The 448591-nt window shown below is 71.7% G+C and carries 412 protein-coding genes, 7 tRNA genes, 3 rRNA genes, 2 pseudogenes and 2 riboswitches (2 of these 426 only partly in view); of the genes and pseudogenes, 166 read left to right on the forward strand and 258 right to left on the reverse strand.

The annotated features are described in order from the left end of the window. Positions 1-1022, forward strand: the 3' portion of a protein-coding gene (locus ACVHNB_RS25340; protein WP_456225980.1) for an NAD(P)-binding domain-containing protein. The gene continues 91 nt to the left of window position 1, outside the view; the window shows 1022 of its 1113 coding nt (coding positions 92-1113); its start codon lies beyond the left edge, outside the window; the stop codon is at positions 1020-1022. Positions 1023-1073: 51 nt separating this feature from the next. Here ACVHNB_RS25340 and mltG (ACVHNB_RS25345) read toward each other — a convergent pair whose 3' ends face one another. Together mltG (ACVHNB_RS25345) and ACVHNB_RS25350 are read right to left on the reverse strand one after the other, a co-directional pair. Further along, positions 1074-1910, reverse strand: a complete 837-nt coding sequence (gene mltG / locus ACVHNB_RS25345) for an endolytic transglycosylase MltG (protein ID WP_456225981.1) — start codon at positions 1908-1910, stop codon at positions 1074-1076. A gap of 167 nt (positions 1911-2077) precedes the next feature. Beyond that, a complete protein-coding gene (locus tag ACVHNB_RS25350) occupies positions 2078-3889 on the reverse strand; it encodes an ABC transporter ATP-binding protein (protein ID WP_456225982.1) in 1812 nt (603 codons plus the stop codon). A 114-nt stretch (positions 3890-4003) separates the two neighbouring features. Between ACVHNB_RS25350 and ACVHNB_RS25355 the strand changes: the two genes are divergently transcribed. The 4 genes from ACVHNB_RS25355 (at position 4004) to ACVHNB_RS25370 (ending at position 11041) form a co-directional block, all read left to right on the forward strand. Further along, entirely contained in the window at positions 4004-4471 is a 468-nt protein-coding gene (locus ACVHNB_RS25355; protein WP_456225983.1) for a MarR family winged helix-turn-helix transcriptional regulator, read from the forward strand. 83 nt (positions 4472-4554) lie between these two features. Further along, on the forward strand, positions 4555-7497 hold the full coding sequence (locus ACVHNB_RS25360) for an FAD-binding and (Fe-S)-binding domain-containing protein (RefSeq protein WP_456225984.1): 2943 nt from the start codon (positions 4555-4557) through the stop codon (positions 7495-7497). 517 nt (positions 7498-8014) lie between these two features. Then, complete coding sequence (locus tag ACVHNB_RS25365) at positions 8015-9454, forward strand: Gfo/Idh/MocA family protein (protein WP_456225985.1); 1440 nt, start codon at positions 8015-8017, stop codon at positions 9452-9454. A gap of 75 nt (positions 9455-9529) precedes the next feature. Beyond that, positions 9530-11041: an ArnT family glycosyltransferase gene (locus ACVHNB_RS25370; RefSeq protein ID WP_456225986.1), complete on the forward strand. Its 1512-nt coding sequence runs from the start codon at positions 9530-9532 to the stop codon at positions 11039-11041. 38 nt (positions 11042-11079) lie between these two features. On the opposite strand, the gene ACVHNB_RS25375 is transcribed toward ACVHNB_RS25370, so the two are convergent. Next, a complete protein-coding gene (locus tag ACVHNB_RS25375; protein ID WP_456225987.1) occupies positions 11080-11817 on the reverse strand; it encodes a hypothetical protein in 738 nt (245 codons plus the stop codon). Between the two features lie 408 nt (positions 11818-12225). On the opposite strand from ACVHNB_RS25375, the gene ACVHNB_RS25380 reads away from it, so the two are divergent. Both ACVHNB_RS25380 and ACVHNB_RS25385 read left to right on the forward strand, forming a co-directional pair. Further along, entirely contained in the window at positions 12226-14103 is a 1878-nt protein-coding gene (locus ACVHNB_RS25380; protein ID WP_456228946.1) for an ABC transporter transmembrane domain-containing protein, read from the forward strand. Next, positions 14100-15890 carry an ABC transporter ATP-binding protein gene (locus tag ACVHNB_RS25385; RefSeq protein ID WP_456225988.1) on the forward strand — a complete coding sequence of 597 codons (1791 nt, stop codon included), beginning with the start codon at positions 14100-14102 and terminating at the stop codon, positions 15888-15890. Before ACVHNB_RS25380 ends, ACVHNB_RS25385 begins: the two co-directional genes overlap by 4 nt. A 29-nt stretch (positions 15891-15919) precedes the next feature. Here the strand turns inward: ACVHNB_RS25385 and ACVHNB_RS25390 are convergent, their stop codons facing one another. Then, the gene (locus tag ACVHNB_RS25390) at positions 15920-16714 is read right to left on the reverse strand and encodes a metal-dependent hydrolase (RefSeq protein WP_428956385.1); all 795 of its coding nucleotides are present in this window, start codon (positions 16712-16714) and stop codon (positions 15920-15922) included. Between the two features lie 97 nt (positions 16715-16811). Here ACVHNB_RS25390 and ACVHNB_RS25395 point away from each other — a divergent pair, with 97 nt between their 5' ends. From ACVHNB_RS25395 to ACVHNB_RS25405, 3 genes are all read left to right on the forward strand, one after another. Then, positions 16812-19385, forward strand: coding sequence for a DEAD/DEAH box helicase (locus tag ACVHNB_RS25395; protein ID WP_428956384.1), 2574 nt, complete (start codon positions 16812-16814; stop codon positions 19383-19385). Positions 19386-19467: 82 nt separating this feature from the next. Next, positions 19468-20340 carry an acyl-CoA thioesterase gene (locus tag ACVHNB_RS25400; protein ID WP_456225989.1) on the forward strand — a complete coding sequence of 291 codons (873 nt, stop codon included), beginning with the start codon at positions 19468-19470 and terminating at the stop codon, positions 20338-20340. Beyond that, positions 20337-20852, forward strand: coding sequence for a tetratricopeptide repeat protein (locus ACVHNB_RS25405; protein ID WP_456225990.1), 516 nt, complete (start codon positions 20337-20339; stop codon positions 20850-20852). Before ACVHNB_RS25400 ends, ACVHNB_RS25405 begins: the two co-directional genes overlap by 4 nt. An 18-nt stretch (positions 20853-20870) precedes the next feature. Here the strand turns inward: ACVHNB_RS25405 and ACVHNB_RS25410 are convergent, their stop codons facing one another. Beyond that, complete coding sequence (locus ACVHNB_RS25410; RefSeq protein ID WP_456225991.1) at positions 20871-21749, reverse strand: DUF6397 family protein; 879 nt, start codon at positions 21747-21749, stop codon at positions 20871-20873. A 154-nt stretch (positions 21750-21903) separates the two neighbouring features. Further along, entirely contained in the window at positions 21904-22317 is a 414-nt protein-coding gene (locus ACVHNB_RS25415; RefSeq protein WP_428956380.1) for a roadblock/LC7 domain-containing protein, read from the reverse strand. A 119-nt stretch (positions 22318-22436) separates the two neighbouring features. Between ACVHNB_RS25415 and ACVHNB_RS25420 the strand changes: the two genes are divergently transcribed. Continuing rightward, positions 22437-22865: a PPOX class F420-dependent oxidoreductase gene (locus ACVHNB_RS25420; RefSeq protein WP_428956379.1), complete on the forward strand. Its 429-nt coding sequence runs from the start codon at positions 22437-22439 to the stop codon at positions 22863-22865. Positions 22866-22877: 12 nt separating this feature from the next. On the opposite strand, the gene ACVHNB_RS25425 is transcribed toward ACVHNB_RS25420, so the two are convergent. From ACVHNB_RS25425 to ACVHNB_RS25445, 5 genes are all read right to left on the reverse strand, one after another. Beyond that, positions 22878-23486: a GTP-binding protein gene (locus ACVHNB_RS25425; protein ID WP_456225992.1), complete on the reverse strand. Its 609-nt coding sequence runs from the start codon at positions 23484-23486 to the stop codon at positions 22878-22880. After that, entirely contained in the window at positions 23467-23808 is a 342-nt protein-coding gene (locus ACVHNB_RS25430; RefSeq protein WP_456228947.1) for a DUF742 domain-containing protein, read from the reverse strand. The genes ACVHNB_RS25425 and ACVHNB_RS25430 overlap by 20 nt, the downstream gene beginning before the upstream one ends. 148 nt (positions 23809-23956) lie before the next feature. After that, on the reverse strand, positions 23957-24394 hold the full coding sequence (locus tag ACVHNB_RS25435) for a roadblock/LC7 domain-containing protein (protein ID WP_428956376.1): 438 nt from the start codon (positions 24392-24394) through the stop codon (positions 23957-23959). Next, positions 24391-26889, reverse strand: a complete 2499-nt coding sequence (locus ACVHNB_RS25440; RefSeq protein ID WP_456225993.1) for a nitrate- and nitrite sensing domain-containing protein — start codon at positions 26887-26889, stop codon at positions 24391-24393. Before ACVHNB_RS25440 ends, ACVHNB_RS25435 begins: the two co-directional genes overlap by 4 nt. A 43-nt stretch (positions 26890-26932) precedes the next feature. Beyond that, positions 26933-27706 carry an MHYT domain-containing protein gene (locus tag ACVHNB_RS25445; RefSeq protein ID WP_428956374.1) on the reverse strand — a complete coding sequence of 258 codons (774 nt, stop codon included), beginning with the start codon at positions 27704-27706 and terminating at the stop codon, positions 26933-26935. Between the two features lie 216 nt (positions 27707-27922). On the opposite strand from ACVHNB_RS25445, the gene ACVHNB_RS25450 reads away from it, so the two are divergent. Then, positions 27923-28522 (forward strand): class I SAM-dependent methyltransferase, encoded by a 600-nt coding sequence (locus tag ACVHNB_RS25450; RefSeq protein WP_456225994.1) that lies wholly within the window; start codon positions 27923-27925, stop codon positions 28520-28522. Positions 28523-28531: 9 nt separating this feature from the next. Here the strand turns inward: ACVHNB_RS25450 and ACVHNB_RS25455 are convergent, their stop codons facing one another. Continuing rightward, the gene (locus ACVHNB_RS25455) at positions 28532-29284 is read right to left on the reverse strand and encodes an alpha/beta fold hydrolase (RefSeq protein WP_456225995.1); all 753 of its coding nucleotides are present in this window, start codon (positions 29282-29284) and stop codon (positions 28532-28534) included. A 113-nt stretch (positions 29285-29397) separates the two neighbouring features. On the opposite strand from ACVHNB_RS25455, the gene ACVHNB_RS25460 reads away from it, so the two are divergent. From ACVHNB_RS25460 to ACVHNB_RS25475, 4 genes are all read left to right on the forward strand, one after another. Next, entirely contained in the window at positions 29398-29931 is a 534-nt protein-coding gene (locus ACVHNB_RS25460) for a PadR family transcriptional regulator (protein ID WP_428956371.1), read from the forward strand. 123 nt (positions 29932-30054) lie between these two features. Next, complete coding sequence (locus tag ACVHNB_RS25465) at positions 30055-30396, forward strand: hypothetical protein (RefSeq protein WP_456225996.1); 342 nt, start codon at positions 30055-30057, stop codon at positions 30394-30396. A 467-nt stretch (positions 30397-30863) separates the two neighbouring features. Beyond that, a complete protein-coding gene (locus tag ACVHNB_RS25470; protein ID WP_428956369.1) occupies positions 30864-31712 on the forward strand; it encodes a hypothetical protein in 849 nt (282 codons plus the stop codon). Positions 31713-31824: 112 nt separating this feature from the next. Further along, positions 31825-33201 (forward strand): tannase/feruloyl esterase family alpha/beta hydrolase, encoded by a 1377-nt coding sequence (locus ACVHNB_RS25475; protein ID WP_456225997.1) that lies wholly within the window; start codon positions 31825-31827, stop codon positions 33199-33201. On the opposite strand, the gene ACVHNB_RS25480 is transcribed toward ACVHNB_RS25475, so the two are convergent. Together ACVHNB_RS25480 and ACVHNB_RS25485 are read right to left on the reverse strand one after the other, a co-directional pair. Then, positions 33198-33380, reverse strand: coding sequence for a hypothetical protein (locus tag ACVHNB_RS25480; protein WP_428956367.1), 183 nt, complete (start codon positions 33378-33380; stop codon positions 33198-33200). The genes ACVHNB_RS25475 and ACVHNB_RS25480 overlap by 4 nt on opposite strands. Before the next feature lie 170 nt (positions 33381-33550). Beyond that, positions 33551-34618: a fatty acid desaturase family protein gene (locus ACVHNB_RS25485; protein ID WP_428956366.1), complete on the reverse strand. Its 1068-nt coding sequence runs from the start codon at positions 34616-34618 to the stop codon at positions 33551-33553. A 340-nt stretch (positions 34619-34958) separates the two neighbouring features. Here ACVHNB_RS25485 and ACVHNB_RS25490 point away from each other — a divergent pair, with 340 nt between their 5' ends. From ACVHNB_RS25490 to ACVHNB_RS25515, 6 genes are all read left to right on the forward strand, one after another. Continuing rightward, positions 34959-37769 carry a DEAD/DEAH box helicase gene (locus ACVHNB_RS25490; RefSeq protein ID WP_456225998.1) on the forward strand — a complete coding sequence of 937 codons (2811 nt, stop codon included), beginning with the start codon at positions 34959-34961 and terminating at the stop codon, positions 37767-37769. Then, complete coding sequence (locus tag ACVHNB_RS25495) at positions 37766-39067, forward strand: SWIM zinc finger family protein (RefSeq protein WP_456225999.1); 1302 nt, start codon at positions 37766-37768, stop codon at positions 39065-39067. The genes ACVHNB_RS25490 and ACVHNB_RS25495 overlap by 4 nt, the downstream gene beginning before the upstream one ends. Positions 39068-39203: 136 nt before the next feature. Then, a complete protein-coding gene (locus ACVHNB_RS25500; protein ID WP_428956363.1) occupies positions 39204-40286 on the forward strand; it encodes a type III polyketide synthase in 1083 nt (360 codons plus the stop codon). Beyond that, positions 40283-41503, forward strand: coding sequence for a cytochrome P450 (locus ACVHNB_RS25505; protein ID WP_456226000.1), 1221 nt, complete (start codon positions 40283-40285; stop codon positions 41501-41503). The genes ACVHNB_RS25500 and ACVHNB_RS25505 overlap by 4 nt, the downstream gene beginning before the upstream one ends. Then, positions 41500-42033, forward strand: a complete 534-nt coding sequence (locus ACVHNB_RS25510; RefSeq protein ID WP_428956361.1) for a cupin domain-containing protein — start codon at positions 41500-41502, stop codon at positions 42031-42033. The genes ACVHNB_RS25505 and ACVHNB_RS25510 overlap by 4 nt, the downstream gene beginning before the upstream one ends. 92 nt (positions 42034-42125) lie before the next feature. Beyond that, entirely contained in the window at positions 42126-42878 is a 753-nt protein-coding gene (locus ACVHNB_RS25515) for an SDR family NAD(P)-dependent oxidoreductase (protein ID WP_428956360.1), read from the forward strand. A 16-nt stretch (positions 42879-42894) separates the two neighbouring features. Here ACVHNB_RS25515 and ACVHNB_RS25520 read toward each other — a convergent pair whose 3' ends face one another. Beyond that, complete coding sequence (locus ACVHNB_RS25520) at positions 42895-44121, reverse strand: acyl-CoA dehydrogenase family protein (protein WP_428956359.1); 1227 nt, start codon at positions 44119-44121, stop codon at positions 42895-42897. 163 nt (positions 44122-44284) lie between these two features. On the opposite strand from ACVHNB_RS25520, the gene ACVHNB_RS25525 reads away from it, so the two are divergent. Further along, complete coding sequence (locus ACVHNB_RS25525; RefSeq protein WP_428956358.1) at positions 44285-44938, forward strand: TetR family transcriptional regulator; 654 nt, start codon at positions 44285-44287, stop codon at positions 44936-44938. A gap of 39 nt (positions 44939-44977) precedes the next feature. On the opposite strand, the gene def is transcribed toward ACVHNB_RS25525, so the two are convergent. Then, positions 44978-45529 (reverse strand): peptide deformylase, encoded by a 552-nt coding sequence (gene def, locus ACVHNB_RS25530; protein ID WP_428956357.1) that lies wholly within the window; start codon positions 45527-45529, stop codon positions 44978-44980. 140 nt (positions 45530-45669) lie between these two features. Between def and ACVHNB_RS25535 the strand changes: the two genes are divergently transcribed. The 7 genes from ACVHNB_RS25535 (at position 45670) to ACVHNB_RS25565 (ending at position 52228) form a co-directional block, all read left to right on the forward strand. Beyond that, the gene (locus tag ACVHNB_RS25535; protein ID WP_428956356.1) at positions 45670-46908 is read left to right on the forward strand and encodes a Mur ligase family protein; all 1239 of its coding nucleotides are present in this window, start codon (positions 45670-45672) and stop codon (positions 46906-46908) included. Positions 46909-46944: 36 nt separating this feature from the next. Next, positions 46945-47676: a type 1 glutamine amidotransferase gene (locus ACVHNB_RS25540; RefSeq protein WP_428956355.1), complete on the forward strand. Its 732-nt coding sequence runs from the start codon at positions 46945-46947 to the stop codon at positions 47674-47676. A 221-nt stretch (positions 47677-47897) separates the two neighbouring features. Beyond that, a complete protein-coding gene (locus ACVHNB_RS25545) occupies positions 47898-48923 on the forward strand; it encodes a 6-phosphofructokinase (protein WP_428956354.1) in 1026 nt (341 codons plus the stop codon). 139 nt (positions 48924-49062) lie between these two features. After that, complete coding sequence (locus ACVHNB_RS25550) at positions 49063-50016, forward strand: cytochrome c oxidase assembly protein (protein ID WP_428956353.1); 954 nt, start codon at positions 49063-49065, stop codon at positions 50014-50016. A 101-nt stretch (positions 50017-50117) separates the two neighbouring features. Next, positions 50118-50276, forward strand: a complete 159-nt coding sequence (locus tag ACVHNB_RS25555; RefSeq protein WP_324768595.1) for a hypothetical protein — start codon at positions 50118-50120, stop codon at positions 50274-50276. 140 nt (positions 50277-50416) lie between these two features. Continuing rightward, positions 50417-51133 (forward strand): lysophospholipid acyltransferase family protein, encoded by a 717-nt coding sequence (locus ACVHNB_RS25560; protein WP_428956352.1) that lies wholly within the window; start codon positions 50417-50419, stop codon positions 51131-51133. Between the two features lie 60 nt (positions 51134-51193). After that, positions 51194-52228, forward strand: a complete 1035-nt coding sequence (locus ACVHNB_RS25565) for an NAD-dependent epimerase/dehydratase family protein (RefSeq protein WP_456226001.1) — start codon at positions 51194-51196, stop codon at positions 52226-52228. Between the two features lie 77 nt (positions 52229-52305). Here the strand turns inward: ACVHNB_RS25565 and ACVHNB_RS25570 are convergent, their stop codons facing one another. The 8 genes from ACVHNB_RS25570 to ACVHNB_RS25605 all read right to left on the reverse strand — a co-directional run bounded on the left by ACVHNB_RS25570 (position 52306) and on the right by ACVHNB_RS25605 (position 59423). Beyond that, complete coding sequence (locus tag ACVHNB_RS25570; protein WP_456226002.1) at positions 52306-53922, reverse strand: alpha/beta hydrolase; 1617 nt, start codon at positions 53920-53922, stop codon at positions 52306-52308. A gap of 149 nt (positions 53923-54071) precedes the next feature. Further along, positions 54072-54860, reverse strand: coding sequence for an urease accessory protein UreD (locus ACVHNB_RS25575; RefSeq protein WP_428956349.1), 789 nt, complete (start codon positions 54858-54860; stop codon positions 54072-54074). After that, positions 54848-55525: an urease accessory protein UreG gene (ureG, locus tag ACVHNB_RS25580; RefSeq protein ID WP_456226003.1), complete on the reverse strand. Its 678-nt coding sequence runs from the start codon at positions 55523-55525 to the stop codon at positions 54848-54850. Before ureG ends, ACVHNB_RS25575 begins: the two co-directional genes overlap by 13 nt. 43 nt (positions 55526-55568) lie before the next feature. Further along, positions 55569-56243 carry an urease accessory protein UreF gene (locus ACVHNB_RS25585; RefSeq protein WP_428956347.1) on the reverse strand — a complete coding sequence of 225 codons (675 nt, stop codon included), beginning with the start codon at positions 56241-56243 and terminating at the stop codon, positions 55569-55571. Between the two features lie 19 nt (positions 56244-56262). Then, the gene (locus ACVHNB_RS25590) at positions 56263-57984 is read right to left on the reverse strand and encodes an urease subunit alpha (RefSeq protein WP_428956346.1); all 1722 of its coding nucleotides are present in this window, start codon (positions 57982-57984) and stop codon (positions 56263-56265) included. After that, positions 57977-58288 (reverse strand): urease subunit beta, encoded by a 312-nt coding sequence (locus ACVHNB_RS25595; protein WP_428956345.1) that lies wholly within the window; start codon positions 58286-58288, stop codon positions 57977-57979. Before ACVHNB_RS25595 ends, ACVHNB_RS25590 begins: the two co-directional genes overlap by 8 nt. 12 nt (positions 58289-58300) lie before the next feature. Continuing rightward, positions 58301-58603, reverse strand: a complete 303-nt coding sequence (locus ACVHNB_RS25600) for an urease subunit gamma (RefSeq protein WP_428957735.1) — start codon at positions 58601-58603, stop codon at positions 58301-58303. A 199-nt stretch (positions 58604-58802) separates the two neighbouring features. Continuing rightward, positions 58803-59423, reverse strand: coding sequence for a TetR/AcrR family transcriptional regulator (locus ACVHNB_RS25605; protein WP_428956344.1), 621 nt, complete (start codon positions 59421-59423; stop codon positions 58803-58805). A gap of 124 nt (positions 59424-59547) precedes the next feature. Between ACVHNB_RS25605 and ACVHNB_RS25610 the strand changes: the two genes are divergently transcribed. Next, positions 59548-60582, forward strand: coding sequence for an ABC transporter permease (locus ACVHNB_RS25610; RefSeq protein WP_456226004.1), 1035 nt, complete (start codon positions 59548-59550; stop codon positions 60580-60582). An 86-nt stretch (positions 60583-60668) separates the two neighbouring features. Here ACVHNB_RS25610 and ACVHNB_RS25615 read toward each other — a convergent pair whose 3' ends face one another. Next, positions 60669-60959 carry a type II toxin-antitoxin system Phd/YefM family antitoxin gene (locus ACVHNB_RS25615; RefSeq protein WP_428956342.1) on the reverse strand — a complete coding sequence of 97 codons (291 nt, stop codon included), beginning with the start codon at positions 60957-60959 and terminating at the stop codon, positions 60669-60671. Positions 60960-61057: 98 nt separating this feature from the next. Here ACVHNB_RS25615 and ACVHNB_RS25620 point away from each other — a divergent pair, with 98 nt between their 5' ends. The 3 genes from ACVHNB_RS25620 to ACVHNB_RS25630 all read left to right on the forward strand — a co-directional run bounded on the left by ACVHNB_RS25620 (position 61058) and on the right by ACVHNB_RS25630 (position 63014). After that, positions 61058-61693 (forward strand): ATP-dependent Clp protease proteolytic subunit, encoded by a 636-nt coding sequence (locus tag ACVHNB_RS25620; protein WP_428956341.1) that lies wholly within the window; start codon positions 61058-61060, stop codon positions 61691-61693. Between the two features lie 7 nt (positions 61694-61700). Beyond that, complete coding sequence (locus tag ACVHNB_RS25625; RefSeq protein WP_428956340.1) at positions 61701-62009, forward strand: hypothetical protein; 309 nt, start codon at positions 61701-61703, stop codon at positions 62007-62009. A 531-nt stretch (positions 62010-62540) separates the two neighbouring features. Next, positions 62541-63014, forward strand: a complete 474-nt coding sequence (locus tag ACVHNB_RS25630) for a C40 family peptidase (RefSeq protein WP_428956339.1) — start codon at positions 62541-62543, stop codon at positions 63012-63014. Positions 63015-63076: 62 nt separating this feature from the next. Here the strand turns inward: ACVHNB_RS25630 and ACVHNB_RS25635 are convergent, their stop codons facing one another. Continuing rightward, on the reverse strand, positions 63077-63709 hold the full coding sequence (locus tag ACVHNB_RS25635) for a LysE family translocator (protein ID WP_456226005.1): 633 nt from the start codon (positions 63707-63709) through the stop codon (positions 63077-63079). A 112-nt stretch (positions 63710-63821) separates the two neighbouring features. Between ACVHNB_RS25635 and ACVHNB_RS25640 the strand changes: the two genes are divergently transcribed. Further along, a complete protein-coding gene (locus ACVHNB_RS25640) occupies positions 63822-64742 on the forward strand; it encodes a LysR family transcriptional regulator (protein WP_428956337.1) in 921 nt (306 codons plus the stop codon). A gap of 7 nt (positions 64743-64749) precedes the next feature. Here ACVHNB_RS25640 and ACVHNB_RS25645 read toward each other — a convergent pair whose 3' ends face one another. Beyond that, on the reverse strand, positions 64750-65208 hold the full coding sequence (locus ACVHNB_RS25645) for an ATP-binding protein (protein ID WP_428956336.1): 459 nt from the start codon (positions 65206-65208) through the stop codon (positions 64750-64752). Positions 65209-65492: 284 nt separating this feature from the next. On the opposite strand from ACVHNB_RS25645, the gene ACVHNB_RS25650 reads away from it, so the two are divergent. After that, the gene (locus tag ACVHNB_RS25650) at positions 65493-66344 is read left to right on the forward strand and encodes a helix-turn-helix domain-containing protein (protein WP_428956335.1); all 852 of its coding nucleotides are present in this window, start codon (positions 65493-65495) and stop codon (positions 66342-66344) included. Positions 66345-66403: 59 nt separating this feature from the next. Continuing rightward, the gene (locus ACVHNB_RS25655) at positions 66404-66637 is read left to right on the forward strand and encodes a DUF397 domain-containing protein (protein WP_428956334.1); all 234 of its coding nucleotides are present in this window, start codon (positions 66404-66406) and stop codon (positions 66635-66637) included. Here ACVHNB_RS25655 and ACVHNB_RS25660 read toward each other — a convergent pair. Continuing rightward, the gene (locus ACVHNB_RS25660) at positions 66621-67790 is read right to left on the reverse strand and encodes an 8-amino-7-oxononanoate synthase (protein WP_428956333.1); all 1170 of its coding nucleotides are present in this window, start codon (positions 67788-67790) and stop codon (positions 66621-66623) included. The two genes, ACVHNB_RS25655 and ACVHNB_RS25660, sit on opposite strands and share 17 nt — an antisense overlap. 143 nt (positions 67791-67933) lie before the next feature. Between ACVHNB_RS25660 and bioB the strand changes: the two genes are divergently transcribed. The 4 genes from bioB to ACVHNB_RS25680 all read left to right on the forward strand — a co-directional run bounded on the left by bioB (position 67934) and on the right by ACVHNB_RS25680 (position 71934). Then, positions 67934-69067 (forward strand): biotin synthase BioB, encoded by a 1134-nt coding sequence (gene bioB, locus ACVHNB_RS25665; protein WP_428956332.1) that lies wholly within the window; start codon positions 67934-67936, stop codon positions 69065-69067. Beyond that, entirely contained in the window at positions 69060-70337 is a 1278-nt protein-coding gene (locus tag ACVHNB_RS25670) for an adenosylmethionine--8-amino-7-oxononanoate transaminase (RefSeq protein ID WP_456226006.1), read from the forward strand. The genes bioB and ACVHNB_RS25670 overlap by 8 nt, the downstream gene beginning before the upstream one ends. 5 nt (positions 70338-70342) lie before the next feature. Then, positions 70343-71104, forward strand: a complete 762-nt coding sequence (gene bioD, locus ACVHNB_RS25675; RefSeq protein ID WP_456226007.1) for a dethiobiotin synthase — start codon at positions 70343-70345, stop codon at positions 71102-71104. A 131-nt stretch (positions 71105-71235) separates the two neighbouring features. Then, positions 71236-71934 carry a class I SAM-dependent methyltransferase gene (locus ACVHNB_RS25680; RefSeq protein WP_428956329.1) on the forward strand — a complete coding sequence of 233 codons (699 nt, stop codon included), beginning with the start codon at positions 71236-71238 and terminating at the stop codon, positions 71932-71934. Between the two features lie 3 nt (positions 71935-71937). Here the strand turns inward: ACVHNB_RS25680 and ACVHNB_RS25685 are convergent, their stop codons facing one another. Next, positions 71938-72276 (reverse strand): fic family toxin-antitoxin system, toxin component, encoded by a 339-nt coding sequence (locus ACVHNB_RS25685; RefSeq protein WP_428957734.1) that lies wholly within the window; start codon positions 72274-72276, stop codon positions 71938-71940. Positions 72277-72322: 46 nt separating this feature from the next. Then, positions 72323-72562, reverse strand: a complete 240-nt coding sequence (locus tag ACVHNB_RS25690; protein WP_456226008.1) for a toxin-antitoxin system HicB family antitoxin — start codon at positions 72560-72562, stop codon at positions 72323-72325. A 104-nt stretch (positions 72563-72666) separates the two neighbouring features. Here ACVHNB_RS25690 and ACVHNB_RS25695 point away from each other — a divergent pair, with 104 nt between their 5' ends. From ACVHNB_RS25695 to abc-f, 7 genes are all read left to right on the forward strand, one after another. Continuing rightward, on the forward strand, positions 72667-73455 hold the full coding sequence (locus ACVHNB_RS25695; protein WP_428956327.1) for an ABC transporter ATP-binding protein: 789 nt from the start codon (positions 72667-72669) through the stop codon (positions 73453-73455). Between the two features lie 2 nt (positions 73456-73457). Then, a complete protein-coding gene (locus tag ACVHNB_RS25700; protein ID WP_456226009.1) occupies positions 73458-76022 on the forward strand; it encodes an ABC transporter permease in 2565 nt (854 codons plus the stop codon). 111 nt (positions 76023-76133) lie between these two features. Beyond that, a complete protein-coding gene (locus ACVHNB_RS25705; RefSeq protein WP_456226010.1) occupies positions 76134-77003 on the forward strand; it encodes a TIGR03621 family F420-dependent LLM class oxidoreductase in 870 nt (289 codons plus the stop codon). A gap of 58 nt (positions 77004-77061) precedes the next feature. Then, a complete protein-coding gene (locus tag ACVHNB_RS25710; RefSeq protein ID WP_428956324.1) occupies positions 77062-77490 on the forward strand; it encodes a GNAT family N-acetyltransferase in 429 nt (142 codons plus the stop codon). A gap of 185 nt (positions 77491-77675) precedes the next feature. Next, positions 77676-79010: a hemolysin family protein gene (locus ACVHNB_RS25715; RefSeq protein WP_456226011.1), complete on the forward strand. Its 1335-nt coding sequence runs from the start codon at positions 77676-77678 to the stop codon at positions 79008-79010. Further along, a complete protein-coding gene (locus ACVHNB_RS25720; RefSeq protein ID WP_428956322.1) occupies positions 79007-80020 on the forward strand; it encodes a hemolysin family protein in 1014 nt (337 codons plus the stop codon). Before ACVHNB_RS25715 ends, ACVHNB_RS25720 begins: the two co-directional genes overlap by 4 nt. A 16-nt stretch (positions 80021-80036) precedes the next feature. Then, entirely contained in the window at positions 80037-81659 is a 1623-nt protein-coding gene (abc-f, locus tag ACVHNB_RS25725) for a ribosomal protection-like ABC-F family protein (RefSeq protein ID WP_456226012.1), read from the forward strand. 129 nt (positions 81660-81788) lie between these two features. Here the strand turns inward: abc-f and ACVHNB_RS25730 are convergent, their stop codons facing one another. Beyond that, positions 81789-82073, reverse strand: coding sequence for a holin (locus ACVHNB_RS25730; protein WP_428956320.1), 285 nt, complete (start codon positions 82071-82073; stop codon positions 81789-81791). Positions 82074-82194: 121 nt separating this feature from the next. Between ACVHNB_RS25730 and ACVHNB_RS25735 the strand changes: the two genes are divergently transcribed. Genes ACVHNB_RS25735 through mug form a run of 3 tightly spaced genes read left to right on the forward strand, consistent with a single transcriptional unit; the run spans position 82195 to position 85048 of the window. After that, a complete protein-coding gene (locus ACVHNB_RS25735) occupies positions 82195-82989 on the forward strand; it encodes an SGNH/GDSL hydrolase family protein (protein WP_456226013.1) in 795 nt (264 codons plus the stop codon). 59 nt (positions 82990-83048) lie between these two features. Then, positions 83049-84488 carry an adenylosuccinate lyase gene (gene purB / locus ACVHNB_RS25740; RefSeq protein WP_456226014.1) on the forward strand — a complete coding sequence of 480 codons (1440 nt, stop codon included), beginning with the start codon at positions 83049-83051 and terminating at the stop codon, positions 84486-84488. Further along, positions 84485-85048 (forward strand): G/U mismatch-specific DNA glycosylase, encoded by a 564-nt coding sequence (gene mug / locus ACVHNB_RS25745; RefSeq protein WP_456228948.1) that lies wholly within the window; start codon positions 84485-84487, stop codon positions 85046-85048. The genes purB and mug overlap by 4 nt, the downstream gene beginning before the upstream one ends. Here the strand turns inward: mug and ACVHNB_RS25750 are convergent, their stop codons facing one another. The 4 genes from ACVHNB_RS25750 to ACVHNB_RS25765 all read right to left on the reverse strand — a co-directional run bounded on the left by ACVHNB_RS25750 (position 85049) and on the right by ACVHNB_RS25765 (position 88077). Then, a complete protein-coding gene (locus ACVHNB_RS25750) occupies positions 85049-85855 on the reverse strand; it encodes an SAM-dependent methyltransferase (protein WP_428956317.1) in 807 nt (268 codons plus the stop codon). Positions 85856-85952: 97 nt separating this feature from the next. Further along, positions 85953-86372 (reverse strand): hypothetical protein, encoded by a 420-nt coding sequence (locus ACVHNB_RS25755; protein ID WP_428956316.1) that lies wholly within the window; start codon positions 86370-86372, stop codon positions 85953-85955. A 44-nt stretch (positions 86373-86416) separates the two neighbouring features. Further along, positions 86417-87157, reverse strand: a complete 741-nt coding sequence (locus ACVHNB_RS25760) for an ABC transporter permease (protein WP_456228949.1) — start codon at positions 87155-87157, stop codon at positions 86417-86419. Further along, a complete protein-coding gene (locus tag ACVHNB_RS25765; RefSeq protein WP_456226015.1) occupies positions 87154-88077 on the reverse strand; it encodes an ABC transporter ATP-binding protein in 924 nt (307 codons plus the stop codon). The genes ACVHNB_RS25760 and ACVHNB_RS25765 overlap by 4 nt, the downstream gene beginning before the upstream one ends. Positions 88078-88185: 108 nt before the next feature. Here ACVHNB_RS25765 and ACVHNB_RS25770 point away from each other — a divergent pair, with 108 nt between their 5' ends. The 3 genes from ACVHNB_RS25770 to ACVHNB_RS25780 all read left to right on the forward strand — a co-directional run bounded on the left by ACVHNB_RS25770 (position 88186) and on the right by ACVHNB_RS25780 (position 91357). Beyond that, positions 88186-89403: a sensor histidine kinase gene (locus tag ACVHNB_RS25770; RefSeq protein WP_456226016.1), complete on the forward strand. Its 1218-nt coding sequence runs from the start codon at positions 88186-88188 to the stop codon at positions 89401-89403. 14 nt (positions 89404-89417) lie between these two features. Continuing rightward, positions 89418-90068, forward strand: a complete 651-nt coding sequence (locus tag ACVHNB_RS25775) for a response regulator transcription factor (protein ID WP_428956313.1) — start codon at positions 89418-89420, stop codon at positions 90066-90068. Between the two features lie 131 nt (positions 90069-90199). Further along, positions 90200-91357 (forward strand): ROK family transcriptional regulator, encoded by a 1158-nt coding sequence (locus ACVHNB_RS25780; protein ID WP_428956312.1) that lies wholly within the window; start codon positions 90200-90202, stop codon positions 91355-91357. A gap of 66 nt (positions 91358-91423) precedes the next feature. On the opposite strand, the gene ACVHNB_RS25785 is transcribed toward ACVHNB_RS25780, so the two are convergent. Both ACVHNB_RS25785 and sigJ read right to left on the reverse strand, forming a co-directional pair. Beyond that, positions 91424-92185 carry a GntR family transcriptional regulator gene (locus tag ACVHNB_RS25785; protein ID WP_428956311.1) on the reverse strand — a complete coding sequence of 254 codons (762 nt, stop codon included), beginning with the start codon at positions 92183-92185 and terminating at the stop codon, positions 91424-91426. Positions 92186-92463: 278 nt separating this feature from the next. Further along, the gene (gene sigJ, locus ACVHNB_RS25790; RefSeq protein ID WP_428956310.1) at positions 92464-93345 is read right to left on the reverse strand and encodes an RNA polymerase sigma factor SigJ; all 882 of its coding nucleotides are present in this window, start codon (positions 93343-93345) and stop codon (positions 92464-92466) included. Positions 93346-93564: 219 nt separating this feature from the next. Between sigJ and ACVHNB_RS25795 the strand changes: the two genes are divergently transcribed. Then, complete coding sequence (locus ACVHNB_RS25795) at positions 93565-94395, forward strand: alpha/beta fold hydrolase (protein WP_456226017.1); 831 nt, start codon at positions 93565-93567, stop codon at positions 94393-94395. 84 nt (positions 94396-94479) lie between these two features. Here ACVHNB_RS25795 and ACVHNB_RS25800 read toward each other — a convergent pair. Beyond that, positions 94480-95325: pseudogene (locus ACVHNB_RS25800) on the reverse strand (DMT family transporter); the annotation flags it as partial. A gap of 39 nt (positions 95326-95364) precedes the next feature. Here ACVHNB_RS25800 and pdxR point away from each other — a divergent pair. Beyond that, positions 95365-96813: a MocR-like pyridoxine biosynthesis transcription factor PdxR gene (gene pdxR / locus ACVHNB_RS25805; protein ID WP_428956308.1), complete on the forward strand. Its 1449-nt coding sequence runs from the start codon at positions 95365-95367 to the stop codon at positions 96811-96813. Here pdxR and ACVHNB_RS25810 read toward each other — a convergent pair. After that, a complete protein-coding gene (locus tag ACVHNB_RS25810) occupies positions 96771-97187 on the reverse strand; it encodes a VOC family protein (protein WP_428956307.1) in 417 nt (138 codons plus the stop codon). The genes pdxR and ACVHNB_RS25810 overlap by 43 nt on opposite strands. Positions 97188-97459: 272 nt before the next feature. On the opposite strand from ACVHNB_RS25810, the gene ACVHNB_RS25815 reads away from it, so the two are divergent. Together ACVHNB_RS25815 and ACVHNB_RS25820 are read left to right on the forward strand one after the other, a co-directional pair. After that, a complete protein-coding gene (locus ACVHNB_RS25815) occupies positions 97460-99043 on the forward strand; it encodes an alkaline phosphatase D family protein (RefSeq protein ID WP_456226018.1) in 1584 nt (527 codons plus the stop codon). Positions 99044-99163: 120 nt separating this feature from the next. After that, positions 99164-100552 (forward strand): GNAT family N-acetyltransferase, encoded by a 1389-nt coding sequence (locus ACVHNB_RS25820; RefSeq protein WP_456226019.1) that lies wholly within the window; start codon positions 99164-99166, stop codon positions 100550-100552. Here ACVHNB_RS25820 and ACVHNB_RS25825 read toward each other — a convergent pair. Then, a complete protein-coding gene (locus ACVHNB_RS25825; protein ID WP_428956304.1) occupies positions 100485-101735 on the reverse strand; it encodes a trans-sulfuration enzyme family protein in 1251 nt (416 codons plus the stop codon). The two genes, ACVHNB_RS25820 and ACVHNB_RS25825, sit on opposite strands and share 68 nt — an antisense overlap. A 60-nt stretch (positions 101736-101795) precedes the next feature. On the opposite strand from ACVHNB_RS25825, the gene ACVHNB_RS25830 reads away from it, so the two are divergent. The 3 genes from ACVHNB_RS25830 to ACVHNB_RS25840 all read left to right on the forward strand — a co-directional run bounded on the left by ACVHNB_RS25830 (position 101796) and on the right by ACVHNB_RS25840 (position 104865). After that, the gene (locus tag ACVHNB_RS25830) at positions 101796-102284 is read left to right on the forward strand and encodes an Lrp/AsnC family transcriptional regulator (RefSeq protein WP_428956303.1); all 489 of its coding nucleotides are present in this window, start codon (positions 101796-101798) and stop codon (positions 102282-102284) included. Positions 102285-102303: 19 nt separating this feature from the next. Further along, positions 102304-103995: a DUF885 domain-containing protein gene (locus ACVHNB_RS25835; RefSeq protein ID WP_428956302.1), complete on the forward strand. Its 1692-nt coding sequence runs from the start codon at positions 102304-102306 to the stop codon at positions 103993-103995. Positions 103996-104070: 75 nt separating this feature from the next. After that, positions 104071-104865, forward strand: coding sequence for an ATP-grasp domain-containing protein (locus ACVHNB_RS25840; protein WP_456226020.1), 795 nt, complete (start codon positions 104071-104073; stop codon positions 104863-104865). Between the two features lie 17 nt (positions 104866-104882). On the opposite strand, the gene ACVHNB_RS25845 is transcribed toward ACVHNB_RS25840, so the two are convergent. Further along, positions 104883-105377 carry a rhodanese-like domain-containing protein gene (locus tag ACVHNB_RS25845; protein WP_428956299.1) on the reverse strand — a complete coding sequence of 165 codons (495 nt, stop codon included), beginning with the start codon at positions 105375-105377 and terminating at the stop codon, positions 104883-104885. Between the two features lie 151 nt (positions 105378-105528). Between ACVHNB_RS25845 and ACVHNB_RS25850 the strand changes: the two genes are divergently transcribed. Beyond that, the gene (locus ACVHNB_RS25850) at positions 105529-105996 is read left to right on the forward strand and encodes an Lrp/AsnC family transcriptional regulator (RefSeq protein WP_428956298.1); all 468 of its coding nucleotides are present in this window, start codon (positions 105529-105531) and stop codon (positions 105994-105996) included. Positions 105997-106088: 92 nt separating this feature from the next. Here ACVHNB_RS25850 and ACVHNB_RS25855 read toward each other — a convergent pair whose 3' ends face one another. The 4 genes from ACVHNB_RS25855 to ACVHNB_RS25870 form a co-directional block, all read right to left on the reverse strand. Beyond that, positions 106089-109202 (reverse strand): AAA family ATPase, encoded by a 3114-nt coding sequence (locus ACVHNB_RS25855; protein ID WP_456226021.1) that lies wholly within the window; start codon positions 109200-109202, stop codon positions 106089-106091. Further along, positions 109199-110362, reverse strand: a complete 1164-nt coding sequence (locus ACVHNB_RS25860) for an exonuclease SbcCD subunit D (protein ID WP_428956296.1) — start codon at positions 110360-110362, stop codon at positions 109199-109201. Before ACVHNB_RS25860 ends, ACVHNB_RS25855 begins: the two co-directional genes overlap by 4 nt. 367 nt (positions 110363-110729) lie before the next feature. Next, on the reverse strand, positions 110730-111260 hold the full coding sequence (locus tag ACVHNB_RS25865) for an IS5 family transposase (RefSeq protein ID WP_456226022.1): 531 nt from the start codon (positions 111258-111260) through the stop codon (positions 110730-110732). A gap of 201 nt (positions 111261-111461) precedes the next feature. Beyond that, the gene (locus tag ACVHNB_RS25870; RefSeq protein ID WP_428956294.1) at positions 111462-112082 is read right to left on the reverse strand and encodes a YigZ family protein; all 621 of its coding nucleotides are present in this window, start codon (positions 112080-112082) and stop codon (positions 111462-111464) included. A 115-nt stretch (positions 112083-112197) separates the two neighbouring features. On the opposite strand from ACVHNB_RS25870, the gene ACVHNB_RS25875 reads away from it, so the two are divergent. Beyond that, a complete protein-coding gene (locus ACVHNB_RS25875) occupies positions 112198-114168 on the forward strand; it encodes an APC family permease (protein ID WP_428956293.1) in 1971 nt (656 codons plus the stop codon). A 3-nt stretch (positions 114169-114171) separates the two neighbouring features. Here ACVHNB_RS25875 and ACVHNB_RS25880 read toward each other — a convergent pair whose 3' ends face one another. After that, positions 114172-115170 (reverse strand): arabinan endo-1,5-alpha-L-arabinosidase, encoded by a 999-nt coding sequence (locus ACVHNB_RS25880; protein ID WP_456226023.1) that lies wholly within the window; start codon positions 115168-115170, stop codon positions 114172-114174. Positions 115171-115374: 204 nt separating this feature from the next. Here ACVHNB_RS25880 and ACVHNB_RS25885 point away from each other — a divergent pair, with 204 nt between their 5' ends. Next, positions 115375-115782, forward strand: coding sequence for a CoA-binding protein (locus ACVHNB_RS25885; protein WP_456226024.1), 408 nt, complete (start codon positions 115375-115377; stop codon positions 115780-115782). Positions 115783-115792: 10 nt separating this feature from the next. Here ACVHNB_RS25885 and ACVHNB_RS25890 read toward each other — a convergent pair whose 3' ends face one another. From ACVHNB_RS25890 to fes, 10 genes are all read right to left on the reverse strand, one after another. After that, on the reverse strand, positions 115793-116683 hold the full coding sequence (locus ACVHNB_RS25890; protein ID WP_428956290.1) for an NAD(P)-dependent oxidoreductase: 891 nt from the start codon (positions 116681-116683) through the stop codon (positions 115793-115795). A gap of 68 nt (positions 116684-116751) precedes the next feature. Further along, positions 116752-117555, reverse strand: coding sequence for a class I SAM-dependent methyltransferase (locus ACVHNB_RS25895; protein WP_456226025.1), 804 nt, complete (start codon positions 117553-117555; stop codon positions 116752-116754). 202 nt (positions 117556-117757) lie between these two features. Further along, complete coding sequence (locus tag ACVHNB_RS25900; protein WP_456226026.1) at positions 117758-121642, reverse strand: amino acid adenylation domain-containing protein; 3885 nt, start codon at positions 121640-121642, stop codon at positions 117758-117760. Beyond that, positions 121639-121872 carry a phosphopantetheine-binding protein gene (locus ACVHNB_RS25905; RefSeq protein ID WP_428956287.1) on the reverse strand — a complete coding sequence of 78 codons (234 nt, stop codon included), beginning with the start codon at positions 121870-121872 and terminating at the stop codon, positions 121639-121641. Before ACVHNB_RS25905 ends, ACVHNB_RS25900 begins: the two co-directional genes overlap by 4 nt. Continuing rightward, positions 121869-122510, reverse strand: a complete 642-nt coding sequence (locus tag ACVHNB_RS25910) for an isochorismatase family protein (RefSeq protein ID WP_456226027.1) — start codon at positions 122508-122510, stop codon at positions 121869-121871. Before ACVHNB_RS25910 ends, ACVHNB_RS25905 begins: the two co-directional genes overlap by 4 nt. Positions 122511-122522: 12 nt before the next feature. Next, the gene (locus ACVHNB_RS25915) at positions 122523-124157 is read right to left on the reverse strand and encodes a (2,3-dihydroxybenzoyl)adenylate synthase (RefSeq protein ID WP_456226028.1); all 1635 of its coding nucleotides are present in this window, start codon (positions 124155-124157) and stop codon (positions 122523-122525) included. Continuing rightward, complete coding sequence (locus tag ACVHNB_RS25920; protein ID WP_456226029.1) at positions 124154-125350, reverse strand: isochorismate synthase; 1197 nt, start codon at positions 125348-125350, stop codon at positions 124154-124156. Before ACVHNB_RS25920 ends, ACVHNB_RS25915 begins: the two co-directional genes overlap by 4 nt. 308 nt (positions 125351-125658) lie before the next feature. Then, entirely contained in the window at positions 125659-126477 is an 819-nt protein-coding gene (locus ACVHNB_RS25925; RefSeq protein ID WP_428957730.1) for a 2,3-dihydro-2,3-dihydroxybenzoate dehydrogenase, read from the reverse strand. Further along, positions 126477-127466, reverse strand: coding sequence for an ABC transporter substrate-binding protein (locus ACVHNB_RS25930; RefSeq protein ID WP_428956283.1), 990 nt, complete (start codon positions 127464-127466; stop codon positions 126477-126479). The genes ACVHNB_RS25925 and ACVHNB_RS25930 overlap by 1 nt, the downstream gene beginning before the upstream one ends. 50 nt (positions 127467-127516) lie before the next feature. Then, complete coding sequence (fes, locus tag ACVHNB_RS25935; RefSeq protein WP_456226030.1) at positions 127517-128839, reverse strand: enterochelin esterase; 1323 nt, start codon at positions 128837-128839, stop codon at positions 127517-127519. A gap of 89 nt (positions 128840-128928) precedes the next feature. Between fes and ACVHNB_RS25940 the strand changes: the two genes are divergently transcribed. Both ACVHNB_RS25940 and ACVHNB_RS25945 read left to right on the forward strand, forming a co-directional pair. Continuing rightward, positions 128929-129978, forward strand: a complete 1050-nt coding sequence (locus ACVHNB_RS25940; RefSeq protein ID WP_428956281.1) for a FecCD family ABC transporter permease — start codon at positions 128929-128931, stop codon at positions 129976-129978. Continuing rightward, on the forward strand, positions 129975-131051 hold the full coding sequence (locus tag ACVHNB_RS25945) for a FecCD family ABC transporter permease (RefSeq protein ID WP_456226031.1): 1077 nt from the start codon (positions 129975-129977) through the stop codon (positions 131049-131051). Before ACVHNB_RS25940 ends, ACVHNB_RS25945 begins: the two co-directional genes overlap by 4 nt. Positions 131052-131260: 209 nt before the next feature. On the opposite strand, the gene ACVHNB_RS25950 is transcribed toward ACVHNB_RS25945, so the two are convergent. The 5 genes from ACVHNB_RS25950 to ACVHNB_RS25970 form a co-directional block, all read right to left on the reverse strand. After that, positions 131261-133291 (reverse strand): RICIN domain-containing protein, encoded by a 2031-nt coding sequence (locus ACVHNB_RS25950; protein ID WP_456226032.1) that lies wholly within the window; start codon positions 133289-133291, stop codon positions 131261-131263. A 58-nt stretch (positions 133292-133349) separates the two neighbouring features. Next, a complete protein-coding gene (locus tag ACVHNB_RS25955) occupies positions 133350-135395 on the reverse strand; it encodes a beta-galactosidase (RefSeq protein ID WP_456226033.1) in 2046 nt (681 codons plus the stop codon). Between the two features lie 35 nt (positions 135396-135430). Then, positions 135431-136768, reverse strand: a complete 1338-nt coding sequence (locus ACVHNB_RS25960; protein ID WP_456226034.1) for an ABC transporter substrate-binding protein — start codon at positions 136766-136768, stop codon at positions 135431-135433. 77 nt (positions 136769-136845) lie between these two features. Further along, positions 136846-137775, reverse strand: coding sequence for a carbohydrate ABC transporter permease (locus ACVHNB_RS25965; protein WP_456226035.1), 930 nt, complete (start codon positions 137773-137775; stop codon positions 136846-136848). Between the two features lie 5 nt (positions 137776-137780). Then, entirely contained in the window at positions 137781-138707 is a 927-nt protein-coding gene (locus ACVHNB_RS25970) for a carbohydrate ABC transporter permease (protein WP_428956275.1), read from the reverse strand. A gap of 255 nt (positions 138708-138962) precedes the next feature. Between ACVHNB_RS25970 and ACVHNB_RS25975 the strand changes: the two genes are divergently transcribed. Further along, a complete protein-coding gene (locus tag ACVHNB_RS25975; protein WP_456226036.1) occupies positions 138963-139952 on the forward strand; it encodes a LacI family DNA-binding transcriptional regulator in 990 nt (329 codons plus the stop codon). A 30-nt stretch (positions 139953-139982) separates the two neighbouring features. On the opposite strand, the gene ACVHNB_RS25980 is transcribed toward ACVHNB_RS25975, so the two are convergent. The 3 genes from ACVHNB_RS25980 to ACVHNB_RS25990 are packed head-to-tail and all read right to left on the reverse strand — an operon-like array spanning position 139983 to position 142074. Further along, positions 139983-140846: a hypothetical protein gene (locus tag ACVHNB_RS25980; RefSeq protein ID WP_456226037.1), complete on the reverse strand. Its 864-nt coding sequence runs from the start codon at positions 140844-140846 to the stop codon at positions 139983-139985. A 45-nt stretch (positions 140847-140891) separates the two neighbouring features. Beyond that, complete coding sequence (locus ACVHNB_RS25985) at positions 140892-141458, reverse strand: YbaK/EbsC family protein (protein WP_456226038.1); 567 nt, start codon at positions 141456-141458, stop codon at positions 140892-140894. A gap of 43 nt (positions 141459-141501) precedes the next feature. Further along, entirely contained in the window at positions 141502-142074 is a 573-nt protein-coding gene (locus ACVHNB_RS25990; RefSeq protein WP_428956271.1) for a helix-turn-helix domain-containing protein, read from the reverse strand. 93 nt (positions 142075-142167) lie between these two features. Here ACVHNB_RS25990 and ACVHNB_RS25995 point away from each other — a divergent pair, with 93 nt between their 5' ends. After that, positions 142168-143034 (forward strand): EamA family transporter, encoded by an 867-nt coding sequence (locus tag ACVHNB_RS25995; RefSeq protein ID WP_428956270.1) that lies wholly within the window; start codon positions 142168-142170, stop codon positions 143032-143034. Positions 143035-143048: 14 nt separating this feature from the next. Here ACVHNB_RS25995 and ACVHNB_RS26000 read toward each other — a convergent pair whose 3' ends face one another. Together ACVHNB_RS26000 and ACVHNB_RS26005 are read right to left on the reverse strand one after the other, a co-directional pair. Next, a complete protein-coding gene (locus tag ACVHNB_RS26000; RefSeq protein WP_456226039.1) occupies positions 143049-144356 on the reverse strand; it encodes an MFS transporter in 1308 nt (435 codons plus the stop codon). A gap of 82 nt (positions 144357-144438) precedes the next feature. Beyond that, complete coding sequence (locus ACVHNB_RS26005) at positions 144439-145053, reverse strand: LysE/ArgO family amino acid transporter (RefSeq protein ID WP_428956268.1); 615 nt, start codon at positions 145051-145053, stop codon at positions 144439-144441. Positions 145054-145122: 69 nt separating this feature from the next. Here ACVHNB_RS26005 and ACVHNB_RS26010 point away from each other — a divergent pair, with 69 nt between their 5' ends. Continuing rightward, the gene (locus ACVHNB_RS26010; RefSeq protein ID WP_456228950.1) at positions 145123-146022 is read left to right on the forward strand and encodes a LysR family transcriptional regulator ArgP; all 900 of its coding nucleotides are present in this window, start codon (positions 145123-145125) and stop codon (positions 146020-146022) included. Here the strand turns inward: ACVHNB_RS26010 and ACVHNB_RS26015 are convergent. Continuing rightward, positions 146019-146756: an acyltransferase gene (locus tag ACVHNB_RS26015; protein ID WP_456228951.1), complete on the reverse strand. Its 738-nt coding sequence runs from the start codon at positions 146754-146756 to the stop codon at positions 146019-146021. The genes ACVHNB_RS26010 and ACVHNB_RS26015 overlap by 4 nt on opposite strands. A gap of 123 nt (positions 146757-146879) precedes the next feature. On the opposite strand from ACVHNB_RS26015, the gene ACVHNB_RS26020 reads away from it, so the two are divergent. Continuing rightward, a complete protein-coding gene (locus ACVHNB_RS26020) occupies positions 146880-147416 on the forward strand; it encodes a gamma carbonic anhydrase family protein (protein WP_428956267.1) in 537 nt (178 codons plus the stop codon). A gap of 29 nt (positions 147417-147445) precedes the next feature. Here the strand turns inward: ACVHNB_RS26020 and ACVHNB_RS26025 are convergent, their stop codons facing one another. The 3 genes from ACVHNB_RS26025 to ACVHNB_RS26035 form a co-directional block, all read right to left on the reverse strand. Then, positions 147446-148093 (reverse strand): DedA family protein, encoded by a 648-nt coding sequence (locus ACVHNB_RS26025; RefSeq protein WP_456226040.1) that lies wholly within the window; start codon positions 148091-148093, stop codon positions 147446-147448. A 208-nt stretch (positions 148094-148301) separates the two neighbouring features. Next, positions 148302-148499, reverse strand: a complete 198-nt coding sequence (locus ACVHNB_RS26030) for an antitoxin (protein WP_428956265.1) — start codon at positions 148497-148499, stop codon at positions 148302-148304. A 118-nt stretch (positions 148500-148617) separates the two neighbouring features. Then, positions 148618-149070 carry a DUF4442 domain-containing protein gene (locus ACVHNB_RS26035; RefSeq protein WP_428956131.1) on the reverse strand — a complete coding sequence of 151 codons (453 nt, stop codon included), beginning with the start codon at positions 149068-149070 and terminating at the stop codon, positions 148618-148620. Positions 149071-149190: 120 nt separating this feature from the next. Between ACVHNB_RS26035 and ACVHNB_RS26040 the strand changes: the two genes are divergently transcribed. The 3 genes from ACVHNB_RS26040 (at position 149191) to ACVHNB_RS26050 (ending at position 152399) form a co-directional block, all read left to right on the forward strand. Continuing rightward, complete coding sequence (locus tag ACVHNB_RS26040; RefSeq protein WP_428956130.1) at positions 149191-150252, forward strand: hypothetical protein; 1062 nt, start codon at positions 149191-149193, stop codon at positions 150250-150252. A 93-nt stretch (positions 150253-150345) separates the two neighbouring features. Next, complete coding sequence (locus ACVHNB_RS26045; protein WP_456226041.1) at positions 150346-151674, forward strand: MFS transporter; 1329 nt, start codon at positions 150346-150348, stop codon at positions 151672-151674. Positions 151675-151739: 65 nt separating this feature from the next. After that, positions 151740-152399 (forward strand): DUF2238 domain-containing protein, encoded by a 660-nt coding sequence (locus ACVHNB_RS26050; protein ID WP_428956128.1) that lies wholly within the window; start codon positions 151740-151742, stop codon positions 152397-152399. Here the strand turns inward: ACVHNB_RS26050 and ACVHNB_RS26055 are convergent. From ACVHNB_RS26055 to ACVHNB_RS26070, 4 genes are all read right to left on the reverse strand, one after another. Continuing rightward, positions 152386-153252 (reverse strand): spermidine synthase, encoded by an 867-nt coding sequence (locus tag ACVHNB_RS26055; RefSeq protein ID WP_428956127.1) that lies wholly within the window; start codon positions 153250-153252, stop codon positions 152386-152388. The genes ACVHNB_RS26050 and ACVHNB_RS26055 overlap by 14 nt on opposite strands. Before the next feature lie 31 nt (positions 153253-153283). Then, entirely contained in the window at positions 153284-154144 is an 861-nt protein-coding gene (locus tag ACVHNB_RS26060; RefSeq protein ID WP_456226042.1) for a patatin-like phospholipase family protein, read from the reverse strand. Between the two features lie 96 nt (positions 154145-154240). Continuing rightward, the gene (gene tuf / locus ACVHNB_RS26065) at positions 154241-155422 is read right to left on the reverse strand and encodes an elongation factor Tu (protein ID WP_428956125.1); all 1182 of its coding nucleotides are present in this window, start codon (positions 155420-155422) and stop codon (positions 154241-154243) included. Between the two features lie 311 nt (positions 155423-155733). Further along, positions 155734-156441, reverse strand: coding sequence for a DNA alkylation repair protein (locus tag ACVHNB_RS26070; RefSeq protein WP_428956124.1), 708 nt, complete (start codon positions 156439-156441; stop codon positions 155734-155736). A gap of 108 nt (positions 156442-156549) precedes the next feature. Here ACVHNB_RS26070 and ACVHNB_RS26075 point away from each other — a divergent pair, with 108 nt between their 5' ends. Beyond that, complete coding sequence (locus ACVHNB_RS26075; RefSeq protein ID WP_428956123.1) at positions 156550-157257, forward strand: TVP38/TMEM64 family protein; 708 nt, start codon at positions 156550-156552, stop codon at positions 157255-157257. A 43-nt stretch (positions 157258-157300) separates the two neighbouring features. On the opposite strand, the gene ACVHNB_RS26080 is transcribed toward ACVHNB_RS26075, so the two are convergent. The 4 genes from ACVHNB_RS26080 to ACVHNB_RS26095 all read right to left on the reverse strand — a co-directional run bounded on the left by ACVHNB_RS26080 (position 157301) and on the right by ACVHNB_RS26095 (position 161438). Then, positions 157301-158011 (reverse strand): cupin domain-containing protein, encoded by a 711-nt coding sequence (locus tag ACVHNB_RS26080; RefSeq protein ID WP_456226043.1) that lies wholly within the window; start codon positions 158009-158011, stop codon positions 157301-157303. After that, complete coding sequence (locus ACVHNB_RS26085) at positions 158005-158946, reverse strand: DUF6807 domain-containing protein (protein ID WP_456226044.1); 942 nt, start codon at positions 158944-158946, stop codon at positions 158005-158007. Before ACVHNB_RS26085 ends, ACVHNB_RS26080 begins: the two co-directional genes overlap by 7 nt. Continuing rightward, on the reverse strand, positions 158943-160097 hold the full coding sequence (locus tag ACVHNB_RS26090; protein WP_456226045.1) for a Gfo/Idh/MocA family protein: 1155 nt from the start codon (positions 160095-160097) through the stop codon (positions 158943-158945). The genes ACVHNB_RS26085 and ACVHNB_RS26090 overlap by 4 nt, the downstream gene beginning before the upstream one ends. Before the next feature lie 153 nt (positions 160098-160250). Then, on the reverse strand, positions 160251-161438 hold the full coding sequence (locus tag ACVHNB_RS26095; RefSeq protein ID WP_428956119.1) for an MFS transporter: 1188 nt from the start codon (positions 161436-161438) through the stop codon (positions 160251-160253). Positions 161439-161508: 70 nt separating this feature from the next. On the opposite strand from ACVHNB_RS26095, the gene ACVHNB_RS26100 reads away from it, so the two are divergent. Together ACVHNB_RS26100 and ACVHNB_RS26105 are read left to right on the forward strand one after the other, a co-directional pair. Further along, positions 161509-162492, forward strand: coding sequence for a transcriptional regulator (locus ACVHNB_RS26100; protein ID WP_456226046.1), 984 nt, complete (start codon positions 161509-161511; stop codon positions 162490-162492). A gap of 246 nt (positions 162493-162738) precedes the next feature. Then, positions 162739-163614 carry an undecaprenyl-diphosphate phosphatase gene (locus ACVHNB_RS26105; protein ID WP_428956117.1) on the forward strand — a complete coding sequence of 292 codons (876 nt, stop codon included), beginning with the start codon at positions 162739-162741 and terminating at the stop codon, positions 163612-163614. A 76-nt stretch (positions 163615-163690) separates the two neighbouring features. Here the strand turns inward: ACVHNB_RS26105 and ACVHNB_RS26110 are convergent, their stop codons facing one another. Further along, positions 163691-164389, reverse strand: coding sequence for a vWA domain-containing protein (locus tag ACVHNB_RS26110; protein ID WP_428956116.1), 699 nt, complete (start codon positions 164387-164389; stop codon positions 163691-163693). A 122-nt stretch (positions 164390-164511) separates the two neighbouring features. After that, positions 164512-165219: an SDR family NAD(P)-dependent oxidoreductase gene (locus ACVHNB_RS26115; RefSeq protein ID WP_428956115.1), complete on the reverse strand. Its 708-nt coding sequence runs from the start codon at positions 165217-165219 to the stop codon at positions 164512-164514. 102 nt (positions 165220-165321) lie between these two features. Here ACVHNB_RS26115 and ACVHNB_RS26120 point away from each other — a divergent pair, with 102 nt between their 5' ends. Both ACVHNB_RS26120 and ACVHNB_RS26125 read left to right on the forward strand, forming a co-directional pair. Further along, on the forward strand, positions 165322-166209 hold the full coding sequence (locus ACVHNB_RS26120) for a helix-turn-helix transcriptional regulator (protein ID WP_456226047.1): 888 nt from the start codon (positions 165322-165324) through the stop codon (positions 166207-166209). A gap of 58 nt (positions 166210-166267) precedes the next feature. Beyond that, entirely contained in the window at positions 166268-166432 is a 165-nt protein-coding gene (locus ACVHNB_RS26125; protein WP_428956113.1) for a hypothetical protein, read from the forward strand. A gap of 35 nt (positions 166433-166467) precedes the next feature. Here ACVHNB_RS26125 and ACVHNB_RS26130 read toward each other — a convergent pair whose 3' ends face one another. Both ACVHNB_RS26130 and ACVHNB_RS26135 read right to left on the reverse strand, forming a co-directional pair. Beyond that, complete coding sequence (locus ACVHNB_RS26130; RefSeq protein WP_456226048.1) at positions 166468-167208, reverse strand: glucose 1-dehydrogenase; 741 nt, start codon at positions 167206-167208, stop codon at positions 166468-166470. Positions 167209-167228: 20 nt separating this feature from the next. After that, positions 167229-167897 (reverse strand): hypothetical protein, encoded by a 669-nt coding sequence (locus ACVHNB_RS26135; RefSeq protein ID WP_456226049.1) that lies wholly within the window; start codon positions 167895-167897, stop codon positions 167229-167231. 281 nt (positions 167898-168178) lie between these two features. On the opposite strand from ACVHNB_RS26135, the gene ACVHNB_RS26140 reads away from it, so the two are divergent. Beyond that, entirely contained in the window at positions 168179-168649 is a 471-nt protein-coding gene (locus ACVHNB_RS26140; protein ID WP_428956110.1) for a nuclear transport factor 2 family protein, read from the forward strand. A gap of 139 nt (positions 168650-168788) precedes the next feature. Next, on the forward strand, positions 168789-170363 hold the full coding sequence (gene lnt, locus ACVHNB_RS26145; RefSeq protein WP_456226050.1) for an apolipoprotein N-acyltransferase: 1575 nt from the start codon (positions 168789-168791) through the stop codon (positions 170361-170363). Positions 170364-170372: 9 nt separating this feature from the next. On the opposite strand, the gene ACVHNB_RS26150 is transcribed toward lnt, so the two are convergent. Continuing rightward, a complete protein-coding gene (locus ACVHNB_RS26150) occupies positions 170373-171278 on the reverse strand; it encodes a Gfo/Idh/MocA family protein (protein WP_456226051.1) in 906 nt (301 codons plus the stop codon). A 78-nt stretch (positions 171279-171356) separates the two neighbouring features. After that, on the reverse strand, positions 171357-172598 hold the full coding sequence (locus ACVHNB_RS26155) for an FAD-dependent monooxygenase (protein WP_456226052.1): 1242 nt from the start codon (positions 172596-172598) through the stop codon (positions 171357-171359). Between the two features lie 155 nt (positions 172599-172753). Between ACVHNB_RS26155 and ACVHNB_RS26160 the strand changes: the two genes are divergently transcribed. Further along, complete coding sequence (locus tag ACVHNB_RS26160; protein WP_428956106.1) at positions 172754-173371, forward strand: TetR/AcrR family transcriptional regulator; 618 nt, start codon at positions 172754-172756, stop codon at positions 173369-173371. An 80-nt stretch (positions 173372-173451) separates the two neighbouring features. Then, entirely contained in the window at positions 173452-173919 is a 468-nt protein-coding gene (locus ACVHNB_RS26165; RefSeq protein ID WP_428956104.1) for a hypothetical protein, read from the forward strand. 17 nt (positions 173920-173936) lie between these two features. Here the strand turns inward: ACVHNB_RS26165 and ACVHNB_RS26170 are convergent, their stop codons facing one another. The 7 genes from ACVHNB_RS26170 to ACVHNB_RS26200 form a co-directional block, all read right to left on the reverse strand. Then, complete coding sequence (locus ACVHNB_RS26170; protein ID WP_428956103.1) at positions 173937-174488, reverse strand: hypothetical protein; 552 nt, start codon at positions 174486-174488, stop codon at positions 173937-173939. An 88-nt stretch (positions 174489-174576) separates the two neighbouring features. Beyond that, positions 174577-175260 carry a uracil-DNA glycosylase gene (gene ung / locus ACVHNB_RS26175; RefSeq protein ID WP_428956102.1) on the reverse strand — a complete coding sequence of 228 codons (684 nt, stop codon included), beginning with the start codon at positions 175258-175260 and terminating at the stop codon, positions 174577-174579. Positions 175261-175389: 129 nt separating this feature from the next. Then, positions 175390-176892, reverse strand: coding sequence for an ABC transporter substrate-binding protein (locus ACVHNB_RS26180; protein WP_428957726.1), 1503 nt, complete (start codon positions 176890-176892; stop codon positions 175390-175392). A gap of 228 nt (positions 176893-177120) precedes the next feature. Continuing rightward, complete coding sequence (locus ACVHNB_RS26185; protein ID WP_428956101.1) at positions 177121-177888, reverse strand: SDR family oxidoreductase; 768 nt, start codon at positions 177886-177888, stop codon at positions 177121-177123. A 17-nt stretch (positions 177889-177905) separates the two neighbouring features. Next, positions 177906-178667, reverse strand: coding sequence for a 3-oxoacyl-ACP reductase FabG (gene fabG / locus ACVHNB_RS26190; RefSeq protein WP_428956100.1), 762 nt, complete (start codon positions 178665-178667; stop codon positions 177906-177908). 157 nt (positions 178668-178824) lie between these two features. Further along, positions 178825-179208: a DUF3037 domain-containing protein gene (locus ACVHNB_RS26195; RefSeq protein WP_456226053.1), complete on the reverse strand. Its 384-nt coding sequence runs from the start codon at positions 179206-179208 to the stop codon at positions 178825-178827. Beyond that, positions 179205-180017 carry a HipA family kinase gene (locus tag ACVHNB_RS26200; protein ID WP_456226054.1) on the reverse strand — a complete coding sequence of 271 codons (813 nt, stop codon included), beginning with the start codon at positions 180015-180017 and terminating at the stop codon, positions 179205-179207. Before ACVHNB_RS26200 ends, ACVHNB_RS26195 begins: the two co-directional genes overlap by 4 nt. A 108-nt stretch (positions 180018-180125) precedes the next feature. On the opposite strand from ACVHNB_RS26200, the gene ACVHNB_RS26205 reads away from it, so the two are divergent. Next, entirely contained in the window at positions 180126-180578 is a 453-nt protein-coding gene (locus ACVHNB_RS26205; RefSeq protein WP_428956097.1) for a Rieske (2Fe-2S) protein, read from the forward strand. Here the strand turns inward: ACVHNB_RS26205 and ACVHNB_RS26210 are convergent. After that, positions 180565-181206: a cysteine hydrolase gene (locus ACVHNB_RS26210; RefSeq protein WP_428956096.1), complete on the reverse strand. Its 642-nt coding sequence runs from the start codon at positions 181204-181206 to the stop codon at positions 180565-180567. The genes ACVHNB_RS26205 and ACVHNB_RS26210 overlap by 14 nt on opposite strands. Before the next feature lie 121 nt (positions 181207-181327). Between ACVHNB_RS26210 and ACVHNB_RS26215 the strand changes: the two genes are divergently transcribed. Continuing rightward, on the forward strand, positions 181328-181795 hold the full coding sequence (locus ACVHNB_RS26215) for a pyridoxamine 5'-phosphate oxidase family protein (RefSeq protein ID WP_428956095.1): 468 nt from the start codon (positions 181328-181330) through the stop codon (positions 181793-181795). 55 nt (positions 181796-181850) lie between these two features. Here the strand turns inward: ACVHNB_RS26215 and ACVHNB_RS26220 are convergent, their stop codons facing one another. Next, entirely contained in the window at positions 181851-182768 is a 918-nt protein-coding gene (locus ACVHNB_RS26220; protein WP_428956094.1) for a LysR family transcriptional regulator, read from the reverse strand. A gap of 75 nt (positions 182769-182843) precedes the next feature. Here ACVHNB_RS26220 and ACVHNB_RS26225 point away from each other — a divergent pair, with 75 nt between their 5' ends. Then, a complete protein-coding gene (locus ACVHNB_RS26225) occupies positions 182844-183797 on the forward strand; it encodes a DMT family transporter (protein ID WP_456226055.1) in 954 nt (317 codons plus the stop codon). A gap of 19 nt (positions 183798-183816) precedes the next feature. Here ACVHNB_RS26225 and ACVHNB_RS26230 read toward each other — a convergent pair whose 3' ends face one another. Then, on the reverse strand, positions 183817-185148 hold the full coding sequence (locus ACVHNB_RS26230; protein ID WP_456226056.1) for an aminotransferase class I/II-fold pyridoxal phosphate-dependent enzyme: 1332 nt from the start codon (positions 185146-185148) through the stop codon (positions 183817-183819). Between the two features lie 37 nt (positions 185149-185185). Here ACVHNB_RS26230 and ACVHNB_RS26235 point away from each other — a divergent pair, with 37 nt between their 5' ends. Together ACVHNB_RS26235 and ACVHNB_RS26240 are read left to right on the forward strand one after the other, a co-directional pair. Further along, complete coding sequence (locus ACVHNB_RS26235; RefSeq protein ID WP_428956091.1) at positions 185186-185869, forward strand: pyridoxamine 5'-phosphate oxidase family protein; 684 nt, start codon at positions 185186-185188, stop codon at positions 185867-185869. Then, on the forward strand, positions 185869-186513 hold the full coding sequence (locus ACVHNB_RS26240) for an FMN-binding negative transcriptional regulator (protein ID WP_428956090.1): 645 nt from the start codon (positions 185869-185871) through the stop codon (positions 186511-186513). The genes ACVHNB_RS26235 and ACVHNB_RS26240 overlap by 1 nt, the downstream gene beginning before the upstream one ends. 9 nt (positions 186514-186522) lie before the next feature. Here the strand turns inward: ACVHNB_RS26240 and ACVHNB_RS26245 are convergent, their stop codons facing one another. The 3 genes from ACVHNB_RS26245 to ACVHNB_RS26255 all read right to left on the reverse strand — a co-directional run bounded on the left by ACVHNB_RS26245 (position 186523) and on the right by ACVHNB_RS26255 (position 189431). After that, positions 186523-187461 carry a DMT family transporter gene (locus ACVHNB_RS26245; RefSeq protein WP_456228952.1) on the reverse strand — a complete coding sequence of 313 codons (939 nt, stop codon included), beginning with the start codon at positions 187459-187461 and terminating at the stop codon, positions 186523-186525. A 363-nt stretch (positions 187462-187824) separates the two neighbouring features. Next, on the reverse strand, positions 187825-188841 hold the full coding sequence (locus ACVHNB_RS26250) for an EamA family transporter (protein ID WP_456226057.1): 1017 nt from the start codon (positions 188839-188841) through the stop codon (positions 187825-187827). An 80-nt stretch (positions 188842-188921) separates the two neighbouring features. Further along, complete coding sequence (locus tag ACVHNB_RS26255; RefSeq protein WP_428956088.1) at positions 188922-189431, reverse strand: Clp protease N-terminal domain-containing protein; 510 nt, start codon at positions 189429-189431, stop codon at positions 188922-188924. A gap of 199 nt (positions 189432-189630) precedes the next feature. On the opposite strand from ACVHNB_RS26255, the gene ACVHNB_RS26260 reads away from it, so the two are divergent. Both ACVHNB_RS26260 and ACVHNB_RS26265 read left to right on the forward strand, forming a co-directional pair. Then, a complete protein-coding gene (locus ACVHNB_RS26260) occupies positions 189631-189819 on the forward strand; it encodes a hypothetical protein (protein ID WP_428956087.1) in 189 nt (62 codons plus the stop codon). Positions 189820-189941: 122 nt separating this feature from the next. Continuing rightward, positions 189942-190370, forward strand: coding sequence for a type II toxin-antitoxin system Rv0910 family toxin (locus tag ACVHNB_RS26265; protein WP_428956086.1), 429 nt, complete (start codon positions 189942-189944; stop codon positions 190368-190370). A gap of 116 nt (positions 190371-190486) precedes the next feature. Here the strand turns inward: ACVHNB_RS26265 and ACVHNB_RS26270 are convergent, their stop codons facing one another. Continuing rightward, complete coding sequence (locus tag ACVHNB_RS26270; protein WP_456226058.1) at positions 190487-191104, reverse strand: PadR family transcriptional regulator; 618 nt, start codon at positions 191102-191104, stop codon at positions 190487-190489. A 638-nt stretch (positions 191105-191742) separates the two neighbouring features. Here ACVHNB_RS26270 and ACVHNB_RS26275 point away from each other — a divergent pair. Further along, positions 191743-192552, forward strand: coding sequence for a PhzF family phenazine biosynthesis protein (locus ACVHNB_RS26275; protein ID WP_456228953.1), 810 nt, complete (start codon positions 191743-191745; stop codon positions 192550-192552). A 3-nt stretch (positions 192553-192555) separates the two neighbouring features. Here ACVHNB_RS26275 and ACVHNB_RS26280 read toward each other — a convergent pair whose 3' ends face one another. Then, positions 192556-193356, reverse strand: coding sequence for a CPBP family intramembrane glutamic endopeptidase (locus tag ACVHNB_RS26280; RefSeq protein WP_428957724.1), 801 nt, complete (start codon positions 193354-193356; stop codon positions 192556-192558). 190 nt (positions 193357-193546) lie between these two features. On the opposite strand from ACVHNB_RS26280, the gene ACVHNB_RS26285 reads away from it, so the two are divergent. Then, positions 193547-195316 (forward strand): substrate-binding and VWA domain-containing protein, encoded by a 1770-nt coding sequence (locus ACVHNB_RS26285; protein WP_456226059.1) that lies wholly within the window; start codon positions 193547-193549, stop codon positions 195314-195316. Positions 195317-195322: 6 nt separating this feature from the next. On the opposite strand, the gene ACVHNB_RS26290 is transcribed toward ACVHNB_RS26285, so the two are convergent. Beyond that, positions 195323-196843, reverse strand: a complete 1521-nt coding sequence (locus ACVHNB_RS26290) for a glutamate-cysteine ligase family protein (protein ID WP_428956081.1) — start codon at positions 196841-196843, stop codon at positions 195323-195325. A 526-nt stretch (positions 196844-197369) separates the two neighbouring features. Between ACVHNB_RS26290 and ACVHNB_RS26295 the strand changes: the two genes are divergently transcribed. Beyond that, positions 197370-197954: a hypothetical protein gene (locus ACVHNB_RS26295; RefSeq protein WP_428956080.1), complete on the forward strand. Its 585-nt coding sequence runs from the start codon at positions 197370-197372 to the stop codon at positions 197952-197954. A 332-nt stretch (positions 197955-198286) separates the two neighbouring features. After that, the gene (locus ACVHNB_RS26300) at positions 198287-198487 is read left to right on the forward strand and encodes a DUF5999 family protein (protein WP_324767166.1); all 201 of its coding nucleotides are present in this window, start codon (positions 198287-198289) and stop codon (positions 198485-198487) included. Between the two features lie 70 nt (positions 198488-198557). Here the strand turns inward: ACVHNB_RS26300 and gcvP are convergent, their stop codons facing one another. Continuing rightward, a complete protein-coding gene (gene gcvP / locus ACVHNB_RS26305; protein ID WP_428956079.1) occupies positions 198558-201443 on the reverse strand; it encodes an aminomethyl-transferring glycine dehydrogenase in 2886 nt (961 codons plus the stop codon). A gap of 185 nt (positions 201444-201628) precedes the next feature. Next, a riboswitch (glycine riboswitch) is annotated at positions 201629-201724 on the reverse strand. Positions 201725-201838: 114 nt separating this feature from the next. Here gcvP and ACVHNB_RS26310 point away from each other — a divergent pair. Beyond that, the gene (locus ACVHNB_RS26310; RefSeq protein ID WP_428956078.1) at positions 201839-202213 is read left to right on the forward strand and encodes a PRC-barrel domain-containing protein; all 375 of its coding nucleotides are present in this window, start codon (positions 201839-201841) and stop codon (positions 202211-202213) included. 18 nt (positions 202214-202231) lie between these two features. On the opposite strand, the gene ACVHNB_RS26315 is transcribed toward ACVHNB_RS26310, so the two are convergent. The 13 genes from ACVHNB_RS26315 to ACVHNB_RS26375 form a co-directional block, all read right to left on the reverse strand. Further along, positions 202232-203644 carry a DNA polymerase IV gene (locus tag ACVHNB_RS26315; protein ID WP_428956077.1) on the reverse strand — a complete coding sequence of 471 codons (1413 nt, stop codon included), beginning with the start codon at positions 203642-203644 and terminating at the stop codon, positions 202232-202234. 46 nt (positions 203645-203690) lie between these two features. Next, the gene (locus ACVHNB_RS26320; RefSeq protein WP_428956076.1) at positions 203691-204311 is read right to left on the reverse strand and encodes a MerR family transcriptional regulator; all 621 of its coding nucleotides are present in this window, start codon (positions 204309-204311) and stop codon (positions 203691-203693) included. Positions 204312-204504: 193 nt separating this feature from the next. Then, entirely contained in the window at positions 204505-204978 is a 474-nt protein-coding gene (locus ACVHNB_RS26325) for a bifunctional nuclease family protein (protein ID WP_005475662.1), read from the reverse strand. Positions 204979-205064: 86 nt separating this feature from the next. Further along, positions 205065-205796, reverse strand: coding sequence for a transcriptional regulator FtsR (ftsR, locus tag ACVHNB_RS26330; RefSeq protein ID WP_428956075.1), 732 nt, complete (start codon positions 205794-205796; stop codon positions 205065-205067). Between the two features lie 27 nt (positions 205797-205823). After that, positions 205824-206765, reverse strand: coding sequence for an FHA domain-containing protein (locus ACVHNB_RS26335; RefSeq protein WP_456228954.1), 942 nt, complete (start codon positions 206763-206765; stop codon positions 205824-205826). An 82-nt stretch (positions 206766-206847) separates the two neighbouring features. Next, complete coding sequence (locus ACVHNB_RS26340; protein WP_456226060.1) at positions 206848-207714, reverse strand: DUF881 domain-containing protein; 867 nt, start codon at positions 207712-207714, stop codon at positions 206848-206850. Positions 207715-207719: 5 nt separating this feature from the next. Continuing rightward, the gene (locus tag ACVHNB_RS26345; RefSeq protein ID WP_031069011.1) at positions 207720-208052 is read right to left on the reverse strand and encodes a small basic family protein; all 333 of its coding nucleotides are present in this window, start codon (positions 208050-208052) and stop codon (positions 207720-207722) included. Further along, positions 208049-208954, reverse strand: coding sequence for a DUF881 domain-containing protein (locus tag ACVHNB_RS26350; protein ID WP_428956073.1), 906 nt, complete (start codon positions 208952-208954; stop codon positions 208049-208051). Before ACVHNB_RS26350 ends, ACVHNB_RS26345 begins: the two co-directional genes overlap by 4 nt. Before the next feature lie 89 nt (positions 208955-209043). Continuing rightward, positions 209044-211539 carry a sugar phosphate nucleotidyltransferase gene (locus tag ACVHNB_RS26355; protein WP_428956072.1) on the reverse strand — a complete coding sequence of 832 codons (2496 nt, stop codon included), beginning with the start codon at positions 211537-211539 and terminating at the stop codon, positions 209044-209046. Positions 211540-211653: 114 nt separating this feature from the next. Further along, positions 211654-212262 (reverse strand): CDP-alcohol phosphatidyltransferase family protein, encoded by a 609-nt coding sequence (locus ACVHNB_RS26360; protein WP_428956071.1) that lies wholly within the window; start codon positions 212260-212262, stop codon positions 211654-211656. A 139-nt stretch (positions 212263-212401) separates the two neighbouring features. Continuing rightward, positions 212402-212518: ribosomal RNA gene (rrf, locus tag ACVHNB_RS26365) — 5S ribosomal RNA — on the reverse strand. A gap of 89 nt (positions 212519-212607) precedes the next feature. Further along, a 23S ribosomal RNA gene (locus ACVHNB_RS26370) occupies positions 212608-215728 on the reverse strand. Between the two features lie 309 nt (positions 215729-216037). After that, positions 216038-217563: ribosomal RNA gene (locus tag ACVHNB_RS26375) — 16S ribosomal RNA — on the reverse strand. The 16S, 23S and 5S rRNA genes sit together here, the layout of an rRNA operon. 677 nt (positions 217564-218240) lie before the next feature. Between ACVHNB_RS26375 and ACVHNB_RS26380 the strand changes: the two genes are divergently transcribed. Continuing rightward, positions 218241-218690, forward strand: coding sequence for a PTS sugar transporter subunit IIA (locus tag ACVHNB_RS26380; protein WP_428956070.1), 450 nt, complete (start codon positions 218241-218243; stop codon positions 218688-218690). A gap of 76 nt (positions 218691-218766) precedes the next feature. Beyond that, positions 218767-220437, forward strand: coding sequence for a phosphoenolpyruvate--protein phosphotransferase (ptsP, locus tag ACVHNB_RS26385; protein ID WP_428956069.1), 1671 nt, complete (start codon positions 218767-218769; stop codon positions 220435-220437). 70 nt (positions 220438-220507) lie between these two features. Here the strand turns inward: ptsP and ACVHNB_RS26390 are convergent, their stop codons facing one another. Both ACVHNB_RS26390 and ACVHNB_RS26395 read right to left on the reverse strand, forming a co-directional pair. Continuing rightward, entirely contained in the window at positions 220508-221407 is a 900-nt protein-coding gene (locus tag ACVHNB_RS26390) for a hypothetical protein (protein WP_456226061.1), read from the reverse strand. Positions 221408-221510: 103 nt separating this feature from the next. Further along, complete coding sequence (locus ACVHNB_RS26395) at positions 221511-223484, reverse strand: acetoacetate--CoA ligase (RefSeq protein WP_456226062.1); 1974 nt, start codon at positions 223482-223484, stop codon at positions 221511-221513. A gap of 215 nt (positions 223485-223699) precedes the next feature. Between ACVHNB_RS26395 and ACVHNB_RS26400 the strand changes: the two genes are divergently transcribed. Continuing rightward, positions 223700-226057, forward strand: coding sequence for a glycoside hydrolase family 31 protein (locus ACVHNB_RS26400; RefSeq protein ID WP_456226063.1), 2358 nt, complete (start codon positions 223700-223702; stop codon positions 226055-226057). A gap of 36 nt (positions 226058-226093) precedes the next feature. On the opposite strand, the gene ACVHNB_RS26405 is transcribed toward ACVHNB_RS26400, so the two are convergent. Continuing rightward, positions 226094-226627: an NUDIX domain-containing protein gene (locus ACVHNB_RS26405; RefSeq protein ID WP_428956065.1), complete on the reverse strand. Its 534-nt coding sequence runs from the start codon at positions 226625-226627 to the stop codon at positions 226094-226096. Between the two features lie 72 nt (positions 226628-226699). Between ACVHNB_RS26405 and ACVHNB_RS26410 the strand changes: the two genes are divergently transcribed. The 6 genes from ACVHNB_RS26410 (at position 226700) to glpK (ending at position 233806) form a co-directional block, all read left to right on the forward strand. After that, positions 226700-227509: a M15 family metallopeptidase gene (locus ACVHNB_RS26410; RefSeq protein ID WP_456226064.1), complete on the forward strand. Its 810-nt coding sequence runs from the start codon at positions 226700-226702 to the stop codon at positions 227507-227509. A 163-nt stretch (positions 227510-227672) separates the two neighbouring features. Next, complete coding sequence (locus ACVHNB_RS26415) at positions 227673-228131, forward strand: Zn-ribbon domain-containing OB-fold protein (RefSeq protein WP_456226065.1); 459 nt, start codon at positions 227673-227675, stop codon at positions 228129-228131. Then, complete coding sequence (locus tag ACVHNB_RS26420; protein ID WP_428956062.1) at positions 228128-229318, forward strand: lipid-transfer protein; 1191 nt, start codon at positions 228128-228130, stop codon at positions 229316-229318. The genes ACVHNB_RS26415 and ACVHNB_RS26420 overlap by 4 nt, the downstream gene beginning before the upstream one ends. Before the next feature lie 97 nt (positions 229319-229415). Further along, the gene (locus ACVHNB_RS26425; protein WP_456226066.1) at positions 229416-231065 is read left to right on the forward strand and encodes an EAL domain-containing protein; all 1650 of its coding nucleotides are present in this window, start codon (positions 229416-229418) and stop codon (positions 231063-231065) included. A 372-nt stretch (positions 231066-231437) separates the two neighbouring features. Continuing rightward, a complete protein-coding gene (locus tag ACVHNB_RS26430; protein ID WP_428956060.1) occupies positions 231438-232205 on the forward strand; it encodes an MIP/aquaporin family protein in 768 nt (255 codons plus the stop codon). Positions 232206-232288: 83 nt separating this feature from the next. After that, entirely contained in the window at positions 232289-233806 is a 1518-nt protein-coding gene (gene glpK, locus ACVHNB_RS26435; RefSeq protein WP_428956059.1) for a glycerol kinase GlpK, read from the forward strand. Between the two features lie 79 nt (positions 233807-233885). Here glpK and ACVHNB_RS26440 read toward each other — a convergent pair whose 3' ends face one another. The 4 genes from ACVHNB_RS26440 to ACVHNB_RS26455 are packed head-to-tail and all read right to left on the reverse strand — an operon-like array spanning position 233886 to position 238111. Further along, positions 233886-234494, reverse strand: coding sequence for a GTP-binding protein (locus ACVHNB_RS26440; protein ID WP_428956058.1), 609 nt, complete (start codon positions 234492-234494; stop codon positions 233886-233888). Between the two features lie 51 nt (positions 234495-234545). Then, positions 234546-234959, reverse strand: coding sequence for a DUF742 domain-containing protein (locus ACVHNB_RS26445; protein ID WP_428956057.1), 414 nt, complete (start codon positions 234957-234959; stop codon positions 234546-234548). 9 nt (positions 234960-234968) lie between these two features. Continuing rightward, entirely contained in the window at positions 234969-235406 is a 438-nt protein-coding gene (locus tag ACVHNB_RS26450; RefSeq protein WP_428956056.1) for a roadblock/LC7 domain-containing protein, read from the reverse strand. After that, on the reverse strand, positions 235403-238111 hold the full coding sequence (locus ACVHNB_RS26455) for a nitrate- and nitrite sensing domain-containing protein (protein WP_456226067.1): 2709 nt from the start codon (positions 238109-238111) through the stop codon (positions 235403-235405). Before ACVHNB_RS26455 ends, ACVHNB_RS26450 begins: the two co-directional genes overlap by 4 nt. Before the next feature lie 417 nt (positions 238112-238528). On the opposite strand from ACVHNB_RS26455, the gene ACVHNB_RS26460 reads away from it, so the two are divergent. Then, complete coding sequence (locus ACVHNB_RS26460; RefSeq protein WP_428956054.1) at positions 238529-238945, forward strand: hypothetical protein; 417 nt, start codon at positions 238529-238531, stop codon at positions 238943-238945. A 119-nt stretch (positions 238946-239064) separates the two neighbouring features. Here the strand turns inward: ACVHNB_RS26460 and ACVHNB_RS26465 are convergent, their stop codons facing one another. Together ACVHNB_RS26465 and ACVHNB_RS26470 are read right to left on the reverse strand one after the other, a co-directional pair. Beyond that, entirely contained in the window at positions 239065-240330 is a 1266-nt protein-coding gene (locus tag ACVHNB_RS26465) for an NAD(P)/FAD-dependent oxidoreductase (protein WP_428956052.1), read from the reverse strand. 30 nt (positions 240331-240360) lie between these two features. After that, positions 240361-240681: a bifunctional 3-phenylpropionate/cinnamic acid dioxygenase ferredoxin subunit gene (locus ACVHNB_RS26470; protein ID WP_428956051.1), complete on the reverse strand. Its 321-nt coding sequence runs from the start codon at positions 240679-240681 to the stop codon at positions 240361-240363. Between the two features lie 160 nt (positions 240682-240841). Here ACVHNB_RS26470 and ACVHNB_RS26475 point away from each other — a divergent pair, with 160 nt between their 5' ends. After that, entirely contained in the window at positions 240842-241678 is an 837-nt protein-coding gene (locus ACVHNB_RS26475) for an IclR family transcriptional regulator (protein ID WP_428956050.1), read from the forward strand. Positions 241679-241947: 269 nt separating this feature from the next. Next, positions 241948-243033: an S-(hydroxymethyl)mycothiol dehydrogenase gene (locus ACVHNB_RS26480; protein ID WP_428956049.1), complete on the forward strand. Its 1086-nt coding sequence runs from the start codon at positions 241948-241950 to the stop codon at positions 243031-243033. Positions 243034-243121: 88 nt separating this feature from the next. On the opposite strand, the pseudogene ACVHNB_RS26485 reads toward ACVHNB_RS26480, so the two are convergent. Then, positions 243122-243954, reverse strand: a pseudogene (locus ACVHNB_RS26485) (IS5 family transposase). Positions 243955-244002: 48 nt separating this feature from the next. Here ACVHNB_RS26485 and ACVHNB_RS26490 point away from each other — a divergent pair. The 3 genes from ACVHNB_RS26490 to ACVHNB_RS26500 are packed head-to-tail and all read left to right on the forward strand — an operon-like array spanning position 244003 to position 248793. After that, positions 244003-246465 carry a GcvT family protein gene (locus ACVHNB_RS26490; protein WP_456226068.1) on the forward strand — a complete coding sequence of 821 codons (2463 nt, stop codon included), beginning with the start codon at positions 244003-244005 and terminating at the stop codon, positions 246463-246465. A gap of 35 nt (positions 246466-246500) precedes the next feature. Next, positions 246501-247658, forward strand: coding sequence for an N-methyl-L-tryptophan oxidase (gene solA / locus ACVHNB_RS26495; RefSeq protein WP_428956047.1), 1158 nt, complete (start codon positions 246501-246503; stop codon positions 247656-247658). Between the two features lie 10 nt (positions 247659-247668). Next, complete coding sequence (locus ACVHNB_RS26500; protein WP_456226069.1) at positions 247669-248793, forward strand: aromatic ring-hydroxylating oxygenase subunit alpha; 1125 nt, start codon at positions 247669-247671, stop codon at positions 248791-248793. 9 nt (positions 248794-248802) lie between these two features. Here the strand turns inward: ACVHNB_RS26500 and ACVHNB_RS26505 are convergent, their stop codons facing one another. The 4 genes from ACVHNB_RS26505 to ACVHNB_RS26520 all read right to left on the reverse strand — a co-directional run bounded on the left by ACVHNB_RS26505 (position 248803) and on the right by ACVHNB_RS26520 (position 256748). Next, a complete protein-coding gene (locus ACVHNB_RS26505; protein ID WP_456226070.1) occupies positions 248803-253482 on the reverse strand; it encodes a hypothetical protein in 4680 nt (1559 codons plus the stop codon). Positions 253483-253522: 40 nt separating this feature from the next. Next, positions 253523-254422, reverse strand: a complete 900-nt coding sequence (locus ACVHNB_RS26510; RefSeq protein WP_428956044.1) for a hypothetical protein — start codon at positions 254420-254422, stop codon at positions 253523-253525. Positions 254423-254453: 31 nt separating this feature from the next. After that, positions 254454-255980 (reverse strand): hypothetical protein, encoded by a 1527-nt coding sequence (locus ACVHNB_RS26515; RefSeq protein ID WP_428956043.1) that lies wholly within the window; start codon positions 255978-255980, stop codon positions 254454-254456. A 69-nt stretch (positions 255981-256049) separates the two neighbouring features. Further along, positions 256050-256748 (reverse strand): GntR family transcriptional regulator, encoded by a 699-nt coding sequence (locus tag ACVHNB_RS26520; RefSeq protein WP_456226071.1) that lies wholly within the window; start codon positions 256746-256748, stop codon positions 256050-256052. Between the two features lie 167 nt (positions 256749-256915). Between ACVHNB_RS26520 and ACVHNB_RS26525 the strand changes: the two genes are divergently transcribed. After that, entirely contained in the window at positions 256916-258229 is a 1314-nt protein-coding gene (locus ACVHNB_RS26525; RefSeq protein ID WP_456226072.1) for an MFS transporter, read from the forward strand. Continuing rightward, positions 258226-259023: a putative hydro-lyase gene (locus tag ACVHNB_RS26530; RefSeq protein ID WP_456226073.1), complete on the forward strand. Its 798-nt coding sequence runs from the start codon at positions 258226-258228 to the stop codon at positions 259021-259023. The genes ACVHNB_RS26525 and ACVHNB_RS26530 overlap by 4 nt, the downstream gene beginning before the upstream one ends. Positions 259024-259026: 3 nt before the next feature. On the opposite strand, the gene ACVHNB_RS26535 is transcribed toward ACVHNB_RS26530, so the two are convergent. The 5 genes from ACVHNB_RS26535 to ACVHNB_RS26555 all read right to left on the reverse strand — a co-directional run bounded on the left by ACVHNB_RS26535 (position 259027) and on the right by ACVHNB_RS26555 (position 264423). Beyond that, entirely contained in the window at positions 259027-259896 is an 870-nt protein-coding gene (locus tag ACVHNB_RS26535) for an SGNH/GDSL hydrolase family protein (RefSeq protein ID WP_456226074.1), read from the reverse strand. Then, positions 259893-261056, reverse strand: coding sequence for a glycosyltransferase (locus ACVHNB_RS26540; protein ID WP_456226075.1), 1164 nt, complete (start codon positions 261054-261056; stop codon positions 259893-259895). The genes ACVHNB_RS26535 and ACVHNB_RS26540 overlap by 4 nt, the downstream gene beginning before the upstream one ends. Further along, on the reverse strand, positions 261053-262177 hold the full coding sequence (locus tag ACVHNB_RS26545) for a glycosyltransferase family 4 protein (protein ID WP_428956037.1): 1125 nt from the start codon (positions 262175-262177) through the stop codon (positions 261053-261055). Before ACVHNB_RS26545 ends, ACVHNB_RS26540 begins: the two co-directional genes overlap by 4 nt. 161 nt (positions 262178-262338) lie before the next feature. Then, complete coding sequence (locus ACVHNB_RS26550) at positions 262339-263751, reverse strand: HEAT repeat domain-containing protein (RefSeq protein ID WP_456226076.1); 1413 nt, start codon at positions 263749-263751, stop codon at positions 262339-262341. A 279-nt stretch (positions 263752-264030) separates the two neighbouring features. Next, positions 264031-264423 carry an ankyrin repeat domain-containing protein gene (locus ACVHNB_RS26555; protein ID WP_428956035.1) on the reverse strand — a complete coding sequence of 131 codons (393 nt, stop codon included), beginning with the start codon at positions 264421-264423 and terminating at the stop codon, positions 264031-264033. Positions 264424-264704: 281 nt separating this feature from the next. Here ACVHNB_RS26555 and ACVHNB_RS26560 point away from each other — a divergent pair, with 281 nt between their 5' ends. Both ACVHNB_RS26560 and ACVHNB_RS26565 read left to right on the forward strand, forming a co-directional pair. Beyond that, positions 264705-264899, forward strand: a complete 195-nt coding sequence (locus tag ACVHNB_RS26560) for a hypothetical protein (RefSeq protein ID WP_018534760.1) — start codon at positions 264705-264707, stop codon at positions 264897-264899. A gap of 37 nt (positions 264900-264936) precedes the next feature. Next, positions 264937-266520, forward strand: coding sequence for a hypothetical protein (locus tag ACVHNB_RS26565; RefSeq protein ID WP_428956034.1), 1584 nt, complete (start codon positions 264937-264939; stop codon positions 266518-266520). A gap of 6 nt (positions 266521-266526) precedes the next feature. Here ACVHNB_RS26565 and ACVHNB_RS26570 read toward each other — a convergent pair whose 3' ends face one another. Beyond that, on the reverse strand, positions 266527-268026 hold the full coding sequence (locus ACVHNB_RS26570; RefSeq protein WP_456226077.1) for an SCO1417 family PLP biosynthesis transcription factor: 1500 nt from the start codon (positions 268024-268026) through the stop codon (positions 266527-266529). 30 nt (positions 268027-268056) lie between these two features. Here ACVHNB_RS26570 and yczE (ACVHNB_RS26575) point away from each other — a divergent pair, with 30 nt between their 5' ends. The 4 genes from yczE (ACVHNB_RS26575) to ACVHNB_RS26590 all read left to right on the forward strand — a co-directional run bounded on the left by yczE (ACVHNB_RS26575) (position 268057) and on the right by ACVHNB_RS26590 (position 271590). After that, on the forward strand, positions 268057-268797 hold the full coding sequence (yczE, locus tag ACVHNB_RS26575; protein ID WP_456226078.1) for a membrane protein YczE: 741 nt from the start codon (positions 268057-268059) through the stop codon (positions 268795-268797). Then, a complete protein-coding gene (locus tag ACVHNB_RS26580; RefSeq protein ID WP_456226079.1) occupies positions 268794-269561 on the forward strand; it encodes a glycerophosphodiester phosphodiesterase in 768 nt (255 codons plus the stop codon). The genes yczE (ACVHNB_RS26575) and ACVHNB_RS26580 overlap by 4 nt, the downstream gene beginning before the upstream one ends. Positions 269562-269605: 44 nt before the next feature. After that, a complete protein-coding gene (locus ACVHNB_RS26585; RefSeq protein WP_456226080.1) occupies positions 269606-270961 on the forward strand; it encodes an MFS transporter in 1356 nt (451 codons plus the stop codon). Positions 270962-271215: 254 nt separating this feature from the next. After that, on the forward strand, positions 271216-271590 hold the full coding sequence (locus ACVHNB_RS26590) for an RNA polymerase-binding protein RbpA (RefSeq protein WP_003977404.1): 375 nt from the start codon (positions 271216-271218) through the stop codon (positions 271588-271590). A 96-nt stretch (positions 271591-271686) separates the two neighbouring features. Here ACVHNB_RS26590 and fxsA read toward each other — a convergent pair whose 3' ends face one another. From fxsA to ACVHNB_RS26610, 4 genes are all read right to left on the reverse strand, one after another. Further along, on the reverse strand, positions 271687-272274 hold the full coding sequence (gene fxsA, locus ACVHNB_RS26595; RefSeq protein WP_456226081.1) for an FxsA family membrane protein: 588 nt from the start codon (positions 272272-272274) through the stop codon (positions 271687-271689). 164 nt (positions 272275-272438) lie between these two features. Beyond that, positions 272439-273212, reverse strand: a complete 774-nt coding sequence (locus ACVHNB_RS26600) for a polyprenol monophosphomannose synthase (RefSeq protein WP_456226082.1) — start codon at positions 273210-273212, stop codon at positions 272439-272441. Positions 273213-273630: 418 nt separating this feature from the next. Continuing rightward, on the reverse strand, positions 273631-275244 hold the full coding sequence (locus ACVHNB_RS26605) for an amidohydrolase (RefSeq protein WP_456226083.1): 1614 nt from the start codon (positions 275242-275244) through the stop codon (positions 273631-273633). A 64-nt stretch (positions 275245-275308) separates the two neighbouring features. Then, positions 275309-275749: an Lrp/AsnC family transcriptional regulator gene (locus tag ACVHNB_RS26610; RefSeq protein WP_018534770.1), complete on the reverse strand. Its 441-nt coding sequence runs from the start codon at positions 275747-275749 to the stop codon at positions 275309-275311. A gap of 256 nt (positions 275750-276005) precedes the next feature. Between ACVHNB_RS26610 and ACVHNB_RS26615 the strand changes: the two genes are divergently transcribed. Next, on the forward strand, positions 276006-276449 hold the full coding sequence (locus ACVHNB_RS26615) for a hypothetical protein (RefSeq protein WP_428956026.1): 444 nt from the start codon (positions 276006-276008) through the stop codon (positions 276447-276449). Between the two features lies 1 nt (position 276450). On the opposite strand, the gene ACVHNB_RS26620 is transcribed toward ACVHNB_RS26615, so the two are convergent. The 3 genes from ACVHNB_RS26620 to ACVHNB_RS26630 form a co-directional block, all read right to left on the reverse strand. Then, complete coding sequence (locus ACVHNB_RS26620) at positions 276451-277551, reverse strand: phosphotransferase family protein (RefSeq protein WP_456226084.1); 1101 nt, start codon at positions 277549-277551, stop codon at positions 276451-276453. Positions 277552-277579: 28 nt separating this feature from the next. Continuing rightward, a complete protein-coding gene (locus ACVHNB_RS26625) occupies positions 277580-278716 on the reverse strand; it encodes a hypothetical protein (RefSeq protein ID WP_456226085.1) in 1137 nt (378 codons plus the stop codon). A 466-nt stretch (positions 278717-279182) separates the two neighbouring features. Next, the gene (locus tag ACVHNB_RS26630) at positions 279183-280346 is read right to left on the reverse strand and encodes an acyl-CoA dehydrogenase family protein (protein ID WP_456226086.1); all 1164 of its coding nucleotides are present in this window, start codon (positions 280344-280346) and stop codon (positions 279183-279185) included. Positions 280347-280721: 375 nt separating this feature from the next. Here ACVHNB_RS26630 and ACVHNB_RS26635 point away from each other — a divergent pair, with 375 nt between their 5' ends. Further along, positions 280722-281963 carry a glycoside hydrolase family 18 protein gene (locus ACVHNB_RS26635; RefSeq protein WP_428956023.1) on the forward strand — a complete coding sequence of 414 codons (1242 nt, stop codon included), beginning with the start codon at positions 280722-280724 and terminating at the stop codon, positions 281961-281963. Positions 281964-282023: 60 nt separating this feature from the next. On the opposite strand, the gene ACVHNB_RS26640 is transcribed toward ACVHNB_RS26635, so the two are convergent. Further along, complete coding sequence (locus ACVHNB_RS26640; protein WP_428956022.1) at positions 282024-282653, reverse strand: TetR/AcrR family transcriptional regulator; 630 nt, start codon at positions 282651-282653, stop codon at positions 282024-282026. A 134-nt stretch (positions 282654-282787) separates the two neighbouring features. Further along, positions 282788-282943, reverse strand: coding sequence for an SCO1431 family membrane protein (locus tag ACVHNB_RS26645; protein ID WP_456226087.1), 156 nt, complete (start codon positions 282941-282943; stop codon positions 282788-282790). Positions 282944-283129: 186 nt separating this feature from the next. Here ACVHNB_RS26645 and ACVHNB_RS26650 point away from each other — a divergent pair, with 186 nt between their 5' ends. Further along, entirely contained in the window at positions 283130-284611 is a 1482-nt protein-coding gene (locus tag ACVHNB_RS26650) for a M1 family metallopeptidase (RefSeq protein ID WP_456226088.1), read from the forward strand. 71 nt (positions 284612-284682) lie between these two features. On the opposite strand, the gene ACVHNB_RS26655 is transcribed toward ACVHNB_RS26650, so the two are convergent. Then, complete coding sequence (locus tag ACVHNB_RS26655; protein ID WP_428956018.1) at positions 284683-286077, reverse strand: peptidase C39 family protein; 1395 nt, start codon at positions 286075-286077, stop codon at positions 284683-284685. A 222-nt stretch (positions 286078-286299) separates the two neighbouring features. Between ACVHNB_RS26655 and ACVHNB_RS26660 the strand changes: the two genes are divergently transcribed. Continuing rightward, complete coding sequence (locus ACVHNB_RS26660) at positions 286300-286941, forward strand: uridine kinase family protein (protein WP_456226089.1); 642 nt, start codon at positions 286300-286302, stop codon at positions 286939-286941. A 406-nt stretch (positions 286942-287347) separates the two neighbouring features. Continuing rightward, positions 287348-289219 (forward strand): AAA family ATPase, encoded by a 1872-nt coding sequence (locus ACVHNB_RS26665; protein WP_428956016.1) that lies wholly within the window; start codon positions 287348-287350, stop codon positions 289217-289219. Positions 289220-289304: 85 nt separating this feature from the next. Here the strand turns inward: ACVHNB_RS26665 and ACVHNB_RS26670 are convergent, their stop codons facing one another. The 10 genes from ACVHNB_RS26670 to ACVHNB_RS26715 all read right to left on the reverse strand — a co-directional run bounded on the left by ACVHNB_RS26670 (position 289305) and on the right by ACVHNB_RS26715 (position 298350). Continuing rightward, the gene (locus ACVHNB_RS26670) at positions 289305-290381 is read right to left on the reverse strand and encodes a hemolysin family protein (RefSeq protein ID WP_428956015.1); all 1077 of its coding nucleotides are present in this window, start codon (positions 290379-290381) and stop codon (positions 289305-289307) included. Further along, positions 290378-291715, reverse strand: a complete 1338-nt coding sequence (locus ACVHNB_RS26675) for a hemolysin family protein (RefSeq protein ID WP_428956014.1) — start codon at positions 291713-291715, stop codon at positions 290378-290380. Before ACVHNB_RS26675 ends, ACVHNB_RS26670 begins: the two co-directional genes overlap by 4 nt. A 225-nt stretch (positions 291716-291940) precedes the next feature. Then, complete coding sequence (locus ACVHNB_RS26680) at positions 291941-292399, reverse strand: PH domain-containing protein (RefSeq protein ID WP_428956013.1); 459 nt, start codon at positions 292397-292399, stop codon at positions 291941-291943. Positions 292400-292431: 32 nt separating this feature from the next. Continuing rightward, positions 292432-293289 carry an ATP phosphoribosyltransferase gene (gene hisG, locus ACVHNB_RS26685; RefSeq protein WP_428956012.1) on the reverse strand — a complete coding sequence of 286 codons (858 nt, stop codon included), beginning with the start codon at positions 293287-293289 and terminating at the stop codon, positions 292432-292434. Between the two features lie 53 nt (positions 293290-293342). Beyond that, complete coding sequence (locus ACVHNB_RS26690; RefSeq protein WP_018534786.1) at positions 293343-293615, reverse strand: phosphoribosyl-ATP diphosphatase; 273 nt, start codon at positions 293613-293615, stop codon at positions 293343-293345. A 34-nt stretch (positions 293616-293649) separates the two neighbouring features. Continuing rightward, positions 293650-294135, reverse strand: a complete 486-nt coding sequence (gene ribH / locus ACVHNB_RS26695) for a 6,7-dimethyl-8-ribityllumazine synthase (protein WP_428956011.1) — start codon at positions 294133-294135, stop codon at positions 293650-293652. A 52-nt stretch (positions 294136-294187) separates the two neighbouring features. After that, a complete protein-coding gene (locus ACVHNB_RS26700) occupies positions 294188-295474 on the reverse strand; it encodes a bifunctional 3,4-dihydroxy-2-butanone-4-phosphate synthase/GTP cyclohydrolase II (RefSeq protein ID WP_456226090.1) in 1287 nt (428 codons plus the stop codon). Further along, positions 295471-296121, reverse strand: coding sequence for a nicotinamide mononucleotide transporter family protein (locus tag ACVHNB_RS26705; protein ID WP_428956009.1), 651 nt, complete (start codon positions 296119-296121; stop codon positions 295471-295473). The genes ACVHNB_RS26700 and ACVHNB_RS26705 overlap by 4 nt, the downstream gene beginning before the upstream one ends. Then, positions 296118-296732 (reverse strand): riboflavin synthase, encoded by a 615-nt coding sequence (locus tag ACVHNB_RS26710; protein WP_428956008.1) that lies wholly within the window; start codon positions 296730-296732, stop codon positions 296118-296120. Before ACVHNB_RS26710 ends, ACVHNB_RS26705 begins: the two co-directional genes overlap by 4 nt. 165 nt (positions 296733-296897) lie before the next feature. Continuing rightward, positions 296898-297028: riboswitch (FMN riboswitch) on the reverse strand. A gap of 122 nt (positions 297029-297150) precedes the next feature. Then, positions 297151-298350, reverse strand: a complete 1200-nt coding sequence (locus ACVHNB_RS26715; RefSeq protein ID WP_428956007.1) for an ROK family transcriptional regulator — start codon at positions 298348-298350, stop codon at positions 297151-297153. Positions 298351-298453: 103 nt separating this feature from the next. Between ACVHNB_RS26715 and ACVHNB_RS26720 the strand changes: the two genes are divergently transcribed. Further along, positions 298454-299656: an MFS transporter gene (locus ACVHNB_RS26720; protein ID WP_428956006.1), complete on the forward strand. Its 1203-nt coding sequence runs from the start codon at positions 298454-298456 to the stop codon at positions 299654-299656. A gap of 24 nt (positions 299657-299680) precedes the next feature. Here the strand turns inward: ACVHNB_RS26720 and ACVHNB_RS26725 are convergent, their stop codons facing one another. Beyond that, positions 299681-300952 carry an alginate lyase family protein gene (locus tag ACVHNB_RS26725; protein WP_428956005.1) on the reverse strand — a complete coding sequence of 424 codons (1272 nt, stop codon included), beginning with the start codon at positions 300950-300952 and terminating at the stop codon, positions 299681-299683. A gap of 193 nt (positions 300953-301145) precedes the next feature. On the opposite strand from ACVHNB_RS26725, the gene ACVHNB_RS26730 reads away from it, so the two are divergent. Then, entirely contained in the window at positions 301146-302567 is a 1422-nt protein-coding gene (locus tag ACVHNB_RS26730) for a uracil-xanthine permease family protein (protein WP_428956004.1), read from the forward strand. On the opposite strand, the gene ACVHNB_RS26735 is transcribed toward ACVHNB_RS26730, so the two are convergent. Next, entirely contained in the window at positions 302549-303754 is a 1206-nt protein-coding gene (locus tag ACVHNB_RS26735; protein ID WP_456226091.1) for a glycoside hydrolase family 6 protein, read from the reverse strand. The genes ACVHNB_RS26730 and ACVHNB_RS26735 overlap by 19 nt on opposite strands. 117 nt (positions 303755-303871) lie before the next feature. Here ACVHNB_RS26735 and ACVHNB_RS26740 point away from each other — a divergent pair, with 117 nt between their 5' ends. Together ACVHNB_RS26740 and ACVHNB_RS26745 are read left to right on the forward strand one after the other, a co-directional pair. Further along, positions 303872-304585, forward strand: a complete 714-nt coding sequence (locus ACVHNB_RS26740) for a DUF5995 family protein (protein ID WP_428956002.1) — start codon at positions 303872-303874, stop codon at positions 304583-304585. 89 nt (positions 304586-304674) lie between these two features. After that, positions 304675-305604: an LLM class F420-dependent oxidoreductase gene (locus ACVHNB_RS26745; RefSeq protein ID WP_456226092.1), complete on the forward strand. Its 930-nt coding sequence runs from the start codon at positions 304675-304677 to the stop codon at positions 305602-305604. Between the two features lie 49 nt (positions 305605-305653). Here the strand turns inward: ACVHNB_RS26745 and ACVHNB_RS26750 are convergent, their stop codons facing one another. The 3 genes from ACVHNB_RS26750 to ACVHNB_RS26760 all read right to left on the reverse strand — a co-directional run bounded on the left by ACVHNB_RS26750 (position 305654) and on the right by ACVHNB_RS26760 (position 309561). Beyond that, the gene (locus ACVHNB_RS26750; RefSeq protein ID WP_456226093.1) at positions 305654-307357 is read right to left on the reverse strand and encodes a flavin monoamine oxidase family protein; all 1704 of its coding nucleotides are present in this window, start codon (positions 307355-307357) and stop codon (positions 305654-305656) included. Between the two features lie 259 nt (positions 307358-307616). Continuing rightward, complete coding sequence (locus tag ACVHNB_RS26755) at positions 307617-308069, reverse strand: Lrp/AsnC family transcriptional regulator (protein ID WP_428955999.1); 453 nt, start codon at positions 308067-308069, stop codon at positions 307617-307619. Between the two features lie 10 nt (positions 308070-308079). Then, positions 308080-309561 (reverse strand): amino acid permease, encoded by a 1482-nt coding sequence (locus ACVHNB_RS26760; protein ID WP_428955998.1) that lies wholly within the window; start codon positions 309559-309561, stop codon positions 308080-308082. Positions 309562-310007: 446 nt separating this feature from the next. Here ACVHNB_RS26760 and ACVHNB_RS26765 point away from each other — a divergent pair, with 446 nt between their 5' ends. From ACVHNB_RS26765 to ACVHNB_RS26795, 7 genes are read left to right on the forward strand one after another with little or no spacing between them, the layout of a single operon-like run. Beyond that, on the forward strand, positions 310008-310892 hold the full coding sequence (locus ACVHNB_RS26765; RefSeq protein ID WP_428955997.1) for an STAS domain-containing protein: 885 nt from the start codon (positions 310008-310010) through the stop codon (positions 310890-310892). Next, complete coding sequence (locus ACVHNB_RS26770; protein WP_428955996.1) at positions 310889-311290, forward strand: STAS domain-containing protein; 402 nt, start codon at positions 310889-310891, stop codon at positions 311288-311290. The genes ACVHNB_RS26765 and ACVHNB_RS26770 overlap by 4 nt, the downstream gene beginning before the upstream one ends. A 16-nt stretch (positions 311291-311306) precedes the next feature. Continuing rightward, entirely contained in the window at positions 311307-311732 is a 426-nt protein-coding gene (locus ACVHNB_RS26775) for an ATP-binding protein (RefSeq protein WP_428957721.1), read from the forward strand. After that, positions 311729-312742 carry an ATP-binding protein gene (locus ACVHNB_RS26780; RefSeq protein ID WP_456226094.1) on the forward strand — a complete coding sequence of 338 codons (1014 nt, stop codon included), beginning with the start codon at positions 311729-311731 and terminating at the stop codon, positions 312740-312742. The genes ACVHNB_RS26775 and ACVHNB_RS26780 overlap by 4 nt, the downstream gene beginning before the upstream one ends. Then, complete coding sequence (locus ACVHNB_RS26785; protein WP_456226095.1) at positions 312739-313977, forward strand: PP2C family protein-serine/threonine phosphatase; 1239 nt, start codon at positions 312739-312741, stop codon at positions 313975-313977. The genes ACVHNB_RS26780 and ACVHNB_RS26785 overlap by 4 nt, the downstream gene beginning before the upstream one ends. After that, positions 313974-314366, forward strand: a complete 393-nt coding sequence (locus ACVHNB_RS26790; protein ID WP_428955993.1) for an STAS domain-containing protein — start codon at positions 313974-313976, stop codon at positions 314364-314366. The genes ACVHNB_RS26785 and ACVHNB_RS26790 overlap by 4 nt, the downstream gene beginning before the upstream one ends. Positions 314367-314375: 9 nt before the next feature. After that, positions 314376-314741, forward strand: coding sequence for an ATP-binding protein (locus ACVHNB_RS26795; RefSeq protein ID WP_456226096.1), 366 nt, complete (start codon positions 314376-314378; stop codon positions 314739-314741). A 33-nt stretch (positions 314742-314774) separates the two neighbouring features. Here the strand turns inward: ACVHNB_RS26795 and ACVHNB_RS26800 are convergent, their stop codons facing one another. The 7 genes from ACVHNB_RS26800 to fmt form a co-directional block, all read right to left on the reverse strand. Beyond that, positions 314775-316217, reverse strand: a complete 1443-nt coding sequence (locus ACVHNB_RS26800) for a GuaB1 family IMP dehydrogenase-related protein (protein WP_428955991.1) — start codon at positions 316215-316217, stop codon at positions 314775-314777. A gap of 138 nt (positions 316218-316355) precedes the next feature. Continuing rightward, the gene (locus ACVHNB_RS26805) at positions 316356-316676 is read right to left on the reverse strand and encodes a barstar family protein (protein WP_428955990.1); all 321 of its coding nucleotides are present in this window, start codon (positions 316674-316676) and stop codon (positions 316356-316358) included. Continuing rightward, positions 316673-317062 (reverse strand): ribonuclease domain-containing protein, encoded by a 390-nt coding sequence (locus ACVHNB_RS26810; protein WP_456226097.1) that lies wholly within the window; start codon positions 317060-317062, stop codon positions 316673-316675. The genes ACVHNB_RS26805 and ACVHNB_RS26810 overlap by 4 nt, the downstream gene beginning before the upstream one ends. Positions 317063-317150: 88 nt before the next feature. Beyond that, positions 317151-318134: a sugar-binding transcriptional regulator gene (locus ACVHNB_RS26815; RefSeq protein ID WP_428957720.1), complete on the reverse strand. Its 984-nt coding sequence runs from the start codon at positions 318132-318134 to the stop codon at positions 317151-317153. A gap of 157 nt (positions 318135-318291) precedes the next feature. Continuing rightward, entirely contained in the window at positions 318292-318975 is a 684-nt protein-coding gene (gene rpe / locus ACVHNB_RS26820) for a ribulose-phosphate 3-epimerase (protein WP_428955988.1), read from the reverse strand. 108 nt (positions 318976-319083) lie between these two features. After that, positions 319084-320529, reverse strand: a complete 1446-nt coding sequence (locus ACVHNB_RS26825; RefSeq protein WP_456226098.1) for an RsmB/NOP family class I SAM-dependent RNA methyltransferase — start codon at positions 320527-320529, stop codon at positions 319084-319086. Between the two features lie 103 nt (positions 320530-320632). Further along, positions 320633-321562 carry a methionyl-tRNA formyltransferase gene (fmt, locus tag ACVHNB_RS26830; protein WP_456226099.1) on the reverse strand — a complete coding sequence of 310 codons (930 nt, stop codon included), beginning with the start codon at positions 321560-321562 and terminating at the stop codon, positions 320633-320635. A 268-nt stretch (positions 321563-321830) separates the two neighbouring features. Here fmt and ACVHNB_RS26835 point away from each other — a divergent pair, with 268 nt between their 5' ends. Beyond that, positions 321831-322373 carry a hypothetical protein gene (locus tag ACVHNB_RS26835; protein WP_428955985.1) on the forward strand — a complete coding sequence of 181 codons (543 nt, stop codon included), beginning with the start codon at positions 321831-321833 and terminating at the stop codon, positions 322371-322373. Positions 322374-322436: 63 nt separating this feature from the next. Here ACVHNB_RS26835 and ACVHNB_RS26840 read toward each other — a convergent pair whose 3' ends face one another. The 14 genes from ACVHNB_RS26840 to pyrR form a co-directional block, all read right to left on the reverse strand. Then, complete coding sequence (locus ACVHNB_RS26840; RefSeq protein ID WP_456226100.1) at positions 322437-324584, reverse strand: primosomal protein N'; 2148 nt, start codon at positions 324582-324584, stop codon at positions 322437-322439. A 106-nt stretch (positions 324585-324690) separates the two neighbouring features. Next, positions 324691-325899, reverse strand: coding sequence for a methionine adenosyltransferase (metK, locus tag ACVHNB_RS26845; RefSeq protein ID WP_428955983.1), 1209 nt, complete (start codon positions 325897-325899; stop codon positions 324691-324693). A gap of 288 nt (positions 325900-326187) precedes the next feature. Beyond that, positions 326188-327453, reverse strand: a complete 1266-nt coding sequence (gene coaBC / locus ACVHNB_RS26850) for a bifunctional phosphopantothenoylcysteine decarboxylase/phosphopantothenate--cysteine ligase CoaBC (protein ID WP_456226101.1) — start codon at positions 327451-327453, stop codon at positions 326188-326190. Between the two features lie 57 nt (positions 327454-327510). Next, positions 327511-327783 (reverse strand): DNA-directed RNA polymerase subunit omega, encoded by a 273-nt coding sequence (gene rpoZ, locus ACVHNB_RS26855; protein ID WP_005319902.1) that lies wholly within the window; start codon positions 327781-327783, stop codon positions 327511-327513. Positions 327784-327831: 48 nt separating this feature from the next. Next, entirely contained in the window at positions 327832-328389 is a 558-nt protein-coding gene (gene gmk, locus ACVHNB_RS26860) for a guanylate kinase (RefSeq protein WP_428955981.1), read from the reverse strand. Positions 328390-328450: 61 nt separating this feature from the next. After that, the gene (locus ACVHNB_RS26865) at positions 328451-328774 is read right to left on the reverse strand and encodes an integration host factor (protein WP_026246651.1); all 324 of its coding nucleotides are present in this window, start codon (positions 328772-328774) and stop codon (positions 328451-328453) included. A 270-nt stretch (positions 328775-329044) separates the two neighbouring features. Beyond that, a complete protein-coding gene (pyrF, locus tag ACVHNB_RS26870) occupies positions 329045-329890 on the reverse strand; it encodes an orotidine-5'-phosphate decarboxylase (RefSeq protein ID WP_428955980.1) in 846 nt (281 codons plus the stop codon). Further along, positions 329887-330993 (reverse strand): quinone-dependent dihydroorotate dehydrogenase, encoded by a 1107-nt coding sequence (locus tag ACVHNB_RS26875; RefSeq protein ID WP_428955979.1) that lies wholly within the window; start codon positions 330991-330993, stop codon positions 329887-329889. The genes pyrF and ACVHNB_RS26875 overlap by 4 nt, the downstream gene beginning before the upstream one ends. 55 nt (positions 330994-331048) lie before the next feature. Then, positions 331049-334357, reverse strand: coding sequence for a carbamoyl-phosphate synthase large subunit (gene carB, locus ACVHNB_RS26880; protein WP_428955978.1), 3309 nt, complete (start codon positions 334355-334357; stop codon positions 331049-331051). Continuing rightward, on the reverse strand, positions 334350-335492 hold the full coding sequence (gene carA / locus ACVHNB_RS26885; RefSeq protein ID WP_456226102.1) for a glutamine-hydrolyzing carbamoyl-phosphate synthase small subunit: 1143 nt from the start codon (positions 335490-335492) through the stop codon (positions 334350-334352). The genes carB and carA overlap by 8 nt, the downstream gene beginning before the upstream one ends. Next, positions 335489-336061, reverse strand: a complete 573-nt coding sequence (locus ACVHNB_RS26890; protein WP_456226103.1) for a PH-like domain-containing protein — start codon at positions 336059-336061, stop codon at positions 335489-335491. Before ACVHNB_RS26890 ends, carA begins: the two co-directional genes overlap by 4 nt. Next, entirely contained in the window at positions 336058-337344 is a 1287-nt protein-coding gene (locus ACVHNB_RS26895) for a dihydroorotase (RefSeq protein ID WP_428955975.1), read from the reverse strand. Before ACVHNB_RS26895 ends, ACVHNB_RS26890 begins: the two co-directional genes overlap by 4 nt. A 4-nt stretch (positions 337345-337348) precedes the next feature. Further along, positions 337349-338326 carry an aspartate carbamoyltransferase catalytic subunit gene (locus tag ACVHNB_RS26900; protein WP_456226104.1) on the reverse strand — a complete coding sequence of 326 codons (978 nt, stop codon included), beginning with the start codon at positions 338324-338326 and terminating at the stop codon, positions 337349-337351. A 97-nt stretch (positions 338327-338423) separates the two neighbouring features. Continuing rightward, positions 338424-338996, reverse strand: a complete 573-nt coding sequence (gene pyrR / locus ACVHNB_RS26905) for a bifunctional pyr operon transcriptional regulator/uracil phosphoribosyltransferase PyrR (RefSeq protein ID WP_428957719.1) — start codon at positions 338994-338996, stop codon at positions 338424-338426. 257 nt (positions 338997-339253) lie between these two features. Between pyrR and bldD the strand changes: the two genes are divergently transcribed. Further along, positions 339254-339754 (forward strand): transcriptional regulator BldD, encoded by a 501-nt coding sequence (gene bldD, locus ACVHNB_RS26910; protein ID WP_093894511.1) that lies wholly within the window; start codon positions 339254-339256, stop codon positions 339752-339754. A gap of 70 nt (positions 339755-339824) precedes the next feature. Here the strand turns inward: bldD and ACVHNB_RS26915 are convergent, their stop codons facing one another. The 15 genes from ACVHNB_RS26915 to ACVHNB_RS26985 all read right to left on the reverse strand — a co-directional run bounded on the left by ACVHNB_RS26915 (position 339825) and on the right by ACVHNB_RS26985 (position 355509). After that, positions 339825-341273, reverse strand: coding sequence for a pyridoxal phosphate-dependent decarboxylase family protein (locus ACVHNB_RS26915; protein ID WP_456226105.1), 1449 nt, complete (start codon positions 341271-341273; stop codon positions 339825-339827). Positions 341274-341289: 16 nt separating this feature from the next. After that, positions 341290-342693 carry an MFS transporter gene (locus tag ACVHNB_RS26920; RefSeq protein ID WP_428955972.1) on the reverse strand — a complete coding sequence of 468 codons (1404 nt, stop codon included), beginning with the start codon at positions 342691-342693 and terminating at the stop codon, positions 341290-341292. A gap of 101 nt (positions 342694-342794) precedes the next feature. Next, positions 342795-343229: a transcription antitermination factor NusB gene (nusB, locus tag ACVHNB_RS26925; protein WP_456226106.1), complete on the reverse strand. Its 435-nt coding sequence runs from the start codon at positions 343227-343229 to the stop codon at positions 342795-342797. 2 nt (positions 343230-343231) lie between these two features. After that, a complete protein-coding gene (gene efp / locus ACVHNB_RS26930) occupies positions 343232-343798 on the reverse strand; it encodes an elongation factor P (protein WP_428955970.1) in 567 nt (188 codons plus the stop codon). 72 nt (positions 343799-343870) lie between these two features. Next, complete coding sequence (locus tag ACVHNB_RS26935) at positions 343871-344989, reverse strand: aminopeptidase P family protein (RefSeq protein ID WP_428955969.1); 1119 nt, start codon at positions 344987-344989, stop codon at positions 343871-343873. 85 nt (positions 344990-345074) lie between these two features. Next, positions 345075-345908, reverse strand: a complete 834-nt coding sequence (locus ACVHNB_RS26940) for a Pro-rich N-terminal domain-containing protein (RefSeq protein WP_428955968.1) — start codon at positions 345906-345908, stop codon at positions 345075-345077. Positions 345909-346042: 134 nt separating this feature from the next. Then, entirely contained in the window at positions 346043-347134 is a 1092-nt protein-coding gene (aroB, locus tag ACVHNB_RS26945; RefSeq protein WP_456226107.1) for a 3-dehydroquinate synthase, read from the reverse strand. Beyond that, positions 347131-347646, reverse strand: a complete 516-nt coding sequence (locus tag ACVHNB_RS26950; protein ID WP_456226108.1) for a shikimate kinase — start codon at positions 347644-347646, stop codon at positions 347131-347133. The genes aroB and ACVHNB_RS26950 overlap by 4 nt, the downstream gene beginning before the upstream one ends. Further along, complete coding sequence (gene aroC, locus ACVHNB_RS26955) at positions 347643-348827, reverse strand: chorismate synthase (RefSeq protein ID WP_428955965.1); 1185 nt, start codon at positions 348825-348827, stop codon at positions 347643-347645. Before aroC ends, ACVHNB_RS26950 begins: the two co-directional genes overlap by 4 nt. Positions 348828-348970: 143 nt before the next feature. Beyond that, positions 348971-349804 (reverse strand): shikimate dehydrogenase, encoded by an 834-nt coding sequence (locus ACVHNB_RS26960; RefSeq protein WP_456226109.1) that lies wholly within the window; start codon positions 349802-349804, stop codon positions 348971-348973. Next, on the reverse strand, positions 349785-351425 hold the full coding sequence (gene mltG, locus ACVHNB_RS26965) for an endolytic transglycosylase MltG (protein WP_456226110.1): 1641 nt from the start codon (positions 351423-351425) through the stop codon (positions 349785-349787). Before mltG (ACVHNB_RS26965) ends, ACVHNB_RS26960 begins: the two co-directional genes overlap by 20 nt. A 128-nt stretch (positions 351426-351553) precedes the next feature. Further along, positions 351554-352018, reverse strand: a complete 465-nt coding sequence (gene ruvX, locus ACVHNB_RS26970; RefSeq protein WP_428955962.1) for a Holliday junction resolvase RuvX — start codon at positions 352016-352018, stop codon at positions 351554-351556. Beyond that, the gene (alaS, locus tag ACVHNB_RS26975; RefSeq protein ID WP_428955961.1) at positions 352018-354690 is read right to left on the reverse strand and encodes an alanine--tRNA ligase; all 2673 of its coding nucleotides are present in this window, start codon (positions 354688-354690) and stop codon (positions 352018-352020) included. Before alaS ends, ruvX begins: the two co-directional genes overlap by 1 nt. Then, positions 354690-355055, reverse strand: a complete 366-nt coding sequence (locus ACVHNB_RS26980; RefSeq protein WP_428955960.1) for a DUF6167 family protein — start codon at positions 355053-355055, stop codon at positions 354690-354692. The genes alaS and ACVHNB_RS26980 overlap by 1 nt, the downstream gene beginning before the upstream one ends. A gap of 7 nt (positions 355056-355062) precedes the next feature. Continuing rightward, positions 355063-355509, reverse strand: a complete 447-nt coding sequence (locus tag ACVHNB_RS26985; protein WP_428955959.1) for a DUF948 domain-containing protein — start codon at positions 355507-355509, stop codon at positions 355063-355065. A 187-nt stretch (positions 355510-355696) separates the two neighbouring features. On the opposite strand from ACVHNB_RS26985, the gene ACVHNB_RS26990 reads away from it, so the two are divergent. Continuing rightward, complete coding sequence (locus ACVHNB_RS26990; protein ID WP_456226111.1) at positions 355697-357913, forward strand: ATP-binding protein; 2217 nt, start codon at positions 355697-355699, stop codon at positions 357911-357913. 30 nt (positions 357914-357943) lie between these two features. Here the strand turns inward: ACVHNB_RS26990 and rpsD are convergent, their stop codons facing one another. The 6 genes from rpsD to ACVHNB_RS27020 all read right to left on the reverse strand — a co-directional run bounded on the left by rpsD (position 357944) and on the right by ACVHNB_RS27020 (position 363884). After that, on the reverse strand, positions 357944-358558 hold the full coding sequence (gene rpsD, locus ACVHNB_RS26995) for a 30S ribosomal protein S4 (protein WP_428955957.1): 615 nt from the start codon (positions 358556-358558) through the stop codon (positions 357944-357946). 353 nt (positions 358559-358911) lie between these two features. Further along, a complete protein-coding gene (locus tag ACVHNB_RS27000; protein WP_428955956.1) occupies positions 358912-359664 on the reverse strand; it encodes an HNH endonuclease family protein in 753 nt (250 codons plus the stop codon). A gap of 37 nt (positions 359665-359701) precedes the next feature. After that, the gene (locus tag ACVHNB_RS27005) at positions 359702-361057 is read right to left on the reverse strand and encodes a replication-associated recombination protein A (RefSeq protein ID WP_428955955.1); all 1356 of its coding nucleotides are present in this window, start codon (positions 361055-361057) and stop codon (positions 359702-359704) included. A gap of 45 nt (positions 361058-361102) precedes the next feature. After that, the gene (locus ACVHNB_RS27010; RefSeq protein ID WP_428955954.1) at positions 361103-361744 is read right to left on the reverse strand and encodes a vitamin K epoxide reductase family protein; all 642 of its coding nucleotides are present in this window, start codon (positions 361742-361744) and stop codon (positions 361103-361105) included. A 147-nt stretch (positions 361745-361891) separates the two neighbouring features. Further along, the gene (gene hisS / locus ACVHNB_RS27015; RefSeq protein ID WP_428955953.1) at positions 361892-363157 is read right to left on the reverse strand and encodes a histidine--tRNA ligase; all 1266 of its coding nucleotides are present in this window, start codon (positions 363155-363157) and stop codon (positions 361892-361894) included. A gap of 13 nt (positions 363158-363170) precedes the next feature. Continuing rightward, positions 363171-363884: an MBL fold metallo-hydrolase gene (locus ACVHNB_RS27020; protein WP_428955952.1), complete on the reverse strand. Its 714-nt coding sequence runs from the start codon at positions 363882-363884 to the stop codon at positions 363171-363173. Between the two features lie 178 nt (positions 363885-364062). Between ACVHNB_RS27020 and ACVHNB_RS27025 the strand changes: the two genes are divergently transcribed. Further along, on the forward strand, positions 364063-364917 hold the full coding sequence (locus ACVHNB_RS27025; RefSeq protein WP_456226112.1) for a peptidylprolyl isomerase: 855 nt from the start codon (positions 364063-364065) through the stop codon (positions 364915-364917). A 136-nt stretch (positions 364918-365053) separates the two neighbouring features. Further along, entirely contained in the window at positions 365054-366286 is a 1233-nt protein-coding gene (locus ACVHNB_RS27030) for a DUF349 domain-containing protein (protein ID WP_428955950.1), read from the forward strand. A 71-nt stretch (positions 366287-366357) separates the two neighbouring features. Here the strand turns inward: ACVHNB_RS27030 and ACVHNB_RS27035 are convergent, their stop codons facing one another. From ACVHNB_RS27035 to pgsA, 15 genes are all read right to left on the reverse strand, one after another. After that, complete coding sequence (locus ACVHNB_RS27035) at positions 366358-368871, reverse strand: RelA/SpoT family protein (RefSeq protein ID WP_428955949.1); 2514 nt, start codon at positions 368869-368871, stop codon at positions 366358-366360. 170 nt (positions 368872-369041) lie between these two features. Further along, positions 369042-369581 carry an adenine phosphoribosyltransferase gene (locus tag ACVHNB_RS27040; protein ID WP_428955948.1) on the reverse strand — a complete coding sequence of 180 codons (540 nt, stop codon included), beginning with the start codon at positions 369579-369581 and terminating at the stop codon, positions 369042-369044. A gap of 140 nt (positions 369582-369721) precedes the next feature. After that, positions 369722-370840 (reverse strand): protein translocase subunit SecF, encoded by a 1119-nt coding sequence (gene secF, locus ACVHNB_RS27045; protein ID WP_428955947.1) that lies wholly within the window; start codon positions 370838-370840, stop codon positions 369722-369724. Position 370841: 1 nt separating this feature from the next. Further along, entirely contained in the window at positions 370842-372629 is a 1788-nt protein-coding gene (gene secD, locus ACVHNB_RS27050; RefSeq protein WP_428955946.1) for a protein translocase subunit SecD, read from the reverse strand. 149 nt (positions 372630-372778) lie between these two features. Beyond that, entirely contained in the window at positions 372779-373264 is a 486-nt protein-coding gene (gene yajC, locus ACVHNB_RS27055) for a preprotein translocase subunit YajC (RefSeq protein WP_428955945.1), read from the reverse strand. Between the two features lie 166 nt (positions 373265-373430). Continuing rightward, positions 373431-374504, reverse strand: a complete 1074-nt coding sequence (gene ruvB, locus ACVHNB_RS27060; RefSeq protein WP_428955944.1) for a Holliday junction branch migration DNA helicase RuvB — start codon at positions 374502-374504, stop codon at positions 373431-373433. Between the two features lie 50 nt (positions 374505-374554). Further along, positions 374555-375166, reverse strand: a complete 612-nt coding sequence (gene ruvA / locus ACVHNB_RS27065; RefSeq protein WP_428955943.1) for a Holliday junction branch migration protein RuvA — start codon at positions 375164-375166, stop codon at positions 374555-374557. Further along, positions 375163-375693, reverse strand: a complete 531-nt coding sequence (gene ruvC / locus ACVHNB_RS27070) for a crossover junction endodeoxyribonuclease RuvC (RefSeq protein ID WP_428955942.1) — start codon at positions 375691-375693, stop codon at positions 375163-375165. Before ruvC ends, ruvA begins: the two co-directional genes overlap by 4 nt. Before the next feature lie 104 nt (positions 375694-375797). Then, on the reverse strand, positions 375798-376550 hold the full coding sequence (locus tag ACVHNB_RS27075; RefSeq protein WP_428955941.1) for a YebC/PmpR family DNA-binding transcriptional regulator: 753 nt from the start codon (positions 376548-376550) through the stop codon (positions 375798-375800). 47 nt (positions 376551-376597) lie between these two features. Further along, positions 376598-377206: a pyridoxal 5'-phosphate synthase glutaminase subunit PdxT gene (gene pdxT / locus ACVHNB_RS27080; RefSeq protein ID WP_428955940.1), complete on the reverse strand. Its 609-nt coding sequence runs from the start codon at positions 377204-377206 to the stop codon at positions 376598-376600. Positions 377207-377212: 6 nt separating this feature from the next. Continuing rightward, positions 377213-378061 carry a pyridoxal 5'-phosphate synthase lyase subunit PdxS gene (pdxS, locus tag ACVHNB_RS27085; RefSeq protein WP_456228955.1) on the reverse strand — a complete coding sequence of 283 codons (849 nt, stop codon included), beginning with the start codon at positions 378059-378061 and terminating at the stop codon, positions 377213-377215. Between the two features lie 192 nt (positions 378062-378253). Then, positions 378254-378799 (reverse strand): hypothetical protein, encoded by a 546-nt coding sequence (locus ACVHNB_RS27090; RefSeq protein ID WP_428955938.1) that lies wholly within the window; start codon positions 378797-378799, stop codon positions 378254-378256. 55 nt (positions 378800-378854) lie between these two features. Further along, positions 378855-380015, reverse strand: coding sequence for a glycosyltransferase family 4 protein (locus tag ACVHNB_RS27095; RefSeq protein ID WP_456226113.1), 1161 nt, complete (start codon positions 380013-380015; stop codon positions 378855-378857). After that, the gene (locus ACVHNB_RS27100) at positions 380012-380926 is read right to left on the reverse strand and encodes a phosphatidylinositol mannoside acyltransferase (protein WP_456226114.1); all 915 of its coding nucleotides are present in this window, start codon (positions 380924-380926) and stop codon (positions 380012-380014) included. Before ACVHNB_RS27100 ends, ACVHNB_RS27095 begins: the two co-directional genes overlap by 4 nt. After that, entirely contained in the window at positions 380923-381585 is a 663-nt protein-coding gene (gene pgsA, locus ACVHNB_RS27105) for a phosphatidylinositol phosphate synthase (RefSeq protein ID WP_428955935.1), read from the reverse strand. The genes ACVHNB_RS27100 and pgsA overlap by 4 nt, the downstream gene beginning before the upstream one ends. 271 nt (positions 381586-381856) lie before the next feature. Here pgsA and ACVHNB_RS27110 point away from each other — a divergent pair, with 271 nt between their 5' ends. Then, positions 381857-384073: an elongation factor G-like protein EF-G2 gene (locus ACVHNB_RS27110; protein ID WP_428955934.1), complete on the forward strand. Its 2217-nt coding sequence runs from the start codon at positions 381857-381859 to the stop codon at positions 384071-384073. A gap of 178 nt (positions 384074-384251) precedes the next feature. Further along, on the forward strand, positions 384252-386000 hold the full coding sequence (locus ACVHNB_RS27115; RefSeq protein ID WP_428955933.1) for a hypothetical protein: 1749 nt from the start codon (positions 384252-384254) through the stop codon (positions 385998-386000). On the opposite strand, the gene yczE (ACVHNB_RS27120) is transcribed toward ACVHNB_RS27115, so the two are convergent. Then, the gene (gene yczE, locus ACVHNB_RS27120; RefSeq protein ID WP_456226115.1) at positions 385945-386628 is read right to left on the reverse strand and encodes a membrane protein YczE; all 684 of its coding nucleotides are present in this window, start codon (positions 386626-386628) and stop codon (positions 385945-385947) included. The genes ACVHNB_RS27115 and yczE (ACVHNB_RS27120) overlap by 56 nt on opposite strands. Before the next feature lie 111 nt (positions 386629-386739). On the opposite strand from yczE (ACVHNB_RS27120), the gene yczR reads away from it, so the two are divergent. Next, the gene (gene yczR / locus ACVHNB_RS27125) at positions 386740-388206 is read left to right on the forward strand and encodes a MocR-like transcription factor YczR (RefSeq protein WP_456226116.1); all 1467 of its coding nucleotides are present in this window, start codon (positions 386740-386742) and stop codon (positions 388204-388206) included. Between the two features lie 38 nt (positions 388207-388244). On the opposite strand, the gene ACVHNB_RS27130 is transcribed toward yczR, so the two are convergent. Then, positions 388245-388808 carry an HIT family protein gene (locus ACVHNB_RS27130; RefSeq protein WP_428955930.1) on the reverse strand — a complete coding sequence of 188 codons (564 nt, stop codon included), beginning with the start codon at positions 388806-388808 and terminating at the stop codon, positions 388245-388247. A 67-nt stretch (positions 388809-388875) separates the two neighbouring features. Between ACVHNB_RS27130 and ACVHNB_RS27135 the strand changes: the two genes are divergently transcribed. Further along, complete coding sequence (locus ACVHNB_RS27135) at positions 388876-389568, forward strand: potassium channel family protein (RefSeq protein WP_456226117.1); 693 nt, start codon at positions 388876-388878, stop codon at positions 389566-389568. A gap of 5 nt (positions 389569-389573) precedes the next feature. On the opposite strand, the gene thrS is transcribed toward ACVHNB_RS27135, so the two are convergent. Next, positions 389574-391553 carry a threonine--tRNA ligase gene (gene thrS, locus ACVHNB_RS27140; protein ID WP_428955928.1) on the reverse strand — a complete coding sequence of 660 codons (1980 nt, stop codon included), beginning with the start codon at positions 391551-391553 and terminating at the stop codon, positions 389574-389576. Between the two features lie 136 nt (positions 391554-391689). Here thrS and ACVHNB_RS27145 point away from each other — a divergent pair, with 136 nt between their 5' ends. Further along, complete coding sequence (locus ACVHNB_RS27145; RefSeq protein WP_456226118.1) at positions 391690-392226, forward strand: DinB family protein; 537 nt, start codon at positions 391690-391692, stop codon at positions 392224-392226. Here ACVHNB_RS27145 and ACVHNB_RS27150 read toward each other — a convergent pair. Further along, a complete protein-coding gene (locus ACVHNB_RS27150; protein ID WP_428955926.1) occupies positions 392223-393440 on the reverse strand; it encodes a hypothetical protein in 1218 nt (405 codons plus the stop codon). The genes ACVHNB_RS27145 and ACVHNB_RS27150 overlap by 4 nt on opposite strands. A 43-nt stretch (positions 393441-393483) precedes the next feature. Beyond that, complete coding sequence (locus tag ACVHNB_RS27155; protein ID WP_428955925.1) at positions 393484-394050, reverse strand: DUF4365 domain-containing protein; 567 nt, start codon at positions 394048-394050, stop codon at positions 393484-393486. A 213-nt stretch (positions 394051-394263) separates the two neighbouring features. On the opposite strand from ACVHNB_RS27155, the gene ACVHNB_RS27160 reads away from it, so the two are divergent. Beyond that, on the forward strand, positions 394264-394989 hold the full coding sequence (locus ACVHNB_RS27160) for a 3'-5' exonuclease (RefSeq protein WP_428955924.1): 726 nt from the start codon (positions 394264-394266) through the stop codon (positions 394987-394989). Positions 394990-395064: 75 nt separating this feature from the next. Here the strand turns inward: ACVHNB_RS27160 and ACVHNB_RS27165 are convergent. The 9 genes from ACVHNB_RS27165 to ACVHNB_RS27205 form a co-directional block, all read right to left on the reverse strand. Beyond that, positions 395065-395136, reverse strand: a tRNA-Val gene (locus tag ACVHNB_RS27165). A gap of 39 nt (positions 395137-395175) precedes the next feature. Further along, complete coding sequence (locus ACVHNB_RS27170) at positions 395176-395631, reverse strand: SRPBCC family protein (protein WP_456226119.1); 456 nt, start codon at positions 395629-395631, stop codon at positions 395176-395178. Between the two features lie 40 nt (positions 395632-395671). Further along, entirely contained in the window at positions 395672-398464 is a 2793-nt protein-coding gene (locus ACVHNB_RS27175; RefSeq protein ID WP_428955922.1) for an exo-rhamnogalacturonan lyase family protein, read from the reverse strand. 65 nt (positions 398465-398529) lie between these two features. Then, positions 398530-399129, reverse strand: a complete 600-nt coding sequence (locus tag ACVHNB_RS27180; RefSeq protein ID WP_456226120.1) for a hypothetical protein — start codon at positions 399127-399129, stop codon at positions 398530-398532. Continuing rightward, on the reverse strand, positions 399126-400001 hold the full coding sequence (locus tag ACVHNB_RS27185; RefSeq protein WP_428955920.1) for a carbohydrate ABC transporter permease: 876 nt from the start codon (positions 399999-400001) through the stop codon (positions 399126-399128). Before ACVHNB_RS27185 ends, ACVHNB_RS27180 begins: the two co-directional genes overlap by 4 nt. Then, positions 399998-400963 carry a carbohydrate ABC transporter permease gene (locus tag ACVHNB_RS27190; protein WP_428955919.1) on the reverse strand — a complete coding sequence of 322 codons (966 nt, stop codon included), beginning with the start codon at positions 400961-400963 and terminating at the stop codon, positions 399998-400000. Before ACVHNB_RS27190 ends, ACVHNB_RS27185 begins: the two co-directional genes overlap by 4 nt. A 14-nt stretch (positions 400964-400977) precedes the next feature. After that, positions 400978-402264 (reverse strand): ABC transporter substrate-binding protein, encoded by a 1287-nt coding sequence (locus ACVHNB_RS27195; protein WP_456226121.1) that lies wholly within the window; start codon positions 402262-402264, stop codon positions 400978-400980. A 213-nt stretch (positions 402265-402477) separates the two neighbouring features. Next, positions 402478-402549: transfer RNA gene (locus ACVHNB_RS27200), tRNA-Val, on the reverse strand. Positions 402550-402610: 61 nt separating this feature from the next. Then, positions 402611-403048 carry a TIGR02611 family protein gene (locus tag ACVHNB_RS27205; RefSeq protein WP_428955917.1) on the reverse strand — a complete coding sequence of 146 codons (438 nt, stop codon included), beginning with the start codon at positions 403046-403048 and terminating at the stop codon, positions 402611-402613. A gap of 190 nt (positions 403049-403238) precedes the next feature. Between ACVHNB_RS27205 and ACVHNB_RS27210 the strand changes: the two genes are divergently transcribed. Together ACVHNB_RS27210 and ACVHNB_RS27215 are read left to right on the forward strand one after the other, a co-directional pair. After that, complete coding sequence (locus ACVHNB_RS27210; RefSeq protein ID WP_004002642.1) at positions 403239-403652, forward strand: SsgA family sporulation/cell division regulator; 414 nt, start codon at positions 403239-403241, stop codon at positions 403650-403652. 254 nt (positions 403653-403906) lie between these two features. Beyond that, positions 403907-404476 (forward strand): CGNR zinc finger domain-containing protein, encoded by a 570-nt coding sequence (locus ACVHNB_RS27215; RefSeq protein WP_428955916.1) that lies wholly within the window; start codon positions 403907-403909, stop codon positions 404474-404476. 6 nt (positions 404477-404482) lie between these two features. On the opposite strand, the gene ACVHNB_RS27220 is transcribed toward ACVHNB_RS27215, so the two are convergent. Beyond that, positions 404483-404689 carry a hypothetical protein gene (locus tag ACVHNB_RS27220; RefSeq protein WP_428955915.1) on the reverse strand — a complete coding sequence of 69 codons (207 nt, stop codon included), beginning with the start codon at positions 404687-404689 and terminating at the stop codon, positions 404483-404485. A gap of 243 nt (positions 404690-404932) precedes the next feature. Beyond that, the gene (locus ACVHNB_RS27225) at positions 404933-405376 is read right to left on the reverse strand and encodes a hypothetical protein (RefSeq protein WP_456226122.1); all 444 of its coding nucleotides are present in this window, start codon (positions 405374-405376) and stop codon (positions 404933-404935) included. A 178-nt stretch (positions 405377-405554) separates the two neighbouring features. Between ACVHNB_RS27225 and ACVHNB_RS27230 the strand changes: the two genes are divergently transcribed. Then, positions 405555-406064 carry a DsbA family protein gene (locus tag ACVHNB_RS27230; protein WP_428955913.1) on the forward strand — a complete coding sequence of 170 codons (510 nt, stop codon included), beginning with the start codon at positions 405555-405557 and terminating at the stop codon, positions 406062-406064. Positions 406065-406067: 3 nt separating this feature from the next. On the opposite strand, the gene ACVHNB_RS27235 is transcribed toward ACVHNB_RS27230, so the two are convergent. Genes ACVHNB_RS27235 through ACVHNB_RS27245 form a run of 3 tightly spaced genes read right to left on the reverse strand, consistent with a single transcriptional unit; the run spans position 406068 to position 408829 of the window. After that, entirely contained in the window at positions 406068-406892 is an 825-nt protein-coding gene (locus ACVHNB_RS27235; protein WP_456226123.1) for a GNAT family N-acetyltransferase, read from the reverse strand. A 43-nt stretch (positions 406893-406935) separates the two neighbouring features. Then, entirely contained in the window at positions 406936-407757 is an 822-nt protein-coding gene (locus ACVHNB_RS27240; protein WP_428955911.1) for an aminotransferase class IV, read from the reverse strand. Between the two features lie 25 nt (positions 407758-407782). Beyond that, positions 407783-408829, reverse strand: coding sequence for a chorismate-binding protein (locus tag ACVHNB_RS27245; protein WP_456226124.1), 1047 nt, complete (start codon positions 408827-408829; stop codon positions 407783-407785). A 167-nt stretch (positions 408830-408996) separates the two neighbouring features. Here ACVHNB_RS27245 and ACVHNB_RS27250 point away from each other — a divergent pair. The 5 genes from ACVHNB_RS27250 (at position 408997) to ACVHNB_RS27270 (ending at position 409499) form a co-directional block, all read left to right on the forward strand. Then, positions 408997-409069: transfer RNA gene (locus tag ACVHNB_RS27250), tRNA-Gly, on the forward strand. Positions 409070-409104: 35 nt separating this feature from the next. Continuing rightward, a tRNA-Cys gene (locus tag ACVHNB_RS27255) sits at positions 409105-409178 on the forward strand. A gap of 1 nt (position 409179) precedes the next feature. Next, positions 409180-409251: transfer RNA gene (locus ACVHNB_RS27260), tRNA-Val, on the forward strand. Positions 409252-409289: 38 nt separating this feature from the next. Continuing rightward, a tRNA-Val gene (locus tag ACVHNB_RS27265) sits at positions 409290-409361 on the forward strand. Positions 409362-409424: 63 nt separating this feature from the next. Beyond that, positions 409425-409499 (forward strand) — tRNA-Val (locus ACVHNB_RS27270). Between the two features lie 49 nt (positions 409500-409548). Here ACVHNB_RS27270 and ACVHNB_RS27275 read toward each other — a convergent pair. The 4 genes from ACVHNB_RS27275 to ACVHNB_RS27290 all read right to left on the reverse strand — a co-directional run bounded on the left by ACVHNB_RS27275 (position 409549) and on the right by ACVHNB_RS27290 (position 411752). Next, positions 409549-409833, reverse strand: a complete 285-nt coding sequence (locus ACVHNB_RS27275; protein ID WP_372351958.1) for a TFIIB-type zinc ribbon-containing protein — start codon at positions 409831-409833, stop codon at positions 409549-409551. Between the two features lie 69 nt (positions 409834-409902). Then, positions 409903-410853, reverse strand: coding sequence for a phosphotransferase (locus ACVHNB_RS27280; RefSeq protein ID WP_428955909.1), 951 nt, complete (start codon positions 410851-410853; stop codon positions 409903-409905). Positions 410854-411028: 175 nt separating this feature from the next. Further along, entirely contained in the window at positions 411029-411238 is a 210-nt protein-coding gene (locus ACVHNB_RS27285; RefSeq protein WP_456226125.1) for a hypothetical protein, read from the reverse strand. Between the two features lie 235 nt (positions 411239-411473). Then, complete coding sequence (locus tag ACVHNB_RS27290) at positions 411474-411752, reverse strand: hypothetical protein (protein WP_428955907.1); 279 nt, start codon at positions 411750-411752, stop codon at positions 411474-411476. Positions 411753-411952: 200 nt separating this feature from the next. On the opposite strand from ACVHNB_RS27290, the gene ACVHNB_RS27295 reads away from it, so the two are divergent. Beyond that, positions 411953-413227: a serine/threonine-protein kinase gene (locus ACVHNB_RS27295; protein ID WP_428955906.1), complete on the forward strand. Its 1275-nt coding sequence runs from the start codon at positions 411953-411955 to the stop codon at positions 413225-413227. A 1-nt stretch (position 413228) separates the two neighbouring features. Here ACVHNB_RS27295 and ACVHNB_RS27300 read toward each other — a convergent pair whose 3' ends face one another. From ACVHNB_RS27300 to ACVHNB_RS27345, 10 genes are all read right to left on the reverse strand, one after another. Next, positions 413229-414047, reverse strand: a complete 819-nt coding sequence (locus ACVHNB_RS27300) for a TrmH family RNA methyltransferase (RefSeq protein ID WP_428955905.1) — start codon at positions 414045-414047, stop codon at positions 413229-413231. 54 nt (positions 414048-414101) lie between these two features. Beyond that, entirely contained in the window at positions 414102-415337 is a 1236-nt protein-coding gene (gene cobA, locus ACVHNB_RS27305) for a uroporphyrinogen-III C-methyltransferase (protein ID WP_456226126.1), read from the reverse strand. A gap of 117 nt (positions 415338-415454) precedes the next feature. Beyond that, on the reverse strand, positions 415455-418583 hold the full coding sequence (gene cobT, locus ACVHNB_RS27310; protein WP_456226127.1) for a nicotinate-nucleotide--dimethylbenzimidazole phosphoribosyltransferase: 3129 nt from the start codon (positions 418581-418583) through the stop codon (positions 415455-415457). A gap of 364 nt (positions 418584-418947) precedes the next feature. Next, positions 418948-420165, reverse strand: a complete 1218-nt coding sequence (cbiE, locus tag ACVHNB_RS27315) for a precorrin-6y C5,15-methyltransferase (decarboxylating) subunit CbiE (RefSeq protein WP_456226128.1) — start codon at positions 420163-420165, stop codon at positions 418948-418950. Positions 420166-420302: 137 nt separating this feature from the next. Continuing rightward, on the reverse strand, positions 420303-420941 hold the full coding sequence (locus tag ACVHNB_RS27320) for a GNAT family N-acetyltransferase (RefSeq protein ID WP_428955901.1): 639 nt from the start codon (positions 420939-420941) through the stop codon (positions 420303-420305). A gap of 141 nt (positions 420942-421082) precedes the next feature. Further along, on the reverse strand, positions 421083-421916 hold the full coding sequence (locus tag ACVHNB_RS27325) for a MetQ/NlpA family ABC transporter substrate-binding protein (RefSeq protein WP_428955900.1): 834 nt from the start codon (positions 421914-421916) through the stop codon (positions 421083-421085). Between the two features lie 28 nt (positions 421917-421944). Beyond that, complete coding sequence (locus ACVHNB_RS27330; protein ID WP_428955899.1) at positions 421945-422775, reverse strand: MetQ/NlpA family ABC transporter substrate-binding protein; 831 nt, start codon at positions 422773-422775, stop codon at positions 421945-421947. A gap of 66 nt (positions 422776-422841) precedes the next feature. After that, complete coding sequence (locus ACVHNB_RS27335; protein WP_428955898.1) at positions 422842-423594, reverse strand: methionine ABC transporter permease; 753 nt, start codon at positions 423592-423594, stop codon at positions 422842-422844. After that, complete coding sequence (locus tag ACVHNB_RS27340) at positions 423591-424634, reverse strand: methionine ABC transporter ATP-binding protein (RefSeq protein ID WP_428955897.1); 1044 nt, start codon at positions 424632-424634, stop codon at positions 423591-423593. The genes ACVHNB_RS27335 and ACVHNB_RS27340 overlap by 4 nt, the downstream gene beginning before the upstream one ends. 439 nt (positions 424635-425073) lie before the next feature. Next, the gene (locus ACVHNB_RS27345) at positions 425074-425724 is read right to left on the reverse strand and encodes an HAD family hydrolase (protein WP_428955896.1); all 651 of its coding nucleotides are present in this window, start codon (positions 425722-425724) and stop codon (positions 425074-425076) included. Between the two features lie 71 nt (positions 425725-425795). Here ACVHNB_RS27345 and ACVHNB_RS27350 point away from each other — a divergent pair, with 71 nt between their 5' ends. Next, positions 425796-426155 (forward strand): hypothetical protein, encoded by a 360-nt coding sequence (locus ACVHNB_RS27350; protein ID WP_428955895.1) that lies wholly within the window; start codon positions 425796-425798, stop codon positions 426153-426155. A 79-nt stretch (positions 426156-426234) separates the two neighbouring features. Then, positions 426235-426621: a hypothetical protein gene (locus ACVHNB_RS27355; protein ID WP_428957718.1), complete on the forward strand. Its 387-nt coding sequence runs from the start codon at positions 426235-426237 to the stop codon at positions 426619-426621. Here ACVHNB_RS27355 and ACVHNB_RS27360 read toward each other — a convergent pair. The 3 genes from ACVHNB_RS27360 to ACVHNB_RS27370 form a co-directional block, all read right to left on the reverse strand. Continuing rightward, positions 426611-427114 carry a GNAT family N-acetyltransferase gene (locus ACVHNB_RS27360; RefSeq protein WP_428955894.1) on the reverse strand — a complete coding sequence of 168 codons (504 nt, stop codon included), beginning with the start codon at positions 427112-427114 and terminating at the stop codon, positions 426611-426613. The genes ACVHNB_RS27355 and ACVHNB_RS27360 overlap by 11 nt on opposite strands. 39 nt (positions 427115-427153) lie before the next feature. Beyond that, positions 427154-427678 carry a sigma-70 family RNA polymerase sigma factor gene (locus tag ACVHNB_RS27365; protein ID WP_428955893.1) on the reverse strand — a complete coding sequence of 175 codons (525 nt, stop codon included), beginning with the start codon at positions 427676-427678 and terminating at the stop codon, positions 427154-427156. 74 nt (positions 427679-427752) lie between these two features. Further along, a complete protein-coding gene (locus tag ACVHNB_RS27370) occupies positions 427753-428955 on the reverse strand; it encodes a glycerophosphodiester phosphodiesterase (protein WP_428955892.1) in 1203 nt (400 codons plus the stop codon). A 260-nt stretch (positions 428956-429215) separates the two neighbouring features. On the opposite strand from ACVHNB_RS27370, the gene ACVHNB_RS27375 reads away from it, so the two are divergent. Further along, positions 429216-429905, forward strand: a complete 690-nt coding sequence (locus ACVHNB_RS27375) for a lysophospholipid acyltransferase family protein (RefSeq protein ID WP_428955891.1) — start codon at positions 429216-429218, stop codon at positions 429903-429905. A gap of 100 nt (positions 429906-430005) precedes the next feature. On the opposite strand, the gene ACVHNB_RS27380 is transcribed toward ACVHNB_RS27375, so the two are convergent. Together ACVHNB_RS27380 and ACVHNB_RS27385 are read right to left on the reverse strand one after the other, a co-directional pair. Beyond that, positions 430006-431535 (reverse strand): MFS transporter, encoded by a 1530-nt coding sequence (locus ACVHNB_RS27380; RefSeq protein WP_456226129.1) that lies wholly within the window; start codon positions 431533-431535, stop codon positions 430006-430008. Further along, positions 431532-432083, reverse strand: coding sequence for a TetR/AcrR family transcriptional regulator (locus ACVHNB_RS27385; RefSeq protein ID WP_456226130.1), 552 nt, complete (start codon positions 432081-432083; stop codon positions 431532-431534). The genes ACVHNB_RS27380 and ACVHNB_RS27385 overlap by 4 nt, the downstream gene beginning before the upstream one ends. Positions 432084-432208: 125 nt before the next feature. Here ACVHNB_RS27385 and ACVHNB_RS27390 point away from each other — a divergent pair, with 125 nt between their 5' ends. Further along, complete coding sequence (locus ACVHNB_RS27390) at positions 432209-432478, forward strand: hypothetical protein (protein ID WP_428955888.1); 270 nt, start codon at positions 432209-432211, stop codon at positions 432476-432478. 96 nt (positions 432479-432574) lie between these two features. On the opposite strand, the gene argH is transcribed toward ACVHNB_RS27390, so the two are convergent. Then, positions 432575-434002 (reverse strand): argininosuccinate lyase, encoded by a 1428-nt coding sequence (gene argH, locus ACVHNB_RS27395; protein ID WP_456226131.1) that lies wholly within the window; start codon positions 434000-434002, stop codon positions 432575-432577. A gap of 251 nt (positions 434003-434253) precedes the next feature. Between argH and ACVHNB_RS27400 the strand changes: the two genes are divergently transcribed. The 9 genes from ACVHNB_RS27400 (at position 434254) to ACVHNB_RS27440 (ending at position 446291) form a co-directional block, all read left to right on the forward strand. Further along, on the forward strand, positions 434254-434919 hold the full coding sequence (locus ACVHNB_RS27400) for a L,D-transpeptidase family protein (protein WP_428955886.1): 666 nt from the start codon (positions 434254-434256) through the stop codon (positions 434917-434919). Positions 434920-434992: 73 nt separating this feature from the next. Continuing rightward, positions 434993-439939: an HD domain-containing protein gene (locus ACVHNB_RS27405; RefSeq protein WP_456226132.1), complete on the forward strand. Its 4947-nt coding sequence runs from the start codon at positions 434993-434995 to the stop codon at positions 439937-439939. Next, the gene (locus tag ACVHNB_RS27410) at positions 439932-440303 is read left to right on the forward strand and encodes a hypothetical protein (RefSeq protein ID WP_456226133.1); all 372 of its coding nucleotides are present in this window, start codon (positions 439932-439934) and stop codon (positions 440301-440303) included. The genes ACVHNB_RS27405 and ACVHNB_RS27410 overlap by 8 nt, the downstream gene beginning before the upstream one ends. Continuing rightward, positions 440300-440908, forward strand: coding sequence for a hypothetical protein (locus ACVHNB_RS27415; protein WP_456226134.1), 609 nt, complete (start codon positions 440300-440302; stop codon positions 440906-440908). The genes ACVHNB_RS27410 and ACVHNB_RS27415 overlap by 4 nt, the downstream gene beginning before the upstream one ends. Positions 440909-441007: 99 nt before the next feature. Continuing rightward, positions 441008-442006 (forward strand): bile acid:sodium symporter family protein, encoded by a 999-nt coding sequence (locus tag ACVHNB_RS27420; RefSeq protein ID WP_456226135.1) that lies wholly within the window; start codon positions 441008-441010, stop codon positions 442004-442006. Between the two features lie 86 nt (positions 442007-442092). Beyond that, a complete protein-coding gene (locus tag ACVHNB_RS27425) occupies positions 442093-442812 on the forward strand; it encodes a GntR family transcriptional regulator (protein WP_428955884.1) in 720 nt (239 codons plus the stop codon). Between the two features lie 77 nt (positions 442813-442889). Beyond that, positions 442890-443828 carry an ADP-ribosylglycohydrolase family protein gene (locus ACVHNB_RS27430; RefSeq protein ID WP_456228956.1) on the forward strand — a complete coding sequence of 313 codons (939 nt, stop codon included), beginning with the start codon at positions 442890-442892 and terminating at the stop codon, positions 443826-443828. 25 nt (positions 443829-443853) lie between these two features. Continuing rightward, positions 443854-445329 (forward strand): purine-cytosine permease family protein, encoded by a 1476-nt coding sequence (locus ACVHNB_RS27435; RefSeq protein ID WP_456226136.1) that lies wholly within the window; start codon positions 443854-443856, stop codon positions 445327-445329. Next, positions 445326-446291 carry a PfkB family carbohydrate kinase gene (locus ACVHNB_RS27440; RefSeq protein ID WP_456226137.1) on the forward strand — a complete coding sequence of 322 codons (966 nt, stop codon included), beginning with the start codon at positions 445326-445328 and terminating at the stop codon, positions 446289-446291. Before ACVHNB_RS27435 ends, ACVHNB_RS27440 begins: the two co-directional genes overlap by 4 nt. A 109-nt stretch (positions 446292-446400) precedes the next feature. On the opposite strand, the gene ACVHNB_RS27445 is transcribed toward ACVHNB_RS27440, so the two are convergent. The 3 genes in view from ACVHNB_RS27445 to argB are tightly spaced (at most 17 nt apart) and all read right to left on the reverse strand, a layout consistent with a single transcriptional unit that may run on beyond the window. Next, positions 446401-446964: an arginine repressor gene (locus tag ACVHNB_RS27445; protein WP_428955880.1), complete on the reverse strand. Its 564-nt coding sequence runs from the start codon at positions 446962-446964 to the stop codon at positions 446401-446403. Positions 446965-446981: 17 nt separating this feature from the next. Continuing rightward, positions 446982-448187: an acetylornithine transaminase gene (locus ACVHNB_RS27450; protein WP_456226138.1), complete on the reverse strand. Its 1206-nt coding sequence runs from the start codon at positions 448185-448187 to the stop codon at positions 446982-446984. Continuing rightward, on the reverse strand, positions 448184-448591 hold the 3' end of the coding sequence (gene argB, locus ACVHNB_RS27455; RefSeq protein ID WP_428955878.1) for an acetylglutamate kinase. It continues 519 nt past the right edge of the window; 408 of the gene's 927 nt are visible here — the last part of the coding sequence; its start codon lies beyond the right edge, outside the window; the stop codon is at positions 448184-448186. Before argB ends, ACVHNB_RS27450 begins: the two co-directional genes overlap by 4 nt.

The raw sequence follows: 448591 nt of genomic DNA on the forward strand, positions 1-448591 counted from the left end.
CCGCCGCCCATCATCTGCGGCGGGTGGGGTTCGAGCCGGAGCGGGACTTCGTCGTCCTCGATCACGCACCCCGGCCGGGCGGTGCCTGGCAGTTCCGCTGGCCGTCGCTCACGTACGGCAAGGTCCACGGCATGCATGCGCTGCCGGGCCTGGAACTGACCGGGGCCGACCCGGCGCGGCCGTCGTCGGAGGTCATCGCCGAGTACTTCGACACGTACGAGAAGACCTTCGACCTGCGGGTGCGGCGCCCGGTCGAGGTGCGCCGGGTCCGCGAGGGCGACGGTGGGCGGCTGCTCGTCGAGACCTCGGACGGGGCCTGGTCGACCCGTGCCCTGATCAACGCGACGGGGACGTGGGACCGCCCGTTCTGGCCGCGCTATCCCGGTCAGGAGACGTTCCACGGGCGGCAGTTGCACACCGCACAGTACCCGGGTCCCGAGCAGTTCGCGGGACAGCGGGTCGTCGTCGTGGGCGGTGGGGCGTCCGGCACGCAACACCTCATGGAGATCGCCCCGTACGCGGCGGAGACGACGTGGGTGACGCGCCGCCCGCCGGTCTTCCGCGACGGCCCGTTCGACGAGAACTGGGGCCGGTCCGCTGTGGCCATGGTGGAGGACCGGGTACGGCAGGGACTCACGCCGCTGAGCGTGGTCTCGGTGACCGGGCTGCCGGTGAACGACGCGATCCGCGAGGCCCGGGCGAACGGTGTCCTCGATCGCCTTCCGATGTTCGACCGGATCACGCCGACGGGCGTGGCCTGGGACGACGGACGGGAGGTCGCGGCCGATGTGATCCTGTGGGCCACCGGGTTCCGGGCGGCGATCGACCATCTGGCGCCGTTGAAGCTACGGGAGCCCGGCGGCGGGATCCGGATGGAGGGCACCCGCGCGGCACTGGATCCGCGGGTGCATCTCGTGGGGTACGGGCCGTCGGCGAGCACGATCGGCGCGAACCGCGCGGGGCGGGCGGCTGTGCGCGACGTCCGGCGGCTGCTCGCCGGGCGCAGCCCGGTGGCGGTCTGACCATCCCCGGGGGCGCCTCCGCTGACCTCGCGCCCCCGGGGTCCGGGCCGCTCAGCCGTCCGTCTTGGCCTTGCCCTGGTTCTTGTTGAACTCCGCGACGTTGCGCTGCTGCTCGTCGTAGTCCGCGGTGAAGCGGGTGTCGCCCGGCTTGACCGTCACGAAGTAGAGCCAGTCGCCCTGCGTCGGGCTGACCGCCGCCTTGAGGGCCTGGTCGCCCGGGTTGCCGATCGGCGAGGGCGGCAGCCCCATGCGCGCATAGGTGTTGTACGGGTTGTCGACCTTGGTGTCCTTCGTGCTGGTGTCCAGCGTGGACCGGCCGAGCGCGTAGTTGATGGTGGAGTCCATCTGCAGGGGCATGCCGTGGTCGAGCCGGTTGTAGATGACACGGGCGACCTTGCCCATGTCCTCCTTGTTGTCGGCCTCGGCCTCGACGATGCTCGCGATGATGACGGTCTGGTACGGGTTGATGGCGTTCCGGTCGGCGCCCGCGGTGGTCTGGCTGCCGTTGAACCTCTTGGTGGCCGTGTTGACCATGTACGACAGCACGGTCTGCGGTGTCGACTTGGCGTCGAGGGGATAAGTCGCCGGAAAGAGGTAGCCCTCGGGGTTGCCGCCCGCGTCACCCGGAAGCTTGAGGCCCGCCTTCGGAACGACCTTCTTGGTGGTGCCGGCCGGGAGCTCGAGCGCCTTGTCGACGGCGTCGTAGACCTGGCCCGAGCGCCAGCCCTCCGGGATGACCAGGGAGGTCGGCCGTCCCTCGTCGCCGCCGGACACGGCCAGGGGAACCGCTACGGCGGTGGCCGCCACGACGGCCCCGGTCGCCATCAGGGCGACGCGCCCTCTGCGCGTGAGTCGGATCGTGCTCCGTCGCGGAGTCTCGTTCAGCATGCGGGAACGGTAACCCGCACATCAGGGCATTCCCGGCATATCTTCATGTCGGACCGGACACCGGCCCCGGCTGGGCCAGCGCGCGGTGCGGCGGTGCGGCCACCCGGCCCAGGGCTCCCCTCAGGCTCCGCTCGCCGTTCCGCCCGGGGCGTCGCTCACGGCGCTCCTCAGGCCGCCTTCTCCAACTGGGCGTCGCGCCGGACCAGCGCCGCGTACCGTCCGTCGCCGTCGAGCAGCTCCTCGTGGGTGCCGCGCTCGGCTATCCGGCCGCCGTCCAGGACCACGATCTGGTCCGCTCCGCGGATCGTGGACAGGCGGTGGGCGATGGTGAGCGTGGTGCGGTCGGCCGACAGCGCGTCGATGGCTTCCTGCACCGCGTGCTCGGTGCGGGTGTCCAGGGCGCTGGTCGCCTCGTCCAGGATGAGGATCGGCGGGTCGCGCAGGATGGTGCGGGCGATGGCCAGGCGCTGCTTCTCGCCCCCGGAGAACCGGTGACCGCGCTCGCCGACCACGGTGTCGTAGCCATCGGGCAGGGCGGCTATGTGGTCGTGGATCTGGGCGGCTCTGGCCGCCGCGTGCAGCTCCTCGTCCGTGGCCTCGGGCTTGGCGAACCGGAGGTTGTCGGCGACCGAGGCGTGGAAGAGGTACGTCTCCTGCGAGACGACCCCGACGGCGCGCGCGAGGGTGTCGAAGTCCAGGTCGCGCACGTCGACCCCGTCGACCGTGACCCGGCCGCCCGTGACGTCGTACAGGCGCGGCACCAGATAGCTGAGCGTGGACTTGCCGGAGCCGGTGGGGCCGACCACGGCGAGGCTGCCGCCGGCGGGCACGGTGACGTCGATGCCGTCGAGGATCGGGCCCTGCCGGTCGTCGGCGTCGTAGCGGAACTCGACGCCCTCGAAGCGGACCTCGCCCTTGACGGTGTCGAGATGGATCGCGTCCTCCCGCTCGGTGATGTCGACGGGCAGGTCGAGGTACTCGAAGATGCGCTGGAACAGGGCGAGGGAGGTCTGGATCTGGACGCCGGTCTGCAGCAGGCTCACCGTCGGCCGGAACAGTCCCTGCTGGAGCGAGACGAACGCGACGAGCGTGCCGATGGAGACGCTCGGCCCGCCGAGTTGGAAGGCGATGCCGGCCGCCCAGTAGATGAACGCGGGCATGGCGGCCATGACGATGCTGATGACGGCCATGCGCCAGCGCCCCGCCATGTTGGACCGGACCTCGAGATCGACCAGCTGGTCCGACTCGTCGGCGAAGGACTTCGTGAGGGAGTCGGCGCGGCCCATGGTGCGGCCCAGCAGGATGCCGCTGACGGAGAGCGACTCGGTGACGGTCGCGGCCATCGCGGCCATCTGCTTCTGGCGCTGGGTGGCGATCTTCTTGCGCTCACGGCCGACGCGTCGGGCGATCCACACGAAGACCGGCAGCAGAAGCAGGGAGACGATCGTGAGGCGCCAGTCGAGGGCGACCATGGCGACGATCGTGGCGATGACGCTCGTCAGGTTCGAGACGAGGGACGTCGCGGTGGAGGTCACGGTCGCCTGCATACCGCCGATGTCGTTGGCGATGCGGGACTGGACCTCGCCGGTGCGGGTCTTGGTGAAGAAGGCGAGCGACATGCTCTGCAGCCGCCCGTACACGGCCGTGCGCAGATCGTGCATGACGCGCTGGCCGACGGTCGTCGAGATCAAGGTCTGCAGGACGCCGAAGACGCTCGTGACGACGGCGCTGAGGATCATGCCGAGGGCGAGCAGGCTGAGCAGCCCGGTGCGGCCCTGCGGGATGGCGACGTCAAGGATCTCCTTGAGCAGGAACGGCGTCGCGACCGTCACCAGCGAGGCGGCGCCGACGAGCAGGCCGACGAGGGCGAGCCGGGCGCGGTAGGGGCGGAAGAGGGACAGGATGCGGCGGATCTGCCGCGGCTGGCCCGATGCCTGGGCATCGGGAGGCGGCGTCCAGGTGATTTCGTCGCGGGGCATGGGCCTCCTAGGCGTGGGGAGAGCCCGGCGGACAGGGGCCGAGCTCGACTTTGAGGAGCATAGCTCATTGTTACCTATACTCACAATGCACAAAGTCCTGCTAATGTTCCCGGCATGAGTACCCCGGACGCCGACGGCTTCCTCGCCGAGCAGTTGCTGCGGCTGACCCGCCGCCTGCAACGCATCCAGAGACGCCAGCTGGAGCCGGTCGGGATCACGCCCGCGCAATCCCGGCTGCTGCGCACGCTGGTGCACTACGAGACGCCGCCGCGGATGGCCGATCTGGCGCAGCGCCTGGAGGTCGTGCCACGCGCCGTGACCAGCGTGGTGGACGGTCTGGAGGCCGGCGATCTGGTGCGCCGCGTGCCCGATCCGACCAACCGCCGGGTCATCCGGATCGAGCTGACCGACAAGGGCCGGGCCGCCCTTCGGGAGCTGCGCAGCGCGCGCCGTGCGGCGGCAGAGGAGATCCTGGCCCCATTGGACTCACAGCAGCGCGCACAGCTGACGGTCTTGCTGAACGCGTTGTTCGAGTCGCCGCGCGACATGAGAGCCGAGTCGCCGCGCGACCACGAGAACTGACCGGACCGCCCGGCGGAACGAACAGCACCACAGCACGAAACAGCACCACAGCACGTAACAGAACGACGAGAGGCGAGAGTCCCATGCCGCTGCTGGAGCCGAAGCCGGAAGCCCTGCGTCCCGGGACCCGCCCGTCGGGTCCCGCGCCCGACCGGGTCACGGACGGACAGGCGGGCGGCACCCCCGAGCCGCTGCGCTCGGAGCTGACGCGGCTGCTGGGCGCGGACAAGGTCCTCACCAAGGTCTCGGACCTCGTCCGCTACGCCTCGGACGCGAGCCCGTACCGGTTCGTGCCGCAGGTCGTGGTGGTCGCCGAGGACATCGACGACGTGTCGGCCGTGCTGTCGTACGCGCACGGCAAGGGCCGCGAGGTCGTCTTCCGCGCGGCGGGCACGTCGCTGAACGGGCAGGCGCAGGGCGAGGACATCCTGGTGGACGTCCGCAGGTTCTGGGCGGGCGTCGAGGTCCTGGGCGACGGCTCACAGGCGCGCATCGGCCCCGGCACCACCATCGTGCGGGCCAATGCCACGCTGGCCCGGCACGGACGGGTGCTCGGCCCCGACCCGGCGAGCGCGATCGCCTGCACGATCGGCGGCGTGGTGGCGAACAACGCGTCGGGGATGACCGCGGGCACCACTCGGAACTCGTACCGGACCCTCGCCTCGCTCACGTTCGTCCTGCCGTCCGGCACGGTCGTGGACACCGCGGACCCGGCGGCGGACGAGGATCTCGCGCACGCCGAGCCCGCCCTGTGCGAGGGCCTGCTGGCGATCAAGCGGGAGATCGAGGCGGACGCGGAGCTGACGCGCCGGATCCGCGCCAAGTACGAGATCAAGAACACGAACGGATACCGGCTCGACGCCTTCCTCGACGGCACGACACCGGTCGAGATCCTGCGTGGCCTGATGGTCGGCTCGGAGGGCACCTTCGGGTTCATCTCCGAAGTCGTCTTCGACACCCTGCCGTTGGACCGGCACGTCTCCACGGCGCTGCTGTTCTTCCCGTCGCTGCCCGCGGCCGCCGCGGCGGTGCCCCTCTTCAACGAGGCGGGGGCACTGGCCGTGGAGCTGATGGACGGCAACACCCTGCGCGCCTCGGTCAGCGTGCAGGGTGTGCCGCAGGACTGGGCGCAGCTGCCGAAGGAGACCACGGCGCTCCTCGTGGAGTTCCGCGCGCCCGACGAGGAGCGGCAGGCCGCCTATGAGGAAGAGGCCGCGAAGGCGCTGGAGGGGCTCGACCTCGTGGCACCCGTCGCCTCGGTGACCAACGCGTTCACGCGGGACGCGAAGACGATCGGGGGCTACTGGAAGGCCCGCAAGGCGTTCGTGACGGCGGTCGGCGGCTCGCGCCCGTCGGGGACCACGCTCATCACGGAGGATTTCGCGGTGCCGCCGTCGCAGCTCGCCGAGGCCTGCGAAGCGCTCCTCGAACTGCAGACGCGGCACGGTTTCGACGCGGCCGTGGCAGGTCACGCCGCGCACGGCAATCTGCACTTCCTTCTGGCCTTCGACGCGGCCAAGCCGTCGGACGTGGACCGGTACGCGGCCTTCATGGACGACTTCTGCCGGCTGACGGTGGAGCGGTTCGACGGATCCCTGAAGGCCGAGCACGCCACCGGCCGCAACATCGCACCGTTCCTGGAGCTCGAATGGGGGCCCAGGGCGACGGAGTTGATGTGGCGCACGAAGCAGGTGATCGACCCGGACGGGGTTCTCGCGCCCCGTATCGTCCTCGACCGCGACCCGAAGGCCCATCTGCGCGGCCTGAAGACGATCCCGAAGGTGGAGCTGATCGCCGACCCGTGCATCGAGTGCGGTTTCTGCGAACCGACCTGCCCCAGCGAGGACCTGACCACGACGCCGCGTCAGCGCATCGTGCTGCGCCGCGAGATGATGCGCCAGCCGTCGGGCTCCCCGGTCGAGGACGAGCTGATCGACGCGTACGGATACGACGCGGTGGACACCTGCGCCGGGGACTCCACCTGCAAGCTGGCCTGCCCGGTCGGCATCGACACCGGAGCCTTCATGAAGGGCTTCCGGCACGCGCGCCACTCGCCGCGCGAGGAGAAGGTGGCCGCGCTCGCCGCGAAGAACTTCAAGGCCGTCGAGGCATCCGCGCGGCTCGCCGTCGCGGCCGCCGAAAAGATCGGCGACGGACTGCTCACCTCCGTGACGACGGCTGCCCGTAAGGCGGTTCGGCCGGACCTGGTGCCCGAGTGGCTGCCGGAGGTCCCGGGCGCGGCCGCACGCAAGCTGCCGCGCACCGCGCGCGTGGGTGCGACAGCCGTGTACTACCCGGCCTGTGTGAACCGCATCTTCGGCACCCCCGGCGACGTGTCGCTCCCCCAAGCCGTCGTCGCGGTCTCCGCGCGCGCGGGAAAGCCGGTGTGGATCCCGGCTGACGTGGCGGGCACGTGCTGCGCCACGATCTGGCACTCCAAGGGTTACGACGAAGGCAACACGGTCATGGCGAACCGGATCGTCGAGGCGGCCTGGGGCTGGACCGCGGGCGGTCGCCTCCCGCTCGTCGTCGACGCGTCGTCCTGCACGCTCGGCATCGCGCACGAGGTGGTGCCGTATCTCACCGACGAGAACCGGGAGTTGCACGCGGAACTGACGATCGTCGACTCCCTCGTGTGGGCGGCCGAGGAACTGCTGCCGCGTCTCACGATCGAGCGGACGATCGGCTCTGCCGTGCTGCATCCCACGTGCTCCATGGAACACCTCGGCGACGTGGCCCAGTTGAAGGCGGTCGCCGAGGCCTGCGCGGACGAAGTGGTGATCCCGGACGACGCGGGCTGCTGCGCGTTCGCGGGCGACCGCGGCATGCTCCACAAGGAGCTGACCGAGTCCGCCACACACAAGGAGGCCGCGGAGGTCACGTCCCGCGCCTACGACGCGCATCTGTCGGCGAACCGGATGTGCGAGGTCGGCATGGACCACGCCACGGGCCGCTCCTACTACTCCGTACTGGTGGAGCTGGAGCGCGCGACCCGTCCCGCGACGGGGGCACGCCGGCAGTCCTGACTCCGGACGGACCGCACCGGTCGGCACGGTGGATGCACTGGCAGGCGCCAGTGCGAGTACCGGTGCCAGTGCCGGTGCCGGTGCCAGTGCCAGTGCCAGTGCCAGTGCCAGTGCCAGTGCCAGTGCCAGCCTCAACGCCGACGGCGCCCGGGTAGACACCCTGGGCACCTGACGCCGTGACGCAGCCGGTCGCCAGCGCGCGTTGCCGGTACCGCCGGTGTCCGTCTCGACCGGCCCTGGATGCCGGATCTCGTGCTGAACCTGAACCTACGTGCGTGAACCGGGGGCCGCTTCAGGCCATTCCGGCGTTTGACCGCGCCGTCGATCCGTCGATCCGTCGATCCGTCGAGACGGTCGGTGCAGGACGGCCCGCCGGCTGCCTTCTGTCACGTGAGTCCAAAGGGTCGGTAAAGGAAGTCCAACTCTCCGACCACTTCCGCCCCTTGCGCCCCGGTCTCGGCCCCACCAAGGTGGCAAGCGCTTGCCAGGCACCGCACCCGCCAGCTTCGGAGGTCCGATGCACGACAACGACAACCAGCCCCTGGACGAGACCGGTCCCGACGGTCATTCCCGACGTGATGTGCTGCGCACCGCGGGTGTCGCGGGGGCGGCCGGGATCGGTCTCGCCGCGTTCGGCTCGGGCACGTCCCGCGCCGCGGAGCAGGCGCCCGTGCCCGTACAGGCCGCGGCCCAGGCGCCGGCCCGCCAGGGACGGACGATGGTCGGGGTGCCGTTCGAGCGGCGCTCCACGGTCCGCGTGGGGATCATCGGGCTCGGCAACCGCGGTGGCAGCATGATCGATCTGTTCCTGGCGGTACCGGGCGTGCAGGTCGTCGCGCTGTGCGACCCGGTGAAGGACAAGACGGCGAAGGCGGCGGCCAAGGTGACGGCCGCGGGCCAGCCGGCCCCGGCGACGTACACCAAGGGCGATCACGACTTCGAGAACCTCTGCAAGCGCGGGGACATCGACTTCGTGTACGCGGCGACGCCGTGGGACTGGCACTTCGAGATGGCGAAGACGGCGATGCTGAACGGCAAGCACGTCGGCGTCGAGTGTCCCATCGCGCTCCAGCTCGACCAGTTGTGGGAACTGGTGAACCTCTCCGAACGCACCCGTAGACACTGCATGCAGCTGGAGAACTGCTGCTACGGCCGCAATGAGATGCGCGTGCTGCGGATGGCCCACGCGGGCAAATTCGGTCAGCTGCTGCACGGGGCGGGGGCGTACAACCATGACCTGCGCGGTTTGATGTTCGACCCGGACTACTACGAAGGTCCTTGGCGCCGTCTGTGGCACACGCGGCTGCGCGGTGATCTGTACCCGAACCACGGCTTCGGGCCGGTCGCCAACTACATGGACATCAACCGGGGCGACCGCGCCACCCATATCTCCAGCTTCGGCACGCCGTCGCTCGGTCTCGCCGAGTACCGCGAGGCCAACATGCCCAAGGACGACCCGAGTTGGAAGGAGTCGTACATCGAGTCGGACCGCACGATCAGCCTGGTCCAGACGGCGAAGGGCCGTGTGATCCGTCTCGAGCACGACGTGAGCACCCCGCACCCGTATTCGCGGATCAATCAACTCGGCGGCACGAAGGGCGTGTTCGAGGACTATCCGGAGCGCATCTACATCGAGCCCGACCACACGAACGATGCCTGGGGCGACTTCGCGAAGTACGCCGACTGGGACCACTGGCTGTGGAAGGAGCACGCCAACCCGCCCGGCGGACACGGCGGCATGGACTACATCATGGTGTACCGCCTGATGCAGACGATGCGGCTCGGCCTCGTCCCCGACTTCGATGTGTACGACGCCGCGACCTGGACGTCCCCGGTCCCGCTGAGCCACCTCTCCATCAAGGCGAAGGGCGCGCCGCAGCAGATCCCCGACTTCACGCGCGGCGAGTGGCGCGAGAAGCGCGGCGGCGTCGACTCGGAGAAGCCCGCCGAGGAGTGACCCGCAGGACGCGGGGCCTCGACCGCTTCCCGTGCCGCCAGTACGCTCCCGGCGCACCGGGGGAAGGCGGGGGACATGGGCGAGGACACCGCGCGGTCGGAGCGGGACAGATCGACGCTCGCAGTGATCGCCTTGCGCCCGCTGCTGTGCGCGGTCGCCGCGTATGCGGGGGTGCTGACGCTGCTGTCGGGGCGTTACGGCTACCACCGCGACGAGTTGTACTTCGTCGCCGCCGGCCGCCGACTCGCCTGGGGCTACGTCGATCAGCCGCCGCTCACGCCACTGCTGGCCCGCGCCTCCAGCGCCGTCTTCGGTGACGAGCCGGCCGGGCTGCGGGTGGCCGCGACGCTCGCCGCGGCGGCGACCGTGCTCGTGGTGGCGCTGATGGCACGGGAGTTGGGCGGTGGGCGCGGCGCCCAACTCCTCGCGGCCCTGCTCACGGCGCTCGGCGCGCAGGTGCTGGCGGTCGGCCACATGGTGTCCACGGCGACGTTCGACCTGCTGGTGTGGGTGACCGTGAGCTGGCTCGTTCTGCGGGTGCTGCGCACCGGGGACGGGCGCTGGTGGCTCGCGGTGGGCGCGGTCACGGGGATCGGCGTGCAGAACAAGTACCTGGTCGTGCTGCTCGTCGGCGTGCTGCTCGTGGCGATCGGCGGCGTGGGGCCGCGCGCGGTGTGGCGCAGTGCTTGGTTCCTGGCCGGCTGCGCCGTGGCGCTCGCGCTGGCGGCGCCGACTCTGTGGTGGCAGGCGACGCACGGCTGGCCGCAGTTCACGGTGGCCCGCGGCATCAGCGAGGACGACGGAGCGGAGAATCGCGCCCTGCTCGTGCCGCAGCAACTCGTCTATCTCTCCCCGCTGTTCGTGCCGGTGTGGGTCGCCGGGTGGCTGCGGTTGTGGCACGGCACGCGGCTGCGGTGGGCGCGCGCGTTCGCGGTCGCGTATCCGCTGCTGTGTGCCGTGGTGCTGGCCCTCGGCGGCAAGGGGTACTACACGGTGCCGCTCCTCGTGGTCCTGCTCGCCGCGGGGTGCGAGCCTGCGCTGCGGTGGGCACGGGCCGGGCGGGCGCGGCGGGCGCTGCTCGTGGCGGCCGTGGCCGTGTCCGCCGCGCTCCACGCTCTGATCACCCTGCCTGTGCTGCCGCCCGCCGCGCTGGCCGTGCCGATGGCCCTCAACAAGGAGCAGGGCGAGCAGCTCGGCTGGCCCCAACTGGCCGACGTGGCACGCCAGGGGTGGACGCGGATCCCGGCAGCCGAACGCCGGCGAGCCGTCATCCTCACCAGCAACTACGGCGAAGCGGGCGCCCTGGAACGGTACGGTCCCGCGCGCGGGCTGCCCGCCCCGTACTCGGGCCATATGAGCTACGCCGACTGGGGGCCGCCGCCCGACTCCGCGGACGGGCCCGTCCTGCTCGTCCGGCCGGACGACGCCTCCGGCATCGAGCGGTACTTCACCGGCTGCCGCACAGCCGCTCACATCGACAACGGCCACGACGTGGACAACGAGGAACAGGGCGCGGCGGTCGTCCTGTGCGCCGGACCGGCGCAGAAGTGGTCGGCTCTGTGGCCGTCACTGCGCCACGCCTACTGACCTACTCACGCCTACTGACCTACTGATGAGGTCGGCCGTCACGCCTTGAGGTCGGCCCGGTCTCCCATGACGACGACCGGGTGCAGCTCGGGGTCGAGTGTCTTGAGCAGGTACTCCATGTTCGCCTTCGACTGGCTCACGCATGCCGAGGTCCCACTGCCGTGGTCCATGTGCAGCCAGATGCTGCCACCCTTGGACTGACCCTGGGGGCGGGTCGGGTCGTTGGGCGGCGTGCCCTTGGCTCGGTTGTAGTCGATGGCGATGACGTAGTCGAAGTCGTGCCAGTGCGACTTGGCCCAGTAGTGCGGGGCCTGGATCGACGCGGTCTGCGTGTAGGGCAGTTTCGCGCCGGGATCGGCGAGCACACCGCCGGCATCACTGAGCGTGAACACACCCACGGGGCTGCGCTTGTCACCCTCCCGGTGGTTCGTCGTCCAGCCCTTCTTGCCGTTGTGTCCGGACCAGCTGCGCTCCTTCTTCCAGGTGTCGCCGGACTTGGTGAAGAGGGCGATGGTCGAGTCCGCGGAGTCCTTGCCGTCGCCGTAGACCGCGACGACCTGCCGCGCGTTCGCCGGGATCTGCTTCTGGTAGCGGTCGCCGACGTCGGGGATGCGCTTGAGGTCGACGGCGCGGGCCTCGTCGCTGCGGGCGTCGCTGTGCCCGTTCGACGTGTTCTGGTGGCCGCTGCCGTCGCCGCCGCACGCCGCCAGTGTCGCCAGTAGGACTCCACACGCCGCCATCGCGACGCCCGCTCGAACCGCACCCTCACTACGCATGCGTTCCATGGTCGCACCACGCGTCGGGAACCCCTGTGCCGGGCCGGGGGCCGCCGTCGATCCGGGCCGAATCTTTGCTCGCCACCGGAAAACCGTTTGCCTCCGGTCACCGCGGGACGCGAACCTTTCACGGTTTGTTCCGCAGCCACGAACGCGTCGCCCGAATCCATCCCCCTCAATCCGTCGCCCTGCATCCAACGCCCTGAATCCAACGCCCTGATTCGACTGCCTTGCTTGCTCAGCGGTCGGCTCGCGCCCTTCCCTCTTCCTCCTCCCGTCTCCTCCTCCTCTCTCATCTCCTTCTCTCCGCATCCCCCTTCTCCCTCCTCCCTCCTCCCTCCTCCCTCCTCCCTCCTCCCTCCTCCGGTGCACTCCACCTCCGGATCCCCTTTCGAGCTCTGGGACGTCATGCAGATCTCCGACCTTCCGTATCCCGATCCGGGCGTGCCCGACGCGCGCTCCGGCCCCCGGTTCCTGCGCTGGCTCGGCCGGAACCAACTCGGTGGCCAGCTCAAGTCCCTCGCCTGGGGTCTGCTCCACTTCTCCTCGGTCGCCGGTCTGCCGTTCGGCGTCGGCTACGCCGTGCAGGCCGTGGTCGACGGCTCCGGTACGCGCCTCGCCGCGGCGGGCGGGATCATCGTGCTGCTCGGCATCGCCATCGCGTGCGGCGACACGATGCTGCACCGCACGGCGGTCACGAACTGGATCACCGCCGCCGCCCGGGTGCAGCAGTTGCTGGCCCGTCGGACCGCGGCGCTCGGTGCCGCCCTCACCCGCCGGGTCGCCGCGGGCGAGGTCGTCGCGGTGTCCACCGGTGACGTGGAGAAGATCGGCTGGTTCGTCGAGGCGCTCTCCCGCTTCGCCGCTGCCGCCCTCACCGTGGTGCTCGTCTGCGTCAGCCTGGTCGTCTACCAGCCCGCTCTCGGTGTCGTCGTCGCCGTCGGCATGCCCGTGCTGGCTCTCGCCGTGCTGCCGCTGCTGCCCCGCGCCACCCGGCGCGCGGACCACCAGCGCGAGAAGGCGGGCCGGGCCACCGAACTCGCCTCGGACACCGTCGCCGGACTGCGCGTGCTGCGCGGCATCGGCGGTGAGGAACTCTTCCTCGACCGCTATCGCCACGCCTCGCAGGAAGTCCGCAAGGCCGCCGTGCGCAGCGCCCGCATGTGGTCGCTGATCTCCTCGATCCAGGTGCTCCTCCCGGGTCTGCTGCTGATCGTGATCGTCTGGTACGGCGTCCATCTCGCGCGCGAGGGCCGGATCACCGTCGGTGAACTGGTCACCGTGTACAGCGCGGTGATGATCCTCAACTACCCGCTGCGGCACTTCGAGGAGATCGCCATGGCGTACTCCTTCTCGCGCCCCTCGGCTCAGCGCGCGGCCAGGGTCCTGTCCCTGGAACGCGTCACCGAGCCGTCGGGCGGGCTGCGCGACGCGGACGCTCCGGCCGGGGACCTGTACGACCCGGCCACCGGTCTGCTCGCCCCGGCGGGTCGGCTGACCGCCGTGGTGTGCGGGGACCCGGATCTGGCGGGGCGCCTCGCCGACCGGCTCGGCGGCCACGCGGCCTCCGACACCTCCGGTGAATCCGGCGATTCCGGCAGCGGCGACGCATCCGCACCGAGGACGCCGTCCGTGCTGCTGGGCGGGGTGCCGCTCGACGAACTGCCACTGGACGTGGCGCGCACCGCGGTGCTCGTCCAGGACAAGGACCCGGTGCTCCTGTCGGGCACACTCGCCGAGCTGCTCGACGTGCCGTCCGGCGGATCCGTCCACCCGGACGAGGCACTGGAAGCCGCGCAGTGCTCCGACGTCCTCGGCGCCCTCACCCAGGGTTCCCTGGACGACAACCCCATGAACGCCCGCATCACCGAACGCGGCCGGTCCCTGTCCGGCGGCCAGCGCCAGCGGCTCGCTCTGGCCCGTTCCCTGGTCGCCGACCCCGAGGCGCTGGTTCTCGACGAGCCGACGTCCGCCGTCGACTCGCACACCGAGGCGCGCATCGCCCAGGGCGTCCGCATGCTGCGCCGCGGCCGCACCACGGTGGTGCTCACCTCGTCACCGCTGCTGCTCGACCGCGCCGACCGCGTCGTGTTCGTGCACGACGGCGAAGTGGCCGCGGTCGGCGCGCACCGCGAACTGGTGCGCGCCGAGCCCCGGTACCGGGCCGTGGTCACACGCGAGACCGACGCGGAGGCGGCAGCGACCCGTTCCGAGCTCGAGGCGGAGCCCCGGCCCGGCACCGGGTCCGACATCGGCATCACGATCGACATCGAGGAGACGGCATGATCGGCGTAGCGCCCCCGGCCTACGATCCGGCGGCCCCCACCACGGCGAACACCCTGCCGGTCGGCGCCCCGGCCACGGTCCGCGCCTATGTGCGCGAGCTGTACCAGCGCCACCGGCGCGCCTTCCTGCTGCTGATCGGGGTGAACACGGTCGCCGTGGTCGCCTCGATGGCCGGCCCGTATCTGCTGGGCGGGGTCATCCAGGACGTGGCGGACGGCACCGGCGGCCTGCGCGACCTCCATCTGGAGCGCACCATCGGCCTGTTCGCGCTCGCCCTCGTGATCCAGACCGTCTTCGTCCGGCAGGTGCGCCTGCGGGGGGCGATGCTCGGCGAACGGATGCTGGCGGACCTGCGCGAGGACTTCCTGGTGCGGTCCGTCGGGCTGCCGCCCGGCGTGCTGGAGCGGGCCGGCACGGGTGACCTGCTGTCCCGGATCACCACCGACATCGACCGGCTCGCGAACGCGATGCGGGAGGCCGTCCCGCAGCTGTCCATCGCCGTCGTATGGGCGGGTCTGCTCATCGGCGGTCTCGCGGTGACCGCACCGCCGCTGGCCCCGGCGGTCCTCGTCGCCGTGCCGGTACTCGTGCTCGGCTGCCGCTGGTACTTCAAGCGGGCGCCCTCGGCGTACCGCTCGGAGGCCGCCGGGTACGCGGCCGTCGCGGCGGCGCTCGCGGAGACCGTGGACGCCGGTCGCACCGTCGAGGCGCACCGGCTCGGCGAGCGCCGCGTGGCCCTGTCCGAGCGACGCGTCAAGGAATGGACGGCCTGGGAGCGGTACACGCTCTATCTGCGGTCGGTCTTCTTCCCCGTGATCAACGCCGTGCACTGCCTGGTCCTGCTGTCCGTCCTGCTGATCGGCGGGGTCTTCGTCCTGCAGGGCTGGATCGGGGTCGGCCAGCTGACGACGGCCGCGCTCATCGCGCAGATGCTCGTGGACCCGGTGGGTCTGATCCTGCGCTGGTACGACGAGCTCCAGGTCGCTCAGGTGTCCCTGGCCCGTCTGGTGGGCGTCCGCGACATCGAGCCGGACGCGGGCGACGCCGCGGTGCGGCCCGACGGCCGCGCCGTCCAGGCCGACCAGGTGCACTTCGGCTACCGCGAGGGCGTCGACGTGCTGCGCGAGGTGACCCTCGATGTCGCGCCCGGCACCCGGCTCGCCCTGGTCGGGCCGTCCGGCGCGGGCAAGTCCACGCTCGGCCGGCTGCTCGCCGGGATCTATGCGCCCCGGCTCGGGCAGGTCACGCTCGGCGGCGCGGAACTGTCCCGGATGCAGGCGGAGCGGGTGCGGTCGCATGTCGCCCTGGTCAACCAGGAGCACCACGTCTTCGTGGGGTCCCTGCGCGACAACCTCCGGCTGGCCCGGACCGGGGCCGAGGACGCCGAGCTGTGGGCGGCCCTCGGCGCGGTCGACGCCGACGGCTGGGCTCGCGGCCTGGCCGACGGCCTCGACACGGAGGTCGGCTCGGGCGCGGTGGCGCTCACCCCGGCGCAGGCCCAGCAGATCGCGCTGGCCCGGCTGGTCCTGGCCGACCCGCACACCCTGGTCCTGGACGAGGCGACGTCGCTCCTCGACCCGCGCGCGGCCCGGAACCTGGAGCGCTCGCTGGGCCGCGTCCTGGACGGCCGCACCGTCGTGGCCATCGCGCACCGGCTGCACACCGCGCACGACGCGGATGTCATCGCCGTGGTCGAGGACGGGCGGATCCGGGAGCTCGGCAGCCACGACGAACTGGTCGAGGCGGACGGGGCGTACGCGGCCCTGTGGCGGTCCTGGCACGGGTGACCCCGTGCCGGGTGGTGGTGCGGCCGGGCTCAGATGAAGTTGAGCGCGGCCGCGCACCCCACGCCGCCGAGCAGCATGAACGCGGGCATGAGCACCTTGAGCTCGATCCAGCTGCCGGCCCGGAACCGCATCACCTTGGGCGGACCGATCGGGTACCAGCGCTTGCGGCCGATCGGGATGGGCCACAGGATCGGGCAGCCCGAGACGGTGAGCGCGTCCCCGATGTCGTGCACCAGAGCGCCGAGCACGATCGGCAGGCCCAGCCACAGGTACTCCTGGCCCGGCTCGGCGAACAGCCAGTCCGCGCCGTTGCCCGGCTTGTCCAGGACCCCGGCGAGGATCCAGGCGCTGGTGGCGGCCAGCAGCCAGACCAGGACGTCGCTGCTGGAGCCCCGTGCGGCCCGCCACAGCAGGCCTTCGATGGCGAGCACCATGTGGACGAACAGGATCGCGAGGACGGCCCAGCGGCCCCCGGTGATCGCCGCGACGGACGTGCCCGCCCCGATCAGGACCGCCCACAGCCACGTATGGGTGAGTGTGCGGTGCCCGCCGGACCGGCGCGGGTCGCCCTGCTTGCGGGTGGCCTTGTAGACGGCGTAGGAGAGCTTGTCGACGATCTCGCAGAGCCACCGGGAGATCGGTCCGAAGGCGCGCGAGATGGTCGCCGCCTTGTGGTCGAGGTCGGGGGCGAGCGCGGCGCCGGCGCAGATCAGCGCTCCGACGAGGACGACCGGCCAGGGCATCGGGTGTCCGGCGGCGGCCGCGGCCGCGCCCACCCCCAGCCAGGCCGCCGCTCCTGACAGCGAGTGTGCCGGTCCCATCATGGTGGTGTTCCGCCCCATTCCTCTTGTGCCGACGCCCCGTTGCCCCCGTCGGGCCGTGCGCGTCCTGACGCTCCGTCGGCGACTCAGCGTAGCGTTCATGATCTTCGTACGGGCATCCGATTCCCGGATCGGGACGGAAGACAGGCAAGATGGTGACGTGACCCTTATCGATCAGCTTCCGCAGACCGCCGACCCGGACGCCCTCTATGACGCCTTCGAGTCGTGGGCCGAGGAGCGTGGTCTCACCCTCTATCCGCACCAGGAGGAGGCCCTGATCGAGGCGGTGTCGGGGGCGAACGTGATCGTCTCGACGCCCACCGGGTCCGGCAAGAGCATGATCGCGGCCGGTGCGCACTTCGCGGCCCTCGCCCGCGACGAGGTCACCTTCTACACGGCCCCCATCAAGGCGCTGGTCTCCGAGAAGTTCTTCGAGCTGTGCAAGCTCTTCGGCACGGAAAACGTCGGCATGCTGACCGGTGACGCGTCCGTGAACGCGGACGCGCCCGTCATCTGCTGCACCGCGGAGGTCCTCGCCTCGATCGCGCTGCGGGACGGGGCGCAGGCCGACATCGGCCAGGTCGTCATGGACGAGTTCCACTTCTACGCGGAGGCGGACCGCGGCTGGGCCTGGCAGATCCCGCTGCTCGAACTGCCGCAGGCGCAGTTCATCCTGATGTCGGCGACCCTCGGCGACGTCGCCATGTTCGAGAAGGACCTCACGCGGCGCACGGGCCGTCCGACGTCGGTGGTGCGCTCGGCGACGCGCCCGGTCCCCCTCTCCTACGAGTACCGGCTCACGCCGCTCACGGAGACCCTGACCGAGCTGCTCGACACGCGGCAGGCACCGGTCTACATCGTCCACTTCACGCAGGCGCAGGCCGTCGAGCGGGCGCAGGCGCTGATGAGCATCAACATGTGCACGCGCGAGGAGAAGGACAAGATCGCCGAGCTGATCGGCAACTTCCGCTTCACCACCAAGTTCGGCCGCAACCTGTCCCGTTACGTACGGCACGGCATCGGGGTCCACCACGCAGGCATGCTGCCGAAGTACCGCCGCCTCGTCGAAAAACTCGCGCAGGCGGGCCTGTTGAAGGTCATCTGCGGCACCGACACCCTCGGCGTGGGCGTCAACGTCCCCATTCGCACGGTGCTGTTCACCGCGCTCACCAAGTACGACGGCAACCGCGTCCGCACGCTGCGCGCCCGCGAGTTCCACCAGATCGCGGGCCGCGCCGGACGCGCCGGCTTCGACACGGCCGGCTTCGTCGTGGCGCAGGCACCCGAGCACGTCATCGAGAACGAGAAGGCGCTCGCGAAGGCGGGCGACGACCCGAAGAAGCGGCGCAAGGTCGTCCGCAAGAAGGCTCCGGAGGGCTTCGTCGGGTGGACGGAGAGCACCTTCGAGAAGCTGATCGCCTCCGACCCGGAGCCGCTGACCTCCCGCTTCCGTGTCACGCACACGATGCTCCTGTCGGTCATCGCCCGCCCGGGCAACGCTTTCGAGGCGATGCGCAAGCTGCTCGAGGACAACCACGAGCCGCGCAGGGCCCAGCTGCGGCACATCCGCCGGGCCATCGCGATCTACCGCTCGCTGCTGGACGGCGGCATCGTCGAGAAGCTGGACCAGCCGGACCCGACGGGCCGTATCGTGCGCCTGACCGTCGATCTGCAGCAGGACTTCGCGCTGAACCAGCCGCTCTCGACGTTCGCCCTCGCTTCCTTCGACCTGCTCGACCAGGAGTCGCCGTCGTACGCGCTCGACATGGTGTCGGTCGTGGAGTCCACGCTCGACGACCCGCGGCAGATCCTGCACGCCCAGCAGAACAAGGCACGCGGTGAGGCCGTCGCCCTCATGAAGGCGGACGGTGTCGAGTACGAGGAGCGCATGGAGCGCCTCCAGGACATCTCGTACCCGAAGCCCTTGGAGGAGCTGCTCTTCCACGCCTACAACACGTACCGCACGAGTCATCCGTGGGTCGGCGACCACCCGCTGTCGCCGAAGTCCGTCATCCGCGACATGTACGAGCGGGCGATGACCTTCACGGAGTTCGTCTCGTTCTACGAGCTCGCGCGCACCGAGGGCATCGTCCTGCGGTACCTGGCGAGCGCGTACAAGACGCTCGATCACACCGTGCCGGACGACCTCAAGTCGGAGGACCTGGAGGACCTGATCGCCTGGCTCGGCGAGATGGTGCGCCAGGTCGACTCCAGCCTCCTGGACGAGTGGGAACAGCTCGCCAATCCCGAGGTGATGACCGCCGAGGAGGCCCAGGAGAAGGCCGACCAGGTCAAGCCGGTCACCGCGAACGCCCGTGCCTTCCGCGTCCTCGTCCGCAACGCCATGTTCCGCCGGGTCGAGCTCGCCGCGCTCGACAACGTCGACGAGCTGGGCGAGCTGGACGCCGACTCGGGCTGGGACGCGGACGCCTGGGGCGAGGCCATGGACAAGTACTGGGACGAGTACGAGGACCTCGGTACGGGTCCGGACGCCCGAGGACCCAAGCTGCTCATGATCGAGGAGGATCCGGAGCACGGTCTGTGGAAGGTCCGTCAGACCTTTGCCGACCCCAATGGCGACCACGACTGGGGCATCAGCGCCGAAGTCGACCTCGCGGCCTCCGATGCCGAGGGCCGTGCCGTCGTCCGGGTCACGGACGTCGGTCAGTTGTAGATCCGGGACCGGGCGGACGGTAGTGTCCGCCCGCGCCCACGCGCCGGAGTCGTCCGGCCGCGCACACGAGAGAGAACCACGCATGACGAATCCTGCGGAGCGGCTCGTCGACCTGCTCGACCTGGAGCAGATCGAGGTCAACATCTTCCGCGGACGCAGCCCGCAGGAGTCCCTCCAGCGCGTCTTCGGCGGGCAGGTCGCGGGCCAGGCCCTGGTCGCGGCGGGCCGCACCACGGACGGCGACCGTCCCGTGCACTCGCTGCACGCGTACTTCCTGCGCCCGGGCCGCCCGGGCGTGCCGATCGTGTACCAGGTCGAACGGGTCCGCGACGGCCGCTCGTTCACCACGCGCCGGGTGACCGCCGTGCAGCAGGGGCGCACGATCTTCAATCTCACCGCCTCCTTCCACAAGCCCGAGGAAGGTGCCTTCGAGCACCAGTTGCCGCCGGCCCGCGAGGTGCCGGACCCGGAGTCACTGCCGACGATCGCCGAGGAGATCAAGGGCCATCTCGGCGCCCTGCCCGAGGCGTTGGAACGCATGGCCCGGCGCCAGCCCTTCGACATCCGGTACGTCGACCGGCTGCGCTGGACCCCGGAGGAGGTCGGGGCGGCCGAGCCGCGCAGCGCCGTGTGGATGCGCGCCGTGGGCCCGCTGGGCGACGACCCGCTCGTGCACACCTGCGCGCTCACGTACGCGAGTGACATGACGCTGCTCGACGCGGTGCGTCTGCCGGTCGAACCGCTGTGGGGGCGGCGCGGCTTCGACATGGCCTCGCTCGACCACGCCATGTGGTTCCACCGTCCTTTCCGTGCCGATGAGTGGTTCCTGTACGACCAGGAGTCGCCGATCGCGACGGGTGGCCGGGGCCTGGCCCGCGGCCGCATCTACGACGTCGAGGGGCGTCTGCTGGTGTCCGTGGTCCAGGAGGGGCTGTTCCGGAAGCTCGAAGGGTGACGGCCGGATCGGACGGCCCGGGAGAGCTGCTCGCCCAGGCCGTGCGGTTGCGGGAGGCGGGCCACCGTGACGAGGCCCGTGCGCAACTGCTCGGCCTGCGCGGCCGGTTTCCCGACGACGCCCAGGTCGCGTACCAGACCGCCTGGGTCCACGACTCGCTCGGCCTGGAGGCCGAGGCCGTCCCCCACTACGTCGATGCGCTGGCCGGAACCGGGCTGTCCGAGGAGGACCGCAGGGGCGCGCTGCTCGGCCTCGGCAGCACCTACCGCACGCTCGGCCACCATGCGGAGGCCGTGGCGACGCTGAGCGACGCCGTCGCCGCGTTCCCGGACGACAACGCCCTCAAGACGTTTCTGGCGATGGCGCTGTACAACGTGGGCCGCGCGCACGACGGGATGCGGCTGCTGCTCACGGTGCTGGCCGGGACCAGTGCCGACCCGGACATCGTGGGTTACCGGGGCGCCATCGAGCACTACGCCCAGGACCTGGACGCCGTCGAGGGCGCCGGATAGCTCTGCCGCGCGCCGCTCTCAGCCTCGTCTGCCGAGCAGCCGCCCCCACAGTCCGCGGCGTCCTTCGACAGCGGGCTGCGGATCGGGCGCGGCGCTGTCCGCCGACGGTTCGCTCTCCGGTTCAGGCTCGGTCGGCGCCTCCCGCGTCGTGGACCGTGGGGCGGGGCGCAGGACGCGCGCCTGCGACAGGCTCAGCAGCAGGTTCGCCCGCAGCCAGCTGATCTCGTCCGGATCGTCGGCGATCAGAATGTGCTCGACGGCCCGCGCCGACGGCGACTCGGGCGCCCCGTACCAGGACTCCTCGGGCCGCAGCCGGTGCAAGTAGGCGCGCTCGAAGGGGTTCTCGACGAGGTCGGCGAGCTGGGTCGGGTCCAGCAGTGTGGCCATCGCGGCGGCCCGCTCCCAGGGGTCGCTGCTCTGTCCGAGCAGGTAGCCGGCCTGACGGGACCGCCACCTGCGCGGTCGCAGGTCCTCACCGGCCGAGAGCCGGGCGCGCATCTTGTCCGGCGCACGGCCGGTGAGCAGCGGGGCGTTGAGCTCGGACGCCGCGAACTCCTGGAGTTCCTCGGCCAGATAGAGCCACACCACCGTCCGGTAACGGTTCAAGTAGAACTTGGCCGGCGTGAGCAGCCCGGCGCGGGCGAGCCGGGTGAAGCGGGTCGGCGGGATGCCCATGAGGTGCGCACCCTCAGCCGTCCCCACCACCCTGACCTGCCGGCGCAGCGCCTCCGGGAAGCCCTCGGCGTCGCGGATCCGCTCGATCTCCTCGCGGGGAACGCGGCGCCGGCCGCCGTCCGACGCCGCGACGGTGCGGATCCGGCCCAGGCGTACGGCGAGGTCGAACTCGCCTCGCTTGAGCCCCAGCTCGCGGGCCGCGCTGCCCTGGGGCCTGGTCATGATGTCGCCTTGCACGATGGTTCTCCCCCGTCGGTCGATGACGTGCGGTCACTCTCCGTGACCGCTCGGGAAAACCGTAGCCCGAATCGAAGAACTCCGTCCGAGCCTGTGGATAACTTCGCCGCACCCACGCAGCGCTGCGCCTTATCGCAGGTCAGCGGTCTATGACCGGCATTCGCTCGGGGTGCCGGGCGTCCACGGCCAGGTGCTCCCCGACCCGGTTGACGAGCAGCGTCATCTCGTACGCGACCTGACCGATGTCGGCCTCGGCGGCGCTGAGCACGCACAGGCAGCTGCCGTCGCCGGCGGCGGTGACGAAGAGCACCGCCTCGTCGAACTCGATCATCGTCTGGCGCACGCCTCCGGCGCCGAAGTGCCGGCCCGACCCCTTGGCGAGGCTGTGCAGTCCGGAGGAGACCGCGGCGAGGTGCTCGGCGTCCTCGCGGCGCAGGCCCGTGCTCGCTCCGGTCACGAGACCGTCGTTGGACAGGACCAGGGCGTGCCGCACGTGCTCGACGCGTTGCGTCAGGTCGTCCAGCAGCCAATCGAGTCCTACGTTCTGCCCCATGATCCCGTCTCCCCGCTTCCTGTGGCTCCCCGTGCCCCGGAGGGGACCGCTCCCCTGCCCGGAGGATCTCTCACGCCAGCCTTCCCCACGGTCGGCGTCCGGGCAAGGAGGATGACCTCATGGCACACAAGATGACCGATGAGGAATGGCGGGCCTTCGTCTCCGAGGGCACCCGCACCGGAAAACTCTCCACCGTGCGGGCCGACGGCAGCCCGCACATCGCCCCCGTCTGGTTCGTGCTGGACGGGGGCGACATCGTGTTCAACACCGGGAAGAACACGGTCAAAGGACGCAATCTGGCACGCGACGGGCGAGTGGCGCTGTGCGTCGACGACGAGCGGCCCCCGTTCTCTTTCGTGACGATCCAGGGCCGCGCCGAACTCAGTGAGGACCCTGCGGAACTGCTGGATTCGGCCACCCGGATCGGCGGCCGGTACATGGGCGAGGACCGCGCCGAGGAGTTCGGCCGGCGCAATGCCGTGCCGGGCGAACTCGTCGTCCGCGTACGGGTCGAGAAGGTCGTGGCGATGGGCGACGTGGCCGACTGATCCGGCCGCGGCTCAGCTCACGGAGTCGAGCAGCCGGGCGGTGTGCATCCGCCCGGCGTACTCGACCAGCCTGATCAGGACCTCCTTCCCCGAGTCCCGGTCACGCGCGTCGCAGAGCACCACCGGTGTCCCGCGTTCGAGGTCGAGGGCCCGTGCCACCTCGTGCGCGCCGTACGCCCTGGCGTTCGCGAAGCAGTTGACCGCCACGACGAACGGGATGTCCCGGTGCTCGAAATAGTCCACGGCGGGGAAGCAGTCCTCGAGCCGTCGGGTGTCCGCGAGAACAACGGCGCCGAGCGCGCCTTGTGACAGTTCGTCCCACAGGAACCAGAACCGGTCCTGGCCCGGTGTGCCGAACAGGTAGAGCGACAGTCCGGACCTGATCGTGATCCGGCCGAAGTCCATGGCGACGGTCGTGGTGGTCTTGCGTTCCACGGCCGCCGTGTCGTCCACGGACTGGCCCGCCTCGCTGAGTAGTTCCTCGGTGCGCAGGGGGCGGATCTCACTGACCGCGCCGACCAGGGTGGTCTTGCCCACCCCGAATCCGCCCGCGACCAGAATCTTCAGGGCCAGGTCGGCGGATGCGCCGGTGGCCGTGGCGTCAGAGTGCTCGGAGCCCATCGATGACTTCTCTCAGGATCTTCTCGTCAGGTAGCTGGGCGGGCGGCACCGGCCTGCTGACCTTGATGCAGGCCAGTTCCAGGAGGTCGCCGAGGAGCACCCGGACGACCCCCACGGGCAGCTCGGTGCCGGCGGCGAGTTCGGCGACCGTCTGTGTCTCGGTCCGGCACAGCTCGATGATCGAACGGTGCTCGGGGCCGAGGGCGGTGTCGTCGGCGGCGGGCGCGGCGGAGTCGAGCGAGACGAGGGCGATCAGGTCGAAGCGCGCTGCCTGAGGTCCTGCCGTGGTCCGCCCGCCGGTCATCGCGTAGGGGCGGACCATGGGCCCGGCCTCGTTGTCGAACCACTGGCTGCCCAGGTCCGGAGGGCTGCCCCTCTTCTCGTCGGTCTGCTGGGGGCCGCCGTCGTGCGCGCCCGCGTCCCGGTGCGATGCGTCGAGCATGTCCTCGTCCATGGCGCCGGCCGACCCGTCAGCCTGCGGTGGGCGGGTGCCCGGCCAACCTGGGCGCGGTGTGCAGGTGTTCGCCGACCCGTTTCACCAGGCGTGCCATCTCGTAGGCGACGAGGCCGATGTCGGCGGTGACGGTGCTCAGGACGGCGAGGCAGGAACCGTCGCCCGCGGCGACCACGAACAGGAAGCCGTCGTCCATCTCGACCATGGTCTGCCGCACTCCTCCGGTACCGAAGTGCCGACCTGTCCCCTTGGCGAGGCTGTTGAACCCGGAGGCGACGGCGGCCAGATGCTCGGCGTCCTCGCGGCCGAGTCCGTCGGAGGCGCCGACGGCCAGGCCGTCGTTGGACAGGACGACGGCGTGCCGCAGTTCGGCCACGCGGAGGACCAGGTCGTCAAGGAGCCAGTCGAGTTCGCCCGCCCCGGGGGCGGTGGCCGTGGTCGGTTCCTTGATCATGTGAGGTCTCCTTCACTGCTGTCGCTGCCGGGCCGGCGTCCGCCGCCCCTGGCCCAGCCGTCCCGGAAGGACGCCATGCGGGCCCGGACCTGTTCGGGGGTGCGTTCGCCCGTCTCCGGGACGCGCACGGGTGTGGCCTGTGCGTCGGGGCGCTCCCGCAGCTGGGGGGCGAGGCTCGCCTGGCGCACGCGGCGCGGGAGCCCGTCCTCGGGTGGGACATCGCCCTGCTGCGGAGCCGATGGCCTCCGCATCCGCAGAGCGGTGACACCCGGCGGGTGCTGCGTCTCCTCGGGATCGGGGCCCGGCGAGGGGGCGAGTGCGGGACGTAGAGGCGGGGCGGGGACGGAATCGCCGTTCATGGGAGCTGCTTCGGGCTCGGGCACACGCGCGTAGCGGCGCTCTTCTTCGGACGGTGAGGGGTCGCGCCCGTCCGGTTGCGCACCGTCCTTGTGCAACAAGGAGGTGGGCAGCAGGACGACCGCATTGGTGCCTCCGTACGGCGAGGTACGCAGATGCACCTTGATGTCGTGACGATCGGCGAGCCTGCTGACCACGAAGAGGCCGAGCCGGTCGCTGTCGAACAGGTCGAGTGCTTCGGAGTGCTCGATGCGCTTGTTCGCCTCGTCGAGGGTCTCCTTGCCCATGCCGAGACCGCGGTCCTCGATCTCGATCGCGTATCCGTTGCCGACGGGCTCGCCGCTGATGCGCACCTTGGTGTGCGGCGGTGAGAACTGGGCCGCGTTCTCGACGAGTTCGGCCAAGAGGTGCGTGAGGTCGGCGACGGCGGCGCCCGCCACCTCGGCGGCGGCGAGGTGGCGTACCTCCACGCGCGCGTAGTCCTCGATCTCGGAGACCGCGGCCCGTACGACGTTCGTCAGGGAAACCGGCTTGCGCCAGGCCCGGCCCGGCGCTGCTCCGGAGAGGATGATCAGGCTCTCCGCGTGGCGTCGCATACGGGTCGTGAGGTGGTCGAGGCGGAACAGGTCGCCCAGTTCGTCCGGGTCCTCGGCACGGCGCTCCATGGTGTCCAGGAGACCGAGCTGGCGGTGGACGAGGGTCTGGTTGCGGCGGGCGAGGTTGACGAAGACGCCGGAGATCCCGCTGGCGAGTTCCGCCCGCTCCACGGCGGCGCGCAGGGCCGCGCGGTGCACGGTGGTGAGTGCCTCGGACACCTGGCCTATCTCGTCCTCGGCCGGGGGTCCCTGCGGCGCTTCCTTCAGTACGTCGATCTCCTCGCCGGCCCGCAGTTTCCGCATGGCGTGCGGGAGTTTGCGTCCGGCGATCTCCAGTGCCGTGTTGCGCAGGGTGGCCAGTTCGACGACGAGGCCGCGGCCGATACGGACGGAGATGAGCAGCGAGGCGATCACGGCGGCGAGGCCGAACAGGACCGCCGCTCCCGCGGATGTCAGCAGCCCCCGGGCGAACGGATCCGCCCGGTCGGCGGCGCTCCGCGCGGCGTCCGACGCGAGGGCGCGCATACCGTCCTGCACGCCCAAGTGCGCCAGGTCCCACGTCTCCGCGGGCGCCGCGGCGAGCGCCTTCTTCCCGGGCTCCGCGATGAGCGTCCGGTCCTCGACGGCGCGTACGTCGCGGTACGCGCTCCCCTCCACGAGGCGGTTCCAGGCGGCTCGTTCGGGACCGCGCAGATCGGCGGCGGCCGTGGCGACGAGGGTCCTGCGCGTGTCGACGGCGCCGGTGAACAGACGCAGCCGCTCACCGTCCAGTGTTCCGGCGATGCGGGCGCTCGTCACGACCGCGTCCTCACGGGAGAGCATCTCGGCGGAGCGGCCGAATTCGAGCAGCACGCGCGCGTCGGAGCCGGTTTCGCCGCCCTGGATGCCGGTCAGTGCTCCGCTCACCGTGTAGGCGCTGTCGATGGTCTTCGTGTACTGCCCGTATGCGGTGTCCCAGCCCGCACGCTGCTCCAGTACATCGGTGCGTACGGTGCGCAGGCGCTCGGCGTCGCCGACGAAGGCGCCGAGACGTGCGGCCACTTTGTGGGACAGGTCCGCGCCGTCCGCGACAGTGTTGTTCTTGCCGAGCCGCAGGGCGGCGACGGCGCGGTCGGTGGTGGTCGCGAGCCTCTTGAGGTCGTCGCCACGGTCGGGTGAGGGGGCGCTCGCGTAGCCGACGGCGGCGGTGCGCTCCGCCTGGAGGGCAGCCAGCGCCGCGGCCACGGGCACGCGTACCGCGGTGTCGACGCGCTGCGCCCGTGTCTGCCGCGCGACGTCCTGAACGGTGCTCACCGTGGCGTAGGCCCAGAGGGCGAACAGCGACACCACCGGCACCATGAGGAGGCAGACGATCTTCGCGCGGACCGTGCGGGGGCGCAGGTGTCTGCCGCCCACGCGCGTGGGCGGCCCGTTGCGGGCGGACGTCGCCTCTGCCGCGGTGTCCTCTTCGGCGGGCGGCCCGGCGTGCGCGCGGCGTCCACGCGCCTGGGGCGCGGGTATCTGCGGCGGGCCGGGGCTGGGTTCGGTGCGGGGCGGGGGCATGGCCTCCTCATCCGGGGTCTGGGGCGGGGTCGGCGCGGTTGCGTCAACGGGCCAGGCTCTCCACCGGCGGTGGCGTCGTCGCGGAGGTCTCCCGCTGGTCGACGGTCGGGGACAGCGCGACGAACGCCGACGTCAGGAACAGGTAGGAGCCCAGTCCCACGGCGAGCGGGAAGATGAACTGCATCGCCGTCGCGCCGGGGAGCGCGGCCGAGGAGGGTGCCACGCGCACGCTCACCGCCATCATTCCGGTGTAGTGCATGCTGCTCACGGCGCCGCCCATCACGAGGGACGCGACAGCCACGGCCGCCGGCGACTTGATGTTGAGGCCGGCCCACAGGGCCACGGTCGCCGCGACGACGGCGATGGCGACGGAGAGCGCGACCAGAAGCGGTTCGTAGCCGACCCGGCCGTGCAGGCGCAGAGCCGCCATGCCGAGGTAATGCATGCTGGCGACCCCGAGCCCGGTGGTGAGGCCGCCCAGGGCGAGGGCGCGGCCCCGGTCGTGGCCGTAGCCGACGGCGAAGACCCCGACGCCGACCACGACCACGGCGACGACGAGGCTGAGGATGGTCAGCGGCACGTTGTAGCGGATCTCGGTGCCGCTGACGCCGAAGCCGAGCATCGCGACGAAGTGCATCGTCCAGATGCCGGTGCCGAGGGCGGAGGCCGCGGTCACGAGCCAGTTGCGGCGGGTCCGCCCCGTGGCGCTCAGGGCGCGCACGGTGCAGCGCAGCGCGAGTGCGGCACCGATGCAGGCCATCGCGTACGACAACACAGGGGTAAGCCAGCCGAACGCGGCGTGGTCCAGGTGTCCCATGGCCCGGGAAGCTAGTCGTGGTGGGGGCGCACAACAGGGGCGCATTTCGAAAGCTGCTGGGATATGACAGAGATGCGCTTCTGAACGATCGCTGCAGGGTCGAACATGTGCACCGCACGTGCATGCGACGGTTTCGGTTCGGATAGGGAGCTTTCGACCCGAGGTCCCTCCATCGTGTCGCGTCGTCTGTCGGTGGGCTGCGCAATCATGGAGCGCATGAGCGATGACGCCACACGCGTGCAGGAGTTCTTCACGGCACGGGCCGCCGACTGGGATTCCCGCTTCCCCGACGACGGTCCGGCCTACGCCGCCGCGGTCGCCGCGCTGGGCCTGCGCCCGGGCGGCCGGGTCCTGGACGCCGGCTGCGGTACGGGGCGCGCGCTGCCGCCGCTGCGCGCGGCGGTGGGGCCTTCGGGCGTGGTGCTCGGCGCCGATCTGACACCGGCCATGCTGGCGGCCGCCGTACGGGCCGGGCGGGACGGGCAGGGACAGTTGCTGCACGCGGACGTGTCGCGGCTGCCGCTGCGCTCGGCATCACTGGACGCGGTGTTCGGCGCGGGCCTCATCTCGCACCTTCCACAACCGGCGGAGAACCTGCGCGAGTTGTGGCGTGTGGTGCGGCCCGGCGGTCTGCTCGCGCTCTTCCATCCGATCGGGCGCAGGGCCCTCGCCGCGCGCCAGGGGCGGCAGATCACGCCGGAGGACCTGCGGGCCGAGCCCCATCTGCGCCCTCTGCTCGCCGGTTCGGGCTGGCGCATGACGTCGTACGTCGACGAGGACGCGCGGTTCCTGGCGCTGGCGGTGCGCGAGGGCTGAGCGGGGAGGCTATCCCTTGACGGCCGCCGCGAAGGCGTCCGGGTTGTCGAACATGACGTTGTGCCCCGCGTCCGGAACGTCGACAACGTGGACACCGGCCGCCTCCAGGCCCTCCTTGCCGGGGAGTTCACCGGTCCGTACGCCCTGGAGGTAGACGCGCTCGGCCGTCGATTCCTGCAGCATGCGCCGCATCGTGGGCTCCGTGCCGCGCACCAGCCCGACCGCCGTGCGGTGCAGGGCGAGCGGGTCGGCGAGGCGCATGGTGGCGGCCCACAGCGGGCCGACCTTCTCGAGCACACGCGCGTGGCCGCCACCCGTCACGTACTCCGCCTCTCCGTAGCTCGCGATTCCGCTGCTGCCCGCGGTGGGACCCGGGTGCGGATCGAGGTTCCCCTCGGTGACGACCAGCCGCGAGACGAGGTCGGCCCGCCGGTGCGCCAGAACGATCGCCACGGCGCCGCCCATGCTGTGCCCGATGATCTCGGCCCCGCTCACCTCCGCGGCGTCGAGCGCCGCGGCCAGTGCGTCGGCGTGGTCCTCCAGGGTGTACCCGAATCCGGCGGGGCGGTCGCTGATCCCGTGACCGGGCAGATCCACGAACAAGGAGCGGCGGCCGGCCAGTTCGGGCCGGGCCGCGATGTGCGCGTGGTACACCGTCGAGGCCGAGCCGAGTCCGTGGACGTAGACCCTCGCGGGCTCCTCGCCCGGCGCTTCCGTCCACCGGATCCGACTCCCCTGCGCGTCGAACTGCGCCTGCCGCATGACGTCCTCCTTGTTCGCATCCTCAGTCGCACTGCCGACCGACCATACATCGGTCACGTAGTACTTCGTAAACGATGTACAGCGCGAGCGTTCCCGTGGGCCACAATGGGCACATGCTGGAGCTCGCCATCCTCGGATTCCTCTACGGAGCGCCGCTGCACGGCTATGAGCTGCGCAAGCGCATCACCGCACTCACCGGGCACGTGCGGCCGGTCGCCGAGAGCACGCTGTACCCGGCGATCAAGCGCCTGGAGAAGGCGGGACTGCTCGCGCGCGAGCAGCAGCCGGGCGCGGCGGCGGCGCCACGGCACGTACTGAGCCTCACCGAGGAAGGCCGCCAGGAGCTGCGCCGCAGGCTGCGCGAGCCGGCCCGGTCCGACATCACCGACGAGAACCGCTGGTTCACCGTGCTCGCCTTCCTGCGCCACCTGGACGACCCTCAGGAGCAGGCGGACGTGCTGCACCGCCGGCTCGACTTCCTGGAGGAGCCCGCGAGCTTCTTCTACGAGGGTGAGCGCCCGCTGCGAGCGGAGGAGTTGGAGGATCCCTTCCGGCGCGGGATTCTCACCATCGCGCGGGCCACGAGTCGCGCCGAGCTCGGCTGGCTGCGCGACACGCTCAAGGACCTGGAATCCGCGGGCTGCTGACCTCCCCAAGACGGGAACACCCCGACCCGCTTCTGTCACCATTGAGGCAACTCCACAACGGGTAAAGGCAGTTGACAAGTCGAAGGCCGACCCAGCGGCCATCGGCAGGGGACGGTGACGCGCATGCTCGGCAGAGTCCGGAAATCATGGAGCACCTGGCGCAAGAGGGTCGCCCGACGCGAGGAACGGCTGCGGGAAGCCGAACATTCCGTGCGCGAGGCCGCCCGGCCCGCCGAAGGACGGCGGCGCCCGCACAACCTGTTCGAAGCGGCAGCCACCTATGTGGCGGCCTGCGTCGAGGACGATCAGGAGCGGATCGACGAGGCCGCCGGCTGGGTGGAACCCGGCGCACTGGTCTTCGGTGTGAACGAATTGGCGTGCCGGGCCCTCATCGCCCTCGCACGGGAGCGGGACCAGCCGCCGAAAGCCGTGGCGCGGAGCCTCCTCGGCCTGCCCGCCGCCTGACATCGGCGTGCGACGGGTCGGCGCGCTGAAGGGCCGTGCGCGCGCAGACGCCGGTGCCGGCCGCGTGCGCGAGGCGTTCACGACCCCGCGCGGCGTGCGCGGTCGATAACCAGGACGCATCCGCGGCAGGCCGCGCGACAACGGATACCGGCCTCCAGGACCGCCCCGAGAGCGCGCCGGCCCGCGATGTCACGGCGCTCGGGCGCGGCCGGCGTCGCGCCCGCCTCGATCGACTTCCCCTCGCAGCGCGGGCGGACATCGCGCCGTGCCCGCCCGTGTGTGCCCGCCTTCTTGAACGAGACCCGGCACGCGAGGCACACAAAGTGCACACGAGATGTCGACATGCCGTCCACGGTGGGCGCGAGTAACCGGACTGACCACTGATTTTCCTGGTCATCGCCCCTGTACGACATCGTCCGCGACTGACTAAGGTCACGCCGACGGAACGAACCTCAGGGGAGGCTGGCATGGCCGGGACGGACGACGCTGTCGCCGTCGGGGACGACGCGCTGTACGTACTCACGGCGGTGTTGCTGACGCCCGCGAAGTTCCCCAGTGTGCTCGGCGACGACTACCCCGAGGCATGCGCGGCACTGGGTCTGGCGCCGCCTGCCGACGGGTACGGACTGGTCCTCGGCCAGGACGCGCAGGGCGCCCGCTGGACGGTGGTCGTCGACGACGTGTCCCTGGTCGCCGTGGCGATCGCCTCCTGGGACTGCGGCATGGAGTACGACCTCTCCCCCGACGAGAACAGCATGGTCGCCGCCCTGCCGGGCTGGCCGCTCGCGCTGGCGGTGGCGGCGCCGGGCGTGCCGGATCCGCACGATCCCGAGCCCGACCCGGACATCGACGAGATGCCGGCGCTCTGCCCGCCCGACACGCAGACGTGGGGTCCGGCGCAGCGGCGCCTGGGGGCGGACGAGATCGCGCTGCAGTGGGCCACGTGGCGTGAGCAGATCGACGACTCCCAGTTCGCCACCGGTACCGAGGGCACGGCGGCCGAGGAGGGCGCCGACGGGGACGACGCAGAGACCTCGTCGGGCGGTTCGCACCTGGGCATCCGGCGGGCTCTCGCCGAAGCGCGTGCCTACGTGGACGCTCCTCCGCCGCTGGGCCGGGTGCGGTCCGCGTTCGCGTCGGGCGACGCGCGGACGCTGCGGGCCGACGGACCGGGCTGGTCGATGGTGGCGCGCACGGACGACATCGCCTTCATCCTGCTCGACGACGAGCCGGGCGAGGTGCTGCCGGTCGGCCGGGGCCCGGAACTGCCCAGCCTCCTGGAAGCGCTCGACAAGATGGCCGTACGGCCGGTCTGAACCGCCGTCACCACATGGTCCGGGAGCGCCGCATGTGGCCCCGCACCATGGATGTGGACCGGCTCCACCTCGACGATGAGGTCTCTTCCCGCCACTTCGAGGAGGCCTCCCCATGCGCACGCCCAGATCCGTTCCTTTGTTGGCCACGGCGCTCGTGGCCCTGGCCGCTTCTGGGCCGCAGGCCGCGAGCGCGGCCTCCCCGCACGAGGCCCCTTGCACGCGCCAGACGCACGCGCGCGTGCCGGGCGCACAGTTCCAGCAACGGGCCTGCCTGGACGACCTGACGACCGCCGGTCTCGCGGGCACCCCGTACACCGACACCGCCGACCAGGCCGGTCTGACCGCGGCCGGGACGCGGAACCCGTCGGGCGTGCCCGGGATGCAGATCGACGGATACTTCGGTGACGACTCGCACACGAACACGACCCACGGCTGGGACCACGACGCCCAGTTCGTGGTCCGGCTGCCCGACCGCTGGAACGGCGGCCTGGTGGTGACCGCCTCGCCGGGCAACCGCAAGCAGTACGCGACCGACAAGGCGATCTCCGACCGGGTCCTGTCCCAGGGGTACGCGTACGCGGCGACCGACAAGGGCAACACAGGACCGGACTTCTACCGGGACGGGGCGCGTCCCGGGGACGCCGTCGCCGAGTGGAACGCCCGCACGACACAGCTCACCCGGGCCGCCAAGAAGGCCGTGGCCCAGCGCTACGGTCGCGCGCCGCAGCGCACGTTCATGACCGGCATCTCCAATGCGGGGTATCTCACGCGCTGGCAGTTGGAGAACCGTCCGGAGCTGTACGACGGGGGTGTCGACTGGGAAGGCGTCCTGTGGACGGCGGACGGGCCCAATCTGTTGACCTCCCTGCCCACGGCCGTGGCGCTCGGGCAGGGAACGGCTGATGCGGGCGACATGTATGCGGCGGGTTTCGCGCGCGGCTCGGAGTTCCTGTGGCCGTATCACCAGAAGGCGTACTGGGGGCTCACGCAGAAGGTGTACCGCGCGGAGTTCGACCCCGGGTACGACGCCGACTGCCCCGGTACGTCCGCCGGTTCGACGACGGAGGAGATCCTCGCCCCGTGTGCGTCCGACGCCGTCTACGACTACGCGACACGCCCCGCCTCGGTGCGCCGGGCCGTCGCGCGCGTGGCGCTGACCGGACGCGTCGGGAAGCCGCTGATCACCCTCCAGGGCGATCTGGACACGCTGCTGCCGATCGCGACGGACGCGGATGTGTACGCGCGCATGACCGATGCCGAGGGGCGCGGCCGGCTGCATCGCACGTACAGGATCAGCGGCGGCACGCACACGGACGGCCTGTACGACACCTATCCCGACCGGCTCCGGCCGATCCTGCCGTGCTACCGCGACGCCTTCGACACGCTCACCCGTTGGGTGCGGAGCGGGACGAAGCCGCCCGCGGACCGGACCGTCGCACGGCCCACGGACGGTGACGTCGTCAACTCGTGCTCGGTGAGCGCCTCTTAGCGCCCGATCTCCCTGCGGGTGACGCGGCGGAGCCTGCGCCGCTGCGAGGAGTCGAGCATCAGGTACGCGGCGGTGGGCACGCCGAGCACGATGAGCAGGGCCGCCCACCAAGGCAGCCAGATCAGCAGGATGATCCCGGCTGCCACGCCTCCCGCGGCGATCTTCGCGTTCTTCGACATGTGTGTGGCCTCCTTCGGGGCGGCTCGCCCTCGGCTGGGTGGGGCGGGCTCGCCTCTGCTCTGAGAAACGGGCCCGCGACGTCCACGGTTCCGGCGCACGACCCTGATACGACCCTGATCCCGCGCCCCTGAGATACCCCCGGGACGGCGTACCACTGCCGGGAGGCACGTCAGATGTCGGCCCTCAGGGGCTCTCCCACTTCATACATGTGGCGCAGGGCCTGGCGATAGGAGTCGACGAGTCCGGTCTCCGCGAACGGGATGCCCAGGTCGCGGCAGTGGGCCTTCACCATGGGCTGCGCGAGCCGCAGATGGGGCCGGGGCATGCTCGGGAAGAGGTGGTGCTCGATCTGGTAGTTGAGACCTCCGAGGAACCAGTCGGTCAGGGCGCCGCCCTTGATGTTCCGCGACGTGAGGACCTGGCGTCGCAGGTGGCCCCACTTGTCGCCATCGGGGTCGGGCATGTCCATGCCCTTGTGGTTGGGCGCGAAGGCCATGCCCAGGTGCAACCCGAACAGCGCCTGGTGGAGCGCGGCGAAGGCGAGTGCGTGGCCGAGCGGCATGGTGGTCAGCAGCAGGGTCACGTAGCCGACGACGTGGGCCACGAGGAGCGCACCCTCCACCAGGCGCTCCCGGCCGGTCTGCCGGCGCAGGTCCTGAAAGCCGTAGAGCTTCAGGGCGAGGCCTTCGAGCAGCGTGAGCGGGAAGAACAACCAGGCCTGGTGGCGGGTGAGCCAGCCGCGCAGGCCCACGCGTGTCGCGGCCTGCCCGCTGGTGAACACGAGCACGTCGGCGGCCACGTCGGGATCCTTGTCGATGTGGTTGGGGTTGGCGTGGTGCCTGTTGTGCTTGTCGTTCCACCACGCGTAGCTCATGCCCAGCAACAGGTTGCCGTGGATCAGGCCGATGACGCGGCTCGCCGACCGGTTTCCGGTGATCTGGGCGTGGCCCGCGTCGTGGCCGATGAATGCCGTGCGCGCACACAGGACGGCGAGGGCGGGGGCCAGGGCGAGTACCCACCAGGTACTGCCGATGAGCGCCATGCCGGTGACGACCGCGGCCAGGGTCAGGGCGTTGACTCCTATGGTGCGCAGGTACCAGCCGGTGCGCCGGTCCAGCAGGCCCTGCCCCTTGATGGCGCGGAGCAGCGGCGTGAACTCGCTTCCTCCTTCCGGTGGGGACTGCCGCGCGGCGGCTCCTGTGGCGTCTTCCGGGAGGGTTCCGACGGCCAAGGCCATGGCAGTTCTCCGTCTCTGGAGGGCGGGGTCGATACGGCGGACCTCGCATCGGCCCGGCCTCGAAAAACCTATGAATCAGGGGCCTTGGACAGCCATGGCGCCACCACCCGACTGCGGGAGGGGGCCAGCCCGCCCCCGACGGGGGGTTAGCCACACCCTTGAGGGTTCGGTGAGACACATCACGACATGAAGGCGTCCGTCCGGCGGTGACGGCGGTGTACCCTCGCCGACTCCAGGGCGAGTAGTCAAAATTGAGGAATACGAGGAAGCTGCCATCTCCGAGCACACGCATCCCGCACCCACTCCCGTCGAGACCTCCGAACTCGTCCGCTGCTGTGCGGTGTTCACGCCGGGAGACCCGGCGCGCACCTCGACCGTCGCCTTCTGGCGACCCGACGGCGGCGAGCCGCCCCTCCCGGACGCGGGCACCCGCGTCGAGCTGTCGCTGGCGCTGCCCGAGGACGGCGGTGCCGACGGTGTCGAGCGGGTGACGGTCACCGCGGTCGCGCTGCCCGTGCGGTCGGCGCTTCCGGTCCTCACGCGCGCGCGTGCCTCCGCGCAGGCCGACTCGACGACGGCCTTCTGGGGTGCGGCCGCCCTGCTCGCGCTCCAACTCGCCGCTCGGGGGATGCTGTTGCCCGGGCTGAGCGCCGATGATCACGACGCGTGGCGTGCCGGGCCGCTGCGGCCCGAGGATCTGGAACGGGTGCGGGAGCTGGCCGCCGCGATGCCGCCCGAGGCCCACGCGGCTCCCATGGACGACAGCGGACCGCTACGGCTGCACGCCCCCGAGCGGCTGCTGCGGGCCTTCCTCGACGCGGTGGCCGACACCCTGCCCCGCTCCCCCGCCGCCGCGCTCGCCACGGGCACCCCGGCGTTCGCGGCGCGGGCACCGCAACGGGTTCCCGAGCTGCGGCCGTGGGCGTCCGACGTGGCGGCCGGGCACGACGCGGGCGTGCGGATCTCGCTGCGTGTGGAGGTGCCCGGTCTCGCACAGGTCACCGACGACGAGACCCGCCTGCCGTTCCGCGCCGTGCTGCAGATGCACAGCGTCAGCGATCCCGCGCTGGTCGCGGACGCGGCCGAGGTCTGGGCGGGCGTCGGCGCCTCCGGCAAGGCGTTCGGGGCGCGGGCGCGGATGGACGCGCTGCTGGCCCTGCGACGTGCCGCGCGCGCGTGGACGCCGTTGGCCCCGCTGCTGTCCGCCACCGTCCCGGACGCGGTCGAGCTGGCCGACGACGAGGTGAGCGAGCTGCTCGGGGAAGGGACACGGGCGCTGTCCGCGGCCGGGGTCGAGGTGCACTGGCCCAGGGAGATGGCCCGCAAGCTGACGGCCCGGGCGGTGATCGGTCCGCCCGAGGGCGACGGCCAGGACGCGCTCTCCTCGGGCGCCCCGTCGTTCCTGTCCGCCGACGCGCTGCTGGCGTTCAACTGGTGGTTCGCCATCGGCGACCAGGAGTTGAGCCGCGAGGAACTGGACCGGCTCGCCGAGGCGAACCGTCCCGTCGTGCGGCTGCGCGACCAGTGGGTGCTCGTCGATCCCGAGCAGGCCCGGCGCGCCCGTGCCCACCAGGACCGCAAGGTGACGCCGGTCGACGCGCTGAGCGCCGTGCTGACGGGCTCCACCGAGATCGACGGCCGCCGGGTCGACGTGCGGCCCACCGGCTGGCTGACGGGGCTCAGGGACCGCCTGGCGGACCCCGAGGGCATGGACCCCGTCGGGCAGCCGGCCGCGCTCGCCGCCGAGCTGCGCGACTACCAGTTGCGCGGCCTGAACTGGCTGGCCCGCATGACCTCGCTCGGCCTCGGCGCCTGCCTCGCCGACGACATGGGCCTCGGCAAGACGATCACGCTGATCTCGCTGCACCTGCACCGGCAGGACGCACGGGAGACAGCCGGACCCACGCTCGTGATCTGCCCGACGTCGCTCATGGGCAACTGGCAGCGCGAGATCGAGAAGTTCGCGCCGGGTACCGCGGTACGCCGCTTCCACGGCGGGCGCCGCTCCCTGGAGGACCTGGCCGACGGGGAGTTCGTGCTCACCACGTACGGCACCATGCGCCTGGACGCTGCTCAACTGGCGGAGGTGTCCTGGGGGATGGTGGTCACCGACGAGGCGCAACATGTGAAGAACCCGCATTCGGCCACGGCCAAGGAGCTGCGCACCATCGGTGCCCGCGCGCGGGTGGCGCTCACGGGCACCCCGGTGGAGAACAACCTCTCGGAGCTGTGGGCGATCCTCGACTGGACCACGCCGGGTCTTCTGGGCCGACTCGGCACCTTCCGCACGCGCTACGCGCAGGCCGTCGAGGGAGGCAAGGATCCGGCCGCGGCGGAGCGCCTGGCGAAGTTGGTGCGTCCCTTCTTGTTGCGGCGCCGCAAGTCCGACCCGGGCATCGCCCCCGAGCTGCCGCCGAAGACCGAGACCGATCGGGCCGTCTCCCTCACCAAGGAGCAGACAGGCCTCTACGAAGCGGTGGTGCGCGAGACCCTCGCGGAGATCTCAGGAGCGGACGGTTTCGAACGGCGCGGCCTGATCGTCAAGCTGTTGACGGCCCTCAAGCAGATCTGCAACCACCCGGCGCAGTACCTGAAGGAGGACGAGCCGCGCATCGCCGGCCGCTCCGGAAAACTGGAGCTCCTCGACGAACTGCTGGACACGATCCTGGCCGAGGGCGCGAGCGTGCTGGTCTTCACCCAGTACGTGCAGATGGCGCGCCTTGTGGAGCGGCATCTGGCGGGGCGCGGAATTCCGTCGCAGTTCTTGCACGGAGGTACCCCGGTCGCGGGGCGCGAAGCCATGGTGCAGCGCTTCCAGGACGGGGACGTGCCGGTCTTCCTGCTCTCCTTGAAGGCCGCGGGCACCGGGCTCAATCTCACGCGCGCGGAACACGTGGTGCACTACGACCGCTGGTGGAACCCGGCCGTGGAGGCCCAGGCCACGGACCGCGCGTACCGCATCGGGCAGACCCGTCCGGTGCAGGTGCACCGGCTGATCGCCGAGGGGACGATCGAGGACCGCATCGCCGACATGCTGCTGCGCAAGCGGGAGCTGGCGGACGCGGTGCTCGGCGCGGGCGAGTCGGCCCTGACCGAACTGACCGATGCCGAGCTGGCCGATCTGGTCGAGCTGCGAGGGGGCGCCCGATGAGTGAGCCGTACGACGAGCAGGGCGCGTTCCCCGACGACGCGGACACCGAGGAGCGCACGTTCGCCGCGCTGCCGGCCGCGCACGGCCGGGGCTTCGCCGGGACGTGGTGGGGGCAGGCCTGGGTGAAGGCCCTGGAGGACACGGCGCTCGACCTGGCACAGCTCAAGGCGGGACGCAGGCTGGCGCGTGCCGGGGCGGTGGGCGCGGTGTCGGTGCGGCCGGGGCGCATCACCGCGGTCGTCGAGGACCGCGGCGGCGTCCTGCACCGCTCGGACGTGCTGCTGCAGCGGCTCGACGAGGACGCCTGGGACCGCTTCCTGGACATGGTCGTCGAACGCGCCGGGCACATCGCGGCTCTGCTGGACCGCGACATGCCGCCGCACCTGGTGGAGGACGCGGCCGCCGCCGGTGTGGAACTCCTGCCGGGTATCGGCGACTTGGAGCCGCGCTGCGACTGCGGGGCCTGGGACCACTGCGCGCACACGGCCGCGCTGAGCTATCAGCTGGCCCGCCTGCTCGACCAGGATCCGTTCGTGCTGCTCCTGCTGCGCGGACGAGCCGAGCGGGCGCTCCTCGACGAGCTCCAGGCCCGCAGCGCCGCGAGCGCCGAGCCCGAGGCCGAACCGTCCCAGGAGGTCGAGGGCGTGGACGCGGCGGAGGCCTACGCGTCCGCGGTCGTGCTGCCGCCGCTGCCCGGACCCCCCGGGCTGCCGCCGGAGCCGGGGCTGCCGCCGTCCTTGGACACGGAGGCGCCGCCGCCGGAGGACACGGATGTCGCCGCCCTGACGTTCCTGGGCGCGCAGGCCGCGGTGGAGGCGCATCGGCTGCTCGCCGAGGCACTCTCCGCGGGGCACGAACAGCACGCCGCGTGGCCGGAGCTCTCCCTGTCGCAGGACGCCGTACGGCTGGCCGCCGCCGGACCGGAGCGGCACATCGCCGAGCGGCTCGCGCGGGGATCGGGCCGGGACCGCGAGGGCCTGGCGCTGGCCGTGCGCGCCTGGGAGCACGGAGGCGCGGCCGCCCTCGCCGTCCTGGAGGAGGAGTGGACCCCGGACCCGGAATCGGCGGCACGCGCGCGTGCCGCCCTGGCGACGGCCTGGGAGCCGGGCGAGGAGCCCGCGCTCAAGGCCGCCCGCGGCCGCTGGACCGTCTCCGGCGAGGACGCCCAGCTGCGTCTGGGGCGCGACGGACGCTGGTGGCCGTTCCGCAAGGAGCGGGGCCGCTGGGCCCCGGCGGGTCCGGCGGTCTCCGACCCGGCATCGGCCCTGGCCACAGCGCTGGGGACCGGCGAGGAGTAGCGCTTCGCAAGCCCGTCGCACGACCGGCATGGAGTAGTCCGACGGGACGAACGGCGCGCGACGGGTGATCGTGGGTGAACCTCCCTCATCGAGGGAGGCATCCTTCAGCCGGGGGGCGACAAGAAGGCGCAGGCTCATGGCCACTTTGTGCAGACCCGCTGTCTCCGTACCGGAACATGTGATCACCATGGAGGAGACGCTCGCTCTGGCACGTTCCCACCATGCCGGTCACCCTCAACTCCCGCTGGCGCTCCGCCTGATCGAGAACACGGGCGTCCGGACCCGGCACATCGTGCAGCCGATCGAGGAGACCCTGAAGCATCCGGGGTTCAAGGAGCGCAACGCGCTCTACGAAGCGGAGGCCAAGGCCCGGGTGCCCGCGGTGGTCCGCCGCGCGCTCGACGACGCGGGGCTGCGCACCAAGGACATCGACGTGATCATCTACGTGTCGTGCACCGGCTTCATGATGCCGTCGCTGACGGCGTGGCTGATCAACGAGATGGACTTCTCCAGCGACACCCGCCAGATACCGATAGCCCAGCTGGGCTGTGCCGCGGGCGGCGCCGCGGTGAACCGGGCGCACGACTTCTGTACGGCCTATCCGGACGCGAACGCGCTGATCGTGGCCTGCGAGTTCTGCTCCCTGTGCTACCAGCCGACCGACCTCGGCATCGGCTCCCTCCTGTCGAACGGTCTCTTCGGGGACGGCGTCGCGGCGGCCGTGGTGCGCGGCCGCGGCGGTACGGGCATCACCCTGGAGCGCAACGGCTCGTACCTCATCCCGAAGACCGAGGACTGGATCGCGTACGACGTCCGCGCCACCGGGTTCCACTTCATGCTCGACAAGCGGGTGCCGACCACCATGGAGCCGCTGGCGCCGGCCCTCAAGCAGCTGGCCGGGATGCACGGCTGGAACGCCTCGGAGCTGGACTTCTACATCATCCACGCGGGCGGCCCGCGCATCCTGGACGACCTCAGCACGTTCCTCCAGGTCCCGCCGGAAGCCTTCCGGTTCAGTCGGGCCACGCTCACGGAGTACGGCAACATCGCCAGCGCCGTGGTGCTCGACGCGCTGCGCCGGCTGTTCGACGAGGGCGGCGCGCCCGACACGGCCCGCGGCCTGCTCGCCGGGTTCGGCCCCGGCATCACCGCGGAGATGTCCCTGGGGCGCTGGAGCCGCCAGGACCGGCCCGCAGAGCTCGCGGAGGCCGTCGTATGACCGAGGACACCACCACGCGCCCGCCGGTCCGCCCGTGGCCCGCTCTGGACCTCCACGGGGTCGACTTCGACCCGGTCCTGTCCCGGCTGATGGACGAGGGCCCGGTGACCCGCATCGAGCTGCCCAACGGCGAGGGCTGGGCCTGGCTCGTGACGCGCTACGACGACGTGCGCACCGTGACCAACGATCCGCGGTTCAGCCGTGAGGCCGTCGTCGGCCGTCAGGTCACCCGCCTGGCACCGCATTTCATCCCGCAGGCGGGCGCCGTCGGCTTCGCGGACCCGCCCGACCACACGCGGCTGCGCCGCTCCGTCGCGGCGGCCTTCACCGCGCGCGGCGTCGAACGGCTGCGGACACGGGCACAGGACATGCTCGACGAACTGGTCACGGGCGTCCTGCGGGACGGCCCGCCCGCCGACCTCACGGAGCGGCTGCTCGCGCCGTTCCCCATCGCCGTCATCTGCGAACTCATGGGCGTTCCCGCGGACGACCGGCAACTGATGCACACCTGGACGCAGTTGATCCTGTCGTCCGCGCACGGCGCCGAGGTCAGCGAGCGCGCCAAGAACGAGATGTCCGCCTACTTCGCGCGCCTGATCCGCTCGCGCGACGACGGCACGGGTGAGGACGTGACGTCCTTGTTGGGCACGGCGGTCGGCGCGGGCGAGCTGACCGAGGACGAGGCGGTCGGTCTGGCCGTGCTCGTCCAGATCGGCGGCGAGGCCGTCACCAACAACTGCGGCAACATGACCTACATCCTGCTCACCCGCCCCGACCTCGCCGAACGGCTGCGCGCCGAGCCGGCGCTGCGCCCTCGGGCCATCGACGAACTACTGCGCTACATCCCGCACCGCAGCGCTGTCGGCCTCTCGCGGATCGCCATGGAGGACGTCGACATCGCGGGCGTGCGGATCAGCGAGGGCGATCCCGTCTACGTGTCGTACCTTTCGGCCAACCGCGATCCCGACGTGTTCCCGGATCCCGACAGCATCGATTTCGACCGCGCGCCGAACCCGCACGTCTCTTTCGGCTTCGGCCCGCACTACTGCGTCGGCGGCATGCTGGCGCGCCTCGAGTCGGAGCTTCTGGTGGGGGCGCTGCTGGACCGCTTCCCCGATCTGCGTCTCTCCGTACCCGCCGAAGACGTCCCCTTCCGCAAGGGGGCGTTGATCCGCGGTCCCGAGGCGATGCCGGTGACCTGGTCGGCGGCAGGATGACCGCGCTGACACCGTCCGAGGGACTTCTGGTGCCGCCCGGTCACGGCCGCACCGTGCAGACGGCGGCACAACAGGTCACGTTCAAGGTCACCGGGGACCATTCCCGCATCGCCTCGAGCTTCGAGGTCGTGGTGCCTCCCGGGTTCGACGTCGGCGCCCATGTGCACACGAAGAGCGAGGAGTTGTTCTACGTCCTCGAAGGCGAACTGGACGTCCTCGCCTTCGAGCCGCGCGTGCGCACCGTGGACAACTGGCAGCGCTGGCGCTCCCCTTCGGGGGGCGAGGTCGTGCGGGCCACGCCCGGAACCGTGATCGTCGTGCCGCCGGGCTGCCCGCACGCTTTCGCGAACCCGACCGACACGCCGGCGAAGATGTTCTTCCAGGCGTCTCCCCCGCCCGACCACGAACGCTACTTCGACGAGTTGCTGGAGATCCTCTCCGCGGACGGGCCACCGGACCACGCGGCGATCGCGGAACTCCGCACCCGGTACGACATCGAGCAGCTGACTCCGCTGCGCCACGGCCGGTAGACCGTCCGCGGACCGAGCCCGGTGGGCGGTGTCGGCACGCCACTATGCGTACGAGGACGAACCGGTCCCCCATGACGAGGAGTTGGTGCGCAGTGCTGCTCGACGGGAAAACGGCGCTCGTTTACGGAGCGGGAGGAGCCGTCGGCGGGGCCGCGGCGCGCGGGTTCGCGAAGGAGGGCGCCTCGGTGTTCCTCGCGGGGCGCTCCCTGGAGCCCGTGGAACGGGTCGCTGCCGCGATCAGGGAGGCCGGGGGCAGCGCCGAGGCCTTCCAGGTCGACGCGCTCGACGAGACGGCCGTACGCGGGTTCGTGGACGGGGTCGCCGAACGGACGGGGCGGATCGACATCTCGTTCAACCTCATCGGCGTCGGAGACATCCAGAAGCCCCTGACGGAGATCACCGTCGAGGAGTTCCTGGCCCCGATCGAGAACACGATGCGCACGCAGTTCCTCACCACACAGGCGGCGGCCCGTCATATGGCGGCCCGCGGGTCGGGCGTCGTCCTCGCCTTCGGCGGCTCCGGCACCGAGACCCAGCCGGGCCTGGGCGGTTTCAAGGTGTCCCTGGACGCCCTCGAGGGCCTGCGCCGGCAGTGGGCGTGCGAGCTGGGCCCGTCCGGCATCCGCGTGGTGACCCTCAAGACGGGCGGGATCCCGGAGAGTCTCCCCAAGGACTTCGCCGGCCGCGAGGAGCTCACCGAGATGCTGACGGAACCGACGCTCCTCGGGCGTACGGCGACGCTCTCCGACGTGGGCGAGGTCGCCGCTTTCGTGGCCAGCGACCGCGCCCGCACGATGACGTCCGCGACCGTGAACGTCTCGTGCGGGGCGCTGGTCGACTACTGAGGCCGGGCGCGACAGGCTAGCGGATCGGCATCCCGGAGAGGGTGCGGGCGATGACCAGACGCTGGATCTCGCTCGTGCCCTCGAAGATCGTGTAGATCGCCGCGTCACGGTGCATGCGCTCCACGGGGTACTCCCGCGTGAAGCCGTTGCCGCCGAGGATCTGGACGGCCTGCGCGGTGACCTTCTTGGCGGTCTCGCTCGCGAACAGCTTGGACATGGAGCCCTCGGCGTTCTCGAACTTCTTGCCCGTGGTCGCCATCCAGGAGGCACGCCACACCAGGAGACGCGAGGCGTCGATCTGCGTCCGCATGTCGGCCAGCTGGAAGGCGACACCCTGGTTGTCGATGATCGGGCGGCCGAACTGCTCGCGCGTCTTCGCGTACTCGAGGGCCTCTTCGTACGCGGCGCGGGCCGTGCCCACCGCCATGGCGCCGACGGCGGGGCGCGAGGCCTCGAAGGTGGCCATCGCGGCGTTCTTCACGCGCTCGCCGCCCTTCTTGGCCTTCTCGCGCGCGCGGGCGAGGCGCTCGTCGAGCTTGTCCTTGCCGCCGAGCAGGCAGGAACCGGGCACCCGGACGTTCTCCAGGACGACCTCGGCGGTGTGCGAGGCGCGGATGCCGTGCTTCTTGAACTTCTGGCCCTGGGAGAGGCCCGGGGTGTTCGGCGGGACGATGAAGGAGGCGTGTCCCTTGGAGCCGAGCTCGGGGTCGATGGAGGCGACGACCACGTGGACGTTCGCGATACCGCCGTTCGTCGCCCACGTCTTGGTGCCGTTGAGGACCCACTCGTCCTTGGCCTCGTCGTAGACGGCCCGGGTGCGCATGGAGGCGACGTCGGAACCGGCGTCCGGCTCGGAGGAGCAGAAAGCCGCCACCTTCACGTCGTTCACGTCGCCGTACATCTGCGGGATCCAGGTGCCGATCTGCTCCTCGGTCCCGTTGGCGAGGACGCCGACCGCGGCGAGGCCCGTGCCCACGATCGACAGGGCGATGCCCGCGTCGCCCCAGAACAGCTCCTCCATGGTCATCGGAATGCCGAGACCGCTCGGGTCGAAGAACTGCTGCGCATAGAAGTCGAGGGAGTAGATTCCGAGCTTGGAGGCTTCCTGGATGACCGGCCAGGGCGTCTCCTCGCGCTCGTCCCACTCGGCGGCCGCGGGGCGGATCACATCGGCGGCGAATCCGTGCAGCCAGTCACGGACTTCCTTCTGCTCGTCGTTGAGATCCATCGTGAACTCGGCCATGACCCCTCCAGGGCTGCAAACACTGCACATGTTACTTGCGGTAACGAGAGTCTGTTACTGGCCAGTAGCCAATGTCAACCTCCGAGTGCGCGTTCGATGCCGCAAAGCCGGTGAGTGTTACCTTTCGCGTGCGTCAAGCCATCGCACGGGCGGGGAGATCCTCATGGAGACCACACAGCGGACCGATCAGCGCGCGGAGCAGCAGTCCGCCGCCGAGCGCCGGCGGCGCGAGCTGCTGGAGGCCGCTGACCGCGTCGTGCTCCGGGACGGACCGGGCGCCTCGATGAACGCCATCGCGGCCGAGGCCGGGATCACCAAGCCGATCCTGTACCGGCACTTCGGCGACAAGGGCGGGCTCTACGCGGCCCTCGCCACACGCCACACGGACGCCCTGCTCGCCTCCCTGCGCGCCGCGCTGGACGCGCCCGCGGCGCGCCGTGAGCGTGTGGAAGCGACACTCGACACCTACTTGGCGGCGATCGAGGCCAGGCCTCAGGTCTACCGGTTCCTGATGCATCCGGCGGAGGGGTCCCCCGGCGATTCCGGCTTCGACGTGGGACGCCACTCGGCCCCGCTGCTGCGCCGGATGGGCGAGGAACTGGCCGAGGTCATCGAGGAACGCGTGGACCTCGGACCGGGCAGCCAGCAGCTGGCCCGCGTCTGGGGGCACGGCATCGTCGGGATGATGCACGCCGCCGGCGACTGGTGGCTGGGCGAACGGCCCTGTACGCGGGCCGAATTGGTGCAGGGACTGGCCGACCTGCTGTGGGGACGGCTGGCCGCCGCCGGCGACAAGGTGGGCGGGCCCGGGTTCTGAGGCTCGCCCAATCGCGCCGGGCCGGCCGGGCCGGCCCGTCTACAGGGCCGTGCTCCGCGCCCAGGGTGCCCGCGCCGCCTGACGGAGCACCCGGCGCCGGCGCCAGCCGGTGACCCGGTCCGTGTACGTACGGCCCTCCACGTGGTCGCACTCGTGCTGAAGGCACCGCGCGAACCAGCCCGTGCCGTGGATCACCACAGGGGCGCCCGTCATGTCGAAGCCCTCCACGCGCGCGTGGTCGAAGCGGGGCGTGCCCGCCTCCAGGCCCGGCAGCGACAGGCAGCCCTCGGGGCCGCGCACGACGACGCCGTCCGCCTCGACCAGACGCGGGTTCACGACGTGACCTACGTGACGCACATCGTCGTCGTCCTCGCAGTCGTACACGAAGACCCGCAAGGATTCGCCGACCTGGTTGGCGGCGAGGCCGACGCCCTGGGCCGCGTACATCGTGGCGAACATGTCCTGCACCAGCGCCGCGAGCGACGGCCCGAAGTCCGTGACGTCCGCACAGGGTTGGTGCAGCACGGGATCGCCGAGCAGGGTCAGGGGTCGTACGCGCCCGGAGGCGCCCGGGATCGAGCCGTGTCGCATGGCCGTAAGGGTACGGTCCGACCTGCACCCCGATCCGCTGGTGGTGCCGCGGTTCGGGCTTGTCAGAGGATCTCGATAGGCTGAGGCAGGATAGCGATGCCCGGGGCAGGCGCGGCGCCGTACGCAAGGAGGACCCAGGAATGTCAGGCAACTCGGAGTCGATGACTCCGCGGGCCAAGCTGGCCGTGACGGCCGGGAAGGCCGCGGCCGCGGTGTCGCGAGCGGCGGGCCGCGGCAGCGGATCGGTGATCGGCGGCAAGGTCGCGCTCAGGCTCGACCCCGAGCTGCTCGGACGGCTCGCCCAGCACCTCGACGTCGTGCTCGTCTCGGCGACGAACGGCAAGACGACGACCACGCGCCTGATCGCCGAGGCGCTGCGCGCCAGCGGCCCCGTCGTCTCGAACGCGCTGGGCGCGAACATGCCGGCGGGCATCACGTCCGCCCTGGCCGGCGGCTCCGACGCCAAGTTCGGCGTCATCGAGGTCGACGAGAAGTACCTGGCCGGCGTCGCCCGCGACACCGGCCCCAAGGCGATCGCCCTGCTCAACCTGTCGCGCGACCAGCTCGACCGCGCCGCCGAGACCCGGATGCTCGCCGAGAAGTGGCGCGAGGGCCTGGCCGGTTCGAAGTCCATCGTGATCGCCAACGCCGACGACCCCCTCGTGGTGTGGGCCGCCTCCTCCTCGCCGAACGTGGTGTGGGTCGCCGCCGGCCAGGAGTGGAAGGACGACGCCTGGTCCTGCCCGGCGTGCGGCGGCGTGATGCAGCGCCCCGGCGACGACTGGTTCTGCGGCGAGTGCGGCTTCCGGCGCCCGACCGCGAGCTGGGCGCTGCAGGGCGACTACGTCCTGGACCCGCACGGTTCCGCCTGGCCGATCCACCTCCAGCTGCCGGGCCGGGCCAACAAGGCGAACGCGGCCTCCTCGGCCGCCGTCGCCGCCTGCTTCGGTGTGCCGCCGCAGGTCGCCCTGGAGCGCATGTACCAGGTGCAGGCCGTGGCCGGCCGCTACGACGTCGTGCAGTTCCAGAACCGCGACCTGCGTCTGCTGCTCGCGAAGAACCCCGCGGGCTGGCTCGAAACGTTCACTCTGATCGACCCGCCGCCCACCCCCGTGATCCTTTCGGTGAACGCGCGGGGCGCCGACGGCACCGACACCTCCTGGCTGTGGGACGTCGACTACACGCGTCTCGCCGGACACCCGATCTGCGTGATCGGTGACCGCAAGCTCGACCTCGCGGTCCGCCTCGAGGTCGCCGGCCTGGACTTCCGGGTGTGCGAGACGCTCGACGAGGCGGTGCAGCTGTCGCCGCAGGGCCGGATCGAGCTCATCGCCAACTACACCGCGTTCCAGGACGTCCGCCGCCGCGTGGGCAACTGACCGGATCTGCACGAGGACCAGCTAAGGATCATGAGCATGAGTGACAACAGCCTGCGTCTGGTGTGGGTCTACCCCGACCTGCTGAGCACCTACGGCGACCAGGGCAACGCCCTCGTGGTGGAGCGCCGGGCCCGTCAGCGCCGTCTTCAGGTCGAGCGCTACGACGTGCGCAGCGACCAGCCGGTGCCCACCTCCGGCGACATCTACCTGATCGGCGGCGGCGAGGACCGCCCGCAGCGCCTCGCGGCCGAGCGGCTGCGCCGCGACGGCGGTCTGCAGCGCGCCGTGGCCAACGGCGCGATCGTCTTCTCCGTGTGCGCCGGGTACCAGATCCTCGGCCACGAGTTCATCAACGACCTCGGGGAGCGCGAGCCGGGCCTCGGCCTGCTCGACGTCGTGTCCACGCGCGGCGAGGGCGAGCGGTGCGTCGGCGACGTACTGGGCGACATCGACCCGCAGTTGGGCCTGCCGCCGCTGACCGGTTTCGAGAACCACCAGGGCGTCACGCACCTCGGCCCGTCGGCGCGGCCGTTCGCCCGTACCCGGATCGGCAAGGGCAACGGCACGGGGGACGGCACCGAGGGCGCCTTCAACGACACCGTGTTCGGCACGTACATGCACGGGCCGGTGCTGGCCCGCAACCCGCTGATCGCCGATCTGCTGCTGAAGCTGGCGCTCGATGTGAACGCGCTGCCGCCGGTGGATGACCAGTGGTACGAGGCGCTCCGCAACGAGCGGATTGCTGCTGCTACCGCACAGCCCGCCTGAGCGTCCGCCCCTTCTGTCCGTCCCGCGGGCGCGGGTGCGTCGTGGTCGATCACGCGGTTCCCCGCGCCCCTTAAGGGCGCGTCCGCGCCCATCTGAGCGGGCCTGTCCACCTGGCGGACGCCCCTTACGGGCGCACCCCGGAACGCCGCTAAGGTAGCGGCGATCCAGCCGGACGATGTGGTCCGGTCATCGGCCCACGTTTGCAAAGGTATTCCGGGCTTATGCGTATTGGTGTCCTCACCTCCGGCGGCGACTGCCCCGGTCTGAATGCCGTGATCCGTTCGGTCGTGCACCGTGCCGTCGTCGACCACGGCGACGAGGTCATCGGCTTCCACGACGGGTGGAAGGGCCTGCTCGAGTGCGACTACCGCAAGCTGGACCTCGACGCGGTAGGCGGCATCCTCGCCCGCGGCGGCACCATCCTCGGCTCCTCCCGCGTGCAGCCGGCCCATCTGCGGGACGGTGTCGAGCGGGCCAAGGGGCACGTCGCCGATCTCGGTCTCGACGCGATCATCCCGATCGGCGGTGAGGGCACGCTCAAGGCGGCCCGGCTGCTGTCCGACGGCGGTCTGCCGATCGTCGGCGTACCGAAGACCATCGACAACGACATCGCCGTCACCGACGTGACGTTCGGCTTCGACACGGCCGTCGGTGTGGCCACCGAGGCGCTCGACCGGCTGAAGACGACGGCCGAGTCGCACCAGCGGGTGCTGATCGTCGAGGTCATGGGGCGGCACACCGGCTGGATCGCGCTGCACTCGGGCATGGCCGCGGGCGCCCACGCGGTCGTCGTGCCGGAGCGGCCCTTCGACATCGACGAGCTGGCCAAGAAGGTCGGCGAGCGGTTCGAGGCCGGCAAGAAGTTCGCCATCGTCGTCGCCGCCGAGGGCGCGAAGCCCCGGGCCGGCTCGATGGAGTTCGACGAGGGCGGCAAGGACGTCTACGGCCACGAGCGGTTCGCCGGGATCGCGCGCCAGCTCTCCGTCGAGCTGGAGCAGCGGCTCGGCAAGGAGGCGCGTCCGGTGATCCTCGGCCATGTGCAGCGCGGCGGTACCCCGACCGCGTACGACCGGGTGCTGGCGACGCGCTTCGGCTGGCACGCGGTGGAGGCGGTGCACCGCGGAGAGTTCGGCAAGATGACCGCGCTGCGCGGCACCGACATCGTGATGGTGTCGCTCGCCGAGGCCGTCGAGACGCTGAAGACGGTGCCCGCGGAGCGCTACGCCGAGGCGGAGTGCGTGCTCTGAGGTCCGCCGCTTCCACGGCTTCTCCCGTCGCGTCTTTAGTCGCGCTTTGAAGGAACTGCCCCCGGCCGAACCCTCGGCCGGGGGCAGTTCTACTCTGGTGGCGCACAATCCGTACGAAACGAGCAACAGGAGCCGGCGGATGGATCACAGCGGGCACGGCATGAACATGGATCTGCCGCCGTTCACGCTGGGGCGCGGCCTCGCCTGGTCGGCCGACCCCTTCTTCCTCGTCGGCTGCCTCCTGGCCCTCGCCCTCTACGGGTGGGGCGTCGTCCGGCTCGCGCGGCGCGGCGACTCCTGGCCGGTGGCACGGACCGTCGCCTTCGTCGTGGGTGTGCTCACCATCGGTCTCGTGATGTGCACCAAGCTGAACGACTACGGGATGGTCATGTTCAGCGTGCACATGGTGCAGCACATGGTCATCAGCATGCTGTCGCCGATCCTGCTGCTCATGGGCGCCCCGATCACGCTCGCGCTGCGGGCGCTGCCGGTCTCGGCGCAGCGCGGCAGCAAGGGTCCGCGCGAGCTTCTGCTGATGCTGCTGCACAGCCGCTACATGCGGATCATCACGCACCCGGCGTTCACGATCCCGCTCTTCATCGCCAGCCTCTACGCGCTCTACTTCACGCCGCTGTTCGACTTCTTGATGGGGTCGAAGGTCGGGCACATCGCGATGATGGTGCACTTCCTCGCCGTGGGCGTGGTGTTCTTCTGGCCGATCATGGGCGTGGACCCGGGGCCGCACCGTCCCGGCTATGTGATGCGGATGCTGGAGCTGTTCGCGGGCATGCCGTTCCACGCCTTCTTCGGGATCGCTCTGATGATGGCGAGCACGTCGATGGTCGGTACGTTCGACAACCCGCCGGCCTCGCTCGGCATCGATCCGCTCTCCGACCAGGTCGCGGCGGGCGGGATCGCCTGGGCGTTCAGTGAGGTGCCCTCCGTCCTGGTCCTGCTCGCACTGCTGTTCCAGTGGAAGAAGTCGGAGGACCGTCAGGCCCGCCGCAAGGACCGCGCCGCGGACCGGGACGGCGACAAGGAGCTGGCGGCGTACAACGCCTACCTGGCCTCGCTGAACGCGCGCGGACAGTAGCGCCACCACCCCCTCACGGGTGACTATGGCCTTCTGGCCGCGGCTCGGGCGCCGCACAACATCACCGTTCGCCGTCCGGGCTGCCGGGAGGAGCGTGTGTGATGCCCGGATCCACGAAGACGATGGGTGTGTTCACGGTCGGCGGCCTGGTGGCCGTCACCGCCTACACGGTCGCCCTCGGCAGCAACGGCTGGCTGTGGTTCGGCTGGGTCGTGCTCGGCCTGATCACGGTCGCGATGGTGGCCTCCCGCAGCGCCTGATCCCATGGATCGCGGGGTACGAGGGCCGCACAAGGCTTGATCGGGCTCTCGCGTGCGCGCTGCCGAGTGACTACTGTGCGCACGCACCACGTCCGTGCCGGCGATGCGGGTCACGGGCTCCATGGGGGAAGGCGACCGGCATGTTCTACCGACTGCTGAAGTACGTGATCCTCGGTCCGCTGCTGCGGCTGATGTTCCGGCCGCGGATCGAGGGGCTCGAGCACATCCCGGAGTCGGGTGCGGCGATCATCGCGGGCAATCACCTGTCGTTCTCCGACCACTTCCTGATGCCGGCGATCATCAAGCGGCGGATCACGTTCCTGGCGAAGGCCGAGTACTTCACCGGGCCGGGCATCAAGGGACGTCTGACGGCCGCGTTCTTCCGCAGTGCGGGGCAGATCCCGGTCGACCGGTCGGGCAAGGAGGCGGGGCAGGCCGCGATCCGTGAGGGGCTCGGGGTGCTGCGCCGCGGCGAGCTGCTCGGCATCTATCCGGAGGGCACGCGCTCGCACGACGGGCGGCTCTACAAGGGCAAGGTCGGCGTCGCGGCGATGGCGCTGAAGGCGCAGGTCCCGGTGGTGCCGTGCGCGATGATCGGCACGTTCGAGGCGCAGCCGCCGGGTCAGAAGATCCCGAACATGCGGCGGGTGACGATCCGGTTCGGTGAGCCGCTGGACTTCGCGCGGTACGCCGGGATGGACGGCGAGAAGGCGATCCTGCGCGCCGTCACCGACGAGATCATGTACGCGATCCTGGAACTGTCCGGGCAGGAGTACGTCGACAAGTACGCGGCGCTCGTCAAGGCGGAGGCCGAGGAGGCGAAGGCGCGGAGGTTCCCGAGGATGCCGCTGAGCTGACTCCTCTGCGCTGAGCAGAATCCGATGGGCATGCCGCGTCGGCCGACGTACGGTCCGGGCATGAAGACGGCTTTGGTGATCGGTGGGGCAGGGCAGATAGGGCGGGCCTCGGTGCGGGCGCTCGCGCGGGACGGCTGGGCGGTGACGGCCGCCTCGCGCGGCGGCGGGCGGGACGCGTCCTGGCCCGACGAGGTGCGGTCGGTGCGGCTCGACCGGGAGGACGACGCGGCGCTCACGGCGCTGGTCGGGGACGGTGTCGACCTGGTCGTGGACATGGTGGCCTTCACGCGGCCGCACGGGCGGCAGCTCGCGGGGCTCGCCGACCGGATCGGTTCGGCCGTGGTGATCTCCAGTGGCGCCGTGTACGAGGACGATCAGGGCCGCAGCTTCGACACCCAGGAGGAGCCCGACGGCAAGCCGCGCTTCCCGGTGCCCGTGCCGGAGACGTGGCGGACGGTCGGGCCGGGCGACGCGACGTACGGGACCCGCAAGGTGCAGCTGGAGCAGGACCTGCTGGAGCTCGGCGAGAAGCTGCCGACGACGCTGATCCGCGCGAGCGCGGTGCACGGCCCGCACTGCCGGACGCCGCGGGAGCTCTACTTCGTGAAGCGGAACCTCGACGGGCGGCGCAGGCGTGTGCTCGCGTACAACGGGGAGAGCCGTTTTCATCCGGCGAGCGTGGCCAACCTGGCGGAACTGGTGCGGCTCGCGGCGGCCCGGCCCGGCTCGCGGGTGCTGAACGGGTCCGACCCGGACTCCCCCACGGTCGCCGAGATCGGCGCCATGATCGACGCGCTGATGGGTGTGGAGACGGAGACGGTCCTGGTCGAGGGGCCGCCCCCGGCGCCGGCGGTCGGGGACACGCCGTGGTCGCTGCCGTACCCGTTCGTCTTCGACATGTCCGCGGCGGAGCGGGAGCTGGGGTACCGGCCCGTCACGACGTACGCCGACGCGCTGCCGGAGACGGTGGACTGGCTGGCCGGGCGGCTGCGGGAGCAGGACTGGGTGGACGGCTTCCCGAAGATGGTGGCGTCGTACACGACCGGGATCTTCGACTACGCGGCCGAGGACGCCTGGCTGGCCGCCCGGGGCTGACCGCGCAGGACACGAGCAAGGCCCGGCCCTCGCATGCGCTGCGGGGGCCGGGCCTGTTGTTCGCGCTCAGGCGGACGTCACGGCTTCGGAGTGGCGTGCGGGGCGCACGTCACGTCCTTGCTGTCGGTCTTGCCGGTGAGCAGGTAGGTGTCGACACGGTCGTTGATGCAGGGGTTGGTCAGACCGGTGACACCGTGCGAGCCCGCGTCCTTCTCGGTGATCAGGCGGGAGCCCTTGAAGCGCTTGTGCAGCTCGACGGCGCCCTCGTACGGGGTGGCGGCGTCGCGCTCCGACTGGACGATGAGGACGGAGGGCAGACCCTTGCCCGTCTTCACGTCGAGCGGCGTCTGCTGCTTCGTCTTCCACGTGGCGCACGGCAGGTTCATCCACGCGTTGGCCCACGTCATGAACGGGTACTTCTTGTGGAGCTCGGTGTTGTCCTTGTCCCACTTCTTCCAGCTGGTGGGCCACTTGGCGTCGGCGCACTCGACCGCGGTGTAGACCGCGTTGCCGTTCTCCGAGGACGCGTTGCCCGCGGTGTCCGACATGTCGGGGGCGATGGCGTCCACCAGGGCCTGCGTGTCGCCGGCGACGTACTTGCTCCACGTCTGGGCGACGGGCACCCACGAGGAGTCGTAGTACGGCGCGCTCTGGAAGAAGCCGATCAGCTCGGCCGGGCCGACGACCCCGCCGAGGGGGCTCTTCTTCGCGGCGGCGCGCAGGGTCTCCCACTGCTGCTGGACCTTGGCGCGCGTGTCGCCGAGGTGGAAGGTCGCGTCGTTCTTGGCGACCCAGTCCTGCCAGTCCTTCCAGCGGCCCTCGAAGGCGATGTCCTGGTTCAGGTTGGCCTGGTACCAGATGTTGTCCTTCGCCGGGTTGACGACACTGTCCACGATCATGCGGCGGACGTGGCCCGGGAAGAGCGTGCCGTAGACGGCGCCCAGGTAGGTGCCGTAGGAGACGCCCAGGTAGTTGAGCTTCTTCTCACCGAGGGCGGCACGGATGACGTCGAGGTCGCGCGCGGTGTTCGGCGTCGTCATCTGCGGCAGCATCTCGCCGCTCTTCTCGTAGCAGCCGTCCGCGTACTCCTTGGCGAGCTTGCGCTGGGCGCGCTTGTCCGCCTCGGTGTCGGGGACCGGGTCGGCCTTGGGCGCCTTGACGAACTCCTGCGGGTCGATGCAGGAGATCGGCGCGGAGTGGCCGACGCCGCGCGGGTCGAAGCCGACGAAGTCGTACGCCTTCGAGGTCTTCGCCCAGAGCGGGTTCTTGGTGGTGACCCGGGTCGGGAACCGCATGCCCGAGCCGCCGGGACCGCCCGGGTTGTAGACGAGGGCGCCCTGGCGCTCGCTCTTGGTGCCCGTGCTGACGGCACGGTCGACGGCGAGCTTGATCTGCTTGCCGTACGGCTTGGCGTAGTCCAGGGGCACGGTGACCCAACCGCACTGGATCGGCTGGGCGAAGCCCCAGTCGGCGGGGCAGTCCTTCCAGTCGATGCCCTTCTTCGCAGCCTTGGCCGCGGCGACGGCGGCACCCTTCGCCTCACGGTCCTGGGTGCTGCTGCCGTGGTGGCGCGCCTCGGCGCTGGCGGAGGGGGCGGCGACCGCTCCCGCTATCAGCGCCGCCGCGGCGAACGCGCCCGCGGAGCCGATCACCACCTTCCGGCTGCCACGACTCGTCTGTCGAGTCCGTCTCAAGTGAGCCCTCCCGCACATCGATTCGATCGTTACGTCGATCGTGTTGCCGATCGGTACGCGGATCCTGTCGTGTGGAGGGTCCCTGACAACAGAGATGACAGACGTTCTTTACCAATCCGATAAACGGTATAACTCGTCCCGGTGAGCGGTCAGGCCAGTTGGCCCAGCGCGGCGTCCAGCGTACGGCGCAGTCGCAGCGCGTCGGGGGCGACCGCGGTGACCAGGACGGCGGGCCCCGCGAGCGGGGTGAGCGCGGCGGTGCCGTCCGCGTCGAGCACGGCGGCGGACGGCCGCTCGGCCTCGAACTCCGGCCGGACGACGACGAGTTGCCCCAGAGCGCGGTGCCCGGCCAGCACCGCGGGGCCGTCCCAGCCGCCGGGCGCGCCCGGGCCGCAGGCGAGTTCCTGGTCGAGCAGCGGCCGGCCGGCCCGGTACACGGTGAGGCGGCTGGTCAGCCGGCCCGGCTGCTCCCCCACGCGGCCGAGCACCTGCTCCTCGCGCAGCACGAGGGTGGCGTCGGGGGCCAGATCGGCGCGGGTCGTGACGCGCAGGTCGCTGCCGTCCGCCGCGATCAACTGCTCGGGCAGCCAGTCCAGTCGGGCGCCCTCGGCGACGGTGAGCCGGACGTCGTAGCGGGCCTCGCCCTTGTCCTGTCCGGGCAGGGAGAGGGTGGCCGCGACGGAGCCGAGGTGCAGGCGGGCGCCCGGCTCCGCGCGGGCCTCGACGGTGAAGTGGTCGCCGCCGAGGGGGCCGCTCATGGCGCCGACGAGCATCACGCGGGCCTCGGTGCCGGTGGCCCGGGTGCGGCGCAGCGCGAGCGATCCTCCGCTCTCCATGACGGGCAGGGCGGTGCCGCCCCGGCCGTCGCCGCGCGCGGCGACCCGGGCCAGGGAACGGACGCCCGCCCGGGCCTCGTCGCGCCCGCTCACGCGGTCCATGCGGCGAGCCGCCCGCGCACCCAGGCCGCGACGTCGCCGACGCCCGTCTCGGAGCGCAACGACTGCAGCACGACGGGGAGTTCGGCCCGCGACTCCTTGGCGTCGGCGGCCATCCGGGCCAGGTCGGAGCCGACGTACGGCGCCAGGTCGGTCTTGTTGATGACGAGCAGGTCGGCGGTGGTGACGCCCGGGCCGCCCTTGCGCGGGATGTCGTCGCCGCCCGCGACGTCGATGACGAAGAGCTGGGCGTCGACGAGGCCCTTGGAGAACGTGGCGGTGAGGTTGTCGCCGCCGGACTCGACGAGGATCAGGTCGAGCGGGCCGACCTCGTCCTCCAGGTCCTCGACCGCTTCGAGGTTGGCGGAGATGTCGTCGCGGATCGCGGTGTGCGGGCAGGCGCCCGTCTCCACCGCGGTGATCCGCTCGGGCGGCAGCACCGCCTCGCGCAGCAGGAACTCGGCGTCCTCCCGCGTGTAGATGTCGTTCGTGACGACGGCGAGGGAGAGCTCGTCGCGCAGGGCGCGGCACAGCGCGGCGACCGTCGCGGTCTTGCCGGACCCGACGGGCCCGCCGAGCCCGATGCGCAGGGCGCGGCGGATGCCGTCGGGGCGATGGGCGTCGGCGGAGACGGCGGCGGGGCCGTCGTGGGAGTGGTCGAGGTGCATGGTCTACGGCTCCAGATCAGGTGGTTCGGGGGTGGGGTGCGGCCTACGAGGCGAACAGTCGCACCGGCCAGGCGGCATGCGCCTCGGCCCCGATCTCCAGCAGCGGCGCGGATCCGGCGGGCAAGGCGTCGACACCCTCGTCGACGGCCCGTCCCGCCGCGTCCACGGCGTCCCGCACGGCGATGTCGAGTTCGGGCGCGAGCCGGGCGAGGGCCGCGGTCGCGTCGAACGGGTCGAGGCTCAGCAGGCGCACGGCGGCGGTCGCGGGTCCGCTGACGCCTTCGTACGCGGAGCAGTACGCGGCGTCCTCGGGCCCGAGTCCGGCCGCGCGGGCGGCGAGGCCGAGCACCACCGGCTGGTGCGCCCCCTTGGGGAACTGCCGCGCCAGTGCGTCGAGTTCGGGATGCGGCCAGGTGGCGCGGGCGGCCCGCATCAGCTGCCGGCCGAGCTTGCGCGCGGCCACGCGGAGGGCTGCCGAGGGCGTTCGGGCGTCCGCCGCCGCGTCGAGGGCGACGGGGTCCATGCCGAGCGCCGCGGCGGCGGCGAGGGAGGCCGCCACGACGCCACTGGTGTGCAGACGGCCGCGGCAGAACTCCTCCAGGCTCGCCGCGCCGGTGATGCGTCCCGCCTTGACCGCGGCCTCCGCCCCGCCGGAGTGGGCGTGCCCACCGGCGGGGAAGCGGCCGTCGGCCAGGACGAGCAGGGCTGCGCGTGTCATGACGTGTTCACCCGGCGGTTCAGAACAGGAAGTACCGCTGGGCGAGCGGCAGTTCGGAGGCGGGCGCGGGTTCCACGAGCTCACCGTCGATGGTCACGGCGAACGAGTCCGGGGTGACCTCGACACGGGGCAGGGCGTCGTTGTTGCGCATGTCGGCCTTGGTGCGGCCGCGGGTCGAGCGGATCGGGACGAACGTGCGCCCCAGGCCGAGGCGTTCCGGAAGACCGTCCTCGATGGCCTGTTCGCTGGTGAAGTTGAACGAGTTGGCCGCGGGGGCCCGGCCGTGGGCGCCGAACATCGGGCGCGGCAGCACCGGCTGGGGCGTGGGGATGGAGGCGTTGGCGTCGCCCATCTGGGCGTAGGCGATCTGCCCGCCCTTGAGGACCACCTGCGGCTTCACCCCGAAGAACTTGGGGTCCCACAGCACCAGGTCGGCGAGCTTGCCGGTCTCGACGGAGCCGACCTCGTGCTCGATGCCCTGCGCGACGGCCGCGTTGATCGTGTATTTGGCGACATAGCGACGGGCGCGCTGGTTGTCGGCGCGGGTGTCGCCGGGCAGGAAGCCGCGGCGGCGCTTCATCACGTGCGCGGTCTGCCAGGTGCGCATGATGACCTCGCCGATACGGCCCATGGCCTGGGAGTCCGACGACATGATCGAGATGGCGCCCAGGTCGTGCAGGATGTCCTCGGCCGCGATGGTGGTGGGCCGGATACGGGACTCGGCGAAGGCGAGGTCCTCGGGGACCGCGGGGTTGAGGTGGTGGCAGACCATCAGCATGTCGAGGTGTTCCTCGACGGTGTTGACGGTGTGCGGCCGGGTCGGGTTGGTGGAGCTCGGCAGCATGTTGGGCAGCGACACCGCGGTGATCATGTCGGGCGCGTGTCCGCCGCCGGCGCCCTCGACGTGGAAGGCGTGCAGGGTGCGTCCGCCGACGGCGTCGAAGGTGTCCTGGACGAAGCCGGCCTCGTTCAACGTGTCCGTGTGGACGGCGAGTTGGGCGCCGGTCTCCTCGCACACGTCGAGGCAGGCGGAGATCACGGCGGGGGTCGCGCCCCAGTCCTCGTGGATCTTGAAGCCGAGGACGCCGGCGCGCAGCTGGTCGCGCATGGACTCCTTCGACATGGTGTTGCCCTTGCCGAGGAAGCCGATGTTGACGGGGCTGTTCTCCATCGCCGCGAACATCCGGGCGAGGTGCCAGGAGCCGGGGGTGATCGTGGTCGCCTTGGTGCCCTCGGCCGGTCCGGTGCCGCCGCCCACCAAGGTCGTCACGCCCGAGGCGAGGGCCTCGTCGACGATGGTCGGCGAGATGAAGTGGATGTGGGTGTCGATGCCGCCCGCGGTGACGATCTTGCCGTTGCCGGCGATGACCTCGGTCTCCGGGCCGATGACGAGGTCCGGGTGGACACCGTCCATGGTGTCGGGGTTGCCGGACTTGCCGATGCCGGTGATGCGGCCGTCACGGATGCCGATGTCGGCCTTGACGATGCCCCAGTGGTCGATGATCAGGGCGCCGGTGATGACCGTGTCGGGGGTGCCCTCCGCGCGGGTGGCACGCGACTGGCCCATGGATTCCCGGATGACCTTGCCGCCGCCGAAGACGGCCTCGTCGCCGGAGAGGCCGGGGCCGCCCGAGCGGTCCTCCTCGATCTCGACGAGCAGATCGGTGTCGGCGAGGCGGACGCGGTCGCCGGTGGTGGGGCCGAACAGGTCGGCGTAGGCGGCGCGGGACAGCTCAGGCATCGAGAGCACCTCCGGTCTCACCGCGCAGGCCGGGGACGACCCGGTTGCCCGCGAGGGGTACGAGTGCGACGTCGACGGGAATGCCGGGTTCGAAGCGAACGGCGGTGCCCGCGGCGATGTTCAGCCGCCGGCCGCGGGCGGCGGCCCGGTCGAAGTCGAGACCGGGATTGGCCTCGGCGAAGTGGTAGTGGGAGCCGATCTGGATGGGCCGGTCGGCGGCGTTGAGCACCGTCATACGTATGACGTCGCGGCCCTCGTTGTACACGACCGGCTCGTCGGCGAAGAGGACCTCTCCGGGAATCATGGCGCGCCCCCGTCAGACGATCGGCTCGTGGACGGTGACGAGTTTGGTGCCGTCCGGGAAGGTCGCCTCGACCTGGACGTCGTGGATCATCTCGGGGATGCCCTCCATGACGTCGTCCCGGGTGAGCAACTTCCGCCCGGAGGACATGAGTTCCGCGACGGTGCGGCCGTCCCGGGCCCCTTCGAGGATGTGCGAGGTGATCAGCGCGACCGCCTCGGGGTGATTGAGCTTCAGACCCCGGCCCCGGCGCTTCTCCGCCACGTCGGCAGCCACATGAATGAGCAGTCTCTCCTGCTCGTGCGGGGTCAGTTGCACGCGTCCCACCTCACAGTCCTTCGCTCCGGACCGTGCGGGGCCCGGCTGCCGCGGCCACCGCGACGGGTATAGATGTAACACACAAGAAATGCGCGCGATCTTGCGCACCCCGGATACAGAAACCCCTGGTGGCGTGGGGCGCAGGCTAGTTGGGCGGAGTTTCAACGAGGTTAACCGTCGCTTGACCGCCGCATTGCCGTCAGCTGACCTCCTCCATGCCCATCAGGCCGCGCAGACCGTTCTGCAGCGTCTCGATCGGCTCCTCGCCGAAGAGCGCCTGCTGGGCCACGAACCCCTGGGCCGCGGCGATCATCGTCCGCGCGACGGCGTCCGGGGCGGCGTCGGCGCGCATCATCCCCGCCTCCCGGTACCCCTCGACGATCGTGACCCAGGCCGCTCGCACCCGCTCGAAGCCCTCCCGGATCACGGCGGCGAGGTCGTCGTTGCGCAGGGTCTCCGTCCACACCTGGACGATGAGCCGCGGAAAGTAGGACGTTCCGTCGACCCGCAGCCCGGGCCGCTCGCGCAGCACCTCCCCCATGACCGTGCCGATGAGTTCGTACGGCGGCGGGGGCGGCGCCTGCTGTCCGGCCGCCTCGAACGCGGAGCGGAGGTCGTCGAGCACCTCCGTGACGATGGCGTGGATCAGCTCGTCCTTGCCGCGGAAGTAGCGGTAGACCGCGCCGGCCGAGAGGTCCACCTCCTTCAGGACGTCCTGCATCGACGTGGCATGGAAGCCGTTGCGGGCGAAGCAGAGCGCGGCGCCGTCCAGGATCTGGCGGCGGCGGGCGTCGAGGTGCTCTTGGGATACGCGGGCCATGGTCCTCAAAATAAAACGAACATTCATTCTTGACAAGCCACCACCCGGTCGGGACAGTGGGGCGCATCAAGTAAAACGAACGATCCTTCGCTATAGCCGCTCGTATCCGTCCGCTGGAGCATCCATGTCCACTCCTCCCTCCGCCTCGCCCACCCCGCCCCCGCCCCGGCCGCCGCACGGCCGCACGATGGTCGGCGTGGCGCTGCTCGTCCCCCTGCTCGCGGCCCTGGCCCTGTGGGCGTTCGCCTGGCCCGCGGCCCGGACGGCCCCGCGCGATCTGCCGCTCGGCGTCGCGGGTCCGGCCGCCGCCGCAGGCCCCGTGGAGCGACAACTGCGCGCGCAGGACGGGGCGTTCGAGGTGCACCGGTACGCCGACGAGGCGGCCGCCCGCACCGCGATCGAGGACCGGGTCGTATACGGAGCGGTGGTGGCGGCACCCGCCGGCCCCAGGCTGCTGACGGCGTCGGCGGCGAGCCCGGTCGTGGCGCAGTTGCTGCAGCAGGCCGTGACGGCACAAGCGCCCGACGGAGCGAAGGTGACGACCGTCGACGTGGTTCCCGCACCGGCGGCCGATCCCCGCGGCTCCGTGCTGAGTTCGAGCGTCCTGCCGTTGGCGATCGCCGGGGTGGCCGGCGGCGCGATCGTGACGATACTGCGGCTGCGCGGCCTCCGGGCGGTCGCCTCGCTGCTGGCCGCCGCGTCCGTGGTGGGCCTCGCGGCAGCCGCGCTGGCGCACAGCTGGCTCGGCGTCCTGACGGGCAACTGGTGGACGGAGGCCGGGGTCCTGGGCCTGTCCTCCCTCGCGGTGGGAGCGACGGTGGCCGGCCTCGGGGCCCTGATCGGCCCGGCGGGGATCGGGGTCGGTGCCCTGTCGATGGTGCTGCTCGGCAATCCGTTCTCCGGGGTGGCCTCGGCGCCGCAGCTGCTGCCCGAACCGGTGGGATTCCTCGGCCAGTTGCTGCCGCCGGGCGCCGGAGGATCGCTGCTGCGCTCGGTCGCCTACTTCGACGGAGCACGGGCGACAGCGCCCGCGCTGACCCTCGCCGCGTGGGCGCTGCTCGGCCTCAGCGCCGTCCTGCTCGGCGCCCTGCGCGGGCGGCGCACGACGACGACCGCGCGGGCCGCGGAACCGGCGGGGACGCCGGCACCCGTGGGCTGAGCGAGCGCGCACACGAACCGGCCGTGCATCCCCGCTGTAGCGGACGGGGGTGCACGGCCTTGCGCGTGCGGGGACGTGGAGGGCGCTTAGCGGACGTCGGGGCCGCGATGCTCGGCGGCGATGCCGAACCGCTGCCGTTCACCCGTAGCGGACGTCAGGGAGCCGACGCGGGAGACGGAACTGATCACCGGCTCCTCCGCGGGGTCACCGGACGGCTCCCCCAGCGCTTCGAGTCGCTCCAGGTCAGCGGCCGAGACGAGGGCGACGAGCGGCTTGCCGTGCCGGGTGACGACGACGCGCTCCCCGCCGTACACCACGCGGTTGATCAAGTCGGCGAGCTCAGCCCTGGCTTGCGTCACCGGAATCTCGTAGGCCATGCTCGCCATCGTACGTCATGTACGTCCTGTACATTTTTTACAGAGACGGCTCTCCGGGCGGTCGGGGAGCCGTGACGAGCACAGGAGGCGCGAGCACCATGACCCGTCCGTCCGGCCGTTACGTCCTGCCCGAGTTCACGGAGCGCACCGCCTCGGGGCACCGCACGCTCGATCCGTACGGGAAGCTGCTGGAGGAGCGCATCGTCTTCCTCGGCACGCCGATCGACGACACGTCCGCCAACGACGTGATGGCGCAGTTCATGCATCTCGAATACGCGGCGCCGGACCAGGACATCTCGCTGTACATCAACTCCCCCGGCGGCTCGTTCAGCGCCATGACGGCCGTCTACGACACGATGCAGTACGTCAGTTGCGAGGTGGAGACGATCTGTCTGGGGCAGGCGGCGTCCGTGGCCGCGGTGCTGCTCGCCGCCGGGACGCCGGGGAAGCGGCTGATGCTGCCCGGTTCGCGCGTGGTGCTCGACCAGCCCGCGCTTCCCGAGCCCGCCCAGGGCCAGCCCACCGATCTGGAGATCCAGGCGCGCGAAATGGTGCGGATGCGCGCGCAGTTGGAGGAGCTGCTCGCGCGGCACTCGGGGCGGGAGAAGGAGCGGGTGAGCCGCGACATCGAGCGGGACACCGTGCTCGACGCCCAACAGGCGCTGGAGTACGGCCTGGTGGACCGTGTCGTACAGAGCCGCGGGACCACGCTCGGCGCACCCGGCGCGAGGTGACGCGTCGATGTATCCCCCCGAACTGCCACCGCTGCCCGCGCTGACCCGCGCCGAGTGCGAGCTGGTCGACAGCTATCTGGCGGTGGTCGATCTGATCGCGCGCATCAATCCGGCGCGCGGCGACGACACCTACCGGGGCCTGCGCGCGGCACAGGCGCTCGTCAGCCGCGCGACGGCGCTGCGGGACGCCCTGGCGCTGATGCACCGGCGGGGCGAGAGCGAGGTGCACGCGGCAACCCTGACGCGCGCGTTGCGCGTCCTTGACGGCGAAAGGCGGACACAGAGAGTCACTTTGCCGCCGGAAACGATCCATTGAGGACAGAGCTCGGCCGAGACGTCTGCGCCGGAGTCGAAACGGCCCAGATGGTGTACCCCCGAACGGACTAGACGTTCGTACGTCAAAACGCTCGCCAGAGTTGCGCACGGACGGTAGGCAGACTCCGGAATGAGGCGTTCCGTGCCTGGTACAGGCGTCGTCGGGCGTCTCGGACCCGGTCCGAAAGCCGCACTGTCCACCTGAACGGGCCAAGGGTGAGGAGCCTCACTTACCGCCGGTTCAGCTCGGCTTCGGCGACACGGGTGCGTGAAGATCCCTTCCGACGACAAGCCCCCGCCGCCGCGGCGGGGCGGTCCGTGCGGACGCCGAGTCCTGCCGCCGTGCGGATGCCAGGTCGACAGAAGTGCATCGGCAGGAGTGGAGGACCCAGGCACGACGGGCCGCCGGCCCACCTCGACGGAGGTGGCGCCCGAGGGGCCCTTGGGGTGAAGCCGCAACCCGCGGCCGGGCATCTTCGCCTGCCCGAACCCGACAGGTCATCCTTCACAGGCGGCTGACGAAGGGTTGCGCATGACCGCGCTCAATCGTGTTCCCTCGCTGCTGACCCGGGCCGGTACCGCATCGGTCCTCACCCTCGCCGTCGCCGGAGCCGGACTCATGGTCCCCGGCGCCGCGTCCGAGGCGTCGGCGGCCGCGGCCTCGACCAAGGCACTCAGGGTCGCGGCCTCGAAGAAGGGATCGCCGTACAGGTGGGGCGCCACGGGCCCGCATCGGTTCGACTGCTCGGGCCTGACGCTCTACTCGTTCAAGCGGGCGGGCAAGAAGCTGCCCCGTACCGCCGCGCAGCAGTACAACAAGACCCGCCACGTCTCCGCGTCCGGCCGCAGGTCGGGAGACCTGGTCTTCTTCCACTCCGGCCGGAGCGTCTACCACGTCGGCATCTACGCCGGGAAGGGACGGATCTGGCACTCCCCGAAGACCGGGGACGTGGTGCGGCTGCAGAAGATCTGGACGAAGAGCGTCTGGTACGGCCGGGTGCGCTGACCCCGCCGCGCAGCAGCCGGGTGCGGACGGACCGGGCGCCAGGCCCGTCCGCAGCCGGCCCCTCACGCGAACAGCGGCTCCCCCAGGAGGACCAGCGCGAGGATCACCAGCGCGCTGCCGGTGACCGCCTCCACCGCGCGCGCCGTCCGCGGCCTGCGCAGCCACCGGCCGAGCCGGTCCACGAGCAGGGCAACGACCGGGAACCACAGCAGCGCCAGGGCCACGACGATCGCCGAGAGGACGGCCGTGCGCGGCAGCGCCGGGCTGCCTGCGGGCACGAACTGCGGCAGCACGCTCAGGAACGTGATCGGCGCTTTCGGATTGAGCGTGTTGGTCAGGAAGCCCTGCCGCAGTGCCCCGCCCGCCGGCCCCCGCTCCGCGTCGGCCCCCGCCTCGCTCCGCTCACCGAGCGGGCGCAGCGCCGATCGCAGCGTCCGCAGGCCCAGGTGGAGGACGTAGACGCCGCCCACGAGTTGCAGTGCGCGGAACAGCGCCGGTACGGCGGTCAGGACGGCGGCGACCCCGGCGACGGCGAGCGCGGTGTGGACGAGCAGACCGCCGGCCACCCCGAGCGCGCAGGCGACTCCGGCGCGCCGCGAGACCAGGGAATTGCGTACGACAACGGTGAAGTCCGCGCCGGGGAGCGTCACCATGCCCGCGGCGACGCCCGTGAAGGCGACAAGTTGAGCGTCCATGAGCGCCAGCCTGCCCGAGCCGGGCCTTAGGCAGGTATGTGCAATATTCTGGGTCTGCCTGAAGCGCTGCTTAAGGCTTCCCTGTGCTCCCGTACGGCTCCGGAGGCGGTCGATGTACGACCCGACGCGGCTGACCGCGCTGGTGGCGGTCTCCGAGGCCGGTTCGATCACCCGGGCCGCGCAGCGCCTCGGGTACACGGTCCCCGCGCTGTCGCAGCAGCTCGCGAAGCTGGAGCGGGAGGCGGGGGCGGCCCTGCTCGTGCGGCACCACCGGGGCGCCCGGCTCACGGGTGCGGGCGAGGTACTGGTGGAGACGGCGCGGCGGGTGCTCGACGAGATGGAGCGGGCGCGGCACGAACTGGCCCGGCTCGCGGGTCTGTCGGGCGGCCGGCTCCGGCTCGGTACGTTCACGACGGCGGGCATGCATCTGCTGCCGCCGGCGCTGACCGCGTTCCGCCGGGCGCATCCGGATGTGGAGCTGACGGTCGCCGGATACGAACCGCCGTCGGGGATCGCGGCGGTGGCGGCCGGCGCTGTGGATGTGGCGCTCACGCACGCCTATGCGCCGGCCGAGCCGGTCGCGGTGCCGTCGTCCGTGGCCCAGGAGACCGTTCTCGTCGAGGAGCTGGTGCTCGTGACGGCGCCGGGGCAGGCGCTGACGGCCGGGACGGCGGGGACGACGCGGCTGCCGCTGGCCGAGCTGGCGGGGCAGCCGCTGATCAGCATGGCGCCGACGTATCCGCCGCGTCAGGGGGCGGAGGCGGCGCTCGCCCGGGCCGGGGCGACGCCGTCGGTGCTGGTGGAGACGCCGAGTTACGCGCTGGTGTGCGCGCTGGTGAGCGCGGGGCTCGGAGTGGCCGTGGTGCCGGAGATGGTCGCGCGGATGTCCGCGACGCCGCTCGGGGTCAGGCTGCTGGAGCCGGGAGATCTGCGGCGGACCGTGTCGGTGGTGCACCGGGCGGACGAGACGAACCCGGCAGTGGACGGATTCCGAGCGCTGCTGCGCGGTGCGTTCGCCCGGTCCGGGAGCTGAGACTTCGTCAGCAGGCGGATGCGGGGCGGTTGTTGGCGCCGTTGACCCTGGTGATCCAGGGCAGGGCGATCCATACGGTCTTGCCGCCCTCCGGGGTGGGCGCCACCGAGAGTCTTCCGCCGCACTCCGCGGTGAGACAGCGGATGATGACCATGCCGCGCCCGTTGTCCTGCTGCACGGCGGCGGGCAGTCGCTTGGGGTAGCGCGGGTGGCTGTCGGTGACGCCGATGCGCAGGCGCTCGTCGCGTTCGAGCTCCACGTCGACGGTGAAGGTGGGCGACTGGCCGAGCGTGTGCTGCACCGCGTTGGTCGCGAGCTCCGAGACGATCAGGCGCACGGTGTCGGCCGCTTCGGTGTCACCCGGCATGCCCCATTCCGCCAGTACATTGCTGACGTACTTGCGGGCCGCTGGCACCGAGGCAGGATCGCTCGGCAGCGTGACGGATGCTTCCTGGTGGTCTGCCATGGCGACGTCGTCCCTTTCCCACCGGGGTCGCGCGCCCGACTCTGGCGGTTCGCTGGCGTGCGGCCCCCGACTGCTCTTCGCGCCAGACTGCCACTTGGATGCCCTTCCGTGGTGCCGATCCCTCAAGATATGCATATATCTGTCGCTCGAAGCGGTGAACTCTGCGACGGTAGACCGTATTTGGGCGAGCGCACGCCGGTTCCTCTACCGTCTCCTCAGGAGCCACGCCGCACGGGGCCAGGGAGGAGTCCGGCCGCGCGGCCCGAGGAGCGTGAGGAGTCGGCATGAAATACGGTCCCGCGGTCCGCCGTCGCAAGCTCGGTGCCGAACTGCGCGCGCTGCGCGTCGGGGCCGGACTGACCAGTGGCGAGGCGGCCCGGTTGGTCGGCTGGCACCAGTCGAAGGTGAGCCGGATCGAGACAGGACGCAGCGGCGTGAAGGCGTCGGACGTGCTGCTCCTGCTCGACGCGTTCGAGACAACGGACCCCCGGCTGCGGGAACTCGTGGTTGCGTTGGCGGGGGCGGAGGATGCGGGCGGGCACCATTGGTGGCACGCCTACCGGGGGCTGTTGCCGCCGTCCTACCGCGACTTCATCAGCCTGGAGTCGCAGGCGTGCCGGATCCGGACGCTGGAGACGAGTGTGGTGCCCGGGCTGTTGCAGACGCACGAGTACGCGCGCGCGGTGACTCGCTCGGTGCTGGCGGGTATGCCGGACCGGCACATCGAGGCGCTGGTGGAGGTGCGGCTCGCGCGGCAGGAGGTGTTGCGGGCGCAGCCGCCGCTGGAACTGACCGCGGTGCTCGACGAAGGGGTGTTGCGGCGCGAGGTGGGCGGATCCGGAGTCCTGCGACGGCAGGTGGCGCATCTGGTCGAGGCGGCCCAGATGCCGCATGTCCGGATTCAGGTGCTTCCCTTCTCCGCCGGTGGCCACATCGGCCTCACCGGCCCTTTCGTTGTCTTCTCATTTCCGAACACGTCTGATCTGGATGTGGTTGTTCTCGACCATCTGACGAGTAGCCTCTACCTCGAGCGGAGAGAAGACCTCAAGGCGTACACCGATGCCTTCGACACTCTTTCGCTCCGTGCGCTTTCACCCGAGGACTCGTTGGAATTCATCGCACAGATCGCCGGATAACCGAGCGGGACGAGGACGCCGACACCTCGCCCCGGGCCGGCACTGCGTAAGGGGGCACCATGTTTGCACTGCCTCGGCATGTTCCTTCCGTTCCCTCCAGCTCGACGCTCAGCGGCGCCCGGTGGCGGCGCAGCAGCCGCAGCACCGGCGCGAACAACTGCGTCGAGACGGCCCCCCTGGCCTCGGGGCCCACGGCCGGACTGATGGCCGTCCGTGACTCCAAGAACACCGCGGGGCCCGCCCTGCTGTTCACGTCCTCCGCATGGAAGGGGTTCGTCAACTCCCTTCGGTGAAAGCGCCGTAGGGAGCCGTGCGGCTGATCACCCCCACGGCCTCGCCGAGTTGCACGTCGGTGAGGTCGGCGCGGGCGGTCAGTCGCAGCCGCGAAATGCCGTCGGGTACGGACGGCGGGCGGAAACAGCCCACCGAAAGACCCGCCGTACGGCATTCCGCGGCCCAGCGCACCGCCTCCTCGGGTGAAGGCGCGCGCACGGAGACCACCGCCGCGTCCGGGCGGACGGCAGCCAGCCCGGCCGCGGTGAGCAGCTGATGCAGGGTCGTCGCGACCTCACGGGCCCGGTCGGCGCGCGCCGGTTCGTGGCGCAGCAGACGCAGCGCGGCCAGCGCGGCCCCGGCCGCGGCGGGGGCGAGCCCGGTGTCGAAGATGAACGTACGGGCCGCGTTCACCAGATGCTCGATGACGTGCGCCGGGCCCAGGACCGCGCCGCCCTGGCTGCCGAAGGACTTGGAGAGGGTGACGGTGGCGACGGTGTCCGCCGCGCCCGCCAGGCCCGCCGCGTACGGCGCGCCCCGCCCGCCGGTCCCCAGCACACCGAGGCCGTGCGCGTCGTCGACGAGCAGTCCGGCCCCGAACTCCCGGCAGAACGCCGCGAGTTCACCGAGCGGCGCACGGTCCCCGTCGACGGAGAAGACCGTGTCGGAGACGACAACGGCCGGTCCGTCGTGGGCGCCCAGGGCCTTGCGGACGGCGGCCGGGTCGGCGTGCGGCACGACCTGGGTGGCGCCGCGGGCCAGTCGGCAGCCGTCGATGAGAGAGGCGTGGTTGGCCGCGTCGGACACGATCAGCGAGCCGTGCGGGGCGAGCGCCGTGACGGCGGCGAGATTCGCCGCGTAGCCGGAGGACAGCACGAGCGCGGCCTCGAATCCGCAGAACTCGGCGAGTTCGCGCTCCAGCCGGGCGTGCAGCTCGGTGCTGCCGGTCACCAGCCGGGAGCCGGTCGCCCCGCCGCCCCAGCGGCGCGCGGCCTCGACGGCGCCCTCGACGACCTCGGGGTGACGGGCCAGGCCCAGGTAGTCGTTGCTCGCGAGGTCCAGCAGCGGGGAGTCGGCCGGGCGGGGACGCAGCGTGCGCACGAGGCCGGCGGCCTCACGGGCACGGCGCTGCTCGTCGAGCCAGCCGAACGCACGGACGGGGGCAGTGGCCATGACTCCCTCTGTTTGTAGGTAACGCACAGACCCTAGCCCTGCCGCTACAAGGTCAGGGTGTGGCAATACCCACACGTCGAACGCGGTCCTTTGTACGAAGTCTCCTTTCGCGGGGGTGTCCCGATAGGCAAGGATCAGGCGCCATGGACCTGCTGAACACGCTGGTGGACAAGGGGCTTCGGCGCGAGCTGCCGAGCCGTGAAGAGGCGCTCGCCGTGCTGGCGACGTCGGACGACGAGCTGCTCGACGTGGTCGCGGCGGCCGGCAAGGTGCGCCGCACGTGGTTCGGACGCCGGGTGAAGCTGAACTACCTGGTGAACCTCAAGTCGGGGCTGTGCCCCGAGGACTGCTCGTACTGTTCGCAGCGCCTCGGCTCCAAGGCGGAGATCCTCAAGTACACGTGGCTCAAGCCCGACGAGGCCTCCAAGGCGGCGGCCGCCGGTGTCGCGGGCGGCGCCAAGCGCGTCTGCCTGGTGGCGAGCGGGCGCGGCCCCACGGACAAGGACGTGGACCGCGTGGCGCGGACGATCGACGCGATCAAGTCCGAGAACGAGGACGTGGAGGTGTGCGCCTGTCTGGGCCTGCTCTCCGACGGGCAGGCGGAACGGCTGCGCGGGGCGGGCGCGGACGCGTACAACCACAACCTGAACACGTCCGAGGCCACGTACGGCGACATCACGACGACGCACACGTATGCGGACCGGGTCGACACCGTACAGAAGGCGCACGCGGCCGGGCTCTCGGCCTGTTCCGGCCTGATCGCGGGCATGGGCGAGAGCGACGAGGACCTGGTCGACGTGGTGTTCGGGCTGCGGGAGCTGGACCCGGACTCGGTACCGGTGAACTTCCTGATCCCCTTCGAGGGGACCCCGCTGGCCAAGGAGTGGAACCTGACGCCGCAGCGCTGCCTGCGGATTCTGGCCATGGTCCGCTTCGTCTGCCCGGACGTGGAGGTGCGGATCGCGGGCGGGCGCGAGGTGCACCTGCGCTCGATGCAGCCGCTGGCCCTGCACATCGCCAACTCCATCTTCCTGGGCGACTACCTGACCAGCGAGGGCCAGGCGGGCAAGGCGGACCTGGAGATGATCGCGGACGCCGGGTTCGAGGTGGAGGGCGCCGACCAGGTGACGCTGCCGGAGCACCGGGGCGGCGGATGCGGTTCGGTGTGCGCCTCCGACTCCGGGGACACCCCCGCGGCGGAGGTGCCCGAGGCGCGCACCGATCTGGTGGCGGTACGCCGCCGGGGCGCGGGGACGGATGTCGCGCCCAATGCCTGACCCGCGCATCGACGAGCTGCTGGCGCTCGACCGGCAGCACGTCTGGCATCCGTACGGTCCCATGCCGGGCCGGCAGGAGCCTCTGGTCGTCGAGTCGGCGGCCGGGGTGCGGCTGCGCATCGCCGGGCACGGCGAGCTGGTGGACGGCATGTCGTCGTGGTGGTCCGCGATCCACGGCTACCGTCACCCCGTCCTCGACGAGGCGGCGCGCGGCCAGTTGGAGCGGATGAGCCATGTGATGTTCGGCGGGCTCACGCACGAGCCCGCCGTCCGGCTCGCGAAGCGCCTTGTCGACATGTCGCCGGACGGTCTGGAGCATGTGTTCCTCGCCGACTCCGGCTCGGTGTCGGTGGAGGTAGCCCTCAAGATGTGCCTGCAGTACTGGCGCTCGCTCGGCCGGCCCGAGAAGCACCGGATGCTGACCTGGCGCGGCGGGTACCACGGCGACACCTGGCAGCCGATGTCCGTGTGCGACCCGGAGGGCGGGATGCACGGACTGTGGTCGGGGGTGCTGCCGCAGCAGGTCTTCGCGGACGCGCCGCCGAGCGCGTACGAGGAGTCGTACGCGGAGCATCTGCGGAAGATGGTCAGGCGGCACGCGCACGAGCTGGCCGCCGTCGTCGTGGAGCCCGTGGTGCAGGGTGCGGGTGGGATGCGTTTCCACTCTCCCGCGTATCTGCGGGTGCTGCGGGAGGCGTGCGACGCGCACGACGTGCTGCTCGTGTTCGACGAGATCGCCACCGGGTTCGGACGGACGGGCGCGCTGTTCGCGGCCGGACACGCGGCGGTGACGCCGGATGTGATGTGTGTCGGCAAGGCGCTGACGGGCGGCTATCTGACGCTGGCGGCGACGCTGTGCACGGCGCGGGTGGCCGACGGGATCTCGCGGGGCGAGGTGCCGGTGCTCGCGCACGGGCCGACGTTCATGGGCAATCCGCTGGCCGCGGCGGTGGCCTGCGCGTCGATCGATCTGCTGCTCGGCCAGGACTGGCGGGCGGAGGTCAAGCGGATCGAGACCGGGCTGCGTGACGCTCTGTCAGCTGCCGTGGATATGCCCGGAGTTCGTGAGGTGCGGGTGTTCGGCGCCATCGGGGTCGTCCAGCTGGGCCACGAGGTGGACATGCGGGCGGCGACGCGGGCGGCGGTCGCGGAGGGTGTGTGGCTGCGGCCGTTCCGCGACCTCGTCTACACGATGCCGCCGTACGTCACCGATGACGAGGACCTGGCACGGATCGGGCGCGCGGTGTGCGCGGCCGCGCGGGAGGGATGAGCGGGATGAGTGGGGCGAGCGGGGCGAGCGGGGCGAGCGGGGCGACGCGTTCGACGGTGCTGGTGGTCACGGGGACCGGGACCGAGATCGGCAAGACGGTGACGACGGCCGCGGTGGCCGCGGTGGCGGTGGCCGCCGGACGGTCGGTGGCGGTGCTCAAGCCGGTGCAGACCGGCCTCGCGCCGGGTGAGCCCGGGGATGTCGACGAGGTGGTGCGGCTGGCGGGGCCGGCGGTGACGCCGGTGGAGCTGGCGCGGTTTCCGGAGCCGCTGGCACCGGGCACGGCGGCGGCGCGGGCGGGGCTCGCTCCGGTGCGGCCCGGCCAGGTCGCGGAGGCGGCGCTGAAGTTGGCGGCCTCGCACGATCTGGTGCTGGTTGAGGGGGCCGGTGGGCTGCTGGTCCACTTCGACGAGGTGGGGGCGACGCTGGCGGACGCGGCGCGGCTGCTCGGCGCGCCGGTGCTCGTGGTGGCGCAGGCGGGGCTCGGGACGTTGAACTCCACGCAGTTGACGGCCGAGGCGTTGCGCGCGCGGGGCCTCGCCCAGGCGGGGGTCGTCATCGGGAGCTGGCCGCGGGAGCCGGGCCTTGCGGAGCGGTGCAATGTGGGTGACCTGCCCGGGGTCGCGGGGGCCGCGCTGGTGGGGGCGGTGCCGGCCGGGGCCGGGGCGCTGGCGGGCGCCGCGTTCCGGGAGCGGGCCGCGCGGTGGCTCGGGCCCGAGCTGGGCGGGAGCTGGGACGGGGCGGGGTTCGCGCGGCGATTCGGGTGACACCGGGGAGCAGGCCGTACGCGTGGGGCGGGGGCGGGCACGGGTCCGGTCCCGGGCCTGGCAGAACCGTTCATTCTGGGCCCTCGGGGGAACAATCGGCGTAACCAGTCGGCCCGGCCTAGGAGGGTCCCATGGTGGACCGGAATCCGCCTCTCGGTAGCAATGCGGTGCGACGGGCATCGCGTGACGTGGTGCGCCATCCCGTGTTCGCGCGCTACTACGCCCGCGTCAGCGAGCGCGCCGAGCCGACGATGGGGCCGGTGCGCACCGAGCTGCTCGGCGGGTTGTCGGGGCGGGTCATCGAGGTCGGCGCGGGCAACGGGCTGAACTTCGCGTACTACCCGGGCACCGTCTCCGAGGTCGTCGCCATCGAGCCGGAGCGGATCCTGCGCCAGTTGGCGGTCGAGGCGGCGCAGCACGCGCAGGTGCCGGTGGACGTGGTGCCGGGGGCGGCGGAGGCGCTGCCGGTGAAGAGCGAGGGCTACGACGCGGTCGTGCTGTCCATCGTGCTGTGCAGCGTGCGCGACGTGGCGCGGGCGCTCGCCGAGGTGCGCAGGGTGGTGCGGCCGGGTGGCGAGGTGCGGTTCTTCGAGCACGTACGGGCGCCGAAGCGCGGTATGCGGGGCGTGCAGCGGGCGCTGGACCGGACGGTGTGGCCCCGGGTGTTCGGCGGGTGCCACGTGGGCCGGGACACGCTGGGCGCGCTGCGGGACGCCGGGTTCGAACTGGGCGCGTACCGCGAGCTGTTGATGCCGGAGCGGGGTCCGCGGCTGCCGACGTCGTACTGCGTCCTCGGGACGGCCAGGCGGCCCGAGGGCGACGCCCCGTAGCGGTCACCGGCTCCACTTGCGCAGTTCCTTCTCGATGTCCTGGACGCTCGCGCCGCCGTCCTTGACCAGGCGGGCCAGTTCGCGGACCTGCTCCGGCGAGGTGGCCACGTCGAGGCCGCCGGCGACCAGATAGGCGTAGGCGACGGCGGAGGCGAACATGGCGTTCGATCGCTCCAGCGCCGGTATGTGGATGAGGAGTTGGAGCAGCGCCGCGGCGCGGGCGTGCGGGGTCTCGTAGACCGGCACGTCGAAGATCCGCGCGTCGTGCCGGGCGACGGCCGCGACGAGGGCGCCCCAGTCGGTGACCTGGGGGTCGCCCGGGGTCTTCTGCTCCGCGATCATGAGCAGCCAGGCGAGATCGATACCGAGGGGCGCGGGGTCGCGCGGTTCACTCAACGGGACGGCGCCGGCCTTCGCGGTCCGCGCCGAACTCCTCGGCGAACACGGACTCGTACTGCCTCATGAAGTCGGCGGCGGCGTCGACGAAGGTCCGGCCGGTCTCGCCGGCGTCCCGTCGGACCAGCTCCTCGATGTACCGGTTGACGCTCATGCCGCGGGCGAGCGCGCGCTCCCGGGCGGCGCGGGCGGTGCCCTCGTCCACCCGCACGTTCAGCTGGGTCTTCGCCATGCCCTCACGCTAGCGTCGTTGCGCTAGCACCCGCAAGACCACTGGTGCGGGCTATCCTCGTACCGACCTGATGCGCAACTAGCTTTCTATGCAAGGGAGTTGGGGTGGGGGATGCGGATGTGGTCCGGGATGTGGCCGCCGCGCGGGCCAGGGGCCTGACGAAGGCGTACGGCTCCGGTGAGACGCAGGTGCTCGCGCTGGACGCGGTGGACGTGGACATCGCGCGGGGCCGCTTCACGGCGGTGATGGGTCCTTCGGGCTCGGGCAAGTCCACGCTGATGCACTGCCTGGCCGGTCTGGACACCGTGTCGGCGGGCCAGGTGTGGCTGGGCGGCACGGAGATCACCGGCCTGAAGGAGCGGGAGCTGACGCGGCTGCGGCGCGACCGCATCGGGTTCATGTTCCAGTCCTTCAACCTCATTCCGACGCTGACCGCCGCGGAGAACATCACGTTGCCGATGGACATCGCGGGCAGGTCCCCGGACCGCGCGTGGCTGGAGCAGGTCATCGACACGCTCGGGCTGCGGGACCGGCTGAAGCACCGGCCCGCGCAGCTGTCCGGCGGGCAGCAGCAGCGGGTGGCGTGCGCGCGGGCCCTCGCGGCCCGGCCGGAGCTGATCTTCGCCGACGAGCCGACGGGGAACCTGGACTCACGGGCGGGCCTGGAGGTGCTCGGGTTCCTGCGCGAGGCGGTCGACGATCTCGGGCAGACCGTGGTGATGGTGACGCACGACCCGGGCGCGGCCGCCCATGCCGACCTGGTGCTCTTCCTCGGCGACGGACGCCTCGTCGACGAGATGCACGAGCCGACGCCGGAGGCCGTCCTGGAGCGCATGAAGCGGTTCGACGTCGTCCGCGGCGCGGTGGCCGAGCAGCACGGCCCCGGGCAGTAGCCGTGCTGAGGGCGACGCTGCGGAGCTTCTTCGCGCACAAGGGACGCCTGGTGCTGTCGGCGCTGGCCGTGGTCCTGTCGGTGGCGTTCGTCGCGGGCAGTCTGATCTTCTCGGACACGGTGGCCCGCACCTTCGACCGGCTGTTCGCCTCGACGTCGGCGGACGTGCGGGTGAGCCCGAAGGAGGACGACCTCGGTGAGGCGGTGCCGTCCGGGGAGGTGCGTACGCTGCCCGCCTCCCTGGCCGACCGGCTCAAGGAGGTGGACGGGGTCGCCGCCACCCACCTCGACGCCGGGGTGGAGAACATCACGGTCGTCGACCGGCGGGGCGACTCGGTCGGCCCGACCACCGGCGCCCCCACCATCGCCACCAACTGGGAGCCCACCGACCGCAGTCCGGTCCGGTTGACGTCGGGGCACGCGCCGCGCGGCGACCGCGAGGCCCTGCTCGACGCGGACACCGCCGACAAGAAGCATGTACGCATCGGGGACACGCTCACCGTCATGGCGCGCCCCGGGTCGTTCAAGGTCGAGATCGTCGGCATCGCGACGTTCCGCACCACGAATCCGGGCGCGGCCCTCGTGTTCCTGGACACGGACACCGCACAGCGCCGCTTGCTCGGCGGTCCCGGCCGGGCGACGAGCATCTCGCTCGACGCGGCGGCGGGCGTGAGCGACGCACAGCTCAAGCGGAGGGTCGCCCAACAGCTGGGCAATACGTACGAGTTGGAGACGGCGGACGAGGACGCGAAGTCGGCGGCCGAGGATCTGGGCGGCTTCCTCGACATCATCAAGTACGTGATGCTGGGATTCGCGGGCATCGCCGTCCTCGTGGGCGTCTTCCTCATCGTCAACACGTTCTCGATGCTGATCGCCCAGCGGACACGGGAGTTGGGGCTGCTGCGGGCGCTCGGCGCCGACCGGAGGCAGGTGCGGCGTTCGGTGCTGACGGAGGCCGTGCTGCTGGGGCTGGTCAGTTCCGCCGTCGGCCTCGGGGTGGGGATCGGACTCGCCGCGGGCCTCATCAAACTGATGGGCGCCTTCGGGATGAACCTCAAGTCCACGGAGATGGTGGTGGGTTGGGGCACACCCGTCGCCTCGTTCGCGGTCGGCGTCGGGGTCACCTTCGTGGCCGCGTATCTGCCGTCGCGGCGGGCGGCCCGCGTCTCCCCCATGGCGGCGCTCGCCGACGCCGAGGTCGCCGGTGCGGGCCGGCCGCTGAAGGTGCGCGCGTTCGTGGGCCTGGTGGTCGGCGCGGCGGGTGCGGCCGCGCTCGTCGGCTGCGCGGCCGCCACGCGGACCGGGACGGCCGGGTCGCTGCTCGTGCTCGGGATCGTGCTGACGCTGCTGGCGACGGTGATCGCCGGGCCGCTGCTCGTCCGTCCCGTCATCCGCGTCCTGGGCGCCGCGTTCCCCGCCGTGTTCGGGTCGGTCGGCCGGATGAGCCAGCGCAACGCGCTGCGCAACCCGCGCCGCACCGGTGCCACGGCCGGTGCCCTCATGGTGGGGCTGGCGCTGGTCGCGGGCATGTCCGTGGCGAGTGCCTCGATGAGCAAGTCGTTCGACGAGCAGATCGACAGGACGCTGGGCGCCGACTTCACCGTGCAGAACGCGAGTTTCATGCCGTTCCCGCAGGAGGTCACCGAGAAGATCGAGGCCACCGACGGGGTCGGCCTGGTGGTGCGGCAGCGGTTCACCCCGCTCGCGGTGCGCATGCCGGACGGCGAGCGGGTGAAGACGACGGCCGCCGGGTACGGGACGCGGCTCGACGACGTCGCGCACGTGACGTACGCGCAGGGCGACACGGCGGCCGCCCTGGCGCCCCGACACGTGGCGCTGCAGAAGGAGTTCGCGGACGACCACGGGGCGCGGGTGGGCAGTGTGCTGCCGGTGGAGCTGCCCGGCGGGCGGCGCGCCGAATTCACCGTGGGCGCCCTCACCGACCAGGAGGGCGGCGGCTTCGGCATGCAGGGCGGCTTCTTCATGGGGCTCGGCACCCTGGAGAAGTACGTGCCCGGCGGCCAGGACTCGGCGGTGTACGTGAACGCGGCGGCCGGCACCTCGCCGGACACGCTGCGCACCCGGCTGGACCGGACGCTCGACCCGTATCCGCAGGTGCAGGTGCGCGACCTGGCCGACTACAAGAAGCTCGTCCACGACCAGATCGCGGTCCTGCTGTATCTCGTGTACGCGCTGCTCGGCCTGGCGATCGTGATCGCGGTCCTCGGCGTCGTCAACACCCTTGCGCTGTCGGTCGTGGAGCGGACCCGGGAGATCGGGCTGCTGCGGGCGATCGGGCTCGCGCGGCGGCAGTTGCGGCGCATGATCCGCCTGGAGTCGGTGGTCATCGCGGTGTTCGGCGCGGTGCTCGGGCTCGCCCTCGGCCTGGTGTGGGGCGTGTCCGCGCACCAGGTTCTCGCCCTGGAGGGCATGGAGGCGCTGGCGATCCCCTGGCCGACGATCGTGGCGGTGGTGGTCGGTTCGGTGCTCGTGGGCCTCGCGGCGGCGCTGCTTCCCGCGCTGCGGGCCTCACGGATGAACGTGCTGGCGGCGATCGCCCACGAGTGACGGGCCGGGCCCGTGGGCCGGTGCGGTTCGCCGAGAGCCGACCCGGGCCCGCGACGGCCCGCGCGCTGCTACCCCTGGGAGGAACAACAGGCGGCGAACCGAGGAGAGTTGATGACCCGACCGTTCCGCTTCGGCGTCACCCTGTCGACCGCTGTCGACGCGGACGCCTGGCGCGCCAAGTGCCGCAGGGCCGAGGAGCTCGGCTACGACACGATCCTGGTGCCGGACCATCTGGACAGCCCCGCGCCGTTCCCGGCGCTCGTCGCGGCGGCGCAGGCGACGACCCGGCCGCGCGTCGGGACGTCCGTGCTCAACTGCGCCTTCTGGAACCCGGTGCTGCTCGCCCGCGAGGTCGCGACCGCGGCCGCCCTCACGGACGGCCGTCTCGAACTGGGCCTGGGCACGGGATACGTCCGCGCGGAGTTCGAGCGGGCCGGCGTCGCGTGGGGCACTCCCGGCAGCCGGGTGGACCGTCTGCTGCGCACGGTCGAGGAGTTGGAGCGCCTGTGGGACCCGTCGGGCCCGGTGCCGCGGCCCCCGCTGCTGATCGGCGGCGACGGCGACCGCATGCTGCGCCTGGCCGCCGAGCACGCGGACATCGTCGGGTTCACCGGGACCCGGCCCCGCCCGGGGCACCCCGGCGCCCTGCTGCCGCTGCCTGCCGCCGAGCTCGACGGCAGGGTCGCCGCGTACCGGAAGTTCGCGGCGGACCGGGCCGAGCCCGCCGAGCGGAACCTCCTGGTGCAGCTGGTGGCCGTGACGGACGATCCCTCCGCCGCCGCCCGCCCCTGGCTGGAGCGCATGCCGGAGCTGACCGAGCGGGACGTGCTGGAGTCGCCGCTCGCCCTCATCGGCACCCGGGAGCAGATCGTCGAGCGGCTCCTGGCGCACCGCGAGCGGTACGGGTTCTCGTACGTCACCGTCCTGGAGCCGTACCTCGAAGCGCTGGGCACGGTCGTCGCGGAGCTGCGGGGCCGGTGAGTGTCCGCGATGTGAAATGTGCGGCTGTCCGGGTGAGGCCGGTGATGGGATCGGGGCCATGAGCGAACTCCGTATCCGATCCGCCTCTCCCGCCGACCTCGACGCCGTGCTGGCGTTCTGGAAGACGGCCGCCGAGGGCACGAGCATCAGCGACGACCGAGCGGGCGTGGAGCGCCTCGTCGCGCGGGACCCGCGGGCGCTGCTGCTCGCCGAGCGCGGCGGGGAACTGGTGGGCACGGTCATCGCCGGGTTCGACGGCTGGCGGTGCCATCTGTACCGGCTGGCGGTACGTCCGGACGCCCGTCGGCAGGGGATCGGCGGGGCGCTGCTGGCCGCCGCGGAGGAGCGGTTCGTGGCGCTCGGCGGGCGGCGGGGCGACGCGATGGTCCTGGACCGCAACGAGCGGGCGCAGCATGCGTGGAAGGCCGCCGGTTACACGCCGGAGCAGCAGTGGACCCGCTGGGTGAAGCCGCTGGCCGAGGACTGAGCGCGGCGTCCCGGCCGACCCTGCTTTGCTGATCCTTTACCATGGGACAGTCATTCGAACGTCTGCGAAAGGTGTGAGCGTCCGCCCATGGGCGACCCTCCCAGTACCCGGTCCGTCCCCCTGCGCGGCCCCCGAGAGCGCGCGCCCCTCCCGCCCCTGGCCGATCATGGGACGGAGGTGACCCGATGACCGAAGTGCTCCTGCTCGCCGTCGCAGTGCTGCTCTCGCTGATCTGCGGCGCCTTCGTCGCGGCGGAGTTCTCGCTCACCACCGTCCAGCGCGGCGATCTGGAACGCGCGGTCGAGCGCGGTGAGCGCGGCGCCGCCGGCGCCCTCAAGGCCGTACGGAACCTGACCTTCCAGCTGTCCGGCGCCCAGCTCGGCATCACCGTCACCAATCTGGTGGTCGGCATGCTCGCCGAGCCGTCCATCGCCAAGCTCATCGCCGGTCCGCTCGAGGCGGTCGGCATCCCGTCGTCGGCGTCGACCTCGGTCGCGCTCGTGCTGGGCACCGCCCTGTCGACCGTGTTCCTGATGGTCGTCGGCGAGCTGGTGCCGAAGAACTGGGCGATCTCGTCGCCGCTGGCCGTCGCCAAGCGGGTGGCCACGCCGCAGCGCTGGTTCAGCGCCGCGTTCCGCCCGTTCATCACGCACCTGAACAACACGGCGAACCGTCTCGTACGCCGTTTCGGGATCGAGCCGACCGAGGAGCTGGCCTCCGCGCGCGGCCCGCAGGAGCTGATGGCGCTCGCCCGGCACTCCGCGAAGGAGGGCGCGCTGGAGGCGGACACCGCCGAACTGTTCGTCCGCACCCTGAACCTGGCGGACCTGACCGCCGAGAACGTGATGACGCCACGGGTCCAGGTCATGGCCCTCGACGTGCAGGCCACCTGCGAGGACGTGGCGAACGCGACCCGGGCCACGGGCCTGTCCCGGTTCCCCGTCTACCGCGGCAACCTCGACTCCGTCGTCGGTGTCGCGCACATCAAGGACGTGCTCGCCGTGCCCGCCGAGCAGCGGTCCCGCAAGCGCGTGGCCGAGCTGCTGCGCGAGCCGCTGCTGGTCCCCGAGTCGCTGACCGTGGACCGGCTGCTCGACCGGCTGTCCGGCAAGCGCACCATGGCCGTCGTCATCGACGAGTACGGCGGCACCGCCGGTGTCGCCACCCTGGAGGACATCGTCGAGGAGGTCGTCGGCGAGGTCCGTGACGAGCACGACCCGCACGAGACACCCGACATCGCGTCCGCGGGCACCGACGAGGAGGGCCGCACCCTCTACTCGGCCGACGGCGCCGCCCGCACCGACCAGCTCGCCCGCGTCGGGCTGCGCGTGCCCGACGGGCCGTACGAGACGCTGGCCGGACTCGTCGCGACCGAGCTGGGCCGCATCCCCGACGTCGGCGACAGCGTCGAGGTCACCGGGTGGCGGCTGGACGTCGTGGACGCGCACGGACACCGCGCGGCCCGTGTCCTGCTGCACACGCCGCATCCCGACAGCGCCCCGCAGGAGGAGGCCCGATGACCGCGATCCAGTTGCTGATCGGCCTGGCGACACTGGTCGTCAACGCCTTCTTCGTCGGCGCCGAGTTCGCCCTGATCTCCGTGCGCCGCAGCCAGATCGAGCCGCACGCGGAGGAGGGCGACCGGCGGGCGCGCAGCGTCCTGTGGGGCCTGCAGCACGTGTCGGCGCTGCTCGCCGCGGCGCAGCTCGGCATCACCCTGTGCACGCTCGTGCTCGGCATCGTCGCCGAGCCGGCCATCGCGCACCTCCTGGAGCCGGTGTTCGACGCGGTCGGGGTGCCGCACGGGCTGGTCCACCCGATCTCGTTCGTGATCGCCCTGACCGTGGCGACGTATCTGCACATGCTGCTGGGCGAGATGGTGCCGAAGAACATCGCGCTCGCCGAGCCGGTGCGCTCGGCGCTGCTGCTGGGGCCGCCGCTGGTGGCGCTGGCGCGGGCCCTGCGTCCGGTGATCTTCACCGTCAACGCGTTCGCGAACACGCTGCTCAAGCTGTTGCGCGTGGAGGTCAAGGACGAGGTCGCGGCCACGTTCTCGGACGACGAGCTGGCCCGGATGGTCAAGGACTCCTCCGAGGCGGGCCTGATCGACGACCGGGCGCAGGAGCGACTGCACGACGCGCTGGAGCTGGGCCGACGCCCGATCAAGGACGTCGTCCTGCCGCTGGAGAAGGTCGTCTACGCGCGCGTGGGCGTCACCCCCGAGCAGTTGGAGCGGCTGTCGGCCGAGTCCGGGTTCTCGCGGTTCCCCGTGGTGGACGGCGGGCGGCGCATCGTCGGCTATCTGCACGTGAAGGACGCGCTGGACGCGGCGCCGCGCGATCTGCCGTTCCGGGTGCCGGACATGCGGTCCATCGCGCGCGTGCGGGAGACGACACCGCTCGACGACGTGCTCACCGCGATGCGCGGCAGCCGCACGCACGTGGCGGCGGTGCTCGGCGCGGACGGCCGGCTCGCCGGCATGGTGACGATGGAGGACGTGCTGCGGGAGCTGTTCGGTCAGAACGTGTGATGTCTCAGGGGGCCCGATGAGTCAGCTCGTGGTGAAGGACGTGTCGTACGGCTATCCGGACCGGCCCGTGCTCGACCGGGTGTCCCTGTCGGTGCGCCCCGGCGAAAAGGTCGGGGTCATCGGCGAGAACGGCTCGGGCAAATCGACACTGCTGCGGCTGGTGGCGGGCGAACTGATCCCGGCGGAGGGCGAGGTGCGCGTCGTCGCGGAGGGCGGCACCGGCTACCTGGCGCAGACAGCGCCGTTGCCGCCCGACGCGACGGTGCGGGACGCCGTCGACCACGCGCTCGCCGGGCTGCGCGACCTGGAGCGGCGGATCAGGGCGGCCGAGGCCTCGCTCGGCTCCGCCGACGGCGCCCGCCTCGCCGCGTACGCCGATCTGGTGGCGGCCTTCGAGGCGCGCGACGGCTACCGCGCCGACGCCCGGGTCGAGGCCGCCCTGCACGGTCTCGGCGCCGCGCACCTCGACCGCTCGCGCACGCTCGGCTCGCTGTCGGGCGGGGAGGCGGCGCGGCTCGCGCTGGCCTGCGTCCTCGCCCCGCGGCCCGAGCTGCTGCTCCTGGACGAGCCGACGAACCACCTGGACGACCAGGCGCTGAGCTGGCTGGAGGACCGGCTGCGCGCGCATCGCGGCACCGTCGTCGCCGTCACCCACGACCGGGTCTTCCTCGACCGGGTGGCCGGTGCGATCGTCGAGGTCGACGGCGACCGCCGCTCGGTGGCTCGCTACGGCAACGGCTGGCACGGCTATCTGGAGCAGCGGACCGCGCTGCGCAACTGCTGGGAGGAGCGCTACCGGGAGTGGCGCGAGGAGGTCGAGCGGCAGGAGCGGATCGCCGAGGACACCTCCGCACGTCTGTCGGGCGGCTGGCGGATGCGGGACAGCAGCTCGTTCGCCAAGTTCTCCAAGCACCAGCGGTCCGTGGAGGGCCAGGTGTCGGGCGTCGTGCGCAACGCGCGCGAGCGGCTGCGGCGGCTGCGGGCCGAGCCGGTGCCGAGGCCGCCCGACCCGCTGCGCTTCACGGTCGGGGACGGGGCCCTGGAGGGCGGCGACCACCCGTTCCTGGGCTCCGTCGACGTGACGGACGCCGTGGTCGAGGGGCGGCTCACGGTGGAACGGCTGTCGCTCGCCCCGGGGTCACGGACGCTGGTGACCGGGCCGAACGGGGCAGGCAAGTCGACGCTCCTCGCCCTGCTCGCGGGCCGCCTCGCCCCGGATCGCGGCACGCTCCGGCTCCCGCCGCGCATCGGCTACCTGCCGCAGGAGGTCGCGCACCACGGTTCGGGGCTGCCGTTGCTCGACGCGTTCGCGGCCGGGCTCGGCGGGCTGCCCGAGGACCACGCCGGGCGACTGCTCGCGCTGGGCCTGTTCCGCGAGGAGGACCTGGCCGTGCCGGTGCGGGGGCTGTCCGTGGGGCAGCGGCGCCGGCTCGACCTGGCGCGGCTGGTCACCCGCCCCGCCGACCTGCTGCTCCTGGACGAGCCGACGAACCACGTCTCCCCCGCGCTCGTCGAGGACCTCGACGCGGCGCTCGCCGGGTACGCGGGCACCCTCGTCGTGGTCTCGCACGACCGCAGGCTGCGGGAGCGGTTCGCCGGGCAGCGGGTGCGGGTGGCGGACGGGGAGGTGCGGCCTTGAGCGGCTGTGCCGGTGGCGTCGTGAGGCGCTGAGCTTCTGCGCCGCTGAGCTCTTGAGGCGCTGAGCTTCTGCGGCCCTGAGGGTTCTTGATGTCCCCGATGTCCTTGAGGTCCTTGAGGTCCTTGCGGGTCAGGCGGCCTGTTCGCCGGTCGCGGCCGGTTCGCCGGTGGCGGGCGCCGCTGCCGTGCTCGGGGTGGGCGCCTCCAGGATCCCGGGGCCGTGCGGCCCGACGCCCGCGGTGCCGACCGCGGTGAGCACGGCGAGCACCGCGGCGAGACCGGCCGTGCCGAGCGCCGCGGCCCAGTCGACGTCCAACAGGTTCGTCGCCCCGGCCACGAGGACGGCGGCCAGGGCCTGGGCGAAGGTTCTGATGGCGCGCTCCGCGGTGGCCTTCCAGAAGGAACCGGTCCACATGGCGTACTCCCCCGTGACGTGATGCTGCGGTGTCTGTTCCCGGCATGCCGCCGACGGAAACCGCTGCCCGGGCCTGCCGCGCGGGCAGCCGCTCACCGGCCGGGATACGATCTCAGGCGCCATGCAGATGAATGCCAAATACACCAGTCTTGTCGCGGTCGGCGACTCCTTCACCGAGGGCATGTCGGATCTCCTGCCCGACGGTTCCTACCGCGGCTGGGCCGACCTGCTGGCCGGCCGCATGGCGGCACAGAGCCCCGGCTTCCGCTACGCGAACCTCGCCGTGCGCGGCAAGCTCATCGGACAGATCGTCGACGAGCAGGTCGACGTGGCCGCCGCCATGAAGGCCGACGTCGTGACGCTCGTCGGAGGGCTCAACGACACGCTGCGCCCCAAGTGCGACATGGTCCGGGTGCGGGACCTGCTCACCGAGGCCGTCGAGAGGCTCGCCCCGTCCTGCGAGCAGCTCGTCCTGATGCACAGCCCCGGGCGCAACGGCCCCGTGCTGCAGCGCTTCCGGCCCCGCATGGAAGAGCTGTACGCGTGCATCGACGACCTCGCGGCGAAGCACGGCGCCCTGGTCGTCGACCTGTACGGGTCGCCGGTCCTGGCCGACCAGCGCATGTGGGACGTGGACCGGCTGCACCCGACGGCGGAGGGCCACCGGCGGATCGCCGAAGCGGTGTGGCAGGCCCTCGGCGGCGAGGCGGAGTCCGACTGGCAGGCCGTGCTGCCGCCGGCGGTACCGCCCCACTGGGTGGCGCGCCGCGTGGCCGACGCCCGCTTCGCCAAGCAGCACCTGGGCCCCTGGATCGGGCGCCGGCTGACCGGCCGCTCCTCGGGCGACGGCCGTCCGCCGAAGCGTCCCGAGCTGGTGCCCTATGAGCAGGGCGGGACGAGCGAGCGGTCCTCGTAGCTTCGAACGAACGGGCCCGTGGCGTCGACCTGCACGAATCGCCAGTAGAATCCGTACACGTGACTGCGCCTGCCAAGCCCCGTATCCCGAACGTTCTCGCCGGACGCTACGCCTCCGCCGAGCTCGCCACCCTCTGGTCGCCGGAGGAGAAGGTGAAGCTGGAGCGCCGGCTCTGGCTCGCCGTGCTGAAGGCCCAGAAGGACCTCGGGATCGAGGTGCCGGACGCCGCGATCGCCGACTACGAGCGGGTGCTCGACCAGGTCGACCTGGCGTCGATCGCCGAGCGCGAGAAGGTCACGCGGCACGACGTGAAGGCCCGGATCGAGGAGTTCAACGCGCTCGCCGGGCACGAGCAGGTCCACAAGGGCATGACGTCCCGCGACCTGACGGAGAACGTCGAGCAGCTGCAGATCCGGCTCTCCCTGGAGCTGGTGCGCGACCGCAGCGTCGCCGTCCTCGCGCGCCTCGCCAAGCTGGCCGGCGAGTACGGCGAGCTGGTCGTGGCGGGCCGCTCGCACAACGTCGCCGCGCAGGCCACGACGCTGGGCAAGCGCTTCGCGACCGCCACCGACGAGCTGCTCGTCGCGTACGGCCGGGTCGAGGAGCTGCTGACCCGCTACCCGCTGCGCGGCATCAAGGGCCCGGTCGGCACCGCTCAGGACATGCTCGACCTGCTGGGCGGCGACGCCGACAAGCTGGCGGACCTGGAGCAGCGGATCGCCGCGCACCTGGGCTTCTCGCAGGCGTTCACGTCGGTCGGCCAGGTCTACCCGCGCTCGCTCGACTACGAGGTCGTCACCGCGCTGGTGCAGCTGGCCGCGGCGCCCTCGTCGACCGCCAAGACGATCCGGCTGATGGCCGGGCACGAGCTGGTCACCGAGGGCTTCAAGCCGGGCCAGGTCGGCTCGTCGGCGATGCCGCACAAGATGAACACCCGCTCCTGCGAGCGCGTCAACGGCCTGATGGTCATCCTGCGCGGCTACGCGTCGATGACCGGCGAGCTGGCGGGCGACCAGTGGAACGAGGGCGACGTGTCCTGCTCGGTGGTGCGCCGTGTCGCGCTGCCGGACGCGTTCTTCGCGCTCGACGGTCTGCTGGAGACGTTCCTGACGGTCCTCGACGAGTTCGGCGCGTTCCCGGCCGTCGTCGCCCGTGAGCTGGACCGCTACCTGCCGTTCCTCGCCACCACGAAGGTCCTCATGGCGTCGGTGCGCGCGGGCGTCGGCCGCGAGGAGGCCCACGAGGCCATCAAGGAGAACGCGGTCGCCTCGGCGCTCGCGATGCGCGAGCAGGGCGCCGAGCGCAACGAGCTGCTCGACAAGCTGGCGGCCGACTCCCGTATCCCGCTGGACCGTGCGCAGCTCGACGAACTGATGGCGGACAAGCTGTCGTTCACCGGTGCGGCCGCCGGTCAGGTGGCGCAGATCGTGGCCCGCGTCGAGGAGATCGTGAAGCAGCACCCGGAGGCGGCCGGCTACACGCCCGGGGCGATCCTCTGACCCGGCTGACCCGCGCGGACCTGGAGGCCGCTCGTGACCGTCCGGTTCCGGACGTCGTCGCGAGCGGCCTCTCCGTGCTGTTCTGCGGGATCAACCCCGGCCTGATGACGGCGGCGACCGGGCATCACTTCGCGCGGCCCGGCAATCGCTTCTGGCCGGTGCTGCATCTGTCCGGGTTCACACCCCGGCAGCTCAAGCCCGCCGAGCAGGAGGAACTGCTGTCGTACGGGCTCGGCATCACGAACGTGGTCGCGCGGGCCACGGCGCGCGCGGACGAGCTGAGCGCCGAGGAGTACCGCGAGGGCGGCCGTCTGCTGGAGGAGAAGGTCGCGGGGCTGCGGCCGGCGTGGCTCGCCGTGGTGGGCGTGACCGCGTACCGGGCGGCCTTCGGCGAGCCGAAGGCGCGGATCGGGCCGCAGGAGCGGACGGTCGGGGGCGCCCGGGTGTGGGCGCTGCCCAACCCCAGCGGCCTGAACGCGCATTGGACGGCGGTGACGATGGCGGAGGAGTTCGCCCGGCTGCGCGTCGCGGCGTCCTCCCCCGACCTGCCGGGGCACTAGCTACGGCTTGCGGGCCACGATCCCGAACTGGGCGACCAGCGGCCCTTCTTCGGTGCCTTCGGTGCGCCAGCGGGCGCACGAGACGAGACCGGGCTCGACGATCTCCAGGCCGTCGAGGAACGCGGTGACCTCGGCGCCGGTGCGGGCGGTGATCGGAGGTGTCGCGTTCTCGTTCCAGAACTTCATCGCCGCCTCGTTGCCCTCCCCGCCCAGTTCCAGCGTCGGGTGGGTCAGGACGACGTAGCTGCCCGAGGGGATCGCGTCGACGAGGCGGCGCACGATGGCCGCGGCCTCCTCGGTGTCGAGGACGAAGTTCAGGATGCCGAGGAGCATGACCGCGACGGGCCGGTCGAAGTCGAGGGTCTCGGACGCGGCCTCCACGATCGCCCGCGGGTCGCGCGCGTCCGCGTCCACGTAGCTGGTGGCGCCCTCGGCGGAGCTGGTGAGCAGGGCGCGCGCGTGGGTGAGCACGATCGGGTCGTTGTCGACGTAGACGATGCGGGCGTCGGGCGCGATGCGCTGGGCCACCTCGTGCGTGTTGTCCACGGTGGGCAGGCCCGTGCCGACGTCGAGGAACTGGCGGATGCCCGCCTCCCCGGCGAGGAAGCCGACGGCGCGGCCCAGGAAGGCGCGGTCGGCGCGGGCGACCTCGCCGATGCTCGGGTACATGGACGTCACCATGTCGCCGACCTTCTCGTCCACCTCGTAGTGGTCCTTGCCGCCCAGCCAGTAGTTCCACACACGGGCGTTGTGCGCGATGTGGCTGGCGATCCGCTCCCCCGGCTGCTGCGCGCTGTCGTCGCTCATGTGCTCTCCTTCGTGCGGTGTGCGGCCGGTGGGCTCCAGGCCGGGCTCAAGATCCCATGGTGGCACGGGAGTTCCGCACATGTGTGCCACTGGGGGGCTACGGAGGGGCGACATCCGTGATCACGGCGAGCAGTTGGTACGGCTGGTCGTCACCCTGGTGGGACACGGCGAGGGCCACCCATCGCTCGTCGGCGCTCCACAGATGGACGTCCTGGGCGCTGGCGCTGAGCCAGCCCCAGGGCTCGGGTATCTCCTCGCCGTGCTCCAGCGCCCGGGTGTGGACGCTCCACAGACTGAACCGGTACGGCTCTCCCCAGCGCGCGGTGAGCAGCGCGGACAGGCCGTCGCGGTCCGCGTCCGCCTGGGCCTCCGCCACGTCGCGCGGCCCGTCCCGCTCGGTCAGCTCCGCCGTCACGAACCCGGGCCCGCCCCAGCCCACGGCGGACCTGCCGTGCTCGGCCGGGAAGGGGGCGGCCCGCAGCAGGTCGATCGTCGCGAGTTGCTCCGCGGTGTTCATGCCTCCAGTAAAGCGGCCGCCACTGACAACGGGCCGACCGACCGTCAGGCGTCCCTGCGGCGCACCGTCCACCAGCCGGCGAGGACAGCGGCCGCGGACCACAGCGCGGCCACGGCGAGTCCGGTCCAGGGGCCGAGAGCGCCCACGGGGTCCTGGCGCAGGACCTGTTGGCCGGCGTGGTCGGGCAGGAAGTCGGCGGCCGATCCCGCGACGTCGCCGACGACGAACGACACGATCAGCAGGAACGGCACGAGAATGCTCAACACGACGACGGCGCTGCGCAGTACGGCCGTGAGTCCCGCCGCGAGCAGTGCCATCAGCGCGAGGTACAGACCGCCGCCGGCGCAGGCCCGCAGCGCGCCCGGGTCGTCGAGGCCGAGCGCGTCGGTCCCGAGGAACGCCTGCCCGGCGAGGAACGCCGTGAAGGACGTGGCGGTGCCCGTGACCAGCGCGCTGCCGCCCACGACCGCCATCTTCGCGCCGTAGAAGAGGGTGCGGTCGGGGACGGCGGCGAGCGACAACCGCAGCGCGCCGTTGAGGTACTCGCCGGAGACGGCGGTGGCGCCGAAGGCGAGGGCCGCGATCTGGCCGAAGTTGAGGGCGTAGAAGGCGCCGAAGAGCGGGTCGTCCCCGTTGTCGGCCTCGGCGCGGCCGACGGTGGCGAACACGAGAGCCGTGATCGCGACGGTGGCCACGAACACGGCGAGGAGCGAGCCGAGGCTGCCGCGCAGCGATCTGATCTTGATCCACTCGGAGTGCAGTACGGCGGTGGTGGACACGGTCAGGCCTCCTGGAGGGGCGTGGCGGCGAACTCGGCGTCCGCGGCGGTGAGGGCGAGGTAGGCCTCTTCCAACGAACCCTGTTCATCGGCGAGTTCGAGCACGGGGATGCCGTCGGCCGCGGCCAGGGCACCCACGTCGGCGGCGGTGGCACCGGTGACGGTGAGGCGGCCGTCGTCCGTGGGTGCGACCGGGTGGCCCGCGCGCGCGAGCGCGGCGCGCAGCCGGTCGGGTTCGGTGGTGCGCACGCGGACCCGGCGGGTGCTGTGGGTGGCGATGAAGTCGGGCATCGAGGTGTCGGCGAGCAGCCGCCCGCGGCCGAGGACGACGAGGTGGTCGGCGAAGGTCGCGGTCTCGTTCATGAGGTGGCTGGAGACCAGGACGGTGCGTCCCGCGCGTGCGAGGCCGCGCATCAACTCCCTGATCCAGACGATGCCTTCGGGGTCGAGCCCGTTGGACGGCTCGTCGAGGAGGACCACGGCGGGGTCGCCGAGCAGCGCCGCAGCGATGCCGAGGCGCTGACGCATCCCGAGCGAGAACGTCTTCACGCGGCGGCCGGCCACCGCAGCGATCCCGGCCTGTTCGAGCACGTCGTCGACGCGCCGCGCGGGGATGCGGTTGGCGGCGGCGAGCACCCGGAGGTGGTCGCGCGCGGTGCGGGCGCCGTGGGCGGCCTGCGGGTCGAGCAACGCGCCCACCAGGCGCAGTGGTTCGTCGTACGACGCGTAGGGGCGGCCACCGATGAGCACCTGCCCGGAGGTGGGGTGGTCGAGGCCGAGGGCGAGGCGCATGGTGGTGGACTTGCCGGCGCCGTTCGGGCCGAGGAATCCGGTGACGCGGCCGGGCTCGACCCGGAAGGTCAGCCGGTCCACGGCGCGCGTCGTGCCGTACTCCTTGGTGAGGTCCTGGACGTCGATGCTGGTCATGACATCAGCCTGGCCTGTGGGCGGGGCTTCGGTCCTCCCCCGCCGGTGGGCTCCCTCTCCCCCACGCGGGGGAGCCGTCGACGCCGGAGCGGCTGGCACGATGGCCGCATGCCACGCCTCCTGAGACCGCTGCTCCGCGCGGTGACCTACACCCGCTGGCTGCACCTGCTGTGCGCCTCGGTGTTCGCCTTCGTGTGCGGTGCGATCTATCCGGGGCTGTCGTCCCCCACGGTGGGGAACTGGGCGCTCGTCTATGCCGTTCCGGTGCCGGTGCTCGTGCTGGTGGGCCTGGTGCCGGCGGTCCGGCGCGCGGAGGGGCTGCAGGCGCGGCTCATGCTGTTTCCCGGCGGGCACGCGCGCGTGGCGGGCGACGGCGCGGAGCGCGGCATCTCGGTCGCCCCGTCGGCGTCGTGGCGGGACCGGGGCAGGACGGCCATGTGGCTGGTGCTGCGTCTGTTCCTGGGCCTCTCGGTGGCACTCGCGACGAGCCAGCTGATGGCGATCGTGCTGGAGTCGGTGGGCGCCGCGACGGGGCAGCCGGCGGGCACGGTGTCGCCGCTGCCGCTGCCCGACCGGGGCTGGTGGTGCGCGCTGCTCGTCCCGGTCGTGCTGCTCGCCCTGTTGTACGTGGTGGAGGGCTCGGGACGGCTGATGGCGCGGGCCGCCCTCATGCTGCTCGGCCCCTCCGCGGCCGAGCGGCTCGCGACGCTGGAGGAGCGCACCGAGCAGTTGCTGGAGCGCAATCGCATCGCGCGGGAGCTGCACGACTCCATCGGGCACGCGCTGACGGTCGCGGTGGTGCAGGCGGGCGCGGCGCGGGCGGCGGGCGATCCGGCGTTCACGGACCGCGCGCTGGACGCCATCGAGGAGACCGGCCGGGCCGCTCTGGAGGACCTGGAGCGGGTCCTGGTGGTGCTGCGGGAGGCGGAGCAGCCGGTGGGCGCCCGGCCCACGCTCCAGGACGCGGACCGGCTGCTCGACTCGGCGCGGGCCTCGGGCGCGAAGGTCGACGTGACGGTGTGCGGCCCGCTGGAGACGGTGCCGGGGCCGGTCTCGCGGGAGGGCTACCGGATCCTTCAGGAGGCGCTCACGAACGTCCTGCGGCACTGCGGCACCGTCCCGGTCCGGGTCGCGCTCACCGTGGCCGGCGGGCGGCTGACCCTGGACGTGCGCAACGACCTGCCCGCGGGAGCGGGCTCCGGAACCGGCGGCACGGGGAGCGGGCTGCGCGGGATGCGGGAGCGGGCCGCGCTGCTGGGCGGGCGGGCACGCACCGGACCGGTCGGGGAGGAATGGCAGGTGCACGTCGACCTGCCGGTGGGGTGACCTAGGCTGGCCGCGTGCCGCTCACCGTGCTTCTCGTCGACGACGAACCCCTGGTCCGCGCCGGTCTGCGCGCCGTGCTGGAGGCCCAGCCGGACATCGAGGTGGTGGGTGAGGCGGCCGACGGCGCGGCGGTGATCCCGCTGGTGCGTGAACTGCGGCCCGATGTCGTCGCGATGGACGTACGGATGCCGCTGCTCGACGGGATCGAGGCCACGCGCGCGGTGCTGCGCGCCGTGGACCGGCCGCCGAAGATCCTCGTCATCACGACCTTCGAGAACGACGAGTACGTGTACGGGGCGCTGCGCGCGGGCGCCGACGGGTTTCTGCTGAAGCGGGCGCGGCCCGCCGAGATCGTGCACGCGGTGCGGCTCGTCGCGGCCGGTGAGTCCCTCCTCTTTCCGGCGGCGGTGCGGAAACTGGCGGCCTCGTACGGCAACGCGTCGGCCCGGGCCGCGATGGAGCGGGCCGCGCTGACCGAGCGCGAGGCGGCGGTGCTGCGGCTGATGGCGCGGGGCCGCTCGAACGCGGAGATCGCCGCGGATCTCGTGGTCGGCACCGAGACGGTCAAGTCGCATGTCAGCGCCGTGCTCGCCAAGCTCGGGGCCCGCGATCGGACCCAGGCGGTGATCGCCGCGTACGAATCCGGTTTCGTCGCGCCGGCCTGAGGTCCGTTCCGTCCGTTTCGGTGATCGCCCGGGTGAGCAGTCGAGTCCACAGAAGTGCACCCGACTCTCGCCGGTGCGGTCCCTGACGAGTACCATCCGGCGAACACGCACAACTGCTGGGAGGACGGACGTTGGGGCAGCTGACCGGCGGGGATCCCTCTCTGCTCAGGCGGATCAATTCCGCAGTGGTGCTGCATGCGCTGCGCTCCACGGATTTCGCGACGCTCACCGAGATCACCCGGGTGACGGGCCTGTCACGGCCGACCGTCGAGGGCGTCGTCGAAGGGCTCATCGAGGCCGGCCTGGTCGTGGAGACCGCTGTCGCGGAGCCGGGCGCGCGGCGCCAGGGACGGCCCGCACGGAAGTTCCGCTTCCGGGCCGAGGCGGGGCATCTGCTGGGCCTGGAGATCGGGCCGCACCGGGTCGCCGCGGTGCTCTCGGCGCTCGACGGCAGGATCCTCGGCTCGGCGTCGAAGTCCGTCGACGAGACCGCGCCCGCGGAGGAGCGCATCGAGCGACTGCGCGGGACCGTCGCGGATCTGCTGCGGCGCGCGGGGGTGGCGCGCAGTTCGCTGCGCGCGGTCGGTGTGGGCAGCCCGGGCATCGTGGAGGCCGACGGCACGGTACGCCTCGGCACGGCACTGCCGGGGTGGACCGGACTGCCGCTGGGCGAGCGGCTGCGGCGCTCCTTCAAGTGCCCGGTGATCGTGGAGAACGACGCCAACACCGCGGCCGTCGCCGAGCACTGGAAGGGCGCCGGCGTCGAATCGGACGACATGGTGTTCGTGATGGCGGGGCTCAGCCCCGGGGCCGGTTCGCTGATCGGCGGGCGGCTGCACCGCGGGTACGGGGGCGCGGCCGGGGAGATCGGGGCGTTGCACCTGCTGGGCCGTGAGGTGCGCCCGGAGACGCTGCTGTCGACGACCGACGAGCCGCTGCATCCGCTGGACGAGCAGGCCGTGGCGAAGGTGTTCGCACTGGCCCGGGAGGGCGACGAGCGGGCCGGCGCCGCGATGGAGCGGTTCATTCAGCGGCTCGTGCACGATGTCGCCGCGCTGGTGCTGGCCGTGGACCCGGAGCTCGTCGTGGTCGGCGGCTGGGCCGCCGGACTCGACGGCGTCCTCGATCCGCTGCGGCGCGAACTGGAGCGGTACTGCCTGCGGCCGCCGCGCGTGGCCCTGTCGTTGCTGGGCGAGGCGGCGGTGGCCACCGGGGCCCTGCGGCTCGCCCTGGATCACGTGGAGGAGCAGCTCTTCGCCACGGAGGGGACGGTCACGGCCCGCCGGTGACGGGGGCGCCTTGCACGGCGCCCCGGTCCGCGGTCTGCCGACCGCGCCAGACGTCCCTGCGAAGGGTCAGGACGCGCGCGTCTGCGGGGTGTGGTGGATCTCCACGCCGGTCGTGTCGCCGAAGGTGAGACGGCAGGTGTCCGCCCGGTACGTCGCCAGGGACACGGCGGCCGTGACGCCCTCGCTGAAGTAGCGGGTCGTGACGACGAGGACCGGGGCGCCCGGGAGGCGGTCCAGTTCCTTCGCGTCGTCGGCGCGGGCCGAGCCCAGCTCGACCGCGCGGTCCTGGCCGTCGAGGCCGAAGCGGTGCAGCTCGCGCAGGACGGCACGCGCGCGTGCGGCGCCGGAGGGCGCGTCTATGGCGGTCAGGTCGGGCACCGAGGCCGACGGCACGTAGAGCAGCTCGGCCGCGACCGACTGCCCGTGCGAGACGCGCGTACGGCGCAGCACGTGCACGGTCTCGCCCGGAGCGGTCTCCAGCATGGCGGCGACGGCGGCCGGCGGCACGTCCGGGGCGCAGTCGACGGCCTGCCACGCGTCCCCGCTGGCGCCCGGCCAGTCCTGGTCGGTGGCGGCGACGGCGACACCCATCCGAGGCGGCGCGACGGTGGTGCCGACGCCGCGGCGGCGCTGCAGCCGGCCTTCGAGTTCGAGCTGTTCGAGCGCCTGGCGGAGCGTGGCCCGGGCGACGCCGAAGCGGGCCGCGAGGTCTCGCTCGTTCGGCAGGATCTCCCCGACGGTGAACTCGGAGTCGAGCGCCTCACTGAGCACGGTCTTCAGGTGCCAGTACTTCGGCTCCGGTGCCGCTTCCAACTGCGTGGTCCCCACCCTGTCCTCCGCAACAGCCGTGCCCCGGCGGCTTTTTAGCGCCCTTGTTTATTAAAGGTTCCTGCACTATCTCTGCGAGAGTAGGGCCGCCCCGGGGCTTGGTCAAGACCAATCCTCGATCGGTTACCGCCCGCACAGGGGCCCTGCCGCAGAGCATTCATGGAGGGCAGCAATCCGTTCATCCGGCGTTCGCACGGCACTCGACGGCACACGGAAGGGCCCGCCCACCGCGGTCGTGCGGGAGCGGGCCCAACTTCCGGTGATTCGTGCGGGGATGCCTACAGAAGCGACTGGAGCTTGTCCGGGTTGCGCACGATATAGACGTACTGAATCCTGCCTGCGGAGATGCCGAGTTGGATGACGGAGTCGGCCTTGCCCTCGGAGAGGACCAGGAGCCCGGGGCCGCCGTTGATCTCCACGGCACGGAACTCGAGTCCCACGGCACCCCCTTGCCGCACGGCGCCCGTGACGAGGCGGCCCACCTTGTCGGCGGTCTCGATGACGCGCACGGGCGCCTTGGACTTGCCGCCGCTGTCGCCGACGAGGCGCGCGTCCGGGGCGAGCAGGGCCATGAGGCCGTCGAGGTCGCCCTCGGTCGCGGCGGCGAGGAACCGCTCGGTGAGATCGCGCTGCTGCGCCGGGTCGACGTCGAAGCGGGGGCGCTTCTCCTCGACGTGTTTGCGCGCCCGGGCGGCCAGTTGGCGCACGGCGGGCTCACCGCGCTCCAGTGTCGCCGCGATCTCGCCGAAGGGCAGGCCGAACGCCTCGCGCAGCACGAAGACGGCGCGCTCCAGCGGCGAGAGCGACTCCAGGACGACGAGGACGGCGAGCGACACGGAGTCCGCGAGCACGGCGCGTTCGGCGGTGTCGGGGACGGTGGGACCGAAGTCGGTGACGAGCGGTTCGGGCAGCCACGGACCGACGTAGGACTCGCGCCGGGCCTGGGCCTGACGCAGTCGGTCGACGGCGAGGCGGGTGGTGATGCGCACCAGGTAGGCGCGCGGTTCGCGCACCTCGTCCCGGTCGGCCCGGGACCAGCGCAGCCACGCGTCCTGGACCACGTCCTCGGCGTCGGCCACACGGCCCAGCATGCGGTAGGCCACGCCCATCAGGACGGGGCGATGCTCTTCGAAGACGTCGCTCGCGAAATCGGTGGCCACGCCCTCCATCCCAGCCGACCGAACAGCGTCTGTCCAGGCGGCACCGGCACCTCCGCCCGGAGAACGGGCGGGCGGGCCCCGAAGGCGGCCTCACCCGGCCGGTGCGCACGGTCAGGGGTTTCGCTCCCCCTCTTGAACTGGACGCTACTCAGCGGTAATTGTTGCTGACAAGGAGTCTAAGGAACCGTCGAGGCGTGGCGGGGACAGGGAGCGAGCGACATGACGGATCAGGCGTCCTTCACCATCGACAGCCCCGGCGGACCGCGCCGGGTGGCGGTCGCGTACGAGCGCACGGGCGCCGGAGAACCCCTTCTCCTGCTGCACGGGATCGGCCATCACTGGCAGGCCTGGCAGCCGGTGCTGCAGATCCTGGCGGCGGAGCGCGACGTGATCGCCGTGGATCTCCCGGGGTTCGGGACGTCTCCCGCGCTGCCGGAGGGCCTGGCCTACGACCTGTCGAGCGTGGTGCCGGTCCTGGACGCGTTCTGCCGTGAGCTCGGGATCGACCGGCCGCACGTCGCGGGCAACTCCCTGGGCGGGCTGCTCGCCCTGGAGCTGGGCCGCGAGAAGCTCGTACGGTCCGTCACCGCGCTGTCCCCGGCCGGTTTCTGGACCGAGGCCGAGCGCCGCTACGCCTTCGGAACGCTGCTCGCGATGCGGCAGGGCGCGCGGGCGATGCCGCTGCCCCTGGTCGAGCGGCTGTCCCGGTCGGCGGCGGGGCGGGCCGCGCTCACGGGGACCATCTACGCGCGCCCCGGGCGCCGTTCACCCGAGGCGGTGGTCGCCGAGACGCTGGCGCTGCGTGACGCGACCGGGTTCCGCGAGACGCTGGAGGCGGGCCGGAGCGTGCTCTTCCGCGACGACGTCCCCGAGATCCCCGTCACCATCGCCTGGGGCTCGCGCGACCGTCTCCTCGTCCGCCGTCAGGGCGTCCGCGCCAAGCGGGTCGTCCCCGGCGCGCGCCTGGTCCGGCTGCCCGGCTGCGGTCATGTGCCGATGAACGACGACCCGGCGCTCGTGGCCCGCGTCATCCTCGACACCAGCAGCTGACCGGCGGCTGAACACGCCCGAGCCCAGGGCGACCCCGGCGCCCACGAGCGCGCTGCCGATCGCCTGGGCGAGGCCGTACGTCCCCGAGCCGACCAGCGGCGCGGTGCATGCGGCCGCGACCGGGATGAGCCCGGAGAACAGCGTCGCGCGCTCCGCGCCGATCCGCTGCATGCCCATGTACCAGCACAAGAAGCCGATCACGGTGACGATCACGGCCTGCCACACCAGGGCGGCCGTCTCCGCGGCGTCGGGCATCCGCAGCCAGGAGGCGCCGTCGGCGAGGAGCCCCACGAGGGCCGCTTCCAGTGCGGCGATCCCGCAGACGACGCAGGACAGGAGCCGGGGGCCGAGCGGCGCCAGCACCGGCACGGCGAGCACGGCGAAGCCGACCTCACCGGCGAGGGCGCACACGGAGAAGGCGATGCCGGCGGCGTCCGTACGCCCCCACCCCTGGACGGTGAACGCGCCGGCCGCCACGAGCAACGCACCGTGGAGCACGATCCGTTGCGGCCGGCGCCCGGACAGCGCGGGCACCAGGACGGCGACGACCACGGGCGCGCATCCTACGAAGACACCCGGTACCGCCGGTTCCGCGGTCCGTTCCGCGGCGAGGATCGCGAGGTTGAAGGCGACCATGCCGACGGCCGCGAGCAGCGCGAGCCGGGCCCACCGACGCGCTCCCAGACGGCGCAGCGGGGCCGCGCCGCCGCGGCCGGCCAACGGCAGGAGAAGCAGGCAGGCGGTCCCGTAGCGCAGGAACTGGCCGCCCGCGTACGGGTAGTGGCCGAGGACGCTGTTGGCGGTGAAGGAGCCGCCCACCAGGACGCAGGCGAGAGCGGCGAGCAGGGAGCCCCGCAGGGATGAGGCGTTCATGCTGTCGACGCTAGGAGCGCCGGTGGTCCGGTTCGGGGTCCACCGAGGGGCCGTCATCGGGGACCAATCGAGAGCGTCGCATTAAGGTCCCTGCGTATGACGTCGCAGCCCGGTCCCCCCTCCGCCGCCTGGGAGTTGCTGCTGCCCGCGGCAGCGGCGCCGGCACGCGCGCGTGGTCGTTCGCTCCAGGCGGCGCTGCGGGCGGCGGTGCGCTCCGGGCGGCTCGCGCCGGGGACGCGGATGCCGTCGAGCCGGGATCTGGCCCGCGACCTCGGGGTGTCGCGCGGCCTGATCACCGAGGCGTACGAGCAGTTGACCGCCGAGGGCTATCTGCGCAGCGGGCGCGGCGCCGGGACCTGGGTGGGCGAGGCGGTGCGGGCCGCCGCTCCGGGTGCGCGGGACCTGGCCCCGCGCCCCTCCCCCGGTGTCCTGGCCGACTTCGTGGCGGGCAGCCCGGACCTGTCGCTGTTCCCGCGGGCCGCGTGGGCGGCGGCGCAGCGCGGCGTGCTCGCCGAACTGCCGCACCGGACGCTGGGATATCCCGATCCGCGCGGTCTGCCCCGGCTGCGTACGGCCCTCGCCGAACTGCTCGCCCGGCGCCGCGGGGTGGTGACGGACCCGGAGCGGATCGTCGTCTGTTCCGGGGTGACGCAGGCGGTGACGCTTCTGGCGATCGTGCTCCACGCGCGCGGACAGCGCGGCATCGGCGTGGAGAGCCCCGGCAGTCCGCAGTACGAGGACCTGTTCGCGACGGCGGGGCCGCGGGCGGTGCGGCTGCCCGTGGACGACGAGGGCCTCGTGATGGAGGCGCTGCGCGGCTCAGGAGTGCGCGCCGTGGTCACGACTCCCTCGCACCACTTCCCGTCGGGCATCGCGTACGCGGCCGCGCGCAGGGCTCACCTCCTCGACTGGGCACGGGAGGTGGGCGGGCTCGTGGTGGAGGACGACTACGACGGGGACTTCCGCTACGACCGCGCTCCGGTGGGCGCCCTGCAAGGCCTCGACCCGGAACACGTCGCCTATACGGGCTCGGTGAGCAAGTCGCTGGCGCCGGGGCTCCGGCTGGGCTGGCTGGTCGTGCCGGACGCGCTGGCCGAGGAGGTGGTGGCGCGCAAGCGGTACATGGATCTCGGCAACCCGGCGCTCGACCAGGCGGTGCTGGCCCGCTTCATCGAGCGCGGGGACCACGACCGGCACCTGCGGCGCTGCCAACGCGCCTACAAGGAGCGGCGGGACGCCCTGGTGGCCGCCCTGGACGCATACCTGCCCGGCACCGAGGTCTCCGGGATCGCGGCGGGCCTGCACGCCATCGCCACCCTGCCCGCACGCTGCGGCCCGCAGGACGCCCTGCTGGCACGGCTGGCGGCGTCCGGGGTGGCGGTGCGCCCGCTCAGCCACTATGGGGGCGCCCCGGCGGGCGGCAGGGTGCCCCTGGTGCTCGGGTACGCGCATCTGACGCCCGCCCGTATCACCGAGGGCGTCCGTCTCCTGGCGGGCGCCGCTCAGGAGTTGGACCACGCGCGCGTGCACAGCACGAGGCGGTAGCCGTCGGGGTCCTCGACGGTGACGCCCCACTCGTTCCAGTACGGGTTGGGCGAGATGACGCGCTTGCCGCCGTGCTCCTCGAGGCGGGTCACGAGGTCCTCCGGGACAGGTCCGTCGACGTAGACGACGAGGAGGTCCTCCTCGGTGGGGCGGGGCGTCACGGGCGCCGCCCGTTCGTGGACGAGTTCGAGATGCCAGGAGGCGTCGGGCCGGCCGAGCATGAGCAGGTCGTGCTCGCCGGGGGTGGGACCGCCCTCGGCGCGGTACAGGACGCTCAGTCCGAGGCCGTGTCTCCAGAACTCCTCGGCGGCGGCGAGGTCGGCGGACGGGCGGGCGATGCGGATGTGGGCGGTGGCGAGCGGCTCCGCGGTCACGGGACGTCCCTTCGTCGGCAGGCCTCGACCCTATGGGCGTGGCGATCACCCGGGCATCGGGCGGCGGACCGGTGGGCGCCGGTCCCGGGTCCTAGGACTGGAGGTGCCCGGGAGGTGCCGTTCGTTCCGCGCGCCCGGTTCCCATGGCGGCGGGGGCGGTTGTTCACTTGGGGTTCGTGTGCACGCCGTGGCGGGACAGTAGGTGTGGCTCCGCGGCGTCGTGCGCAGTCCATGACACCGCACCGTCGTCGGAACCGTCACTGGAGGCGCTCATGACCCACCGTCCGCCCAGTCCCCTGCCCGGCCGCCGTGGAGTGCTGCGGGGTTCGCTCGCCGCGTCGGCGGCGCTCGCGCTGCCCTCGGTCGGCGGCGCGGTGGCTCCCGCGTTCGCCCTGTCGGGGCGTCCGGAGGCGGGCTGGGGTGTGCAGGCCGGCGATGTGAGCGCGCACTCGGGCCTGGTGTGGGTGCGCTCGGACCGCCCGGCGCGGATGATCGTCGAGACCTCGGCCACCGAGTCGTTCAAGCGGGTGACCAGATGGCGGGGACCGCTGGTCGGCCCCGACACGGACTTCACGGGGACGACGCGGCTGCGCGGGCTGCCGCCCGGCGAGCAGATCCACTACCGGGTGCTGCTCGCCGACCCCGACGACCCGCGCCGTACCGGTGCGCCGGTCGCGGGCACCTTCCGCACCGCGCCCGCGGGGCGGCGCGGCGGGGTGCGGTTCCTGTGGTCCGGGGACATCGCGGGGCAGGGCTGGGGCATCAACCCGGACCGCGGCGGCTACCGGGTCTACGAGGACATGCGGGCCCTGAACCCGGACTTCTTTCTGTGCAGCGGCGACAACATCTACGCGGACGGGCCGATCCTGCCCAGCGTGACGCTGCCCGACGGGCGGGTGTGGCGCAATGTGACGACCGAGGAGAAGTCCAAGGTCGCCGAGACCCTCGCGGAGTTCCGCGGCGCGTTCCGCTACAACCTGCTCGACGAGAACGTGCGCCGTTTCAACGCGCAGGTCCCCACCCTCACGCAGTGGGACGACCACGAGGTGCACAACAACTGGTACCCGGGACAGATCCTGGACGACGCGCGCTACACCGAGAAGAGCACGGACGTGCTGTCGGCCCGGTCGCTGCGGGCGTTCAGCGAGTACTTCCCCGTCTCGACGCTGGCGCCCGGCGAGGCGGACGGGCGGGTGTACCGGGTCCTGCGGCACGGTCCGCTGCTCGACGTGTTCGTGCTCGACATGCGTACGTACCGCAACGCGAACTCGCCGAACCGGCAGGCCGACGACGCGACCGGCATTCTCGGCGCCGAGCAACTCGCTTGGCTGAAGCGTGAGTTGTCGCGGTCGCGGGCGACGTGGAAGGTGATCGCCTCCGACATGCCGCTGGGGCTCGTGGTGGCGGACGGGGCGGTGAACTTCGAGGCGGTGGCGCAGGGCGACCCGGGCGCGCCGCTCGGTCGGGAGCTGCAGATCGCCGAGCTGCTGCGGCACATCAAGCACCGGCGGATCACCGGCACGCTGTGGCTGACCGCCGACGTGCACTACACCTCCGCGCAGCACTACGAGCCGTCGGGCGCCGCGTTCCAGGACTTCGAGCCGTTCTGGGAGTTCGTCTCGGGCCCGCTGGCCGCCGGCGGGTTCCCGGCGGTGAAGCTCGACGGGACGTTCGGCCCGCGGCAGGTGTTCGTCAAGGCGCCGACGCGGGCCAACACCTCGCCCGCGGAGACCCCGCCGTACTTCGGCGAGGTGGACATCGACGGCGACAGCGGGGAACTGACGGTGCGGCTGCGACAGGAGGGTGGCGACGTGCTGTTCTCCCGGACCCTGCAGCCGGGCCGCGTCGGACAGTGACCGAGACCCTTCTCAGGCAAATACCGAATAAAACGGGCATAGGCACTCTTAACCCGTCGGTCACAAACCGTTCGTGATCACGCAACACCGTTCCTTCACAGTGGATGCATGAGTCAAGACATGTCTGATGTGACACGAGTGAAGCACGGTCGTCCGGTCCACCACTGGCGCAGGGATCTGGTGGAACTCGCCGCCCTGTTCACGGCGGTGGCGGTGGCGGACGCCGTGGCGAACATGATCGGGCACGGTCCCGACGGGCCCGGGCTCCTGGTGGTCTCGGCGGTGGTGCTGCTCGCCACGGCGGGGTTCCACGTGTGGTGGTCACGACGCCCGGGGCACGCACCGCCGTCGCCTGATACCGGCGCCCGGCCGTCCGCCTCCGACGAGGACGAGGCGGCGGCCGGGCGACAGGCCGGGGCGGCACCGCTCGACCCGGCGCAGAGCGTGCTGTGGCGGATGCGCACGACGGTCCGGGACGAGCCGGGTTCGCTCGCCGTGCTGTGCACCGCCCTCGCCAGGCGACGCGTGGACATCCTGAGCCTGCAGACGCACCCGCTGGCCGACGGCACCGTGGACGAGTTCCTGCTGCGCGCCCCGCACGACCTGCCCGCCGCCGAGCTGACCCGCGCCGTGGCCGGCGCCGGCGGATCCGGCACCTGGATCGAGCGGGCCGACGCCCACGACCTGGTGGACGCCCCCACCCGGATCCTGGGACTGGCCACGCGCACCGCTCTGGACGCGGCCGAACTGCCGCTGGCCCTGCGCCAGTTGCTGGGCCGGTGCACCATCAGGTCGCTGCCCGCCGCGGCGGCGGCACCGGTCGAGGGCGGCTTCGACGAGACCGCGATGCGGCTGCGCACCCCGGAGGGCGGGGTGATCACCGTGGAGCGGCCGTATCTGCCGTTCACCCCGACCGAGTTCGCGCGGGCCCGCGCCCTCGTGGAGCTCGACGCGCGCCTCGGCCCGCGCGTGCCGCGCGGTGAGCACGTGCTCACGCTGCCCGAGGGCAACGACATCACGGTGCGGCGCGCGGACGTCGCGGACCTCGCGGCGTCGAAGGAGATGCACGAGCGGTGCTCGCAGCGGACGCTGAGCATGCGCTACCACGGCCCCGTCGGCGACGCGGACCGCTATCTCAACCACCTGCTCAGCCCTCGCTTCGGCCGCACCCTCGCCGCGCAGACCGCCTCGGGCCGGATCGTCGCGCTCGGCCATCTGCTGTGGGACGGCGACGAGACCGAGATCGCGCTGCTCGTGGAGGACGACTGGCAGCGCCGGGGCATCGGCGCCGAACTGCTCGGCCGCCTCGTCGGGCTGGCGATCGAGGCGGGCTGCGAGAGCGTGTACGCGGTCACCCAGGCGTCCAACACGGGCATGGTCGCGGCGATGCGCGGCCTCGATCTGCCGCTCGACTACCAGATCGAGGAGGGCACGCTGGTGATCACCGCGCGGCTCGGCGCGACACCGGTGGCGTCCCGTCCGCCGTACGAGCAGGCCGAACAGCACTGACCACGTCGCGCCCGTGGCCCTCCCCGTCTCCGAGGGCCCGGTCGAGATCGGCCCACAGGTCCTCGACGTCCTCCAGGCCGACCGACAGGCGCAGCAGCCGGTCGCCGACGCCCGCCGCCCTGCGGTCGTCGGCGGCCACGACCCGGTGGCTGATCGAGGCCGGGTGCTGGATGAGCGAGTCGACGCTGCCGAGGCTGACCGCCGGGGTGACGAGCCGGACCCCGGCGGTCACCGCGTGCGGGTCACCGGCGACCTCGAAGGCCACCATGGCGCCGCCGATCCGCGGATAGTGGACGCGGGTCACGCGCGGGTCGCCGGCCAGGCGCCGGGCGAGTTCCGCCGCGGTCGCCGAGGCGGCGCGCACCCGTACCGGCAGCGTGGACAGGCCGCGCAGCAGGAGATATCCGGCGAGCGGATGCAGCACGCCGCCCGTCGCGAACCGCACCTTGCGCAGTTCCCGGGCGAGCGGCTCGTCGCACGCCACGACCCCGCCGAGCACGTCCCCGTGCCCGCCCAGGTACTTGGTGGCGCTGTGCAGCACCAGCCGCGCCCCGCTCTCGACGGGCCGTTGCAGTACCGGCGTGGCGAAGGTGTTGTCGACGAGCAGCGGTACGGAGCCGCAGGCATGGGCGACGGCGCGCAGGTCGACCTCGGCGAGGGTCGGGTTGGCCGGCGACTCCACCATGACGAGTCCCGTGTCGGGCCGGATCGCGTCGGCGATGCCCGCCGGGTCGACCCAGGTGACCTCCGAGCCGAGCGCACCCGCCGTCAGCAGGTGGTCGCTGCATCCGTAGAGCGGGCGGACCGCGACGACATGGCGCAGGCCCGCTCCGAGGCGTACGAGAAGTGTCGCGGTCAGCGCCGCCATGCCGCTCGCGAACGCGACCGCCGCATCGGTGCCTTCGAGGCGGGCGAGGGCCGTCTCGAAGCGGGCGACGGTCGGGTTGCCGAGCCGGCCGTAGACCGGCGGTCCGTCGTCGAGGACGCCGTCGGCGGCGAACGCGTCGATGCGGGCGGCCTCGGCGCGGCTGTCGGCGGACGGATAGGTGGTGGACAGGTCGATCGGCGGGGCGTGCAGGCCGAGGGCGGCGAGATCGTCGCGGCCGGCGTGCACGGCTTCGGTGGCGAGGGCCCGGGGGCGGGAAGGGGTCCGGGGGTACGTCACGTCCTCGTGGGTGTCCATGCGCCCAAGGCTGAACACCGGGCGGAGTGGAGGGGGCAACTCCCGTGCTACGTTCGGCGGATGGCCGACTCCGTCGTACTCGATCCGGTTGATCTGGAGATACTGCGGCTGCTGCAGAACGATGCCCGCACCACCTACCGCGACCTGGCCGCGCAGGTCGGTGTCGCCCCGTCGACGTGTCTGGACCGGGTGAGCCGGCTGCGCCGCTGCGGGGTCATCCTCGGGCATGTGCTGCGGCTCGACCCGGCGCGGCTGGGCCGCGGGCTGCAGGCGCTGCTGTCCGTCCAGGTGCGCCCGCACCGCAGGGAGCTGGTCGGCCCGTTCGTGGAGCGGATCAGGGCGCTGCCCGAGGCCCGCACGGTGTTCCATCTCACCGGGCCCGACGACTACTTGGTGCAGGTCGCCGTGCGCGACATGGCGGATCTGCAGCGCCTCGTCCTCGACGAGTTCACGTCGCGGCGCGAGGTGGCGCGCGTCGAGACCCGGCTCATCTTCCAGCAGTGGGAGTGCGGTCCGCTGCTGCCACCCGATGGTGACGCGGCCCCCTGACTCGTACGAGGATGTCCGCATGCCAGACACGTCGCACACCCAGCACCAGCTGCCCCGCCAGGTCGCCGACGCCTATGTCGACGCCCTCGTCGCCCTCGATCCCGTCAAGGGAACGTATCTCGGCGACCGCGCGTCCCACAGCAAGCTGCCCGATCTCTCGCCCGCGGGCCTCGACGCGCTGGCCGAGCTGGCCCGCGGGACGCTCGCGCGGCTCGACGAGGCGGAGCGCGCGCCGGGTGCCGACAGCGCGGTCGAGCGGCGGTGCGGGCGGCTGCTGCGCGAGCGGCTGACGGCACAGCTCGCCGTGCACGACGCCGATGAGCCGCTGCGCGCCGTCGCCAACCTGGGTTCGCCGGTCCACCGCGTGCGCGACGTCTTCACGGTCACCCCCACCGACACCGACGAGGACTGGGCGGCGATCGAGGAGCGGCTGCGCGCGGTGCCCGTGGCGTTCGCGGGGTACCGCGAGACGCTGGAGCGTGGCCTGGAGCGGAAGCTGCACGGCGGCCCGCGCCCGACGGCGACGTTCATCGGGCAGCTCACGGAGTGGGCGGGTCAGGAGCGCGGCTGGTTCGAGCAGTTCACCGCCGACGGGCCCGCGGCGCTGCGCGGCGAGCTCACCGAGGCGGCGCGGACCGCCGACGCGGCGACGGTCGGCCTGCGCGACTGGATGCGCGACGTGTACGCGCCCGCGATCGAGGGCTCCCCCGACGTGGTGGGCCGTGAGCGGTACGCGCGCTGGTCGCGGTACTACACCGGCGCCGACCTCGACCTGGACGAGGCGTACGCGTACGGCTGGAGCGAGTTCCACCGGCTGCTCGCCGAGATGCGCGCCGAGGCGGAGAAGATCCTTCCGGGCGCCGGGACGCCGTGGGTGGCGCTGGCCCATCTCGACGAGCACGGGCGGCACATCGAGGGTGTCGACGAGGTGCGGCAGTGGCTGCAGAACGTCATGGACGAGGCCATCGAGGCGCTCGACGGCACCCACTTCGAACTCGCCGAGCGGGTGCGGAAGGTGGAGTCCTGCATCGCGCCGCCCGGCAGCGCCGCCGCGCCCTACTACACGTCTCCGTCGGTGGACTTCTCGCGGCCGGGGCGCACCTGGCTGCCCACCATGGGCGAGACCCGCTTCCCGGTCTACGACCTGCTGTCCACCTGGTACCACGAGGGCGTCCCCGGCCACCATCTGCAACTGGCCCAGTGGACGCACGTCGCCGAGGATCTCTCCCGGTACCAGGCGACGGTCGGCGGGGTCTCCGCCAACTCCGAGGGCTGGGCGCTGTATGCGGAGCGTCTGATGGACGAGCTGGGCTTCCTCACCGACGCGGAGACGCGGCTCGGCTACCTGGACGCGCAGATGATGCGTGCGGCGCGGGTCATCGTCGACATAGGGATGCACCTGGAGCTGGAGATCCCGGCGGACTCGCCGTTCCACCCGGGCGAGCGGTGGACCGCGGACCTGGCGCAGGAGTTCTTCGGGGCGCACAGCAGCCGTCCCGCGGACTTCGTGGAGAGCGAGCTGACCCGGTACCTGTCGGTCCCCGGCCAGGCCATCGGCTACAAGCTGGGCGAGCGGGCGTGGCTGCTCGGCCGGGCCAACGCGCAGGCGGCGCACGGCGACTCCTTCGACGCGAAGGCGTGGCACATGGCGGCGCTGTCCCAGGGATCGCTGGGCCTGGACGACCTGGTGGACGAGCTGTCCGCGCTGTAGGTCCCGGTGGACGGGCGGGGCTGACGGGGCGGAAATCCACTGGCCCCGCTGCCCCGCCCGGCCCATCCTCGCTTCATGAGTACGCCCCGCACGCTCTTCCTCTCGCCCCGTCTCACGGACACCGGCCGGGCGCTGGCGGGCGCCGCCCGACGGCGCGGGCTGCATGTCGAGACGCTGACGGCGTGGCGTACGCCGGACGTCTTGCGAGGCTGTCCGGGCGCGTCCCTGTACGCGGGGCCGCTCTTCGCGGACGCGGTCTCCCGCGAGCTGGGGCTCGGGCTGCTGGAGGCGGCCCCCGGCTGGCTGGCCGGGCTGCCGCGTGAACTCACCCGCAGGGACATCGAGTTGACGACCGTCGCCGCGGCCCGCGGGCTGCGGCGTCCGGCGTTCGTGAAGCCCCCGAACGACAAGAGCTTCCCGGCCCGCGTCTACCCGGACGGCAGTCGGCTGCCGGGCCCGGACGCGGTCGACGACACCACACCGGTGCTGGTCAGCGACATCGTGGCCTTCGACGTGGAGTACCGGTTGTTCCTGCTCGACGGGGAGGTGCGCACCGCGAGCCGGTACGCGCGGCGCGGCGCGCTCGCTGTGGTGCCGCTCGATGACGACCCGTTGCGCGGCGAGGTCCTGACGTTCGCGGCGCGACTGCCGGCCGCTCAGCTGCCGAGTGCGGTGGTCGTCGACGTGGGACGGCTGGCCCACGACGGCGGCTGGGCCGTCGTGGAGGCCAACGCGGCCTGGGCGAGCGGTCATTACGCCTGCGACCCGGACGCCGCCCTCGACGTGGTGCTGCGTGCGGCCTGTCCGGCGGGCTCTGTCGGCCGCCGGGACACCCGCTTCCTGCGCGCGTCGCCGCCCCGGGTCGGCTGACCGGCCCGGGGCCGGGTTCAGCAGCCGCAGTCGTCGGCGTCGACGGGCGCGGTCAGCGGGTCGGCGTCCTTGCGCGCGGGCCCCTCCCACGTCTCGTACGCGAAGCCCTCGCGCACCCAGTACTCGAACCCGCCGAGCATCTCCTTGACCTGGAAGCCGCGTTCGGCGAGGGCGAGGGCGGCCCGGGTCGCGCCGTTGCAGCCGGGGCCCCAGCAGTAGGTGACGACGGGCACGGCCTTGTCCAGGAGCTGCTCGGCCTGCTCCGCTATCAGCGCGGTCGGCAGGTGGACCGCGCCGGGGACGTGGCCCTGGTCCCAGGACGCGGTGGAGCGCGAGTCGAGGAGGACGAACCCGGGGTCGCCGTCCGCGGCCAGTGCCGCCGCCACGTCGGACACGTCGGCGTGGAAGGCGAGGCTCGCGCCGAAGTAGGCGGCAGCGGCGGCGGGCGAGGCGGGGGCGACCCGCAGGACCGGGTTGCCGGGGGTCGTGGCGGTCGTGGCGGTCGTGGTCATGCGGCGTCCTCCGTCGTTCGGTGCTCGTGGTGCGGGCGGTGCGGCGGCCCGTTCCCTGGCCAGAAATCTACGGGCAGTGATCGTCTTCCTGAAGGGTCGATCCCCGGCATCCCTCTTGATCCGCCGGGGAATCCCCTGCTATCTCTCGACCATGACCGCTGATTCCACCGCCGCGCCCGTCCATGTCCCTGACGCCACCGACTGGCGCATTCTGCAGGTGCTGCAGCGCGAGGGCCGCGCCAGTTACGCCGAGCTGGCGCGGGCCGTGTCCATGTCCGCGAGCGCCGTCACGGAGCGGGTGCGCCGGCTGGAGGAGGCCGGGGTCATCGCGGGGTACGCGGCGGTGGTGGTGCCGGAGCGGCTCGGCCTGCCGATCCTCGCGTTCGTACGGCTTCGCTACCCGAACGGGAACTACAAGCCCTTCCACGACCTGGTCGAGGTGACGCCGGAGATCCTGGAGGCGCACCACGTCACCGGCGACGACTGTTTCGTCATCAAGGTCGCGGCCCGCTCCATGAGTCATCTGGAGGAGGTCTCGGGCAAGATCGGCGCGCTGGGGTCCGTGACCACGAGCGTGGTGTACTCCTCGCCGCTGCCGCGCAGGGAGATCGGTCACTGAGCAGGGAGATCGCTCACTGACCGGACGTCAGGGCCGGTCCCCCGCCCGCCCCCTCGGCGGCCGGGGCCTGAAGCACGCGCCCGGCCCCGCCGTCACGACCCGTCGGCCCCGCGCCGCCGCACCACCGATCCCGCCCGCCCCTTCACGACCTCCAGCTGCGCGTGCACACGGCGGCGCAGGTCACCGACGTGGCTGACGATGCCGACGCTGCGGTCCCGCTCGCGCAGCGCGTCGAGGACGTCGAGGACCTCGTCGAGGGTCTGGTCGTCGAGGCTGCCGAACCCCTCGTCGATGAAGAGGGTGTCGAGGCGGACACCGCCCGCCTCGTCGGTGACGACGTCCGCGAGGCCCAGCGCGAGGGCGAGCGAGGCGAAGAAGGTCTCGCCGCCGGAGAGGGTCGCCGTGTCGCGCTCGCGGCCGGTCCAGGCATCGACGACGTGCAGTCCCAGGCCCGAACGGCCGCGCCCCGCAAGGGAGTCGGAGTGGACCAGCGTGTACCGGCCGGACGACATCCGGCTCAGCCGGGCGGTCGCCGCGGCCGCCACCTGTTCGAGGCGGGCGGCGAGGACGTACGACTCCAGGCGCATCTTGCGCTCGTTGTCGGCGGAGGTGCCGGCCGCGAGCGAGGCGAGCCGGGCGATCCGGTTGTACGTCGTGCGCAGCGGGCCGAGGCGGCGGGCCTCGGTGGCGGCGCGCCGGGAGAGCCGGTCCAGTTCGTCGCAGCGGCGGGCGGCGGCGTCCCGCGCGGAGTCCGCGGCGCGCACCCGCGCGTCGGCGGCGTCGGCCGCGGCGCGGGCGGCCACGACATCGGCCTCGGGCCTGCGGGCGGCCGCCGCGGCATCCTCCTCGGCGAGCGTCGCGCGCACCGCGGCCTGCTCCGACTGCCAGGCGTCCAGGCGGTGCTGGAGCTCCCGGTGCCCGGCGTCGTCGAGGAGGGCGGCGGCCGCGGCCCGCGGCGTGTCGAACCCGGCCCGGAACGCGGCGTCGGCGAGTCGTGCGTCCGCGTCCTTGAGCCGGGTCGCGGTGTCCTCGACGGCGCGGGCCGCGTCGGCCGCCTCGGTGAGCAGCTGTGCGTGCCGCTCCAGCTGGGCCGCGCGCGCCTCGACGCTCTCGGCGCTGCCGCGCGCCTGCCTCAACTCGCGCTCCAGTGCGCCCTGTTCACGCTCCAGCGCCTCCCTGAGGGAGGCGCGGGCGGCGGTCCGTGTGGCGGCTTCCTGGCGGGCCGTGAGCCGCCGGTCGTGCTCGCTCTCCGCCTGGGTGAGGCTCTCGCGCGCCGCGTGCACGGCGGACGCCGCGGCGCGGGCCTCGGCGTGTCGTGCCTCGAGATCCCGGACGGCCTCGGCGAGCCCGGCGGCCGCCTCGTCCCCGGCGGCGGCTTTCGCGGCGGCCAGTTCCTCCCGTACGGCGCCCAGGGCGCGCTCGGTGTCGGTGCGCCGCCCGTCGGCGCTGCGGTAGGCGGCGAGGGCGCTCTCCTCGGCGGCGCGGTCGACGTGGCCCGCGGACTTGCGCATCGGCGCGGGGTGTTCGGTGGCGCCGCACACGGTGCAGGGGGCGCCGTCGACGAGGCCCTCGGCGAGCTCGGCGGCGACATCGCGCAGCCGCTGCTCCTTCAGGCCGAGCCAGTGCTCGTGCGCGGCGGCCGCGTCCTCGCGGGCCCGCAGCACGGCGGCCTCGGCGTCCTCGGCCTGCGTCGCGAGCCGGTCCCGCTCCACCGCGGCGCGGGCCCGCTGCCGCGCGGGGTCCAGCTGTCCGGCGAGGTGCTCGGCGCGGGTGACCGCCTCCTGGGCGTCGTCGACCCCCATCTGGAGTGCGGCGCGGCGCGTGTCCCAGGCAGCGAGCCAGGTGCCGGCCTCGTCGAGGAGTTCGGTGTCGGCGCGCTCCTCCCGGTCGAGTCCGGCGCGCTCGTCCGCGAGCCCGGCGAGTCTGCGCTCGGCGCGGCGCGCCGAGGCGAGCCCGCCGAGCTCCTGGGCGACACGCCGTGCGGCCTCGACGAGGGCGGCGGGTCCCGCGTCGGCGAGCGGCTCCGGTACGACGGCGTGGTCGGGCTCTTCTTGAACGGCCCGGTCGTCCGGTTCCGGGAACAGGCCGTCCGGGGCATCCGCCTCGGCGACCAGCGGCCGGGCCGCCCGGAGAGCGCCACGGGCCCGGTCCTCGTCCCGCAGCGCCGCCCGGTGCTCGGCCTCCGCCGCCTCGCGCAGGGAGAGCGCGGGCGCGACCGTCTCCGCCTTGCGGCCCCGCTCCATCCGCTGTTCGAGCTCCCGGTGCTCCTCGGCGCGGTCCGCGAGCGCGGCCGCCCGCGCCCGGGCCTGGGCGAAGCGGCGCTGCAGGCGCTCCGTCTCGGTGACGTCGACCAGGTCGCGCTGTGCCGCCGCGCGCGCCGACTCGGCCGCGGCGAGGGCGAGATGGGTGTGCGTGTAGTGCTCGCGCGCGGTGGAGCGGGCGGTCGCGGCCCAGGCCAGGACGGCGTCCGCGAGGCCGGGGTCACCGGGGGCCGCGTCGACCGGCGGCAGTTCGACGAGGTCGCCCGCGGCCTGCTGCATGCGGTGCGCCTCGGCGAGCAACGCGGTGTCCCCGGTGGTCACTTGCTTCTCCGCGCCGCGCCGGTCCTCGGCGAGCCGCTGCTCGACGGCGGCGAAGCGGTGCGTGTCGAAGAGGCGGCCGAGGAGCTTGCCGCGCGCCTCCGCGTCGGCGCGCAGGAACCGGGCGAAATCCCCCTGCGGCAGCAGCACCACCTGGCAGAACTGGTCCTTGCTCATGCCGAGCAGCTGGGTGATCTCCTCGCCGATCTCCTGGTGGGAGCGGCTGAGGTCCTTCCACTGTCCCGCCACGGCGTCGTACTCGCGCAGCCAGCTCTGCGCCTTCTCCGTGGTCGTCCCGGTGCCGCGCTTCTTGGGGCGGGCGAACGGCGGCTGCCGGGTGAGCTCCAGGCGGCGGTCCGCGACGGTCAGGTCGAGGACGACCTCGGTGCGCACGCCCGGCTCGGCGTGATCGCTGCGCAGGTTCTGTCCCTGGCCGCTGCCGCTCTGCCGGGCGCCGGGCACGGATCCGTACAGGGCGAAGCAGACCGCGTCGAGGACGGAGGTCTTGCCGGCGCCGGTCGGCCCGTGCAGCAGGAAGAGGCCGGCGGACGACAGCGCGTCGAAGTCGATCTCCTGTGTCCCACCGAAGGGGCCGAACGCCGTGATGCGCAGGGTGTGCAGCCTCACCGGGCGACCTCGCGCACCACGTCGTCGGCGCGGACGGCGTCGAACGCGTCCCGCAGCACCGCCCGCTCGTCGTCGTCGGGCCCGGCGCCCCGGACATGGGTCACGAAGTCCTCCGCGATCTCGTGGTCGTCACGCCCCTTGAGGCGCTCGGCGTAGGTGGCGTCCGGCCGGGTGTCGGCGCGGCGCGGTTCGAAGAGCAGGCTGAGGGTGTGCGGGAAGCGGTCGGTCAGCCGGGCCATGGGGTCGTCGGGCCGGACCGCGTCGGTGAGGGTGGCCTCCACCCAGGACTCCTCGTGGACGGTGAGGTCCGGATCGGCGAGCAGGTCCGCCAGGTCCCCGCGGACACGGGCGAGCGCCCGGGGCACGGGGCAGTCGATCCGCTCGGCGGTGACGGCGCCCGCCTCGTCGAGGTCGACGAGCCACATGCTCTTGCGGTGGTCGGCCTCGGAGAAGGAGTACGGCAGCGGAGAGCCGGAGTAGCGGACGCGCTCGGAGATGACCTGGCTGCCGTGCAGATGCCCGAGCGCCACGTAGTCGACGCCGTCGAAGACACCGGCGGGGACGGCGGCGACACCGCCGACCGTGATGTCGCGCTCGCTGTCGCTCGGCGCGCCCCCGGTCACGAAGGCGTGCGCGAGGACCACGGAGCGGGTGCCGGCGGCGCGCCCGGCGAGGTCGGCGCGGATCCGCTCCATCGCGGCGGCGAGCACCTGCTCGTGGCCCGCCTTGGGGACGCCGAACTCGTCCTTCACGAGCGCGGGCTCCAGATACGGCAGTCCGTAGAAGGCCACGTCCCCGTGGGTGTCCGGCAGGACGACGGGGTCGGCGCAGCGGCTCGGCTGCGTACGGAGGTGGATGCCGGCGCGCCCGATGAGTCCGGCTCCGACACCGAGGCGGCGGGCCGAGTCGTGGTTCCCGGAGATCATCACCGTGGGTACGCCGAGCTCGGCGAGGCGGTGCAGCGCGTCGTCGTACAGCTCGACGGCCGCGAGCGGCGGGACCGCCCGGTCGTAGACGTCGCCCGACACGACCACCGCGTCCACGCCGCGCTCGCGCACGGTGGTGACGAGGTGGCCGATGAACGCGGCCTGGGCGTCGAGCATGCTCACGCGGTGGAACGCGCGGCCCAGATGCCAGTCGGACGTGTGCAGCAGCCTCATGACACACGAGGCTAACCGCTGGGTCGGACATCACGGCCGGAACGGCCGAACCGCCCGGACCGGCCGGACCTGGCACAACGCCCGCCTCGCGCGGACCAGGAACCCGCGTTCCGCATCGTGGACGCGGTTCCGGACGGGCGCGGCCGATGGGGATTCCCTTCCAAGTACCGCTCCGGCATGGGGGTTTCGGCCCGCGCCGGCACTCCGTGGAAGGGATTCCCGACAGCCGCTTCGCCAAAGCCGTCTCGACCGCGGGACCGGCGGCTGGTTCGATCTCGACCATGTCCGACGAACGGCAGGAACTCACACGGCGACGCCACGTCGATCTGTCGCGTGTCTGGAGTGCCGTCTGTCGCCGCGCCGCCGCCTAGGTCGTTTCTGATGGCTCTTGGACGGTGTCGCGGAGCCAGATGACGAGCGCGGTGACGGTGAGGGTGCCGTTGAAGATGTAGTCGCGCTTGTCGTAGCGGCTGGCCACCGACCGGAACTGTTTCCACTTGCTGACGCAGCGCTCGACCGCGTTGCGACGTCGGTACTGGGTCTTGTCGAAGGCGAGTGGACGGCCGCCGGCCCGGCCACGGTTGTGGCGGTTGGCCCGCTGGTCGTCCGGCTCGGCGATGGTCGCCCTGATGCCCCGACGCCGCAGGTGGGCGCGGTTGTCGCGGCTGGAGTACGCCTTGTCGCCGCGCACCCGGTCCGGGCGGCGGCGTGGGCGGCCGGGCCCGCGGCGAAGAACACGCAGCGTCTCCAGCACCGGCAGCAGCATGGGGCTGTCGCCCCGCTGGCCCGGCGAGGTGAGCCAGATCAGCGGGCGGGCCCGGTCGTCGGCCAACAGATGGATTTTCGTGGTCAGTCCGCCCCGCGAGCGTCCCAGTGCCTCCCGCCCATCGGCCTCCACACGCGTCCCGCCCCTTTTCCGGGAAAGTCGCGGGGCCGCCGGTGCCGGGCCCCGGGCGGAGCACCTCAGGTCCCAGGGCTCCGCCCCGCACCGCGCTCCTCGGATCTCCTAGAGCCTGTCCGGCGGATCTTGTCGCGGGCGCGGGGTCTGGCACAGAACGGCACGGGCCACCCGGACGCGACCTGATCCGCCGGACAGGCCTTAGCCGTACGCCTCCCCGCCCAGCTCGAACCCGGCGCTGCCCGCGCTCACGTCCGCCAGCCAGCCCTGGAACCGCTCGACGTCCCCTTCGGGCAGCCCGATCTCGATGGAGACGGCCTCGCCGTAGCGGACGTCGCGGACCTCCCGGCCGGTGGCCCGCAGATCGTTCTCCATCTTTCCGGCCCGCGCGTGGTCGACGGTGACCGTGGCGAGCCGGAATCTGCGTCGGGTCACGGTGCCGAGCGCGTCGAGCGCCTCCCCCACCGCGCCCCCGTAGGCCCGGATGAGCCCGCCGGCGCCGAGTTTCACGCCTCCGTAGTACCGGGTGACGACGGCGACGACGTACCGCATCTCGCGTCGGGTGAGCATCTGCAGCATCGGCACGCCCGCGGTGCCGCCGGGCTCGCCGTCGTCACTGGCCTTCTGCACGGAGGCGTCGGCGCCGATGACGTACGCGTAGCAGTTGTGGCTGGCCGTCGGGTGTTCCTTGCGGATGCGGGCGACGAAGGCCTGGGCCTCCTCCTCCGTCGCGGCGGGCGCGAGCGCGCACAGGAACCGGGAGCGGTTGATCTCTGTCTCGTGCACGCCCTCGCGGGCCACGGTGCGGTACTCGTCCTGCATCGGACCAGCGTATGCGCCGGTGTCGCCGGACTCGCCCCCGCCCAGGGTGCGGGTGAGGATGTGGTGGATACTCGCACGTCGTCAAAGAGAGCCGCCCGACAGGAAGCATCCCCACATGACCGGCACCCCCGCCGAGAGCCCGGCCGCCTCGCCCGCCCCCACGCACCGCTGGCGTTCCTGGCTGCTGGAGGGGCTGAGCGACCGGACGGCCCGCCACCAGGGCCCGCACGGGCATGTTCCGGCGGAGCACCAGGGCCACAAGTGGTGGCGGGTGATGTGCCTGACCGGTGTGGACTACTTCTCCACGCTCGGCTATCAGCCCGGCATCGCGGCCCTCGCCGCGGGCCTGCTGTCGCCGCTCGCGACGCTGGTGCTGATCGCGCTCACCCTGCTGGGCGCCCTGCCCGTGTACCGCAGGGTCGCCAAGGAGTCGCCGCACGGCGAGGGCTCGATCGCGATGCTGGAGCGGCTGCTGCCCTGGTGGGCGGGGAAGCTGTTCGTGCTGGTGCTGCTGGGCTTCGCCGCCACCGACTTCATGATCACCATGACGCTGTCGGCGGCGGACGCGGCGGCCCACGTCGTGGAGAACCCCTTCGCGCCCGAGGCCCTGCACGGCGCGAACACCTGGATCACGCTGGTCCTGCTCGCGGCGCTCGGCGCGGTCTTCCTGAAGGGGTTCCAGGAGGCGATCCGGGTCGCGGTCGTGCTGGTCGCCGCCTATCTCACCCTGAACGTCGTCGTGCTCGTCACGGCCGCCGTCCATGTCCTCACCGCGCCGGTCAAGATCGGCAACTGGTGGGACGCGATGACGGCCGAGCACTCCTCGCCGTTCGTGATGGTGGGCGTCGCGCTGCTCGTCTTCCCGAAGCTGGCGCTCGGCATGTCGGGCTTCGAGACCGGTGTGGCGGTGATGCCGCAGGTCAAGGGCGATGCCTCGGACACCTTCGCCAGACCGGCGGGCCGCATCCGCGACACCCGCAAACTGCTCACCACGGCCGCGCTGATCATGAGCGGCTTCCTGCTGCTCTCCAGCCTGGCGACGACGATCCTGATCCCGCAGGACGAGTTCGAGTCGGGCGGTTCGGCCAACGGGCGTGCGCTCGCGTATCTCGCGCACGAGTACCTCGGCGAGGGCTTCGGCACGGTCTACGACGTCTCGACGATCTGCATCCTCTGGTTCGCCGGCGCCTCCGCCATGGCGGGGCTGCTGAACCTGGTCCCCCGCTATCTGCCGCGCTACGGCATGGCCCCGGAGTGGACGCGGGCCGTGCGCCCCCTGGTCCTCACCTTCATGGCGGCGGCGGTCGCCATCACCCTGTGGTTCAACGCGAACGTCGACGACCAGTCGGGCGCCTACGCGACCGGCGTCCTCGTCCTCATGCTGTCGGCGTCGTTCGCGTCGACGGTCGCGGTGCACCGGCGCGGTCACCGCCGGGCGGCGGTCGGCTTCGGCGTGATCACCGCGGTCTTCGCCTACACGCTCGTCACGAACGTCGTGGAACGCCCCGACGGCATCAAGATCGCCCTGATCTTCATCGTGGCGATCCTCGTCTCCTCCTTCGCCTCCCGGGTGCACCGCGCCTTCGAACTGCGGGCGGGCGCCGTCACCTTCGACGACGCGGCCGTGTCGATCATCGACGAGGCGGCGGCCCGCGGCCCGCTGCGGATCATCGCGAACGAGCCGCAGGAGCACAGCACGGCCGAGTACCGCGACAAGGAGTACTGCCAGCGCGAGGACACGCACATCCCCGAGGGCGGCCCGGTGCTCTTCCTGGAGGTCTTCATCCAGGACTCCTCCGACTTCACCGAGGACCTCGTCGTGCACGGCGACGAGAAGCACGGGGTGCGCCGCCTGCGGGTGCACGGCCCGGGCGTCCCGAACACCGTCGCCGCGGTCCTGATGAACCTGCGCGACCGTACGGGCGAGGTCCCGCACGCCTACTTCAACTGGACCGAGGGCCACCCCGTCAGCCATCTGCTGCGCTTCCTCGTCTTCGGCGACGGCGAGGTCGCCCCGGTCACCCGTGAGGTGCTGCGCCGCGCGGAGCCCGATCCGGAGCGCCGGCCGCGCGTGCACGTCGGCTGAGGATCAGTACGCGACGGGCCAGCCGCTGCTCCAGTCAAGGAGGTTGACGCCGAGCTTCGGTGTGCCGTTGTCGTTGCCGTCGTAGTAGTGGTAGACGATCAGGTCGCCGTCCGCGTCGTTCATGATCGACTGCCCGCCCGGCCCGATGACGCTGCCGTGCGACTCCAGCACGGGCGTGCCGCCGTTGTTCATCAGGGCGACGCCGTTCTTGTCGTAGTACGGGCCCTTGACGCTGCTCGCGCGCCCGACCTTCACCTTGTACGTGGAGGAGGTGCCGGAGCAGCACACGTCGTACGAGGCGAACAGGTAGTAGGAGCCGCCGCGCTTGACGAGGGAGGGGGCCTCGACGGCCTTGGTCCCGCTCGGGCGGGAGGCGAGGGCGTAGCGGGTGGTGTCGCCCGCGTACTGCTTGCCGGTGGACGGGTCGATCCGGATCATCTTGATGCCGGTCCACCAGCTCCCGAACGACAGCCACCACTTCCCGTCGTCGTCGACGAAGAGGTTCGGGTCGATGGCGTTGTAGTCGCTGGATGTGGTGGAGGTCAGGACGATGCCGTGGTCGGTCCACGAGCCGGGCAGTCCGGTGCTGGAACCGGCCAGGCCGATCGCCGACTTGTTGGAGCCGAAGGTCGAGACGGCGTAGTACATCAGGTACTTGCCGCCGTGGTACGAGATGTCGGGCGCCCAGGCCTCGGTGGCGTACGACGACCACCACGACGGCTTGCCGCCGAACGCGTCGGCGCCGGCCGTGAACGCGATCCGGTCGCCCGAGGTACGGGACCCGAGCCCGCCGCCGGTCGCGTACAGCAGGTACTTCCCGGCCGGGGTACGGATCATGGTCGGGTCGTGGACGACGGTGTCGCCGGTCACGTGCCCGGGGTTCGGGTACGCGGACGCGGCCGACGGGACCAGGGCGAGGACGAGGGCCGCGGGGACGGCCAGCAGGGCGGTTCTGGTGCGGCGGGAGGTGCGGCCGGAGGTACGGCGGGAGGTGCGGCTCACGCGGGGCTCCTTGGCGCTGCGGGGACGGCTCGACGGATCCATGTGTCCGAAATCCCGGACAGTGGTCGCGACTTCGGACGGGACCGTAGAATCGAAGGCGTGTTGCGTCAATGGTTTCCGCCGGGCCGGCCGACATCCTGGAATCCGTGGCGTCCCTGAGAGGTTGCCCGGGGACAGGAAGTTCCGCGTCGCTAGGGAGTCAGCATGTACGCCGAACCAGGCACCATCCGGAAGATCCTCACGGAGTCCGGCGACACGTGGGCCGTCGTCGGGCTGTCGTCGAACCGGGCGCGCGCCGCGTACGGGGTCGCCGAGGTGCTGCAGCGCTTCGGCAAGCGGGTCGTCCCCGTGCACCCGAAGGCCGAGACGGTGCACGGGGAGCAGGGCTATCCGTCGCTGGAGGCCGTTCCCTTCCCGGTCGACGTGGTCGACGTCTTCGTCAACAGCGAGCTCGCGGGTCCCGTCGCCGACGAGGCCGTCGCCGCCGGCGCCAAGGCCGTCTGGTTCCAGCTCGGGGTCATCGACGAGGCGGCCTACGAGCGCACCCGCGCGGCCGGCCTGGACATGGTGATGGACCGGTGCCCGGCGATCGAGATCCCGCGGCTCGGCTGAGCGCGGCTCGTCACCGCGCGGGGTCCTCCTCGAAGGAGGCGAAGTAGGCGGCGGCCATGTCCTCGTCCCCGTGCCCCTGGTCGGCGGCGCGGGTCAGCCGGGCCTCGCTCGCCTCGGCGACGTCGAGGCGGACGCCGTGCTGCCGCCCCGCCTCGACGATCAGGCGGGCGTCCTTCGCGGCCGTGGACACCGCGAACTGGGCGGGGGTGAGCCGGTCCTCCAGGACCAGGCCCGCCTTGAGTCGCAGATAGGGCATGTCCAGGCCGCCGCCCGCGATGGCGTCGAAGAAGTTCTGCGGGTCCACGCCGAGCGCCTGCGACAGGGCGAGCACCTCGCCGGCGGCGTTGGTGGCGGCCAGCACCCAGCTGTTGGCCACGAGCTTCAGCCTGGTCGCGGAGCCGGCCGCGCCGTCCTCGCCGGTCCACACGGTGCGCGTGCCGACGGCGTCGAGGACGGGCGTCACGGTGTCCCGGTGCGCGCTCGGGCCCGCGGCGAGGACCAGGAGCTGTCCGGCCTCCGCGGGCTGGCGGGTGCCGAGCACCGGCGCGTCGAAGAGGACCAGGTCGTGGGCGGCGGCGAAAGCGGCCAGGTCGTCGAGCGCGTCGAGGCCCGCGGTGGTCGACTGCAGCCAGGCGGCGCCCGGCCGCAGCCCGTCCGCGGCCTGCCGCATGGTGTCCAGGGCGGCGGGCCCGTCGTAGAGCATCGTCAGGACGATGTCGGCGTCCGCCACGGCCTCGGCCGGGGTGTCGGCGATGTGCACGCCGTCGGCGGCCAGCGGTTCGGCCTTGTCGCGGCTGCGGTTCCAGGCCCGGACGGGGTGTCCGGCCCGTGCGATGTTCCGGGCCATCGCCGCGCCCATGATCCCGGTGCCCAGCACCGCTACGGTCGGCCTGTCGCTCATGGTGTCGTCAGCTCCCTTGTCGTTGCGTGCCGGTCGAGCTTAGGCCCGCGCATCCGGCCGGAAGCGGCTCACCCGGCTCCCGCGCGGCGGGCGAGGCGAAGTTCCGTCATGTAGCGCTTGGTGACATGTCCGCCGTGCCGTCGGTCGATGAGGGCGGCGAGACAGTCGTACAGTCCGGCGCGCGCCGTGGCGTCGAGGTCGCGGTGGCCCGAGTAGGTCGACAGCAGGTCGAGGTACTGCTCTGCCGTGTACGTCGCGTCCCATTCGTAGCGGCGGAAGACGACCGAGGTGAAGGAGTCCGATTCCGCCAGTTCCGCGCTGTCCCTGGGGATCCGCGACGCGGGTTCCAGGGTGATGCCGGGCCGGGTCGTCGGGTCGAACCGCTCGTAGCAGCGCTGGGCCGCGGCGAAGAACGGCTCGGTGCCGCCCTTGATGTGATGGGTCGACACCGTCGCGAGGCTCCCGCCGGGGCGCAGCGCGTCGGCGGCCTTCGCCACCCGGATCCTCGGGTCGATCCAGTGCCAGGACGTCGCCGCGAGCACCAGGTCGAAGGGGTGGGGCGGCAGCGGCCACGTCTCGAACTCGGCGACGACGACCTCCGCCCCGGGACGGTCCGCCAGCTTGCGGCCGGCCACCGCGGCCATCGCGGTGCCGAGCTCCACCGCGACGATCCGGCAGCCGCGCTCGGCGAGCGGCACGGTCATCTGGCCCGTTCCGGGGCCCACTTCGAGGACCCGGCAGCCGGGGCCCGCCCCCGCGAGGTCCGCCAGGTCGTCGTACAGCTGCGGCGGATAGCCGGGCCGCATGCGGTCGTAGAGTTCGGCGTCCTCGGTGAAGGTGCGGCGCAGGCGTTCACGGTCCTGATCGGTCATCCGGGCCACGCTACGGGCCCGCGCCGGGTGCCCGGCTCAGAACCGGACCGGCAGTCCCGCCAGACGGGTCCCGGCCGCTGACCGGGCTGGGTTCCCGCGGCGCACGGGACGGAGTGCGGACGCCGGTCGCGGCCGCTTCGTGATCACTCCTGTCGCGGGCGTCGCGGTCCCGCCCGGGTGAGCGGGGCGGGACCGCACGGCCTCAGTCGGCGAGCCGGTCCAGGCGCAGGGACAGCGCCTTCGCGATCACCTCCACGTGGTCGTCCCGCAGCAACTCCGGGTGCGTGCACGGCAGGTCGTGGTTGGCCACCTCGCCGGTCACGTGCGGGCGCCAGGCCTCGCGGGTCAGCCAGCTCTCCGGGCGGGGCGCCGCCGCCGTGAAGAACAGGACGTCGCCGTCGAAGCGGCGATGGGTGTGGGCGCGCATCATGCGGGCGTGGTTCGGCACGATGTCGACGATGCGGGACAGCGTGCCGTCGGTGAGGCCCGCCAGGGGGCTGCCCGCCGTGCGGAGGGTGGCGAGGACGTCGTCGCGGGTGCGTTCGGTGCCGCGCTCGAATCCGGCCATGCGCAGCACCGCGGTGAGCGCGTCGCCCTCCTCCGGGGCCGGGCGCTCGCGCCACTGTTCCGCGGGGAAGGCGTCCAGGAGCGCGAGGAGGTCGACCCGCTCCCCCGCTTCCTGGAGCAGGACGGCGACGGTGTGCGCGAGGATGCCGCCGACGGACCAGCCGAGCAGCCGGTAGGGGCCGTGCGGCCGGATCTCACGGATGCGGGACACATAGTCGGCGGCCTGCTCCCACAGCGTGGCCGGCAGCGGCGCGTCCGTCGTCAGGCCGCGGGCCTGGATGCCGTGCACCGGCTGGTCCCGGTCGAGACGGGCGGTCAGGCCCGCGTAGCACCAGGAGATGCCGCCCGCCGGGTGGATCGCGAAGAGGGGCGGGCGCTCGCCCTGGGGGCGCAGCGGCAGGATCACGTCGAGGGCGTCGCCGGACACGGGGGACGCATCGGTGGTGCGGGCGGCCAGCGCGGCCGGTGTCGGGGCCTCGAAGAGGGAGCCGATGGTCAGCTCGGCGCCGAGTTCCTCGCGGATCCGGGCGACGAGGCGTACCGCGAGGAGCGAGGTGCCGCCCAGGTCGAAGAAGGCGTCGTCCGGGCCCGCCTGCGCGACGCCGAGGACCTCGGCGAAGAGGCGGGTCAGCGTCTCCTCGCGCCGGTTCGTGGGGCGCCCCGCGGCGCCGCTGCCGGCGAAGACCGGGGCGGGCAGGGCGCCGCGGTCCAGCTTGCCGTTGGGGGTGAGCGGGAAGGCGGGCAGCGGGACGACGGCGGACGGGACCATGTGCTCGGGGAGTTCGCGGGCCAGCGCGGCGCGCAGCCGGACGGGGTCCGCGTCGCCGGTCACGTAGCCGACCAGGCGGTCCTCGCGCACCAGGGCGCAGGCGCCGTCGACGCCGGGCTGCGCCGCGAGCGCGGCCTCGATCTCACCGGGTTCGATGCGCTGGCCGCGCAGCTTGACCTGGTGGTCGGTGCGGCCGAGGTACTCGACCTCGCCGCGCTCGGTCCAGCGGGCGAGGTCACCGGTGCGGTACATCCGGCCGCCCCGGAAGGGGTCGGGGACGAAGCGGTCCGCCGTCAGTTCGTCGCGGTTCAGATATCCGTCCGCCAACTGCCTCCCGGCCAGGTGCAGTTCACCCACGACACCGGGCGGGCACGGCTGTCCGGCCGGGTCGAGGACGTACAGACGGGTGTTCCAGACGGGGCGTCCGATGGGCACCGGGCCCGTGCCGTCCGGCGCGCAGGCGTGGTAGGTGACGTCGACGGCGGCCTCGGTCGGGCCGTACAGGTTGTGCAGCTCGACGCCCGGCAGCGCCCGAGCGAAGGTGCTCGCCGTGTCGCGCGGCAGTGCCTCGCCGCTGCAGAACACGCGGCGCAGCGCCGTCCCGCACGAGGGGGCGTCGGCCTCGGCCAGGAAGACCTGGAGCATCGACGGGACGAAGTGGCAGGTGGTGACGGCCTGTTCACGGATCAGCCGGGCCAGGTAGGCCGGGTCCCGGTGACCGCCCGGCTCGGCGACGACCAGTGTCGCGCCCTGGCGCAGCGGCCAGAAGAACTCCCACACGGACACGTCGAACGACGAGGGTGTCTTCTGCAGCACCCGGCCGTCGGCGCCGATCGGATACGCGTGCTGCATCCAGCGCAGCCGGTTGTCGATCGCCGAGTGCGGCACGACGACGCCCTTGGGGCGGCCGGTCGACCCGGAGGTGTAGATGACGTACGCGGGATGCGCGGGGGTGAGCGCGCGGGCCGGGTCGACCGGGGCGTACGGGGAGACGTCCAGGCCGTCGAGGACCACGAGCGGCGTCCCGCCGCCGGCGGGCAGTCGGCCCGCGCGGTCGGTGACCGCGCACACGGGCCGGGCGTCGTCGAGCATGTACGCGAGGCGCTGCTCGGGATAGTCCGGGTCGAGCGGCAGGTACGCGGCGCCGGACTTCAGGACGGCCAGGAGCGCCACGACCAGGTCGGCGGACCGGGGCACGGAGACCGCCACGATCTCGCCCGGCCGGGCGCCGAGGCTCTGCAGGTGCCGGGCCAGCCGGTTGGCGCGGGTGTCGAGTTCGGCGTAGGTCAGGGTGGTGTCGCCGTGGACCAGCGCCACCGCGTCCGGGGTGCGGGCCGCCTGCGCGCCGATCGGTCCGATGAGGGTCGTCGGGGGCAGGGCGCGTTCCGTGCGGTTGAACTCATCGATGACCAGGGCGAGTTCGGCCGGTGTCGCGATGGGGTGGCCGGCGAGCGGGGTGTCGGGGTCCGTGCGCGCGAGGCGTCGCAGGAGGTCGACGAACCGGGCCTGGTGCGCGGCGAGGTCGTCGTCCTCGTACAGGGCCGGGTTTCCGTCGTGGTCGATGCGCAGGCCGCGGCCGTCGGCGCGGTCGTAGATGTTGACGGTGAGGCCGTCGACCGGGCCCGCCGACAGGTTGTGGGCCCGCGCCGGGGCGCCCGCGAAGTCGGTGGCGTAGTCGAACGGCATGACGTTGACGAGCGGGCCGACGAGGCCGCGGTTCTCGCCGAGCAGGCCGAGGTCGCGGCGGATGTCCTCGTAGCGGTAGCGCTGGTGGCGCCGTGCCTCGCGTACGCCCAGGACGACGTGGCGGACGAGCTCGGTGAAGGTCGCCTCCGGGGTGACGGTCAGGCGCAGCGGCAGCACGTTCATGACCATGCCGGGCACGCGCAGGGCCACCGAGCCCATGCGGCCCATCATCGGCAGGCCGAGGACGACCTCGGTGCGGCCGGTGGCCCGCGCGGTGTACAGGGCCTGCGCGGCGATGAACACGTCGGGCCAGGTGGCGCGGGTGCGTGCGGCGAGTTCGCGCAGCTGTTCCGTCGTGTCCGGCGGCAGCTGTGTCGTGCGGCGGCGGAAGGTGCGCGACGGCAGGGCGCCGCGGCCCGAGAGACGCGATGCCTCGGGCCGGTCGGCGAAGGCCGCGCTCCAGTGCGCGCGGTCGGCCGCGTGGTCCGGCGACGACCGGTACTCGGCGTCGAGCGCGAGCAGGTCGGCCAGCGTCTCGAACGGGCGCGGGCCGGGGTCGGTGCCGTTCACCAGCGCCGTGTAGACCTCGGCGGTGCGGCGCACCAGCAGGGAGTGCCCGAAGCCGTCGATGACGAGGTGATGGACGCGCTGGTACCAGAACCAGCGCCGCTCCCCCACCCGGAAGAGGGCGTGCGCGAACAGCGGCCCGGCCGCCAGGTCGCAGGGCCGGTCGAGATCCTCGCGCATCCAGGCGAGCGCCTGTTCCGCGTCCAGGTCGCGGCGCACGGTGAGCGGCAGCTCGACGAAGGCGGAGATCCGTTGGCGCGGCCCGTCGGGGGTGTCCTCGACGCGGACGCGCAGGGCGTCGGTCTCGGCGATGACGCGGCGCAGTGCGGCGGCGAAGACGGCGGGGTCGAGCTCCCCGTCGATCTCCAGGTACTCGGCCGTGTTCTGCGCGGGGCTGAGCGGATCGAGGGCCTGGGCGAACCACATGCCGGACTGGGCGGCGGTGAGCGGCAGGACGAGGTCACGCATGCCGGTGTCCTCCCTGATGACCACGGTCATGCGGCGGCCACCCCCAGCAGCGCGGCCCAGGCGTCCACGGCGGGCTTCTCGGCGAGGTCGACGAAGGAGGCGGTGACGCCGTGGTCGCGCCGCCAGCGTTCCAGGAGGGTCATGATGCGGACGGAGTCGAGGCCGTGGTCGACGAGGTTCTCGTCGACGGGGATGTCGGCGGGGTTCTCGCCGAGGCAGTCGGCGACGTCGGCGCGGATCTGTTCCACGGTGAGGGTCATGCGGTGCGTACCTCCTCGATGAGGGCGTCGGTGGTGGTGACGACGGCGCAGCGGCCCGCCGCCCAGCGCAGGGCCATGGCGTGGTCCTCGCGGGTGAAGTCGGCGACGGCGTCGGCGACGACGAACGCCTGGATGTCGCGCATCCAGGCGTCGGCGGCGCTGATGAGGACGCCGATGTGGGCGTAGACGCCGACGACGACCAGCTGGTCGCGGCCCGACTCCCGCATCAGCGACTCGAGTTCGGTGCGCACGAAGGCGCTGTACTTCCACTTGGTGAGGACCGTGTCGCCGGCCTCGGGCGCGACGGCCTCCGGCATGGCGAGCGCCGCCGGGTCGTCGGCGACGCCGGGCCCCCAGAAGTCGAGTTGCAGTCCGCGTTCCTCGGGTGTCTGGCCGCCGCGCTGCGCGGAGTAGAAGACGGGGATGCCGAGCCGCCGGCTCTCCTTGAGGAGCCGGACGGTGTTGTCGAGCATGCCCGTCAACGGCTCCGCGTTCTGGGGGTACTTGGCGAGGAAGTGGTGCTGCAGGTCGTGGACGAGCAGGACGGCGCGCGCGGGGTCGACGGTCCAGGTGACGCGGTTGGCCGGCAGCTCGTCCGGGCGGGGCAGGGGGTAGGCGGCGATGGCGGGCAGTGCCATGGTGGGGGCCTCTCAGTGCTGTTCGGCGGCGGACCGCTGCTGCTTCTTGCTGACCTTGCCGATGCCGGTCTGCGGGAAGACGTCGACGAACTCGACGAGGTCGGGGACCTTGTACGCGGCGATCCCCCGTTCCCGCACGAACCGCTTCACGGCGACGGGCTTGAGCGGTTCGGCGCCCTCGCGCAGGATCACGTAGGCCAGGGAGCGCTCGCCGAGGTACGCGTCGGGCACGGCGACGACCGAGACGTCGTGGACCGCGGGGTGGGCGAGGATGATGTTCTCGATCTCCTCGGGGGCGACCTTCTCGCCGCCCCGGTTGATCTGGTCCTTGGCCCGGCCCTCGACGACCAGGTGCCCGGTCGGGGTGCGGCGCACGATGTCGCCGGTGCGGTAGAAGCCGTCGTCGGTGAAGGCGCGGGCGTTGTGCTCGGGGGCGCGCCAGTAGCCGCGGATCGTGTACGGACCCCGGGTCAGCAGATGGCCGAACGCGCCCTCGGGGACGTCCTCGTCGGCGTCGTCGACGATGCGGATCTCGTCGTCCGGGGAGATCGGCAGGCCCTGCGTGGTGACGACCGTCTCCGGGTCGTCGTCCAGGCGGGTGTAGTTGACCAGGCCCTCGGCCATGCCGAAGACCTGCATGAGCGGGCAGCCGAGCGCGGGCGTGAGGCGACGGGCGGCCGCCTCGCTGTACTTGGCGCCGCCGACGAGGATCAGCTCCAGAGAACTCAGGTCGTACCGCGTATCGGGCCCTGCCCCCGTCCACACGAGGGCGAGCGGCGGGACGAGGCCCGTCATGGTGATCCGCTCCGCCGCGACGAGCGGGAACGCCGTCTCGGGGTCGGTGCCCGGGGACATCACCACGGTGCCGCCCGCGTACAGCACGCCGAGCCAACCCGGCGAGCTCATGGGGAAGTTGTGGGCGGCGGGCAGGACGACCAGGAAGCGGGTCCCGGCGTCGACGCCGCAGATCTCGTTCGAGCCCCACAGCGAGTACAGGTAGTCGTCGTGGGTGCGCGGGATCAGTTTGGGGACGCCGGTGGTGCCGCCGGAGAGCTGGAGGAAGGCGAGGTCATGGGGCTCGGGCCCGCGGTCGAGCGCGGCCGGTTCGCCGAGCACGTCCGCCAGGGGCGTGTGCTCCCCCGCCTCTCCGGCGACGAAGACGTGGCGCAGGCTCGGCGTGTTCTGCTTGACGCGGGCGGCCAGTTCGCGGTGGTCGAAGCCCGCGTGCCGGTCGGGTATGACGTAGGCGACGGCCTCGGCGAACGAGCAGAAGTAGGCGATCTCCGTCTCGCGGTGGGCGGGCAGCGCGTACACGGGCAGGGCGCCGATCCGGAAGAGGGCGAAGACGACCTCGACGAACTCGCCGACGTTCGGGAGCTGGACGACGACGCGGTCCCCCGTGCCGATGCCCCGGGCGGCGAACCCGGCCGCCAACTCCTCGGCCCGCTCGTGGAGTTCACGGTAGGTCCAGGTGCGGCGGGCCGGCGCGGGATCGACGAGGGCGATGCGGTCGGGGTGGGAGTCGGCGCGCTCGCGCAGCATGCCGGGGAAGGTCTCGCCGCGCCAGTAGCCGGCGGCCCGGTACCGCTCGGCGAACTCGGCGGGCCAGGTGGGCGCGTCCGGGACCGTGGAGGCGGCGGTCTTCACAGGCTCGCCCCCACGGCGTTGAGGAACGTTCGGAATTTGGCGCCGGTCTCGGCGGTCTCGGCCTCCGGTGACGAGGCGGCCACGACACCGGCGCCGGCGAACAGGCGGAGCAGTCCGCCCTCGGCCTCGGCACAGCGGATGGTGACGACCCATTCGCCGTCGCCGTCCGCGTTCTGCCAGCCGACCATGCCGGTGTACGCGCCCCGGTCGAACGGCTCGGAGTCCGCGATCACCGCGCGGGCCACATCCGTGGGGGTGCCGCAGACGGCCGGGGTCGGGTGCAGTGCCGAGGCGAGGTCGAGGGCGGTGGTGGCGGTGTCGGCGAGCTCCCCGGTGACGGTGGTCGACAGGTGCCACATCGCGGCCGTACGCACCAGGGTGGGGCGCTCGGGGACGTCGAGGCGGCTGCAGAACGGGGCGAGCGCGGCGCGTACGGCGGCCACGACGACGGCGTGTTCGTGCAGGTCCTTCGGGGACTCGAGGAGCGCGGCGGCGCGCCGGACGTCCTCGGCGAGGTCGGCGCTGCGGGGCGCGGACCCGGCGAGCGGGTTCGCGGTGAGGGTCGGTCCGCGCCGGGCGACGAGGAGTTCGGGGCTCGCGCCGATGAGCGTGCGGCCGGCGCCGCTGGGCACGGCGAACGTGTAGCCCGCGGGGTCGCGGCGGGCCAGGCGGCGCAGCATCGCGGGCAGGTCGGGGGCGACCGGGCCGGTCAGTTCGAGGGTGCGGGCGAGGACGACCTTGTCGAACTCCCCGGCCCGCATGCGGGCGACGGCCGCGGCGACCGCGGCGCCGTACTCCTCGGCGGCGGGCACCTCCCTGACCTGCCAGTCGGCCGCGTTCTCGGGGGGCGGCACGGGCAGGGCGATCAGCGGGTCCTCGCGCAGCGGCGGCGCCCAGCGCACGTTCTCCGGGACGGTGAGGGCGGGCGGCGCGGCGGGGTCGAACGGCAGGGCGCCCATGACGACGGGGTCGGGGTGGCCCGCGCGGCGGCGGTCGTCGAGGAGGGCGCGCACCCGCTGGCCCAACGGCCTCTCGTCGTGCGGGAGTTCGGCGGCGATGCCGTGGCCGAGGAGGGTGCGGTGGGGCGTGGCGAGGAAACGGTCGGAGTGCGGGCGGTAGTCGTCGAGGAGGGCGGTCGCTGTGCCGGTCACCTCCGGTGGGGTGGTGACGGGTTCGTGGACGGACGTGGTCATCGTTGCCTCCTGGGTGTGGGGGTGGAGTGGGGGCGCGGGAGCGTGGGGGCGGGGGTCGGTGCGCCCTTTCGCCGTGGCGGGTGCGGGTGCGTGGGGCGGGTGCGGGTGCGTGGGGCGGGTGCGGGTGCGTGGGGCTTCTCGCGCAGTTCCCCGCGCCCCTGAAGGCTGCGGCTTCGCCGCTCGCCTTCATCGATGGGAGATGGCGCACGCAGTGCGCATCTCCAGGGGCGCGGGGAACTGCGCGACCAGCCGCCACCCACCCGCACCCGCCGAACAAGCGCCCCCGGCGGACGAGAAGGCGGACCCCGCTACCCGCGGAGCGTCGCGCCGCCGTCGACGTACAGGTCGTGGAGCGTGATGTGCCGGGCGCGGTCGGAGGCGAGGAACGCCACGGCCTCCGCGATGTCGGCCGGGTCCGCGATCCGGCCGAGCGGGATGCCGGTGCGGTGGGCTCCGAGGTCGCCCTCGATGACGGAGCGCCGGGCCGCCTCGATGTCGGCGCCGGACTCCGCCCACATGCCGCGCTGCATGTCGGTGAGGGTCGAGCCGGGACAGACGGTGTTGCAGCGCACGCCACGCGCGGCGACTTCGAGGCCGAGGCATTTGGTGAACATCGCGGTGGCGGCCTTCGACGCGGCGTACGCGGACATGCCGGCGCGGGGGATGCCGGCCGCGTTGGAGGCGACGGTGACGATGCTGCCCGCGCCGCGTGCGCTCATCCGGCGGGCGGTGGAGCGGGAGACGTGGAAGACGCCGTTGGTGTTGACCGCGAAGGTGGCGGCCCAGTCCTCGTCGCTGAGCTCGACGGCGGGTGCGCTGCGCAGGATTCCGGCGACGTTGACCGCGATGTCCAGCGGTCCGAGCGTGTCCTCGGCGGCGGCGACGAGGGTCTCGACGGCGGTGGCGTCGGTGACGTCGAGCGGGCGGGCGACCACGTGGTCGCCGTCGTACCGTGCCGCGACCTTCTCGGCGGCGAGGCCGTCGAGGTCGGTGGCCAGAACGCGGGCGCCGCGCCCGGCGAGCGCGGCGACCACCGCCTCGCCGATGCCCCGGCCCGCCCCTGTGACGAGGGCGATCCGGCCGGCCAGTTCTCCCGCGGAGATGTCGGCGTGTACCTGACCGGATATCACTTGGCGAGCGCCCCCTTGAGGTCGTCGAGGACGATCTGCGCGGAGAGCGGGCCGCCGGCGCTGTTCCAGGCCGAGCCCTCGACGACCACGACGTGCTGGTCCTTCTCGGCGTGCAGCTTGGCGAAGTTGGTGACCTTCTGCGCCTCGCCGTACGCCTTCTCGCCGTCGGCCTTGTCGCCGAGCGTCCCGAAGAACAGCCAGTCGCCGTCGATGGTGTCGAGCTTCTCCAGGGAGACGGGCTCGCTGTGGCCGGTGCTCGCGCCCTGCTGGTCCTTCGGCCGGGTCGTCCCGAGCGCCTTGAGGGTGGAGGCGACGACGCCGTCGCCCTTGCCGACGACCGAGGGCGCGCCGTCCTGCCAGCGGATCACGGAGACGGACGTGCCGGCGTTGTCGCCGAGCCGCTTCTTGACGTCGGCGACCTCGCTGTCGAAGTCCGTCAGCCACTTCTCGGCGTCGGCCTTCTTGTTGAGGGCGTCGGCGGTGTCGGTGAAGGACTTCTTCCAGTCCTCGTTGAGCTTGGCGGTGACGACGGTCGGCGCGATCTCCTGGAGCTTGTCGACGGTCTTCTTCGCGCCGGTCGTCTCGTCGAGCAGGATCAGGTCGGGCTGGAGCGCGGCCAGTTTCTCCATGTCGGCCTCGGCGACGGTGGCGACGACCTGCGCCGTGGACGCCTTGTCGGCGAGGTAGGTGGAGACGCCCCGCTGGCCGCGGCCCGCGGTCACACCGACCGGTTCCATGCCGAGGGCCAGCGTGGCGTCGGTGGTCGGCTCGCTGAGCGTGACGACCTTCTGCGGGTCGCTGGGCACCTTGACCTCGCGGCCCTGGGCGTCGGTGATCTGTCGCGTGGTGGCCGCCGCCTTGTCCTTGCCGCCGCTGTCACTGTCGTCGCCGTTGTCGCTGCCGCAGGCGCTGAGGAGCAGGGCTCCCGTGACGGCGGCGGTGCAGGACAGCAGGACCGCGCGGCGGGAGGTTCGGTTGGAGGACATGTGCGTGATGCTCCTAAGGGCAAGAAGAGTGGAACGGTGGCGCGTGGGGACTAGTGGGTCCTGCCGGGCCCGGGGCCCAGCAGGCGGATGAGGGTGTCGGCCAGGGCGACGTGCCAACAGGCGTAGACGTGCCCGCCGTTGAACTCGCGCCGGGTGACCTGGTAGCGGGCCGAGTGCAAGGTGTCGTAGAGGGCCCTGCAGTGGTCGACCATCGCGCCTTCGTGCAGGCCGACGTCGAGGTGGACGGTGACGGGCCGCGGCTCGGCGGCGGCGTACCGGGCGACGAGCCAGGGCACCCCGAAGACGTGTTTCTGCGGTACGTCCGACGGCAGTCCGGGCCGCCACCACAGGGACGGCGACTGGGCGATCACGTGGCCGAACCGGTCGGGGCGCAGATGGCCGGCGTGCAGGGCGGCCATGCCGCCGAGGCTCTGGCCGGCGACGACGGTGCGGGCCGGGTCGGCGGTGACGGGCCAGCGGCCGGCCGCCCAGGGCAGGAGTGCGTCGGCGAGGAATTCCACGAAGGCGTCCCGCGCGCCGAGTTCGCGGTTCCGGGTGGCGCGGTCGACGGCGTCGGGCGCGAGCACGGCGAGCGGCGGCAGCTTCCCCTGGGCGATCAGCGCGTCGAGGGTGTGCTGCAGTCCGATGCGGCCGAGCCACATGTCGCCGTCGCAGAGGACCAGGACGGGCAGCGGGTCGTCGTCGGGGCGGCGTCCGGGCGGCAGGTAGGTCCAGACGTCGCGGTGTCCGCCGAGCGGCGGGGCAGCCGTGCGGTGCCGCTCGACGCGACCGGCCGGTATCGCGCCGGGCGGGCGCGTCCACGCCTCGGCGGGCGCGTCCGGCAGGGCGAAGACCGATGTGTCGGCCGCGGTCCAACGGGTGGGCAGGGATCGGGGGTTGAGCGGGTCGCGGGAGGCGTGCACGGCGAGGGAGCGCAGGCGCGTCTGGAGGATGCCGGGATCGGCGGGCGGCTCCTTGGCGGAGATGTCGGCGGCGAGGCGGTAGGTGCCGCGGTGGTCGGCGCGCAGCCGCAGTCCGAGGTGCCAGATGTCGGTGCCGGCGGCGCGCTCCAGGAGGGATCCGGCCAGGTCGTCGCGGTCGACGAGCCGGTTGGCCAGGAGCAGCACCTGGCGGGTGGCCCGGTGGCCGCGCCACAGGAAGGTGACGGCCCGGTGGTCGGGCTCGCCGTCGAGCTCCTCGACGAGTGGGGTGCCGAGGGCCGTCACGTCCTGCCAGAACTCCTCGGCGAGGCGGGCCCGTCCGGCGTCGTCGGCCCCGGTCAGGCACTCCAGGAGGTGCGCGACGCGCGGTCCGGTGACGCGGATCGGCCGGTGGTCCGACAGGGCGGCGGGGTCCGCGGTCTGGACGCGCATGGCTCCTCTTCCTCCGGTCCGTCAACGACCAGGCGTTTTCGTCAACGTAATTGTTAGCAGACTTAGTAAGGTTAGCCTAAGCTAATCACATGCTGACTGGAACGCGTCCCCGCCCGGGAGAAACACCGCGACTCTCGGCCACACCCCGCAGTCGTCCCCCACGGGTCACCGGTCTGGTCCTCGGTGTGGTCCTCCTCCTCGCGGCGTGCGCGTTGTCGCTGGCCGTGGGCGCGGAGCACATTCCGCCGGGCGACGTGTGGTCCGGCCTGTTCTCGCCCTCGGACTCCCGGTTCGAGAACATCGTGAGAGAGCTGCGGCTGCCGCGGACCCTCATCGGGATCGCCGTCGGCGCGGCGCTCGGTCTGGCCGGCGGCGTGATGCAGGTCCTGACCCGCAACCCGCTCGCCGACCCGGGCCTGTTGGGCGTGAACGCGGGGTCGTCGGCCGCCGTCGTCACCGCGATCAGCGTGTTCGGCATCACGTCGTTCACCGGATACCTGTGGTTCGCGCTGCTCGGCGCGGCCGTCGCGGCCGTGCTCGTGAACGCGCTGGGCGGCACCCGCGCGGCGACCCCGGTCCGCCTCGCCCTCGCGGGCACCGCCGTCAACGCGGCCCTGTTCGGCTACGTGAACGGCCTGCAGCTGTGGGATCTGAGCACCCTCGACTCGATGCGCCACTGGTCCGTCGGCACGCTCGAGAAGCGCGACCCCGAACTCCTGCTCACCGCTCTGCCGTTGCTGATCGCCGGCGCCCTGCTGGCCTTTGCCCTGGCCCGGCCGCTCGGCGCCCTCTCGCTGGGCGAGGACCATGCCCGCGCGCTCGGCACCTCGGTGCGGCGCACCCGCGTGCTGTCCATCGTGGCCCTCACCCTGCTGTGCGGCAGCGCCACCGCCGTGTGCGGGCCGATCGGCTTCGTCGGCCTGATGGTCCCGCACGCGGTCCGCGCGTTCACCGGCCCCGACCCGCGCTGGATGCTCCCCTACTGCGCCCTGTTCGCACCCGCCCTGCTGCTCGTGGCCGACGTGATCGGCCGGATCGTGGTGCCGCCGTCCGAGATCCAGGCGGACATCGTCACCTCGTTCCTCGGTGGCCTGCTCTTCATTCATCTCGTCCGCCGGCGGAAGGTGGCCCAGCTGTGACGACCCTGGTGAAGGACGGACAGCGGCCGGTCCGCGCCGAGTGGCGCCGGGGCCGGCTGCGCGCGGGGCGCTGCTCGCTCCGCTTCGACCCGCGCACGGTGCTCGTCTGCCTCGCGCTGATCGCGGTCACGGCGTGCCTGGTGGTGCTCTCCGTCGGCACGGGCACCTACGAGCTGTCGCCCGCACAGGTCCTGCGGACGTTCGCCGGGAACGGGCCGCCCGGCGCCGAGTTCATCGTGCTGGACCTCCGGCTGCCGCGGGCCCTCGTGGCCGTCCTGGTCGGTTTCGCGACGGGGATGGCCGGCGCCGTCTTCCAGTCACTCACCCGCAATCCGCTGGGCAGCCCGGACATCATCGGGTTCGGCAACGGCGCGTCGGCGGGTGCGCTCGTCGCGATCATCTTCCTGAACGCGGGTGCGCCGCAGACCGCCCTCGGCGCGCTGCTCGGCGGTTTCGCCACGGCCGCGGCGGTCTATCTGCTGGCCTGGCGCCGCGGTGTGCACGGATACCGGCTCGTGCTCGTCGGCATCGGCGTGTCCGCGGTGCTCCGGGCCGCGACGAGCTTCCTCTACATCCGTGCCGACATCGGCAAGGCGGCGCAGGCGGCGAGCTGGATGATCGGCTCCCTCAACGACCGCGGCTGGAGCGAGGTGCGGACGGCCGCGCTCGGCCTGGTGGCCTGTGTTCCCGTCGTCCTGGTGTACGGGCGGCGGCTGACCATGCTGGAGATGGGCGACGACACGGCGGGCGCGCTCGGTGTGCCGCCCGAGCGCAGCCGCCTGATCCTGCTGTGCGCGGGCACCGGCCTGACCGCGATGGCGGTGGCCGCGGCCGGTCCGATCCCGTTCCTCGCGATGGCCTCGCCCCAGCTGGCCCGCCGCGTCACCCGGGCGGCGGGTCCGAACGTGCTGCCCTCCGCGTGGACGGGTGCCCTTCTGGTGACGGCCGCGGACCTGGTGACGCAGCGCGTGACCGGTTCGGCGCTGATGCCGGTGGGCGTGGTGACCGGGGTCGGCGGCGGCCTGTTCCTGGCGTGGCTGCTGTTGCGGGAGCGCAGGGCGCAGCATGTGTGACCGGAAGGTCCTGACCGGAGCCCGCTCGGCGCCCCGGCCGGGCGTACGGGCCGCCTGGTGCGAGGAGTTCGTCGCGCGTGCCGTACGCGACGGGTCGGCCGGCGTCCGACGGCCTGGCGGCCACCTTCGCCGGGGGCCGCGTGCCGGTGCCGTGGCACAGGAGCGCGCCCCACGGCACGAGGCCGTGGGGCGCGTGGGTGACCGTCCGGTCACGGCGTCACGTCCGTGACCTTCCACCGTTGGTTCGCCCCGGAGTTGGGCTGATACGTGGTGACGGCAGCGCCGTCGTGCGTGGCCTGCCCGCCGACTTCGAGGAGCTTGCCGGTCCCTGCGTTGACGAGGGTGTACGTGCCGTCGCCGGTCGACGACAGGATCCATCGGGCCGCCGCGTCACGCCGTCCGGTGTTCGGCTCGACGACCGGTACGTCGTCGCGTACGGCGAGCCGCTTGCCGCTCGCCGCGCCGGCGAACACGTACTGCTTCCGGTTGTCCGCGCTCCGGCCGCTGATCTGCCGCAGCGTCCACCGCTGCCCGGCGCCGGACGCCCCGGCCCTGATGACGAGCCCGCCGCCGTCGTCGGCGACCGTGAGGTCCTTGCCGCTCTGCACGCCGGTCAGCTCGTACGTGTGCCCCTTCCGCAGCGTCGCCGCGTCCTTCGCGACGCCGGACACCCCGTCGACCACGAACGAGGTCACCGACTGCGCCGGCACCGTGAACGTGGCCTTCTTGCCGCGGACCGGGACGGCCGCGTGCCGCTGGAGCTTGCCGTCGGCGCTGGTCACGACCGGGGTGACGGTGGCGCCGTGGCGGATCTTCGCGAACGTGGACAGGTCCAGCGTGACCGTACGGGCGTCGGTCGTGCGGTTGACGTGGACGACCGTCGCCCCCTTGCCGTTCTCCGGGACGGCCGCGGCGCTGCTGGTGTCGTCGACCTTGACCAGGCTGTCGCCCGGCCGGATGTAGTGCGTGAAGTTGCGGGCGGTGTCGAACTTGGTGTTGGTCCGGACCGGGCAGGACGCGAGGGTGTCCTTCGCGGTGCAGCTGAAGGGGAGCTGGATCTCGCCCCAGTTGCCGCCCTTCGCTGACTCGCCGCCCGGCTTCATGTTGTCGTGGTCCTCGACGGGCTGCCAGAAGACCCAGGCGGTGGGCTCCAGTTCGCGCAGGTCGTCGACCATCTGCTGGGCGAGCCCGAGGCCCGGCCGCATGTCGGTGAAGGACTGCCCGTCGCCCCAGTCGCCCTCGACCTCGCTCATCCACAGCGGCTTGTCGGCCGCCTTGGCGAGATTACGGACCGTGGTGCGGCCGCCGGTGCCGTACGTGTGGACGTTCATCTGCCCGACGAGGCCCTTCACGTCGGCCGGGTAGCTGTTCCAGTTCGTCGCGAAGATGCCCGGGTTGGTCTCGTCCATCGCGGCGATCTCCGCCCCGGTCCCGGCCTTCTTCAGGGCGGGCGCGAGGGCCTTGATGACCTTCTGCTGGAGCTCGGGACCTATGTGCGCGCCTTCCTGCCGGCCGCCGGTCGGCTCGCCGTCGGCACCCAACTGCGTGCCCCAGTAGCCGGTGTTGGGCTCGTTGAACGGATCGACGGTGTCGACCTTGATGCCCTCCGCCTTCTCCAGTCGCTCGGTGACTGCGGCGACGTACGCCGCGAAGTCGTCGACCGATCCGGTCTTGAGCTGGTCCTTGTTCGCGTCGAGGTTTCCGGAGACGTAGCCGCTCTCCGTCATGAAGTACGGCGGGGAGTTGCTGAACGTCTCCCAGTGATCGATGTCGTCCTTGATGCGGTTCACCCACCAGCGCTGGGTGGCGTCGGCGTCCGGGTTCCAGTCCGCCGGGTCGTCGGCGTTCCACCAGTCGGTGTCCTGGCGCGTGGTGCCCGCGGGCGCCTGCCACCAGCCCTCGACCGCACCGCCCGCCCTCAAGTAGTCCCGTACATCGGGGGCGTTGCCGCCGCCGATGTTGTAGCGGGCGATATTGAGGGCGAGCCCGTCGTCGCCGAAGAGCAGGTCGGCGAGCTTCTCCCGGATCTCCTTCGGGTAGCCGCCGGTGACGTTCGCGAACCAGACGAGGCTGGTGCCCCAGCCCTCGAACCGCTGCTGCCGGTACGAGGGATCGGGGGTGACCGTGACCGCCGCGGGCGCCGCGGTCACCGGCGGCGCGGTGGTCAGGGCGGCCCCGGAGACCAGGGCGGCGGCGCCGACGAGGCCGAGGAAACGTCTTGTGCGGGTACGGCGTGCCAACGTGCTCTCCCCACTCATGGCTACGGGCGGAAAGTTGGTGCTGCGGTGGTGGTGCGGCTCAGCGGGCGGGCTGCCGGAGCACGGCGACTTCGCGCGACGGCAGGACCAGCGCGTCGCCCGGCTCCGGGCCGACGAGCACGTCACCGGTGATCCCGGGCAGCTCCACCGGCTCGTCGCTCCGGTTGACCAGGAAGAGGTAGCGGCTCTCGCCGTCGCGGCGTACCGCCGTCTCGACCGATCCCCGTGCCTCCGCCGGGAGTTCACTGCTCACTCCGGCCGGTGCGAGCAGGCCGGGCAGCAGCGCGGCGAGGCCGTCGGCACCGAGGCGCGTGGAGACGTAGGCGGCCGAGCCCCGGCCCGTGCGGCGGCGGGTGACCGCCGGCCGGGAGGCGTAGGCACCGGTCCGGTAACCGGCCAGCACCTCGACGTCCGTGCCGGTGACGGAGATCCGGTCGGTCCACAGGCTGCCGGTGGTGCCGTTGTCCAGGTCGACGGTGTCGCCGTCGAGCAGCGGCCCGAACTCCTCGATCCGGATGCCGAGCACGTCGCGCAGGGCGCCCGGGTAGCCGCCGAGCCAGACGTGGTCGTTCTCGTCGACGATCGCGGAGAAGTACGTGGTGACGAGGTGGCCGCCGCCCTCGACGTACCGGGTGAGCTCCTTGGCGAGCGGCTGCGGCACCACGTGCAGCACGGGCGCGATCACGACGTCGTACGCGGACAGGTCGGTGCGGTGCGCCGGGACGACGTCGGCGCGGATGCCGAGACGGTGCAGCGCCGAGTACCAGTCGAGGGCCTCACGGTGGTAGTCGAGGCGCGAGCTGGGGTGGGAGTCCTGCTCGCTGGTCCACCACGAGTCCCAGTCGAAGAGGATCGCCACCCGGGCGGGCTCGCGCTCGCTGCCCGCAACCGGGGCGAGCGCGTCGAGGGTGCGGCCCAGCTCGACCACGGAGCGGAAGAGTTCGCTGTCGGCGCCGGCGTGCGGCACCATCGCCGAGTGGTACTTCTCGGCGCCCGCCACCGACTGGCGCCACTGGAAGAAGCAGACGGCGTCGGCGCCGTGCGCCACGTGCAGCAGCGAGTCCCGGGCGAGCTCGCCGGGCAGCTTGGGTACGTTGACGGGCTGCCAGTTCACCGCGCTGGTGGAGTGCTCCATCAGGAACCAGGGGCGATGGCCGGCGATGCCGCTGCTGAGGTTGGCGGAGAAGGACAGCTCGTCGCGGTCCTGCGGGCCGGGGATGACGTAGTGGTCGTTGGCGACGAAGTCGACCTCGCCCGCCCAGTCCGCGTAGTCCATGCCCTTGGTGCCGCCCATCACCATGAAGTTGGTGGTGACGGGCGTGTCCGGAGTGAGTTCGCGCAGGATCGCGCGCTCGGCGAGGAGATGGTCCTTGAGCGCGTCCGACGAGAAGCGCTTGAAGTCGAGCTGCTGGGTGGGGTTCGGGTGCGAGGCGGCGAGCCGTGGCGGCAGGAGCTGCTCCCAGTCGCTGTAGCGCTGGGACCAGAACGCCGTCCCCCAGGCAGTGTTGAGGGCGTCGAGCGTGGTGTAGCGGCGGCGCAGCCAGGCCCGGAAGGCGCGGGCCGCGTCGTCGGAGTGGTCATAGACGTTGTGGCAGCCCAGTTCGTTGTTGACGTGCCAGGCGACCAGCGCCGGATGGTCGGCGTAGCGGGACGCGATCTTGCGGACGAGGTCCAGCGCGTGCGCGCGGAAGACGGGCGAGGTGGGCCGCCAGTGCTGGCGGGCGCCGGGCCACAGCGTCTCTCCGCTCGCGGTGACCGGCAGGATCTCCGGGTGCGCGGCGGTCAGCCACGGAGGCGGCGACGCGGTGGCCGTCGCCAGGTCGACGCCGATGCCGCCCGCGTGCAGCAGGTCCATGATCTCGTCGAGCCAGCCGAAGTCCCAGGTGTCGGCGGCGGGTTGGATCCGGGCCCAGGAGAAGATGGCGAGGGAGACGACGTTCACCCCGGCCTCGCGCATCAGCCGGATGTCGTCCGCCCACACCTCCCGTGACCACTGCTCGGGGTTGTAGTCGGCGCCGTAGCCGAGGCGCCGGGTGCCGTCCGAGCCCTTCGCGTACGGGAAACGGGAGGTGAGGGGGGCGGTCATGCAGGTCCTTTCGGAAGAGCGGGACGGAGGGAGGGCTACTTCTCGACCGTGAAGCCCTGTTCGTTGCCGTACTTGACGGAGGCGTCCTGCCACGCCGTGAGACCGGCGGTCAGCTTGGTCGAGGAGACGTACGCCTTGCCGACGGTGTCGTTGAAGATCGAGTTGGCGTAGACCTGGTAGGGCAGGTACTTCCAGTCGGCGGGTACGTTCTTCGCGGACTCGGCGAAGATCTTGTTGGCCTTCTGGCCGCCGAAGTACGGGAACGCGGTGTCCTGGAACTCCTGCGAGTCGAGGTCCTTCGTCGTGGCCGGGAACGCGCCGTTCTTGATGCGGGTCTGCACGCCCGCGCCGGAGTTGGCGTACTCGACGAACGCGTAGGCGAGCTCCTTGTTCTTGCCGAGCTCGGGCAGGGCGAGCGAGCTGCCGCCGTTCTCGGAGCTGGCGGTCGCGCCCTGCTCCCACTGCGGCAGCGGGGCCACGCGCCAGTCGCCCGCCGCGTCCTTCACTCCGGAGGCGAAGTTGGCGGGCATCCAGGCGCCGATGGGCAGCGTGGCGATGGTGCCGTCGCCGAGGCCCTTGTACCAGTCGTCGCTCCAGCCGACGACCGGCGAGACGAGCTTCTCGTCGATCAGCTTCTGCCAGGTGTCGGTGTACTTCTTCGCGCCCGCGTCGGTGAAGTCGATGCCGACCTTGGTGCCGTCGACCTTGTACGGGTGCGAACCGGCCTGCCACAGCAGGCTGGTGGTCATGCCCGCGTCGCCGACGTCGCTGGTGATGTACGCCTTCGGGTCGGCCTTGTGGAGCTTGCGGGCGGCCTCGACGTACTCGTCCCAGGTCGTCGGGACGGCGATCTTGTACTTGTCGAAGACCTTCTTGTTGTAGAAGAGCGCCATCGGGCCGGAGTCCATGGGCAGGCCGTAGACGCCGTCGCCGGACTTCACCGAGTTCCACGGCCCCGGCGAGTACGAGTCCGCCAGCTTCTCGGCGCCGTAGGGCTTGAGGTCGGTGATCTGCTTCGTCAGGGCGTACTGGCCGAGCGCGTAGTACTCGATCTGCGCGACGTCCGGGACGCCCTTCTTCGCCGAGATCGCGTTCGAAAGGGCCTTGTACTGGTCGTTGTTGGTGCCCGCGTTGACCAGCTTGATGTCGACCTTCGGGAACTTCTTCTCGAAGTCGGCGACGACCTGCTTCAAGGTGGGCTCCCACGCCCACACCGTGACGGTGCCGCCCTTCTTCAGTGCCGACCGGATGTCGGCCGCGCCGATCTGCTTGTCACCGGAGTCGTCGTCGGAGCCGCCGCAGGCGGTGGCCCCGAGGGCGAGGGCGCAGACGAGACCTATGCCGCGCAGGAGGCGGCGGGAGTGCTGGGGCATGGGCATGCTTCCACTTCGTCGTGGTCCTACAGAGGGTTCCCGAAAGAGAAAGAGGGGGGTGAACTGCGGTGCTGCGCCTACTCCTTGACGCTTCCGGCGGAGAGCCCGGACTGCCAGTACTTCTGGAGCAGCAGGAAGGCGGCGATCAGCGGCACGATGGTGAGCAGCGAGCCGGTGAGCACCAGATGGGGGATGGCCTCGCCGCCGGCCGTCTGCGCCTGTTTGTTCCAGGAGTCGAGGCCGAGCGTGAGCGGGTACCAGTCGGGGTCCTTCAGCATGATGAGCGGCAGGAAGTAGTTGTTCCAGGTCGCGACCGTGGTGAAGAGCAGGACGGTGACGGTGCCGGGCGCGAGCAGCGGCAGGGCGACCTGGAAGAAGGTGCGCAGCTCGCTCGCGCCGTCGATGCGGGCGGCCTCCATCAGCTCGGCGGGGATCGCCTCGGTGGCGAACACCCACATCAGGTACAGGCCGAACGGCGAGATCAGCGACGGGACGATGACGGCCCACGGGGTGTCGGTGAGCCCCATCTTGCTGAACATCAGGAACGTGGGGACGGCGAGCGCCGTGCCCGGCACCGCGACCGCTCCGATGACGACGGCGAACACGGCGCGCTTGCCGGGGAAGGCGAACTTGGCCAGCGCGTAGCCGCCGAGGACCGCGAGGAAGGTGGCCCCGCCCGCGCCCACGACGACGTACAGCAGGGTGTTGAGGAGCCAGCGGGCGAAGACGCCGTCCTGGTAGGTGAAGGTCTCGGTGATGTTGTGCCAGAGGTCGAAGTCCCCGTCGAACCAGAGGCCGAACGAACGGGCCAGCCCCTGTTGGGACTTGGTGGCGCTGATCAGGAGCCAGACCAGCGGCAGCAGACTGTAGACGAGCACGACGCCGGTGAGCACGGTCAGCGGGACGCTGCGCCGGGGGCGCCCGGGTATGTGACGCCGCACGGTGCGCAGACGCGGGGCGGCGGCCTTGAGCGGTGCCGTCGACCGCGCGGGGGTGGTGGTGGTCATCGCGCTCACGCTCCCTTGCGCATGCCGCGCAGCTGGACGACGTAGGCGACGATCATCGTGATGACGCCCATGACGATGGCGACGGTCGCGGAGTAGTTCTGCTGCTGGCCCGCGAAGGACAGCGAGTACGTGTAGAAGTTCGGCGTGTAGTCCGTGGTGATCGCGTTCGGCGCGAGCTTCTGGAGGATCGCGGGCTCGTTGAAGAGCTGGAAGCTGCCGATGATCGAGAAGATCGTGGCGATGACGAGGGCGCCGCGGATCGCCGGGAGCTTGATGGCCGTGATGACGCGCCACTGTCCGGCGCCGTCGATCTCGGCCGCCTCGTACAGCGAGTGCGGTACGACGCGCAGCGCGGCGAAGAAGATCAGCATGTTGTAGCCGACGAACTCCCAGGTCACGATGTTGCCGATGGAGGCGAGGACCAGGTCGGCGGAGAGCGGGTCGGGCAGCTTCGCGCCGAACGCGTCGTTCAGGTCACCGACCAGGCCGTAGCGGGTGCCGTACATGAAGCCCCACATGAGGGTGGCGACGACGGCGGGGACGGCGTACGGGAGGAAGACGGTGATCCGGAAGAAGTCCTTGCCGTAGAGGCGTCCGCTGTCGATCGCGAGGGCGACGAGCAGGGCGATGCCCAGCATGACCGGAACCTGGATCACCAGGAACAGGCCGACGCGGGAGACCCCCTCCCAGAACTGGCTGTCCTGCAGGGCCTGTTGGTAGTTGTCCAGGCCCACGAAGGTGGTGCCGCCGATGAGCTGGGTCCGGAAGAGGCTCAGGTAGACCGAGTACGCGAGCGGCGCCAGGAAGACCAGGGCGAAGACGAGCGCGAAGGGGCCGATGAACCCCCATCCCGTCCACGAGCGGCGCGCCGTGCGCACCGGTGGCCCGGCCGGTCGTGGCCTTGCGGCGGCCGGCGGTTGAAGCGTCGTCATCTCGCGTCCCTCGCTCGTACGTGCCTCGCGGATGGTCCCCGGATGTTTGCGTAAACATCACGGCACGCAAGCGGCCGACGGCTGTTATGTTTACGTAAACATTCGGTGGCGGCATGTCTACACTGCCCCGCAGAGGGCGGTCAAGGGTCGCCCCGTGAACGAACGACTCGACGGGTGAGGCCAACGGTGGGAGCAACGGACAGCGCCCCGGCGCACGTGAGGGCCGATGCCCGGCGCCGCACACAGAACGCGTCGATGGCCGACGTCGCCCGGGTCGCGGGCGTCTCGTCCCAGACGGTCTCCCGCGTCTCGAACGGCTTTCCCGGCGTCAACGAGGAGACGCGCGAGCGCGTCCTCGGCGCGATGAAGGAGCTCGGTTACCGCCCCAACAGCGCGGCGCGGGCGCTGAAGCGGGGCGACTTCCGCACCATCGGCGTGATCACGTTCACGCTCTCCACGACGGGCAACATGCGCACCCTGGAGGCCATCGCGACCTCGGCCGCGCAGGAGGGCTACGCGGTCACGCTCCTGCCGGTCGCGGTGCCCACGCAGGACGAGGTGCGCGGCGCGTTCTCCCGGCTCGGCGAACTGGCGGTGGACGCCGTCATCGTCATCATGGAGGTCCATCTGCTCGACTCGGCGAGCCTCACGCTGCCGCCGCACGTGAAGGTCGTGGTCGCGGACTCGGACGCCGGCGACCGCTACGCGGTGGTGGACACGGACCAGGCGGGCGGCACGCGCGACGCGGTGCGCCACCTCCTCGACCTGGGCCACCGGACGGTCTGGCACCTGGCGGGCCCCTCCGAGTCGTACGCGGCCCAGCGCCGAACGGACGCCTGGCGCACGGCACTTGAAGCCGCGGGCCGCGCGGTCCCGCCCCTGGTGCGCGGCGACTGGTCGGCCGAGTCGGGCTACCGCGCCGGCCTGCGCCTGGCCGAACAGGCCGACTGCACCGCGGTGTTCGCGGCCAACGACCAGATGGCCCTCGGCCTGCTGCGCGCCCTCGACGAGCGCGGCCGCAGGGTCCCCGAGGACGTCTCGGTCATCGGCTTCGACGACATCCCCGACTCGGGTTCCTTCCTGCCCCCGCTGACCACGGTCCACCAGGACTTCGCCGAGGTCGGCCGCCGCTGCGTGCAGAGCGCGCTGCGCCAGGTGCGGGAGAGCGAGGCGGAGCGGGGGACGACGTTGGTGCCGACGCGGTTGGTGGTGCGGGACAGTACGGGGCGGGCGCCGACGGGGTGAGGCCCGCGGCACCCCGCGGGCAGCGCCGCGTCAGGCGGCGGGGCGGTGCAGCTCCACCTTGGCGGCGCGGACGAACCGGACCTCCGCGTCGGCGAAGCCCTCCGCCGCTGTCACATATCCCTGGCCGAAGGTCGGCGGCAGCGGCGAGTGACCGGCAAGCAGCGCGTCGAACTCCTCGTCCTCGAACGCCCCGGCCGGGCACGCTTCCCGGGCCGCCACGCAGGACCGGCGGGCCCGGTTCCGTTCCGCCGCGCCCGGCTCCGTGTCACTCGCCTCGGCACCCGTCGCGCCCTGGCGCCGGTGCAGGGCGCGCAGTTCGAGCAGTGCCTCGATGAGCTGTTCCGCCGCCGCGCCGACGGCCCGCGCCGGATCGTCGTCGAGCCGGACGAGCTTGCCCCAGGCCCGGGCGTAGACGGCTTCGTCCCACAGGTGCCGCGCCATCTCCTGAGCCGCGTCGACCATCCCCGCGGCGGGTGCGGCCACCTCGTCGGGGCCTTCCAGCTCGATGATCGTCTGGGCGGCCCGGAGCGCGGCACGCGCCTCGTCCGCGGCGGACTTCTCCGCCGCGGCCCGGCCCGGAGAGAGCTCCTCCGCACTGTCCGCAGCGAACCGCCGGCCCCCTTCCAGCAAGCGATGGGCGGCAAGGAGGAACGAGGCGTAGGCCTCGCGTCGGGTCCCCCGGTGCCACTGTTCCTGAGCGGCCCTCGCCTCGGCGCGGACGGCGTCCACCGCCGCACGATAGGCGGCCTGCGCCTGCGCCATCCCCGCGTCGGCGGTCGCCTCGGCCGTGCGCAGTGCGGCCTTCAACTGCCAGCGCCCGACGAGGACGGCGGTCGGGATGCCGATCAGCGCCACGCCGGCCGCGGCCAGCGCACCTATCCCCTCAAGATCCATGCCGTACATGGTGCCCGATCCGATCGCCGCCGGGCGTGCCCCCGATCACCCCTGGGCGCCGACACCGAGCCCGTCCAGCACCACGGCCCCCGGCAGCTCGGCCAGCGCCTTGCCCGGGACGATCAGCTTGCCGCGGCGGGTGCCGCTGCCGATGAGGACGTGCGGGAGGTCGACGACGGCCGCGTCCACCAGGACCGGCCAGTCGGCCGGCAGGCCGATCGGGGTGATGCCGCCGTACTCCATGCCGGTCTCGCCGGTGGCGGTGTCCATCGAGGCGAACGAGGCCTTGCGGGCGCCGAGTTGGCGGCGCACGGCGCCGTTGACGTCGACCTTGGTGGCGGAGAGCACCAGGCACGCGGCGAGAGTGGTCTCGCCGCCACGCTTGCCCGCGACGACCACGCAGTTCGCCGAACTGGCGAGCAGCTCGGGCCCGTAGTGCTCGACGAAGGTGGCGGTGTCGGCCCACTCGGGGTCGGTGTCGACGTGGATCAGATCCTGCGCGGGGACCGTGCCGCTCCAGTGCCGGACGGCGTCGGCGACGGGGCGGGTGAGCAGGTCGAGGGCCTCCGGGGCCGGGCGGACGACGTCGAAGGTGCCGATGGGTGCGCGCATGACGGCACGCTAACAGCCGCCGTGCGCACGGGTTCCGGGCGTCTCAGCGTTCGAACGGCACCGACACCGCCATGACCAGTCGGGCCGCGACGGCACCGTCGTTGCGGTACTCGTGCGGCACGTCGGCCTCGAACGTGACGCTCGCGCCCTCGGGCACGAGATGCGGGACGCCGTCCACGACGAGGGTCAGCTCCCCCTCGGTGACGTGGAGCAGTTCGACGGTGCCCTGCGGGTGCGGGTCGGACGGGCTGCCGTCCCCGGGCTGCAACAGCCAGTCCCACATCTCCAGCGGCCCTGGCGCCTCGGTCCCGGCCAGCAGCCGGTGGTAGCTGCCCGCCTCCGTGGACCACAGGCGCACGGCCTGCTCAGCGGGCACGATCCGGACCTTGGGCCCCTGCTCGTAGTCGAGCAGCGTGGTGATGCTGACGCCGAGCGCGTCACCGATCTTCACGACCGTGCCGATGCTCGGGTTCGTGCGGGCCTGCTCGATCTGGATGAGCATGCCGCGGCTGACACCGGCCCGTCCGGCGAGCGCGTCCAGGGTGAAGCCGCGCTCGGCACGCCAGTGCTTGACGTTGCGGGCGAGCGACTGGGTCAGCAGGTCGAGGTCCGACACATTCCGTCCAATATTTTGGATGACATAGTCTAATTCACTGAACTACGGTGTGGTGCACCAGAACGTTCACCAAACTGTACTGCGAGGTCCGGCATGACAGCACTCTTCGCCCTGGCCACCAGCCTCCTGTGGGGCCTGGCCGACTTCGGCGGCGGGCTGCTGACCCGACGCCTCCCGGCACTCACCGTCGTGGTGGTCTCGCAGTGCCTCGCCGTGACCGTGCTCGGCGCGATCGTGGCCGCGACCGGCGCGTGGAGCGAGGCCGGGCCGCAGCTCTGGTTCGCCGTGGGGGCGGGCCTGGTCGGGCCCGTCGCCATGCTCGCCTTCTACAAGGCGCTCGCCCTCGGCCCGATGGGCGTCGTCTCGCCGCTCGGCTCGCTCGGTGTGGCCGTGCCGGTCGGCGTCGGACTCGTCCTCGGCGAACGGCCGGGGCTGCTGCAGTTCGCGGGCATCCTGGTCGCCGTCGCGGGGGTCGTCCTCGCGGGGGGCCCTCAGCTGAAGGGCGCGCCGGTGCAGCGTCAGGCGGTGCTGCTCACGCTGCTGGCGGCGTTCGGCTTCGGCGCGGTGATGTCCCTGATCGCGGAGGCGTCGACCACGCTGACCGGCCTGTTCCTCGCACTGTTCGTGCAGCGCGTGACGAATGTGGTGGCGGGCGGCGCGGCGCTGCTCGTCTCCGCGAAGCGCGGGGGCCGGGTGCTGCCGCGGGAGGGGGGTGCCCAGCTGGTCGTCAGGTCCCTGCCCGCCCTGGCCTTCGTCGGCCTCGCGGACGTGGCCGCCAACGGCACGTACTCCCTGGCCGCCCAGCACGGACCGGTGACGGTGGCGGCGGTGCTGGCGTCCTTGTACCCCGTCGTCACGGCCCTGGCCGCGCGCGGAGTCCTCAGCGAGAGACTGCGCGGGGTGCAGGCCGCGGGGGCGGGGCTCGCCCTGGTCGGGACCGTCCTGCTGGCGACGGGCTGAGCCGGCGGCCCGCGTCAGATCCGGTAGCGGCGCAGCGCCGGTACCGCGAGGGCCAGGCCCACCATGGCGACGACGACGAGGATTCCCCCGCCGGCGACCGCCGTGCGGGCGCCGAACGCCGAGCCCGCCGAACCGTGCAGGACGTCGGCGAGACGGGGGCCGCCCGCGACGACGACCGTGAAGACGCCCTGCATGCGGCCGCGCATCTCGTCGGTGGCGGCGGACAGCAGGATCGCGCCGCGGAAGACCATGGAGACCATGTCGGCGATCCCGGCCAGGGCCAGGAAGACCACCGCGAGCCACAGATTGCCGCTCAGCCCGAACCCGGTGATGGCCGCGCCCCAGGCGACGACCGCGCCGATCACCATCCAGCCGTGCCGGCGGGCCCGGGAGAACGTGCCGGAGAACAGTCCGCCGACCACCGCCCCGATGGGGATCGCCGCGAACAGCAGCCCGAGGGCGAGCCCTTCGCCGTACGGCGCGTAGGTCTCGGCGGCGAGCTGCGGGAACAGGGCGCGGGGCATGCCGAGGACCATGGCGATGATGTCGGCGAGGAACGAGAGCAGCAGCACCTTGTGCGCCGAGATGTAGCGGAACCCGGCCGCGATCTCGCGCACGCCCGCCCGCCGCTTCGTCGCGGAGTCGAGGGGCGGCAGCGAGGGCAGCCGGTAGACCGCCCACACCGTGACGCAGAGCGCGAGGGCGTCGATGAGGTAGAGCTCGGGCAGGCCGATGACGGGTATCAGGACACCGGCCAGGAGCGGGCCGACGACCTGGCCCGTCTGCATGACGGTCGAGCCGAGCGCGTTGGCTGCGGCCAGCTCGCCCGCGGGGACGAGACGGGCGATGGAGGCGTTGCGCGCCGGGGCGTTGAGGCCCCAGAACGCCTGCTGCATCGCGAGCAGGACCATCAGGGCGGCCACCGAGTCGAGTCCGGCGACGGCCTGGATCCAGAACAGCACCGAGGTCACGGCGATGCCGCAGTTGGTGATCAGGAGCAGCTTGCGGCGGTCCATGCTGTCGGCGACCGCGCCGCCCCACAGGGCGAACACGACGAGCGGCAGCAGCCCCGCCATGCTCGCGGCGCCGACCCACGCCGAGGACCCGGTGATGTCGTAGATCTGCTTGGGCACCGCGACGGCGGTGAGCTGACTGCCCACGGCCGTGACGATGGTCGACGACCACAGGCGGCGGTAGGCGGGGATGCGCAGGGGGCGGGTGTCCATGGCCCAGCGCTTCCAACCGCGCCGCTGCGGCCGTGCCGCCTCTGCCGCGGCCGCGTCCTGCGGGTCGGTGCCGGTACTGCTCTCGCTGGTGTCCACGGTCTTCCTGGTTGCTCGCTACATCTATCGAGTGCAGGGTCCACTATCGCAGCACCGCCCAGGGCCGCGGAACGCGCACTCCTCAGGTTCCGGCGAGCAGCGTGATCCCCATCGCGATCATCGTGGCGGCGACCAGACCGTCGAGCACCCGCCAGGCGGCCGGCCTGCCGAGGAAGCGGCTCAGCAGCCGGGCGCCGAACCCGAGTGCGGCGAACCAGCACAGGCTGGCGAGCACCGCGCCGAGCCCGAAGGTCCAGCGCATCGACCCGTGGCCCGCGGCGACGGAGCCCAGCAGGAACACGGTGTCGAGGTAGACGTGCGGATTGAGCCAGGTCATCGCGAGGCAGGTCAGCACCGCGCGCCGGCGCGAACCCGCCGCCTCGCCCTCCGCGCGCAGCGAGCCGGCCGGGCGGACGACCCGGCGGGCGGCGAGGACGCCGTAGCCGATCAGGAACGCGCCGCCGATCCAGCCGATCGCCGTGAGCGCCCCCGGCCACGCGACCACCACGGCCCCGACGCCGCCGACGCCCAGCGCGATCAGTACGGCATCGGACAGGGCGCAGATCCCGACCACGGCGAGGACCGCGTCGCGGCGGACCCCCTGGCGCAGGACGAACGCGTTCTGGGCTCCGATGGCGACGATGAGCGAGAGGCCGGTACCGAATCCCGCGGCAGCGGCGGCGAGTGAAGCAGTCATGTCCTCGACGCTACGGAGTGGATCACAGCGCGTACAGCTAAGGATTTTTACGTAGCATTAGCGCTCGTGATGATTCCGGAACTCCCGCTCGACCAGGTCAGGACCCTGCTCACGGTGGTGGACGAGGGGACGTTCGACGCGGCCGCCGCCGCGCTGCATCTGACGCCGTCGGCGGTCAGCCAGCGGGTGAAGGCCCTGGAGCAGCGCACGGGCCGGGTCCTGCTGGTGCGCACCAAACCGGTGCGGCCGACGGAGTCGGGCGAGGTCGTCGTCCGGTTCGCCCGTCAGCTGGCCCGGCTGGAGCGGGACGCGTACGCCGAGTTGGGCCTGAGCGCCGACGAGGGACCGACCCGGGTGTCGGTCGCGGTGAACGCGGACTCGCTGGCGACCTGGTTCCTCGGCGCGCTCACCCGGGTGCCGCGGACCCCGGGGGTCCGCTTCGAGCTGCACCGCGAGGACGAGTCCCGCACGGCGACGCTGCTCAGGGAAGGGCTGGTGATGGCGGCGGTGACGTCGTCGCCCGAGCCGGTGGCGGGCTGTTCCGTACGCGCCCTGGGGCGGCTGCGCTACATCGCCGCGGCCCACCCGGACTTCGTGGCCCGGCATCTCGACGGGCCGCTGCGGGACACGCTCCCGCACGCCCCGGTGATCACGTTCGACCGCAGCGACGGTCACCAGGACGCGTTCGTGCGCGGCCTGCTCGGCGGCCGGGGCGCGGCGAGCGCGGTGCGGCACGCCGTTCCGACGTCGGAGGGGTTCGTCGAGTCCGTCGCGCTCGGCCTCGGCTGGGGCATGGTGCCCGAGGTGCAGGCGGGCCCGCTGCTGCGCGAGGGCCGCCTCGTGCCCGTCGCCCCGGACCGCCCCGTCGACGTCCCGCTGTACTGGCAGCAGTGGAAGCTGGACTCCCCCGCGCTGGCCGCGGTCGCGGCGGCGGTGGCCTCGGCCGCGGCCGAGGCGCTGCGCTCCTAGCTCGTCTCGTCCAACTCGGCGAGCGCCAGCAGTTGTTCGGGGGTGACGTCGGTCGGGATGGGCTGCGGGGCGGGGGTGCGCAGCGGTGGCTGCCAGCCCGCCTCCGGGTCCCAGGTCCGCACGATCCGGGCCGGCGCCCCGGCCACCACCGCGTGGTCCGGCACCTCGCCGCGCACCACGGCCCCGGCCGCGACGACGACGTTCCGTCCGATCCTGGCCCCCGGCAGGATCACGGCGCCGGTGCCGATCCAGCAGCCGGGCCCGATCTCGACCGGCTCCATCCGGGGCCACTGCCGGCCGATGGGCTCGTGCGGATCGTCGTAGGAGTGGTTCGTGGACGTGATGTAGACGTACGGCCCCATGTACACGTCGCTCCCGACGGTCACGGTCGTGTCGGCGATGACATGGCTGCCGCGCCCGATGACGACGCCGTCGCCGAAGGTCAGGATGGGCTCGGGTCCCAGATCGAGGTCCGGCATCATCCCGGCGGTCAGGGTGACCTGTTCGCCGATGATGCAGTGGGCGCCGAGCCGGATCCACGGCTCCCCGAACACGGTCCCCTGCGGGAACGCGAGCTTCGTACCGTGGCCGATCGCGCCGAACCGGTGCCCGCCCGGCTGCTCGGCGGTGACGGCGCCCGTGCGCTGCACCCAGCGCCAGCCCGCCTGCACGACGCGATGGGCGAGGCCGCCCCTGGCGGACCGTCCGTCCGGCGAGAACACGTTCCACTTCATCGGCACGGCGCCACGTTACTCACCCGTACCGTCCGCCCCCACCTCGACGGCCTGTGATCTTCACCCCACAGGTACGGTTCGCTCAGGCGCGACGCACGCACGAGACGTAGGGAGCGGCACCCCATGGGAAGCACTGGCCACGAGGCACTCGTCACCGGTATCGGCGGCAAGGACCCCAAGGTGGACGCGGAGGCGTTCACGGCGCCGAGGTCCGTGGTGATCGGTGACGTGACGCTGCACGCGGGCGCGAGCGTCTGGTACGGGGCCGTGCTGCGCGCGGAGTTCGAGCCGATCGTGCTCGGCGCCGACAGCAACATCCAGGACAACTGCACCGTGCACGTCGACCCCGGCTTCCCGGTGACGGTCGGCGAGCGGGTCTCGGTCGGCCACAACGCGGTGCTGCACGGCTGCACCGTGGAGGACGACTGCCTGATCGGCATGGGCGCCACGGTCCTCAACGGCGCGGTGATCGGCGCGGGTTCCCTGGTCGCCGCCCAGGCGCTGGTCCCGCAGGGCATGGTGGTCCCGCCGGGCTCGCTGGTGGCGGGCGTCCCCGCCAAGGTCAGGCGGGAACTGACCGCCGAGGAGCGCGAGGGCGTCACCCTCAACGGCACGGTGTACGTGGAACTGGCGAGGACCCACCGCGCGGCCCACGAGTAGGAGCCGCGCTCGCGGGGTGTCCGGCGGCGTCAGTCGCCGGCCACCGCCGGCTCCGGCTCGGCGGCGTGCTCGGCCGCGACCTTCGCCGCCCGCCGCTTCACGATCAGCATCGACGCGAGCCCGAACAGCACGGCCACGCCGAGGCCCACGTACGAGAACCGCTTCAGCCAGTCCTCGGCGACGACACCCAGGTAGTAGATGACGGCGGTCGTCCCGCCGGCCCACACGATGCCGCCCAGCAGGTTCGCCGTCAGGAACTTCCAGTACGGCATGTGCAGCACACCGGCGAGCGGGCCCGCGAAGATGCGCAGCAGCGCGATGAAACGGCCGATGAAGACGGCCCACATGCCCCACTTCTCGAAGGACCGCTCGGCCGTGGCGATGTGGGCGGGCCCGAAGTGCTTGGGGAACTTGCGTCCCAGCTTGGCGAGGAGCGGGCGGCCGCCCTTGCGTCCGATCGCGTACCCGATGGAGTCGCCGATGACGGCGCCGGCGGTGGCGCAGACCCCGAGCACGACCGGGTTGACGTCCCCGTGCTGGGAGGACAGCAGCGCGGCCGAGACGAGCACGATCTCCCCGGGCAGCGGAATGCCCAGGCTCTCGAGACCGATGACCCCGGCCACCAGGGCGTAGATGGCGACCGCCGGAATCGTGTCGAGCCATTCCTGGATGTGCAACGCCGTCGCCTCCGTACCCGTGTCGTCCCTGTGCCGCGCGTGCGCTCCCCCACTGGCCGCGCACGCCGCGCAGCCTACCTGCTCCCTATGACGCGACCGAGCCCCGCGCGGTGCATCGGCGAGCGCGGTGAATGACGGAAAAGCCCCGCCGCGGGTGCGGCGGGGCTTCCATGAGGCTCAATCGGCTGCCCGCGGGGCGGGCGGATGGTCACTGCTGGGGCGGAGGCTCCTGCCCCCGGTCACCACCGCCGAGCTGATCCTTCAGTTTCTGCTGGGCCGTGTCGACCTGGCCGCTGTACTTGCCCTGGGTCTTGTCGTCGACGAAGTCGCCGGCCTTGTCGATGCCCTGACCGGCCTTGTCCTCGTGGCCTTTGAGCATCTGCTTGAGCTTGTCCATCACGGACATGGTCGGCCTCCTCAGTTCGAGCCGTTGCCTCCAGCATGGGCGCCCGTCGGAGTTGCTGCATCCGCAGAAACTCGTAGGGCGGTACGTGAGGAGGCCGGGACCCGGCCGGGCAGGCGCGTCAGCTGTTGGGGCGCAGGGTCCAGACGACGGTCATCTCGCCGGTCACCGCGCCGTCCTCGCGCCGGATCGCGATGGCCACCGGGAACTCGGGGCGCTCGCCGGCGTCCAGCTCGGCGACCACGTCGGCGGCCGGGCGGCCGAGCGTCGCCGTGGCGGTGACCCGGCCCATGGCCAGCTTCTTGTACGCGATCTCGGCGTTGACGGCCAGCGGCACGGCCCGCGAGAGCTGGTCCCCGAAGGCGGCGAGGACGATGGCGCCGCTCGCGGACTCACCAAGGGTGAACATCGCGCCGGCGTGCGGTCCGCCGACGTGGTTGTGGTAGTCCGCCTGGTCCGGCAGCGCCACGACCGCCTTCTCGGGCGTGGTCTCGAGGAACTCGAGGTTCAGGGTGCGGGCCATCGGCACCGTGGCGGCGAGCATCTCGCCGATCGACATCTGGTCTGCGCTCATGGCGCGAATGTTACCCATGAGTAGCAAGCTTGGCCATCCTCGTGTGCGCAGCGGAACCGTTGCACGTCCGGTACAGGGCAGGGATCCCGCAGGCCCCACGACCCTCTATCGTTTACGGCCATGTGGCCAGGACAGCAGCCGCCCGGGGGCGAGCAGAACCCGCAGGACCCGAACAACCCCAACTACCCCAGCAACCCACCGACGCCGAACCCGTACCAGCAGCCGGGTTATCAGCAGCCGAACCCCTATCAGCAGCAGGGGTACCAGCAGCCCAACCCCTATCAGCAGCAGCCGGGGTGGAACGCGCCGACGACGCCGATGGGCCCGCCGCAGCCGCCGAACAAGGGCGGCGGGGACAAGCGCACGAAGATCGTCGCGATCGTCGCGGCGGCGGCCGTCGTCGTCGCGGCCGGGGTGACCGGAGTTCTGGTGCTCGGCGGTGACAAGGACGACGACGCGAAGGGCGGGGACAAGAAGCCCGCCGCCTCGCAGTCCGCGAGCGAGAAGCCGAGCCCGTCCGCGTCGGCGGGTGCCAATCCGCGCGGCGGCGACAGCGCCGTCAAGCCGGTCGTCGCGGGCTGGCAGCCGGTGGTGAACGCCAAGCACAAGACGGTGTTCGACGTGCCGCCGGACTGGGAGGTCAGCCCGGGCGGATCCGACCAGATCATCGGGTTCGAGTACGACTACAAGGACAAGAAGGGCAAGAAGGAGCACAGCATGACGACTGTGTCCGCTCCTGCCGAGTACAAGTCCAAGTGGTGCTCCGACGACTCCGACAAGGACGGCAACAAGGAGGACACCTCACTCGCCGGTGTCGGCACCCGTGGCGAGGACGGTGCCAAGACCGCGGCGCAGGCCGCCGAGAACCGCGTGCCGTGGTGGATCTACGGCGGGTACACCGAGCCGGACATCAAGTCGGTGAAGGTCGGCAAGCCCAAGGAGTTCACCAACGCCCAGGGCGTCTCGGGCAGCCTGATCAAGGCGACGTCGGAGAACACGCCGCAGAAGGGCAAGTGCGACAGCGAGGGCAAGGCGGTCGTCTTCGCCTTCCAGAACGAGGTCGGGGACTACGTGTCCTGGGACCTGTGGGGCGCGAAGGGCGTCAAGGGCGAACTGGACGACGCGACGATCGACAAGATCCTCGACTCGGTCCGCTTCTACAAGGACCCGACCGCGTCCTGACCGGCCGGTCCCGACCGGTCGGCCCGTGCCGCTCCGGCCGGTGACCGAGGAAACGGTTTGGCAAACGGGCGTGCGGCGGCGGATAGTCCCTCAGTGACCTCAGCCGCCGCCTCCCCGCCGTCCCGCCCGCGCCGTCGTCCCGCCTGGGCCGGACGCAACTACACCCTGCTGGCCGTCGCGGCGTTCATCACGACGCTGGGCGCGCACGGCGCGCTCATCGCGTCCGCGTTCGCCGTGCTCGACGCGGGCGGTGACGGCGGCGACGTGGGGCTGGTGGCCGCGGCCCGCACGCTGTTCCTGGTGATCTTCCTGCTGGTCGGCGGCGCGGTCGCAGACCGGCTGCCGCGCCATCATGTGATGGTCGCGGCCAACGCCCTCAACTTCCTCTCGCAGGGCGCCTTCGCGCTGCTCGTCCTGCAGGGCGAGCCGAAGCTGTGGCAGATGATGGCGCTCAGCGCGCTCGGCGGCACCGGTCAGGCCTTCTTCAACCCGGCGGCCGAGGGCATGCTGATGGCCTCGGTCACCGGCGAGCAGGCGAGCCGCGCGTTCGCGATGTTCCGGATGGGCATGTCCGGCGCCGCGGTGGGCGGGGCCGCGCTCGGCGGCGCGATGGTCGCGGCCATCGGGCCCGGCTGGGTGCTCGCGGTCGACGCGGCGGCGTTCGCGGCGGCCGGCGCGCTGCGCATGTTCCTCGACGTGAGCCACATCGCGCCGCGCGTGCCGGGCAGCGGACTGCTCGCCGACATGCGCGACGGCTGGCGGGAGTTCATCGGCCGGCCCTGGCTGTGGACGATCGTCGCCCAGTTCTCGGTGGTCGTCGCCGTGGTGGGCGCCGCCGAGTCGGTGTTCGGGCCGCTGGTGGCGCGCGACGAGCTGGGCGGGGCCGGGCCCTGGGGCCTGGCGCTCGGCGCGTTCGGCGTCGGCACGATCCTCGGCGGTCTGCTCATGATGCGGTGGAAACCGCGGCGGCTGCTGTTCGCCGCGACGCTGTCGGTGTTCTCGCTGGCCCTGCCGTCGGCCGCGCTGGCGGTCCCGGTGCCGATCGGTGTCCTGGTCGCCGTGATGTTCGTCAGCGGCGTCACGATCGAGATCTTCGGCGTCTCCTGGATCACCGCGCTGCACCAGGAGATCCCCGAGGAGAAGCTCTCCCGCGTCTCGGCCTACGACTGGTTCGGGTCCGTGGCGATGGTGCCCCTGGCGACGGCGCTCGCCGGTCCCGCGGAGTCGGCGTTCGGCCGGACCCCGTCGCTGTGGGGCTGCGCGGCCCTGGTCGTACTGGCCACGTCGGCGGTCCTGTTCGTGCCGGACGTCCGCAATCTGCGCCGCAGGGAGACGGTCGAGGTCATGGCGTCGCCGGAGCAGGTACCCGCGCCGAGTCCCGTGGCGGAGACTCCCGTACTCGGGCGGACCCCGGCTGAGTAGCCGTACCCATACGGGCACCACCGGGGCCCGCCCATGATGGCGGGACCCGACCAAGGAGCCCTGCCGTGCCCGAGCCCGTCCTCGCCCTGCCCGCGCGTCCCCCGGTGTCCGGGCGGCGCACGCCCCGCGTGTCCCTGCCGGCCGTGCTCCTCGTGGCCGTCGTGGCGGGCCTCGCGCTCTCCGCATGGCACGCGCACGACACGACGACCTGGTTCCTGGAGACGGTCTGGGTCATGGTCGGGCTGCCGCTGCTCGTGCTGACCCGGCGGCGTTTCCCCCTCACGCCTGTGCTGTACTGCCTGCTCGCGGCCCACGCGTTCGTGCTCATGCTGGGCGGCCACTACACGTACGCGCAGGTCCCGCCGGGCGACTGGGTACGGGACTGGTTCGGGCTCGACCGCAATCCCTACGACCGGTTCGGGCATCTGATGCAGGGCTTCGTCCCGGCCGTCCTGGTGCGGGAGCTGCTCAGCCGGACGTCACCGCTGCGCGGCAGCCGCTGGCTGGCGCCCCTGACCGTGTGCGCGTGCCTCGCCTTCAGCGCGGTCTTCGAGCTGTTCGAGTGGGCCGCCGCGGTGATCGGCGGACACGCGGCCGATGACTTCCTCGCGACCCAGGGCGATGTCTGGGACACCCAGTGGGACATGTTCTGCGCGCTGATCGGGGCGAGTGTCTCGCTGCTGCTGCTCCGTCGCGCCCACGACCGGCAGCTCAGCCGACGCTGAACGAGCCGCCCGGCGGCTCCGGGGAGGGCACCGCGTCCGCGTCGGCGACGGGCCGGGCGTCGCCGACGAAGCGGCGCAGCCCGTCCCCGTGCTCGACCCGCGCCGGGAACGCGTCCCGGGCGGTGCGCCGGGCCAGCTCCGCCACGTCCGGCTCGGTGTCCGAGGCGACGAGCACGGCGTTGCCGAACCGCCGGCCGCGCAGCACCGACGGCTCCGCGATCAGGGCGACCTGCGCGAACGCGGCCGAGAACGTGGCCAGTTGGGAGCGCAGGAACGTGAACGGCGCCCCGTCCGCGAGGTTCGCCGCGTAGCTGCCGCCCGGCCGCAGCACCCGGGCCGCCTCCTGCGCGTACGCCTGCGTCGTCAGATGCGCGGGCACCCGCGAGCCGCCGAACACATCGGCCACGAGCACGTCCACGGAGCCGTCCGGCACCGTCTCCAGCCACTGCCGGGCGTCGGCGCCGTGCACGGCGATGTCCGCGCCGGGCGGCAGCGGAAGGTGCTCGGCGACCAGGGCGAGCAGCGCCCGGTCCGCCTCCACGACGTGCTGCCGGGACCCGGGCCGGGTCGCGGCGACGTACCGGGGCAGGGTGAGCGCGCCGCCGCCGAGGTGCAGCACGTCGAGCGGCCGCCCGTCCGGCGCCGCGCAGTCGAGGACGTGCCCGAGGCGGCGCGCGTACTCGAACTCCAGGTGCGCCGGTTCGTCGAGGTCGACGTAGGACTGCGGCGCTCCGTCGACGGTGAGCAGCCAGGCCCGGTCGCGGTCCACGTCGGGCAGCAGTTTCGCGGTGCCGTGGTCGACGGCACGGGTGACGGGGATCGGCTCGGGGTCGGGTGCGTTCACGTGCCCCATTGTGCCGGGGCCGCCGGGGGTCCGTGCCGCGTCAGCCGCTCCCCCAGGTGCGCCGCGCCTCCTCGGCGTGCGCGGCGGCCTGCGCGAGGCCCGCGCGGGCGGCCGGTGCGCGGCACGCCGGGTCGAGGCTGTTGGTGCCGAAGGCGCGGCGGGCGGCGCGGTCCGGGGTGACGAGGGTGACGTGGGCGCCGGCCGCGGCGAGCCCGGCGGCCTGAGTGCGGGCCGCGTGCAGGACGCCCCCGCCGGCCGCTATGGGCGCGATGACGACGACCCGTTCGTGGCCCTCGGCCAGCTGGGCGTTGGCGGGGGAACGCGTCCCGCCGTCGATCCAGCGTGCGGCCTCGATGGTGACCGGGGGCCAGACGCCGGGCACGGCGCAGCTCGCCGCGACGGCGTCGACGAGGCCGACGCCGCAGCTCCCGTCGAAGACGCGGAACTCACCGGTGCTCGCCTGGACCGCGGTGACGAGGAGGCGGCGGGGCGGCCAGTCGTGCGACAGGAGGCGGCCCGCGATCACGGAGCGCCGGGTCGCCTCGTCGGGGGTCCGGGCGGCCAGGGCCATGCGCCCGAGCTTGCGCCCGTAGGCCTCGACGGTGCGCGAGGACAGCGCGGCGCGCGCGTAGCGGAAGGTCGCACTCACGCCGAACGAGCCGGTCAACTCCCCTGTAGGTGGGGCCAATTGACGTTCGTACAGGGCTGCCGTGGTCAGTTTTCCGGAGGTGAGCTGCGCGCCGACGATCGCGCCCGCGGACGTGCCGATCACGGTGTCGGCGTCGCTCAGGTCGACGCCGGCCCGTGCGAGTCCGTGCAGGATCCCGGAGATCCAGCCGATGCCGGCGAGCCCGCCGCCACCGAGTACGAGTGCCGTGCCCGCCACCGCGACCTCCGTCATGACCTTCGGGTGCACCGTCGAATTCGTCGTGTCCCGGTCAGTGTGACGTACGGAGGTGTGCGGCCGGGACCCATCGGTCCCGGCCGCGCACCGGTCTCACACGACGTCCGTCACCGTGCCCGCGCCGACGGTGCGCCCGCCCTCGCGGATCGCGAAGCCGAGCCCGGGCTCCAGCGGCACGTCGCGGCCGAGCTCGACCGTCATGGTGACGGTGTCGCCGGGCCGGGCGACGGCCGTGTCACCGAGGTCGACGTCCCCGACCACGTCCGCGGTCCGCAGATAGAACTGCGGCCGGTAACCGGTGGCGACGGGGGTGCTGCGGCCGCCCTCCGCCGCCGACAGCACGTACACCTGGGCGGTGAAGCGCCGGGCGGGCCGCACGCTGCCGGGCTCCGCGACGATGTGGCCGCGTCGCACCGCGTCGCGTGGCACCCCGCGCAGCAGCAGCGCCACGTTGTCCCCGGCCTGCGCCTCGTCCATCGGCTTGCCGAAGGTCTCCAGGCCGGTGACGACGGTCTCCCCTTCCTTGAGCGCGTCGGCGCCGTGGACGCGGACCCGGTCGCCGACGCGGATCCGGCCGCGCTCGACGGCCCCGGTGACGACGGTGCCGCGCCCGCTGATGGTCATGACGTTCTCGACCGACAGCAGGAACGGCGCGTCCACGTACCGCTCGGGCATCGGGACGTACGTGTCCACCGCGTCGAGCAGCGCCTCGATCGCCGCCTCCCACCGCGGGTCCCCCTCGAGGGCCTTGAGCCCGGAGACCCGGACGACGGGGACGGAGTCGCCGCCGTAGCCGTGCGCGGTCAGCAGCTCGCGCACCTCCAGCTCGACGAGGTCGGTGAGCTCCTCGTCACCGGCGTCCGCCTTGTTGATCGCCACGACGATGTGGTCGACGCCCACCTGCCGCGCGAGCAGTACGTGTTCGGCGGTCTGCGGCATGATCCCGTCGAGCGCGGACACGACGAGGATCGCCCCGTCGAGCTGGGCCGCTCCGGTGACCATGTTCTTGACGTAGTCGGCGTGACCGGGCATGTCCACGTGCGCGTAGTGGCGGGTGTCGGTCTCGTACTCGACGTGCGCGATGTTGATGGTGATGCCGCGCTGCGCCTCCTCGGGCGCCTTGTCGATCCGGTCGAACGGCACGAAGCTGCTCGCGCCGCGCGCGGCGAGCACCTTGGTGATGGCGGCGGTCAGGGTCGTCTTGCCGTGGTCGACATGGCCCATGGTGCCGATGTTCAGGTGCGGCTTGGTGCGCACGTATGCCGTCTTGGGCATGGCTGGGTGGTCCCTTCGGGAACATCCGAGTCACCGCGTCTGCGTCACTCGGACAGGCAATGGCCTCCTGCGGGAGGCGGGGACCCCTGATCCGTACCGACCCTCCCCCTGCGGGGTCCGCCGGAATGTCCGGAGAGGGTCAGCTTCGCGCGCCGTCGACGGCTGCTGCGAGGAAGACGGCAGCCTGAGCAGCGTCCGCGACTGCGGACGGAGCTGCGAGGTAGGCGTGCCGGAACATGTGCAGATCATCGCCGACGGGACGCCGCCCGTCGAATGGTTTTCCGTGCCCCGCGCGGCAGTTGCTCAGCCGGTCACGGTCCTACGTTCTTGAGGGCCTCCCGCACCGAGAGCGGCGCGAGCTCGCCTCGGTGCGCGGCGACGAAGGACCGTACGGCGTCGGCGTCGGTCTTCGCGTACTCGCGCAGGCTCCAGCCGATGGCTTTGCGGATGAAGAAGTCGGGGTGGCCCGCCTGCCGGAGGCAGTACGCGAACAAGCGGTCCGCGTCCGTGGACTCCTTGTACCGGAGCTGGTGCAGGAGCGCGGTCCTGGCCACCCACAGGTCGGGGTCCTCGATCCACGCGTCCATGTCGGCGGTGAGCTTCGCGTCGGCGGCGACGAGCCCGCCCACGACGTGCGCGGCGAGGGCGTCGACGGTGTCCCACCACGGCACGGTCGTGACCAGCTGCCTGGCGACGGGGAGGAAGCCGGACGACAGGCGGCGTACATGGCGGCGCAGCCAGTCGACGGCGAAGTACGCGTACTCGCGCTCGGGCAGTGCCCAGCAGCGCAGTGCGACGGCGGTGAGGTCGGCCTCGTCGGGCCGTGGTGTCCCCTCCAGCACGGCCTTGGACAGTTCCCTGCGCACGGGCGAGGTGAGCCCGAGGAAAGGGGCGACGTCCTTCATGTACGCGCGCATCTGCGCGGCCCGCTCCGGGTCGGCCGCCGCTCCGTAGACGACGGGAAGCCGGTCGAGGACGGTGTCGGCGAGAGTGCTGGGCGGCGGCGTGGTGACGGGCACGTGGCCCTCCCTCGGGACATTGCTGTGCGGGGAAAAGTGAGGAGAACTACTGGAAAAGTGAGACACAACCTACGGCGATCTTATGTATCCGTCGGTTAGTCTCCCCGGATGTTCGAACCCGTCCCCGCTCGTCCCGCCGGCCTCGCCGCGCGCTGCACCAGGGCTCTGCTCTCGCCCTGGTCGAGGCTGTCGCTCCTGCTGGTGCTGCTGGCCGCGGGGGCGACGTGCGTGCTGCTCTTCGAGCCGCAGCGGATCCTGGCGGACGGATGGCCGCCCGAGGTGGGCGGCGCGGCAGCGGTGGTGCTGTTCGCGGTGGCCTACGGGGTGTGCACGGTCGCGTTCGTCCCGCGTCCGCTCCTGAACCTGGCGGCGGGCGCCCTCTTCGGCTCGCAGCTGGGCCTGGTCGGGGCGCTCGGCGGGACCGTGCTCGGCGCGGGCATCGCCTTCGGGCTCGGCCGGGTGCTCGGCCAGGACGCGCTGCGCCCGCTGCTGCGCGGCCGCTGGCTGAAGGCGGCGGACGGCCAGCTGAGCCGGCACGGCTTCCGCTCGATGCTCGCGGCCCGGCTGTTCCCCGGCGTCCCGTTCTGGGCGGCCAACTACTGCGCGTCGATCTCCCGGATGAGCTGGAGTGCGTTCCTGCTCGCCACGGCCCTGGGCTCGATCCCGAACACGGCGGCGTACGTGGTGGCGGGCGCCCGCGCCTCGACGCCCACGTCCCCGGCGTTCCTGATCGCGATGGGCTTCATCACGGTCACGGGCCTGGCGGGCGCGGTGGTGGCCTGGCTCAAGCGCCACAAGCTGCGCGGCAACGCGTAAGGACGCAGCCGGACCACCACCCGCACCCCAGGTCCCGCGGGATTCAGTCGGTCCGGTACACGTCCAGCCGGCCGCACATCCCGAACTTCCCGCGCGCGGACGGCGCCTCGGACCGCACCACGGCGTCCGCGAGATGCCCGGCGTCGCCGGCGGCGAGCCGGTCGAGCTGGTGGCCGGTCGCGGCGGACGCGGCGGCGGCACCCCGCTCCCACCGGTCGCGCCACGCGGCGAGCCGGTGCCGGACGAGCGCGGCCGCCGCCTCGTGGAAGGCGGGGAGCTCCTTCGGGTTCTCGCGCAGCCGCAGGTACCCCTCGATCGCGAGGTCGCGCCGGGCCCGCGCCACCCGCTCCTGCTCCTCCTCGGGGGCGTCGGCCGGGATGGCCGTGGCGGCGGCGTACGTCTCGGGGTCGGTCAGGTGGGCGGGCGGCAGCGTGAGCACCGCGTCGCCCGCCTCGGGCAGCCCGCTGTTCTGCATCAGGACGACGATCCGCAGGCCCCCGTCCTCGTTGACCAGCCGATGGATGGTGCCCGGCGTGAACCAGGCGACGGTGCCCGCCGTCAGCGGCGTCCGCTCGGCCCCGGCGGCGGTCAGCGTCTGGACGGCGCCGCTGCCCGCCGTGACGACGTACCCTTCGCTGCACGTCAGGTGCAGGTGCGGGGTGCCGCCGCACAGCCCGTCGGCGGCGGGCCAGTCGTACACCGACAGATGCGAGACCGCGACCCCGCCGGGCAGTCCTTCGTACGGGCTCACCACGGGTGCTCCGCCAGGTACTTGGCGATCTCCTCGCGCTCCCATGCCCCGTCGGCGACGACGACGCGGTAGCGGCGGGTGAGGGTGGCGCCGGGTTCCAGGACGAGTTCGTCGTAGTAGGCGAAGGACGGAGCCACCGCGGCGAACGGGTCGTTGCGCACGAACCAGTGCGCCGGGTGGGCGCCCCGCTCCCCCGCGTGGTCGTTCTCCAGGGCGTGTTCGAAGACGAGCGTGGCGTGTCCGTCGGCGCCGTCGTGCTCCGCGCTGTACGCGAGCCAGGGCGCCTGCGTCCCCATGTCCTCGGGCCCTTCGGCGTCGGCCGTCAGGATCCGGCCGTCACGGAAGGCGCGCGGTCCGCGCCAGAACAGGCCGGTGTAGCCCGCGAGTTCACGGCCGTGGGTGGTGGGGCTGCCGAAGCGGAGCGGTTCGGCGCGGCGGTTGGTGACGGCGCTGGTCCAGGTCAGCGTCCAGGACCCGGCGGCCGGGTCGACGTCGCGCACCTCGACGCGGCGGGACTCCTCGGCCCACAGCGCACCGTCGTGGGGATGCCAGGTCAGCCGCTCGGCGATGACGGCGGTCCCGTCCGCGCGGGCGGCGATCTCGTCGAAACCGGCGTGCGCCATGGAGCCGACGCGTTCGGGCAGGGCCAGGTAACCCTCGCCGTGTACATAGGAGTTGCCGCCCCACAGGTTCTGCCCCGAGAGGTGGGAGGCGGTCATCTGAAGGCCCTTGTGCCAGCGGTGGTCGTTGGGCCGGTAGTCGGTGACGACGTGGCCGCCCAGCGTCCTGATGGGGTGGAGGTACGGCTTCGGGGCCTCCCAGGCGGCCTCGGGGCGGTGGACGTACGCGAACAGGTCGACGCCGGTGGTGGGCTCGGTGACGGTGACGCGGTCGCCGTGGGCGTGGACGAGGCGCAGCGGGCTCGGCTCGGTGGTCATGCGGTGGCCTCCTGGAGGGGCGCCCAGCCGGGGGCGTCGCCGTGCAGTGCGGTGTAGTACGGGTCGCCGGGGCCGATCTCGCCGGCGCGGACGGTGACGTCGGTGAACGCGGACTTGTAGAGCGCGGAGATCAGCTCCAGGCTGGTGCGCCCGTCGGGGCCGCTGCTGCGGGGGCGTTCGCCCGCGCGCATCGACGCGATCAGTGCGCGCAGCTGGGCGAGGTGGGAGCTGGGGACGTCGGTGCCGAAGTCCTGCCAGGAGGCGGCGAGTTCATCGGGTACGTCGCGGGCGGGGGTGACGGTCCAGTCCGCGTTCTTGTAGCCGTACAGATGGGTCAGTTCCACAGTGGCGCGCTCGCAGTCGATGCGGATGCGGCTGACCTCGTCGGGGCTGAGGACGCTGTTGACGACGGTGGCCAGGGCGCCGCTCCCGAAGCGGACGAGGGCGGTCGACACGTCCTCGGTCTCCACGTCGTGCACGAGCCGCCCGGCCATGGCCCGCACCTCGGACCAGGGGCCGAGGAGGTCGAGCAGCAGATCCATCTGGTGGATCCCGTGGCCCATGGCGGGGCCGCCGCCCTCGGTGGCCCAACGGCCGCGCCAGGGAACGGAGTAGTAGGCGGTGTCACGGTGCCAGGTGGTCTGGCAGTGGGCGACGAGCGGTCGTCCGACCTCGCCCTTGGCGAGCAGGTCCCGCACATGGTGCGCGCCCGAGCCGAAGCGGTGCTGGAACACGATGGCCGCGTACGGCCCGCCCTGCGCGCCCTCGGCCGCCTCGATGGCGTCGAACTCCGCCAGGGACGGTGTCGGCGGCTTCTCGCACCACACCCAGGCGCCGGACTCCAGGGCGGCGACGGTCTGTTCGCGGTGCAGGGTGGGCGGGGTGCAGACGGTGACGAGGTCGGGCCGCTGCTCGTCGAGCATGCGCCGCAGGTCGGTGTACGGGTGCGGGATCGCGCCGTCCGCGCAGAACCGGCGGACGGCGTCGTCGTCGATGTCGACGGCCGCGACGACCTCCAGCTCGCCCTCGGCGGCGAGCTGCTGGAGGGCCGGCAGATGGCTGCCGCGGGCGATGCCGCCGGCGCCGATGACGGCGGCCTTGAGGCGGTGGGTGCGGGGACCGGAGCGATCTGGTGCGGGTGCGCTGCGCATGGGCGCGATCAACACTCCATCGGGGTGCGGTGGCAGGACCTGACGCGTGGGGGCGGCGCCGCGTAGCAAGCGCTTTCCCCCCGTCGACGCTAAGCGGGTGGGGCGACGGGGGTCAACAGGGCGTGGGCGGTTGGTCAGGTCCCCACCGGACGTTCACGGAACCGCCGTCCGGGGCTCGGGGCCCTCCACCCGGCGCAGGCCGGGCGCCAGCGCGAGCGTGACGGCCAGCGATCCGGCCGCGAGGGCCGTCATGGCCGTCGCCGGCGACGTGACCTGGGCCAGCGCCCCCGCGAGGAGCGCCGCGATCCCTTGCGCCGAAAGCATCCCAGCGGTGTGCAACCCGAGGGCGTGCCCGCTCAGTTCGTCCGGGGTCAGCGCCACCAGGCGCTCCTGGAGGAGCAGGCTCGCCGCGTAGCCGACGGAGGCGCACGCCACCGCGAACGCGGCCACCGGCAGCGCGGGGCGCACCGCGAACACCAGGTACGGCGCGGCGAGGAGCAGCCGCAGCGGCGCCCCGAGCCGGCCCCGCAGGCGTGCGGGCACGAAGCGTCCGGCGAGCGTGTCACCGGCGAGCATGCCGAGCGCGGCGGCGGCGAGCAACAGGCCCGCGTGCGCGGGGTCGTAGGGGACGAACAGGGCCTCGCAGCCGACGATCAGCCCGTTCGGCACCCAGAGGGCCAGGTACACGTACCGGCGCGGTCGTGACGACCACAGGAGCGCGTTGCCGCGCAGCGTCGCCGCGGCCGACGGGCGGCCGGTGGCCCGTGCCGCGCGCCGGGCCAGGCCCCGGCGGGCCACCGCCGCCGACAGGCCGTACAGGCCCGCGGCGATCAGCAGGGTGCCGCGCGGGGACAGGGCCTGCACCAGGGCGCCGCCGATCGCGTACCCGAGGATCTGGCAGGTGCCGGTGCTCATGTTCAGCACGGAGCGGCCGAGCAGGTAGCCGTCGCGGTCGAGGATGTCGGTGAGCAGGCCGTAGCGGACGCCGCCGCCCAGCGCCGCGGGCACGCCCTGCGCCAGCACGAGGGCGAGCGCGGCCGCGGTCGGCAGGCCGGGCGCGGCCTGGGCGGCGGTGGCGAGGCCCAGGAACAGCGACAGTCCGGCGAGGGCCGCGCGCGGCGGCAGCCGGTCCGCCGCCGACAACAGGGTGAACGCGCCCACGACCTGGGCGAGGGCGGGCCCGAACATGGCGAGCGCGGACAGCAGCGCCGACCCCGTCGCGGCATAGACGAGCGAGCCGAGCGCCAGGCCGGCCACCGTCTGGGCGGCGACCTGGAGCGAGCAGGCGAGGAAGAAGGGCGGGTACTCCGGCGTGCTGAACAGGTCGCGGTAGGTACGCATGGGTGGAGGCTGCGGGGCCGCGGCGGACGGACGTTAATGTTTCGCGGACCGGCGAAACGAGGGAGGCTCCGTGGGCGTCTGGCAGGTCGACGCGGACACTCTGGCCGGCAGTCGGTTCGTGGTGTCGTCGCTGGCGGAGACGACCGCGAGCCTGAAGAAGCTGGCGGATCCCGCCGCCGCGCACCCCGGCGAACGGCAGTGGCTGGACACGTACCTGCCCGCCTACCGCGCGCGGCTGGCCGCGGACCGGGTGACGGCGCTGCTGGTGGACGCCGTGTTCGGGGCGACGTGGAACGCGGACTTCGTCACGCCCACCCCGGCCGGGCTGCGCGCGCTCGACCTGGCCGACGGACTCGCCCGGATCCGTGCCACGCCACCGGACCGCGTACGCGCCGATCTCGCCGTCTCCTGCCCCGGCCCGCTGCCCGCCGCGCTGGCCCGCGCCGACGATCTCTCGGAGCGCACCGCCGCGCTCCTGGAGTGGGTGTGGCGGGAGACCGTACGGCCGCAGTGGCCGCGGCGGCGCCGGGTCATCGAGGCCGATGTCGTCGCGCGGACCCGGGAGATGACGGTCGGCGGCTGGGCGGCGGCGTTCGGCGCGCTGCGCCCCACCATGCGCTGGCTGGGCGACGGGCGCCTGCGGGTCAACGCGCACGACTATCCGCCGCAGGACATCTCCGGGGCCGAGCTGCTGTTCGTGCCCGTCACCCCGCAGCAGGGCTGGTTCTCCTGGGAGACGGCCGCGAACCGGTACGCCGTGGTCTATCCGTGCGCGGGCGCCCTCGCCGACGCGGGAAGGGCGGCGCCGCCCTCGGGGCTCGCCACGCTGCTCGGCCCGTCGCGCGCGCAGGTCCTCGTGCTGCTCGACCATCCCCTGACGACCACTCAGCTGGTCGCCCTGACCGGCCAGGGGCTCGGCTCGGTCGGCCGCCATCTGAAGGTGCTGCTCGACGGCCGCCTCGTACGGCGCCGCCGCGCGGGCCGCTCGGTGCTCTACTACCGCGCTCCGGCCGGGGACGCGCTGCTGGCGGCGCAGCGGGAGACCGGCGGCTAGGTGTCGTTGTCCTGTGCCGGTGAGCGGGGACAACGCCGCTGGTGTGGGTGCCAGACCCCGCGCCCGCGACAGGATCCGCCGGACGGGTCCTGGGCCTGTCCGGCCGCCCCCGTGGCAGTCCCGTCACTTTCGGGCGCTACGCTGCCCTCGCACGCGCCCGCGGCCCTGGCCCCGGGGGCTCGCAGACCCTTCTCCGGACCGCGTTCGCGGCCGGTTCCGCCCGCACCCTGGATCGCGTATCTCCCCATGTCTTGGTTCGAATCGTTCATTCTGGGACTCGTCCAGGGGCTGACGGAGTTCCTCCCGATCTCGTCGAGCGCCCATCTCCGCCTCACCGCCGCCTTCGCGGGGTGGACCGATCCGGGCGCCGCCTTCACGGCGATCACCCAGCTCGGCACGGAGACCGCGGTGGTGATCTTCTTCCGCAAGGACATCGCGCGGATCATCTCCGCGTGGTTCCGGTCGCTGACCGACCGGAGCATGCGCGGCGACCACGACGCCCAGATGGGCTGGCTCGTGATCGTGGGCTCGATCCCGATCGGCGTGCTCGGCGTGACGTTCAAGGACCAGATCGAGGGCCCGTTCCGCGACCTGCGCCTGACGGCGACGACGCTGATCGTGATGGGCATCGTCCTCGGCGTGGCCGACCGTCTCGCGGCCCGTGACGAGACGGGCGGACGGCACCGGGCCATCCGTACCCGCAAGGAGCTCAAGGACCTCTCCGTCAAGGACGGCCTGATCTACGGCCTCTGCCAGGCGATGGCCCTGATCCCCGGCGTCTCCCGGTCCGGTGCGACGATCAGCGGCGGCCTCTTCCTCGGGTACACCCGCGAGTCGGCCGCCCGCTACTCGTTCCTCCTGGCCATCCCGGCGGTGCTCGCCTCCGGCGTCTTCGAACTCAAGGACGCGACCGAAGGCGGCCACGTCTCGTGGGGCCCGACGATCTTCGCGACGCTGATCGCGTTCGGCGTGGGCTACGCGGTGATCTCGTGGCTCATGAAGTTCATCTCGACCAAGAGCTTCATGCCGTTCGTGTACTACCGGATCGCGCTGGGCATCGCCCTGTTCGTGCTGGTCAGCGTGGGTGTGCTGAGCCCGCACGCCGCGGAGTCGGCCGGGTAGTGCCGCCCGGTGAGCGGCAGTCGTCTCCGCGCCTGGCAGCGACTGCGGCTTCACGGGGCGACTCTCCTTGCCGCGTTCAGGCGATGATCCCGGCGGCGCTCGCGGCCCGCAGCCAGTCGGGGAACTCGCCCATCAGCCGGTCGTAGAGGACCCCGTCGGGGATGGTCTTGGGGTCCTTCCCGGCGGCGAAGAACCCGGCGTTGTCGACGACGCGCTTCTCGGGGACGGCGAGTTCGTCGAGCTTGCGCAGGAAGTCGAACCTGTCCTTGCCGTAGCCGACGAACTGCCAGAACAGCGGCAGCTCGGCGGCCTTGCACAGGGTCTGTTCGGCGGCGCGACGGGAGTCGGGTGAGCCGTCGGTCTGGAAGATGACGAACGCGGGCGCCGTCGATTCGCTGTCGAGGTAGTGGTCGATGACGGCGTCCATGGCGGCCGCGTAGTTGGTGGTGCCCATGTGCCCGTACTTCTTGTGGAGTTCGGCGATCCGGCCCTGGTAGTTGTCGAGGCTGATGTCGACGGCCTCATGGGCGTCGGTGTCGAAGAAGACGGTCGGGACGATGCCGTCGTCGTCCAGGTTCGCGGACAGGGCCAGCGCCTGCTCGGCGAGGTGCTGCATGCTGCCGTTCTTGTAGTAGCGGTGCATGCTGCCCGAGCGGTCCAGCACCAGGTAGACGGCGGCCTGCCGGCCGGCGAGTCCCTGCTTGCGCAGCGAGACGGCGGCGGTCTTGGCGAGGCTGACGAGCCCGGCGGGAACCTTCTCGAAATCGGTCGGCATACGGAGTCTCCTTGCGTGGCGGTGCCATGGTGGACGACTCCTGAGGGCCAGAGGTTGCACTCACCGCTGAAGTGATTCGGTGGAACGGAGCTCCTCGGCGACGGGCGGTCCGGCCCGGCCCGTCACCAGTCCACAGGCCCGTGCGCGTCGAAGTACCCGCCCGTCGGCCCGTCCGGTCCCACCTGTGCCATCCGCACGATGATCTCGGCGCCCTCCTCGACGGTCTGGACGCCGGTGTTGCCGTTGAGGTCGGTCTTGGTGAAGCCCGGCTCGACGGAGTTGATCCGGATCTCCGGGAACGCCTTCGCGTACTGCACCGTGAGCATGTTCACCGCGGTCTTGGAGGCCGGGTAGGCGATGCCGGGGTAGCCGTACGCCGGGGCCGTGGGGTCGGTGACCAGGGCCATCGAGCCGAGGCCGCTGCTGACGTTCACGATGACGGGCGCGGTGGAGCGGCGCAGCAGGGGCAGGAAGGCGTGGGTGACGCGCAGCGTGCCGAAGAGGTTCGTCTCGAACAGCGGGCGCAGGGTGTCGACGGTCTCGTCGGCGGGGGCGACGATGCCGTTCCCGTCGGTGCGGCCCTCGATACCGGCGTTGTTGACGAGTACGTCGAGGCCGCCGTCGGTGTCGAGGGTGCGCGCCGCCGCCTCGACGGACGCGTCGTCGGTGACGTCGATGACGACATGGCGCGCGCCGAGCTCCGCGGCGGCGCGGCGCCCGCGCTCCGCGTCGCGGCTGCCCAGGTAGACGGTGTGTCCCGCGGCGACGAGGCGGCGGGCGGTTTCGCGGCCGAGGCCCTTGTTGGCTCCGGTGATGAGTGTCGTGGTCATGGGTCCAGCTTCCGTCCAGGGCGCCGGACCAGCCAGGAGTCCGGTCTTCCTGGGACTCCCGGTACCAGGAAGACCGGTGCCGGACGGGGCACAGTGGAGGGTATGGCGAGTGCGGAGTTCGGGGCCTTCGGGGATGCGGTGCGGCGCTGGCGGGACCGGATCCCGCCCGAGTCGGCGGGGATCACGGCGGTGGGGCAGCGGCGCGCGGCCGGGCTGCGCCGCGAGGAGCTGGCCCTGCTGGCCGGGATCTCCGCGGACTACGTCACCCGGCTGGAACAGGGCCGGGCCACCCGTCCCTCGGACCAGGTCGTGGAGGCGCTCGCCCGCGCCCTGCGGCTGTCCGTCGCCGAGCGCGCGCACCTGTTCCGGCTCGCCGGCCTGGCGCCGCCCGGTCCCGACACGGTGCCCGCCACGCTCACGCCGAGCGTGCACCGGCTGCTGCAGCGGCTGGCGGGCACGCCCGTCGCGGTGTTCGACGCGGCGTGGACGCTGCTCCTCGCGAACCCGCTGTACTCGGCGCTGCTGGGCGAGCGCCCCGACTGGCGCGGCCACGGGCGCAACGGCGTGTGGTGGACGTTCCTCGGGCCGCCGGGCCGCGTGCGGCAGAGCCCGGCGGCGCGGCGTGCGATGGAGTCGGCCCTGGTGTCCGACCTGCGCACGACCGCGGGCCGCTACCCGTCCGATCCGCGCCTCGCGGAACTGGTCGCCGAGCTGCGGGCGAAGAGCCCCCGGTTCGCCGAGCTGTGGGAGTCGGGGTCCGTCGGCCGGCACGAGGCGGCGCGCAAGACGGTCGAGCACCCCGGGGTGGGCCCGCTGACGCTGGACTGCGACATCCTCACGGTCGCGGGCGACGAGCTGCGCGTCATGGTCTACACCGCCGAGCCGGGCACCCCGGACGCGGACCGGCTGACGCTGCTGGCGACGACGGCGGCGACCGCCTTCGCCCACGCGTCCGCGGACATCGGCTCCGGTACGGAATCGATCACTTGAAGCAAGCGGTTGCTCGCTCAGGGTTCCCAGGCGGCCGTCTCGCCACTAGCTTTGACGCATGCCTCCAGTCACGCCTTGTTCCGTGCGGTCCGCCGCCGAGGTGAACGAGCAGATCCGGGGCCTGTGGCTGCGCGCGGGCGGACGGCTCAGCGCCGAGCAGCGCGCGCAGTACGAGCTGCTCGTGTCGGAGTGGGCCGAGGCGGTCCGCGCCGAGGTCCCCTGACCGGGGGCGGGCGACAGGCCCTGATCCGGCCCGCTTCAGCGACCGCCCGCCACTCGTAGGACGGTTCCCGTGGTGTACGCGGCCTCGTCGGAGAGCAGCCAGGCGATGGCCGCGGCGATCTCCTGCGCGGTGCCGGGGCGGCGCAGCGGGATGCCGGGCGCCGACTGCGCGGCCCGGTCGGGCGCGCCGCTCGCCGCGTGGAACTCGGTGTCGATGATGCCCGGCGCCACCGCGTTGACCCTGACGCCGACCGGGCCGAGCTCCTTGGCGAGGCCGAGGGTGAGGGTGTCGACGGCGGCCTTGGACGCGGCGTAGTGGACGTAGTCGCCGGGGCTGCCGAGGGTGGCCGCGGCCGAGGACAGGTTCACGATGGCGCCCGCTCCGGCGGCGCCCATGTCCCGGGCGGCGCGGCGGCAGCACAGCAGCACGCCGAGGACGTTGACGTCGACGACGCGGCGCAGTTCCTCGGCGCTCGTCTCGGCGAGCGGGCCGAGCGCGGAGCCGACGCCCGCGTTGTTCACGAGGCCGGTGAGCGGCCCGAGCCGGTCCACCGCCTCGTCGAACATCCGCTCCACGTCGGCCTCTTGGGACGTGTCCGCGCGGATGAGGGCGCACCGGGCCCCGGCGGCGGTCACGGCTTGCGTGGTCCGTTCCGCCGCGTCCTTGTCGTGGACGTAGGAGAGCGCGATGTCGTGGCCGTCGCGTGCGAGGCGCAGCGCGGTCGCGGCGCCGATGCCTCGGCTGCCGCCGGTGACAAGGGTGGTGGGGCGGGTCAAGGGGGCCTCCCGGACGGTGATCATGTCGCGCGGGGTGCACCGTACCAGCGCCATTTCCCTACGCGATCACGCCCCGGGAGGTCGCCCCGGCCGGTCAGCCACAGCAGGGCGGGCCAGGGTGCGGCGTCGTCGGGGGCGTCCGGGAAGAGCCGGCGCAGCGACCGGTCGCAGAGGTCGGCGGGCGGCGCGAAGTCCGCGACACCGAGTCCCCGCGTCAGGTCGTGCGCGTGCAGCAGCGTCTCGACGACGCCCATCGCGGCGAATCCCTCGGGATCGCTGACCCCGAAGACGTGATGGGCGCGCGCGCTCGCCGGTGTCACCCGCGTGACGGCGGCGAGCAGCCCGCCGCAGGACTCGAGCACCTGGAGGAGTCCGGCCGGTCCGGCCTCCGGGTCGGCGGTGATGGTGTTCGCGGGCCCTTCGGGGCGGCGCCGCGACCAGCCGAGGGGTTCCCGGTCGTCCGTCGAGGGGCGCAGTGAACCGATGCGGGCCGCGTACCAGAAGAGGTCGTCCGCGAGGTGTTCGCCGGTCTCCCAGCAGGTCCACTCCAGCGAGCCGGCCGGGACGTCCCAGTCGGCGTCGAGGGCGGGGCGCAGCGCGGTCACGGCGAGTTCGACGGCCTGCGCCACGTCGTCGCCGGTGACGGGCCCCGGAGCCTGGGTCGCCGAGGTGTTCGAGTCTGCTGACATGGGGCGACCGTAGCAGCGATGCGCACGGCCGCCCCGGGGATTTCGGCCCGGCCTCAGGCCTTGCCCTGCCCCGCCTTCTTGGCGATGCGGCGCCTTTGACGCGGCGTCAGTTCCTTGCGGCCCGTCTGCCGCGCGTACACATCCTTGCGATCGGCGTTCTTCACCAACTACCTCCGCAACAGCGTGAGTTGACCAGTACTGCGGTGACCGTATGGTACGCGCGGGCATTCGGATCGCGCATGCCTCTTGGCTGTGCGCACCGCGGGCTCGACACTGACCCGATGACACAGCGTGTGGAACTCGCGACAGTGATGGACCGGCTCGCGGTCGACGAGTTGGTGACCGACTACGCGGTGGCCGTGGACGACGGCGACTGGGCGGCCTACCGCGCGCTGTTCGCGCCGGACGGCCGCGCCGACTACCGGGACGCCGGCGGCGTGGAGGGCAGCGCGGAGGAGATCGCGCGCTGGCTGACGTCGACGATGGAGATGTTCCCGATGCGGCAGCACCTCATCGTGAACCGGCGGGTGCGGTTCGGAGCGCTCGACCGGGACGTCGGCGACACGGCCCGGGTCCAGGCCGACTTCATCAATCCCATGCGCTTCGCCGGTGAGGGCACGGCGCCGGACTTCGTGTGCGGCGGCCGGTACGCCTTCGGTCTCGTCCGCACGCAGCACGGCTGGCGGCTGCACCGGGTGACCGTCCACGAGAAATGGCGGCGCACCCCGGAGCACGCTCCCGCCGGCGCGTGACCGTCTTCCGCCCTTTCGACCGGTACCCGATGTCGCTCATTTCGACCGGTGCCCACTGTCGTTGATCGCTTCCGGCGCGCACACTGAAGGCACGTGGCGGGTGCCGTCGGGTGTCGTACGAGCAGGGAGGCGCGGGCCCATGGAGCGATGGCGGCAGCGGCTCGGCGCGTCGCCCTGGTGGCGCGGCGCGGCGGCGGCGTCGGCGGGTGCGCTGCCCGCCCTCGCCTTCCCGGCGCCGTCACTGTGGTGGTGCGCCTATGCCGCGCTGGTGCCGTGGATGCTGCTGGCGCGCTCGGCGGGTACGCCGCGCCGCGCGGCCCTGGACGGCTGGCTCGGCGGCCTCGGGTTCATGCTGGCGGTGCACCACTGGCTGCTGCCGAGCCTGCACGTCTTCACCGTCGTGATCGCCGCTCTGCTCGGTGCCCTGTGGGCGCCGTGGGGGTGGCTGGTGCGCAGAGTGCTGCACGGCACTCCCTCACCGGGCCGGGCGGCGGCCGCGCTCGTGGCCGTGCCGTCGGGCTGGCTGATGGTCGAACTGGTCCGTTCCTGGCAGGGGTTGGGCGGCCCGTGGGGCCTGCTCGGGTCCAGCCAGTGGCAGGTGACACCGGCGCTGCGGCTCGCTTCGGTAGGCGGCGTCTGGCTGGTGAGTCTGCTCGTGGTGACCGTGAACACCGGGGTCACGGTCCTCGTGGTGGCGCGCGGGGCGCGCACCCCGGCGGTGGCCGGGCTGGTCGCGACCGTCACCGTCACCGGTGCGGCCTGGGCGTGGGCTCCGCGCCCGGCGACCGACGGGCAGGTGCGCATCGCCGTGGTGCAGCCGGGCGTCATCGCCGGCGCCGACAGCGGCGAGCGCCGCTTCGACCGCGAGGAGGCGCTGACCCGCCGGCTCGCCGGGCAGGACGTCGACCTGGTGGTGTGGGGCGAGAGCAGCGTCGGCTCCGACCTGGCCGACCGGCCCGATCTGGCCCGCCGGATCGCGGGGCTGTCCCGCGCCGTCGACGCGGACATCCTCGTCAACGTGGACGCGCGCCGCCCCGCCTCCGGCGCCGCGGGCCAGGGCATCTACAAGAGCTCGGTGCTGATCGGCCCCGACGGCCCGACCGGTGAGCGCTACGACAAGATGCGGCTCGTCCCCTTCGGCGAGTACGTGCCCGCGCGCTCACTGCTCGGCTGGGCGACCTCGGTCGGCAAGGCCGCGGTCGAGGACCGGATGCGCGGCACGCGCCAGGTCGTCATGGACGTGCGGCACGGGTCGCGGGACCTGCGGGTCGGTCCGCTGGTCTGCTTCGAGTCCGCGTTCCCCGACATGACGCGCAGTCTGACCCGGGACGGGGCGCGGGTGCTGCTCGCGCAGTCGTCGACGTCGACGTTCCAGCACAGCTGGGCGCCGGAGCAGCACGCGTCGCTCGGCGCGGTGCGGGCCGCGGAGACCGGCCGTCCGATGGTGCACGCGACACTGACCGGGGTGTCGGCGGTGTACGGCCCGGACGGGCGGCGTGCCGGTCCCTGGCTGGGCACCCCGCGGAGCGGGGCCCGTGTCTACGACGTGCCGACCGCGCACGGCAGCACGCTGTACGTCCGCTTCGGCGACTGGCCGGTGCACGCGGCGGTCACGGTCCTCGCGGTGCTGGCCGCGACGGAGGCGGCGCGCCGGCTCCGGCGCCGGGCGGCGGCGTCCGAAGTACCGGCCGCCCAGGTCTCGCACGGCCGCTGAGGCACGGGGTCAGGCCGCGAGGCGCTGCACCTCGCGCACGACCCGCTCGCACAGCTCGTGCGTGGCCAGCGCGTCGCGGGCACTGAGCACCCGGCCCGCGCGGACGGCGTCGAGGAAGGCGAGCACGACCTGCTCGATACCGCGCTGGCGGGCGACGGGCACCCAGTCGCCGCGGCGGCGCACGGTCGGCTGCCCCTTGTGGTCGACGACGTCGGCGAGATTGATCACCTGCCGCTTGGTGTCCTGTCCCGAGACCTCGAGGATCTCCTCGGTGGAGCCGCTGAGCCGGTTCATGACGCCGAGCGCGGTGAAGCCGTCACCGGCGAGCTGGAGGACGACGTGGTGCAGCAGGCCGTCCTCGACGCGGGCGCGCACGGTGACGTCGTCGACCTCGCCGGGCACGAGGAAGCGCAGCGTGTCGACGACGTGGATGAAGTCGTCGAGGACCATCGAGCGCGGTTCCTCGGGCAGCCCGACCCGGTTCTTCTGCATCAGGATCAGCTCGCGCGGGTGCTCGACGCACTGCGCGTACCCGGGTGCGTAGCGCCGGTTGAAGCCGACGGTCAGACTGACACCGCGCTCCTCGGCGAGGCCCACCAACCGCTCCGCATCGGCCAGTTCATAGGCGAGCGGCTTGTCGACGTACGTGGCGACGCCCGCCTCCAGCAGACGCGTCACGATCTCGGGGTGCACGGCGGTCGGCGCGTGCACGAAGGCCGCGTCGAGCCCCTGGGCGAGCAGCGCGTCCAGCTCGGTGTGGCGCTGCGCGGCCGGGATGTGGTGCTCGTCGGCCACGCGGGCGAGGGTCGCGGGCGTCCGGGTCTGCAGATGCAGTTCCACCCCGGCCTGCGTGGTGAGCACGGGCAGATAGGCCTTCTGCGCGATGTCCCCGAGTCCGATGCAGCCGACCTTCACGTTCCCGTACTCCTCTGTAGCCGTAGCCCGTCGCGTCCGGGCAGCATACGGGGAGGTGACCGCGGGGCGCGCCCGGCGCTACACCCGCTCCCCCGGCACCGCGTCGCGCGCGTGGGGCCGCCGCTGCGGGGGCCGCCAGTCCGCGATGCCGTCCAGGCCGCGCAGCATCAGCGTGGGCCCGACGAGGCCGGCGGCGCGGATCACGCCGTTGCGCAGGGCGATGCCCGGCCGGTTGCCGAGCATGTTCACGCGGCTGACCGCCATCGCCCTGCGCGCGATCATCGCGGTGCGCGGCTGTCGCGCCCGGGTGTATCCGGCCAGGTCCGGTGCCGCGTCGGGGGCGGCGTGGTGGGCGAGGACGACCGCGTCCTCGATGGCCTGGTTGCCGCCCTGGCCCAGCGTCGGCGCCATGGCGTGCGCGGCGTCGCCGAGGAGCGCGACCCGGCCGCGGTGGAAGGCGGGCAGCGGTTCGGCGATGTGGTGGACGTCGTGACGCAGCACCCCGCCGGGTTCGACCGCGTCGAGGATCGCGGGGATCGGGTCGTGCCAGCTCCCGTACAAGCGCCGGAGTTCCGCCCTCTCGTCGCCGTCCGCCGCGGTGCGCCCCGGGGGGACCATGGCGGCGGCGTACGCGTAGATCGTGCCGTCGGCGAAGGGGTGCGTGCCCCAGAGGCGGCCGGGCCCCCAGGTCTCGTGCTGGACGAAGGGGCGGCCCAGCGGCGGTACGAGGACACGCCAGGTGGTGAACCCGGAGTACGCGGTGCCGGGGTGCTCCGGGAAGAGGGCGCCGCGCACGGCCGAGTGGATCCCGTCGGCGCCGACGACCAGCTCCGCTTCCAGGTCACCCTGCGGGGTGACGACCCGGGCGGGCCGCGCCGGGTCGCCCGGATCCCCGGCGTCGGCGAGCCGCGCCCCGGACGCCGTCCGCACGATGTCGGCGGGCAGCCGGGCCGCCAGCTTCTCGATCAGGGTCGCGCGGTGCAGCAGGACGAGGGATCTGCCGAACCGCTCGGCCGCGAGCCCCGGATCGGCGCGCGACAGCCAGCGGCCCTTGGGGGTGAGCAGGCCGCCGTCCCCCGTCCAGGCGGCGAGCGAACGGATCTCGTCGCCGAGCCCGACGACGTCGAGGGCGCGCTGCGCGTTGGGCGCGAGGGAGATGCCCGCGCCGACGGGCTTCAGTTCGCGCGCCCGCTCCAGGACGGTCACCCGCCAGCCGCGCAGGTGCAGCGCCAGCGCCGCGGTGAGTCCGCCGATCCCGCCGCCGACCACGACGGCCCTGGCCTGCCGCGCCCCCGGTCGGGTGTCTCCGGTGGCTGTCATGACGCCTCCCATGGCATGGAACGACCCCCTTCACTACACCTGTAGTGAAGTCACGCCACGACCGTACTACAGCTGTAGTGGCATCGACAGACCGCGGCTGACTCCGCGACCGTGACGGCCACTACATCTGTAGTCATCGCGATAGGTTGTCCCTCATGTCCCGCACGACCGAGCCGCACGATCCCGCGGCCGCCGCTTCCCGCCCCGACCGGATCGCCGACGCCGCACTCGTGCTGCTCGCGGAGCGCGGGATGCGCGGCCTGACGCACCGCGCGGTCGACGAGGTCGCCCACCTGCCGCAGGGCTCGACGTCGAACTACGCCCGCACCCGGCTCGCCCTGCTCGAAGCGGCCGTACGGCGGCTCGCGGCGCGCGAGGGCCGGGTGCTCGCCGTGGACGAACTACCCAGCCCCACGGATGGCCTGGCCGCCCTGATCGACGGCATGGCTCTCGCCCTGCACCGCTACCTGACCCAGAACCCCCAACTCCTGATCTGCCGCTACGAGTTGGCGCTCGAAGCCACGCGCCGCCCCGAGCTGCGCACGTTCTTCGACGACACGGGCAGCCAGTTCCGTCGCCCCCTGACGGAACTCCTGCGCGCGGCGGGCTCGCGGGACCCCGAGCGGCACACCCTGTCCCTGGTGGCGTGGACCGAGGGCACGATGTTCTCGTGCGTGGCGGGCTCGTTCAGCACCGCGGTACCGAGCCTCGCGGAACTGCGACGGGGATACGGGGAGTTGCTGCACGGCATGCTCGGCTCAAAGGACGCCTGAGGCATCCACCGTCACCCGTGCGGGGCAACCTCGCCCCCTACGGTTCCCCCACCGCGGTCGCGTCCAGCAAAGTGGCGCGGGTGCCCAGAAAGTCCAGCTCAGCCACGCTCCTGCTGTCGGCGGCCGCCGCCGTCACCGCTGCCACCGCGTCCGGCTGCATGAGCGTCCACGCCCCGCCCGCCCCGGCCACCCCCTCGCCGTCCGTCACGGCTCCCGCGCCCCGCCCCGACGGCCACGCCGACCGGCCGCTGGTCCAGGCCCCCGCACGGGAGGCCCTGGAGCGCACGGGCCCCTCGCCCCACCGCGGCGCCGCCGGCCCGCGCACTGAGGCCCCGCCGCCCCCGCGTCCGGCCGCACCACCCCGGCGCGCGGCGCCGGAAGCCGCGCCCCACCGCACGGCCGCCACCAGGCCCGAGCCGGAGCCCGCCCGGACCACCGCACCCGAAGCTCCCGCCCAGACCGATGTCTGCGCGCTCGGCCGCCAGTACGGCGGCTGGGACCCGGACAGCCCGCAGTCCGTCATCTGTCAGGACGCCTACGGCAGTTGACGCCGCCGGCCGCCCGGTCAGGAGCTGCGGCGCGGCGGGCCCAGCGGCTCGCCGCCCGGGCGGCCGCCCTCGTCCGAGTCGTCATCGTCGGCCGGCAGGGCCGACACCCGCAGCTCGAGCCGGGTGAGGGCGGCGCGCACCCCGTCCCCGTACCCGTCGTCCCCGAGCGTCCCGACCGTCGCGCGGGCCCGTGCCAGATGGCTGCGGGCCGCGCCGGGGCGCCCCAGCTTCACGTAGTCCGCCGCCAGATTGAGGTGCAGCGACGGATACAGGGCGCGCAGCGCGAGGGACGCCTCGTCCGCCTGCGGCCGCTCGTCGGCGGGCCCGTCGGCGGCGGACAGCGCGCGCAGGTCCCAGGCCAGCTCGTCGGCAGGATCGTCCTGGGTGTCGGCCATGTAGTGCGCGAGGGTGCAGCGGTGCAGCGGGTCGCCGTTCTCGCCGATCTCCGACCACAGGACGAGGAAGCGGTCCCGCGCCTCCTCGCGGTCCCCGGCATGCGCCAGCATGACCACCTGCCCGATGCGGGTCATCATGGTGTCGTCCGCCGCCTGCTCGCGCCGCTGTGCCACTGGCTCCTCCAAGCTCACCAACCGGTCGGGTGCCGATCACGGCTTCCGACGCTAACGGCCGCCACCGGCAATCCCGATCAGGCGCGGCTCAGCCCAGATCCGGGATGCGCCAGTCGATCGCCTCGTGGCCCTGGGCCGCGACCGCCGCGTCGATCTGGGTGAAGGGCTGCGAGCCGAAGAACTTGCGCGCGGACAGCGGCGAGGGGTGCGCGCCCTTCACGACGATGTGCCGCTCGGTGTCGATGAGCGGGAGCTTCTTCTGCGCGTAGTTGCCCCACAGGACGAAGACGGCCGGGTCGGGGCGGTCGGCGACGGCCCGGATCACCGCGTCCGTGAACTTCTCCCAGCCCTTGCCCTTGTGCGAGTTGGCCTCGCCGGCCCGCACCGTCAGCACCGCGTTCAGCAACAGCACGCCCTGCTCGGCCCACGGCATCAGATATCCGTTGTCCGGGATCGGGGTGCCGAGCTCGGCCTGCATCTCCTTGTAGATGTTGCGCAGCGACGGCGGCGTCTTCACGCCGGGCCGCACCGAGAAGCACAGCCCGTGCCCCTGCCCCTCGCCGTGGTACGGGTCCTGGCCCAGGACCAGCACCTTGACCCGGTCGTACGGCGTCGCGTCCAGCGCGGCGAAGACCTGCTCGCGCGGCGGGTAGACGGGACCCTTCGCGCGCTCCTCCTCGACGAACTCGGTGAGCTCCTTGAAGTAGGGCTTCTGCAGCTCCTCGCCGAGGACGCCACGCCAGGACTCGGGCAGCATCGCAGTGTCGGTCACGTCAACAACCTCCGGGGTACGGGCACTTGCACGCCCGTGCGCGCGTCACCACGCGCACGGCCGCTTCGTCACCCAAGAACCTACCGGCGTCCACTGACAATCACGGTCCCGCCCGGGGACCGCCCGGCCTCACCAACTGGTCTTGCGCTGCAGTTCCCACATCATCATGATCGTCGACGGATCGAGGGCGCGTTCGCCGCCCGAGATCTCGTCGCTGGCCGCGATGTACTGCTTGCCCTGCCACAGGGGCAGCAGCCGGGCGTCGTCCGCCATGATCTGCTGGGCCCGCTCGAACTGCCGGACCGTCGCGCCCCGGTCGCTCTCGCCGCGCGACTGCGGCAGGATCTGGTCGGTGATCTCGGGCGACACGTAGGGCGTGCTCACCGCGTTCTCCTCGCCCACGAAGGGCGCGATGAAGTTGTCGGCGTCCGGGAAGTCCGGGAACCAGCCACGTCCGAACACCGGGTACTCACCGTTGCGGTAGCCCTGCTCGTACGTCTTCCACGGCCGGCTCTTGAGCGTCACCTTGAACAGCTTGGACGCCTCCAGCTGCTTCTTGAGGGCCTCGAACTCGGGGGCGGTCGCCGATCCGTAGCGGTCGGTGGTGTACCAGAGCGTGAGCGGCACGGGCCCGGTGATGCCCGCCTTGGAGAGGATCGCGGCCGCCTTGGCGGGGCTGGGATCGCCGAAGTCGTCGAAGAAGTCCGTGGAGTGGCCCGCGAGCCCCTTGGGGACCATGGAGTACAGCGGTTCGACGGTGTCCTTGTAGACCTCGTGCGAGATCGCCCCCCGGTCGACGACCTGCGCGACGGCCCGGCGCACCGCGCGCTTGCCCGCCCACGGGTCCTTCGGGTTGAAGACGAGGTAGCTGATCTCCGTGCCCGCGCCCTCGACGAGCTGCAGGCCGTCGCTGTCGTTCTTGCCCTGGAGGTGCACGACGTCCTCGGCGGCGAGGCCACGGAAGGTCGCGTCGATCTCCTTGGACTTCAGGGCGGTGACCATCTCGGAGGAGGTCTTGAAGTAGCGAATCGTCACTGCTTCGTTCTTGCGGTCGGCGAACCCCTCGTACTGGGGGTTCTTGACGAGTTCCGCCTTCTCGCCGTCCGTGTAGGCCTGCAGCGAGTAGGGACCGGACCCGGTGACCTTGCCGTCCGTGCGCAGTTCCTTGGCCGGGTACTCGTCGGGGTCGACGATCGACATCGCCGGCGTGGCGAGAACGAACGGGAAGGTCGCGTCCGGCTTCTTCAGGTGGAACGTCACGTCGCGGTCGCCCCGCGTCTCGACGCGGTCGAGGCTGCCGAGCAGTCCGCTCGGCCCGCCCTTGACCTTGATGGCGCGGATCCGGTCGATCGAGTACTTCACAGCCTCGGCGTCGAGCGAGTCCCCGTCGGAGAACTTCATGTCCTCGCGCAGCCGGCAGTGGTAGACACGGTTGGCGTTGTCCTTGAAGGAGCACTCGGCCGCGTCGGCCTCCGGTTCCGCGGCGCCGGAGGGGAAGGCGACCAGGGTCTGGTAGACGTTGCGGAACAGCTCCCAGGAGCCGTCCCAGGAAGCCGCGGGGTCCAGCGTGCTCGGGGCACTGGTGGTCCCCACCACGATCGGATTCTCGTCCTCGGAGCCACCGGTCTGCATCAGCCCGCACCCGGCGAGCAGGGCTATGGACGCAGTCGCCGCCAACGTGCGGGGGGCAAGCAACCGTTTGAACACGCGCACGCTCCTCGATCGGCCATGCCATGGGTCGGCAGACAATATCGCAGTGCCCCGCCGGATCAACTGCTTGATCCGACGGGGCACTTCATGCGCGAGGACGTTTGTCTGGCGATGTCAGCCGACGCCCATATTGCTCGGGTCACACATTGATCACGCGACGCCCGCGTTGAGGAAGATGCCGCCGTCCACGACGAGCGTCTGGCCGGTGATCCAGTCGGCCTGGTGCGAGGTCAGGAACGCGGCGGCGCCGCCGATGTCCTCGGGCACCCCGAGCCGGCCGAGCGGGTAGGCGGCCGCGGCCTCGGCCTCCCGGCCCTCGTACAGGGCCTGCGCGAACTTGGTCTTCACGACCGCCGGGGCGATCGAGTTGACCCGCACCTTCGGCGCGAACTCGTGCGCCAGCTGGAGCGTGAGGTTGACCATGGCGGCCTTGCTCATGCCGTACGCGCCGATGAACGGCGAGGCGGAGACGCCGGCCACGGACGCGATGTTCACGATCGCGCCGCCGTTCTCCTTCTGCCACGCCTTGTACGTCTGCTGGGCGAAGCCGAGCGCGGAGACGACGTTGGTCTCGAAGACCTTGCGCGCCACGTTCAGGTCGAGCTCGGCGATGGGCCCGAACACCGGGTTCGTACCGGCGTTGTTGACGAGGAAGTCGACGCGGCCGAACGCCTCCATGGTGCGCTCGACGGCGGCGGCCTGGTGCGCCTCGTCGTGGGCCTTTCCGGCTACGTAGATGACGCGCTCGGAGCCGAGGGTCTCCACGGCCTCCTTGAGCGCGTCCTCGCCGCGTCCCGTGATGCAGACGCGGTCGCCGCGGGCGACGAGGGCCTCGGCGATGCCGTAGCCGATGCCGCGGCTGGCGCCGGTGACGAGGGCGACGTTGCCGGACAGGGGCGGGAGTTCTGAAGTCGTCATGTCCGTTGCCTCCGGGCTTAGTTGAGCGGTCCGCCGGCCACGTACATGACCTGGCCGGAGACGAAGCCGGCCGCCTCGCCGGTGAAGAAGGCGATGGCGTTGGCGATGTCCTCGGGGCGGCCCACGCGCTGCACCGGGATCTGCGTGGCGGCCGCGGCCTGGAAGTCCTCGAAGCCCATGCCGACGCGCTCGGCGGTGGCGGCGGTCATGTCGGTGACGATGAAGCCGGGGGCGACGGCGTTGGCGGTGACGCCGAACTTGCCGAGCTCGATCGCGAGGGTCTTGGTGAAGCCCTGCAGACCGGCCTTGGCGGCGGAGTAGTTGACCTGGCCGCGGTTGCCGAGCGCCGAGGAGGACGACAGGTTCACGATGCGGCCGAACTTCGCGTCCACCATGTGCTTCTGGACGGCCTTGGACATCAGGAACGCGCCGCGCAGGTGCACGTTCATGACGGTGTCCCAGTCGGAGGCGCTCATCTTGAACAGCAGGTTGTCGCGCAGGACGCCCGCGTTGTTCACGAGGATCGTCGGCGCGCCGAGCTCCTCGGCGATCCGTGCGACGGCGGCCTCGACCTGCGCCTCGTCGGAGACGTCGCAGCCGACCGCGAGGGCCTTGCCACCGGCGGCGGTGATCTTCTCGACGGTGTCCTTGCAAGCGGCCTCGTCGAGGTCGATCACGGCGACGGCGCGGCCCTCTTCGGCCAGACGGATCGCGGTCGCGGCGCCGATACCGCGCGCGGCTCCCGTGACGATCGCTACGCGCTGCTCAGTGGTGGACATGCTCTTCGGTCTCCTCGCCCTAGAGGGCGGCCGCTCCGCTCCAGTGCGGGTGAGCGACCGCTTAGTACCCTGTGCGTGTGACGCTAGAAGCCCTGACACCCGGTGTCAACGTACCCACCGGGTGCCCCTGATCACTCGCCGTGCCGGACCGGCGCGCTCAGCGGACCAGCTGGGCGAGCAGACGCTCCGCCTCGGCGGCCGGATCAGCCGTCAGACCGGTGTGCACGGGCCCCGGCTGCACCACCGTCGAGCGGGGTGCGATCAGCCAGCGGTAGCGGCGCCCCGCGTCGTCGTCCGCGGCCTGTCCGGCGCTGTCGCCGCCGCGGCAGTGCCGTTCGACGGCGTGGAGCACGGCGCGCACGCCGACCACGTCGGCCTCGGGGTCGAGCGCCAGGAGCCGGGACTCGTCGAGATGCGTGAGCGCGGTGACGAACGACCTGGCCCGGCAGTACACGACGACGCCCGCGTTCATCTGCTCGCCGCGCTCGACGCGCGGCACGACCCGCAGCAGGGCGTACTCGAAGACATCGCGCTCGCTCATCGGTCCGCTCCTTCGGTGATCCAGCCGGTCGTGCGCGGCGTCCGGGCCGCGCCGCCCGCCGGCAGGTCGATGCGCTCGTGGACGGTCGCGGCGCGCTCCGCCAGCGTCTCGACGTAGGCCCGCCGCACCGCGTCGGGGTGGTCGAAGCCCGGCTCGTCCACGAGCCAGACGTCGGGCACGTCGGCGGCGGCCCGCGCGAGGAGGTCCTCGGTGACGCGCGGCGCGAGTTCGGCGGCGGCCGCCTCGACATCGGGTCCGAACGGGGCGAGGGCGTGATCGGTCGCGTCGTACGGCCTGGCGGCCCAGGCGGGTGCGCCGCGCCAGTTGTGGTGCCAGATCATGCTCGCGCCGTGGTCGATGAGCCACAGGTCACCGCGCCAGACCAGCATGTTGGGGTTGCGCCAGGACCGGTCGACGTTGTTGATCAGCGCGTCGAACCAGACGACGCGGCCCGCCTCCAGGGGATCGACGGCGTACGCGAGCGGGTCGAAGCCGAGTGCCCGCGGCAGGAACCGCATCCCGAGGTTGGTGCCGCCGCTCGCCTTGAGCAGCTCCTGCACCTCGGGGTCGGGTTCGCCGAGACCGATGACGGGGTCGAGGTCGAGGGCGACGAGGTCCGGCACCCGGAAGCCGAGGGCCCGCGCCAGCTGTCCGCAGATCACCTCGGCGACGAGCGTCTTGCGGCCCTGTCCCGCGCCGGTGAACTTCATGACGTACGCGGTGAGATCGTCGGCCTCGACCAGGCCGGGAAGCGATCCGCCCTCCCTCAATGGAGTGACATATCGGGTCGCCGTGACTTCGGTGAGCATGCGCCCAGGTTATGAGATCGGCGAGACGTTGAACGCTCCGGGATCACGGCACGTACGGGAAAGTACCCCCACGGGATCCAGGTCCGCCCATCGAAAGGAACCGAGAGCATGACCGCTTCGCAGGAGACCGCACCCACGGGCCCGGCGCCCGCTCGCCGGACCGTCGTCGCCGCGGTCGGCGCCGCGGGGATCGCCGCGGCGCTGACCGCCTGCGGTTCGAAGGACGGCTCGTCCGAACCGGCGGGCAACGCCTCGTCGGCCGGCGGCGGCGGGAGCGAGGAGCTCGCGAAGACCTCGGACATCCCGGAGGGCGGCGGCAAGATCTTCGCCGACGCCGGCATCGTGGTGACCCAGCCGAAGAAGGGCGAGTTCAAGGGGTTCACCAGCACCTGTACGCATCAGGGGTGCGCGGTGACCAAGGTCGAGGGCGGCACCATCGACTGCCCGTGCCACGGCAGCAAGTTCTCCATCGAGGACGGCAGCGTGAAGAACCCGCCGGCGACGCGGCCGCTGCCCGAGAAGAAGATCACGGTGACCGGGGACTCGATCAGCCTCGCCTAGGGCGCTTCCACGCGGCGAGCACGTCCGGGGTCGCCGTGACGGTGGCGACGAGGGCGAGCGTGTTGCGGATCATCGCGGGGGTGTAGTCGGAGGGCACCCCCGCGATCGCGTCCTTGGGGACGACGACGGTGTAGCCGAGGTTCACGGCGTCGAACACCGCGTTGGGTACGGCCACGTTGGCGGAGACTCCGGTGACGACGAGGGTGCGGCAGCCGAGGTTGCGCAGCAGCGGGTCGACGTCGGTGCCCGCGATCGGCGAGAGACCGTGCAGCCGGCGTACGACGAGGTCCTCGTCGGCGACCTCGATCGGCGGGGCGATCCGGACGGCCTTGGATCCCGAGAGCTGTTGCACGGGGAGGCGTTCGGCGGCACGGAACAGGCGGCCGTTGCGGTTCGCGCCGCGTCCGTCGGGGCGCCGCTCGGCGACGGCGTGCAGCACCTGCACCCCGCTCTCGTGGGCGGCGGCCACGAGCCGCGCCACGTTCGCCAGCGCGCCAGACGTGCGGGCCTCCTTGGCGAGTTCGGGCAGGGCGCTGTCGGTGCCGACGACGCCCTGCTGGCACTCGACGGTCAGCAGCACGGTGCCCGCCGGTTCGAGCAGTTCGGCCAAGTCCTCGCGCGTCGGCATGGTTCCCCCTGTAGGTCCGGCCGGTCCAGGGTGCTGGAGACTAGTGACCATTGCGCGCGGACGGAAGAGGCCGCATGCTGCTTTCCTGACGCATCGTCAGCCAACGGACCGGGGAGTGCCCATGACCGTCACCCAGCGCCGGGGTCGCAGGATCATGATGACCTCGCAGGAGCTGGACACGTTCCTCACCGAGCAGCGCACGTGCCGGGTGGCCACGGTGTCGGCCGACGGCACCCCGCACGTCAGCCCGCTGTGGTTCGTCTGGGACGGGACGTCGCTGTGGCTGTACTCCCTGGACCGCAGCCGCCGTTGGGCCGATCTGCGGGCCGACGGGCGCGTGGCCGTGGTGGTCGACGCGGGCGAGGAGTACGGGGAGCTGCGCGGCGTCGAGCTGTCCGGGCGCGTCGAGTTCGTCGGCGAGTCCCCGCGCACCGGCGAGCCGTGCCCCGAACTCGACGCGCTGGAGCCGCTGTTCGCGCGGAAGAACTTCGGCATGGCCGAGATGTTCCACGACGGCCGCCACGCCTGGGCCCGGCTGACCCCCGACAAGATCGCGTCGTGGGACTTCCGCAAGCTGGCGGATCTATAGGGACGCGGATCTGCAGGGACGCGGACCTGTAGGACAAGGGCGCACCCCGGCCCCCTCAGCCCTCGGCGGACTGCCCCAGATCGGCCCCAGCCTTCTGCAGCGCCTCCACGGCCGCCCGGATCGAGGGCCGGCGGTCGGCGTCGGCACGCCACACCACGTACACATGGCGCCGCACCTGCTGCCGCACGGGCACGGTCACCACGCCCGGCGGCATCGGATCACGGCCGAGCAGCGGCGCCACGCACACCCCCAACCCGGCCGACACCAGGCCGAGTTGGGTGTGGGTCTCGGCGGCGCGATGGCCGACCTGCGGCTCGACACCCTTGGCGCGCAGCGTGAACAGCAGCCATTCGTGGCAGAACTCGCCCTCTCCCCAGGTGATCCACTCGTCGTCGGCGAAGTCCTCCAGGCCGACCTCGTCACGGCCGGCGAGCGGGTGCCCGGCGGGCATCGCGATATCGGCCGGGTCGTCGAGGATGCTCGCCTTGACCAGGCCGTCGGGCAGCGGCATCGGCTTGTTGTACCAGTCGAGCACGATCGCCAGGTCGAGGTCGCCGCGGATCACCCCGGCGACTCCGGCCTCCGGCTCCAACTCCTGCGAACGCACGCGAAGTTGGGGATGCGCGGCGCGCAGCGCGGAGAGCGCCGCGGGGAACAGCCCGCGCGCCGCGGTGGGGAACGCGGACAGCCGCAGCTCCCCCACCACCTGCCCCCGCTGCGCCTCCAGGTCGGACTGGGCCAGCTCGACCTGCGACAGGATGCGCGCGGAGTGCTCGGCGAGCAGCCGTCCCGCGTCGGTCAGCCGCACCCCGCGGCCGTGCTTGGCGAGCAGCTGCTGACCGACCTCGCGCTCCAGCTTGGCCATCTGCTGCGAGACGGCCGAGGTCGTGACGTGCAGCGCGTCGGCGGCGCCGCTCACCGATCCGTGCCGGGCGAGCGCGTCGAGGACGCGCAGCCGCTCCAGGTTCAACATGTAAGGGATGCTAAGCGATATCCCGCAAGAAGTCTCGCTTGTGCTACGAAGAGCGGGGGCGCGATCCTTACGTCCATGAGCACCGTCAGCGCCGCCCGGACCGCAGCGCCCTCCGCGTCCCCCGCCCCGGCCACCTCCCCCGCGCGCCGCGCCCTCGACTGGCGCGTCCGCTTCGGCGTCCTCTCCCTGATCTGGGGTTTCAGCTTCCTGCTCATCAAGGTGGGCACGCAGGGATACGCCCCGTTCCAGGTGACGCTGGGGCGGCTGGTGTTCGGCACGCTGGTGCTCGCGGCGGCGATGGCCGTGAAGCGGGAGCGGCTGCCGCGCGGCGCCCGCACCTGGGGGCATCTGACGGTCGCGGCGTTCCTGCTGAACGCGCTGCCGTTCTCCCTGTTCGCCTTCGCCGAGGAGACGATCCCGTCGACGCTGGCCGGGATCTGCAACGCGACGTCGCCGCTGTGGGGCATGGCGCTGTCCCTGGTCGCGCTGTCCGAGGACCGGCCGACCCGGCGCCGGGTCGCCGGCCTGGGCATCGGATTCCTGGGGGTGCTGACGGTCCTCGGCGTCTGGCAGGGCTTCCACGGTCTGGACGTGACGGGCACGGCGATGGCCCTGCTCGCGTCGTTCAGCTACCCGGTCGGGTGGATCTACGTCCGCCGCACGCTCGCGCACACGGGCCACTCGCACCTGTCGATGACCGGCGCGCAGCTCCTGCTCGCCACGGTCCAACTGGCCTTCGTCACACCGCTGTTCACGTCCTGGCCGAGACACTTCGGCATCGTCCCGCTGCTCGCGATCATCGCTCTGGGCGCTCTGGGCACCGGCGTCGCGGTCCTCATCCAGTACGGCCTGGTCGCCGAGGTCGGCCCGACGACCGCGCAGATGGTCACGTACTTCATCCCGGTCATCGCCACCGCGGCGGGCGTCGCCGTGCTCGGCGAGTCGCTGAGCTGGTCGACGCCGGTCGGTGCGGTGATCGTGCTGGCCGGCGCGGCGCTCACCCAGTCGCGGGCCCGGGCCCGCTCCTGACGGAACCGTCGGGCCCGCGTCAGGCGTAGGAGCGTGCCGGCGCGGGCCCGACGGCCGCCGCCACGACGTCCGCGACGGCCTCGATCTCCTCGACGGACAGGCGGGACACGGTGATCCGCACGCCCGGCCCGGCGTTCATCCGGAACCGGGCGCCCGGCGCGACCGCCCACCCCGCGTGCAGCAGCCGCGCCACCGCGCCGGTCTCGTCGGGGACCGGGATCCACACGTTCATCCCGCTGCGCCCGTGCGCCTCGACGCCCCGCTCGGCGAGGGCCGCGATCAGCGCGTCGCGCCGCTTCCCGTACGAGGCCGCGACCGCCCGCGCGTCCACCGCGCCGCTCGCCCACAGGCCGGTCACCGCCCGCTGCACGATGCGGCTGACCCAGCCGGGCCCGAGCCGCTGCCGGCCGCGCACCCGGTCGACGGTGGCGGCGTCGCCGGTGAGCACCGCGAGCCGCAGGTCAGGCCCGTACGCCTTGGCGACGGAGCGGACGAACGCCCAGTGCTGGGTGACACCGGCCAGCGGGTGCAGCGGCAGGTCGACGATGCCGTGCCCGTGGTCGTCCTCGATGAGCAGGACCTCGCGGTGCGCCTCCAGTACGTCGCGCAACGCCTTCGCGCGGGCCGCACCGACCGCCGCACCGGTGGGGTTCTGCGCCCGGCCGGTCACCACGAGGGCCCGCGCTCCGTCGCGCAGCGCCCGCTCGACCTCGTCCGGCAGTGGTCCGTCGTCGTCCACGCCGACCGGCACCAGGCGCAGGCCGAGCGCGGGCACGAGGTCGAGCATGCTGCCCCACCCCGGGTCCTCGACGGCGACCGCGTCACCGGCCTTGAGGTGCGCGGCGAGCACGCGCTCGATCGCGTCCAGCGACCCCGAGGCGACGGCCACCGGCCCGTCCGGCACCCCGTCGGAGTCGAAGCCCGCCCGCGCCCGGCGCACCAGTTCCGGCTCCAGCGGGTCGTCCCCGTAGAGCACCGGATCGCGGTCCGCGACGGCAGCCGCGGCGGTGAACGCCTCGACGAGCGAGGGCAGCAGCGCGGTGTCCGGATTCCCGTCGGACACGTCCCGCACACCGGTCGGCACGTCCACCCGGATGTGCTCCCGCGCGGTGGTCGCCGGCTTCGGGCGCACCCGGCTGCCCCGCCGGCCCGCGGTCTCGATGACCCCGCGCTCGCGCAGGGTGCGGTACGCGGCCGCGACGGTATTGGGGTTCACCCCGAGCTGCTGCGCCAACTCCCGCATCGGCGGCAGCAGTTGCCCCGGCTCCAGGCCTCCGTCGGCCACCGCGCGCTCGACGCTCGCGGAAATCTCCGCGGCACGACGCCCCTTGATCGGATACTCTTCTAGCACAAACCACAGTTTGCACTAGTGCAATGGAGTTCGCAACATGAGCGTGGCCCCCGAGCAGCAGGCGACCGACACCGCCTACGTCCCCACGGACCGCACCGTCCCCACCCGCTCCAAGGACCGTGCCGCCTACGACCGCGCCCAGGTGCACGCGATACTCGACGAGGCGTACGTCTGCCATCTCGGCTTCGTGCGCGACGGCGCCCCGGTCGTGCTGCCCACCCTGTACGGCCGGGTGGGCGAGCGCCTCTACGTGCACGGGTCGACGGGATCGCGGCCGCTGCGCATGGCCGGACAGCAGGACCCGGGTCTGCCGGTCTGTCTCACCGTGACGCACGTCGACGGACTGGTGCTGGCCCGCTCCGCCTTCCACCACTCCATCAACTACCGCTCCGTGGTGATCCACGGCACCGCGCACCAGGTCACGGACCCGGACGAGAAGCGGCTCGCCCTCGACGCACTCGTGGACCACGTGGTGCCCGGCCGGTCCGCCGACTCGCGTCCGGCGAACGCCAAGGAACTCGCCGCGACGGCCGTGCTCAGCCTCGACCTCGCCGAGGTCTCGGCGAAGCTGCGCACCGGCGGCCCGAACGACGAGCCGGAGGACCTGGACCTGCCGCACTGGACGGGCGTCGTCCCGCTGCAGCGGGGGTACGGCCCGCTGATCCCGGCGGACGACCTCGCCGACGGCATCGAGGTCCCCTCCTACCTGCGGGACCTGTGATGCTGATCCACCCGTGGGACGCGGCCCGCGACGCCGCCGAGTGGCAGCAGTGGCTGGCCGCCCACGACTTCGGGCAGCTCGCGGTGAACGGACTGCCGGGCGAGCCGCCGTTCGTGCAGCCCCTGCACTTCGCGTACGACCCGTCGTCGGGCGGGGAGTTCGGCGAGGTCGTCGCCCATCTCGCCCGCCCGAACCCGGTGTGGCCCGCGCTCGACGCGAGCCCCGAGGTGCTGCTCAGCGTCGTCGACGACTACGCGTTCGTGCCGGGCCCGTGGCAGGCGCTGCCCGGCGCCCCGGCCGAGCACGGGACGCCGACGAGCGTGTACAGCGCTGTTCAGCTGCGGTGCACCGCCCGTGTCGTGGACGACCCCGAGGAGAAGGCCGCGCTGCTCAACCGTCAGGTGGGCCACTTCCAGCCGCCCGGTCTCTCGGCGACCGCGGCGGTGGGCGAGGCCCCGTACGGGCGCATGCTGCCCGGGATCCGCGGCCTGCGGCTCGAAGTGACCGATGTGCGGGCCAAGTTCAAGTACGCCGGGCACAAGCCGGAGGAGGTCCAGGACCGGATCGCCGCGGGGCTCGCCGAGCGCGGCGGGCCCCGGGACGCCGCCGCGCTGGCGGTGCAGCGGCGGCGCCGGGGCGCGTGAGCCGTCGGCTCAGTGCGGGGAGCGGGCCTCCGCCACGGCGAGCCCGAGGACCGCGGCCAGCATCAGCACCGTGCCCGCCACGGTGGCCGCGGTCAGCCGTTCGCCCAGCAGCGTCACGGCGATGACGGCCGCGCCCACCGGTTCGAGCAGCATGATCACGGACACGGTGGCGGAGCGCACGACCGCCGCCCCCGCGAAGTACAGGGCGTAGGCCAGCGCCGTCGGCATGGACGCCATGTAGGCCAGCAGGCCCAGGACCTCCACGGGGTGCACCGTGTGCGGGACCAGGCCCTCGGCCGCGCCGAACGGCAGCAGCGCGAGCGAGGCGACCGCGAACGTGCCCACGGTCGTGCCGAGTTGGTCACCGGCCCGGCCCGCGCGCCCGAACCACCGGGTGAGCAGTGTCATCACGGCGTACCCGGCCGCGGAGACGAGGGCCCACAGCACGCCCAGCGGGCGCACGGTCGCGCCCCCGCCGCCCAGGATGAGCACCGCGAGGCCGCCGAGGGCGCCTGCCACGGCGATCACTCCGCCGCGGCCGAGCCGCTCCCCCATGGTCAGCCGCGCGCCGAGCGCGATGAGCACCGGGCCCGCGCCGAGCGTGACGACGGTGGCGACGGCGAGCCCGGTCACCGCGACGGCGGCGAAGTAGGCGGTCTGGAACACGGTGAGGCACAGCCCGAGCACACCGAGCCGGACGGCTTTGGGGCCCAGCGGTTCGGTGGGGCGCGGGACGGGCCGGCGCCGCAGTGCCCGGGCTGCCGCGAGCAGCACCAGGCCTCCGGCGCACCGCCAGAACGAGAGGGCGGCGGGCCCGAGGTCGCTGAGCCGGAACACGAGGGAGGCGGCGGCGCCCGCCGTGCCCCAGGCCAGGCCGGCGACGGCCAGGTACAGCAGGCCGCGGGTCAGCGGGAGTTGCGGAGCGGGATGGAGCGGGGAACACGGCACGGCTGAGCCGACCGGGACTGCATTCGACACGTGGATCTCCACGGAGAAGGGACCCGCCGCGGCGGGTGCCGGGAACACGGACCGTCGTCGGCGGACGGCCGGGCCCCGGCCGAGCCGGGGATCCACGTTCGGGAGGGGCCGCCCGCGCCAGGGCCCGACGGGCGGATCCGTCCGGTCACGGAGAGATCGGCACCCGTCCTCGGGAGGTCCGGCGCGGCACGCGGCACCGTACGGACCGGCCACCGGTCGGTGACGGTCACGGTGCGGCGGATCGCCGAACAGCCCGGGTCCGGCCGGTGGCCGGACCGGCCCTAGACGGCCGGCGGCGGCAGGACGAGTGCGCGTGAATGCATGATCGTCACCCTAGACGGCGCTGCCCGACCGGGACAACGCGGTTTCCGGCTCGGCGGCGGAGGGCTGCTCCTGCCCCGCCGGCTTCGACGACTGCGCGATGAACGCGCCGATGAGCACCACCGCGCCGCCGAACAGCTGCGGCGCCGAGAGGTGTTCGCCCAGCAGGACCCAGGCGAGGACGGTCGCGATGACCGCCTCCAGGCAGGCCACGACACCGGCGACCTGCGGCGAGAGCCGCCGTACGGACACCACGCCGGTGACGTACGCGAGGACGGTGGCGATCAGCACGATCCAGCACAGCAGCAGCCAGGCGGGGACGGACGTGCCGTTCATGGCGGCGCTGCCCGCGAGCACGGACCAGTCCATGCCCCACGGGCGAGCGATGACGGTGAGGACGGCGGCGCCGATCAGCAGTCCGTACGCGATCACGCCGAACGGATCGGGCACCTCGCCGCCGGAGTCGCCCGCGTCGCTGCCCTGGTCGGACAGGACGAAGTAGCCGACCTGGCAGCAGGCCGCGCCGAGCGCGAGGAGCATGCCGAGCAGGTCGAAGCTGAGCCCCGACCAGACCTCGACCACGCAGGCGAGCCCGCCGACGGCGAGGACCACACCGAGCGCGGCGGCCCGGGTCACGGGCTTGCGCTGGACGAAGCGGACCCAGCCGAGGACCAGGGCGGGCGCCAGGTACTCGATGAGCAGGGCCACGCCGACGGGGATGCGGGCGATCGCCGCGAAGTAGCAGGCCTGCACGCCCGCGACGGCGAGCAGCCCGAAGCCGACGAGCAGCAGGGGCCTGCGGCGTACGAGCGCGCGGTGCCGCCAGGCGACCGGCAGCATGACGAGGGCCGCGCCGGCGACGCGCAGCCACACCACGGAGAGGGAGTCGAGACCCGCTTCGATCAGCGGTTTGGCCGCGACGCCCGATCCGCCGAACGCGAGCGCGGAGACCAGGGCGAGCCCCGGTCCGAAGCCGCGCCCACTGGTTTCCTGAATCCCCTGAGACCCCTTTGACCCGTGCACCGGCACATCATGACAGGGACGGTCAGGACCGTCACTCCCGATGACCCCTGTCTCACAGGGCGGACGGGGCCGCTCCGGAGGCGATGTCAGTTCAGCCGGGTCCGCAGCCCCGCCACGTCCACCCCGGCCCGGCCGAGCACCTCGACCGCGCGGCACTCCACGTCCGCCGCGAGCGCCGCGAGGACGTCCACGCCGCGGGCCCGCTCGTCCCCGCGGCCGGCGGCCCGCTCGACGCCGGACTCCATCGCCGCGGCGGCGACGGGGGACCAGCCGGGGACACCGCTGACGACCGGGACCGCGCCGGAGTCCTCCACGGCGCCCTGCCACTGCAGCCCGTAGCCGATGCTGCGCTGCACGAGATAGCCGAGCAGCCGCGCGACCTGTCCCCCGTCGGCGAAGGCGTCGCGCACCTCGGGGTCGGTCTCCAGGAGCGAGTGCAGCAGATGGGCGGTGTCGATCTGACGGTCCCCGTCCCGCACCGCGCGCCGCCGGGCCGCCGCGACGACCAGGGCCAGCTCGTCACTGAGCCGGGCGTCGGGGGTCTCTTCCTGGGGGTGGCCGTGCGCGGTGGCGTCCGACGGGATAGGGCTTTGCACGTACCCCACCCCATCAGCCGCGATGCACAGGAACATCCCCGCCGGGGAGCATTTTCGTGTCCGACACAAGTTGGGCACGAATGAACGACTTCTCCTCCTCAGGGATGAGATCGCACCGCCCACCGCTGCGGGGCGCGCGCCTCCTTGCCCTGCGCTTCGCGCGCAACCGCGACCCCCTCGGCGCTCGTCCGTCACAGATATGGAGAGCAGGTGCTGGCTCGTGGCCCTGCCCGCGATCGACGGCAGGCAATACGTGTACCGGGTGTACGCCCCGGACGACGCGCTGCCCGCCGACCTGTTCTGGGACGCCTGGCACTGCCACGACGAGGGTCCGCATCCGCGCGCGTACGACCTGTTCGACGCGGCGGAGATCGAACGCGTGGGCTGAGCAAGCCCTCCCCTGATTCCTGACGGTTCATCAGTATTGAATGTTCGAGGCCGGGCGGCTACTTTCCGCGACACCACAGCCCGTAGGGCTCTCGACAGCTCTCGACACAAAGGGGTGGCCGCATGGCCGAAGTCAGCGCGGAAGCACGCATCGAGGCGCCTGCCGAGAAGGTCTGGGCGCAGCTCACCGACTTCTCCTCGTACGGGGAGTGGAACGCCACCCACACCGACTTCCCCAAGGGCGGCCCCACCTCGCTGGAGGTCGGCGGCCGGTTCGAGGAGAACATGAAGCTGATGGGCTTCCCGGCCGAGGTCACCTGGACCATCGAGGAACTGGAGACCGCCCGCACCCTGGCGATCCAGGGCAAGGGCCCGATGGGCGTGAACGTCAGGACGCGCTACAGCCTCACCCCGGACGGGGACGCGACGGCGGTCCGCATCGACGGCGAGTTCACGGGCGCGGCCGTCTCCCTCATGGCCGGCAAGCTGAAGGACTCGGCGACGGCGGCGCTCCAGGAGTCGCTGCGCAAGCTGGGCGGCCTGGTGGCCTGACCCGTTCGGCCCGCCCCACCCGCGGGACGTCCCGGTACGCACGCGAAGAGGCGCCCCGTACATGTCGTACGGGACGCCTCTTCCGCGCTCTGCACCCTGGCTGGGCCCGCACGGGCTCAGTCCTCGTCGGCGAGGATCAGGTACAGCTTCTTGCGCGCGTCGTTGATGGCGGCGATCGCCTTCTCGCGCTGCTCCTTGCTGCCGGTCTTCCAGACCTGGCCGAACGCCTCCATCAGACCGAAGCCGGCCTGCCGGATCTCGTTCATGGCCTCCCAGTCGACACCGCGACCGGGCTCCTCCCAGGGGGCGTCGGGCCCCTCTTCGGCGGCGGCGGTACCGGCCTCGGTGAGCGAGAAGAGCTTCTTGCCGCCCTCGCTGGCACTGACGATCAGGCCCTCGTCCTCGAGCAGCTGGAGCGTCGGGTAGACGGAGCCCGGGCTGGGCTTCCACGCGCCGCCGCTGCGCTCGGCGATCTCCTGGATCATCTCATAGCCGTGCATCGGGCGGTCCTTGAGGAGGGCCAGGATCGAGGCGCGCACATCACCGCGCCGCGCCCGCCCCCGGGGCCCGCCCCCGCGGCCGCCGCGTCCGCCCCAGGGGCCGGGGCCGAAACCCGGGCCGAAGGGTCCGAACGCCGCACGCCGGCCTTCGAAGCCGCCGCGCTCGAAGCCGCCCCGGCCCTCGTGGCCGGGTCCGTAGTGTCCATGTCCGTGGTCGTGTCCGTGGGTACGCATGGGAATCAGTCCTTTCGTAACTGATCGAAGGATTCATTGACCGCGATCATTGACCGATCGCGATGTCTCAACGATATATCGGAACAGTTCGCTTGGCAACACCTGCCGAAAAGAGCTGTCCGGGCACGTGCGGATCCGGGCCGTCGCCGATCGACGCAGAGGTGCGGGGCCCACCGGAACAGTTCGAGGGGGCAAGCCCACGACCAGGGAGAACGCCATGCCCGAGCTCCGCGTCTCTGCGGTTTCGCGGCGGGACCGCGCCAGCGCCTGGACACCCCCTTCGAAGACGGCGTCGCGGGGCTGCACGACCGGATGCCCGCGACGCGGCGGACGGCCGCGACGTCCGCATCGGCGGCGGCCCCGCCACCGTGCGGCAGTACCTTCGCGCGGGCCTCGCCGGCGAGATGCGCCTGGCGATCGTGCCGCTCCTCGCGGACGGCGGCGAGCGGCTGCTCGACCATGTCGAGGACGGCATCGCCGACTGCCGCGTCGCGGAACTCGTCGGCTCGGACACGGTCGCTCCCCGCCGCTCTCGTACGCCACTGAGCACCGGGCCCGCCGACGCGGCGGGGCGGTCATGCCACCGGCGCGCGATTGGCCTTGGCCGGTGCCCCGGCATGCCAACTACCTTCTCCGACATGCGTATACGTATCGTCGACGCCTTCACCGACCGCCCCTTCGCCGGCAACCCGGCCGGCGTCCTCCTCCTCGACGCCTTCCCGGACGACGCCTGGCTGCAGAACGTCGCCGCCGAGGTCAACCACGCCGAGACCGCCTTCGCGCACCCGCTGCCCGAGGGCGGTGCGGCGGACTGGGCCCTGCGCTGGTTCACGCCCGCCACCGAGGTCGACATGTGCGGTCACGGCACCCTCGCCGCGGCCCATGTGCTGCACTCGACGGGCACGGCCCGGGGCCCGGTCCGATTCGCCACGCGCAGCGGCGTCCTCGTCGCGACCCCGCACGAGGACGGCTCCCTCACGCTCGACTTCCCGACGGCACCGCTCACCGAGGAGCCGACGTCGGCCGGTCTCGCCGAAGTGCTCGGCGCGGTACCGCTCTCGGCGCACGACACGGGCCCCTCGGTCGGCGACCTGCTGGTCGAACTGCCCGACGAGAAGACGGTCCGGGCACTGTCCCCCGACCTCAAGGCGCTGGCCGATCACTTCGAGCGCGGCATCATCGCGACGGCCCGCGCCGAGGACCCCGCCCGGGGCCACGACTTCGTCTCCCGCTGCTTCTTCCCGCGCGTCGGCATCGACGAGGACCCGGTGACCGGCAGCGCGCACACGGCGCTGGCACCGTTCTGGGCACCGCGCCTCGGCCGCACCGACCTCACGGGCCTGCAGGCCTCGCCGCGCACCGGCCTGGTCCGGGTGGCACTGCGCGGCGAGCGCACTCTGCTGACCGGCAGCGCGGTCACCGTCATCGAGGGCGACCTCACCGCGTAGCCGTCAGGCGGTGGGCAGCCAGCCCACCTTGCCCGCGAGCAGCGCGTATCCGACGAACGCGCCGATGTCCAAGAGGGAATGGGCCACGACCAGTGGCCCGACCCGCCCCCACCGCCGGTACAGGAAGGCGAAGACGACGCCCATCGCGAGGTTCCCGAAGAACCCGCCGATGCCCTGGTACAGGTGGTACGAACCGCGCAGCACGGACGACGCGACCAGCGCCGTGCCGGGCGTCCAGCCCAACTGCCCGAGTCTGCGCAGCAGATACCCGACGACGATGACCTCTTCGAGCACGGCGTTCTGCACCGCCGAGAGGATCAGCACCGGGTACTTCCACCACACGTCGGGCAGCGCCTCCGGCACCACCGTGAGGTTGAAGCCGAGGCCGCGGGCCGCGAGATAGAACGCGATACCGGTGCTGCCGATCACGGCCGCGATCGCGGCGCCCCGCGCCCCGTCGAACCACGGCCGCGTCCGGTCGAAGCCGATCGTGCGCAGGCTCTCGCCCTCGCGCAGCAGGAGGTGCGCGACGAGCGCGACCGGCACGAGAGCGCTCGCGATCCCGAACAACTGCCACGCGAGATCAAGCCAGGGACGCCCGGGCGCGGCCGAGGCGTTGAGGGTCGCCGCCTGATCCTTCAGACCGCCCGGTTTGGTGACCGATCCGACAAAGCTGATCAGCGCGGACACGCCGCTCGCACCGAGCGAAAGCCCCAATACGAGCAGCGTCTCGTCCCGCAGAAATCGTCGCGAGAGCCCCTCCTGGGGATAAGAACCGGCCACCGACCCCGCCTCCACCTGCACACCTGCCTTCACTTGAGTAATCCCGCCTCATCCCTCACGCCGCCCCGCTAGGGTCTCGAATGCAGGTACGAAGATCGCGCGCGACAGGCCGAGGGGGGCGGAGCGCCGCAGTCCGGCGCACCTCTCCCCTCTCTTGCTTCATCGCTTATATCGCAACTGCCTTTACGGCTCAGGGAGGGGCACCACCGTCATGGGACGTCACAGCAGCATGCCCGACGAGTACGGGACGGCCACGGCCGACCCGCGTCCCCGTTCGCGGGGACGCACGGTGGCCATCGCGACGGCCCTCGTGCTCGTCGTCGCGGCCGGCACGGCCCTGGCGGTCCGCAGCGACCTCCTCGACCTCGGCGACTCCTGCGGCGACAAGGTGCACCTCGACGTCGTCGCCTCGCCGGACGTGGCACCCGCGCTGCAGGACGCGGCCGACCACGCCCGTGAGAAGAAGGTCACCTCGGACGGCAACTGCCTCGACGTCACCGTCACCGGCCGCGAGTCGTACAAGGTCGCCGACGCGCTGCGCGCGGGCAAGGGCAGACCCGACTACCAGGTGTGGGTGCCGGATTCGGACCTGTGGATCCAGCGGGTCGAGCAGAACGCGAAGGCGACCCAGCTCACGGCTGCCGGGGACATCGCCACGTCGCCGATCGGCGTCGGCATGGTGCCGTCGGCCGCCAAGGCCTTCGGCTGGCCCGACAAGACGTACAGCTGGACCCAGTTGACGGGCGCCGCGATGGAGGACGACAAGCTGCGCCTGGGCGCCGCCGATCCCGCCCGCAGCTCCACCGGTCTGCTCGCGCTCACCAAGTTGGCGGGCGCGGCGAAGAAGTCCGGCGACGACGGCACCCGGGCCGCTGCCATGGCGAAGGTGCTCTCACAGCGCACGTCCGACAGCGACGGGCAGTTGATGGACACGGTGGCCCGCGACGGCTCCGGCACCGAGCAGGGCAACCCGCGCCGCAACGAGGCACTGATCCTCTCCGAGCAGGCCGCCTTCGCGCACAACGCCGAGGCCGGCGACGGCGGCGCCCTCGACCTCTTCTACCCGAAGGACGGCTCGCCCGAGCTGAACTACCCCTTCTCCCTGGTCGACGAGTCCGCCCTGAGCACTGACGAGAGCCGCGCCGCCGTCCGCTTCATGACCCTGCTCGGCGCCCCCGACGGCCGGTCCGTCCTGGAGCGGCACGGCTTTCGCACCGAGGGCGGCTCCTCACCCGACACGGTCGCGACGGAGGCCGGCGCCCGCTCCCCGCAGCCGTACGCGGAGCCCACCTCGCAGCCGCCCGGCGAGGCGGACATCGAGGAGACCCTCGGCATGTGGACGATCACCGTGCAGAGCGCCCGCATCAGCACGGTCGTGGACGCCTCGGCCTCCATGTCCAACCTGGTGCCGGGCCGCGGCGAGTCCCGGATGGAGGTGACGAAGGCGTCGATGCTCGCGGCCCTGTCGACGTTCACGCCGGAGGACGAGATCGGCCTGTGGGAGTTCTCGACCCTGCTCGACGGCGACCGCGACTACAAGGAGCTGGTCCCGACCGAGCGCCTCGGCGACCGCAAGGGCTCGGGCACCCAGCGCGACAAGCTGTCCGCCGCGTTCACCTCCCTGCAGCCCGTCCCGGGCGGAGCGACCGGCCTCTACGACACGACGCTCGCCGCCTACAAGAAGGCCACGTCGTCGTACAAGAGCGGCAAGTTCAACGCCGTGGTCGTCGTCACCGACGGCGTCAACCAGGACCCGGGCTCGATGTCCCGCAGCAGCCTCATCTCCCAGCTGGAGACCCTGACCGACCGCGAGCACCCGGTGCCGCTGATCGCCATCGCCGTCGGCCCGGACACCGACAAGGACGAGATCGAGCAGATCGCCGAGGCGACGGGCGGCTCGGGGCACCAGGTCAGCGACCCGGCCGACATCCAGCAGGTGATCCTCAAGGCCATCGTCCAGGCGGGCGCGAAGAGCAACTGAGCCGCGTCAGCCGAGCCGGACGGCCGGCTCCGGCAGCCCGACGGGCCAGGTGTGCACGGGCTCGCCCAGGTGCATCAGCTCGGCGTACCGGCGCGTGGTCGCCGCGAGCGCCGCGTCACGCGCCAGGCCGCTCTCCAGTGCGCGGTGGTACGTCGCGGCCTGCCAGGCAGCTCCGTTGGTGCGCCGCGCACACCGCTCCTCGATCACGCCCAGATAGTGGTCCCGGTCGGCGGGTTCGACACCCCACGCGTCGAGCCCGGCGGCCGCGAGCGGCAGCAGCTCGTCCCGGACGAGGCTGACGGCCGGCACCAGTTCCGTACCCCCGAACCGGCCCCGGCGCGGCCACTCCAGGCGCGCGTCGATCCCGTACCGGCATGCGGTGTCGAAGTTGCGGGCGGCCGCGTCGAAGGAGAGCCGCGACCACACGGGCCGCGCGTCCTCGGCCAGGGCCCGTACGACGCCGTAGTAGAAGGCGACGTTGGCGATGACGTCGGTGACGGTGGGCCCCGCGGGCAGCACCCGGTTCTCGACGCGCAGGTGCGGGACGCCGTCGGCGATGCCGTAGACGGGCCGGTTCCAGCGGTACACGGTCCCGTTGTGCAGGACGAGTTCGGCGAGGCTCGGCACACCGCCCTTGTCGAGGACGTCCAGGGGCCGCTCCTCGTCCAGGATCGGCAGCAGCGGCGGGAAGTACCGCACGTTCTCCTCGAAGAGGTCGTACGCCGACTCGATCCACCGCTCCCCGAACCAGGTCCGCGGCCGGACCCCCTGGGCCTGGAGCTCGGGCGACCGGGTGTCGGTGGACTGCTGGAACAGCGGGGGCCGCGACTCGCGCCACAGCTCACGCCCGAACAGGAACGGCGAGTTGGCCCCCAGCGCGATCTGCACCGCGGCGACCGCCTGCGCCGCGTTCCACACATCGGCGAACCGGCCCGGCGTGACCTGGAGGTGCAACTGCACGGACGTGCAGGCGGCTTCGGGCGCTATCGACGAGGACGTGCAGGTCAGCCGCTCGACGCCCTCGATGTCGAGCACGAAGTCCTCGCCGCGCGCGGCCACGATCTGGTCGTTGAGCAGGGTGTACCGGTCGACGTCCGACAGGTTCGCGGAGACGAGATCGTCCGCGCCCAGGGTCGGCAGAATGCCGATCATCACGATTCCCGCGTCGACCTCGTTGGCCTTGCGATGGGCATAGCCCAGTCCCGTGCGCAGCTCCTCCGCCAGCTGATCGAGAACGCGGCCGCCGAGCCGGTGCGGGGCGATATTCACTTCGAGATTGAACATCGCGAGTTCCGTTTGGAAATCCCGGCTCGCGATCCGCTCGAGTACTTCCGCATTCATCATTCTCGGCATCCCGTCGGGCCCGGCGAGATTCAGCTCGATCTCCAGCCCCATGAGATTCCTGGGCCGGTCGAACCGCTTCTCGTCCAGCAGTCGCTCGAGCCCCACGAGACACTCTTTGAGCTTGTCCCGGTAGCGCCGGCGGTCGGCCAGGTCGACCGCGCCCGCAACGACCTTCTCCCCCATGGAAGCGTCCCTCCTCGCACGGGCAGCCCGACGATCCGGCCGCGTGTCACGGTGGATGATGCCCCGGCAATGTGATCGATAACGCCCCGCGCGGGTCCACGGAGCAGTACGCTCAGAGCGGTTACCCTGCGGCACATTCCCTAGGCATGCGGCTTTTTGCAGATTCATCTACGGAACCCTGGTGAAAAACGCCGACGAGAATCGGCCGACCGCTCACTCGAAAGACATCGAGGTCACGCGGGGCTCGCTCACGGAAAAGTGGATGGACGTCGACAAAACGGCGCCGGGATGACGGCCGAATAGCACCTTGCGCAACCTGTCCGCGCAGGCAGCCGAAACATCATGTGAACACACGTCGTATAAACTCCGCGAACGAGACAGAGAGTTGGCGCACGTGGCCGAGGCCCCCGCCCCCTCTGGCCCGCGTACTTCTGCACGCTCCCGCGCACCACGCAGCAGACAGCGCCGTCCGCTCGTCCCGCACCGCCCTCGCACCACGTGCCTGTCGAATGAGAGGCGACCCACCATGCCGCTGCATGTTCCCCCGGCTCCCGCGCCCGCTCTCCGCAGCGTCCTCACGGCCCTCGGTTCCCCCACCGCCGTCCGTGAGGCCCGTACCCCTTCCCTGCGCGCCGCGCAGGGACCGGCAAGTCCCGAACTCCCTTTGCCCGTCCATGTGTTGGACCGCATCACCGATGCCACCGGACCGTCGCCCGCCCGCCTCACCGGCTGGCGCTTCCTGGTCCGCTGCTCGGACCGCGCCGTCGCCGCGGCCGACACGATGCTCACCCCGGACGGCTGGACCTTCTCCCATTTCTTCGAAGGCCCCTACGTGACGTCCACCGAGCGCGCCCTGCGCCAGGCGGAGTCCCTGCCGGGGATCTACCAGCCACGGCTGCTCTCGGTGCCGGAGCTGTACATGCTCACCCTGTGGCTGCACAAGGACCACACCGCCGACGCGGCGAGCGGGCACCCGGCGGCCGACGACATCCTGGTCCCGCTCGCACCGGCGCCGCCCGGCATCGCGGCCCATCGCCCGCACCGCGTGGCGGAACTGCTGCCGGTCCTCGCTCTGCGACTGACGCCACCACGGGCCGCCCTGCTCGCCTGACCCGACAGCAAGAACCACGGAACACGCCTCGCCGTTCCGACGCCGTGCCCCGCACCGCCCGGTCGCGGGGCACAGCTCTGCCCGACCGGACTAGCCCGGTCCGACCACCCCGAACCACCCGAAGGGACAGTGCAATTGGGCTGAACCGTCCGCACGGGTGACGCGTCTCCATCCAGTGAGGACCGCTGCAACGAAATCCCTGCGGAATGACGCCCGCAGGGCAACACTGGGTTCGGACCGACTGAATACGGGGGGCGGCCATGAAGAAGACTTCGAGCCGCAGCACAGACAGCACCGTCATCGAGATCACTACGCAGCGAAAGATCCCATCCATGTGCCAGCACCAGCCGTCGTGCCCCACAGCAGAATCCGCGGACAGGGAGGCCGCGCTCCCTGTGGCTCACCACCCGGAGCAGGGCTGGAGCCTCCTGTGCAACGGCGTCCTGCTCTTCGAGGACACCGGTGAACTGCTGCCCAACGGCACGATCATCGCGCCGCACCGCCCGCTGGGCGCCGTGGTGACAGCCGCCTGAGGCCTTCAGTACCGAGCAGAACCGCGCGACCGGCCGCACACGGCGGCCGGTCGCGCGGTCACGTCGGACCTCACGCCTCGTAGGCGTCCATGGGCGGGCACGAGCACACCAGGTTGCGGTCACCGAAGGCCTGGTCGATCCGGCGCACCGGCGGCCAGTACTTGTCGGAGGCGGCGACCCCGGCGGGGAAGACCGCCTCCTCGCGGCTGTACGCGTGCTCCCACTCTCCGCCGAGCATCCCGGCCGTGTGCGGAGCGTTCCGCAGCGGGTTGTCGTCCGCCGGCCACTGCCCGGAGGCGACCCGCTCGATCTCCCCGCGAATGGCGATCATCGCCTCGCAGAACCGGTCGAGCTCCCCGATGTCCTCGCTCTCGGTCGGCTCGATCATCAGCGTCCCGGCAACCGGGAACGACATGGTCGGCGCGTGGAACCCGTAGTCGATCAGGCGCTTGGCGATGTCGTCGACACTGACCCCGGTCGCCTTGCTGAGCGGCCGCAGGTCGATGATGCACTCGTGCGCGACGAGACCGCCGGGCCCGGTGTAGAGCACGGGGAAGTGCGGCTCGAGCCGCTTGGCGATGTAGTTCGCGGAGAGCACGGCGACCTGCGTCGCCCGCTTCAGCCCCTCGCCGCCCATGAGCCGCACGTACGACCACGAGATCGGCAGGATCCCGGCGGAGCCCCACGGCGCTGCCGAGATCGGCCCGACACCGGTCTCCGGACCGGCGGCCGGCTGCAGCGGGTGGTTCGGCAGGTACGGCGCGAGGTGGGCGCGCACACCGACCGGGCCGACGCCCGGACCGCCGCCGCCGTGCGGGATGCAGAACGTCTTGTGCAGGTTCAGGTGCGAGACGTCGCCGCCGAAGTGCCCCGGCTTGGCGAGCCCCACCAGCGCGTTGAGGTTCGCCCCGTCGACGTACACCTGACCGCCGGCATCGTGCACGGCGGCGCAGATGTCGGCGACGTGCTCCTCGAAGACACCGTGCGTCGACGGGTACGTGATCATGAGGACGGACAGCTGCTCGGCGTACTGCTCGATCTTGGCGCGCAGGTCCTCGACGTCGATCTCGCCGTCGTCGGCGGTCTTCACGACGACGACCTTCATCCCGGCCATCACGGCACTGGCCGCGTTGGTGCCGTGCGCGGACGACGGGATGAGGCACACCGTGCGCTGCTCGTCGCCGTTGGCCCGGTGGTAGCCGCGCACCGCCAGCAGACCCGCGAGCTCGCCCTGCGAGCCGGCGTTCGGCTGCAACGACACCTTGTCGTAGCCGGTGACCTCGGCGAGGCGCTCCTCCAGCTCACGGATGAGCGTGAGGTAGCCCTGCGCCTGCTCGGCCGGCACGAAGGGGTGCAGCTGCCCGAACTCGGGCCAGGTGACCGGCTCCATCTCCGTCGTCGCGTTGAGCTTCATCGTGCAGGAGCCCAGCGGGATCATGCCGCGGTCGAGCGCGTAGTCGCGGTCGGCGAGCTTGCGCAGGTAGCGCAGCATCGCGGTCTCGGAGCGGTGCTGGTGGAAGACCGGGTGGGTCAGGATCTCGTCACCGCGCAGCAGCCCCTCGGGCAGCGCCTCGGCGACCTCGGCGTCCAGCGCCTCGATGTCCGCGTCGACCCCGAACGCGCCCCACACGGCGGCCAGTTGGTCGCGCGTCGTGGTCTCGTCGCAGGCCATCGACACCTGGTCGGCGTCGACGAGCCGCAGGTTCACCCCGGCCTCACGGGCGGCGCCGACGACCTCCGCGGCACGGCCCGGCACCCGGACCGTCACGGTGTCGAAGTACGCCCCGTGCACGACCTCGACGCCGCCCGCCGTCAGACCGGCGGCCAGCAGCGTGGCGTAGCGATGGGTGCGCTGCGCGATGGACCTCAGGCCGTCCGGACCGTGGTAGACGGCGTACATGCCGGCCATGACGGCGAGCAGCACCTGAGCCGTACAGATGTTGCTCGTGGCCTTCTCGCGCCGGATGTGCTGCTCACGCGTCTGCAGCGCGAGCCGGTACGCCTTGTTCCCGTCGGCGTCGACGGACACCCCGACGAGCCGCCCGGGCAGGGACCGCGCGAACTTCTCCCGTACGGCCATGTAGCCGGCGTGCGGGCCGCCGAAGCCCATCGGGACACCGAAGCGCTGGGTCGTGCCGACGGCGATGTCCGCGCCCAGCTCGCCCGGCGAGGTCAACAGCGTCAGAGCGAGAAGATCGGCGGCGACGGTGACGACGGCGCCCAGCTCGTGCGCCTGGTCGATCACCGGCTTGATGTCGCGCACGGCACCGGAGGCCCCCGGGTACTGCACGAGCACACCCACGACACCGCGCTCGGCGACCTCGGCGGGGATGCCGTCGCTCAGGTCGGCGACGACGATCTCGACACCGGTCGGCTCGGCGCGGGTCCGGATGACGGCGACGGTCTGCGGCAGCGCGTCCGCGTCGACGACGTACACGCCGTCCTTGACCTTGCCGATGCGCCGCGACAGCGCCATGGCCTCGGCGGCGGCCGTGCCCTCGTCGAGGAGGGAGGCACCGGAGGTCGGCAGCCCCGTCAGCTCGGCGACCATCGTCTGGAAGTTGAGCAGCGCCTCGAGGCGGCCCTGCGAGATCTCCGGCTGGTACGGCGTGTAGGCCGTGTACCAGGACGGGTTCTCCATGACGTTGCGCAGGATCACGGGCGGCGTGAAGGTGCCGTAGTAGCCGAGCCCGATCATCGAGCCGAGCACCTGGTTGCGGTCGGCGAGGGAGCGGAGCTCGGCGAGCACCTCGGCCTCGGTCCGGGCGGCCGGCAGCGCCAGCGCCTCGGCGCTCTTGATCACATCCGGCACCGCGGCCGCCGTCAGCTCGTCGAGCGAGCCATAGCCGACCTGCGCGAGCATCTTGGCCTGAGCGGCGTCGTCCGGACCGATGTGGCGCTGCTCGAAGGGGATTCCCTGCTCCAGCGCGGAGAGCGGAATACGGTTGGCGGTCATTGCGGAGGCCTCCTGGTCACCCGGACCTGCGAGGGGCACCACGGCGTGGGTGCCCGGACGGCCTCCCCCTCTGTCATCTCAACCTGAGAGCTTCACCGGTCCGCCCCGCACGATCACGGAACACACCGGTTTTCACCGTCGGTGAGAGCGGAAAACGTGCACCCCGCCCTGCTTTCCAGAGTGACCTCGTCCGTGCGGTACAGGGGCCTGAGAGATTCCGGGGAGGAGTTGCTCCTTCGGCGCCTCCGACGACGATCGGAGGACTCTCCCGCACGGGGTCAGCAGCCGTCTGCCAGCCTACCAGCGGCGACATGACCGGAACCCTCGAGTGGCCGCCTTCCCCAATGTGCTCTTTCGTAGTGCTTACAGACGAGTTGCGAGCAGCTGGAGGGCCCGTGCACACCGACGTCGACCCGCGCAACCTGATCGGCCGCAAGGCGTTCGACCGCAACGGAACCAAGATCGGCACGATCGACGAGGTCTACCTCGACGACGCCACGGGCGTCCCGGAATGGGCGGCGATACGGACGGGCCTCTTCAGCCGCGACGCCTTCGTCCCGCTGGAGCCCAGCGAACTGGTCGACGGCGCCCTCCGTGTCCCCTTCGAACGCTCCCTGATCAAGGACTCCCCCGACTTCGGCGTGGGCCGCCACCTCTCCCCCGAGCAGGAACTCCAGCTCTACCACCACTACGGTCTCGACATCACGGCCCCGCAGTCCCCGGACGTCCTGTTCGGCCGCATTGCGGGGGCGGACGAGGACCCCACCTGAGAGCGCCGTTCGCTAGGGTCAGGCGCTCGACACCGGTCTCTCCACTGGTCTCTCTACTGGTCTCTCCACCAACGGCAGGGGCTCCGCGGGCTCCAGCAGGGGATCGTCGACGAGGAACGTCCTGACCCGTCCGGGCCCGGCCGAGTACGGCGTCTCGAACCGTACGGTCACCCGCCCGAGCCCGCTCCCCTGCACCCACCCGGCGCCGAACTCGGCATGCCGCACATCGTGCCCGGCCATCCACCGCCGCTCGACGGGCTCGGCGACCGTCTCCTCGACCTCCTCCGGGCTCACCGCCCGCGCGTCCTCCGCCTGGTCCGCGGCCTCTTCCGAGGCGGCCTGTGCCTCCTGGGCCGCCTGCGCCGCCTGCGCGAACAGGTCCTCCTGCGTGAAGTCGGCGAGCCCGCTCACCCCGACCCCGAGCAACCGCACGCCGCCCGTCGTGTCCACGGACTCCAGCAGCCGCGCGGCGGCCTCCCGGACCACCCCCGGATCGTCCGTCGGCCCGCGCAGCGTCTCGGACCGCGTCAGGGTCGAGAAGTCGTAGCGCCGCACCTTCAGGACCACGGTCCGCCCGGACCGCTCGGCGGCCCGCAACCGCTCCACGCAGCGGTCGGCGAGCCGCTGCACCTCCATACGGACGCGCACGCGGTCATGAATGTCCACGTCGTACGTGTCCTCGACCGACACGGACTTGGAATCCCGCTCGGCGACGACGGGCCGGTCGTCGTGCGCCAGCGCCATGGCGTACAGATGCCCGCCGTGCGACTTGCCCAGCAGCCGCACCAGCTCGTCCTCTCCCGCCTCGGCGATCTCCGCCACGGTGAGGATCCCGGCCCGCCGCAGATGGTCCCCGGTCGCCGGCCCGACACCCGGCAGGATCCGTACGGACTTCGGCCCGAGCAGCGCCCGCTCGGTCCCCGGCCGTATCAGCATCAGCCCGTCCGGCTTGGCCTCCTCCGACGCGATCTTGGCCAGCATCTTGGAGGCGGCGATCCCGACCGACCCGGTCAGCCCGGTCACGCGCCGGATGTCCGTCCGCAGCCGCAAGCCGACGGCCTCGGCGGAAGCCTCGTCCCAGGCCACCTCACCGGCCTCCAGATCGACGAACGCCTCGTCCAGGCTCAGCGGCTCCACCAGCGGCGAAAGCTCCCTCAGGAGCCCCATCACCTGCTCGCTGACCTCCCGGTACAGCCGGAACCGCGGCACGAGGTACGCGGCGTTCGGAGCGAGCCGGCGCGCCTGGCCCATCGGCATGGCCGAATGCACCCCGAACCTGCGCGCTTCGTACGACGCGGTGGCCACCACACCACGCGGCCCGAGCCCGCCCACGACGACCGCTTTCCCGCGCAGGCTCGGCTTCGCCGCCTGCTCGGCAGAGGCGTAGAAGGCATCCATGTCGAGATGCAGGATCGTCGGCGCGGCTCTCACGTCACCGATGCTGCCTCACGCCACTGACAACGCGGCCGCACGACCGTCACACGGCCCTGTTGCGCCGCCTCGCGAGCTCGTCCGCGGGATTGTGCCCGACGAGCGTCTCCCCGGTGTCCACCCGCTCCCCGTGCAGCTGCGACAGGGCGCTCTCCACGTCCCGCCAGACCACGCCCACGGCGATCCCGAAGATCCCCTGACCGCCCTGGAGCAGCTCGTGCACCTCGGTCGGCGACGTGCACTCGTAGACGGTCGCGCCGTCGCTCATGAGGGTCATGCGCTCCAGGTCCCTGAAGCCCCGCTCGCGCAGATGCTGCACAGCGGTGCGAATGTTCTGCAGCGAGACACCCGTGTCCAGGAAACGCTTGACGACCTTCAGGACGACGACGTCCCGGAAGCTGTACAGACGCTGTGTCCCCGACCCGTACGCGGGCCGCACACTCGGCTCGACAAGGCCGGTTCTCGCCCAGTAGTCGAGCTGTCGATAGGTGATGCCGGCCGCCGCGCACGCGGTCGGACCCCGGTATCCGATCTGCTCGGAAGTCGCTTCGCCGCTCTCCCCCGCCACCGCAGACACTGCCTGCGGGCGCTGCGGAGTGTGATCGGCCGCGCTGCCGTGAAACGAGTACGGACCGCCCGTCGCCGTACCGTCGCCGCTGCTTCTCACGCCGACCTCCTCATTGACCTGCCTTCTCGACGGTAGGCAGTCACAAGGGGTGCGTCAACGAACGCCACACTCGCCACGCCGAGTGATAATCACCCTACGAGTGGTTTCCCGTATCCCGCCGCCGGGAAAGGCTAGCCGAATGCGCCGAGGCGGCCGCCCCTCGGGCGACCGCCTCATGGTCATTGTGTGCCGATCACTGGCTATTGGTCCCGAAGTCCTCGGGCGAGATCTGGTCCAGGAACTCGCGGAACTTCTCCACTTCGTCCTCCTGCTCGTCCGGGATCGCGATCCCGGCGTCGTCCAGGACTCCGTCGCTGCCGAAGATCGGGGTCCCGGTGCGCAGCGCGAGCGCTATGGCATCGGACGGGCGGGCGCTGACCTCGACGCCGCTCGCGAACACCAGCTCCGCGTAGAAGACACCCTCCCGCAGGTCCGTGATGCGTACTTCGGTGAGCTCCTGACCGACCGCTTCGAGCACGTCCTTGAACAGGTCGTGCGTCAGCGGACGCGCGGGGGCCATGCCCTGCTGGGCGAAGGCGATCGCCGTCGCCTCCCCCGGTCCGATCCAGATGGGAAGGTAACGGTCGCCTCCCACTTCACGCAGGAGCACGATCGGCTGGTTGGAGGGCATTTCGACCCGGACACCTACGACGTCGAGCTCGTTCACACAGCAACCCTAGGACGTGCCCGGCCGGTTTGGGTAGTCGGGCATGCGCCGGGGACCGGGCCCACGGCACTCGCCCGCCCCTGCGATCAGGGCAGACGGACCCCGAGTGCGGTCTGCACGAGTGCGGCATGCAGCCGTACGGTCAGGCCCGCCAGCTCCTTGGCCCGCGCCTGCGCGAGGGCCCTGGTCTGCGGATTGCGGTGCACCTTGAGCGGTGCGACGACCGAGTCCACGAGCCCGGCCTCACGGTCCGCGGCCGCCCGCATGACCCGCAGATGCCGGGGCTCGATACCGAACCGGCCCAACTCACCCACCAGCTCGGCGACGGATACGGCCGCGGCGTCGTAACCGCCGTCCGGCAACGGGGCGATGAGCCCGTACGACTCCCACTCGTCGAGCTCCCCCTCGCCGATCCCCACGGCGGCGAGCAGCTCGTCCCGGCCGACGCGAGCGGCGGTGGGGCCGTCCCCGGCGTCGTCCGCGGCGTCGCCGGGCCGTCCGGGAGCGGGCACGGGCAGGGGCTCGCCCCGCTCCAGGGCGTCGAGCTGCTCCTTGATGACCTTCAGGGGCAGGTAGTGGTCACGCTGCATGCGCAGGACGTGGGCGAGTCGCTCGACGTCGTCCGGGCTGAACTTGCGGTAGCCCGAAGGCGTCCGCTGCGGCTCGATGAGACCCTCGGACTCCAAGAACCTGATCTTGGAAATGGTGACTTCGGGGAACTCGTCGCGCAGCATGTTCAGCACGGTGCCGATGCTCATCAGCCGACTGTCCGCGGTGGCGGTGCCGCTTCCGGCACCGCCCCTCGGTGTATGAAGCATGGACCTTCCTGAAGGTTCGCTGATGGGTCAGATACCTCGCTGGCTCGCGTAGAACACCAGCCGGTACTTGCCGATCTGCACCTCGTCACCGTTGTTCAGCAGCACGGAGTCGATGCGCTCCCGGTTGACGTACGTCCCGTTGAGGCTGCCGACGTCGGAGACCGTGAACGTGCCGTCCTGCTGGCGACGGAACTCCACGTGGCGGCGCGACACGGTCACGTCGTCCAGGAAGATGTCGCTCTGCGGGTGACGCCCCGCCGTGGTCAGGTCGCCGTCCAGGAGGAAGCGGCTGCCCGAGTTCGGGCCGCGCCGCACCACCAGGAGCGCCGAACCCAGCGGCAGCGCGTCGACCGCGGCCTGGGCCTCGGGCGACAGGGCCGGCAGCTGCGTCTGACCGGTGGCCTCCGGGTCGTACGACTCGAGACCCGAGATGGAGATCGTGGACGTCGTCTCGGACGGCCCCTCGGCCGCCACCCCGCCACGCAGCGGCGCACCACAGTTGGAGCAGAACCGGCTGTTCTCGCCGTTCCGGTTTCCGCACCTCGTACACACCAGGGCCGACATGGACGGATCCTCCTGCCGCGGCTGCCCCGCGGGGGCGTGGGACGCGTACGGGTCGGAGCCGAACCCTCCACCCGTACTTGAGGTTGACGGTTCCCCGAAACCTATGCGGCCGGAACCGGCAGGGTCAACAGACGACGCGCCCTGTCCGCCCGAATTGTCACCGCCGACCTGGTCCCGGAACAGCGGGCGCTCGCCCACCTGTGTCTCCGGCACGTCTCCGTGGCGCGGCGCACGATGACGGGCGTCCTCACGCGCACTCTTGCCGAACAACTTCGCAAACAACTTCACGGGCGATTCCCCTTGACCGAAACAGACCCGCCCGTGGGGCAGGACGAACCCTGATTGCACACATCGGCGTACATCAATGACACGGACATCCTCACAACGTCCGTATCCGCCAAACAGTTTCCACCACGCACCCCGCCTACGGTGCGCCGACCCCCCGCAACCTCATGCCCTCGCATGACATCCCCCATGCGCCCGCGCCTCACTGCGAGGACGACCGAGCGTAGTCAGGCCGCTGCGCTGCCCGCAAGGCGTCCACAACGATCTTCTCCGAGCGGCTCACGGACACCGTGGCCTGCTCCTTCTCCAGTGTCTGCACCACACCTCCGGGGATGTTGAGGGCCGGTTCCAGGTCCTGCGGCTTGCCGATGACCTTGAAGACGTACGGCTGGCTGATCTTCTGCCCGTCCACGCTGACCCCCTTCCCTCCACTCGCGTCCGTAAGGTACGTGTTCGCCACGACGCGCACGTCGTTCACCTGGATCGCCTCGGCACCCGCCGCCCGCAGCTCCTGGATCGCGTCGAGCAGCATGTCCGCCTCGACGGCCCGATGGGTGTCGGTGACGGTCATGGTGATCCCTGGACCCTGCGCGCCCACGGTGCCCGCCAGAATGCCGAGCTGGCGCTCCTTCTCGACCGTCTGCTTGCGCGCCTCCTCCGCCTGGTCCGAGCTGTTCTCCAACTCGGTGCGCTGGTCCTCGAGACCTTGCTTCTCATCTTCCAGACGCTGCGTCCGGTCATCGAGTTCATCGAGAATGCGGACGAGATCTTCCTGCCGCGCACCTCGCAGAGCGCTGTTGTCGCTGTTGGAACGCACCTGGATGGCGAGTCCGAGGCCCAGCACGAACAGCAGCACGGCCACGGTCAGTTGGGCACGCGACACGCGCGGCGGCCACAGGCCCTTCACCAGCCGCTGACGCCCGGTCAGCTGCGGCTCACCGGCCGGCTCCGGTTCCGGTACCGGCTCCCCGGCCGCCGGCGCCACTTCGGCGGGCAGTTCCTTGCGCAGCCGGTTCTCCTGCTCGGCCGCGTCCCGGTCCTCGGCGTTGTCGCCGTGCTCAGCGTTCATCGGCCTCACGCCCGGAAGACGTGCCGACGGATGGCGGCCGCGTTGGAGAAGATACGGATGCCGAGGACGACGACGACGCCGGTGGACAGCTGGGCCCCGACGCCCAACTTGTCGCCCAGGAAGACGATGAGCGCGGCCACGACGACGTTCGACAGGAACGACACGACGAACACCTTGTCGACGAAGATCCCGTCCAGCATGGCGCGCAGCCCGCCGAACACCGCGTCGAGCGCCGCGACCACGGCGATCGGAAGGTAGGGCTCGACCACCGCCGGAACCTCGGGACGGACGAACAGCCCGACCACGACTCCCACGACGAGGCCCAGTACGGCGATCACGATGTGCCCTTCTGCTCTGCTCTCGGCTGTGCTGTACGTACGATCACGCTGGGTGCGGCGGGAAGCTTGATGTCCCCCTGGGCCGAAATGCTGGTCCGGATCCCGAAGTTCTCCTGCAGGGCGTGCAGATACAACCCGTCAGGACTGTTCTGGAACCGGGTGCTCAGCCGCTGTCCGTCCCCCACCGCGAGCACCGTGTAAGGCGGCACCAGCGGCTTGTTGTCGACCAGTATCGCGTCACCCGCGGCCCTGATGGCGGACAGTGCGGTGAGCCGCTGCCCGTTGATGCTGACGGCCTCGGCGCCCGACTGCCACAGGCCGTTGATGACCCGCTGCATGTCGCGGTCGCGCACCCGCCCGGTGTCGGAGAACCCGCTGCTCTCCCGCGGCCCGCTGCCGCCGCCGGACGTGGCCGACTTGGCGTCGTCGACCACGAGCTTGACGCCGGGCCCGTGCACGGCGACGGCGCCCGAGAGCACCCCCACCAACTCGCCCTGCTCACCGCCGTGCTTCTTCAGCGCCTCACGCTGCATGTCCCCCACGTCGGTCCGCAACGAGTCGACCTGGCCCTCCAGTTTGTCGGCGGACTCGGTCTCCTGATCGATGCGGTCGATGAGCTCCTCGCGCTCCTTGGCCACGACCGGCGCGGCCACCCGGGCCTGCGCGGCGCCGACGGTCACCACGAGCGCGGCGAGCACCAGCCCCGCGGCGAGCCCGAGCTTCGCGCGCAGTGTCTTCGGCAGCCCGCTCTGCCCCAGAGCCCGCCTGCGGGCAGCGGCTTCCGCGTACCCGTCGTCCAGGCTGTGGTCCATCACATTGGTCAGCAGCGACATGGAGGCGTCGGGGCGCGCGGGGCGCTTGGGGGTGCTCCGAACGGGGGGCTGCTGCGGCATGCCGCACATATTCGCACGTCGTGGCCGCTACCTCCGAATGGCCCCGTCGGCGAGCCGGTCGGCGCCCTCGACGGGCGCCGACCGGAGCCTGCGCGGACTCAGCGCCCGGCGCTGTCCACCACGGCCGACCACTCGTCGAGCAGCTGCTGCGCCGAGGCGTCGTCGGGCCCCTCGGCCCACAGATGGGTGACGGCCTCCGCCGGGTCGGGCAGCACCATGACCCAGCGCCCGTCCGCCTCCACGACCCGTACGCCGTCGGTCGTGTCCACGGACCGGTCGCCGGCCGCCTCGACGACCCGCCGCATGACGAGGCCCTTGACGGCCCACGGGGTCGCCAGATCGCGCTTCAGCACGTGTGCCCGCGGAATCCGCGCGTCGATCTGGCTCAGGGTCAGCTGCGTCCGCGCGACAAGACCAATGAGCCGCACGAACGCGGCAGCCCCGTCGAACACACTGCTGAACTCCGGCACGATGAACCCGCCGCGCCCGTCCCCGCCGAAGATGGTGCCGTCCTCACGGCCCACACGCGTGAGGTCGTCGGGCGACGTGGTCGTCCACTCCACCTGCGTGCCGTGGTACGCGGCGACCTGCTCGGCGATGCGCGTGGTCGTGACCGGCAGCGCGACGCGCCCGCTTCTGCGCTCCGCGGCGACGAGGTCGAGCATGACCAGGAGCGCCCGGTCGTCCTCGACGATCCGCCCCTTCTCGTCGACGAGCGACAGACGCTCACCGACCGGGTCGAACCGCACGCCGAAGGCGGCCCGGGCCGACGCCACGATCTCGCCGAGCCGCACGAGCCCGGACCTGCGGGCGTCCGCGGTCTCGGTGGGCCGCGATTCGTCGAGCCCGGGATTGATGGTCAGCGAGTCGACCCCGAGCCGCCCGAGCAGGCTGGGCAGGACCAGGCCGGCGCTGCCGTTGGAGGCGTCGACGACCACCTTGAGCCCGGCATCGGCGATGCCGGTGGTGTTCACGTTCCGCAGCAGGGAACCGGTGTACGAGTCGAAGACGCTGGACGGGAAGTGCAGGTCCCCGATCTCGCCGGGGAACGCCCGCCGGTACTCCTGCCGCGCGTACACGCGGTCGAGCTTGCGCTGGCTGCCCTGTGAGAGGTCGGCGCCGCGCTCGTCGAAGAACATGATGTCGACGGAGTCCGGGACACCCGGTGTCGTACGGATCATGATGCCGCCGGCGCTGCCCCGAGCGGTCTGCTGCCGCGCCACCGGCAGGGGCACGTTCTCCAGGTCCCTCACGTCGATGGCACTGGCCTGCAGGGCGGAGATGACGGCCCGCTTGAGCGCACGGGCACCACGTGAGTGGTCACGAGCGGTGGTGACGGTCGACCCCTTCTTCAGGGTCGTCGCATACGCACCCGCCAGTCGCACGGCCAGCTCAGGCGTGATCTCGACGTTCAGGATGCCGGAGACACCGCGGGCACCGAACAGATGGGCCTGTCCGCGGGACTCCCAGATCACCGAGGTGTTGACGAACGCGCCGGCCTCGACCGTCTTGAACGGGTAGACCCGCACATTGCCCTGGACGATCGATTCTTCACCGACGAGGCACTCGTCTCCGATGACAGCGCCGTCCTCGATCCGCGCGGATCGCATGATGTCGGTGTTCTTGCCGACGACACAGCCGCGCAGATTGCTGTGCTGGCCGATGTAGACGTTGTCGTGCACGACGGCCTTGTGCAGAAAGGCGCCGCTCTTGACCACGACGTTCGAGCCGACGACGGTGTGTTCGCGAATCTCCACATCGGCTTCGACCTTGGCGTAGTCACCGATGTAGAGCGGCCCACGCAGCACGGCGTCGGGATGCACCTCGGCGCCCTCGGCGACCCAGACGCCGGGCGAGATCTCGAAGCCGTCGAGTTCGACGTCGACCTTGCTCTCCAGGACGTCGGCCTGGGCCTTCACATAGCTCTCGTGGGTGCCGACGTCCTCCCAGTACCCCTCGGCGACGTAGCCGTAGACGGGCCGGCCTTCCTTCATCAGCTGCGGGAAGACGTCTCCGGACCAGTCGACCGGCACATCGGCCTCGACGTAGTCGAAGACCTCGGGTTCCATCACATAGATGCCCGTGTTGACGGTGTCGGAGAAGACCTGCCCCCATGTCGGCTTCTCAAGGAATCGCTCGACCTTCCCCTCCTCGTCGACGATGGTGATGCCGAATTCCAGTGGATTGGGCACACGCGTCAGACAGACGGTGACGAGCGCACCCTTTTCCTTGTGGAAATTGATGAGCTCGGTCAGGTCGAAATCGGTCAGGGCGTCGCCGGAGATGACGAGAAACGCATCGTCCTTCAGCGCTTCCTCAGCGTTCTTGACGCTGCCGGCAGTACCGAGGGGCTTCTCCTCATTGGCATAGGTGAGCTCCATCCCGAGCTCTTCGCCGTCTCCGAAGTAGTTCTTGACGAGCGACGCCAGGAACTGCACGGTGACAACTGTTTCGGTGAGCCCATGCCGCTTGAGCAACCTGAGCACATGCTCCATGATCGGCCGGTTTGCCACGGGCAGGAGCGGCTTGGGCATGCTCGAGGTCATGGGGCGAAGGCGGGTACCTTCGCCTCCGGCCATTACGACGGCCTTCATGTCGGAAGCGTCCTCCTTGAAGAGACGACGGTCTGGCCGACTTCGCCCGTCCTCAATGACCCGCAGTGGTGATGCTGCGGGTCATCCGGCCTCACAGAACGCCTATTGGCGAGCTCAATCGGCCATGGAGTCCGCCCTGACGAGTCGGCGGACTTGAACCATGTACAGGATCCCTGCCCACCAGTACAGCGTTGTACCCCATCCTGCGAACGCCCATCCGAAAACAGCAGCGAGTTCGTGGATCCATCCGCTTCCGTCGCTGAGCAGCAGCAAGGGGAACGCGTACATCAAGTTGAAGGTAGCCGCCTTGCCGAGGAAGTTCACCTGCGGGGGCGGATAGCCGTGCCGCCTGAGGATCCCCACCATCACCAGGAGAACCAGTTCTCGCGCCAGCAGTACGGCGGTCAACCAAATCGGAAGAATCTCGCGCCAGGTCAAACCGACCAAGGTGGACAAAATGTAGAGCCGGTCAGCGGCGGGATCGAGAAGCCGACCCAGGTTGCTGATCTGATTCCAGCGGCGGGCGAGCTTCCCGTCGAGGTAATCGCTGATGCCGCTCAGCGCGAGTACCAGCAGCGCCCAGCCGTCGCTCTTGGGGCCACCGAACTCAGGCCTGAGGATGAGCCACAGGAAGAGGGGTACGCCGACGAGACGCGCCATGCTGAGGATGTTCGGGATGGTGAGGACCCGGTCCGTCTGGACACGGGTCTCCTGGACCTCCACCCGGGGGCCTCCTGTGGGAAACGAGCCAACGATGCCCCCTGACTTTACCCTCAGCCCCGGCCGGCCCGAGCGAGGGGGGTCGCTGTAAACGCAGAAAAGCCCCGGACCGTATCCCAGTCCGGGGCTTTTCTCAACAATAGTTCGGCGGCGTCCTACTCTCCCACAGGGTCCCCCCTGCAGTACCATCGGCGCTGTAAGGCTTAGCTTCCGGGTTCGGAATGTAACCGGGCGTTTCCCTCACGCTATGACCACCGAAACACTATGAAACTGTCAACCGGAGCCGTAGCCAATCGGCTTCGACGGTTGTTCGTGGTTTCAGAACCAACACAGTGGACGCGAGCAACTGAGGACAAGCCCTCGGCCTATTAGTACCAGTCACCTCCACACCTTACGGTGCTTCCAGATCTGGCCTATCAACCCAGTCGTCTACTGGGAGCCTTAACCCCTCAAAGGGGGTGGGAGTCCTCATCTTGAAGCAGGCTTCCCGCTTAGATGCTTTCAGCGGTTATCCTTTCCGAACGTAGCCAACCAGCCATGCCCTTGGCAGGACAACTGGCACACCAGAGGTTCGTCCGTCCCGGTCCTCTCGTACTAGGGACAGCCCTTCTCAAGACTCCTACGCGCACAGCGGATAGGGACCGAACTGTCTCACGACGTTCTAAACCCAGCTCGCGTACCGCTTTAATGGGCGAACAGCCCAACCCTTGGGACCGACTCCAGCCCCAGGATGCGACGAGCCGACATCGAGGTGCCAAACCATCCCGTCGATATGGACTCTTGGGGAAGATCAGCCTGTTATCCCCGGGGTACCTTTTATCCGTTGAGCGACGGCGCTTCCACAAGCCACCGCCGGATCACTAGTCCCGACTTTCGTCCCTGCTCGACCCGTCGGTCTCACAGTCAAGCTCCCTTGTGCACTTACACTCAACACCTGATTACCAACCAGGCTGAGGGAACCTTTGGGCGCCTCCGTTACCCTTTGGGAGGCAACCGCCCCAGTTAAACTACCCATCAGACACTGTCCCTGATCCGGATCACGGACCCAGGTTAGACATCCAGCACGACCAGAGTGGTATTTCAACGACGACTCCCCCTGAACTGGCGTCCAGAGTTCACAGTCTCCCACCTATCCTACACAAGCCGAACCGAACACCAATATCAAACTGTAGTAAAGGTCCCGGGGTCTTTCCGTCCTGCTGCGCGAAACGAGCATCTTTACTCGTAGTGCAATTTCACCGGGCCTATGGTTGAGACAGTCGAGAAGTCGTTACGCCATTCGTGCAGGTCGGAACTTACCCGACAAGGAATTTCGCTACCTTAGGATGGTTATAGTTACCACCGCCGTTTACTGGCGCTTAAGTTCTCAGCTTCGCCAAGACGAATCTTGACTAACCGGTCCCCTTAACGTTCCAGCACCGGGCAGGCGTCAGTCCGTATACATCGCCTTACGGCTTCGCACGGACCTGTGTTTTTAGTAAACAGTCGCTTCTCGCTGGTCTCTGCGGCCACCCCCAGCTCAGAGTGCAAGACTCATCACCAGGAATGGCCCCCCTTCTCCCGAAGTTACGGGGGCATTTTGCCGAGTTCCTTAACCATAGTTCACCCGAACGCCTCGGTATTCTCTACCTGACCACCTGAGTCGGTTTAGGGTACGGGCCGCCATGAAACTCGCTAGAGGCTTTTCTCGACAGCATAGGATCATCCACTTCACCACAATCGGCTCGGCATCAGGTCTCAGACTCATGTGAACCGGATTTACCTGGATCACGTCCTACACCCTTACCCCGGGACAACCACCGCCCGGGCTGGACTACCTTCCTGCGTCACCCCATCACTCACCTACTACCAACTTGGGCCGGCGGCTCCACCACTTTCCATTCCCCGAAGGGTCCGGAACGGCTTCACGGCCTTAGCATCACTGGATTCGATGTTTGACGCTTCACAGCGGGTACCGGAATATCAACCGGTTATCCATCGACTACGCCTGTCGGCCTCGCCTTAGGTCCCGACTTACCCTGGGCAGATCAGCTTGACCCAGGAACCCTTAGTCAATCGGCGCACACGTTTCTCACGTGTGTATCGCTACTCATGCCTGCATTCTCACTCGTGAACCGTCCACCACTAGCTTCCGCTGCAGCTTCACCCGGCACACGACGCTCCCCTACCCATCACAGCAGGCGTTGGCCCTCTTGCTGCAATGACACGACTTCGGCGGTACGCTTGAGCCCCGCTACATTGTCGGCGCGGAATCACTAGACCAGTGAGCTATTACGCACTCTTTCAAGGGTGGCTGCTTCTAAGCCAACCTCCTGGTTGTCTCTGCGACTCCACATCCTTTCCCACTTAGCGTACGCTTAGGGGCCTTAGTCGATGCTCTGGGCTGTTTCCCTCTCGACCATGGAGCTTATCCCCCACAGTCTCACTGCCGCGCTCTCACTTACCGGCATTCGGAGTTTGGCTAAGGTCAGTAACCCGGTAGGGCCCATCGCCTATCCAGTGCTCTACCTCCGGCAAGAAACACACGACGCTGCACCTAAATGCATTTCGGGGAGAACCAGCTATCACGGAGTTTGATTGGCCTTTCACCCCTAACCACAGGTCATCCCCCAGGTTTTCAACCCTGGTGGGTTCGGTCCTCCACGAAGTCTTACCTCCGCTTCAACCTGCCCATGGCTAGATCACTCCGCTTCGGGTCTTGAGCGCGCTACTGAATCGCCCTATTCGGACTCGCTTTCGCTACGGCTTCCCCACACGGGTTAACCTCGCAACACACCGCAAACTCGCAGGCTCATTCTTCAAAAGGCACGCAGTCACGAGATATGTGCAAGCACATATCCGACGCTCCCACGGCTTGTAGGCACACGGTTTCAGGTACTATTTCACTCCGCTCCCGCGGTACTTTTCACCATTCCCTCACGGTACTATCCGCTATCGGTCACCAGGGAATATTTAGGCTTAACGGGTGGTCCCGCCAGATTCACACGGGATTTCTCGGGCCCCGTGCTACTTGGGTGTCTCTTAAACGAGCCGCTGACGTTTCGACTACGGGGGTCTTACCCTCTACGCCGGACCTTTCGCATGTCCTTCGCCTACATCAACGGTTTCTGACTCGTCCCACGGCCGGCAGACCGTAGAAAAGAGATCCCACAACCCCCACGACGCAACCCCTGCCGGGTCTCACACGTCGTAGGTTTGGCCTCATCCAGTTTCGCTCGCCACTACTCCCGGAATCACGGTTGTTTTCTCTTCCTGCGGGTACTGAGATGTTTCACTTCCCCGCGTTCCCTCCACACTGCCTATGTGTTCAGCAGCGGGTGACAGCCCATGACGACTGCCGGGTTTCCCCATTCGGAAACCCCCGGATCAAAGCCTGGTTGACGACTCCCCGGGGACTATCGTGGCCTCCCACGTCCTTCATCGGTTCCTGGTGCCAAGGCATCCACCGTGCGCCCTTAAAAACTTGGCCACAGATGCTCGCGTCCACTGTGCAGTTCTCAAACAACGACCAACCACCCGTCACAACCCACCGAAGCAGATTTTTACCGGGGCCGGCATTGAGGTCAGGAACAAGTCCGTACCCTCAGATACCCAACAGCGTGCCCGACCCGGTCCCGTCCGGAGATCATGTTTTCCACGCTCCGAAGAGCAGTACTCACAGCCTCCGACCCGTGAACCAGATCGAATAATCAACGTTCCACCCATGAGCAACCAGTGCGAGACATTCGCTCGCATGCTGGCCTCTGACCGAGCAAGCCCGGTAAGAAGTGCTCCTTAGAAAGGAGGTGATCCAGCCGCACCTTCCGGTACGGCTACCTTGTTACGACTTCGTCCCAATCGCCAGTCCCACCTTCGACAGCTCCCTCCCACAAGGGGTTGGGCCACCGGCTTCGGGTGTTACCGACTTTCGTGACGTGACGGGCGGTGTGTACAAGGCCCGGGAACGTATTCACCGCAGCAATGCTGATCTGCGATTACTAGCAACTCCAACTTCATGGGGTCGAGTTGCAGACCCCAATCCGAACTGAGACAGGCTTTTTGAGATTCGCTCCACCTCGCGGTATCGCAGCTCATTGTACCTGCCATTGTAGCACGTGTGCAGCCCAAGACATAAGGGGCATGATGACTTGACGTCGTCCCCACCTTCCTCCGAGTTGACCCCGGCGGTCTCCTGTGAGTCCCCATCACCCCGAAGGGCATGCTGGCAACACAGAACAAGGGTTGCGCTCGTTGCGGGACTTAACCCAACATCTCACGACACGAGCTGACGACAGCCATGCACCACCTGTACACCGACCACAAGGGGGGCACTATCTCTAATGCTTTCCGGTGTATGTCAAGCCTTGGTAAGGTTCTTCGCGTTGCGTCGAATTAAGCCACATGCTCCGCTGCTTGTGCGGGCCCCCGTCAATTCCTTTGAGTTTTAGCCTTGCGGCCGTACTCCCCAGGCGGGGCACTTAATGCGTTAGCTGCGGCACGGACAACGTGGAATGTTGCCCACACCTAGTGCCCACCGTTTACGGCGTGGACTACCAGGGTATCTAATCCTGTTCGCTCCCCACGCTTTCGCTCCTCAGCGTCAGTATCGGCCCAGAGATCCGCCTTCGCCACCGGTGTTCCTCCTGATATCTGCGCATTTCACCGCTACACCAGGAATTCCGATCTCCCCTACCGAACTCTAGCCTGCCCGTATCGACTGCAGACCCGGGGTTAAGCCCCGGGCTTTCACAACCGACGCGACAAGCCGCCTACGAGCTCTTTACGCCCAATAATTCCGGACAACGCTTGCGCCCTACGTATTACCGCGGCTGCTGGCACGTAGTTAGCCGGCGCTTCTTCTGCAGGTACCGTCACTTTCGCTTCTTCCCTGCTGAAAGAGGTTTACAACCCGAAGGCCGTCATCCCTCACGCGGCGTCGCTGCATCAGGCTTTCGCCCATTGTGCAATATTCCCCACTGCTGCCTCCCGTAGGAGTCTGGGCCGTGTCTCAGTCCCAGTGTGGCCGGTCGCCCTCTCAGGCCGGCTACCCGTCGTCGCCTTGGTGAGCCACTACCTCACCAACAAGCTGATAGGCCGCGGGCTCATCCTGCACCGCCGGAGCTTTCAACCCCCTCAGATGCCTGAAGGAGTGTCATCCGGTATTAGACCCCGTTTCCAGGGCTTGTCCCAGAGTGCAGGGCAGATTGCCCACGTGTTACTCACCCGTTCGCCACTAATCCACCCCGAAGGGCTTCATCGTTCGACTTGCATGTGTTAAGCACGCCGCCAGCGTTCGTCCTGAGCCAGGATCAAACTCTCCGTGAATGTTTCCCCGTGATCGGGGTGACACCACGAGAGCGGAACAAGGAGAGGAATAATCCCCCTGTTCACAGCGTCCTCGCTGTGCGCCTACCGGTCAGTGACCGGCAGGACTTTTTCAAAGGAACCTCAACTCACCGAAGTGAGTCGGGGTATCAACATATCTGGCGTTGATTTTTGGCACGCTGTTGAGTTCTCAAGGAACGGACGCTTCCTTTGTACTCACCCTCTCGGGCTTTCCTCCGGGCGCTTCCCTTCGGTATTTCGTGTTTCCGACTCTATCAGACCGTTTCACCGGCCGACTTCCTCGGGGTCTTGCTTCGCTTTCCAGGAATTCCGCTTTCGCGGTTTCCTTTCCGGCGAGATCGAACTCTACCAGCCTTTTCTCGACCGTCTGACCACACGTCTGCGGGCATGCAGAAGCTGATCAGAGATAAGGTTCGACTTGATAGTTGCCGCCCGGATGAAGGACGCTCGATGGCGTCGGTCGCTCCCAGGCAGGAGTACGACAGTACATGGGGCCCCGGGTGCGGCGCAAATCGTTTGCCGAGCGCCCCTACGTCAGCCAACCGGTACCTCTCGTGCGGAACCGGGACTTTTTATGACTTACGCTTCTGAACAGTACGTCGTCCAGGACAGGTAGTGACGACGACCTTGAATCTCCGCCCCCTGGGAGGCTTGCCATGACCAGTGTGACGTCCCCTCTTGAAGGACGCGCCATCGGGCTCTCCGCCGTTCCTGACCCGGTGTTCTCCGGTGCGATGGTCGGCCCCGGCACCGCCATCGACCCCGTCCGCGAGCCCTCCGAGGCCGTCGCTCCCGTCAGCGGCATCGTCGTGTCCCTGCACCCGCACGCCTTCGTCGTGGTGGACGAGGAGGGTCACGGTGTACTGACCCACCTGGGCATCGACACCGTCCAGCTCAACGGCGAGGGCTTCGAGCTGCTCGTCAACAAGGGCGACACCGTGCAGCGCGGCCAGTCCGTGGTCCGCTGGAACCCGGCTGCGGTCGAGGCCGCGGGCAAGTCGCCGGTGTGCCCCGTCGTCGCGCTCGAGGCCACCGCGGAGTCGCTGTCCGATGTCGTCGCCGACGGCGACCTCAAGGCCGGCGACGCGCTCTTCGGCTGGAAGTGACGGGACGCCGTCACTGACGGCCGGCAGGACAACCATCGCGGCGGCAGGGCCCGCCGCACTATCGGAGACGGGTGAGATGGAGACAACGCTTCGAGGCGTCGGCGTGAGCCATGGCGTGGCGATCGGCGAGGTTCGGCACATGGGGACGGCGGTCCTCGAGCCGCCGGCCAAGCAGATTCCGGCGGAGGAGGCCGAGCGCGAGCAGGGGCGTGCCCGCCAGGCCGTCGAAGCTGTCGCGGCCGACCTGATTGCCCGCGGCAATCTGGCCGGTGGCGAGGCGCAGGCGGTGCTCGAGGCCCAGGCCATGATCGCTCAGGACCCCGAGCTCATCGCCGACGTCGACCGTCGTATCACCGTCGGCAGCACGGCCGAGCGCGGGATCTACGACGCGTTCTCCCACTACCGCGAGCTTCTCGCGGGAGCCGGTGAGTACATGGCCGGTCGCGTCGCGGACCTCGACGACGTGCGGAACCGCATCGTCGCCCGCCTGCTGGGTGTTCCGATGCCCGGCGTCCCGGACAGCGACGAGCCGTACGTGCTCATCGCCCGTGACCTCGCCCCCGCGGACACCGCGCTCCTCGACCCCGCGCTCGTGCTCGGTTTCGTGACCGAGGAGGGCGGGCCGACCAGCCACAGCGCCATCCTGGCCCGTGCTCTCGGTGTGCCCGCTGTGGTGGCGCTGCCTGGAGCCGGCGAGCTCGCGGAAGGCACCGTCGTCGCCGTGGACGGCAGCACCGGTGAGATCTTCGTGGACCCGACCCAGGAGAAGCGCGCCGCCCTGGAGGCCTCGGCCGCCGAGCGCAAGGCCGCGCTCGCCGCGTCGACGGGCCCCGGCGCCACCTCCGACGGGCACAAGGTTCCCCTGCTCGCCAACGTCGGTGGCCCGGCGGACGTCCCCGCGGCCGTCGAAGCGGGTGCCGAGGGCGTCGGTCTCTTCCGCACCGAGTTCCTCTTCCTCGACGACAGCAAGCAGGCGCCGTCCGAGGAGAAGCAGGTCGAGGCGTATCGGCAGGTGCTCGAGGCGTTCCCCGAGGGCCGTGTCGTCGTGCGGGTGCTGGACGCCGGCGCCGACAAGCCGCTGGACTTCCTGACACCCGCCGACGAGCCCAACCCGGCGCTGGGCGTACGCGGTCTGCGGTCGCTCCTCGACCACCCCGAGGTGCTGCGCACTCAGCTGACCGCGCTGGCCAAGGCCGCCGAAGGACTGCCGGTCTACCTCGAGGTCATGGCGCCGATGGTCGCCGACCGGGCCGACGCCAAGGCGTTCGCCGACGCCTGCCGTGAGGCCGGTCTGCAGGCCAAGTTCGGTGCGATGGTCGAGATCCCGTCCGCCGCGCTGCGTGCTCGCTCCGTGCTGCAGGAAGTCGAGTTCCTGTCGCTGGGCACCAACGACCTGGCCCAGTACACGTTCGCGGCGGACCGTCAGGTCGGTGCCGTGTCGCGTCTTCAGGACCCCTGGCAGCCCGCGCTCCTCGACCTGGTCGCGCTGTCCGCCGACGCGGCGAAGGCCGAGGGCAAGAGCTGTGGTGTGTGTGGCGAGGCCGCGTCCGACCCGCTGCTCGCCTGCGTGCTGACGGGGCTGGGTGTCACCTCCCTCTCCATGGGTGCCGCCTCGATTCCCTACGTCCGCGCGACGCTCGGCAAGTACACGCTGGCCCAGTGCGAGCGTGCGGCCGCCGCCGCTCGTGCGGCGGACTCCGCCGAAGAGGCGCGCAAGGCCGCGCAGGCCGTGCTGTCCGGCGAGTAGTCGCCACCAGGGCTGTTCCGGAGGGCGCTCCACCTGTGGGTGGGGCGCCCTCCGGCCTTTTGCCGGCGGGTCAGTGGTGATGCCGGCCCTCGGGGGCGGAGTCCTCCACTTCGGGTGCGGTGCAGTAGTCGACGCCGGGCTCCGGGGCGGTCAAGTCACCGGAGGCGGCGTCCGTGCAGTACGCGTCGAAGACCTGTGCGGCGGTGAGTTGCTGAAGGGACTCGTCCCTCAGGCGCCAGCCGTAGACGCGGTCGCTCTCGTCCGCAGTCGTGCGAACGACCAGTGCGCAGGGGCCCCGGGTGGCGATGGCCAGGGCCAGCACGGTCGTGAGCTCCATCGCCGCAGTCTCCTCGAGACGGACGGTGCCGGATGTCGTGGCATCGATGTGGAGCACCGCCAGCAGGGTCTGCTGAGCCGTGGGGACGCTGCACACCCAGTGGTGGATGCCTTCGCCGATGGTGTCGATCACTCGGGCCACCAAATACGAGGCGCGGGTGAAGGCGGTCCGTCCAATGTCCTGCCCGCACAGCGCGCAGGGGCCGAGGCGGGAGAGGACGGACGAGGCGTACTCCCAGGTCGCCTGGCGGACGGCTTCCTCGACGAGGTCGGGGACGAGATCCGCCAAGGGCTGTCCTTCGTACGGGATCGAGGGGCCCGTCGAGGCGAGTTCCGCGGTGAAGCGGGTGCGGCTGGTGGGCGTGTCCGGTTCGAGGCCCGTCTCCGCGCAGAATTCGGCGTACTCCTCCGGGTCGAAGAGCGCGACCGCGGTGTGTCCTCCCGCTTCGGCCAGGGATTTGAGGAGTGCTTCGACCTGCCGTAGATACGCCTTGTGGTCGTCGAAGACGAAGCTGCGGTAGCGCCGCATCTCCGTGAAGTCCTGCTCGTCGGCCAGGAGGCCGATGGTGCCCGCGATCTCGCGGCGCAGGATGTGCCGCGCACCGGTCGTCCGGCCGTGCTGTGTGTGCGTCATGATTCCCCCTGAGTACGCTCGTCGATCAATGCTCACTCAGAGTAATCATCGCCACTGACAACGCCGCAGGGATCGGCTCGCACGGCCGGACGCAGGGCGGTGGTCAGGCTCGCTTGCGGGCGATCTCCTCGTAGAACCGGAGCAGTTCGAGATTGTCGACGGAGCCGGGGTTGACCGCCTTTTCGAGGGGGGTTCCCTGCAGGAGGCGCTTCACCGGGACTTCGATGCGCTTGCCGGTGAGCGTGTGCGGGACACCGGGGGCTTCGATGATCGCGTCGGGGACGTGCCGCGGCGAGAGGTGTTCGCGGATCGTCAGCTTGATGCGGGTCCGCAGCTCGTCGTCGAGGACGGCGCCCGGCACGAGGTGCACGAAGAGCGGCATCCAGTAGCCGCCGTCGGGCTGTTCCAGGCCGATGACGAGGGACTCGCGGATCTCGGGGAGGCGCTCGACCGCTTCGTAGATGTCGGCGGAGCCCATGCGGACGCCCTGTCGGTTGAGCGTGGAGTCCGAGCGGCCGTGGATGACGACGGAGCCGCGGGAGGTAAGCGTGATCCAGTCGCCGTGGCGCCAGACTCCCGGGTAGGTGTCGAAGTAGCTGTCGTGGTACCGGCTTCCGTCGGGGTCGTTCCAGAAGCGGATCGGCATGGACGGCATGGGGTTGGTGACGACCAGTTCGCCGACCTCGTCGACGAGCGGGTTGCCCTGGGGGTCCCAGGCCTGCAGGTCCGTGCCCAGGCCGGGGGCCTGGAGTTCGCCGATGTGGACGGGGAGCGTGGCCACCGCCCCGGCGAAGCAGGAGCAGACGTCGGTGCCGCCGCTCACCGAGGCGATCCACAGATCGGCGCGGACCTCGTCGTGGAGCCAGCGGAAGCCGTCCGGCGGGAGCGGGGAGCCGGTGGTGGCCACGCATTTCACGCGGGACAGGTCGTGGTCCCGGGAGGGGTGCACGCCGGCCTTGCGACAGGCCATGACGTACGCGGCGGAGGTGCCGAAGAGGGTCGCTCCGGTGCGTTCGGCGACGGCCCATTGGGCCCCTGTGTCGGGGAAGCCGGGGCTGCCGTCATAGGTGACGATCGTGGTGCCGGTGAGGAGGCCGGAGACGAGGAAGTTCCACATCATCCAGCCGGTGGACGTGTACCAGAAGAAGCGGTCGTCGGGGCCGAGGTCGCAGTGCAGGCCGAGCTGCTTGAGGTGCTCGACGAGGATGCCGCCCTGCGACTGGACGATGGCCTTGGGGAGGCCGGTCGTACCGGAGGAGTAGAGCACCCAGAGGGGGTGGTCGAAGGGCACCTCTTCGTAGACGGGCGGCACGTCCGCGGAGGTGAGGGCGGACCATTCGAGGGCGCCTTCGGGAGCCTCGGTGCCCAGGAGAGGGATGTGGACGACGGCCCGCAGGGAGGGCAGCTCGGAGCGGAGTTCCGTCACCGTGTCGCGGCGGTCGTGTTCCTTGCCGCCGTAGCGGTAGCCATCGACGGTGAACAGGACGACGGGCTCGACCTGCTGGAAGCGGTCGAGGACGCTGCGGGCGCCGAAGTCGGGGGCGCAGGACGTCCAGACGGCGCCGACGGCCGCGGTGGCCAGCAGTGCCACGACGGCTTCGGGGATGTTGGGGAGATAGCCGCTGACGCGGTCGCCCGGGCGGACGCCCAGGGTGCGCATTTCGGCAGCGAGCGAGCCGACCTGGTTGCGGAGTTCGGCCCACGTGACGGGGCGCTGTTCCTGCGACTCGTCCACATGGAGGATGGCGGGGGTGTCCGCGCGCGTGGGGTCGTCGGCGGCGCGCAGCGCGTGTGCGGCGTAGTTCAGGGTGGCTCCGGGGAACCACTCCGCGCCGGGCATCTCTCGGCTGCCCAGCACGCGCGCGTAGGGATGGGTGAAGCGGACGTCGAACCAGTCGGTGACGGCTTTCCAGAACGTCTCGAGTTCGGTGACCGACCAGCGGTGCAGTGCCTCGTAGCCGCCCTCGGCCGGCGCTCCGTAGTGCTCGGCGGCCCAGGCCTGGAACCGTGTGACCTGCGCGTCGGAGATCTGCTGCGGGTCGGGCTGCCAGAGCGGAGAGGGGTTCGCTGTGGTCATGGGGCGGCTCCCGGGAAGTACGCGGCGTGTGCGTCGGCGGCGCGCACGGGCTGGGGTGTGCGCGTGACGCGGCTGAGCAGGACGATGCCACGTGATCGACTTCGGCACCAGGGTGTCCCCCACATAGTCCGCCTCGTGAAGATGTGCCGCGGCCACGGGTGAACGGCAGTTGAACGCGGCCCGCGCGCGCGGGCCCGGGTGGCAGGGTGAGCAGCATGAACGGTCGTGACCTGGTGCGCTCGGTGAAGGCGGTCTCCGCGGTGGGGCCGGCCCAGGGGCTGCGCGCCGTGCGGGCCTCCTGGCGGCATCGTCGGGCGGACTCCGTGGGGCGTGCGCGTCGGGGTCCGGAGCTTGCGCGGGTCCCTGGCGGCGTGGTCGGGGTGAGCCCCGGGCCGGGCGGCGGTGTGGTGCGCTTCGACCGGTCCAGCCTGCGGGTCACGGTCACGGTGAGCGGCGCCGTCTTCTGGGGCTGGGACGGGGCCGGGCCGACCCCGTCGTACGGTGTGGCCGCCGGCTGCCCGGAGGCGGATCCGCGGGCCGTTCTGGAGCCGGACAAGGACGGCGGCTGGCGGGTGGTGTCCGAGCGGGCGACGGTCGCGGTGTCGCGGCACGGGGCCGTCGAGGTGTGCACGCCGGGCGGCGTGACGTTGCGTCGTGAGCTGCCGCCGCGGTGGTGGGAGCCCGAGGGCGGCGGGGAGGCCCGGTGGGTCCAGCGGTCGGAGGTCGCCGCGGATGCGCGGTTCTTCGGTCTCGGGGGCCGGGTGACGGGTCCACGGCTGCGCGACGGTGCGTACCCCCTGTGGAACGGCGGTCCGAGCGGATGGCCGGGTACGGGTGACGTTCCCCTGTCGATCACGATGCCGGTCCAGTTGGTGGTCGCCGATGCCGGTACCCATCTGGTGTTCCACGACAGCACGTGGGACGGCGTGGTGAGTCTGCGCGAGGGCCAGGTGGGCGCGGGTTCGGGGCACGACCGGCCGGGGACCTGTGAGCTGCGCATGGAGGGCGGCCCGTTGCGGTGCTGGGTCGTGGTGGGCACCCCCGCGCGCGTGCTGCATACGTGGGCGCAGTTGACGGGTGCCCCGGCGGTGCCGCCTTCGTGGGCGCTGGGACATCACCATGTGCGCCGGGGTGTCGGGAGCGCGCAGGATGTGCGCGAGGTCGTCGCGGGACACAAGGAGCGCGCCCTGCCTCTGGACGCCGTGCATGTGGACATCGCCCCTCATGCGGCGCGGCCGGGCCGGTGCGACGACCGTGCGGGCTCGCCCTCGTCGTCGCGGCTTGCCGAGGAGGTGCGCGGGGACGGTGTCCGGTTGGTGTCCGGGGTCGGTCCGGCGGTCACGGCCGAGCGCGGCAGTGCCGTGTTCGACGGCGGGCGGGCGAGCGACGCCTTTGTGCGGGACGCCGCGGGCCGGCTCGTGCGCGGCGTCGCGCGGCCCTGTGAGTCGGTGTATCCGGACTTCACGGCGGAGGACGTCCGCAAGTGGTGGGGCGGGCTGTACGAGGAGCGTCTCGCGCAGGGTTCCGCCGGGTTCTGGCACGACGTGGGCGAGCCCGTGTCCTTCGGCGCGTGGGGCGGCCCGTCGTTGCCGCGGTCGGCCCGGCACGCGCTGGAGGGGCGCGGGGGCGACCATCGGGAGGCGCACAACGTGTACGGCCTGTGCATGGCCCGGGCCGGTTATGAAGGGCTGCGTGAACTGCAGCCGCAGGAAAGGCCGTTCGTGGTCTCCCGCACCGGTTGGGTGGGGATGCAGCGCTATGGAGGGGCCTGGTCGGGGGACGCGGCGAGGGGGTGGCCCGGATTGCGTGCCTCCTTGTCCCTGGTGATCGGGCTCGGGTTGTGCGGGGTGCCGTACTCGGGGCCCGATGTGGGTGTGCTCGACGGGGATCCGGGAGCGGAGCTGTACGTGCGCTCGCTCCAACTGGGCTCCTACTTGCCGCTCTTGCGTACGCAGTCGGCGGTCCGACCCGGTCGGCAGGAGCCCTGGGCCTACGGTGACGAGGTGCTGGGGCACGCGCGCGTGGCGCTCGACGAGCGTCGCCGGCTCTTTCCGTATTTCATGACGCTCGCTCACCTCGCTCGGCGTACGGGAGCTCCGTATGTGCGCCCTTTGTGGTGGAGGGCTCCGGAGGACCGTGGGCTGCGCGACTGCGAGGACGCCTTCTTGTTGGGCGACTGCCTGCTGGTGGCCCCCGTGCTGGAGCCGGGGGTGGAGCGCCGGACGGTGCGGCTGCCACGGGGACGGTGGTACGACACGGTGACCGGTGCGGTGTTCGACGGGCCGGGGCCGGTGACGGTCGACGCTCCCTTGTCGCGGATTCCGGTGCTGGTCCGCGCCGGATCGGTGCTTCCCGTGCGCGGGGCGAGCGGCGGGGTCGAGCTGGAGGTGTGGGCTCCGGAGGCCGGGCGCAAGGGTGGTGGCGTGTTCGTGCCGGACGTGGGTGATGGCTGGGCGGAGCCTGTGGTCGAGCGGTACCGGGTGCGCTGGAGTCAGGGGCGGGTGGTCGTGGAGGAGGGCGGCGAGGACGGCGGGGGTGAGCCGCCGTACCCGGTGCGCGTGCGCGGGCTCTGAGCGCCCTTCAGCGGGGTGCCGAGTCGGTCGTGGAGGTCAGTAGCGGCCCTCGAACCACGCCTTGACGGCCAAGGTGTGCAGCGGGAAGGCCAGTTCGGCCGGTCGGCGCAGCAGGTGCCAGCCGTCCGTCTCGTCTGTCGTGGCGCTGGCGGGCAGCTGGGCGGCCGGGCGTTCGGGCAGCAGGCCGAACAGCAGGAGGTGGCCGTCCGGGGCGCTCATGGCGTCCACGAGGCGTACGTCGCGGGAGGCGGCGTCGATGCCCGTCTCCTCTTTGAGCTCGCGGACCACGGCCTGCCGCCAGTCCTCGCGGTCGTCGATGAACCCGCCGGGCAGCGCCGCCTCCCCCTGCGCGGGCGCGATGGTGCGGGTGATCACGACCAGGGCCGTGCCGGCCGTGTCGTACACGGGCTGCAGGGCGATCGCGACGGGCAGCGGGTTGCGGTAGGCGACGGAGTCACAGGCCGGGCAGGTGCGCGGCCAGCCGTGCACGTCGGTCCCGTAGGCGGCTCCACAGCTGGAACAGTGGGAATCCGGAACGGGGTTGACCGTGGGGTGGGTTGATGCGGACACGGCGCGGACTGTATCCGATCACCCGTGGCCGGTCTTCCCCGGAGGGGTCGGCTCCTGATAGATGCAGGGGCCATGACCCGAACCGCCACCGCTCTGCGGAAACTCGCCGCCGTGACCGCCGCCGCACTGCTCGGCGTGGCCGCGGCCCCTTCGGCCGCCGACGCGACGCCCGACCCCAAGGCGCCCGAGGACTTCGTGGCTCTCCGTGACGTCGATCCCACGATCATTCAGGAGATCCGCTACTACACGGGGCACAACTTCGTGGGTGCGCCGGTCGACGGCTACAAGAAGCCGATGTGCATCCTCACGAGACCCGCCGCGAAGGCCCTCCACAAGGCTCAGCTCGGGCTCCTGAGGAAGGGCTACTCCCTGAAGGTGTACGACTGTTACCGCCCGCAGCGGGCGGTCGACCACTTCGTACGGTGGGCCAAGGATCTCGACGACCAGAAGATGAAGCCGGAGTTCTATCCCCAGGTCGACAAGACGCGCCTGTTCGCGGACGGTTACATCGCCGAGAAGTCGGGGCACAGCCGCGGCTCCACGGTGGATCTGACGATCGTGAAGCTGCCGGCCCGGCCCACGCGTCCCTACGAGCCCGGGGAGCGGCTCACGGCGTGTTACGGCCCCCAGCAGGACCGCTTCCCCGACAACTCCGTCGACATGGGCACCGGGTTCGACTGCTTCGACACGCTCGCGCACACGGATGATCCGCGCATCGGGGGTGCGCAGCGGGCCAACCGGGATCTCCTGCGGGGCGCGCTGACGGGCCAGGGGTTCAAGAACCTTCCGGAGGAGTGGTGGCACTTCACGTATCAGCCTGAGGCGTACCCCGACACGTACTTCGACTTCCCGATCTCCAGGAGGTCGCTCGCGGGCCGGTGAGAGGGAGGGCGCGACCGGAACCACCCCCGTGGATCCCGGTCGCGCCCTCACCGATGACACGGACGCACAGGAGGGGCAGACGGTTCTGCGGGAACCCTGACGTCGTCCGGTCGCCCGTGGCACACTTCTGACGTTCCGTCAGATCTACTGCCGGGGAGGAACTGTGGTGCGCTCGCGTACACCTGTCGTGGCCGATTGGTTCGCCGGGGAAGAGGACGACTTCCGCCTGCTGGGGACACGCTGCTCGGCGTGCGCGTCGGTGTTCTTCCCCCGCGAGGACGCGCTGTGCCGCAATCCCGGCTGCTCGGGCGGCGACCTGGTCGAGGTGCCGCTGTCGCGGCGCGGCCGGGTCTGGTCGTACACCGATGCCCGCTACCGGCCACCGGACCCGTACGTCTCCGACCGGGAACTTCCGTGGCAGCCCTACACGTTGATCGCTGTGGAGCTGGCGGCAGAGCGCATGGTGGTGCTCGGCCAGGGGGCTCCGGGGGTGCGGGTGGCCGACCTGGAGGTCGGCATGGAGGTGGAGGTCGTACCGGGGGTGCTGAACGAGGACGGGGACGCGGAGACCGGCACGGCCTGGACGACATGGCACTGGCGGCCGACGGGGGTGACAGCATGACGGGGGATGTGGCGGTACTCGGTGCGGGGATGCACCCCTGGGGCAAGTGGGGGCGCAGCTTCGTCGAGTACGGGACGGCGGCGGCGCGGGCCGCACTGGCCGACGCGGGCCTGGACTGGCGGGACGTGGGCTCCGTGGTCGGCGCGGACACCGTACGCGGTGGATATCCGGGCTATGTGGCGGGGGCGACGTTCGCGAAGGCGCTCGGCTGGCAGGGAGCCCGGGTCGCGAGCGTGTACGCGGCGTGCGCGTCGGGGGCGCAGGCCGTCAACACCGCGCGGGCCCAGATCCTCGCGGGGCTCGCGGACGTCGTGCTCGTGGTGGGGGCGGACGCCGCGCCCAAGGGGTTCTTCCGGCCCGCGGGCGGGGACCGGCCGGACGACCCGGACTGGCTGCGCTTTCGGGTGCTGGGGGCGACGAACCCGACGTACTTCGGGCTCTACGCACGCCGTCGGATGGCCCTGCACGGCGACACCTTGGAGGACTTCGCCCAGGTCAAGGTGAAGAACGCGGCCTCCGGAGCGCTCAACCCGAATGCGCGGTACCAGAAGGCAGTGACCGCCGAGGAGGTCGCGGGGTCCGCCGTCGTGGCCGACCCGCTGCGGCTGCTCGACATCTGTGCGACGTCCGACGGCGGGGCGGCGCTGGTGCTGTCCAGCATGGAGTTCGCGCGGCGGCACGGGACCGCGGATCCTGTCCGCATCCGGGCCGTGTCCACGGTGACGCCGACGTATCCGAACACGGTGCTGGATCTTCCCGACATCGCCACGGACTCGGCCGCGGGCGTCGAGTCGGAAGGGCCGGCCTTCCGGGCCTCGATCGCGCGTGCCGCCTACGAGGAGGCCGGGATAGGCCCGGAGGACCTGTCGCTGGCGGAGGTCTACGACCTGTCCACCGCCCTGGAGCTGCAGTGGTACGAGGATCTCGGGCTCTGCGGCGAGGGCGAGGGGGCCAAGCTCCTCCGGGAGGGCGCGACGACCCCCGGCGGCCGCATACCGGTGAACGCCAGTGGCGGGCTCGCCTCCTTCGGTGAGGCGGTACCGGCGCAGGCGATCGCCCAGGTCTGCGAGCTGACCTGGCAGCTGCGGGGCACGGCCGGCGCACGGCAGGTGGCGGGGGCCCGGGTCGGGATCACCGCCAATCAAGGGCTGTTCGGGCACGGCTCGTCGGTCGTCGCCGTGCGCTGATCCGCCGCACTCGCACGCTGAGTGACCAGGCGGGAATGCTGCGTGAACAGCGCGTGAACTGAGCCTGGTGGTGCTGGTGCGGCGCCATCATGCTGGCGTGCACTCCTGGTCCGACCGTCTCCGCTTCGCCTTCCAGCCCGTGGTCAATCTGGCCACGGGGGCCGTGGCCGCGCTGGAGATACTCGCTCGCCCGGAGGCCGGTGACGTCCTGGCGCGGGCCCGCCGCGAGCCCGAGCTCGACGGACGTCTGGCCGCGTCGGCGCTGCGGGAGGCGGCGCGCCGGGAGACGCTGCTGCCGCTGCACGTGAACGTGTTCGCGGGGACGCTCGCCGACCTGGGCCGGCTCGCCGCCCTGCGGGACGCCGTGCGGGCGGCGGGCCGGCTGCCGTGGGAGGTGACGGTGGATGTGGGGCCGCCCTTCACGCACGTACCGCACCGGGCGCTCCTGGAGGCCGTGGCGGCGCTGCGCGGCGAGGGTTTCCGGATCTGTGCGGACGGGGTGGGTGACGGCGACGTACCCCTGCGGCTGCTCGACGAGCTGGCGCCCGACCTCGTCAAGCTGGACGCGTCGCTGCTGACGCGGACGGCGACCGTGCGGGCCATGCGGACGCTGTGCGAGGAGTCGGGCGCGCTGCTCGCGGTCGAGGGGGTGGAGACGGAGCTGCAGTGTGCCGCGGCCCGGGGCGCCGGCGCGCAGCTGGCCCAGGGCGATCTGTTCGCGCCGCCCGCCCGGCTGCCGACGTCCGAGGTGTACGTGCCCGAACTCCCCGGCTCGGTGGGGACGGTGCGGCCCGCGGGGCCGTCGGTGCGCGAGTTCGTACGACCCGCGGCGCTGTTGCCCGAGGCGGCGTCGGCGGAGCAGGTGCGCAGGCTGCTCACCGGGGCGCCCGAGGTGTCCGGGGTGCTGCTGGTGGACGGCGACGGCGTGCCGGTGCGCTCGGTGCAGCGCGACCGGTTCCTGCTGTCGCTGTCCGCGCGGTACGGGCACGCGCTGTACGCGGACCGCCCGGCGGCGCGCCTCGGGGACCGGCCACGGACCGTGGGTGTCACGGCGACGGCCTGGGAGGTCCTGGACGTGGTCGCGGTCGGCGGGCACCTGCGCACGGCGGACGACGTCGCCGTGGTGGACGACGACGGACGCTGTGTGGGCGTGGTGCGCCTGGCCGATCTCGTACGGGCACTGGCGGAGAGCCGGGTGGAGCAGGCCGCGGGCCTCAACCCGCTGACGCGGCTGCCGGGTTCGGACGCGGTGACCGGCGAGGTGGACCGGTGGGTGGCGCAGGGGCGGGGCTTCGCGCTGAGCTGGCTGGACATCGACGGGTTCAAGCAGGTCAACGACGGGGCGGGGTTCGCGGCGGGCGACGAGCTGATCCGCTCGGTGGGGCGGACCCTTGCGCGTACGGAGTCGGAGGCCGTGCGGGTGGGGCACATCGGTGGCGACGACTTCCTGGTGCTGGCCGATCCGGAGCGGCTCGATCCGCTGGCCTGCGCGGTGCTGGACGCGCCCTGGTCGGCGGGTGGCCGGGCGGTGACGATGTCGCTCGCCACCGTGGTGTGCCCGCCGGGCAGCGTGCCCGATCACCGGCAGGCGGCCGCGCGCCTCGCGCCGCTCAAGCAGGCCGCGAAGGCGCTGTCCGGGGCGAGTTGGGTGTGCGGGAGGGCCGGGGACGAGAGCTTCGAGGTGCGGCGCGGTCCGGGCGCCGCGGCTGCCGCGTCACCACGGGAAGGTGCGCCGGGATCTTCATGACGGCGCCTCAAATGTCGTGCGGGCAGCGGCACTTAGAGGACGGTGCGCCACCGGTTAACCGTTGCGGTCCGCGACCTTGACGCTCCAGTACGGCCGGTGAACACTTCCGGTGTCAGTCGGCGTCGCCGCATGTCGGCCTACCGTCCGCTCGGGCCCCCTTGCCTGCCCTTGGGGCGCTTCCTGCCGGGTTGTGGCAGGTCGGGCCGCTCCCCCACGCGCGATCGGCGGCTGGACGGGCACGCTCGTCACGGACGCCGGGCGGGGCGCGGGAGACCCCTGCCTTCGGCCGACGTGGTCAGAACCAGCCATGGGAAACGCACCCTGCACGGAGGACCGGGGCGCACCGCCCCGGGCGAGGGCCTAGGAGCCGCCATGAGCAACGGAGACATCTTCGTCGGTGAGGTCATCGGCACCGCCATCCTGATCCTGTTCGGCGCGGGCGTCTGCGCCGCCGTCACTCTCAAGTACTCCAAGGCGAGAGCATCCGGGTGGATCGTCATCGCGTTCGGCTGGGGCTTCGGCGTCCTGGCCGGGGCGTACACGGCCGCACCGCTCTCCGGCGGTCATCTCAACCCGGCCGTCACCATCGGTATCGCCGTCGACACCGGCAAGTGGGACAAGGTCTGGGTCTATCTGTGCGGCCAGATGGTCGGCGCGATGCTGGGCGCCGTCCTCGCGTATCTGGTGTATCTCGCGCAGTTCAACGCCAACGTGAGCGCGGGCGCGGAGAACACAAAGGGCGCGGCGGTGGACGCGGGCGAGGAGGGTCCGATACCGACGCTCGGGATCTTCTCGACGATTCCCGAGATCCGGAACCTGGTCGCGAACCTGCTCACGGAGATCATCGCGACGATCGGTCTGGTCCTGCCGATCCTCGCCTTCGGCCTGACCAAGGGCCTGGGCCAGTCGGGCACGCAAGTGCTGATCGTGGCGCTGCTGGTGGTCGGTATCGGCCTGTCGCTCGGTGGGCCGACGGGGTACGCGATCAATCCCGCCCGCGACCTGGGCCCGCGGATCGTGCACCAGTTCCTGCCCATCCCCAACAAGGGCACCTCCGACTGGGGTTACGCGCTCGTCCCGGTCGTCGGACCGCTCATCGGGGGCGCGCTGGCAGGGGTCATCTACAACGTGGCGTTCTGACGCGCAGCGTCCCGAGCACTCTCGACAGCTCTCCCGAACGACTGTCTTCTGAAGAACGACCGTCTTCTCACGAAGGGGTAGCCATGCCCGACAACTCCGTGAAGTACGTCGCCGCCATCGATCAGGGCACCACCTCGAGCCGCTGCATCATCTTCAACCAGGACGGCGAGATCGTCGCCGTCGACCAGCGCGAGCACCGCCAGATCTTCCCGAAGCCCGGCTGGGTCGAGCACGACGCCACCGAGATCTGGTCCAAGGTGCAGGCCGTGGTCGCCGGCGCGCTCGCCAAGGCGGGTCTGCGCGCCGACCAGCTCAGCGCTCTCGGCATCACCAACCAGCGGGAGACCACGGTCCTGTGGGACCGGGCGACCGGCAGGCCCGTGCACAACGCGATCGTGTGGCAGGACACGCGGACGTCGGCGCTGTGCAACGAGTTGGGCGGCGCGGACGGGCAGGACCGTTTCCGCGAGCAGACCGGGCTGCCGCTGGCCAGCTACTTCTCCGGCCCGAAGGCCGCGTGGCTGCTCGACAACGTGCCGGGCCTGCGGGCGCGCGCGGAGCGGGGCGAGATCGCCTTCGGCACGATCGACTCGTGGCTGATCTGGAACCTGACGGGCGGCACCGCCGGCGGCGTCCACGTCACGGACGTCACCAATGCCGGGCGCACCATGCTGATGAACCTGGAGACCCTCCAGTGGGACGCGTCGATCCTGTCGGCGATGAACGTCCCCGAGGCGGTCCTCCCGGAGATCCGCTCGTCGGCCGAGGTGTACGGCACCGCGGTGGGCCAGCTCGCCGGGGTGCCCGTCGCCTCCGCGCTGGGCGACCAGCAGGCGGCCGTCTTCGGGCAGGCCTGCTACGACACGGGCACGGCGAAGAACACCTACGGGACGGGCAGCTTCCTGCTGCTCAACACCGGTAACCGGCCGGTGCCCTCGAAGAGCGGCCTGCTCACCACCATGGGGTACAAGATCGGCACCGAGGCGCCCGTGTACTGCCTCGAAGGGTCGATCGCGATCACCGGTGCCCTGGTGCAGTGGTTCCGCGACCAGCTCGGCATCATCAAGAGCGCCGACGAGATCGAGACGCTGGCGGCGAGTGTGGACGACAACGGAGGGGCGTACATCGTGCCCGCGTTCTCCGGTCTGTTCGCGCCGTACTGGCGCTCCGACGCGCGCGGTGTCGTCACGGGCCTGACCCGGTACGTCACCAAGGGGCATCTGGCCCGCGCCGTCCTGGAGGCGACGAGCTGGCAGACCCGTGAGGTCGTCGACGCCATGTACCAGGACTCCGGGGTGCAGATCACCACCCTGAAGGTCGACGGCGGCATGACGAAGAACAACCTCCTGATGCAGCACCAGGCGGACGTGCTCGGGGTGCCCGTCATCCGGCCCAGGGTCTCCGAGACGACGTGCCTGGGCGCCGCGTACGCCGCCGGGCTCGCGACGGGCGTGTGGAACGACCTGGACGAGCTCAAGGCCCACTGGCAGCGCGACGCCGAGTGGACGCCGTCGATGGACGCGCAGACCCGGGACCGTGAGTACCACAACTGGCACAAGGCGGTGGAGAAGAGCTTCGGCTGGCACGAGGACGGGGTGTAGGCCGGACCGGTGAGCCGGCACGCGCGCGTAGCGGCGTCGTAGGCCCTACGCGCGCGTGCGGCACGGCACGGATCCGTTCTCAGGTCACGGCGGGCTGCCGCCGCCGGGCGGCGGTCGCCGCGGCGTGCTCGACGACACCGATGAGGACGTCCTTCACGGAGTCCTTCTCGCGGGCGTCGCACAGGACGACGGGTACGCCCGCGTCCAGGTCGAGCGCCTGCCGCACCGAGTCGGCGGGGTAACGGGAGGCTCCGTCGAAGCAGTTGACGCCGACGACGAACGGGATGGAGCGCCGCTCGAAGTAGTCGACGGCGGCGAAGCAGTCCTCCAGGCGGCGGGTGTCCGCGAGGACGACGGCGCCCAGCGCTCCGGTGGCGAGCTCGTCCCACAGGAACCAGAAGCGGTCCTGGCCCGGCGTGCCGAAGAGGTACAGGACCAGGTCCTGGCGGAGGGTGATCCGGCCGAAGTCCATGGCCACGGTGGTGGTGTGCTTGCCCTCGACGCCCTGGGTGTCGTCGACGGGCCGGCCCGCCTCGCTCAGCAGCTCCTCCGTGCGCAGCGGCCTGATCTCGCTGACCGCGCCGACCAGGGTGGTCTTGCCCACGCCGAAGCCGCCCGCCACCAGGATCTTGAGCGTGACGGGCTCGACGGGGGCGGCCTTGCCGCGCTCGGAACGCCCGAAGATCATGGGTTGTCTCTCCTGCCTCACTGATGTCGCTGTGTGCTGTGCAAGGCCCGGTCAGAGGGCTCTGAGGCCGTTGATGACGTCGCGCAGAATGCCCTCGTCGGGCAGTTCCGCGGGCGGCACGGGACGGCTCACGTGGACCAGTTCGTCGTCGACGAGATCCCCTATGAGGACGCGGATCACGCCGATGGGCAGGTCGAGTTCCGCGGCGAGTTCGGCGACCGACTGCGGGGTGTCCCGGCACAGCTCGACGATGTCGACGTGTTCCGGCGACAGGGTCTGGTCGGTCGCGGGGTCGTCGCCGCGGGACTCCGCGACGACGACCGCGATCAGGTCGAGGCGATGCTGGCCGACGCTGGTGGTGCGGCCGCGTGTCATGGCGTACGGACGCACGACGGGACCGGCCTCGTCGTCGAACCAGTGGTCCGTCCCCGGCGTCCCCTGTATACCGTCACCGTCTGCGCTCATGCCGAACCACTACCCCCCGGCGGGCTGATCCGTGCGCGGAGCCGTCCCCAGATGTGCGCCCACCCGCTTGACCAGCAGGGTCATCTCGTAGGCGACGAGGCCGACATCGGAGTCCGCGTCGGACAGGACCGCGAGACAGCTGCCGTCACCGGCCGCGGTGACGAACAGGAAGGCCTCGTCGAGTTCGACGACGGTCTGCCGGACGCCGCCCGCGTCGAAGTGCCGTCCGACGCCCTTGGCGAGGCTGTGGAACCCGGAGGCGACGGCGGCGAGGTGCTCGCTGTCCTCCCGGCTGAGGTCCTTGGAGACCCCTGTCGGCAGTCCGTCACCGGAGAGCACGAGCGCCTTGTGGATGCTGGCGACACGCTCGACCAGGTCGTCGAGGAGCCAGTTGAGCTCCCTCGAACCACCGTTCGTGGTGTGCGCGGTGGCCTTTGGTGCGGTCATCGACCGTCCCCCTCAGAAGTGGTTCCCTGTGCTGTGCCGTCGGCGCTGTCGTCGCTGGCGGCGTTCTCCTCGCGGCCGCGCCGCCAGCCACGCTGGAGCGAGGCCATCCGGCTGCGTACCTCATCGGCGTCCCGGTCGGCGGGCGATGCGGAGACTGTCTCGTCGCGGGCCGAGGCGCGGTCGGCGCGCGCGTCGGGCCCTTCCTTCAACTGCGGTGCCAGGTTGGCCTGTCGTACGCGCCGGGGCAGGCCCGCGGCGCCGGTGTCCGGGCGCTCGGGCTGCGCCGTCCCGGAGGACGCGGTGGCCCGGCCGCGCCGCCTGGGGAGGTCGGCCAGGGAGGCCGGCGGGGTGTCGCGCAGTCCGTCGCCGCTGTCGCGGTCGTGCCGCTCGCCCGGTTCCCCGGCGCCGCGGTCCGGCCGGGTGCGCGTGACGGGCCTGCCGTGCGAGCTGACCAGCTTGGGGGTGCGGCGGCGGGGCAGCGCCACGAGGCCGTCCGGTGTCGCGTCGGCCTCGTCGCTGTGCCCGCCTTCGGCGTCGGCGGCGGGTTCGTCGGCCTGCTGGTGCTGCTCGCCGGGGCTGCCGGCGACCGGGCGGCGGGGGCGGAACAGGGCGCCGCGTTCGCTGTCCTCGTCGCCCAGCGCGCCCGGGAAGGAGGTCATGTCGGACGTGGTGAGCGGCGCTTCCAGCTCGATCGGGCCGTCCAGCACGGAGGCCGGCAGGCCGGGCAGTCCCTCGGCGGCGCCGAGGCCGGCCGGGGCCGCGCGCCGCGCCGCGTCGGGCCGGTCGAGACGGAACCCGGCGCCTTCGGTGTCGGGGGCGTCCGTGAGCAGCGCGTCCGGGATGAAGACGACCGCGGTCGTGCCGCCGTACGGGGACGGCTGCAGGGAGACACGGACGTTCTGCCGCTGCGCGAGACGGCTGACGACGAAGAGGCCGAGCCGGTCGGTGTCGGACAGTTCGAACTCGGGGGTCTCGGCGAGCCGCAGGTTGGCGTCGAGCAGGGCGTCGGAGGCCATGCCGAGGCCGCGGTCGTGGATCTCCAGGGTGAAGCCGTTGGCGACGTGCTCGCCGAGGACCTGGACGGCGGTGTGCGGCGGCGAGAACACCGTGGCGTTCTCCAGGAGTTCGGCCACCAGGTGGGTGAGGTCGGCGACGGCGGGACCGGTCACCGCGATCCGCGGCAGGCGGCGCACCTCGATGCGCTCGTAGTCCTCGACCTCGGCGACGGAGGCCCGCACGATGTCCATCAGCTGGACGGGCTTGCGCCACTGCCGGGAGGGGGCGGCTCCGGAGAGGATCACCAGGCCCTCCGCGTGGCGGCGCATGCGGGTGGTCAGGTGGTCGAGGCGGAACAGGTCGGCTAGTTCGTCGGTGTCCTCGGTCCTGCGCTCCATGGCGTCGAGCAGGGTCAGCTGCTTGTGGAGGAGGACCTGGCTGCGCCGGGCGAGATTGACGAAGACCTCGGAGACGCCGCGGCGCAACTCGGCCTGTTTCACGGCCGCTTCGACGGCGGACCGCTGCAGGGTGTTGAGGGCCTGGCCGACCTGCCCGATCTCGTCCCTGTCGTACTCGAGGCGCGGGGCCTCGGTCTCCACGTCGACCGTCTCACCGGCGGCGAGGCGGCGCATCACGCCCGGCAGCCGGACGCCGGAGGCCTCGTGGGCGTCCAGGCGCAGGCGGCGCAGGTCGCGGACGAGGCCGCGTCCGATACGGACCGACAGGATCAGGGAGACGAGCAGGGCGAGGAGGCCGAGCACGCCGGCGACACCGGCCCGGATGAACACCTGGAGGGCGATCGGGCGGGCTCGGTCCTGGTAGCGCTCGGCGGCCGCGGTGTCGCGGTCGACGAGTTCGTCGAGGACCTGCCCGGAGGCCCGGTCCCAGCTGTCGGCGGTGACGCCCTTCGGCGTGCCGGGCGCCCCGCGCACGACGGCGTTCTCGGCGGTGCGCAGCGGATTGGTGTCGGGGCTGCGCCAGTAGCGCTGGAAGCGGGAGCGCTCGTCGTCGGGCAGCAGCGCGAGGCTGGTGTCGTACAGGAGGGTGCGCTGGGCGATGAGGTCGGAGACCTGGCGCAGTTCGTCCTGGGTGAGCCGGCGGGCGACGAGGCCGGAGCCGACCAGCGCGTCCTCCTGGGCGAGGAGTTCGCGGGCCTTCAGGATGCCGACCACGGCGCGGCCCTGACGTTCCACCTTGGAGTCGTCGAGGGCGGTGAGGTCGAGGAGGAAGTCGTAGGTCGGCTCGATCAGGCGGGTGTAGAAGTCCAGGGCCTGGGCGCGGGTGACGGTCCCCTCGTCGACGTTCCTGCGCAGCGACTCGATGCCTTCGAAGCCCTCGACGGCGGAGTCCAGGACGCCGCGTGCGTCGCCGTCCAGGCGGTCGCGCACGCCGGAGTCTGCGGCCTTCTGCTTGATCCGGGACATCTCCTCGTCGGCGGCGGTGCGCCGGGTCCGCAGCGCCGACTGGGCGTCCGAGGCGCGGGGGTCGGCGAGGTAGACGAGGGTCTGGCGGCGCTCCTCCTGCAGGGCGCGGCCGGTGTCGACCAGCGGATAGCCGATGGCGTCGGCGGCCTTGCCCGCCGAGAGCAGTTGCACGGCGGCGCGGCCCGTGATCACCGAGGCGAAGGCCCATATCGCCGTCAGCGACAGGAGCGGCACCAGCAGCAACGCCACGATCTTCCGGCGGATGGACTTCCCGCGAAAGCGCATGGCCTCCCCCAGATCGGCCCCGCACGGTCAGGGGCACACATGTGCGTCAACAAACGGCGCGAGCCTACTACTGAGACAGGAGCAACTCGAAGACCTGTCCGGATACTGTCTGGCGCAACACGGTTGTGGGCGTCATGAGTTGTCCGGGCATGAGGGGAGATTGCCGCCCGTATTTTCGGCCAGGACCGGCGGTCACTATCGGACGACGAGACACCGCAGTTGGCCGGAAAGGGCCGCTTCTTCGCAGCTCGTCAGGGCAGTTGTCCGATTCCGGGAATCTTCCGGCCTCGTCGTTCGTCTTCTCTCACGGGGCATACGTGAGCACGGCACGGACACCGAGCGGTGGCGTAAAGCAGAGCAAACCGGGCAGTCACTGTGCAGGCCGATGCGGGGGCATCCGGCCGGGGCCCGGGAGCGGTGGGGAGTGGCGTGGTGGCGGACATGGCAGAGCGTCGGGAGCTGTGGGTCGAGGAGCCGGCGAAGCGGCGCCGGATGCCCGATCCCGTCCGTACGGCGGCGGTGCGGGCCGTCCTCATCAGCTCGCTCACCCTGATCCAGGCGATGATCGCCTTCCTGTGCACGCTGGCCGACTCCTGGCTGGCGTTCCCCATGGTGCTCAGCAGTGTCGCCAGCACGGTGGTGGCGACCTGGGGCGTACTGGACGTCTGGGTGACGCGACAGGTGTGGAACCAGCGGCACGGGGTCGTCTCGGTCCCGGCCAGCACGGCCCGACAGCTGCGCAAGGAGCGGCGCCGCGCCCGGCGGGCGGCGCGGCGGGCGCCGGAGAACATACGGGGCCGGGGCGGCAGGGCCGGGCAGTTGACCCACACCTGAGACGACACCCGGGAGACGAGGCCGAGGCGACGGCACCCGGAGGGGCTCGGGGCGCACGCCGGTACGCCCCGATCGGATCTCGGCCGCCGTCCGGATCCGGCGACCGCAGCCGCGGCGAGCTACGCCACGGACACCTGCACAGGCGCGGGCGCCGGCACGCGCATCGGCACCGGAGTCACCGTCGGCGTGGCCGTCGGCTCGGCCTCGGCGCGGGCCAGTTCACGGCGGGCCTTGGTGAAGGGGCGCGGCATGTCGAGTGCGAGGACGGCGGTGGTCGCTCCGTCGCGTTCGTAGCGCGCGAGGAAGGGACCGTCCCCCGGCGAGCCCTCCACGACGCGCACGAGGTCGCCCTCGCGGCGCCGCCCGGCGAACTGGATGCGGGAGCCGTACTGATCCGACCAGAAGTAGGGCAGGGGGCGGGCGTGCTCCACGGTGTGCCCGGCCAGCAAGTTGCGCACGGCGACGCGGGGTTGGGCCGTGGCACTGGTCCAGTGCTCGGCGCGGGAGCCGCCGACGCGGGCCACGTCGCCGACGGCCACGACCTGCGGCAGGGCGGTGACGCAGCCGTCGTCGCAGAGCACACCGTCGCGCACGGCCGTCGCCGAGCCGGCCAGCCAGTCGGTGTTCGGCACGGCGCCGATGCCGACGACGACGATGTCGGCGGGGAGTTCACGGCCGTCGGTGAGAGCGACGCCCGTCACGCGCCGCTCCACGGCGACCGGCGCGGCCCCGTCGGTCGCACCCGGCGCGCCGAGCAGGTGCGCCACGCCCACGCCGGTGAGCAGCCGGGATCCGCCGCGGCGCTGCAACTCCGCGCAGATCATGGCCACTTCGGCACCGAGTTGGGGCAGCAGCGGCAGGGGAGCCGCCTCGACGACGGTGACGTCGTGGCCGAGCGCGACGCAGGACGAGGCGGTCTCGGCTCCGATGAACCCGCCGCCGATCACGACGACCCGTCGGGGGCCGCTCAGCAGGTCGGCACGGAGCGCACGGGCGTCGTCGAGCGTGCGCAGGCCGTGCACCCCCGCGAGGGGCGGGCCCGGCAGCCGGCGGGCGCGCGCACCGGTGGCGATGACGACGCCGTCACCGCAGACGGTGCGGCCGTCCTCCAGGATCACGCTGCGCCCCCGGGCGTCGAGCGCGCGGGCGCGGACGCCGAGCAGCCACTCGGCGTCGAGCTCCCGGGTCTCCTCGGCGTCACAGAGGGCGAGCCGGTCCTCGTCGGCCTTTCCGGTGAGGAAGTCCTTGGACAGCGGCGGCCGATCGTACGGCGGATGCGTTTCCTCCCCGACGATCACCAGTCGCCCGTCGAATCCCTGGGCGCGCAGCTCGCGCGCCGCGTACAGCCCGGCGAGCGAGGCGCCCACCACGGTCACGGTCCTCATGAGGCAGTGCCCTTCTCTTCGCCGGCGGGACTATGCCGCCGTGTCCGCCGAGGCGGCCGGGTGGACATGGATCACGCCGTCGTCCACGGTCACCCGGTGGGTGCGTACCGGACGGCGGGCGGGCAGGCAGGTCGGCTGTCCGGTACGGAGATCGAATGAAGCCTCGTGGAGCGGGCATTCGACCTGACATCCCTCCAGCCAGCCCTCGGACAGCGAGGCGTCCTGGTGGGTGCAGGTGTCGTCGATGGCGTACAACTCCCCCTCCGCGTGGAACACCGCGATCGGTGGGACGGTGTCGATGCGGACGGATTCGCCGACGGGGAGGTCTTCGAGGCGGCAGACGGGAATCACGGGCCCCCCTCTGGGTCCAGGACTCTTCGGTAACATGATGTTTCATATGGCGCACGAGGGAGCGCCATGCGCAACAGAATCCGAGTCGGGTGCCCGTCGCGTCAAGGGCTTCTCGAAGATGCGGTCCGACAACGGGCCGCCAGGTGGTGAGAGTTGAGCTATGACCCGCAAGCAACTGCAGGTTGAGCCGGGTGCATCGGATCCGTCGGCCAACGGGGGCGCGGAGAAGCAGCCCCGGGGCGCGGCGGGCGCCGTCCAGTCCGTGGACCGTGCCGTGAGCGTCCTGGAGAGCCTCGCCCGGCACGGGGAGGCCGGAGTCACCGAGATCGCCGACGAGTTGGGCGTGCACAAGTCCACGGCGTTCCGGCTGCTCGGCGTGCTGGAGAACCGGGGCCTGGTCGGACAGGCCAAGGAGCGCGGCAAGTACTACCTGGGAGCGGGGGTACTGCGCCTCGCGGGGGCGGCCGCAGTGCGCCTGGACATCTCGCAGGAGGGCGGGCCGGTCTGCCGTGAACTCGCCGACGAACTGGGCGAGACGGTGAACATCGCGGTCCTCGACGAGGACATGGCGGTCAACATCATGCAGGCGCGCGGCCCGGCCTCGGTGACCGCGCAGAACTGGCTGGGCCGGCGCACCCCGCTGCACGCCACGTCCAGCGGCAAGGTGCTGTTCGCGCACCAGCCGCAGGTGCTGCGCGAAGGGCTGCTGGCGCGCACGCTGCCGCGTTTCACCGAGCACACGATCACCGGCACGGCCGCGCTGCGGACCGAGCTGGACGCCGTGCGGGAGCAGGGATTCGCCGTCGCCGTCGAGGAGTTGGAGCTGGGGCTCGCCGCGGTGTCCGCGCCCGCCCGCTCGCACGACGGGAAGGTCATCGGGGCGATCAGCGTGTCCGGACCGGTGTACCGGCTCACCCCGGAGAGCCTGCCGGCCCTCGCCGAGCGCGCCGTGGCGGCCGCCGCCGACCTCTCCCGCCGGATGGGCCACGGCATCTGAGACGGCCGCCGGCGCCGGAGGGCGGTCGCCGGACACGGAACGCGAACACCGGACGCGGAGTCAGGGGAACCTGGCTCCGCGTTCTTGTGTGTCGTTCGTGTTTCGCTCGGCCGGGCCGTTTTGCCAAGGCTTAACTCCCGCCCCTTGACGGCGTCTTGATGGCATTCCCACTATGGCTCCCAGTGTCTCTCATCACGCAACGCATCCTGCTATGCGCAACAGTCGCTCGCACCAGTCGAACAGTGGCGGAACAGCAGAGGAGTTGAGCCGTGTCCCATGAGGTCCGCGCCGTCGTCGCGGTGAAGAGGAGCGCACCCGTCGAGGTGCGGACGATCGTCGTACCCGATCCGGGCCCCGGCGAGGTCCTGGTCGGAGTGCAGGCCTGCGGGGTCTGCCACACGGATCTGCACTACCGGGAGGGCGCGATCAACGACGACTTCCCGTTCCTGCTCGGGCACGAGGCGGCGGGCACCGTCGAGGCCGTCGGCGACGGTGTCACCGACCTCGCCCCCGGTGACTACGTGGTGCTCGCCTGGCGCGCGCCCTGCGGCTCGTGCCGCTCCTGCCGCCGCGGCCGGCCCTGGTACTGCTTCGACTCGCGCAACGCCGTGCAGCCGATGACGCTGCTCGACGGGACCCCGCTCAGCCCCGCCCTCGGCATCGGCGCCTTCGCCGAGAAGACCCTGGTCGCGGCCGGTCAGGCGGTGAAGGTCGACCCGGCGGCGCGGCCCGAGGCGGCGGGCCTGATCGGCTGCGGCGTGATGGCCGGGTACGGCGCGGCGGTGAACACCGGGAACGTGCGGCGCGGCGACACCGTCGCGGTGATCGGCTGCGGCGGCGTCGGCAACGCGGCGATCGCGGGCGCGAGCCTGAACGGGGCGCGCAAGGTCATCGCCGTCGACATCGACGAGAGGAAGCTCGACCAGGCGGAACGGTTCGGCGCGACGCACACCGTCGACTCCCGGGGCACGGACCCCGTCGAGGCGGTCCGCGCCCTCACGGACGGGTTCGGGGTGGACATCGCCATCGACGCGGTGGGCCGTCCGGAGACGTACCGGCAGGCGTTCTTCATGCGCGACCACGCGGGCACCCTGGTCCAAGTGGGCGTGCCGGAACCGGAGATGAAGGTGGAGATCCCGCTCATCGATCTCTTCTCGCGCGGCGGTGCCCTCAAGTCGTCCTGGTACGGGGACTGCCTGCCCAGCCGCGACTTCCCGGTCCTCATCGACCAGTACCTGTCCGGCCGGCTCGACCTGGGCGGATTCGTGACGGAGACGATCCCGCTCGACCAGGTCGAGCAGGCCTTCGCGAAGATGCACCACGGCGAGGTGCTCCGCTCCGTGGTGGTGCTCTGACCCGGCCCGCGCCCCGCAGCCGTACGTCCTGAACCGCTCGGCCCACGCCACCGCCGTCCCCACCACGTCCTAGGTCGTGTCCGCAAAGTCATGGGAGCCAGAGTTGTAGGCAGGCGAGGGTGACCATGGCTTGGTAGTGGCGGGCTCGTTTGTCGTAGCGGGTGGCCAGGGCCTTGTGGTGCTTGAGCTTGTTGAAGCAGCGTTCGACGAGGTTGCGGCGCCGGTAGGCGGCCCGGTTGAGTCTGCATCGGCTCTGGCCTCTGCGGATGCGGCCGTTGATCTGGTCGATTCGTTCCGGGATCGCTGCTTTGATGCCGCGTCCGCGCAGGTAGGCGCGGATCTTGACGGACGAGTAACCCTTGTCTGCGGCCACCCGCTCCGGTCTGGTGCGTGGGCGGCCCGGACCGCATCGGGCGACCCGGATGCGGGCCATCACCGCCTCGAACTGGGTGCAGTCGTTGACGTTCCCAGCGGTCAGGGTGAAGGCCAGGGGCCGGCCGAGTCCGTCGCAGGCAAGGTGGATCTTCGTGGTCAGTCCGCCGCGGGAGCGGCCGATCGCCTCGCCCGGCCAGAGCCCCCTTTTCGTGCCCCGGCCGCATGCTGATGGGCTCGCACCGTCGTGGAGTCGACACACACGATCGACCAGTCGACAGCGCCCACGGCGTCGGAATGCTGCTGGACGTGGGCCAGCAGGCGGTCCCAGGTTCCATCGGCCGACCAGCGGCGGAAGCGTTCGTAGACCGTCTTCCACGGGCCATAGCGTTCCGGCAGGTCCCGCCAGGCCGCCCCGGTCGACAGCTTCCACAGGATTCCGTTGACGACCTGACGTCGGTCCCGCACCGGACGGCCCATCCGGGGCGGAGCCAGTAACGGCTCGATCACCGCCCAGGATTCATCGGTCAGTTCATGACGACGCACCATGAACAGACCAACGAGCCAACGACTTTGCGGACACGACCTAGGAGGGGCATGTCCAGCGCACCCGAACCCACCGCCCTCAAAGTCGTCGTCATCGGCGCCGGCATCGTCGGCTGTTCGCTCGCCGACGAGCTCACCGCCCGGGGCGTGCACGACGTCACCGTCCTCGACCAGGGCCCGCTGCCCGCGCCCGGCGGCTCGACCTCGCACGCGCCCGGGCTCGTCTTCCAGACGGGGCCTTCCAAGACCCTGACCGCGTTCGCCCGCTACACGGTGGAGAAGTTCTCCGCCCTGGAGGTCGACGGCCTGTCGTGCTTCCACCCGGTCGGCGGCCTGGAGCTGGCGACGACCCCCGAACGCTGGGCCGACCTGCACCGCAAGGCGGGCTGGGCGGCCTCCTGGGGCGTGCGCGGGGAACTGGTCTCCCCCGCCCGCTGCAAGGAACTGTGGCCCCTTGTCGACGAGTCGATGATTCTCGGCGGCTTCCACACCCCGGACGACGGTCTGGCCCGCGCCGTGCTCGCCTCCCGCGCCCAGCTGAGCCGGGCGCGGGAACGCGGCGCCCGCTTCCTCGAACGCCACACCGTCACCGGCATCGAGCAGGCCGACGGCCGCGTCACCGGCGTGGTCACGGACCGCGGTACGTTCCCCGCCACCCACGTCGTGTCCGCGGCCGGCTTCTGGGGCCCGGTCATCGGCCGGATGGCGGGCGTCGACGTGCCACTGCTCCCGCTCGCCCACCAGTACGCGCGGACCCGGCCGCTGCCGGAGCTCGCCGGGGCGAACGATTCCCGCACCGAGGCCTCGAAGCCGATCCTCCGGTTCCAGGACCGCGATCTGTACTTCCGTGAGCACACCGACCGGATCGGCATCGGCAGCTACGCCCACCGGCCGCTGCCCGTCGACCCGTTCGCGGTCCTGCCCTACGACGAGGCGCGCGCCCGCGCCCTGGACATGCCGTCGTCGCTGCCCTTCACCGAGGAGGACTGGGCGCCCAGTTGGGAGGACTGCCGGCAGCTGATGCCCGCGCTGCGGCACACGGAGATCGAGGAGGGCTTCAACGGCGTCTTCTCCTTCACCCCCGACGGCATGCCGGTGCTGGGCGAGGCCCGGGCACTGCGCGGCTTCTGGCTCGCGGAGGCGGTGTGGGTGACGCACTCCGCGGGCGTCGCGAAGGCGGTCGCCGAGTGGATGGTCGACGGGCACCCGGCGACGGACCTGCACGAGTGCGACCTGCACCGGTTCGAGGAGGCGCAACGCTCCCCCGCCTATGTGCGCGACCGCGGGGCACAGCAGTTCGTCGAGGTGTACGACGTGATCCACCCGCTGCAGCCGATGGAACGGCCCCGCCCGCTGCGGGTCAGCCCTTTCCACGCCCGGCAGCAGGAGCTCGGCGCGTACTTCCTGGAGGGCGGCGGCTGGGAGCGCCCGCACTGGTACGAGGCGAACGCCCCGCTCGTCGACCGGACGGGCCCGGCCGAGGACCGCGACCCCTGGTCGGCCCGGCACTGGTCGCCCGTCGTCGCCGCCGAGGCCCGGGCCACCCGCGACCGGGTCGCCCTGTACGACATGACCCCGCTGCGCCGCCTGGAGGTCACCGGTCGCGGCGCGCTCGCTTTTCTGCAGCGCATGACGACCAACAACCTCGCGAAGAAGCCGGGCGCGGTGACGTACACCCTGCTCCTCGACGAGAAGGGCGGCGTCCGCTCGGATCTGACGGTGGCCCGGCTCGCCGCCGACCGCTTCCAGATCGGCGCCAACTCCCCCGCCGACCAGGTGTGGTTGGAGCGGCACGCCCCGGACGACGTCCACATCCGCGACATCACGTCCGGCACCTGCTGCGTCGGCGTGTGGGGCCCGCTCGCCCGCGCTCTGGTGCAGCCCCTGACCCGGGACGACTTCTCGCACGAGGGCTTCGGATACTTCCGCGCCAAGGAGACCCACCTCGGGCACGTCCCGGTCACGGCCCTGCGTCTGAGCTACGTCGGCGAGCTCGGCTGGGAGCTGTACACCACCGCCGACCTGGGGCTGCGGCTCTGGGACACCTTGTGGGAGGCGGGGCGGGAGCTCGGGGTGATCGCGGCCGGGCGGTCGGCGTTCAACAGCCTGCGTCTGGAGAAGGGGTACCGCGCCTGGGGCCTGGACATGACCGAGGAGCACAGCCCGTACGAGGCCGGCCTCGGTTTCGCGGTGCGGATGGACCGCGGTGACTTCCTCGGCCGCACCGCCCTCGAACACCTCCCGCCGCCTGAGCGCCGATTGACCGCCCTGCTCCTCGACGACCCGTCCGCCGTGGTCCTCGGCAAGGAGCCGGTGTACGTCGACGGGGCGCCGTCCGGCCATGTCACCAGCGCCGCGTACGGCTACACGCTCGGTCGCTGTGTCGCGTACGCGTGGCTGCCGCCGTTGCCCGCCGGATCCGCCGTGCACATCGAGTACTTCGGCGAGAAGGTCCCGGCGACCGTCGCCGAGGAGCCGCTGTTCGATCCGAAGATGGACCGCATCCGCCGCTGAGCATCTCCTCCGACCACCCCTGGGAGGCCCGGGAAATGTCCCCTACCTACGACGTGATCGTGATCGGACTCGGCGGCATGGGCAGCGCCGCCGCCCACCATCTGTCGGCACGCGGCGCCCGCGTGCTCGGCCTGGAGAAGTTCGGCCCGGTGCACAACCGCGGCTCCAGCCACGGCGGTTCACGCATCACCCGTCAGTCGTACTTCGAGGATCCGGCGTACGTGCCGCTGCTGCTGCGCTCCTACGAGCTGTACGAGGACCTGGAGCGGGCCACCGGCCGCGAGATCGCCACGCTGTGCGGCGGTGTCATGGTCGGCCGCCCGGACTCCCGCACGGTCGAGGGATCGCTGCGTTCGGCCGAGCAGTGGGATCTGCCGCACGAGATGCTCGACGCGCGGGAGATCCGGCGCCGCTTCCCGACCCTCGCGCCGCGCGACGACGAGGTCGCCCTGTTCGAGGCGAAGGCCGGCCTGGTCCGCCCGGAGAACACGGTCGCCGCGCATCTCCAGCTCGCCACGCGGGCGGGCGCCGACCTGCACTTCGACGAGCCGATGACGCGCTGGGAGCCCTGCGCGGACGGCGTGCGCGTCCACACCGCCGAGAACGCGTACACAGCTGGGCAGTTGGTGATCTGCCCGGGCGCCTGGGCGCCGGCGCTGCTCACCGATCTCGGGGTGCCGTTCACCATCGAGCGGCAGGTCATGTACTGGTTCCAGCCGAGCACGGGCGTGGCGCCCTTCCGCCCCGAGAACCATCCGATCTACATCTGGGAGGACGCGGCCGGCGTACAGGTCTACGGTTTCCCCGCCATCGACGGACCCGAGCTGGGCGCCAAGGTCGCCTTCTTCCGCAAGGGCGTCGTGTGCACCCCGCAGACCATCGACCGCACCGTCCACGAGGACGAGGTCCGTGCCATGGCCGCCCATATGTCCGGCTGCATCCCGGCGCTGCCCGGCACCTTCCTCAAGGCTGCGACCTGCATGTACTCCAACACGCCCGACGAGCACTTCGTCATCGCCCGGCATCCCGCGCACCCGGAGTCGGTCACGGTGGCCTGCGGTTTCTCCGGGCACGGCTTCAAGTTCGTACCGGTCGTCGGGGAGATCCTTGCCGATCTGGCGCTGACCGGCACCACCGAGCACCCCATCGAACTGTTCGACCCGCGCCGGCTCGCCGCCGCGCCCGCCGTCTGAGGAGTCCGCCGTGACGACGCTCCCCCTGCCGCCGAGCCTGGTGGCCACCCTGCCGGGCCGCTACTACACCGACCCCGAGCTCTTCCGCAGCGAACAGGAGCGGATCTTCGAGCGCATGTGGTTCTGCGCCGTCCGCTCCGCCGACCTCGACAGGCCGGGCGCGTTCCGCACGGTCCAGGTCGGCCGCGAGAACGTCCTGGTCACCCGCTCCCGCACGGGCGCCCTGAACGCCTTCCTCAATGTGTGCCGGCACCGCGGCGCCCGTCTGTGCACCGAGGAGCAGGGCCAGGTCCGGCGCTCCCTGCAATGTCCGTACCACGCCTGGACGTACGACCTGGACGGCAAACTGATCGCCGCCCCGAACCTGACGCGGATGCCGGACGTCGACCGGTCCGCGTACGGGCTGGTCCCGGTGGCGCTGCGGGAATGGCTCGGGTACGCCTGGGTGTGCCTGGCCGACGAGCCGCCGTCGTTCGAGGAGACCGTGCTCGGCGCGGCCGTCGAGCGGCTGGGCGACGCGGCGGCGATCGACCACTACCACGCCGAGGAACTCGCGCTCGGCAAGCGCATCACGTACGACGTCCGGGCCAACTGGAAGCTGATCGTCGAGAACTTCATGGAGTGCTACCACTGCGCGACGATCCATCCCGAACTCACCGAGGTGCTCCCGGAGTTCGCGGACGGCTACGCGGCGCAGTACTACGTGGGGCACGGTGCCGAGTTCGGCGACGGCGTGAAGGGGTTCACGGTCGACGGCAGCGAGGGCTTCGGCACGCTCCCGGAGGTCACGCCGGAGCAGGACCGCCGCTACTACGCGGTCACCGTGCGGCCGACGGTCTTCGTGAATCTGGTGCCCGACCATGTGATCCTGCACCGGATGTTCCCGCTGGCCGAGGACCGCACGGTCGTCGAGTGCGACTGGCTGTACGCGCCCGATGTCGTGGCGTCCGGAGCCGATGTGTCGAAGTCGGTGGAGCTGTTCCACCGGGTCAACGCGCAGGACTTCGCCGCGTGCGAACGCACCCAGCCGGCCATGGCCTCCCGCGCGTACCGCGAAGGCGGCGTCCTCGTACCGACCGAGCACCACATCGGGATCTTCCACGGGTGGCTCAGGGAGCGACTGGACGCCGCCTAGGCGGATCGGTCAGGCGTCCTGTCCGGCGGGCTCGGAGGTCACCGACACCTGGGCCGGTACGGACGCCTGAGCGTCGTCGGCGGTCTCGGTGGGCCGCTTGAACATCCTGGTCGCCTTGATCTCGCCGTGCACCGTCTCCCCCGCCCCGTCCGCGTACTGCTGCGGCAGGCCCGGACGCAGGTGCTCCTCCACGCTGATGTACTTCAGGCCGGCGCGGAGGTCCGCGTCGTTGCGCAGACGGATCACGAGCGGGAACTCGGCGAGTGCCGTCGTGTCGAACAGGCCGGTGGTGTACAGGAGTTGGACGCCGAGCGCGTCGGACACGGCGCGCTGGAGCTCCAGCAGGTACGTGGCGTTGGCGCGGCCGATGGGGTTGTCGAGGAACAGCGTGCCCGCGTGGCGGTGCTTGTCGCGGCCCCGGTCGTTCGAGCGCAGCGCGGCCATCGTGCAGTACAGGGCGATGGCCGCGGTGAGCAGCTGGCCGCCCGAGAACACGTCGCCCATCTGTCCGACGGGCACCCGCTCGGCGCGCAGCACCGCGTCCGGCTTGAGGATCTCGACGGCGACGCCCTTGGGCTCCAGGGCGGCCGCGACGCCGCGCAGGAGCAGGGACATGCCGTCGCGCCGCAGGTCGGAGTTCTTCTTCACCGCCGCCCGGGTCGCCTCGTCGATGACTTCGCCGAGCCGCTCGGTGAGCGTGGCCTGGTCGGGCTCCTCGAAACGGATTCGCAGGAACTCCTGCCCGGACCACTCGCCGAGCCCTTCGGGGAGCCGGGACAGCCGCTGGGCGGAGCGGAGCGTGGCGAGCGACGACTCGACGAGGCCGCGCAGCCGGTCCACGATCGAGTCGCGGTTCCGCTCCAGCTGGGCGAGCTCGTCGGTCAGGACGCGCAGCCGGGGCGCGAACGCGTCCGCCCAGCGCTGTGCGTGCTCGGGCAGCGCGGATGCGGGCAGCTCCCGGATCTGCTGCCGCGCGGGCGTGCGCACCTGCTCGTACCGGGTGGAGTTCGCGTGCCGGACGAGAATGTCGCTCGCCTCGCGGACGGCGGCCTCGGCGGCGGACAGGTCGGCGGAGCAGCCGCGCAGCGAACGGCGGGTCTCGGCGGCGGCCGTGCGGGCCTCCTCCAGGGTGCCGGGGTAGGGCTCCGGCTCCTCCTGTTCCTCGCCGTCCGCGTGGTCGCGCAGCAGGTCGCGCAGGAGCGCGGCGGTCTCGTCGAAACCGCCGGCCCCGTCCTCGGCGGCCCGGTGGGATTCGAGGAGCTCGCCGTGCGCGGCGCGGGCGGTGCTCAACGCCTCGGTGCGCGCGGCCAGTTCGGTGGTGGCGGTGCGCAGCAGGGTGCCGGCCTGCTCGGTGTCGGCGGGGACGAGGTCCTCGGGCAGCTCGGTGTGGGCGTCGCCGTCCTCGGGCGCGTGCCGCTCGGCCTCGCCGCGCAGCCGGCCGAGCTGCTCGCTGGCCGTGGAGGCGCGGGTCTCCAGGAGCTGGACGAGTTCCTCGGCGCGGGCGGCGGCGGCCTGCCGGGACGGCCCGTCGGAGCCTTCCGGTGATTCGAGGAGGGTGGCGGCCCGGGTGCGCACCTTGTTGCTGAGCCGGTCCAGCTCGGCGAGCGCGGCGGATTCGTCGCTCTCGGCGCGGGCCTGCTCGGCCCTCAGGTCGGCGCCGACGCCGACCTTCTCGTACACCTGGGACGCGGCGCGGTAGGCCTCGCGCAGCGCGGGCAGCGACGCCTGGGGCGCCTCGACCTCGGGGCCGACAGGGACATCGTCGGGGGCGCCCGCGATCTCGGCGCGCTCGGCGCGCAGCGCGCGGGCGGTGCGGCGGGCGTCGTCGGCGGAGCGCTGGGCAGCGCGCCGGTCCTCGTCGGCGGCGCGGGCGTGCTCCAGGCAGGACTGGGCACGGGCCTCCGACTCGACGGCCTCGTCGGCGAGTTCGCGGACCTTGGTCTGCCAGGCGGCGCGCTCGCGCAGCCGGTAGGCGAGTCCGGCGAGCGCGTCGGCGGCGCGGCGTGCCTTCTGTGCCGCTTCCTGGCGCTCGTCACGTACCCGGGTCGCCTCGGTGGCGGCCTCGTCGGCCTCGGCGCGCACGGTGCGGGCCTCGGCCAGCTCGGCCTCGGCCTCCTCGGCGAACGTACGGGCTTCTGCCGCGGCCGCGGCGAGTTCGGCGAGGCGGCCCGCGGGGCAGCCGGAGCGCCAGGAGCTGAGCCGGGCCGTCAGTTCGCGGTCCTTGGCGAGGCGTCCGGCGAGCGTGCGGATGTCCTCGTCACGCCGGGCGGCGCGAGCGCGCAGGGCCTGCCGTTCCTCGTCGGCGGCGTGCTCGTCGTGCATGGCCGGGTTCGGCGGCACGAGGAAGACGCCCTCGTCGGAGGCGTTCTCCGCCGGGGTCGGCGCGAGCAGGGCTGCGGCGGTGCCGACGGCGACGGTGGAGCGGGGCAGCAGCGCCGCGCCCGCGAGGACCTCCCGGGCCCGCACGTGGGAGGCCGGGTCGGTGATGATGACGCCGTCGACCAGCTCGGGGCGGGCGGCGAGCACGCGCGCGTGGTCGGCCGGGTCGACGGACTGGGCGAGGTAGCGCCAGCCGGGCAGGGCGGGGATGCCGTGCTCGCCGAGGAACTCGACGGTGGCGGTCACGTCCGGGCCGGGCGGCAGCAGGCCTCCGTCGCCGAGCGCGCCGAGGATGCGGGAGTCGTCGGCGGCGGCCGTGCGCAGCTCGAACAGCTGGCGCTCGGCGGAGGCGACGGAGTCGTCGAGGAGGGTCTTGAGGTCGTCGGCGGCACGGTCGAGGTCCTCGGGGGTGAGGGAGGCGTCGCCGGCCGGGGACGCGTCGGCCGTGGCGAGCGCGCCCAACGGGCCGTCCACGCCGAGCAGTTCGGCCAGGCGCTCTTCCGCGGCCAGGGCCGCAGCGGTGCGCTCCTCGGCCTGGTGCGCGTGGTCCGCGGCGCTCGCGGCGTCGGCGGAGCGGGCCGCCGTCAGCTCGGCACGAGCCTCCACCGCGGCGGCCTCGCGGGCGTGCTCGGTGGCGCGGCGGGCGGCGTCACGGGCGGTGTCCCAGGCGGCGACGGTGGTCTTCTCGGCGTCGCTGGCGGCGAGCGCGGCGCGGGCCGGGTCGGCGTCGGGCGCGCTGTCGTCGAGCCAGCCGGCGCGGACGGCCTCGGCGGTCTCCTGCTCGACCTCGCTCAGGCGCTGGCGCAGGTGGCCGAGTTCGCTGCGGGCGCGCTGCGCCTCGGTGGCGGCGGCGGTCGCGTCGCGGTGCGCCCTCTCGCCCGCCTCCTGGAGGACGGCGGAGCGCTCCTCCTCCTCGTTCGCGTGGCTCTCGGCCTTCTCGGCGGCGCCGTGCAGGGCGCGGACGAGCTCGGACGCGGCCTTGGCGCGGGCGGCGAGCGCGGGGGCCGCGTCGCGCTCGGCCTCCCGGATGGCGACGGCCACGCGCGCGGAGCGGTCGGCGGCGGCGCGGTGGCGCAGTACGGCCTCGGCGGCCTGCCAGGCGGAGTACAGGGTCCGCGCGTCGGCCAGCTCGCGCTTCTGCGCGGCCGCGGCCTTCTCGGCGCCGGCGAGCGCCAACGAGGCGTGCCGGTAGGCCAGTTCGGCCGCGATGAGGGAGCTGCGCTCACGCGCGGACTCGGCCTCGGTGACGGTGTGCGCGGCGGCCGTGACCTGCTGGGCGAGGTCGCCGGCGCGGCCGCGCTCGACGGCGGCGCGGGCGGACAGCCGCCGGGCGAGGGTACGGGTGCGGCGCTCGGCGCCGGTGTGGATGTCCCGCGCGCGGGCCCGGGTGTCGGCGGCCTCGACGATGCGGGTGAGCAGGTCGACGGAGCCGGCGGTGAAGTCGCGCTCGGCGATCAGCTCGGCGCGCCGCCCCAGCTTGTTCCCGAACCCGCCGACGAGGTCGGCGAGCCCGTCCGTGTCGCGGGTGTCGGTGACGGCGCGCAGCAGCAGGTCGGTGAAGTCGGAGTCCTTCTTGACCGCGAAGAGGCCGGCCGCCTCGCCCTCGTCGGCGTTCATCTCCCTTTGGTAGCGGAAGAGTTCGGGGTCGAGGCCGAGGTCGCCGAGGTGCTCGTTCCAGCGGTCGTGGATCTCTTCCCAGTGCACTTCGAGGTGCGGGTACGCCTTGCCCGCGTCGGTCAGCGCGTCCCGGAAGCCCTTCATGGTGCGGCGGCGCCCCTGCGCGCCGGAGGCACCCTCGGGGGCGGTCCGTACGGCCGTCGACTCGGCGACGGGCAGCGAGTCGAGGCTCATGCCGGGGCCGGGCCGCAACGAGTACCAGGCCTCCGCGAACTTCCGCGGGTCGTTGGATACCTGGCGTCCGCGCCACTCGCTGACCTTGCCGACGACGACGCACTCGCCGGTGAGCGTGTGCTGCCACTCCAGGGCGACGTGTCCGCAGTCGTCGGCGAGCAGGAACTTGCGCAGGACGCCGGAGCTGGCACCGCCCAGTGTGTTCCGGTGGCCGGGCAGCATCACGGAGAAGATCAGCTTGAGCAGGACCGACTTGCCGCCGCCGTTCTCCAGGAAGAGCACACCGGCCGGCGCCGGGCGGCGCGGCGGGCCGACCGGCTCGTCCTCGAAGAACTCCGCCTGGGTGGGCGCGGGGTCGGGCACGGGCGCGCCGACGCCCCGCAGGTCAAGCACGGTGTCGGCGTAGCGTGCACCGGCGGGCCCGATGGAGTAGAGGCGAACCCGGGACAGCTCGTACATGGCGGACTCTCGTGGTAGGTACGGAAGTTCGAAAAGTCGGTCAGGAGTGGAACGGCAGGCCCGCGTCGGCGGCGAGCTCGACCGCGTCCTCGTCCATCGGCGGCAGCAGGCTCGCCGATCCGTCGGTCACGGGCACCACGCCCAGCTCCAGCAGTTCGGCCATGGCGGCGGTGCCGGCCATGTCGCGGACCTGCAGCTGGTAGCGGGCGGTGGTGCGGTACGTGCCGCCGCCGTCGTCGCCGGTTCTCTGCAGGAACCCCGAGTCGGTCAGGAACGCGACGGCCTTGCCGACGATGCCGGTCGTCGAACCGGCGAGGCGGCGCGCGTCCTTGGTGGCGCCGGTCGAGCTGCGCCGCGCCCAGATCCGCCAGGCCGCCTCGAGGCCCGGGGCGTCGGTGGCCGGGTCGGTGTTCTCACCCTGCTCCTCGGCGCGCTCCTCGAGCTTGCGGCAGGCCTGCCGGACGAAGCCGTCCACGCCGTTGACGCTGACGCGGCCGATGTAGCCGTCGTCGGCGAGGTCCTCGGGGCGGGGGAAGGCGAGCGCGGCGACCGCGAGATGGGCGAGGCCGTGCAGGAACCGGTCGGTGGAGTCGGCGGCGGTGCGGCGTGCGTAGTCGCCCATGCGGACGGCGAAGACGGAGTCCTCGGCGGCGGTCACGGCCATGCCCGCGCGCGGGGACACCTCCAGGACGACGAGGCCGAGCCCGGTGGCGACGGCGTCGGCGAGCCGGGCGAAGGCCGGGTCCTCGCGGTAGCGGCGCAGCAGCTCGCCGTACTCCTGGTCGCGGGAGGGCTGCAGCTTGGGCTGCAGTCCGAAGGAGACGAGCCGGGCCGCGTCGGCGGCGTCGGCGGGGGTGACCGGCGCGGCGGCCTTGAGCGCGCCCGAGCCGACGGCCTCGGGCTCGCCCCATTCGGCGTGCTCTTCGGGGTGCTCGGTCACGGGCGGTGCTCCTTGATCATGTCTTGGTACGTCATGCGGCCTCCGTCCGGTCCGCCGCCATCCCGGCGGCGTCGAGCAGGGCCGTGCCCACGACGAGGTCGGCGCCGCCGAACTCGGGGTCGTCGAGCTGTGTGCCGTCGTCCACGGCGAAGAGCAGCTTCTCCTCGCCCTGACGGTAGGCCGTGCCGACGGGCGGGCTCGCCGCGTGGACCGCCAACAGGGCGACCAGGTACGGCAGTTCGGTGTCGCGCCGACGCGCTTCGGCGAGCAGTCCGGACAGGCGGCGCGGCGCGTCCGGCGGCAGGTCGAGCAGCTCCTTGGCCTGGGCGAGCTGCTCCTCGCTGAACCGACTGTCGTCCGGAGTGGCGATGAGGTCGGGCTCGGGCATCTCGGCGCCGAGGTGCTCCCGCTCCATCGGCGGGGTCAGCAGTATGTCGACGAGGTCGCCCACCCGTACGGAGACGGGGGTGCGCAGTCCGGTGCCGCGCGCGAAGAACGCGTCGGTCACCTTGAGCGCGCTCTCCACCGGCAGCGGGAGGAGGGGCGCGACGAGCTGTCCGTACAGGTCGAGGCCCGCGCGCGCGGAGGGCGTCGCGAAGGCCTGCCGGTCCTGCTCGGCCCGGAACAGCGGGCCGGCTTCGAGGAGGCGCGACTGCAGCTGCGTATGGCGCCGGATGCAGTCCTTGACGATGTCGACGAGCTCGGCCGCGCGGCGCTTCTGCTCCGGGTCCTCGGACTCGTCGCGGGCCTTGCGGATGTTCGTCAGGATCGCGTTCTCGTGGCGGTAGCGGTCGGCGACGTGGTCGAGCGCCTCGGCGATCATGTCGGGCACGGCCTGCAGCCAGTCGACGGCGCGCACATTGCGCCGCGTCGCGTCCAGCGCCTTGCGCAGCGTCTCCGAGTACTGCACGGTCCGGTACCGGGCCTGCTCGGCGGCGAGCTGGGCGTCCGCGAGGCGGCCGCGGCTGATCAGCACCTCGAGCTTCACCTCGGCGGCGATCTGCGCGCTGGTGACGTCGGTGTCGAGGGCGCCGACGAGCACGTTGACGGCTTCGTCGGTCGTCCGGAGGTAGACGCTGCCGCCGTATCCGGGCACTTCCTCGATCAGCTTGAAGTCGTAGTCGCGCCGCACATAGGAGCCGTCCGTCGCGAACGTGCCGTACACGGCACGGAACCCGCGGTCCACGCTGCCGACGTTGATCAGGTTCTCCAGGACCCAGCGGGCGACGCGCTCGTGCTCGGCGACGGGGCGGTGCGGGGCCTGCGCGGCGATGCGCGGCACCAGACGAGCCACTATCTGCTCGTGGTCGGCGCCCGTGTCGAAGTCCATGTTCAGCGTGACGAGGTCGATCGCGGAGAGCGCCACCTCGGCCATCCCGTACGTCGAGTACTCGCCCGCGAGGTTGGCCTTGCGCACGTCGAGATCGTGCAGCGGCGCGGTGCAGGCGAGCGCGCGGAGCCGCCGCGCGAGCCCCTCGTCGGCGGCCGGCCCCGGCGCGGGGCGCGGCCCCGCGCTGAGCTGGGGCGGAACGGATTCCGTGGTGGCAGGCGAAGTCACGGAGCACAGAGTAGGCGCTGGGTCCGACAACGGTCGAAACGACGCAGATACGACGGTGGCCGTGGGCGTCTACAGGTCCGCGGGGACCCGCTGCCCGTACACCTCGACGAGCCCGTCGCGGGAGTCGTCGAGGTAGTCGGCGAGCAGCGCCTCGGCGTCGTCACGGCGCCCTTCCCGCAGCGTCTCGACGATCTGGTGATTGCGGGCCAGGTAGGGCTCGTGGAGGCCGCGCGGGTCGTCCACGACGTGGAAGGCGAGCCGGAGTTCGGCCAGGACGCTGCGCATCAGTTCGTCGGTGCGCTCGCTGCGGGCGAGGGCGACGAGTTCGCGGTGGAAGTGGATGTTGGCGGTCGAGACGCCCTTCCACTCGCGGGCCTTGGCGGCGCGCTGTCCGTCGGCGACGGCGGCGGCGACCCGGTCGAGGGTGTACGGGGGTTCACCGAGGGAGCGGACGACGGCGCACTCGATCATGCGGCGGATCCGGTAGATGTCCTCGACGTCGTCGACGCTCAGCACGCGCACGAAGACCCCGCGGTTGAGCCGGTGCTCCAGCAGCCGCTCGTGGGTGAGCAGCCGGAACGCCTCGCGCAGGGTGTTGCGCGAGACACCGAGGGCGCCCCCGATGCTGTCCTCCGACAGACGCGTGCCGGGCGGGAAGAAGCCTTCCGCGATCCGGCTCCTGAGGATGTCCGCGACGCGCTCGGCGGTGCTGGTGCGCCCCAGCAGCGCGCGGTCGTCCGCGAGTGCGTTCAGTTCTTCCGTGGCCACGGCCGAATTCAAGCGCAGATACAAGAACGAAACAACATGGGTATTGAGGGATCGTTCAACGATCCTCTACCTTGGCGATCGGGCGAGGTCCCGGACCGGGTTCCGTCCAGCGCCCCCTGCTCATCCCACACGCACCGCCACGCACTCCCATCCCTTGCGAGGTGCCCATGAGCACGACTCCACCGACGTCCGGCGCGACTCTCCCCGGCGGACCGACCGAGCCGCCGACCGCGTCCCGAAATCCCGTGTCCGAAGGCGCGTCGGGCTGGCTGCGCGATCTCGGCCCGCGTGGCCGGCGGGCCTTCGCGGGCGCCTTCGGCGGCTACGCCCTCGACTCCTACGACTACTTCACGCTGCCGCTGAGCATGGTGGCGCTGGCCGCCTACTTCGGCCTGGACAGCGGCCAGACCGGGCTGTTCACCACGGTCACGCTGGTCGTCTCGGCGGTCGGCGGCGCGATCGCGGGGGTGATCGCCGACCGGATCGGCCGCGTCAGGGCCCTGATGATCACGGTCATCACGTACGCGGTCTTCACCGTGGCCTGCGGCTTCGCGCCCACCTACGAGACGCTCCTGGTCTTCCGCGCCCTGCAGGGCCTCGGCTTCGGCGGCGAGTGGGCGGTCGGCGCGATCCTGGTCGCCGAGTACGCCTCCGCGAAGCACCGGGGCCGCACGCTCGGCGCCGTACAGAGTTCCTGGGCGGTCGGCTGGGCGCTGGCCGCGATCGTCTACACCCTGGTGTTCCAGTTCCTCGACGCCGATCTGGCCTGGCGCGTCATGTTCTGGACCGGCGCGCTGCCCGCCCTTCTGGTCGTGTGGCTCCGTCGCCGCGTGCAGGACGCCCCGAAGGCGTCGCGGGAGCTCGAAGCGAGCGCCCGTAAGGGCTCGTTCACGGAGATCTTCAAGCCGGGCCTGCTGCGCACCACGCTCTTCGCAGTGCTCCTGTCGACCGGTGTCCAGGGCGGCTACTACACGCTCGCCACCTGGGTGCCCACCTACTTGAAGTCGGACCGCGGCCTCACGGTGGTCGGCACCGGCGGCTATCTGACCTTTCTCATCTCAGGAGCGTTCCTCGGCTACCTGACGGGCGGCTATCTCACCGACCGGCTCGGCCGGAAGCGCAACATCGTCCTGTTCGCGGTGCTCTCCGCGGCGAGCATCCTCGCGTACACGAACATCCCGGACGGCGCGAACGGCCTCCTTCTGGTGCTCGGTTTCCCGCTCGGCTTCTGTATGTCGGCGATCTTCAGCGGCTTCGGCTCCTTTCTGAGCGAGCTGTATCCGACCGCCGTGCGCGGCACCGGGCAGGGCTTCACGTACAACACGGGCCGCGCGATCGGCGCGGTCTTCCCCACCCTCGTCGGGTTCCTCGCCGACAGCTGGGGGGTGGGCGGCGCCCTGGTGTTCGGGGCGATCGGCTACGGCCTGGCCGTCGTGGCCCTGCTCGGCCTGCCGGAGACCCGCGGGAAGGAACTGCTGTGAACCGTACGGAGGAACGCACCGCCACCTGGTCCCCCCGGCGGGCCCGCGCCCACTTCCGCACGGGCGCGAGCGCGCCCACCGCGGGCTGGTCGCGCGGCCACACCCAGGCCAACCTGATCGCGGTGCCCGCCGACTGGGCCTACGACATGCTGCTGTTCTGCCAGCGCAACCCGAAGCCGTGCCCCGTTCTGGACGTCACGGACGCCGGTTCCTGGACGAGCGTCCTCGCCCCGGACGCCGATCTGCGCACGGATCTGCCGCGCTACCGGGTCTGGCGGAACGGCGAGTTGGCGGCCGAGCCGACGGACGTCCTCGACCACTGGCGCGGCGACCTGGTCTCGTTCCTGATCGGCTGCAGCTTCACCTTCGAGTGGTCGCTCGCCGAGGCCGGGGTGCCGCTGCGCCACATCGAGCAGGACAGGAACGTGCCGATGTACGTCACCACGCGCGCGTGCCGCGGCGCGGGCCGGCTGCACGGCCCGATGGTCGTGTCGATGCGCCCGGTGCCGCCGCAGGCGGTCGGGGCGGCGATCCGGGAGAGCTCCCTGATGCCGGCGGTCCATGGCAGCCCGGTGCACCTGGGCGATCCGGGGGTGCTCGGCATCGAGGACCTCGGCTCGCCCGACTTCGGCGACGCGGTGGACTGCGCGCCGGGCGACACCCCGGTGTTCTGGGCCTGCGGCGTGACACCGCAGGTGGCCGTGATGGCCTCACGGCCGCCGTTCGCGATCACGCACGCGCCGGGCCACATGTTCATCACGGACACCCGCGACGAACAGCACCGGGTCGGTTAGGGCCTAGGAGGCGGCCCGGGGCACCACCTCTGCCGTGCCGGGGGACGACAGCGCCGACAGGGCGGCGGTCACCCCGGCCGAAGCCCGCAGGTCGAGCCGGGCGCCGGTGCCGCGCAGGCCGTGCCGTACCTCGTCGGCGGCGAGCGCCACGAGCTGGGGCAGCAGGTCGGTGCAGCGCCGGGCCACCCAGCCGGTGCCCGCGGTGGCCAGCCACCAGAAGCCGGCCGAGCGGGTCGGCGCGGGCCGCTGCGGCTCGGTGTCCGGCGCCGGGCCGCGGGCCGTTCCGGACGCGGCCAGGACCGCGTGGAAGCGGGCGGCGAACAGCCGGTGGCCCCGCTCCCCCGGATGCAGCCGGTCCGCGCTCCACATGGCGCGGTCGGCCACCCAGTCGTCCTCGGCGGCGTGCAGGTGGACGGCTCCGTGCCGTGCGGACAGGGCGTGGACCACGTCGTTGACCGCGCGCTGGCGCCGCGCCAGGGGGCGCGCCAGCGCTCCGGGCAGGCCCAGCATCGCGCCGGGGTCCGGCAGGCATGCCGTGAGCACGATCGTGCCCCGCTCGGCGAACGCGCCGTACACGGCGTCGAGGTGGGCGGCCACGGCATGGATGTCGAAGGTGCGGCGCAGGGTGTCGTTGACGCCGACGACGACGGACACGACGTCGGGCGAGAACCCGAGCGCCCGCGGCATCTGCCGCCCGCGCACGTCGGCCGTCTGGGCGCCGCTCACCGCGAAGTTGCGGAATTCCACCGGGGCTCCGGTGGGTGCGAGCCCGTCGGCGAGCAGCGCGGCCCAGCCCCGCCACCCGCCGTCGACCGGATCGCCGATCCCCTCGGTGAGGGAGTCGCCGAGCGCGGCGAACCTGAGCGCCTTCATGCCGCACCCCGCTCCGGGACCGGCTCCTGCACCCGTACCGGCGCGTCATGTGCCGCGAGAAAGGCCGCCACCGCGGTGCCCCACCGGAAGCACTCCGCACGCGCGCGTGCGGCTTCCCTGCGTTGCGGCGCGGGCCGGCCCAGCACTTCCAGCACGGCGGCCGCGAAGGCCGCACCGCTGTCACCGGCCACGGCACCCGCCGCCCCCACGACCTCGGGCAGCGCCGAGGAGGCGCTGACGACGACAGGGGTGCCGCAGGCCAGCGCCTCCAGCGCGGCGAGCCCGAACGTCTCGGCGGGCCCGGGCGCCAGGCACACGTCGGCCGTGGCCTGGAGCGCGGCGAGCGCGTCCCGGTCGGCGACGTGTCCGAGGAAGTCGACCGGCAACCGGCGTGCTCGCGCCCGCTGTTCGAGGCGGGTGCGCAGCGGCCCGTCCCCCGCGACGACGAGCCGTACGGGCACGCCGCGCCGGCGCAGCTCCGCCACGGCGTCGAGGCCCGTGCCGGGCCGCTTCTCCACGGACAGCCGCGTGCACATGACGAGCAGTACCTCGCCCACGCGCGCGTGCCGCTCCCGTGTGCCGCTGTTCGCGGCTTCGGGACGGCAGCGCGCCACGTCGACACCGAGCGGTGCCCGGACGACGTTGCGCGCGCCGATGCGCACGAACTCGCGCTCGGCCCACTCCGTGGTGCACACCACGCGCGCGTAGGCGTGCGCGGTACGGGAGTTGAGCACATCGGCGGCGCGGCGGGCGGCGCGCTCGGGCATGCCCCAGGTGCGCAGGACACCGTGCGCGGTCTCGTGCGACACCATCACGGCGGGCACCCTGGCGCGCCGCGCCCACTCGCCGGTCCAGCGCAGGGTCGTCCGGTCGGAGACCTCCAGGCGGTCGGGCCGCAGTTGCTCCAACAGCCGCTCCACGCGCTTGCGTTCGGCCAGCACGCGGTATCCGCCGGTGCCGGGCAGCGGCGCCCCCGGCAGGGTGAGGACCCGCCCTTGTGCGCTGTGCACGTCCGAGAAGCGCCGTCCCGGCACGATCAGCACCGGCTCGTGCCCGGCGGCGCGGTAGCCGGCCCCCAGCTCCCGCAGAGCGGTGCGCAGACCGCCGGAGGAGGGCGCGACGAAGTTCGCGAGCCGCACGATGCGCAGCGCCCCGGTCATGCCGCCACCGCCGTCCGCGCGCGCAGCACATCGGCGTAGTGCTCGACGAGCCGGTCCCCGACGGCTTCCCAGGTGCGCCCCGCGACGGCCGCGCGGCCCGCGGCCCCGTAGGCGGCGCGCAGCCCCGGGTCGGCGGCCAGCGACCACACGGCGTCGCGCACGGCGTCCGCGTCGCCGGGCGGCACGAGCAGCCCGGTCCTGCCGTGCGCCACGAGGTCCAGCGGCCCGCCGGCCGCCGGAGCGATCACCGGCACCCCGCTCGCCATGGCCTCCTGCACCGTCTGGCAGAACGTCTCGAAGGGGCCGGTGTGCACGAAGACGTCCAACGAGGCGAAGATCCGGGCGAGTTCGTCGCCGGTACGACGTCCGAGGAACACGGCGCCGGGCAGCGCGCCCCGCAGCGAGGTCTCGCTCGGCCCGTCCCCGACCACCACGATCCGCACCCCGCGCAGCCCGCGGACCCGCGCCAGCAGCTCCACCTGCTTCTCGGGCGCGAGCCGCCCCACGTATCCGACGAGGAGTTCCCCGCCGGGCGCGAGCTGTGCGCGCAGCAGGTCGTCGCGCCGTTCGGGCCGGAAGCGCACGGTGTCCACGCCGCGCGGCCACAGCCGCACCCGGGGCACCCCGTGCGCCTCCAGGTCGAGCCGGGCGGCGCTGGACGGGGCGAGGGTCAGGTCGGCGGCGGCGTGCACGCCGCGGATCCGCCGCCAGGCCGCGGCCTCGCCCGTCCCCATGTACGTACGGGCGTAGCCGGCCAGGTCGGTCTGGTAGACGGCGACGGCGGGCACGCCGAGCCGCGCGGCGGCGGTCATGCCGCGCACGCCGAGCACGAACGGGCTGGCCAGATGGACGATGTGGGCCCGGTGGGCGGCCACGGTCCGGGTGACGCGGCGGCTGGGCAGCGCGACCCGCACCTGCGGGTAGCCGGGCAGGGGGACGGAGGGCACGCGGACCACCGGGCAGGGCGCGTCCGCGTCGGCTTCGGGCCCGGCGGCGGTGGCCGGGGCGACGACGAGGGGCTCGTGACCGCGGGCGGCGAGGTGCCGCGCGGTCTGCAGGGCGCAGTGCGCCACACCGTTGATGTCGGGCGGGAAGGACTCGGTCACGATGACGACACGCATACGGGCTTTGTCACCGCGCCGGACGTGCCCACGTCAAAGTGGATCTTTCCTGGCGAGGAACGTCCCGTGAGCGTTGCACCGCTCCGGGAAACGGCGGGCGACCCGGGGAAACGGCGGGAGGCGGCCGCTCGCCGGCGGACCGCCTCCCGTACATCAGCCCGTCATGAGGCGGTCGCGTCGGGTCCGATCCTGGCGCGGACGGCGGTCTGCACCTCGTCCTCCTCGGCCGGGTCCGCGGCGAGCCGGCGCAGCTGGTCGACGACGCGGGCGTCGCCGGTCTCGGCGTGGCGCGCGGCGATCTCGCGGGTGGACTCCTCGCAGTCCCACAGGCATTCGACGGCGAATCCGGCGGCGAAGGAGGGGTCGGTGGCGGCGAGGGCGCGGGCGGCGTGCCCGCGCAGATGGGAGGAGGCGGTCTCGCGGTAGATGTGGCGCAGTACGGGGGCGGCGCAGGCGATGCCGAGCCGTCCGGCCCCGTCGACGAGGGGCCACAGGGTGGGTGCGTCGGGACCGTCACCGCGCACCGCTTCGCGCAGGGCCCAGAGCACGAGTTCGCTGTCCTGGGCGCCGCCCCGGCAGGCGAGCGTGCGTCCCGCGGCGGCACCGAGGGCGTCGGGCCGGCGCGCCCAGCGCCGGGCGCGCTCCACGGCGGCGACGCTGCGCATCCGCTCGAAGGAGTCGAGAGCGGCGTCCACGACCAGGTGTGAAGGTGACTCCACGGCGGCCTCGACGAGATCGAGCACCTCGGGATCGTGGGCGTCGGCCAGATAGCGCAGCGCCGTGCAGCGCGCCCCGTCGGTGCCGTCCTGGGCGGCGCGCACGATCTGCGCGCGGTCCTCGGGCCCGGCGACCGCGCTCAGGCAGCGGGCGGCGGGCACGTACAGGACGGCGCCGCGCTCGAAGCCTTCCTGCGCCCAGTCGAAGACGGCCTGCACGCTCCACTCGGGACGGGGCCCCGAGGGGTTCATCTGCCGCTGCCAGCGGTCGAACGACCCGGCTTCCTTGGCGGCACGCACGCGTGCCCCCACGTGCGGACGCGGATCTTCGGCCCACAGCCGCCAGGGCCGCGGCTCGAAGGCGTCACGGACGGCGGCGACGAGGTCGGCCTCGTCGTGCGCCGGGAACCTGGCGAGGATCGGCTCGGCGAGGGCGCGCAGCCCCGCGTCGTCGTCGCGCAGGGCCAGCTCGTCCAGGGCCCACGCCCAGTTCCCGCCGAAGGCCGCGTACCTGCGCAGCAGTTCGAGGGCGTCCCGCCTGCCGTACGAGGCTAGGTGGCCGAGGACGGCGAGCGCGAGCCCGGTACGGGACTCCTCGGTGTCGAGGAGATCCTCGGGGTCGAAGAGGTGCCGCTCGATCTCCCCGAGCCCGCCGTGCAGGTCGAGGTAGAGCCGGGCGTAGTAGAGCGAGCGGTTCTCCACCTGCCAGTCGTGGCGGGGGTCGCTCAGCACACAGTGATCGAGGGCCGCGAGAGCCTCGTCCCGCGGCGCTGTCAGCGCGTGCAGCGTGCCGTCGCCGCGACCCCGCTGCAGCAGGCCGAGCAGCGTACCGCTGGGCGCTATGACCGGTTCGAACATGGGAAACAGCCTCACATCAAGCGTCGACGCAACCGGGAACCTGCAACTACCTGGCCACGCGACAACACGTCGGAGCGCCCGCCGTCTCTTGCTTGCTGTAGACCATCTCTCTGCCTCTCGTCCAAGGCCCTGAACGGGCCGTTCACGGGCCGCGCGGCACGTGGGCACCACCTGCCCCGCCGTCGCGTCCGTAAAGCACGCCGTCATCATGACCCAGCGGTTCCGCCCGCCGCGACCACATTTCCTGCACCCCCGTTTTGCCTGATCAGAGCCTGTGCGTCAGGAAGCTCCGAAGAGCTCGACGAGGTCCGCCTTGCCGAACATCCGGGCCGTGTCGACGGCGGACGGCGTGCCCGCGGCCGGATCGGCTCCGCCGTCGAGCAGGGCCCGGATCACGCCCTCCTCGCCCTTGAAGACGGCGCCCGCGAGAGGGGTCTGTCCCTTGTCGTTGGCACGGTTGGCGTCGGCGCCGCGGGCCAGCAGGGCCCGGACCGCGTCCGTGTGCCCGTGGTACGCGGCGAGCATGACGAGCGTGTCGCCGCGGTCGTTCGTGAGGTTGGCCGGAACGCCCGCGTCCACATAGCCCACGAGCGCCTCCGTCTCGCCCCTGCGCGCGAGATCGAAGATCTTGGTGGCCAGCTCCACGACCTCCGGGTCGGGGGCTTCGCTCATCGGCCGAACCGCCTTTCGCATCCGTGCTGGTACGGCCGTGCGGCCGTACGAGTGAATCGCCAGAGTACTGCCCGCGGAGGCACATGGGCCGACCCCGTCGAGGCAAAGATCACCGACAGTGCGGACGACCGTCCGGCAGCACGCACGGGCAGCTCTCCAGCTGCCTGCCAACTGGGTGAAATCAACAAAATTCCACCCATTTGCACCTTTTGTCGTATAGATACATGCTGTGAGCCTGGAAGAACTCATGGTGACTGTCCCCACCAACCAGGAGAACCCTCATGATCCTGTCCATCTCGGGCGTCGTGCTGCTCGGCATCATCGTCTTCCTGTTCTTCCGAAAGGACGGCCTCAAGGCCTCGCACGCACTGGTCTGCGCCCTCTTCGGCTTCTACCTGGCGGGCACGGCCATCGCCCCGAGCATCAAGGCGGGCGGCGCGAGCCTCGCCAGCCTGCTCGGCGGGATCAAGTTCTGACGGCCCACCCACCCGCACACACCTTCAGGAGACCGACGTGGCCAGGCGCCCTCTCCCCCGCATTCTGAGCAACGGCAGCGCCTCGATCGCCCGGAGCCGGGAAATGGCACGGACGGCCGCCGACGGCGCCACCGACGTCCTCCATCCCCTCATCACGATCACTCGTGGACTGCGCCGGCTGGCAGCCGCCGGACGGCGCAAGTGGACGGGCACCCCCAAGGACCGGCGCGGACCGCTGCTGTTCCTGGTGGCCGCCGTGGTCCTGGTCGTGGTGTTCCTTCCGTACGGGCCGCTGCTGGCGCTCATCTCCCTGATGGCGGCGGCCGCATGGAAGGGGCGCGACCCCAAGCAGCCGCCGGCTCCGGCCGGCCCGGACGAGTCGCAGGTCCAGCGACTGTCGTCGCTCTACGAAGCGCTCGTCCCGTACTTCTCCGTCGCCGAGGACCCCAGTCCCCTGTACGCCCACGGCGGCGAGTGGGAGAAGGCGTTCGAGACCTACGACTTCGACGGCGACGGCCGCTTCGACCGTCTCTCGATCCGCTACCCCGCCTACTTCACCGACGGCGAGCCCGAGGCCCGCGCCCGCATCGAGCAGCTGCTGCACGCCAAGCTCGGGCGGGGCCGCGAGTACCACTTCGTATGGGACGAGGAGGGCAATCACCTGACCGTGACCGTCCTCGACCCGCTGCCCACGGACATCGCCGCCCAGCGTTTCGTCACGTCCCCCGGCGAGACCGTCCTCGGCTTCACCGACGAGACCGGCGTGCAGCGCACGCTCCCGGTCATGGACGGCGAGGAGCAGCGGGACGTGCCGCCCGTCGTGTGGCGTACCGGCATCCGCTCCACCGAGCCCCATCTGCTGATCGCCGGCCAGCCCGGCAGCGGCACGACGTCCCTCGTGCGCTCGATCGCGCTCCAGGCCCTGCAGCACGGTGACGTCCTCGTCGTCGAGGGCAGCGGGACCGGCGACTACGCGAGCCTGGTGGGGCGCTCCGGCGTCCTCGCCGTGGAGTGCGGCCTCGCCGGCGCCCTGGCCAGTCTCGAATGGGCCGCGCACGAGACCGAGCGGCGGCTGATCGCGGCCAACCGGGCCCGGCAGGCCGGGCACCCGACGCCGGACGACATCAAGCGGCCGCTGTGGATCCTGCTCGACCGGCCCAGCGCCCTGGGGCACCTCGCGGCGGCGGACGGGCGCAAGGATCCGCAGACCCTGCTGCAGGTCCCGCTGCGGCACGGCCGCGCGGCGGGCGTGACCGTCGTCGTGGCGGAGCAGTTCGACAGCCTCGACGCCCTGATCGAGCCGGTCCGTCAGCAGACCCGCGCGCGCGTGGTGCTCGGCCCGGCCACGCCCGGGGAACTGCAGGACGTCCTCGGCGCCCTGCCCCAGACGACGCCCACCGCCGACGTCCCGCCCGGCCGCGGCTACGCGCGCCTGGGCAACGGACCGGTCCACCGTCTCCAGGTGCCGGCCACGCCCGACCCGTACGACGACGCGACCAGCGAGGTCCACCGGCAGGCGGTTCTGGCCCTGCTGCCGGAGCGTGCCGCGCCCGCCGACGCCGCGGACACCGGCGCTGTCGAGGCGGTCCCGGACGAGGCGGAGGCGCTGGCCGACCGGTAGCGGCCCTCAGGCGATCAGGGTGCGCGGCACGTCCCCGCCGGCACCCTGACCGGCGCCCACCAGCCGGGCCGCCGCCGCGAGCCGCACCGCCGCCTCGTCGGCCACGGCACCGCCCACGGTGAACGGCAGCCGCACATACCCCTCGAAGGCTCCGTCGACGCCGAACCGCGGTCCGGACGGGACCCGCACCCCCACCCGCTCGCCGACCTCGGCCAGCCGTGAGCCCGACAGACCGCCCGCCTTGACCCACAGGGTCAGACCGCCGTCGGGCACGTCGAACTCCCAGTCGGGCAGCTCCCGGCGCACCGCCGCGACCAGCGCGTCCCGGTTCTCCCGTGCCTGGTCCCGGCGCAGCTGCACGGCCGCCTCCCAGCCCCCGGTGCTCAGCAGCCAGTTCACGGCCAGCTGCTCCAGCACCGGCGTCCCCAGATCCGCGTAGGCGCGCGCGGCGACCAGGCTGCGGATCACGTCCGGGGCGGCCCGCACCCAGCCGATCCGCATCCCCGCCCAGAACGCCTTGCTCGCCGAGCCGACCGTGATCACGGTCGAACCGGCGGGGGCGAAGGCGCAGACGCGGCGCGGCATCTCCCGGTCCGCGTCGAAGTACAGCTCGGTCATGGTCTCGTCGACGACGAGCACCGTGCCGGCCGAGCGCGCGGCGTCGACCAGCGAGCGGCGCTGCTCCTCGTCGGCGAGGGCCCCGGTCGGGTTGTGGAAGTCGGCGACCACGTACGCGAGCCGGGGCGCGGCGTCGCGCAGGACCTGCCGCCAGCGGTCCAGGTCCCAGCCCGCCAGGCCGTCGGCCATGGCGACGGGGACGAGCCGCAGACCCGCCTCGCGCATCAGCTGGAGGATGTTGGCGTAGCTGGGCGACTCGACGGCGACCCGTTCGCCGCGGCCCGCGAACAGGTGGCAGATCGCGTCGATGGCGCCCATCGCGCCGGTGGTGACCATGATCTGCTCGGGCATGGTCGGGATCCCGTGCGCGGTGTAGCGCTCGGCGATCATCGTGCGCAGCGCGGGCAGCCCCGCCGGGTAGTCCCCGTGCGTGTGGGCGTAGGGCGGGAGTTCCTCGAGTGCGCCCTGGACGGCGCGGGTCAGCCACGGTTCGGGGGCGGGCAGGGCCGCCGTGCCGAGGTCGATCATCGAGCCGAGCGCCTCGGGCGGCAGGGGTTCGAGGCCGCGTGCCGGCAGCGGGTTGCCCGCGGGGACGGCGGTCCAGCTGCCCGCTCCCCTGCGCGATTCGAGGAACCCCTCGCCGCGCAGCGCCTCGTAGGCCGCGGCGACCGTCGTGCGGCTCACGGAGAGCGCCTGCGCCAGCTCACGCTCGGCGGGCAGCCGGGTGGCGACCGGGACGCGGCCTTCCAGGACGAGCAGCCGGATCCCGTCGGCGAGGGCGCGGTAGGCGGGCGGGCGGCGGGTGCCGGAGCCCGCGGGCCGCGACTGCTGAGAGGTGAGCAGCCGGGCGAGCTGGGTCGCGCCGATCGCCGAAGTCCACTGAGCCATGCAGACCAGTCCACCTTCCCCGAATTGGCCATGGTTGGCATCTTGCACCGAGCCACAGAGTGTCATGGGTCAGTCCACTACCACCACAGGGGGCATCTCTTGTCCGCGTCGTCGTCCGCATCCTCCGGCGGGCACACCTTCCGCCGGCTCGTCCAGCTCTACGTCGGCCTGGTCCTCTACGGGACCAGCGACGCACTGCTCGTCCAGGCGGGCCTCGGCCTCGAACCGTGGGGCGTGCTGCACCAGGGCCTGTCGGAGCTGTCCGGCATCTCCATCGGTGTCGTGTCGATCATCATCGGCGCGCTGGTGCTCCTACTGTGGATCCCGATGCGCCAGCGCCCCGGCCTCGGCACCGTGTCCAACGTCTTCCTGGTCGGCCTCGCGATGGACGCGACGATCGCGTTGGTGCCCGCCCCGGGCGCGTACGCCGTGCGCATTCCGATGCTGGTGGCCGGTGTCGTGCTGAACGGTGTGGCGACCGGTCTGTACATCGCGGCGAAGTACGGTCCCGGCCCGCGCGACGGCCTGATGACCGGGCTGCATCGGCGTACGGGCCGCTCGATCCGCCTGATGCGGACCGCCATCGAGGTCACGGTGTGCGCCGTGGGCTTCCTGCTCGGCGGCACGATCGGCGTGGGCACGGTCGTGTACGCGCTGGCGATCGGGCCGCTGGCCCAGGTGTTCCTGCGCGTCTTCGCCGTCCCCGCGCCGGCAGCCGGCTCGACGGTGGTCGCCGGGGCGTCACCGCGGCGGGCGATACTGCGACGGTGACCCAGCACGTGCGCCACCCCTACCTCGACCATCCCGGACCGCTGGCCCTCGCCCATCGCGGCGGGGCGGCGGACGGCCTGGAGAACACCGTCGCCGCGTTCCGCCGCGCCGTCGACCTCGGCTACCGCTACATCGAGACGGATGTGCACGCCACGGCGGACGGACAGCTCGTCGCCTTCCACGACGCGACGCTCGACCGGGTCACGGACGGCAGCGGCCGGATCTGCGACCTCCCCTGGGACGACGTGCGCCACGCGCGCGTGGCGGGCAGCGAACCGGTGCCGCTCCTGGCGGAGCTGCTGGAGACGTTCCCCGACGTGCGCTGGAACGTGGACGTCAAGGCGGAGCCCGCGCTGCTCCCCCTGCTCGATCTGATCCGCCGCACGCGCGCGTGGGACCGCGTCTGCGTCGGCTCGTTCTCGGAGGCGCGCGTCGCCCGGGCCCAGGCGCTCGCGGGCCCCCGCCTCGCCACGTCGTACGGCACCAAGGGGGTGCTCGGGCTGCGCCTGAGGTCGTACGGGATCCCGGCCGCGCTGCGGCGCTCCGCCGTGGCCGCCCAGGTCCCGGTGGCGCAGTCGGGGATCCGGGTGGTCGACCGGCGCTTCGTGCGGGCCGCCCACGCGCGCGGGGTGCAGGTGCACGTCTGGACGGTCAACGACGAGGCCGAGATGCGACGTCTTCTCGACCTCGGGGTCGATGGCATAGTTTCCGATCACATCGAGACGCTGCGCGACGTTCTCAAGGACCGGGGAACCTGGGTCTGAGGGCGCCCGCCGCGCCGGGCCACGGGGACTTCAAGGGGACACGGGTGGGCACCGACACCGCACGGGAGACGGCGACCGGGGCGACCGCTCTTGCCGACCGCAAGCGGGAGCAGCGCGGCTGGTACTTCTACGACTGGGCCTGCTCGGTCTATTCGACGAGTGTGCTGACGGTCTTCCTGGGTCCCTATCTCACCTCGGTCGCGAAGGCGGCGGCCGACGCGGACGGCTTCGTGCACCCGCTCGGGATCCCGGTGCGCGCGGGCTCCTTCTTCGCGTACTCGGTCTCGCTCTCGGTGATCCTGTCGATCTTCGTGATGCCGCTCGCGGGCGCGGCCGCCGACCGCTCGGGCCGCAAGAAGCCGCTCCTCGCGCTCGCCGCCTATGTGGGCGCGGCGGCGACAGCGGGCATGTTCTTCCTCGACGGCGACCGCTACCTGCTGGGCGGCGCGCTCCTTGTGGTCGCGAATTCCGCGCTCGCCGTCTCGATGGTGCTGTACAACTCCTACTTGCCGCAGATCGCTCCTCCGGAGGAGCGCGACGCGGTCTCCTCGCGCGGCTGGGCCTTCGGTTACGCGTCGGGGGCCCTCGTACTCGTGGCGAACCTGGTGCTGTATTCGTCGCACGACACTTTTGGTGTCTCGGAGTCGACAGCCGTGCGCATCTGTCTGGCGTCGGCGGGCGTCTGGTGGGGCGCGTTCACCGTGGTGCCCCTACGCCGCCTGCGCGACCGCCGCTCGACGACCGCGCCGGGCGGCACGGCGCCGGGCCTGCGTCAGCTCATGGCCACGGTGAAGGACATGCGCCGCCATCCGCTCACGCTCTCCTTCCTGCTCGCCTATCTCGTCTACAACGACGGCGTGCAGACGGTGATCTCCCAGGCGTCGGTGTACGGCTCGGAGGAACTGGGCCTGGACCAGTCGACTCTCATCGTGGCGGTGCTGCTCGTGCAGATCCTGGCGGTGGCGGGCGCGCTGGCGATGGGCCGTCTGGCGCGCGCGTACGGCGCCAAACGGACGATCCTCGGCTCCCTCGTGGCCTGGACCGTGACGATCGGGGCGGGCTTTTTCCTCCCGGCTCACGCGCCGACATGGTTCTTCGTTCTCGCGGCGGGCATCGGCCTCGTACTCGGGGGTACCCAAGCACTGTCAAGGTCACTGTTCTCGCATCTCGTGCCGGCCGGAAAGGAGGCGGAGTACTTCTCCGCTTACGAGATGAGCGACCGGGGCATGAGCTGGCTGGGGCCCCTGGTGTTCGGGCTCGCGTACCAGCTGACCGGGAGTTACCGGGACGCGATCGTGTCCCTGGTGGCGTTCTTCCTGATCGGCTTTGTTCTGCTCGCACGCGTTCCGGTGCGGCAGGCGGTGCGCGACGCGGGGAATCCCGTACCGACCCGGATTTAGCACCTGAAGCCAAAGGCCGGTAGTGTACGCGGTTGGCCTGCCAGGCGTACCGTTACTGCACGTCATTAGTGCAAAACGCTAGGTGACATCTGGTGTCAGATGTGACAAACCGGGCGCCGGTGGGTACAACAAGGGGCGGCTACGACGGCGACGCATGACCCGGAACGGGAATCTTTACCGCCGACCGGACGTTGACCGGATGACGACGACAGCGACACCTGTCCTGTGGGCGACAAGCCCGGGAGGCACGATTCATGAGTGAGCGAGCTCTTCGCGGTACGCGCCTCGTAGTGACCAGCTACGAGACGGACCGCGGCATCGACCTGGCTCCGCGCCAGGCCGTGGAGTACGCATGCGAGAAGGGACATCGCTTTGAGATGCCCTTCTCGGTGGAGGCCGAAATTCCGCCGGAGTGGGAGTGCAAGGTCTGCGGGGCCCAGGCACTTCTCGTGGACGGTGACGGCCCTGAGGAGAAGAAGGCGAAGCCTGCCCGTACGCACTGGGACATGCTGATGGAGCGGCGCACCCGCGAGGAGCTCGAAGAGGTCCTCGAGGAGCGTCTGGCCGTCCTGCGTTCGGGTGCGATGAACATCGCGGTCCACCCGAGGGACAGCCGCAAGTCGGCCTGACCCGACGGTGCTCGGCACCAGCAGAAGAACGGCCGGGGGCCGGACACACGGCGTGTGTCCGGCCCCCGGCCGTTTCTCATGCGCCCCCGAGGGCGCTCACGACGGCATGATCGGCGGGCGCGGGTCCGCGTCGTCGCGGCGGCCGCCGGGGGCCTCGTCCTCCTGGACGACCTCGCCCTGGATCACGGTGCCGCCCGGCTGACGCATACGGGCCTGCTGGAACGCGTCCCCGAACGTGCTCCGGGTCGCCGTGCTCATCTTCCGCTCGATGGCGCGCTCGGTGGAGCGGCTCAGCGCCGTGCGCACGGGCGGCACGAGCAGCAGCAGACCGAGGGCGTCCGAGACGAGCCCGGGGATCATCAGGAGCAGACCGGCGAGCATCAGCAGTCCATTGCCCTGCGGGCGCTGCTCGCCCGCCTCGACCGTGGCCGCCTGGCCGCGCTGGAGGGTCTCGCTGAGGTTCTGGAAGGCGCGGCGTCCTGCCGCCTTCATCACGACGGCGCCGAGGACGAAGCCGGCCACCAGGAGCACGAAGAGCGTGAAGCCGCCGACCGCTCCCGCCACCACCGTGAGCAGCCAGATCTCCAGGACCACCCAGGCGGCGACGCCGAGCGGCAGAAAGGTGCGGACCCGGGAGCGCCGGGCCCCTGCGGGCTGGTTGCGGGGCGGAGTGCCAGTGGTCATGCCTCCAGTGTGCCTGGGGCCACGTCCGAGTGGCGTAAGCGGGAGATCAAGGCCGTCTCCCCGGTAGGACCAGGCAGGACCAGGCAGGACCAGGCAGAACCCGGCAGGACCCGGCAGGACGCACAGGAGGGCCCGGCGCGCTCGCGAGGGGCCCTGGCGCGCGCTCAGCGTCTCTCGGGCCTGCCGCCGAGGATCTTGCCCACCCGCTCCCCCACGCCCCACGTGGTGACCCGCCACAGGGCCTCCACGACGATGTCCTTGCTCATCTTGGAGTCGCCCAGCTCGCGCTCGACGAAGGTGATGGGGACCTCGACCACGTGGTAGCCGGCCTTCACCGCGCGGCGCGCGAGGTCGACCTGGAAGCAGTAGCCCTGTGAGGCGACCTCGCCGAGGCCGAGACCTTCGAGGGTCTCGCGGCGGAAGGCGCGGAAGCCGCCGGTGACGTCGCGGATCGGGACGTCCAGCAGCAGGCGCGAGTACGTGGAGCCGCCGCGGGAGAGGAACTCGCGGGACTTGGGCCAGTTCACGACGCGTCCGCCCGGTACCCAGCGCGAGCCGAGCACGAGGTCCGCGCCCTTGAGCGCGGTGAGCAGCCGCGGAAGCTCCTCGGGCTGGTGGGATCCGTCGGCGTCCATCTCGATCAGGACGCCGTAGCCCTGCTCCATGCCCCAGGCGAAGCCCGCGAGGTAGGCGGCGCCGAGGCCTTCCTTGCCGGTGCGGTGGAGCACGTGGACCTGTTCGTCCTCGGCGGCTAGCTCGTCGGCGAGCTTGCCCGTGCCGTCGGGGCTGTTGTCATCGGCGACCAGGACGTGCGCCGCGGGCACCGCGGCTCGCACGCGGCCGACGATGCTCGTGATGTTCTCCGCCTCGTCGTAGGTCGGAATGATCACCAAGGCCGTACCCAGAGGGCCGAACTTGCGCCCGCCGCCGTCACTCACAGCTTCCCCTTAGAACTTCCGTGCACAGGGGACCACCATAGCGAGCGCCGCAGCTCAGGAAGACACTGCGGATCGGGGCCGGACGTCCTTCGGGCCGACCTGGGGCCCGCTGGCTGCGGGTCGACCGAAAGCCGTTGTCTACTGAACGCCCGGGCCCCACCCGGGTCGCACCTCGCCGACCGGCCGGAACGTTCCAGCGCCCCGTGGCGCGGGCGCCGGACTTCGTTCTACGACTGCCTGGATCTGCCCGGTCGTGCGAAAGGTGGTGGACCCGGCCGAACCTACCCGTCGACCGCGGCGGTCTGTCAACAGCCGTTTGACCTGCGCCTCTTCGCGAAGTCGCCTGGTCAGGGCGGAGGATTCGCAGGTCGTACGGGACGGTGCGGGGCCGGGATCCGGCACGCGCCGCCCCGGTATCTCACTCGTCCGGCCGTACGAAGACCGTCTGTCCGAACACCACCGTCCGCAGGCAGACCGGGAGTTGGGCGCCGGGCGTGAGGTCGGGCAGGCCGGGTGTGCCGGAGCGCGGGTCGGTCGACCAGCGGGCCACCCGGTCGTCCGGGGCCTGCACGATCAGCTCGTCGGTGCGCCACACGGCGTAGTCCGCGGGAGCGCCGGGCACCAGGATCCCGGCGTCGTCGCGGCCGACGGCGCGCCAGCCGCCGCGCGTGTGGGCGGTGAAGGCCGCGCGGACGGAGACCCGGTGTTCGGGCGTGCGGTGGAAGGCGGCCGCGCGGACGGTGCCCCACGGGTCGAGCGGGGTGACCGGGCTGTCGGAGCCGAAGGCGAGCGGGACACCGGCCCGCAGCAGGGCCGCGAACGGGTTGAGCGTGCGCGCCCGTTCGGCGCCGAGGCGGTCGGCGTACATGCCGTCCTCGCCGCCCCACAGCGCGTCGAAGGCGGGCTGCACGGAGGCGGTGAGCCCGAACTCGGCGAAGGCCGCGACCGTTTCGGGGGTCAGCATCTCGGCGTGCTCGACGCGGTGCCGGGCGGCGCGCACCCGCGCGAGCCCGACCTTCTCGGCGGCGGCGCGCAGCCCCTCGACGACCGCGGTGACGGCGGCGTCGCCGATGGCGTGGAAGCCGGCCTGGAGACCGGCATCGGTGCACGCGACGACGTGCGCGGCGACGTCCTCGGCGGTCAGGTAGCCGGTGCCGGTGTGGGTCGCGTCGGCGTAGGGCGCGTGCAGGCAGGCCGTGTGCGAGCCGAGGGAGCCGTCCACGAAGAGGTCGCCGGCGGCGCCGAGCGCGCCGAGCGCCCGGGCCCGCTCGATGTCACGGTCGGCCCAGTAACCGGCGACGCGCGGGCCCGGCTCGGAGCGCGCGAGGTCGAGCAGTCCGGTGAAGTCGTCCTCGGAGGAGATGTCCGGGCCGCCGCACTCGTGGACCGAGCCGATACCGAGGGAGGCGGCGTGCCGCAGCGCCGCGCGCTGCGCCTCGGTGCGCTGCTGGGGTCCCACGGCGCCGAGGGCGGCGGCGCGCACGGCGTGGTGGGCGTCGCGGGTCAGGGGCGCGTCGGGCGCGTACCCGGCCCGGTCCGTGACGCCGGGGACCAGGTCGAGCAGGGCGGTGCTCACCACGGCGGAGTGCACGTCGATGCGGGAGAGGTAGAGGGGCCGGCCGCCGGTGGCCTCGTCGAGTTCCGTGCGGGACGGCGGCCGGCCGTCGGGCCAGCGGGCGGCGTCCCAGCCGTGGCCGAGCAGGACCCGGTCGGCGGGGCGGGCCGCGGCGTACTCCCGTACGAGGGTGAGGGCCTCGGCGCGGGAGCGGGCGGCCGTGAGGTCGAGCCCGGTGAGGGCCAGGCCGGTCGACGTGGTGTGGACGTGGGCGTCGGTGAACGCCGGGGTGACCAGGGCGCCGTCGAGATCCACGACCTCGTCGACACCGTCCGCGAACGCCTCCGCCGCGCCTTCCGAGCCGACCCAGGCGACGTGTCCTGCCTCCACGACCATGGCGGTGGCGAAAGGGTCGGCGGGGCTGTGGACCTCGCCGCGTCGCAGGAGGACGGTGCGGGTGCTGGGGGGCGTGCTCATGAGGGACAGTCTCCCGCGCCCGGCGCCGCGCGCGGGCGCCGGGGTCCCTTTTGTCGGGACTCCCTCAGATACGCGGCGGCCGGGCCTCGTACGGGGTCGACAGCACGACCGTCGTGCGCGTCGAGACCCCGGCCAGGGACCGCACCCGCGCCAGCAGGTTCTCCAGTTCGTGCGGGGTCTCCACCCGGACCTTCAGGATGTAGTTCTCGTCGCCGGCCACGCTGTGGCACGCCTCGATCTCGGGGACGCCGGCGAGGCGCTCCGCGATGTCGTCGGGGGCGCTCGGGTCGAACGGCTTCACCGAGATGAACGCGGTGAGCGGCAGCCCCACCGCCTCGGGGTCGACGACCGCGGCGTACCCGCGGATCACACCGCGCTGCTCCAGGCGGCGCACCCGCTGGTGCACGGCCGACGTGGACAGGCCGGTGGCCTTGCCCAGGTCGGTGTAGCTCATCCGCCCGTCCTTGACGAGCAGCTGCACGATCTGTCGGTCGAGCTCCTCCATGCGGCAGAACCTACAGGGCAGGTGATCGCCCCGGATACCTGAGTGACGCCGCCGGACAGCCGATTCCCCGCGAAGCGGCCCGCGGTGGCCGTTACGTCTACCGTCCCACCGGCACCTGCAATCGGCATGTGACGAACGCCACACGTTTCAGGCCGTGTCCACCGGCATGGCGCGATTACCTCACGGACGGGGCGGGAAGTGCTTGCTGTGGTCGAGGCCGCGGCTCCTGGTCGGCCCACCCGAGGGGGAGAATCCCATGCAGAGTGTGAAGCGTCCCGGACGCCCTGCCACGCGAAATCGCACGCAGACCATCGTCGAGCCCCAGCCGGAGGGCGTCGAACCCGACGCCTTCGACGGGGACGACACCGACGCGTACGACACCTTCGAGATGTACCGGGTGCTCTGCCCGGACTGCGCGCAGCCCATCGCGCTCCTGGCGGACGAGGACGTCCTGCCCGAGCACGCGCTCTGCGCGACGCCCTGGAATCCGTTCGGGCTCACCGTCTGCGCGGGAACCGGACGCGCGGCCACCGAGGCGCGGCCCGCCGACGCGCTGACCGGCACTCAGGAGCAGGACACGTCCCTGCTGTTGACGCTCCCTCAGGGGCTCGACTGGCGCACCCAGCCGTTCTCGCACGTGGGCGGCCCCGGATCGCGTCCCATCCGGGTCCCGCTCCAGGCGCCCCGTCAGGCCGCCTGAGCTACCTCACCCCGTCCCAGTAGTCGCCCTGCACCATGGCCCGCAGGCTGCCGTGGTGCAGGATCAGCATGTCCGGATCCGCGGGCACGGCGGTCTCGCCGAAGTGGACCTGGCGGTAGGCGACGCGCAGCATCACGACGGCGTGCCGCAGCGCCGCGTAGAGCGTGTAGAAGTCCATGTCGCGCGGCGCGTGGCCGGTGAGTTCGGCGTACTTCGCCTCGATCCGGTCGCGGCGCAGGAAGTCCGGCAGGCCGCGTTGCCCGAAACTCTCGGTCAGGTCCTGGAAGAAGCGGTGCAGATAGACGGTCCAGCCGAGGTCCACCTCGCGCGGGGCGAGCGCCGCCATCTCCCAGTCCAGGACCGCGGCCGGCCTGAAGCCGTCGTAGATGATGTTGCCGATGCGGGCGTCGCCCCAGTTGAGGACGGCGACCGTCTCGTCGCCGGGCCACAGCGTCTCGAGGCGCTCGAAGGCGCTCTCGATGAGCGGTGAGCGCGGGAGTCCGTCCACCACCCAGGCGTAGTAGGCGCGTTGGGCCTCGACGTGCCGGCGCAGCGGGCTGCCCGTCCCCGGCAGGGCGAGGAACTCCGCATCGGCCGCGGGCACCCCGTCGTGCAGCCGGGCCAGCAGCCGCAGGCTCGCGTCCTCCAGCTCCGCGCGCTCCGCGTCCGTGGCCGCGTGCAGCCAATTGCCCTCGTACGTGTACGGCATGACGTCCGGCGGCACCCGGCCGGCGACCCGTTCCATCACGAAGAAGGGGGCGCCGAGCGGCCCGGCGTCCGCCTCCAGCCAGAGCACGCGCGGCACCGGCAGACCGGTGCGCTCGGCCAGTCGCATCGTGCGGTACTGGCGCGGCATGTCGTACACCGGGAAGACCGTGTACGCGGACGGGTCCGCGGCCAGTCTCAACGCGCAGGCCCGGAGCGGCGGTTCGGGGTGTTCGATGTCGAAGAGCAGCGTCTCGCTGGACATGCCGTTGGACTCGGGGACGGTGACGTTCACCGCCTTGGCGCCGGGCAGCCGGCGGGCCAGCCAGGCGGTGAGCCGCCGGGCGATCTCCTCGGGTTCGCGGGTGGACGTGCGGGGGCGCGGTGCTGTCGCCATGGCCGGACTCCCTTTCCGTACCGGGTGATCAGGGGCGCGGAGGTGCCACCGAGTCGAAGCCGGTGAAGCCGCTCGGGTCGTGGCGGCCGAAGCTGCCGTGCTCGAAGATGCCGTGGCCGACCTGCCCGTCGAGGGTGAAGCGGGCGGCGTGGTCGATCACTCCGTAGGCGGCCAGGGGGTGCGCCGCCGGGTCGGCGAGGTCGTAGGCGCGGCGGTCGGTCCAGCCGGGGCCGCGCCAGGTCCCGTGCTGCCAGTCGTCGGCCGGTGGATAGCCGGCGCCGACCGCGAGGGGCGAGGAGGCGAGGATCTCCACGCCGACCTCGACGGGTTTGCGGTCCGTCGGGTCGGTGAGGTGGATGACCGCGCTGCGCGGGTGGCGGGTCCCGGGGACGTAGCTGATGTCCGTCTGCGGCCAGCCGAGTTGGCGGTCGCGGTGTCCCTTCCGGACGAGTGTGGCGTCGTTCAGGGTGCGGTGGCCGTCGGCGTCCTCCTGCGTGACGACCATCAGGAAGCGGTCGTCGAAGCGGACCGGGGCCCAGATCCAGTGGAAGCCCTCGGTGGGGTGCTGCTCGGCGAGCCGACCGCCCTCCTCGCCGGGGACGGGACGCACGCCCCAGCTGCGGTCGCGGGTCCCGGTCCAGCCGCGCAGTTCGATCTCGCGTCCGCCGACGCGCAGCCGGCCGTCGCACCGCCCCGCCTGCACGAACCGCTTGCCCTCCAGGGTGAGGCGGGCGCCGCGGCGCTGGGTGTGGTGCGGTTCCCACAGGGCCGGGAAGTCGGCGCTCCAGGTGATCTCGTACGCGAGCCCGTCGGGGTCGTCCGGGTCGGCGGCGCAGCTGAGGACGAACGTCTCCAGCGGGCGCTCGACCTTGATCCGCAGCGGGCCGACCTCCATCCGCGTACGGCCCTCGTCGCTCAGTGCGTCCGAGGCGCGGACGGCGTGCAGGGTGTCACCGACGCGCAGGGTGGCGTAGGCGTCGATCACGCCGAGGTTCGGGTAGACACCGAGGCCGAGGATGAGGAGGAACCGGCCCTCGGGGTCGAAGAGATGGAAGATGCACCGGTCGTAGGCGTTGCGGTCGCCGGTGGCGACGTGCCTCATCGACAGCGGCACCTGATGGACCGGGTACTCGTCGAACGCTACGGGGCGGTCGTCCTCGGCCACGGCAATCCTCCCTGGACGCACGGCAGTTGACGTCGCCCGGAGGGGTACGGCCTGCCCGGCGGCAGAGCTGACGGTACGTCAGCCGTGATGCGGAGGCCAGATGTTCGACCCGGCGGAGCCGTCTGCTCGGTTATGCCGCGAACTGAGGCTCGAATTCGTCAACCGGTGACCCACCCCCTCCCCCGCCGTTGATCTGGCATGACCCCGACGCAGACACCGGCTCCTGCGCCCACCGGCCGACGCAGGCGTGCCCTCGTTCCTGTCCCCGCAGAATCGGTTCACCAGGCACCACAGCCCCAGCCGTCACACACGACGCACCAACCGCAGCAAGCGCACGTCCACCCGCAGGACCCGCCCATCTACCGGGCCCTCATCAGCACCTGGGCCGAGCGCGGCAGGACCCTGCCGGGGCGCCACGACCCCGAGTGGGCGCTGCTGGTGGCGCCCACCGTGCGCACGGGGCAGTTCAGCGGGACTCGGGACCTGCGAGGTGACGGGCGATGACCATGCGCTGGATCTGGTTGGTGCCCTCGACGATCTGCAGCACCTTGGCCTCCCGCATGAACCGCTCGACGGGGAAGTCCGCGGTGTATCCGTAACCGCCGAAGACCTGCACCGCGTCCGTGGTCACCTTCATCGCCGCGTCGGTGCACAGCAGCTTCGCCATGGCGGCCTGCTTGGAGAACGGCCGGCCCGCGTCCCGCAGCCGGGCCGCCGACAGGTACAGGGCGCGGCCGGCCTCGATCTGCGTCGCCATGTCCGCCAGCATGAACCGCAGGCCCTGGAAGTCGGCGACGGGCCGCCCGAACTGCGCGCGCCCCTTCGCGTACGTCACCGCCTCGTCGAGCGCGGCCTGCGCCACGCCGATCGCGCAGGCCGCGATGCCGAGCCGGCCCGAGTCGAGCGCCGACAGGGCGATCTGGAAGCCCTGCCCCTCGTCCCCGATGCGCCGCGCGTCGCTCACCCGCACCCCGTCGAAGTGCAGCTGGGCGGTGGGCGAGCCCTTCATCCCCATCTTCCGCTCCGGCGCCGCCGCGCTCAGCCCCTCGGCGTCGCCCGGAACCAGGAACGCCGTGATGCCGTGCGCGCCCTCGCCGCCGGTGCGGGCCAGCACCGTGCAGAAGTCGGCGACGCCGCCGTGGGTGATCCAGGCCTTCGTGCCGGTGAGCACCCAGGCGTCGCCGTCACGCACCGCCTTCGTGCGCAGGGACGCCGCGTCGGATCCCGAGGACGGCTCGGAGAGGCAGTACGCGCCGAGCAGTCCGCCGCCGAGCATCGCGGGCAGATGTTCCGAGCGCTGCTGCTTCGTGCCGAAGTTGGCGAGCGCGTGACAGGCCAGCGAGTGCACGCTGACGCCGAGACCGACGGTCAGGCGCGCGGCCGCGAGCTCCTCGAGCACCTGGAGATACACCTCGTACGGCTGGTCGCCGCCGCCGAACTCGGCGTCGTACGGCAGGCCGAGCAGGCCGGACGAGGAGAGCAGGGCGAACGTCTCCCGCGGGAAGAGGCCGGCCTCCTCGCCCTCGGAGGCGTGCGGGGCGATCTCCCGCTGCGCGATGTCACGGACCAGCTGCATGAGGTCCTGAGCTTCGTCCGTCGGCAGCTGACGCTCGACTCCTGGCTCCGGCATGGCGACGCTCTCCTCCCTGTGCGGGCACTGCGGCGGTGCGCGCGGGGTGGGCGGCGCCGCCGGTCGGTCACTGTCGAGCCGATGCTGCCCTTCCGGGTCTCGAAAGGGGCTGACCAGCGGCTGCGGTGTGTCGAGTATTCCCGATCCCGGGCCGCGTGTCACCGGTTAACGACCGCTTACTCCAGGATGTGCGGACGAACGCAAGGGAGCCCGCGAAATTGGTTCGGACCATTGACCTCACTGGTCTAGTCCTCCTACTGTTCCGTTCAACGACTTAACGCGTTCATGTCACCCCTGGCGGGCGCGTTGAGTCGCACTCACGCAGGTCCACAGCTCGACTTCCCCCCATGTCCCCCTCCCCCACGAGGAGACACGATGCTCAGACCGCACCTCCCCCGCGCCCGTTTCAAGGCGCTCGCCGCCGCCGCGTGTTGCGCCGTCCTCGGCGCGGGACTGCTCGCCTCCGCGGGCAGCGCCGCCGCGCAGCCGGATGCCGCCCCCAAGGAGACCGCGGCCGGTTCCAAGGTCGTCGGATACTTCACGGAGTGGGGTGTCTACGACCGGAACTACCACGTCAAGAACATCGAGACGTCCGGCTCGGCGGACAAGCTCACCCACATCAACTACGCCTTCGGCAACGTCCAGGGCGGCAAGTGCACGATGGGCGACTCCTACGCCGCGACCGACAAGGCGTACACCGCCGACCAGGCCGTGGACGGCGTCGCCGACACCTGGGACCAGCCGCTGCGCGGCAACTTCAACCAGCTGCTCAAGCTGAAGAAGCTGCACCCGGACCTCAAGATCCTGTGGTCCTTCGGCGGCTGGACCTGGTCCGGCGGGTTCGGCGAGGCGGCCAAGGACCCGGCGGCGTTCGCCCAGTCCTGCTACGACCTGGTCGAGAACTCCAAGTGGGCCGATGTCTTCGACGGCATCGACATCGACTGGGAGTACCCGAACGCCTGCGGCCTGACCTGCGACACCAGCGGGCCCGAGGCCTACAAGAACCTGATGGCGGCGCTGCGTTCGAAGTTCGGCAGCAGCTACCTGGTCACCTCCGCCATCGCGGCCGACGCCTCGGACGGCGGGAAGCTGGACGCCGCCGACTACGCGGGCGCCGCCCAGTACGTCGACTGGTACAACCCGATGACGTACGACTACTTCGGTGCCTGGGACGCGCAGGGCCCGACCGCCCCGCACTCGCCGCTGACCGCGTACGACGGCATCCCGAAGGACGGGTACAACACCGACGCCACCATCGCCAAGCTCAAGGCGGCCGGCGTACCCGCGTCGAAGCTGCTGCTCGGCATCGGCTTCTACGGGCGCGGCTGGACCGGTGTCACGCAGGCGGCGCCCGGCGGCACGGCCACCGGTCCGGCGGCCGGCAAGTACGAGCAGGGCATCGACGACTACAAGGAGCTGAAGACCAAGTGCCCCGCCACGGGCACGGTCGGCGGCACCGCGTACGCGTACTGCGGCAACAACTGGTGGAGCTACGACACCCCGGCGACCATCGCGGGGAAGATGGACTACAAGAACCAGCAGGGCCTGGGCGGCACCTTCCTGTGGGAGCTGTCCGGTGACACGACGAACGGTGAGCTGATCAAGGCGGTCGACTGACCGTACGAGTGAACCACTTGGGCGGGGTCCGGCGTGCCGGGCCCCGCCCCTCGTGCTCGCTCAGGAGCGGGGCGGCGCCGGACACGTCGGATCGAACTCCTCGATCACGCGCAGCGTTTCGCCGAGCAGGCGCACCAACAGGGCGCGCAGCGTGTCCCGTTCCAGCTCCTGGTGGCCGATCCAGTCGAGCGTGATGCCCTCGACGCCGTACAGCCAGCCGAGCAGCGCCATCCGGGCGAGCTGCGGCACCTCGGTTCTCCCGTACGCACCCTGGGCGATGGTCGCGATCAGCGCCTCGCGCACCCCGTCCCGGATGGCCTGCACCTCGGTGTCGAAGCCGACGCCACCGGTGATGATCGTGCGGTACGCGGCCTGGTGGTGCTCGGCGTAGCGCAGATAGCCGTCGATGGTGCGGTGCAGGCGGTCGACGGGCGCCTGGTCCACGGCGCTGCTCGCGAGGTCGACGAGATCGCCGACGGAGTCCTCGATGATCGCGAGGTAGTAGCCCCGCTTGGACTTGAAGTAGTAGTAGATCAGCCCTTTGGCGACGCCCGCGTGCTGGGCGATGTCGTCCATGGACAGCGCGTCGTAGGACGTGTCGGCGAACAACTTCCGGCCGATGGCGATGAGTTCGGCGCGACGGGCGGTGGAGCGGTCGGTGCCGCGCGCCCGCTGTTGACTAGTATTCAATTCCGGCCCTGGTCTCCAGCTCCCTGCGGATCCCGCAGTATGGCACCTTCCGCGGCGCCGTCCCGCCCCGCACGCCCCGGGCGCGAGGGCCTCGGCGGGCGAGGGACGGTGCCGGAAGACCGAGGTGGCTCAGGTCACATCCAGCCGACCTGCGTGACGAACATCGCGAGCACCACCACGAAGGTCCAGCCCAGGACGTGCTCGAGGATCTTGGGGCCGCCCTCCTGCGGGCCGCCGGTGCGGGCGCGCGAGGCGGCAGGGGCGGGGCTGGCGGCAGAGCTTGCGGTCATGGGTGTCTCGCTCGGGTCGTGGGCGTGGTCGTGACTCCCCCCGGGGGCGCCCGGCTCCCCTCCGGCGCCCTATCCACCTTGCCACCGGAAGGCCGTTCTGCGACCGAGACCTTGGTCACGCACAACCGGGCCGGAATGCCGCGCGTCCCACACTGCGACGCGATCCGTCCGACCGGAAGGTTCCCGATGCGCACGTACCGGACGCACCACCGCAGGGCCCGACTCGCCGTCGCCGCGACGATCACCGTCGGCGCGGCACTGACCGGCCCGGCAACCGTCTCCCGGGCCGCCGCCGACGCTCCCACGCCGGGTGCCGCGGGGCTCGGCGATCCGATGTTCCCGCTCGACGGGAACGGCGGCTACACGGTCCGCCACTACACCCTCGACTTCGACTGGCGGGCACCGCGGACCCCGTTCGCCGCGGTGACGACGATCAGGGCCACGGCGACCCAGGCGCTCTCCCGCTTCAACCTGGACTTCGCCGGCAACACACTGCGCTCGGTCACGGTGGACGGCCGGCCGGCGCAGACCCGGCGGGACGGCGACGAGCTGGTCGTCACGCCCAAGTCCCCCTTACGCAGAGGAGGTTCCTTCACGGTGAGAGTCGGCTACACGGCCGACCCGACGCAGACACGCCACCGCGACGACGCGATCGAGGACTACGGCTGGATCCCCACACCGGACGGCACGGTGCTCTACCCGCAGCCCAACGGGGCCAAGCTGGTCTTCCCGGCCGATGACCACCCCAGCCGGCGGGCCCGCTTCACCTTCCACGTCACCACACCCGCCGGCCTGACGGCGGTCGCAGGCGGAAGACTCGTCGACCGGTCCACGCGCCCCGACGGCCGGGTCCGCTGGACGTACGACTCCGAGCAGCCGGTGGCCACCCAGCTCGTCCAACTGGCCATCGGACGGTTCCAGCTGGTCGACAGCAAGGGGCCGGGCGGGCTGCCGCTGCGCGATGTCGTACCGGACGCCCTGGTGGCGCCGACCAAGCAGTACCGGGACCTGACGCCCGATCATTTGACGTGGCTGGAGCAGCAGTTGGGCCCGTATCCCTTCAACCGGTACGGCGTCCTGGTCGGCGACACGGATCTGGGCGTGGCCCTGGAGACTCAGACGCTTTCCCTCGTCCCGAAGGCGGACCTGCTCGGCACGAAGGTCGACGCCGAGCGCAATCTGGTCCATGAGCTGACCCACCAGTGGTTCGGCGACAGCGTGGGCATCGCGGCCTGGTCCGACCTGTGGCTCAGCGAGGGGCACGCCCGTTTCTACGAGCGCCTGTACTCGCAAGCGCACGGCGGGGACAGTTTCGAGGCCGCGATGAAGACGGCGTACGAGAGCCACGACCAGTGGCGGCACGACTACGGCGCCCCCGCCGAACCCACCGAGCCGAACCTCTTCAAGCGCATGCGCTACGACGGCTCCGCGCTGGTCCTGTACGCGCTGCGCGAGCAGGTCGGCACGGACACGTTCCAGCGGATCGAGCGGGCGTGGGCCGCGGAGTACCGCGGCAGGACGGCGTCGACGGCCGACTACGTCGCGCTGGCGTCGAAGGTCGCGGGCCGGGACCTGTCGGGCTTCCTGCGCCCCTGGCTGTACGGCCCGAAGACCCCGCCCATGCCCGGGCACCCGGACTGGGTCGTGAATCCGGCCGTCACCGGCTGACCGGCCCGGCCGGCGGTCTCCTCGCGGGGACCTCTCCCGCGAGAAGACCGCCGAGGCGGCGTGGCCACCGGTCAGCGCACGCCCACCGCCGCCAGCGCCTTGCGCTGCTTCGGGGTCGGGTGGGCCGGGAAGTAGAGGTAGCAGACGCCGCCGGTCCCGGAGACGACGCTGCCCGAGGCGTTCTTGCGCTTCGTGCGGAGCCAGATCGTCTCCCACTCCGACCTCTTGTAGACGCGGCGGACCGCCGGGTCGCTCGGCGAGGCCGGGTCGTTGGCGATCACGTCGCCCTCGGCGGTGAAGCCGATGACCGTCATGAGGTGCCCGGAGGTGCCGTAGCCCGCGCCGGTCAGCTCCTCCTTGAGGAACGACTGGGACGTTATGGCCGGGATACCGGCCGCGATCAGCGTCTCCAGATCGGTCAGGGAGGACAGCCGGGTGACCACGCCCTGCAGGTCCTCGTACGTCGCCGCGTACGCCGCGTTGAACGGCCAGTTGCCGCAGCCCTCGTACTGGTAGTCATACGTACCACGTGCGGCGTGGCAGACCTGCGGGTCGGCGTAGGCCGGGTCGACCCAGGCCAGCTGCTCGGCCGTGGGCTTGCGCCCCCAGTACTCGATGATCATCTGCGAGGAGGTGGGGCTGCACCAGGCCTCGCCGCCGTTGTCGTACTCGGGGTACTGACCGGAGTGGATGCTCTGCGAGTAACGCGGGACGGCCAGCTCCTTGGCGAGGCCGGGGGTGGACGCCGGCACGGTGAAGCGGTCCGGGACGTCCGAGCCCATCGCGCCCAGGCGCCAGACCGTCGGCGCCGCCTTCGAGCCCGGGGCGCGCAGCAGCGTCAGGCGTAGGCTGTAGGACGCGAGGCGGAGGCCGGAGGCCGCGTCGTCGATGGAGAACGTGTCCGTCCAGATGCTCGACCTGCCGTCGCTCTGGTCGTCCACGGAGGTCCGGCGGATGTCGACGTCCTTGTCGTCACCGGCCGTCCAGCGGCCCATCACATACCAGGGCGTCGCGGTCCCGTCGGTGTACGTGCCCTTCAGCTCGATCTGGATCCAGGTGCCGGCCGGGGTGTGCGCGTTCCACGAGGCGATGACCTCGGTGGCGGGGACGCTCAGCCGGTGGACCGGGGAGATCCACTGCGCGTACTCCCACTCGGCCGTCCTGTTCAGGTGCGGGTCGGTGTAGGTCGTGGTGCCCGCGACGCCGGCGAGCGTCACGCCGGGACGCGCCCCGGCGACGGCGCGGGTCCCGCGGCCGGTGCCGGAGCGCCAGTCGGTGTACGTCGTCCAGGTGCGGTTGTCCACGAGGCGGGCGGGGGCCTTCTTCCGTGTGGTTGCTGCGGTGGCCGGGGCGGCCGCGGCTCGGGCGGTCCCCGCGCCGGCCGCCGTGGCGGCGAGTGCGACGCCCGCGGCGGCCGTGAGCATGGTTCTGCGGGACGGACGGGAGTCCGGATCGGGTCGGGTCATCGGGTGGATCCCCCAGTCGACGGGTCGGGCGGAAGGGACGGACGGGCCGGGTGCGGGCCTGGTGGAACAGTGCGCCAACTATGGCCGCAGGAGCGGGATTTCCACCAGCGTTTCGAGGCCTGTCAGGGGCACCAATATTGGTCTCCACCACTGGCATGACCTGCGACGCCGTCATCGAAACCAGGTCCACCCGCCCGGCCCGCCCGGCGTACCCTTGCCGCCGTGACCTCTCTGCGCGTCCCCCTCGACCAGTACGCCGACCGCGTCCGGCGGCTGCCGGCCTCCTGCGGCCCCGTGCGCCTCGTCGGCATCGACGGCCACGCGGGTTCCGGCAAGTCGACCTTCGCGCTGCGGCTCGCCGAGGCGCTCGGCGGGGCGCCCGTACTGCGTCTCGACGACATCGCGAGCCACGACGCCCTCTTCGCCTGGACGGACCGACTGCGTGAGCAGGTGCTCTCGCCGCTGTCCGGTGGCGAGGCCGCGCACTACGAGACGTACGACTGGAACGCCCGCCGCTTCGACGGCACGCGCCTCCTCCCGGCCGCGGACGTGGTCCTGGTCGAGGGGGTGGGCGCGGGGCGGCGCTTCCTGCGGCCGTATCTGGCGCGGCTGTTGTGGATGGACCTGCCGCGCGACACGTCCTGGGCGCGCGGGCGGAACCGGGACGGTGCGGCCCAGGAAGAATTCTGGGGCGGCTGGATCCCGGCGGAACGGAAACATTTCGCGCAGGATCCGTCCCGGCCCTTCGCTGAGGAATTGGTAAGAGAGTGCCCGCAGGGATACGAGATGCGCGAGGGACCTGGTGGGGCCGCGCAGACCCACCGCTCCGTCACTCACAGTGAAGGACCGCCAGCGGTGCGCTGAACCCCCTGAATCGGGCTTCCGCCAGTTTCCCGGAGTGCCCCAACTCGGCTTGACCCAGGGGCCGTACAGGACTTACGTTCTCAATGTGCGGCCTTTCGGGACCGCCCGTAGACGCGAAGCCCCCGGTTGTTCCCCCGTGATCGGGGGCTTCGTTCTGCCCATAATGCCCTTTCCCGAGCGCGCCGAGGCGTTTCTCGTTCACCCTGGGTCACCATGCGGCACCCCGCTCACCTGGGCGAAATCGCCGCTGTCCGCACCGATCCGACACCGTCGCGCCCTACGGCCGACCAGGCACCCGCAGGTACGATGCCCTCGGTGCGGCCTACGGACGGCTCACTGTCCGCACCGTGACAACTCCCGTCCATGACAGAGCGGTTCATCGGGGGCACGGTTTGTGGGGGACGTGATGGACTTCGGCACTGGTGCGCCGACGGGCCCGGCCGACCTCGCCTGGCTGCGAGGCGTCGACGCCTACACGATGGGCGCCTATCCGCAGGCGGAGGAGGAGTTCCGCACCGCCGTCCGGCTGGACCCGGGGATGGCGGACGGCTGGCTCGGGCTGCACGCGCTGCGTATCGACACGACGACGGCGCTGCTGCGCATGTTCCGGCACCGCGACCGGTTCGGCGAGCAGCGCGCGCGGCACCGGCGCACCCTCAACTCCTGGTACTGGCTGGGCTGGTGGGTGCAGCCGGTCCTGGAGCACCCGCGCGACCTGTTGCTGGCGCACGCCTCGCACTGGCTCGACGGTCGCCACGTGCCGGAGCTGGACCGGGCGCTCGCGACGCTGCCGCCGGTCGACGCGGATCCGCAGGTGCGCTTCCTGCACGCGTGCCGGGCGTATCTGGTCAAGGACTGGGAGCAGTTGGTCCGGCAGACGGACTCGCTCATCGACGATCCGATGCTCGGCATCGAGGCCGGTCTCTTCGGCGGGATGGCGCGGGTGCGCCTGGAGATGTACGGGCAGGCGGAGCCGCTGCTCTCCGCGGCCCTGATGCGCTGCCGCAGCGAGCAGCCGCAGCGCAAGGAACTGCGGTACTGGCTGGCGAGGGCGCACGAGGGAACCGGCCGGTCGGCGGCCGCCCTCCCGCTGTACCGGGCCGTGCACCGGGTCGATCCAGCGTTCATGGACACCTCGGCGCGGCTCGCGGCGATCGCCGAGGGCGACGGGTACACGGACTTCGCCGACGGCCAGGATCTGGCTCCAATGGCGCTGACGGGGTATCAGGACGGCCTGGACGGGACGGAGTCGGTCGATCCGCTGTACGCGAGCGACGGGCGGGACCTCAAGGTCACCGAGCCCGTGCCGCCGCCGCCCGGTGGCGGTACGGAGGATCCCGACATGGTGCGGGAGAAGGCCGTGGTGCCGGTGTCGGTGCCGCTGCCGACGGGGCCCGCCGATCCGGTACTGCTGGAGGAGGCCCTCGCCGAGCTGGAGCTGATGGTCGGCCTGGAGCCCGTGAAGCGCCAGGTCAAGGCGCTCTCGGCGCAGTTGAACATGGCGCGGCTGCGGACCGGGCAGGGCCTGCCCGTCCAGCCGCCGAAGCGCCACTTCGTCTTCTCGGGCCCGTCCGGCACCGGCAAGACCACGGTCGCCCGGATCCTCGGGCGCGTCTTCTACGCCCTCGGGCTGCTCGGCGGCGACCACCTGGTGGAGGCGCAGCGGGCGGACATGGTGGGCGAGTACCTGGGCCAGACCGCGGTGAAGGCCAACGAGCTGATCGACTCGGCACTCGGCGGGGTGCTCTTCGTCGACGAGGCGTACGCGCTGTCCAACTCCGGTTACGGCAAGGGCGATGCGTACGGCGACGAGGCGCTGCAGGTGCTGCTGAAGCGGGCCGAGGACAACCGCGACCACCTCGTGGTGATCCTGGCCGGCTATCCGGAGGGCATGGACCGGCTGCTCGCGGCGAACCCCGGTCTCTCCTCGCGCTTCACGTCCCGGGTCGACTTCCCCTCGTACCGTCCGCTCGAACTCACCGCGATCGGCGAGGCGTTGGCGGCCGAGAACGGGGACGCGTGGGACGAGGAGGCGCTGGACGAGCTGCGGTCGATCGCCGGCCATGTGGTGGACCAGGGGTGGATCGACGAGCTCGGCAACGGGCGGTTCCTGCGGACGCTGTACGAGAAGTCGTGCGCGTACCGGGACCTGAGGCTCACCGGGTACCTGGCCGAGCCGTCCCGGGACGACCTGGCCACGCTGCGGCTGCCGGATCTGATGCAGGCGTACGGAGAGGTGCTGTCCGGGCGGGGGCCGCAGGACCCGTCCGGGTTCTAGCGGAGGTCCAGCGGATTCCGCGGCTCCGTCACGTCGGCGGGGCCGCACCTCGGTGTTCGGTACGGCCCCGCGCGTTCGGGGAGGACTAGGTCAGCGCCCCCTCCCGCTTCCGGGCCTCCGGGACCTGTGCCTCCTCCCGGTGTGCCGGGTCACGGACCTCGCCCACCAGCAGCTCCAGGACGTCCTCCAGGGCGACCAGGCCGAGGACACGCCCCGACGCGTCCGCCACCTGGGCCAGGTGCGTGGCCGCCCGCCGCATCACGGTGAGGGCGTCGTCCAGCGGGAGTTCGGCGCGCAGCGTCGTCATGGGGCGCCAGATCTGCTGCGGGACGGCCCGGTCCGTGTCGGGCCCGTCGATCAGGTCGAGGACGTCCTTGACGTGGAGGTAGCCCATGAAGGCGCCGCCGTCCGCGCAGACCGGGAAGCGGGAGTAGCCGGTACGGGCCGTCAGCCCGATGACCTCCGCCGGGGTGACCGAGGGGCCGACCGTGACCAGGTCCGAGCGGTCCAGGAGGACGTCGGTGACCGGGCGGGAGCCCAGCTCCAGCGCGTCCTCGAGGCGTTCCTGCTCCTCCGGGTCGAGCAGGCCCGCCTGGCCGGAGTCCTCCACCAGGCGGTTGAGCTGCTCGCTGGTGAAGACCGCCTCGACCTCGTCCTTCGGTTCCACCCGGAACAGCTTCAGGACCAGGCGGGCGCACGCGCCCAGCGCGATCGTGACCGGCTTGCACAGCCGGGCGAAGGCGACCAGGCCCGGGCTGAACCACAGCGCGGTCTTCTCCGGGGCCGCCATCGCCAGGTTCTTCGGCACCATCTCGCCGATGACCAGGTGCAGGGAGACCACTACGGCCAGCGCGATCACGTAGCCCAACGGATGGATCATGCCGTGCGGGAGGTGGACGGCCTCGAAGACGGGTTCCAGGAGGTGCGCCACCGTGGGCTCGGCCACCGCGCCCAGCGTCAGCGAGCAGACCGTGATGCCGAACTGGGCGGCCGCCATCATCTGCGGCAGGTGCTCCAGGCCGTACAGCACCTGGCGGGCCCGCTTGCCGGGGAGGGGTTCGATCTGGCTGCGGCGCACCGAGACCAGAGCGAACTCCGCTCCGACGAAGAAGCCGTTCGCCAGCACCAGCAGGACCGCGAAGAAGAGTTGCAGGGCGCTCATCGGGCCGCCTCCAGGACGGCCTGCGGGGCGTCCGCGACCTTGACGATGCGGACCCGTTCGGCCCGGTAGTGGTCGACCTGGCGCACGGAGAGCCGCCAGCCGGGCAGTTCCGCCTTGTCGCCGGGGGCGGGGATGCGGCCGAGGAGGTCGGCGACCAGACCGGCCACCGTCTCGTACGGGCCCTCGGGGACGTCGAGTCCTATGCGGCGCAGGATGTCGACGCGGCAGCTGCCGTCGGCGTCCCATGCGGGCCGTCCGTCCTCGGGCGGCGCGGCCGCCAGTTCCGGGAGGTCGAGGCGGTCGTGCTCGTCGCGGACCTCGCCGACCAGTTCCTCCACGATGTCCTCCAGGGTGACGACCCCGGCCGTGCCGCCGTACTCGTCGACGACGACGGCCATGGGCTGCTCGCTGCGCAGGCGGGCGAGCAGCGGCTGGACCGGGAGGGTCTCCGGGACCAGCAGCGGTGCCTGCGCGATCCGGCTCACCGGGGTGCGCAGCCGTTCGTGCGCCGGCATCGCCAGGGCGTCCTTGAGGTGGACCACGCCGATGACCTCGTCGATCCGCTCCCGGTACACGGGGAAGCGGGACAGGCCGGTGGCGCGGGTCAGGTTGACCACGTCCTCGGCCGTCGCGGACGCCTGGAGGGCGCTGACCTTCACGCGCGGCGTCATGACGTGCTGCGCGGTCAGTTCACCGAGGGAAAGGGTACGCACGAACAGGTCGGCCGTGTCCTGTTCCAGCGCCCCGGCCTGCGCGGAGTGGCGGGCCAGCGACACCAGTTCGCCGGGGGTGCGGGCGGAGGCCAGTTCGTCGGCCGGCTCGACACCGAGCGCGCGCACCAGGCGGTTCGCGACCGCGTTGAGCAGGGCGATGACCGGGCGGAAGAGGCGGGCGAAGACATGCTGGGGGCCTGCCACGAAGCGGGCCACCTGGAGCGGCCTGGAGACCGCCCAGTTCTTCGGGACCAGTTCACCGATCACCATCTGCACGGCGGACGCGAGCAGCATGCCGACGACGACCGAGACGCCGCCGACGGCGCCCTCGGGGACGCCGACGGCCGTGAAGGGGCCGCGCAGCAGCTCGGCGAGGGCCGGTTCGGCGAGCATGCCGACGACCAGTGAGGTGATGGTGATGCCGAGCTGGGTGCCGGAGAGCTGGAAGGACAGCTCCTTGAGGGCGTCGACGACGGTGCGGGCCCGCTTGTCGCCGGCGGCCGCCGCCTCTTCGGCGTCGGGGCGCTCGACGGTGACGAGCCCGAACTCGGCCGCCACGAAGAATCCGTTGGCGAGGATCAGGAGGAAGGCTGCCGCGAGGAGCAGCAACGGGATGGTCATGCCGCCGCCTCCGGGGACGTACGCGCGAGGGGCGCGCTATGTCGGGAGGGGGCGGCGCAGGTACTGCCGGACGATCCGTCCATCGCTGGAGGGAGTCACTCCTTGGTTAGCAGGAACCCCTGGCCGCCCGTCCGGGCGCTTCAGGGGCGGGATGGCTCACGACGCGCACCCCACCACCAGATTAATCAGGTCCGGGGGCGGGGCGGCAGGGCCCGGGCCCCTGAGTCAGCCCTGAATACCGGTACGGGTCTCGGCCAGGGCGCGTAGTGCCTTCGCGTCGCGGATGGCGCTCTGCCGGGCGATGCCGGGCTGGATGCCCATGGCGGCCAGGCTGGTGCCGTCGGTGAGGTTCAGGAACACCCACGGGTCGCCGGGCCGCAGGTTGACCTGGACGATCTCCGCCCAGGCCAGGCGGCGGCTGCGGGCGATGTTGACGACGGTGACGCCGTCGGTGTCGGCCACCACCTTGGGCCGTGCGAGCAGCGCCAGCACGGCCCAGAACAGGGCGGCGGTGAAGACGAAGCTGGTCCGCTCCCCCGGGCTCATGCCGTCGAGGATCAGCGCGATGACGGTGATCACGACGAAGGAGACGGCACCGAGCCCGTGCAGGATGGCACGGGTCCGCCCGGGCCGGAAGGTGACGGGCAGGTCAGGGGCGCCAGGGGTGCCAGGAGTATCGGACATGGCTTCGGTGTCCTCGGCTGTTCTCGGTGTCCTCAGAGGCGGCAGGCGTGGATGGCCGTGGTGAGGATGGCCCGTGCGCCCAGGGCGTACAGGTCGTCCATGATGCGCTGCGCGTCCTTGGCGGGGACCATGGCGCGCACGGCGACCCAGCCCTCGTTGTGCAGGGGGGAGACGGTCGGCGACTCGAGGCCCGGGGTGAGGGCGACGGCCTTCTCCAGGTGCTCGGCGCGGCAGTCGTAGTCCATCATCACGTACGTCCGGGCGACGAGGACGCCCTGGAGCCGCCGCAGGAACTGCTGCACCTTGGGCTCGGCGGCCTCGTCGGTGTCGGCGCCCTTGCGGCGGATGACGCAGGCCTCGGACTTCATGATCGGGTCGCCGAACACCTCGAGGCCGGCGTTGCGCAGCGAGGTGCCGGTCTCCACGACGTCCGCGATGGCCTCGGCGACCCCGAGCTCGATGGCGGTCTCGACGGCGCCGTCGAGGTGCACGACGGAGGCGTCCACGCCGTGCTCGGCGAGGTACTTGCCGACGATGCCCTCGTACGACGTGGCGATCGTCTTCCCGGCGAGGTCGGCGAGGTCCTTGACGGCGCCGGGCCGGGAGGCGAAGCGGAAGGTGGAGCGGGCGAAGCCGAGCGGCAGGATCGCCTCGGCGTTGGCCCCGGAGTCGATCAGCAGGTCCTGGCCGGTGAGGCCGATGTCGAGCTTGCCGGAGGACACGTAGATCGCGATGTCCTTGGGGCGCAGGTAGAAGAACTCGACCTCGTTGTCCGGGTCGACGGTGACGAGTTCCTTGGACTCCTTGCGCTGCCGGTATCCGGCCTCATGGAGCATCGCCGACGCAGGTCCGGACAGTGAACCCTTGTTGGGGACGGCGATGCGCAGCATGAGGTCGGATTCCTTTGCGTGGTGAGGGAGTTGAGAGAACTGACGGGGTCGGCTCAGAGATGGGCGTACACGTCGTCGAGGGAGATGCCGCGGGCGACCATCATCACCTGGACGTGGTACAGCAGCTGCGAGATCTCCTCGGCGGCGGCTTCCTTGCCCTCGTACTCGGCCGCCATCCAGACTTCGGCGGCCTCCTCGACGACCTTCTTGCCGATGGCATGGACGCCCTTGCCGACCAGCTCTGCGGTGCGGGAAGTGGCGGGGTCGCCGGTGGCGGCCTTCTGCTGGAGCTCGGTGAAGAGCTCCTCGAACGTCTTATTGGACATGGTGGTCCCTACTTTACGCGTCTGCCCGGGCCCCTTAACGCCAGGGTTCCGCGACCGTACGCAGCGTGGTCGCGGTGGCGACGGCCGCGGTGACCGCTTCGTGCCCCTTGTCCTCGCGGGAGCCCTCGATGCCCGCGCGGTCCAGGGCCTGCTCCTCGGTGTCGCAGGTCAGTACGCCGAAGCCGACGGGGACGCCGGTGTCGATGGAGACCTGGGTGAGGCCCTGGGTGACGCCCTGGCACACGTACTCGAAGTGCGGGGTGCCGCCGCGGATGACGACGCCGAGCGCGACGATCGCGTCGTAGCCGCGGCCGGCGAGGACCTTGGCGACGACCGGCAGTTCGAAGCTGCCGGGGACGCGCAGCACGGTGGGCTCGCTGATGCCCAGCTCGTTCAGGGCGCGCAGGGCGCCGTCGACGAGTCCGTCCATGACCTTCTCGTGCCACTGGGCCGCGATGACGGCCACCCGCAGGTCGCCGCAGTTCTTCACGCTCAGTTCGGGTGCACCCTTGCCGCTCACGCGCTTCTCCTCGTAGTACGTACGTAGACAGATAAGTGGACGGTGTTGCTCGTTACTGGCCGCAGGTGGACGACTTGGGGGCGTCCAGCCAGGGCAGGTCGTGGCCCATCCGGTCCCGCTTGGTGCGCAGGTAGCGGAGGTTGTGCTCGCCCGCCGTGACCGGCATCGGTTCGCGGGCGGTGACGGTCAGGCCGTGCCGGGTGAGGGCGTCGGTCTTCTCGGGGTTGTTGGTCATCAGGCGCACGCCGCGCACCCCCAGGTCGTCGAGGATCTGGGCACCGGCCGCGTAGTCGCGGGCGTCGGCGGGCAGGCCGAGTTCCAGGTTGGCGTCGAGGGTGTCGCGGCCCTGTTCCTGGAGCTCGTAGGCGCGCAGCTTGGACAGCAGTCCGATGCCGCGGCCCTCGTGGCCGCGCAGGTAGACGACGACGCCCCGCCCGTTCTCGACGATGCGGCGCATGGACTCCTCCAGCTGAGGGCCGCAGTCGCAGCGCAGCGAGTGGAAGACGTCGCCGGTCAGGCACTCGGAGTGGATGCGGGCGAGGACGTTCTCGCCGTCGCCGATCTCGCCGTGGACGAGGGCGACGTGCTCGACGCCGTCGACCGTGGAGCGGTAGCCGTACGCCGTGAACTCGCCGAAGGCGGTGGGGAGTTGGACGGTGGCTTCGCGCTTGACCGTGGGCTCGGCGCTCTTGCGGTACGCGATCAGGTCCTCGATGGAGATGATCGTCAGGCCGTGCTTGCGGGCGAACGGGATCAGCTCGGGCAGCCGCAGCATGACGCCGTCCTCGCCGGCGATCTCGACGATGGCGCCGGCCGGGCGCAGGCCCGCGAGGCGGGCGAGGTCGACGGCGGCCTCGGTGTGTCCGTTGCGGACGAGGACGCCGCCGGGCTTGGCGCGCAGCGGAAAGATGTGGCCGGGCCGGACGAAGTCGCCCGCCTCGGCCGTGCCGGAGGCGAGGAGGCGGAGCGTGGTGGCGCGGTCGGCGGCCGAGATGCCCGTGGTGACGCCGTGCGCGCCGGAGGCGTCGACGGAGACGGTGAAGGCGGTCTTCATCGACTCGGTGTTGTTGCCGACCATCTGCGGCAGGTCGAGCCGCTCCAGTTCGTCGCTCTCCATGGGTGCGCAGATCAGGCCGCGGCATTCGCTCATCATGAAGGCGACGATCTCGGAGGTGATCATCTCGGCGGCGACGACGAGGTCGCCCTCGTTCTCCCGGTCCTCGTCGTCGACGACCACGACGGGGCGGCCGGCGGCGATGTCGCGGACGGCCTGCTCGACCGGGTCGAGGCTCAGGTCGGTGTCCGCGGGGACCTCGTAGAGGTGGGCTGCCGTGCTCATGCGTGGGCTCCTTCGAGCGCAGGGGCGGTGGCCGTGGCCGCGCGGGACCGCAGCCACCAGTCGCGCATGCCCCACAGGACGAGCGCGCCGTAGATGACGTAGACGAAGCCGGAGAAGGCGAAGCCGTTGGCGAAGTTCAGCGGGACGCCGACCGCGTCGACCAGGAGCCAGGCGAACCAGAACTCGACCATGCCGCGCGCCTGGGCGTACATGGCGACGACCGTGCCGACGAAGATGTACGCGTCCGGCCACGGGTCCCAGGACAACGTCGGGTACGCGGTGAACAGGCCGCCCACGGCGAGCGTGCCGACGGCGGCGGCGCCGATCAGGATCCCGCGCTCGCGCCAGGTGGCGAAGCGGACGGCGATGGAGCCGTCCTGTGCCTGGCCCTTGCCGCGGTTCCACTGCCACCAGCCGAACAGGGCGACGACGATGACGACGAGCTGCTTGCCCGCGCTGCCCGAGAGGTGGGCGGTGGCGAAGGCGGTGAGCAGGATGGCGCCGGAGATCAGCTGGGCGGGCCAGGTCCATATGGAGCGGCGCCAGCCGAGCGCGAGGGCGATGAGGCCGATGGTGTTGCCGATCATGTCGGACCAGAGGATGTGCTGGCCGAAGATCGTGAAGGCTTCGGAGTTGAGCCAGTTCACTTGGTGCCCCCCTGGGCGCTTCCCCGGTCGCCGAGCATGCGCTCGACGTACTTCGCGATGACGTCGACCTCGAGGTTGACCGGGTCGCCGGGCTGCTTGAGGCCGAGCGTGGTCAGGTCGAGGGTGGTGGGGATGAGGCTGATGGTGAAGTAGTCGGCGCCGGCCTCGACGACGGTCAGGCTGACCCCGTCGACGGTGATGGAGCCCTTCTCGACGACGTACCGGGCGAGTTCCGCGGGCAGTGAGACCTTGACGATCTCCCAGTGCTCGGAGGGCAGGCGCTCGATGATCGTGCCGGTGCCGTCGACGTGTCCCTGCACGATGTGCCCGCCGAAGCGGCCGTCGGCCACCATCGGGCGTTCGAGGTTGACACGGGAGCCCGTGGCCAGCGCGCCGAGGCTGGAACGCTTGAGGGTCTCGGCCATCACGTCCGCGGTGAACGAGTCGGCGTCGTGCTCGACGACCGTGAGACAGACACCGTTGACCGCGATGGAGTCACCGTGCTTGGCGCCTTCGGTGACGACGGGGCCGCGGACGCGGAAGCGGGAGGCGTCATCGAGGTTCTCGACGGCCGTGATCTCGCCCAGCTCTTCGACGATTCCGGTGAACACTTCCCGGGTCCTCCCTCTTGGGGCACAGACTCCGGGGCACTGTCGTACGACGACGACAGAACGTACGGGCAAGGACACCGGGGACGACGCCGAAGGGCGGGACCGGCCACCTACGGTGGACGGCACCCGGAACAGCCGGCGACGCGCACACGGGGTGCCCGCCCGCCGCGCACTGCCTCCCATCCGGACTTTAACCGTCGGTCCAGGAATTTCACCTGGTCAACCGGCCACTGGAAGTGACCGGGTCGCGGACTGTAACCGCCGGTTCGGACTTTCACCGACCCCGGAGTGCGCTGCTTCTGGTACACGGCCAGTGTGCCACGTCCGGTCGATGTGCATGCATGCGTTTGTTGTGGGGTGACTCACAGGTCGTGTCGATGGCTTTCGGTCGCGCGGGGGAATACGGGGAATGCGTCGCTCACCGAGGTGACAGTGACACCCCGGGCGCGTCCGCGCCCGGTCCGAACACGTCCTCCTGCGCCGCTTCCCGCGCCATCAGCAGCGCCCCGCGCAGCACCGCGCCGCCGCCGAGCGCCCCGGCCCTGACCTCCGTCGCGAGCGGCGACATCCGGGCAAGCCGCTCCGCGACCCGTCGCGCCAGCACGTCGCCGCCCGCCCGGCCGACCTCACCGGCCAGCACGACGCACCCGGGGTCGAGCACCGCCACCACGGCGGCGGCGCCCAGCACCACGCGGTCGGCGAGGGCGTCCAGGAACGCGTGCGCGCCGCCGGCCACGGCGTCGCGCACCACACCGGCCGCCCGCTCGACCGGTTCGCCGGGGCCCACGAGCCCGTGCGCGGCGGCGAGTTCGAGGATCGCGGCCGCGCCGGCCAGCGAGTGGAAGCCGCCCTCGCACCCCGTGGCGGAGGGCACTCCGGCCGTGCCCGGAACCGGCAGGAACCCGACCTCCCCCGTCCCGCCGGAGGCACCGCGCCGCAGCCGCCCGTCCAGGACGACCGCGGCGCCGATGCCGAGTCCGAGCCAGAGCAGCACGAACGTGTCCCGGTCCCGGGTGGCCCCGTCGCGCTGCTCGGCGAGGGCCGCGAGGTTCGTCTCGTTCTCCACCAGCACGTGCGCGGGGAGCCGTTCCTGGAGGACGGCGACCAGGCGCCGGTGCCACTCGGGCAGCCCCGAGGAGTCCCGCAGCTCCCCCGAGGCCGGGTCGATCAGGCCGGGGGCGCCCACGCCCACGGTGTGCAGCCGTTCGGCGCCGGCCTCCTTCGCCGTACGTTCCAGCAGGGCGACCGCCCGCTCGACGGCGGCCCCCGTCGCCTCGCCCGCCTCGACGGGCAGGGCCGCCTCCGCGAGCACGGAGCCCAGCAGATCGGCGACGACGAGCCGCACGCCCTCGGTGCGCACGTCGAGGGCGCCGAGGTGGGCGCGGTCGGCGACGATCCCGTACAGCCGGGCGTTCGGACCGCGGCGCTGGGCCCCCGCCTCCCCGACGACCGCGACGAGCCCGGAGTCGGTGAGCCGCTCGACCAGGTCGGCGACGGTGGGCCGGGACAGACCGGTGCGGTCCTTCAACTGCCCCGCGGTCAGCGGGCCTTCCTCTTGGAGGAAGCGCAGCGCGAGCCGGTCGTTGATGGCTCGGGCGGTCCTCGGTGATGCGGGCATGGCCGGATCCTACGCCGAAACCGCTTAACTATCAGGCAGGGTTCCTGATAGTTTACGGCGGCCATGGGGACGCGCATGGGGAGACAGTGGGAGGGGCCGCCGGATGAGCGAAGTGACGTACGCGTTGGGGGAGTTGAAGCGGGCGCGCTATGCGGTCGCGACCGTGTTCGGCATCCACGGGGCGGTGACCGGCTCCTTCGCGACCCGTGTCCCGTGGATCCAGGACCACGCGGGCGTGAGCGCGGGCCAGCTCGGCCTCGCGCTCGCCTTCCCCGCGATCGGCGCCTCGGTGGCGATGCCGCTGGCGGGCAGCGTGAGCCACCGGTTCGGCGCGCGGACGGCGCTGCGCGGGCTGCTCGCCCTGTGGACGCTGGCCCTGGTCCTGCCCTCGCTCGCCCCGAATCTGGTCACGCTCTGCGCGGTGCTCTTCGTCTACGGCGCCACGGCCGGCATGTCGGACGTGGCGATGAACGCGCTCGGGGTGGAGATCGAGACCCGCCTCGACAAGTCGATCATGTCGGGCCTGCACGGCATGTGGAGCGTGGGAGCGCTCGTCGGCTCGGCGGGCGGCACGCTCGCCGCGCACCTCGGGGCGGACGCCCGGCTGCACCATCTGCTGGCCGCGGCAGTCCTCACCACGGGCGGGCTCGTCGCGTGCCGCTGGGTGCTCGACCTGCGCCCGGCCGAGGACGAGGAGGCGCCGCCGCGGTTCACGCTGCCGCCGAAGTCGGCGCTGCTGATCGGCGCGGTCGGGTTCTGCGCCGTCTTCGCCGAGGGAGCGAGCCTGGACTGGTCGGCGGTGTACCTGCGGGACATCCTCGACACCTCGGCGGGTCTCGCGGCCGCCTGCACCACGGCGTTCACGCTCACCATGGCCGTGGCCCGGATCGCCGGCGACGCCGTGGTGGACCGGTTCGGCGCGGTGCGCACCGTGCGGGTGGGCGGCGTCGTGGCCACGCTCGGCGCGCTGCTCGTGGTCGTGGCCCCGCACCCGGCCGTCGCCATGGGCGGATTCGGCCTGCTCGGCCTCGGCATCGCGGTCGTCGTGCCGCTCGCCTTCGCCGCGGCCGGGCGCAGCGGTCCGAACCCGAGCCAGGCCATCGCGGGCGTCGCGACGATCACGTACACCTCGGGCCTGATCGCGCCGTCGGCGATCGGCACGGTCGCGGACGCGACGAGCCTGGTGGTGTCGTTCGGTCTGGTGACGGCGCTGACCTGCGGGCTGATGCTGTTCGCCGGCGTCCTGCGCGGCGCCGACCGCACGCCGGTGGCCGCGCCGGACGCGTCCGTGGCCCGCACGAACTGACCACGGGCCGACCGGGATCACGGCTCAGCCCGCGATCGAGTCCAGTTGCTCGGCCGCGGGCCGCAGCGCCCACAGATCGCCGCCGGGCGGCGTCTCCAGCTCCGGGACGGCCCGGCGGGCGGCCGGGTCCCCCGCGTCGGCCGCCGCGTGCACGACGTCGCTCGCCGCGAAGCGGTGGAACTCCAGCTCCGGGTGGGGCCAGGCGGTCTGCCCCGTCGCCGCGGGCAGCAGATACTCCACGGCCTTGAACAGGCTCTGCCCATCGGGGCCTTGATGCGCCCACAGATCGACGCCGACCTGCCGTCCGACGGCGGCGAGCCGCGTGTAGGCGACCAGGTCGAAGGTCGAGTAGTGCCAGCTGCGGGTGCGCGCGAGCTCCTGGGGCTGGGTGCCGTCGCCCGCGATCTGGGAGTCGATGCGCCCGGCGCGGGCGTCGAGGACGGTGCGGCGCGCCAGGTCCGTGTCGCCGGTCGCGTACGCGAGGGCGGCGACCTGCAGGTCGTAGAACGTGCCGTGGTTGTTGTCGGCGGCGCCCTCCGCCTTGCCGAAGTCGCCGTTCACGAGCCAGTCGAGAAAGGCCTTGTTCCACTCGCCCATGCCCGCGCGGTCGGACCGCGACCAGCCGGGGGCGCCGGTGGCGAGGAGGGCAACGGCGTCGACCACGCTCGTGTACGACTGCGAGAAGTCGATGATGCCGACGGCGCGGCCGTCGTACATGCACGGGATGAACTGGGCGTGGTTCAGGTTCGGGGTCATCTTCGTGTCCGCGTCGAGGAACCAGGTGCGCAGGACCTGCCCGGCCTTCACGGCGTACTGCTTCTTGCCCGTGTAGTACCAGGCGAGGGCGAGCTCGTACGTGGAGTCGAAGACCTTCTCGACGTCCTGGCGGTCGGTGCCGGTGTCGACCTCGGGATTGCGCTGCCCGTGGGGCTGCACGTACGGGCAGCCCCACGGGTTGTCGCCGGTCGGCTCCTGGGAGGGCCACCAGTACGGGGCCTGGCTCAGATAGTCGTGGACGTCGCCGCCCGGTGCGGGCCTCGGCTTGTCGACGACGGTCCACGGGCCCTGGTCCAGCCAGGCGTCGGCGCGTGCCGCCAGGTCCCGTACGGAGCGCTGGAGCCGCGGGTCGCCGTGGGCGAGGCGGAGCCTGGTCTGCTGGAGGCGCTCGCCGTCGAGGACGGCCGTCCGCGGGGCGGCTTCGCGGGCGGCGGCGTCGGCGGCCGGGACCAGCACGGCGGCGAAGGTGGCGGCGGCCGCGAGGAGGGCGCCGAGACGTATCCGGGGTCTTGCACGCATCACACGACTCCATCCAGACATATACCTGAACGATGTTCACGGATAAGGCCGTGCGAGCGTAGACCTCCGGCGCCCCGCCAACAAGAACCCCCGCAAGCCCCTCGTGAACCAGGGCAAGAACCACGGCAAGAAGTCGCACTTACGTCGCATTAGCATGAGGCGATCATTTCGAGCCACAGAAAGCGGAACTCACATGGACCTCGGCGTGCGCTGGAAACTGCACGGCGACGGGCGCACCCCGGCCCCCGGTGCCGTCGTCCGCCCCGACGAGCGGCTGTCGTGGCCGCGCACGATCGGACTCGGCGCCCAGCACGTGGTCGCCATGTTCGGCGCGTCCTTCGTCGCGCCGGTCCTGATGGGGCTCGACCCGAACCTCGCGATCATGATGTCCGGCGTCGCGACGGTGATCTTCCTGCTCGCGACGCGCGGCCGGGTCCCCAGCTATCTGGGCTGTTCGCTCTCCTTCGTGGGCGTCGCGGCCGTGATCCGGGCGTCGGGCGGCACCAGTGCCACGGTCACCGGCGCCGTCTTCGTCGTCGGTGTCGTGCTGTTCCTGGTCGGCCTCGCGGTGCAGAGGTTCGGGGCACGGATCATCCACGCCACGATGCCGCCGGTCGTCACCGGCGCGGTCGTCATGCTGATCGGCTTCAACCTGGCCCCGGTCACGGCCTCCACCTACTGGCCGACCGACCAGTGGACCGCACTGCTCGTGATGCTGTTCACCGGTTTGGCCGTGGTGTGCCTGCGCGGTTTCTGGTCGCGTATCGCGATCTTCCTCGGACTGATCTTCGGCTACGGCATCTCCTGGGTCTTCGACCGGATCTTCGGCCGGATCCACTCGGCGAACGGCGGCGGCGAGGCCGTCGACCACTGGCGTCTGGACCTGTCCGGCGTCGGCACGGCGGACTGGATCGGCCTGCCGTCCTTCCACGCCCCGTCCTTCCAGTGGTCGGCGATCCTCGTCGCGCTGCCGGTGGTCATCGCCCTGATCGCCGAGAACGCCGGGCACGTCAAGGCCGTCGGCGAGATGACCGGCGACAACCTCGACGCCAAGCTCGGCACCGCGATCTCGGCGGACGGCGCCGCGTCGATGCTCTCCACCGCGGTCGGCGGCCCGCCCAACACCACGTACTCCGAGAACATCGGCGTCATGGCCGCGACCCGGGTCTACTCGACGGCGGCCTACTGGGCCGCGGCCGGTTTCGCGCTCCTGTTCGGCCTGTGCCCGAAGTTCGGCGCGATCGTCGCGGCCATCCCCGGCGGTGTGCTCGGCGGCATCACCGTCATCCTCTATGGCATGATCGGCCTGCTCGGCGCGCAGATCTGGATCAACGCCAAGGTGGATCTGCGCAACCCGCTGAACCTGGTGCCGGCCGCCGCGGGCATCATCATCGGCGTCGGCAACGTCTCCCTGAAGTTCACCGACACCTTCTCCCTCAGCGGTATCGCCCTCGGCACGATCGTCGTGATCACCGGCTACCACGCACTGCGCGCGATGGCCCCCGCCCACCTCAAGTCGCAGGAGCCGCTGCTCGATTCGGGCACGTCGACGTACGACAAGGACGCGGCGCAGAAGAAGAACGAGCGGCAGGACGGTCAGTCGGCCAGCTCGTAGGCGTAGTCGGGGGTGAACGTGCCCGCCGCGCCCTTGCAGCCGTCGGACTCGCCCGGCAGTTTCACCCACAGGTAGGCGTCGATCCCGGACCGCCCGGTCCGCAGGGTCGGCGCCTGCCCCAGTTTCCGGCCGTCCGGGTCGCACCAGGCGCCGTCCGCCGGGGCGCCGTTGCCGTTGCGGCTGGTGTCGATGACGGCGCCGAGTCCGCTCGGCCCGCCCAGGGCCGCCAGGACGGCGCGGGCGTACCCGATCTCGTCCGAGGTCCGGTTGAAGTTCGACACGTTGGTGAAGACGCCGTCGGACGAGGCGGCCGACGCCGCGCCCGCCTGCCGCAGCCGCGCGGCCTGGGTGGCCGCCGGGTTCCATGCGGAGTGCCCGGCGTCGTAGTAGACCCGCGCCCGCGGATTCGCGGCCTTCATGACCCGGCCCGCGCGCGCCAACGCCGCGTACCGATCGGCCCGTTGGTCCTCGCTGAGGCACTCCGTCTGCGACAGGGCGTCCGGCTCCAGGATCACCAGGACCTCGCCGGATCCGAGCCCGGCCGCGAACCGGTCGATCCAGTCGTCGTACGCGCCCATGTCCGGGGCCCCGCCGTCGGAGGCGCCGCCGCAGTCCCGCTCGGGTATCGCGTAGGGCACGACCACCGGGACCTGACCGGCGCTCCTCGCCCCGGAGGTCACCGCGCGGACCCGGGACGTGATGGTGTCCGGCGTGAAGTCGGCGAACCAGACGGCGGCGGGCCGGTCCGCGATCCGCGACTCGATGAGGGGGCGGCGCGGATCGGACCGGTGGGCCCGCACCCAGTCCAGGACCTGAGAGTCGCCGTGCCGGTACAGCCCCGTCGGAGCGGGGGCCGAGGTCGCGGGCGCCGCGCTCGACGGCTTCGGCCGGGCGGGCGCCGAACTCCTGGGGCTCGGCCTCGGCGAACTCCTCGTCGGTGACGGTGACGTCACGGTCGGACTCGGTACCGCGGGCAGCGGCTGAAGACTCGGTGCCTCGCTGATCGTGGGCCGCGCCTCGTCGCCGCCGTCCGGGGCGCTGTCGAACGCGGACACCAGGCCCGTGACCGTCCCGACGGCCACCACGGCCGACGCCGCCGCCACCATCGCGCCCCGCCCGCGCCGGCCCGCCGCACGCCGTCGTGCCGCCCGCCGCTCGGCGAGCCGCCGCGCACGTAATCCTGACACCGCGCCGTCCCCTCCTCCCGCTCCTCCCGCACTCCCCCGGCCCGGCCGTTCGCTCGTTCTGGGGAAGCCCCCGGCCAGCCGACACCCGCGTCACCCTACGGCTGCGACCCTTCGTCCATGGCGCAGTTGGAACGGATCGCACGGGCCCAGGTCCCCGCCCACGGGATCGACGACGTGATCGCGCGGATGCGCGCGCTCGCCGCCGGTCTGCCGCCCCGGGACGGTGTCGCCGTCTTCAACCGCGTCTATCTCTCCGTCACGGAGGCGGTCGGCCGGGCCGTCGGCAGAGGCGGCACGGGCGGCTTCCCGGACCCGGCCGCCGCGATCACGCTGGACGTCCGCTTCGCCGAGCGCTACCTCACGGCCGTCGACGCGGCGTCCCACGGCGACCCCGGCCCCGCCTGCTGGCGCCCGCTCCTGCAGTTCCGCCGTCATCCCGGCGTACGCCCCCTGCAGTTCGCCCTCGCGGGCATCAATGCGCACATCGGCCACGATCTGGCGCTGGCCGTGGTGGACGCCTGTCGTACGCTCGGCTGCGAACCGGCCGCGCTGGAGGACGAGTTCGAGCGCGTGGGCGACATCCTCGTGACGCTGGAGGAGCACATCCGCGAAGAGCTGATGCCGGGGCCCGACCTCCTCCAGGTCGCCGATCCGCTCACCCATCTGCTCGGCTCGTGGAGCCTGGAGCGGGCCCGCGACGGGGCGTGGGCGGCGGCCCGGGCCCTGTGGGCGCTGGGCGAACTCCCGGGCCTGGCAGCCGAGTTCACCCAGCGTCTCGACACCTCGGTGGGTCTGGTGGGCCGCATGCTGCTCACTCCGCTCCCCGACTGAGATCCGTCCGGCCGGTCCCGGAACTCCCCGGCGATCTCGGCGCGTTGAACCGTGCGACACCCGATGCGCACGCGACGAAGGAGCACGGTATGGCGACCCGACTCGGCCTCGGCCTCCCGCAGATGAAGCAGTACGACGTCGGCCGCGACATCCCGGACGTGGCGCGCGCCGCGGAGGCGACGGGGTACGAGAGCCTGTGGGTGTTCGAGCGGATCCTGTTCCCGGAGCCCGCCCGGCAGGGGCTCTACGGGGTCCCGGGCCTGCCCTGGCCGGAGCAGTACCGGTCGGTCGCCGACCCGCTGGTCTCGCTCACGCTCGCCGCGGCGGCCACGTCCCGGGCCCGGCTCGGCACGAGTGTGCTGGTGGCGCCGCTGCACGTCCCCTTCCAGCTGGCCCGCTCCCTGGCGTCGTTGGACGCGGCGAGCGGCGGCCGCGTCGTCGCGGGGCTCGGCACCGGCTGGTCGCACGACGAGTACGCCGCGGCGTCGGTGGCCCCCTTCGAGCGGCGCGGCAAGGTCCTCGACGAGCTGCTCGACGTGTGCCGCGCGGTGTGGGGCCCGGACCCGGTGGCGTACGAGGGTGAGCTGACGACCATCGCCCCGTCCGTCGTCGGCCCCAAGCCGGCCGGGCCGCTCCCGATCCTGCTGCCCGCGAACAGCCCGAAGGCCGCGCGCCGCCTGGTCGACCGGGCGGACGGCTGGATGCCCGGCGCGGCGGGGGCCGAGGAGCTGAAGCAGCAGTGGGCGGATCTCCAGGCTCTCGCGAAGGAGCGCGGCCGCACCGCCCCGCTGCAGAGCGTGCTCCGGGTGAACACGCTGTACACGCCCGAGGCGTACACGGGCGACGACCGCAGGCCGTTCCAGGGCAGCGCGGACCAGATCATCGAGGATCTGGCCGCGCACGACGAGGTCGGCCTGGAGGAGATCCTCATCGACATCCAGGGCAACCTCCGCGACGCCGAGGAACTGAAGGACCTCGCGGCGGAGATCTACGAGAAGGCCCGGGCCGCGGGGATCTAGGACCTGTATGCCGGGCCCCGCGCCCTCGACGAGATCCGCCGGCCAGTCCCTAGTCCTCGGGAAGCTCGACCGGGGCGATCTCGTCGTAGACGTCGCCGGGGCCCGGGTTGGTCGTGTCGGTGGCGCCGCCCAGATGGTGCATGACGCCCCAGACGGCGTTGAGCGCGGTCTGCACGGCGCCCTCGGCCCAGCCGGCCGTCCAGGAGATGTCGTCGCCGGCGAGGAAGATGCCGCGCCGGTCCGCGGGCAGCCGGTCCTGCATGAAGTGCGTGAACAGGCGGCGCTGGTAGCGGTAGTGGCCCGGCAGGTTGGCCTTGAAGGCGCCCATGAAGTAGGGCTCGTTCTCCCAGGACACGGTGACCGGGTTGCCGATGATGTGCTTGCGGATGTCGACCTTGGGATAGATCTCGCCGAGCGACTTCAGCATGACTTCGAGCCGCTCGTTGGCCGACAGCGGGAGCCACTTCAGGCTGTCGTCGCACCACGTGTAGGAGAGGCAGATGACGGCGGGCTTGTCGGGCCCGTCGTCCAGCAGGTAGGTGCCGCGCGTCATCCGGTCGGTGAGCGTCATCGACATGGCGTCGCGGCCGGTCTGGTCGTCCTTGTCCAGCCAGAACGGCCGGTCGACCGGCACGAACAGCTTGCTGGACTCCATGTAGTGGGTCCGCTCGATCGCCGTCCAGTGGTCGATCGGGAACAGCGCGTCGTCGCACGCCACCTTCGACAGCAGCATCCACGACTGGGCGGTGAAGATCGCGGTCTTGTACGTGCGGATGTCTCCGTCCGCGTCGGTGACCGTGATGTGGTTCCCGGCGGTGCGCGCGAGCCGCGTCACCGCGGGCCGCGGCGTGCGGTCCTCGTGGAGCGAGGCGAGCGAGGTCCCGTACGCCCAGTGCACGATCTTCTCGGGCTCCCGCTCCCACAGCCGCAGGGGCAGTTGCTGCGATCCGCCGACGATGCCGCGGTGGTGGTCGTCGGCCTCGGTGTAGACGACGCGCAGGATCTCCAGGATCGAGTTCGGGAAGTCGGTGTCCCAGCCGCCCGTGCCGAAGCCGACCTGCCCGAAGATCTCCCGGTGCCGGAAGGACTTGAAGGCCTCGGAGTCGCACAGGAAACCGTAGAAGGTCTGGTTGTCGAGCTTCTCGACGAGCTGCGACCAGATCTCCCGGATGCGCGGCACGTCCCGCTCGCGCATCGCCTGGTTCATGTCGGTGAAGTCGGCGCCCTCCTCCAGACAGGCGTTCCACGCGGCGGCGACGTCGCGGTAGACCTGCGGCAGGTCGTCGATCGTCTCGGCGTAGTGCGACTCGCCCTTGAGGTCGACGACGGTCGAAGGGGTCGCCGGGGAGAGCGGGTTGGGGAACGCCCGGGTCTCGAGGCCCACCAGGTCGATGTAGTGCTGCAGGGCCGTCGACGACGGCGGGAAGCGCATCGCGCCCATCTCGGCGCTCAGCCCGGCCGCGTCCGGCGGCGTCCCCTCGAAGCCGACCGTGCGCAGCCGGCCGCCGATCCGGTCGGCCTCGTACACGACGGGCTTGAGGCCCATCTTCATCAGCTCGTACGCGGCGACGATGCCGGACAGGCCACCGCCGATGACCGCGACCTCGGTGCCGTGCTCGGTCGCCGGTATCTGGCCGAGGCCCGCCGGGTGGGCGAGGAAGTCGTCGTACGCGTACGGGAAGTCCGGTCCGAACATGGTGATCGGCGGCTGCGCGTCGGTGTGCTGGACGGCGGTGGGCACCGTGGACGTCATGGGGCGCGGACTCCTTGCGGATACGGGCAGGACGGCACGAACCCCGGAAGGCACCGGGAGCGCGTACATGCGGAGGAGGGGACCGAGAAGGCCAGAACGACGGTACGTTTCGGCGGGTCGACGGGACAAGACGGGACCGTTGCGCGTCAGCGTGCGTTTTGTTGCGCGTGGGGCGGCCGGAGCGGCGATTCGTTGCGCGTACGCGAGGGCCCCCGCCGCATGGGTCCGGCGGGGGCCGAGAGGCGGCGAAACCCCTAGGTCAGGCGGGTGAGCCCGAGGTGAAGCGGCGCATCAGCGGGGAGAGCACGAGCACGGACCTCGTCCGCTCGACGAACGGCTCCCCCGCGATCCGCTCCAGGACCCGCTCGAAGTGCCGCATGTCGGAGGCGAAGACCTGGACCAGCGCGTCCGCGTCCCCGGTGACGGTGGAGGCGGCCGCGACCTCGGGGTACCGCTCCAGGCCGCGCCGGATCGCGTCCGGCGAGGTGTTGCGGCGGCAGTAGATCTCGATGAATCCCTCGGTCTCCCAGCCGAGCGCGGCCGGGTCGACCCGCACGGTGAACCCGGTGATCGCCCCGGTGGCCCGCAGCCGGTCCACGCGCCGCTTCACGGCGGGCGCGGACAGGCCGACGAGCTGGCCGATGTCGGCGTAGGAGCGCCGGGCGTCCTCGGCGAGGGCGTGCACGATGCGTTCGTCGAGATCGTTCAGCAAGGCAGGCGGTTCACTTCTGTGCTTCTGCGGCTTCCGCGGGGGCGGCGAGACGGGAGCGACGCATCCCGTAGCAGAAGTAGAACACGAGCCCGACGGCCATCCAGGCACCGAAGACGATCCAGGTGATGACGGACAGACTGCCCATCATCCAGACGCACAGCGCGAAGCCGATGACCGGCAGGAGCGGCGACAGCGGCACCCGGAACGTGCGCGGCATGTCCGGGCGGGTCCGGCGCAGCACGATCACCGCGATGTTGACCAGGGCGAAGGCGAAGAGCGTGCCGATGCTGGTGGCGTCGGCGAGCTGGCCCAGCGGGATCGCGGCGGCGAGCACACCGCAGAACAGGGACACGATGACGGTGTTGGCGCGCGGCGCCCCGGTCTTCGGGTGGACCTTCGAGAACACCTTGGGCACGAGTCCGTCCCGGGACATCGCGAACAGGACGCGGGTCTGCCCGTAGAGCACGGTGAGCACGACGGACGCGATGGCGATGACGGCGCCGGCGGCGAGCAGCGTCGCCCAGAACGACTGGCCCGTCACGTCCTTCATGATCCCGGCGAGCGCGGCCTCCGAGTCGCTGAACTGCTGCCACGGCCGGGCCCCGACGGCGACCGCCGCGACGAGGACGTACAGCGCGGTGACGATGACGAGGGACAGCATGATGGCGCGCGGCAGGTCGCGCTGCGGGTTCTTCGCCTCCTCACCGGCCGTGGAGGCGGCGTCGAAGCCGATGTACGAGAAGAAGAGCGTGGCACCGGCGGCGCTGACGCCCGCCATGCCGAGCGGCATGAAGTGCTCGTAGTTGCCGGACTGGAAACCCTTGAGGCCGATCGCGCAGAAGAGCAGCAGCGACACGATCTTCACGACGACCATGATCGTGTTGGCGCGGGCCGACTCCCTGGCGCCGCCCAGCAGGAACACCATGGCGAGCAGCACCACGATGAGGGCGGGCAGGTTGAAGACGCCGCCGTCGCCGGGCGGCGCGGACAGGACGTCCGGGATGGTGACACCGATGGTGCCGTCGAGGAGCTCGTTGAGGTACTCGCCCCAGCCGACGGCGACGGCCGCGACGGACACCCCGTACTCCAGGACCAGACACCAGCCGCACACCCAGGCGATCAGCTCACCCATCGTTGCGTATGCGTACGAGTAGGAGGACCCGGCGACCGGGATGGAGCCGGCCAGCTCGGCGTACGACAGGGCCGAGAACAGGGCCGTCAGTCCGGCGATCACGAACGACAGCGTGACGGCGGGGCCGGCCTTGGGAACCGCCTCACCGAGGACGACGAAGATACCGGTGCCGAGCGTGGCGCCGATGCTGATCATGGTCAGCTGCCAGAGTCCGAGCGAGCGCCGCAGGGTGCCGCCCTCGCCCTGGCCGCCCTCCGCGACCAGGCGTTCCACCGGCTTGCGCCGCATCAGACGGGCGCCGAGGCCCGCGGGTGCGGTCTCGACGTGCGGGGTGCGCGGGGATGCGCCGTGATCGAGCACGGACTGGCTCCTTCATCGCTGCCGGTCGGGGGACGGCCGCGGCGTGGGGGCGCGCGGCGGTCGAACCCGGTCGAACTCCGACCGGGGACCGCCGAGCAGGCCGTCCCCCGCCGTGCCACGTACAGCGGACGACTCTAGAGGACTCGACTTCCCGGCTGTAATGCAGCAACCTTGCGCACCGGCGCATGATCGTTGCGCGAATCCCGGTCACGCGCGCGTTCGTTGCGACGTCCGTTTCGTCTGTTGCGTTCAGCGTGTTCGGTGTCACATTCCCCGCCGGGGAGTGAACCCGTCGATCGTGGGTAGTCGCTAAAGCCGTCCCGCCCGTCGGCCGTGTGCCGGCCGGGCGGGACGGCTGCGCGTCAACACGGCTTGAGGCGGTGGGGGTTCGAGGCGTGCATCATGTGCAGGACGTACGTGACCGGAGACCGGTATGAGAGGGGCTTGTGAGTACCAGCGAGACGGACATCCGCAATCTGCTGCTTGAGGCGCTGCGCGACCAAGAGGGGCAGATCGCCGACCGGTGGACGACGCTCCAGCTGGAGCGGGCCGCGCTCGGCACCGACATGACCGAGGGCGAGCTCCGCGAGGAAGCGGCCCTGCTCATCGACGCCCTCACGGACGCGCTGGCCAGCGACACCCCGGTCGAGCGTCTGGTGACGTCGCACCACAATCTGCGCGCCACGGTGACCCAGTTGTCGCTGCGCAGAGTGCGGGCCGGCGCCACCCCCACCGACACCTCGCTCGCCGTGCTCTCCCTCAAGGAGGCGCTCCTCGCCGCGGTGCAGCACACCACGCGCGACTCGAGCGAGCTGTTCTCCGCGGCCGTGCTGGTCAACCGGATGCTCGACGCCGCGGGCGCCCTCTCCTTCGAGACGTACGTCGAGGGGCGCGACGAGATCATCCAGCGCCAGAGCCGTCAGCTGATGGAACTCTCCACGCCCGTCGTCCGGTTGTGGCGGCACGTGCTGGCCGTCCCGCTGATCGGCACGCTGGACACGGCCCGCACTCAGATCGTCATGGAGTCGCTGCTCCAGGCCATCCAGGACGACGAGGCCAAGATCGCCATCATCGACATCACCGGGGTGCTGACCGTCGACACGGCGGTCGCCCAGCACCTCATGCATACCGTCAACGCGGTCCGCCTGATGGGTGCGGACTGTGTCATCAGCGGGATCCGGCCGCCCATCGCCCAGACCATCGCCCAGTTGGGGATCGACCTGTCCACCATCCTGACCCGCGCGACCCTGGCCGACGCCCTGGCCGACGCGGTGAAACTGACCGACCAGCCCGCCGTCGGCTTCGCCGTGGCCGAGTCGGCACCGCGGTGAACTCCCCTCGCCCCACGGGCGTTCCCATCCTGCGGCTCGGCGACGTCCTCGTGACAGGGCTGCTCAACGAGCTGGACGACCGGTCGGCGGTCGCCTTCACCGACGAGCTGACCGAGCGGATCGCGGCCGACGGCGCGCGCGGTGTGCTCATCGACATCTCCCGTCTGGAGATCATCGACTCGTTCGTGGCCCGTACACTGATGGAACTGACGACGATGGCCCGCCTGTTGGGCGCCCGCGTCATCGTCGCGGGCATGCGCCCCGCCGTCGCGATCACCCTGGTCGAACTGGGCATCCAGCTCACCGGCGTGGAGACCGCGCTCAACGCCGAACAGGGCCTGACCGCGCTCGGCTGGCAGCGGACCCCGGAGGGGCCTGGCCGTGACCATGTCGGATGAGCGTGCCCCGCACGCGATGCAGCCCGCCACGGACCAGGTGACCGTCCGCCGGGTCTACGAAGTGCGCTCGGAGGACGACCTGCTGACGGTGCGTCATGCCGTGCGCGCGGCCACCGTGGAGTCCGGCTTCGGCCTGGTGGACCAGACCCGGGTGGTGACCGCCGCCAGCGAGCTGGCCCGCAACGCCTACATCCACGGCAAGGGCGGCACGCTGACCGTCGAGTTGCTCAAGCGGCGCGGCGCCGAGGGCATCCGCCTCGTCATCCAGGACGAGGGGCCCGGCATCCCGGACGTCGGCGCCGCGATGACCGACGGCTGGACGACGGGCAGCGGCCTCGGCCACGGCCTGGGCGGCGCCCGGCGGCTGATGGACGCGTTCCACGTCGACACCCGGCCCGGCGCCGGCACGACGGTCACCGTGGTGCGCTGGACGGTGCGATGACGGCCTCCGCCGACGTCGCCGTGACGGCGCATGTCGTCGTCGACCACGCCAGCGCCGTGCACCACGCGGCGACGCTGGCGAGGGACGCGGCGCGGGCGGGCGGGCTCGGCGGCACCACCGCCGAGCGGGCCGCGGTGCTCACCAGCGAACTCGCCGGGAATCTGCTGCGGCACGCGGTCGGCGGCGCCGTCTACGTGCAGCGCCACCCCCAGGGCGACGGCCTCGACGTGGTCGCCGTCGACCGGGGCCCCGGCATGGCGAGCCCGGACCGGGCCATGGTCGACGGGTACAGCACCGCGGGGACGCTCGGCTCCGGCATGGGGGCGGCCCGGCGGCTCGCGGACGAGCTGACGCTGCGCACCCTGCCGGGCGTCGGCACGCTGATCTGCGCCCGCTTCCACGCGCCGGGCGCCGCTCCGCCGCGGGCCGACGTCGGCCTGGTCTGCCTGCCGCTGCGCGGCGAGGAGCGGTGCGGGGACAGCGCGGCCGTGGCGGACGCGCCGGGCGGCCGGACGGCGGTCGTCGTGGACGGGCTCGGGCACGGCGCCGAGGCCGCCGAGGCGAGCGCGGCCGCCGTGGGCGTGTTCCGCGAGGGACCGGAGCGGCCCTTGCCGGAGCTGCTCGCGGCGATGGACCGCGCCCTGCGTTCGGGCCGCGGCGCCGCCGTCGGCCTGCTGCGGCTGCGCCCCGGCACGGTGGAGCACTGCGGGATCGGCAACGTACGGCTGCTGCTCGTCGGCCACGACGGCGTCGGCTCCCGGGCCACCGGGCAGCCCGGTGTGGTCGGCTGGAACATGCCGCGCCCGCTGCCGCGTTCGCTGCCCATGCCCGAGGAGTGTGCGGCGGTGCTGCACAGCGACGGCATCGGGGCGCGCTGGGCGGACACGGCCACCCCCTTCCTGCTGGGACTGCCGCCCCGGCTGCTCGCCGCGGCCCTGGGGCACGGATATCGTTCGGCGCGCGACGATGCGACCGCCCTGGTCACCGGGGCGGCTAGGAGGAGTTCATGACCGATCGGGCCGCCGCGCCGACGCAGCGCACGACCCATCGCTCCCCGGCCGAACTGCGCACCGCTGTCCGGGCGTTGGCGGCCTCGTTCCGGCTGCCCGCCGAGCTGCGCACCCGGCTGACGATGTCCGTGGCGCGCGTCGCGGAGACCGAGCTGCGGGCGGGGCGGCCCATCACGCTGGAGTCGGCGCCCGAACCGGCCGCGTCCCAGCCGACGCTGACGGTACGCCTGCGGGCCCCGCGGGCCCCCTGGACCGTGCCGGTCGAGGCGCTGCCGCTGCCCGCGCGGCGCGAGGCGGACACGACGGTGTGGCGGGTGCCGCTGCCCGGCCAGGCGCCCCCGCCGGCCGCCGAGTCGGCCGGGGACTCCCCCGTCGAACTTCTGGAGGAGGAGCTGCGGGTGGCTGTCGCCCGCGCCGACGCCCTGGAGTCGGACCGGCGCAGGCTCACCCATGAGCTGGACGAGACGAACAGCGGAGTCCTCGCCCTGTACGTCCAGTTGGAGGAGCGCGACGAGCAACTGCGCCGCGCCCACGGCCAGATGCTCCGCGAGCTGGAAGACGCGCTGCGCCCCGCGCCGATGAAGGTCGACGGGCTCGAACTGGCCATCCACTACGCGCCCGCGGGCACCGACGCCCCGACCGGCGGCGACCTCTACGACTGGTTCCAGCTGCCCGACGGCACCGTGCACATCACGGTCGTCGACGCCCTGGGCCACGGCCTGACGAGCACCCGCAGCGCGCTCAACGTGACGCACGCCGTCCGCACGCTCGCCCTGGAGGGACACCCTCTGGAGACGATCGTGGCGCGCACCGACGCGATCCTGCTGCCCTACGACCGCGAGCTGATGGCGACCGTCCTGCTGGTCCGCATCGACCCGGTCTCGGGCCGCGTCGACCTCGCCAACGGCAGCCACCCGCCGCCCGTGCTGGTGACCGAGGACGGCACCGCCCGCTTCCTCGAGGTACGCGGCCGGGGCATCGGCTACCCGATGGCCGGCAGCGAACGACTGTGGCACGAGCACCTCGCCCCCGGCGACCTGCTCGTGCTGTACACCGACGGCCTGACCGAGAGCCGTCGCGACCCCTACGAGGGCGAGCGCCGGCTCGTGTCGGCGGCCGTCCGGCACCGGCATCGCCCGACCGACGAAATCCCCGGCGCCCTCGCGGAGGAGATGCACACCGTGATCCTGCACCCGGACGACACGCTCGCCCTGACCGTACGGAGAAGCCGATGACGCACGCGGCACCCGAGTCCATACCCGACGGACCGCACGGCTCGCTGGTCTGCGCCACCACGGACGGCCCCGAGGGGCCGGTCGTCTCGCTCACCGGCGACCTCGACTACGAGACGGCGCCGGAGCTGCTCGCGTCGGTGACGGCGCTCTGCGCACCGGCCGGCACCACCGTGACCCTCGACCTGTCGGGCGTCCGGTTCTTCGACAGTGGCGGCATCAACGTGCTGCTGCGGGCCCGCACCGCGCTCCAGGAGCGGGGCGCCGAGCTGGCCGTGCGCCGTCTCTCCCCCGTCGTCGAGCGGATCTTCCGGATCACCGGCCTCGACACGGTCCTCGTCCCGGGCACGCCGACGGGGCCCGGTGACGGTGAAGATCCGACCGCGGGGTAACAGCTACGCATGGAGATCGTGGTGGACGGTCCCGTCACCGGGACACAGGCCCGGAGCGCCGCTGCCCGGTTCCTCGCCGAGCACTGTGCGTGGGCCGACGCCGACGCGGTGCTGCTCGTGGTGTCGGAGCTGGTCACGAACGCGGCCCGGCACACCGGTGCCCTCGCGCGCCTTCGGCTGCGCGTCGACGCGGGCGGTCTCTCGGTGTCCGTGGAGGACGGTGACCCGCGCCCGCCGGTGCCGCGCGCCCCGGACCTGGGCGGTGGCGGCGGCTTCGGCTGGCACATGGTGGAGCGGCTGGCCGAGCGGCTCGCCGTCCGCCCGGCGCCGGGCGGCAAATGCATAGAGGCGGCGTGGGCGGCGCCGGCGGGGTGACCCCTCCGAGCGCCGCGCACACCGCCCCGGCGGTCAGCTCCAGCTGGCGTGCAGCGGCTTGCCCTCGGCGTAACCGGCGGCGGACTGGATGCCGACGACGGCCTTCTCCTCGAACTCGGCGAGCGAGTTGGCACCGGCGTACGTGCAGGACGAGCGGACGCCCGCGATGATCGAGTCGATCAGGTCCTCGACGCCCGGACGCTGCGGGTCGAGGAACATCCGCGAGGTGGAGATGCCCTCCTCGAACAGCGCCTTGCGGGCGCGGTCGTAGGAGGACTCGTCGGAGGTCCGGTTCTTCACGGCGCGCGCCGACGCCATGCCGAAGGACTCCTTGTAGGCGCGCCCCTGGGCATCGTGCTGCAGGTCGCCCGGGGACTCGTAGGTCCCGGCGAACCACGAACCGATCATCACGTTCGACGCGCCGGCGGCGAGCGCCATGGCGACGTCGCGCGGGTGGCGGACGCCACCGTCGGCCCAGACGTGCTTGCCGTACTTCTTGGCCTCGGCGGCGCACTCCAGGACGGCGGAGAACTGCGGGCGGCCGACGCCGGTCATCATGCGCGTGGTGCACATGGCGCCGGGTCCGACACCGACCTTGATGATGTCCGCGCCGGCCTCGATGAGGTCCTTGACGCCCTCGGCGGCGACGATGTTGCCCGCCACGATCGGGACCTGCGGGTCGAGCGCGCGCACGGTCCTGATCGCGCTGATCATCGACTCCTGGTGGCCGTGGGCCGTGTCGATGACGAGGGTGTCGACGCCCGCGTCCAGCAGCTGCTTGGCCTTGCCCGCCACGTCGCCGTTGATGCCGACGGCGGCGGCGATGCGGAGCTTGCCCTCGGCGTCGGTGGCCGGGGTGTAGAGCGTGGCACGCAGGGCGCCGGTGCGGGTCAGGATGCCGGCGAGCTTGCCGTCCTTGTCGACCGCGGGGGCGTAGCGGCGGTTGGCGCCGTCCAGCTTGTTGAAGGCGTCGCGCGGGTCGATGTCCGCGTCGAGCAGCAGCAGGTCCTTGGACATGACCTCGGACAGCTGCGTGAAGCGGTCGACACCGGTCAGGTCCTGGTCGGTGACGACACCGACGGGGCGCAGCTCGTCGTCGACGACGACACCGGCGTTGTGCGCGCGCTTGGGCAGCAGCGCCAGGGCGTCGGCGACGGTCTGGGTCGGCGCGAGGACGATCGGGGTGTCGAGCACCAGGTGACGGGTCTTCACCCAGGAGATGACCTCGGTGACGACCTCGATCGGGATGTCCTGGGGAATGACGACGAGTCCGCCGCGGCGCGCCAGCGTCTCGGCCATGCGTCGTCCGGCGATGGCGGTCATGTTGGCGACGACCAGCGGGATCGTGGTGCCCGTGCCGTCCGGCGACGAGAGGTCCACGGCCTGGCGGGAGCCGACGGCGCTCCGGCTCGGCACCATGAAGACGTCGTCGTACGTCAGGTCGTACGCGGGCTTGATGTCATTGAGGAAACGCACGTGCGGACATCCCAGTCGGTAGAAGGGGTCCCCGGGAGGATCCCTCCGGGGCACAAAGCACGTACTTCATTTTCCCATGGAGCCGTCCGATCCGTCTCCGGGCCGAACGTCCCAAGGTCAGGCACCCCGCTTGGATGATCATCCCAGCGCGAGCAGCACGGTGACGGCGGACGCCTGCGCGAAGACCTCCCGCGCGATGTCCCACTGCCCCGGCTGCCGCTCCTCGAACCGCTCCCAGCCGCGGACCACCAGGACAAGGGCGCCCTCGGCCTCGGGCAGCTGTCCCGGGTCGCCCAGGGCGTCGGCGAGGGCGTCCCAGTTCCGCCCGAACCACCCGGGCAGGCCGAGAGCGGCGGCGCAGCGGTCCATGAAGGCCGCCTTGTCCACGATCCCGTCCAGGTCCAGGACGCGCACGGTCCAGTCGGCCGGGGACGCGGGGAGACTGCCCGTCCCGCTCATCGCAGCACCGCCTTGAACGACTCGTAGTGGTCATCGGTGTAGTACGTCTCCCCGCCGCTCCCGGTGACGATGCGCCGGGCCCCGCGGTCGCGCTCGCCCGGGGTGCGCACGGTGTACTCGTGGTAGTAACCGCGCTGGTGGCGGGGCAGCTCCCGCTCGAAGTTCCCGAAGACGCTGCCGTCCTTCTCGTACGGGAAGGGCCCGCCGTCGTCGATGAGCTCCAGTGTGCGTCGCGCCTCGGCGGGCAGCCGGGCCTCCGCCACGGTCGCCATGCCCGCGGCCCAGGCGGGCGTCCCGGTGCCCGTTCCGTCCGAGCCGGCGCACCCGCCGAGCAGCAGGCCGAGACAGCAGACAAGGGCGCCGAGCAGCAGCCGGAGGGAACGCATGGCCACGATGCTGCCACGATCAAGCCCCTCCGGCGATCGAGGAGCGGGGTCCGGGGCGGCGCCCCGAGACCTCAGCCCCGGTCCGGAGTCACACCCCGTCCGGGTCGGCCCGCTGCAGCGCGGGCTTGGGCGCGGACCCGGCGGTCAGCAAGAAGTCAGCCGCGGCGGTGTCGGTGACGAGGCTGGTCACCAGCCCCGACCGCAGCACCGCGTCGATGGCGGCAGCCTTCCGCTGCCCGCCCGCGATGGCCACGACCTCCGGTATCCGCCGCAGCCGGTCCGCCTCGACGGTGATGCACCGCTCCCCCAGGTCACGCCCGACCCGGCGCCCCTGCGCGTCGAAGAGGTGCGCGGACATCTCGGCGGCGACGCCGAGGGACGCGTAGTGCGCGCGCTCCTCGTCGCTGAGCATGTCGTGCACGGTCGAGATGCCGGGCTCCCACGAGCCGATCGACACACACGCCACGGTGACCTTGTCGAAGTACTCGAAGGCCCGCGCGATCCCCGTCTGGTCACGCAGCGCGGCCGCGGTGGCCGCGTCCGGCAGCAGCATGGGGGCGTAGATCGGGTGGGCGTCGCCGCCCGACACCTGCGCGGCACGGCGCACGGCCTCGACGGAGCCGCGCTCCGCGGTCCCGGCGTCGTACACCCCCGTCAACTGCACGACGGTGCACGGCGGGAGCCGGTCGAGGGCCGCGGCCATGTGGATGGTGGAGCGGCCCCAGGCGAGGCCGAGGACATCGCCCTCGGTCACCAGTTCGCCGAGCAGATCCGCGGCGACCTCGCCGAGGTTCTCGGGGTCGGGCGACTCCTCCGCCTCGGCCGGCGACTCGACGACGACCGCGTGCCGCAGACCGTAGCGGGCGCGCAACGCGTCGGAGCGCTCGGCGTCCAGCTCGGCCGGGACCCGGATCTCGATCCGTACGAGATCTCGTTCGAGGGCGGTCTCCAGGACCCGGGCCACCTTGAAGCGGCTGACGCCGAACTCCTCGGCGATCTGGATCTTGGACTTGCCCTCTAGGTAGAAGCGACGGGCCATGGCCGCCGCCTGCACCAGCTCCGCGGGTCCCATCCGCAGGGCTGACCGACCCGCCGATGATGCGGACACGGCGATCTCCTCACTGCTCTTCTGCACGACTCACTGCGTTCACAACCTGGATACGCCGTTCATCCTTGCAGATCCGGCGGGCTTGATCAGCCCTGATGAAAGCCGTTCACGTATCTGTGGCTCAGTGGCCGCACGCCCAGGCGGCCGAAGCGGTGGCGCTCTCGGCCTGCGTGCGCAATGCACGTACCGCCTCTGCCGGGTCCTTCGCCCCGTATACCGCCGATCCGGCGACGAAGACGTCGGCCCCGGCCTCGGCGCACCGCTCGATCGTCGACGCGGAGACGCCGCCGTCGACCTGGAGCCACAGCTCCAGTCCGTGCTTCGCGATCAGCTCACGGGTGCGCCGGATCTTCGGCAGCATGATGTCGAGGAACGCCTGCCCGCCGAAACCGGGCTCCACGGTCATGATCAGGAGCATGTCCAGCTCGGGGAGCAGGTCCTCGTACGGCTCGATGGGCGTCGCCGGCTTGAGGGCCATGGACGCGCGGGCCCCCTTGGCGCGGATCTCGCGGGCGAGGCGGACCGGGGCGGCGGCGGCCTCGGCGTGGAAGGTGACGGAGCCGGCCCCCGCTTCGACGTACTGGGGAGCCCACCGATCGGGGTTCTCGATCATCAGATGGCAGTCCAGCGGGGTGTCCGTCGCACGCGCCAGGGACTCTACGATCGGCACCCCCAGCGTGAGGTTCGGGACGAAGTGGTTGTCCATGACGTCGACATGGAGCCAGTCGGCGCCCTCGACGGCCTTGGCCTCGTCGGCAAGGCGGGCGAAGTCCGCGGACAGGATGCTGGGGTTGATCTGAGCCATGCACCAAGCCTGCCATGCCCGGCACCCGTTGCCCGCCCCGGTCCGTACCAGGGCCTGATAACGATGCCGAGCCGTGCCCTTCCGTGCCGTGCCGGGCGCGCGCGGACCTCAGCCGGTGCGCCGGATCAGCGCCAGGTACATCGCGTCCGTGCCGTGCAGATGCGGCCACAGCTGGACGTCCGGGCCGTCCCCGAGCCCGGGCACGCCCTCCATCATCGGCCGCGCGTCGATGAGTTCGGCCCCGTCGACCGACTTCAGCACGTCGTCGACGACGGCCCGCGTCTCGGCCAGGTGCGGGGAGCACGTGGCGTATCCGACGACGCCGCCGACGCGCACGGACTCAAGTGCCGTACGCAGCAGGGACCGTTGCAGCGGGGCGAACCCGTCCAGGTCCTCCGGGCGACGCCGCCAGCGCGCCTCGGGGCGGCGGCGCAGGGCGCCGAGCCCGGTGCAGGGCACGTCCATCAGGACCCGGTCGAACGTGCCGGGGTTCCACGGGGGACGCGTGCCGTCCGCGGCGATCACCTGGTACGGGCCCGGGTTCCCGTCGAGCGCCTTCGCGACGAGCCCGGCCCGGTGCGGCTGCTTCTCGGAGGCGAGCAGCGTCGCCCCGCGCCCGGCGGCGAGCCCGGCCAGCATCGCGGCCTTGCCGCCGGGGCCCGCGCACCCGTCCAGCCACTTCTCGTCCGGCCCCTCCAGCGGAGCGTTCGCGAGCGCGAGCGCGACGAGCTGGCTGCCCTCGTCCTGCACACCGGCCAGGCCGGACCGCACGACGTCGAACGAGCCCGGCTCGCCGCCCTCGGTGAGCCGCACGGCGTACGGGGACCAGCGGCCGGGCAGCCCGGATTCCTCGCCCACCTCGGCGAGCACGGCCTCGGCCGTGGTCCGTCCGGGCCGCGCCACGAGCGTCACCTCGGGCCGCTCGTTGTCGGCCTCCAGCAGGTCCTCGATCCCGGCGCGGCTGCCGCCCAGGGAGTCCCAGAGCGCCGAGACGACCCATCGCGGATGCGAATGCACCACGGCGAGATGGTCCTCGGGGTCCTCGTCGTACGCCGGCGCGACCCGCTCCAGCCAGGCGTCGAGATCGTGCTGCGAGACCTTGCGCAGCACGGCGTTGACGAACTTGGCCCGCCCGTCGCCGAGCACCACCCGCGCCAGCTCCACGGACGCGGACACCGCGGCGTGGGTGGGGATGCGGGTGCCGAGCAGCTGGTGCACCCCGAGGTTCAGCACGTCGAGGACCGGCGGGTCGACCTCGCGCAGCGGCCGGTCGATGCAGGCCGCCACGATCGCGTCGTAGGTGCCCTGGCGGCGCAGCGTCCCGTACACGAGCTCGGTGGCGAGAGCGGCGTCCCGCGCGTCGAAGTCGCCCTTCGCGCGGGCCTTGCGCAGCAGCGGGGGCAGCACGAGGTTCGCGTACGCGTCCCGCTCGTCGACCGCGCGCAGCGCCTCGAAGGCGAGGATCCGCACGGGGTCCTTCTTCGGGCGGCGGTGGGGCTTGCCGGGCCTGCCCGGGCGACGGTTCGGCTGCGACGAGGTCGGCTGGTCGTTCAAAGGTGCTCCGCTGGTGGGATCGTACGGGCGGTACGCAGAGGTCGTACGCCGAGGTGAACCCTCTCAGCGTACGACCCGGCCTCCGCAGGGGCGCCCGCGGGCCTCAGCCCAGGCGCTCGCCGGACCCGATGCGCACCCCGCGCGCCCAGTCGGCGGCGGCCATCGGCTTCTTGCCCTGGGCCTGCACCCACAGCAGCTCGACGGCGTGCGAGCCGGTGCCCACGTACAGGTTCTTCTTGCCGACGCCCAGCTCGCCCGGCGCCAGGTCCGTGTGGTCGGGCGCGAGCACCGCGGTGCGCACCTTCAGGCGCTCGCCGCGGAACTCGGTCCAGGCGCCGGGGGCCGGAGTGCAGCCGCGCACCACGCGGTCGACGCGCAGCGCGGGCGCGTTCCAGTCGATCCGGGCGTCCTCGACGGTGATCTTCGGGGCGAGCGAGACGCCGTCGGCGGGCTGCGGCACGGCCTGGAGCGAGCCGTCCTCGATGCCGTCCATCGTCGCGACGAGCAGCCCGGCGCCCGCGAAGGCGAGCCGGGTCAGCAGATCGCCGCTGGTGTCGGTGGACCGGACCGCCTCGGTCACGGTGCCGTACACGGGGCCGGAGTCCAGCCCCTCCTCGATGAGGAAGGTGGACGCCCCGGTGATCTCGTCGCCCGCCATGACCGCGTGCTGCACGGGCGCCGCACCGCGCCAGGCGGGCAGCAGCGAGAAGTGCAGATTGACCCAGCCGCGGGTCGGCACGTCGAGGGCGGTCTTCGGCAGCAGCGCCCCGTACGCGACGACGGGGCAGCAGTCGGGGCCGATCTCGCGCAGCCGGGCGAGGAACTCCTCGTCGCGCGGCTTGGCGGGCTTGAGCACCTCGATGCCGGCCTCCTCGGCCCGCTCCGCGACCGGGCTCGCGACCAGGCGGCGGCCGCGCCCCGCGGGGGCGTCGGGCCGGGTGACGACGGCGGCGATCTCGTGCCGGTCGGAGGCGATCAGGGCGTCCAGAGCGGGAACGGCGACCTCGGGGGTGCCGGCGAAGACGAGCTTCATCGGTGGCTAACGGCCTCTCGGGGCAGGGTCACGGGCAGCGCACCAGTCTATGGCGATGCTTCATGGGGCACACATGGGGCGCACGCCTGAACGTGCGCCCTGCGCATATGCGGATACGCCGGAACAGCGTGACCCCTCACTGAATGGCGCGTTGGTCAAGAAAGAGTTGACCAACCAATGGGCCGTGATCACTCGATCGTCAGCGCAGGCTGACGCTCGCTGCGATCGCGTCCCCATCCTTTTCATCGCCGGTTCGAGAGGCTTGTCAATGGCCGACCACGCAACCCACGACGCCCAGGCACGGGCCACCCTGCACCTCCTGGTACGGGACATCGAGCGGGTCCGCCGCCAGGTGGACGCGCTGCGCACCCTCACCGCGCAGCTCGGCAACGTCTACCGCCCGCGCCGCTCCGGCCCCTCCGCGGGGTTCGTCGTCTACGGGAGGGCGCCCGCCCCGACCGTCCGTCTCGCCCAGGAACTGCGGGACAGCGTCGAGACCCTGGTGACCGCCGCCGTGGACTTCGACCGTTCGCTGGGTTTCTCGTGGGACGCGGTGGGCTCCGCGCTCGGGGTGACCAAGCAGGCGGTGCACCGTCGGTACGGGGCCCGCAGGGCGGCCACGCAGGCCGCGGCGGACGCCGAGCGCGCCACGGACAGTCCCGCGCCGACCCGCCCCGCCCTGCCGCTGGGCGCCGGACCGCTGCCGTCGGTGCCCGCGGCCCGCTCGATGCCGACCCAGCCGACCGCGGGCAGCACGGGCCTGCGGGACGAGGCGCGGCCGAGCGCCTTCCCCGGTCCGCGCAACGGCTGAGCCGACATCCGACTGCCTCCCCGCATCGCACGTCCGGGGAGGCAGAGGCATGTCGGCGTCTGATCAGCCGATGTCGAGGGGGTCCACCCGGATCCGCACCGGCTCGATCCCGCCGCGCGCCATCCGCGCCGCCTGAGCCTGCTTGAGGGCACGGGCCAGCGCCGCGCCACTGCCCGGCGGCACCCGCACCAGCACCCGCTCCCACTGCTCCCCGGCCGGTGGCGCCCCCGGCCGCCGGGCGGCTCCCGGACCGGCCTCGGGCACCGGCACAGGTCCGAGCACCTCCGCGTCCGCGGGCAGTTCGACCGCGCCGAGAAACCCGTGCAGGGCTTCCGGGGTCCCGCTCACCGACGCCATCCGGGACACCGGCGGGAACCCCAGCTCGGCCCGGTCGGCGAGCTCGCGCACCGCGTGCCCCACCGGATCCCAGCGCACCAGGGCCTGCACGGGCCGCAGCGTCGGCTCCGCCATGATCACCACGGTGCCTCCCGCCTCCTGGGGCCGGACCAGCGCCGACGCGGCGATCCAGCGGCGCAGCGCGTCCTCCCCCGCCCGCAGATCGGGCCGCCCGAGCATGGCCCACCCGTCGAGCAGCAGCGCCGCGGCGTACCCGCCCTCGGCGACGGGCTCGGCGCCCGGTGTGCTGACGACCAGCGCGGGCGCGCCCGACACCGTGTCGAGCACCTGCTCACGGCCCGATGTCCGCACCGGCACCGTGGAGAAGGCCCGGCCGAGCTCCTCGGCGGTGCGCCGCGCTCCGACGACCTGGGCGCGCAACCGGGAGCCGCCGCACTCGGCGCAGTGCCAGTTCGCCTCGTCCCGGCCGCACCAGCCGCAGGCCAGCACACCGGTCGCCTCCCGCGCCTCCAGCGGGCCCGCGCAGTGCCGGCACCGGGCGGGCTCCCGGCACCGCTGACAGGCCAGGCGCGGCACATATCCGCGCCGTGGCACCTGCACGAGCACCGGCCCGTCGCGCAGGGCGGTCCGCGCCACGTCCCAGGCGATGCTCGGCAGCCGGGCGGCACGGGCGGCCTCGTCGCGGGCGACGTCCAGGTCTCCCACGGTCCGTACCAGCGGGGCCACCCGCCGCACGGCGTCCCGGGGCGCGGCGACAGCGGCGGCCCAGCCGCTGCGCACGAGCTGCGCGGCCTCGACCGTGCAGCTCCAACTCCCCAGCAGGAAGGCGCACTTGTCCCGGGCGGCCCGCAGTTCGAGGACCTCCCGTACATGCGGGAAGGGCGCATGGTCGTCGCTGTGATGGGAGTCCCCGTCGTCCCACACCACGACCAGCCCCGGATCGCGCACGGGAGCGAACATGGCGGCCCGGGTCCCCACCACGGCCCGCACGGCCCCCCGCCGCACGGCGAGCCACTCCTGGTACCGGCGCTGCTGCCCGGCGTCGGCGGTCAGCAGGGCGTGCTGCCCCTCCCCCAGCGCCTCGCGCAGCGCGGCGTCGACCCGCGCCGCGAGCCGCACGGTCGGCACCACCACGAGCGCCCCGCGCCCCGATGCCAGGGTCGCCTGCACGGCCCGCGCGATCTCCGCGGCCCACTCGGGCCCGGGCAGCGCGGTCCACACGGCGCGCGGAGCGCCTCCGGCGGCGAGGGACGTCAGCAGATCGGCGCCCCGTTCGTACCGCTGCCAGGAGCCGGGCTCGGGCGCGGGCGGGGCCGGCGGCGGTGCCGGGAACTCGCGGGCCTCGGCCTTGGCATGCCGGGGCGGGACCGCGAGCTGCAGCACGTCCGCGAGGCTCCCCGCGTACCGGTCGGCCACGGCCCGGGTCAGTCCCAGCAGTGCGGCGTCGAGCACCGGCTCGGGCGACAGCACCTGCGCCAGAGCGGCCAGGGGGCCCTGGTACTCGGCCTCGGCGACCCGCTCGACCAGGAACCCGTCGATCAGGCCGCCGCCCTCGCGCCGCCCGTCCCGCACGTTCTTCGCACCCGCGCCGAACCGCACCCGCACCCGCACTCCGGGCTGCGCGACGGCGTCCAGTTCCTCCGGGACCGCGTACTCGAAGTACCGGTCGAGATGCAGCACTCCCTTGTCGACGAGCACCCGCGCCACCGGCAGTTCCTTGGCGAGCGCCGCCCCCCGCCAGGTCCGCGGCTTCGCCTTCGGCGCCTTCGCCCTGCGCACGCTCTTCCGGATGAACGCAAGCTGCTCCGGCTCGCCGCCGGCGGGCTCCTCGGGCGTGTCGTTCTCGCTGCTCACAGGTGCATTCCTACCAGAGGGGACCGACAGCGAACGGCCTGGGAAAACGCCGGGGCCCGGCCCTCCCGAAGGAGAGCCGGGCCCGCGGAGGTCAGCCGCCCGGGACTTACAGCCCCGCGGCCTTGCGCAGCGCGTCCACCCGGTCCGTCTTCTCCCAGGTGAAGTCGGGCAGCGCGCGCCCGAAGTGGCCGTAGGCGGCCGTCTGGGAGTAGATCGGGCGGAGCAGGTCGAGGTCACGGATGATCGCGGCCGGGCGGAGGTCGAAGACCTCACTGATCGCGGCCTCGATCTTGTCCGTGTCGACGGTGTTCGTGCCGAAGGTCTCCACGAAGAGACCGACCGGCTCGGCCTTGCCGATCGCGTACGCGACCTGGACCTCGCAGCGCGCGGCGAGACCGGCGGCCACCACGTTCTTGGCGACCCAGCGCATCGCGTACGCGGCGGAGCGGTCGACCTTGGACGGGTCCTTGCCGGAGAAGGCGCCGCCGCCGTGCCGGGCGTAGCCGCCGTACGTGTCGATGATGATCTTGCGGCCGGTGAGGCCGGCGTCGCCCATCGGGCCGCCGATCTCGAAGCGGCCGGTCGGGTTGACCAGCAGGCGGTAGCCCTCGGTCTCCAGCTTGATGCCGTCCTCGAGGAGGGCCTTCAGCTCGGGCTCGACGACGAACTCGCGGATGTCGGGGGCGAGCAGCGAGTCCAGGTCGATGTCCGACGCGTGCTGCGAGGAGACGACGACCGTGTCGAGGCGGACGGCCTTGTCGCCGTCGTACTCGATGGTGACCTGGGTCTTGCCGTCGGGACGCAGGTAGGGGATCGTGCCGTTCTTGCGGACCTCGGAGAGGCGGCGCGACAGGCGGTGCGCGAGGTGGATCGGGAGCGGCATCAGCTCCGGCGTCTCGTCGCACGCGTAGCCGAACATCAGGCCCTGGTCGCCCGCGCCCTGCTTGTCGAGCTCGTCCTCGTCGCCCTCGACACGCTTCTCGTACGCCGTGTCGACGCCCTGCGCGATGTCGGGGGACTGCGAGCCGATGGAGACGGAGACGCCGCAGGAAGCGCCGTCGAAGCCCTTCTTCGAGGAGTCGTAGCCGATCTCGAGGATCTTCTCGCGCACGAGCTGCGCGATCGGCGCGTACGCCTTGGTGGTGACCTCGCCGGCCACGTGCACGAGGCCCGTGGTGATCAGCGTCTCGACGGCGACGCGGGACGTGGGGTCCTCGCGCAGCAGCGCGTCGAGAATGGTGTCGCTGATCTGGTCAGCGATCTTGTCGGGGTGACCCTCGGTCACGGACTCCGAGGTGAACAGGCGACGGGACACAACGCTCCCTGTGGTTGCAGCGGCTGCTGGCTGATCATTGATGGACTGCCGGGGGCTGCGCCCGGCGGCGTCCGAGACCAGTTTATCGGTCACGCTCGGCCGCCGGACCCCGCGTCTCGCCACTTGGGAGCGCTGTGACCTGCGACACCGCATTCTGCGATACGACGATCGGTCTCCGGAAGACCATGGAGCGCCCGAAATTGCCGAGTTTCCAGGGATTCGGGGCGCCCGAAGGGGCGAACGTGGTTTTTCCCTCACTCCGGAGGCGGGGCCGGTTTCACCCGGATTTCATCCGGCGTTGTCCGCCGGGGCGACGCGACGGACGACCTCGTCCCAGATCCGGTCGGCGAGCGCTTCCTTCGGGCCGTGCGGGACCTGCGCCTCGCTGCCGTCGGCGCCCAGGATCACGGCCTCGTTCTCCTCGGAGCCGAAGGTCTTGCGCTCCCCGACCTCGTTGACGACGAGCAGGTCGCAGCCCTTGCGGGCGAGTTTGGCGCGGCCGTTGGCGAGTACGTCGTCGGTCTCCGCGGCGAAGCCGACGACCACCTGGCCGGGTCGCGGCCGGTCGGCGGAGACCTCGGCGAGGATGTCCGGATTGCGGACGAGCGCGATCGGGGCGGGCTCCTCGCCGTCCTTCTTCTTGATCTTGCCGCTCGCGTACACCTCGGGGCGGAAGTCGGCGACGGCCGCGGCCATGACGACCGCGTCGGCGTCGGCGGCGGCCTTGAGGACCGCCTCGCGCAGCTGCACGGCCGTGCCCACGTGGACGACGTCGACGCCCGCCGGGTCGGGCAGGGCCGCGTTGGCGGACAGCAGGGTGACGCGGGCCCCGCGGGCGGCCGCCGTGCGGGCGAGTGCGTAGCCCTGCTTGCCGGAGGAGCGGTTGCCGAGGAAGCGGACCGGGTCGAGGGGCTCGCGGGTGCCGCCGGCGCTGACGACGACGTGCTTGCCGGCCAGGTCGGACACGGCCGCGTCGGCACCGCGCGCCAGCACCCGGCGGACGTACTCGAAGATCTCCGCCGGGTCCGGGAAGCGGCCCTTGCCGGTGTCGACGCCGGTCAGGCGCCCGACCGCGGGCTCGATGACGAGGGCGCCGCGGCGGCGCAGGGTGGCGACGTTCTCCTGGGTCGCCGGGTGCTCCCACATCTCGGTGTGCATGGCGGGTGCGAAGACGACCGGACAGCGGGCGGTGAGCAGGGTGTTCGTGAGGAGGTCGTCGGCGAGGCCGTGGGCCGCCTTGGCGAGCATGTCGGCGGTGGCCGGGGCGACGACCACGAGGTCGGCGTGCTGGCCGATCCGGACGTGCGGGACCTCGTGGACGGAGTCCCAGACCTCGGTGGAGACCGGGTTGCCGGACAGGGCCGACCAGGTCGCGGCGCCGACGAAGTGCAGCGCCGAGTCCGTGGGGACGACGCGCACGTCGTGGCCGGACTCGGTGAGGCGTCGCAGCAGTTCACACGCCTTGTAGGCGGCGATTCCGCCACTCACCCCCAGGACGACCTTGGGCTTGTCCACTGTCCGTGCCTCCCCGCACTCGAAAACGTACGACTCCATGACACACCACAGGCCCGGCAGGAGCACTGCCGGGCCTGTGGTGACGCGAACCGGGTGTTACTGAGCCGGGCCCTCGATGGCCTCGGACGTCAGCAGACCCGCGTTGATCTCACGAAGGGCGATCGAGAGCGGCTTCTCGTGGACGTGGGTGTCCACCAGCGGGCCGACGTACTCGAGCAGGCCTTCACCGAGCTGCGAGTAGTACGCGTTGATCTGACGCGCGCGCTTGGCGGCGTAGATGACCAGGCTGTACTTCGAGTCGGTTGCCTCGAGAAGCTCATCAATCGGCGGGTTGATGATGCCCTCGGGCGCGGTGATGGAAGAGGACACGCTCTGCCTTCCGATGGGTAAAGACTGGGGTGAGAACTACGGTGAAGATCAAACAACTTTCATCAAGGCTAGCAGCTCACGCGCCACGTCCTCGACGGAGGTGTTGACCAGGGTGGTGTCGAACTCCGCTTCGGCGGCCAGTTCCACCTTGGCGGCCGCGAGCCGGCGCTCGATGACCTCTGGCGCCTCGGTGCCGCGCCCGGTGAGCCGGCGGACCAGCTCCTCCCAGCTCGGCGGGGCGAGGAAGACCAGCTGCGCCTCGGGCATCGACTCGCGGACCAGGCGCGCGCCCTGCAGATCGATCTCGAGGAGGACGGGCTCGCCCGCCTCGAGGCGCTCGAGGACGGCGCGGCGCGGGGTGCCGTAGCGGTTTCCCGCGAATTCGGCCCACTCAAGGAGCTCGCCGTTGGCGATCAGCTTGTCCATCTCCTCGTCGGTGACGAAGAAGTAGTGGACACCGTGCTGCTCGCCGGGGCGCGGCTTGCGGGTCGTCGCCGACACCGAGAGCCAGACCTCGGGGTGTTCCTTGCGCATATGGACGACGACCGTGCTCTTGCCGACCCCGGAGGGGCCGGAGAGCACGGTCAGCCGCGGACGTTCACTCATGCAGCGATTATTCCAGTTGTTCCGGAGTGCCCGGACCAGCCCTCGGGCCGGCCAGTGGCGCTCAGGCTCCGGTGCTGCCGAACTCGCGCTCCAGGGAGGCGATCTGGTTGGAACCGAGACCGCGCACCCGGCGGGATTCGGAGATCCCGAGACGCTCCATGATCTGCTTGGCGCGGACCTTGCCCACGCCCGGCAGGGACTCGAGGAGGGCGGAGACCTTCATCTTGCCGATGACGTCGTTCTCCTGGCCCTGCTTGATGACCTCGTGGAGGGAGGCGCCGGAGTGCTTGAGTCGATTCTTCACCTCGGCCCGCTCCCGGCGAGCCGCGGCGGCCTTTTCGAGCGCGGCTGCGCGCTGTTCAGGGGTAAGGGGCGGAAGAGCCACGCCTACGTCACCTCGGATGTCGAACTTGTCGGATACGGACCGGTGAGGAACCTAGTAGCCCCACACCTGGGGAGCAACGAGCAACGCGCTCGCCCGTTCGCTCTCGACGGAGACTAGCGGCCAAGGCCGTCCGAGTCAGCGAGAACAGCGGAAAAGTCCTGGTCAGCCTCGCTCGAGCTGTGCATTTCAGACATAACGACCAGTAATCCGGTCAGGATTCGGACGCGAGGCCCAAGGTCGGCACGGAGTGCCACCCCCGGGTACCCCTCATCAGGCGTCCGCGACCGCCTCGCGCACCTCGTCCGCGAACCGCACGGCCGCGTCCCGCAGCGCGGTCACGGACGGCCCCGCCTTGAGGACTCCCCGGCTCACGTTCGGTACGACGTTGCGCGCGGCCGCGCCGAACACCGTGGGGAGATCGGCGGCCGTGGCGCCCTGCGCGCCGATGCCGGGCGCGAGGAGCGGACCGTTGATGTCCAGCTCGTACGAGGACAGGTCCCCGAGGGTCGCGCCGACGACCGCGCCGAAGGAGCCCATGGGGCTCTCCCCCGCGTTCTCCTCGGCCAGGTGCGCGAGCATGGTCGCGCCCACGTTGCGGCCGTCCGCGCGTACGGCGTGCTGGACCTCGCCGCCCTCCGGGTTGGAGGTGAGCGCGAGGACGAAGAGGCCCGCGCCGGACTCGCGCGCGAGGTCGACGGCCGGCTTCAGGGACCCGTAGCCGAGGTACGGGGACACCGTCAGCGCGTCCGAGAACAGCGGGGAGTCCTTGTGCAGGAAGGTCTCCGCGTACGCGGCCATGGTGGAGCCGATGTCGCCGCGCTTGGCGTCCATGACGACGAGGGTGCCCGCGGCCCGCAGATCGGCGACCGCGCGCTCCAGGACGGCGACGCCGCGCGAGCCGAACCGCTCGAAGAACGCCGACTGCGGCTTCACGACGGCGACGGTGTCGGCCAGCGCCTCGACGGTCGTGCGGGTGAAGGACTCCAGGCCGGCGATGTCGTCGTTCAGGCCCCAGGAGGAGAGCAGGGCGGCGTGCGGGTCGATGCCGACGCAGAGCGGGCCGCGCTCGTCCATGACACGGCGCAGGCGGGCGCCGAAGGGTTCCAGTGCGGTCATGCGGCTTCCGCCTTCTTCACATCGGCGCCGATCGCGTCGGCGAGCGTGGTGTACGGGGAGTTGTTCAGGCGGGCGGCGAGGCCCTTGTGGATCGCGCGGGCGTAGAACGGGCCCTCGTAGATGAAGGCCGAGTAGCCCTGGATGAGCGTGGCGCCGGCGAGGATGCGCTGCCAGGCGTCCTCGGCGTTCTCGATGCCTCCGACGCCCACGAGGGTGATCCGGTCCCCCACGCGCGCGTAGAGGCGCCTGAGGACCTCCAGGGAGCGTTCCTTGAGGGGAGCGCCGGACAGGCCGCCGGTCTCGTTCACGACGTCGCCCTTGGTGGCGAGGCCCTCGCGCTTGATGGTGGTGTTCGTGGCGATGATGCCGTCCAGGCCGAGTTCGACGGCGAGGTCGGCGACCGCGTCGATGTCCTCGTCGGCAAGGTCGGGCGCGATCTTCACGAGCAGCGGGACGCGGCGCGCGCGCACGGTGCGGTCGGCGGCCTCGCGCACGGCGGTCAGCAGCGGGCGCAGCGCCTCGGTGGCCTGGAGGTTGCGCAGGCCCGGGGTGTTGGGCGACGAGACGTTGACGACGAGGTAGTCGGCGAAGGCCGCGAGGCGCTCGGTGGACTTCACGTAGTCGCCGACGGCCTCCGCCTCGGGGACGACCTTGGTCTTGCCGATGTTCACGCCGACCGTGGTCCTGAACACCGGGTTACGGGAGGCCAGGCGGGCGGCGACGGCCAGCGAGCCCTCGTTGTTGAAGCCCATGCGGTTGATCAGGGCGCGGTCCGGGACGAGCCGGAAGAGGCGCTTCTTGGGGTTGCCGGGCTGCGGCTCACCGGTGACGGTGCCGATCTCGATGTGGTCGAAGCCGAGCATCGACATGCCGTCGATGGCGATGGCGTTCTTGTCGAAGCCCGCGGCGAGTCCGAAAGGACCGTGCATACGAAGACCGAGGGCCTCCGTGCGCAGCTCCTTGTAGCGGGGCGCGAGGGCGGCCGCCACGAAGGTGCGCAGAACGGGGGTGCGGGCCGCGAGGCGGATCCACCGGAAGGCCAGGTAGTGGGCCTTCTCGGGGTCCATGCGCTTGAAGACGAGGTTGAAGAACAGCTTGTACATGATGGTGTCCTCATGAAGAGGGGGACACCGTTTCCGGTGTCCCCCTCTTGGGTTGCTAGTCGCGGGCCGCGGTCAGGTGTTCCGCGTGTTCCTGCAGTGAACGGACGCCCACGTCACCGTGGTTGAGGGCGTCGATGCCCTGGACGGCGGCGGCGAGTGCCTGGACCGTCGTGAGGCACGGCACGGAGCGGGCCACCGCCGCCGTACGGATCTCGTAGCCGTCGAGGCGGCCGCCGGTGCCGTACGGGGTGTTGACGATGAGGTCGACGTCGCCCGCGTGGATCAGCTGGACGATCGTCTTCTCGCCGTTCGGGCCCTCGCCCTCGGACTGCTTGCGCACGATCGTGGCGTTGATGCCGTTGCGCTTGAGGACCTCGGCGGTGCCGGACGTGGCGAGCAGCTCGAAGCCGTGGGCGACGAGCTCGCGCGCCGGGAAGATCATCGAGCGCTTGTCGCGGTTGGCGACGGAGATGAACGCCCGGCCCTTCGTCGGCAGCGGCCCGTAGGCGCCTGCCTGCGACTTGGCGTACGCCGTGCCGAAGACGGAGTCGATGCCCATGACCTCGCCGGTGGAGCGCATCTCCGGGCCGAGGACCGTGTCGACGCCGCGGCCGTGGATGTCGCGGAAGCGCGACCACGGCATGACGGCCTCCTTGACGGAGATCGGCGCGTCGAGCGGCAGCGTGCCGCCGTCGCCGGTCTTCGGGAGCAGGCCCTCGGCGCGCAGCTCGGCGACAGTGGCGCCCAGCGAGATGCGGGCGGCGGCCTTCGCGAGCGGCACCGCGGTCGCCTTCGAGGTGAAGGGGACGGTGCGGGAGGCGCGCGGGTTGGCCTCGAGAACGTAGAGGATGTCCCCGGCCATGGCGAACTGGATGTTGATCAGGCCGCGCACTCCGACGCCCTTGGCGATGGCCTCGGTGGAGGCGCGCAGGCGCTTGATGTCGAAGCCGCCGAGCGTGATCGGGGGCAGGGCGCACGCCGAGTCGCCGGAGTGGATGCCGGCCTCCTCGATGTGCTCCATGACGCCGCCGAGGTAGAGCTCCTCGCCGTCGTACAGGGCGTCGACGTCGATCTCGATGGCGTCGTCGAGGAAGCGGTCGACGAGGACCGGCCGCGAGGGGCTGATCTCGGTGGACTCCTCGATGTACGCGGACAGGCGGGTCTCGTCGTAGACGATCTCCATGCCGCGGCCGCCGAGCACGTAGGACGGGCGGACCAGGACCGGGTAGCCGATCTCGTCGGCGATGGCCTTGGCCTCGGCGAACGTGGTGGCGGTGCCGTGCTTCGGGGCCGGGAGGCCGGCCTCGGCGAGCACCCGGCCGAAGGCGCCGCGGTCCTCGGCGGCGTGGATCGCCTCCGGGGAGGTGCCGACGACGGGCACGCCGTTGTCCTTGAGGGCCTGGGCGAGGCCGAGCGGGGTCTGGCCGCCGAGCTGGACGACGACGCCCGCGATCGGGCCCGCGAGGGACTCGGCGTGCACGATCTCCAGCACGTCTTCCAGCGTCAGCGGCTCGAAGTACAGGCGGTCGGACGTGTCGTAGTCCGTGGAGACCGTCTCCGGGTTGCAGTTGACCATCACGGTCTCGTAGCCCGCGTCGCTGAGCGCAAAGGAGGCGTGGACGCAGGAGTAGTCGAACTCGATGCCCTGGCCGATGCGGTTCGGGCCGGAGCCGAGGATGATCACCGCGGGCTTGGTGCGCTGCGCGACCTCGGTCTCCTCGTCGTACGAGGAGTAGAAGTACGGCGTCTTGGCGGCGAACTCGGCGGCGCAGGTGTCGACCGTCTTGTAGACCGGGCGCACCCCGAGGGCGTGCCGGACCTCGCGGACGACGTCCTCGCGCAGGCCGCGGATCTCGGCGATCTGGTGGTCGGAGAAGCCGTGGCGCTTGGCCTCGGCGAGCAGGGCCGCGTCGAGGCGCTCGGCCGCCGCGAGCTCGTCGGCGACCTCCTTGATCAGGAAGAGCTGGTCCACGAACCAGGGGTCGATCTTCGTGTAGTCGAAGATCTCCTCGGGCGTGGCGCCGGCCCGGATCGCCTCCATGACGGTGTTGATCCGGCCGTCGGTCGGTCGCACGGCCTCTTCGAGGAGCGCGGTCTTGTCACCGGTCTCACCGATGAAGGTGAACTGCGAGCCCTTCTTCTCCAGGGAGCGCAGGGCCTTCTGGAACGCCTCGGTGAAGTTGCGGCCGATGGCCATGGCCTCGCCGACCGACTTCATGGTCGTGGTGAGGGTGGAGTCGGCCTGCGGGAACTTCTCGAACGCGAAGCGCGGGGCCTTCACGACCACGTAGTCGAGCGTCGGCTCGAAGGAGGCCGGGGTCTTCTCCGTGATGTCGTTCGGGATCTCGTCCAGCGTGTAGCCGACGGCCAGCTTCGCGGCGATCTTGGCGATCGGGAAACCGGTGGCCTTCGACGCGAGCGCCGAGGAGCGCGAGACGCGCGGGTTCATCTCGATGACGATGATGCGGCCGTCGTCGGGGTTGATCGCGAACTGGATGTTGCAGCCGCCGGTGTCGACGCCGACCTCGCGGATGATCGCGATGCCGATGTCGCGCAGCCGCTGGTACTCGCGGTCGGTGAGCGTCATCGAGGGCGCGACGGTGATCGAGTCGCCGGTGTGCACGCCCATCGGGTCGAAGTTCTCGATGGAGCAGACGACCACGACGTTGTCGTTCTTGTCGCGCATCAGCTCCAGCTCGTACTCCTTCCAGCCGAGGATGGACTCCTCCAGGAGCACCTCGGTGGTCGGGGAGAGCGTCAGGCCCTGGCCGGCGATGCGGCGCAGCTCCTCCTCGTCGTGCGCGAAGCCGGAACCGGCGCCGCCCATGGTGAAGGAGGGGCGGACGACGACGGGGTAGCCGCCGAGCGTGTCGACGCCCTTGAGGACGTCGTCCATGGAGTGGCAGATGACCGAGCGGGCGGACTCGCCGTGCCCGATCTTCTTGCGGACCTCCTCCACGACGCCCTTGAAGAGGTCGCGGTCCTCGCCCTTGTTGATCGCCTCGACGTTGGCGCCGATGAGCTCGACGCCGTACTTCTCGAGGACGCCTTGCTCGTGCATGGAGATGGCCGTGTTGAGGGCCGTCTGACCACCGAGGGTCGGGAGCAGCGCGTCGGGGCGCTCCTTGGCGATGATCTTCTCGACGAACTCGGGGGTGATCGGCTCGACGTACGTGGCGTCGGCGATCTCCGGGTCGGTCATGATCGTCGCGGGGTTGGAGTTCACGAGGATGACCCGCAGGCCCTCGGACTTCAGGACGCGGCACGCCTGGGTGCCGGAGTAGTCGAACTCGGCGGCCTGGCCGATGACGATCGGGCCGGAGCCGATGACCAGGACGGACTGGATATCGGAGCGCTTAGGCACGCTGGCCCTCCATCAGGGAAACGAAGCGGTCGAACAGGTAGGCGGCGTCGTGGGGACCGGCCGCCGCCTCCGGGTGGTACTGGACGGAGAAGGCCGGCTGGTCGAGCAGCTGGAGGCCTTCGACGACCTGGTCGTTCAGGCAGACGTGGGAGACCTCGGCGCGGCCGAACTTGGTCTCGCTCACCTTGTCGAGGGGCGCGTCCACGGCGAAGCCGTGGTTGTGCGCGGTGACCTCGACCTTGCCGGTGGTGCGGTCCTGCACCGGCTGGTTGATGCCGCGGTGGCCGTACTTCAGCTTGTACGTGCCGAAGCCGAGGGCGCGGCCGAGGATCTGGTTGCCGAAGCAGATGCCGAACAGCGGCGTCTTGCGCTCCAGGACGGCGGTCATCAGCGCGACCGGTCCTTCGGCGGTGGCCGGGTCGCCCGGGCCGTTGGAGAAGAAGACACCGTCGGGGCTGACGGCGTAGACGTCCTCCGCGGTCGCCGTGGCAGGCAGCACGTGCACCTCGATGCCGCGCTCGGCCATGCGGTGCGGGGTCATGCCCTTGATGCCGAGGTCGACGGCGGCGACGGTGAACTTCTTCTCACCGACGGCCTGGACGACGTAGGCCTCCTTGGTGGCGACCTCCTCGTACAGGCTCAGGCCCTTCATGACGGGCTGGGCCTGGACCTTCTCGACGAGCTCGGCGTCGGCCGGGAGCGTCTCGCCGGAGAAGATGCCGGAGCGCATGGAGCCGCGCTCGCGCAGGTGGCGGGTGAGGGCGCGGGTGTCGATGCCGGAGATGCCGACGATGTTCTGGGCGACCAGCTCGTCGTCGAGCGAGCGCTTCGCGCGCCAGTTGGAGGGGATGCGGGCGGGGTCGCGGACGACGTACCCGGAGACCCAGATGCGGCTCGACTCGTCGTCCTCGTCGTTCCAGCCCGTGTTGCCGATCTGCGGGGCGGTGGCGACCACGATCTGGCGGTCGTACGACGGGTCGGTCAGGGTCTCCTGGTAGCCGGTCATGCCGGTGGAGAACACGGCCTCGCCGAAGGTCTCCCCCACGGCCCCGTAGGCGCGGCCGCGGAACACGCGGCCGTCCTCCAGGACGAGAACGGCGGGAACCTTGCTGGTTCCCCTGGTGGAGGTGGTCATCGTGCGGCGCCTTCCGTCGTGATGTGCGTGTCGATCATGTTGTTGATTGCGGTGACCCAGTCCGCCTGCTCGGCGGCGTGGTCGGAGCGGAAGCCGGAGTCGATCAGCTTGTCGCCGTGCACCCAGGTGACGATCAGCAGACCGCCCTCCGTGAGCACCTTGCCGGCGATGCCCTTGTCGAGCCGGGCCTCGCGCAGCGCCCGCGCCGGGACGAAGAAGTCGGCCGCTCCGGGGCGTACGACGTCCAGACCCTCGTCCGTCAGCGTCAGCTCGACGCGGCTGCGGGTACCGAGGCCGTGCGCCACGATGCGGTCGAGCCACTGCCCCGCGGTGGTGGAGCCGTGGTACCGGCCGCTCAGCTCAAGTTTCACCGGGCCGCGCCCACTCGGCGCGTCGGGCAGCGGCGGCAGGTCGCCCTGCAGGGTGCCGCGCCACTTCCAGCCCTGGCGCATCAGCCAGTAGACGAGCGCGATGAAGAGCAGCAGTCCGACGATCCAGCCGATGCGGTCGGCCCAGTCGGTCACGTCCGCCGACTTCTGTTCGGCGGCCAGGTGCAGCAGAGGTGTCACGCGAGCTTCCCGTCGGCGAGGGTGGCCTTGCCCCGCAGCCAGGTGTGGGTGACGCGCCCCGGCAGCTCACGGCCCTCGTAGGGGGTGTTGCGGCTGCGGGAGGCGAAGCCCGCGGGGTCAACGGCTCCACGGTAGTCGGCGTCGACGAGAACCAGGTTGGCGGGCTCACCTGCCGAGACGGGACGTCCATGGCCGGTGGCCTGCCCGATCTCGGCGGGCTTGACGGACATCCGGTCGGCGACGCCCGCCCAGTCGAGCAGGCCCGTCTCGACCATGGTCTGCTGCACCACGCCGAGCGCGGTCTCCAGGCCGACCATGCCCATGGCGGCGGCGGCCCACTCGCAGTCCTTGTCCTCGTGCGGGTGCGGGGCGTGGTCGGTGGCGACGATGTCGATCGTGCCGTCGGCGAGGGCCTCGCGCAGCGCCATGACGTCCTTCTCGGTGCGCAGCGGCGGGTTCACCTTGTAGACCGGGTTGTACGAGCGCACCAGCTCGTCGGTGAGGAGCAGGTGGTGCGGGGTGACCTCGGCGGTGACGTCGATGCCGCGGGACTTGGCCCAGCGCACGATCTCGACGGACCCGGCGGTCGACAGGTGGCAGATGTGCACCCGGGAGCCGACGTGCTCGGCGAGCAGCACGTCGCGGGCGATGATCGACTCCTCGGCGACGGCGGGCCAGCCGCCCAGGCCCAGCTCGGCGGAGACGGTGCCCTCGTTCATCTGGGCGCCCTCGGTGAGGCGGGGCTCCTGGGCGTGCTGGGCGACGACGCCGCCGAAGGCCTTCACGTACTCCAGGGCACGGCGCATGATCACGGCGTCGTGGACGCACTTGCCGTCGTCGGAGAAGACGGTGACGCCCGCGGCGGACTCGTGCATGGCGCCGAGCTCGGCGAGCTTGCTGCCCTCCAGGCCGACGGTGACGGCGCCGATGGGCTGCACGTCGCAGTAGCCGTGCTCCTGGCCGAGCCGGTAGACCTGCTCGACGACGCCGGCGGTGTCGGCGACCGGGAAGGTGTTGGCCATGGCGAACACGGCGGTGTAGCCGCCGGAGGCGGCGGCCTGCGTGCCGGTCAGGACGGTCTCGGAGTCCTCGCGGCCCGGCTCGCGCAGGTGGGTGTGCAGGTCCACGAGGCCCGGCAGGAGGATCTTGCCGTCGGCCTCGACGACCTCGGCGCCCTCGGCGGACAGGCCGGTGCCGACCTCGGCGATGACGGCACCGTCGATCAGGACGTCCTGCGGCTCGCCGCCGAGCACCTTCGCACCACGGATCAGGATCTTGCTCATGTTCTTACTTCTCCTCGGTACGAGAGTGGGTGACGGCAGGCTCGTTGCCGCCGAGCAGCAGGTAGAGGACGGCCATGCGGGTGTGGACACCGTTGGCGACCTGTTCGACGGCGGTGCAGCGGTCGGAGTCGGCGACCTCGGCGGTGATCTCCATGCCGCGGACCATCGGGCCGGGGTGCATCACGATGGCGTGCTCGGGCATCTTCGCCATGCGGTCGCCGTCGAGGCCGTAGCGGCGCGAGTACTCGCGCTCGGTCGGGAAGAACGCCGCGTTCATCCGCTCGCGCTGTACGCGGAGCATCATCACGGCGTCGGACTTGGGGAGCGTGGAGTCGAGGTCGTAGCTGACCTCGCAGGGCCAGGTCTCGACGCCGACGGGCAGCAGGGTGGGCGGCGCGACGAGGGTGACCTGGGCGCCGAGGGTGTGCAGCAGGTCGACGTTCGAGCGGGCGACGCGGCTGTGCAGGATGTCGCCGACGAGCGTGACGCGCCTGCCGTCGAGGCCCTTGCCGATCCCGGCGTCCGGGCCGACGAGGCGGCGGCGCATCGTGAAGGCGTCGAGGAGGGCCTGCGTGGGGTGCTGGTGGGTGCCGTCGCCCGCGTTGATGACCGGGGCGTCGATCCAGCCGGAGGTCGCGAGGCGGTAGGGGGCGCCGGACGCGCCGTGCCGGATGACGACGGCGTCGACGCCCATCGCCTCCAGGGTCTGCGCGGTGTCCTTCAGGGACTCGCCCTTGGAGACGCTGGAGCCCTTGGCGGCGAAGTTGATGACGTCGGCGGAGAGGCGCTTCTCGGCGGCCTCGAAGGAGATCCGGGTCCGGGTCGAGTCCTCGAAGAAGAGGTTGCAGACGGTCCGGCCGCGCAGCGCGGGCAGCTTCTTGATGGGCCGGTCGGCGACCCGGGCCATCTCCTCGGTGGTGTCGAGGATGAGGACGGCGTCGTCGCGGGTGAGGTCGGCGGCCGAGATGAGGTGTCGCATCATCTGGGGTGCTCCGTAAGGAAGTTCAGGAGATTTGGGGCATACGGGCGCGCGAGGGCACGCCTTCGGGCCGTACGGCGCGGCGCACGGCGAAGGAGTGCTACTGCTCGGCCGCCTTGGTGTCCGGCTTCGCACCGAGCAGCACGGCGTCGCGGCCGTCCTCCTCGGCGAGCTGGACCTTGACCGTCTCCCGCAGCGACGTGGGGAGGTTCTTTCCGACGTAGTCGGCGCGGATCGGGAGCTCGCGGTGGCCGCGGTCGACGAGGACCGCGAGCTGCACGGCGCGGGGGCGCCCGATGTCGTTCAGGGCGTCGAGGGCGGCGCGGATGGTGCGGCCGGAGAACAGCACGTCGTCGACGAGGATCACGAGGCGGCCGTCGATGCCGTCGCCGGGGATGTCGGTGCGGGCCAGCGCGCGCGGCGGGTGCATGCGCAGGTCGTCGCGGTACATCGTGATGTCGAGCGAGCCGACGGGGATGGCGCGGCCGGTGATCTCTTCGAGCTTCTCGGCCAGGCGGCGGGCGAGGAAGACGCCCCGCGTGGGAATGCCCAGGAGGACCACGTCCTCGGCGCCCTTGGCGCGCTCGACGATCTCGTGGGCGATGCGGGTCAGTACCCGCGCGATGTCAGGGCCTTCGAGAACCGACCTGGCACCGGACTTCTGCGTGTCCATATGCTGCGTGTCCACAACGACTGGACCCCCTTCTCCGCCTCACGGGACGGACCTTAAAGGACGTCGGAATTGCGCCATCCAGACTACCAGCCCCTCAACATCGCCGATCACCCCCTGGAGGTGCGGGAACGCCCGTTTTGAGGGAAGGTCGGTACGGACCATTCGGCTTGACGCGGCCAAGTAACGCTGCGTAACCTCACAGTGAGTTACCAGCCACGCGGCGCAGCCGCACAGTGATGCAGTGTCCGGGGAGCTATATGTCCAGCGAATACGCCAAACAGCTCGGGGCCAAGCTCCGTGCGATCCGTACCCAGCAGGGCCTTTCCCTCCACGGCGTCGAGGAGAAGTCCCAGGGACGCTGGAAGGCGGTCGTGGTGGGGTCGTACGAGCGCGGCGACCGTGCCGTGACCGTGCAGCGCCTTGCCGAGCTGGCGGACTTCTACGGCGTTCCGGTGCAGGAACTGTTGCCGGGCACCACGCCGGGCGGCGCGGCCGAGCCCCCGCCGAAGCTGGTCCTCGACCTGGAGCGCCTGGCCCATGTGCCGCCGGAGAAGGCGGGCCCGCTGCAGCGCTACGCCGCCACGATCCAGTCGCAGCGCGGTGACTACAACGGCAAGGTGCTGTCGATCCGCCAGGACGACCTGCGCACCCTCGCGGTCATCTACGACCAGTCGCCCTCGGTCCTGACCGAGCAGCTGATCAGCTGGGGCGTCCTGGACGCGGACGCGCGGCGTGCGGTGGCGCACGAAGAGGCCTGACCGAGGCCTCTACCGCAGAAACGTCACATCCCATGGGGCGGAGCCGACCGGCTCCGCCCCATGGTGCTTCTCAGGCCCGGTAGAGCCGCCCGATGACCTCGGGCAGGAGCCGTTCGCTCAGCTTCGGCGGCAGGGCCTGCAGAACGGCGAGCACCGGCGCCATCCGCTCGGGCAGCCGTCCTCCCTCTCCGACCCCCGCGAGTGCCAGGGCCACCTCGACCTCCTCCGGGGTGAGCGCGTCCGGGTCGAGCGCGCCGGCGGCCTCGACGATCGCCGGATCGATGGGCACGGGACCGAGCGCGCGCGCCCGCGCCACGGCCTTCTCCAGTTCCCCGAGCAACAGCCGTACGGTCTCCTCGTCCGCCACCGCGGCGGTCACCGTCAGATGAAGATTGGCCGGGGACGCCCCGAACGCCGGCTGGGGCTGCAGATACCAGCCGCTCCCCCGGATCTCGTCCGCCACGACGAAGACGTCGAGGGCCGGGTCATCGGCGGCGACGGCGATCAGGGACGCCTCGGGCCGGGCGAGCAGCCGGAGCCCCTCGATCCGCCCGATGCCCTCGGCGAGGGCGTGGGTCGCCCGGTGCACGCGGGCCGACAACGCGGTGTAACCCTCGGTTCCGACCCGCTCGGTCACGGCCCAGGCCGCCGCGAGCGGTCCGGCCGACTTGGTGCCCTGGAGCGTGGAGTTGACCACGGGGTAGCCGGGCCAGGAGGCGTGCGCGAACCAGCCGTGGCGGCGCAGTTCGGCGTCCCGGAAGAGCAGGAGCGAGGCGCCTTTCGCCGTGTACGCGTACTTGTGGAGGTCCACCGACAGGGAGGTCACCCCGGGGACGGACAGGTCGAACTGCGGTATGTCCGGCGTGTCCTGGGCAAGGGCCCCGTCCTGGACCGCTCGCCTCAGGTGGCCCAGGTACCAGCCGCCGATGCAGGCGTCGACATGGCAGAGCACACCGCGCCGCGCCGCCTCGGCCGCGACCTCCGTGACCGGGTCGATGACGCCGTGCGCGTACGAGGGCGCGGAGACGACGACCAGGGCGGTGCGGTCGGTGATCGCCGCGGCCACGTCGGCGGGGCGGACCGTGAAGCCCCCCGGGTCGACGGGCACGCTCACCACCCGCAGCCCGAACAGTTCGGCGGCCTTGTGGAACGCGGCGTGCGCCGTCTCCGGCAGGACCAGCTCGGGGTCGGTCACGCCCCGCTTCCGGCGGGCGTGCTGTCGTGCCGTCAGGACGGCGAGCAGGCAGCTCTCGGTGCCGCCGCTGGTGAAGGTGCCGGCGCCGCCGCCGAGCAGCGCGGTGGCCCGGCGCACCAGGTCGTTCTCCAACTCCACGACGCTGGGGAACGCCGTCATGTCGAGGCCGTTGACGCCGGCGAAGGCGGCCTGCGCGGCGTTCGCCAGCTCTTCGAGCCCGTCGAGCCCGGAGTCGTAGACGTACGCCATCGTGCGTCCGCCGCGTACGGGGAGGTCGCCCGCGCGCAGCGTGGCGAGGCGCGCCAGGATCGGGTCGGTCGTCATGCACACTCTCCGGTCGTCATGCGGTTCTCTGGTCTCGGTCGGCGGGGTCGGCGTCGGCGGCTGCACGCAGCCGGGTCAGTTCGGCCTCGGTGAGGCGGTAGCGGGCCAGCAGCGGGAGGCTGAGCAGGAGCAGGGCGGCGGGCAGGGCGCCGAAGCCGACGACGATCGCGGTGAGCGCGGAGTCGGGCTGGGCGACGCGGTGGTCGGCGTCGGACGAGACGAAGTCGCCGAGCGCGAGCACGAGCCCGAACAGGCCGGGCCCCAGCGCGAGTCCGAGCGTCTCGCCCGCGGTCCACAGCCCGGTGAAGACCCCGGCCCGGCGGCGTCCGCTCGTGTACGCGTCGGCGGCGATCGCGTCCCCGAGCATCGCCATCGGCAGCATCTGCATGCCCGCGTATCCGACGCCGGCCGCGGCCACGGCGACGTAGATCAGGGCGGCCGGCAGCTCCCGCCCGGCCGCCGCGGCCAGCGCCCCGAGCAGGAAGCAGAGGGAGGCGCCGATCGCCGCGTTCCGCTTGCCGGTCCGGCGTCCCACGGCCAGCCAGAGCGGCATCGCGAGCAGCGACGGGACGATGAGGCAGGCGAAGAGCAGGGTCGTGGCGCCGGGGTCGTCGAGGATGTACGTCGCGAAGTACTGGGTGCCCGCCAGCATCAGGCCCGTCGCGGCGGCCTGGGTGACGAAGGCGCCGAGCAGCCGGGCGAAGGGCGCGTTGCCCCGGGCGGCGCGGAGCTGGGCGCGCAGGCCGGGCTCGCTCGTCGTACGGATGGCGCTCGTCGTCCCCGCCGTCGCGGCCACGGCGGCGAGCATGCCGACGGCGAGGAGCGCGCCGATCACCACGCCCATCAGCCGATAGCCGCCCGCGCTGCCCCGGTCGTCGGCGGTGGATCCGGCGAGCAGCGGCGCGACGGCACCCGACAGCAGGATCGCGACCGCCAGGAACGCCACGCGCCAGGACATGACGCGGGCGCGCTCGTCCGGATCGGCGGTGAGTTCCGCGGGCAGCGCGACGTAGGGGACCTGGAAGCAGGCGTACGCGGAGGCGGTGAGCAGGAACAGGACGGCGACGTACGCGGCCGCGGGTCCGCCGTCGAGGCCCGGCGCGGCGAACATGGCGGCGAAGCAGAGCGGCATGGTGAGCGCGCCGAACAGCATCCAGGAGCGGCGGGGGCCGAGACGGGCCCGGGTGCTGCGGTCGGAGAGGCTGCCGATCCAGGGGTTGAGCAGCACGTCCCACGCCTTGGGCAGGAAGACGAGCAGTCCTGCGAGGCCCGCGCCGACGCCGAGGACGTCGGTCAGGTAGTAGAGCAGGAGCAGACCGGGGACGGTGCCGAAGGTGCCGGTGGCGAAGGAGCCGAGGCCGTAGCCGACGCGCACTCGCGCGCCGAGACCGCTGGGACGGCTGGGGCCTGTTGGGGACATGGCCAGAATTTAGTGAGGTCCCCGGGGAACGCACCAGGCCCGAAGCAGAACATTGTTCAAGTTCTGCTTCGGGCCTGCGGAGAACGGTGCGCTCTGCGGCGTTATGCCTGGTCGCGGCGGAGCGACGGCTTCAGGTCCTTGAAGCGGGCCAGAAGTCCGTTGATGAACGCCGGGGAATCGTCGGTGGAGAACTCCTTGGCGAGCGAGACCGCCTCGTCGAGCACCACGGCGTCCGGCGTTCCGTCGACCCAGATCAGCTCGTAGGCGCCGAGCCGCAGGATGTTGCGGTCGACGACCGGCATCCGGTCCAGCGTCCAGTCGACGGCGTACTGCGAGATCAACTCGTCGATGCGGCGGGCCTGCGGGGCGTACCCCTCGACCAGCTCCATCGTGTACTCGCTGACGGGCGGCTGCTGGGGGTCGCTGTGCGAGTTCTTGACCCAGTCCGCGAGGACCGTCACGACGTCGGCGCCGCGCTGGTCGGCCTCGAAGAGGATCTGGAAGGCTCGCTTGCGGGCCGTGTTACGGGCAGCCACGGTTAGCTGTTCACCCGGCCGAGGTAGCCGCTGTCACGGGTGTCGACCTTGATCTTCTCGCCCGTGGTGATGAAGAGCGGGACCTGGATCTGGTGGCCGGTCTCCAGCGTGGCGGGCTTGGTGCCACCGGTGGAGCGGTCGCCCTGGACGCCCGGCTCGGTCTCCTGGACGACGAGCTCGACGGCGGCGGGCAGCTCGATGAAGAGCACCTCGCCCTCGTGCTGCGCGACGGAGGCGTTGAAGCCCTCGATCAGGAAGTTGGCGGCGTCGCCGACGGCCTTGCGGTCGACGTGCAGCTGGTCATAGGTCTCCATGTCCATGAAGACGAAGTAGTCGCCGTCCATGTACGAGAACTGCATGTCGCGCTTGTCGATCGTGGCCGTCTCGACCTTGACGCCGGCGTTGAACGTCTTGTCGACGACCTTGCCGGAGAGCACGTTCTTGAGCTTGGTGCGCACGAAGGCCGGGCCCTTGCCGGGCTTGACGTGCTGGAACTCGACGACGGACCAGAGCTGGCCCCCGTCGAGCTTGAGCACCAGGCCGTTCTTGAGGTCGTTCGTGGAAGCCACGGTTGCGGAATCTCCTGGACTGACGTGGACGACCCCGGGGCACACACTCGGCTCCTGGCCGGAATTCTCCGGCTAGAGCGCGAGCAGCTCCTTGGTCGTGATGGTGAGTAGCTCGGGTCCGCCGTCCGCCTCGGGGCGGACGACGAGCGTGTCATCGATCCGGACGCCGCCCCGGCCCGGGAGGTGGACCCCCGGTTCGACGGTGACCGGCACACAAGCGTCAAGTTTACCCATGGCGGCGGGGGCCAACTGCGGGTCCTCGTCGATTTCGAGTCCCACCCCGTGTCCGGTCAGCTGCGCGAGCCCGTCACCATACCCTCCCGCGTCCAGTACGTGGCGGGCGGCCCGGTCCACCTCACGGCACTCGACGCCGGGCACCAGGCTCTCCCGTCCGGCCCGCTGGGCTGCGAAGACGAGGTCGTACAACTCGATCTGCCAGTCGGCGGGCGAGGTCCCGATGACGAAGGTCCGGCCGATCTCGCAGCGGTATCCGCGGTACGTCGCGCCCAGGCACACCGAGAGGAAGTCGCCCTCCTCGACACGGCGGTCGCCGGGGCGGTGGCCGCCGCGCCCGGAGTTCGGGCCCGTGCCCACGGACGTCGGGAAGGCCGGGCCGTCGGCGCCGTGGTCGACAAGTCGGCGTTCCAGTTCGAGGGCGAGATGGCGCTCGGTGCGGCCCACGAGGATCGATTCGAGCAGCTCGCCCAGCGCTTGGTCGGCGATCTCGGCGGCGATGCGCAGGCAGGAGATCTCGTCCTCGTCCTTGACCAGCCGCAGCTGCTCGACGGCCTTGTTCAGGTCGGCCAGGCGCAGCCCGGGCGCGACCGAGCCGAGCGCGCGGTGCCGGGCCATCGTCAGATGGTGCTCCTCGACGGCCAGCGAATCGGCGCCCTGCGCGGCGGCCACATCGGCGGCGGCGACGGCGGGATCCCCGCCAGGAGCGGCGAGGACCTGCACGCGCAGCTCCTCGTCGGCACGCCCCTCGGCGGTCTGGCCGCTGGGCGGGCGCGCGCACAGCAGTACGTCGCCGCTGCCGCCGGGATCCCGGCCCAGCAGGAGGACGGCGCCGTGCGGCGCCGCTCCGGCGAGATAGCGGACGTTGGCGGGGCGCGACACGAGGGCGGCCGCGCAGCCGCCCGCCGTCGCGCGCTCTCTGAGCCGGTCCCGTCGGGCCGCGTACACCTCTGCCATGAGGCCGAGCGTACGAGCGGGTGCGCCAGGTGGCCGGTTCAGCGCGTCCGGACGGGCGTCGGCACGTCCGTTCCCCGGGGGACGGTCACCACTGGGGTGGACTCGCGATGGCCCGGGCGAGCACCTCGTCCAGGACCTGCGCGGTGCCGGCCACGTCGAGCTGGGAGTTGTCGATGATGGGCAGGCCGGAGCCGTACCAGCCGGCCATGCGTCCGTGGATGCGGGCGACCTCCTCGTCGGTGAGGCGTCGGTTCCCGCTGCGCTGCGCGTTGCGCTCGAGGACGATCTCGAGGCCCGGCAGCAGGACGACCGGCAGCAGGCCGGGGCCGACGTGCCGCTTCCAGCCGCCGAGGCCGACGACCGGCCGGTCCGGGAAGACGGCGTCGTCGAGGATGCAGGAGATCCCGTTCGCCAAAAAGTTCCGTGCGGCGAAGCCGCAGGTGCGGCGGGCCAGCCGGTACTGCGCCTCGCTGTTGTCGTTCCACCCGGTCTGCGGGTCGGCGAAGCCGGAGCGCACCCATTCGCGTACGTCGTCGAGGCTGATGTGGGCCGTCGGGACGCGGCGGCTCTCCGCCCAGTACTTGGCGACGCTGGTCTTGCCGGCGCCGGCCGGGCCGATGAGCAGGACGGCGAGGGTCGTCGCGGCCGGGTCGGCCGGAGCCTGCGCGGGCGGCGGGCTCGGCACGGCGACCGGAGCGCCGGGCGGGAGCTGGACGTGCCCCGTGGTGTCGCGCTGCGGCGGGGCGGGCGGGCGCGGGGCCTGTGGTGCCTGCGGGTGCGGCGGCACCTGCGGATGGTGCGCCTGGGCACCGGCGAATCCGGGCGCGCCGGGGCGCGCTTGTGTCTGCGTCCACGGGACGGCCGGTCCGTGCCCCGGCCGATGGGGTGGTGGCAGCGGAGACCCCACTGCGTGCTGCATCCGGTGCCACTCCGTCTCGTACAACCGTCAATGAGGCGCCGGCGATCAGGGCGCTACCGAACGGTACCGCCCCCGGCCGCCGTTGTGTGAACGGCCGGGGACGTCACAAAGTGCCCGTAGTCGAACGAGGGGCGCTATTCGGCCACTTCGCCATAGGCGGCGAGGAGGACGGCGGGGTCGGGCCCCTCCAGGACGGTGGGCTTGCCCAGCCCGTCGAGGACGATGAAGCGCAGCAGGTTGCCGCGCGACTTCTTGTCGACCTTCATGGTCTCCAGGAGCTTGGGCCACTGGTCGTAGCGGTAGCTCAGCGGGAGACCGACGGACTCCAGGACGGTGCGGTGCCGGTCGGCCGTCGCGTCGTCGAGGCGTCCGGCCAGGCGGCCGAGTTCGGCGGCGAAGTGCATGCCCACCGAGACCGCCGCGCCGTGGCGCCACTTGTAGCGCTCGTTCTTCTCGATGGCGTGCGCGAGCGTGTGCCCGTAGTTGAGGATCTCGCGCAGACCCGACTCCTTCAGGTCGCCGGAGACCACCTCGGCCTTGACCTTGATGGACCGCTCGATCAGCTCGGCGGTGTGCGGGCCGGCCGGTGTGCGGGCGGCCTGCGGGTCCTCCTCGATGAGCTCCAGGATCCGCTCGTCGGCGATGAATCCGGCCTTGATGATCTCGGCGAGGCCGGACACGTAGTCGTGGACGGGGAGGGAGTCGAGCGCGGCGAGGTCGCAGAGCACCCCGGCCGGCGGGTGGAAGGCGCCCACCAGGTTCTTGCCCTCGGCGGTGTTGATGCCGGTCTTGCCGCCGACCGCGGCGTCGACCATGGCGAGCACGGTCGTCGGGACGGCGATCCAGCGCACGCCGCGCAGCCAGGTCGCCGCCACGAACCCGGCCAGGTCCGTGCTGGCGCCGCCGCCGACACCGACGATGACGTCGCTGCGCGTGAAGTTGGACTGCCCGAGGGCCTTCCAGCAGTACGCGGCGACCTCGGCGGTCTTGGCCTCCTCGGCGTTCGGCACCTGGATGGCGACGGCCTCGAAGCCCTGGTCGGCCAGGTCGGCGCGGAGCGCCTCGCCCGTCTCGGCCAGCGCCTCGGGGTGCACCACGGCGACCCGCTTGGCCTGGTCGCCGATCAACGAGCCCAGCTCGCCCAGGAGTTGACGGCCCACCAGCACCTCGTACGGGTCGGTACCAGCGGTGCCGCCGACCTGGATACGGGTCACTTCGTCACTCATGCCTGCTTCAACTCCAGTACGTCGAGGACGGCCTGGGCCACCTCGTCGGGGGTGCGGCCGTCGGTGGCCACGACCACCCCGGCCACGTCGGTGTACAGGTGGCGCCGCGCCTCCATCAGTTCCCGCCACTGCTTGCGCGGGTTGACGGCGAGCAGCGGCCGGGCCACGTTCAGGCCGGTGCGCTTGGCCGCTTCCTCGACGTCCATCGAGAGGTAGACGACGCGGTGGCCGGCCAGCAGATCGCGGGTGTCGGCGTCGAGGATCGCGCCGCCGCCCAGGGCGAGGACCCCGTCGTGCTCGGCGAGCGCGGCCGCGACGGAGGCCTTCTCCAGCGCCCTGAACCGCGCCTCGCCCTCATCGACGAAGATCTCGGCGATGGTGCGGCCCTGCGCGGCCACGATGTCGTCGTCGGTGTCCCGGAACGCGCAGTCGAGGCGCTCCGCGAGCATGCCGCCCACGGTCGACTTGCCCACGCCCATCGGGCCGACGAGAACGACCTTCGGGCCGCTCACCGGATCTGCAGGTTGTCGAGGTACGACGTCACGTTGCGCCGCGTCTCGGGCACGCTGTCGCCACCGAACTTCTCCGCGACCGCGTCCGCGAGGACCAGGGCGACCATGGCCTCGGCGACGATGCCGGCGGCCGGCACGGCGGAGACGTCGGAGCGCTGGTGGTGGGCCTGCGTGGCCTCGCCGGTGGTGACGTCCACGGTCTTCAGGGCGCGCGGCACGGTCGCGATCGGCTTCATCGCGGCGCGGACCCGCAGCAGCTCACCGGTGGACAGGCCGCCCTCGGTGCCGCCCGCGCGTCCGGAGACCCGACGGATGCCCTCGGGGGTGTTGACGATCTCGTCGTGCGCCTGCGAACCCGGCACCCGCGCCAGGTCGAAGCCGTCGCCGATCTCGACGCCCTTGATGGCCTGGATGCCCATGAGCGCACCGGCGAGACGGGCGTCCAGCTTGCGGTCCCAGTGCACGTGCGAGCCGAGGCCGACCGGTACCCCGTAGGCCAGCACCTCGACGACGCCACCGAGGGTGTCGCCGTCCTTGTGGGCCTGGTCGACCTCCGCGACCATCGCCTTCGACGCGTCCGCGTCCAGGCAGCGCAGCGGGTCGGCGTCCAGCTTCTCCACGTCGGCGGGCGTCGGGTACACGTCCTGCGGCGCCTTGACGGAGCACAGCTCCACGACGTGGCTGACGATCTCGATCCCGGCCGTCTCCTTCAGGTACGACCGCGCGATCGCACCGAGCGCGACCCGGGCGGCGGTCTCCCGCGCCGAGGCCCGCTCCAGGATCGGCCGCGCCTCGTCGAACCCGTACTTCTGCATGCCCGCGAGGTCCGCGTGGCCCGGCCGGGGCCGGGTCAGCGGCGCGTTGCGCGCGAGGTCCTTGAGGATCTCCGGGTCGACCGGGTCGGCCGCCATGACCTGTTCCCACTTGGGCCACTCGGTGTTGCCGACCATCACCGCGACCGGCGAGCCGAGGGACAGTCCGTGCCGGACGCCGCCGAGGAAGGTGACCTCGTCGCGCTCGAACTTCATCCGCGCCCCGCGCCCATACCCCAGACGCCGCCTGGCCAGGTGGTCCGCCACCATCTCCGTGGTGATCGGAACGCCGGCGGGAAGCCCCTCCAGCGTCGCGACAAGTGCGGGTCCGTGCGACTCCCCCGCGGTCAGCCAGCGCAACCTGCTCAACGGTGCTCCTCATGCTCGCGCTCTGCGTTACGGCTCGACGACCGGTACCGGGTGCGCGGCCCGGCCCGCCGTCGTCCCCCGATCCTCCCATGCCCCGCAGGTGAGCTGTCGCCCTGTCCGCCCTCCGGACGACGCGTGAGACGTCAGCCGAGCGCCCGCAGCGCCGCCTCGCGCATGGCGGCGAGCACCGGCCGCCGGTCCCCCGTGAACTGCTCGAACTGGAAGACGGCCTGGTGCACGAGCAGGTCGAGACCGCTCAGCACGTGGCCGCCCCGCTGCTGCCAGGCCGCCGCGAGGGGCGTCGGCCACGGGTCGTAGACCACGTCGAAGAGGGTCCCCACTTGCTGCGGCACCTCGGCCACCAGGTGGTCCGTGCCGCCCTTGGGCGTCGTGGAGATCACCAGGGGCGCCGCGAAGGCGCGCGCCGCGTCCGCCCAGTCCGCGGTCCGCACCCGGACCCCGAGCCGCTCGCCCCAGCCGCGCATCTCGTCGGCGCGCTGCTCGCTGCGCACGTAGGCGACGACCTCGCCGGTGCAGATGCGGGAGAGGGCGGCGAGTGCCGACGACGCGGTGGCCCCGGCGCCGAGGATCGCCGCCGAGTCGGTCTTCTCCACGCCGCGCTCGTGCAGCGCGGCGACGAGCCCCGGGATGTCGGTGTTGTCGCCGTACTTCCGCCCCTCGGGGTGGAGGACCACGGTGTTCACGGCCTCCACGGACGCCGCGGTGTCGGTGATCCCGTCGAGCAGCGGTATGACGGCCCGCTTGAGGGGCATCGTCAGCGACAGACCGGCCCACTCCGGGCCGAGCCCCGCGAGGAACCCCTCCAGCGCGGCCTCGTCGATGTCGAACCGGTCGTACGTCCAGTCGTGCAGACCCAGCGCCGCGTATGCCGCGTTGTGCAGCTGCGGGGACAGGGAGTGGGCGATGGGCGACCCGAGTACGGCCGCCCTGCGCGCATCAGTTGCCCTGGCTGGCATTGAACTTGTCCCTCAGCTTCTCGAACTCGGCGTGGGTCTTCGCGAACTCCGTCTTGTTCATGCCGTCCGTGGCCACGAAGTACATCCAGCCGTCGGTCGTCGGATTGAGCGTCGCGGCGAACGCCTCGTCACCGGGGTTGTCGATAGGCCCGGGCGGCAGACCCTTGCGCGTGTAAGTGTTGTACGGGTCCTTGTTGCTGTTGATCTCGGACTCGCCGATGTTGATGTTGCTCTGACCCTTGAGGTAGTTGAAGGTCGAGTCGAACTGCAGGAGCTGGTTGGTCTCCGTGTTCGTCGGCTTGAGGCGGTTGTAGACGACCTCGGCCATCCTGCGGAAGTCGTCGTGCGTCTTGCCCTCGGCCTGCACGAGGCTGGCCACGGTGAGCACCTGCCAGGGGCTCTCGAGGTCGAGACTCTTGGCCTTGCCCTCCAGGTCGAGCTTGTCGTACCGCTCGTTCGCCTGGCCGACCATCTGTTTCAGTACGTCGTCGGGCTTCATGCCCTTGGCGACGGCGTAGCTGGACGGGAAGAGGAAGCCCTCCAGCGGATCCTTCACGTTCGCGTGGTTCATCGCCCAGTCGGGCAGGCCGAGACTCTTGTAGTCCTTCTTCGCGACCTTGGCCGTGGTGCCCTTGGAGACCTCGAGCTTCCGGTCGATCTGCTCGTAGATCCAGGCGTTCCGCCTGCCCTCGGGGATGGTCAGATTGGCCCGGCTCTTCGGGCTCAGCATCAGATCGACGGCGCTCGCACCCGACATCTCCTTCTGCAGGATGTAGGCGCCGGCCTGGATCGTCTTGCCCTTGGGGTCCGCCGACTGGGCGGCCACGAAGGAGTCGACGCTCTGGACGACTCCGGCTTCCTTCAGCGCGCGCCCGATGTCATAACCGCCCCAGCCCTTCTGGATGACGACGGTGACGTTCTCCCCGTTCCCGTCCCCCGAGAAGTCCGGCGCCGAGCCGAAACGATCCTGGTAGAACTGGTAGCCGAAATAGCCGACGCCGCCGACACCGGCCGCGAAGACCGCGGTCAGGACGAGGCACGCGCAACCGCTGCGGCGCTTCTTCGGTTTCCGGCCGCCTCGGCCGCGACGGCCGCCGCGACTGTCGTCCTCGTAGTCGTCCTCGTCGTCACCGCCACCATTGAAGAACGCGTGTTCTCCCTGGTCGGGGCCCGCGTCCCACTCCGGCTCGGGTTCGGGCGCACGGCGCCGGCCCGGCGGCTCGGGCGGCGGGTAGGCGCCGGGGGTGTCGTAGTAGTCCGGCTGTTCAGCGTTGTACGCGGCGGACTGGCCGGTGTTGTACGGGTCCATGGGGTCGGAGCCGTACGGGACCTGACCGTGCGTGCCGGTGGTGTCCCAGCCGCCCTGCCCCTGCTGTCCGCCGTACGCCTGCTGCCCGTATCCCGGGTCGTGCCCATACCCGGGATCCTGGCCGTACCCGGATTGCTGTCCCGCGCCCCAGTCACCCTCGTACGCCTGCTGCGACTGCTGGGGGTGGTACTGCTCGTGGCCGCCGTAGGCAGACTGGCCGTGCCCGGCCTGCTGCCCCCATCCCTGGTCCCCGTACAGCGGGTCCTCGGGATGCCACGGTTCGGAGCCTTGGCCCCGGCCATACTCAGTCATCGGTCCCCTACAAGCCGCGAGGCGGTGGGGAGCCCATGCCCGGTCAGGAGAGCAACCGTTCCGCCTCTTGATGCTGTGCGGCAGCTGTTCGAACGCCGCCGGTCGCGCGGAACGTTACCGTACCGCGATCAGATGACCACTTCGACGCCCTCACCGGGAGCAACGCCTGACGCCCGTTCGGACTCCAGTGCCTGCTGGAGGATGATGACGGCCGCCGCCTGGTCGATGACAGAGCGGCCCTTTTTGGACTTAACGCCGGAGGCGCGCAGCCCCTGACTCGCCGTCACTGTGGTCATCCTCTCGTCCAGGAGTCTCACCGCAACGGGTGCGATGCCCCGCGCCAGCTCCTGGGCGAAGCCGCGGACCTTGGCGGCCGCCGGGCCCTCGCCCCCCTTGAGGGAGCGAGGGAGACCGACGACGACCTCGATCGGCTCGTACTCCTCGACGAGTTGCTTCAGCCGTCGGTGGGCCGCCGGGACATCGCGTCCCGGCACCGTCTCGACGGGTGTCGCAAGGATCCCGTCGGGGTCGCAGGACGCGACCCCGATCCGGGCGTCCCCCACGTCGATGGCCAGTCGGCGGCCTCTGCGCATCAGTTGGCCGTCTCCCCGACCAGGCGCTCGACGGCGTCGATGGCGTCGCCGATGGCGGCCGGGTTCTGGCCGCCGCCCTGGGCGACGTCCGGCTTGCCGCCGCCACCGCCGCCGAGCGTCTTGGCCGCGGTGCGGACCAGCTCGCCGGCCTTGAGTCCGCGGTCACGGGCGGCGTCGTTCGTCGCGATGACCGTGAGCGGCTTGCCGTTGACCGTGGTGAACAGGGCCACCACGGCGGCGCGGCCGCCCTGGATGCGGCCCCGCACGTCGAGGACCAGCTTGCGCAGGTCGTCGGCGCCGGTGCCGTCCGGCACCTGGCCGGTGACGAGGGCGACGCCACGGACGTCCTTGGCGGAGTCGGCGAGACCGGCGGCGGCCTGCAGGACCTTCTCCGCGCGGAACTTCTCGATCTCCTTCTCGGCGTCCTTGAGCTTGCCGAGCATCGCCGAGATCTTCTCGGGCAGCTCCTCGGAGCGGCCCTTGACCAGCTCCTGGAGCTGGGCGACGACCGTGTGCTCCTTGGCCAGGAAGTTGTACGCGTCGACGCCGACCAGGGCCTCGATGCGGCGCACGCCGGAGCCGATGGACGACTCGCCGAGCAGCTTCACCAGGCCGAGCTGGGCGGTGTTGTGCACGTGGGTGCCGCCGCACAGCTCCTTGGAGAAGTCGCCGATGGTGACGACGCGCACGCGCTCGCCGTACTTCTCGCCGAACTCGGCGATGGCGCCCTGCTTCTTGGCGTCGTCGATCGACATGACCTCGGCCTGCACGTCGAGCTCGCGGGCCAGGACCTCGTTGATCTTCTGCTCGACGTCCGTCATCACGGCCGTGGGCACGGCGGACGGCGAACCGAAGTCGAAGCGGAAGCGGCCCGGCTGGTTCTCCGAACCGGCCTGGGCGGCCGTCGGCCCGAGCGCGTCGCGCAGCGCCTGGTGCGTGAGGTGCGTGGCGGAGTGCGCGCGGGCGATGGCCCGGCGGCGCGTCACGTCGATGATCGCCTGCGCCGGAGCGCCGACCGTGACCTCGCCGACCTGGACGACACCCTTGTGGACGTAGACGCCCGGGACCGGCTTCTGGCAGTCGCGGATCTCGATCACCGCGCCGTTGTCCAGCTTGATGCGGCCGGTGTCGCCGATCTGGCCGCCGCCCTCGGCGTAGAACGGGGTGCGGTCGAGGACGACCTCGACCTCGTCGCCCTCGGAGGCCGCCGGCGAGGAGACGCCGTTGACCAGGAGGCCGACGACGCGGGACTCGCTGTCGGTCGAGGTGTAGCCGATGAAGTCGGTGGCGCCGGCGGCGTCCGCGATCTCGCGGTAGGCACCCATGTCGGCGTGGCCGGTCTTCTTGGCCTGGGCGTCGGCCTTGGCGCGCTCCCGCTGCTCCTTCATCAGGCGCCGGAAGCCGTCCTCGTCCACGGTCAGGCCCTGCTCGGCGGCCATCTCCAGGGTGAGGTCGATCGGGAAGCCCCACGTGTCGTGGAGCAGGAACGCCTTGTCGCCGGCGAGGACCGTGGAACCCGTGGCCTTCGTCTCGGTGACGGCGGTGTCGAGGATGTTCGTGCCGCCCTTGAGGGCCTTGAGGAACGCGGCCTCCTCGGCGAGCGCGACCTGCTCGATGCGCTTGCGGTCGGTGATCAGCTCCGGGTACTGCTCGCCCATCGTGTTGATCACGACGTCGAGCAGGTCCTGCACGACCGGTCCGGTGGCGCCGAGGATGCGCATGTTGCGGATGGCGCGGCGCATGATGCGGCGCAGCACGTAGCCACGGCCCTCGTTGCCCGGCGTGACGCCGTCACCGATGAGCATCGTCGACGTCCGCATGTGGTCGGCGACCACGCGCAGCGAGACGTCCGACTCGTGCTTGGCGCCGTAGGCGACACCGGTCAGCTCGGTGGCCTTGTCGATGACGACACGGAGGGTGTCCGTCTCGTACATGTTCTGCACGCCCTGCAGGATCATGGCGAGACGCTCGAGGCCGAGACCCGTGTCGATGTTCTGCGACGGCAGGTCACCGAGGATCTCGAAGTCCTCCTTGCCGATGCCCTGGCCGCGCTCGTACTGCATGAAGACCAGGTTCCAGATCTCCACGTACCGCTCGTCGTTGACGATCGGGCCGCCCTCGGCGCCGAACTCGGGACCGCGGTCGTAGTTGATCTCGGAGCAGGGGCCGCAGGGGCCGGGGACGCCCATGGACCAGAAGTTGTCCTTCTTGCCCAGGCGCTGGATGCGCTCCTTGGGGACGCCCACGACCTCGTGCCAGATGCGCTCGGCCTCGTCGTCGTCCAGGTACACGGTGATCCAGAGCTTCTCCGGCTCCAGGCCGTAACCACCCTTGTCCTGGGGGCTGGTGAGCAGCTCCCAGGCGTACTTGATGGCGCCTTCCTTGAAGTAGTCGCCGAAGGAGAAGTTGCCGCACATCTGGAAGAAGGTGCCGTGGCGGGTGGTCTTGCCGACCTCTTCGATGTCGGGCGTGCGCACGCACTTCTGCACGCTGGTGGCGCGCGGCGCGGGCGGCTTGACCTCGCCCAGGAAGTACGGCTTGAACGGGACCATGCCCGCCGGCACGAGCAGCAGAGTCGGGTCGTCCGCGATGAGCGACGCCGAGGGCACGACCTTGTGGCCACGCTCCTCGAAGAAGCTCAGCCAGCGGCGACGGATTTCAGCCGACTCCATCAGTGGTCCTCATTCCGGTTGTTGTGCGGGTACTTCGAGCCAGCCGTGTGCTGCGTGTTCTCGATGTATTTGGGTGATGTCTTGGAGTGGTTCTCGACGACCACGAAGCGGCGCTGCGGGGGCAGTTCGGGATCCACCGGGTCGGTCAGGCCCAGCGCGTCACCGAGTTCGGCTTCGCGCTCGGCCATGTTGTCGCGGACGTCGAGGGCGAAGTCCTTGAGCCGGTGGCCCGCTTCGACGGCCTTGTTGGCGGCCTGGGCGGCGAGACTCTCGGGGGTCAGCTGCTTGAGCTTGCGGTTGACCTTGGTGGTGGCCCACACGCCGGCGGCGGCGCCCGCGGTGAACCAGAACGTACGGCGGAACATCGCTGGGTCAGTCCCTCTTATTCCGGTTGGCCCGCTTGGCGCGGCGCGACTCCGGGACCGTGCGGCCCACGATCACGGTACGACGGGTCTGCTTGGCCGGCACGTCCTTGGCGCGGCCGCCGATGGCCCGGCGCACCCCGTAGCCGAACGCGGCCACCTTGACCAGCGGGCCGCCGAAGGTGGAGGCCACGGTGGAGGAGAGCGCCGACGCGTTCGACGTGACTTCCTGGACGTCGGTGGCGATGGCGTCGACCCGGTCGATCTGCGTCTGGGCGGAGCGCACCGCGGCGGAGGCGTCGGCCAGCAGCGGGACGGCCTGCTCGGTCACGTCCGCGACCAGCTTGGTGGTCGCCCTGAGCGTCTGGGCCAGCCTCGCGAGCGCCACCGCGAGGAAGGAGACCAGGATCGCCCAGAAGACAGCCACCAGGATCCCGGCCACCTCTCCACCGGACACTTGGCACCGCTCCCTAGCTTGTTGCCGTCTGCTGTCGTCGACCGACCGCTGCCGAACATCAAAAAAGTCGTCCCCCGAGCCTATCGCGCCCCGCCCCGCACTCCGTACCGCATTCCGGCTCCGCGTGGGGGCACTTCGCCCGGAGCGATTGTACGGACTGCGTACGGATGAGTACGCTCCGTACCTCATGCAACGCTCTCTGCGCCCCGACGACATGCCGGCCGGTCCCCCGCGCCCCGGCAACCTCCCCCATGAAATGAACCGTTTCGTCGGCCGGGCGGCCGAACTCGACGCCCTGCAAGGGAATCTGGCGGCCACGCGCCTGGTGACGGTCACCGGTGCCGGCGGTGTCGGCAAGTCCCGGTTCGCCGCGCATGTCGTCCCCCGCACCCCGCGGGAGCTGTGCAGGGACGGTGTGTGGCGGGTGGAACTGGCGGCGGTGCGCCGGCCCGAGCTCGTCGAGTACACGGTCGCCGAGGCGCTCGGTCTGACCGATCACACCACGCGCCCGCCGCGCCAGGTACTGGTCGAGCATCTCGCCGAGCGTCAACTCGTGCTCGTTCTGGACGGGTTCGAGCATCTCGTGGACGCGTGCGCCGCGCTCGTACGGGATCTGCTGCGGGCCTCGCCCGGACTGCGGGTCGTCGCGGTGGGCCGCAGGCCGCTGAACCTGGCGGGCGAGCAGTTGTTCCCGCTGTCCCCGCTGACGGCGCAGGACGCGGCGGAGCTGTTCGCGGACCGGGCGACGGCGCTGCTGCCCGGCTTCCGCCTGGACGACGGCCGTCATCTGGTCGACGTCCTGGAGGTGTGCCGGCGCCTGGACTGCCTGCCGCTGGCGGTGGAGCTGGCGGCGGGCCGGCTGCGGGCCCTGTCTCCGGCGCAGCTGGTGGAGCGCCTCGACGACCGGTTCCGGCTGCTGACGGGCGGCGGGCGGGACGCGCTGCCGCGCCACCAGACGCTGCGGACGGCGATCGGCTGGAGCCATGAGCTGTGCACGGCGCCCGAGCGGCTGCTGTGGGCGCGGCTGTCCGTCTTCTCCGGGCAGTTCGACCTGGAGGCGGCCGAGTACATCTGCAGCGGCGAGGGCCTGCACACGGACACGGTGCTGGACGTGCTGCACGAGCTGCTCGCGCAGTCCGTGGTGATCCGCGAGGAGTCCGCGGCCGGGGTGCGCTACCGGATGCTGGACACCGTGCGGGCGTACGGTGCCGAGTGGCTGGAGCAGATCGGCGACAGCGGCCGGATGCGGCGCCGGCACCGCGACTGGTACATGGGCCTGGCGACCTGGTGCGAGCTGGACTGGTTCTCGCCGCGGCAGGGCGAGGTGGCGGAGCGGATCGACGCGGAGCTGCCGAATCTGCGGGCGGCGCTGGAGTTCTGCCTGACCGAGCCGGGCGAGTCGCACCTGGGCCAGTATCTGGCGGGCACGCTGTGGTTCTACTGGGCGGGCTGCGGGCGGCTCACGGAGGGGCGGCACTGGCTGGACCGCAGCGTCGACCTGGAGGAGCCGGCCGAGGGGGGCGCGGCGTCCGAGTACGGCGCCTCGCGGCTCAAGGCGCTGTGGGTGCTCGGTTACGTGGCGATCCTTCAGGGCGACACCGTGCCCGCGCTGGCCGCGCTGCAGGAATGCCACGACGAGGCGGAGCGCGGCGGCGACGCGACGGCGCTCGCGTACGCCGTGCACCGCACCGGCTGCCTGGCCCTGGTCACGGACGACATGCCGCGCGCCGAGCAGCTGCTGCGGGCGGCGCTGGCCAGCTACCGCGAGATCGGCGAGCTCAACAGCAATGTGCTGATGGGCCAGGTCGAGCTGGCGATGGCGCTGTCGTTCCAGGGCGAGCTGGCGGAGGCCGTGGCGCTGTGCGAGGACGTACGGCAGGTGTGCGAGGACCACGGTGAGCGCTGGACCATGGCGTACGCGCTGTATGTGCTGGGGTACGCGGCGTGGCACGCGGGCGATCCGGTCCGGGCACGCGCGCTCCTGGAGGAGTGCCTCGCCATCGACCACGAGTTCCACGATCTGCTGGGCACGGTGCTCGCGGTCGAGCTGCTGGCGCTGATCACCGTGACGGAGGGGGATGCCCCGGAGGCCGCGGTGCTGCAGGGCGCGGCGGCCCGGATCTGGCCATCGGTCGGGCTGCCGCTGTTCGGTTCGGGTCACTACAACGAGCCGCATGTGCGCTGCGAGACGCGGGCCCGGGAGGCGCTGGGCGATGCCCGGTTCGACGAACTGAAGCGCGCGGGCGAGCGGTTGGGGCACGACGAGGCGGTGGCCCGGGCGCTCGGCCGGGGCGAGCGGTGGATCGTGCCGGCGCAGGTGCCGCGCCTCGCCCGTGCGGCCGCCCCGGAAAAGCGTGAACCCGCCGCCTCCCCCACCGCGAACGGCGGGGAGACGACGGGCTGAAACGCAGGGTGAGCTACGTCCGCTGGTCGGTCAGCGGGCGTAGTACTCGACGACGAGCTGCTCGTCGCAGATCACGGGGATCTCCTTGCGGTTCGGGTCACGGTCCAGGCGGAAGGCCAGGGCCTTCAGGTTCACCTGGAGGTAACGCGGGGTCTCGCCCTCGGGGGCGAAGCCACCCTCACGCGCGACCTCGAACAGCGGCTTCTTGCGGCTGCGCTCGCGGACCATCACGACGTCGTCGGGACGGACACGGAACGAGGGCTTGTCGACCTTCTGGCCGTTGACCTCGATGTGGCCGTGGACGACCATCTGACGGGCCTGGTAGATCGTGCGGGCGATGCCCGAACGCAGAACCAGGGCGTCCAGACGACGCTCGAGCTCGACGACCAGAGCCTCACCCGTCTTGCCCTCGACCTTCTTGGCGCGGTCGTAGGCGCGGGCGAGCTGCTTCTCGCTGATGTCGTACTGGGCGCGCAGACGCTGCTTCTCGAGCAGACGGACCTTGTAGTCCGAGTTCTGCTTGCGGCCGCGGCCGTGCTCGCCCGGCGGGTAGGGGCGGGCCTCGAAGTACTTGACGGCCTTCGGGGTCAGCGCGATGCCGAGGGCACGCGACTTCTTGACCTTGGGGCGGGACTGGTTCGCCATGAACCAAACACCTCATGTTTCTGATGCGAATACGGCTTCACCAGGGTTAGGGGAGGTCGCATCCGCAGCTCGGGAAACCCCTCCATCGCGAGGATGGGTGGGCAGCCGCTCCCGGGTCTGGGCACATACGTGCAGCACGCGAGTGGCCCACCGACCTGTTCCCGGGGGTACCGGGAGGGTGGTGGGCTGCCCGCGACACCTTCGAGGTGCGCGACGCTCCTGGATCCCCTGTGCCTTGCGGTTCGGGGGATCCGGCTGGATGTCCCGCTCTGGTGGTGCCGGTTTCCCTTTCGGGAGACCGGGCGCGGGACGCAGCACTTCGCAGAAGTCTACCGGATCGGCCGGGGGCCGTTTCACTTCGGGCAGGTGGCCAGCAGATCCTGCAGGGCCAGCTTCTCCGGGGCGGTCACCGTCAGCTTGTACTTGTGCTTGATCCCGGTCCAGCGGCGCCCGTACTCGCACCAGTAGGCCCGGTTCGGCGGCTTCCACTTGTCGGGGGTCCGGCTGCTCTTCTCGTAGTTCGTGGTCTTGTCCGCGGCGAGCAGGACGTCGAGGTCGTTGGCGTACGTGAGCCGCTGCTGCGGGGTCCAGGCGTAGGCACCGGCCCGCCAGGCGGCGCCGAGGGCGACGACGTGGTCGGTCTGGATCTGGGAGGCACGGCGGTAGTAGTACGGCAGGTCCTTGCCGGTGTACGGGTCGTGGAGCGTGCCGGAGATCACCACGCAGGCGTTGCGGTCGCCCTCGCGCAGATCGCTGAGGTCGCGCCGCAGGACGTCGTCGCGGGTGTCGCACCCGTTGCGCCCGCCGGGGGCGTCCACGGCGTCGCTCCAGCCCTCGCCGAACTCGCTCCGCTTGTACGTCTGCCAGTTCTTGCCCCAGGCGACGGCGAGGGCGGCCAGCTGGCTGCGGGCCTCGGCCGGGCTCGGCGGGAAGCCCTTGCTCGCGAGGGTCTGCGGGGTGGGCGTGAGGGTCGGTGCCGCCGGCTTCGACGAGGCGGCGGGGCTGCGCCGGGCGTCGCCCCGGTCGAGCTGAGGCGGCGTACAGGAGACGGCACAGGCCAGCACGAGCACCGCCCCTGTGGCTCCCCGTCGCACCGCTCTGCCCATAGACCGAGGGTAAGTGGATCACTCCGGGGCGGCGCGCTCAGCCGCCTTCGCCGCGCAGCCGCTCCCTGACCCGCTCCACGACGTCCGCGTACCGCGCCTCGGCGCCGTAGCGCGTGGGCTCGTAGTAGCGCCGTCCGGCGATGGCGTCCGGCGCGTACTGCTGGGCCGCGATGCCACCGGGCACATCGTGCGGGTACACGTAGCCCTGGGCGTGGCCGAGCTTGGCGGCGCCCTTGTAGTGCCCGTCGCGCAGGTGCGCCGGGACGGGCCCGGCCAGACCCTTGCGGACGTCCTCCATCGCGGCGCCGATCGCGGTCGTCGCCGCGTTCGACTTCGGGGCCAGTGCCAGGGCGATCGTGGCGTGGCTGAGGGTGAGGGCCGCCTCCGGGAAGCCGATCATGGCGACGGCCTGGGCGGCGGCGACCGCGGTGGGCAGCGCCGTCGGGTCGGCGAGGCCGATGTCCTCGCTGGCCGAGATCATGAGGCGGCGGGCGATGAAGCGGGGATCCTCACCGGCCTCGATCATGCGGGCCAGATAGTGCAGCGCCGCGTCGACGTCCGAGCCGCGGATGGACTTGATCAGGGCGCTCGCCACGTCGTAGTGCTGGTCGCCGTCCCGGTCGTACTTGACCGCCGCGCGGTTGACCGTCTCCTCGACGCTTTCGAGGGTGATGGTCCCCTCGTCCTTGGCGATGGCCGCTCCGGCGGCGGCTTCCAGGGCGGTCAGCGCGCGGCGGGCGTCACCGCCGGCGACCCGCAGCAGGTGCTCCTCGGCGTCGGGTGCGAGCTCGACCGCACCGGCCAGACCCCGCTCCTCGGTGAGTGCCCGGGCCAGCAGGCCGCGCAGGTCGTCGTCCGTGAGCGGCTCGAGGGTGAGCAGGAGGGAGCGCGACAGCAGCGGGGAGATCACCGAGAAGTACGGGTTCTCCGTGGTGGCTGCGATCAGGGTCACCCAGCGGTTCTCGACGGCGGGCAGCAGGGAGTCCTGCTGGGCCTTGCTGAAGCGGTGGATCTCGTCGAGGAAGAGGACGGTCTCCTTGCCGTGGCCGCCCATCGCGCGCCGGGCGCCCTCGATGACGGCGCGGACCTCCTTGACGCCCGCGGTGATCGCGGACAGCTCCACGAACCGCTTGTTCGTCGCCTTCGAGACGACGTACGCCAGGGTCGTCTTGCCGATGCCCGGCGGGCCCCACAGGATCACGGACGACGCCCCGGCCGGGCCGGATCCGCCCTCGCCGACCAGGCGGCGCAGTGGCGATCCCTGCTTCAACAGGTGCTGCTGGCCGACGACTTCGTCGAGGGTGCGCGGGCGCATCCGTACGGCCAGGGGACTCGCGGACGGGTCCTTCTCCTGGCGGTCTTCGGCTGCGGCGGTGAACAGGTCGGGCTCCACGTCGAAAACCCTATGTCACCGCACTGACAACGCCGCGGGCAGCGGTCAGGCCCAGAGCTTGTCGCCCCAGCGCGTGAAGATCAGCACGGCGACGATGCCGATGTGCACGACGGGCAGCGCCCAGGTGAAGTCGGCGAAGAACGTCTTGAGCCAGCGCGGCGCCGGCAGGAAGTCGTTGCGGATGTTGGACGACGTGACGTACCAGAACATCAGGATCGTGGCGACCCACGCGAGGGAGCACCACAGGCACAGCGCGTTGATCCGGTACAGCGACTGGAACTGCAGCCAGGTCACGAATCCGACGCCGAAGAGGCAGCCCGCGTTGAACGTCAGCCAGTACCAGCGCGGGAAGCGGGCGCGGGCCAGCAGGCTCATGCCGACGCAGATCACGATGCCGTAGGCGACGAGGCCGAGCATCGGGTTCGGGAAGCCGAAGACCGACGCCTGGTCGCTCTTCATGATGCTGCCGCAGGAGATGACCGGGTTGATCGAGCAGCCCGGCGTGAAGTTCGGGTCCTCGAGGAGCTTGAACTTGTCGAGCGTGATGACCCACGCGGCGAGCACACCGGCCGCTCCGGTGATCACCAGGAGCAGCGCGAAGGCGCGGCTGCCGCCGACGGAGCGCGGGGCGTCCCCGGCACCTGAGTCGTGGGAGACGCTGTCGCTTGCTGTCGTCGTCTTGCTCATCACGCCGATCCGTAGGTGAGGTGTGTGGCCTGCGGGCAGGGTCATTGTGCCGCACGGGCCCCGGTCTTCACCGTTCGATGGACATAAGGACGGGCGCCCGGGAGGCGCGGAGCCCGAGGGCCCCGCGTCCCCTACGGGCCCGAGGCGTCACGCCCCGAGCTTGTCCTTGAGCACGGGCACGACCTCGGCCACCGCGACCGCCGTCTGCTCGCCGGACTCCATGTCCTTGAGCTGTACGACGCCCTCGGCGAGGTCCCGCTCACCGGCGACGATGGTGAAGCGCGCACCGGACCGGTTCGCGTTCTTCATGGCGCCCTTGAGGCCCTTGCCGCCGAAGGAGAAGTCCGCCGAGATCCCGGCCTTGCGCAGCTCCGTCACCTTGGTGAACAGCACACGGCGCGCCTCGTCGCCGAGCGGCACCGCGAACACGCTGGTGGTGGCGGGCAGTTCGAGCTCGACGCCCTCCGCCTCCAGGGCGAGGACCGTGCGGTCGACGCCGAGGGCCCAGCCGACGGACGGCAGTGAGGGGCCGCCGATCATCTCGGACAGGCCGTCGTAGCGGCCGCCGCCGCCCACCGCGGACTGCGAGCCGAGACCGTCGTGGACGAACTCGAACGTCGTCCGCGTGTAGTAGTCGAGGCCGCGGACCAGCTTCTCGTCGTCCTCGAAGGCGACGCCCTCGGCGAGGAGCAGCTCGCGCACCTGCTCGTGGTACGCCTTGCACGCGTCGCACAGGTAGTCGCGCAGCGAGGGCGCGCCCACGAGCTGCTTCTGGACGTCGGCCCGCTTGTCGTCGAGGACGCGCAGCGGGTTGATCTCGGCGCGGCGCAGCGTCTCCTCGTCGAGGTCGAGGCCGCGCAGGAAGTCCTGGAGGGCGGCCCGGTAGACGGGACGGCACTCCTTGTCGCCCAGCGAGTTCAGCAGGATGCGGAAGTTGCTGAGCCCGAGCGAGCGGTACGCCTGGTCGGCCAGGATGATCAGCTCGGCGTCCAGGGCCGGGTCCTCGGCCCCGATGGCCTCGGCGCCGACCTGGGAGAAGTGCCTGTACCGGCCCTTCTGGGGGCGCTCGTAGCGGTAGTACGAGCCCGAGTACCAGAGCTTGACCGGGAGGTTGCCCGCCTTGTGCAGGTTGGCCTCCAGGGCGGCGCGCAGCACGGACGCGGTGCCCTCGGGGCGCAGCGCGAGCTTGTCGCCGCCCTTGGTCTCGAAGGCGTACATCTCCTTGGTGACGATGTCGGTGGACTCACCGACACCGCGCGCGAACAGCTCGACGTTCTCGAAGCCGGGCGTCTCGATGTAGCCGTAGCCGGAGTTGCGCAGGGGCGTGGAGATCGCCTCGCGCACCGCGAGGTACTTCGCGGAGTCCGGCGGAATCAGGTCGTACGTGCCCTTGGGGGCCTGAAAGGTGCTCACGGGAGAAGTCTCTTCACATTCCTCGTCGGGGGGCCTGGGGCGAGTCCCCCTGGCCGGCGGCGGCCACCTGCCGCAGATACGGGTTGGTGGCGCGCTCCTGGCCGATGGTCGTCTGGGAGCCGTGCCCGGAGAGGACCACGGTCGAGTCGTCGAGCGGCAGGCACACACGGGCCAGCGATTCGAGCATGTCGTCCATGGAGCCACCGGGCAGGTCGGTGCGTCCGATGGAGCCGGCGAACAGCAGATCGCCCGAGAAGAACACCGACGGGATGTCCGCGGTCTCGGGCATCTGGAAGGCCACCGACCCCTTGGTATGGCCGGGCGCGTGCGCGACGGAGAAGTCGAGTCCGGCGAGCTTCAGCTGCGCGCCGTCGGACAGCTCCCGCACGTCGTCGGGCTCCCCCACGGTGAGCTCGCCCATCAGCGGCATGCCGATGGAGCGGCCGATGCCCTTCTCCGGGTCGCTCATCATGTAGCGGTCGGAGGGGTGGATCCACGCCGGGACGTCGTGCGCTCCGCAGACCGGGACGACCGAGGCGACATGGTCGATGTGCCCGTGCGTGAGGACGACCGCGACCGGCTTGAGCCGGTGCTTCCTGAGCGCATCCTCGACTCCCTGGGCGGCCTGGTGGCCCGGGTCGATGATCACGCACTCCTCACCGGCGGCGGGGGCGACCAGATAACAGTTGGTCCCCCAGGCCCCGGCCGGGAACCCGGCAATCAGCACGATCGTCCTTCGTATGTCGTCGAAACAGCGGTCACAGCCGTCACGGCCCTTGTTTCAGCGGAATGCGGCAGATCAGAGCCTACCGGCGCTGCCGTTTCCACAGCGAACCCATATACGGTACGGGGCACCAACCGACGGCCCGCAACCAAGGTCACGAGACGTACGAGGAGAACACCCGGTGGTCACCAAGGATCAGCGGCAGCGTCAGCTCGCCCGGGAGAAGTTCCTGCGCCAGCAGCAGCGGCGCGAGTCCGCGCGACGCAAGGCGCGCACCCGCAACACCGTGATCGCCGCGGTGCTCGCGGTGGCCGTCCTGGGCACGGGTGGCGCGTACGCCGCCGGGGCCTTCAAGGGCGACGACAAGAAGGCCAGCGCCGGCTCCGAGCCGAGCGCGAGCCCGTCGGCGTCGAAGGCGCCGGACCCGTGCGCGAAGCCCGCCGCGGGGAAGGCGAAGACGGCCACCTGGAAGAAGGAGCCGGCGATGACCATCGACAAGTCCGCCGACTACTCGATGAAGCTCGCCACGACCTGCGGCGACATCGGCATCGACCTGAAGGCGTCGGCCGCCCCGCACACGGTGAACTCGTTCAACTACCTGGCGAGCAAGGGCTTCTTCGACCACACCAAGTGCCACCGGCTCACCACCGAGGGCATCTACGTGCTGCAGTGCGGCGACCCGACGGGCACCGGGCAGGGCGGCCCGGGGTACACGATCCCGGACGAGAACCTGAAGGACTCCTCCCTGAAGAAGGCGGAGAAGACCCAGGGCACCCAGCTCTACACGTTCCCGGCGGGCACCATCGCCATGGCGAACACCGGGCAGAAGCACACGGGCGGCAGCCAGTTCTTCCTGGTCTACAAGGACAGCAAGCTCCCGGCGACGTACACCCCGTTCGGCACCATCTCCGATTCCGGGATGAAGGTTCTGAACAAGATCGCCAAGGCGGGCGCCCAGGCCGCGGACCAGGCCACCGGCAACACCGCGCCGAACGCGACCGTGGTGATCAACAAGGGGACCGTCACCAAGTCCTGACCTGCCAGCTGCCAAACTTCGGTCGCGCGGGATGCGGACAGCCGCCCCGCCGGTCGCCTATGTTGGCCGTGACGAAACTGTGGACGATGCCCGGGGGCCCACGAGTCCCCCGCAGGCATCATGTGGAGGAGGCGCTGTGAGCAGCGACCCGTGGGGCCGCGTCGACGAGACGGGGACCGTGTACGTGCGTTCGGCCGACGGCACTGAGCGAGTGGTCGGTTCGTGGCAGGCAGGATCCCCTGACGAGGCCCTGGCCTACTTCAAGCGCAAGTACGACGGTCTGGTCGTCGAGATCGGGCTCCTCGAGCGCCGGGTGCAGACGACCGACCTGTCGGCGAAGGACGCCACGACCGCGATCGAGCACCTGCGCGAGCAGGTCACGGACGCGCACGCGATCGGCGACCTGGACGCGCTGGGCAAGCGGCTCGACAAGCTGGTGGAGTCCGTCGAGTCGCGTCGCGAGGAGCGCAAGGTCCAGAAGGCCAAGCAGTCCGACGAGGCGCGGCACGCCAAGGAGGCGCTGGTCGTCGAGGCGGAGGAGCTGGCCCAGTCCGAGCAGTGGCGGGCGGCCGGTGAGCGGCTGCGCGCCCTGGTGGACACCTGGAAGGGTCTGCCGCGGCTGGACCGCAAGTCGGACGACGAGCTGTGGCACCGCTTCTCGCACGCCCGGTCGGCGTTCTCGAAGCGCCGCAAGGCTCACTTCGCGTCGCTGGACGCGCAGCGCGAGGAGGCCCGCAAGGCCAAGGAGAAGCTGGTCTCCGAGGCCGAGGCCCTGTCGAACTCGACGGACTGGGGCGCCACCGCGGCCCGCTACCGCGAGCTGATGACGGACTGGAAGGCTGCGGGCCGAGCGCAGCGCGAGCACGAGGACGACCTGTGGAACCGCTTCCGCGGCGCCCAGGACGTGTTCTTCGCGGCACGCAGTTCGGTCTTCGCCGAGCGCGACGCGGAGCAGGGCGAGAACCTCAAGCTCAAGGAGGAGCTGGCCGCCGAGGCCGAGAAGCTCCTGCCGGTCGAGGACCTGAAGGCGGCCCGTGCCGCGTTCCGCTCGATCAACGAGCGCTGGGAGGCCATCGGCCACGTGCCGCGCGACGCCCGCCCCAAGGTCGAGGGCCGGATGCACGCGGTGGAGCGCGCCATCCAGGAGTCCGAGGAAGCCGAGTGGCGCCGGACGAACCCGGAGGCACGCGCGCGTGCCGCGGGTCTGACGGGTCAGCTGCAGGCGGCCGTGGACAAGCTCTCGGGCCAGATCGAGCAGGCCCGCGCGCAGGGCAACAACGCGAAGGCGGACAAGCTCCAGAAGGAGCTGGACGGCCGCCAGGCGCTGCTCGACTCCGCGCTCAAGGGCCTGGAGGAGTTCGGCGGCTGACATCGTCAGCCCGTACGTGAAGGGGCCCCGGCACTCTCCAGTGCCGGGGCCCCTTCACGTACGGGCCGTTCTCAGGGCCTGCGCGCGGACGTCACGCGGTACACGTCGTACACGCCCTCGACACCCCTGACCGCCTTGAGCACATGCCCCAGGTGCTTCGGGTCGCCCATCTCGAACGTGAAGCGGGACGTGGCCACCCGGTCGCGCGAGGTCTGCACGGCCGCGGACAGGATGTTCACGTGCTGGTCCGACAGGACCCGGGTCACGTCGGACAGCAGGCGCGAGCGGTCCAGTGCCTCGACCTGGATGGCGACCAGGAAGACCGAGGACTGGGTGGGCGCCCACTCGACCTCGAGGATGCGCTCGGGCTCACGCGACAGCGAGTCGACGTTCACGCAGTCGCTGCGGTGGACCGAGACGCCGCTGCCGCGCGTGACGAAGCCGATGATGGGGTCGCCGGGTACGGGCGTGCAGCAGCGCGCCAGCTTCACCCAGACGTCGTCGACGCCCTTGACCACCACGCCCGGGTCGGCGTTCGAGCGGCGCTTGGAGCGGCCGCGCGACGGCGGTGCGCTCTCGGCGATGTCCTCGTTGGCGGCCTCCTCGCCGCCGAGCGCCTGGACGAGCTTCTGCACGACGGACTGCGCCGTGACATGGCCCTCGCCGATGGCGGCGTACAGCGACGAGATGTCGGGGTAGCGCATCTCGTGCGCCAGCGTCACCAGCGAGTCGCCGGTGAGGATCCGCTGGATCGGCAGGTTCTGCTTGCGCATGGCCCGCGCGATGGCGTCCTTGCCCTGCTCGATCGCCTCGTCGCGGCGCTCCTTGGAGAACCATGCGCGGATCTTGTTGCGGGCGCGGGGCGACTTGACGAAGCCCAGCCAGTCCCGCGAGGGACCCGCGCCGGCCGCCTTGGAGGTGAAGACCTCCACCAGGTCGCCGTTGTCGAGGGTCGATTCGAGCGGCACCAGCCGTCCGTTGACCCGCGCTCCTATGGTCCGGTGGCCGACCTCCGTGTGGACGGCGTAGGAGAAGTCCACCGGTGTCGCCCCGGCCGGAAGCGCTATGACGTCGCCCTTCGGCGTGAAGACGAAGACCTCGTTGCGCGACAGGTCGAAGCGCAGGGACTCCAGGAACTCGCCCGGGTCCTCGGTCTCCTTCTGCCAGTCGAGCAGCTGGCGCAGCCACGCCATGTCGTTGAGGTGGTCGTCCTTGCCGGTCGACCTGGGCGCGTCGCTGCGCACCTTGGAGGCGCCGGCGACGGCCTCCTGCTTGTACTTCCAGTGCGCGGCGATGCCGTACTCGGCGCGGCGGTGCATGTCGAAGGTACGGATCTGCAGCTCGACGGGCTTGCCGTTCGGGCCGATGACCGTCGTGTGCAGCGACTGGTACATGTTGAACTTGGGCATCGCGATGTAGTCCTTGAACCGCCCCGGAACCGGGTTCCAGCGGGCGTGGACCGTGCCCAGTGCCGCGTAGCAGTCGCGGACCGTGTCGACGAGGACGCGGATGCCCACCAGGTCGTAGATCTCCGCGAAGTCCCGGCCGCGGACGATCATCTTCTGGTAGACGCTGTAGTAGTGCTTCGGGCGGCCGGTGACGGTGGCCTTGATGCGGGCCGCGCGCAGGTCGGACTGCACCTCGTCGGTCACTATGGCCAGGTACTCGTCGCGCTTGGGCGCGCGCTCGGCCACGAGCCGCACGATCTCGTCGTACATCTTGGGGTAGAGGATCGCGAAGGCGAGGTCCTCCAGCTCCCACTTGATGGTGTTCATGCCCAGGCGGTGGGCGAGCGGCGCGTAGATCTCCAGGGTCTCGCGCGCCTTCTTCTCCTGCTTCTCGCGCTTGAGGTACCGCATGGTGCGCATGTTGTGCAGGCGGTCGGCGAGCTTGATGACCAGGACGCGGGGGTCCTTGGCCATGGCGACGACCATCTTGCGGACGGTCTCGGCCTGCGCCGCCTCGCCGAACTTGACCTTGTCCAGCTTGGTCACGCCGTCGACGAGCAGGGCGACCTGGTCGCCGAAGTCCCGCTTGAGGGTGTCCAGGCCGTACTCGGTGTCCTCGACGGTGTCGTGCAGCAGACCGGCCATCAGCGTCGCCGGGTCCATCCCGAGCTCGGCGAGGATCGTCGTCACGGCGAGCGGGTGCGTGATGTACGGGTCGCCGCTCTTGCGCTTCTGGCCGCGGTGCCAGCGCTCGGCGACCTGATAGGCGCGCTCGATCTGGCGCAGCGTGGACGTCTCGATCTTGGGGTCGTTGCTGCGCACTATCCGCAGCAGCGGCTCCAGGACCGGGTTGTACGGGTTCGAACGCTGCACGCCGAGGCGGGCGAGCCGGGCGCGGACGCGGTTCGACGAGCCGGAGCGGGACGCCGGCTGGTTCGCGGCGGCGCGGATGGCGGGCGGCGGCGTGGGGCGGGGCTGCTCGGCGGGAGGCTTGGGGCGTGGCTCCTCGGCCGCCTTGGCGCCGGGCGTGCTGGTGGGGCCCTGACCGTTCTTCGCGGGCGTGCCGGAGGACGCCGCGGGCTGCGTGGCCTGCTGGTCGGGCTTGGCGGCGGTGAGTGGCTTGGCCTCGTCTGGCAACGGCGCTCCTCGTGCGCGACGGGTCCCCCGTTCAGGTCCCGGAGAGCCCATGGTATCGATCCGGCGCCCGGCGAACGTATTCGGCCGTGGGACGCCTCTGTACAGGAGCAACGCAAGAGGCGGGCGCCGGATTCCTCCGGGCCCGCCTCCACGTCTGTGACCTGGCGTTTTTACACGACGAGCAGCGCGTCGAGCGGGGCGCCCTGCAGCGCGGGTTCCAGCCGCGCGCGTCCGGGCAGGAAGCCCAGCTCCATGAGGACCGCGACTCCGGCGATCTCGGAGCCCGCCCGGCGGATGAGGTGCAGGGCGGCCTCGGCGGTGCCGCCGGTGGCCAGCACGTCGTCGATGACCATGACGCGGTCGCCGGCCGACAGGTCCTCGGCGTGCACCTCGATCTCGGCGGACCCGTACTCGAGGTCGTACGACTGCGAGAGCGTCGCGCCGGGGAGCTTGCCCGCCTTGCGTACGGGGATGAAGCCGAGGCCCGCGCGGAGGGCGACGGGGGCGCCCAGAATGAAGCCGCGCGCCTCCAGGCCGACGACCTTGGTGGCGCCGTGGCGCACGCAGAGCTCGGCGAGCGCGTCGGTGAGGGCCGTGAACGCCGCGGGGTCCGCGAGGAGCGGGGTGATGTCCTTGAACAGCACGCCGGGTTCCGGATAGTCGGGAACGTCGCGGATACGGCTGAGGAGCAGTTCCTTGATGTCGGTCATTTCTGCACCTCAGGGCGTGTGTGCGGGCTTTTTTGGAGGGTTTGCGCGGTCGACAACCCTAGCAGTCGCCCCGGTCCGTGAACGACGCGGGCGCCAGGGGCCTCGACGGCTCCTGGCGCCCGTGTGGTGCGCTGTTCGGGTCAGCGGCGCTTGCCCGAGGGGCGGCCGCGGCCGCGGTTGCGGGCCGGCTGGTTGCGCGGTCCGGCACCGGCCGGGGCGGCATCCTCCGGCTCGGCCTCCAGCGCGCCGTCCGCCTGGTGGCCGACGACGGCGGCGGTCTCGGCCTGCGCCGCCGCGGAGGCCCGCTTGGCGAGCACCCGCTTCTTGAGGGCCTTCATCTTCGGGTCGCGCTCCTTGAGGTCGGCGACCAGCGGAGTGGCGATGAAGATCGACGAGTACGCACCGGCGGCCAGGCCGACGAAGAGCGACAGGGAGATGTCGTTCAGCATGCCGGCGCCGAGGAAGCCGCCGCCGATGAACAGCAGACCCGCGACGGGCAGGAGCGCGACGACCGTGGTGTTGATCGAGCGCACCAGGGTGCTGTTGATCGAGCGGTTGGCGATGTCGCTGTACGTCCAGCGGGTCTGCTTCTCGATGCCCTTCGTCTGCTCCTTGAGCGAGTCGAAGACGACGACCGTGTCGTAGAGCGAGTAACCGAGGATCGTGAGCAGACCGATCACCGTGCCCGGCGTGACCTCGAAGCCCACCAGGGCGTAGATCCCGACGGTGATGGTGATGTCGTGGATGAGGGCGACGAGTGCCGCGAGCGCCATCCGCCATTCGAACGCGATCGCCAGATAGATCACGACGAGGACCATGAAGATGGCCAGGCCCTGCCACGCCTTGTTGGCGATCGTGTCACCCCAGCTGGGGCCCACCAGGTCGGCGTTGATCTTCTCGGCGTCGATGCCCATGTCCTTGGACAGCTCGGCCGAGATCTGGTCCGACTTGCCGGTGTCGATGCCCGCGATCTGGATGCGCAGGCCGCCGGTGCCGAGCTCCTGCACGATCGCGTCGTGCCCGGAGGCCTTCTCCGCGTACTCCTCCGCCTTCGCGGCCGAGACGCTGGTCTTGGGCGTCGTGAAGACGGCGCCGCCCTCGAAGTCGATGCCCATGTTCAGGCCGCGCACCGCCAGGCCGAGGATGGCCGTGATGGTGATCAGGATCGAGACGCCGTACCAGATCTTGCGCTTGCCGATGAAGTCGTAGCCGACCTCACCGCGGTAGAGCCTGGCGCCGAGATTGCCGAGCTTCGACATCTCACGCCTCCTTCGGGTCGACAGGGCCGGCAGCGGGAGCGGTGGCACGACGGGTGGCGCGCCGGCGCAGCGGAGGCTGGGCCCCCAGGCGCTTCGGGTCGAGGCCGGACCACTTGTGTCCGCCGCTGAAGAACTTCTTGCGGGCCAGGAGCGTCATCAGCGGCTTCGTGAAGAGGAAGACGACGACCACGTCGAGCAGGGTGGTCAGGCCGAGCGTGAACGCGAAGCCCTGCACCTTGCCGACGGTCACGATGTAGAGCACCGCGGCCGCGAGGAACGACACGAAGTCGGAGACCAGGATGGTGCGACGGGCCCGGGGCCAGGCGCGCTCGACGGCGGGCCGCACCGAGCGGCCCTCGCGGATCTCGTCCCGGATCCGTTCGAAGAACACGATGAACGAGTCCGCGGTGATACCGATGGCCACGATGGCACCGCAGACGGCCGGCAGGTTCAGCGCGAAGCCGATGGCCGGGCCGAGCAGCGTCATGAGCGTGTACGTGAGGATGCCGGAGGCGACCAGCGAGGCGAGGGCGATGACCGACAGGCCCCGGTAGTAGACCACCAGGTAGATGACGACCAGGGCGAGGCCGATGGCGCCCGCGATGAGACCGGCGTGCAGCTGCTCACCGCCGAGGGCCGCGGTCACCGTGGTGACGCTCTGCTCGTGGAAGGTGAGCGGCAGGGCGCCGTACGACAGCACGTTGGCGAGGTCCTGGGCGGACTCCTGGGTGAAGCTGCCGGAGATCTCGGCGTTCTGGCTCAGGGTGGAGTTGACGCTGGGGGCGGAGACCACGTCGCCGTCGAGCACGATGGCGAACTGGTTCATCGGCGACTGCTGGTCCTTGAGCTTGCTGGTCGTCGCCGCGAACTTCTTCGAGCCGCCGCCCGTGAAGTCCATGTTGACGACCCACTGGCCGGACTGCTGGTTGATGGTCGCCTGGGCCTTCTTGACGTCCTTGCCGTTCACCTCGGAGGCGCCGAGGATGTACTTCTCCCACTGGCCCTGCGAGTCCTTGCCGCACGCGACGATGGTGTCGGTGGCCTTGGCGCCCTCGTTGACGTTCGTCCGGGCCGCCTTGTCGGTGCAGTCGAGGTCCGTGAACTTCTTCTGCAGCGCGGCGGTGGCGGGGTCGGCGGACGAGGACGCGCTCGCGGACGGCGTCGGGGACGCCTTGTCGTCGGCCTTGGCGCTCGACGACGCGCTCGGCGTGGAGTCGGCCTTCAGGCTGTCGGTGACGGCGCGGCCCTGCGAGGTCGCGGTCGCCGAGGGCGTGGCGGACGAGGAGGCCTTGTCGGTCGCCTTGTCCGTGGCCTTGTCGGTCGCCTTGCTGCCGGACGAGGCACTCGGGGACGGGCTCGTCGAGGCGGAGCCGGTCGGGGCCCCGGCGGCCACCGTCAGGACGGGGCGGAAGTAGAGCTGAGCGGTCGTGCCGACCTGCTCGCGCGCCTGCTTCTGGTTCGTGCCCCGCGGGATGTTGACGATGATGTTGTTGGCGCCCTGCGTCTGGACCTCGGCCTCGGAGACACCCATGCCGTTGACACGGCGGTTGATGATGTCCGCCGCGGTGTCCATGTTGGTCTTGTTGATCGCGTTGGGCTGGCCCGGCTCGTTCTTGGCCTCCAGCGTGATGCTGGTGCCTCCCGCGAGGTCGATGCCGAGGCGCGGCGTGAACGTACCGGAGAGGAACATCCCCCCGACGAGCGCCACCATGATGATCACGATGAGGCTCAGAGCACGGCCGGGCTTGCTCTGGGTCCCTGCCCCTCGGCTCTTTTTAGGTGTGGCCACCTTCTCGTACTCCCTCTCCATCCGTCCGGCATCGGGGATCCGTGCCCCGGACTGCTCGGACGGCCATGAAATGGTCGAGAATCCGCGCGGGTCACGCACGAACCGGAACCGCGGCGACGCAAGCGGTCGCCCCGCGGCTCCGGTCGTGACTACTTCGCGTCGGACTCGCCGTCGGTCTTCTTCGGCTCGGCGCTGTCGGCCTTGTCGGCGTCGGCGGCCACGTCGGCCTCGTCCTTCTTGCCGAGGTCGATGCGCGAGTCGTCAGCGGCGGCGGTCTCGTCGGTCTCGGTGAGGGAGGACGCGTCGTCCGGCACGACGGCGTCGTCGGTCAGCTCGTCGTCCTCGGTGGCTTCCGCGCCGTGGACGATGCGGTTGTACTCGTCATCGGAGAGCACGGCACCGATCGCGTTCTTCGCGAACATGAGGTGGACGCCGGGGCCGGCGTCCAGGAGGACCGTATCCTCGTTGACCTCCTTGACCGTGGCGTACATGCCCCCGATCGTGCGGACGCCGGAACCGGGCTGCATTTCGTTGCGCATCGTGGCGGCCTGCTGCTGCTTCTTCTTGGCCGACCGGGTCATCAGGAACATGGCCCCGATGAGCACGATGAACGGGAGGAGGGTCACGAGACTCACGGGTGGGAACTTCCTTCAGGCGACCGCGCCGGAGAGCGGCCTTGTTGGGTTTGGGGGTGCACCGTCGCCGTAAAGGCGACCGTCGGCGGAGTCTAAGCGAGTCCGCACTGTGGTAACAACGCTCAGCATGGCACCGGGGTTCCAAGCCCGGCGAGTACCCGCGCCGTCACGCCCCGAACAGGTCCTGTTGTCCGCTTGCGCCCGTTCTTCCCTGGGGCGGGGTGAGACCCAGGTGTGCCCATGCGGCGGGAGTGGCGACGCGGCCCCGGGGCGTCCGGGCCAGCAGACCCTCCCGGACCAGGAACGGCTCGGCCACCTCCTCGACCGTCTCGCGCTCCTCCCCCACCGCCACGGCGAGCGTCGACAGACCGACGGGGCCGCCGCCGAACAGCTTGAGCAGGGCCTCCAGGACGGCGCGGTCCAGCCGGTCCAGGCCACGGCCGTCCACCTCGTACACGGCGAGCGCGGCACCGGCGATGTCCCGGTCGACATGCCCGTCGGCCTTGACCTGGGCGTAGTCGCGGACGCGGCGCAGCAGACGGTTGGCGATGCGCGGGGTGCCGCGCGAGCGGCCGGCGATCTCGGCCGCTCCCGCGGGGTCGATCTCCACGTCGAGGAGGTTCGCGGAGCGGTGGATCACCCGCTCCAGCTCGGTCGGCTCGTAGAACTCCATGTGCGCGGTGAAACCGAAGCGGTCGCGCAGCGGGGGCGGCAGCAGGCCCGCGCGCGTGGTGGCGCCGACGAGGGTGAACGGAGGCAGTTCGAGCGGGATGGCGGTGGCGCCGGGGCCCTTGCCGACGATGACGTCGACGCGGAAGTCCTCCATCGCCATGTAGAGCATCTCCTCGGCGGGCCGCGACATCCGGTGGATCTCGTCGAGGAAGAGGACCTCGCCCTCCTGGAGGGAGGAGAGGATCGCGGCGAGGTCGCCGGCGTGCTGGATGGCGGGGCCCGACGTGATGCGGATCGGGGCGCCCATCTCCGCGGCGATGATCATGGAGAGGGTGGTCTTGCCGAGGCCGGGGGCGCCGGAGAGCAGGACGTGGTCGGCGGTGGCGCCGCGCGCGCGGGCGGCGCGCAGCACCAGGTCGAGCTGCTCCCTGACCTTCTCCTGGCCGATGAACTCGCCCAGGTCCTTGGGGCGCAGGGCCGCCTCGACGGCCTGGTCCTCGCGGTCGGCGACAGATCCCACCAGCCGCTCGGTGTCCGGCGCCTCGTCGGTCGTGTCGTCCCAGTTCATTGCGTGTGCCTCGCGTTGCGGTTCGAAAACGGGCGGGGTCGGGCGGTCGGCTAGCGCGTGCGGTTCAGCGTCTGCAGGGCCGCCTTGAGGAGCTGTCCGACCTGCGGTGTCCCCTCGGCGGCCTCGGCCTGCGGGGCGACGGCGGTGACGGCCTCGTCGGCCTCGCGGGTCGCGTAGCCGAGGCCGATGAGCGCGGCGTGCAGCTGCTCGCGCCAGCCGCTGGTGACGGCGGTGCCGAGGGCGGGGCCGCCGGTGCCGAGGGGCTCGCCGAGCCGGTCCTTCAGCTCCAGGAGCAGCTTCTGGGCGCCCTTCTTGCCGATGCCGGGCACGGCGGTGAGCGCCTTCTCGTCGCCGGTGGAGACGGCGCGGCGCAGGGCGTCGGGGCTGTGCACGGCGAGCATGGCCTGGGCCAGGCGCGGGCCGACGCCGCTGGCGGTCTGCAGCAGCTCGAAGGTCTGCTTCTCGTCGTCGTCCGCGAAGCCGTACAGGGTGAGCGAGTCCTCGCGTACGACGAGGGAGGTGGCGAGCTTGGCCTGCTGGCCGATGCGGAGCGTGGACAGCGTGTTCGGCGTGCACTGGAGGGCCATGCCGACGCCGCCGACCTCGACCACCGCGGCGTCGGGGGCGAGGGCGGCGACGGAGCCGCTGACGAAGGCGATCATGCGGTACGGCCTTTCGATGCGTGCAGCGCTACGGCTTGCTGCAGTCTGTTCTGCGCGGGGGCGCGCCAGATGTGGCAGATGGCGAGGGCGAGCGCGTCGGCGGCGTCGGCCGGCTTGGGCGGTGCGTCGAGTCTGAGCAGCCGGGTCACCATGGCGCCCACCTGTGCCTTGTCGGCGCGGCCGCTGCCGGTGACGGCGGCCTTGACCTCGCTGGGGGTGTGCAGGGCGACGGGGATGCCGCGGCGCGAGGCGCACAGCATGGCGACGGCGCTGGCCTGGGCGGTGCCCATCACCGTGCGCACGTTGTGCTGGCTGAACACCCGCTCCACGGCGAGGACTTCGGGGTGGTGCTCGTCGAGCCACTGCTCGATGCCCTGCTCGATGGCGACGAGGCGGTGGCCCAGCTCGGCGTCCGGGGGCGTCCGTACGACGCCGACGCCGTGCATCGTCAGGGGTCGCCCCGCGATCCCCTCGACCACACCGACACCGCACCGGGTCAGCCCCGGGTCCACGCCCAGTACGCGCACGCCTCGCCCCCACTTCCCTCGCCTGTTCGTGCAGGCTATCGGGTGCCAGTGACAAAGCGGCGGGCCGACGGGGTGTGTCCCGTCGGCCCGCCGCTGATGCCCGATCAGGCGTCGACCTTCTCCATGACCTCGTCGGAGACGTCGAAGTTGGCGAAGACGTTCTGCACGTCGTCGCTGTCCTCGAGGGCGTCGATCAGCTTGAAGATCTTGCGCGCGCCCTCTTCGTCGAGCTCGACCTGCATGGTCGGGACGAAGTTGGCGTCGGCCGAGTCGTAGTCGATGCCGGCGTCCTGGAGCGCGGTGCGCACCGCGACCAGGTCGGTGGCCTCGGAGATGACCTCGAAGGACTCGCCCAGGTCGTTGACCTCTTCGGCGCCCGCGTCGAGCACGGCACCCAGGACGTCGTCCTCGGTCAGCTCGCCCTTGGCGACGACCACGACGCCCTTGCGGTTGAACAGGTACGACACGGAGCCCGGGTCGGCCATGCTGCCGCCGTTGCGGGTCATGGCGACGCGCACGTCGGAGGCGGCGCGGTTGCGGTTGTCGGTGAGGCACTCGATGAGCACCGCGACGCCGTTCGGCCCGTAACCCTCGTACATGATCGTCTCGTAGTCGGCGCCGCCCGCCTCGAGGCCGGCGCCACGCTTGACCGCGGAGTCGATGTTCTTGTTCGGGACCGAGCTCTTCTTCGCCTTCTGGATGGCGTCGAACAGCGTCGGGTTGCCGGACACGTCGGCGCCGCCCGTGCGGGCCGCGACCTCGATGTTCTTGATCATCTTCGCGAAGAGCTTGCCGCGCTTGGCGTCGATCACGGCCTTCTTGTGCTTCGTCGTAGCCCATTTAGAGTGGCCGGACATCTGCCTGTCTCCTTCGCGTAACCAACCTCAGTACGAACGCACAGATCCTACAAGGAACCCGAAGCGTCCTTCGCCCGCACCATGTCCACGAACAAGGCGTGGATCCGGTGGTCACCCGTGAGCTCGGGGTGGAAGGACGTCGCGAGGGCACTGCCCTGGCGCACGGCGACGATGTGCCCCTCGTGCTCCGCGAGCACCTCGACGGCGCCGCCCACGGACTCCACCCACGGGGCGCGGATGAAGACGCCCTCTACAGGATCGCCCTCGACGCCCTGTACGTCGACCGCCGCTTCGAAGGACTCGTTCTGTCGCCCGAACGCGTTGCGGCGCACGATCATGTCGATGCCGCCGATGGTCTCCTGGCCCGAGCGCGGGTCGAGGATCTTGTCGGCGAGCATGATCATTCCGGCGCAGGTCCCGTATACGGGCAGACCGGCGCGCACGCGCGCGCGGAGCGGCTCCATCAGGCCGAACAGCTCGGCCAGTTTGGAGATGGTGGTCGACTCGCCGCCGGGGATGATCAGGCCGTCGACCTCGGCCAGCTCTTCGGGGCGCCGCACCGGCCTGGCCACGGCGTCGGCCGTGGCCAGGGCGATGAGGTGCTCCCGTACGTCGCCCTGGAGGGCCAGGACGCCGATGACGGGGGTGGCGTTCATACGGGCTTACCAGCCCCGGTTCGCGTAGCGCTCGGCCTCGGGCAGGGTGTCGCAGTTGATGCCGACCATGGCCTCGCCGAGGTTGCGGGACGCGTCCGCGATGATCTTGGGGTCGTCGTAGAAGGTGGTCGCCTTCACGATGGCGGCGGCGCGCTTGGCCGGGTCGCCCGACTTGAAGATGCCGGAGCCGACGAAGACGCCCTCCGCGCCGAGCTGGCGCATGAGCGCGGCGTCCGCGGGCGTGGCGACGCCACCGGCGGAGAAGAGGACCACCGGCAGCTTGCCCAGCTCGGAGACCTCCTTGACCAGCTCGTACGGGGCGCGCAGCTCCTTGGCGGCGGCGTACAGCTCGTTGTTGTCGAAGCCGCGCAGCTTGGCGATCTCGTTCTTGATCTGGCGCAGGTGGCGGACGGCCTCGACGACGTTGCCGGTGCCGGCCTCGCCCTTGGAGCGGATCATGGCCGCGCCCTCGGCGATGCGGCGCAGGGCCTCGCCCAGGTTCGTGGCGCCGCAGACGAACGGCGTGGTGAAGGCGAACTTGTCGCTGTGGTTGATCTCGTCGGCCGGGGTCAGCACCTCGGACTCGTCGATGTAGTCGACGCCGAGGGACTGCAGGACCTGGGCCTCGACGAAGTGGCCGATGCGGGACTTGGCCATCACCGGGATGGAGACGGCGCCGATGATGCCCTCGATCATGTCCGGGTCGGACATGCGGGCCACGCCGCCGTCCTTGCGGATGTCGGCCGGGACCCGCTCCAGGGCCATGACGGCGACGGCGCCCGCGTCCTCGGCGATCTTCGCCTGCTCGGGGGTGACGACGTCCATGATCACGCCGCCCTTGAGCTGCTCGGCCATGCCGCGCTTGACGCGGGCGGTACCGGTGGCGGGGGTGGCGTCGGACTGGGTGCTGGTGGACACGGGTGACCTCACTCGGTGAAGAAGGCTTGTTGCAGCACCGAGGTAACCCCTGTGGACCAGGCCACTACAAGGGCCAATGGGTAGCCGGTGGCTCCTTTTGGCTCGCGTCCCGGGTCGGCGGCGTGCGCCCTATGCGGCGGCGCGGTCGGCCAGGGCCACCGGCGGCTCGTCGTCCATCTCGAAGGCCATCGGGAACGGGGCGTGCCCGGCGAGCCGGAACCAGCGGACCTTGCGGTGGCGGCGCAGGGCGCGGGCGGCGCGGACGGCGTCGTTGTGGAAGCGGCGGGCCATGGGGACCCGGCGCACGGCCTGGGCCAGTTCCTCCGCGGCCTCCTCGCCGCCGAGGGCCTCCCGGACGGCCTCGACCTGCCCGGCCTCGCCGAAGACCGCTCTGAGCGCCTGGCTGAGCTCGCTCTCGGCGACCTCGCGATGGTCCTCCTCGGCCTGTCGGGCGGCGTGCGCGGCCTCGTAGAGGACGATCGACGCGGCCGGGTCGAGGACACCGGACGTGGCCAGTTCCTGGGCGACGGAGGCGCGGCGCAGGAGCTGCGCGTCGAGGGCGGCGCGGGCCGCGTCGATGCGGGCGTGCAGCCGGTCGAGGCGCCCCGCGGTCCAGCTCAGGTAGAGGCCGATCGCGAAGAGGGCTACGGCGATCCAGATCAGGGTGACGGTCACGGGCGGCAAGGCTACCGGTGGCGGACCCCGGCCCCGTGCGCCCCCGTGCGTCCGCTCAGTCCCTGGCCAGGCCGAACCGTGCCCGCAGTCCCGTCCGTTCGTCCGCCGCCACCGCGGCCGCGCCCTGCGCCACCGTCTCGTAGACCGAGAGGATGTCGGCCCCGACGGTCGCCCAGTCGAAGCGGCGGACGTGCTTGCTGCCGCGTTCGCGCAGTTCGGCGCGTCGCTCGGGGTCGGTGAGCAGCCGCAGCGCCGCGCCGGCGAGCGCGTCGGCGTCCTCGTTCGTGAAGAGCTCGCCGGCCGTGCCCTGGTCGAGGACCTGGGCGAAGGCGTCCAGGTCGGAGGCGAGCACCGGGGCGCCCGCCGACATCGCCTCGACGAGGATGATCCCGAAGCTCTCGCCGCCGGTGTTCGGGGCGACGTACACGTCGACGCTGCGCAGCAGACGTGCCTTGTCCTCGTCGCTGACCATGCCGAGGAACTCGACGCGCTCGCGCATCTCCTTCGGCAGCGACGCGACCGCTTCCTCCTCGTCGCCGCGTCCGGCCACCAGCAGCCGCGTCTGCGGCCGCTCCGCGAGGATCTTCGGCAACGCCTTCATCAGCACCGGGAGGCCCTTGCGGGGCTCGTCGATGCGTCCGATGAACCCGATGGTGTCGCCCTGCCACTCGGGGTGGGGCTCGGCCCGCGCGAAGAAGTCGACGTCGACGCCGTTCGGGATGACGACCGCGTCGCCGCCCAGGTGTTCCACGAGCGTACGGCGCGCGTACTCGCTCACCGCGATGCGCGCGCTGATCTTCTCCAGCGCGGGCTGCAGGATCGGGTACGCGGCGATCATGGCGCGCGAGCGGGGGTTGGAGGTGTGGAAGGTCGCGACGATGGGCCCCTGGGCCGCCCAGCACGTCAGCAGTCCGAGCGAGGGCGACGCCGGTTCGTGGATGTGGACGACGTCGAAGGTGCCGTCGTTCAGCCAGCGGCGTACGCGCGCGGCGCTCAGGAAGCCGAAGTTGAGGCGTGCGACCGAGCCGTTGTACGGCACGGGGACCGCGCGGCCCGCCGAGACGACGTAGGGCGGCAGCGGGGTCTCGTCGTCCGCCGGGGCGAGGACGGAGACCTCGTGACCCAGGGCGATGAGGTGCTCCGCCAGATCGCGGATGTGGAACTGGACGCCGCCCGGCACGTCCCAGGAGTAGGGGCAGACGATTCCGATCCTCACGCCGGCCGCTCCTCGAAGTCGTCCAGGTCGGCGAGCCACAAGCGCTGCAGCATGTGCCAGTCCTCCGGGTGGTCCGCGATCCCTGTGGCGAAGGCATCGGCCAGCGCCTGTGCCATGACAGACGTCTTCTCGGCCCGCGTACCTGTCTCCGGTACCTCGATGGGCGGGTGGACGCGGCCGCGCATGATCGGCGAGGAGTCGTACCAGAGGGTCACCGGCAGCAGCAGCGCGCCGGTCTGCTGGGCGAGCATCGCGGGTCCCGCGGGCATCCGCGTCGTCTCGCCGAAGAACTTCACCTCGACGCCCGAGGACGACAGGTCGCGGTCGGCGACCAGGCAGACGAGGCCGCCCGCGCGCAGCCGCCGGGCCAGCGTCCCGAAGGCGGCGCCGCCGGTGTGCGGCAGCACCTCCATGCCGAGTCCCTCGCGGTACGCCACGAAACGGTCGTACAGGGTCTCCGGCTTGAGGCGCTCGGCGACGGTCGTGAACGGGGTCTCCAGCTTGGTGGTGACCCAGGCGCCCGCGAGGTCGTAGTTGCCCATGTGGGGCAGGGCGAGAATGACGCCCTTGCCGGAGTCCAGGCCGTCGGTGAGGTGGTGGAGGTCCTTGGGCGAGAAGCCTTCCTTGATGCGCTCCCTGCTCCAGGCGGGGAGCCGGAAGGACTCCATCCAGTAGCGCAGGTAGGAGCGCATGCCGGCCCGGGAGAGCTCGGCGAGCTTCTGGGGCGTCGCGTCGGGGACCACCCGGGCCAGATTCGCCTCCAGGCGGAGCACGCCCTTGCCGCGCTTCTTCCACGCGGCGTCGGCGATGGTCCTGCCCAGGCGCGCCGCGACCGGCTCCGGGAGCTTCTTCACCGTGCCCCAGCCGAGTCCGTACAGCGCGTCGGTCACCCGTTCCTGAAGGCCGCTCACGAGGCGGTCTCCTCCTGGGCGGCGGCCGCCGCGTCGGCCTCGGCGGACTCGCGGCGCACGGTCACCACGCGCTGGATCAGCGTGACGAGGCTGCCCACGGCGACGATCCACAGCGCAACAGGGAGCAGGTACTGGATGCCGGGCACGCCGAACTTGTGCAGACCCGCGAAGCCGGCCGCGACCAGCGAGATGACGAGGCGCTCGGCGCGTTCCACGAGGCCGTTGACCGCGACGGGCAGGCCGATCGATTCGCCCCGTGCCTTCGTGTAGGAGACCACCTGGCCGCTGGCGAGGCAGAAGATCGCCACCGCGCACAGGACGTTGTCGTTCCCGGAGCCCGCGTACCAGAGGGCCAGACCGCCGAAGATGGCGCTGTCCGCGACCCGGTCGAGCGTGGAGTCGAGGAACGCGCCCCAGCGGCTGGAGCGGCCGAGCTGGCGCGCCATGTTGCCGTCCACGAGGTCCGAGAAGACGAACAGCGTGATGACGACCGTGCCCCAGAAGAACTCCCCGCGCGGATAGAAGACCAGCGCGCCCGCCACGACTCCGGCGGTGCCGAGGAGCGTGACCGCGTCGGGGCTGACCCCGCGGCGGATCAAGAACGAGGCGAACGGTGTGAGGACACGCGTGAAGAATGCACGCGCGTACTTGTTCAGCATGGCCTTCCCGAGGGTCGGTGCCGCGCGGCCCCTCTGGCCACCGGCTGGCCCATCGTAGCCACGCACGCACGGGAACGGCCGCCGGGCCACCACGCGCGCGTGCGATCGCGTACGACGTATGGACGCACCGTGACCCGAGTGGAAAGCTCGATGGCACCGCGGGCGTCGCCGAAGCCGCCTCCCAACACGCGGGTTCGCGTGTCCGCTTGCCGTATCTACGGCGTCCCAGCAAGGGCCACCTCACCGTGGAAGCGAACCGGGAGGCAAGGACATGGGCGACAAGGCGAACGGACACCCCGGAGCCGCCGGCAGGGCAGCAGCGGCCGACCATCCCGCGTCCGTACGGAATGTGGTGCTGGTCGGCCACAGCGGATCGGGCAAGACGACTCTGGTGGAGGCCCTCGCGCTGACCGCGGGGGCACTGAACCGGGCGGGCCGGGTCGAGGACGGCACCAGCGTCTCCGACTACGACGAGATCGAGCACCGGCAACAGCGCTCGGTCCAGCTCTCGCTCGTCCCGGTGGAATGGGGCGGATACAAGATCAATCTGCTGGACACCCCCGGCTACGCGGATTTCGTCGGGGAGCTGAGGGCCGGTCTGCGCGCCGCGGACGCGGCCCTTTTCGTCGTCTCGGCGGCGGAGGGGCCCCAGACCACCTCCGGCGCGACACGGATGGTGTGGGAGGAGTGCGCGGCCGTCGGCATGCCGCGGGCGATCGTCATCACGCACCTGGAGGCGGCGCGGGCCGACTTCGAGGAGATGACCCGGGCCTGCGCGCGGGTCTTCGGCGGCGACGACCCCGATGCCGTACTCCCCCTGTACCTGCCGCTGCACGGGCCGCAGGCGCCGGACGGGCACGCGCCGGTGACCGGACTGGTCGGGCTGCTCTCGCAGCGCCTGTTCGACTACGCGTCGGGCGAACGCAAGGAGTCGGGCCCCGGCGAGGACCAGCTGCCGCAGATCGAGGAGGCCCGCAACCGGCTCATCGAGGGCATCATCGCGGAGAGCGAGGACGAGACCCTCATGGACCGCTATCTGGGCGGCGAGGACATCGACTTCAAGACGCTGGTCGAGGACCTGGAGCGGGCCGTCGCCCGCGGCGTCTTCCACCCGGTCCTCGCGGCGGCTCCGGCGGCGGAGGGCGCCCGGCAGGGCATCGGCACGGTCGAGCTCCTCGATCTGATCACGGGCGGTTTCCCGACGCCCCTGGAGCGCGAGGCGCCTGCGGTGAGCACGCCCGGCGGCGAGGCGCGGCCGCTCCGGGCCTGCGATCCGGACGGCCCGCTGGTGGCGGAGGTCGTGAAGACCGCGTCCGACCCCTACGTGGGACGGGTCTCCCTCGTACGGGTCTTCTCGGGCACGCTGCGGCCGGACGAGACGGTGCACGTGTCCGGGCACGGGCTGGCGGACCGGGCGCGCGGGGACCGCGCCCTGCACGAGGCGGACGAGCGGATCGGTGCCCTGTCGGCGCCGTTCGGCAAACAGCAGCGCACCCTCACGCACTGCATCGCCGGCGATCTGGCCTGCGTGGCGAAGCTGAACCGGGCGGAGACCGGCGACACCCTCTCGGCGAAGGACGACCCCCTCCTGATGGCGCCGTGGGACATGCCGGATCCGCTGTTGCCGCTCGCGATCCAGGCGCACAGCAAGGCCGACGAGGACAAGTTGTCGCAGGGCCTGTCCCGGCTCGTCGCGGAGGACCCGACGATGCGGCTCGAGCAGAACCAGGACACCCATCAGGTGGTCCTGTGGTGTCTGGGCGAGGCGCACGCGGACGTGGCCCTGGAGCGGCTGCGCAGCCGGTACGGGGTGCAGGTCGACGTCATCGCGCACCGGGTGTCGCTGCGCGAGACGTTCGCGGGCCGGTCGGCGGGGCGGGGCCGGCACGTGAAGCAGTCCGGCGGGCACGGGCAGTACGCGATCTGCGAGATCGAGGTGGAGCCGCTGCCCGGCGGATCCGGTATCGAGTTCGTGGACAAGGTCGTCGGCGGCGCGGTGCCGCGGCAGTTCATCCCGTCCGTCGAGAAGGGCGTACGGGCGCAGGCGGCGCGGGGGGTCGCGGCCGGGTACCCGCTCATCGACGTCCGGGTGACGCTGCTCGACGGCAAGGCGCACTCGGTGGATTCGTCCGACGCGGCGTTCCAGACGGCCGGCGCGCTGGCGCTGCGGGAGGCGGCGGCCGACGCCCGGATCCATCTCCTGGAGCCGGTGGCCGAGGTGCAGGTGCTGGTCGGCGACGACTACGTGGGCGCTGTCATGAGCGATCTGTCCGGGCGCCGCGGCCGCGTCGTCGGGACCGAACAGACGCAGGGCGGGCGCACCCTCGTACGGGCCGAGGTGCCGGAGATCGAGATCGGGCGGTACGCGGTGGATCTGCGGTCGCTGTCGCACGGGACGGCGCGGTTCGACCGCAGTTACGCGCGGCACGAGCCGATGCCGGCGCAGCTGAGCGAGAGGATCCGTGAACAGGCCCAGGACACCGCGTAGTTGAGAAGGGTTCACAAGGGAGGCGTAACGGCCACCGCCGACATCCCGCTTGTCGGAGCGGATGTCGGCGGTGGCCGTTACGCTGGTCGACGATCAGCCGGATCAGGACGATCAACTGATCAACAGGTGTGCGGGGCAGGGAAGTCGGGAAAAGCCGCAGCAGCGACGATGTGCGGTGATGGGGGCGGCAGTGGCGGACGACGCATTCGATTTCAGGCCTGGCGCGCAGGTCCCGCTCCAGGGGTCCGCGGGACAGACGGCGGCGACCTTCGCCATCGCGTCGGCCGCCTACCGCGACGACCCGGCGGTGAAGATCGAGGACGCCAACAACGAGTGGCACAAGTCCGAGGTGAAGAAGGGGCGATGGTCCCTGTTCGCGCCGAATCTGGGTGAGGCGTTCTCGCGCGCGGTGCAGGTGCGGATGCTGGGCGGCGGGCGCAAGCCGCTCATCCAGTCGTTCGGTACGGAGCCCCAGGTCATCGTCGAGCACTGTCTGGCCGCCAACCGGATCCGGCGCGAGCGGGACAGGCGGCTGACGCTGGTGACCGTGGTGTTCGGCTTCCTGTTCCTGCCCGGATTCCTGCTGTGGCTGGCCGCTTTCCAGATCCGCCGCACGAACAACAACAGGGTGGCGCTGGCGGAGAAGGTGGTCCAGGAGTCCGCCGGCAAGCCGACCGAGGTGCAGAGCGCGGCGAAGAAGGCCGAGCGCAAGGCGCGCAGCCGGGCCGCGCTGGCGACGGCGGCGATGGCCGCGGTCGGCGTCGCCATCGTGATCCTGCTCGTCAAGCTGCCGTTCGACGGCTTCTGGGCCTGGTATCTGCGGGCCTCGTTCGTGGCCCCGCTCATCGGCGGGTTCCTGGCCCGGCGGATCTGCGAGCACAGCGCTCAGGACCTGCGCGACCGGTGGGACGGGCTGCTCTCCGGCGGCGGCATCGGCGCGAAGATCCCGGAGGCGGTGCCCGGCAGCCCGGGCGAGACCGCGGCCGAGCAGCTGCGCCAGAGCCTGGCCAAGCTCTCGGCGGAGCAGCAGTCGAACACGGTCTTCTACGCGGGCCCCAAGGGCATCCTCGGCATGGGCACCCGCTGGGGCAGCTGGCAGCTCGCCGAGGACCTGGTGTCGGGCGAGAAGGACAAGGAGATCCACCCCTTCCGCAGCTGGGACGTCATCCGTGCGATCCACGACCAGCTGCGGCTCATCGAGCGGGGGCCGCTGCACACGGGCGGGTTCCCGACCCCGACGATGAAGCACTGGATCGTCACGCCGATCGGGGAGAACGCGAAGCAGGTGGCCCGCCCCTCGGGCGAGGACGTCGACGCGTTCCAGATCAAGCAGCACGAGATACAGCGGATCTGCAACGAGCAGCAGTTCGGCAGCGGTGACCGCCACTACCTGGGGGTCCAGTTCACGCTCTGGGACGGCCAGTTGGTCATCACGATGCTGATCACGGTGACCGTGCTGCACGAGACGCTGCGCATCGAGGTGACGGGGCACGCGCTCGGTCCGGTCAATTCGCTGTTCACGTCGAAGCCGGAGCCGAAGACCGTGGAGATCGCCAAGTCCGTACGGTTCTGGGAGACCACGGAGAAGACGCTCCCGCTCATCGACGCGGACGAGGTCGTCCGTATCGCGGTCCGCGCTCCCTTCACCTGGTACCCGCCGCTCCTCGACCACCTGGGCGGCAAGCTCGTGCTGCCCGAGCCGTTCGGTCTGCGTCACGTCTGGGCGGACCAGCCCTGGCGGCACCGCTTCATGGCGGACGACGCGCTGCGCACCGCGACCCCGGTGCTGCGGGTGGTGCACGCCGCGGCCATCGGCGTGCTGGAGGACCACGGCGTGGACACGGAGAAGTTCGGCAACCGCTCGGGCGTGCTCAGCGGCCTGGTCCAGGATCCGGCGCCGCGGAAGGCCGACGTGTACGACGCGTAGGCGCGGGCGCGGGGTCCCGGTCCGCCCGGTACGCGCACCACGGCAGGCAGTACTGGGTGACGGCCCCCACCGTCACCGCGTACAGGACCGTGCCGGGGCCCACGGATCCGCCCAGCAGCCAGCCCGCCGCCAGGACCACGATCTCGATGGCGGTGCGCACGAGACGCAGGGAGCGGCCCGTGGCGGCCGTGAGTGCGGTCATCAGTCCGTCGCGGGGACCGGGGCCGCAGCGGGCGCCGACGTAGACGGCGACGGAGAGCCCGTTGAGCAGGATGCCGGTGGCGAGCAGGGCGCCGCGGACCGGCGGCGCGGGATGGTCGGGGAGCAGCCACAGGCCGAGGTCAGAGGACCAGCCGACGGTGAGGATGTTGGCGTACGTGCCGAGGGTCGGGCGCTGCCGCAGCGGGATCCACAGCAGCAGGACGGCCGCGCCGACCAGCGTCGTGAGAGTACCGAAGCTGAGTGAGGTGTGCCGGGCCAGGCCTTCGTTGAGGACGCTCCACGGGCTGAGGCCCAGGCCCGACCGGACCATCAGGGCGAGGCTGATCCCGTACAGGGCCAGGCCCACGAAAAGCTGGGGCAGGCGGCGCGCGGGGTGTTCGCGCAGCGGGACGTACGTGAGCGGCATGGGGTGACTCCGGGGACGGGCGCCCCGCACCGGGGCACTTTCAAGGCCAATCCCGTCACTCTGTAGATTGACCGGCCCGGATCACACGGCCAATTGCGGGAGAGTGGTTTTGTGGAGATCGCCGACGGCCGGCGCGCGGGGACGCCCCGCACCGTGGGTGCCCGGCAGCTCGCCGCGCTGCTCCCCGATCCCGCGCGGGCGCGTCCCGCCTACCGTCATCTCGCGCACGCCATCGGCGAGTTGATCCTCGACGGACGGCTCGCCCTGCACCTCCGGCTGCCCGCCGAGCGGGAGCTGGCCGGCGCGCTCGGCGTCAGCCGGACGACCGTCACGGCGCTGTACGACCTGCTGCGCGAGAACGGGTTCGCGCACAGCCGCCGGGGCTCCGGCACCTGGACGTCCCTGCCGCAGGGCCGCGCCGCGAAGGGCGTCAGCCGGCTGCTCGCGCCGCAGGACGCCGCGATCGACCTGGCCAGGGCCGCGCCGACGCTGCCCGGCCGGACGCTCGCCGACGCCCTCGCCGAGGTCACGCCGCGGCTGGCCGGGCACGCGGACGGCCCGGGCTACCACCCGTACGGGCTCCCGGAGTTGCGGTCGGCGCTCGCGGCCCGGTTCACGGCCCGCGGCCTGGCCACGACGCCCGAGCAGATCCTGGTGACCGCCGGTGCGCAGCACGCGCTCAGTCTGGTCCTGGGCCTGCTCGCCGGCCCGGGCGACCGGATCATGGTCGAGAACCCGTCGTACCCGAACGCCCTGGAGGCGATGCGCCGCGCCCGGCTGCGCCCCGTGTCCGTACCGGTGACGGACGACAGCGGCTGGGACCTCGGGATCATGGAGTCGACGCTGCGCCGCTCGGTGCCCCGGCTCGCCTATCTGATCCCGGACTTCCACAATCCGACCGGTGCTCTGATGCCGGCGGCCGAGCGGGCCGGGATCCTGGGCGCGGCCGGTCGCAGCGGCACGTGGCTGATCGTCGACGAGACCCTCGCCGAGCTCGCGCTGGACACCACTCCCCCGGCGCCGTTCGCCGCGCACGGCCCGGCCGCCCAGGTCGTCACGGTCGGTTCGATGAGCAAGACGCACTGGGCGGGCCTGCGCATCGGCTGGCTGCGCGCTCCCGCCCGGCTCGTCACGGAGCTGGCGGCGCAGCGGGTGGCGACCGACATGGGCGGTTCCGTGGTGGACCAGCTCCTGGCGCTCTCCCTGCTGGCCCGCCAGGGCGATGCGCCGGCCGACCGGCTCGCCCGGCTGCGTGCCCAACGCGCCGCGCTCGCCGAGGCGTTGAGGCAGCACGTCCCGCACTGGACGTGGCGGACGCCGCCCGGCGGGCTGTCCTTCTGGGTCGACCTGGGCGCGAGCGTCGCGTCGGAGTTCGCCGAGCGCGCGCTCGCCCACGGTGTACGGATCGAGAGCGGCGCGTACTTCGCCGCGGACCCGGGCCTGTTCGAGCACCGGCTGCGCATCCCGTACACGCTGCCCGAGGAGACGCTGCGCGAGGCGGTGCAGCGGATGGCCCGCGCCGAGGCCGAGGGGCCCCGGGCGGCGGCCTCAGGTGCGCGGCAGCACTGGATCGCCTGACGCCGCCGGGCCCGCGGAGCCGGTGTCAGGCGCGCTCCTCAGGCGCTCGGCCAGGCCTTGGCCAGCGCGGTGCGCGTGTCCCCGAGCAGCTGCGGCAGCACCTTCGTGTGGCCGACGACCGGCATGAAGTTCGTGTCGCCGCCCCAGCGCGGGACGATGTGCTGGTGCAGGTGGGCGGCGATACCGGCCCCCGCGACGGCGCCCTGGTTCATCCCGATGTTGAAGCCGTGCGCCCCGGACGCGGAGCGCAGCGCGGTCATCGCGAGCTTGGTGAACACGGCGAGCTCGGCGGTCTCCGCCTCGTCGAGGTCCGTGTAGTCGGCGACGTGCCGGTAGGGCAGCACCATCAGGTGCCCGCCGTTGTACGGGTACAGGTTGAGGATCGCGAAGACCCGCTCGCCGCGGGCGACGATCAGGGCGTCCTCGTCGGATTTGCCGGGAGCGGCGCAGAAGGGACAGCCGTCGTCGGCCCCGGGGCCCGTCGGCTTGCCCTCGCCCTGGATGTACGCCATGCGGTGCGGGGTCCACAGACGCCCGAATCCGTCCGGCTCACCCACAGGACCGATCTGCTGCTCCGGCTCACTCGTCATGAAGTGCAGCATATGGCGTCACCTCGGCAGGGCGTGTCGGCGGGGGCCGCCCCTGCCCGGCAGGGGCGATGCTGTCCGGATGACCGACAGTCCTCTCGCCCGCTGGGAGCGGCACAACGGCGTCGTCCTCGCCGTGGCCTCCCTGCTCTACCTCGCTTCGTACGCGATCCGGGTGCTCGGCCACGGCCTGCCGAACGCGGTACGGGACCTGTGCCTGGCGGTGACGTTCGCGGCGTGGGCCGTGTTCCTCGTGGATTACGCGGTGCGCCTGCGGCTGAGCGGGCAGCGCCTGCATCGCTTCCTGCGCACCCACTGGCTGGACACCGTGGTCCTGCTGCTGCCCCTGCTGCGTCCGGTCCGGATCGTGCAGGCCTACGAGACGGTGCAGCGCCACCACGACCAGCCGCGGCTCGCCCTGCACGCCCGGGTGATCACGTACGCGGGCGTCTCGGTGACGCTGCTCGGCTTCGCGGGGTCGCTCGCCCTGTACCAGCAGGAGCACGCGGCGCCGGGCGCGGACATCGTCACGTACGGCGACTCGGTGTGGTTCACCTGCACGACCCTGTCGACGGTGGGCTACGGCGATCTGGCGCCGGTGACCCCGCTCGGCCGGCTGGTGTCGGTGGGCGTGATGGCCTGTGGGCTGGCCCTGCTCGGCGCGGTGACCGGCACGTTCTCGTCGTGGCTGCTGCAGGTCTTCGCGCGGGAAGGGGAGAGGCCCCCGGAGAGCTCGGAAAGCTCTTCGGGGGCCTCTCGCCACGACGGTGACTGACGGCGTCAGACCTGCGCCCGCTCCTCGACGACCTTCGCGATCTTCGCGATGGCCTCGTCGACCGGGATGCCGTTCTCCTGCGAGCCGTCGCGGTAGCGGAAGGACACCGAACCGGCGTTCATGTCCTCGTCGCCCGCGATGACCATGAAGGGCACCTTGGCCTTCTGCTGGTTGCGGATCTTCTTCTGCATGCGGTCCGAGGACGCGTCGACCTCGACCCGCAGGCCCTGGGCGCGGGCCTTCTCGGCGAACGCCTCCAGGTACGGGATGTGCGCGTCGCCGATCGGGATGCCGACGGCCTGGACCGGGGCGAGCCAGGCCGGGAAGGCGCCCGCGTAGTGCTCGAGCAGCACACCGAAGAACCGCTCGATCGAGCCGAACAGGGCACGGTGCAGCATGACGGGCTGCTGGCGCGAGCCGTCCGCCGCGGTGTACTCCAGGCCGAACCGCTTGGGCTGGTTGAAGTCGACCTGGAGGGTCGACATCTGCCAGGACCGGCCGATCGCGTCCTTGGCCTGGACGGAGATCTTCGGGCCGTAGTAGGCGGCGCCGCCCGGGTCGGGCACGAGCGGCAGGTTCTGCTTCTCGGCGGCCTGGCGCAGGGCCTCGGTGGCCTCGGCCCAGTCCTCGTCGGTACCGATGAACTTGTCGGAGTCGTCGCGGGTGGACAGCTCCAGCTCGAACTCGGTCAGGCCGTAGTCGCGCAGCAGGTCGAGCACGAAGGTCAGGAGCGTGTCGAGCTCCTGCGGCATCTGCTCCTTGGTGCAGTAGATGTGCGAGTCGTCCTGGGTGAAGCCGCGCGAGCGGGTCAGGCCGTGCACGACGCCCGACTTCTCGTACCGGTACACGGTGCCGAACTCGAAGAGCCGCAGCGGCAGTTCACGGTAGGAACGCCCTCGGGACTTGAAGATCAGGTTGTGCATCGGGCAGTTCATCGCCTTGAGGCGGTAGTTCTGCTCGTCGAACTGGATGGGCGGGAACATGCCGTCCGCGTAGTGCGGCAGGTGACCCGAGATCTCGAAGAGGTGCTCCTTCGAGATGTGCGGGGTGTTCACGAACTCGTAGCCGGAGACCTCGTGGCGGCGCCGCGAGTAGTCCTCCATGACCTTGCGGATCACGCCGCCCTTGGGGTGGAAGACCGCGAGGCCCGGGCCGAGCTCCTCCGGGAAGGAGAACAGGTCGAGCTCGGCGCCCAGCTTGCGGTGGTCGCGCTTCTCGGCCTCGACGAGGAAGTCGAGGTACGCCTTCAGCTCGTCCTTGGTCGGCCAGGCGGTGCCGTAGATCCGCTGGAGCTGCGGGTTCTTCTCGCTGCCGCGCCAGTACGCGGCGGCGGAGCGCATCAGCTTGAACGCCGGGATGTTCCGGGTGGTGGGCAGGTGGGGACCGCGGCAGAGGTCCTTCCAGCACAGGTCGCCGGTCTTGGCGTCGAGGTTGTCGTAGATGGTCAGCTCGCCGCTGCCCACCTCGGCGTCGGCGCCGTCGGCGGCCTGCGCAGCGTTGCCCTTGAGGCCGATGAGCTCCAGCTTGTAGGGCTCGTCGGCGAGCTCGACGCGCGCGTCGTCGTCGGTGGTCACGCGGCGCGAGAAGCGCTGCCCCCGCTTCTGGATCTCCTGCATCTTCTTCTCGATGCGCTTGATGTCCTCGGGGGTGAACGGCTCCTTGACGTCGAAGTCGTAGTAGAAGCCGTCCTTGATGGGCGGGCCGATGCCGAGCTTGGCGTCCGGGAACAGCTCCTGGACGGCCTGCGCCATCACGTGCGCGGTGGAGTGCCGCAGGATGTTGAGACCGTCCTCGGAGGAGATCTCGACGGGCTCGACCTCCTCGCCGTCCTGCACGGCGTACGCGAGGTCCTTCAGCTCGCCGCCCACGCGGGCCGCGACGATGCTGCGCTCACCGGCGAAGAGCTCGGCGGCCGTAGTGCCCGGCGTCACCACGCGCTCTTCCCGCTCGGAATCGCGTTGGATGATCACACGGACGTCAGACACCGGTCTTCTCCTACCTGAAGATGGAACGCCGCGCCATTACCTGTGACGCGTGCAGAAGCGATCGTACCGAGTCACCGGGACCGCTCGCGAAACGGTTAACGGGCACCCCTCCGAGGCCGGGCCTAGCGTGGAGCGCATGGCACTCGACTGGAACACGCTCCTCGCCGACCAGCTCGACTGGCACTGGCGGCACCAGCTGCGCCCGCGCCTGGCCGGCCTCACCGACGACGAGTACTTCTGGCAGCCCGTACCGGACTGCTGGACCGTGCGCCCCGGCCCCGGTCAGGACCGTCCCGCCATCGACTGGGCCTATCCGCCGCCGGTCCCGGCGCCGGTGACGACGATCGCCTGGCGCATCGGGCACATCCTGGTCGGCGTGCTCGGCATGCGCAGCGCCGCGCACTTCGGCGGGCCTCCCGTGGACTACGGGACGTACGCGTATCCGGGCACGGCCGCCGAGGCGCTCGACCGGCTCGACGCGGCGTACGCGGTGTGGATGACCGGGGTGCGCGGGCTCGGTGAGGACGGGCTGGCGCGGCCGTGCGGCCCGGCCGAGGGCCCGTACGCGAAGGAGCCGCTGGCCACGCTCGTGCTGCACATCCACCGCGAGACGATCCACCACGGCGCGGAGATCGCCCTGCTCAGGGACCTGTACGTGCACAAGTTCGGCTAGTCGTCGCCCGCGCACGCCTCTTCGAAGAAGTCCAGGTTCTCCTGGAGCGACTTCATCAGGCGGTCCCGCTCGGCCTCTTCCACCTGCACCGGTACGACTCCGGTGGCGCCGGTGAGCCGCCGGAAGCCGCCCCGGCTCTCCAGCCGCCCGTGCACCCGGATCGGCAGGCCCACCAGGTGCGCGTGGCCCGCTATCCGGTACGCCTCCTCGTCCAGCGTCAGCCGGACGTGCGGGACCTCGGCGCCGGCGATGACGCGCAGCCGCACCGTGCCCTCGCCGCGCGGGCCGGTCCTGCGCAGCCGCTCGACGGTGCCGGTGATCCGGACGGAGACCGCGGGTTCGGCGTGCAGGTAGCGGGCGCCGGCCTCGCGGAGCACGTCCAGGTCGCCGGGTGAGAACTCGACGGGCGCGTCCCCGTCGGTGCACTCCTCGGGCACTCCGGCGGCGGGCGCCCAGGCGACGGCGACCCGGGCGCCCTCGGTGCCGCGCACCAGGGCGACCAGCGCCTCGGTCAGTTCGTGGCTGACGCCTGCCTCGACGGCGCCGTCGAACGCGTCCATGCCGCCGGTGGCCCGCCGGTAGTCGATGGCCTCGCGCACCGCGTACAGCGCCTGGTGCAGCCGGACCGCGAGGGTGCGTCCGGCGGCGACCGGTACGAACGCGGTGAGCCTGCGGCCGCCGGGTGCCGTCTGCACCAGTACGTTCTCCAGGGCCGCGGCGGCAGGCCGACGGTGCCGGGCCCCGTAGTACCCGGCGCGTCCGCGGGCGGCGAGGGCCCCGGCGAGCAGCATCCGCCGCGCGGCGGACCGCAGTTGCTCCTCGGCGGTCCAGGACGAGGCGCCGCCCGGCCCTTCGGGCACGTCCCGCCACCACCGGATCTCGTCGCTGGGCACGGCGAGCGAGATCAGGACCTCGCGGGCGGACGGGGCGCCGCTGCGCTCCAGGGCCAGGAGCGCCTCGCCGAGCAGGTCCTCGCTGTCCGGGAAGGTCCGGTTCTCCGGCACGAGCAGGCTGGTCCGGGCGCCGGAGCCCGGCAGGGTCCAGCGCGCGTACCGTCCCGCGGCGCCCCCGCGGCGCTGCCAGCCGTGCCGGTCGAGCAGGGCGCCGAGGACGGCCGGGTCGACCTGTCCCGGCTCGGGTCCCGGGAGGTCGACGGGGTGCGCGCGGGCCGCGCCGAGGGAACGCAGGGGCTCGCCGCTCGACCGGTGCTGCATGTCGTAACTCCCTTCCGGGCCAGCCGACGTGACCGGTGACCGGTCAGGGCCGCCCGCCCGTCCCGACCCGGTTCATGATCTCGCAGAGCGCGCGGTCGTCGAAGATCCGCGAGGTCGGGACGCGCACGGTGGTCCTGCGCCGGCCGGTGACCGGCTGGCCGGCGAGATTGGTCCAGTAGCAGCAGTGCCGCAGGTCGAGCCGGTCGTGGCTGGCGCGCAGCCAGTCGTCCTGGGAGCGCGGCACGAGCATCACGACGAGGATCTTGTGCACCGAGACCGGGGTTCTGGCGAGCTTCTCCAGGTGTGCGTTGTCGAGCGTGAAGGAGAAGGACGGGCCCCGTGGGTTCGGGGGGATCTGGTACGTCGCTTTGAGCTGCACCTTGATGGTGACCTCGTCGTCCACCGTGTGCCCGGGGGCGCTGTGGCTGACGTGCCAGTCGATGCCGTTGTCGGGAAAGGGCTGCGAGAGCGAGCATCCGGCCGCCGCGGCCACGGCGTGCAGATAGCCCACCTGCAGTGTCTCCATGCAGGCGGTGGTGGCGAGTGTGCCGCGCGACGGTGCGATCCGCCCGGGCAGCAGCCCACCCTGTTCGGGCCGCGCGAGCGCCATGGTCCAACTGGCCTTTCAGAAAGGTGAATCCCCGTGGAGATCAAGAATTTGATCAAGCCGGAGTCAATGGCACCCCGCTGAACTGCCATGACTCGTATCTGTGTTGTCACCGCTCCGCGTAGGGCGCAAACGGCCCGGGTATCACCGGGTGGGGCAGGAGACGCAAAACGACGGGACGTCATCTGCCGGGCGTGAACAGGGAGTTGCATTGTCATGACGTGCTGGTACGAGGGCCCCCTTGCCGCCTTCGACACAGAGACGACCGGCGTGGACGTGGAGACCGACCGCATCGTGTCGGCGGCGATCGTGGTGCAGGACGCGCCGGGCACGCGGCCGCGGGTGACGCGCTGGCTGGTGAACCCGGGTGTCCCGGTGCCGCCCGGGGCGACGGACGTCCACGGTCTGACCGATGAGCATCTGCAGCGCAACGGCCGCTGGCCGGCGCCGGTGATGGAGGAGATAGGCCGCGAGCTGGCGGAGCAGGCGGCGACCGGCCGGCCGCTGGTGATCATGAACGCGCCGTTCGATCTGACCATGCTGGACCGGGAGTTGAAGCGTCATCGCGCTTCGTCGCTGGCCCGCTATCTGGAGAGCTACTCGCTCTGCGTCCTGGATCCGCGGGTCCTCGACAAGCATCTGGACCGCTACCGCAAGGGCCGTCGCACGCTGACGGATCTGTGTGCGCACTACGAGGTGGAGCTGGCGGAGGCGCACGACGCGGCGGCGGACGCACAGGCGGCGCTCGACGTGGTCCGCGCGGTGGGCCGTCGTTTCGCGGCCCGCCTGGAGCGCCTCTCCCCCGCCGAGCTGCATACGCTCCAGGCGGTCTGGCACGCGGCGCAGGCGCGCGGTCTCCAGGCGTGGTTCGCGCGCTCCGGCACTCCGGAGCAGGTGGACCCGGCGTGGCCGCTGCGGCCGGAACTTCCGGCGGCGGCTTGATCGTTCCCCCGCTGGGGGCCCGACAAGCAGAAACGAAAAACCGGCCCGTCTCTCGACGGACCGGTCATTTCCGGGTGGGCGATACTGGGTTCGAACCAGTGACCTCTTCGGTGTGAACGAAGCGCTCTCCCACTGAGCTAATCGCCCGGGAACGGGTTGAACAATACAGGGCGCGGCGGGCTGTGTTCAAACCGGTTGCAGGTGGGCCAGCAGACCGCGCCGTCCGCCGCGCATCATCCACCGGTGGTTGGCGCGGAAGACGGGCCTGCCGAGGACGGCGAAGCGGCGCATCAGGGGTTTGCGCACCTCCACCTCCTGGTCGTAGACCGCGCGTGTGCCGCCGCCGCGTGAGCTGACCGTCCACCGGGCCCAGCCGTCGAGGTCTCCGCTCATGGCGATCTCCAGGACCCCGGCGGCCGGGTCCCGGTGTGTCTCGCGGGCCGTGACCGTGAGCTCGTACGGCAGGAAGGACCGGAACACGGCGACGCCGCTGGTGGTGTCCAGCGGCGCCACCGAGCGGACCTGCGGCCACCACGCCGGGTACTCCTCGGCCCGTTCCAGGACCGCGTACACGGTGGCCGGTGGTGCGGGCAGGTCCCAGACGCTGCGGAAGCGGTAGTGGCTCAGGGCGCTCCAGTCCATGGCCCGAGTCTGCCCGGGCGGCGCTCGCTTCTCGTGGACGTCAGGGCATTTTGTCCCCGATCAGTGCCAGGTTCTCGATGGCGGCGAGGCCGTAGAGGGCGGTGTCGTTGGTGGAGATCCAGTTCGCCTCGGCGCCGGCGACGAGGGTGACGGGGCCGTCGGTCTTCTCCGTCTTCCACGGGGAGGATTCGGTGTAGCCGTCGCTCTTGTAGAACTTCTCCCAGGCGCGCCGGGCGAGCTTGTCGTCGCCGGTGCGCACGGCGGCGTACGCGTCGAGGCGCGAGTGGCCCTGGAAGAGGATGAGGGACCCGAAGTCCGACCCGTACCGCGCCTTCTGCTCCGCCTTGGTGGCGTTGAAGTAGCGGCAGTAGTCGTAGTACGCCTCCTCGAACTCCGGCATGTCGACGAGGTCGATCAGTTCCGCGCACAGCTCGTTCAGGCCGAAGACGGCCGACAGGTGCGAGACGCCGACGACCGGCTCGTCGGCGATCGCGAACCTGCCGGTGTCGAGGTCGTAGAGTCCGCTGCCCTGCACGAATCCGTTGGGCTGTGCGGCGATGGTCTCCATGGTCGACAGGACTCTGGCCCGGGCCTTCTCCCACTGGGGTCCGCGCCGCTCCCACTCGGTGAGCCAGGCCGAGACGAGGCCGCTCCAGTCGGTGCCGAAGCCGATGGACAGGGCGTGCGGGTCGGGCTCGTAGTCGGGGTCGGGGCGGACCTTGCGCTGCGGGTCGAGCACGAGGAAGGTCTCGTCGGAGTCGATGTTGGCGTGCATGAGGTCGCCGACGCGTTCGTCGCCGGTGAGGAAGTAGTAGTAGCGGCGGTACGTGGTGTTGGCGATGCGCTGCTGCTTCGCGGAGTCGGCGTAGTGCTGGACGCCGTGGCGGGTGCCGAGCCCGGCCCACGTGCCGAGGTGGTAGACGTCGACCTCGCCGGTGTGGCGGGTCATGGCCTCGGCGAAGCGGAAGATGTCGGCGCGTCCGCTGCGCAGGTACGCGAACCAGAGCCAGAGGTCGGGCGAGAGCTCGGAGTTGTCCCAGGCGTAGCCGCCGACGTCGTAGCGCCATTGGTGCCGTGCGGTGTCGTAGGAGTGCATCACGTCGCCGTAGTCCCAGAAGCCGTACCAGCGCCGCATCTCCACCTGGTCCTTGTAGTAGGTGAAGAGGAAGTCGAGGTGGTCCTCGATCCTGGCCTTGGCGGGTGTGGAGCGGTCCGGCTCGGAGTAGAGGCCGGGGCCGAAGACCTTCGCCTCGATGAGCTGCCGAGGCGGTGCGGCGAGCTGGGGCAGCACGCGGACGGCCTCGACCTGCTGGGCGAGGACCTCGGGCTTCGGTGTCGACTCGTTGGCCCAGAACATCAGCTCGCTGGTGCGGGCGATTCCGTAGGGCGTGCCGAACTCGGGCTCGTAGTCCTCGTAGGTGATGTTGAGGCCTTCGAGCTGTTCCGCGTACGTGTCCTGGCCCATGCCGTCGTGGTAGAAGCGCAGGTCCATCGGCTGGGCCTCGGGCGACCACAGCCACAGGGTGACCTCGGCCTCGTCGGTGTGCGCGGCGCGGATGTCGAGGCCGGCCGGGTGCTTCTCCCAGAAGTCCCGGATTCCGAAGGAGAGTCCGCCGCTCGGGCCGCCGAGGTACCCGAATCCGCTGGCGCGGCGTCCGCCGCCCGCGGCGATCCAGCCGTGTCCCTTCTTGGTCCGCTTGCGCAGGGTGAAGCCGTCGGCGGACAGCTGGGAGAGGGTGTAGTCGCCCCATTCGGGGATGTAGCGGAGTCGCGTCGTGACGCGCTGGTCCCAGGTCGAGGGGTCGGGCAGTTTCTCGCCCGCGAACTGGGCGGCCTGCACGGCGGCGCCGGGGTCGCGGCGCAGGCCGGTGATGCCCTGGACGGCTTCCCGCAGCAGTCCGGTGTCCTCGCCGCCGATGCGGATGTGCCGGTCGTACGGGGCGTCGCGCATCGGCACGGTGAAGCGGACGCCGAGCCCGCGGACGAAGTCGCCGGAGGTCTTGCCGGGTTCCTGGGTGCCGTCGTAGGTGAGGGTGTGGACCATGCGGAAGGAGTCGGCGCCCGCGTAGAAGTAGAGGCGGACCGAGAACGGCAGCCAGCTGCGGCTTCCCTTGCGGTGTTTGCCGTCGATGCGGACGACGGCGCGCACCGGGCCGTCCTGTTCGACCTTCGTCTTTTCGATGACGCTCTCGAAGCGTTCGTACGTGTCGGTTCCCTGGTCGCCGTCCTCGATCTCGCCCTGGCGCAGCAGTACGAGCCGGCCGTGCTTGGCGATCTCGGTGGAGCCGCGGGTCACGCTCTTGACGAGGGTGGATCCGCTCGTGCCGAGGCGGGCGGTGATGACTCCGGTGTCGACGGTGACGGCTCCGCCGTGCGTGGCGACGGTGACCTTCTTGTCGGGCGCGGCGGGGCTCCCGGCCGCCAGCGTGAGCGTGCCGTTCCCGGCGTCGGGGCCGACGGCGTGCGCGGTCCACTTCAGGGAGCCGTCCGGCCATTGCGCGAGCGGCCAGGTCTGGACGGGGACCCGGGTGCCGTCGTCGGTGCTGAGCGTGAACTCCTGGTCCTTCTCGTACGCGCCCTTCGGCCAGGGCACGCCGACGGTGGAGCCGGGGGCGGCGCCGAGCCCGCCGTCCTCCAGCCAGCCGAGCGTGACGGGTCGGGCCTCGGCGGCCGGGGCGTTCGGCGCGGCCTGCGCCTCCTTGCTGCCGAGTGCCCAGCCGAACTGGGCGGCGGCACCGGCCGCCGCGGCGGCTCTGAGGAGGGCTCTGCGGGGAAACCCTGGGGGGACACCCGGGGAGGCACCTGGGGAGACACCTCGGGAGACAGGGGACATCGTCGTTCCTTTCCGTGCATGCCAAAGGTGCTGTACGAGAAGGGGGTCGAGCGGGGTGCGGGGGTTCAGCGGGCCCGGCCGCGCTCCTCGACGGCGACGGCCGCCGCGGCGAGGACGCCGAGCGCCGGTACGGCGAGCGGGGCGAGGAACCCGGCGCACAGGACCACGACCGCGAGGCCGCACACGAGCAGCAGCGATCCGGCGGGGGCCCGGACGGTGCGCCGGGCGGCGGCGCCGAGCAGGGGCCGCCAGTGCGCTCCGGGTTCCCAGACGGCGGCGGCGCGCAGGACGGTCACGGCGGCGCCGAGCAGGGCGAGGACGCCCACGGCGGCGGCGAGCCGGCCGCCGGGGAGTCCGGTGTGTGCGACCTCCAGATCGATCCGGACGGTGGCGCAGGCCGCGGCCCCGGCGAGTCCGACGAGCCATCCGCGCCGGGCGGCGACGCGGAGGTCGGCCACGAACTCCCTTCGGCCGCCGCTCTGTTGGCCCAGATACCGGCGCAGGTGCCGGGACCCTGCGGCGAACGCGGCCGGCGCGGTGACGACGGGCACGGACGCGAGCGCGATCCACACCCCGGTCAGCAGGCACTCGGCGAAGACGCCGAACCGGACGCGCCGGCGCGACTCGGTGAACGGTGGCTTCGAGGGCGTACGGGTGTGGCTCATCCTTTGAGTCCCGAGGTCGCCATGCCGTCGATCAGATACCGCTGGAAGGCGGCGAAGAACGCGATGACGGGGATCAGGGCGACCAGGGACATCGCGATCTGGCCGCCGTAGTTGGAGATGCCTTCCTGGTCCCGGAACATCATCAGGCCGAGCGAGACGGTGTATTTGTCAGGGCTGTTGAGGTAGATGAGCGGCCCCATGAAGTCGTTCCACGCGTTGATGAAGGTGAAGATGGCGCTGGTGATGATCGCGGGGCGGCTCAGGGGCAGCACGATGGACCAGTAGGTCCGCAGGTGTCCGCAGCCGTCGAGCTTGGCGGCCTCGTCGAGTTCCCTGGGCAGGCCGCGCATGAACTGGACCATCAGGAAGACGAAGAACGCCTCCGTGGCCAGGAACTTTCCGGCGACGAGCGGCACGAAGGTGTCGATGTAGCCGAGCTTGCGGAACATCACGTACTGCGGGATGAGCAGGACGTGGTACGGCAGCAGCAGGGTGCCGATCATCAGCGTGAACAGCAGGTTCCGTCCGGCGAAGCGGATCTTGGCGAAGGCGTACGCGGTCAGCGAGCTGGAGAGCACGACGCCGGTCACGGCGAGGACCGCGTAGGTCAGCGAGTTGACGAAGAAGCTGCTGATCGAGATGCCGGAGATGCCGTCGGCGAGCCCGGAGAAGTTCGCGAGGACCGGGCTCGCGGGGAACAGGTCGAGGCTCCCGACGATGTCCTTGCTCGGCTTGAAGGACGCGCCGAGCACCCAGATCACCGGGTAGAGGACGACCGCGAGGACGACGAGCGCGCCGACGTGCCAGACGGCGGAGCCGGTGCGCCGGCGCTCGCTCGGGGTGCGCACGACAGGGCTGGTGGCACTGGTCACTTGGCGGCCTCCGTGCTGTCGTCGTAGTGCACCCACTTCTTCTGCGACCAGAACAGGACCGCCGTGACGAGCGCCACCGCGATCACGAGCGTCCAGGCCATCGCGGAGGCGAAGCCCATCTGGGACTCCTTGAAGCCCTTTTGGTAGAGGTAGCAGGTGTAGACGAGCGTGGCGTCGGCCGGCCCGCACTGTGTGTTGGAGACGACGTACGCGGACCCGAAGACCTGGAACGCGTGGATCGACTCCAGCAGGACGTTGAAGAAGAGCACCGGGGAGATCATCGGCAGCGTGACGTTCCAGAACCGGCGCAGCGGTCCGGCCCCGTCCATCTCGGCGGCCTCGTACAGTTCCTGCGGGACCTGCTTGAGCCCGGCGAGGAAGATGACCATGGGTGCGCCGAACTGCCAGATGCTCAGGGCGGCCAGGGCGTAGAGCACGTAGTCCGGGTTGCCGATCCAGCCGCCCACGTCCAGGCCGAGAATGCTCTGCGTACGGTCCACGACGGCGTCGTCGGAGAACAGTGCCCGCCATACGAAGCCGACGGACACACTTGCGCCGATGAGCGAGGGCAGGTAGAACGCGGCCCGGTACAGGCTCTGGCCGCGCCTCTTCTGCGCGAGCAGCAGCGCCACACCGAGCGCGAGCAGCAGTTTCAGCGGGGTGGCCACCACGACGTACTTCAGGGTCACCTGCACCGACTTCTGCCAGCGCGGGTCCTGGAACATGGTGGTGAAGTTGTCCAGGCCGACCCACCGCGGGGGCGTGAACAGGTTGTAGCTGGTGAAGGCGTAGTACAGCGAGGCGATCATGGGCCCCGCGGTGAGCAGGACGAAGCCCGCGATCCACGGGGACATGAAGAGATAGCCGGCGAGGTTCTCGCGGCGCCGTCCGCCGCGCCCGGCGTGGGGCGCGGCGGGCCGCTTCCCTGCCGGGCGTGCGGGCGCTTCCTTGACGAGGGTCATGGCGGTAGGTCCCCTCAGCCCGCGAACGCGGCCTTGGCCTCGCCTAAGAACTGCTGGGCGGCGGCGGCCGGCTTGGTCTTGCCGTGGGCGACCTCGCCGCCGATGCGCAGGAAGGCGGCCTCGACGACATCGGTGCCGGAGGGCTGCGGGGTCATCTTGCCGAGCACGCCGGCCCGGGAGACCTCCGTCTCGTAGGCGGCGACGGCCTTGTTGGTCGCGTCCGTCGGCCGGTACGCCTCGAACTGTTCGGTGGTCGCGAGGATGCCGCGGTCGTAGCCCATGATCGTGCCGACCTCGGGGTCGTGGACCATGAAGTCGATGAACCGGGCGGCTTCCTCGGGGTGCTCGGTCCCGCTGAAGGCGCTGAGCATCAGCGAGGACAGGTACTGGCCGGTCTGCTGGCCGTCCGTGGTGGGGATCGGTACGAGTCCGTAGTCGGAGTCGCCCTCTCCCTCGTACCGGACGGAGAAGTTGTCCCAGGTGAACTCGGAGGCGGCGATCCCCTTGGACAGGCCGGAGGCGGGCTTCACCTGGTCGATCTTGTTCGGGTCGGCGACGAGCCCGGACTTCACCCGGCGGTAGCCGTCCTCCCACCACTGCGTCAGATCCGCTTCGGTGAAACCGAGTCCGGTCCCGGTGAAGAATGCCTTGCCGTTCTGACGGAGGACCAGGTCGTACATGTACATCACGCCGAAGTAGCCGGTGTCACCGGCGATCTTCTGGGTGTCGTGGATCTTCTGCAGCGCCTTCCAGTACTCGTCCCAGGTCCAGCCGAACTTCGGGTCCACGCCCGCCTTCTTGAAGACCTTGAGGTCGACGACCAGTGACATGGTGTTGGCGCCGACGGGTATCCCGACCTGCTTTCCGCCGTCCACCTGACCGGACGTCAGGACTCCGTCGCGGAAGTTCTTGAGGCTCAGATTCCCGGCGTCCGCCTGGGACTTGAGATCCATCAGAACACCGCGCTTGTCGTACTTGCGCAGGAAGGCGACCGAATTCTGGAAAACATCCGGTGGATTGCCACCGGAAGCCTGCGTCTGGAACTTCTCCCAGAAGGCCTCGTAGTCGGTGAATTCGGGCTTGATCTTGATTTTCGGGTTCTTCTTCTCGAAGAGCGCGATCGTCTTCTTGATCGCGATCGCCCGCGGCTCCCCGCCCCACCATGCGTACCGAAGAGTCACCGGGCCGTCGGACGACCCGCTCCCGCCGCCGCAGCCGGCCGCCGTCAGACCGAGCGCCGCGAGCGACCCTCCCGCGACCTTCAGCAGGCCACGCCGGTCGAGATCCCTGTTCGTAGGCACAGTTCGCCCCTCCACCCCACGCATTGAATCGTTTTAGGCAAGCGCTTGCCGGGCCAAAGTAGAGAGGAGCCGGGGGTGCGTCAACGGTTCGGACAAGAATTGCATCGAAGCGCTTCGAAAGTGCGGCGCGCGAGGCCCCCTGAACCGTTGCACGGGAACGCGAGAACGCCGAGAGCCCCGGAGACTCGATGTCTCCGGGGCTCTCGGTCCGGGTGGGCGATACTGGGTTCGAACCAGTGACCTCTTCGGTGTGAACGAAGCGCTCTCCCACTGAGCTAATCGCCCGGGCGCAGGAAGAACATTACCCCATGTCAGGGGGTGCCTGAGACCATCCCGCGCCCCGCGCTCACTGCTTGATGTTCCAGGGCATCTCGAGCCCGAACTTCCACACGTAGACCCCCACCAGCACCGCGATGACGACCAGGCCGATCGTGGTCAGGATAATGTTCCGCCGGCGCACCTTGGGGTCGAGGGCGCGCTGCGTGGCCTCCGTGACCTTGCGCTTCGTCCAGCGCAGCACCAGCTGGGCCCAGACGAACTCGGTCGCCCAGATCGCCATGCCCCCGAAGATCACCAGCCAGCCGGGGCCCGGCAGCGGCAGCATGATGATGCCCGCGACCACGACCGCGAGCCCCACGATGAAGACGCCGACCTGCCAGCTCAGGTGCAGGGTCCTGCGCGCCTGGATGAACTCCGGCGCTCGCGAGCCCAGCGGCCTGGCCCCGGATGCGGTCTCGTCGGCACCGGCGACCGCGCCGGCCGCCTCGTCACTCCCCGTATTCATGGGCCCAAACCTACCGGACTCATTCCCGTCACCGGAATGGCCGTTCCCCTACAAGAAAGACTCGGCCGTACGAGCTACCTAAAGGCGCCCAAAACACTCAGAGGGGTTTACAACGGCACCGTAGGTGGCATGTCGATTTCGCCGACGTGCGAATCCCCGAGCGCACACTGAGCGAAAGGCCCTGGCGCTTATGAACACCACGGTCAGCTGCGAGCTGCACCTGCGCCTCGTTGTGTCGAGCGAGTCCTCACTGCCTGTACCCGCAGGACTGCGGTATGACACGGCCGATCCGTATGCCGTGCACGCCACCTTCCACACCGGAGCGGAGGAAACCGTCGAATGGGTTTTCGCCCGCGACCTCCTCGCCGAAGGCCTCCACCGGCCGACCGGTACCGGTGACGTCCGAGTCTGGCCGTCCCGCAGCCATGGCCAGGGCGTCGTCTGCATCGCCCTGAGCTCCCCCGAGGGCGAAGCTCTCCTCGAGGCCCCGGCACGGGCCCTGGAGTCGTTCCTCAAGCGGACGGACGCGGCTGTGCCCCCGGGCACGGAGCACCGTCACTTCGACCTCGACCAGGAGCTCTCGCACATCCTCGCGGAAAGCTAGTCGCGCAGGAGGCCCGCGCCGGCAGCCGGTCGGCGTGAGCGGGACGAGGGCGCCTTCGCGCCGTCCACTCGGGGAGACGGCGCGGTTCAGCAAGTTCAGGACAACCGCATACGGCAGACACCGGCGCTGCCGCCGTGGGACCTACCACGGCGGTGGCGCCGTTGCGTGCCCGCGGCTCCCCCGCACCGGAAGGGCGCTAGGCTCGGCCAGCATCGGCGGGCGCAGGCCCGACCCCCCAGGCCAGGGAGCGAATCGTGCTGATCACCCACGACACCCGGTGCGCGCTGGACGCCGTGGTCGATCTGGTGAACACCGCACCGGACGGCGACGACGACTCCGCGACGGCCGACCGCCTCGCGACCGTGGCGGCGTTGGCGGATTTCGTACGAAAGCACGAGATCAGCGATGTGGGCGTGCTCGCGGAGCGTGACCTCGAGGCGGTCCTCGCGATCCGGGCCCAGTTCGCCCAGGTGTTCGCGGTGCCGGATCCGCACAGCGCGGCCACGGTGATCAACGATCTGGTCGCGGCGGCGGGCACCACCCCTCGGCTGACCGACCACGACGGCTACGACTGGCACGTGCACTACTTCGCGCCCGGCGCGTCCGTCGCCGACCACCTGGCCGCCGACTGCGGGATGGCCCTGGCGTTCTTCGTCGTCGCCGGGGAGCAGGAACGGCTGCGGCGCTGCGAGGCGCCCGACTGCCGGCACGCGTTCGTGGACCTGTCGCGCAACCGCTCACGCCGCTACTGCGACAGCCGCACGTGCGGGAACCGGCTGCATGTGGCCGCCTACCGGGCCCGCCGCAAGGAAGCGGCGGGCTGAGCGCCCTCACAGCAGCAGCAGGTCGTGCAGCGCGGCCATCATGAGCAGACAGCCGATCACCGCCAGGAAGATCATCAGCGGCGGCTGGGAGAGCGCGAAGAGGCAGCCTCGTGGTGCGTCGGGTGGTGCGGGCGTGGGCGGCTCGGGCTCGCTGTGCGGCGGCTGCCCCGGGTCGGCGTCCAGCTGGTCGCCCAGCTGCGGTGTGTCCAGCATCTCGCGGAGATGATGTCGCAGGTTGCGGGTGCCGATTGCCCAACATGCGCGTTCTACGCGGGAGTTCGCTGGATTACGTGACCCTCCATCCGGGCACCTGCGCGATAACTGCGGTTTACGTCGTACGTACGTCCAGACGTACGAGGCCATGCGGGGACGGGGGTTGGGGTCCTGGCTGCGGCATCGCGTCCGGGCCGGGCCGCTCGTCGCCCGTCAACCTCGTTGGCGTGAAGGGCCCTTGGCTCAGATGCCGTGCTTCTTGAGGATGGCCTCGATGTCGCTGAAGTCGTCGGCCGCGCCGGCCTTCGGGGCCGGCCGGGCGGCGGGCGTGGCGCCGGCGCTCGGGCCCAGCGAGGGGGCCGAGGCGGCCGGGGCGACGGCCCCGCTCCGGGCGGCCTTCGCCGCCGCCTTGCGTTCCTTGCGGGTGCCGCCGCTGCGCCGCTCGACGGCACGGGTCCCCATGAAGGTCAGCCAGGCCACGCCGAGCACACCGAAGCCGGCCCACGCGGTCGGGCTGAACGCGGTGTCCACGACCCAGCCGACCGCGCCGGTCATCACCAGGCCCAGCGGGACCAGGGCGTACGCGGCGGTGCGGGCGGCCGCGAGGAACCGCTTGCGGTAGGCGGTGACCGCGGCGATGCCCAGGCCCGCCACGGACGCGGCGGAGCAGACGGTCTCGGCAATCATCCGGTCCTCCAGGGCTCGGGCGTTCTGGTCGCGGGCGGGACATTCCGTCCCCTTCCATCCTGCACCGCAGGGGCGGCCCCGGGCCACGGCCCCGACGGACCTCAGGGAGATCTCGGGGTCAGGTCTCCTCCCCAGGTCCAGGTTGGGGAGGGTCGGCCCGGCCTGGGAGACTGGCCCCATGAACGCCCCGAACCCGATTCTTGACGTGTGGTGCGAGCTGCAGTGCCCCGACTGCCGCTCGGCCCTGGACGACGTGCGCGCGCTGCGCGAGCGCTACGGCGACCGCCTGGAGCTGCGCCTGCGGCACTTCCCGCTGGAGAAGCACAAGCACTCCTTCGCCGGTGCGCAGGCCGCCGAGGAGGCGTTCGAGCAGGGCAAGGGGTGGCCGTTTGTGGAGGCCGTGCTCGGCCGCGTCGAGGAGTTCGACCGCGAGGGCGAGCCGTTCCTCGTCGAGGTGGCGCGTGAACTGGGCCTGGACGCCGAGGAGTTCGACACCGCGCTGGTCGACGGGCGGCACATCCTGATCGTCGACGCCGACCAGGCCGAGGGCAAGGCGATCGGCGTGACGGGCACGCCGACGTACGTCATCGGGGGCGAGCGCCTCGACGGCGGCAAGAGCCAGGACGGCCTGCGTGCCCGTATCGAGGAGATCGCCGACCGGCTGCTCGCCGAACAGCCGCAGCGGTAGCGGTCAGAGCAGCTGCTTGTACAGGTGGTGCCGGGTCGGCTCGTATCCGAGCGACTCGTACAGGCGTAGCGCGGGGGTGTTGCCCGCGAACACGTTGAGGCCGATCCGGGTGGCGCCCGCGGCGATCGAGTCGGCCTCGGCCAGCAGCATCAGGGTGCGCCCGTGGCCCCGGCCGCGGTGGTCGGGCGCGATCTCCACGTCGTAGACGTACGCACCGTCGGGGCGCTGGGCCAGCCACAGGGTGCCGACCGTCTCTCCCCCGTGCTCCAGGACGCTGACCAGCACGTCCGGGGTCGCGATGCCTTCGGGCAGCAGAACCGCGTGATCGCGGTCGGCCTTCGCGCGGGCCTCCTCGGGCGTCGCCCCGCGCTCGATCACGGTGCGCGCGTAGCGTTCCTTGGCCAGCTCAAGCCACGGGCCGTACTCGGCTTCCGTCATGCGCCGCCCGGTGCTGCCCGCGGGCAGTTCGGGCGGCCGCCGCGGCAGCGTCTTCGCCATGTTCCGGTTGCGCTCGACATAGCCGAGGGCGCTCGCGAGCCGGAGCAGGCCGGGCTCGTCCGCGGGGACCGAGGCCTCGACACGGCGGCAGTTCCAGGAGCGGGCCACTTCCTCGGCGGCGAGCGCGGCGACCGTGCCGCGGCCGCGGCCCCGGTCCGGCTCGTCGATCCGCAGATCCAGGACCTGGGCGACGGCCGGGCGGAAGACCGGGTGCGTGGCGAGGTGGAGCGTGCCGACGGGACGGCTGTTCACGCACACCGCGTAGTGGCGCGAGCGCGACCCGTCGGCCGTGCGCTGGAGCGGCTCGGTCGGCCGCAGAGTCGTGGTCATCAGGGGTGTTCTACCCGCCCGTACCCGGGGGACGACAGGCGTTTTACGGGTCGAGGTGGTCTGCGGCCCGCTCGTCCCAGACCTGCATCGCCTTCGCCGTGACCGGGCCGGGGGCGCCCGTCAGGTCGCGGTCGTCGATCCGGTGCACGGCCTGGATGTCGCGCAGCGTCGAGGTCAGGAACACCTCGTCGGCCTCCGCGAGCACCGACAGCGGCAGATCGGTCTCCTTGGCGCCGGTCCACTCGACGGCGAGGGCGCGGGTGATGCCCGCGAGGCAGCCGGAGGCGACCGGCGGGGTGTGGATCTCGCCGTCGAGGACGACGAAGACGTTCGAGCCCGTGCCCTCGCAGAGGCGGCCCAGCGTGTTCGCGAACAGGGCCTCGGAGGCGCCGCGTTCATGGGCACGGGCCAGCGCGACGACGTTCTCCGCGTACGAGGTGGTCTTCAGGCCGGCGAGAGCACCGCGCTCGTTCCGCGTCCACGGGACGGTGATCACGGCGGTACTGTCGGGCCGCCGGTTGACGCCGCCGAGGGCGACGACGAGCGTGGTGCCCGCGTCACCGCGGTCGGAGCCGAGCGGGGAGATGCCTCCGGTGTAGGTGATGCGCAGGCGGCCCAGCGCCATCGGGTTGGCCTCGACGACGGCGGCGCAGGCGCGGCGCACCTCGTCGAGGTCCGGCTCGGGCAGGCCGAGGCCGCGCGCCGAGCGGACCAGCCGGTCGAGGTGGCGGGTGAGGGCGAAGGGCCTGCCGTCGACCGTCTTCACGGTCTCGAAGATGCCGTCGCCCACGGTGAGCCCGTGGTCGAAGACGGAGACGCGCGCCTCCTCGGTGTCCTGCAGCCGGCCGTCGAGCCAGATCTTCACGTGAGGTCCCTCTGCCTTCCCCGGGCTACGAACCGCTCGTTTGCCCGTCGTACCCTTCCGACGCTACCGCGAGCAGCCGCGACGCCTTCAGTTCGGTCTCCCGCCACTCCCCCTCCGGGTCGGAGCCCCAGGTGATCCCGGCGCCGGTGCCGAATCGCAGGACGTCCCCGGTGTCGCCGCGGTCGATCCAGAACGTACGGATCCCGACGGCCAGTTCCGCGGCGCGCCGGTCCGCGTCGACCCAGCCGATGCCGCCGCAGTACGGGCCGCGCGGCGCCGTCTCCAGGGCGTCGATGATGCGCAGGGCGCTGGACTTGGGCGCCCCGGTCACGGAACCGGGCGGGAACGTGGCGTCGAGGAGTTCGGCCCAGCCGGCCCCCTCGCGCAGCTCGCCGCGCACCAGCGACACCAGGTGGACGAGCCCGGGGTGCTTCTCGACGACGCACAGGTCCGGGACGGTCACGGTGCCGGTGGCGCAGACGCGGCCCAGGTCGTTGCGGACCAGGTCCACGATCATGACGTTCTCGGCGTGGTCCTTCTCCAGGAGGTCCGCCTCGGTGCGGCCGGTGCCCTTGATGGGCCCGGACTCGACGATCCCGCCCTGCCGGCGCAGGAACAGCTCGGGCGACGCCGTCGCGATCTCCACTCCGTGGCCGGGGAGCCGGATGGTGCCCGCGTAGGGCGCCGGGTTCCCGCGTGCGAGGAGGGAGGTGAGGGCGTCCACGTCCGCGTCGGCGGGTATCGGCGCGGACAGGACGCGGCAGAGGTTGGCCTGGTAGACCTCGCCGGTCGCGATGTGCGCGCGGATCCGTCGCACCCCTTCCGTGTACGCGGCGTGGTCGAGCGACGACGACCAGTGCGCCGGTGCGGGCCCGCGCCAGGCTCCGGGGCGCGGGGCGGGCACCGGTTCCTTGCGTACGTCGGCGAAGCGGGCGCAGACCAGACGCCCCTCGAAGTCGGCGGCCACCGCCCAGAAGCCGGTGGAGTCCAGGGCCGCGGGGTCGCTGGTCACATCGCGCAGGCCGGTCGCGACGAGTTCACCGAAGCGGGCGAGCGGGGGGAGGTCGATCACGCCATCGAGTCTAGGACGGGTGACGGGACGGTGACCTGGAGTGGAGGCGGGGATGCCGGTTCGGTGGCCGCACCTCAGCACGCTGCGCAAACGCGTTTTTGTGCTGGCCCAGGAATCCGCTAGAGTTCAACACGTCGCCGGGACGCGGAAGCGAAACGGAAACACACGCGAACGTAGCTCAGTTGGTAGAGCGCAACCTTGCCAAGGTTGAGGTCGCCGGTTCGAACCCGGTCGTTCGCTCGAAGTGGGGGATCTTCCCGAACCCCTACGCTCCTGGTGGAGTGGCCGAGAGGCGAGGCAACGGCCTGCAAAGCCGTCTACACGGGTTCAAATCCCGTCTCCACCTCCATGCGCGATTAGCTCAGCGGGAGAGCGCTTCCCTGACACGGAAGAGGTCACTGGTTCAATCCCAGTATCGCGCACTGGATCTTCGGACTCCGGTTCGTCTTCGATCCGTCCCGCGCGATTAGCTCAGCGGGAGAGCGCTTCCCTGACACGGAAGAGGTCACTGGTTCAATCCCAGTATCGCGCACGCAGCATCACGCAGTACTCGGCAGTACCCCTCGCGGAGCCTGATAGAGTCTGGCCCGTTCCCGCGCGATTAGCTCAGCGGGAGAGCGCTTCCCTGACACGGAAGAGGTCACTGGTTCAATCCCAGTATCGCGCACCAGCAAGAAGCCCCCGGTCCTCGGACCGGGGGCTTCTTCGTGTCCGGGTGCTCAGGAGGAGAAGAGCATCCGGCCGAAGCCCTTGTTGTGGTGGCCGTGGTGGCCGTGGTGCCCGCCGTGGTGCGGCGCTCCCCACGCCGGGGCCGGGGCGGCCGGATAGGCCTGCGGGGCGGGCGGGGCCGGTGGAACCTGCTGCTGCCACTGCGACTCGAGGCGGGTCAGCGACTCCAGCTCGCCGTAGTCGAGGAATATCCCGCGGCAACCGCTGCACTGCTCGATCTGGACGCCATTGCGGTTGTACGTGTGCATCGGTGCGTGACACTTGGGGCACTGCATGGTGGGGTCAACTCCTCGCCGTTCGGCACTGCTTCGCCGGAAGACTTCCCGGCTTCCGTCCCTCGCACCCTACTTGGCGCGTTCCTGCCCCAACTGTGTCGGTACCAGCACCATTCGGTCACAGGCGTCGACCACTGCCTCCTCCACCTCGTCGAGCGGGCGGCCGGCCTCGGTGGCCTTCGTGACGGCGAGGGCGGCCGTCTGCACAGTGAGGGCGCGGGCCGGGACGTCCAGGGTCGGCCAGGGGTCCGGGGCGTTGAGTCCCGGGGCGCCGCCGGCCTGCCGGTACGCGGTGAGGAAGCGGGTCCATGCGTCGGCGGGCAGCAGGCCGCAGGCGTACCAGGCCGCCGGGCGGGCCAGGTCCCAGGCCGGGTCGCCGATGCCGAGGTCGTCGACGTCGATGAGCAGCCAGGGCCCCGAGCCGGCCGGGTGGCGGACCAACTGGCCCAGGTGGAGATCGCCGTGGCACAGGGCGCGGGCGTGGTCGTAGGGCGCTTCGGCTCGGGCCCAGGGCGGGAGTGTGTCCCAGGCCCGCTCGATGGGCCGGGCGGCGGGGTGGCCGGGTGCCGTGGCGCGCAGCCGGGCCAGGGCGCGGGCCGCTTTGACCGGTCCCCGCATCGGCGGGAGCGCGGCGGGGAGCAGGTGGGCGGGGGTGGTGTGGAGGCGGGCCAGGAGGGCGGCGGCGGCTTCCCAGGGGGCGCGCTCCGGATGGTCGGGGTCGACGGGGGTGCCGTGGGGCCAGAACGTGACGAGACGGCCGTGCAGGGGCGCCGCAGAGTCCCGCAGGGGCGGCAGAAGGATGCCGGTGAGGGCGGGGTGGGCGGCCACGGTGAGGCGCAGGCGCAGTGCTGCCGGGTCCGTGTCGGGGGCGTGGGCCTTGGCGACCGTGTCGCCGTGCCGGACGACGGTGCCGTCGGGACGGTCGGTCAGTGTCGCGGCGCCGCAGGCACAGGAGGCCAGGTCCTGGTGGAGGGTGCCGCGGGCCGTGGCCTGGAGCGCGGGCGCGAGGGGCGTGGTCACGGCCCCGAGCCTACGGGCCGGTCCGGCCGCGCCCGGGCCGTGCGGGAAAAGCAATGCCGCGTGCAGCTCCCCAGCTGCACGCGGCATTTGTGCCGTCCGCCGCACCCCCGTCCCCACGGGGTTTCATGGCCGGATGTCCCCGCCCGGACCGCTCTTCCGGGCCTGGGAGCGCCGCTCAGCGCCCCAGCATCACGCCCACGGACGACGCCTGTGTGACCACCGCGTCCCAGCCGCCGAAGACGACGACGAGAAGGGCCGCGAGAGGGAGAACCATGGCCGTGGCCACCAGCGGGTGGCGGCGGCCGGTCGCGGGGCTGCCCGAAGACACGGCCCTGCGGGTCCACGTGCTGCGGAACGCTGCCGTCCGCGGTGTCGTGTCCGCCATGGTCCTCTCCCGGTCGAATCCTGGGTCCTGCCGGACAGGTCCGGAAGGATCTTGAGTTGTCTGCAGCGGCGGGTGCCTGACCTCGGGGGACGAGTGCTGCACCCGCCGCTTGACCTCAAATCTATGGGCGGCGGCCGCTTGGGACGTCATGCCCTCGTACCGATTGCCGGGCCTCCCGGAGGATGACCGCCCCCACCTCATGTACTCCCCTGGGTGGAGACGAGGCCCCGAAGGCCTACTCGGTCTCGGGGTCATCCCCGAGGGGACGGCCCGTGCGGGCCGCCTTCTCCGCCGCTTCCTCCCGTGGGACCGGCTGCTCGACCAGCGCGAGGACCCGCGTCGCCATGAAGCGCGCGGTGCGCACCACGGAACCGGAGCGGGTGACTTCGCTCACTTCCACGACCCCCCTGCGCACCGCGGTCTCCACTCTGCGGCCTGCGCGGCTCGCCACCACCTCGTACGTCCGCGTCGTGTCCCCGGCGTCCACGACTATCTCGACCCGATCACCCTTCATGGACCCAATCCCCCTTCTGCGACGGTTCGTTGGGAGTCGGGGCAGCCTCAAGCCGCCCTGTTCCCGCGCTCCCTGACCACCTTTCAAGTTTCCCACCCGGCACTGACAATCGAATCCGGCGTGAGGGCGCGGCCTGAGCACACAGTCGGCCGCGTAAACGTAAGCTGTGGCTCGTCAGACGAGACCGGGCAGCAGCGGGGATGAACATGGCGATGATGCGCCTGAGGCGCGAGGACCCGCGCGTCGTCGGCTCGTTCAGGCTTCACAGACGGCTCGGAGCGGGCGGGATGGGCGTCGTCTATCTCGGCTCCGACCGGCGTGGGCAGCGGGTCGCCCTCAAGGTGATCAGGCCCGATCTGGCGGAGGATCAGGAGTTCCGGTCGCGTTTCGCGCGCGAGGTCTCCGCCGCGCGCCGGATCCGTGGCGGGTGCACCGCGCGGCTGGTCGCCGCCGACCTGGAGGCGGACCGGCCGTGGTTCGCGACGCAGTACGTGCCCGGTCCCTCCCTGCACGACAAGGTCGCCGAGGAGGGGCCGCTGGCGGCGTCCGACGTGGCCGCCGTCGGGGCCGCGCTGTCCGAGGGGCTCGTCGCCGTGCACGAGGCCGGGGTCGTCCACCGGGACCTCAAGCCGTCGAACATCCTGCTGTCCCCGAAGGGGCCGCGGATCATCGACTTCGGGATCGCGTGGGCCACCGGCGCCTCGACGCTGACCCATGTGGGGACCGCGGTGGGCTCCCCCGGGTTCCTCGCCCCCGAGCAGGTGCGCGGCGCGGCCGTCACGCCGGCCACGGATGTGTTCGCCCTCGGGGCCACCCTCGCGTACACGGCGATGGGTGACTCGCCCTTCGGGCACGGCAGTTCCGAGGTCATGCTCTACCGCGTGGTGCACGAGGAGGCACAGCTGCACGGGGTGCCGGACGCGCTGGCGCCGCTGCTGCGCGCGTGTCTCGCCAAGGACCCCGAGGAGCGGCCCAGCACGCTGCAACTGTCGCTGCGGCTCAAGGAGATCGCCGCCCGCGAGGCCCAGGGCCTGGGCGAGGCGCGGCCGCCTGCGCCGCGTTCCTCCGACACGGACCGGCCCACGGGACGGCTCTCGGACAGTTACGTGGAGCAGCGCACCCAGCGGCGTACGCAGTCGGGCACGCCCGCGTCGCGGACGGGCAACGGCCGGACGGGGGGCGGTTCCGGGCCGCGCTCCACCCCGTCCCGGTCCGGGAACAGGCCCGCTCCGCGCAGTGGTGCGGGGCGCCCGGCTTCGCGGACGAACGGGACGGGCGCGGGCAAGAAACTGCGGCCGGCCAATCCGCGGCTGCTGCGGCAGCGGCTGTTCGTGTTCGTGGTGGTGACGCTGCTCGTGGCGCTGGCCATCGCGGCGGCGCAAGGCTGCCAGGGGCCTTCGCGCGGGCTCGGTGACAGTGGCGTACCGCGGACGACGGCGGTCGCCGACCGCTCGCTGCCGCCCGCGGCGGACTGATTCAGAGTTCGGGTCGGCCCGTGGCCACCGCGTAGAACGCGACGGCGGCCGCCGCGCCCACGTTGAGCGAGTCGACGCCGTGGGCCATGGGGATGCGGACCCATTCGTCGGCCGCCATGAGCGCCTTGGTCGACAGGCCCTCGCCCTCCGCGCCGAGCATGAGCGCGACGCGGTCCATGCGGTGCGGGGCCACCTCGTCCAGGGACTTGGCCTTCTCGGCCGGGGTGAGCGCGAGCAGGTTGAAGCCCGCCTCCCGGACGGTCTGCAGCGACTTGGGCCAGGCCTCCAGGCGTGCGTACGGCACGGAGAAGACCGCGCCCATGGAGACCTTCACCGAGCGGCGGTAGAGCGGGTCCGCGCAGTCGGGTGAGAGCAGGACCGCGTCCATGCCGAGGGCGGCGGCCGAGCGGAAGATCGCCCCGATGTTGGTGTGGTCGTTGACCGACTCCATGATCACGACGCGGCGGGCGGTGGCGAGGAGGTCGTCGGACGTCGGCAGCGGCTTGCGCTGCATGGAGGCGAGGGCGCCGCGGTGCACGTGGTAGCCCGTGACCTGTTCGGCGAGGTCGGGGGCGACGGCGTAGACCGGGGCGGGCACCTCGTCGATGACGTCGCGCATGACGTCGACCCACTTCGCGGACAGCAGCATCGAGCGCATCTCGTAGCCCGCCTGCTTGGCGCGCCGGATCACCTTCTCGCCCTCGGCGATGAACAGGCCCTCGGCCGGCTCCCGCTTGCGGCGCAGTTCGACGTCGGTCAGGCCCGTGTAGTCGCGCAGGCGCGGGTCCTCGGGGTCTTCGATGGTGATGAGATCGGCCACAGGGTGATACTGCCTTGTCCTGGGAGTGGTGCCAACGGCTCGGGGCGAGTTCGGTTACCGCTGGTTACGTTCGGGGCCCTCGCGCACCACGTCGCCGACGACGATGACCGCCGGGGGCTTCACGCCCTGCGCGATCACCGTTTCGCCGACCGTGGCGAGCGTCGCGTCGACCCGGCGCTGGGCGGCGGTGGTGCCTTCCTGGACCAGCGCGACCGGGGTGTCGGGGGCCTTGCCGTGGTCGACCAGCGCCTCGGCGATCTTCCCGATCTTGTCGACGCCCATGAGGATGACGAGGGTGCCGGTCAGCTTGGCGAGCGAGGCCCAGTCGACCAGGGAGCGCTCGTCGTCCGGTGCCACATGGCCGCTGACCACGGTGAACTCGTGGGCGACACCGCGGTGGGTGACCGGGATGCCGGCCGCGCCGGGGACCGAGATCGAGCTGGAGATGCCGGGGACGACGGTGACCGGGATGCCTTCGGCGGCCAGCGCCTGGGCCTCCTCCATGCCCCGGCCGAAGACGAACGGGTCGCCGCCCTTGAGCCGGACGACGGCCTTGCCCTGCTTGGCGTGCTCTATCAGCGCGTTGTTGATCGCTTCCTGGGCCATGAAGCGCCCGTACGGGATCTTCGCGGCGTCGATGACCTCGACGTGCGGCGGAAGCTCGTCGAGGAGGTCGCGCGGGCCGAGGCGGTCGGCGATGACGACGTCGGCCTCGGCGAGGAGGCGGCGGCCACGCACGGTGATCAGGTCCGGGTCGCCGGGGCCGCCGCCGACCAGGGCGACGCCCGGGGTGCGGGTCCGCTCGGCGGTGACGGTGCCGTCGCGCAGGGCCTCCACGAGGGCGTCGCGGACGGCGGCGGTGCGGCGCGGGTCGCGGTCGGCGGCCTCGGTGGACAGCACCGCGACGGTGACGCCCTCGGTGCGGCCGGTGGCCGGGGTCCAGGCGGTGGCCGCCTCGGCGTCGTCGGAGCGGACGCACCAGACGCGGGCCTCTTCCGCCTCGGCGGAGGCCTGCTCGTTCGCGGTGCGGTCGCCGGTGGCGACGAGCACGTACCAGGCGCCTTCGAGGTCGCCCCGCTCGTAGCGGCGCCTGACCCAGGTCAGTTCGCCCGCGTCCGCCATGGCCTCCACGGAGGGGGTCGCCGAGGGGGAGATCAGGGTGAGGTCCGCGCCGGCCGCGATGAGAGCCGGGAGACGGCGCTGGGCGACCTGGCCGCCGCCGATGACGACGGTCTTGCGGCCGGTGAGGCGGAGTCCTACCGGGTAGGCGGGGTGCTGTGCGGCGGGCATGGGGCGCTGCTCCTCGGGCGGGCGGTGAGGGGGCTACGGCTCTGGAGCACCCCGGCTATGTGCAGGTCAGACTACGTGGGGGCGCCTCGGCTCGGCGCCCCCACGTCCACATACCGGCTACTTCTCGGTGACGCCCGCGGAGTCGAACGTGGCGACCTCGTGCATCGCGCGGGCCGCGCTCTGCACGATCGGCAGGGCCAGCAGGGCGCCGGTGCCCTCGCCGAGCCGCAGGTCGAGGTCGACCAGCGGGCGCAGGCCCAGCTTGTTGAGCGCGGCGACGTGGCCGGGCTCGGCGCTGCGGTGGCCCGCGATGCAGGCGGCCAGCACCTCGGGGGCGATGGCGCGGGCGACCAGGGCGGCCGCGCCGGCGCTGACGCCGTCCAGGATCACCGGCGTACGCAGCGAGGCACCTCCGAGCAGCAGGCCGACCATCGCGGCGTGCTCCAGGCCGCCGACCGCCGCGAGGACGCCGATCGGGTCCGCCGGGTCGGGCCGGTGCACGTCGAGGGCGCGGCGCACGACCTCGATCTTGCGGGCGTGGGTCTCGTCGTTGATGCCGGTGCCGCGGCCGGTGACCTCGGCCGGCTCGACCTCGGTGTAGACGGAGATCAGGGCGGCCGACGCGGTGGTGTTGGCGATGCCCATCTCGCCGGTCAGCAGCGCCTTGTTGCCGGCGGCGACCAGGTCGCGGGCGGTCTCGATGCCGACCTCGATGGCGGCCTTGACCTCTTCGCGGGTCAGGGCGGGACCGGCCGTCATGTCGGCGGTGCCGGCGCGGACCTTGCGGGGCAGCAGGCCGGGCGTGGCCGGGAGTTCGGAGGCGACGCCCACGTCGATGACGCAGACCTCGGCGCCGACCTGGTTCGCGAACGCGTTGCAGACCGCGCCGCCGCCCAGGAAGTTGGCGACCATCTGGCCGGTGACCTCCTGCGGCCAGGGGGTGACGCCCTGGGCGTGGACGCCGTGGTCGCCCGCGAAGATCGCGACGGCCGCGGGCTCCGGGATCGGCGGCGGGCACATCCGGGAGAGGCCGGACAGCTGCGCGGAGATGATCTCCAGCATGCCGAGCGCGCCCGCGGGCTTCGTCATGCGCTTCTGCCGCTCCCACGCCTCGCCGAGCGCCTTGGCGTCCAGCGGGCGGATGTTGGAGACGGTCTCGGCGAGCAGGTCGTGCGGGTCCTCGCCGGGCAGCGCGCGGCGGCCGTACGTCTCCTCGTGCACGACCCAGGACAGGGGGCGGCGCTTGGACCAGCCCGCCTGCATCAGCTCGGGCTCCTCCGGGAACTCGTCGACGTACCCGACGCACAGGTACGCGACGACCTCGAGGTGCTCGGGCAGGCCCAGGGTGCGGACCATCTCGCGCTCGTCGAAGAAGCTGACCCAGCCGACGCCGAGGCCCTCGGCGCGGGCGGCGAGCCACAGGTTCTCGACCGCGAGCGCGGAGGAGTAGGGGGCCATCTGCGGCTGGGTGTGGCGGCCCAGGGTGTGGCGGCCGCCGCGGGTCGGGTCGGCGGTGACCACGATGTTCACCGGGGTGTCGAGGATGGCCTCGATCTTCAGTTCCTTGAACTGCTTCGCCCGGCCCTTGGGCAGCGACTTGGCGTACGCGTCCTTCTGCCGCATGGCCAGCTCGTGCATCGTGCGCCGGGTCTCGGCGGAACGGATGACGACGAAGTCCCAGGGCTGGGAGTGGCCGACGGACGGCGCCGTGTGGGCGGCCTCCAGGACGCGGAGCAGGACCTCGTGCGGGATGGGGTCGCCGCGGAAGCCGTTGCGGATGTCGCGGCGCTCGCGCATGACACGCAGGACGGCCTCGCGCTCGGCGTCGTCGTAGCCGGGGGCGGCCGCGGCGCTCGGCTCGGCGTCGTCGAATCCGGGCTCGGGCAGCTGCTCCGGCTCGGCCTCGGGGTGCGCGTCGGCGGCCGGCGTCTGCTGGGGCTCCGTCTCCGTCGCGGGCTCCGGGGCGACCTCGATCAGCTCGGGCTCGTCGAAGAACTCGGGCTCGGGGGTCACGGCGGGGTCGCCGTCGCGGGGCGCGGGCACGACGGCCTCGGCGGGCTGCTCGGCAACCGGCTCGACGGTGGGGGTCTCGGCGGCCGGGACCTCGGCGGGCTGGACCTCGGGCTGCTGTGTCTCCTGCACCGGGGGCTCGACGGGAGCGGGCTCCTCGGCCGGGAGCGGCAGGGGCTCGGCGACCGGTTCGACGGGCTGCTCGACCGGCTGCTCGGCGATCGGCTCCGCGACCGGCTCGGCCACGGGCTCCGCGACCGGCGGCTGCTCGGCGGCAGGCGCGACCTGCTCCTGGGAGGCCTCGGGCAGCTCCGCGGGCTCGGGGACCTCGGCGGTCTCCGGCGTCGGCTCGGGCAGCGGCGGGACGACCATGGCCTGCGGCGGCGTCGGTGCCAGGTGCGGCGTCGTGGGCACCGTGCCCTCGACGGGCACGAACTGGCCGAGGGGCTGCTCGGGCGGGGTCTGCTGCGGGAAGTCGTACTGCTGGGGCTCGTGCGCGGCGGCGTACTGGCCCGACTGGCCCGACTGGCCCAACTGGTCTGTCTGGCCCGCGTAGGCGGCGACCGGCGTGGGCTCGGCGGCGGGCACGAACTCCTGCGCGCCGGCGGGCGTGTGCGGGTGCTGCGGGACGGGCTCGGCGTAGAACGCCCCCACCGGCTCCGGGACGACCGTTTCTGCGGGTGCCGACGGCATCGCCTGCTCGGGCTGCGGCTGCGCGGCCTCGGCGGGCTGCCACGGGGCGGCGCCCTGCGGCGGGATGTCGAGGTACTCGGGACCGGTGGTGGGCGGGCCCGCCTGGCGCACCGGCATCGGGTGGGGCGGGGTCGCCTGCGCGGGGCCGCGGTCGGCCAGCGAGCGCACGGGGCTGCCGCCGGTCTCCGGCGTGGGCGGGCCCATGTGCAGCGGGCGCCGGCCCGGGCCCTGGCTGACCGGGGCGGGGGCGGGCGCGTGCATCGGGCCCAGGTCGTGGTGACCGCTGTCGCGGCCGGCCATCTCGTGCGGGCCCGGCTCGTGCGCGACGGGCGCCTGCGGGTGCTGCTGCGGCGCGGGCATCGCGGCCTGCGGCTCGCCCCAGGCCCCCTGGGAGCCCGGCATCAGGAGCATCTCGTCGTCCTCGACGGTGGCGTCGGCGGGATCGAGGTAGGTGTACGCACCCGGGGCGGGAACGCCCGGCTGTCCCACCGCGCCTGCGTTCTCCGGCAGCCCTTCGCCCGGAACCTGACCGGTGTCGGTCATGCCTACCCCTCGCCCATCGATGAGAACTTCCTGGCCGCTCCCGGCCGACCGCCGGAGATGCGAGCCCCTGCTGAGCCGCTGACCGGAGCGACGCGTCGTCCGCCCGTCATGAAGAACGAGCACGCGCGCCGCGCGGCACGATCCGCCCCGGACAACAGGCATTGTCCTGGCCGGATCGCGACCGTGACACCTGGATCGGGCACGGCCTTCTGTGGACTGCGCCACGTTGCGCGTCCCCCGGTCGTTGCCGTACCACACAAGCTCCAAAAGTGGTGCGTTTCCCGGACATTGGCCGATGAACCGTCGGATGTCCAGGTGCGGTACAACGATCGGCCAGCCTACCGCGCGCGTTGGGCCGTCAGGGTCACGGGTGGCGGTCCGGGAGCCGCCCGGACAGCAGGAACCCCACGGTCCGCTCCTTCTCCGTCCAGGCGCGAGTGTCCAGTTCGACGGATTGCAGGAGGGCGCACTCGACGTCGTACCCGTGCTCCGTCAGGTTCCGGCCGATGAGTTCGGCGGCGTCGCGTGTCGCGGCGTGCGTGACGATGCGTGCGGGCCGCCGGTCGGCGACGGCCGAGACGACCGCCGCTCCCCCGCCGCCGACGCGTACGACGTCGGGCTCGGGCAGGTCCTCGAGGACGTGCGGGGCGGTGCCGTGCACGATCTGGGCCTGCACGCCGAAGCGGCGGGCCGTCGCGAGCGTGCGGGCGCAGGCGTCGGCGTCCCGGTCGACGGCGATGACGGCGGCGCCGAACCGGCCGGTCTCGGCCGTGAACGCGCCGCTGCCGCAGCCGATGTCCCAGACGAGGTCGCCGGCCCTCGGGCCCAGGCGGGCGAGTTGGGCCGCGCGCAGTTGTTCGGTCTCGCCCTCGCCGAAGGGGCCCGCGTACTCGGCGGCGGGCAGCGCCCAGCCCCGGGGCACGGCGTCGGGGTCACCGCCGGCCAGCCAGCCGCCGGTCTCCGGGGCGCCGACGGTGACCGGGCCGCCGATGACGATGACGACGTTCGGGTCGCGCCACGTGTGGTCGGCGGCCTTGTCGGAGGTGACGACGGTGACCTGTTCGCGGTCGGTGCCGAGTTCCTCGCAGATGACGAAGGTGCGGTGGACGCCTTCGAGGAGGAGGCCGAGTTCGGCGGGGCCCGCGCCGGGCGAGGTGAGGACGGCGACCTTGGTGTGGGCGCGGCACACGTTCACCGCGCGGCGCAGGGTGCGGCGGTGGGCGACGACGACCTGGGCGTCGTCCCAAGGCATGCCGGCGCGGGCGAAGGCCTGGGCGACGGAGGAGACGGCGGGTACGACCTCGACCTCGAGGCCGTACTGCGGGGCGCGCAGGGTGCGGACGACGCCGAAGAAGCCGGGGTCGCCGTCGGCGAGGACCACCGCGGTCCCGCGGTGTCCGGTGATGCGGCGGGCGGCGAGTTCCACGCTGCCCAGCCGGATCCGCTCGGCGCGTGCGGGTACCTCGGGCAGTGCCAGGTGGTGGGCGGCTCCGGCCACGAGGGTGGCCGCGCCGAGGGCGGAGCGGGCCGCCGCGGTCGGCGGAGAGCCGTCCCAGCCGATCACCGTGACCCGGTCGGCCATCGTCGTCAGTCTCCAGGGTGTGCTCGGGTGCGTACACGGATGCGGTGCGTACACGGATCGGGGGAAGCCGCCGGGCGGGAAGGGGCCGGGCTGGGCACCGAGAGCGTACCTGGTGGGTCTGGCGACTGCCTGTGGGGTCAGTTCCAGTCCGAGAAGGCCGTGAAACCTCCGGCCTCGGCGAGCTGCTCGGTGACGCCCTCGATGTCCTCGGGCAGCAGGCTCCAGACGATGAAGTCGGTGCGGACCTCGGCCCAGCTGCCGTCCTCGGTGCGGGTACGCGCTATGCACGCGTTGCGCAGGACGCCCTCGCTGATGCAGCCGATCTTCTGGGCGACCTGCTGGGAGGCCGTGTTGTCGGCGGCGGTGCGCAGTTCGATGCGCTCCATGCGCTGGTCGCGGAAGAGCCACTGGGCCATGGCGAGCGCGGCCTCGGAGGCGTAGCCCTCGCCGCGGGCCCAGGGGGCCACGATGTACGACAACTCGGTGGCGCGCACGTGCCAGTTGGTCTTCGTGAGCTGGATGATGCCGACCAGGCGCTGGGTGAGGAACTCGGTGACGGCGAGGTCCAGGCCGGTGCCCGCGGCACGCTCCTTGGGCGCGTAGTCGGTGATCCAGGACCGCGCGCCGTCCTCGGTGAAGGGCTGCGGCACGGACGTCCAGGCGGCGACCATCTCGTCGTTCATCATCTCGGTCAGGGCGGGGACGTCGTCCTCGTCGAGCGCACGCAGCACCAAGCGCTCCGTGCTGATGGAGATCTCGGGGAAGGTGTTCGTCATGCGCCGCTCCGTAACCTTCGTGGCCGCCTTCAACCTTCTTGTCGGCCGGGTGAAGTGCCCAGCATGCAGCATGAAGGCACGTAACTGCACATGGGGGCCGCCCCTGTCAGCCAGGAGCGGCCCCCATGGGCGGTGCGGCGTTCAGGCCCCGGTGACCGGGAGTACCGCGCCCTGGTACTTGTCCTCGATGAACTTCTTCACCTCGGGCGAAGTCAGCAGCTCGGCCAGCTTCTTGACGCGCGGGTCGTCCTCGTCGCCCTTCTTGACGGCGAGGACGTTGTTGTACGGATTGTTCTTCGCGGTCTCCAGAAGGATGGCGTCCTTCTTGGGGCTCAGGCCCGCGTCGAGTGCGAAGTTGTTGTTGACGGCGGCCACGTCGACGTCGTCCAACGAGCGCGGCAGCTGGGCCGCTTCGAGCTCCTTGAAGGTGAGGTGTTTCGGGTTCTTCGCGACATCCTTGGGAGTCGCGTTCACACCGGCGCCCTTCTTGAGCTCGATCACGCCCTGGGAGGCGAGGAGTTCGAGCGCCCTCGCCTCGTTGGTCGCGTCGTTGGGCAGCGCGACGGTCGCCCCGTCCTTCAGCTTCGTGACGTCGCCGGTCTTCTTGGAGTAGAAGCCGAGCGGCGGCAGATAGACCTCGGTGACGGCGGCCAGTGTCGTGCCCTTGGACGTGTTGAAGTCGTCCAGGTAGGGCTTGTGCTGGAACAGGTTGGCGTCGAGCTCGCCCTGCTGGAGCGCGGTGTTCGGCAGGACGTAGTCCGTGAACTCCTTGATCTGCAGGTCGAGTCCGGCCTTCTTCGCCAGGTTCTTCTGGACGTACGTGAGGACTTCGCCGGCCGGAGTCGGGGTGGCGCCGACGACGAGCGTGCCGCTCTTGTCGTCGGAGCCGGACCCCGTGCCGCCGGATCCGCAGGCCGTCAGGCCGAGCGCGAGGGCTGCGGCGATGACGGCGGCGGGCAGGGTGACGGTGCGCATCGGATGCTCAGAACTGTGAGGTCGCCGCTCAGAACGAGGGGAGGACGGAGCCCTTGTACTTGTCCTCGATGAACTTCTTCACCTCGGGCGACGTCAGGAGCTTGGCGAGCTTCTTGACGCGCGGGTCGTCCTCGTTGCCCTCCTTGACGGCGAGCACGTTGTTGTACGCGTTGTTCTTCGTGGACTCCAGGGCGAGGGCGTCCTTGGCGGGCTTGAGGCCGGCACCGATGGCGTAGTTGCCGTTGATCACCGCGGCGTCGACGTCCTTGAGGGAGCGCGGGGTCTGGGCCGCCTCGACCTCCTTGAACTCGAGGCCCTTCGGGTTCTTGGCGATGTCCTGCGGGGTCGCGGTGGCCTCGGAGCCGCTCTTGAGCGTGATGATCTTGTTGGCGGCGAGGAAGCGCAGGGCGCGGCTCTCGTTGTCGGCGTCGTTCGGAAGGGCGATGGTGCCGCCCTTCTTGAGGTCGTCGAGCTTCTCGGCCTTCTCGGAGTAGAGGCCGAGCGGCTCCAGGTGGACGGTGGCGACCGACTTGAGGTGCGTGCCCTGCTTCTTGTTGAAGTCCTCGAGGTACGGCGTGGTCTGGAAGTAGTTGGCGTCCACGGACCCGTCCTCGGTCGCCGTGTTCGGCGTGACGTAGTCGGTGAACTCCTTGACCTCGAGGTTGAGGCCGGCCTTCTTCGCCAGGTTGTCCTTGATGTAGTCGAGGATCTCGGCGTGCGGGACGGGGGTCGCCGCGACGACCAGCTTGTCGTTGGCGTCGGCCTTGGTGTCGGCCTTGTCGGAGCCGCAGGCGGACAGGCCCAGGGTGAGGGCGCCAGTGACGAGGACAGCTGCGGTGATCTTGGTGGTGTTACGCACGAAAAGTGCCTTTCTCCATGGGTGGTGCAACCCGCCGGGTGAGGCGGGGAGACAGGATTCTGCGGGTCAGCGGGTCTTGGCGGGGGCGGGCTCCGCGCCGGCCGGACCGCCGGGCAGGAAGCCGCCGAGCACGCGGAAGCGGAGCGGCTCGCCGCCCTTGCCGGCGCGGCGGTGCAGGACGCGGGCACCGCTGTCGCCCGCGAACTGGATGACGGCGATGACGACGGCGAGGATCGCCACGATGATCCACATCATCTGGGTCTCGAAGCGCTGGTAGCCGTAGCGGATCGCGAGGTCGCCGAGGCCGCCCGCGCCGACCGTGCCGGCCATCGCGGAGTAGCCGATGATGGCGACGATCGTCGTCGTGGTGGCCGAGATGAGCGACGGCAGCGACTCGGGGACGAGGACCTTGCGGACGACGGTCCAGGTGTTGCCGCCCATCGACTGCACGGCCTCGACGAGCCCGCCGTCGACCTCGCGCACGGACGTCTCGACGAGGCGCGCGAAGAACGGAATGGCCCCGACGGCGAGCGGCACGATGGCGGCCTCGCGGCCGATGGTGGTGCCGACGATCCAGCGCGTGAAGGTCATCAGCGCGACCATCAGGATGATGAAGGGCATCGAGCGGACGATGTTCACGATCTGCCCGATGACCTTGTTCGCCACGACGTTCTGCAGCAGTCCGCCGCGGTCCGTGAGGACGAGCAGGATGCCGAGCGGAAGGCCCGCGACGACGGCGATCAGCGTGGACCAGCCGACCATGTAGAGGGTGTCCCCACATGCCTGGGACAGCAGCGGCTGCATCTCCGACCAGGTCACTTGGTGACACCTTCCTTCTGCAGATCGGCGTGTGCCGTGTTCGTGACCAGCTCGGCCTGAAGGCCCTGCTCGCGCAGGAAGCCGATCGGGACGACGTTCTCCTCGTAGCGGCCGGGCAGTTCGATGCGCATGCGGCCGACCTGCTTGCCCGCGACGGTGTCCATCGCGGCGCCGAGGATCGAGATGTCGATGTTGTACGTGCGCGACAGCTGCGAGATGACCGGCTGGGTCGTCGACTCGCCGTGGAAGGTGACGTCGAGGACGGTGCGGTCCGCGCCGGAGGCGTCGCCGCTGACCGGGAACAGCGCGGCGGCGAGCTCCGAGCCGGGTGTCGCGAGCAGTTCGCTGACGGTGCCGGACTCGACGATCTGCCCGCGCTCCATGAGAGCGGCGGAGTCGCAGACGGTCTTGACGACGTCCATCTCGTGCGTGATGAGCAGGACGGTCAGGCCGAGCTGCCGGTTGAGGTCGCGAAGGAGCTGGAGGATCGAGCGGGTGGTCTCCGGGTCGAGGGCGCTGGTCGCCTCGTCGGAGAGCAGCACCTTCGGGTCGCCGGCCAGCGCGCGGGCGATGCCGACGCGCTGCTTCTGGCCGCCGGAGAGCTGGGCCGGGTAGGACGTGGCCTTGTCGGCGAGGCCGACGAGGTCGAGCAGCTCCAGCGCCTTGGCGGAACGTTCCTTCCCCGACTTGCCGAGGATCTCCAGCGGCAGCTCGATGTTGTCCTGGACGGTGCGCGAGGACAGCAGGTTGAAGTGCTGGAAGACCATGCCGATGCGGCTGCGCGCCTCGCGCAGCTCCTTGCCGGCGCGCGGTCCGCGCCCGGCGAGAGCGGTGAGGTCCTGGCCGGCGACCGTCACGGTGCCGGAGGTGGGGCGTTCGAGGAGGTTCACGCAGCGGATCAGCGAGGACTTGCCGGCGCCGGACTGACCGATGACGCCGTACACCTCACCTTCGCGCACGTGGAGATCGACGCCGTCGAGGGCGGTGACCTCGCGGCCGCGCGAGCGGTAGACCTTTGTGAGGCCCTGGGTGGTGATCACGTGGGTTTCCGTCACTGTCGAGTGCACGGCACGGGTGGCGCCGGGCACGGGGCAATCATTTCGGGAACTTGCGGAGTTTCCGGGCGCGGCAGGCTCTCGCTCCGAACGCGGCACGGCACTGGCATCGGTGCGGCTGGCATCAGTACGGAGAATCTGTGCGCGGGGCACGGCCCGGTCACGTAGGTGAACTGCTTCTCCCTGCGGAGTCACTCCCTACGGACAGGGCGCGCGGGTCTCGCTTCGGGGCGCGAGATCGGTGCGGGGGCCCTCAGAAGGCGCACATTCGACACATACAACGAGCACCGGGCGTCATCGTCGCCTCGGTCGCAAGGGTGCGGCTGCTCGTCGTGGTCATGCGGGCAAGTAAAGCAGAGATGAGGACGCGGCCCGCCCCCGCTGTCCGAATAGCGGACAGCGGCGGACAGGTGCGGCGGCCGGGTCAGGCCCCGGCGGTGATCTCGATCCCGGCCTCCGTGGCCAGTGCTGACACGGCCGACAGGTCCTTCACCACGACGTCCGCGGAGAGCTCGTGGGCCTCGTGCGTTGTGGTCAACGCCACGGTGGTCATGCCGCCCGCGCGGCCCGCCGTGAGACCGGCCGGGGCGTCCTCGAAGACGACGCAGCGTGCCGGGTCCATGCCGAGCTTCTCGGCGGCGAGCAGGAACGGCTCGGGGTCCGGCTTGCCGCGCGTGATGTCGTCGGCGGCGATGAGCAGCGGCGGGTTGATCCCGACGGCGGCGAGGCGGGCCTCGGCCAGGCGACGGGTCGCGGAGGTGACGACGGCCCAGCGGCCGTCGGGCAGGGAGTCCAGCAGTTCCTTGGTGCCGGGCAGGACGTGGGTGCCGCCGTTGGGCACGTCCTCGACCTCGAGCTCCTCGATGCGGGCCACGGCCTCGGCGATCTTCTCGGCGGGCAGCAGGTCGGCGGCGATCTCGGCGGCGGGGCGGCCGTGCAGCTCCACGGCGGCGAAGTCCTCGGCGGTGATCCCGTACTCCTGCGCCCAGCGGGTCCAGCAGCGGTACACCGACTCCATGGACGAGAGCAGGGTTCCGTCGTTGTCGAACAGCAGGGCGTCAGCGGTGATCTTCATGTTTCCCAAGGCTACGGGCCACCCCGGGGGCGAGCGCATCGGGTCTTTTGGCCCGTAATAGGCTCACGGCCATGCTTGATGCCCTGACCCTGGTGACGGGTCTCGCCGCGCTCGCGCTCGCCGCGTGGTGCGGTTTCGCCGCCTACCGCGACCAGCCGACCAAGGACTGGCACTTCATCGGCATGGCCGTGGTCTCGGCGCTCGCGCTGGTGCAGCTGGTCATCGGGATCGTGCAGCTGGCGCGGGGCGAGAAGCCGGTGCAGGGCACGACGATCTTCGTCGCGTATCTGATCGGGGCGTTCGCGTGCGTGCCGGCGGCGGGGTTCATGTCGCTGGCGGAGCGTACGCGCTGGGGTTCGGTCACGGTCGCCGCCGGCGGCGTGGTGCTCGCCGTGCTCGAAGTGCGGCTCTACGACATCTGGGGAGGCTGAGGTGACCGCCACCTCCGAGAACGCCGGGAACACCGGGAACGCTGCCGATGCCGAGGGCGCCAAGAAGACGTCGCGGGCGCTGACGAGCGGTCCGGGCACGCTGCTCGTGTGGCTGTACGGCGTGATGGTCGTCGGCGCGGTGTCCCGCTCGGTCTTCCAGATCGCGACGGACTTCGGCAGGGCGCCGCTCGCGTACACGCTCTCCGCCGTCGCGGGTGTCGTCTACGGCTTCATCACGTACTCGCTCGTGCGGGGCGGCGAGACGGCCCGCAAGGCGGCGCTGGTGTGCTGCGCCGCCGAGCTCGTGGGCGTCCTGGGGGTCGGGACCTGGACTCTGGTGGAGCCCTCCGCGTTCGCGGACTCCACCGTCTGGTCCGACTACGGCATGGAGTACCTGTTCATCCCGGTGCTGCTGCCCGTCTCCGCACTGTTCTGGCTGCGCCGGGCCCGGAACGCTACGCGCTAGCCGTCAGCGCCCCGGCTTCGATGTCCTTGGCCAGCGTCACCACGGTCAGCCGCTCGTCGACCTGCTTCGTCGCCACGGCCGCGTAGCCGTGCTTGCGGTACAGGCGCAGGTTGTGTTCGCTGCGGTGGCCCGTGAACAGCTCGAAGCGCTTGGCCGTGCCCGCCGTGCCGAGCGCGGACTCGACGGCGGCGAGCAGGCGGCCGCCCAGGCCGTGGCGCTGCATGCGGGGGTGCACGATGAGCTTGTTGATGCGGGCGGTGCCGTCCGCGCCGAGCGTGCCGCGCACCGACGCCACCACTTCGTCACCGAGGCGGGCCACCAGGACGGTGCCGCCCGTCAGTTCGGCCCTGACCGAGTCGAGGGACTGCGTGAGCGGCTCGATCGAGTAGTCGCCGTAGAGCTGCGCCTCGCTCTGATAGCAGAGGTACTGCAGCTTGAGGATCTGCTCGGTGTCCGCTTCGGTCGCCGCAGAGATGGTCACGCTCATGCCCATGTGTGCATGCCTCCCGCTCACCTGTCCGCCGGTTGTCCCTCACCCTTTTCCCCTACGGGCCCCGGGCGCAACCTCGGACGCGAGGATTCTGCGCAGGCATCCCAGACATCTGGAACGTTCCGGCCCAAGGCTGCCCTGTGACATACCCAACTCGCCTGCGATCTCCCGGTACGTGAGGTCTTTCGGGGACAGCAGTGCGCCGATGAGGCGGGGGCAGCGTCCGGGGAGCCTGCGCACGGCGGCGTGCAGGGCACGGGCGCGCTCCCTGGTCAGCGTGTGGTGCTCGGGGTCCGATTCGGCGGTCTCGGCGGCGGGTTCGGTGGCGTACGGCAGTTCGCGCAGGGCCGCACGGCGCTGACGGCCCGCCTCCGCGCGGACCGTCGCCGTCAGCCAGGCCGCGGGGTCGGCGGGCGGGCCCTGGGTGTCGAGGTGTTCCAGCAGGCGGACCCAGACGGCCTGTTCGAGGTCGCGGGGCTCGGCGGTGCCGGGGAGCTCGGCCCGGACCTCGGCCGCGAGCAGGGGGCGCAGGGTCTCGATCACCGGGTCGTACGTCGTTGTCGTCATGCCCGGCGGGACGCGGCCGTCCCGGCACGAGGTTGCCGGGGCGGCCGCGTCTCACTCCAACCGGGGCCCGCGGGTCAGCCGTTGACGAAGTCCTCGCGGGCGAGCAGGGCGGTGTCGCAGTTGTCGGAGAAGATGCCGTCGATGCCCGTGGCGAAGTACGCCTTGAAGGCGCCGAACGCGTCACCGTAGGCGTTCGGGTCCGTGCCCTTCTTGAAGTCGGCGGGCAGGAAGGTGTTCTCGTTGCGCATCGTGTACGGGTGGAGGATCAGCCCGGCCGCGTGCGCGTCCTTCACGAGGGTGGTCGGCTCCAGGAGCTTGCCCGCCGCGTCCTTGGGGATGACGAGGTCCAGGGTCGGGCCGATGCCCTGCGCGTACGTCGCGATCTCCTGGAGCCCCTTGGGCGTGATCAGGTCGGCGACGGTGCGCGGGTCGCCGATGTCGACGAAGTCCGCCGGGCGGGAGCCGGCCGTGGAGAGCAGGACGACCAGCGGGTTGTCGACCAGCTTGTTCAGGCGCTGGATGCTCGTCGGCTCGAAGGACTGCAGGAAGGCCGGCGAGTTCTTGCGGTGCAGGCCGTACGCGCGCAGCAGTGTGGCGAGGCGCTCCTCCAGGCCGAGGCCGAGCTTGCGGAAGTAGGTGGGGTGCTTGGTCTCGACGTGGATCCACACCTCCTTGCCGCGCTTCCTGCTCTGCTCCGCGCGCCACTTGAGCACCTCTTCGAAGGTGGGGATCTCCCAGCGCCCGTCGTAGAGGGTGTTGCGCTGCCGGGTCGCCGGGATGCGCTCCTTGGCCCGCAGCGTCTTCAGCTCGGCGAGCGTGAAGTCCTCGGTGAACCAGCCGGTCGTGGAGACCCCGTCGATGATTTTCGTGGTCTTGCGGGAGGCGAACTCGGGGTGGGCCGAGACGTCCGTGGTGCCCCCGATTTCCGGTTCGTGACGGCATACGAGCCGGCCGTCCTTGGTCGGGACGATGTCGCCTGCCTCGATGACATGGGCGCCCATGTCGAGCGCCAACTGGTACGAGCCCAGGGTGTGCTCGGGGCGGTAGCCGCTGGTGCCGCGATGGGCGACGACCGTCGGCACGGGCAGGCTGCGATAACCCTGGCCGGAGTGATTCCCGCCACTGCCGCGGTCGGCGGCCACGGCGGCCGACGGCGCGCCGAGGGCGGCCGCGCCCGCGCCGAGCACCGCGGCGCCCAGCAGCGAGCGCCGGCCCACCGCCCCCTCGGCCCGCGTCTCCTGTGCCTGCTGTGCGTCCTGCGACTTCTCGTTCCCCATGAAGCACTCCTCCCGCCAAGTCCCGCCTTGCACCTGTCAAAGCGGGACCGATCGTAGGTGTGCGGGAGTGACGAGTGGGAGACCCCGGACGGAACGTCAGGGTGATGCGGGATGACTCCTGGGTGTCGTCGCCGCATCAACGGGGCGCTCGCTCAGGTCAACTCTGCGTATCGGGTCGGTGAACCCGATGTGCAACGGGTACCCGGCCGCGAGTATCGTCCTCACCTGCACAGACCCCTACGCACATTCCTGTCCGTTCCTTGACACCGGAGGGCCCGTTGTCCCGCTTCGCGCTCATCAAGGCAGTGCTCGGTCCGATCATGCGCCTGATGTTCCGCACGCGTGTGGAAGGCGCCGAGAACATCCCGGGCACCGGCCCCGTCATCCTGGCGGGCAACCATCTGACGTTCATCGACTCCATGATCCTGCCGCTCGTCTGCGACCGGCAGGTGTGCTTCATCGGCAAGGACGAGTACGTCACCGGCAAGACCCTCAAGGGCCGCCTCATGGCGTGGTTCTTCACCGGCGTCGGCATGATCCCGGTCGACCGGGACGGTGCCAACGGCGGCGTGGCCGCGCTGATGACCGGCCGCCGCATCCTGGAGGAGGGCAACATCTTCGGGATCTACCCGGAGGGCACGCGCTCCCCCGACGGCCGGCTGTACCGCGGCCGCACCGGCATCGCCCGCCTGACGCTCATGACGGGCGCGCCCGTCGTCCCGTTCGCGATGATCGGCACGGACAAGCTGCAGCCGGGCGGGGCGGGCATCCCGCGCCCCGGGCGGGTGACCGTGCGGTTCGGTGAGCCGATGGAGTTCTCCCGCTACGACGGCATGGGCCGCGACCGCTATGTGCTGCGGGCCGTGACCGACTCCGTGATGGCGGAGGTCATGCGGCTGTCGGGCCAGGAGTATGTGGACATGTACGCCACGAAGGCGAAGGCCGCTTAGGCGAAGGCCGCTTAGGCGAAGGCCGCCTGAACGACGCGACGTGGGCCCCGGTCGCCGGAGATCTCCGGCGACCGGGGCCCACGTGTTTCTCCTGCGGCGCTCAGTGCTCCAGGCGCTGGCCCCTGAGCAGGAACCAGGCGGCGACCGCCGTCGCCAGCAGGACCGCCGCGCCGACGCCCGCCGCCACCTGAAGGCCGTCCACGAAGGCCGTCTGCGCCGAGGTCAGCAGTTCGTGCGCCTGCTGCGCGGGGAGGGCCGAGGACGATTCGACCGCGCCGCCCAGGGACTCGTGGGCGGCCGACGCCACGTCCGCGGGGGTGCCCGGCGGCGCCGTGAAGCCCGCGTAGACGCCCGTGACGATCGAGCCGAGCAGGGCGATGCCGAGGGCCGCGCCGAGTTCGTACGCCGTCTCGGAGACCGCCGACGCCGCGCCCGCCTGTTCCTTGGGCACGCTGGAGAGGATCACGTCCGCCGTGACCGTGAACGAGAAGCCGGCGCCGACCCCGACGACCAGCAGCACCCCGCCGAGCAGCGGGTAGCCCGTGCTCTGGCTCAGCGTCGTGAGGGCGGCCAGGGCGAGGCCCACGGCCGCGAGGCCGCCGGCGACGACGGAGCGCACCGAGAAGCGGCGCGCCACCACTCCCGCGATCAGACCGGCCGCCACCGCGCCGACAGCGGCGGGCAGTTCGGCCAGGCCCGCCTCGAACGGGCGCCGCCCCTGCACCAGTTGAAGGAACTGGGACAGGAAGAAGACCAGTCCGGACAGGCCGAGGATGGTGAGGAGGTCGGCGAGGACCGCGCCGGAGAAGCCGCGGTTGCGGAACAGGCGCATGTCCAACAGCGGTGAGTCCAGCGTGAGCTGGCGGCGGACGAACCAGGTGAGCGCCGCCGCGCCGATGACCGCCGACACCGCCACGTCCCAGCGGAAGCCGTGCGCCGCCGCCTCCTTCACCGCGTAGACGACAGCGATCATGCCGACCAGGGACAGCACGACACTGACCAGGTCCCAGGGACCGGGGACCGGGTTCTTCGACTCGGGGATGAGCTTGATGCCGACCACGACGAGGACCGCCATGACGGGCAGGTTGATGAGGAAGACCGAGCCCCACCAGAAGTGTTCGAGCAGGAAGCCGCCGACGACCGGGCCGACCGCCGCGCCCGCCGAGGCCATGGCGCCCCAGATGCCGACGGCGAGGGAACGCTCGCGCGGGTCGTGGAAGATGTTGCGGATCAGGGCCAGGGTCGACGGCATGAGGGTCGCGCCCGCGACGCCCAGCAGGGCGCGCGCCAGGATCATCAACTCCGGTGTCGTGGCGTACGCGTTGAGGACCGAGACCGCGCCGAACGCGACGGCGCCCACCAGCAGCAGCTTCTTGCGGCCGATGCGGTCGCCGAGGCTGCCCATGGAGACGAGGAGTCCGGCGATGACGAAGGAGTAGACGTCGCCGATCCACAGCAGCTGGGTGCCGGAGGGCTTCAGGTCCTCGCTGATGTACGGGGTCGCGAGGCCGAGGACCGTCGCGTCCACGGCGACGAGCAGCACCGCGAGCACGAGGACGCAGAGGGCGAGCCACCGTCCGGGCCTCGACACCACCTCCGCCGCGGATGTGCGCTGCTTCGTGCTGGTCATGGTTCCACGCTCCGTCGTGCGCCGCCGAGCAGCAGCTCGGCGATCATGAATGAGAAGTCCTTCGCCGCCACGCGGCCGTCCATGACGGCCCAGGCGCCGCTGCCGATGAGGCCGTACAGCGCCTCGGTCAGCCACACGGGGGTCAGATCGATCCGGAACTCGCCGGTTTCCTGGCCGCGCCGGAACAGCGCCGCGATCCGGGCGTCGAGGTGGGCCCAGCCCGCGTTCTGCTCGTCGCCCTCGAAGAGCTGGTTCTCGGTGACGAGGAAGGCGAGCAGCGGGGCCGCGCCCTCGATCTCGGCGATGAGGCGGCGCAGCGCGTCCTCGGCCCGGTCCTCGTCGAGGCGGGCCCGGTCGAGCGCCGCCTCGCACTCCTGGATGCCGAGGTCCTCCAGGGCGCGGACGAGGGCGTCGCGGCCGGCGAAGTGCCGGTGCAGGGTGGCGCGGCTGATGCCCGCGGCCCGGGCGACCTCGTCCGTGGTGGCCGTGGACTTGCGGGTGAGCAGGGCCGCGGCGCTGCGCAGGACCTGTTCGCGATCGAAGGACATGAGACGAGAGTAGCGCAGATGAGACATGATTGTCTCATTCACAGCATGTCCGTAACCCCGGTGGCCGGTTCGCTCACCCAGTGTTACGACTGTCGGTACGTTCAGGTCTTCCGGGAGGTAGAGACATGGGGTGCTGCATCTTCGCGGCGATGGCGGCGATCGGGCCCCGCGTCGCGCTCGTCATCACCTGGCTGTTCACGAACCTCGTGGACCGGGCCTTCACCGGCCTCCTGCTGCCGCTGGCCGGTCTGGTCCTGCTGCCGTGGACGACCCTGGGCTACGTCTTCGCGTACGCCCCGGTCGTCGGGGTGCGCGGCATCGGATGGGTCGTGGTGCTGTGCGGGCTGCTGCTCGACCTGTCCAGCTACGGAGGCGGGGCGCGGGCCCGCCGCTGAGAGCCGGTGGCGGTACGACGCGGGGCCCGGTCCGTCCACCGATGGACGAACCGGGCCCCGCGTCGTGCGCGCCGGCGCTGCTTCCTGGCGTCGGCGCTACTTCTTGGCGTCGGCCCAGTCCCGCTGCACCGCCAGGTCCTGCTTGACCTCGGCGAGCTGGACGGCGACCGCGCTGGGCGCGGTGCCGCCGCGGCCGGAGCGGGAGGCCAGGGCCCCCGGCACGTTGAGGACCGTGCGCACCTCGGGCGTGAGGTGCTCGGAGATCTTCGCGAACTGCTCGTCGGTCAGCTCGTCGAGTTCCTTGCCCTCGGCCTCGGCGACCTTCACGCACTCGCCCGCGACCTCGTGCGCGACACGGAACGGCACGCCCTGCTTGACCAGCCACTCGGCGATGTCCGTGGCGAGCGAGAAGCCGGCCGGGGCCAGCTCCTCCATGCGCTCGCGGTGGACGGTGAGCGTGGCCATCATGCCAGTGAAGGCGGGCAGCAGGATCTCCAGCTGGTCGCAGGAGTCGAAGACCGGCTCCTTGTCCTCCTGCAGGTCGCGGTTGTACGCGAGCGGGAGGGCCTTGAGGGTCGCCATCAGGCCCGTGAGGTTGCCGATGAGGCGGCCGGACTTGCCGCGCGCCAGCTCGGCGATGTCCGGGTTCTTCTTCTGCGGCATGATCGACGAGCCGGTCGAGAAGGCGTCGTGGAGGGTGACGAAGGAGAACTCCTTCGTGTTCCACAGGATGATCTCCTCGGCGATCCGGGAGATGTTCACGCCGATCATCGCGGTGATGAAGGCGAACTCGGCGACGAAGTCGCGCGAGGCGGTGCCGTCGATGGAATTGGCGACCGAGCCGTGCTCGAAGCCGAGGTCCGTCGCGACCGCCTCGGGGTCGAGGCCGAGCGAGGAGCCGGCCAGGGCGCCCGAGCCGTACGGCGAGACGGCCGTGCGCGCGTCCCACTGCCGCAGCCGCTCGGCGTCCCGGGCCAGCGGCTGGACGTGCGCGAGGACATGGTGGGCGAACAGCACCGGCTGGGCGTGCTGGAGGTGGGTGCGGCCGGGCATCGCGACGTCCGGGTGCGCCTCGGCGAGGCCGACGAGGGCCTCCTGCAGGTCGGCGATCAGGCCCCCGATGATCCGGGCGTGGTCGCGCAGGTACATCCGGAAGAGCGTCGCCACCTGGTCGTTGCGGGAGCGGCCCGCGCGCAGCTTGCCCCCGAGGTCGGGGCCGAGCCGCTCGAGCAGGCCGCGCTCCAGGGCGGTGTGCACGTCCTCGTCGGCGACGGTGCCGACGAACGAGCCGTCCGCGACGTCGGCCTCCAGCTGGTCGAGCCCGGCGATCATGCGGGTGAGCTCGTCGTCGGTGAGCAGGCCGGCCTTGGTGAGCACGCGCGCGTGGGCGCGGGAGCCCGCGATGTCGTACGGCGCCAGACGCCAGTCGAAGTGGACGGAGGCGGAGAGTTTCGCCAGGGCCTCGGCGGGGCCGTCGGCGAACCGGCCGCCCCAGAGGCGGACATCGCCGGTGTTGCTGCTCACGTGCTCTGCTCCTCATGCCGGTTGATGTGCGACCACATTCGCGGACCACAGTATCGGTATGCATGATTATGCAGAGGCATGCATGAATCGTCAATCCCGCCGGGCACGGCAAGGAACACGCCGGGTTCAGCCTGGACGGGTCACCGGGGCTGCCACCACCGCTCCCGCCCGCTACGTTCTCACCCATGCGCCTTCTATGCCGTTTAGGGCTTCTTCGTACCGGAATCGTCACCTCCGCCGCTTTCCTCGGCATGCTCGGCGCCGCTCCGCCCGGCGGCGCCGCCGCCACTGTGCTGCCCGCCCGCATGGCGGACACGGGCGGCGGCAGCCAGCTGGTCACCGCCGAGGCGCCGCGGACGGCCTCGACGCGCGGCACCGTCACCTGGTGGGACCGGCGGGCCGACGGCCGCTGGGTGAAGGCCGGTTCGGCGCCCGCGCGGTTCGGCGCGAAGGGGCTCGTCGAGGGCGCCCGGCGCAAGCAGGGCACGAACACGACGCCCACCGGCCTGTACGACCTGCCGTTCGCGTTCGGCAACGCGGCGGCGCCCGGCGGCACTTCGGTGACGTACCGCCGGGTGCACAACGACTCCTGGTGGTGCCAGGACAACGACGCGCGCGCCTACAACCGCTGGACCGAGCCGCGCCCGCGCGACTGCCGCGCGTCCGAGTCCGAGCACCTCGCCGACTACCGCACGCAGTACGCGCACGCGCTCGTCATCGGCTTCAACTACCACCGGCCGGTGCGCGGCCGCGGCGCCGGCATCTTCCTGCACGTCAACGGGCAGGGGGCGACGGCCGGTTGCGTGTCCGTACCGAAGGACGCGATGCGGCGGATCCTGGCGTGGGCGCGGCCGGGGCGGGCGCCGCACATGGCGATCGGGACGGCGGGCGGGGCGACGGCGATCACCCGGTACTAGTACCGGGTGCACGAGAACCACGGGGCGCTGTCGGCCCCGGGTGTCATCATGTTCGTCTGCTGGTGGGAGGGACATGGACGAGGTGCGCAGGGCACTGCTGTTGGGAGTCGGACGGATATCCGGCGGGGTGGAGGGCCTTGAGCCGCTGGATGCCGTGGCCGATGCCGATCTGCGGCGGATGGAATCGGTGCTCGGAGCCGCTGGATACCACGTGGAGACCGTGCGCGACGCCCACCGGAGCACCCTGAAGAAGAGTATGTACGAGTTCGCGCGGGACATCCCGGCGGACGGCACCCTCCTGCTCTACTTCACCGGCCACGGCATCACGGTCGGCGGAAAGGACTACCTGGTGCCGGCCGATGCGGCATGGCCCAGCGACGGCGTCTGGCAGGAGCTGTACACCGACTCCCTGCTGCCCGCCGGGATCGGTCCCCTCCTGAAGGACTGCAAGGCCAGGACGGTGCTGTGGGTCATCGATGCGTGCCGCACCGACCAGGCGGACGACGGCGTCCCGTTCGGCAACAGCATCGACAACGGACCACCGGCCGGCGGCTATGCCGTCCTCACGGGCTGTTCGAGCGGCGAGCGCAGCGGCTACGGGCCCGAGGGAAGCTTCTTCACCCAAGGGCTCGCCGAGGCACTGGGCCCGCTCAGTCCCGCCCGTACGGTCGCGGAGGTGTTCGCCACCGCACGTGCGGCCACGGGACGAACCGCCCGCAGCAACGGCCTGGCCCAGACGCCTGTGATCAAGTACGGCACCCACCACGAGGCACGCACACGGGACACGGAGATCTGCTTCGGCCGCTCGCTGATGGAGGACTGGCTGGCCGCCGCGCTCGACACCCCCTTGTGGTCCAGAGTGGCGAACTCCCAGCACAGTGAGGTGGAGCGCTTCAAGAAGTGTCTGGCCACGTTCGTCGAGCAGTGCGCACGCACCTTGCACCACGCTCAGGACCGTCTGCCGCACGAGGATCCCTGGGCCGACGACGCGTTCGCCGTGCGGCTGTTGAGCGAGCGTCTTCCTCATCTCCTGCCCGCGACGGTCGAGTTGTCCGCGATCGAGGTGGCGGCTCTCGTGGCGGCGACGTTCCTGCACGAGGTCACGTGGGCCGGGCGACTCAGCCAGGCAGCGGAGATCAGCCCGTACGACCTCGATCGGTGGCCGGGTTCGGACGCCCATCGCCGGCACTACGAGCAGATCTGCGAACAGCACCGGCCCGTCGCCCGCCGGGCCGCCGAGTGCCGGACGCGCGGCCGTGAGCGAGACACCACGGCGGTGACGATGTGGCTCGTGCATCGGTGGATCTCCGATCGCTTCGAGACCGACGACGTGCCCGTCGCACCCGCACTCGCGCGGGAGTTGCTCGAGGCGATGGGGATCACCGCCGAGCGCGCTCAGGAACCGGCCGAGGCGTTGTGCGCGATGGCGGCGCAGCTGGGCATCGAGGAGCCCGCGCCGCTGTCCTCCTCGGCGCCGGAGAAGGTGCTGCTGGCCAGCGGCCGTCAGACGCTCCGGGTCCGCCCGCTGACTCTGCTGCTGCGGCTGGCCGCGGCACTCGCCGTGGACGTGCGCAGGTTCCCCGACGTGGTGGCCGAGCACCTCGGCGTGACCGATCCGGTCCTCCCCGAGCAGGTGATCGGCGTCGCCCGTGAGCTCGTCTGGGTCCGGGAAAGCGACGTCCTGCATCTGGACGCGCCCTGCCCGCACCAGGCCGTGCACGCCGCGCTGGGGGACATCGTGGACCGGGCCGACGAGTTGGTGACCGAGATCGCCGAGTTGGCGGCCGACATGCCCGCGCCGGAGGAGGCGCTTCTGGCGGGGCTGCCTCGCAGGGTCACCGACCGTGACTTGAGACCGGGCCGTACTGCGGGACAGCCGTCCTACGAAGTACCGCTGCTGCGCTTCCATCTCGCTCAGACGGAGGTGCGCGAGCTCCTGATGGGCGAGCGGCTCTACGGCGGCGAGCCGAACCTGGCCCTGCGCGAGCTGTACCAGAACGCCATGGACGCCTGTCGATACCGAGCGATGCGGTGGAGGTACCTGCGCGGTCGGGGCACGGTCACCGACGACTGGACCGGCGAGATCTCCTTCACGGAGGGCGAGGACGAGAACGGCCGGTACATCGAGTGCCGGGACAACGGCGTGGGGATGAGCGCCGAGCAGCTCAAGCACACGTTCACGCGCGCGGGCAGCCGTTTCGAACGCTCGAAGAGCTTCCGGCGCGAGCAGGCCCGCTGGCTCCGCCACGACCCCGAGCTCCGCTTGTACCCCAACAGCCGTTTCGGCATCGGGGTGTTCAGCTACTTCATGCTCGCCGAGGAGATGACGATCGTCACGCGCCAGGTGAGTCCGGAGGGCATCCCCTCGGAGCACGCACTTCGCGTCGACATTCCCAGCAGCGGCAGCCTCTTCCGTATCCGCCGCCACAACGGCCCCGACGACGGCCTGTCCGGGGGTGGCACGCGAGTGCGCCTGTATCTGCGCGACGGCGCTCTGTCCGACACGTCCTGTGTCCAGGTCCTGCGCGAGCTGGTGCGCGTGACCGAGTTCGATCTGCGGGCCGAGGACGCGGACGGGCGCAACCACACATGGCGGCCGGACGTACTCCAGCCGTCCGTCACCACCCTCGGCGAGGAATCGCTGGAGGCCGGCCCTCAGGGGCTGTGGTGGGTGACCGGCGAGGGTGCCGTCCTGTGCGACGGCATCGTGACCGACCAGACCCCTTTCGGCTACGTCCTCAACCTCACCGGCGAGCACGCGGGCGTTCTGAGTGTGAGCCGCAAGGAGCTGCAGGACTACGACCGCACGTGGGAAGCGGCGCGCTGGCGCGAGGGTGCGGCCGCGCTGGGACGCTGGTCCCGGCTGACCATGGACTGGCTGTGGGAAGCCGACCGGACGAACATCGCCTTGGCCGGAGTGCTGGCCGACGAGTGGCGGGGGCAGGGCCTTCAGGTGCGGCAGGAGTCGGGCAAGGTGCATGACCTCGACTCCGTCGGATGGTTCCATCCGGACGCGGACATCAGCGGCGCGCGATCGCACAGCAACCGTGAACGGATCGACCGCTGGCGGGCGTGGCGAAGCGCCGCCCTCGCCTACCCCAGTGCGGCGTGGGACGCCATCAGTCCTCACACGCTGACCGGGCATCCCGTCCCGGAGCCGGGAGATGGGCACACTGCCCTCGCGCCATTGGGCCGGTGGACCGACATCGTGCAGCAGGCCGTCGAGCAGCAGCAGACGCTGGCCCAAGTGCTGCGACGGCGGCGCAGACTGCTCATTGCCTCCTACTGCGACATTCCACCGCTGAGCGCGACGCACTCCGGCGGCCTCGACTGGGTTCCGAGTGCCGAACAGGGCGCGTTCGCCGCGCGGTTGAACAAGGCGCCACGGAGCTCTGTGGCCAGGTTCCGTGAGCGTCGGGGCGCCGTGGACCCCCGGGATCTCGCACTGGACTCCGCCAAACTGAGCATGCCTCTCGGCGCTCTGGCCCTGGCGCTGGCACCCTTCATCCCGTTGGGCGCACCGTCCGCACCCCGGGTTCCCGAGGAGTACCGCGGGCACATCTGCGACGAGGCCGAGATCGATCGCCTCTTCCTGAATCGAGGAGGCATCAGGTTCGGCAGGTCCAGTGCCGTCACCGGGGCCGCGGACGTGCGTCTGGTCTGCGACGCGACCGGCGACTCACCGGAGCAGGTCCTCGGCGTCCTCGCCGCTCACGCCTGGCTCGGATGGACCGTTCCGGACCCCGACGACGTCCGCCCATGGATGGAACTCCAGCAGGAGGATTTCGCACTGCTCAACGATTACCTCGTCGAGTCGCGGATGGAGGCCCCGGCCAGGCTGTCCTGGCGCGCGACGGCGCAGTACGCCCTCCGCGGACGGATGTCCCTGGGGGAAGCGGAGGACCGTCTCGCCTCACACGCCGCGACGCTCAAGCTGGCGTATGCGCGCCACTACGCGTCCGCAGGGGACCCGGCCCGACACGTTCGCCCCACACCGCTTCTCGCGACGTATCTGGACAGATGGGGAGACCGGCTGATCACAGCCGAGGAGCAGATTCCCCTTTCCGATCTCCTGGGCTTCGACGAAGAGACCCTCGACCAACTGCGCACCCTGCGCATCCAGGTTCCTCAGGGTTATCGCATGGCCCAACAGTGGAGGAGTCTGTCGCTACGGGCACGCTTCGTGCTCAGCGGTCAGGCCTCCCCCAACAGCGACGACGCCATACCGGCAGAGGCACTCACCACAGCCACACTGTTCAACGGCGCCGGAGTCCTCAACGAATCGCTGCGTGAGGCATGGCAGCTCGCCCGTTCCGTAGCGGCGTCGGTGGGCGTGGACGTAGCCGATGTTCCTGGTGAGTTGTGGAGTCACCGGCCCACGGACGCGGAGCGCTCGGCGCTGCTCGGTTACGTGAACGAGTACAACGAGCCGGACGGCGAGCTCGGCTCGGCGGTCTGGGTGCCTCTCACCCCGCCCCGTCTGGCGAACGCGGCGCGGACCATGGGCGTCGACGCGGCGACCGCGTACACGGCGCTGCTACGGCTGCGTCCCCTGGGCGCCCAGGTTCCCGAACTCCCGGAAGCCGCGGTTCGATTGCTCCGCGCCGAGGAGCCCGACCTCTACGACCTGCACGTGCTCGAAACCTTCTGGCCGGACAGACTGGACGGCGAGTCGACACTGACCCCCTTGAACCTGGTCCAGACAGCGGCCCGTATCGGCGACTCCGCACAGCGGACAGCGACGCGCATCGCCCCTTACCTGCCGCTGCTCGCCGCACGGCAGAAGGTGACCACACGCCTGACGGCCGCGCCGGATGATGTCCCCCGCTGGCAGGACCTGGTTCTTCTCTCCCAGCACTTGGACGGCGTGGCTCCGACCGTCGAGGGCCGGCTCACGGCCGCGGGCATCGCGCGGGCAGCGGACGCGGTCGGGGAGCCGCCGGCCTGGGTGACCGAGCGACTGCGGCTGTACTCCGGTCTGTTCGGCCTGCGTCTGACGGAGGAACCCTGCGATGACTGACCCCGCAGCGTCCCACGCTTTCGACACCACCTATGCCGAGGAGTACCTGGGCACGACCACCACCCGGTTCCGCGGTCGCCCCACGGCCGATGGGCTCGGCATCGTCCTCGAGGGGGCCTGCCCGCGCTGTCACGGCAAGACGCGGACCGAGTACCGGCACGGTGTGCCCGGAACGGGCACCAAAGGGGTGCTGTCCTGGCTCCGGGGGGAGCAGCCCGGGCCGGAGTTCGCCGCAGACGTGACGGCCTTGCTCGAGGAGTCGCACTACTGCGAGTGCAGGCATCCCCATCCCCTGATGCCGGGAGACGCGGCCTTCGTGGGTTGCGGAGCGAGTTGGCGCGTGACAGTGCTGGACACACCATGAGCGCCACCACGGACCGCCGGTGGTCCGAGCTGGCCCGTGAGCAGGAGTTCCAGCAGCTGCCGGAGCTCCAGCGCCGAGCGGAGGGGTGGCGCAACGGACTGACCGGTCTGGCCGCGCTGCTGACCGTCCTCGTCACCCTCAAGGGCCGCGACGACCTGACGCAACTGCCCGAACGGGCAAGGTTCCTCGCATCCGGCCTCCTGGCGGTCGCGTTCCTGCTGCTGGTGACCGGCTCGGTGCTGGCCGTGCGCGCCTCCCATGGCCGCCCGGGAAGCCGCACCCTGCTGGCGGGGCAGTCTCTGCGTCGCTGGACGGAGCGCGAGATCGTCAGGGTCACCCGCGCGCTGCGATGGGCTTGTGTCTGTTGCGTTGCCGGAATCGCCTTGGCAGCCGGCGGTGTCGGCGTCGCCTGGTTCACCACTGAGTCGTCACCCGACTCTCTGGTGCGGGTCAGCACCACGACAGGGGAACGGTGCGGCGCGTTCCTCGGCGCAGGGCCTGCCGGCGTGCGGCTGCGCGTCGAGGCGGCCCGCAACGCGTCGCATCCGGTCACGCTGCGGAACTCCGCCGTTCTCACGATCACACCCGTGGGGCAGTGCCCCTGACGTCGGCATCGACGCTCCGACCAAGCAACATGTATTACGCACGTACCGAATGGCGAGACGCGTTTGCGCGCCCACGCCACGACGGCGTTGCATCGCCCGGTGCACAGCGAAACCGAACAGACGAACCCCAGTTTCCCCGAGAGCCCTGCCGCGGCGAGCGGGTCCGCCGACCGGGCGGCCCGGCTCGCGGTCACGGTGTTCCCCGTACTCGTGCTCGTCGCGGGCGGGCTGGGGCTCGCCACCCCGGACACCTTCGCCGGATGGGGCACCAACGTGCCGTATCTGCTGGGCGTCGTGATGTTCTGCATGGGCCTGACCATGACCCTCGGCGACTTCAAGGGCGTCGCACAGCGCCCGTGGGCCGTGGGGCTCGGGCTCGTCGCGCACTACGTGATCATGCCGGGGCTCGGCTGGCTCATCGCCCACGCGCTCGGCCTGTCCCCGCAGTTGGCGGCCGGCGTCATTCTCGTCGGCTGCGCGCCCAGCGGTACCGCATCCAATGTCGTGACCTACCTGGCGCGCGGCGACGTCGCCCTGTCCGTCTCCGTCGCCACGGTCTCCACCGTGCTCGCGCCGCTGATCACCCCGCCGCTGACGCTGCTGCTCGCGGGCGCCTATCTGCCGGTGGACGCGGGGTCGATGATGACGGACATCCTCAAGACCGTGCTGCTGCCGGTGCTGGCGGGCCTGGTCGTGCGCCTGGTGCTCGGCCGCTACGTGGACCGGGTGCTCGGCGTGCTGCCGTGGCTGTCCGCGCTGACCATCGCCGTGATCGTGGCGGTGGTGGTGGCGGGCAGCGCCGAGGCCATCAAGTCGGCGGCCCTGCTGGTGCTGCTGGCCGTGGTGCTGCACAACGGGCTCGGCCTCGCGCTCGGGTACGGAGCCGGCAAGGTCGCGCGGCTCGGGGCGCCCGCGTCACGCGCGATGGCGTTCGAGGTCGGCATGCAGAACTCGGGCCTCGCCGCCTCGCTGGCCACGGCCCACTTCAGCCCGCTGGCCGCGCTGCCCGCCGCGGTGTTCTCGGTGTGGCACAACGTGTCCGGCGCGCTGGTCGCGGCCTGGATGTCGTACCGGGCCAGGGTCGCGGACAAGGACTGAGCCCCGCCAGGAGACGTACGGAAGCCGGCCAAGTCGACACTGGACAGGTGTAGACAGGTCGGCTTCTTCGTGGCTACCTTCTAGACATGCCTGGACAGGTTCACAAGCATCACCGCGTCGCCCATGTGCTGGCGGAGGAGATCCGTACGGGCGTGCACGCCGACGGCAGCAAACTGCCCGGCGAGCACGCGCTGCGGGAGCGGTTCGGGGTCAGCCGGACGACCGTGCGGCAGGCCCTCGGCGTGCTCGGCGAGCAGGGGCTCATCGAGACGCACGCCGGGATCGGCTCGATCGTCACCTTCGACGGCGCTCCGCTCGACCAGCGCCTCGGCTGGACCCGGGCGCTCGCCGCCCAGGGCACCGAGCTGACCACGCACACGCTGCGTTTCGAGCGGATACGCGACACCGCCCTCGCCGCCGAACTCGGCCTGGAGCAGGTCGAGTTCATCGCGCTGGACCGCGTGCGCCGACTGCCCGACGGGCACGGTGTCTCGCTGGAGTTCAGCCGGGTGCCCGCCGTCGGACCGCTGGCCGATCTCGTCGAGCGTGGCCTCGACGGCGGCTCCCTGAGCCGCACGCTCACCGCGGCCGGCCGGATTCCGGACTCCGGCGACGCGCACATCGCCGTCACCGGGCTCGAAGCGGCCGACGCCGCGGCCCTGCGCCGCTCCCCCGGCGAGCCCTTCCTCCGTGTCGCCCAGGTGTTCCGCGACGCGGACGGGGGCGTGGTCGAGCAGGTGACGAGCCTGCTGGACCCGTCCCGATTCCAACTGCACGTCCGTTCCGGCCGAGGAGGCCACCCGTGAGCACCACCCCTGATCCCGCCCTCGCCGACCGCGCCGCGGGCGCCTTCTACGGCCTCGCGCTCGGCGACGCGCTCGGCATGCCGACCCAGGTCATGTCCCGCGCCGACGTCGTCCGGGTCTACGGCACGCTGAACGGCTTCGAGCCCGCGGGGCCCGACAACCCGGTCAGCGCGGGCATGCCCGCCGGGTCCGTCACGGACGACACGGACCAGGCCGTCATCGTGGCGCGGCTGATCGTGGAGGGCGGCGGGCACGTCGACCCGCTGCGGTTCGCCGGGGAACTCCTCGCCTGGGAGAAGGAGATGAAGGCCAAGGGGTCGTTCGACCTGCTCGGCCCCTCGACCAAGGCGGCGCTGGACGCCGTGGCCCGGGGCACCGACCCCAAGGAGGCCGGCAAGTACGGCACCACGAACGGTGCCGCGATGCGGGTCACCCCCGTCGGCATCGCCTTCTCCTACGCCGCCGACGACCCGGACCCGTTCCTCGACCGGGTCGTCGAGTCCTGCCAGGTCACGCACGACACGACGGTGGGCATCGCGGGCGCGGCGGCGGTCGCCGCGGCCGTCTCCACCGGAGTCGCGGGCGGCTCCCTCGACGACGCCTTCGACGCGGCGATCGCCGCGTCGGCGGCCGGCGCCCGGCGCGGCCACTGGATCGCGGGCGCCAGCATCTCGGCGCGGATCGGCTGGGCGCGCGAGCTGGTCGCCGGACTCGACGAGGCCACGGCGCTCGACCGGATCGACGCGCTCGTCGGCACCAGCGTGGCCAGCCAGGAGTCCGTCCCCGCGGCGTTCGCGGTGCTCGCGCTGACCGGCGGCGACCCGTGGCGCTCGGCGCTCCTCGCGGCGAACCTCGGCGGCGACAGCGACACGATCGGCGCGATCGCGGGCGCGATCGCCGGTTCCGTGCGCGGTCTGGGCGCGCTGCCCGCCACCGCCGTACGGACGCTGCGCGAGGTCAACCAGCTCGAACTGGAGCCGTTGACACGCCAGTTGCTCACCTTCCGCACAGCCTGACCCACCCTGCTAAGGAGGTTCCGCGATGGCCGCTTCAACGAAGAACGACCGCGTCGGCACCATGGAGACCCGAGGGATCGAACCGGTCCCCGACAGCGAGCGGCACGGCCACGCGAGCCAGATGTTCTGGACGTGGTTCGCCGCCAACATCTCGATCCTCGGGCTGCCGCTCGGTGCGACGCTGGTCGCCTTCCGCGGCCTGAACATCTGGCAGGCCGTGCTCGTCGCGGTCGTCGGCTCGGTCGGTTCGTTCGCCCTGGTCGGCGCGCTCAGCCTGGCGGGCAGGAAGGGGGGTGCGCCCGCGCTGACCCTGTCGCGCGCGGTGTTCGGGCAGCGCGGCAATCACGGGCCCACCCTGGTGACCTGGCTGAGCCGGGTCGGCTGGGAGACCATCACCACGACCACGGCGGCGTACGCGCTGCTGGCCCTGCTCAACACGGTCCTCGGGGTCGGCAGAGGCACCGTCCTCACCCTGGTCTGCCTGCTGGTCTTCATCGTCTGCACGCTGCTGATCAGCGGGCTCGGACACGCCACGATCATGTGGATCAATAAGTGGGCGACCGTGCTCTTCGGGGTCCTGAACCTGGTCGTGATGGGCTTCCTCGTCGCGACCGTGGACTGGTCGAAGGTCCTGGACACCCCGGCGGGCCCGGTCAGCGGCGTCGTCGCGGGCATCGGTTTCATCGCGGCGGGCACCGGCATCGGCTGGGCCAACGCCGGTGCGGACTACGCCCGTTACCTGCCGCGGGCGATCCCCGGCGGGCGGCTCGTGCGGGCCTCCGCGTTCGGCGCGGGCATCCCGCTGGTGCTGCTGATCTCGCTCGGCTCGCTGCTCACGGCGGGCGACCCGTCCCTCGCGACCTCGGCCGACCCGGTCTCGGCGATCAACGCGATGCTGCCGTCGTGGATGGCGGTGCCGTATCTGATCGCGGCGTTCGGCGGACTTCTGATGTCCAATCATCTGTCCACGTACTCGGCCGGGTTGACGATGATCACGCTCGGCCTGCGGGTGCCGCGGGCGTGGGCGGTGTGCGTGGACGTCGTCCTGATGTTCCTCGGCGGGGTCTACTTCATGCTGATCGCGGACGACTTCTACGGCCCGTTCAGTACCTTCCTGACGCTGCTGGCCGTGCCGATCTCGGCGTGGATCGGGGTGATCGCCGTCGACATGCTGCGGGGGCGGGAGTACGACCCGGCGGGGCTGATGAACACGGGGCGGGGCGGCCGGTACTGGTACCGCGGCGGCTTCCATCTGCCCGCCGTCGTCGCCTGGGTGGCCGCGATCGTGGCCGGGCTGCTGTTCACGAAGGCCGCGACGAGCGCGGACGACGTGTGGTTCGAGGGGCCGCTCGCCGGGTCGTGGCTCGGTGCGAACGGTCTCGGCTGGCTCGTCGCGATCGTCGTCGGCGGTGCGCTGTACGCGCTGCTCGGACGCCGCACGCCGGTGACGGCCGACTCCCCCGCACCTGATCCCGTAACCCTGAAGGAGGCCACCCGATGACCGCCGACTCCCGTGTCGTGCTCGCCGGGAACGTCATCGCCGACCTGGTCATCGACGTGCCCGCCCTGCCGGAGCGCGGCGGCGACGTCATCGGCACCCGCACCGCGCTGTACGCGGGCGGCGGCTTCAACACCTTGACGGCCGCCCGGCGGCTCGGCGCCGAGGCCGTGTACGCGGGCCTGCACGGCACCGGCCCCTACGGAGAGCTGGTGCGGGCCTCCCTCGCGGCGGAGGGCATCGAGACGCTGCTCCCGGTACGGATCGACGGTGACACGGGGTTCTGCGTGGCGCTGGTCGACGGGGGCGGCGAGCGGACGTTCGTGACGAGCTTCGGGGTCGATGCGCGGATGACGCCGGAGGAGGCGGCGGGCATCGCCGGGGCCGTGCGCGGCGGCGACCTCGTGCAGGTCTCCGGTTACGGCCTGGTGATGGAGGTCAACGGGCCGCTGCTGTCCGCGCTGGTCGCGGGCCTCGCCGACGACGTACGGGTCTGCTTCGACCCGGCGCCGCTGGTGTCCGACATCCCGGCCGAGGTGCTGGACCCGGTGCTCGCCCGTACGGACTGGCTGAGCTGCAACGCGCGGGAGGCCCGGCTGATGTCCGGGGTGGCCGAGCCGCGGGAGGCGGCGCTCGCGCTGCGCGGGCGGCTGCGGGACGGGGCGGGGGTGCTGGTGCGGGCCGACAAGGACGGCTGCTGGGTGGCTCCGCCGGGGTCGCAGGACGTGGTGCACGTCGCCGGGTTCGCCGTGGACGCGGTCGACAGCAATGGGGCCGGGGATGCGCATGTCGGGGCGTTCTTGGCGCTGTTGGGGCGGGGGGTTTCGGCGGTCGATGCGGCTCGGGGGGCGAATGCGGCTGCGGCTCTGGCGGTTACTCGGCGGGGGCCCGCGACGGGGCCGACCCGGAGTGAGCTCGCGGCGTTCGTCGGGCCCGAACTGGCGGGTGTACTGGGCCTGCCGTGAAGCGCCCCCGGCGCGGGAGTTCAGGTCTCGGGGCTCTGCCCCGGACCCCGCTCCTCAATCGCCGGAGGGGCTTGAATGTGCCGGACTGGCTTGAAGTGCTGGCCAGGGTTCAGTGGTCGTTCTGGGCCAGGCGCAGGAGGTGTTCCGCCAGGGCCTGGCCGCCGGCCGGGTCGCGGCTGATCAGCATCAGGGTGTCGTCGCCGGCGATCGTGCCGAGGATGACGTGGAGTTCGGCCTGGTCGATGGCCGAGGCGAGGAACTGGGCCGCGCCCGGTGGCGTACGGAGCACGACGAGGTTCGCCGACGCCTCCGCGGAGATGAGCAGCTCACCGGCGAGGCGGCGCATGCGCTCCTCCTTCGCCGACTCGCCGAGCGGGGCCTGCGGGGTGCGGAAGCCGCCCTCGCTGGGCACGGCGTAGATCAGCTCGCCGCCGGTGTTGCGGATCTTGACCGCGCCCAGCTCGTCCAGGTCGCGGGAGAGCGTGGCCTGGGTGACGTTCAGTCCGTCGTCGGCGAGCAGCTTCGCCAGCTGGCTCTGCGAGCGCACCGGTTGCCGGTTGAGGATGTCCACGATCCGGCGGTGCCGCGCGGTGCGCGTCTGCGGCACGGCAGGGCCGTGCGCGCCGTTCGCGCTCTGCTCACCGTTCTCGGCGTGCTCCGCTTTGCTACTCATCGTCGTCGTCCCATTCCTCAGGATCGTCCTTCCCCGTCGGCCGCGGCCGTGTCCAAGGCGGCGGGCAGCGCCGCGAGGAACGTGTCCGCTTCGGCGTCGGTCAGGTTGAGCGGCGGCATCAGCCGGACGACGTCGGGTGCGGGCGCGTTCACCAGGAGGCCCGCGTCCTGGGCCGCCTGCTGCACCTGAGGTGCGCGCGGCCCGGTGAGCACGATACCCAGCAGGAGGCCCGCGCCCCGGACATGGCTGACCAGCGGGTGGCCGAGTGATTCGATTCCGGCCGTGAGCTTGGCGCTGATGCTCTTGGTGTTCTGCAGCAGGTCCTCGGCCGTGATGGTGTCGAGGACGGCGAGTCCGGCGGCGCAGGCGACAGGGTTGCCGCCGAACGTCGTGCCGTGCTGTCCCGGCTTCAGCAGCTTCGCCGCCTCGCCGAACGCGACGGTCGCGCCGAGCGGCAGGCCGCCGCCCAGGCCCTTGGCGAGGGTGACGACGTCCGGCTCGATGCCTTCGTCGGCCTGGTAGGCGAACCAGTGGCCGGTCCTGCCGACGCCGGTCTGCACCTCGTCGAGGACGAGGAGGGTGCCGGTGGCGCGGGTGATCTCGCGGGCCGCCTTGAGGTAGCCCGGGGGCGGCACGACCACGCCGTTCTCGCCCTGGATGGGCTCGATGATGACGAAGGCCGTCTCCTCGGTGACCGCGGCCCGGAGTGCGTCCACATCGCCGTACGGGACGTGCGTGACGTCGCCGGGCAGCGGGGTGAAGCCGTCCTGCTTGCCGGGCTGGCCGGTCAGGGCGAGGGCGCCCATCGTCCGGCCGTGGAAGCCGCCGGTCGTGGCGACCATGTGGCGGCGTCCGGTGAGCCGGCCGATCTTGAAGGCGCCTTCGTTGGCCTCGGCGCCGGAGTTGCAGAAGTAGACGGCGCCGTCCCGGCCGAAGAGCTGGAGCAGCCGCTCGGCGAGCGCGACGGGCGGCTCGGCGATGAACAGGTTCGAGACGTGGCCGAGGGAGGCGATCTGGGAGCTGACCGCTTCGACGATCGCGGGGTGGGCGTGGCCCAGCGCGTTGACCGCGATGCCGCCGACGAAGTCGAGGTACTCGGTGCCGTCGGAGTCCCACAGCCTGGCGCCGGCGCCCTTGGCCAGGGGCAGGCGCGGGGTGCCGTAGTTGTTCATCAGGGCGTCCTGCCAGCGCTGGGTGAGCCCCTGGTTCGCGGTGCCGGTCATGATGCGTCCCCCTGTTCCCCGTGGTGCTCCGCATCGGGCACGACCATCGTGCCGATGCCTTCGTCGGTGAAGATCTCCAGCAGGATCGAGTGCTGGACGCGGCCGTCGATGACGCGGGCCGTGTGCACGCCGTTGCGCACGGCGTACAGGCAGCCCTCCATCTTCGGGACCATGCCGCTCGCCAGCTCCGGGAGCAGCTTCTCGAGTTCGGTGGCGGTGAGCCGGCTGATGACCTCGTCGGAGTGGGGCCAGTCCTCGTAGAGGCCCTCGACGTCGGTCAGGACCATCAGCGTCTCGGCGTCCAGCGCAGCAGCGAGTGCCGCAGCCGCCGTATCAGCATTGACGTTGTAGACATGGTGGTCGTCCTGGGAGCGGGCGATCGAGGAGACGACCGGGATGCGGCC

The organism is Streptomyces sp. YJ-C3 (genome assembly GCF_053891275.1).

Bases quoted from the DNA above. Each gene is read 5' to 3' on its own strand.
- ACVHNB_RS26060 (WP_456226042.1), bottom strand. From the start codon at position 154,144: ATGACGGAGGTCGCGGTGGCGGGCACGGCACTCGTACTCGGTGGCGGC.
- ACVHNB_RS25550 (WP_428956353.1), top strand. From the start codon at position 49,063: ATGGATCACAGCGGGCACGGCATGAACATGGATCTGCCGCCGTTCACG.
- ACVHNB_RS26300 (WP_324767166.1), top strand. From the start codon at position 198,287: ATGTGCCAGCACCAGCCGTCGTGCCCCACAGCAGAATCCGCGGACAGG.
- ACVHNB_RS26605 (WP_456226083.1), bottom strand. From the start codon at position 275,244: ATGAGCACGCCCCCCAGCACCCGCACCGTCCTCCTGCGACGCGGCGAG.
- ACVHNB_RS26275 (WP_456228953.1), top strand. From the start codon at position 191,743: ATGCGTATACGTATCGTCGACGCCTTCACCGACCGCCCCTTCGCCGGC.
- ACVHNB_RS26395 (WP_456226062.1), bottom strand. From the start codon at position 223,484: ATGACCACAGCGAACCCCTCTCCGCTCTGGCAGCCCGACCCGCAGCAG.
- ACVHNB_RS25920 (WP_456226029.1), bottom strand. From the start codon at position 125,350: ATGACCACGTCCGTCCACGAACCCGTCACCACCCCACCGGAGGTGACC.
- ftsR (WP_428956075.1), bottom strand. From the start codon at position 205,796: ATGCTTCATACACCGAGGGGCGGTGCCGGAAGCGGCACCGCCACCGCG.
- ACVHNB_RS26105 (WP_428956117.1), top strand. From the start codon at position 162,739: ATGTCTTGGTTCGAATCGTTCATTCTGGGACTCGTCCAGGGGCTGACG.
- pgsA (WP_428955935.1), bottom strand. From the start codon at position 381,585: ATGCTGAACAAGTACGCGCGTGCATTCTTCACGCGTGTCCTCACACCG.
- ACVHNB_RS26980 (WP_428955960.1), bottom strand. From the start codon at position 355,055: ATGTTCCGCCGTACGTTCTGGTTCACCGCGGGCGCCGCCGCCGGCGTG.
- ACVHNB_RS25655 (WP_428956334.1), top strand. From the start codon at position 66,404: ATGTTTGCACTGCCTCGGCATGTTCCTTCCGTTCCCTCCAGCTCGACG.
- ACVHNB_RS26805 (WP_428955990.1), bottom strand. From the start codon at position 316,676: ATGAGCGGGACGGGCAGTCTCCCCGCGTCCCCGGCCGACTGGACCGTG.
- ACVHNB_RS26285 (WP_456226059.1), top strand. From the start codon at position 193,547: ATGGGACGTCACAGCAGCATGCCCGACGAGTACGGGACGGCCACGGCC.
- ACVHNB_RS26010 (WP_456228950.1), top strand. From the start codon at position 145,123: ATGATTCCGGAACTCCCGCTCGACCAGGTCAGGACCCTGCTCACGGTG.
- ACVHNB_RS25900 (WP_456226026.1), bottom strand. From the start codon at position 121,642: ATGACCGTGGTCATCAGGGAGGACACCGGCATGCGTGACCTCGTCCTG.
- ACVHNB_RS25870 (WP_428956294.1), bottom strand. From the start codon at position 112,082: ATGCAGGACGAGTACCGCACCGTGGCCCGCGAGGGCGTGCACGAGACA.
- ACVHNB_RS26035 (WP_428956131.1), bottom strand. From the start codon at position 149,070: ATGAGCGCAGACCAGATGTCGATCGGCGAGATGCTCGCCGCCACGGTG.
- ACVHNB_RS26960 (WP_456226109.1), bottom strand. From the start codon at position 349,804: ATGCCAGCCAGGGCAACTGATGCGCGCAGGGCGGCCGTACTCGGGTCG.
- ACVHNB_RS25970 (WP_428956275.1), bottom strand. From the start codon at position 138,707: ATGACGACGCTTCAACCGCCGGCCGCCGCAAGGCCACGACCGGCCGGG.
- ACVHNB_RS27230 (WP_428955913.1), top strand. From the start codon at position 405,555: ATGAACGCCCCGAACCCGATTCTTGACGTGTGGTGCGAGCTGCAGTGC.
- ACVHNB_RS26420 (WP_428956062.1), top strand. From the start codon at position 228,128: ATGACGGGGGATGTGGCGGTACTCGGTGCGGGGATGCACCCCTGGGGC.
- tuf (WP_428956125.1), bottom strand. From the start codon at position 155,422: ATGCCCAAGACGGCATACGTGCGCACCAAGCCGCACCTGAACATCGGC.
- ACVHNB_RS26680 (WP_428956013.1), bottom strand. From the start codon at position 292,399: ATGTCCGATACTCCTGGCACCCCTGGCGCCCCTGACCTGCCCGTCACC.
- ACVHNB_RS26410 (WP_456226064.1), top strand. From the start codon at position 226,700: ATGACCCGAACCGCCACCGCTCTGCGGAAACTCGCCGCCGTGACCGCC.
- ACVHNB_RS26775 (WP_428957721.1), top strand. From the start codon at position 311,307: ATGCAGCCCGCCACGGACCAGGTGACCGTCCGCCGGGTCTACGAAGTG.
- ACVHNB_RS25370 (WP_456225986.1), top strand. From the start codon at position 9,530: ATGGGCGAGGACACCGCGCGGTCGGAGCGGGACAGATCGACGCTCGCA.
- ACVHNB_RS27295 (WP_428955906.1), top strand. From the start codon at position 411,953: ATGAACATGGCGATGATGCGCCTGAGGCGCGAGGACCCGCGCGTCGTC.
- ACVHNB_RS26650 (WP_456226088.1), top strand. From the start codon at position 283,130: ATGCGCACGTACCGGACGCACCACCGCAGGGCCCGACTCGCCGTCGCC.
- ACVHNB_RS27075 (WP_428955941.1), bottom strand. From the start codon at position 376,550: ATGTCCGGCCACTCTAAATGGGCTACGACGAAGCACAAGAAGGCCGTG.
- ACVHNB_RS26090 (WP_456226045.1), bottom strand. From the start codon at position 160,097: ATGCGCAGCGCACCCGCACCAGATCGCTCCGGTCCCCGCACCCACCGC.
- ACVHNB_RS25890 (WP_428956290.1), bottom strand. From the start codon at position 116,683: ATGAGCGACAGGCCGACCGTAGCGGTGCTGGGCACCGGGATCATGGGC.
- ACVHNB_RS26505 (WP_456226070.1), bottom strand. From the start codon at position 253,482: ATGTACGAGCTGTCCCGGGTTCGCCTCTACTCCATCGGGCCCGCCGGT.
- fabG (WP_428956100.1), bottom strand. From the start codon at position 178,667: ATGTCCACCACTGAGCAGCGCGTAGCGATCGTCACGGGAGCCGCGCGC.
- fxsA (WP_456226081.1), bottom strand. From the start codon at position 272,274: ATGACCACTGGCACTCCGCCCCGCAACCAGCCCGCAGGGGCCCGGCGC.
- ruvB (WP_428955944.1), bottom strand. From the start codon at position 374,504: ATGAACTGGGACGACACGACCGACGAGGCGCCGGACACCGAGCGGCTG.
- ACVHNB_RS25730 (WP_428956320.1), bottom strand. From the start codon at position 82,073: ATGTGGACCGGTTCCTTCTGGAAGGCCACCGCGGAGCGCGCCATCAGA.
- ACVHNB_RS25975 (WP_456226036.1), top strand. From the start codon at position 138,963: ATGGCCGACGTCGCCCGGGTCGCGGGCGTCTCGTCCCAGACGGTCTCC.
- ACVHNB_RS26545 (WP_428956037.1), bottom strand. From the start codon at position 262,177: ATGCGTGTCGTCATCGTGACCGAGTCCTTCCCGCCCGACATCAACGGT.
- ACVHNB_RS26940 (WP_428955968.1), bottom strand. From the start codon at position 345,908: ATGCAGCACGCAGTGGGGTCTCCGCTGCCACCACCCCATCGGCCGGGG.
- ACVHNB_RS25840 (WP_456226020.1), top strand. From the start codon at position 104,071: ATGAGTACGCCCCGCACGCTCTTCCTCTCGCCCCGTCTCACGGACACC.
- ACVHNB_RS27130 (WP_428955930.1), bottom strand. From the start codon at position 388,808: ATGCTGCACTTCATGACGAGTGAGCCGGAGCAGCAGATCGGTCCTGTG.
- ACVHNB_RS27225 (WP_456226122.1), bottom strand. From the start codon at position 405,376: ATGATTGCCGAGACCGTCTGCTCCGCCGCGTCCGTGGCGGGCCTGGGC.
- ACVHNB_RS26200 (WP_456226054.1), bottom strand. From the start codon at position 180,017: ATGCTCACCGAAGTCACGGCGACCCGATATGTCACTCCATTGAGGGAG.
- ACVHNB_RS25400 (WP_456225989.1), top strand. From the start codon at position 19,468: ATGACGAATCCTGCGGAGCGGCTCGTCGACCTGCTCGACCTGGAGCAG.
- ACVHNB_RS25645 (WP_428956336.1), bottom strand. From the start codon at position 65,208: ATGGCAGACCACCAGGAAGCATCCGTCACGCTGCCGAGCGATCCTGCC.
- ACVHNB_RS26525 (WP_456226072.1), top strand. From the start codon at position 256,916: ATGAGCACGACTCCACCGACGTCCGGCGCGACTCTCCCCGGCGGACCG.
- ACVHNB_RS27285 (WP_456226125.1), bottom strand. From the start codon at position 411,238: ATGGCGGACACGACACCGCGGACGGCAGCGTTCCGCAGCACGTGGACC.
- ACVHNB_RS26815 (WP_428957720.1), bottom strand. From the start codon at position 318,134: ATGGGACCCGCGGAGCTGGTGCAGGCGGCGGCCATGGCCCGTCGCTTC.
- ACVHNB_RS26570 (WP_456226077.1), bottom strand. From the start codon at position 268,026: ATGGCTCAGTGGACTTCGGCGATCGGCGCGACCCAGCTCGCCCGGCTG.
- ACVHNB_RS25380 (WP_456228946.1), top strand. From the start codon at position 12,226: ATGCAGATCTCCGACCTTCCGTATCCCGATCCGGGCGTGCCCGACGCG.
- ACVHNB_RS26780 (WP_456226094.1), top strand. From the start codon at position 311,729: ATGACGGCCTCCGCCGACGTCGCCGTGACGGCGCATGTCGTCGTCGAC.
- rpe (WP_428955988.1), bottom strand. From the start codon at position 318,975: ATGGCTCAGATCAACCCCAGCATCCTGTCCGCGGACTTCGCCCGCCTT.
- ACVHNB_RS27235 (WP_456226123.1), bottom strand. From the start codon at position 406,892: ATGACCACGACTCTGCGGCCGACCGAGCCGCTCCAGCGCACGGCCGAC.
- ACVHNB_RS26590 (WP_003977404.1), top strand. From the start codon at position 271,216: ATGAGTGAGCGAGCTCTTCGCGGTACGCGCCTCGTAGTGACCAGCTAC.
- ACVHNB_RS27405 (WP_456226132.1), top strand. From the start codon at position 434,993: ATGGACGAGGTGCGCAGGGCACTGCTGTTGGGAGTCGGACGGATATCC.
- ACVHNB_RS25715 (WP_456226011.1), top strand. From the start codon at position 77,676: ATGACCGAAGTGCTCCTGCTCGCCGTCGCAGTGCTGCTCTCGCTGATC.
- ruvA (WP_428955943.1), bottom strand. From the start codon at position 375,166: ATGATCGCCTTCGTCAGCGGCTCCGTCGCCGCCCTCGCCCCCGACGCC.
- ACVHNB_RS25710 (WP_428956324.1), top strand. From the start codon at position 77,062: ATGAGCGAACTCCGTATCCGATCCGCCTCTCCCGCCGACCTCGACGCC.
- ACVHNB_RS26220 (WP_428956094.1), bottom strand. From the start codon at position 182,768: ATGTTGAACCTGGAGCGGCTGCGCGTCCTCGACGCGCTCGCCCGGCAC.
- ACVHNB_RS25895 (WP_456226025.1), bottom strand. From the start codon at position 117,555: ATGACCGATCAGGACCGTGAACGCCTGCGCCGCACCTTCACCGAGGAC.
- carA (WP_456226102.1), bottom strand. From the start codon at position 335,492: ATGACCACCTCCACCAGGGGAACCAGCAAGGTTCCCGCCGTTCTCGTC.
- ACVHNB_RS25505 (WP_456226000.1), top strand. From the start codon at position 40,283: ATGACCGAGGACACCACCACGCGCCCGCCGGTCCGCCCGTGGCCCGCT.
- hisG (WP_428956012.1), bottom strand. From the start codon at position 293,289: ATGCTGCGCATCGCCGTCCCCAACAAGGGTTCACTGTCCGGACCTGCG.
- yczE (WP_456226078.1), top strand. From the start codon at position 268,057: ATGGTTGGCATCTTGCACCGAGCCACAGAGTGTCATGGGTCAGTCCAC.
- ACVHNB_RS27210 (WP_004002642.1), top strand. From the start codon at position 403,239: ATGAACACCACGGTCAGCTGCGAGCTGCACCTGCGCCTCGTTGTGTCG.
- ACVHNB_RS26635 (WP_428956023.1), top strand. From the start codon at position 280,722: ATGCTCAGACCGCACCTCCCCCGCGCCCGTTTCAAGGCGCTCGCCGCC.
- ACVHNB_RS26550 (WP_456226076.1), bottom strand. From the start codon at position 263,751: ATGTTCGAACCGGTCATAGCGCCCAGCGGTACGCTGCTCGGCCTGCTG.
- ACVHNB_RS25610 (WP_456226004.1), top strand. From the start codon at position 59,548: ATGTCCACTCCTCCCTCCGCCTCGCCCACCCCGCCCCCGCCCCGGCCG.
- ACVHNB_RS26445 (WP_428956057.1), bottom strand. From the start codon at position 234,959: ATGAGCGCAGACGGTGACGGTATACAGGGGACGCCGGGGACGGACCAC.
- ACVHNB_RS25500 (WP_428956363.1), top strand. From the start codon at position 39,204: ATGGCCACTTTGTGCAGACCCGCTGTCTCCGTACCGGAACATGTGATC.
- ACVHNB_RS26785 (WP_456226095.1), top strand. From the start codon at position 312,739: ATGACCGATCGGGCCGCCGCGCCGACGCAGCGCACGACCCATCGCTCC.
- rpsD (WP_428955957.1), bottom strand. From the start codon at position 358,558: ATGGCGAACCAGTCCCGCCCCAAGGTCAAGAAGTCGCGTGCCCTCGGC.
- ACVHNB_RS27150 (WP_428955926.1), bottom strand. From the start codon at position 393,440: ATGCAGCACCGGTCGAGCGGCGAGCCCCTGCGTTCCCTCGGCGCGGCC.
- ACVHNB_RS26655 (WP_428956018.1), bottom strand. From the start codon at position 286,077: ATGACCCGACCCGATCCGGACTCCCGTCCGTCCCGCAGAACCATGCTC.
- ACVHNB_RS26125 (WP_428956113.1), top strand. From the start codon at position 166,268: ATGCCTCCAGTCACGCCTTGTTCCGTGCGGTCCGCCGCCGAGGTGAAC.
- ACVHNB_RS26380 (WP_428956070.1), top strand. From the start codon at position 218,241: ATGACCAGTGTGACGTCCCCTCTTGAAGGACGCGCCATCGGGCTCTCC.
- ACVHNB_RS27430 (WP_456228956.1), top strand. From the start codon at position 442,890: ATGCCGACCCAGGTCATGTCCCGCGCCGACGTCGTCCGGGTCTACGGC.
- ACVHNB_RS27400 (WP_428955886.1), top strand. From the start codon at position 434,254: ATGCTCGGCGCCGCTCCGCCCGGCGGCGCCGCCGCCACTGTGCTGCCC.
- ACVHNB_RS27160 (WP_428955924.1), top strand. From the start codon at position 394,264: ATGACGTGCTGGTACGAGGGCCCCCTTGCCGCCTTCGACACAGAGACG.
- ACVHNB_RS26180 (WP_428957726.1), bottom strand. From the start codon at position 176,892: ATGCAGACCGGTGGCTCCGAGGACGAGAATCCGATCGTGGTGGGGACC.
- gcvP (WP_428956079.1), bottom strand. From the start codon at position 201,443: ATGACCGCCAACCGTATTCCGCTCTCCGCGCTGGAGCAGGGAATCCCC.
- cobA (WP_456226126.1), bottom strand. From the start codon at position 415,337: ATGCCCGCCGCACAGCACCCCGCCTACCCGGTAGGACTCCGCCTCACC.
- ACVHNB_RS25590 (WP_428956346.1), bottom strand. From the start codon at position 57,984: ATGCCTGAGCTGTCCCGCGCCGCCTACGCCGACCTGTTCGGCCCCACC.
- ACVHNB_RS26355 (WP_428956072.1), bottom strand. From the start codon at position 211,539: ATGAAGGCCGTCGTAATGGCCGGAGGCGAAGGTACCCGCCTTCGCCCC.
- ACVHNB_RS26490 (WP_456226068.1), top strand. From the start codon at position 244,003: ATGTCCAGCGCACCCGAACCCACCGCCCTCAAAGTCGTCGTCATCGGC.
- ACVHNB_RS27290 (WP_428955907.1), bottom strand. From the start codon at position 411,752: ATGAAGGGTGATCGGGTCGAGATAGTCGTGGACGCCGGGGACACGACG.
- ureG (WP_456226003.1), bottom strand. From the start codon at position 55,525: ATGCACCTCGACCACTCCCACGACGGCCCCGCCGCCGTCTCCGCCGAC.
- ACVHNB_RS25670 (WP_456226006.1), top strand. From the start codon at position 69,060: ATGCCTGACCCGCGCATCGACGAGCTGCTGGCGCTCGACCGGCAGCAC.
- ACVHNB_RS25535 (WP_428956356.1), top strand. From the start codon at position 45,670: ATGTCAGGCAACTCGGAGTCGATGACTCCGCGGGCCAAGCTGGCCGTG.
- ACVHNB_RS25605 (WP_428956344.1), bottom strand. From the start codon at position 59,423: ATGGCCCGCGTATCCCAAGAGCACCTCGACGCCCGCCGCCGCCAGATC.
- ACVHNB_RS26290 (WP_428956081.1), bottom strand. From the start codon at position 196,843: ATGGGGGAGAAGGTCGTTGCGGGCGCGGTCGACCTGGCCGACCGCCGG.
- ACVHNB_RS26630 (WP_456226086.1), bottom strand. From the start codon at position 280,346: ATGCCGGAGCCAGGAGTCGAGCGTCAGCTGCCGACGGACGAAGCTCAG.
- ACVHNB_RS25475 (WP_456225997.1), top strand. From the start codon at position 31,825: ATGCGCACGCCCAGATCCGTTCCTTTGTTGGCCACGGCGCTCGTGGCC.
- ACVHNB_RS27380 (WP_456226129.1), bottom strand. From the start codon at position 431,535: ATGACCAGCACGAAGCAGCGCACATCCGCGGCGGAGGTGGTGTCGAGG.
- ACVHNB_RS26270 (WP_456226058.1), bottom strand. From the start codon at position 191,104: ATGCGTACCCACGGACACGACCACGGACATGGACACTACGGACCCGGC.
- ACVHNB_RS26740 (WP_428956002.1), top strand. From the start codon at position 303,872: ATGGCGCAGTTGGAACGGATCGCACGGGCCCAGGTCCCCGCCCACGGG.
- ACVHNB_RS27040 (WP_428955948.1), bottom strand. From the start codon at position 369,581: ATGACCGACATCAAGGAACTGCTCCTCAGCCGTATCCGCGACGTTCCC.
- ACVHNB_RS26040 (WP_428956130.1), top strand. From the start codon at position 149,191: ATGTGGCCAGGACAGCAGCCGCCCGGGGGCGAGCAGAACCCGCAGGAC.
- ACVHNB_RS27360 (WP_428955894.1), bottom strand. From the start codon at position 427,114: ATGGGCATGAGCGTGACCATCTCTGCGGCGACCGAAGCGGACACCGAG.
- ACVHNB_RS26295 (WP_428956080.1), top strand. From the start codon at position 197,370: ATGCCGCTGCATGTTCCCCCGGCTCCCGCGCCCGCTCTCCGCAGCGTC.
- ACVHNB_RS26055 (WP_428956127.1), bottom strand. From the start codon at position 153,252: ATGGGGCACGTGAACGCACCCGACCCCGAGCCGATCCCCGTCACCCGT.
- ACVHNB_RS26715 (WP_428956007.1), bottom strand. From the start codon at position 298,350: ATGCCCGCATCACCGAGGACCGCCCGAGCCATCAACGACCGGCTCGCG.
- ACVHNB_RS25905 (WP_428956287.1), bottom strand. From the start codon at position 121,872: ATGACCCTCACCGTGGAACAGATCCGCGCCGACGTCGCCGACTGCCTC.
- ACVHNB_RS25735 (WP_456226013.1), top strand. From the start codon at position 82,195: ATGCAGATGAATGCCAAATACACCAGTCTTGTCGCGGTCGGCGACTCC.
- ACVHNB_RS26215 (WP_428956095.1), top strand. From the start codon at position 181,328: ATGACCGTCACCCAGCGCCGGGGTCGCAGGATCATGATGACCTCGCAG.
- ACVHNB_RS26670 (WP_428956015.1), bottom strand. From the start codon at position 290,381: ATGAGCGCCCTGCAACTCTTCTTCGCGGTCCTGCTGGTGCTGGCGAAC.
- ACVHNB_RS25980 (WP_456226037.1), bottom strand. From the start codon at position 140,846: ATGGATCTTGAGGGGATAGGTGCGCTGGCCGCGGCCGGCGTGGCGCTG.
- aroB (WP_456226107.1), bottom strand. From the start codon at position 347,134: ATGAGTGACGAAGTGACCCGTATCCAGGTCGGCGGCACCGCTGGTACC.
- ACVHNB_RS25850 (WP_428956298.1), top strand. From the start codon at position 105,529: ATGACCGCTGATTCCACCGCCGCGCCCGTCCATGTCCCTGACGCCACC.
- ACVHNB_RS26205 (WP_428956097.1), top strand. From the start codon at position 180,126: ATGACCGCTTCGCAGGAGACCGCACCCACGGGCCCGGCGCCCGCTCGC.
- ACVHNB_RS25385 (WP_456225988.1), top strand. From the start codon at position 14,100: ATGATCGGCGTAGCGCCCCCGGCCTACGATCCGGCGGCCCCCACCACG.
- ACVHNB_RS25630 (WP_428956339.1), top strand. From the start codon at position 62,541: ATGACCGCGCTCAATCGTGTTCCCTCGCTGCTGACCCGGGCCGGTACC.
- ACVHNB_RS26260 (WP_428956087.1), top strand. From the start codon at position 189,631: ATGGAGAGCAGGTGCTGGCTCGTGGCCCTGCCCGCGATCGACGGCAGG.
- ACVHNB_RS25795 (WP_456226017.1), top strand. From the start codon at position 93,565: ATGACGGATCAGGCGTCCTTCACCATCGACAGCCCCGGCGGACCGCGC.
- ACVHNB_RS25525 (WP_428956358.1), top strand. From the start codon at position 44,285: ATGGAGACCACACAGCGGACCGATCAGCGCGCGGAGCAGCAGTCCGCC.
- ACVHNB_RS27385 (WP_456226130.1), bottom strand. From the start codon at position 432,083: ATGTCCTTCGATCGCGAACAGGTCCTGCGCAGCGCCGCGGCCCTGCTC.
- ACVHNB_RS25360 (WP_456225984.1), top strand. From the start codon at position 4,555: ATGCCGCTGCTGGAGCCGAAGCCGGAAGCCCTGCGTCCCGGGACCCGC.
- ACVHNB_RS26810 (WP_456226097.1), bottom strand. From the start codon at position 317,062: ATGCGTTCCCTCCGGCTGCTGCTCGGCGCCCTTGTCTGCTGTCTCGGC.
- ACVHNB_RS27135 (WP_456226117.1), top strand. From the start codon at position 388,876: ATGACCGACAGTCCTCTCGCCCGCTGGGAGCGGCACAACGGCGTCGTC.
- glpK (WP_428956059.1), top strand. From the start codon at position 232,289: ATGCCCGACAACTCCGTGAAGTACGTCGCCGCCATCGATCAGGGCACC.
- bioD (WP_456226007.1), top strand. From the start codon at position 70,343: ATGAGTGGGGCGAGCGGGGCGAGCGGGGCGAGCGGGGCGACGCGTTCG.
- ACVHNB_RS27010 (WP_428955954.1), bottom strand. From the start codon at position 361,744: ATGAGCAAGACGACGACAGCAAGCGACAGCGTCTCCCACGACTCAGGT.
- ACVHNB_RS27425 (WP_428955884.1), top strand. From the start codon at position 442,093: ATGCCTGGACAGGTTCACAAGCATCACCGCGTCGCCCATGTGCTGGCG.
- ruvX (WP_428955962.1), bottom strand. From the start codon at position 352,018: ATGCGCAGAGGCCGCCGACTGGCCATCGACGTGGGGGACGCCCGGATC.
- ACVHNB_RS26400 (WP_456226063.1), top strand. From the start codon at position 223,700: ATGAACGGTCGTGACCTGGTGCGCTCGGTGAAGGCGGTCTCCGCGGTG.
- ACVHNB_RS26020 (WP_428956267.1), top strand. From the start codon at position 146,880: ATGGGAAGCACTGGCCACGAGGCACTCGTCACCGGTATCGGCGGCAAG.
- ACVHNB_RS25595 (WP_428956345.1), bottom strand. From the start codon at position 58,288: ATGATTCCCGGAGAGGTCCTCTTCGCCGACGAGCCGGTCGTGTACAAC.
- ACVHNB_RS25415 (WP_428956380.1), bottom strand. From the start codon at position 22,317: ATGGGGCAGAACGTAGGACTCGATTGGCTGCTGGACGACCTGACGCAA.
- ACVHNB_RS26390 (WP_456226061.1), bottom strand. From the start codon at position 221,407: ATGACGCACACACAGCACGGCCGGACGACCGGTGCGCGGCACATCCTG.
- ACVHNB_RS25445 (WP_428956374.1), bottom strand. From the start codon at position 27,706: ATGGGACACCTGGACCACGCCGCGTTCGGCTGGCTTACCCCTGTGTTG.
- mltG (WP_456225981.1), bottom strand. From the start codon at position 1,910: ATGCTGAACGAGACTCCGCGACGGAGCACGATCCGACTCACGCGCAGA.
- ACVHNB_RS26350 (WP_428956073.1), bottom strand. From the start codon at position 208,954: ATGTGCGGCATGCCGCAGCAGCCCCCCGTTCGGAGCACCCCCAAGCGC.
- ACVHNB_RS27365 (WP_428955893.1), bottom strand. From the start codon at position 427,678: ATGACGACAACGACGTACGACCCGGTGATCGAGACCCTGCGCCCCCTG.
- ACVHNB_RS26210 (WP_428956096.1), bottom strand. From the start codon at position 181,206: ATGCCGACGCGCGAGGACTTGGCCGAACTGCTCGAACCGGCGGGCACC.
- ACVHNB_RS25435 (WP_428956376.1), bottom strand. From the start codon at position 24,394: ATGATCAAGGAACCGACCACGGCCACCGCCCCCGGGGCGGGCGAACTC.
- ACVHNB_RS26085 (WP_456226044.1), bottom strand. From the start codon at position 158,946: ATGACCACCGAGCCGAGCCCGCTGCGCCTCGTCCACGCCCACGGCGAC.
- ACVHNB_RS27145 (WP_456226118.1), top strand. From the start codon at position 391,690: ATGGCACTCGACTGGAACACGCTCCTCGCCGACCAGCTCGACTGGCAC.
- ACVHNB_RS26455 (WP_456226067.1), bottom strand. From the start codon at position 238,111: ATGCGCTTTCGCGGGAAGTCCATCCGCCGGAAGATCGTGGCGTTGCTG.
- ACVHNB_RS26725 (WP_428956005.1), bottom strand. From the start codon at position 300,952: ATGCGTGCAAGACCCCGGATACGTCTCGGCGCCCTCCTCGCGGCCGCC.
- ACVHNB_RS25450 (WP_456225994.1), top strand. From the start codon at position 27,923: ATGAGCGATGACGCCACACGCGTGCAGGAGTTCTTCACGGCACGGGCC.
- cbiE (WP_456226128.1), bottom strand. From the start codon at position 420,165: ATGGCCGACCGGGTCACGGTGATCGGCTGGGACGGCTCTCCGCCGACC.
- ACVHNB_RS25365 (WP_456225985.1), top strand. From the start codon at position 8,015: ATGCACGACAACGACAACCAGCCCCTGGACGAGACCGGTCCCGACGGT.
- ACVHNB_RS26140 (WP_428956110.1), top strand. From the start codon at position 168,179: ATGACACAGCGTGTGGAACTCGCGACAGTGATGGACCGGCTCGCGGTC.
- ACVHNB_RS26895 (WP_428955975.1), bottom strand. From the start codon at position 337,344: ATGAGCAAGATCCTGATCCGTGGTGCGAAGGTGCTCGGCGGCGAGCCG.
- ACVHNB_RS25390 (WP_428956385.1), bottom strand. From the start codon at position 16,714: ATGATGGGACCGGCACACTCGCTGTCAGGAGCGGCGGCCTGGCTGGGG.
- ACVHNB_RS25430 (WP_456228947.1), bottom strand. From the start codon at position 23,808: ATGGTCCGCCCCTACGCGATGACCGGCGGGCGGACCACGGCAGGACCT.
- ACVHNB_RS25960 (WP_456226034.1), bottom strand. From the start codon at position 136,768: ATGCCCCAGCACTCCCGCCGCCTCCTGCGCGGCATAGGTCTCGTCTGC.
- ACVHNB_RS27170 (WP_456226119.1), bottom strand. From the start codon at position 395,631: ATGGACTGGAGCGCCCTGAGCCACTACCGCTTCCGCAGCGTCTGGGAC.
- ACVHNB_RS25750 (WP_428956317.1), bottom strand. From the start codon at position 85,855: ATGAGCGACGACAGCGCGCAGCAGCCGGGGGAGCGGATCGCCAGCCAC.
- ACVHNB_RS26900 (WP_456226104.1), bottom strand. From the start codon at position 338,326: ATGATGCGACACCTCATCTCGGCCGCCGACCTCACCCGCGACGACGCC.
- ACVHNB_RS26110 (WP_428956116.1), bottom strand. From the start codon at position 164,389: ATGCCGACCGATTTCGAGAAGGTTCCCGCCGGGCTCGTCAGCCTCGCC.
- ACVHNB_RS26690 (WP_018534786.1), bottom strand. From the start codon at position 293,615: ATGTCCAATAAGACGTTCGAGGAGCTCTTCACCGAGCTCCAGCAGAAG.
- ACVHNB_RS27205 (WP_428955917.1), bottom strand. From the start codon at position 403,048: ATGAATACGGGGAGTGACGAGGCGGCCGGCGCGGTCGCCGGTGCCGAC.
- ACVHNB_RS25540 (WP_428956355.1), top strand. From the start codon at position 46,945: ATGAGTGACAACAGCCTGCGTCTGGTGTGGGTCTACCCCGACCTGCTG.
- ACVHNB_RS26235 (WP_428956091.1), top strand. From the start codon at position 185,186: ATGAGCGTGGCCCCCGAGCAGCAGGCGACCGACACCGCCTACGTCCCC.
- ACVHNB_RS26990 (WP_456226111.1), top strand. From the start codon at position 355,697: ATGCAACGCTCTCTGCGCCCCGACGACATGCCGGCCGGTCCCCCGCGC.
- ACVHNB_RS25860 (WP_428956296.1), bottom strand. From the start codon at position 110,362: ATGAGGCTGCTGCACACGTCCGACTGGCATCTGGGCCGCGCGTTCCAC.
- ACVHNB_RS25825 (WP_428956304.1), bottom strand. From the start codon at position 101,735: ATGGACACCCACGAGGACGTGACGTACCCCCGGACCCCTTCCCGCCCC.
- ACVHNB_RS26030 (WP_428956265.1), bottom strand. From the start codon at position 148,499: ATGTCCGTGATGGACAAGCTCAAGCAGATGCTCAAAGGCCACGAGGAC.
- ACVHNB_RS26615 (WP_428956026.1), top strand. From the start codon at position 276,006: ATGCAGAGTGTGAAGCGTCCCGGACGCCCTGCCACGCGAAATCGCACG.
- ACVHNB_RS26915 (WP_456226105.1), bottom strand. From the start codon at position 341,273: ATGACGACCGACCCGATCCTGGCGCGCCTCGCCACGCTGCGCGCGGGC.
- ptsP (WP_428956069.1), top strand. From the start codon at position 218,767: ATGGAGACAACGCTTCGAGGCGTCGGCGTGAGCCATGGCGTGGCGATC.
- ACVHNB_RS25520 (WP_428956359.1), bottom strand. From the start codon at position 44,121: ATGGCCGAGTTCACGATGGATCTCAACGACGAGCAGAAGGAAGTCCGT.
- ACVHNB_RS27350 (WP_428955895.1), top strand. From the start codon at position 425,796: ATGCTTGATGCCCTGACCCTGGTGACGGGTCTCGCCGCGCTCGCGCTC.
- ACVHNB_RS26075 (WP_428956123.1), top strand. From the start codon at position 156,550: ATGTTCGAACCCGTCCCCGCTCGTCCCGCCGGCCTCGCCGCGCGCTGC.
- ACVHNB_RS27180 (WP_456226120.1), bottom strand. From the start codon at position 399,129: ATGAGCCACACCCGTACGCCCTCGAAGCCACCGTTCACCGAGTCGCGC.
- ACVHNB_RS26720 (WP_428956006.1), top strand. From the start codon at position 298,454: ATGAGCGAAGTGACGTACGCGTTGGGGGAGTTGAAGCGGGCGCGCTAT.
- fes (WP_456226030.1), bottom strand. From the start codon at position 128,839: ATGCGCGTCCAGACCGCGGACCCCGCCGCCCTGTCGGACCACCGGCCG.
- ACVHNB_RS26795 (WP_456226096.1), top strand. From the start codon at position 314,376: ATGGAGATCGTGGTGGACGGTCCCGTCACCGGGACACAGGCCCGGAGC.
- ACVHNB_RS25765 (WP_456226015.1), bottom strand. From the start codon at position 88,077: ATGACCAGCATCGACGTCCAGGACCTCACCAAGGAGTACGGCACGACG.
- ACVHNB_RS25625 (WP_428956340.1), top strand. From the start codon at position 61,701: ATGTATCCCCCCGAACTGCCACCGCTGCCCGCGCTGACCCGCGCCGAG.
- gmk (WP_428955981.1), bottom strand. From the start codon at position 328,389: ATGAGTGAACGTCCGCGGCTGACCGTGCTCTCCGGCCCCTCCGGGGTC.
- ACVHNB_RS25480 (WP_428956367.1), bottom strand. From the start codon at position 33,380: ATGTCGAAGAACGCGAAGATCGCCGCGGGAGGCGTGGCAGCCGGGATC.
- ACVHNB_RS26265 (WP_428956086.1), top strand. From the start codon at position 189,942: ATGGCCGAAGTCAGCGCGGAAGCACGCATCGAGGCGCCTGCCGAGAAG.
- ACVHNB_RS27415 (WP_456226134.1), top strand. From the start codon at position 440,300: ATGAGCGCCACCACGGACCGCCGGTGGTCCGAGCTGGCCCGTGAGCAG.
- ACVHNB_RS25885 (WP_456226024.1), top strand. From the start codon at position 115,375: ATGTACGCCGAACCAGGCACCATCCGGAAGATCCTCACGGAGTCCGGC.
- ACVHNB_RS25355 (WP_456225983.1), top strand. From the start codon at position 4,004: ATGAGTACCCCGGACGCCGACGGCTTCCTCGCCGAGCAGTTGCTGCGG.
- pdxS (WP_456228955.1), bottom strand. From the start codon at position 378,061: ATGGCCGAGCAGCTCAAGGGCGGCGTGATCATGGACGTCGTCACCCCC.
- alaS (WP_428955961.1), bottom strand. From the start codon at position 354,690: ATGGAGTCGGCTGAAATCCGTCGCCGCTGGCTGAGCTTCTTCGAGGAG.
- ACVHNB_RS27000 (WP_428955956.1), bottom strand. From the start codon at position 359,664: ATGGGCAGAGCGGTGCGACGGGGAGCCACAGGGGCGGTGCTCGTGCTG.
- ACVHNB_RS26155 (WP_456226052.1), bottom strand. From the start codon at position 172,598: ATGACAGCCACCGGAGACACCCGACCGGGGGCGCGGCAGGCCAGGGCC.
- ACVHNB_RS25995 (WP_428956270.1), top strand. From the start codon at position 142,168: ATGACAGCACTCTTCGCCCTGGCCACCAGCCTCCTGTGGGGCCTGGCC.
- secF (WP_428955947.1), bottom strand. From the start codon at position 370,840: ATGTCGAAGCTCGGCAATCTCGGCGCCAGGCTCTACCGCGGTGAGGTC.
- ACVHNB_RS26240 (WP_428956090.1), top strand. From the start codon at position 185,869: ATGCTGATCCACCCGTGGGACGCGGCCCGCGACGCCGCCGAGTGGCAG.
- ACVHNB_RS26015 (WP_456228951.1), bottom strand. From the start codon at position 146,756: ATGAAGTGGAACGTGTTCTCGCCGGACGGACGGTCCGCCAGGGGCGGC.
- ACVHNB_RS27325 (WP_428955900.1), bottom strand. From the start codon at position 421,916: ATGCGCACCGTCACCCTGCCCGCCGCCGTCATCGCCGCAGCCCTCGCG.
- abc-f (WP_456226012.1), top strand. From the start codon at position 80,037: ATGAGTCAGCTCGTGGTGAAGGACGTGTCGTACGGCTATCCGGACCGG.
- ACVHNB_RS25545 (WP_428956354.1), top strand. From the start codon at position 47,898: ATGCGTATTGGTGTCCTCACCTCCGGCGGCGACTGCCCCGGTCTGAAT.
- ACVHNB_RS25375 (WP_456225987.1), bottom strand. From the start codon at position 11,817: ATGCGTAGTGAGGGTGCGGTTCGAGCGGGCGTCGCGATGGCGGCGTGT.
- ACVHNB_RS26675 (WP_428956014.1), bottom strand. From the start codon at position 291,715: ATGACCATCCCGTTGCTGCTCCTCGCGGCAGCCTTCCTCCTGATCCTC.
- ACVHNB_RS25565 (WP_456226001.1), top strand. From the start codon at position 51,194: ATGAAGACGGCTTTGGTGATCGGTGGGGCAGGGCAGATAGGGCGGGCC.
- ACVHNB_RS27115 (WP_428955933.1), top strand. From the start codon at position 384,252: ATGGGGGCGGCAGTGGCGGACGACGCATTCGATTTCAGGCCTGGCGCG.
- ACVHNB_RS25350 (WP_456225982.1), bottom strand. From the start codon at position 3,889: ATGCCCCGCGACGAAATCACCTGGACGCCGCCTCCCGATGCCCAGGCA.
- ACVHNB_RS25985 (WP_456226038.1), bottom strand. From the start codon at position 141,458: ATGCGCGCACCCATCGGCACCTTCGACGTCGTCCGCCCGGCCCCGGAG.
- ACVHNB_RS25720 (WP_428956322.1), top strand. From the start codon at position 79,007: ATGACCGCGATCCAGTTGCTGATCGGCCTGGCGACACTGGTCGTCAAC.
- ACVHNB_RS25660 (WP_428956333.1), bottom strand. From the start codon at position 67,790: ATGGCCACTGCCCCCGTCCGTGCGTTCGGCTGGCTCGACGAGCAGCGC.
- ACVHNB_RS26450 (WP_428956056.1), bottom strand. From the start codon at position 235,406: ATGACCGCACCAAAGGCCACCGCGCACACCACGAACGGTGGTTCGAGG.
- ACVHNB_RS25560 (WP_428956352.1), top strand. From the start codon at position 50,417: ATGTTCTACCGACTGCTGAAGTACGTGATCCTCGGTCCGCTGCTGCGG.
- yczE (WP_456226115.1), bottom strand. From the start codon at position 386,628: ATGCCGCTCACGTACGTCCCGCTGCGCGAACACCCCGCGCGCCGCCTG.
- ACVHNB_RS25440 (WP_456225993.1), bottom strand. From the start codon at position 26,889: ATGCCCCCGCCCCGCACCGAACCCAGCCCCGGCCCGCCGCAGATACCC.
- ACVHNB_RS27175 (WP_428955922.1), bottom strand. From the start codon at position 398,464: ATGTCCCCTGTCTCCCGAGGTGTCTCCCCAGGTGCCTCCCCGGGTGTC.
- ACVHNB_RS27445 (WP_428955880.1), bottom strand. From the start codon at position 446,964: ATGAGTAGCAAAGCGGAGCACGCCGAGAACGGTGAGCAGAGCGCGAAC.
- ACVHNB_RS26935 (WP_428955969.1), bottom strand. From the start codon at position 344,989: ATGGCAGAGGTGTACGCGGCCCGACGGGACCGGCTCAGAGAGCGCGCG.
- ACVHNB_RS25685 (WP_428957734.1), bottom strand. From the start codon at position 72,276: ATGATCGCGGAGCAGAAGACCCCGGGCGACCCCCAGGTCACCGACTGG.
- lnt (WP_456226050.1), top strand. From the start codon at position 168,789: ATGGAGCGATGGCGGCAGCGGCTCGGCGCGTCGCCCTGGTGGCGCGGC.
- ACVHNB_RS26645 (WP_456226087.1), bottom strand. From the start codon at position 282,943: ATGACCGCAAGCTCTGCCGCCAGCCCCGCCCCTGCCGCCTCGCGCGCC.
- mltG (WP_456226110.1), bottom strand. From the start codon at position 351,425: ATGACTGAGTATGGCCGGGGCCAAGGCTCCGAACCGTGGCATCCCGAG.
- bioB (WP_428956332.1), top strand. From the start codon at position 67,934: ATGGACCTGCTGAACACGCTGGTGGACAAGGGGCTTCGGCGCGAGCTG.
- ACVHNB_RS26430 (WP_428956060.1), top strand. From the start codon at position 231,438: ATGAGCAACGGAGACATCTTCGTCGGTGAGGTCATCGGCACCGCCATC.
- ACVHNB_RS26135 (WP_456226049.1), bottom strand. From the start codon at position 167,897: ATGTCAGCAGACTCGAACACCTCGGCGACCCAGGCTCCGGGGCCCGTC.
- coaBC (WP_456226101.1), bottom strand. From the start codon at position 327,453: ATGGAGTCGTACGTTTTCGAGTGCGGGGAGGCACGGACAGTGGACAAG.
- ACVHNB_RS25820 (WP_456226019.1), top strand. From the start codon at position 99,164: ATGTCTGATGTGACACGAGTGAAGCACGGTCGTCCGGTCCACCACTGG.
- ACVHNB_RS27155 (WP_428955925.1), bottom strand. From the start codon at position 394,050: ATGGCGCTCGCGCGGCCCGAACAGGGTGGGCTGCTGCCCGGGCGGATC.
- ACVHNB_RS25955 (WP_456226033.1), bottom strand. From the start codon at position 135,395: ATGACCGCCCCCCTCACCTCCCGTTTCCCGTACGCGAAGGGCTCGGAC.
- ACVHNB_RS25680 (WP_428956329.1), top strand. From the start codon at position 71,236: ATGGTGGACCGGAATCCGCCTCTCGGTAGCAATGCGGTGCGACGGGCA.
- ACVHNB_RS26745 (WP_456226092.1), top strand. From the start codon at position 304,675: ATGGCGACCCGACTCGGCCTCGGCCTCCCGCAGATGAAGCAGTACGAC.
- ACVHNB_RS26730 (WP_428956004.1), top strand. From the start codon at position 301,146: ATGGACCTCGGCGTGCGCTGGAAACTGCACGGCGACGGGCGCACCCCG.
- ACVHNB_RS25575 (WP_428956349.1), bottom strand. From the start codon at position 54,860: ATGGACCGCGTGAGCGGGCGCGACGAGGCCCGGGCGGGCGTCCGTTCC.
- ACVHNB_RS26160 (WP_428956106.1), top strand. From the start codon at position 172,754: ATGTCCCGCACGACCGAGCCGCACGATCCCGCGGCCGCCGCTTCCCGC.
- ACVHNB_RS25620 (WP_428956341.1), top strand. From the start codon at position 61,058: ATGACCCGTCCGTCCGGCCGTTACGTCCTGCCCGAGTTCACGGAGCGC.
- pyrR (WP_428957719.1), bottom strand. From the start codon at position 338,996: ATGGACACGCAGAAGTCCGGTGCCAGGTCGGTTCTCGAAGGCCCTGAC.
- ACVHNB_RS27320 (WP_428955901.1), bottom strand. From the start codon at position 420,941: ATGACGAACACCTTCCCCGAGATCTCCATCAGCACGGAGCGCTTGGTG.
- ACVHNB_RS25555 (WP_324768595.1), top strand. From the start codon at position 50,118: ATGCCCGGATCCACGAAGACGATGGGTGTGTTCACGGTCGGCGGCCTG.
- ACVHNB_RS26750 (WP_456226093.1), bottom strand. From the start codon at position 307,357: ATGACGTCCACGGTGCCCACCGCCGTCCAGCACACCGACGCGCAGCCG.
- ACVHNB_RS26620 (WP_456226084.1), bottom strand. From the start codon at position 277,551: ATGGCGACAGCACCGCGCCCCCGCACGTCCACCCGCGAACCCGAGGAG.
- ACVHNB_RS26610 (WP_018534770.1), bottom strand. From the start codon at position 275,749: ATGGAGGAGCTCGACCGACAGATCGTGCAGCTGCTCGTCAAGGACGGG.
- ACVHNB_RS26340 (WP_456226060.1), bottom strand. From the start codon at position 207,714: ATGAACGCTGAGCACGGCGACAACGCCGAGGACCGGGACGCGGCCGAG.
- ACVHNB_RS25845 (WP_428956299.1), bottom strand. From the start codon at position 105,377: ATGACCACGACCGCCACGACCGCCACGACCCCCGGCAACCCGGTCCTG.
- cobT (WP_456226127.1), bottom strand. From the start codon at position 418,583: ATGACCGACACCGGTCAGGTTCCGGGCGAAGGGCTGCCGGAGAACGCA.
- ACVHNB_RS25965 (WP_456226035.1), bottom strand. From the start codon at position 137,775: ATGACCACCACCACCCCCGCGCGGTCGACGGCACCGCTCAAGGCCGCC.
- ACVHNB_RS25455 (WP_456225995.1), bottom strand. From the start codon at position 29,284: ATGCGGCAGGCGCAGTTCGACGCGCAGGGGAGTCGGATCCGGTGGACG.
- ACVHNB_RS25410 (WP_456225991.1), bottom strand. From the start codon at position 21,749: ATGACCAGGCCCCAGGGCAGCGCGGCCCGCGAGCTGGGGCTCAAGCGA.
- ACVHNB_RS25465 (WP_456225996.1), top strand. From the start codon at position 30,055: ATGCTCGGCAGAGTCCGGAAATCATGGAGCACCTGGCGCAAGAGGGTC.
- ACVHNB_RS25420 (WP_428956379.1), top strand. From the start codon at position 22,437: ATGGCACACAAGATGACCGATGAGGAATGGCGGGCCTTCGTCTCCGAG.
- pdxR (WP_428956308.1), top strand. From the start codon at position 95,365: ATGACGTCGCAGCCCGGTCCCCCCTCCGCCGCCTGGGAGTTGCTGCTG.
- ACVHNB_RS26475 (WP_428956050.1), top strand. From the start codon at position 240,842: ATGACCCGCAAGCAACTGCAGGTTGAGCCGGGTGCATCGGATCCGTCG.
- ACVHNB_RS26465 (WP_428956052.1), bottom strand. From the start codon at position 240,330: ATGAGGACCGTGACCGTGGTGGGCGCCTCGCTCGCCGGGCTGTACGCG.
- ACVHNB_RS27370 (WP_428955892.1), bottom strand. From the start codon at position 428,955: ATGGGGAACGAGAAGTCGCAGGACGCACAGCAGGCACAGGAGACGCGG.
- ACVHNB_RS26560 (WP_018534760.1), top strand. From the start codon at position 264,705: ATGATCCTGTCCATCTCGGGCGTCGTGCTGCTCGGCATCATCGTCTTC.
- ACVHNB_RS27110 (WP_428955934.1), top strand. From the start codon at position 381,857: ATGGGCGACAAGGCGAACGGACACCCCGGAGCCGCCGGCAGGGCAGCA.
- ACVHNB_RS27345 (WP_428955896.1), bottom strand. From the start codon at position 425,724: ATGAAGATCACCGCTGACGCCCTGCTGTTCGACAACGACGGAACCCTG.
- ACVHNB_RS25585 (WP_428956347.1), bottom strand. From the start codon at position 56,243: ATGACACGCGCAGCCCTGCTCGTCCTGGCCGACGGCCGCTTCCCCGCC.
- ACVHNB_RS25830 (WP_428956303.1), top strand. From the start codon at position 101,796: ATGGCCGACTCCGTCGTACTCGATCCGGTTGATCTGGAGATACTGCGG.
- def (WP_428956357.1), bottom strand. From the start codon at position 45,529: ATGCGACACGGCTCGATCCCGGGCGCCTCCGGGCGCGTACGACCCCTG.
- ACVHNB_RS25815 (WP_456226018.1), top strand. From the start codon at position 97,460: ATGACCCACCGTCCGCCCAGTCCCCTGCCCGGCCGCCGTGGAGTGCTG.
- ACVHNB_RS25470 (WP_428956369.1), top strand. From the start codon at position 30,864: ATGGCCGGGACGGACGACGCTGTCGCCGTCGGGGACGACGCGCTGTAC.
- solA (WP_428956047.1), top strand. From the start codon at position 246,501: ATGTCCCCTACCTACGACGTGATCGTGATCGGACTCGGCGGCATGGGC.
- ACVHNB_RS25460 (WP_428956371.1), top strand. From the start codon at position 29,398: ATGCTGGAGCTCGCCATCCTCGGATTCCTCTACGGAGCGCCGCTGCAC.
- ACVHNB_RS26540 (WP_456226075.1), bottom strand. From the start codon at position 261,056: ATGACCGGGGCGCTGCGCATCGTGCGGCTCGCGAACTTCGTCGCGCCC.
- ACVHNB_RS25755 (WP_428956316.1), bottom strand. From the start codon at position 86,372: ATGAACACCGCGGAGCAACTCGCGACGATCGACCTGCTGCGGGCCGCC.
- ACVHNB_RS26095 (WP_428956119.1), bottom strand. From the start codon at position 161,438: ATGCGTACCTACCGCGACCTGTTCAGCACGCCGGAGTACCCGCCCTTC.
- fmt (WP_456226099.1), bottom strand. From the start codon at position 321,562: ATGAAGCTCGTCTTCGCCGGCACCCCCGAGGTCGCCGTTCCCGCTCTG.
- ACVHNB_RS26440 (WP_428956058.1), bottom strand. From the start codon at position 234,494: ATGATCTTCGGGCGTTCCGAGCGCGGCAAGGCCGCCCCCGTCGAGCCC.
- ACVHNB_RS25650 (WP_428956335.1), top strand. From the start codon at position 65,493: ATGAAATACGGTCCCGCGGTCCGCCGTCGCAAGCTCGGTGCCGAACTG.
- ACVHNB_RS27440 (WP_456226137.1), top strand. From the start codon at position 445,326: ATGACCGCCGACTCCCGTGTCGTGCTCGCCGGGAACGTCATCGCCGAC.
- ACVHNB_RS25615 (WP_428956342.1), bottom strand. From the start codon at position 60,959: ATGGCCTACGAGATTCCGGTGACGCAAGCCAGGGCTGAGCTCGCCGAC.
- ACVHNB_RS25835 (WP_428956302.1), top strand. From the start codon at position 102,304: ATGCCAGACACGTCGCACACCCAGCACCAGCTGCCCCGCCAGGTCGCC.
- ACVHNB_RS25510 (WP_428956361.1), top strand. From the start codon at position 41,500: ATGACCGCGCTGACACCGTCCGAGGGACTTCTGGTGCCGCCCGGTCAC.
- ACVHNB_RS26005 (WP_428956268.1), bottom strand. From the start codon at position 145,053: ATGACTGCTTCACTCGCCGCCGCTGCCGCGGGATTCGGTACCGGCCTC.
- ACVHNB_RS25690 (WP_456226008.1), bottom strand. From the start codon at position 72,562: ATGGCGAAGACCCAGCTGAACGTGCGGGTGGACGAGGGCACCGCCCGC.
- ACVHNB_RS25635 (WP_456226005.1), bottom strand. From the start codon at position 63,709: ATGGACGCTCAACTTGTCGCCTTCACGGGCGTCGCCGCGGGCATGGTG.
- ACVHNB_RS26875 (WP_428955979.1), bottom strand. From the start codon at position 330,993: ATGTACAAGCTGTTCTTCAACCTCGTCTTCAAGCGCATGGACCCCGAG.
- pdxT (WP_428955940.1), bottom strand. From the start codon at position 377,206: ATGAACGCCACCCCCGTCATCGGCGTCCTGGCCCTCCAGGGCGACGTA.
- bldD (WP_093894511.1), top strand. From the start codon at position 339,254: ATGTCCAGCGAATACGCCAAACAGCTCGGGGCCAAGCTCCGTGCGATC.
- ACVHNB_RS25930 (WP_428956283.1), bottom strand. From the start codon at position 127,466: ATGTCCTCCAACCGAACCTCCCGCCGCGCGGTCCTGCTGTCCTGCACC.
- ACVHNB_RS26225 (WP_456226055.1), top strand. From the start codon at position 182,844: ATGAGCACCGTCAGCGCCGCCCGGACCGCAGCGCCCTCCGCGTCCCCC.
- ACVHNB_RS26195 (WP_456226053.1), bottom strand. From the start codon at position 179,208: ATGAGCGAGCGCGATGTCTTCGAGTACGCCCTGCTGCGGGTCGTGCCG.
- ACVHNB_RS25910 (WP_456226027.1), bottom strand. From the start codon at position 122,510: ATGGCACTGCCCGCCATCGCCGCCTACCCCCTGCCCCGCCCGGACGAG.
- ACVHNB_RS25875 (WP_428956293.1), top strand. From the start codon at position 112,198: ATGACCGGCACCCCCGCCGAGAGCCCGGCCGCCTCGCCCGCCCCCACG.
- ACVHNB_RS27275 (WP_372351958.1), bottom strand. From the start codon at position 409,833: ATGCAGTGCCCCAAGTGTCACGCACCGATGCACACGTACAACCGCAAT.
- ACVHNB_RS26555 (WP_428956035.1), bottom strand. From the start codon at position 264,423: ATGAGCGAAGCCCCCGACCCGGAGGTCGTGGAGCTGGCCACCAAGATC.
- ACVHNB_RS25425 (WP_456225992.1), bottom strand. From the start codon at position 23,486: ATGGGCTCCGAGCACTCTGACGCCACGGCCACCGGCGCATCCGCCGAC.
- ACVHNB_RS27190 (WP_428955919.1), bottom strand. From the start codon at position 400,963: ATGACCCTCGTCAAGGAAGCGCCCGCACGCCCGGCAGGGAAGCGGCCC.
- ACVHNB_RS27410 (WP_456226133.1), top strand. From the start codon at position 439,932: ATGACTGACCCCGCAGCGTCCCACGCTTTCGACACCACCTATGCCGAG.
- ACVHNB_RS26700 (WP_456226090.1), bottom strand. From the start codon at position 295,474: ATGAGCACGGCAGCCCACCTCTACGAGGTCCCCGCGGACACCGACCTG.
- ACVHNB_RS25770 (WP_456226016.1), top strand. From the start codon at position 88,186: ATGCCACGCCTCCTGAGACCGCTGCTCCGCGCGGTGACCTACACCCGC.
- ACVHNB_RS25495 (WP_456225999.1), top strand. From the start codon at position 37,766: ATGAGTGAGCCGTACGACGAGCAGGGCGCGTTCCCCGACGACGCGGAC.
- ACVHNB_RS25485 (WP_428956366.1), bottom strand. From the start codon at position 34,618: ATGGCCTTGGCCGTCGGAACCCTCCCGGAAGACGCCACAGGAGCCGCC.
- ACVHNB_RS26535 (WP_456226074.1), bottom strand. From the start codon at position 259,896: ATGAAGGCGCTCAGGTTCGCCGCGCTCGGCGACTCCCTCACCGAGGGG.
- ACVHNB_RS26920 (WP_428955972.1), bottom strand. From the start codon at position 342,693: ATGTCCCCAACAGGCCCCAGCCGTCCCAGCGGTCTCGGCGCGCGAGTG.
- ACVHNB_RS27220 (WP_428955915.1), bottom strand. From the start codon at position 404,689: ATGCTGGACACACCGCAGCTGGGCGACCAGCTGGACGCCGACCCGGGG.
- ACVHNB_RS26835 (WP_428955985.1), top strand. From the start codon at position 321,831: ATGGCCGACCACGCAACCCACGACGCCCAGGCACGGGCCACCCTGCAC.
- pyrF (WP_428955980.1), bottom strand. From the start codon at position 329,890: ATGACCGCACTGGAACCCTTCGGCGCCCGCCTGCGCCGTGTCATGGAC.
- ACVHNB_RS26120 (WP_456226047.1), top strand. From the start codon at position 165,322: ATGGCGAGTGCGGAGTTCGGGGCCTTCGGGGATGCGGTGCGGCGCTGG.
- ACVHNB_RS27390 (WP_428955888.1), top strand. From the start codon at position 432,209: ATGGGGTGCTGCATCTTCGCGGCGATGGCGGCGATCGGGCCCCGCGTC.
- ACVHNB_RS27450 (WP_456226138.1), bottom strand. From the start codon at position 448,187: ATGACCGGCACCGCGAACCAGGGGCTCACCCAGCGCTGGCAGGACGCC.
- ACVHNB_RS27435 (WP_456226136.1), top strand. From the start codon at position 443,854: ATGGCCGCTTCAACGAAGAACGACCGCGTCGGCACCATGGAGACCCGA.
- ACVHNB_RS26115 (WP_428956115.1), bottom strand. From the start codon at position 165,219: ATGACCACGACACTCATCACCGGAGCCAACAAGGGCCTCGGCCGCGAA.
- ACVHNB_RS25395 (WP_428956384.1), top strand. From the start codon at position 16,812: ATGATCTTCGTACGGGCATCCGATTCCCGGATCGGGACGGAAGACAGG.
- ACVHNB_RS26790 (WP_428955993.1), top strand. From the start codon at position 313,974: ATGACGCACGCGGCACCCGAGTCCATACCCGACGGACCGCACGGCTCG.
- ACVHNB_RS26665 (WP_428956016.1), top strand. From the start codon at position 287,348: ATGGACTTCGGCACTGGTGCGCCGACGGGCCCGGCCGACCTCGCCTGG.
- ACVHNB_RS25640 (WP_428956337.1), top strand. From the start codon at position 63,822: ATGTACGACCCGACGCGGCTGACCGCGCTGGTGGCGGTCTCCGAGGCC.
- ACVHNB_RS25940 (WP_428956281.1), top strand. From the start codon at position 128,929: ATGCTGACTGGAACGCGTCCCCGCCCGGGAGAAACACCGCGACTCTCG.
- ACVHNB_RS26185 (WP_428956101.1), bottom strand. From the start codon at position 177,888: ATGACGACTTCAGAACTCCCGCCCCTGTCCGGCAACGTCGCCCTCGTC.
- ACVHNB_RS25705 (WP_456226010.1), top strand. From the start codon at position 76,134: ATGACCCGACCGTTCCGCTTCGGCGTCACCCTGTCGACCGCTGTCGAC.